Origin of the sequence: Agromyces cerinus (assembly GCF_016907835.1) — a bacterium.
GTDB lineage: Bacteria > Actinomycetota > Actinomycetes > Actinomycetales > Microbacteriaceae > Agromyces > Agromyces nitratus.
The window spans coordinates 2,728,338-3,183,916 of the sequence record NZ_JAFBCT010000001.1 but is presented as its reverse complement, the minus strand read 5'-3'; the positions used below and the strand labels follow the sequence as shown (position 1 = coordinate 3,183,916).

The window sequence follows — 455,579 nt, the reverse complement described above, 5'->3', positions numbered from 1 at the left end:
TGGAAGCGCGCCACCGGCGCCGGCGCCCTCTGGTCGATGGGCGTGGGAACGGTCGTCACCCTCGGCACGATGGCGATCATGGGCAACGTGCTCGCGAACGAGCCGATCTACTTCGGCCTCGGCGCCAGCCTGCTGGTCTACATCGTGGTCAGCCTGCTGACGCCGAAGACCCCGGCCTCGGTGCTGAAGATCTGGAACGACCGCCTCGCCGGCCGCTACGACGACGAAGCGGCCGGTGCCGATGCGGACGTCGACGCGGCGACGCCAGGTGCCGCGGCCCCGGTCGCGGCGCCCGGCGCGACCCGACCGGCGGCCGAGTAGGCACGCACGGCGGGGCTTCGGCCCCGCCGCTCGGAGTGGGCCGCGAGGCGGCCGTATCGAGATCTCGTGGGGGCGAGCTCGGTACGGCGCCCTCGCGGCCCACTCTGCTTCCCCGCATCTGCGAGAGGATCGTCGAATGATCCACGTTGTGCTCTTCGACCTCGACGGCGTCATCCGGCATTTCGACCCGAGCCACCTGGCCGACATCGAACGCCGTCATGGGCTGGCTGCCGGCACGATCGAAGGCATCGCCTTCGCGAAACCGCTGATCGAGGAGGTCACGACCGGCCGGATCACCCGAGCCGAGTGGGTGCGACAGGTCAGCGAATCGGCCGGGAGCGCGTCGGCGGCCGAGGAGTGGGGCGTGCAACCCGCCGCCGTCGACGAGGCGCTGCTCGACCTGTCCGACGAGGTCCGCGCCCTGGGGCTCAGAACAGCCGTGCTCACGAACGGCACCGACACCATCCCGGCGGAGATCGCGGCGATGGGCATCGCCGGCCGGTTCGATGCGATCTTCAACTCGGCCGAGATCGGCTTCGTGAAGCCCGATGTCCGCGCGTTCGAGCATGTGCTCGATGCTCTCGGGGTGACGGCCGCCGAGGTGTTCTTCACCGACGACTCCGCCTCGAAACTCGTCGGCGCTGACCGGCTCTCGATGCGCACCCACCTGTTCGACGGCGTCGACGGCCTTCGCGATGACCTCAGGGCTGCGGGTGTCGAGGTGCGACCGCCTGCGTCCTAGGGCGGCCGCGTCGTCGACGTGCTCAGTGCTTGTTGCCGCTGAGCGCGAGCACCCCGCCGAGGCCGATCATCATGACGCCGCCCGTCGCCGAGAGGTGCTCGAGCCGCTTGGGGGAACGGGCGAACCATCCGCGTGCGGCGCTCGCAGCGAGTGCCCACACCGAGTCGCAGAGCAGCGCGAGCACGATGAACACGAGGCCGAGCTCGAACAGCTGCAGCGGGATCGACCCCGCCGAGAACGACACGAACTGCGGCAGCACGGCCACGAAGAACGCGATGGTCTTGGGATTCGTGACGCCGACGATGAACCCCTCGCCGAGCTGTCGCCAGTGCGAGCGCGGCGCGGCCTTGCCGTCGACGGATGCCGCGGCATCCGCTCGGTGCCTGATGGCCTGCACCCCGAGGTAGACGAGGTAGGCCGCGCCCGCGAACTTGATGATCGTGAAGAGCACGACCGACTGGGCGACGATCGCGCCGACGCCGAGCGCGACGGCGGCGACGAGCGGCACCATGCCGAGTGCGTTGCCGACCACGCTGAGCAGGCCGCCGAGCCGCCCGAGCGCGAGCGAGCGCCCGATCACGAACAGCACGCTCGGGCCGGGGATCACGATGAGCACGACCGATGCGACGACGAACGCCCAGAGGTTCTCCATGGGGACCATCCCCGCATGCTACCCGCACGCGCAGCGGGATGGACCTCCATGGGGACCATCCCCGCATGCTCCCCGCACGCGCAGCGGGATGGACCTCCATGGGGACCATCCCCGCATGCTCCCCGCACGCTCCCCGCACGCACAGCGGGATGCGGCTACGGTGGCACTCGTGAGCGACCACATCTCTGCGAGCGTCGCCGACGGTGTCGGCCACGTCACGCTCGACCGTCCGCAGGCGCTGAACGCCCTGAGCTACGAGATGATCGTCGAGCTCAGCGCGATCTTCGAGCTCTGGCGGAACGACTCCGAAGTCGGGGTCGTCGTGCTCGACGGCGCGGGGGAGCGCGGCTTCTGCGCGGGCGGCGACATCCGCGAGCTCTACACGTACGCCACGAACGACGACCACGCGGAGGCCCGGCAGTTCTTCCGTGAGGAGTACCGGCTCGACGCGATGATCGCGCGCTACCCGAAGCCCGTCGTCGCGATCATGGACGGCATCACCATGGGCGGCGGCATCGGCCTCGCCGGCCACGCCTCGATCCGCATCGTCACCGAGCGCTCGCGCATCGCGATGCCCGAGACCCGCATCGGATTCACCCCGGATGTCGGCGGAAGCTGGCTGCTCGCGAAGGCGCCGGGTGAACTCGGCGTGCACCTCGCCCTCAACTCCCGCACGATGGACGCTGCGGACGCGATGCACGCGGGCTTCGCCGACTCGTTCGTGCCCTCCGAGCGGCTGCCGCACGTCATCCAGGCGCTCGCCGAGCGCGCCGACCCCGGCAGCCCCGCCGAGATCGTCATGCTCTTCGACGAGACACCCGGCCCGTCGGCGCTCGCACTCGCCCGCGACTGGGTCGACGCCTGCTACTCGGCGCCGACCGTCGCCGAGGTCATCGAGCGTCTGCGCGCCTTCTCCGAGGGGCGGTCGGACGGCTCGTCGAGCGGGTTCCCGCACCATCCGCTCGACCCCGGCGCGACCGCCTACGCGGCCGCCGCCGCCGACGAGCTCGAGACCCTCTCTCCGACGGCGCTCACCGTGACGCTCGAAGCGGTGCGCCGTGCGCGCACGTTGCGGAGCCTCGAAGAGGCTCTCGAGCAGGAGTTCCGTCTCGTCTCGTGGTTCATCGAGCAGCACGACCTGCGCGAGGGCATCCGCGCCCAGGTCATCGACAAGGACCGCAACCCGCGCTGGAACCCGTCGACGCTCGCCGAGGTCGATCCCGGCCTCGCAGCGCGGGTGCTCGACGAGGCGCGCTTCGAACCGGTCTGGCCGCCCGCGTAGCCTTTGTATACATCAAGCGTGAGCTGAGTGACAGTTTGCGCGATCCTCCACCGCAGCGTATACATAAGTGGGGAGGGTTGCACATGAGGGCCAGCGAACGCGCGTATCGGGAGCTCCGCGAGGAGATCCTCGACGGCGTGCTCGCACCCGGCACCGCGCTCGCCGAGGTCGAACAGGCGAACCGGCTCGGCGTCTCCCGCACCCCGGTGCGCGAAGCCCTCGCCCGACTCGAGGCCGATGGTCTCGCGACCGCGGCCTCTGCACGGGTGCTGCAGGTCAGCGAGCTCTCGCCCGCGAGCATCATCGCGCTCTACGAACTGCGCGAGGCACTCGAGGAGCAGGCGGCCCGGCTCGCGGCGACCCGGCGCGACCCGGCCCGGTTCACCGAGCTCCATGACCGACTCGCGGCAGCGCCCGAGCTGGTCGACAGCGGCGACGAGGGCCTGCGCACCTACTACGACACCGTCGACGCGCTCGACGAGGAGATCGACGCGGCGACCGCGAACCCGATGCTCGTCGCGGCGCTCCGCAGCGCGCGCCTGCACTCCGCCCGGGTGCGGCGACTTGCTCGTCACAATCCCGAGCGGCTCCGCGCCGCGGCATCCGAGCACCTCCTGATCGTCGAGGCGATCATCGCCGGCGACGCGTCGCTCGCCGCTCACGCCAGCCACGTGCACCTGCACATGAGTCTTCGTCACGCACTCGCATCCATCGAGTCTCGTCAGCCTGACGGGCACCGCGTAGCCTGACCGTTGGAACAGTTCTGAAAGGGCCGTCAACATGCACCTCCACCACCTTCGCACGCACCGCAGCGACGAGAACCTCGCCCGCGAGGGCCAGCTCGCCTGGAAGCTCGCGAGCGTCGCGACCGACCCGGTCGAGCTCGACGACGACGTCGTCGACATGGTGGTGAACCGCGTGATCGACAACGCGGCCGTCGCGGCCGCCTCGATCGCCCGCGGTCCCGTCGTCTCGGCGCGCAGCCAGGCGCTCGCCCACCCCGTCTCGATCGGCGGCGACGGCGCAACGGTCTTCGGTGCGGATGCCGCTCGCCGCACCTCGCCCGAGTGGGCGGCGTGGGCCAACGGGGTGGCTGTGCGCGAACTCGACTTCCACGACACCTTCCTCGCGGCGGAGTACTCGCACCCAGGCGACAACATCCCGCCGATCGTCGCGGTCGCCCAGCACCTCGCCGCGAATCGCGGCCTCACGGGTCGCGACGTCGTGCGCGGCATCGCCACGGGCTACGAGATCCAGATCGACCTCGTGAAGGCGATCTCGCTCCACAAGCACAAGATCGACCACGTCGCCCACCTCGGCCCGTCGGCCGCAGCCGGCATCGGCACCCTGCTCGGCCTCGACCAGGAGACGATCTTCCAGGCCATCGGCCAGGCGCTGCACACGACGACCGCGACGCGGCAGTCTCGCAAGGGCGAGATCTCGACGTGGAAGGCGCACGCCCCGGCCTTCGCCGGCAAGATGGCCGTCGAGGCGGTCGACCGCGCCATGCGCGGCCAGACGAGCCCCGTGCCGATCTACGAGGGTGAAGACGGCGTCATCGCGTGGCTCCTCGACGGGCCGGATGCCTCCTACGAGGTGCCGCTGCCCGAGGTGGGGGAGGCCAAGCGCGCCATCCTCGACTCGTACACGAAGGAGCACTCGGCCGAGTACCAGGCGCAGGCCTGGATCGACCTCGCCCGCAAGCTCCACGACGAGTACCCGCTGATCCTCGACGACCCGTCGCGCATCGAGTCGATCACCCTGCACACCTCGCACCACACGCACTACGTGATCGGTTCGGGTGCGAACGACCCGCAGAAGTACGACCCGGATGCTTCGCGCGAGACGCTCGACCACTCGATCCCGTACATCTTCACCGTCGCCCTGCAGGACGGCTCGTGGGATCACGCCGAGTCGTACTCGCCCGAGCGCGCGCACCGCCCCGACACCGTCGAGCTGTGGAAGAAGGTCACGACCGTCGAAGACGAGGAGTGGACGCGCCGCTACCACTCGAACGACATCGCCGAGAAGGCGTTCGGCGGCCGCGTCGTCATCAAGCTCGCCGACGGCGGCGAGATCGTCGACGAGATCGCCGTGGCCGACGCCCACCCGCTCGGCGCCCGGCCGTTCGCGCGCGAGCAGTACGTGCAGAAGTTCCGCACGCTCGCCGAGTGGGCGCTCACGCCCGAAGAGATCGAGCGCTTCCTCGACGTCGCGCAGCGGCTGCCCGAGCTCGGCCCCGACGAGCTCGGCGGCCTCACCTTCACCGTGGCGCCGGGTGCACTCGTCGGCGTCGAGATCCCCGAGGGGCTGTTCTGATGCTGTACTCCACGACCCCGCCGGCCGAGAAGCGCCGGCTCTTCCGCGAGCGGCTCGCGACCGGCGAGATCATGCGGTTCCCCGGTGCCTTCAACCCGCTCTCGGCTCGGCTCATCGAGCAGAAGGGCTTCGAGGGCGTCTACATCTCGGGCGCGGTGCTCTCGGCGGACCTCGGCCTGCCCGACATCGGGCTCACGACGCTCACCGAGGTCGCGGGCCGTGGCAGGCAGATCGCCCGCATGACCGAGCTGCCGGCGATCATCGATGCCGACACCGGGTTCGGCGAGCCGATGAACGTCGCCCGCACGGTGCAGGAGATGGAGGACGCCGGGCTCGCCGGCCTCCACATCGAGGACCAGGTGAACCCGAAGCGGTGCGGCCACCTCGACGGCAAGCAGGTCGTCGACGAGTCGACGGCGCTGCAGCGCATCCGCGCGGCCGTCGATGCCCGCCGCGACCCGAACTTCCTCGTCATGGCGCGTACCGACATCGCCGCGGTCGACGGGCTCTCCGCCGCCGTCGACCGGGCGAAGGCGCTCGTCGACGCCGGTGCCGATGCGATCTTCCCCGAGGCGATGCGCTCGCTCGCCGAGTTCGAGGCGGTTCGAGCCGCCGTCGACGTGCCCCTGCTCGCGAACATGACCGAGTTCGGCAAGAGCGAGCTCTTCACCGTGCAGCAGCTCGCCGATGTGGGCATGAACCTCGTCATCTGGCCGGTGTCGCTGCTGCGCCTCGCGATGGGATCGGCGGTGCGCGGCCTCGACGAGATCGAGGCGACGGGCTCGCTCGTCGGCAAGCTCGACGATATGCAGCACCGGGCAGATCTCTACGAACTCATCGACTACGAGGGCTACAACCGCTTCGATACGGGTATCTTCAACTTCACGGTCACCAAGACGCCGATCGCATAGGCGCAGCAGCGTCGCATCGAGACCACGCCAACGCAAGGGAGCACACATTGGCTGAGCAGGAGATCTACAAGGGTCTGGCCGGCGTACCGGTCGATTACACCGCGATCTCGAAGGTGAACCCCGAGTCGAACTCGCTGCTCTACCGCGGCTACCCGGTGCAGGAGCTCGCGGCCTCCGCGACGTTCGAGGAGGTCGCGTACCTGCTCTGGTACGGCGAGCTGCCGGGTGACGGGCAGCTGGCGGAGTTCGAGGAGCGCGAGCGCTCGTTCCGCGGCCTCGACCACGAGGTCAAGCGCATCATCGATGAGCTGCCGCTCACCGCCCACCCGATGGACGTCGTGCGCACCGCCGTGTCGGTCATCGGCGCGAGCGACCCGGCAACCCCCGACGACAGCGTCGAGGCGAACCTCGACAAGTCGATCCGGCTGCTCGCGAAGCTCCCGTCGATCGTCTCCTACGACCAGCGGCGCCGGCACGAACTCGAGTTCGTCGAGCCGCGGGGAGACCTCGGCTTCTCGGCGAACTTCCTCTGGCAGACGTTCGGCGACCTGCCCGAGCTGCCGGTCGTGAGCGCCTTCGACGTGTCGATGATCCTCTACGCCGAGCACTCGTTCAACGCCTCGACGTTCACCGCGCGGGTCATCACCTCGACGCTCGCCGACCTCTACTCGGCGGTCACCGGGGCGATCGGCGCACTCAAGGGTCCGCTGCACGGCGGCGCGAACGAGGCGGTCATGCACGCCTTCGACGAGATCGGCGCGGGCCCCGGCGGCGCCGAGCGCGCTGCGGCCTGGCTCGACACGGCGCTCGCCGAGAAGCGCAAGATCATGGGCTTCGGGCACCGCGTCTACAAGAACGGCGACTCCCGGGTGCCCACGATGCGCGACGCGATGGAGCGCATGGTCGAGTACTACGACCGGCCCGACCTGCTCGAGCTGTACGTCGGCCTCGAGCAGGCGATGGCCGAGCGCAAGGGCATCAGGCCGAACCTCGACTACCCGGCGGGCCCCGCCTACCACCTGATGGGCTTCGACACCCTGACGTTCACGCCGCTGTTCGTCGCGAGCCGCATCACCGGTTGGACGGCGCACATCATGGAGCAGGCGGCGTCGAACGCGCTCATCCGCCCGCTGTCGGTCTACAACGGCGTCGACGAGCGTCACGTGCCCGTCAAGGGGTGACCCGATGACCCATGTCTTCCTCGAGATGACGATGACCGTCGACGGATTCACCGCGGCGGTGGGCGTGAGCCTCGAGCATCCGTTCGGGCTCGACGGGGAGCGCATGCACTCGTGGATGCGCGACTCGGTGTTCACCGGTTCGCCGCCCGGTGACGACGACCGCGACGGCGTCGTCGACGACACCGGCGAACAGGTCGATCGCGACGCCATCGCGCAACTCTACGAGTCGACCGGCGCATTCGTGCTCGGCCGCCGCACGCTCGATGTCCGGGAGGCCGTCTGGGGCGACGAACCGGTGTTCCAGGGGCGCCCGTGCTTCGTCGTGACGAGTCGACCTCACGAGTCGTACGTGCGCGGAGGCTCGCGCTACGAGTTCGTCACGGGCGGGGTCGCCGAAGCGATCGCCCGTGCCAGTGCGGCCGCGAGTGCGGCATCCGTCTGCGTCATCGGCGGTGCGGATGTCGCGAGGCAGGCGCTCGCCCTCGGACTCGTCGACGAGGCGCTGCTCCACATCGTGCCGGTGCTCCTCGGCGGCGGCGACCGGCTCTTTCCCGAATCGGCTCCGAATCGAGTGGAGCTCGAGCCGGTCTCCGCGATTCAAGGAGCACGGGCGACGCACCTGCGCTACCGGTTGCCGACCGCTCTCGGGTAGTCATCGCGGGCTCGCACAACGAGAGCCGCGGCATCCGTTCCCGTGACTGTGGCTTCCGCCAATGTTGGATGATCCACCACGAATCCGTCATACAGTCGTGGATCATGCACATGTTCTTCCGCACGCTGCTCCACGTGCTGTTCCTCTCGCGCCGCAAGCCCGATCTCGGCCACTGGGACGTCGCACGCACGAACTTCATCACGCTGCCGACCGATCTCGACATCAACCGGCACATGAACAACGGCGTCTACTTCTCGATCATGGATGTCGCGCGCTTCGACATGCTCGTGCGCAACGGCGTCTGGGCGACGATGCGCGAGAAGAACTGGTACCCCGTCGTCGCGAGTGAGACGGTCACGTTCCGCAAGTCGCTGCAGCTCTGGGATCGCTTCACGATCGAGTCGTGCCTCGTCGGCTACGACGACAAGGCCGTCTACGTGGAGCACCGCTACGTGCGCCCTTCGACAGGCTCGGGGAGCACTGCCGGTGGCGAACCCGAGATCTACGCGCAGGGCTTCATCCGCGCGCGCTTCCTCAAGAAGGGCGGCGGCACGGTGCCGATGTCCGAGATCGTCGAGGTGCTCGGCGTCTCGGGCGCCGACGAGATCCCCGACTGGATGGAGCGGTGGGGCGCGGATGTCGCGCTGCCCGCCACTCGTGCGGCGGCCCCGTCGGTCTGGAACTGACGAGGCGCTGCGGCTAGCTCAGCGCCTTCCTCGGCACCACGACCTCCTTGATGATGAGCAGGATGCCGGCGGCGACGGGGATCGCGACGAGCGCGCCCGGCAGTCCACCGAGCGTGCCGCCGGCGAGGGCCGCGATCAGCACGATCGAGCCGGGCACCTGCACGGCCTTGCTCATGACCTTCGGTGTGAGGATGTAGGCCTCGACCTGCATGTAGATGAGCATGAAGACGAGCACGATGAGCGCGGCCACCGGCGAGACGAACAAGGCGATCACCGTCATGACCGCGGTGGTGAGCACCGTGCCGATGAGCGGGATGAGCGTGATGAAGAACGCGGCGACCGCGATGACGAGTGCGAACGGCACCCCGACGAGCAGCAGCAGGATGAAGCTGTAGACCGCGTTGAAGAACGCGAGCACCACCATGCCGCTGAGGTAGCGGCCGACGTTCTGCATGATGCGCTCGGCGTAGCCGACGACGCGCTCGCGGTGCGACGCCGAGATGAGCGTGTAGATCGCCCGCTTCGAGGAGTCGAGGGTCGCGGTGAAGTAGATCGTCAGGATGAAGATGAAGAACGCGCTCGAGAGGCCGCCGAGGATCGCGAAGCCGACGTTCAGGGCGCCGCCGCCGATGGTCGCCCAGAAGTTCGGGTCGCTGATGGTGTCGACGACCCACTTGTAGACCGAACCGAGCACCCCGCCCGAGCCTGCCTGCACGTCCTGGAACCAGTCCTGCGTCTGCAGGTTCTTGTACATGGTGGGAAGGCTGTTGATGAACGCGCTCGCCTGGGTGATGACGATGGGGAGCACGAGCCAGAGCATTCCGGCGATCACGAGGATGAACAGGATGATGACCGTCACGATGGCGGCGCCGCGCTTCAGTCCCCGGCGCTCGAACCAGCGCACGAGCGGGTCGAGTCCGAGCGTGATGAACGCGGCGGCGAGCACCGAGAAGACGACGCTCGAGATGCTCGCGAACGCCGCCGCGATGCCGAGCGCGACCACGACGCCGAGGGTCGCGACGAACGCCCACTGGAACGGCTTGTCGGCCATCAGGTTCGCGTGGCGTGCACGCCAGCCGGACGGTTCCGTGTTCTCGCGGGCTTGACGCTCGATGCTCTTCACGGCGTCAGTCTAGGGCTGGGCGGTCGCGGTGCAGGAGGAGCGCGCCGGGCAGGCCTTCCGGGCCGTCAGCGGCTCGCAGTGGTCGGGACGTCGAGCTCCCGGTAGTGCCGGGAGAACGCCGGGAAGTAGGTCTCCCACGCGGGTTGCGGCGTGCCGGCGCGCGCGGCCGCGAGGCGGTCGAGGTAGTAGTCCCAGCCGGGCCCCATGTCGGCCGACTCGGACGGGTCGTGGAGCCGCTGGCCGAGCGTGAGCGTCGTCATGCCGCCGCCCTCCACCAGGTGGCAGAAGAGACGGATGCCGGTCGGGCCCGAGCCCGAGTCGGCGGTGAACCGGTGCGGCGCCGCGCACTCGAGGATCGTGACGTTCTGCCACTCGCCCTCGCCCTCGGCTTCCATGCGGAACCGCACACCGCCCGTCGCCGGGCTGCCGGTGTAGGTGCCGATCCAGGCGCGCATGGCATTCGGATTCGTGAGGCTGAACCAGACGTCCTCGATGGGGGCGTAGAAGAGGCGATCGAACTGCAGGTACAGGCCGTCGTCCTTCAGCACGTAGTGTCCGGTCGGTCTCGCGGTCATCTTCGGCCCCCGTTCGCTGGTTCCCTCAGGCTAATCCCGCTGCGCGTCAACCGCCAGAGTGGGCCACCGCCCACTAGAGTGTGGCCATGGGATCGAGTGGTGGACGCAAGCGCGCGTCGAGTGGACAGGCGTCATCGGGCGTGAAGACGTCAACGGGCGGGCAGTCGGCGCATGAGGAGCACGCGCTCAACATCGACCCCGAGAACAACAAGTCCGGGCTCTGGGGTGCCCTCGCCGGCCTGATCGTATTCGCGCTCATCGCCATTCCGCTCTCGGCCGCGTTCACGTTCGCGACGACCCCGCACTCCCAGCAGCTCTTCGCCGGTCGGCTCTCCGACGCGACTCAGGGCGGCTACCAGTTCTTCTGGTGGACCGTGACGATCTTCCTGTTCGCGCTGCCGTTCCTCGTCGGCTACGGCGTCGCGAAGCTCTCGGTGAAGTCGCTGGCGATCGTCGGCGCGATCATCGTGCTCTTCGTGATCGCGATCATGGTGCTCGGCCAGGTCTTCGTCTTCTAGGACTCCGGCGAACTCTCTGCTGGTCGAGCCTGTCGAAACCCGGTTTCGACAGGCTCGACTCATTCACCCGCAACGGCGTTACGCACCTCGTGGTGCGTAACGCACGGTGAAGTGCGCTGCCTCCATGAGTTAGAGTCACCGTTCGTGCGTTACGCACTGACAGTAACTAAGACTTGGGAGAACAATTGCTCATCGCACTGTGGATCGTCACCGGGCTGCTCGCCCTCCTGTTCGGCATGGCCGGCACCATGAAGGCCACCAAGTCGCGCGAGGCCGTGCTCGCGAACATGCCGTGGGCCGAAGACGTGAGCGCCGGCCAACTCAAGACGATTGGCCTGCTCGAGGTGCTCGGCGCGATCGGTCTCGTGCTGCCCGCCGCGACCGGCATCCTGCCGTGGCTCACGCCCGTGGCGGCCTTCGCCCTCGCGATCACGATGGTCTTCGCCGTCGCGCTGCACGTGAAGCGCAAGGAGGCCTTCGTTCCGAGCCTCGTGCTCGGCATCGTCGCCCTGGTCGTCGGCGTCGGCTGGGTGCTGCTCGGCTGATCCGCTCGTGTGACCCGCTCGCCTGAACCGGCCGACCGATCCGGCGAGTGGGGCTGCGGCGCGCCATACCATACGGTATGGTATGGCGCATGGAATCCCTCCCCGACCCCGTCTGGCCGGTGGTGGTCCTGGCGCTCATCCAACTCGCCGACGGCGTGATGAGCGCGATCCCGCTGCCGTTCATCGCCAAGTGCTTCGACGACGTGCGCTTCCCGCGCCGATGGTGGTGGGTGCTCGCGCCCATCAAGTTCGCAGCGGCAGGCGGGCTCATCCTCGGCATCTGGGTGCCGTGGCTCGGGCTCGTCACCTGCGTCGCACTCGTCGCCTACTTCCTGGTCGCGATCGGCATGCACATCGCCGCCCGCGACTTCGGGCGCAACCTCTTCGTGAATGCCACGGGCATGCTCGTCATCTGCGTCGCCGTGGGGCTGTTCTGCTTCGTACTCTGAGTGCGGTGGTGGCTCAAGCGCCGGAGGCCCCGGGAACCGCCTCGAGCAGCAGCACGTAGACCTCTCGCAACTCCGCCGCGGAGATCGGCGGCACGGTGACCGCCGCTCCGAGCGAGACGAGGTAGGGCACGAGGGCAGCCGTGCGCGCCGCGGCATCCGATCCGCTCGCCGGCCGCCAGGCCTCCTGCAGCGCGTCGATCACGCGGGCGTCGATGCGCGCCTGGGTCGCGCGTGCCTCGGGGTCGGAGTTCGCCCACGCACGCACCGCTCGATCGAGCTCGGCGCGACGGATCGACGACCGCTCGTCGGTCGCGAGCGCCACGAGCCACTCGAGCGTCGCCCGAGTGCCCTGCTCCCGGCGGGCGCCGACCGCGGCGTCCAGCGCATGCAACGTCGACTGCTCGTAGTGCTCGAGCAGTGCGGTGCGGTAGCCCGCGGCGCCGGCGAAGTGGTGGTGGAACGAGCCCTTGGTGACGCCGAGGCGGCTCGCGAGCCGATCGATGCGCAGGCCCTCGGCGCCCTCGTGCGCGAGCACGTCGAGCCCTTCGTTCAGCCAGTCGGAGCGCGAGGTCGCCATGCCGTCACCATACCGGAGGGTATGGCCATGGCCGGCGGCGGTCAGGCGACGGATGCCTCGAGCACGGCCATCGCCGCATTGTGGCCGCCGATGCCGCTCACCGCTCCGCCGCGCACCGCGCCCGAACCGCACAGCAGGATGCCCGGGTGCGCGGTCGCGACGCCCCAGCGCTCGGCGGGCGTCGAGAGCGCGGCGCCCGGCTCGGCCCACGGCCACGACAGCGGGCCGTGGAAGATGTTGCCGCCGGGCATCGCGAGCGCCTCCTCGAGATCGAGGGTCGTCTTCGTCTCGATGCAGGGGCGGCCCGAGGCATCCGTTGCGATGACGCCCTCGATCGGCTCGGCGAGCACCGAGTTCAGCGAGGCGAGCACGGCGGCCTGCAGTTGCCCCCGCAGCTCGTCGTTGCCGAAGCGCTCGAGCAGGCGGTGCGGCGCGTGCAGGCCGAAGACGGTCAGGGTGTGCGCGCCGGATGCCGCGAGCTCGGGGGAGAGGATCGACGGGTCGCTCAGGGTGTGGCAGTAGATCTCGCACGGCAGCTGCGACGGGATGCGGCCGCGGGCGGCCTCGCCGTAGGCGGTCGCGAGCTGCGACCCGAGTTCGTTGATGTGGAACGTGCCGGCGAACGCGGCCTCGGGAGCGACCGACGTGTCGCGGAGCTTCGGCAGCCGGGTGAGCAGCAGGTTCACCTTCACCTGCGCGCCCTCGGGAGCATGCAGGTGGCGCAGTCGCTCGCGCACGACCGAGGGCACGCCGCCCGGTGCTGCCGGTGATGCAGCGGTGCCCGCCTCGAGCAGTCGGTCGAGCACGGCGGGGGCGACGTTCGCGAGGATCACGTCGGCGTGCGACATCCGCTCGCTCGGCTCGTCGCCCCGCCGCCAGCGCACCTCGCCCGACGGATCGACCGCGACGACCTCGGCGCCCGTCACGAGCTCGGCGCCGGCCTCGCGGGCGGCCCGTGCGAGCTCGCCGGTGACGGCGCCCATGCCGCCGACCGGCACGTCCCAGTCGCCGGTGCCGCCGCCGATGACGTGGTACAGGAAGCAGCGGTTCGCATCGAGCGCGGGGTCGTCGAGCTCGGTGAAGGTGCCGATGAGCCCATCGGTCGCGACGACCCCGCGCACGAGGTCGCTCGTGAAGCGGGCGTCGATCACCTCGCCGAGCGGCCGTTCGACGAACTCCCGCCACAGCCGCTCGTCGCCGATCAGCTCGCGCGCCTCGTCACGGGTCGGCAGCGGCTCGGTGAGCGTCGGGAAGAGGCGCGCGGCCACTCGAGCCGTGTCGGCGTAGAACGCCTGCCAGGCTGCGGCGTCGGGTTCGGCGTCGACCCGGGCGAAGGCGGTCGCCATGCTTGCTGAGCCTGTCGAAGGGGCCTCGTTGTCGATGAGCAGGCCGCGCCCGGGGTCGGCGGGGTCGGGCGTGTACGACGAGAAGCGGCGCCGCACGAGCCGCACGTCGAGGCCGAGGTCGTCGATGATGCGCTGCGGCAGCAGGCTCACGAGGTAGGAGTAGCGGGAGAGGCGCGCGTCGACGCCCTCGAACGCGTCGGCCGAGACCGCGGCGCCGCCGAGGTGGTCGCTGCGCTCGAGCACGAGCACCCGCTTGCCGGCGCGGGCGAGGTAGGCGGCTGCGGTGAGGCCGTTGTGGCCACCGCCGATGATCACGACGTCGTGGGGCATCCCACGAGCGTAGACGAGCGAGGGCGAGCGGATGGGGCATCCGCTCGCCCTCGTCAGGCAGACCTCAGGCCGCGCGCTTCATCGATCGCACGCCGACCACGATGCCGATCGCGCAGGTCACGGCGGCGGCGATGATGCCGCCGACGACCGCCGGTGCGCCGAAGTCGCCCGAGAGGAGCGCCCGCTCGGCGCCGACCAGGTAGCTCAAGGGGTTGATCGCCGCGGCGACCTGCATCCATGCGGGGCCGTCCTCGAGCGGCAGCAGCATGCCCGAGAGGATCATGAGCGGGAACAGCAGCGTCTGGTGCACCATCCAGAACATCCAGTCGCGGTTGCGGCAGGCGAGCGCGAGCGAGTAGCTCAGGGCGCCGAAGCCGATGCCGAAGACGGCGAGCACCGCGAGGCCCGCGATGAGCCCGGGCACGTCGAGCGAGAAGCCGAACGGCACGGCGACGAGCACGACGATCGTGCCTTGGATGACGAGCGGCACGACCTCCTTGAGCGCGCGGCCGACGAGCAGGGCGCTGCGCGAGAGCGGCGCCACGAGCGTGCGCTCGTGCGAGCCCGTCTGCATCTCGAAGAGCAGGTTCGCACCCGTCGATGCCGTGCCGAACAGCGCGACCATCACGAGGATGCCGGGGACGAACCACTGCAGGGTGCCTGCCGCGTCGCCGCCGGAGGCGCCGATGAGCAGCGGGCCGAAGAGGCCGAGGAACACGAGCGGCTGCACGAGCGAGAACATCACGCTGAACGGGTCGCGCACGAGCGGCCGGGATTCGCGGACGAAGACCGAGGCGGTGTCGCGGAGGAAGCCCGTGGGACGGGCGGTGGTGTCGATGGTGGTCATGAGGGTGCTCCTTCAGGTCGTGGCGTGGTCAGGCGGCGGCGTGGGCGGGGGCGGTGGTGTCGGCGCCGTCGCCGGAAGCGTCGGATGCCTCGGCGTGCGCGGCCTCCTCGCGGAGTGTGCGGCCCGTGAGAGCGAGGAACACGTCGTCGAGGGTCGGCTGCCGATGCGTCGCCGCGACCACCTCGAGTCCGGCGTCGCCGAGCGAGCGGATGTACCGGGGCAGCGCCCGATCGCCGCCGGGGGCGGTCACCGTGACGACCTGCCCCGACGCCTCGCCGCCGATGCGGTCGGCGGCCGCCGCGGCATCCGCCGCCGTCTCGAAGGTGAGGCTCACGCGGTCGCCCGCGAGCGACTCCTTCAGTGCCCACGCCGTGTCGTCGGCGATGACCTGGCCGTGGTCCATCACCATGACGCGCTCGGCGAGCTGGTCGGCCTCGTCGAGGTAGTGCGTCGTGAGGAAGATCGTCGTGCCCGTCTCGCGGCGGAGCTCGACGATGTGCTCCCACAGGTTCGCACGGCTGTGCGGGTCGAGGCCCGTCGACGGCTCGTCGAGGAAGAGCAGCTCGGGCCGGTGGATGAGGCCGAGCGCGATGTCGAGCCGGCGCTTCTGGCCGCCCGAGAGCGACTGCACCTGGCGGCCGGCGACCTGACCGAGCTCGAGCGAGTCGATCAGCTCGGCCGCGCGGGCCCGGGTCTCGCGGCGACCCATGCCGTAGAAGGCGCCCTGGGCGTGCAGTTCGTCGCGCACGCGCTGGGTGTGCCCACCCGAGTTGCCCTGCCCGACGTAGCCGATGCGGCGGCGCACGCCGGCCGGGTCGCGACGGATGTCGGAGCCGGCGACGATCGCCTCGCCGCTCGTCGGCGGCAGCAGCGTGGTGAGCATGCGAAGCGTCGTCGACTTGCCGGCGCCGTTCGGGCCGAGGAAGGCGACGAGCTCGCCGGCGTCGACCTCGAGGTCGACGGAACGGACGGCCTCGACGACCTTCCCCTTGGCGGGGAACGTCTTCGTGAGGCCCTGAGCGGAGATCATCTGGTTCGTCATATCTGCAGTCTTCCGAGGCATCCGGTCAGTTTCCGTCCGCATGGGTGGGAAACTTGGAGCATGGCCGCAACGACCTCGCGAACCCTCGAACTGCTCTCCCTGCTCCAGAGCCACCGGCACTGGTCGGCGCGCGAACTCGTCGACCGGCTCGGCGTCTCCGACCGCACGCTGCGGCGCGACGTCGACCGCCTTCGCGAGCTCGGCTACGGCATCGAGTCGGCGCGCGGCTCGACCGGCGGCTACCGCCTCGAGGCCGGCACCGGCCTGCCGCCGCTGCTGCTCAGCGACGACGAGGGGGTCGCGATCGCCGTCGGCCTCCGCTCCCAGGCGACCGCCGGGCTGCGGGGCGCCGAGCATACGACGCTCAGTGCCCTCGCGAAGATCGAGCAGGTGCTGCCGCCGGCCCTGCGCCGTCGCATCGAGGCGCTGCAGTCGCATGCGGCGGTGGGCGCGGTCGGACCGGGTTCGGCTCGTTCCGGTCGACCGGCACCCGAGGTCGACGCCGAACTGCTCGGCCTGCTCGCGCTCGGTTGCCGCGATTCCGAGCGGCTGCGCTTCACCTACACGGATGCCGCGGGGGAGGCGTCGGCCCGAGTGGTCGAGCCGTACCGGCTCGTGCCCGTCGCCCGGCGCTGGTACCTGCTCGCGTGGGATCGCCAGCGCGAGGACTGGCGCACGTTCCGGCTCGACCGCATGAGCGATGTCTTCCCGACGCGGGTGCGGTTCGAGCCCCGGCCGATGAGCGATGACGACGCCCGGGCGCGGGTCGAGGCCGCGGTGCGCTGGCGCGACCGGAGCGTGAAGGCCCGGGTCGTCGCCGAGATGCCGCAGACGGAGCTCGTCGAGCACCTCGGCTGGTACGGCCGCGAGGTCGTCGCGATCGACGCCGGGCACTGCGCGTGGCCGATCGAGGCCGACTCGGTCGAGAACCTCTCGATGGCGCTCATGTGGATGCCGCGCGGCGTGCGGTACCGCGTCGAGGGGCCGCCCGAGGTGCTCGACTTCCTCGCGATGCAGGCCGAGCGCTTCGCGGAGGCATCCGCTCGAGGGTGACAGCCGGCGCCGTCAGCCCTTGTGCTCCTCCCGATACCTGCTCGGCGTCATGCCGTGCGTCGCCCGGAACTGACGCGCGAAATAGAACGAGTCCGCATATCCGACGCGCTCCGAGATCTGCGCGATCGACAACGACGTGTGGTCGAGGAGTTCGCGCGCCCGAGCCATGCGCAGCTGGGTCTGGTATCGCAGCACGGGCATGCCGAGACGCTGCCGGAACAGGGCGGCGAAGTGCGACGGGCTGAGGTTGGCCGCCGCCGCGAGCTGGCTCACCTCCACGCGCTCGCCGACATGCGCTCGCAGGTATTCCGCGGCCTCGTCGATCGAGTCGCTCCGCTCGTCGCCCGACGACGGCTGGGCGACGAGCAGCGAGAGCAGGTGCCAGGCCGCACCGGAAGCGGCCGTGATGCTCGCCGTGGTCGTGTCGCGCTCCATCCAGGTGAGCACCTCGCTCACGAGCGCGGCCACCCGATAGCGCTCCGAGATCGTGCGCACCGGTTGTTCGACGGTCACGTTCGCCGCGTCGAGGAACTCGGCGAGGTCGCGGCCGGTCAGATGCAGCCACCAGATGGTCCAGGGCTCGCGCTTGTCGGCGCCATAGGCGTGCGGATGCCTCGGGGGAAGGATCACGACCTCGCCGGCGGTCACGTTGAACCGGCCCCCGCTCGTCTCGCACCAGCCGCGCCCGGCGACGCACAGCATCACGACCGCCTCGTCGATCGGCGCCGATCGCCGCCGACCATGATTGCGGGCATCGGGGAAGTACCCCGCATCGGTCACGACGAGATGCGAGACGCCGGGCAGGCGCAACGCCTCGCGAACGCGTGGGCGAGGCAGCACCTGCATGCGCTGTCCGGGGAATCCCTCCTCGATCGTCATGCCGCGAGTCTGGCGCAGGATCATTGTTTCGTCCAGATCCTTCGCAGAAATGTGCTGAAGGCCTGCCGTTCACGGTGCGTATCGTCATCGTATGCTCAACGACGAGGCGCCCCTGATGCGCGACCGGCTGCACGAACGCGAGTCGAGGATCGTGCTCCCCGACGTGCCGGAACACCTCGCCGAGGCATCCGTCGCCGCATGGGCCGAGCCGATGGTCATCGACACCTACCTGCCCGAAGCGCCCGCCGACTACCCCGCATTCCTCGACCGCCGCGTCTACCAGGGTTCGTCGGGGCGGGTCTACCCGCTGCCGTTCCACGAGAAGATCTCGCAGCAGAAGGTGCCGCACGAGTGGCAGGCGATCCACCTCGAGAACGAATGGGTGCGACTGGTCATCCTGCCCGAGCTCGGCGGGCGCATCCACATCGGCTACGACAAGACGGCCGGCTACGACTTCTTCTACCGCAACAACGTCATCAAGCCGGCCCTCGTCGGCCTTGCCGGGCCCTGGATCTCGGGCGGCGTGGAGTTCAACTGGCCGCAGCACCACCGACCGGCGACATTCCTGCCGACCGACTGGGAGATCGAGCACGAGGCCGACGGCGCCGTCACGGTCTGGTGCAGCGACCACGACCCGTTCGCACGGATGAAGGGCATGCACGGCATCCGGCTGCGCCCCGACTCCGCCCTCATCGAGGCCCGGGTGCGACTGACGAACCGCACCGACGACACCCAGACGTTCCTCTGGTGGGCGAACGTCGCCGGGGCCGCGCACGATGAGTACCAGTCCTTCTTCCCGACCGACGTGCACTTCGTCGCCGATCACGCCAAGCGCGCTGTCGCGAGCTACCCCGAGGTCGACGGCCGATACTACGGAGTCGACTACCCCGCCCAGGTGACCGCCGATCGCCCCGACGGCGACCGACTCGACTGGTACCGCAACATCCCCGTGCCGACCTCCTACATGATCCTCGGCACCGACGACGACTTCTTCGGCGGCTACGACCACGCGAAGGAGGCCGGCTTCGTCTATGTCGCCGACCATCGGTTCGCTCCCGGCAAGAAGCAGTGGACGTGGGGCGACGCCCCGTTCGGCTGGGCCTGGGACGACAACCTCACCGACGGCGATGGCCCCTACGTCGAACTCATGGCGGGCGCGTACACCGACAACCAGCCCGACTTCTCATGGCTCACTCCCGGCGAGACGAAGACGTTCAGTCAGTACTGGTATCCGATCCAAGCCATCGGTCCCGCGCACCAGGCGAACGTCGAGGCCGCCGTGCGTCTCGATGTCGTCGAGGTGGACGGCGGCACCAGGGTGCGGATCGGCGTGGGCACCACCCGCAGGCACGAGCGGCTCGTCATCGAACTCCGCGATCGCGCCGGCGCCGTCGTGCACGCCACGAGCGCGGCGGTCGATCCCGGCTCCGCGTTCGTCGCCGCCGTCGACCTCGACGGGGTCCGTGCCGCCGATGCACTCGTGCTCGTCGTCGTCGACGCCGAGGGCCGCGAGCTGATCCGGTTCGGCCACCGACCGGCGGATGCCTCGGTCGAGACGCCTCGCCCGGCCGTCGAGCCGCCCGCTCCGGCCGACGTCGGGTCGGTCGAGGAGCTCTTCCTCATCGGCCAGTACCTCGAGCAGTACCGCCACGCGACGCGCCGCCCCGAGCCCTACTGGGAGGAGGCGCTGCGACGCGACCCCGGACACACCCGGTCGCACGTCGCCCTTGCCGCAGAGCACGAACGGACCGGAGACGACGAGCGCGCCGAACGTCACCTGCATCACGCGATCGACCGGCTGACGCAGTGGGTGTCGAACCCCGCCGACGGCGAGGCGTACTACCGGCTCGGCGTGAATCTCGCCCGCCGCGGGCGGAACGCCGAAGCGGCGCTCGCCCTCACCAAGGCCATGTGGAACTTCGCCTGGCGGCCCGCTGCAGGCTACGCGCTCGGTCGCCTGCAGGTGCGCCTCGGCGACGTCGCCACCGCCGAATCGACCCTCCGCGAGGTGCTCGCCGTCGACGCCCGTCACGGCCAGGCACGAACCCTGCTCGCGCTCGTGCTGCGCAGAACCGGCCGCGAGACCGAGGCGGCCGAGCTCCTCGGGCGTCTGCTCGCCGACGACCCGCTCGACCAGTGGGCGCGCGACCTCGCCGGCGGAGCCCTCACCCGAGACGCCGCCACGCTGCTCGATGTGGCGCTGGAGTACGCGGGCGTCGGTGCCGACCGCGAGGCGCTCCGCGTCCTCGACCTGGCGCGAGATGCCGCGCCGTCGGCGCCGAGCGGGCAGGTGCAGGTGGGCGCGCTCGTCGACTACCACCGCGCTGCGGTGCTCGATCGCCTGGGCGAGCCCGAAGAGGCTGCTGCAGCGCGTCAGGCAGCCGCCGGCAACCCCGAACGGAACGGGTACGCCGCGCGTCTCGACGACGTCGCTGCGCTCCGGCTCGCCCTCGACGCCGATCCGGCGGATCACCGGGCCTCGCTCATGCTCGGCAACTGGTACTACGACCGTCGCCGCCACCTCGACGCCATCGACGCCTGGTCGCGTTGCACCGTGCCGGGTGCGTCGGTGCGGGTGCAGGTCGTCGCCCACCGCAACCTCGGCATCGCCGTGTTCAACGTGCTGGGCGACCCCGATCTGGCCGTGTCGCACTTCGAGGCGGCCCGGGCGCTCGCTCCCGACGACGCGAAGCTGTTCTTCGAACTCGATCAACTGCTGGCCAGGGTCGGCCGCAGTCCGATCGAGCGCCTCGCGCTGCACGAGGCCAACGCGCATCTCATCGCCGAGCGCGACGACCTCAGCATCGTGCACGCCCGCCTGCTCACGGGGCTCGGCCGACCGGCCGTCGCCCGCGAACACCTGCTCGCACGACGGTTCCAGCCGTGGGAGGGTGGCGAGGGCCAGGTGCTGGGGGCATGGGACGAGACGAACGTCACGCTCGCCACGGCGGCGCTCGACGACCTCGACGGCCCGGCAGCAGCCGACTTCATCCGGAGTGCACTCGAACCCCCCGCGTCGCTCGGTGAGGCGCGGCATCCGCTCGCCAACTGCGCCGAGCTCTACTGGCTGCTCGGCTGCGCGGTCGAACTGAGCGGCGATCGACTCGCCGCCGAGGCGGCGTGGCAGCGCGCCGCCGCCTCGGCAGGTGACTTCCTCAACATGAGCACCCAGGCGTTCAGTGCGCAGTCGGAGTTCTCGATCCGGGCGCTCCGTGCACTCGGGCGAGACGAGGAGGCCGACGCGCAGATCACGGCCTTCGCCGCATTCGTCGACGAGCTCGCAGCCACTCCCGCGACCATCGACTACTTCGCGACGTCGCTGCCGACGATGCTGCTCTTCCACGACGACGTGCAACAGGCACGGGATCGCGAGGTCGACGACCTCCGCAGACGTCTCATCGGACTCACCGAGGGCCCGACCGAGATCGGCCGGGACACCACCGGCCACCATTCGCGTGCGACGATGCGCTCGAGTGACACCAAGAGAAGGTAGAGACACGGATGATCGGCAAGAAGATGCGAGGGCCGCGCAAGCTCGCCCTCGTCGCAGGCATCGCCGCGGTGGGGCTGCTCGCGCTCAGTGCATGCTCGTCGGGCCAGGAGGTCGCGTCGGGTGAGCAGTCGGGCCCGAAGGACGGACCGCTGACGATCGCCTTCCTGCAGAAGCAGGGCGACCAGCAGTACTTCATCGACGAGGCCGACGGCGCGAAGGCGGCCGCCGAGGAACTCGGCGACGTGACCATCAAGGTCGTCGACCTCGGCACGGACTCGAACAAGGCGATCACCGAGCTCGACTCCGTGATCGCGCAGGGCGTCGACGGCATCGTCATCGTCGTGCCCGACCAGCAGATCGGCCCGCAGGTCATCGACGCCGCGAACGCCGCCGGCATCCCGATCATGGCGGCCGACGACGTGATCAAGGACGCCTCGGGTGCCGAGGCTCCGTTCACCGGCTTCGACGGCACCGCGATGGGCACGCTCGTGGGCGAAGAGGCAGCGCGCCTCTACACCGAGGCCGGCTGGACCGCCGCCGACACGAAGGTGCTCTCGGGTTCGAAGCAGGACCTCTCGGTCTGCGAGGACCGCGTGGATGCGGCTTCGGCAGCCTTCGCCGACAACATCACGGGCGACGCTCCCGAGGTCATCGAGATCGGCACCGACAACTCGGCCACCGACGCGCAGGACCAGGCGGGCGCCGTCATCACGGCGAACGCCGGCGTGAAGAACTGGGTCGTCTGGGGCTGCAACGATGAGAACGAGACGGGCATCGTGACCGCGCTGCAGAACTCGGGCGTGGCCCCGGCCAACATCGCCGGTGTCGGCCTCGGCGCCTACCTGACCTGCAAGGACTGGGCGGCCGGGCAGGAGTCGGGCAACAAGTCCGCGCTCTTCATCTCGGGCGTCGAGGTCGGCAAGGCCGCCATCACCTCGATGGTCGCGCTCCTCCGCGACGGCACCGAGCTGCCGCCGAAGACGATCGCGAACACCGAGATCGTCGGACCCGATACCTGGGAGGCCGCGGGCGTCGTCTGCACCTGATTCCATTCCGGGTGGGGGCGCGAGTCGCCCCCACCCGGACACACACCACTCCACCGTCGGCGAGGACGGCGATCAGGAAGGAGCGCGACCGTGAGCGGACGCGTGATGCTGCACGCACGGGGGATCGGAAAGACCTTCGGGCCGGTACGGGCCCTGCACGATGTGGACCTCGAACTCCGGGCCGGTGAGGTCACCGCCATCATGGGCGAGAACGGCGCCGGCAAGTCCACGCTGCTGAAGATCATGGGCGGCGACTACCACCCCGACAGCGGCACCCTCGAACTCGACGGCGAGGAGGTGCACTTCACCGACCCGAGCCAGTCACGAGCGGCGGGGCTGCGTGTCATCGCGCAGGAACCCGAGATCCTCTCGCACGTCTCGGTCGCCGAGAACATCTACATCGGCGCGCTCGGTCGCGAGGGAGTGCTGTTCAACCGGCGGGCGCTCTATGCCAAGGCGCAGCGCGCGCTCGACGACTACGGCTTCGGCAGGCTCATCGAGCCGCACATGCTCGGCAGCGAGCTCTCGCCCGCCCAACGCCAGCTGGTCGAGATCATGCGCGCCCTCGTCGACGAGCCGAAGATCATCTGCTTCGATGAGCCCACCTCGTCGCTCGGCGACGAGGAGACCGACATCCTGTTCCGTCTCATCGATCGGCTGCGCAGCGAGGGCGTCGCCGTCGGCTACATCTCGCACCGCATGAACGAGATCTTCCGCCTCGCGGATCGCGTCACCGTGCTCCGCGACGGCGGCCTCGTCGGCACCCGGATCGCCGCAGAAACCAACCACGACGAACTCGTGCGCATGATGGTCGGCCGCGATCTCTCCCAGTTCTTCCACCGCGACCCGGTCGAGCCCGGCGCTGCCGTGATCGAACTCGTCGGAGTCACGAACGAGCACGTCTCGGACATCGACCTCGTGGTCCGCGCCGGAGAAGTCGTCGGCATCGCCGGCCTGGTCGGCGCCGGCCGCAGCGAACTCATGAAGACCATCGTCGGCGACTTCCGCATCGACGAGGGCGCGATCAGGATGAACGGCCGCCCGGTCGTCTTCCGCAGCCCCGCCGACGCGATCGCCGCAGGCATCGGCTTCGCACCCGAGGAACGCAAGGCCGAAGCACTCGTGCTCGAGCGCTCGGTTCGCGACAACATCAGCCTCGTCGTCATGCGCAGCCTCGCGAAGTGGGGCTTCGTCAACGATCGTTCCGAACGCGCGCTCGCCGCCGAGTACGTCGAGCGGCTGCGCATCAGAACCCCGAGCACCTCGCAACTCGTCGGCAAGCTCTCGGGCGGCAACCAGCAGAAGGTCGTGCTCGCGAGGTGGCTCGCGACCAGGCCCAGGCTGCTCGTGCTCGACGAGCCGACCCGAGGCGTCGACGTCGGTGCGAAGTCGGAGATCTACGCCATCATCGACCGGCTCGCCCATGACGGCGTCGCCGTGCTCGTCGTCTCGAGCGAGCTCCCCGAGGTGATGGGCCTCGCCGACCGCATCTGCGTGATGGCCGGCGGCCGGATCACCGGCCAGCTCACGCGCAGCGAAGCAACAGAAGAGTCGATCCTCGCTCTGGCGATGGATGACTCCCACCAGACAGGAGCAACCCGATGAGCGTCGCAACGAAGCCGCGGAACAACGTCCCCGACCAACCCTCGACGGCAACTCAGCCGGGCGTCGTCAGACGCGTCCTCGCCGCGGTCGGCGTGCAGAACATCTCGCTGCTGATGGCCATCGCCCTCGTCGTGGTCGTCATCGGCACGCAGAACCCCCTGTTCTTCACCGCAGGCAACATGCGGGTCATCGGCACCGCGATCGCGATCTCGGGTCTCCTCGCGGTGGTGCAGACGATGGTCATCATCATGGGCGGCCTGGACATCTCGGTGGGATCCATCGCCGGCCTCACCTCGGTGACCTCCGCGATGATCTTCTCGGTCGCCGGCCCCGCACTGGGCGTCGTCGGCGCGGTCGCGATCGGCATCCTCTGCGGTCTCGTCAACGGCTGCATCATCGTGTTCGGCCGCGTCAATCCCGTCATCGCCACGCTCGCGACACTCGCGGCGTACAAGGGCATCGCACAGCTCGTGTCCGACGGACGTGCGCAGGGCTACACCGGTGCCGACGCGTTCTTCGTGTTCCTGGCGCGCGGCTCGCTCATCGGGCTTCCGATCCTCATCCTGGTGCTCGTCATCGTCGCGGTGCTCGCCCATGTGCTCCTCCGCTACACGAGTGTTGGCCGCAACATCTACGCCGTCGGCGGCAACGACATCGCCTCCCGGCTCGCGGGCATCAACATCAACCGGTACATCATCGGCGTCTACATCATGACGGGTGCCGTGGCGGCGGTCGCCGGCATCCTGATCACCGCGCGAACAGGCTCGGGGCAGCCGGTCTCCGGCTCGGAGGGCCTCGAACTCGAGTCGATCACCGCGGCCGCGCTCGGCGGTGCCGCCCTCAAGGGCGGCAAGGGCACGATCGCCGGAACCATCCTCGCGGTGATCCTGCTCGGCATCCTCACCAACGGCATGACGCTGCTCGGCGTGAACAGCTTCTGGCAGAACGTCGCCAAGGGCGGGCTGCTCGTGCTCGCCGTCATCATCCAGCAGCTGCGCGCGGGCGAGCGCCGCATCGGCATCCCCGCCTGACGATGATCGGCATCGCTGCGGGGCGAGGCCGTGACCGGGTCGCCGTCGAGTTCGATCCGCTCGACGGCGCCCGCATCACGAGTCTCATGGCCGCCGGCCGCGAATGGCTCGCCCCGTCGCCGCCGCGCGACCCGGCGGGCGACTTCACCGGATCCGGCACCGGCGGGTGGGACGAGGTCGTCCCGACCGTGGCCGCGTGCACCATGGCCGACGGCACGCGACTGCCCGACCACGGCGATGCCTGGCGACTCGAATGGACGGTGGTCTCGTCGGGACCGTCGACGTCGACCGCGGAGGTCGTGCTCCGGAGCGTTCCCCTGCAGTTCGCACGCACGCTCACGGTCGAGGCGGGTCGTCTGCGGGCGGAGTACGTCGCCACCGCGACCGGCGCCGACGGCGTGCCGCTCCTCTGGTCGGCGCATCCGCTGTTCGCGGCGCCACCGGGCACGCGCATCGTCACGGGCGAACCCGAACCGCAGCTCATGGGGGAGTTCCCGGAGGCGGGCCCACCCGTCGCCTGGCCCGACGGCGGCGGGATCGACGGGGTCGACGGCGCGCTGAAGGCGTTCACCGCCGGGCAGGACCGCGCCCGCATCGAGCACGCCGACGGGCAGGGGCTCACGCTGCGCTGGGACGCCGACGCCCTGCCGCACCTCGGGCTCTTCTGGGACACCGGCGTGTTCGCCGATCAACCGGTCGTCGCGATCGAACCGACGACGGCACGCCGCGATGCGGCCTCCGCCGTCGTCGACGAGCTCCCCGTGGTGCTGCCGGGACATCCGCTGCGGTGGTGGCTGGAGCTCTCGGTCGACGAACCCGCCGCCTGAACTACGCCGTGCGCGGCGGACTACGCCGTGCGCGGCAGCGTGCCGATCTCGGCGCCCGACTCGTCGTAGAAGGTCATGGTGTCACCGTCGACGGTCGCGGTGGACTTCGCGTTCAGCCACTGATCGACGCCCTCGCAGGCCATGAGGGTCGCGACGCCGGGGGTGAACTCGATCGTGTCGCCGTCGACGGTCCAGGTCGAGCCGCCGAAGGTGTTGCAGCCGTCGCTGCCGCTCGCCGAGCCATCGGCGGCGATCACGATGAACGGCTCGCCCGAGGCGGTGCCGGTCGACTCGGTGCCCCACGTGCCGATGAAGGCGGCCGACTCGGCGTCGCCGGAGATCGCCCCGGCGTCGTCGCTCGAGCGGTCGAGCGTGCCGATCTCCTCGCCCGACTCGTCGAAGACGGTGAGCGTGTCGCCGGAGATCGTGGCGGTCGCGAGCGCGGCGAGCCACGTGTCGACGCCCTCGCACAGCATGCGCGTCGAGGCGACCTCGACGAACGTGACCGTGTCGCCCTCGGCGGTCCAGCTGCCGACCAGGCGGTTGCAGCCGTCGGTGCCGCTCAGCGAGCCGCCGTTGCCGAACGCGAGCGAGGGTTCGTCGGTCGTGGCGACATCACCCCAGGTGCCGACGGGGTCGACGGCCTCGGCGGTTTCGGTTCCGGCGGTGCCGGCATTGCCGGCGCAGGCGGTCAGCACGGTCGCCGCGAGCAGGATCGTGCCGGACAATGCGAGGCGCTGCAGCGTTCGTGACATGGGCACAGCGTATCGATCGGACGCGTCAGCGAGCCGAAGGCGTCGCCGTCGCGCGTGCCGCCCGGGCGAGGGCGTCACGGCAGGCGACGACCGCCGGTCGTGCCGCGGCGGCGTGCCTCGTCGAGGTGAACACCTCGCGCTCGGGATGCCCCGGCAGGTCGACGAGCGTGACGCTCGGCGCCTCGCCCGCCCACACGAGGTCGGGGAGGAGTCCGACGGCGTTGCCCGAGCGGATGAGGCGGATGTGGGCCATCAGGTCGGCGGTCTCGAACCGCACGTCGGGCTCGAAGCCCGCCTCGCGGCAGAGCTGCTCGGCCCAGTCGCGCGAGGCGGTGCCCTCGGGCTCGAGCACCCACGGCATCGTCGATGCCGCGGCGAGGGACTGGTCGCGCGAGGCATCCGCCCCACCCCGCCCGCTGTGCGTTCCTGCGGATATACGATCCGCCACCCCGGGCGCGACACTCGATTCGTCGGCGCGCCGGATCGTATATCCGCCGGAATGAGAGGGATGCGGCGGCAGCGCGAGCCGGATGGCGTCGGCGACGAGGTGCACGCGGTCGAGCTCCTCGCGGTGCGCGCGCGTGTGCCCCGGGTACTGCTCGGCGATCACGAGGTCGAAGTCGCGCGCCGACACCTCGAAGAGGCCGACATCCGGCTCGCGCTCGGTGACCTCGACCCGCAGGGCGGGGTGCTCGGCGCGCAGCAGGGTGAGCGCCTGCGGCACCACGGCGTGCGCCGCCGACTGGAACACGGCGATGCGCACGGTGCCGCCGACCGCGGTGAGCGAACGGGCGACCTCGGCCTCGGCCTCTTCGAGCCGGTCGAGCACGGCGCGGGCGTGCCCCACGAGCACCTCGGCCTGCGGGGTCAGCTGCACGCGCCGACCGACCTGCACGAGCAACGGCACCCCGGCCTCGCGCTCGAGCTGGCTGAGCTGCTGCGACACCGACGAGGGGCTGTACGAGAGGGCCTCGGCGACCGCCGAGAGCGTGCCGCGGTCGCTGAGCTCGACGAGCAGTCGCAGGCGTCGCACGTCGAGCATTGGGACCTCCGGAGGCATCCGCTGATCATTCGGTTCTTCCGAACAGTATCGTTCAGATTCATTCGCTTTACCGAACGGATGTCGCAGCGCATACTGAACCCGACAGGCGCGCGACCCCCGGCGCGCTCGAAGCAAAGGACAGTACCCTCGTGACCATGTCGAACGCCGCCACAGACGCCCGGCCGAACACCGATCACGTCGTCGCCCTCGTGCGCCGGTGGCTCGCCGAGAGCTCGGAGCACCCCGCCGACCCCGCCGCCGAGCGCCTCGCCGGCGTGCTGAAGGACCCGCGCGGCCTCGACTTCACCGTCGGCTTCGTCGACGGCGTCATGCGCCCCGAAGACCTCGGCGTCGCGGGCCGCAACCTCGAGCAGGTCGCGAAGCTCACGCCGAAGTTCCTGCCCTGGTACCTGAAGGCTGCGATCCGCGTCGGCGGCGTCGTCGCCCCGGTGCTGCCCTGGATCGTCATCCCGATCGCCCGCCGGGTGCTGCGCGCGATGGTCGGCCATCTCGTGCTCGACGCGACCCCCGAGAAGCTCGGCCCGGCCATCGCGACCCTGCGCGAGTCGGGCAACCGCCTGAACCTGAACCTCCTCGGCGAGGCGGTGCTCGGTGAGGAGGAGGCCGACCGCCGCCTCTCGGGCACCTACGAGTTCCTCGCCCGCGACGACGTCGACTACGTGTCGATCAAGGTCTCGAGCGTCGTCAGCCAGCTCTCGATGTGGTCGTTCGACGAGGCCGTCGCCAAGGTCGTCGCGAAGCTCACGCCGCTGTACGAGCTCGCCGCCAAGAGCCGCACGCCGAAGTTCATCAACCTCGACATGGAGGAGTACCGCGACCTCGACCTGACGATCGCGGTCTTCACCACGCTGCTCGACCAGCCGCAGCTGCGCGGTCTCGAGGCCGGCATCGTGCTGCAGACCTACCTGCCCGACGCGCTCGGCGCGATGCAGGAACTCACCGCGTGGGCGAAGAACCGTCGCGCGCAGGGCGGCGCCCCCATCAAGGTGCGCGTCGTCAAGGGCGCGAACCTCGCGATGGAGCACGTCGACGCGGCCGTGCACGGCTGGCCGCTCGCGACCTACGACTCCAAGCAGGACTCCGACACGAACTACAAGCGCGTGCTCGACTGGTCGATGACCCCCGAGCGCACCGACGCCGTCAAGCTCGGCGTCGCCGGCCACAACCTCTTCGACGTCGCCCACGCCTGGCTCACCGCCCGCGAGCGGGGCGTCGACTCGCGCGTCGAGTTCGAGATGCTGCTCGGCATGGCGACCGGCCAGGCCGAGGCGGTTCGCCGCGATGTCGGCAACCTGCTGCTCTACACGCCCGTCGTGAACCCGAGCGAGTTCGACGTCGCCATCGCCTACCTGATCCGCCGCCTCGAAGAGAACGCGAGCCAGGACAACTTCATGTCGGCCGTGTTCGAGCTCACCACGAGCGAGCCGCTGTTCCAGCGCGAGCAGGCGCGGTACCTCGCCTCGCTCGCCGCACTCGAGCCGACGGTCGTGGCGGCGCCCGCGCCGAACCGCACCCAGAACCGTCACACCGAGTGGACCGACGAGACCCTCGCCGCCGCGATGACCGTTCCGGATGCACCGGCGCCCGGTACCGAGCACGAGCTCGATCCGTCGCTGACGAGCGTGGTGCTCGGCATCACCCGCGGGTCCGCCGGCATCGATGGCTCCGAGCTGGCGGATGCCGCGGTATCCGCTTCTGGCTCCGGCGTCGGTTCGGGAGCGACGCCGGGCTTCCGCAACGAGCCCGACACCGACCCGGCCCTCGCGCCGAACCGCGAGTGGGGGCGCCGCATCCTCGAGCGGGTGCCCGGCTCGACGCTCGGCATGAACACGATCGCCGCGGCCCGCGTCGACGACGCCGCGACCCTCGAGCGGATCATCCAGACGGTCGCCGGCCGCGGCCGTGCCTGGGGCCAGCTGCCCGGCGCCGAGCGCGCCGCCGTGCTGCACCGCGCCGGTTACGCGCTCGCCGCGAACCGCGACCGCCTGATCGAGGTCATGGCCGCCGAGACCGGCAAGACCATCGCCGAGGCCGACCCCGAGATCAGCGAGGCGATCGACTTCGCGCACTACTACGCCGAGCGCGCCCGCGAGCTCGACCACGTGCAGGGCGCCGTCTTCGTGCCGTCGAAGCTCACCGTCATCACCCCGCCGTGGAACTTCCCCGTCGCGATCCCCGCCGGCGGCGTGCTCTCCGCGCTCGCCGCGGGCTCGGGCGTCATCATCAAGCCCGCGAAGCTCGCGCAGCGCTCGGGCGCGGTCATGGTCGAGGCGCTCTGGGAGGCCGGCATCCCTCGCGAGCTCCTCACCCTCGTCGACATCGGCGAGCGTGAGCTCGGCAAGGAGCTCGTCTCCCACCCCGCGGTCGACCGGGTCATCCTCACGGGTGCGTACGAGACCGCGCAGCTCTTCCGCTCGTTCCGCAAGGACCTGCCGCTGCTCGCCGAGACGAGCGGCAAGAACGCGATCATCGTGACGCCGTCGGCCGACCTCGACCTCGCGGCATCCGATGTCGTCAAGAGCGCCTTCGGCCACGCCGGCCAGAAGTGCTCGGCGGCCTCGCTCGTGATCCTCGTCGGCTCGGTCGCGAAGTCCGAGCGGTTCCGCCGCCAGCTCGTCGACGCCACCCGGTCGCTGCGGGTCGGCTGGCCGGAGCAGGCCACGAGCCAGATGGGCCCGATCGTCGAGCCCGCGAACGGCAAGCTGCTGCATGCCCTCACCCAGCTCGGCATCGGCGAGGAGTGGCTCGTGGAGCCCCAGCAGCTCGACGACACCGGCCGTCTCTGGTCGCCCGGCATCCGCTCGGGTGTCGCCGGAGGCTCGTACTTCCACCTCACCGAGTTCTTCGGCCCGGTGCTCGGCATCATGCACGCGAAGGACCTCGACGAGGCGATCCGACTGCAGAACGCCGTCGACTACGGCCTGACCGCGGGACTCCACTCGCTCGACGCGAACGAGCTCGCCACCTGGCTCGACCGCGTCGAGGCGGGCAACCTCTACGTCAACCGCGGCATCACCGGCGCGATCGTCGAGCGTCAGCCGTTCGGCGGCTGGAAGCGCTCGGCCGTCGGCGCGGGCGCCAAGGCCGGCGGCCCGAACTACCTGTTCGGCCTCGGCGAGTGGCTGCCGCAGCACGGCACCTCCTCGAGCACCCTGCACCTGCGCGGGCTCGAGAAGCGCGTCGCCGAGCTGATCGAGGCGTCGCAGCCGGCGCTCGACTACGACTCGTTCGACGTGCTGCGCCGCTCGGCGCTCTCAGACGAGCTCGCCTGGGCCGAGGAGTACAGCGTCGTGAAGGATGTCTCGGGCGTCGGTGCCGAGCGCAACCTCTTCCGCTACCGGCCGCTGCCGGTGACCGTGCGCATCGGCGAGCAGGCGAGCCTCGCAGAGGGGCTCCGCGTCATCGCGGCGGGCCTCCTCGCGAAGTCGCCCCTCATGGTGTCGACCGCGGTCGAGCTGCCGAAGGGCGTGCGCACGCTGCTCTCGGCGCGTGACCTCCGGGTCGTGCGCGAGGGTGACGCGGCCTGGCTCGGTCGCGCAGCGAAGCAGGGCATCACGACGCCGCGCGTGCGACTCGTCGGCGGCGGGGCATCTGCTCTGGCAGAGGCGCTCGGCGGCACTCCGGATGTCGCGGTGTGGTCGCACCCCGTCACGCCCTCGGGTCGGGTCGAGCTGCTGCCGTTCCTGCACGAGCAGGCGATCTCGATCACGAACCACCGCTTCGGCAACCCGACGACGCTCTCCGACGGCGTGATCTGATGCTGCCGCCGGTCGAGTAGGCCGCTCGCGGCCGTATCGAGACCACGTACCAGGTCTCGATACGCTCGCTTCGCTCGCTACTCGACCGGCCGCGGCCGACTTCGCTCGCTACTCGACCGGCTGCGGCCGACCGTGTGACCGCCGGAACGTCAGGACCTCGCCCCGCCGCGAACGCTCGAGCGCGAACCCCTCGTCCTGCAACCGGCCGAGCACGCGCCTGGGCAGGGCGGGGAGTTCGGCGGTCGCGCCCGGCGCCGGCTCGGCGATGCCCGTGACGAGTGAGACGTCGACGCCGCTGCCGCGCACCTCGACGCGCGCGGCGTCGCTGCTGCTGCGCCAGACGAGCTGCTCGAGGTCGCGGAACGCGACGATCGTCGTCGTCGGCCCGGTGCGGAGCCACAGCCGGTCGTTCCCGAAGCCGACCGCGCAGGCGACGGCGCGTCGCCGCACGACCGCGAGGAACGCGAAGTACGCGGGCAGGGCGAAGACGAGTCCGATGACGATGATCGTGAGCCGGGGGCCGAGGGCGTACACGAGATCGCCGGTGGCCACGAGCGCCAGCCCGGCGAGGCTGCCCATCACGACGACGATCACGACGATGGCGGTGGTGAGGGTGCGCATGGCGATCGGCACCGCGGCGAATCCCACCTCGGAGCCGTGCCCGTGCTCGGCGCGCACCCACTCGGGAGCGGTCGGCGCGGGCTTCGCCTTCGATGTGCCCACGGCGGCCGAGATCCGCCCGATCAGGCCGAGCCAGATCCAGCCCGCGGCGGGGATCGCCGCGAACTGCACGATCACGAGCGAGATGCGCGCCCACTCCGGCGCGGCGGCGAGGAGCGGGCCGCCGAACTCGACGGCGCCCACGACGAGGGCCGCCGATGCGAGCGCGCCGATCACGTGCACGATCACCCCGCGCCGCACCGGCGTCATGCGGAACGTCGCGTTGACGAACGAGAAGCCGCACAGCCAGCCACCGACGAGCATGAGCAGGTACGGGATCAGCTCCGTCGCCTGACCGGCGACGGCCCACGGCACGGCCAGCGCGAGGCAGACGGCCGCCCACGCGAGGGGACTGCCCGCGAGCCGCCGCCGAAGCGGGGCGCGGGCGTTGGCCGGCACCGCCACGACGGAACCGGTCATCGTGCCGACGCCCCGGGTGCCGGCTCCCCGGCGGGTTCGGCTCAAGCCCGCGCTGCGGTACGGCCGCGATTGCGGCGACGGATGCCTCGTGGCGCGCGCCCGCCGACGAAGGAGCGGGCCGAGTCGACGATGAAGCCCTGCCGCAGCGCCTCGCGGCCGATGAGCATGCGGAAGCCCATCTCGTCGCGGTTCGTGAGCGTCACCTCGGCCGTCATCGTGCGGCCCATGAGCACGACGTCCATGAGCACGACGATGCGCTCCTCGGTGTGACCCGAGGAGCTCCGCACGGAGCGGCGATCGTGCACGGGGCATTCGACGATGACGGCGTCTTCATCGGAGTTCTGCCACGGGTGCACCCCGAACCGCACGATCGACGCGTCGCCGCGCTGCACCTCTTCGAGGTCGAAGGCGTGCAGCGACGAGGTGCGCGCACCCGTGTCGAGCTTGGCCTTGATCCAGGGAACTCCGGCTCCGGGCAGGCTCACCCATTCGCGCCATCCCGCGATGGTGTTTGAATAGACGGGCTCTGTCACTCCACCATCTTCGCAGGGGCACACGATGAAACTGGCGATCCTCTCGCGCGCCCCTCAGGCGTACTCCACCCAACGGCTCCGCGCAGCCGCCCAGCAGCGCGGTCACGAGGTCAAGGTGCTCGACACCCTGCGCTTCGCGATCGACCTCTCGGGGCCCGAGCCCGACCTGCAGTACCGGGGTCGTCGGCTCTCCGACTACGACGCCGTGCTGCCCCGCATCGGCAATTCGGTGACGTACTTCGGCACGGCCGTGGTGCGCCAGTTCGAGCAGATGGACGTCTACACGCCCAACACCGCCAACGGCATCACGAACTCGCGCGACAAGCTGCGTGCGAACCAGATCCTCTCGCGCCACAACATCGGCATGCCCGCGACGGCGTTCGTGCGCAACCGCGCCGACGTGCGGCCCGCGATCGAACGCGTCGGGGGTGCACCGGTCGTCATCAAGCTCCTCGAGGGCACGCAGGGCATCGGGGTGATCCTCGCGCCCGAGGTCAAGGTCGCCGAGGCGATCATCGAGACGTTGCACTCGACCAAGCAGAACGTGCTGATCCAGCGTTTCATCAAGGAGAGCAGGGGCCGCGACATCCGTGCCCTCGTCGTCGGCGACCGCGTGGTCGCGGCGATGCGGCGCAGTGCGAGCGGCGACGAGTTCCGCTCGAACGTGCACCGCGGCGGCACTGTCGAGGCGGTCGAGCTGACGCCCGAGTACGAGCAGGCGGCCGTGCGTTCGGCGCAGATCATGGGCCTGCGCGTCGCGGGCGTCGACATGCTCGAGGGCGACGACGGCCCGCTCGTCATGGAGGTCAACTCGTCGCCGGGCCTCGAGGGCATCGAGACGGCCACGAAGCTCGACGTCGCTGGCGCGATCATCGACCACATCGCCAATCAGGTCGCATTCCCCGAGATCGACGTGCGCCAGCGGCTCACCGTCTCGACGGGCTACGGCGTGGCCGAGCTCATGGTGCACGGCGGCGCCGACCTCGTCGGCACGACGCTCGGCGAATCGGGCCTGTGGGAGCGCGACATCACGGTGCTCACGCTGCACCGCGGCACGACCGTCATCCCGAACCCGCGCAAGGGGGTCGTGCTCGAGGGTGAAGACCGCCTGCTCTGCTTCGGCAAGCTCGAGGAGATGCGCTCGATGATCCCCGAGCGGCGTCGCCGCCGGTCGAAGGTGCGCAAGCTCCCGAAGCGGCCGATCCCCGAGGAGTGACGGGGGCGTTCAGCCCCGGCGCTGCAGGGCGGTGCGCACCAGCGTGAGCGCCTGCTCCGGGTCGAGGCCGAGCTGGGCGATGCGATCGGCATAGGCGGATGCCGCGAGCTGCGCCTGCTGCTCGGCGGGGTCTCCGGTCGCAGCGACGAACGAACCGTTGCGACCGCGCGTCTCGATGACCCCGTCGCGCTCGAGCTCGCGGTAGGCGCGGGCGACGGTATTGGCTGCGAGCCCGAGCTCGCTGGCGAGGGTGCGCACGGGCGGCAGTCGCGTGCCAGAGACGAGGGTGCCGCCGCGCACGCCGTCGACGACCGCCCGACGCAGTTGCTCGTAGGGCGGAACGGAGGACTCCGGGTCCAGTTCGAGCAGCATCACGCACCCTCGGCAGCCGGCGGGGCCGGCGTCGCCGAGCCGTACGCGGGCGGCTGCGTGTCGGCGTACTGCGCGGGCCACAGCCGCTCGAGGTAGTACCGGGCGGGCTTGAGCGCGATCGAGAACGCGAGTACGACGAGCGATGCGAGGATCAGCAGGTTGCCCACCACGTTCACGGTGACCATGCCGGCATCGCCGAGCGAGCCGGCCCAGGTGAGACCCGTCGTGGCCGCGGTGAACACCGCGAGCGCGCCGAACATCAGCGGCACCGACACGAGGTCGCGGAGCGTCTGGGCCCGGAGCGCGTCGTCCCACCGGAGCAGTTGTTCGTTGACGGCGGGCTGGGGTCGGGCCACGAGTGCGGCGGAGACCAGCTCGACCGCGACGAGCGCCGCGAGCGCACCGAGCGTCGCTGCGGCGACGAGCAGCTTCGGTCCGATCTCGATCGGCATGAGGCCGACGCCCACCGCGAGCAGGGCGGCCGTCGCGACGAGGACCCGCGCCCCAGTCCGCTCGATCGGGGCGACGTAGTCGGCGACGGTCGGGCGGGGGAGCCGAGCGATGCGCGGGCCGTGACGTCGGACTTCGGGCGGAGCGGGGAGGATCGAGATCGCGACGCCGATGCCGCGCCCGGTGAAGAGCACGCCCAGGAGCACGATCCACGCGAACGGCGCGATGCCGGCTCCCCAGTCGCTGTGCGTCGTGAGGGCGCCGCTCAGCACGATCGGCACACAGGCGGCGATGCCGACGAGCGTGCCGAGCGTGCCCCATCTCGCGCGCAACCGGAGCCGCTCGCCGACGGCCCGCTCGAGTTCCTCGTCGCCGTCGAGCGGCAGGCCGACGGTTCGGGCGAACCTGCCGATCGTGCGCGGTCGAGGCATCCATGCAGGCGTCAGCACCGCGATCACCGCGATCAGTGCCAGCCAGCCGAGCATGAACCATTCGGGCCATTCGAGAGACATGGGAGTTAATGTATTACTACAAACTTTCCCCCGTCAACCGGGCCTCGGGCCGGCGTCGCCCGATCAGCGCTCGGCGTCGAGCGCCGACCCGACCAGCGCGAGCGCCGTGTCGCGGTCGATGCCGAGGCGGTGCACCCGGTCGGCGAACGCGATGGCCGCCGCCTGCGCCTCGCGCGTGACCGCATCGCCCGTCTCGGAGACGAAGGTGCCTGCACGCCCGCGCCCCTCGATCACGTGGTCGTCCTCGAGCGCGCGGTACGCCTTGGCGACGGTGTTCACAGCGAGTCCGAGCTCGGCCGCGAGCGCACGCACGGTCGGCATCCGCGTGCCGGGTGCGAGCGTCCCGTCGCTCACGGCGTCGATCACCTGACGGCGCAGCTGCTCGAACGGCGGAGCTGAGGCGGCGGGGTCGATCGACAGCTTCATGCGCGCAGCCCCGCGCCCGCGGCATCCGTCATCGTCAGTCCCGGTTGCGGTTCACGAGCCGCGAGAGCACGATCGCGCTGCGGGTGTGGTCGACGTTCGGCGCGATGCGCACGCGCTCGAGCGCCTCTTCGAGTGAGGCGATATCGCGGGCGCGCATGTGCACGATCGCGTCGGCGCTGCCGGTCACGGTGCCCGCGTAGACGACCTCGGGCACGCCCTGCAGGATGCGCTGGAGCTCGTCGGGCGCGACGGTGCCTCGGCAGAAGAGCTCGACGTAGGCCTCGGTCGACATGCCGTCGACGGTCGGGTCGACCTGGATGGTGAACGAGCGGATGACCCCGTCGGCGACGAGTCGGTCGACGCGTCGCTTGACGGCCGAGGCCGAGAGGCCGACCGACGATCCGATGTCGCCGTACCCTGCCCGGGAGTTCTGCCGGAGCAGATCGAGGATGGCGCGATCGAGGTTGTCCATTCTCGGATTGTATGTCGATCCTTTGCGTTCTCGCACAACACGGCGCACATTTCATGCGCCTCGCGCGGATTCCCGCCCGTAGGCTGGCTGGATGTCTCTCGATTCCCCCGTACGCCTGGCCGTGCAGGTGCAGCCGCAGCACGCCGAGTATCCCGCCATCCGCGACACCGTCCTGCGCCTCGAGGAGCTCGGCGTCGACATGGCCTTCAACTGGGACCACTTCTTCCCGCTCACGGGCGACCCCGACGGCCTGCACTTCGAGGCGTGGACCATGCTCGGCGCGTGGGCGGAGCAGACCGAGCGCATCGAGTTCGGCACCCTCGTGAACTGCAACTCGTACCGCGGTGCCGACCTGCAGGCCGACATGGCCCGCACCCTCGACCACATCAGCGCGAAGGGCGGCACCGGCCGGTTCATCTTCGGCACCGGGGCGGGCTGGTTCGAGCGCGACTACGACGAGTACGGCTACGAGTTCGGCACGCGCGGCTCGCGGCTGAACGCGCTCGCCGGCGCCCTGCCGCGCATCGAGGCCCGCTGGGCGAAGCTGAACCCGGCACCGACCCGGCGCATCCCCGTCATGATCGGCGGCAAGGGCGAGCAGAAGACGCTGCGCATCGTCGCCCGGCACGCCGACATCTGGCACTCCTTCGTCGCGCCCGACGAACTGCGGCACAAGCTCGACGTGCTCGCCCGCTGGGGCGACGAGGTCGGTCGGGATGTCTCGGAGATCACGGTCTCGAACGAGCTCGACCGGGCGGGTCACGACGTCGAGCACGCCGAGGCGCTCTTCGCCGGCGGCGTGCGGCTGTTCACGATCGGCATCGGCGGCCCGGCCTACGACCTCGACCCGGTGCGGCGCTGGCTCGCCTGGCGCGACGCGAAGAACGGCTGAGCGCGCGGCCGAGCGCTACTCGGCCGGGATCGCTCTCTCGAAGGGCGGCACCAGCATCGTGAGCGACCCGTCGGGTCGCCATCCCACTTCGACGCTCACGTCGGGTTCGCCCTCCACTCCCATGCCCACGCGCAGCCCATCGGGTGGGAAGCGGCCGTCGTCGGTGCACGTCGAGCTTGCGCCCGCCCCGCCCGGGATCACGACCAGGAGGCAGTAGTCGGAGCCGTCACGGGCCGCGTAGACGGGCGACCCATCGGCTCGCGTCGCGAGCAGGCGGTACTCGGCCGGTTCCTCGCCGACGGCGTCCGTCCACGGGTTCGGGGGCGTATCGGCCGTCGTGGCGGGCCGGTCGAACACCCTCGCCGCGAGGGTGTCCGCCGCGACCGGGAACGAGGCGAGGTACTCGGCCTGCGTCTGCGCCCCCGGGAACGCCGAGTCGGCCGCTGCCGCGAGCTCGGCCCGCTGCGTCGCCTCGCGCGCCCCGAGCTGCCAGCCGGCGAGCACGCCGACGACGAGTGCCGCGCTCGCCGCGACGATCACGCGTCGCGTGCGGCGGCGCGGGTCGGCGACAGCGCCGACCCGTTCGTCGGCTTCCGCCGTGAAGGACGACTCGGTGACGGATGCCTCGTCGGGCGCGTCGCCCGCATCGACTGCTGGAGCGGCCGTCGTCTGTGCCGCAGACCGCAGCTCGTGCAGCTCTCGGGCAGCATCGGCGCGCTCCTCGTCGCTCGAGCCGGCTCCGTACACGGTCCGCTCGAGACGGGTGATGCGATCGGCGGTCATTCCGAGTCCTCGGATCCGGCGTCGGCCTCTGCTGCCTCGGCTGCCTGTTCATCGGACGGGGTCAGCTCCACCGTGCCGTCCGTGCGCCATCGCACGGTCGTCGCGGTCGAGTCCTTCATGACGGTCGTGCGGAGCCCGTCGCGGTTCACGACGTCGAAGGTGGAGCAGGCTGGGGCGCCGTCGTCCGCGCCGGCCGTCCAGCTCGCGATCACGCAGACGTCCTGCTCCCGCAGCGCCGAATAGACCACGAGCCCGTCGGGCCGGCTGAGCAGGCGCCGCGCGCTCCCGCCGTCGAGCCGGTACCGCTGCACGAAATCGGGGTCGAGGGCGTCGGATTCGACCTGCGGCCGAGCGTGCGTGCCGACCATCGGCGTCTCCCCGAGCAGCACGGTGCCGGGCGCGGTCGGCACGGCGGCCGGGGCATTCGGAGCCGGGCCCGCCGTCGCCGCGGCTTCGATGGGCGGGGTCGCGGAACGGTCGCCGAGCTGCCACCCGATGCCGAGGCCGAGCGCGAGCGCGACGGCACCGGCCGCGATCGCCCAGCGGATGCCGCGGACATCCCTCGGCGTCGAGGCGGCGAGCGGCGCGAACGCCGTCGACGACTCCCGGGCGCCTGCGGGGAGACCGTCGAGCGTCGGCGACGTCGTGCGGCCGGCGGCGAGGGCGGCACGCGCAGCCGCGGCATCCGCTTCGGCACGCCGCAACTGCTCGAGCTGGGCGGCGGCAGCGTGCCGCTCCGCCTCGGAAGCGTCGGCTCCGAACGCGATGCGCTGCAGCCGGGCGATGCGCGCGACGGCGTCAGCGGTGGCATCCGTCGCTGCTTCGGCATCGAGACCGGGGGAGTCCGCGCCGGGTCGGTCGTCTGGGTCAGCCATGCCGGTCTCCGTCGCTCCGCCCCGGCGGGTGCGCTTCGGGTCGCGCGAGTCGGGGTCGCTTTCAGCTTGCCTCAGGGGCGGGCACAGGGCAACAGGTCGAAGGAACGCGTCAGACGCGCCGTCCGATCGCTCGCTCACGCACAGATGGCGCGCGACAGCGCTGAACCTGCACGAAAATTGCGCAGCACGCCGCCAACCGCGCCGCGATTGCCCGCACACTTGAAACAGGCGACCCGATGGCGGCGAACCCGAACGCCGCCGTCGGACTCGCGAACGCGAGTCGGTCCGCCGACGATGCACGGAGCGGATGCCGCGGGCCCCCAGCGGCATCCGCTCCCCCTTCGAAGGAGCGAGATGTCGACGATGATCGCAACCGGCGGCCAGCCCGCCGAGCACCCCGCCGAGCAGACCGTCGTGCGCCCGGAGCGCCGACCCACCGCCCGCACCGTGCTCATGTGCCGCCCCGAGCACTTCACGGTCGTCTACCGCATCAACCCGTGGATGAATCCGGCCCAGCCGACCGACACGGGCCTCGCGGTCGCGCAGTGGCAGGTGCTGCACGACACGTTCGTCGGGCTCGGCTACGACGTGCAGCTCATCGACCCGATCGCGGGCCTGCCCGACATGGTCTACGCGGCGAACGGCGGCTTCGTGATCGACGGCATCGCCTACGGCGCGAAGTTCACCTATCCCGAGCGGCAGCCCGAGGGTCCGGCATACATGGAGTGGTTCCGCGAGGCGGGCTTCGACGTGCGGGACCCGGTGGAGATCAACGAGGGCGAGGGCGACTTCCTGCTCGTCGGCGACGCGATCCTCGCGGGCACCGGGTTCCGCAGCGACTCGCGCTCGCACGAGGAGCTGGCGGCGATCTTCGGCCGCGAGGTCGTGACGCTGCGCCTCGTGAACCCGAGCTTCTACCACCTCGACACCGCGGTCGCCGTGCTCGACCCGACCCCCGGCCAGGAGCACATCGCCTACCTGCCGAGCGCGTTCGACGAGGCATCCGTCGCCCTCCTGCAGGCGCGCTTCCCCGACGCCATCATCGTGAACGAGACGGATGCCGCGGTGCTCGGCCTCAACTCGTTCAGCGACGGGTACCACGTGGTCATCGCCTCGCGGGCCACCGACTTCGAACGACAACTCCGTGAACACGGATACCACCCGATCGGCGTCGACCTCTCCGAGCTGCTGCTCGGCGGGGGCGGCGTCAAGTGCTGCACCCTGGAGCTGCGCCGATGACCCTGAACCGACCTGCCATGACGACCGACCGCACCGCCGACGCGATCCTGCTCGAAGACGAGCACGCCGCGCACAACTATCACCCGCTGCCGGTCGTCGTCGCCTCGGGCGAGGGCGCCTGGGTGACGGATGTCGAGGGGCGTCGCTACCTCGACTGCCTCGCCGCGTACTCGGCCGTGAACTTCGGCCACGGCAACCCGCGCCTCGTCGAGGCCGCCCGCGAGCAGCTCGGCCGCATCACGCTCACGAGCCGCGCGTTCCACAACGACCGGCTCGGCCCGTTCGTCACCGAACTCGCGGCCCTCTGCGGCAAGGACCTGGTGCTGCCCATGAACACGGGCGCCGAGGCCGTCGAGTCGGCCATCAAGGTGGCGCGCGCCTGGGGCTACCGGGTGAAGGGCGTCGCAGCCGATTCCGCGAACATCGTCGTGATGGCCGGCAACTTCCACGGCCGCACGACGACGATCATCTCGTTCAGCGACGACCCCGATGCTCACGACGACTTCGGGCCGTACACGCCGGGCTTCCGCACGGTGCCCTACGGCGACGCCGATGCGGTCGCCGCCGCGATCGACGAGAACACCGTCGCGGTGCTCGTCGAGCCGATCCAGGGCGAGGCCGGCATCGTCGTGCCACCGGCCGACTTCCTGCCGGCGCTGCGGGCGCTGTGCACCGAACAGCGGGTGCTGCTCATCGCCGACGAGATCCAGTCGGGTCTCGGCCGGGTGGGGGCGACGTTCGCGTGCGACCTCGTCGGGGTCGTGCCCGACCTGTACCTGCTCGGCAAGGCGCTCGGCGGCGGCATCGTGCCGGTCTCGGCGGTCGTCGGCGACCGCGACGTGCTCGGGGTGCTCCGCCCCGGCGAGCACGGGTCGACCTTCGGGGGCAATCCGCTCGCGGCATCCGTCGGGCTCGAAGTCGTGCGCATGCTCGCGAGCGGTCAGCCGCAGGAGCGTGCGCGCGAGCTCGGCGACCACCTGCAGTCGCGTCTGCGCTCGCTCGTCGGACGCGGCGTCGTGGAGGTGCGGGGCGCCGGCCTCTGGGCCGGCATCGACATCGACCCCGCGCTCGCGACCGGTCGCGAGGCCTGCGAGGCGCTCATGCGCCGCGGGGTGCTCGCGAAGGACACGCACGGCTCGACCATCCGCCTGGCGCCGCCGATCGTGGTCGAGCAGGCCGACCTCGACTGGGCCGTCGATCAGCTCGCCGAGGTGCTCGAGGAGTTCGCAGCACGGTCGTGAACGATTTCACCGTCCGGCCCGTGCGGTGGGAGTGTGGTCTCGACATCGATCGACCGGCCCCGGAGGTGCGCTCATCACCCGCTTGCGACTCGTTCGCCATGGCCAGACGGACTGGAATGCCCAGGGCCTCATCCAGGGCCGACAGGACATCCCGCTCAACGACGTCGGGCGGGAGCAGGCGTCGGAGGCGGCCGGGCGGCTCGACGGCCTTCGGTACTCGGCCATTGTGAGCAGCCCGTTGTCCCGAGCCGCCGAGACGGCGCGCATCATTGCCGCCGAGCTCGGCCTCGCGAGCGTCGAGTTCGAGGCGGACCTCGTCGAACAGGAGCTCGGCGCGGCGGAGGGCACGCCCTGGGCGGAGCTCGAGGAGGCCTTTCCCGGCGGGGCGATTCCTGGCATCGAGCCGCACAAACGCCTGATCGAGCGTGCCGCTGCTGTGCTGGAGCGCATCGGGCGCCTCCACGATGGCGGGAACGTGGTCGTCGTGAGCCACGGCGCCCTGATCAACGCCATCACCGCCCACGCCGCTCGAACTCGGGATCAGCGCCCCGGCCCCGTGGCGAACGGATCCATCAGCGAGATCGAAGTGCTCGGCGGCCGGCTCGAGCTCGGGTCCGAGTTGATCGCCGAATCGAGCTGACGCGTGCGGTTCGCTCGTGCCGGACTCCGTCGCGACGGGTCAGCGACCGGTGACCCGGATCGCCCCGTTCGAGGTGGCGAGGTCGAGCGTGAACTCGCCGTCGGAGTCCTCGTCGATGTCGACGTCGACCGGGCCGTTCGACGTGTCGGCCGTGACGCGGTAGCCCGCGTCATCGGTCGGCACGGCCAGGTCGATCGCGCCGTTGGAGGTGCGCGCGTCGACGTCCTGCGGAGCATCGAGTCGCAGCTCGATCGCGCCGTTCGAGGTCGACGCCCGCACGCCGGTGCCGGCCAGGCCTCGCCCCTCGATGCGCCCGTTGCTCGTCTCGACCTCGACCGCACCGGCGACGTCGTCGAGTTCGATGCCGCCGTTGTTCGTCGAGACGTCGACCTCGCCCACCTTCGTGAGCTCGATCGCACCGTTCGAGGTGTCGCCGCGCACGTCGACGCCGGTCGGCAGCGCGATCGAGTAGTCGACCGTGCAGTTGCGGCCGCACCCGCTGAGCACGAGCACGCCGCCGTCGACCTCGAACGTCGACCCGACCTCGCGGTCGCCGTGGTACGAGACCGTGCGTGAGACCTCGACCTCCGTGGCGTCCTCGTCGCCGCGGACCGTGACGCTGCCCGCAGGCTGGTCGATCTCGATCGTGTGCACCTGTTCGTCGAGGGTGGTGTCGTCGCTGAAGCGTTCGGGCGGCGTCAGCAGGCCGCATCCGCTCAGGGCGAGTGCCGCCGTTGCGATGACGGCGCCGGTCGCGATCGTGCGCGCTGTGCGAGTCATGATTCCCCCTCGGGCGGTCCTTCCGCCCGCCTTCGACCCTAACGAGGTCGGTGCCGCGCCCGCACGGGGGCATGCCCCCGAAACCCCCGTGTCGGGTGCGGCCGCACTACTTCGCGAGGAAGGCGAGCAGTGCGTCGTTGACCTCGGCACCGTGGGTCCAGAGCAGGCCGTGCGGTGCGCCCTCGATCTCGACGTAGTCGGCGGCAGGCAGGCGCTTCGTGAATTCGCGGGCGGTCGCGTCGATCGGCAGGATGCGGTCGGCGGTGCCGTGCAGGATGAGCGACGGCACGTCGACCTTCTCGATGTCGCCGCGGAAGTCGGTGAGCCACGACTGCACGACCGCCGAGGAGGCGAACCACGATGAGCCGGCCGCGACGTTCCAGCTGCCGCGCAACGCCCCCTCGCTGATGCGCGATCCGAGCGTTTCGTCGAGGTTGTAGAAGTCCTGGAAGAACGCGTCGAACCAGGCGTAGCGGTCGGACTTGGCCGTCTGCTCGATGCCCTCGAACACCGAGGCGGGCACACCCGTGGCGTTGTCGTCGGTCTGCAGCAGGAACGGTTCGAGCGAGGCGAGGAACGCGGCCTTCGCCACGCGCTCGCTGCCGTAGGTGCTCAGGTAGCGCGCGACCTCACCGGTTCCCATCGAGAAGCCGACGAGCACGGCGCCCCGCACGTCGAGGGTTTCGAGCACCGTGTTCAGGTCGGCGGCGAAGGTGTCGTAGTCGTACCCCGTGGTCGGCTGGCTCGAGAGCCCGAACCCGCGGCGATCGTACGTGATGACCCGGTAGCCGGCATCGAGGAGCGCGGCGGACTGCTTCTCCCATGAGCGGCCGTTGAGCGGGTAGCCGTGGATCAGCACGACCGGCTGTCCGGAGCCGTGGTCTTCGTAGTACAGCTCGATGGGGGTGCTGTTCTCGGTTCCGACGGTGATGGTCGACATATCGTGCTCCTTGTGACTTTCTGCCTAACCGGTGTGGTTCGGTGTGTTGGTTATAACGTCACCATAGCGCGATCATTCCAACCTGTCTAGCGCGTTATGATGGTTATAACTTTCCGTTCAGAATCGAGAGCCCATGTCCGCCTCCCTCTTGCTCGACCTCGTGAACTCGCGGCTCGTGATCGGCGACGAGGTTCACGACGAGCTCGGCGACGACGCAGCGGCATCCGCATGGCTGCGCGTGCACGGCGCGCTCGGCTCGCCGGCCGAGGTCGCCGACGCCCGGGCGGTGCGCGCCGCGCTCGTGCCGTTCCTTCGCGGTGAAGCGGCTGCCGCGGCGCTCGAGCCGTGGGCCGACGCGATGCGCAAGCGTGCCCGCGTCGGCGCGAGCGGGCTCGAGTGGATCGACGAGGTCGACCCCGAACGCGCGATCGGGGCGAGGGCCGTGGGCGAGTGGTCGGCGCTGCAGGGTGATCAGGGCTCGCGCATCCGGCCGTGCGCGGCACACGACTGCCAGCACTTCCTCATCGACGAGAGCCGTGCCAACGCCCGCAAATGGCACTCGATGGAGACCTGCGGCAACCGGGTGAAGGCCCGCAGGCACTACGCGAAGTCGAAGCTCGCGGTGGCCGAGGAGTAGCCATCCGCGGCCCGTGGCTCGCCGAGCGAGTGCTCGGCAGCGAGAAGGTGCCCGTCTCTCCAGCGCCATCGTCATCATGGCGCGAACGACCTCGCGGCCACCCCGACTCGCCCGAGTCCGAGTGGCCGCGAGGCCGTGTTCCGACGTGCCGCGGTGATCAGCGCACGTCGTACGCCCGAACGACGGTCTGCGTCACCGAGTTGTCGTTGCTGTCGGTCAGGCTCACCCGAAGGCTCACCGGCTGACCGGATGCGCCGGAGTGGTCGACGATCGCGACCCACTCGCCGTCTTCCTGGAGGGTCGTGGCATCCACCCACGTCTCCCCGTCGTAGGAGTACGCAAGGCCGGCGCTCGTGATCGTGCCGGGCGTGTAGCCCGCGTGGCCGGCGACGTTCAGCTGCAGCCTCTGGTCGGCCTTCGCCGCCAGCGTCTTCATGCCGTCCTCGGGGAGGTCGACGCGGGGGAACATGACCGGCAGGCCCTGCGAGTAGGTGCTCTCGTCGAGGTGCGAACGGAACTTCCAGACCGTCGTCACCGCCGAGGAGCGCTGCCAGGTGTTCGTCTGGCGGCCGATCTTCTCCGTGAACAGCTGCAGCTCGTACTCGGCATCGTCGGCGGGCACCTCGAAGACGTCGGAGATGTAGGCTGATCGGCCGATCTCCTCACCGTTCCGGCGCAGGACGAGGTTGCCGATGTCGCCGAACGAGCCGGGGCCCGCCCAGTGGCCGGAACTGTCGGCCCACATTCCGCTCGCGAAGCCCATCAGGTTGCCCTGCCGCTCGGCGGCCAGTTGCACCTCGCCGGTGTACGACTCAGCGGCGCTGGGTGCGATGACACCGTCGTACCACGTGTCGGAGCGCACGCTGCCGGGCTCGTACTGGCGTACCTGGTCGAGCATCACCTCACCGAACGGGAAGTACCCCAGCACGGCGGACTGCCACCGGAGGTCGCCCGCCGTATACAGCTCGGTGCGCTTCGAGGGCGCCTGCACCGGCTGGAACTGACCCACGCCGACGCCGTTGCCCGACGCGTCGACCGCCGTGACCAGGTCGAGGCGGTCGACGGCCGTGCCCATCGACTGGAACGTCGCCTCGGTGCGCCCGAGCTTCTTGTCGCGCACGACGAACTCCTTGGCATCGGTGAACGGCGTGTCCTGGGTGAACCCGAGGTTGTAGACGAACGGGCTCGACGAGGTGAAGCTCCACTGCAGCTCGACGGGTCCGGCGGCGAGCCGTTCCCGCAGGGCGGCGGCCTCGTCGGACGGAATCGAATACGCCGGCACCTGCCCGCCGGATGTGCCGGTCAGGGGCTGCCAGCGCCCGGTCGCCTCGTGGAAGGCCACCACGGCCTTGGCGCCCGCCTTGCCGGCCGCGACGACTTCGGCGTAGACCGAGCCCGTGCCGTCCGCGATGCGGACGAGGGCGATCTTGCCGGCGACGTCGGCCGCCGCGAGTTCGGCGTCGGTGCCTCTGCCCGCGTCGACGACCGGCAGTCGGCCCGTTCCCGTGAGGTTCATCGAGGTGTAGCCCGCGGGGATGGGGTGGAGCGCGTCGCCGCCGACCACCGACAGGTCTTCGACCAGCGGCGCAGCCTTGCGCCAGTAGTGCCCGAACTCGAACTCGCCGTCGTGAGCCGTGCCCTGCACGTCGGCGTAGACCGACGTCACGGTGGCGCCCGCGGTGAGCGTGCCCGAGTGCCCCCACATGTCGTCCCAGCTGCGGGCGAAGGAGAGGCTCATGACCCGGGTCTCGCTGCGACGATCGGTCTTCACGGTGATGCGGTCGGCGTCGCGTGCGTCGAGCACCACGGTCGTGTCGTCGGTGATCGACAGCTCGGGACGTGCCACGTAGCTGACCGAATCCACGAGCTTCGTGGTGCCGTCGGCGTCAGGTGTGGCGATGAAGCTCGAGACGAAGAAGCGCCCCGGTCGCACGTCGACGACCTGCTCTTCTGCGCCGCCGTTGTACCAGCGGCTGCCGCTGCTCGTGTCGGTGTTGATGATGTCGAGCGAGGATGCGCCGGCGGCGGGGTCGCCGTTGCGGTCGACCACCTTGACCGTGACCTGCACGGTCTCGGGCTGCACGTACAGCGAGAAGGGCGTCGAGACCGCGGCGTCGCCGGTCGCGACGATTCGCCCGGTGACGTCGCCGTACTGCGCGGCCGACAGCTTCGCCGACGGGTCGACCCGCAGCGGCACGGTCGCCGTCTCGCCTGCCGCGATCGTCACGGAGTCCTGCTCGAGCTTCGCGAGCTTGCCCTTGACGGCGGAGCCGTCGTTGCCGGTCAGCCCCTCGATCTCGAGCTGCAGGGTCACCGGTGCGTCGGACACGTTCGTGTAGGGCACGTCGATCGCGACGGCCTCGTCGGTCGTGTGCGGCCAGTCGAAGGAGCCCGCCTGCAGTGCCGGCGCGCCCGTCACGGTCTCGTCGATCGCCGCACTCACGTCGAGGCGGCCGCCGCCGGTCTCGCGCACGTCGCCGGGGATGTCGGTCTCGGCCGACGACACGAGGGCGGCCTTGATCTGCTCGCCGTCCCACTCCGGGTGGCGCTGCTTGACGATCGCGGCCGCTCCCGCGACGTGCGGCGTTGCCATGGAGGTGCCCGACATGGACCGGTACGCGTACTCGCCCCGCCCGCCGGCCGCTGCAGCGGAGATGCCCACGCCGGGCGCGGTGATCTCGGGCTTCAGGACGTGGGTGCCGGCGACCGGCCCGCGGCTGGAGAAGACCGCCGTGCTGTCGTCGCGGTCGACCGCGCCGACCGTGAGCACCGCCGGCGCGCAACCGGGGGAGGAGACCGTGTTGTTGCCCGGCCCCACGTTGCCGGCCGCGATCACGAAGAGGCTGTCGCTGCTCTCGGAGAGCGACCCGGCGGCCATCGCCATCGGGTCGGTGCAGCCGTCGACCGGGCCGGTGCTGCCGAGGCTCATCGACACGATGTCCGCGCCTTGCGCGACCGCCCACTCCATGCCCGCGATGATGCCCGACGTCGAGCCGGAGCCGAAGTCGGAGAGGACCTTGCCGACGAGCAGATCTGCCTGCGGTGCCACGCCACGCTTCGCGCCGTCGCTGGCCGCGCCGGAACCGCCGACCGTCGACGCGACATGAGTGCCGTGTCCATTGCCGTCGTTCCACGACCCCGAGTCGGTGAAGTCCTCGCCGGCGATGATGCGGCCCTGCAGGTCGGGATGCTCGGCGTCGGCTCCGGTGTCGAGGATGGCGACGGTCGCGCCGGCGCCGTCGAGTCCGACAGCCCAGGCGTCGGGGGCGTTGACCTGCGCGGTCGACTGATCGAGGGCGGCCTCGACCTTGCGATCGAGCCAGAGCTTCTCGATCGAACCGGCGGATCGACTCCGCGGGTTGGTCAGATCGGCCCAGAAGTCCGCGGCGTCGGCCTTGTCTGCACTGAGTGCGGCGCTGCCGATCGATTCGAGCACGAGGCCCGCCTCGGCGCCGCGTGGGGTCACCACAGGTGCGGCGGGGTCGGCGTACTGAGCGATGAGCGGCATCGAGGCACTGTGCGCGTCGTCGTAGCCCTGACGCACGAGGCCGGTGACGTTGAAGAGCTCCTCGTCGACCTTGCCGGCGGCGAGCGCTTCGATCACGTCGGCCGGGTAGACGTAGACGTCGTCGCCGACGCGGCGGGTCTCCACGATCGGCTGCGAGCCGTCTTCGCGAGGCAGTACCGTGACGGTGGTGCCATTGGTCACGAGCACCCGGTCGCCATTGACCAGGGTGACCGTGACCGGAGGGTCGGCCTGTTGGCCGAGCCAGGCGGTGCTTCCGACGATCGGCGGCTGCTCGCCGGCTTCGTTCGATTCGACGGCGTTGGACTGACTTGCAGTGGTGGCTACCATGACGGCGACGGTGGCCGCCGTGATGGTGCTACGCCAGATGGGGCGCATCGGTTTCCTTCCTTCTGGTGAGTCCGTGACGATGGCCGGATCGGTCTGCGTCTGCCGGGCTTGGCCGTCAGGCTCGCAGTACCGGCGACCGGAACGGAAGAATGGGGGCGGGCGGGACTACGCCGTGGCCGCTTCCCGCCACCCTGAGACATCCGCGACCGAGGAGTGTTCGCATGCTGTCAGCCATCGGGCTCGACGAGGGGGAGGAGTCCGTCTACCGGCTCCTCCTTGCGCTCGGCGCCGCCGATCTCGGTCACCTGAACCGGCGGCTCGGAATGGGCGAAGACGAGACGGGGCGGCGGCTCCGTGCACTCGAGCTGCGCGGGCTGGCCACGCAGTCCTCGGTCGAGTCCGGGGGGCGATGGGTCGCAGCGCCCCCAGGCGTGGCACTGCGTCCGCTCCTGATCCAGCAGCGGCTCGAGCTCGAGGAGGCCGAGCTCACGGCGGTCGCGCTCGCCGAGGAGTACCTCGCCGAAGCGTCCGAGTCGGACGCCCGTGATCTCGTCGAGGTGGTCGTGGGCGCTGCCGCGGTGTCGCAACGCTTCCTGCAGTTGCATCTGGGTGCGACGCAGGAGGTCATGTCGTTCGTGACCGAACACTCGGTGGCCGTGTCCGGGCCCGACAATCAGGCCGAAGGAGTGGCGGTCGCCCGCGGCGTCTCCTACCGGATCGTGGTCGAACGCGCCGTGCTCACCTCCCCGGCGGAGTTCGCCGAGGTGTCGGCTGCGCTCGGCTCCGACGTCAACGTCCGGGTGGTCGATCGGGTGCCGACCAAGCTGATGATCGCCGACCGGTCGCTCGCGATGGTGCCGCTCAACGGCAATCACTCGGAGCCGGCAGCCCTCGTGATCCACGCCAGCGGTCTGGTCGATTCCCTGGCCGGCCTCTTCGAATCGGTGTGGCGCGACGCCACGCCGCTCGTGCTGGGCGGTCCGGGCTCCGACGAGGCGGTCGAGGGCGAGAGCGGTCTCGACGTGCTCGACCTCCAGGTGCTGTCGCTGCTCCTCGGCGGGTTCACCGATGCGAGCATCGCCAAGCATCTCGACATGGGGCAGCGCACCGTGCAGCGGCGCGTTCGGGGGCTCATGCAGCTCGCCGGCGTCTCGAGTCGGCTGCAGCTCGGCTGGCACGCCTCCGAACGAGGCTGGATCGTTCGCGGCTGACGATCGACGACGGAGGCGCTGCAAGCGATTCCGCTAGGGTTAACCTCCATGGGCAGTGTCACCGAGCCGGTCTCGGAGCCGAGCGATATCAAGCGCGACCACGGGTTCTTCGGCCAGCCGCGGTCGCTCGCCAACATCTTCGGCGTCGAGATGTGGGAGCGGTTCAGCTTCTACGGCATGCAGGGGATCCTGCTGATCTACCTGTACTACTCCGTGGCCGAGGGCGGCCTCGGCATGGAGGAGACGGCAGCTGCCGGCATCGTCGGCGCCTACGGCGGCGGCGTCTACCTCTCGACGATCCTCGGCGCGTGGCTCGCCGACCGCGTGCTCGGCAGCGAGAGGGTGCTCTTCTACAGCGCCATCGTCATCATGGCCGGTCACATCGCGCTCGCGCTCCTTCCCGGGTTCTTCGGCGTCGGGGTCGGCCTGGTCCTCGTGGCGTTCGGTTCCGGCGGGCTCAAGGCCAACGCGACAAGCGTCGTCGGTACGCTCTACTCCGAGCACGACCCGCGCCGCGACGCCGGGTTCTCGATCTTCTACCTCGGCATCAACCTCGGCGCCTTCTTCGGTCCGATCCTCACGGGCCTGCTCGCATCGACGCTCGGCTTCCACTGGGGCTTCGCGCTCGCCGCGGTGGGCATGGCGATCGGCCTCACCCAGTACTCGTTCGGGCGCAAGCGCCTGCCGGCCGAGGCATCCGTCGTTCCGAACCCGCTGCCCCGCGACCGCCTCGGCCTCGTGATCGGCGTCGCGGTTGCGGCGGTCGTCGCCGTCGTGGTGCTCGTCGTCACGGGCCTCATCACCGCGACGAACCTCGTCACCTGGGTGATCGCCTCGGTCATCGTGGCCGCCGTGTCGTACTTCGCGGTGATCCTCTCGAGCAAGCGCATCACGACCGTCGAGCGCAGCCGGGTGTTCGGCTTCATCCCGCTGTTCGTCGCGAGCGTCGCGTTCTGGTCGCTGTACCAGCAGCAGTTCACGGTGCTCACGATCTACTCCGACAAGCAGCTGAACCGCGACCTGTTCGGCTGGGAGATGCCGGTGTCGTGGGTGCAGTCGATCAACCCGATCTTCATCATCATCCTGTCGGGCGTCTTCGCCGCGATCTGGACCAAGCTCGGCGACCGCCAGCCTTCGACGCCGATCAAGTTCGCGCTCGGCACGGCGATCATGGGTGTCGCGTTCCTGCTGTTCATCCCGTTCGCCGGCGGTGCGCCGAATTCGACGCCGCTGCTCGCGATCATCGGCATCCTCTTCATCTTCACCGTGGCCGAACTGCTGCTCTCGCCGGTCGGGCTCTCGGTGACGACGAAGCTCGCGCCGAAGGTGTTCCACACGCAGATGGTGGCGCTGTTCTTCCTTTCGGTCTCGCTCGGCACGGCGATCTCGGGCCAGCTCGCGACGTTCTACTCGGCCGACACCGAGGTGGTCTACTTCGGCGTGCTCGGCGCCATCGCGATCGTGCTCGGCATCGCGCTCGCGGTGGGCAGCCGCGGCGTGCTGAAGCTCATGGCCGGCGTGCGCTGAGCACCGGCGCCGCCGTCGGCCCCTGACACGTGCAGGGGCCGCGGGCGACTACGATTCGAGTGATGACCCGAGCCCTGGTGGTGATTCCCACCTACAACGAGCGCGAGAACATCGCCGCGATCGTGGCACGCGTGCGCGCGGCCGTGCCGGCGGTGTCCGTGCTCGTCGTCGACGATTCCTCGCCCGACGGCACCGGCGTCATCGCCGATGAGATGGCGGCGGCGGATGCCTCGGTGCAGGTGCTGCACCGAACCGAGAAGAACGGCCTCGGGGCCGCCTACCTCGACGCGTTCGCCTGGGCGCTCGCCGAGGGGTTCGACCCGATCGTGCAGATGGACGCCGACGGCTCGCACCAGCCGGAGCAGCTCGGGCGGTTGCTCGACGCGCTCGCGGCCGGCGTGGACGCCGGTGCAGGTGCCGGTGCCGGTGCCGGGGCGGGAGCCGACGCCGGCCGGCCGGTCGACCTCGTCATCGGCTCGCGCTGGATCGACGGCGGCTCGATCGAGAACTGGCCGCGGCGTCGCCAGTGGCTCTCCCGCGGCGGCAGCGCCTACGCGCGCTGGGTGCTGCGCCTGCCTACGAGGGACGCGACCGCGGGCTACCGCGCGTTCCGGGCCGACGCCCTGCGACGCATCCGGCTCGACGACGTGCACACCCGCGGCTACGGGTTCCAGGTCGACATGCTCTGGCATGCGCGGGAGGCCGGTCTCGTCGTGGTGGAGGTGCCCGTCACCTTCGTCGAGCGCGAGCGCGGGCGCTCGAAGATGAGTGCGGGCATCGTGATCGAGGCGATGATGCGGGTGACCGGGTGGGGCCTCCGCAGCAGGTTCGGCCGAGGGCTGCCTCAGCCGGCGAGCAGCAACGGCTCGGAGACCAGGCGCTCGCGCGCCTGACGGCGGGCGCCCGCGACGGCCGCTTCACCGCCGTGCTGCGACGCCACGATCGTCGGGATCGACTCGAGGGCTCCGCCGCCGATGGTCGGCCGGTTGTCGCGGAACGACGTCTCGATGTCGCCGACGAGTGCCGCCCAGTAGCCGCCGACGACGATGGTCGCCGGGTCGAGGGTGGGCGCCACCACCTGCAGTGAGCGCCCGATCCACAGTGCCGCGTCGAGCCACGACCAACGGGCGCGATCGTCGGCCGCGTCGACCCGCACGACGAGTTCGTCGAGGGCGGCGAGACGGCCGTTCGCGGCCGCGAACTCGGCGAGGCCGGCCCGCTCGAGCACGATCTCGGGGGAGGCGACCGTGGTGAGGCACCCGCGCTGCCCGCAGCTGCAGCGCACGCCGCCGGGCACGATCGGCAGGTGCGCGAAGGTCGCGCCGAGGCCGTGGGCGCCGCGCAGAGGCCGGCCGTCGACGACCGCCGCGGCGACGATTCCGGTGTCACCGGCGAGGTAGAGCAGGTCGCGTGCGGCGGTGCCGCTCAGTTCGACGGATGCCGCGGCCACCGCAGTGGGCACGAGCGCGATCGGCACGGGGAGCTCGGCTTCGACATCGGGGAGCCCCGGCGTGCGCGCACGGAGCTCGCCGAGCACGTCGACCGGCTCGACGCCGATCCGATCGTCGGTGAGCACGACCGAGGGCGTTCCGGCGACGGCGCCGTCGACGAGCACGGTGACGTCGGCGATCGGCCGCTCGGCCCGCTCGGCCCGGGCGATCGCCCGGCCCAGCACGATCGCGAGGAGTTCGAGCGGAGTCGGCGCGGGGGCAGCCTCGCCGGTGGGGGAGTCTTCGGGGCGGAGTGGCACCGTGAACCGGGCCAGCTCCTCGCCGCCGAGCGCGGCGATGGTCGCGACCGCGTCGTCGGGGCCGAGATGGGCGGTGACGAGCACATGGTCGGCCGCGGCGAGCGTCAACGGTGCGGTGCGGTGGTCGCCCGAAGCATCCGCAGCCTCGGGTCGCAGCACGCCGGCGTCGAGCAGTCTGGCGGTGAGTCCGGCGATCGCACCTCGGCCGAGGCCGGTCGCGGCGGCGAGCTCGCTCCGGGTCGCCGGCCCGTGGTCGACCAGGTGGTCGACGAGACGCGCGGACTGCTCGCGATGCACCTCGTCGAGCGGGCCGGTGGTGGTGGGAACTGAGGTCTCGCCGGCCGTAGTCATGTGAGAAGCATGCGTGCAACGGGGCCTCCGGGTCACGTACCCCAATCGGGGGACACGACCCGAAGGCCCCGGGGTCGTGCCGGAATCAGCCCGCGAGCAACGGGCGCACGCTCGCGTAGCCGTCGGACACCACGGTCGACGGGGTGTCGAAGACACGGGTCTCGCGCCCGGGCTCGGTGTAGCGCGGCCAGCCCGGGTCGCCCGTCGAGACGAATGCCACGGCGCCGCCGTGCACCTGGTCGGCGAGCTGCTGCGGCGGGTTCGGCCCGGCGAGCGGCTCCATCGCGATCGAGTCGAGGCAGTCGAAGAAGAACGGCACGTCGAGGCAGTGCTCGGCGAAGCCGAACGTGCCCGACGGCCACGAGAACCGATACACCCAGGTGGGGGCGTCGCCGCGCAGGGCGACGATCTTGAGCAGGGCGGTGCGGAACATCTGGTCGGTCAGGAAGCGGCCGGCGATGCGCGCCGTGCCTGTGCGGGCGACCTCGGCGTTCGCCGCGAGGTAGGGCTTCAGCTTCGGCTTCGGCATGCCGAGCTTCTTCAGCATCAGCGACTTCGGGATCCAGCGGAGCTTCTTCTCGGCCTCGGCGAAGGCCATCGTGAACTCGTCGTCGGTGGCGCCGATGACGAGCGGCTTGTCGGTGCCGACGCCCGCCGCGAGGGATTCCTTCGTCGAGCGGGTGAGCAGCTCGCCGTCGATCGCCGGGCCGAGGCCCAGCCCATCGTCGATCATGCTCTGGAGGGAGTCGGGGCCGAGTTCGGTCGCCTTCTTCTGCAGTTCGAGGATGCGCTCCTCACTCAGGCTCGAGAACCCGGCGACCGTCGGCTCGACGCCGCCGGCGGCCGCGAGTTCACGGCCGAACTTCTCGCCCCGCTCGGGCGTGACGTCGGCGAGTGCACCGGAGATCGCGTAGACCCCGTGGAAGAGGTGCTGCGCCGACTCCATGCCGAGCAGCGTGAGCACGGCGCCGCCGCCGGCCGACTGGCCGGCGATGGTCACGCGCGACGGGTCGCCGCCGAACGACGCGATGTTCTCCTGCACCCACTCGAGGGCGAGGAGCCAGTCGCGCACGCCGCGGTTCGACGGGGCGTCGGAGATCCATCCGAAGCCGTCGAAGCCGAGGCGGTACGAGATCGTCACGGTCACGACGCCGTCGCGGTTGAAGCGCCCGCCGTCGTACCAGAGGCTCGCGGGCGAGCCGGCGAAGAAGCCTCCGCCGTGGATCCAGACCAGCACCGGCAGCGCCGAGTCGGTCGCGGGCGCCGGGGTGAAGACGTTGACGTTCAGCGTCGACTCGCCGGGCACGCTCGGCTCGGGGATGAGCGTCACGCCGGGGTCGCCGCGCTGCGCGGTCGCGCCGAATTCGAGCGCGTCGCGCACACCCTCCCACGGCGCCTTCGGCACCGGCGCGGCGAAGCGCAGCTCGCCGACGGGAGCCTCGGCGAAAGGAATGCCGAGGAAGGCGGCCGAAGCGGATGCCTCGCCGGGTTCGCCGCGCCAGGCGCCGCGAACGCGGCCCGCGGTGGTGTCGACCTCGACGTGGGTGCTGGTGCCGGTGCTGGTCTGGGTCATGGGGTGGTGCTCCTAACGAACGCTCTTGATGGGGATGACGGCCAGGGCCGCGATGACGACGAAGACGCCGCCGAAGACGAACAGCATCGGGTACCCGCCGAGCGTACCGATGATGATGCCGGCGATCGCGGCGCTCATGGCCTGGGGGATGTTGGTGGCGATGTTCAGGATGCCGAGGTCCTTGGCGGCCGCCGAGCCTCCGCCGGGCAGCACCTCGGTCATGAGCGCGGTGTCGACGGACATGTAGAGACCGAAGCCGATGCCGTTGATGATGCTCATGAGGATCATGCCGGTCATGTTCGGCATGAGGAGCGGCATGATGAAGCCCACGACCATGATGGCCGACGCCACGTAGATGAAGACCTTGCGCCGACCGGCCTTGTCGCTCCACCAACCCGAGACGGCGATGGCGACGAGCGTCGGCACGAGCGCGACGAGCGTCAGGGTGACGACCGCTCCGGTCGCCTCCACGAGCTTCATGCCGATGTAGTCGGTGAGGATGTAGAACTGGAATGCCGCGACCACGAAGTAGCCGAGCATGAGCAGGAAGCGCGCCGTGAAGGCCCAGAAGAAGTCGGGGTTCGTGCGCGGGTTGATCCAGAAGCCGCCGAAGAACATCTTCCAGCTCCACGGTTCGACCGCGGCCTGCTTCGACGACCAATCGCGGTCGATGACCACGTACGCCACGGTGACGACGATGATGGCGATGCCGAAGACGGCGTAGCCCAAGCCGAAGTTCGCGGCGAACTGCCCGGCGACCATGATTCCGAGCGTCATGCCGACCTGCATGCCGATGCCGAACATGGCGCTCGCGGCACCGCGCTTGTCGCGCGGGAAGCGGTCGGGGGTGATCGCCGAGAGCGGACCCTGGATCGCGTTGAGCGAGACCTGGATGAGCACCCAGAAGATCGCGATCCAGACGATCGAGTCGAGGAAGCCCATGCCGAGCAGGAGCACGCCGCCGATGAGCGCGCCGCCGACCATCCACGGTGCACGGCGCCCGAAGCGCGAGCGTGTGCGGTCGCTGATCGCGCCGACGATCGGCTGGGCGAAGAGCGTGAACACGAACGAGATCGTCGAGACGAACGCGAGGTTCGCGACCTTGTTCTCCTCGTCGATGATCGCGACCTGGAGCGGCAGCAGGATGGCGATCAGGCCGCCGTACGTGCCGAACAGGGTGAGCGCGACGAGCAGGATGCCGGGGAGCGTTCGCTTCGTAGGAGGCGGGCTCGCGGGGGCTTCACCGGGGAGCGGCTCGGTCGACGAGATGGCGCCGGTGGGGGCGATGAGGGCGGTGGGGTCGCCTGGCGCTGCGGGCTGAATGGACAATTGGGGGCTCCTCTTCGTTGAGAACTGCCGGGTGGGGGCGCGCTCATTCGCGCGAAAACCGAATGGCGCTCGGCAATGAGTATGCGCCGATTCCCCTCAAAATTCAACCGTTGAACTAAAAGGTCGGATGAACGTCGAGGAGGCGGGCCGTGCGCGGGGTCAGACGCCGAGACGGCCGGGGTCGGCGAGGAGCCGGTCTCGAGCCGCCCACGTCGCCCCGAGCAGGGCGGCATCCGCGCCGAGCCGTCCGGCCACCACGGCGGGGATCGCAGGAGCGCCCTCACGTGGTCCGGCGAGCGTCGGACGATTCGCTCGGAACGCCTGCTCGATCGATGCGGTGTGCGCTGCCCAGAACCCGCCGATGACGATGGCTTCGGGGTCGGTCGCCATCGAGAGCACCTGGAGTGAACGCGCGATCCACGGCAGGGCGTCGTCCCACGCGGCGGCGGCGGGTGTCGCTCCGGCAGCGATCTGCGACGAGAGCTCGTCGATCGCCGCGGCGAGGCCGCGCTCGGCCACGAGATCGGCGAGGCCGGCCCGTTCGAGCAGCACGTCGGGGCCGGCGACGGTCACGAGGCATCCGTGCTGGCCGCAGTCGCAGAGCTCGCCGTCGGGCACGATGACGATGTGGCCGAGCGCCCCGCCCACTCCGTGCGCACCCTCGACGGGTCGCCCCTCCAGAAGGATGGCGCCGCCGATACCCGAGTTGCTCTTGATGTAGAGCATGCTCTCGGTGCTCGAGAGCACCGCGCGTTCCGCGAGTGCGGCGAGCCAGGCGTCGGACTCGAGGCTCACCGGCCCGGGAAGCGACGCAAGGCGCGAACGCAATCCGCCGATGACATCGACTTCGCCCCACCCGAGATCGGTGTCGGTGAGCACGACGGGCGGTTCGCCGCCGACCGGCGCGAAGACGACGATCGGCAGCTCGACCACTCGGCGACGGAGCTCGATGGCGGCGGCCAGTGCATTGGCGACCACAATTGCGAGCACGTCGAGCACCGCGTCTGGGTTGCCCATCGGGCGGCCGTGCCGTTCGGAGGCCCGGTAGAGCTCATCGCCGGCGATGGTCGCGAGCAACGCCGTCGCGCTGTCGGCGTCGACCTGGGCGACGAGGATGGCGAGATCGGATGCCGCGAGCTCGAGTCTGGTGATCGGTCGGCCGTTGCCGCTCGCGACCGGGTCCGTCTCGCGCAGCACGCCGGCCTTGGTCAGCGCAGTCGCGAGCGCGGTGATGGAACCCCGGGTGAGCCCGGTCGCCTCGGCGATCTCGCTGCGCGCGCTCGGGCCGGAGCGCACGAGGTGCTCGAGCACCAACGAGAGGTTGTGCCGGCGCACATCGCCGGAGACGAGTGAGCGCGGGAGGCGAGGCATCCGCTCAGGCCTTGCGGGTGATCAGGTGCCAGAGGTAGGCGACGTGGTCGGCCATGTCGATGGACGGGTCGAGCATCCACTGGGTCTGCAGGCCGTCGGCGGCCGCGAGGAAGAGGTTGCCGATGCGCTCGATGTCGAGATCTGGATCGAGGCGGCCGGCGGCCTGTTCGTCGCGGAGCATGCCGTTGAACATGGAGCGGAAGGCTTCGTAGCGCTCGACGAAGAACTCGTGGGCCGGGTGGTCGGCGTCGCCGGCCTCGGTCGACAGCTGGGCGTAGAGCTGCACGAGGCCTGGAACCTCGCTGTTGTGTCGGATCACGCCGAAGAACGCCTCGATCGGCTGCGCGGTGTCGATGTCGAACGCGGCGGCGTCGACCTGGTCGCGCTTGCGGAGGATCTCCTGGAAGAGCTCCTCCTTCGACGAGAAGTAGTGGAGCAGGCCGGCCTGGCTGAGACCCACGGCGTCGGCCAGCTCGCGCACGCTCGTGCGCCGGTAGCCGTTGCGTGCGATGACGTCGAGCGCCGTGGTGAGGATCTCCTCGCGCTTCGCAACGCCCTTCGCGTATGAACCTCTGCGTGCCATACGTGAATGGTAGTCGCTTGCAGTTGAAAACCGAGCGATGTATGGTTTTGCCACCCGCCTCGGTGCCGAGGCACTGAAAGGACCACGAAGACATGACAATGGCGTCTGCCCCCGCGCCCACCGTCGAACCCGACGGCGCGGAAGAACCCCAACCCCTCGTCAAGGGCACGGTCAAGCGACTGCTCGGCTGGATCATTCCGGCGAACTTCTCGATCTTCGTCATCTGGGGTGCGGTGCCCGCCGTGCTGCTCCAGTTGCAGATCACCGGCATCGACCCGGCGAACAAGGTCGCGAACATCACCATCGTGGCCACGATCGGGGCGTTCGCGTCCATGATCGCGCAGCCACTCGCCGGCATGCTCTCCGACCGCACGCGCAGCCGATTCGGCCGCCGAGCGGGCTGGATGGTCGGCGGCGTGCTGATCGGCGGGCTCGCGCTCGTCGGCATGGCGTTGGCGAACACCATCGTGCAGATCGCGATCGCCTGGACCATCGTGCAGATCGCCTACAACTTCGCGCAGGGACCGCTCAGCGCCATCCTGCCCGACCGCGTGCCGCGAGCCGCCCGTGGCACGTTCGCCGCACTCGCGGGCATGGGCGCCATGCTCGGTGCACTCGGCGGCCAGGTCATCGGCTCTGCGCTCAGCAGCACCATCCCGGCGGCGTACATGCTGCTCGCCGGACTCGCACTCGTGGTCACCGTGCTCTTCGTCGTCTTCAACCCCGACCACTCGAGCAAGGAGCAGGTCAACCCGCCGTTCTCGCTCGGGGCGTTCCTGCGCACGTTCTGGGTGAACCCCGTCGCGAACCCCGACTTCTTCTGGGCGTTCACCGGGCGGCTCCTGCTCTACACGGGCTACTTCGCCGTCGCGGGATTCCAGCTGCTCATCCTCGCCGACTACATCGGCCTGGGCGAGAAGGGCGCCACCAGCGCCATTCCCGTGTTCGGGCTGCTCAGCCTGGTCGGAATGATCGGAGCGATGGTCATCTCGGGCCCGCTCTCCGACAAGGTCGGTCGTCGCAAGATCTTCGTCTTCGGCTCCTCGGTCCTCGTCGGCATCGGCCTCATCGTGCCGCTCGTGATGCCGACCTACGAAGGCTGGATGATCTTCACGCTCGTCTCGGGCATCGGATTCGGAATGTTCCAGTCGGTCGACCAGGCGCTCATGAGCGAGGTGCTGCCGTCGAAGGACTCCTTCGCGAAGGACCTCGGCGTCATCAACATCGCCGCGACCCTGCCGCAGACCCTCGCGCCCGCCGTCGGCGGTGCGATCGTGCTCGCGTTCGGCGGCTACGCGGCCCTGTTCCCCGTCGCCATCGTGCTCTCGATCCTCGGCGCGTTCGCCGTCTGGCCGATCAAGGCGGTGAAGTGATGTCGGATGCCGCTTCCGCTTCGACCTCGACCGACGTGACCGCTCCCGCGGCGGGCGTGCCGGCGGCATCCGCTGCCCGTCGCCCCCGCTGGCTGCTCGTCACCGGCCTCATCGGCCTGGCACTGTTCGTGATCTTCGGCCTTGCCGTGGCCGCGAACCCGGCGAGCCCGTTCACCCAGGCCATCGACGACGCCTGGCGCGCCCTCGTCGGTCTCGAGCCCGGCACCGGCGGCGAGGCCTGGGCGCTGCCGATGATGTTCCAGCACCTCGGCCAGATCCCCGGCGCGGTGCTCACGCTCCTGCTCATCCCGATCTGGTTGTTCGTGATCCGCCGCTGGCGTTCGGCGCTGTTCTTCCTCACGGCAGAGCTCGTCGGCAACTTCGGCGTCTCGCAGCTCACGAAGAACCTCGTCGACCGGCCTCGCCCGGCCGATGACCTCGCGAACGGCCTCTTCGGCCCGTTGTTCGAGGTCGACCACGGCTCGTTCCCCTCGGGGCACGCCGTGAGCGCGGGCATCCTGCTCGTCGCGGTCGCCGCGCTGTTCCCGCCCGCGAAGCGCCTCGTGTGGTGGATCATCGGCGCACTGCTCGTGATCGGCATGATCTGGCAGCGCACCCTCATCAACGCGCACTGGCTCTCGGACGCGCTGTTCGGCATCATCGGCGGGGCATCCGCGACCCTCATCCTCTGGTGGGCGTTCGCGACCCTGCTGCAGAAGGACTACGGAAAACCACTCTTCCGGCGGAGTATCGAAGCACCGGCAATCGAAGGAGCATCATGACGGACACCCTGAACACCACCGGCCTCGAAGCGCCCGCCGCCGACATCGTGGCAGGCCTCACCGTCGAGGAGAAGGCGTCGCTCACGAGCGGCGCGAGCTTCTGGACGACGCAGGGCATCGAGCGCGCCGGCATCCCCGCGATCGTGCTCACCGACGGCCCGCACGGCGTGCGCCTGCAGAAGGGCAGCGCCGACCACCTCGGCATCGGCGACAGCGTGCCGGCCACGTGCTTCCCGCCCGCCGTGGCGCTCGGCTCGACCTTCGACCCCGAGCTGCTCGAGCGCGTCGGAACGGCCCTCGGTGAAGAGGCCCGCGCCGAAGGCGTCGGCGTGCTGCTCGGCCCGGGCGTCAACATCAAGCGCTCGCCGCTCTGCGGCCGCAACTTCGAGTACCTCTCCGAGGACCCGATCATCTCGGGCGTGCTCGGCGCGGCCCTCGTGAACGGCCTGCAGTCGCAGGGCGTCGGCGGTTCGCTGAAGCACTTCGCGGCGAACAACCAGGAGCACGACCGCATGGCGTCGTCGAGCGATGTCGACCCGCGGCCGCTGCGCGAGATCTACCTGCGCGGCTTCCAGCGCGTGGTCGAGGACGCGCAGCCGTGGACCGTCATGTGCTCGTACAACCGCCTGAACGGCGTCTACACGAGCGAAGACCCGTGGCTGCTGAACACGGTGCTCCGCGACGACTGGGGCTTCGAGGGCCTCGTCGTCAGCGACTGGGGAGCCGTCAACGACCGCGTCGTCGGTCTCCCTGCCGGTCTCGACCTCGAGATGCCGTCGTCCGACGGTCGCTCGGCCGCGGCGCTCCTCGCCGCGGTCGCCGACGGCTCGCTCGACGAGTCGGCACTCGACGTCGGCGCGCGCCGTGTCGTCGAGCTCGTGCAGAAGGCCGTCGCCGGGGCATCCGACGCCGCCTACGACGTCGACGCGCACCACGCCCTCGCCCGCGAGGCCGCAGGCCGCGGCGCCGTGCTGCTGAAGAACGACGACGCCATCCTGCCGCTCGACGCGTCGACCTCGGTCGCCGTCATCGGTGCGTTCGCCGAGAAGCCGCGCTACCAGGGCGCCGGCTCGTCGCTCATCAACCCGACGAAGCTCGACAACGCGCTCGACGCGATCACCGAGTACGCCGGTGCCGATCGCGTCTCGTACGCGGCCGGCTTCACGACCGACGGTTCCGACGGTGCCGCCCTCGTCGCCCCCGCCGTCGAGCTCGCGGCGTCGAAGGACATCGTCGTGCTCTTCCTCGGCCTGCCGGGTTCGTACGAGTCCGAGGGCTTCGACCGCGAAGACCTGCACCTGCCGGCCGAGCAGCTCGCGCTGCTCGAATCGGTCGTCGCGGCGAACCCGCGCACCGTCGTCGTGCTCGCCAACGGCGGCGTCGTCGAACTGCCGTTCGCCGATGACGTGCCCGCGATCCTCGAGGGCTGGCTCGGCGGCCAGGCCGGCGGATCGGCCATCGCGGACGTGCTCTACGGCGCGGTCAACCCGTCGGGTCGTCTCGCGGAGACCATCCCCGTGAAGCTCTCGGACACCCCCGCGTTCCTGAACTTCCCGGGTGACTTCGGTCACGTGCGTTACGGCGAGGGCCTCTTCGTGGGCTACCGCTGGTACGACGCGCGCGACGCCGAGGTGCGCTACCCGTTCGGCCACGGCCTGTCGTACACGACGTTCGGCTACTCCGACCTGTCGGTGGCAGCGGATGCCGCGGGCCTCACGGTGCGCGTCACCGTGACGAACACCGGCGACCGTGCCGGCCGCGAGGTCGTGCAGGTCTACACGGGCCTCGCCGCCTCCGGCGTGCAGCGTGCGGTGCGCGAGATCAAGGCCTTCGCGAACGTCGCCCTCGAGGCCGGCGAGTCGCGTCAGGTCGAGATCGCCGTCCGCAACGAGGACCTCGCCTACTGGGACATCCGCGTCGACCGCTGGGTCGTCGAGCCCGGCGCCTACAGCGTCGAGGTGGGTGCGTCGAGCCGCGACATCCGTCTCAGCGCCGTCGTCGAGGTCGAGGGCGAGCGAGTGCGCATCCCGCTCTCGCTCGAGTCGTCGATCGCCGAGCTCGCCGCCGACCCGATCGCCGGACCGATCGTCATGCAGGCGATGGGGTCGTTCGCCGCGGGCATGGCCGACACCGACATCTTCGACGAGGGCGGCCTCGACAAGATGATGGCGTCGTTCCCGATCGGCAAGCTCGCCGGCTTCCCGGGCGTGCCCGTGACTCCCGAGCAGATCCAGCAGCTGATCGACCTGTCGAACTCGCAGCAGGCGTAGCCGACCGCAGTCTCACGACGAACGGCCGTCCCTCTCGAGGGGCGGCCGTTCGTCGTCTCGGCGGCCGGCATGATCGGCGATCGCACAGGCACGGCGGCGAGGATGGGGCGATGACCGTGATCGCGCCGCCGGAACCCGCTGCCGGCGGTGCCTCGAGGCCTCGCTCTGTGCGACGCACACGGCTCGGCCTCGCCCGGTTCACGGCGGTGCTCGGTGCCGCACTCGCGCTCGTGCTGGTGTTCCACGCACTGGTGCCGGATGTCGCGGGCCTCGGCCTCATCGTCGACACGGCGCTCCCGTGGTTCGGGCTCGCGGTGCCGCTGCTCCTCGTCGGCGCGATCGCCGCGCGGAGCCGAGGCGCGCTCGCATCCGCGCTGCTGGCGACGATCGTCTGGTGCGTGGCGTTCGTGCCGTCGATCGTTCCGTTGTCGTGGACGGCGGCGCAGGCATCGGACTCGCAGATCACGGTCGCGAGCCAGAACGTCGAGGCCGGTTCGGGCACGGCCGCCGAGTCCGCGGCGGCGCTGGCGGCCACCGGGGCCGAGGTGGTCGCGCTGCAGGAGATGGACGCCGAATCCCGTGAGGCGGCCGGTGCGGTACTCGACGATGTCTACCCCCACCGCTACGGCGCCGGCACGGTCGGCGTCTGGAGCGTGTTCCCGATCGAGAACGCCCAGATGCTCGACCTCGGGCTCGGCTGGAATCGCGGGCTCGCCGCCGACCTCGAGACGCCCACCGGGCCGGTGAGCGTCTACGTGGTGCACGCGGCATCCGCTCGACCGGCTGCGAGCAGCGAACGCGACGTCATGCTCGCGAACCTCGCCGATCATCTCGCGCGAGATGAGAATGCCCGGGTGATCGCGATCGGCGACTTCAACGCCGGTTCGTCGGATCGGGCGCTCGGCGGCGTCACCGCGCAGGTGTCGGAGGCGAACCAGGACGATGGCGGGTTCGGGTTCACCTGGCCCGCAGCTGCACCGGTGGTGCGCCTCGATCACGTGTTCCAGCGCGGCATGGCGGTCGTGTCGAACACGACCGTGCCGATGGGCGGCAGCGACCATCTCGCAGTGGTCGCGACGCTGAACCTCGAGTAGTCGGGGGCAGTCGCCGCCAGCGGCTCGCGGCGGCCCACGTGACGTGTCCGCGGGGGCTCACTCGGCCGGCAGCAGCCCGGCGACGAGCATTTCGACGATCTCGTCGGTGGCGGTCTCCGGATCGATCGGACCGGTGAGTCGATCGAACAGCAGGCCGTCGATCGCATAGTGGAACAGGGCGATCTCGCGGCGGTCGCCCGGCAGTCCGGCAGCGCGATTGAAGGCGACATCCGCATCGAATGCGGCGTGCTGCCATGCGGAGAGCAGCTCGGCGATCTCGGGCCGGCGCACCCCCTCGAGTCGGAGCTCGAAGAGGGCGAGCGTCACCTCGCGTTGTTCGGTGAGGCGTCGCACGATGTCGTGGAGGTATTCGGCGAAGAGCTCCCGGCTCGGTGGTCTGCCGGCGCGTAGCTCGAGGTCGGCCTGGGTCGGTGCGAGGCGCTCGCCGATGCGGGTGACGAGACCCGAGACGAGTGCGTCGCGGCTGCGGAAGTAGTTGGAGGTCGTGCCCGCCGGCACCCCGGCTGCGGCGTCGACGGCCCGGTGCGTGAGCCCCCTGGCGCCGTCGCGTGCGAGCACGCTCAGTCCGGCATCGGCGATCGCCGCTCGTCGTTCCGTGTTCCGTGCCATGGATCGACCGTAGCGCAAACCACTACTGATGTTGTAGTCTCGCAACCACTACAAACATCGTGGATAGGAAATGATGCGAGAACTCGTCTACTACGCCGCCGTCAGCATCGACGGCTACATCGCCGGCCCCGCCGGCGAGTTCGACGCCTTCCCCGTGGAGGGCGATCACATGCAGCACCTCAACGCGCGGTTCGCCGACGCCGTGCCGACGCACATCGCGGATGCACTCGGCATCGAACGTGACGGCGCGACCTTCGACACCGTCCTCATGGGTTGGAACACCTATGCGGTGGGCCTTCCCGTCGCGCCGAGCCCGTACCGGCACCTCCGACAGTTCGTTTTCTCGCGAACCCGCAGTGAGGCCGACATTCCGGGCGAGCACCCGAGCCTCACGCTCACGGGTGAGGATCCCGTCGAGGTGGTGCGCCGGCTGAAGGCCGAGCCGGGCGCGTCGATCTGGCTCTGCGGCGGGGGATCCCTCGCCACGGTGCTCGCCGACGAGATCGACCGCCTCGTGCTGAAGCGCAATCCGCTGCTCTTCGGCGACGGCATCCCGCTGTTCGCGCCGGGCTCGTATCGACCGCAGGCGTTCGAGGAGGTGGCCACGACGGCGTACGAGTCGGGTGTCGTCGTCTCGGAGTACGTGCGTCGTCCGCTGAGCTGACGATGCATCGAGACGACGCGTGTCGTCGGAATACACCTGGCCGTTCCGACGACACGCGTCATCTCGGCACGGAGCGCACCGCGTTGCGCGCCGCGCAGCGCCCTTGCGGGGGCGGTGACGCGGGGTTACCGTGACACCAACGACGGGTGCCGGCGCGCCGTCGGGCGCGAGCCGCGCAACCCCGGGCTGGACGGGCCATGACGATCTCCGCTTCGCTCGATCAGGGTCGAGCAGCATTCGCCGAACACCGCTGGGGTGCGGCGTTCGAGGAGCTCTCCCGTGCCGACCACGAGCGGGGACTCGACCCGGTCGACCTCGAACGGCTGTCCACGACGACCCTGCTCCTGGGGCGCGATGCCGAGGGCATCGACCTCGCGACGCGCGCGCACGAGGCCTACCTCGAGGCCGAGGACGCCGCGGGCGCGGCCCGCATCGCGACCTGGATCGGCATCTACCTCATGGGCAAGGGCGACGATGCCCGGGGCAACGGCTGGCTCGCTCGCGCTCGACGGATCGCCGACTCGACGGGCACGGCTGCCGAATCCTCGGCGGCGTTGCTCCTCGTCGCAGCCGCGCTCGACGACCTCTACGCCGGGGAGCCCGGCCGCGCAGCGCGCACCTTCGCCGAGGCGTTCGGGATCGCCGAACGCGTGCACGACCGGGATGCGACCGCGCTGGCGCAACTCGGGCAGGGACAGGCGAGGCTGATGCTCGGTGACGCGGTCGCCGGGCTCGCGCTGCTCGACGAGGCGATGGTCGCCGTCACTGCGGGTGAGATCTCGCCCGTGGCATCCGGAGTCGTGTACTGCTCGGTCATCAACACCTGTCACCTGGCCTTCGACGTGCGCCGAGCCCAGCAGTGGACGATCGCGCTCGATCGATGGTGCGGCGACCGGCCCGAGATGGTGATGTTCAGCGGACAGTGCCAGGTGCACCGGGCGGAGCTCTACCGACTGCACGGGGCTTGGGCTGACGCGGTCACGGCGGCACGGGTCGCCCAGGACCGGGCGCGGCTCGGCGATTGGACCGGGTCGTTCGGAGCCTGGTATCAGGAGGGCGAGGTACAACGCCTCCGCGGCGACTTCGACGCGGCCGAGCTGGCGTTCCACCGCGCGGCCGAGAGCGGATACCCGGCGCAACCTGGACTCGCGCTGCTGCGTCTCGCGCAAGGCCGATCACGCCTCGCGTCCTCGAGCATCGACGAGGCGGCGGCCGAGGCCGACCCCTCCACCCGGCGCGCGCTCCTCGCCGCCGTCGTCGAGATCGACCTCGCCGTGAGGGATCTCGCGGCCGCCCGACGGGCCGCCGATGAGCTGACCGCTGCGGCCGCCGTCACGGAGATCCCCATGCTGCGGGCGGTCGCCGCGGGCTGCGAGGCGGCCGTGCGCCTCGAGGAGGGCGACGCCCGCGGTGCGCTGCCGGCGCTGCGCGCCGCGTGGGCGCTGTGGCAGGAGCTGGACGCGCCATACGAGGCCGCCCGGTGCCGTGTGCTCGCCGCGCAGGCGGCGCGTGCGCTCGGCGACGACGCCTCGGCCGTGATGGACCTCGAGGCGGCACGCGAGGTGTTCGACGCGCTCGGCGCGGTTCCCGACGTGCTGCGCGTGGACGAGTTGGCGCGCCGATCGCCCGGGAGCAGGTCGACGCCGTTGACCGCGCGCGAGGTCGAGGTCGTTCGCCTCGTCGCCGAGGGCAAGACGAACCGCGCCATCGCGGGCCAGCTCTATCTCAGCGAGAAGACGGTCGACCGGCACCTCAGCAACGTGTTCGCGAAGCTCGGCATCTCGTCGCGCGCGGCGGCCACGGCCTACGCCTACGAGCACGCCCTGATGTGAGGGCGAACGACGGATGTCCGAGATCATGCGGCAACGCTCCATCCGGACATCCCGGACGACTCCGAACCGACCTGCCGAATGGGTGTTTCTCCCGATGCCGCGGGAGGGCGGCATCCGTAGCGTCGGTGCCATGGAACTCGCCGTGCTCGCCGGCGTCGTCTCGACCGGCCTCTTCGCCATGAGCTATCTGCCCATGCTGGTGAAGGCGGCGCGCACGAAGGACCTCACCTCGTACAGTCTCGGCAACCTCGCGACCACGAACGCGGGCAACGCGGTGTACTCCGTCTACGTGTTCAGCCTGCCGTTCGGGCCGATCTGGTTCCTGCACTCGTTCTATCTGGTGGCGTCGGCGCTCATGCTGGTCTGGTTCCTGCGCTTCCGCGCGGCCCTCGATCGACCGCGATCCGCAACCCCTTGTGGCAGCGTGCGAAGTTCGCGTAGACCGGAACGTGTCCGTGTCGGTATCGCGGGCGGGGAGGAACGACTCGACGATGGCGATCCGACTGTATGAGACGGCGCTGCGTCACGCGCGTGACGATCACGACGGGTTCTGCGACGCCGCGAAGCGGCTCCTGAGCCTGATCGACGAGGACTGATCGATGTCTGGGGCGACGCGAACCGAGCGCGCGACGGCGAAGCGGGCGATCGCGCAGGCGAAGCGGGCCGAGTCCGAGGTACGACGCCTCGCGAAGGAGCTGCCCAGGGGAACCTCTCGGGCATGGCTCGAGCGGTCCGTCGCCGATGCGAGGGGCGACCGCAGAGCCGCTGAGGCCGAACGCCGGGTCGCCCCGCGTCGCGCAGCGCGTCGTGCGGACGGTGCCGTTGCCCGGCTCGAGCGGGCCGCCCGCATCAGCGGTCTTCGCCGTGGGAACGAACGGCCGCCGTTGGCGGGGCTGTTGGACGCCGACGACCGGGCGAAGGCCAGGGCGAAGCTGATCAAACGGCATCGTGCACAGGCGAAACAGGCGCAGAAGATGGCCAAGGCCATCGCGCGCGGAACGATCGTCGCCGCGGTGACGACGCCGAGCGACGCCGAACGACGGAACGAACGGCGAGGGAAGGTGAACCGTCGACGAGCGCGCGGCTCGTCGGCGGACGCCGACCCTACTTCTTGACGGTCGCGGGCTTCGCGGCAGCTGCCGACTTGGTGGTGGCGGACCTCGTGGTCGACTTCGCGGCCGACCCGGCCGCCCGCGGTGCGCGCACGGTCTTGGGCTTGGCCTCGACGGCCTGCTCCGCGGCATCCGTCATCGGCTTCGGCAGCGCCGTGAAGCGCGAGAGCTGCGTGACGTGCTGCGGGCCGAGCTCGTCGAGCGTCGACACCTCGAGCAGCTTCATCGTGCGGGCGATCTGCGTCGAGAGGATCGAGATCGTCTTGTCGACGCCCTCGCGGCCGCCGGCCATGAGGCCGTAGAGGTAGGCGCGGCCGATGAGGGTGAAGCGAGCGCCGAGGGCGACGGATGCCACGATGTCGGCGCCGGACATGATGCCGGTGTCGAGGTGCACCTCCATCTCGGAGCCGACCTCGCGCACGACGTGCGGCAGCAGGTGGAAGGGGATCGGCGCGCGGTCGAGCTGGCGCCCGCCGTGGTTGGAGAGCACGATGCCGTCGACGCCCTTGCCGGCGAGGATCTGCGCGTCCTGCACGGTCTGCACGCCCTTGACGACGATCTTGCCCGGCCACATGGCGCGGATCGTCTCGAGGTCGTCGAAGGAGATGGTGGGGTCGAACATGCCGTCGATGAGCTCGCCGACGGTGCCGCCGGTCGACGAGAGCGAGGCGAACTCGAGCTTCGGGGTCGTGAGGAAGTTGATCCACCACTCGGGGCGGGGGATCGCGTTGACGACGGTCGCGGGGGTGAGCTGCGGCGGGATCGAGAAGCCGTTGCGGGTGTCGCGGAGGCGAGCGCCGGCGACGGGGGTGTCGACCGTGAAGAAGAGGGTGTCGAAGCCGGCCGCGGCGGCGCGGCGCACGAGCTCGTACGACTTCTCGCGGTCGCGCATCACGTAGAGCTGGAACCAGTTGCGGCCGGTGGGGTTCGCGGCCTTCACGTCTTCGATCGAGGTCGTGCCCATGGTCGACAGGGTGAACGGGATGCCCGCGGCGCCCGCGGCGCCGGCGCCGGCGGTCTCGCCCTCGGTCTGCATCATGCGCGTGAAGCCCGTCGGTGCGATGCCGAACGGCATGGCGGTCGGGCCGCCGAGCACCTCGCGGCTCATGTCGACCTCGGGGACGTTCCGCAGGATCGCCGGGTGGAACTCGATGTCCTCGAACGCCTGGCGGGCGCGCTTCAGCGAGATCTCGCCCTCGGCGGCGCCCTCGGTGTAGTCGAACGGCGCCTTCGGCGTGCGGCGCTTCGCGATGTCGCGGAGGTCGGCGATCGTGAGCGCCTTGTCGAGGCGACGCTGCTTCGCGTTCAGCGTCGGCGCCTTGAAGCGCATGAGCTCGGCGAGCTCCTTGGGGTTCGGGAACTGGCGCTGGACCATGGGCGTGCTGCTCTCTCTCGTTGCTTCAGGGGACGTCGACGAACGTCTCGGCGTAGTAGCCCGAGATGTGGTCGTGGGTTCGGGTGCGGGCGGATGCGGCATCCGCTCGCCTGATGGCCTCGACGATGCCGCGGTGCTCGCTGCGCAGGCGAGCGGATGTCGCGTGCCAGTCGGTGATCGCGGCGACGCCCTCGAGGGCGTACCCCTCGATGCCGCTGCGGAGGCCGGCCATCGTCGCGGTGATCACCTGGTTGCCGGAGGCCTCGGCGAGGGCGAGGTGGAAGGCGGCGTCGAGCGCGAGGAACTCGGTCGGTGCGAGATCGGGGGAGTCCATGGCGTCGAGCAGGAGTTCGGCCGGGGCGAGGTCGGGCGCGGACGCGTTCGCCTCGGTGCTCGCGGCCGCCGCCGCTTCGGCCTCGGCGAGGTCGCCCGCGACCGAGGTCTCGAGGATGAGGCGCGTGCGCACGATGTCGGCGACGGGGAACCCGCTCGCCGCGACCTGCAGGCGCATGAGCGCGGACATGCCGCCGCCGGGCGTCGCGATGATGATCGCGCCCGAGTTCGGGCCCGAGCCCGCGGCGGTGCGGATGAGCCCCAGCACCTCGAGCACGCGCAGCGCCTCGCGAACGCTCGAGCGGCCGACGCCGAGTTCGGTCGAGAGGGCGCGCTCGCCGGGCAGGCGATCGCCGGGGCGAAGGGCGCCCTCGAGCAGCTGCGTCTCGATGTGCTCGAGCACGGTGCGCCAGGCGCGCGGGGTGTCGGATGTCTCAGCGCCCATGCCGATCGTCCTCTCCGCGCGTGTGTGGTCTGACCACACTAGCAGGTGTGGTCAGACCACACATCGGAGAGCTCGGATGCCGCGGCGACTAGTCCTTCGTCGGGCGGATGCGCACGCGGCCCCGGCCGGTCTCGTCGAGCTCGACCACGCCGCCGCGGGACTTCAGGAAGTCGGTGAACGAGGCGAAGCCGAGGCGGCGCTCCTGGAAGCTCGGGTCCATGCGCATCATCTGGTTCTTCACCGTGCTCGACGACTGCCACTCCTCGTCGTTCTTCGCGTGGAGGAGCTCCAGCGCCTTGAGCAGCAGCCGGCTGGGGTTGCGGGGGCTGCCGCCGGCGGTGTCGTCGGCCGGCGCGTGGTCGGTCGGCGCGACGAACTGCAGCGCCCGGGCGGAGGCCCGCTTCGCCGGCGCTTCGGGCGCCTCTGCCGACTCGGGCTTCTCGGGCGCCGTCTTGCCAGACGCCTCCGCGACGGACTTCGACGTCGCGCGACGACGCCGGGCCGGCGCGGGCGCCGACTCTGCGACCGGCTCCGTCGCCGCGTCGGTCGCGGCTGCGTCGGTCGCCTCAGGTGCGGCGGACTTCGCCCGCGACCTGCGGCCGGTCGCCGGTGGGGCCGCAGGTGCTTCGGGCGCCGCGGCATCCGCTGCCTCGTCGTCGGCGACCGCGGCATCCGTCGCGAGCAGGGTGTCGTAGTCGGCGTACTCATCGCACGCCGCCGTGAGGGCCCGGCTCGTGCCGCCCGCGACGCCGATGCCGACGACGTAGCGGCCGAGGCGCTTGGCCTTCTGCGCGAGGGCGACGTAGTCGGAGTCGCCGGCGACGATCACGATGTGCGTGAGATCGTCGATGCGGAACATGTCCTCGACGGCGTCGACCGCCAGGCGGATGTCGGCGCCGTTCTTCGTCGCCGAGAGCGGGAACAGCTGCACGAGGTCGACGGCCCGGTCGATGAGCTGGCCGCGGTAGCTCGCGTTGACGGGCGTCGACCAGTCGGCGTAGGCGCGTGCGATCGCGATCGTGCCGAAGGTCGCCGCGAAGTCGAGCACGGCGTCGACGTCGACCGTCGCCTGCGTGAGACGCTCGGCGGTGTCGGATCCGGCCGTGACCGTCTTGCGGCGCGAGGTGTCGCGTCGGTACTGCATGTCGCCGTGCAGCTGGTCGTACCGCGAGATGACGATGTTGTCGAAGTCGAAGTACAGGGCCACGCGGGGTTCTGCCGAGACGGGCATGAAGACCTTCCATCGGGGGTGTGCCTCCGATGCTACGCCCGTGGGCTGTGCGCGAACCGGAGGCACTCCCCGCGACGGCGCGTCAGGTGGATGCCGCGGCGCGTGGCAGGTCTCGGCGCGGCTCGCACGTTGAACCTCGCGTCACACTCGGTGATCTCGCGTCACCCGGGAACACCCGCTGGGCCCGCGCGGTTGGCTTGGGATGTCGGTTGCAGGTGTTTCGCCCAGCACCGAGTCCAGCGTCCGAGAACCCTGCGAGGAGCCCACATGACCGAAGCCGCCCAGACCGCCGACCGCGCCCGCATCGGCGCATCCGACCTCGAGATCGCGCCGCTGTCGCTCGGCACGAACGTCTTCGGCTGGACCGCCGATCGCGACGCCACGTTCGCCGTGCTCGACGCGTTCACGGCAGGAGGCGGGAACTTCGTCGACACCGCAGACGGCTACTCCGCGTGGGTGCCCGGCAACACGGGCGGCGACAGCGAGCGCCTCATCGGCGAGTGGATCGCGTCGCGCGGCTCGCGCGATGACGTCGTCATCGCCACGAAGGTGAGCACGCACCCCGACTTCACGGGCCTCTCGGCCGCGAACATCCGGGCGGCGGCGGATGCCTCGCTCCAGCGCCTCGGCACCGATGTCATCGACCTCTACTACGCCCACTTCGACGACGCCGACGTGCCGCTCGAGGAGACCGTCGCGGCGTTCTCATCGCTCGTGGACGCCGGCAAGGTGCGCGCGATCGGCATCTCGAACTACACGGCGGAGCGCATCGACGAGTGGTTCGGGGTGACCGAGGCGAACGGCCTGCACCGGGCGGTCGCCCTGCAGCCGCACTACAACCTCGTCGAGCGCGACTTCGAGACGAACGGCCTGCGCGAGCGCGCCGAGCGCGAGGGGCTCGCGGTCTTCCCGTACTTCTCGCTCGCGAAGGGCTTCCTCGCCGGCAAGTACCGCTCCCCGGCGGATGTCACCGCCGAGGGCGCGAGCGTGCGCGCGGGCGGTGCGGCGCCGTACCTCGGGCAGCGCGGGGACCGGGTGCTCGCCGTGCTCGACGCGGTCGCCGCCGCGCACGGGACATCCGTCGCCTCGGTCTCGCTCGCGTGGCTCCGACAGCAGCCGACGGTCGTCGCGCCCATCGCCAGCGCCCGCAGCGTCGACCAGCTGGGCGACCTGCTCGCGTCGGTCTCGCTCGAGCTCACCGGCGAGGAGCTCGCCGCGCTCGCGGCCGCCTCGGCCTGAGACGAACTCGGCGAACGCGGCGACACGGCTTGCGAAGAGCCGCGTCGCCGCGGTTCGGCGAGTGCGCCGTGCCATGATGCGGTGACGTCGCCGGAACGCGACGCCGGAGGGGGTACGCGTGCACGCTCGCTGGTGGAGGCTCGATCCAGGAGGCGCGCTCATCGGGCTGCTCTTCGCCGCACTCTCGATGACGCCGTCGCTGCTGCCGCGCCCCGCGTTGTTCCAGGGCATCATCACCGCGTTCGCGTTCCTCATCGGGTACGGCATCGGGGTCTTCGCGTGGTGGCTGGTGCGCCGCTTCGTCCACTGGCGGCCGAAGCCCGAGCACCGCCGCATCGCGTGGTGGGTGTACCTGGGCGTCGCCGTGCTGCTCGCGATCGTGCTGGCGTTCGCCTCGGTCGGGTGGCAGAACGAGGTTCGCCGAACGGTCGAGATGCCGGAGATCGACGGGTTCGATGCGCTGATCTTCGTCGTGGGGTTCGCGCCGGTCGTGCTCATCGGCCTCGCACTCGCCCGCGCCGAGCGGCGGCTCGGCGTCCGGATGATCGCCAGGTTCGGTCGGGGTTGGGGCGTGACGGTCGCCACGGCGATCGTCGTCGGTTCGACCGTGGCCGTCGTGGCCGTGCTGATGTTCGGCATCGATCGGCTCTACCTCGCGAACAACGGCCCTGCCGCGCCGTGGGTCACCGAGCCGATGAGCGCCTTCCGCTCGGCGGGCCCCGACTCGGAGGTCGAGTGGGATCTCGTCGGCCGGCACGGCACGGCCTTCCTCGGCGGCGGTCCGAAGGCCGCGGACATCGAGGAGCTCACCGGTCGCCCGGCGCTCGAGCCCGTGCGCGTCTACGTCGGCCAGGCGAACGCGCCGACCGTCGAGGAACGCGCCGCCATCGCCGTGCGCGAGCTGGAGCGCACCGGGGCGTTCGACCGCGACGTGCTCGTGGTCGCCACGACCACCGGGTCGGGATGGCTCGAACCGCAGGCGGTCGACGCCGTGGAGTACCTGCACGGCGGCGACACGGCGATCGTGTCGATGCAGTACGCGTACACGCCGAGCTGGGTCTCGTTCGTCTTCGACCCCGACGCGCCGGTCGCGTCATCGGTCGCCCTGTTCGACGCAGTGAAGGCGAAGTGGGACACGCTGCCCGAAGCGGCCCGACCTCAACTCGTGGTCTACGGCCTGAGCTTGGGCGCCCATGGCGCGCAGGAGTCGTTCGACGACCTCGACGACCTGCGCGCGAACACCGAGGGCGCGCTCCTCGTCGGCAGCCCGAACGGCTCGACGATGTGGCGCACCCTCACCGCGGAGCGCGATGCCGGCAGCCCGCAGTGGCAGCCCGTCGTCGACGGCGGACGCGAGGTGCGGTGGCTGTCGGTGCCCGGCGACTTCCATGCGCTCGGCTCCGATTGGGAGTCACCCCGCGCCGCGTACCTGCAGCACGCGAACGACCCGGTCACCTGGCTCGGCCTCGAACTGCTCTGGGCCGAGCCGGACTGGCTCACCCCCGAGGAGCGCGCCGACGAGGTCAGCGACTCGATGCGCTGGATCCCGGGGGTGACCGCGCTGCAGCTCGTCATCGACATGTTCATGGGCGAGAGCGTGCCCGCCAGTCACGGCCACAACTACGGCGACGTCGTGCTCGACGGCTGGCAGGCGGTCACGGGTGACGGGGAGCTCGACGAGGCCGCGCTCGCGCGCATCCAGGGCGTGCTCGAGGGGTACGCGGAGGTGCAGCCGGTCGGCAGCGTGAGCGAGTAGCGGCGCGCAGATCGTGCGACGGCCTCGGAACCCGGACCCGCTGACCCGTCGTCGACGGCTCAGGCCCCGGCGGCCACCGCGTTGTGCAGTTCGTCGGCGTTCAGGCCGTGGCGGCCGATGCCGCCGCCGACGTTGGTCAGCAGCACGAAGCACACGCCGAGCGAGGGCGTGATCCAGAACTCGGTACCGGCCCAGCCGCCGTGGCCGTAGGTGTCGCTCGCGAGCAGCCCCGACGCCGAGTGCCGCAGGTTCCAGGTGAAGCCCCAGTCCTGGCCGCGGGCGGCGGGGTAGGGCTCGAGCTTCGGCAGCCCGGCCGTGAGCGGGCGCAGCATCGCCGACGCCGTCACGCGCGAGATGAGCGATCCGTCGTCGCGGAGCAGTGCGCTTCCGACGGCGAGCAGGTCGTCAGCACGACCGAGGAGGCCGGCGCCCGGATGCCGCTGAGAGGAGAACCTCGCGTAATCGAGCCCCTGCTCGGCGGCCCCGACCGGATCGTGCGGGCTGGCGTCGGCGTCGAACGTGAAGCCCGTGGCGCCGGCGCGTTCGCCGACCTTCGCGACGGCCCGCTCCCACGGGGCGCCGGATGCCTGCTCGATGAGCGCCGCGACGCCCTCGAATGCGATCGTCGAGTACCGGCTGACGGTGCCCGCGGCGAAGTCGCGTCCGGGCTCGAGCAGTCCCCGACGAAGTCCCTGCGGGTCGTCCATCGCCGGCTCGACGATGCCCGACGTGTGGCTGACCAGGTGGCGCAGGCGCACGACGTCGTCGCGCCCGGCACCGAACTCGGGCACCGCGTCGGCGAGCGGGGTGTCGGGCGTGAGCCGGCCCTGTTCGACCAGGTGCAGGGCGGCGAGCCCGACGATCGGCTTGGTCACGGAGAACAGCGGGTAGTGGTCGTCGACGGATGCCGCGCCGAAGGCGTCGAGCGCCACCGTGCCCTCGCCGGTCGCGATGCCGAGCACGGCCGAGGGCAACGGCCCCTGCTCGACGTTGCGCCTGGCCCAGTCGAAGGCGTGGTCGAAGATCGGCATGGGGATCCTTCCGGTTGTTCGGGTGGTGGGTCGAGGGCGATGGCTGTGGGGTCGCGGCCGGCCGTGCGCTCAGCTGCGCAGCACGACGTTGCGGGGTTCCTCGTCCCGCAGCATCCGCTCGACCTGGTCGCGCACGAGCCGGGCCATGCGTGGCATCATCGCCGTCGAGGCGCCGCCCACGTGCGGCGAGACGAGCACATTCGGCAGCGCGAAGAGCGGATGCCCGTCGGGCAGCGGCTCGGGTTCGGTGACGTCGAGGGCGAACCGCAGCCGGCCGCGCGTGGCGTGGTCGAGGATCGCGTCGGTGTCGGCCACGCGGCCTCGGGCGATGTTCACGACGAGCGCGCCGTCGGGCAGGGCGCTGAGGAAGGCGTCGTCGACGAGTTCCGTCGTGGCCTCCGTCAGCGGGACGCCGACGATCACGATCTCGGCGTCGGGCAGCAGGGCGGGGAGCTCGTCGATGCCGTGGATGCGGCCCCGCTCGTCGTCACGGGCGCGGCTCGCGACGCGCGTGACGTCGACCTCGAACGGCAGCAGGCGATCCTCGATGGCCGTGCCGACGCCGCCGTAGCCGACGATCAGCACGCGGCGGTCGGCGAGGCTCGCGTGCCTGGCCGGCGCCCATCGCCCCTCGCTCGCGGCGCGCACGAAGTCGGGGATGCCGCGCTGGGCTGCCAGCACGAGAGCCAGCGTCAGCTCGGCGGTCGAGGTCTCGTGCACGGATGCCGCGTTCGCGTAGACGTGCCCCGGCGGCAGCGCCGCCGCGACGTCGTCGTACCCGATCGACTGGGATTGCACGAGGCGCGTCGTGACGCCCTCGAGCGCGCCCAGCTTCGCCGACGCGCCCATGTACGGCGGAACGACCAGGTCGAGGTGCTCGGCCGGCGCCGGTCCGGTGAGGTCCCACAGCACGACGTCGACGCCGTCGGGCAGCGGGCCGATCGCATCGCGCAGGGTGGCACCGGGCAGGGACACGAGCAGTCGGTCGGTCATGTTCCGATCCTCTCAGAGCGAGCAGCCGCCTGCGGTGGTGGCAGCAGGGCATCGCGCTCGTCATCCTCGTCGGACTCGGTGTCGCGGTCATCGCGCTGCAGCAGCTCGCGCACGCGCACTGATCTGCGCCCGAGCCGCCCGGCGCGCCGCAGCTCAGCGGCCGACGGGCTCGTATCGGCGCGGCGCGAACGCCTGCGCCACGAGTGCGCGCAGCGCCTCGAGGTCGCCGTCGACGAAGCCCTGCGCGCGGGCCTGCACGAGCACGTTGCCGATCGCGGTCGCCTCGACGGGGCCCGCGAGCACGGGGAGCCCGGCGCGGTCGGCGGTGCGCTGGCAGAGCAGCTCGTTGAGCGACCCGCCGCCGACCACGTGGATCGTCTCGACGTCGACGCCCGAGAGCACCGAGGCGGTGCGCACGGCGCCGGCGAACGCCTCGGCGAGGCTCTCGACGATCGAGCGGGTGAACTCCGCCCGGCTGGCGGGCGCGGCGACGCCTCGTTCGGCGCACCACTCGGCGATGCGGCCGGGAAGGTCGCCGGGCGAGAGGAAGCGCGGGTCGTCGGCATCGAAGACGGCGACGGGCCCGGTGACGGATGCCGCGGCCGCGAGCAGCTCGGAGAGGTCGATGCGCTCGCCGTCGCGCTCCCACCAGCGCACCGACTCCGACAGCAGCCAGAGCCCCATGACGTTGTGCAGGAACCGCACGCGCCCGTCGACGCCGCCCTCGTTCGTGAAGTTCGCCTCGCGCGCGGCATCCGTCGTCACCGGCTGCTCGAGTTCGACGCCGACGAGCCCCCACGTTCCGCACGAGATGTAGGCGGCGGACTCGGCGCGCATCGGCACCGCGACGACCGCCGAGGCGGTGTCGTGCGAGCCGACGGCGACGACCTCGATGCCCGAGGGGGCGCCGAGCTCGGCGGCGACGGCGGCGCGCAGCGGGCCGAACGACTCGCCGGGGCTCACGAGGGGTGCGAAGACGGATGCCGGGAGCCCGAGCCGCTCGATGAGCTCGTCGTCCCACTCGCCCGACGCGACGCCCACGAGTCCCGTCGTCGAGGCGTTCGTGCGCTCGGCGAGGCGCGAGCCGGTGAGCTGGAACCCGACGAGGTCGGGCATGAGGAGGAGCGAGTCGGCGACGCCGAGCCATCCGCTCTCCCGCTCGGCGGCGAGTTGGTACAGGGTGTTGAACGGCAGGAACTGCAGGCCGTTGCGACGGTAGAGCTCGTCGAACGGCACGATGCCGTGCACGGCATCGACGCCCCGGTCGTTCCGCTCGTCGCGGTAGTGGAACGGCTCGCCGAGCATGCGGTCGCCCCGGAGGAGGCCGTAGTCGACCGCCCACGAGTCGACGCCGATCGAGGCGGCCGAGGGGTCTCGCCGGAACGCCTCGGCGAGGCCCGCGGTCAGGTCGCGGGTGAGGCCCGTGAAGTCCCAGTGCAGCCCCGAGGCGAGGCGCACCGGGCCGTTCGGGAACCGTGCGACGTGATCGAGCGCGAGCGTGCCGGCACGGCCGTCGACGTGGCCGAGGATGACGCGTCCGCTCGTCGCCCCGAGGTCGACGGCCGCGACGGTGCCCGCGCTCGTGCCGCTCATCGCAGGAAGGCTGCCGCGACGCCCGCGTCGACGGGGATGTGCAGGCCGGTGGTGTGGCTGAGCTCGGGTCCGGTGAGCACGATGACCGCGTTCGCGACGTGCTCGGGGAGCACCTCGCGCTTGAGGATCGTGCGCTGGGCGTAGAACTTGCCGAGGTCCTGCTCCTCGATGCCGTAGGTCTTCGCGCGGTTCGCGCCCCAGCCGCTCGCGAAGATGCCGGAGCCGCGCACGACGCCGTCGGGGTTGATGCCGTTGACCTTGATGCCGTACTCGCCGAGTTCGACGGCGAGGAGGCGCACCTGGTGGGCCTGGTCGGCCTTCGTCGCCGAGTAGGCGATGTTGTTCGGACCCGCGAACACCGAGTTCTTCGACGAGATGTAGATGATGTCGCCGCCGAGGCCCTGGTCGATGAGCACGCGCGCGGCGGCCTTCGACACGAGGAACGAGCCCTTGGCCATGACGTCGTGCTGCAGGTCCCAGTCGGCCTCGGTCGTCTCGAGCAGGGGCTTCGACAGGCTCAGCCCGGCATTGTTCACGACGAGGTCGAGGCCGCCGAAGGCGAGCACGGCGTCGTCGATCGCGCGCTGGATCGCCGAGGCATCCGTCACGTTCGCCTGCACGCCGATCGCGACGTCGGCGTTGCCGAGCTCGGCTGCGGCGGCCTGGGCCTTCTCGAGGTCGAGGTCGGCGATGACGACGCAGGCGCCCTCGGCCGCCAGGCGAGTGGCGATCGCCTTGCCGATGCCGGAGGCCGCGCCCGTCACGAGCGCGATGCGGCCCGCATGGGGCTTCGGCTTCGGCATGCGCTGGAGCTTCGCCTCCTCGAGCGCCCAGTACTCGATCGCGAACTTCTCGGCGTCGCTGATGGGGGAGTAGGTCGAAAGCGCCTCGGCGCCGCGCATCACGTTGATCGCGTTGACGTAGAACTCTCCGGCCACGCGCGCGGTCTGCTTGTTCGCGCCGTAGCTGAACATGCCGACGCCGGGCACGAGCACGATGAGCGGGTCGGCGCCGCGGATGGCGGGGCTCGAGGCATCCGCGTGCGCGTCGTAGTACGCCTGGTACTCGGCGCGGTAGGCCTCGTGCAGCTCCGTCAGGCGCTCGACCGAGTCCTCGATGCTCGCGGAAGCCGGAAGGTCGAGCACCATCGGCTTGACCTTCGTGCGCAGGAAGTGGTCGGGGCAGCTCGTGCCCAGCGCCGCGAGGCGCGGGTGCTCGGCGCGGGAGAGGAAGTCGAGCACCTCGGGGGCGTCGGTGAAGTGGCCGACCATGGGCCGGTCGTGGCTCGCGATGCCGCGGACGGTCGCCGCGAGGGCGGCCGCCTTCGCGCGGCGTTCGGATGCCTCGAGTGGGGCGTAGCCCTCGAGCTCGGCGCCGAACGGCTCGGCCGCGCCGTGCTCGGCGATGTACGCGGCGGCGGTGTCGATGATCCAGAGGGAGTTCGCCTCGGTCTGCTCGGAGGTGTCGCCCCAGGCCGTGATGCCGTGACCGCCGAGGATGCAGCCGATCGCGGCGGGGTTCGCCGCCTTGATCGCGGCGATGTCGAGCCCGAGCTGGAAGCCGGGCCGGCGCCACGGCACCCACACGACCTTGTCGCCGAAGATCTTGGCCGTCAGCTCCTCGCCGTCGGCCGCGGTCGCGATGGCGATGCCGGAGTCGGGGTGCAGGTGGTCGACGTGCGCCGCGTCGACGAGCCCGTGCATGGCCGTGTCGATCGACGGCGCCGCGCCGCCCTTGCCGTGCAGGGTGTAGTCGAACGCGGCGACCATCTCGTCTTCGCGCTCGAGGCCCGGGTAGACGCCCTCGAGCGCGCGCAGCCGGTCGAGGCGCAGCACCGCGAGGCCCTGCTCGGTGAGCGTGCCGAGGTCGCCGCCCGAGCCCTTGACCCACATGAGCTCGACGGGCTCGCCCGTGACCGGGTCGGTCTCGGTGCCCTTGGCCGAGGTGTTGCCGCCCGCGTAGTTCGTGTTCTTCGGGTCGGCGCCGAGGCGGTTCGACCGCGCGATGAGGTCTGCTGCTGCCTGGTTCGTCATGAGGAGGTTCCTTCGGTGGTGCGGAGGGTGGTCGGGGAGGCTCAGGCGCCCCAGCTGGCCTGCACGCCGCCGACGCGGTCGGCCGCGATCTGCTGCAGGTAGCCGGATGCCGCGAAGGCGGCCATGGGGTCGGCGGGCAGGCCCCGCGACTCGCGCCATTCGGCGAGGGCCGGGCGCACGTCGGTGTAGAAGGCGTCCATGAAGATGCGGTTGGCCTCGAGCACGTCGCCCGACAGCTGTGCCGCACGAAGCGCGTCGGTGTCGACGATGAGCGCGCGAGCCGTCATCTCCTGCACGTTCAGCACGGAGCGGATCTGACCTGGCACCTTGTCTTCGACGTTGTGGCACTGGTCGAGCATGAACGCGACGTCGGGGTTGTTCAGGCCGCCGCCGCGGATCACCTCGAAGAGGATGCGGAACAGCTGGTACGGGTCGGCCGCGCCCACGATGAGGTCGTCGTCGGCGTAGAAGCGCGAGTTGAAGTCGAAGCTGCCGAGCTTGCCGAGCCGCAGCAGTTGCATGACGATGAACTCGATGTTCGTGCCGGGGGCGTGGTGGCCGGTGTCGAGGCAGACCATGGCCTTGTCGCCGAGCGCGGCGACCTGGGCGTAGCTCGTACCCCAGTCGGGAACGTCGGTGTGGTAGAACGCCGGCTCGAAGAACTTGTACTCGAGCACGAGGCGCTGCTCGTCGCCGAGGCGGGCGTAGATCTCCTGCAGCGACTCGTGCAGGCGGTCCTGGCGGCCGCGCAGGTCGGCCTGACCGGGGTAGTTCGACCCCTCGGCGAGCCAGATCTTGAGGTCGCGGGAGCCGGTCGAGTGCATGATGTCGATGCACTCGAGGTGGTGGTCGATCGCCTTGCGGCGCACACCGGCGCTTTCGTGGGTGAGGGCGCCGAACTTGTAGTCGTCGTCCTGGAACGTGTTCGAGTTGACCGTGCCGAGCTCGACGCCGTGCTCCTCGGCGTGCGCCCGGAGCGCCGAGTAGTCGTCGACCTTGTCCCACGGGATGTGCAGGGCGACCTTCGGGGCGAGCGCGGTGAACCGGTGCACCTGCGCGGCATCCGCGATCTTCTCGAAGGGGTCGCGAGGAGTGCCCGGCGTCGCGAAGACCTTGAAGCGGGTGCCCGAGTTGCCGAACGCCCAGCTCGGGAGTTCGATGGACTGCTGCTCGAGCTGGCCGAGGACGTCGGTTGGGAGGATGCTCACGATGGCTCTTTCCGGTTTCTGGTGCGTGTTCAGTCGTGCGTCGCGGAGTGCTCGGAGTCGAGCGCGGCGAGTTGGTCTTCGAGGTGGAACACCTCGGGAAGTCGTGGGGCGGACTGGTCGGGGCGTCCGCCGAGGGAGATGAAGAACCCGCCCATGTCGGCCTCCCACGCTGCGGTGCGCGGGTCGAGTTCGAGGGCCGCCTGCGATGCGGCGTCGTCATCGGTCTCGTAGTAGCCGATGAGCAGGCCGTCGGCCCGCAGGAAGAGCGAGTAGTTGCGACGACCGGATGCCTCGATGGCGCGCAGCATGTCGGGCCAGACGGCCTTGTGGCGGCTGCGGTACTCGTCGAGGCGGGCGGGGTCGACCTGCAGTTGGAAGCAGACGCGCTGCGTGGTGTCCGCCTCGCTCATGGCCCGCTCCGTCCTGTGGTGGATCATCGGTTCATCCGGATGAATGAATCGTTTCAATGCTAGGGAAGGGGCACGGATTCCGCAACCGCTCGAAGCGGGGAATCCGGCTCCTCCTCGCTCTCGGCATCGATGCCGGGAACGGGTTGGGGCTCTGCGCGGTGAGACGCCGCGCAGAGCCCCGCGATCGACTAGAAGTCGAAGTCGCCGATGTTCTCCGCGTCGAACACGTAGGGGTCGCCGAGGAGCACGACGCCGTCGGCGCCGACGGTGTACTCGCCGAGCTTGCCCGCGTCGAAGGTGTCACCCTCGGCGCCCGTGATGTCGCCCTCGATGAGCGCCTTCGATGCGAACGCGGCCAGGTAGCCGAGGTCGGCCGGGTTCCACAGCGCGAACGCCGTGACGGTGCCGTCCTCGACGTACTCGCGCATCTGGTTCGGGGTGCCGAGGCCGGTCAGTGCGACCTTGCCCTGGTACTCCGAGGTCTGGAGGTAGCGAGCAGCGGCCGCGATGCCGACGGTGGTCGGCGAGACGATGCCCTTGAGGTTCGGGTGGGTCTGCAGCAGCGCCGCGGTCTTGTCGAACGACGTCTGGTCGTCGTCGTCGCCGTAGACGACCTCGACGAGCTCGATGTCGGGGTGGTTCGCAGCGAGCTCCTCCTTCATCAGGTCGATCCAGGCGTTCTGGTTCGTGGCGTTGGCCGAGGCCGACAGCACGGCGATCTCGCCCGCATCACCGATCTGCTCGGCGATGAGGTCGACCTGCACCTTGGCGATGCCCTCGGAGTCGGCCTGGTTCACGAACAGGTCGCGGCAGTCGGCGTTGGTGTCGGAGTCGAACGTGACGACCTTGACGCCGGCGTCGCGCGCCTCGTTGAGGGCGTCGCAGATCGCCTTGGGGTCGTTCGCGGAGACCGCGATCGCGCCGACGCCCTGCTGGGTGAGGGTGTTGATGTAGCTGACCTGGCCGTCGGGCGTGGCCTCGGCGGGACCGACCTCGGCGAAGGTGCCGCCGAATTCCTCGATGGCCTCCTCGCCACCCGCGTTCGACGTGTCGAAGTAGGGGTTACCGAGGTTCTTCGGCAGGAAGGTGATCGACAGGTTGCCGCCGTCGCCCTCCCCGCCGTCGGAGCCGGAGCCGGAGTCGCCGGCTGCGCAGCCGGTCGCGACGAGGGCGACGCTCACCGCGAGCGCGGCGAGGGCTGCTGCCCGGGTCTTCTTGTGAAACAACATCGTTGTTCGTCCCTTCATATGGATGGCGTCGATGACCTGGTCGCATCGACGGTGGTGCGGTCTGGTTACCCTGCTGTGGAGACCTCGACGCGCGGTTTCCCTCCCGGGGCCTGGCGCCGCGTTCGCAGCCAGGCGAGGAAGCTCGAGGACACCACCGAGATCACGAGCAGTGCCCCGGTGATGATGTTGATGACGTCGGAGGTGACGTTGGCGAGGCGCAGCGCGCTCGCGAGCACCCCGATGAGCAGCACGCCGGCGATGACGCCGTGCAGCGCGCCGCGGCCGCCGAACACGCTGACCCCGCCGAGCACGACGGCGGCGATGACCTGCAGTTCCATGCCGGTCGCGTTGTCGCCGCGGGCGCTGCCGAAGCGCAGCGTGTAGTAGATACCGGCGAGCGCCGAGACGAGGCCCGCGAGCACGAACAGGATGAACTTCGTGCGACCCACGTCGACGCCCGAGAAGGCGGCGGTCTCCTTCGAGAGGCCGATCGCGTAGATGCCGCGACCGAACGGGGTGAAGTGCAGCACCACCGCGAAGATCGCGAGCAGCACGAGGAACGGGATGATCACGAGCGGGATGCCGGTGGCCCCGAGCTTCGCCTTGGCGAGGTCGGTCCAGAACTCGGGGAAGTCGGTGACCGCGGTGGTGCCGAGGAGTCCGACCGCGAGACCGCGGAACAGCGCGAGCGTGCCGATCGTGACGGCGAGCGACGGCAGGCCGACGACCGTGACGAGGAACCCGTTGATCGCACCGCCGACGCCGCCGACGAGGAGGGCGATGAGCGCCGCGATCTCGAACGGCATGCCGCCGTGGGTGAGCACACCGGTGATCACGCTCGAGAGGCCGACGATGCTCGCCACCGACAGGTCGATCTCGCCGGTGATCATGATGAGGGTCATCGGCAGGGCGATGAGGAGGATCGGCGTGACGTCGAGGATCAGGTAGGTCAGCGTGATCGGCTGGCCGAAGCCGCGCACCGTCATCGACGCGACGATCACGACGACGATGAGCAGCGCGATGATGGCCATCTCGCGGGTCAGCAGCACGCGCTTCCACAGCGGCTGGTCGTAGTCGCGGTATTGCCGCACGGATGCCGGAGCGGGCGTGGTCTGGGTGATGCTCGACATCAGCTGTCGTCCCTTGCCTCGATGAGCTTGCGTTTCTGTCGCACCGCGAGCACGCGGTCGAGCACGATGGCGCCGATGATGAGCACGCCGACGACGGCGCGCTGCCAGAAATCGGGGATGCCGAGGATCGGCAGGGCGCGGTTGATCGTGAGCAGGAGCACTGCGCCGATGGCGGCGCCCCAGACCGAGCCGACGCCGCCGACGATCGCGACGCCGCCGATGACGGCGGCCCCCACCGCGTCGAGCTCCCAGCCCGACCCGGCCTGCGAGTTGATCGTGCCGTAGCGCGCCGCGTAGAGCACGCCGCCGAGACCCGCGAGGGCGCCCGAGAGCACGAACGCGGTGAGCAGGCGCCGCGTGACGCGGAGGCCGTAGAGCTCGGCGGCGGCCGGGTCGGAGCCGATCGCGTAGAACTCGCGGCCGCCGCGGGTGTTCTTCATGTACCAGCCGGCGATGATGAGCACGACGAGCGCGATGATCGTGAGGATCGGGATCGTCAGGAACTGCTCGGTGCCGAGCGCGAGGAAGCTCTTCGGCAGGTCGGAGGCGTTGATGCGGTCGCTGCCGGTCCAGAGCACGTTGATGCCGCGGTATGCGTAGAGCGTGCCGAGCGTGATGACCATGGCCGGAACCTTCGCGAACGCGACGAGGGCGCCGTTGATGAGACCGAGCACGCCGCCGAACGCGATCGCGATGACGAAGACCGCGATGATCGGGATGCCCGGAAGGTCGATGAACAGCCGGCCCGTCAGGTAGGCGGTCAGGCCGAGCACCGAGCCGACCGAGAGGTCGACGTTGCGGGTGATGAGCACGATCGCCTGCCCGACCGCCACGAGCACGAGGATCGACGGAGTCAGCAGGAGGTCCCGCCATCCGTCTGCGCTGAAGAGGAAGTTCGGGTTCGCGGCGGTCGCCGCGATGACGACGATGACGAGGGCGAGCAGGATCCCGAGTTCACGGGCCTTGCCGATCGCGCTGAGGCGTCTCGTCACGTTGGAAGTGGGGGTGGGGGTGGTGGTCGCGGTGCTCACGAGTGCTGCTCCTCGGCGTGGGTCGCGGCGAACATGACGTTCTCGGATGTCGCGTCGGCGCGGTCGATCTTGGCCGTGATGCGCCCCTCGCGCATCACGAGCACGCGGTCGGCCATGCCGAGCACCTCGGGCAGTTCGGACGAGATCATGAGGATGCCCATGCCCTGCCCGGCGAGTTCGGAGAGCAGGCGGTGCACCTCGGCCTTCGTGCCGACGTCGATGCCGCGGGTCGGCTCGTCGATGATGAGCACGGTGGGCTCGGTCGCGAGCCACTTGCCGAGCACCACCTTCTGCTGGTTGCCGCCCGAGAGGGTTCCCGCGACCGTGCTGAGCGCGTTCGTCTTGACCTCGAGTCGGCTCGCCCAGACTCGGGCGGCGCGGTTCTCGAAGCCCGAGGTGATGATGCCGAACTTCGCGAGCTGCGAGCGGATGGCGAGGGTCGTGTTGCGCGAGACGCTCGAATCGAGCACGAGGCCCTGCTTGCGGCGGTCCTCGGGAACGAGGGCGAGGCCGAGGCGCATCGCGGCGGTCGGGCTCTTCGCCGGCACCGGCTTGCCGTTCAGGCGCACGGAGCCGGCCTGGTAGTGGTCGACGCCGAAGATCGCACGGGCGACCTCGCTGCGCCCTGCGCCGACGAGGCCCGCGAGGCCGACGATCTCGCCCGCGCGCACGGTGAGGGAGATGTCGTGGAAGACGCCGGCGCTCGTGAGGCCCTCGACCTCGAGCAGCGGTGCGCCGATCGTGGTCTCCTGCTTCGGGAAGAGATCGGTGACGTCGCGGCCGACCATCTGTCGCACGATCTCGTCGACGTTCGTGTCGGAGATGCGGCTCGTGGAGATGTAGGCGCCGTCGCGCATGACGGTGACGGTGTCGCAGAGGTCGAAGACCTCGTCGAAGCGGTGGGAGATGAAGATGAGCGCCCGGCCCTCGTCGCGGAGGCTCCGTGCGATCTGGAAGAGACGGTCGACCTCGACGCCCGAGAGCGCAGCGGTCGGCTCGTCCATGATGAGCACCTTGGCGTCGAGCGAGATGGCCTTGGCGATCTCGATGACCTGCTGGTCGGCGATGGAGAGGCCGTCGGCGGGACGCTCGGGGTCGATCCGCACGCCGAGCCGCTGGAAGAGGCCGTCGACCTCCGCCCGCATGGCCTTGCGGTCGATGCGGCCGAACCGGCCGACGGGCTGGCGGCCCATGAAGACGTTCTCGGTGACCGAGAGGTCGGGGAAGAGGGTCGGCTCCTGGTAGATGACGGCGATGCCCGCGGCCTTCGAGTCGGCCGTGGAGGTGAAGTCCACGTCGGCGCCCTCGAGGCGGAACACGCCGGCGTCGCGGCGATAGAGGCCGGCGACGATCTTCACGAGGGTGGACTTGCCGGCGCCGTTCTCGCCGACGAGGGCGTGGATCGAACCGGCGTCGACCTCGATGGTGCCGGAGCGCAGGGCTACGACGGAGCCGAACGACTTCTGGATGTCGCGAAGTTCGAGCGCCGGAGCGGGCTCGGGAGCGCCGGAGGGAATCGTCATTGATCTGGACCTAAACTGCGGGGGCGGACCCCGCGTGGTTGAATCGTTTTAATTCAGGTGAACGTGAGCAATTTACGGCGACCGCGGAACGATGTCAAGTCGTCGAAACGAGCCGATGGTACGTTTCACTGCAGAGTTCGCCGACGAGCGTGGGAAAGGCTGGGGAGATGGCGGTGAGTGTCCGTGATGTCGCGGCAGCGGCATCCGTATCGGTGGGCACCGTCTCGAACGTGCTGAACCGCCCCGACAAGGTGGCGCCGACCACGGTCGCCCGCGTCACCGCGGCCATCGAGGAGCTCGGCTTCATCCGCAATGACGCGGCTCGGCAGCTCCGTGCAGGGCACAGCCGCTCGATCGGGCTCGTCGTGCTCGACGTGCGCAACCCGTTCTTCACCGACGTCGCCCGCGGCGCCGAAGACCGCGCAGCAGAAGACGGCATGACGATCCTGCTCGGCAACAGCGACGAGAACACCGACCGCGAACGCGCCTACCTCGACCTCTTCGAGGAGCAGCGGGTCGCCGGCGTGCTGATCTCGCCGCTCGCCGACGACCTCCCGCGCCTGCAGCGATTGCGCGATCGCGGCACGACCGTCGTGCTCGTCGACCGCGAGGTGCCCGATCAGAGCTTCTCCTCGGTCTCGGTCGACGACGTGGTCGGCGGCTACCTCGCCGTGCGCCACCTCATCGAGACCGGCCGCACCCGCATCGCATTCGTCGGCGGGCCCGTGGGCATCCGCCAGGTCGCCGATCGCCTGGCGGGCGCGCGTCGCGCCGTCGCGGAATCGACGGGTGCGACGCTCGAGGTCGTCGCGACCGAGTCGCTCACCGTGCTCGCCGGCCGGGCCGCCGCAGCGGGCATCAGGGAGCGCGCGGCATCCGATCGCCCCGATGCGATCTTCGCCGCGAACGACCTGCTCGCCATGGGTGTGCTGCAGGCGCTCATGATGCAGGGCGGCATCGACGTGCCCGGCGAGATCGCCCTCATCGGCTACGACGACATCGACTTCGCATCGGCCGCGGTCGTGCCGCTCTCGTCGATCCGCCAGCCGGCGGCCCTCATCGGCTACACCGCGGTCGACCTCATGCTCAAGGAGGCCGGCGGCGAGTCCGCGCAGGAGCGCGTCGTGTTCCAGCCCGAGCTCGTGGTGCGCGAATCGACCGGCGGTCGCGGCTAGATTCGGGGGCCCGCCCGCCGCCACGTCATACGTGCGGAGGCTTCCTCGACACTGGGTAGTGTGGAATGGCCGCGCGCGACATGCACCACGTGGCATCCGTTCGACAGAAGGGCGCGCGTTGCCGAACCGCAGCACCATCGAAGACATCTACGCCGACACGTTGCGGCGCAACCCCGGCGAGGTGGAGTTCCACCAGGCCGTGCGCGAGGTCTTCGACTCGCTCGGGCGGGTGCTCGACAAGAACCCGCAGTACGTGCAGGCGTCGATCCTCGAGCGCATCTGCGAGCCCGAGCGGCAGATCATCTTCCGCGTGCCGTGGGTCGACGACGCCGGCCAGGTGCGCATCAACCGCGGATTCCGCGTGCAGTTCAACTCGGCGCTCGGCCCGTACAAGGGCGGGCTGCGCTTCCACCCGTCGGTGCTGCTCGGCACCGTGAAGTTCCTCGGCTTCGAGCAGGTCTTCAAGAACGCGCTCACCGGCATGCCCATCGGCGGCGGCAAGGGCGGCAGCGACTTCGACCCCAAGGGCCGGTCCGACGGCGAGATCATGCGCTTCTGTCAGTCCTTCATGACCGAGGCCTACCGTCACATCGGCGAGTACACGGATGTCCCTGCCGGCGACATCGGCGTCGGTGCACGTGAGATCGGCTACCTCTTCGGCCAGTACAAGCGCATCACCAACCGCTACGAGTCGGGCGTGCTCACCGGCAAGGGCGTGACCTGGGGCGGCTCGCTCGTGCGCACCGAGGCAACGGGCTACGGCGCCGTGTTCTTCACCGAGCACCTGCTCGCGACGAAGGGCCGCTCGTTCGACGGCGCCCGCGTGCTCGTCTCGGGCTCGGGCAACGTCGCCGTCTACGCGATCGAGAAGGTGCACGCCCTCGGCGGCATCGTCGTCGGCGCCTCCGACTCCTCGGGCGCGATCCACGACCCCGACGGCATCGACCTCGCGCTGCTGCGCGACATCAAGGAGCGGCGCCGCGAGCGCATCTCGGTCTACGCCGATGAGCGCCGTGGCCGGGCGAAGTTCCTGCCGGGTGCATCCGTCTGGGACATCGAGAGCGCCGAGCGCATCGACGTCGCCCTGCCCTGCGCGACGCAGAACGAGCTCTCCGAGGCGCAGGCCGTGAAGCTCGTCGCCTCGGGCGTCGTCGCGGTCGCCGAGGGCGCGAACATGCCCACGACGCCGGGCGCGATCCGCGTGCTGCGCGAGGCCGGCGTGCTCTTCGGGCCGGGCAAGGCTGCGAACGCCGGCGGCGTGGCGACCTCAGCGCTCGAGATGCAGCAGAACGCCTCGCGCGACTCGTGGGGCTTCGAGCACACCGAGGAGCGACTGTCCGAGATCATGGCGGGCATCCACGAGCGCACCGCCGCGACCGCCGACGAGTACGGCGTGCCGGGCGACTACGTGGTCGGCGCGAACATCGCCGGATTCACGCGCGTCGCCGACGCGATGCTCGCCCTCGGCGTCATCTGACCCGTCGCGCTCGCGCGACGCTCGCGCCGCGCTCTTGCACCGCGCGCTGCCCTCGCGCCCCGCCCGCACCCTCTCGCGCTCACCCTCCTGCATCGAGAGGACGCATGTTGTCGGTTCGCGGCCGCGGGTACCGACAACACGCGTCATCTCGACGGCACCCCGCGTGGAGTGGCGCCCGGGAGCGGGAGCGGGGGAGCAGCGCCGGGATCGGGGCTAGGTGCGCGGCTTCGGCAGGCGGATCGGCGAGGTGAGCGCCACCTCTTCGGAGAAGTCGGCGGGCACGAGCCGGTCGTTCGGCACACGCGGAACGAGCTCGCGCTCGCGCTCCGACGCGCGCTCACGGTCGCGGTCGATCCTGCGCTCGCGCTCGGCGTCGCGATCCCGGCCGAACTCCCGCTCGATCTCGCGCTCGAGCTGATCGACCCCGATGGTCGGCACGGCCTGCGTGGTCACGGCCGCGATGGCCGCGGTCGGGGCATCCGAGAATTGCACCGTCGGGCGCCATGCGTACCGCGGATGCCGCGCCAGCCGCATTCCCCGTGACATGACGAGCCAGCCGAGGCCGATGAGCGCCGCGACCATCGCGGCGACGGCCGCGAGCCCGAGCGCCCAGCGCGGACCCATGCCGTCGGCGACGGCGCCGACGATCGGGGCGCCGATGGGGGTGCCGCCCGCGAGGATCGCCATGTACAGCGCCATCACCCGGCCGCGCAGCTCGGGCTCGGTCGTGGTCTGCACGTAGCCGTTCGCCGTCGTGAGGATCGTCACCGCGCCGAGCCCGATGAGGATCGTCGAGGCGGCGAAGGTCCAGTACGTCGGCATGAGGGCGGCGGTGAGCGTCGCGAAGCCCAGGAACGCGCAGGCGAGGATGACCACGCGGATGCGCGCCCGCTCGCGTCGCGCGGCGAGGAGCGCCCCGGTCAGCGAGCCGATCGCGAGGATCGACGAGAGGAGCCCGTACTCGCCGGCGCCGCGGCCGAACTCGACGGCCATCGTCGACGAGAAGATCGGGAAGTTCATGCCGAACGCGCCGATGAGGAACACCATGACGAAGACGACGACGAGGTCGGGCCGGCCCGCGACGTAGCGGAAGCCGGCGACGAACTGGCCCTTGGCGCGGGGCGCACGTGGAGAGCGCTTCAGCTGCCTGCCCTTCAGCATCGCGAGCGCGCCGAGCACCGCGAGGAAGGTGAAGGCGTTGATGATGAAGACCCAGCCCGAGCCGACCAGCACGATGAGGAAGCCCGCGACGGCGGGGCCGATCATGCGAGCGGTGTTGAACGACGCCGAGTTCAGGGCGACCGCGTTCGACATGTCGGAGTTCGAGACGAGGTCGGAGACGAACGTCTGGCGCGCGGGGTTGTCGATCGCATTCACGAGACCGAGGGCGAGCGCGAAGAGGTAGAGGTGCCAGAGTTCGGCGTGGCCGAAGACGAGCAGGAGGCCGAGCGCGAGCCCGAGCAGCATGAGCAGGGTCTGCGTGACCATGAGGATCTTGCGGCGGTCGAAGCGATCGGCGATGAGGCCGGTGATCGGCACGAGCAGCAGCTGCGGCGCGAACTGCAGGGCCATGGTGATGCCGACGGCGAAGGCGTCGTTGTCGGTGAGTTCGGTGAGCACCACCCAGTTCTGGGCGGTGGCCTGCATCCAGGCGCCGACGTTCGAGACGAGGGCGCCGATGAACCAGATTCGATAGTTGCGGTGGGCGAGGGATCTGAACATTGCACTCACTGGTCGGTGAGCCTCCTGAGGATGGTCGTGGCCTCGGCGAGCGTCTCGCGTTCGGCGGGGGTGAGTGCGGCGAAGCGCTTGGCGAGCCAGGCGTCGCGGCGTCGGCGGGTCTCGAGCACGATCGTCTCGCCTGCCTCGGTGGCGGAGACGATGACCTTGCGCCCGTCATCGGGCGACGCGGTACGGGTGGCGTAGCCCGCGTCGACGAGGCAGTTCACCGTGCGGTTCATCGACGGCGCGGTGACCCGCTCGAGCTCGGCGAGCCGGCCGATGGTGAGCGGGCCCTCGGTCGAGATCCAGCCGAGGGTCGAGAACTGCGAGCCGCTGAGCTCGGTCTCGGTGCGCTCCTGCCTGAGCCGGCGGGAGAGGCGCATGATCGCGATGCGCAGTTCGGTGCTCTGCTCGGCGAGGGTTCGGCGACGTGCGGCCGGTGCTCGGGTCGGCGCTGCAGGCGTCGAACGAGCGGCAGGAGCAGGGCGCGCGACATCCGTCATATTGCTTAGTGTAACAAATTAGCCTTGCTAATGATTCCACGCGATCGACCTCAATGCTGAAATCGGTTTCAAAATCCCGGCCGTCGACGTATCGTGTCGGTGACGATCGAGGAGGATCATGCGCCATGCCAGCAGCACTCGTGTTCCGTGGAGCCTTGCGCTCGGGGCATCCGTCGCCCTTGTGCTCGGAGCCTGCGTCCAGGGCGGTGGGGGAGGCGGGCCGGTGAGCGTCGACCCCGACCCCGACAAGCCCTTCGTGCTCGAAGGCGTGGGCAACCTGACCGAGATCGCGAAGCTCACCGGGCCCGACGCCATCAACGACACCGAATCGGCGGCCGTGGCGGGCACCGACCTCGGCTCGATGGTCAACCTGGGCGACAAGACCTTCCTGCTCTTCGGGGACACGTTCGGCGACCGCGCCCCCGACGCCTACGGCGGGCAGGGCGGCAACTGGCGCTCGAACGTCTCCGCGTGGACCACCGACGACGACCCGAGCGACGGCCTGACATTCGACGGCTGGACGCCTGAAGACCTCGGGTGGGCCGCCGCGCTCGTCGAAGGCGACCACGATGCGAACGACGGCGCGGGCGAGGTGACGAAGATCCCGACGTACGGCTTCGCGATCGGCGACACCCTCTACCTCTCGTACATGTCGGTGAAGTTCTGGGGCGAGCCGGGCGCGTGGGACGCGAACTACACCGGCCTGGCGAAGTCGACCGACGAGGGCGCGAGTTGGACGACGCTCGACGCGCCGCGCTGGCCCGGCGACTCGAACTTCGTCCAGGTGGCGGCGGCGAACGTCGAGGAGGACGGCACCGAGTACGTCTACTTCTGGTCGATTCCGGCCGGACGGTTCGGGGGAGTGCAGCTCATGCGGGTGCCGGCGACGGTCGAAGCGGTCGAGGATGCCTCGGCGTACACGTACTTCACGGGCACGTCCGGGGACGGCGCACCCGAGTGGAGCAGCGACATGGCCGCCGCGACGACGATCGTCGATGGCACGATCGGCGAGCTGTCGGTCATGTGGTCGGGCTACCTCGACCGGTGGCTCATGACCTACTCCGACGGCGGCAACGCCTACATGCGCGAGGGCATCACACCGTGGGGGCCGTGGGGCGAGCCGATCGAGATGGTCTCGGCCGTGGACTACCCGGGCCTCTATTCGCCGTACATGAATCCGCGATACGTCGGCGAGGGTGGCAGGCGGGTCTACTTCACGCTGTCGCTCTGGGGTCCGTACAACGTCTTCTGGTTCTCGGTCGACCTGGAGCGCGCGGAGTGATGGACGACATCCTCGCGCGCGACATCGCGACCCTTGCGCATGAAATCGATTTCGCGTACGCTGACGCCGAGACGAGATCAGAGGCGATCCGCAGCGGCGGTGCGCCGGTCTGATCGAACCGGACCGGGCTCCCTGACCGGCCACAGCACCGACTCACCGATGAGTCGAGTTCCTGAGGAGGGACGAATGCACAAGAGAGTGAAAGGCCTGGCGAAAGCGGCCGCGGTCATCGCCGCAGCGAGCATGATGATGGCGGGGTGCACCGCCGGCGGTGGCGGCGGCACTGGGGCGGAGGGCAGCCCCGACAGCGGTGAGTTGAGCTTCGTCTACATGGGCGATGCCGACCAGCAGAAGGCGTTCAACGCGCTCTTCGCCGAGTTCAACAAGGAGTACCCCGACATCAAGCTCAAGGCCGTCGGCATCCCGAGCGGCAACTGGGCGACCTTCTCGACCACCGTCGCGACGCGGCTCGCGGGTGGGCAGAAGATCGACATCATCCAGGTGGCCACCGAGGGTCAGCGGCTCTTCGCGTCGAAGGGGATCCTCACCGATCTCGCCCCGTACATCGAACAGGACCAGGACGTCGTCGACGACTACTGGAGCGACATCAGCCCGAACCTGCAGAAGTTCAACGAGGAGTTCGCCTCGGGCCCGGATGGTGAGACGGTGTTCATCCCCGGCGGGTTCAACACGATGGCGATGTACCTGAACACGTCGGTCTTCGACAAGGCCGGCGTCCCCATCCCGGAGGACGGCAACTGGACCTGGGACGAGTTCGTCGCCGCAGGCAAGCAGATCAAGGAGAAGACCGGCGCCTACCTCACCGGCGCGGGATCGGGCTACTTCGTCGACGTCATGCCGTGGCTGACGACGAACGGCGCGAGCACGTTCAACGAGGACTGGACGAAGCCCACCTACAACACCGGCGAAGCCGTCGAGTCGGCCGAGTTCGCTCGGAGCCTCGTCGAGATGGGATTGGCGCCCAAGCCGGGCGGGCAGTTCGACGGGAACACCGCGTTCAAGCAGGACAAGCTCGCCACGCTCAACGGCGGCCGCTGGCCGGTGCTCGGAATCCGAGACATGGACATGGTCGACAAGACGGTCGTCGTCAACTGGCCGACGCAGACCACGAACGGATCGCCGGTGGGCTGGGACGCGTGGAACATCACCAAGAACAGCGAGAACAAGCAGGCCGCGTGGACCTTCATCAAGTTCCTGATGTCGAGCGAGGCGGGCGAGTACTTCGCTGAGATCGGCGGCACGATCGTACCCGCGCGCGAATCGGTCGCGAACTCCCCGGCGTTCACCGACAACGCTCCCGAAGGAACGGTGCGGCTGAGTGAAGCGATGTCGTTCGCAACTCCCATCCCGTCGATCGATCAGGGTGCCGAATCCCAGAAGGTCATCGAAGAGGCCTGGGCGACGATCATCGCAGGACAGGGCGAGGCGCAGAAGACCCTGGATGCGGCGCAGGCCGAGCTGGAGTCCCTGGTCGGTGAGTAACGACACCATCGAGGCGCGGCGTCCTGGAGCCCTGCTCCAGCGACGCCGCGCCGAGGCCGCCGGCTGGATGTTCGTCAGTCCTGCCGTCCTCCTCTTCCTGGTCTTCGTGGCAGGACCGTTCGTCTTCGCGATCGTGCTCGCGTTCCTGAAGTGGGACCTGCTGACGCAGCCGGAGTTCGTCGGAATGGCGAACTTCGAACGGCTGTTCTCCGACCCGGAGCTTCCGGGAGTGCTGTGGAACACGTTCGTGTTCGCGTTCGCGTCCATCGTGACCCACCTGCTGTTCGGGCTGCTGCTCGCCCTGGCGGTGAACAGTCTCATCAGCCGGGTGGTCGGCTATTTCGCACGAGTCGCGATCTTCTTCCCGTTCCTCATCTCGTGGGCGGCGGTGTCGCTGCTCTGGAAGTACGTGCTCGATCCCACGTTCGGGTACGTCGGGCAGTACGCCGCCATGGTGGGCATCGAGCTGCCCAACTTCCTCGCCGACCCCGCATGGGCGCTTCCGGCGATCATCTTCATCGACCTGTGGCACACGCTCGGATTCACGTTCATCATCATGCTCGCGGGCCTCCAGACCGTTCCGTCGGAGCTGATCGAGGCGGCACGCACTGACGGCGCCAGCTCGTGGCAGATCTTCTGGACCGTCACGCTGCCGCTGATGTCGCCGACGATGTTCTTCGCGACCATCATCACGTTCATCGGTGCGTTCCAGATCTTCGATCCGATCCAGATCATCACCAAGGGCGGGCCGCAGGGATCGACCACGACGATCATCATGTACCTCTTCGAGAAGGGCTTCCAGGCCTTCGACATGGGCTATGCCGCCGCGGTCGCTCTCCTGGTGTTCGTCATCGTCATGGGAGTCACGCTCCTGCAGTTCCTCGGCCGGAGAAGGTGGGTGCACGAGTCATGAAGGTGCTTCCTCAGCCCATGACGACGGGAACCGGCGACGTCCTCGTCGCACTGGAGAGATCTGGCCGGCGCAAGGCGCGGAGGCGGAGCCCTGGCGGGATCGTCGTCGACGTCGTCCTCGTCGTATTCGGTGTGCTGATGGTCTCGCCCTTGGTCTGGCTGATCGTGCAGAGCCTGACCCAGCCGGAGTTCGCGTTCGCGAGTCCGCCGAGCTGGATACCAGTGCCGTTCACGCTGCAGAACTTCGTCGACGTCTTCGAGTACATGCCGTTCTTCCAGCAGTTCGGCAACTCGCTGCTGCTCGCCGTCATCTCCACGGCCGGTGCGCTGCTGTTCTCCGTCTTCGCCGCCTACGCCTTCGCCCGCATCGATTTCCGTGGCAGCCGCATCCTGATGGTGGTCATGCTGTCGGCCCTGATGGTGCCGGCGCAGTTGGTGATCATCCCGATCTTCATCATGATGCGCCAGGTCGGCCTGGTCGACACGCTCGCGTCGCTCTGGCTGCCGGCGCTCATCAACGTGTTCCAGATCTTCTTCCTCACGCAGTACTTCAAGACGATCCCGCGTGAACTCGACGAAGCAGCACGGATCGATGGGGCCGGCCACTTCTGGATCCTGTTCAGGATGTTGATTCCGCTGTCCGGCCCGGCGATCGCCGCACTCGCGATCCTCGGCTTCGAGGCCTCCTGGAACGGCTACTTCGGGCCGCTCATCTTCCTGTCGAGTCCTGAGAACATGACGCTGCCGTTGGGCCTGGTGACGCTGCAGAACGGGTTCGGTGCGGCTCCGGCCGTCGTCGTGTTCGCCGCGATCACCATGGTGGTGCTCCCGCTCCTGGTCGTGTTCCTGGCCTTCCAGCGGCAGATCGTCGAATCGGTCGCATCGACGGGCCTGAAGGGATGACGTCGATGCGCGCGGAACCGTCGCCCGCGGACCCGGTGCTGCAGCGGCTCCCCGCCGCGACCTGGCGGTCCTCGCCCGCGCTCGTCGTGGCGGGCGTGGTGCCTCTGCTGGCCTACGTGCTGGCGGGATGGGTGCTCGGGCCGGCAGCGCCCGCGGCGTGGGTCCTGGTGGGCCTGCTCAGCGCCCCGGCCGTGCTGTGGGCCGTCGATCGACTTCATGGTGAACTCTTCGACCTCGAAGACACGCGTCCCGGCCTGACGCGTCGCCTCGTGGTCGTCGGAGTCTTCATCTCGATTCCATGCCTGCTCGCCGCGTGGAGCACGTTCGCCGCCGCAGTGGCGGCATCGTCAGGTTCGGTGTTCTTCCAGGTGCTTGCGGTCGCGGGCACGGCGCTGACGGTGGTCAGCGTGCTCATCGCGGTGGTCGCCGTGCCGATCGGCACAGTGCGGGCCGACGTGACCGTGAGGACGATCGCGCTCGCGTCGTTCCTCGCGGGGGCGCGGCGACCGCTCGGCCCGATCGCCGCCGTCGCGACGGCCGCGGCCGTCGCCTGGCTCGGATTCACCTGGTTCGGCGGGTTGCTCGTGTTCGTCGTTCCGGTGCTCGTGGTGTTCGCAATCGGTGGTGCGTGGCCGACGGCGACCGCGTTCGGGATCTCGTTGCCGCCCCTCGCGCCCACGCGCTCTGCGGCTGCCCGTGCCCGGCCCGGCGAGGCGTGACGGCGAACCTCAGTCCCGCGGCGCGCGCGGCGGCATGGTCGGCCAGTACGAGTTGAATCCGCCGTGCGGGTTCGCGGCGATCGTCTGCGAGTTCACCTGCGCGAACACGCCCCAGCCGTTGCAGAAGAAGTCGTCGTACGGCACTTCGACCGCGGGCTCGCAGAGGGCGAGTTCGAGCTCGAGGCGGCGGTGCGAGACTAACCGCCGATCGCGTCGCCCAGTCCGGCGATGACCCGGTCCAGCCCGTACTCCCATGCCCTCTCGGCATCGTGCGGGCCGCCCATCGCCTCCCCGGCCGCGCGACCGACCCGTTGCGCGAGTGCGAAGTCGTCGCCCACGTAGCGGGCAAGGCTCGCGACCGACTCCTCCCAGAGCTCGCCGAACTCGCCGGTCGCGGGACGCGTCACGATTCTCGAGGCCGACGACCGCACGAAGTCGAGCACGAACGTCAGCGCCGCATCGCGTTGGATGTCGCCGATCGACGTGCCGTCGAAGGCGCGCAGCTCGTGGTCGTACTTCGCGATCGTCCCGGGGCCGAGGGCGGTGCGCGGGTCGTCGACGTCGAGCAACCAGGGGTGAGCGCGCAGGAGCGCGAGGTTGTCGTCGGCGACCCGGCGCACCCGGGTGCGCCACGCCGCCCGCCCGAACGGCGTCGACGTCATGCGCGCGCACGCGTGGTCGGCCATCAGCACGAGCAGGTCGTCGCGGCTGTTGACGTGGGTGTACACCGACATCGCCGTCATCTCGAGCGACTGCGCGAGCGCGCGCACGGTGACGGCGGTGATGCCGCCCTCGTCGGCGAGGGCGATCGCGCGTGCCACGACGTCGCCGGTCGAGTAGCGCGCCCGGGGGCCACGGCTGCCGCCCGCCGGCGCACTCGGGCTGTCGCGCCACAACAGGTCGACCAAGGGTCGGGGCATCGCGGGGCCTTCCTCGGAATATTCCATAACATTGTACGTTGTAGACTGTGCTGTACGTCGTACAGGGTTTACTGACAGGAGACTCGATGAACATCACCCAGACCGCTCTCTCGCTGAACGTCGCCGACGTCGACGCCTCGGCGGGCTTCGCCGAGACCTTCTTCGGTTACGAGGCGGCCATGGCGGCCGACGGGTTCGTGTCGCTTCGGCATCCCGACTCGAACACGAACCTGATCTTCCTGGCCACGGGCCTGTCCACCTTCAAGCCGAGCGAGATCGCGGGCTCAGCGGGGCAGGGGCTGCTGCTCGTCTTCGTCGTCGACGACCTCGACGGCGAGTTCGCGCGCATCGAGGCGGCCGGCGCCCGAGTCGTGACACCTCCGGAGACCGAGCCATGGGGCGAGCGCTTCTGCCAGTTCGCGGATCCGAACGGGCTCATCTGGCAGCTCGTGCAGTGGGTCGACCAGCCCGCTTGAGCGGTGAGGGGGTGGCGCGCTCCGCGCCGCGCCCCCTCGCCTGCGGGCCTACTCCGCCACGCTCACTCCTGCGGCGCCCGCGGCGGCATGGCCCCGATGTCGGGCACCGGTGCGGTGCCGAGGTGCACCTCCATATCGTCGGCGGTCGGCGACTTCGGGCGCCGTGCGGTGGGGCGGTCGAGGTAGAACAGCGCGGTCGACGCGATGTCGTCGCGGAGCGGGAGGTAGCGCCATCCGCTGCGCCAGCCGAGCGCCTGGATGTCGACCTTCGGGATGCCGGTCGTAAAGAAGATCGGGTCGAGCAGGTGCCAGCGGTACATGCCGAAGCGCTGCTGGCTGACGTAGAGGCCGTCGGGGCGGATCACCTGCGGCATGCCGAGGTACGGGGTCGAGAACTCGGTGTAGCCCTGGCCCGGGATGTCGAAGTTCCAAGCGCCGCCGAAGTAGTCCTCGGTGCCGGTGCCGCAGATCGTCGGGTAGTCGGTGTCGTCGTCGAGGTAGAACTTGATCTCGCCCTCGCCCCACCATCCGTTGGAGTTCACGCCCCACGCGAGGTACGTGCCGACGTACTGGCCCTGCCCCTCGATGCCCTCGAGGATCGTGTGCGGCACGAGCTCCTCGAGCGGGTTGGATCGGCGCCATTGCGCGTGGAAATAACCGTCGGCCGAGTAGTCGCCGCCGATCTCGTAGGTCACCTGGTAGTACACGCGCACGTCGACGACGGAGGTGTTCTCGATCGTGAGCCGGGCGCCGGCCTTGAACGGCATCGGCCAGTACGAGTTGAATCCGCCGTGCGGGTTCGCGGCGATCGCCTGCGAGTTCACCTGCGCGAACACGCCCCAGCCGTTGCAGAAGAAGTCGCCGTACGGCACTTCGACCGCGGGCTCCTCCTCGCCGTCCCAGTAGGCGCGCAGCACGAGCGTGCGCCAGTTGTCGGTGTGGGTCGTGATCCAGATGTGCGTGATCCTGCCCGGGCCGTCGATCGTCGCGAGGTCGAGGGTCTCGCCCGCCTTGATGTCGACGCTCGGCGAGATCTTCCAGCCTGGGCCGAGGTCGCGGGCAGCGGATGCCCCGGTGCCCTCGGTCGCTCGGCCGCCGCCGCCGACCGCACCGTCGAAGTTCTCGGGCGAGATCGAGCGCGTCTGCAGGCGCCGGAGCGCCGAGATCGACGAGAGGTCGGGACTCTGGGGGTGAGGGGCGTTCACGATCGGCCACTTCCTCGTGTCGGCGCGGCACGTGCTGCGCTGCTGGAATCGATTTCAACACTGTAAGGTTGCCTCACCGGCATGTCAACGCGAGCCGGCGCAGGGCAGGGCGCATGGCGACGATCTACGAGGTGGCGAAACTCGCCGGGGTGTCCCCGGCGACGGTCTCGCGCGTCTTCAACGGGGTGGCGGTCTCCGACGAGAAGTCGGCCGCGGTTCGAGACGCCGCGAAGCAGTTGAGGTTCACCCCCAACCGCACCGCCCGCACCCTGCGCAAGCAGGAGTCCGAGGTCATCGCGCTCGTCATCCCCGACATCGAGAATCCGTACTTCACCGAACTCGCCCGCGGGGTCGAAGACGTCGCGCAGAAGGCCGGGTACTCCGTCGTGCTCTGCAACACCGACTCCCAGCTCGACAAGGAGGCGACCTACCTCCAGATCGCGATCTCCGAGCACATGGCGGGGGTGATCCTCGCCGCGGCATCCGACCAGACCAATCTCGACGACATCCGCGCGGCCGGTCGACCGGTCGTCGCCGTCGACCGCGGTACCGGCTACGACATCGACGGCGTGATCATGGCCAATCGCACGGCGGGCCAGGCGGCGACCGAGCACCTCGTGCAGGCCGGGTATCGGCGCATCGCGTGCATCACCGGCCCGCAGCACATCGAGACGGCCGCCGAGCGAGCGCAGGGCTGGCGCGCGGTCATGACGCGGCTGCTCCCCGACGTCGATGCCGACGAGTTGCTGCGGTACTCGACCTTCCGCGTCGACGGTGGCCGGGAGTCGATGGAGGCGCTGCTCGCCCTGCCCGAGCCGCCCGACGCCGTCGTCGCGGCCAACAACCTGCTCGGCGTCGGCGCGATCCAGGTGCTGACCGAGCACGGTCTCACCCCGCCGAAGCTCGGGGTCGCGGTCGTCGGCTCGCTGCCCTTCACGACCCTCTCCCCGAGCGCGGTCACCGTCGTCAAGCTGCCTGCGCGGCACATGGGCGTGACCGCGGCCAAGATGCTGCTCGAGCGCATCGCGGGCGACGACCAGCAGGCGCGCACGGTCGTGCTGCGCGGCGAGGTGCAGCCGGCGGGGCCGGCCGGCGAAGCGGCGGGTTCCACCACCTCGAAGTGACGGCGCCGGGCTCGGCGGATCCCGGTCACATTCGGAGCGGCGCGCTGATGCCCAGCAGGTCGAGACCTCGCACCAGCACGGCTTCGGTCCGGCGGCAGAGGCGAAGCCGCGCGTCGCGGTCGGCCGGTTCGGCACGGAGGATCGGGACGGCGTCGTAGAACGCCGCGAATCGCTTCGCGACCTGGTAGAGCAGCGCGCACAGGCGGTGGGGTTCGAAGGACTCGCCCGCGGCTCGGGCGGTGGCGTCGAACTCGAGGAGCAGCAGCGCCAGCTCCCGTGCTTCGGGAGTGTCGAGGGCGATCGGCGCGTTCGGATCGTGCCCCTTCGCCCCGGGGTGCGAGAAGACGGAGCGGACCCGGGTCACCGCGTACTGCAGGTAGGGTCCGGTGTTTCCGACCGGGGCGAGCATCCGGTCGAGATCGAACATGTAGCCGGTGTCGTGCGGCACCGACAGGTCGGCGTACTTGATCGCGCCGATCGCGACCGCGCGGGCCGCACGTCCGCGTTCGTCGTCGTCCTCGATCGCGTGCTCTCGATCCGTGGCCGTCGCAGCTCGTCGGTACGCCTCGTCGATCAGACCGGCCAGGGTGGCGCCGTCTCCACTCCGGGTGCGGAGCAGCTTGTTGTCGGCGCCCACGACGTTGCCGATCTTCACGTGCACGGTCTCGGTCGTCGGCGGGAGCCATCCGGCTTCCCGGGCGACGGCCCAGACCATCTCCAGATGCGTCGCCTGCGGCTCGCCGATCACGTAGACCGCCTGATCGGCCCGCAGCACGAGTGCGCGGTGGCGGATGGTCGCCAGGTCGGTCGTGGCGTAGCCGTACCCGCCATCGCGCTTCCGGATGATGAGCGGGGCCGGGGTGCCGTCGCGCCCGGTGAATCCCTCGGGGAAGGCGCACAGGGCGCCGTCGCTCACGCGGGCGAGGCCGAGCGCTTCGAGTTCGGCGCAGATGCCCGCGAGTTCGTCGTTGTAGGAGCTCTCGCCGGCCAGGTGCTCGTCGGTCAGCGACACGTCGAGGCTGCCGTAGACCCTCCGGAAGTAGGCCTTCGACGCGTCGACGAGCTCTGCCCAGCGCTCGAGCGTGGCGGCATCACCGGCCTGGAGGAGCACCACGCGCCGACGAGCGCGATCGGCGAACTCGGGTGAGGCGTCGAACTTCGCGCGCGCCGCCCGATAGAACGCATTGGGGTCGTCGGCCATCCGATCGAGGTCCGCCGGCCCGAGCCCGAGGTCGAGCGAGTGCTCGATGAGCATGCCGAACGGGGTGCCCCAGTCGCCGATGTGGTTCTGGCGGATGACGGTGTGCCCGCTCCACTCCAGCATCCGCGCCAGGGCGTCGCCGACGACGGTCGTTCGAAGATGGCCGACGTGCATCTCCTTGGCCACGTTCGGCGAGGAGTAGTCGATCACGATGCGTCGACCCGTGGCGTCGTGCCGCTCCGGAACCGAGAGCGAGGAGAGCCGCTCCGCGATCCAGTCGGTGGAGAGCTCGAGGTTCACGTAGCCGGGCCCGGTCACCTCGGCGCGCGCGATCGGGCCGTCGACCGGGATCCGCTCGACGATCTGCTGTGCGAGGTCGCGCGGGCGCAGGCCGTGCGCGGGTCCGAGCGACAGGGCGGCATTGCTCTGCAGGTCCGCGAAGCGCGACTCCCGGATCACCGGGTCGACGCCTGCGGGCTCGACGCCGAGCACTTCGGCGATCGCGTGCGCTGCGACGGACGCCACGGCAGCTATCGGGCTCTCCACGCGTGGAGTGTATCGAACGCCGCGTCCGGGGTCTCCTCGGATCCCCACGTCGATTGCATCGTTTCGATTGATCATGAAATCGATTTCGCATAGAGTGGCCGTCGACGACGTCGCGGACTTGCCGACGACGTCCCACCGGCCGCGATCGAGGAGGAACGCCATGCCGAAGCGATGCACGCTCGGTGTCGACATCGGCACCTCGAGCAGCAAGGGCGTGCTCGTCGCGGCCGATGGCGAGATCATCGCGACCGCCACTGTGGCGCACGAGGTGCAGCGCCCACGCGCCGGTTGGGTCGAGATGGACGGCCGCATCTGGTGGGACGAGTTCGTGGAGCTCTCGCGGCGGCTGCTGGCCGAGGCATCCGGTCTCGGTCTCGAGATCGAGCTGGCCGGCGTCGGCGTCAGCGGCATGGGCCCGTGCATCCTCCTGGCCGACGAACACGACGAACCGGTGCGTCCGGCGATCCTGTACGGCGTCGACACGAGGGCGGCGGCGCAGATCGAGCGGATGTCGCAGCAGCTCGGCGTCGACGCGATCACGAGGGTCGGCGGCTCGACCCTCACCTCGCAGGCCGGCGGACCGAAGATCGGCTGGATCGCCGACGAGGAGCCCGAGGCGTTCGCGCGGGCGCACCGTCTCTTCATGCCGGCTTCGTGGCTCGCCCGCAGGCTCACCGGAGCCTACGTGCTCGACCACCAGTCGGCGAGCCAGGTCTCCCCGCTCTACGACATCGAGGCCGAGACCTGGCACGAGCCGTGGTGGAACCGCTTCGCCGAGGGCATTGAGGCGCCTCCGCTCGCGTGGGCCGGCGACGTCGTCGGCACGGTCACCGGTGCCGCGGCCGACGCCACCGGCATCCCGGCCGGCACGCCCGTCATCGCCGGCACGATCGACGCATGGACCGAGGCGGTCAGCGTCGGCGCCCACGGCACCGGCGACCTCATGCTCATGTACGGCACGACGATGTTCCTCATCGCGACAGGGGAGGAGACGCTGCGCACCCCGTCGATGTGGACCACGGTCGGCGCCTTCCCCGGCACCCGCAACCTCGCCGGCGGGCTCGCGACCTCGGGTGCGCTCACGAGCTGGCTCAAGGACCTCACCGACGCCGACTTCCCGGTCCTGCTCGCCGAGGCCGCCGAGTCCGGTGTCGGCGCGCGCGGCCTCGTGATGCTGCCCTACTTCGCGGGGGAACGCACGCCGATCCTCGATCCCGACGCCCGCGGCGTGGTCGCCGGGCTCACCCTCAGCCACACCCGAGGCGACCTCTACCGCGCCGCGCTCGAGGCGACCGCGCTCGGCGTGCGGCACAACGTCGAGACGATGCGCGCCGCAGGCGCCGACATCCGTCGCATCGTCGCCGTCGGCGGCGGCACGCAGGGGTCGCTCTGGCTGCAGATCGTGTCGGATGTCACGGGGCTCGTGCAGGAGGTGCCGCAGACGACGATCGGGGCGAGCTACGGAGCGGCGTTTCTCGCCGCGGCCGCGACCGCCGAGGCAGCGCCGCCGAGCATCGCGGACTGGAACCCCGTCGCGACGACGATCCGGCCGCGGCCCGAGGTCGCCGCCGACTACGACGTGCTCTTCGATCGCTACCTGCGCCTCTACGCCGTGACGAAGGAGCTCGTGCACGAGCTCGCGGCGGCGCAGCGCAGCGAAGACCTCGAGCACGACGACGAACACCACGATCACGACCAGGAGGACGCGCGATGACCCGCAGAGCACGAGGGATCCCGCACACCGCGGAACGCGCCGCGTTCCCCCTCGGTGGCATCGGCACCGGGAACGTCTCGATCGGCGCCCGCGGCGAACTGCGCGACTGGGAGCTCGAGAACCTGCCCGACAAGGGGCGGCTGAACCCCAACAGCTTCTTCGCGATCCACGCGGCACCCGAGGGCGCCGCCGCAGTGACCCGGGTGCTCGAGGCCAAGCTCACCGGCCGCCACGACTGGGACGCCGGCTACGGCTTCGACCGGCTCGCCGGGCTGCCGCGCCTCGCCGGCGCGACGATGCACGGCGAGTACCCGGTCGTCGACATCGACTTCGACGACGAGGTGCTGCCGGTCGAGGTGTCGCTCACCGCCTTCACGCCGCTCGTGCCGCTCGACGCCGACGCCTCCGGCATCCCGGCCGCAGTGCTGCGCTACCGCGTGACGAATCCCGCGGAGGTGCCCGTCGCGGTCACGATCGCCGGCTCCCTCACCCACACCGCGGGTCGAGGCGAGGGCCCGTACGGCATGCGCGCCGCGCAGACCGTGCAGTGGCGCGACGACGGCGCGGTGCGCGGGCTCGACTTCGGCATCGGGCTGCCCGACGACGACTTCGGCTACGGCACGATGAGCCTCACCACGACGGATGCCTCGACGACGGCGAAGCCCCAATGGGTGACCGGGTTCTGGCCCGATGGGCCGCGCCTCTTCTGGAGCGACCTCAGTGACGACGGCCTGCTCGAACCCGAGCCGCGGCTGACGCTCGAGGATCGCCCCCGCGGCCTGTTCGCCGACTCCGACGACGGCGCGCCGATGACGGAGGAGGCCGTCTTCGAGAAGCTTCCGCGCTTGCGCACCGGCACGCTCGGCATCGTGCACGAGCTCGCGCCGGGGGAGCAGCGCGACTTCGAGTTCGTGCTCTCCTGGAGCTTTCCGAATCGCCGACGCGGCTGGTACGGCCACATCGTCTTCGGCGACACCGACCCCGCAGGGGTCGTGCGCAACCGCTATGCCACGCTCTGGCCAGACGCCTGGGCCGCAGCATCCCACCTGCATCGCGAGCTGCCCGCCCTCGAGGCGGCGACGCGCGCCTTCGTCGAGGCGCTCTACGGTGGAACCCTCGACGCCGTGATCGCCGACGCCGTCGGCGCGAACGTCGCGGCGCTGCGCTCGACGACGTGCTTCGTGGTCGAGCAGCCGAATCCCGAGCTCGGCGCCGGACCGGTGTTCGCCGCATGGGAGGGTTCGTTCGACCACAGCGGTTCGTGCGAGGGCACCTGCACCCACGTCTGGTCGTACGCGCAGACGGCGGCATGGCTCTTCCCGTCGCTCGAGCGGAGTGCGCGCCGGGTCGAGTTCCTGCTCGAGACGGATGCTGTGGGCGCCCAGAAGTTCCGTTCGAACCGGGTCTTCGGCGGTCCGTCGTGGTTCATGGGCCCGGCGGTCGACGGGCAGCTCGGCACGTTCCTGCGCCTGCACCGCGAATGGCGGTTCTCGGGCGACGACGAGTTCCTCCGCGAGCTCTGGCCGGCTGCGGTGCGCACCCTCGACTACGCGATCCGCGAGTGGGACAGCGACGGCGACGGCCTGCTCGACGGCGAGCTGCACAACACCTACGACATCGAGTTCCACGGCATCGAGCCGCTCGCGAACGGCATGTTCCTGGCCGCGCTCCGCGCCGGCGCTCGCATGGCTGCCCACCTCGGCGAGACGGACCGCGCGAGCGACTGGCTCGAGCGTGCCGAGCGCTGTGCCGCGGGCATGGAGGCGGTGCTCTGGAACGGCGAGTACTACCGCCAGGTCATCGAGGATGTCGACGCGCACCGCTACCAGTACGGCGACGGCGTGCTCTCCGATCAGCTGCTCGGCCAGTTCCACGCCTCGGTCAACGGCCTCGGCGAGATCCTGCCCCGTGACCACGTGCGGAGTGCCCTCCGCGCGATCGTCGGGCACAACCACCGAGCCGACCTTACCGAGCACGAGAGCACGCAGCGGGTCTACGCACTGAACGACGAGGGCGGGCTGCTCCTCGCGTCGTGGCCGCGCGGCGGACGACCGGCGATCCCGTTCGTCTACTCCGACGAGGTCTGGACCGGCATCGAGCACCAGGTCGCCGCCAGCCTCGTCTACGCCGGGCTCGTCGACGACGCGCTCCTCGTCGAGCGCACGCTGCGCGCACGCTACGACGGCACCGTGCGGAACCCGTGGAACGAGATCGAGTGCGGCAACCACTACGCCCGCTCGCTCGCGTCCTGGGCACTGCTGCTCGCATTCAGCGGCGTGCAATGGGATGCCCCGGCCCGCACGCTCTCGTTCGACCCGAGCTCCGACGGCCGCTACCTCTTCACGACCGGTGGGGCGTGGGGGCGCGTCGAGATCGACGGCGACGAGCTCACGCTGCACCTCGACGGCGGCGTGCTCGACGTCGACCGCATCGTGCTGCGCGGGCGCGAGGCATCCGGAGCACTGCACCTGACCGCCGGCGACGACCACACCGTCCGCACGGCGGCCGACGACCACGAACACCAGGAGACACGATGACGAGTTACACCCTGCCCGCGACCGTCGAACGGCCGGTCGCGACGCCGAACACCGCCTTCCTCATCGCGAGCGGCGATCTGCGCGAATCGGCCAACACCGCGGGCTGGGCGACCCAGTCGGCGATGGAGGCGGATGTCACGGCGGCACTCGACGAGCTCGGCTGGCGGGTCGTGCGCGCCAACGGCGTCGACCCGGCGACGGGCCACGGCTTCATCTCGAGCCAGCGCATGGGGCTCGAGGTCTTCAAGGCGATCCCCGTCGACGCCCCGCTCATCGTGGCGGAGGCGGTGTGGCAGTACTCGCACCACGTGCTCGCCGGGCTCCGCACCCACCGCGGCCCCATCCTCACCGTCGCGAACTTCGCGGGCGACTGGCCGGGGCTCGTGGGCCTGCTCGGCCTGAACGCCGGCCTGACGAAGATGGGCAAGCCGTACTCGACGATCTGGTCGGTCGACTTCACCGACGCGTGGTTCCGCGCCGGGCTCCGCGAGTGGGTCGAGACAGGTCGCATCACGCACGACGCCTCGCATGTGCGGCCGCTGCCCGAGCTGCCCGACACCCCTGAAGTACGACTCGGCCGTGCCCTCGGCGACCAGCTGCTCGCCGACAAGGCGATCATCGGCGTCTTCGACGAGGGCTGCATGGGCATGTACAACGCGGTCTTCGACGACGAGCTGCTGAACCCGCTCGGCATCTACAAGGAACGGCTCTCGCAGTCGGCGCTCTACGCCGAGATGCTGACGGTGCCCGACGCCGAGGCCGATGCCGCCCGTGACTGGCTCGTCGAACGGGGCATGACCTTCCGCTTCGGCACGGATGACGCGACCGAGCTCACGGTCGAGCAGGTGCGCTGGCAGATGAAGATGTACATCGCCGCGCTCCGCATCTCCGACGACTTCGGCCTCGACGCCGTCGGCATCCAGTACCAGCAGGGTCTGAAAGACCTCGTGCCCGCGTCGGACCTCGCCGAGGGCGTGCTGAACTCGACCGAGCGGCCGCCCGTGTTCTCGCGCGACGGCTCGCGCGAGCTGTACGCCGGGCGCGCGTTCCCGCACTTCAACGAAGCCGACGAGGGCGTCGCCGTCGACGCGCTCATCACCGATCGCGTCTGGACCGCGATGGGCCTCGTGCCCGACAACACCCTGCACGACGTGCGCTGGGGCGAGGAGCACGACGGCGAGTTCGTCTGGGTGTACGAGATCTCGGGCTCGGTGCCGGCCTCGCACCTCGGCGGTTGGGAGCATGCCGAGGGATGGCGCCAGGGCCCGGTGTTCTTCCCGGCGGGCGGAGCGACGATCAACGGAGTGTCCAAGCCCGGCGAGATCGTGCTCTCTCGGGTGTTCATCGCCGACGGGATCCTGCAGGCGGACGTCTTCCGCGCCACCGTCGTCGAGCTGCCGGCCGAGGAGACCGAGCGGCGCAAGCAGGCGACCAATCCCGAGTGGCCGATCGCGCACGTCGTGCTGCACGACGTCTCGCGCGACCAGTTCATGGCTCGGCACAAGGCCAACCACGCTCAGCTCGTATACGCGCCCGACGCCGAGACCGCCGACAAGGCGCTCGCGGCGAAGGTGGCGATGCTCGACCGCATCGGCGTCAAGGTCAACCTGATCGGTGCCGTGGCGCTCTGACGCGGGCGGGCGGGGCCTGCCATGATGTCGGCATGGCGACCTTCACCGATGAGCACGGGGTCCGGATCCACTACGAGTCGTGGCGGGTGCCCGACGCGACCGCGGTGATCCAGCTCGCGCACGGCGTCGGCGAGCACATCGGCAGGTACACCGAGCTCATCGAGGCGCTGAACGCGGCCGGCTACTCGGTCTGGGCAGACGATCATCGCGGTCACGGGCAGACCGGGTTCGAACAGCACGGCGGCGACCTGACGCGCATGGGCCGCCTCGGCCCCGGCGGGCTCCGGGCTACGGTCGACGCGGTCGAGCAGTTCAGCCGCGTCATCCGCGAAGCTGAAGGGCCCGAGCTGCCGCTCGTGCTGCTCGGGCACTCGTGGGGCTCGCTCATGTCGCAGATCATCGTGAACCGCAGCGCCGAGAAGTACGACGGCGCTGTGCTCACCGGCACGGCCTATCGCACGCTGTTCGACATGAACGGCGGCGACCTGAACGCCCGGCACAAGCACCTCGGCCCCACGCCGGTCGAGTGGCTGAGCCGCGACCCCGACGTCGCACCCGCGTTCATGGCCGACCCCTACACGACCGAGGTTCCGCTGCGGAAGCTCTTCGGCACGGTCGACTCACTGCGCCTGCTCGGCCGTCCCGCCCGGCACCTGCCCGCCGAGCTGCCGCTGCTCATCATGGTCGGCTCCGATGACACGCTCGGCGGCGAACTGAGCGCGGTGAAGCTCGCGAACGCCTACGTGCACCGCTCGGGACTCGTCGATGTCGAGCTCATCGTCTACGAGGGCGCGCGGCACGAGATCTTCAACGAGACGAACCGCGCCGAGGTGCGTGCCGACCTCATCGGCTGGCTCGACGAGCGCTTCGCGACCGACTGAGCCGCGGTCAGATCGCGGCGCGGCCCGGCGGCACGTCGAAGCCGAGCAGCCGGATGCGCGGATGGCTCGTGACCTGCGACTCCGTCGCCCACGGGTAGACGATCGTGGTGATGTTGCAATTGCCGAGCACCGGCAGCAGGTCGCGGTAGCCGTCGGGGTCCATGCCGGCGAGGTCGCAGAAGAGCAGCCTGATGAGCGTCGCGTGCGCCACGATGAGCACGCGCCCGTCGGGGAACTCCTCGACGAGCTCGTCGAAGACCGGCAGGGCGCGGGCGATGCCGTCGCGGCCGCGCTCGCCGCCCGGGAACGGGTTCGACGCCGGGGCACGGCAGAACGCCGCCCACTCCTCGGGGAACCGCTCGGCGAGCTCGGTCGGGGTGAGCCCCTCGCCGTCGCCGAAGTCGATCTCCACGAGGCGGTCGTCGATGCGCAGCGCGAGGCCGGTCGTCTCGACGGATGGCGCGGCCGAACGCCGCGCACGGCTGAGCGGCGAGGCGACGATCGCGTCGAGCTGCGCGTCGACGGCCCAGGCGCCGAGTGCGGCGGCCTGACCGAGACCGTGGCGCGTCAGCGGGACATCCGAATTTCCCGCGTACCGGTGGTCGGCGTGCCAGGTCGTCTCGCCGTGGCGTGCCAGGTAGAACGTCGTCATCTCGGGCCCCCTGCCGTCCCCTCGATCGTAGGCTCCCGCATCCGTGCCCGGCATCCGTAGGCTGTACCGCATGCACGGTGAATACAAGGTGCCCGGTGGCAAGCTCGTGGTCGTCGATTTCGAGGTGCGCGACGGGGTGATCGTGAACCCGCGCGTCGCGGGCGACTTCTTCCTCGAACCCGACGAGGCGCTGGGCGACATCGATGCCGCGCTCACGGGGCTCTCCGCGGCATCCGATGCGAAGCAGATCGCCGCGGCGATCACCGCCGGCCTTCGGCACGACGCCGTCATGCTCGGCTTCTCGGCCGAGGCGATCGCCGTTGCCGTGCGACGGGCGATGACGGATGCCACGAGCTGGGCCGACTACGAATGGGAGATCGTGCACGACGCGGCCGTGCCGCCGCGCACCCACCTCGCCCTCGACGAGGTGCTCGCGACCCGCGTCGGCGAGGGGCGCCGCAAGCCCACGCTGCGCTTCTGGGAATGGGATGAGTCGGCCGTGGTCATCGGCAGCTTCCAGTCGGTCAAGAACGAGGTCGACCCCGAGGGTGCTGAGAAGTACGGCTTCGACGTCGTGCGCCGCATCTCGGGCGGCGGCGCGATGATGATGGAGCGCGGCAACGTCGTGACGTACTCCCTCTACGTGCCGGGCGAGCTCGTGCAGGGCATGAGCTTCGCCGACTCCTACGCGTTCCTCGACGACTGGGTGCTGCAGGGGCTGCGCGCGATCGGCATCGAGGCGACGTACCAGCCGCTCAACGACATCGCGAGCCCGCTCGGCAAGATCGGCGGCGCCGCCCAGAAGCGACTCGGCTCGGGCGGCGTGCTGCACCACGTCACGATGTCGTACGACCTCGACAACGAGAAGATGCTCGAGGTGCTGCGCATCGGGCGCGAGAAGATCAGCGACAAGGGCATCGCCTCGGCGGCCAAGCGCGTCGACCCGCTCCGCTCGCAGACCGGGCTGTCGCGCGCGGCCGTCATCGAGAGCCTGAAGCAGACGTTCACGACGCTCTACGGGGCGACCCCCGGCACCGTGTCCGCCGACGAGCTCGCCGAGGCCGAGGCGCTCGTCGAGTCCAAGTTCTCGACGCGGGAGTGGCTCTACCGGGTGCCCTGAGCCCGCCGGCCCCTGTCCACACCCGTGCGAGGAAGGCTCAGCGATCCCCGTTAGACTCGCCGGGTGGATTGGTGGATCTGGCTCGGCATCGCCGCGGTCGTCGGCGCCTTCGTGGCGTTCGCCGTGCGGCGCGGCTGGATCGACCTCTCCGACAAGACCAAGCGCGGTGGCGGTGGCGGCGGCGTCATGATGATCGGCGACGAGGTCTTCGCGCCGCGCAAGCACGAGGCGCAGGTCGAGCTCGACCGGCAGAGCCGCCTGCCGGTTCCCGCACCGATTCCGGGTGACGGCGACAAGGGCATCGCGTTCGACGACGACGGCACGGATGCCTCGCGGCCCGCGCCGGTTGGCGCCGACCGCTTCCGCGGCACGATCCGCCTCGACGTCGACCGCGACTGACCCTGTCGGCTCGCTGAGCTACCCGAGGGGTGGGCAGCCGAGCTCCGCTGCGACAGCGCGCATCGCGGCGGCTGCCTTCTCGACGGTCATGAGGGCGTTGCCGCCGACGATGTGCAACCCGTAGGCGTCTTCGAGTGCGACGAAGGTCATCGCGAGGTCGTCGTCTGGCAGCCCGGGGGAGAAGGCGCTCGAGGCGCGCCCCGCCGCGATGATGCCCCGGTACGTCTCGAGCTGGCGCAGGTAGAGCTTCTGCACGAGCTCGTCGTGCAGTGCCGAGTTGCCGGCGAGCACGTCGAACTCGTAGAGCAGGCTCATCAGGGCGTCGTCGGGGCCGCTCGGCAGGCCCGCGTCGATCGCCGCTGCGAGCTGCTCGCGCGGATCGGCGAGGTCGGCGATGGTGGCGTCGCGCGCGTCGCAGAAGCGTTCGACGCCGGCTGCGTGCGCCTCCACGAGCAGTGCGTCGAGGTCTTCGTAGTAGTAGAGGATCGCGCCGCGGGTGAGGCCGGCCTGCGCCGCGACATCCGTCAGCGACAGCGAGCGCAGCCCGTGGGTGCGCCCGGCCGCGTACGTGGCTTCGATCAGTGCGGCCCGTCGTGCTTCCTGGGTGCTCGGTCGTGCCATGCCGTTGACACTATCCGATCGGCGTGCAACACTGCATGAGTTATTTGACTCTAGTGTCAAAAAACCTGAATGCACCGCATCCCCCGACGAAGAGAGATCGAAGCATGTCCAAGCCGAACCCCCCGAGCGGCACCGCCGCCCCGGCATCACCCGCCCTCGACACCGCCGCGACGACGACGCACGGCGGCCAGCTCTCGCGCTCGCTCGGCGTCGGCGGCAACGTGCTCATCACCCTCTCGGGCATCTCGCCGGCCTCGAGCGTCTTCATCCTCGGCGGCGCGGCCCTCGCGGGCTACGGCACCGGCGTCTTCTGGGGCTTCGCGCTCGCCGGCGTGATCAGCATCCTCATCGCGTTCTGCTACGCAGAGCTCGCGTCGCGACACCCGATCGCCGGCGGTGACTACTCCCTCGTGAGCCGGGTGCTCGGACCGGCCTCGGGTGCGGCCGTCTTCTTCATCGGCCTCGTGAGCCTGCCGCTCATCATCGCGATCTTCGCGCTCGGCGTGGCCGACTACCTGGGCTTCGCGCTCGCCGGTCTCGACCCGCTCGCGACCGCGCTCATCGTGATCGTGCTCGCCACCGTCACGGCATGCTTCAACATCCGCACGAATGCGTGGGTCACGGGCGTGTTCCTCTTCATCGAGCTCGCGGCACTCGCCCTCCTCGCCGTGCTCGGACTCGTGCACATCGAACGACCGATCACCGACCTCCTCGACCCGCAGGCACTCGATGCGGCCACCGGAGGGCTCGCGCCGCTCGGCATCGCCGGCCTCGTGCTCGCCGTGACCCAGGGCATCTTCTCGTACAACGGCTACGGCGGCGCGGTCTACTTCGCCGAGGAGACGAAGAACGCGAAGCGCGCCATCGCCCGGGCCGTGCTCTGGAGCGCCGTCATCACGGTGATCGCCGAGCTCGTGCCGCTCACCGCCGTGCTGCTCGGCGCCGACTCGCTCGAGGAGCTGTTCGGCGCCGGACTGCCGGTGGAGAGCTTCCTCGCCGCCCGTGCCGGTGAGACGCTGACCGTCGTCGTGCTCATCGCGATCGCGCTCGCCATCATCAACGCCATCATCGCGATCGCCCTGCAGTCGGGCCGGCTGCTCTTCGCCGCCGCCCGCGATCAGGCCATGCCGGCTGCGCTCGCGCGGTCGCTCGGGCGCGTGTCGGCGCGCACCAGCATGCCGGTGGCCGCGACCATCGTCATGGGCGTCATCGCGCTGGCGGCGTGCTTCGTTCCCTTCGACGTGCTGCTGAACGCCACCGGTTCGACCCTCGCCTTCAGCTACGGCTTCATCGCGCTCGCGGCGTTCGTCGTGCGGCGCTCGCCCGCTGCCGCCGGCACGTACCGCATGCCGCTCTGGCCGGCGCCGCCCGTGCTCGCGCTCATCGCGATCATCACGATCTTCGTGATCGGCATCCTCGATCCGGCGCAGTGGCTCAGCCTCGCGATCGCGTTCGGCATCGTCGCCGCCGGCTACCTGTACTTCGTGCTCTACCTCCGGCAGCGCCCGGGCGTGCTGCACCTGATCGATGCATCCGACGACCCCGACGACCTCGACGGCAGCCCGGTCGCGGCAGGCGAAGGGCGCGACGCGTGACGATCGACCTGCTCATCACCGGGGCGCGCGTGCGCACCTTCGATCGGTCGCAGCCCTGGGCCGACGCCGTCGGAGTCGAGGGCGATCGCATCGCCTACGTCGGCACCGCGGCGGATGCCCCGGCGGCACGCCGAACGATCGACGCGACGGGTCGCCTCGTGACTCCCGGCATCATCGACAGCCACAATCACCTCCTGCTCGGCTTCGACGCCGACGCGGTCTCGCTCGAAGGAGCTCACGATCTCGCCGAGGTGCGCCGCCGCATCTCCGAGTTCGCGGGGCGTCGCCCCGAGCTCGACTGGGTCTGCGCCGAGAACGCGGTGTACTCGATCGTCGAGGGTCGGCGGCCGAATGCGGCCGACCTCGAGGGAGTGACCGACCGGCCGGTCTTCGTCACGACGTACGACCAGCACTCCGTCTGGCTGAACCGCGCCGCGCTGCGCGTGCTCGGCATCGCCGACGGGGCGGACGTCCCGTGGGGGCGGCCGGAACGCGACACCCGCACCGGCGAGCCGACCGGCTGGGTGACGGACTTCTACACGAGCGCGATGACCGGGCCGGGGCTCGCGGCGCTGCAGCGGGACATCCCGATGTACTCGCCCGAACGCCGCTACCGCAAGCTCTGCGCGAGCATGCACATGGCCACGTCGCTCGGCATCACGACCGTCGTCGAACCGCAGGTGCCGCTCGCCGAGCTCGGTCTCTTCGCCCGTGCGAGCGCCGAGGGCCGACTGAGTTCGCGCGTCATCGCGGCGCTCTTCCACCCGGTCGGGGCGGATGCCGCGTTCCGCGCGCAGCTGCGTGAGGCCGTCGACTCCGCGCCCGCCGACGACCGGCTGCGGCTCGGACCGGTCAAGCTCTACGCCGACGACGTGATCGAGCCGCACACGGCCCTGATGCTCGAGGACTACGCGAACCGGCCCGGGGTGCGCGGGCGGCCGAGCTACCCCGATCGAGAGCTGGTGGGCGTGATCGGCGAACTCGACCGGCTCGGCTTCCAGACGCACACGCACGCAACGGGCGACGGCGGCATCCGGCTCGCCCTCGACGCGATCGAGCAGGCGGCGCGCAGCAACGGCACCCACGACCGGCGCCACGGCATCGTGCACGTCGAATGCCTGCACCCCGACGATCTGCCGCGCTTCCGCGAGCTGGGCGTGACGGCGGCGATGCAACCGCGGCACTGCTCGCCCGACCTGGTTGCGGGCACCTGGATGGAGAACGTCGGCGAAGAGCGGTGGGATCGCGCCTGGCGGTTCCGGAGCCTGCTCGAATCGGGCGCGACCGTCGCCTTCTCGAGCGACTGGCAGGTGGGCGAGATGGATCCCCTCGTGGGGCTCTACTCTGCGGCCACGCGGGCCGGACTCGACGGTGCCGACGCCTGGACGATCGCCGAGCGCGTCGGCATCGATCGATCGCTCGAGGCGTACACCGTTCACGGGGCCCGGGCGTGGCACCTCGAGCACTCGCTCGGCCGAATCGCACCGGGCATGCTCGCCGACCTCGCGGTGTGGTCGGGTGACCTGACGGTGCACGACGACGACCCGGCCGCGCTGCTCGCCGAGCACGCCGAGCTCACGATCGTCGGTGGAGAGACGGTGTACTCCGCAGGCGCACTCGCGGAGGCGATCGGGCCGGCCGACCTCGACCCGGTCGGGGTCGTCGGCGGCGCCGCGAGCACGCACGTGCACGAGCACTGAGCCCGGCGGTACGCAGCCATCGACGTCGGGCACGACGCGGGCACGACCCGGTCCGCGTCGTGCCCGCGGCCGGACTGACAGACTGGACGGGTGAGCAGCGACGAACCCGACCGCATCATCCATGCGGACAACCTCGCCGTGCTGCCGACGCTGCCCGACGGCCGGTTCACGCTCATCTACCTCGACCCGCCGTTCAACACCGGCCGGGCGCAGACGCGGCAGTCGACCCGCCACGTGCGCGTCCCGCCGACGGATGACGCGGCGCCCGAAGCATCCGGAACCATCACCGGGTTCGCGGGCAAGCGCTACGAGCGAATCCGCGGCGACCTGCTGCGCTACGACGACCGCTTCGACGACTACTGGGGCTTCCTCGAGCCCCGGCTGGTCGAGGCGTGGCGGCTGCTCGCCGACGACGGCACCCTGTACCTGCACCTCGACTACCGTGAAGCGCACTACGCGAAGGTGCTGCTCGACGCGCTGTTCGGGCGCGAGAGCTTCCTCAACGAGTTGATCTGGGCCTACGACTACGGCGCCAAGGCGAAGCGCAAGTGGCCGACGAAGCACGACACGATCCTCGTCTACGTGAAGAACCCGTCGGCGTACTGGTTCGACTCGACCTCGGTCGACCGCGAGCCGTACATGGCACCGGGGCTCGTGACGCCCGAGAAGGCCGAGCTCGGCAAGCTGCCGACCGACGTGTGGTGGCACACGATCGTCTCGCCGACCGGTCGCGAGAAGACGGGCTACCCGACGCAGAAGCCCGAGGGGATCCTCCGCCGCATCGTGCAGGCCTCGACCCGCGAGGGCGACTGGGTGCTCGACTTCTTCGCGGGGTCCGGCACGACCGGCGCGGTCGCCGCGACGCTCGGCCGCCGTTTCGTGCTCGTCGACGAGAACCCCGAGGCGATCGCGGTCATGAAGGGCCGGTTCACGGATGTCGCGGGGGTCGTGTTCGAGCAGGGGCCGACCGGGCGCTGAAGCGCCGCGGCGCGCATGCCGCCCCGCTCAGCCCGACTGGCGCACCACGAGCTCGGTCGGCAGGATCGTCGCGGGCTCCACGTCTTCGCCGGCGATGAGACGCACGAGCTTGCGCGCCATCTCGGCGCCCATCTCCGAAGACGGCTGCCGCACGGTCGTGAGCGGCGGCATCGCGGTGGCGGCGTAGCGGTCGTCGTCGAAGCCGACCACGGCGACGTCGTCGGGCACCGAGCGCCCGGCATCGGCGAGTGCGGAGAGGGCGCCCATCGCCATCTGGTCGTTCGCGGCGAACACGCCGTCGAGATCGGGTGCCCGCTCGAGCAGCCGGTGCATGGCCGCAGCACCCGAGGCGGCCGTGAAGTCGCCGAAGTCGACGAGGTCGTCGGCGAGCCCGGCACGTGCGACCACCGTGGTGAAGCCATGCAGTCGATCGACCCCGGGCGGCATGTCCTGCGGGCCGGCGATCGTCGCGATGCGGGTGCGCCCGGTGTCGACGAGGTGCTGCGCTGCGGCCGCCGCACCGTGCTCGTTGTCGACGTCGACGGTGTACCCGCTCGACTCCTCGGGTCCGAGGGGGCGCCCGCCGAAGACGAGCGGCAGCGAGCGCGAGAGGTGCGCGAACGAGTGGTCACCGGTGTGGTGCGAGACGACGAGCGCACCGTCGACGTTGCCGCCGAGCAGGTAGCGCCGGGTCTTGTCGGGGTCGAGCTCCGACTCGATGAGCATGTTCAACGTGTACTCGGTGCCCGCCAGGGCGAGCGCGGCACCCTGCACGATCGAGGCGAAGAACGGGTCGTCGAAGACGCGCGCCGCCGATTCGGGCACGATGAGCGCGATGGCCTGGGTGCGCCGGCTCGCGAGCGAGCGGGCGGCTCGGTTCGGCACGTAGTTCAGGGCGGTGATCGCCGCCTGCACGGCCTCCGTGACCTCGGGGCTCACCTTCGGGGACCCGTTGACGACCCGGGAGACCGTGGCACGGGAGACGCCGGCGCGGGCCGCGACCATCTCGAGGGTCGGCGCGTGGCCGGCCGGAATGCTCCCCGTCATCATGGGCCCCTTCTCGTGCTCCGGTTCACCCCACGATAGTGGTCGCGGCGAGCTGCCTCTTCGCCCGCACGATCAGTGCCGCGAATGCGTGCGCGCTGTCCTTCGGCGTGCGCTCGAACGTGTCGTAGTCGACCCGCACGATGCCGAACCGCTTCTCGTAGCCCCAGGCCCACTCGAAGTTGTCGAGCAGCGACCAGACGAAGTAGCCGCGCACGTCGGCGCCCTGCTCGATCGCCTCGGCGATGGCGTCGACGTGGTCGAGCACGTACCGGGTGCGCTCCGCGTCGTGCACGGCACCGTCGTCGGAGACGTCGTCGTCGTAGGCGGCGCCGTTCTCCGTCACGTACAGGGGTGGCAGATTCGGGTACTCAGCTCCCAGCCGCACGAGCAGTCGGGTGAGGCCGGCGGGGTTGACCTCCCAGTCCATCGCCGTGCGCGGCAGGCCGCGAGACGGCATCGAGACGTGCTCGCTGCCCGGGAACGGCGAACGGCCGGGCCGGTCGGTCGGTCGCAGCGACGGCGCGGTGCCCGCGGGCAGCGGATGCCCGGAGACGTTGTCGTCGTGATAGTGGTTCACGCCGAGGAAGTCGATCGGCTGCGAGATCTGCTGCAGGTCGCCGGGGAGCACGCGCGCGTCGAGCCCGAACTCGCGCACGTCGGCGAGCAGGTCGCTCGGGTACGCGCCGAGCAGCAGGGGCTCGAGGTACATCCGGTTCCAGAGGGCGTCGATGCGCCGGGCGGCCTCGAGATCGACGGGGTCGGCCGGATCGTTCGGCACCGCGTTCGTGAGGTTCAGCGTGATGCCGAGACGGATGTCGCGCCCCGCGGCATCCGCGAGGCCCCTGAGCCGCTCGACGGCGAGACCGTGCGCGAGGTGCTGGTGGTGCACGGCGGCCAGACCCGCCTCTGGGTCGTTCAGGCCGGGCGCGTGCTCGCCGCCGACGTAGCCGATGAGCGACGAGCAGAGCGGTTCGTTGAACGTCGTCCAGTGCGTCACGCGGTCGCCGAGCGACTCGTACACGGCCTCGGCGTACTCCGCGAAGCGGAATGCGGTGTCGCGGTTCGCCCAGCCGCCCCGCTCCTGCAGAGCCTGGGGGAGATCCCAGTGGTACAGCGTGAGCCAGGGCAGGATGCCCGCACCGAGCAGTTCGTCGACGAGCCGCGAGTAGAAGTCGAGGCCCTCCTGATTGACGCTGCGGCCACCGGGCACGACGCGCGCCCAGCTCGTCGAGAACCGGTAGGAGTCGAGGCCGAGCGAGCGCATCAGCGCGACGTCCTCGGGCATGCGGTGGTAGTGGTCGACCGCCCGGTCGGGGGTGTCGCCGCCGGCGATCGCGCCGGGCACGCGGGCGAACGCGTCCCAGATGGAATCCTCCTTGCCGCCCTCGTGCGCGGCGCCCTCGATCTGCGCCGCGGCGGTCGCCGAGCCCCAGATGAAGTCGGCCGGCCAGTTCCGTCGGAACGACGCGTGATTCACGTTCAACCCTTCACAGCTCCTTGCATGATTCCCGAGATGAGTTGCTTGCCCGCGATGACGAACAGCACGAGCAGCGGGATGGTGGCGAGCACCGCCCCGGTGAGCACGACCGAGTAGTCGACGTAGTACCCCGACTGCAACTGGCTGAGTGCCGTCTGCAGGGTGGGGTTCGCGGGACTCAGCACGATGAGCGGCCACAGGTAGTCGGTCCACGCCATCATGAAGGTGAAGAGTCCGAGGATCGCCATCGCTGGGCGGGCCGCGGGCAGGGCCACGTTCAGGAAGGTGCGGATCTGGTTCGCGCCGTCGACGCGTGCGGCCTCGATGAGCTCGTCGGGGATGACGTCGACGAGGTACTGGCGCATGAAGAACACGCCGAACGCCGTCACGAGGGTCGGCACGATGACGGCGCCGATGGTGCCGGTCCAGCCGAGCTCGCGCATCACCATGAAGAGCGGGATGATGCCGAGCTGCGTGGGGATCGCCATGGTCGCGATGACGAAGACCATCAGCCCGTCGCGGCCGCGGAAGCGGAGCTTCGCGAACGCGTAGCCGGCGAGCGTCGAGAAGGTCACGACCGAGAGCGTGATGATCGCCGAGATGACGATCGAGTTGCCGAGGGCGAGCCAGAACGGGATCGCGTCGAGCACCTTGGCCGCGTTGGCGAAGAAGTTGCCGCCCGGAACGAGCGGGAGCGTCTCGCCGCGGGTGGCGTTCGTGCCGCTGCCGACGACGACCGACCACCAGAGCGGGTAGGCGCCGCCGATGATGAACGCGGCGAGCAGGCCGTAGGTGAGGAAGCCCGGTCGGCTGCCGATTCCGGCGGTGCCCATCGCGCGTCGGGGGCGGCGGCCCGGGGCGCCGCTGCCGTCGTCGTAGCGGGGCCGCGCCGGTCGGTCGGGTTCGACGTCGTCGACGATCACGGCGGGGATGGGTTCGGGGGTCAGGGTGCTCATACCGCTCCTCCTCGGGTGGCGCGTTCGCGTGCGCGGCGGGTTCGGCGGGTCGGCTTGTCGCCGCCGGTCGCGATGCGCCGGGAGATCAGGAAGTTGATGAGGCCGACACCGACGATGAGCAGGAACAGCAGCCAGGCGACGGCGGCCGCTTCGCCGAAGTCGCGTCGGAAGAAGGCGAGCTCCCACATGAAGAGCACGGTGGTCTGGAACTGGCGGTCGCTGCCGCCGATGCCGCCCGCGGTCGACACGTCGAAGAGGCGGGGCTCGGCGAAGATCTGCAGGCCGCCGATCGTGGCGGTGATGATGACGAAGATGAGCGTCGGGCGGATCGAGGGGATGGTGATCGAGAAGAAGCGGCGCACGGCTCCGGCGCCGTCGATCGCGGCGGACTCGTAGAGGTCGCGCGGCACCGACTGCATCGCCGCGAGCAGGATGAGGGCGTTGTAGCCGGTCCAGCGGAAGTTCACCATCGTGGCGATCGCGATGTGGCTGAGGAAGGTGTCGTGCTTCCACTGCTGGTCGGGGATGCCGAAGACGTTGAGGATGTTGTTCACGAGGCCGTCGGCCTCGTTGAACGCGCTCGAGAAGATGATCGCCACGGCGACCGGGGTGACGATGTAGGGCAGCAGCACGCTCATGCGCCAGAAGGTCGGTGCGCGCAGGCCCTGGTCGAGCAGGTAGGCGATGACGAGCGCCACGACGAGCTGCGGGATCGACGACAGCAGGAAGATGCTGATCGTGTTGCCGATCGAGTTCCAGAACATGGAGTCGCCGAGGATCTCGACGAAGTTGTCGAGGCCGACGTAGGCGCCCTGGCCCTTCAGGAGGTCCCACTCGTGCATCGACACGACGAGCGTGTAGCCGAGCGGGAAGAGGCCGACGAGGGCGAAGAGGATGAAGAAGGGCGAGACGTAGAAGTACGGGCTCGCCTTGACGTCGAAGCGCGACAGGCGCTGACGGAAGGTCAGGGCGTCGGATGCCGCGGCTCGGCGCTGGGGGCCGGTGGTCCCGCTCTCGGGGGGCCGGATGGTCGTGGTCATGCGTGTCCAGTCGTGGGAGGTGGCGGAGAAGGGGAGGGCCCCCGGGGCAGCGCCCGAGGGCCCTCCGATTCCTCAGGTGGGACTACTCGCCGACGAGCTCGTGGAGCAGCTCGATGGTCTGGTCCCAGGCGGCGGCCGCGTCGATCTCGCCGCGGTCGAGTGCCGACAGCGGCGGGCCGAAGACGTTCTCCTGGATGACCGAGTCATCGGGTCCCTTGAACTGGGCGACGACACCCTCGGCGCGGGCGGCGAGGATCGCTCCGGTGGGGGCGCCGTTGAAGAACTCGTTCGGCGTCGCCTCGGAGGCGAGGGTCTCCTGCGCCTCGACGGTGCTCGGGAAGTTGCCCGCGGCGGCCGACTGCTTCACCTGCTGCTCGGGCTGCGTGAGCCAGTCTGCGAGCTTGGCGGCGGCTTCCTTGTGCTCCGAGGTCTCGGGGACCGAGAGGAACGCGCCGCCCCAGTTGGCTGCGCCGCCGGGGAAGACGTCGGCGAAGTCCCAGCCGGTGGAGGCGTCGCCGCCACCGGTCTCGACCTGGCCCTGGACCACGCCGAGCATCCAGCCCGGGCAGACGAACGTCGCGAAGGTGCCGTCGACGAACGACTTGCCGCCGTTCCAGTCCCAGGCCGTCTGCGCGGCCGAGAGGCCGTCGCCGACCGCGCCGGCGAGCAGGTCGTAGTTCGCCTTGAGGTCGGCGTTGTCCTCGACGTTCAGCTCACCGTCGGCGGTGTAGTAGCCCTCGGGCATCTGGTTGACCATCGAGTTCCAGACGAAGCCGGAGTGGTCGAACCACGCCTTGCCGGTGGCCTGCTGGTACTGGCGGCCGACGTCGAAGTAGTGCGCCCAATCGCCGTTCAGCAGCTCGGCGACGCTCTCGCGGTCGCTCGGCAGGCCCGCAGCCTCGAGCGCGGGGCCGTTGTAGCAGATGCCGGTGGGGCCGATGTCGGTGCCGTAGCCGATGACCCGGCCCTCGGGGTCGGTCGCCTGCTCGTACTTCCAGTCGACCCAGTCGCCCTTGCGGTCGGCGATGCCGTAGTCGGCGAGGTCGACGAACTGGTCCGAGACCTCCATGATCGCGCCGAGCCAGCCCTCCTCGATCGCCACGACGTCGGAGAGGCCCGAGCCCGCGGCGAGCTTGGTGAACGCGTCGGTGCGAGCGTTGCCGCCCGTGTCGATGTTGGTGGCCTCGATCGTGACGCCGGGGTTGGCTTCCTCGTACTCGGTGTAGAGGTCGTCGTATCCGAACGTGCCGAACGTGGTGACGGTCAGGGTGATGTCGCCTTCGGCCTCGTCGCCGCCACCTGTGGAACAGGCGGAGGCGAGGAGGGCGATGGTCGCTGCGCCGGCTACGGCTGCGGCAACCTTCGTGTGGCGTGAGAGCTTCACGGTCACTCCTTTGTGTGTGCGTGGACGGGAATGTGTCACAGTGCGTGAGAGCGCTCTCGTCAGGAACGGTGAGAGCGCTCTCACGATTCGAGACGTGACTCTATGCAGGTGGAGGGCGATTGTCAAGAGAGCGCTCTCACCCAGTGTTCCCGGCGAGTGATCAGCCCCCGCCATTCGGGTGCCGGGCAGCGCGCCAGTCAGCGCTCAGCAGGCCCGGCGTAGACTCGCACGGTGTCATCGAGTGAACGTTCCGAGGCCTCCGACGAGGCGGTGCAGCGACGACGACTCACGATCGCGGGCGCCCTGAGTCTGGTTCTGGTCGCCGTCGCCGTCGTCGTGATCGGCGCAGTCTCGGCCGGGTCGGCCGCGGGGGCGGGGGGCGCAGGGGCATCCGGTTCGACCGAGACGCCGACCCCTCGCCCGGCGCCTGGTGAGGCACCGCCGCCCGCGACCGTGGACACGTTCGACCGCACCGCGCATTCGCTCGACGACCCGAACAGCATCTGGGTGGTCGTCGACAAGCTGCGCCCCCTGAACCCGCAGGACTTCGAGCCCGACGACCTCGTCGACGTGCCCGTGCCGTACACCTGGGAGCCGTTGCTGCGTCAGGAGGCCTCCGACGCGATCGTCGCGATGTTCCAGGCGGCATCAGATGAGGCCGACCTCTCGCTCGCCTCGAACAGCGCGTACCGCTCGTACAGCACGCAGGAGGAGATCTACGACGGGGACGACCTGCTCACCGCGCGCCCGGGGTTCAGCGAGCACCAGACCGGACTCGTCATGGACATCGGCGCCGAGAGCGGCGACTGCTCGCTCGACGCGTGCTTCGCCGACACGGCCGAGGGCATCTGGCTGCGCGACAACGCGTGGCGATTCGGGTTCATCCTGCGCTACCCCGCAGACAAGACGCCCGTCACCGGATACGAGTTCGAGCCGTGGCACTTCCGCTACGTCGGCGTGCCGCTCGCGACCGAGATGCACGAGACCGGCGTCACGACGCTCGAGGAGTTCTTCGGCCTGCCTGCAGCGCCCGAGTATGAGTGAGCGCGTGCCGCATCGCGGCCTCTCGCTCACGGTGCTGGTCGTCAACCAGCTCCTCGCCGGTGTCGGCGTGGCGTCGGGCATCGCCGTCGCGGCGCTGCTCGTCGAAGAGCTCACCGGCGTCGTCGCCCTCGCGGGCCTCGCCCAGTCGGCGAGCGTGCTCGGCGCCGCGATCGTCGCGATTCCGCTCGCACGGCTCGCGGTGCGCTCGGGCCGCCACGTCGCACTCGCCACCGGCTATGCGCTCGCCATGACCGGCGCCGTGCTCGTGATCGCAGCTGCGGCGAGCGGCTGGGTGCCGCTCGTCTTCCTCGGTCTCGCGGCGTTCGGCGCCGGCAGCGCCGCAGGCCTGCAGGCCCGATTCGCTGCGACCGAGGTCGCCGCCGCCGGCTTCGAGGCGCGCTCCATGTCGATCGTGCTCTGGGCGACGACGATCGGCTCGGTCGCCGGTCCGCTGCTCTCGGCCACGGGCGACGCCGTGGGCATCGCGCTCGGGCTGCCGCCGCTCGTCGGTCCGTTCCTGTTCTCGGGCATCGCGTTCGCGCTGTCGACCCTGCTCGTGGCGACGCTCCTCCGGCTCCCGAAGCCGGGCACGATGGCGACGGATGCCGCGAGCAGCGCTCCCGAGGCCGCGGCCACGCAGGCCGATGAGCTCGCCCCCGACCATGTCGCCGATGACGGGGGAGCGGCGCCCGCTGCCGAACCCATCGGGGCGTGGGCGGCGTTCCGCATCGCCGCTCGCGAGCCGAGGTCGCTCTTCGCGATCCTCGCGATCGTGTGCTCGCACACGGTCATGGTCGGCGTCATGGTGATGACCCCGGTGCACATGACCGCGCACGGCCTCTCGCTCTCGCTCGTCGGCGTCGTGATCAGCATCCACATCATCGGCATGTACGGCGCGAGCCCGCTCGTCGGGTGGCTCGTCGACCGCATCGGCCCGCCGCGCGTGATCGGCATCGGCATCGGCATCCTGACGACGGCGGCGCTCATCGGCATCCTCGCGCCCGCCGACGACATGCTGCTCGTGCCCCTCGCGCTCGGCCTCCTCGGCCTCGGCTGGTCGTGCGGGCTCATCGGCGGGTCGACACTGCTCACGAGCTCTGTCGCGCCGTCGATCCGGGTGCCGTTGCAGGGTGCCACGGATGCCGCGATGAACCTCGCTGCCGCGGCATCCGCTGCCCTGTCGGGCGTCGTGCTGGGGGCCGCGGGCTTCGCCGGAGTGAACGTCGTGGCGTTGCTCGTGCTCGTGCCGCTCGTCGTCGCCGGGGTGCGTGCACGCCGCACGGGTCTCAGCGAGCAGGCGGGTCGACGCGCTCCCGCGCGCTGAGAGCCTCGAGCAGGGCGGCCGCGGTGGCCGCGTCGTCGACGGTCACGACGAATCGTCGGCCGTTGCGGCGGGTGACCTCCAGAGCCTCGCCGGCGCGGAGCACGATGCCGAACGCGCCGTCGGGAGCGAGACGGATGCCCCAACCTCCGAACTCGGCGGTCGGATGCACGTTCCGCACGGCGACCGCCGCGACCTCCTCGAGCGGCACGCCGAAGCGCGGGATGCCGAGGGGCGAACGGACGACGAGGCCGCGGTCGTCCACGCGCACCCGGAACACGAAGGTCGTGGCGGCGAGGAGCACGAGCAGCACGGTCACCCCGAGCATCACCCACCATGCCGTCGAGCCGGTGGCGGCGACGACGACCGTGCCGATCGCGAGCGCGACGATGCTCGCGACGATCGCGATCATTCCGGCCCGGGTCATCGTCGTGGTGCGCACCCAGACCGCTCGCTCGCCGGCGGCGAGGTCGAGCGGTTCGACGGTGCGCGCGGGGGTGCGTCCGTCGGTCGTGACGTTCGGTTGGGCGAACCACCCGCCGACCCCCGCTCCGAGGGCGAGCAGGATGCTCACGAGGAGCGGCAGCCCGATGTCGGGTGCGTCGAGCGGGTCTGCGAGGCCCCGCTGCATTCCGAACGACCAGGTGATGCCCACGACGAGCAGCACGACCGTGCCGAGCGAGAGGGCGGCGAGCAGTCGCAGCATCGGGCCCCACCGGCCGTCGCGCGTGCCGACGAGCATGATGCCCGCGAAGAGCGCGACGAGGCCGAGCCCGAGCACGGCCGTGCCGAGCGGGACCGACCATGCAGGGCCGAATCCGTCGGGGCCGCTGCCGCTCCAGTGCGTGGCGACCGTCGGCGGAACCTGGGGGAGCCACGCGACCATCAGCCCGACGCCGACGAGGGTGATGGCCGCAGGCAGCGCGCAGCCGATCAGCAGGAAGCGGCGGCGGGCGGTGCGGACGTCGGCTGGCGCGGTCATCGGTAGTTCTCCTTCACGAGGGCGGCGAGAGTGTCGGCGGCGAGGCCGAGGGTGCGGGCGCGCTCGACGAGCGCGGCGATGTCGTGGTGCAGGTGCGCGAGGGGCTCGACCGCGTCGGTGACGACGGCGCCTCGGCCACGGCGCATGTCGACGAGCCCTTCGTCGCGGAGCTGCTGGTAGGCGCGCAGCACCGTGTGCAGGTTGACGCCCAGTGATTCGGAGACGTCGCGTGCCGACGGCAGGCGGTCGCCGGCCCTGAGCCGGCCGGCCGCTGCGTCGGCGTGGACGGAAGCGGCGATCTGGGCGAAGATCGGCGTGCCGCTCGTCGGGTCGACTCGGATCAACATCGGCACAACCTTTCAAACTGTTCTATAAATACTAGAACAGTTCGCCCGATGCCGCCAACGGGAGCGGGGCGCGACGTCGAAGTCCCGGATTTCCGGGCGAGAGCGCGCTCTCATCGCCTTCCCAGAGTTTGAGAGGCTTCCTCACAAATTCGCGTGATGGGGTTGTGGACTTCCCCCCCGATCACGTACCCGGAATCCCGCCTGTGCCCTTCCCCTTCTTCTCGTCTGCCTCCACGCCCGCTGAACCACCCGCACGTCGCCGCTCGACCTATCGCGCTCCCACGTCGGGCGCCGCGACGCCTTCGACCGACCCGACGACGGACGCGACCCCCGACGCCGGTGCGACCCCCGACGCCGGTGCCGCCCCCGATGCCGACGCCGCCCCCGAAACCGGTGGCACGCCTGTCGCCGGCGCGATGCGGGCCGCCCCGGCCGACCTCGAGCGCCGTGCCGAGCGCCGTGCGCGGCACCGCGCCGAGCGCGTGCCCAACCGTCGTCCCTCGAGCGGCGCGACCCGGAGGTTCATGGCGCTCGGCTGCGCGAGCGCGATCCTGAGCGTCAGCGCGTTCGGCGCCGTCGCCGCATCCGCGGTGGACGACACGAAGCTCGCGTCGGCCGGCGACAGCGTGTCGGGCACCGAGGGCACTGCGGACACCGCGTCCTCCGCGGCCGAAGGCGACGTCATCGCGGCACCGGTCTCGATCGCGGCACGGCCCGCGGTCACGAGCGGACTCTCCACTGCAGCTGCGCCGTTCACCGGGGGCACCCAGGTCACGGTGGCGGGCGAGGAGCTCGACCAGGTCGCCCAGGTCGCCGTCGGCGGCGTCGCCGCACCCATCGTCGCGGCGACCCCCGACCAGCTGACGTTCCAGGTTCCCGCCGTCGCCGACACCTCGCTCGGCGACGTCGCGGTGGCGTTCACGGATGCCTCCGGCGCGCCGATCACCGTCGCCGCCCCCGGCACCGCGACCGTCGCCGGCGCGGCCGCCCCGGCCTCCCTCGCCGCCCAGCTCATCGAGATCGACGAGGCCGCGCTGCACGCGCCGACGCAGTCGCTCACCCTGACCTACACCTCGAACCCCGCGATCGACGCGCAGCGCGACTACGTGCTCACCTACTGGAGCAGTTACAACACCGCCCAGTACACCGTCTTGAGCGGTGTCGACTGCGCGAACTTCACGAGCCAGTCGCTCGTGGCCCGAGGCTGGAAGATGGATGCCGGCTGGTACTACGACCGGGCCACCGGTGCGATGTCGCCGAGCTGGTCGAGCTCGACGGCGATGCGCGACTGGCTGTACGGCCGCCCCGACCTCGCGACGCCCCTCGACGACTCGCAGCGAGGCCTCGTGAAGGTCGGCGACATCGCCCAGTTCGACTGGGACGGCTCGGGCGACCGCGATCACACCGCCGTCGTCACGCGCGTCGAGCACACCGCGAACGGCACGGCCGTCTGGGTCGGCGGCCACACCAAGGACGCCGACTACTGGAACGTCGACGAGGCCCTCGCCTCGGGCGGCGGCGGCGTCACCTACTTCTCGCTGCGCTGACCTCGCTCTGCGGGTTGAGCTTGTCGAAACCCACTTCGGCGAGAGCTCGGTTTCGACAGGCTCAATCCGCAGGGGCCGGCAGGCTCAGCCCCCGAGCGCCGCGTCGACGATCGCCTTCGCCTCGGCCTGCACGAGCCGCAGGTGCTCCGCGCCCCTGAACGACTCGGCGTAGATCTTGTAGACGTCTTCGGTGCCGCTCGGCCGCGCCGCGAACCACGCGTCGGCCGTCTCGACCTTCACCCCGCCGATCGCCGCACCGTTGCCCGGCGCGTGCGAGAGCTTCGCCGTGATCGGGTCGCCGGCGAGCTCGGTCGCCGCGATGGCGTCGCCGTCGAGCCTGCCGAGTGCCGCCTTCTGGGCAGCGGATGCCGCGGCATCCGTGCGCTCGTAGGCGGGGTCGCCGAAGCGCTCGACGAGCTCCGCGTAGAGCGCGGAGGGCGACTTGCCGGTGACCGCGCGGATCTCGGAGGCCAGCAGGCACAGCAGGATGCCGTCTTTGTCGGTCGTCCAGACGGTGCCGTCGAAGCGCAGGAACGAGGCGCCCGCGCTCTCTTCGCCGCCGAAGCCGACCGAGCCGTCGACGAGGCCGGGCACGAACCACTTGAAGCCCACCGGCACCTCCCAGAGCCGACGGTCGAGTGCCGCGGCGACCCGGTCGATCATCGAGCTCGACACGAGCGTCTTGCCGATCGCGGCATCCGCTCGCCAGTTCGGACGGTGGCCGAACAGGTACTCGATCGCGACGGCGAGGTAGTGGTTGGGGTTCATGAGGCCGCCGTCGGGCGTGACGATGCCGTGCCGGTCGGCGTCGGCGTCGTTGCCCGTGAGGATGTCGAAGCCCTCGTGGGCGAGCACCGAGGCCATCGCGCTCGGCGACGACGGGTCCATGCGGATCTTGCCGTCCCAGTCGAGGGTCATGAACGACCAGGTCGGGTCGACGCGTTCGTTGACGACCGTCAGGTCGAGCTCGTAGCGGTCGCGGATCGCGCCCCAGTACGAGACGGATGCCCCGCCGAGCGGGTCGGCGCCGATACGGATGCCCGACGCGCGGATCGCGTCGAAGTCGATGATGTTCGCGAGGTCGTCGACGTAGTTGCCGCGGAAGTCGTAGGTCTCGACGCCGCTCGGCTCGGCCTGCTTGACACCCTTCAGGCCGTCGGCGATGAGCTCGTTGGCGCGGGCGGCGATCCACGAGGTGGCGTCGGAGTCGGCCGGGCCGCCGTGCGGCGGGTTGTACTTGAACCCGCCGTCCTGCGGCGGGTTGTGCGACGGCGTGATGACGATGCCGTCGGCCTCGCCCTCTGCGCGCTTGGCGGGGTCGTTGTTCCACTTCAGGATGGCGTGCGAGAGCGCGGGCGTCGGCACGTAGTCGTCGAACTCGTCGGCGAGCACGCGCACCTGATTGGCGACGAGCACGTCGAGCGCGGTCGTCTGCGCGGGGGCGCTGAGCGCATGGGTGTCGGCGCCGATGAAGAGCGGGCCCGTGATGCCCTGCGAGGCGCGGTACTCCACGATCGCCTGCGTGATGGCGAGGATGTGGTCCTCGTTGAACGCGGTGTTGAACGCGGAGCCGCGGTGGCCGGAGGTGCCGAAGGCGACGCGCTGCTCGGGCACCGACGCATCGGGATGCAGCTCGTAGTACGCCCTGACGAGGGCCTCCACGTCGATGAGGTCGGATTCGATGGCCGGGGTGCCTGCGCGCTCGTGCATGCGACCAGTCTGGCACCGGCGCGGTGCCGCGTCACGGTCGATGCGTCCGGCTCTGCAACCGTTGCCGACGATCTCTCCGATGGGGGAGGGAGCTCACACGAGCGCGTGCACCGCCGTGGCGATGGAGTAGATCGCGAGCCCCGCGAGCGCGCCGACGACGGTGCCGTTGATGCGGATGAACTGCAGGTCGCGTCCCACCTGCAGCTCGAGCTTCTCGGTCGTCTCGCGCGGATCCCACCGCTCGACGGTCTCGGTGATGACCCCCGCGATCTCGTGTCGGTAGTTGCGCACGACGTAGGCCGCGGCATCAGTCACCCAGGTGTCGACCTTCGCCGCGAGGCCCTCGTCGACGACGAGTCGGGCGCCCACCTCGACGACCGCCGCGGTCAGCCCGGACCGCAGCTCGCTCGAGGGGTCGGCGAGCGCGGCATCGAGTGTGGCCTTCACCGAGGCCCACGCCTCGCCCGCGAACTCGCGCACGCGCGGGCTCGCGAGCAGCTCGTCCTTCAGCTGCTCGACCCGGGCGATCATCGCCGGGTCGTGCTGCAGGTCGTCGGCGAGCTCGGCGAGGTAGCGGTCGATCGCGAGGCGCAGGGGATGCGCAGGGTCGGCGCGCACCACCCGGATGAACGCGAGCACCTCGCGGGCGGCGCGGTCGTCCACGAGCCGGTCGACGAAGCCGGGCATCCAGCGGGGGAGCCGGTCGGAGACCATGCTGCCGAATGCCTCGGGGTGTGCCTCGAGCCAGCCTTCGGCCTTCTCGAGCACGGCGTCGACCGCGGCGCGCTGCTGGTCGGCGGCCACGAGCCGGGCGCCGACCCGGCCGATCGCCGGGCCCCACTCGGGCTCGAAGAGGTGGCGCCTGGCGAGCCGCTCGATCACGTCCTCGACGTCGTCGTCGCCGAGCAGGGTGAGCACGCCGCGTGCGGCGACGGATGCCTCGGCGGTCAGCCGCTCGGCATTGGCGGGCGTCGCGAGCCAGCCCCCGAGCCGGCGGGCGATGCCGATCGAGCGGAGCTTGCCGAGCACGACCTCGTCGGAGAGGAACTCGTGCTCGACGAAGGCGCCGAGGGTCGCGCCGATCTCGTCCTTGCGGTTCGGGATGATCGCGGTGTGCGGGATCGGGATGCCGAGTGGGTGGCGGAACAGCGCCGTCACCGCGAACCAGTCGGCGATCGCGCCGACCATGGCGCCCTCGGCGGCCGCGCGCACGTAGGCGAGCCACGGCACCTCGTCCTGCAGGGCGAACGACACCGCGAAGACGACGGCTGCGCCGATCAGCAGCCCCGTCGCGACGCGCTTCATGCGGCGCAGCGCCGCGAGCCGCTCGACGTCGGTGGGCACGGTCCGGTGCTCGTCGATCGTGGTCATCGGGGCCCTCCTCACGGTGCACGGCGCCGCGCGGTCGCACGGCGTCGCACGGTGTCGACGCTAGCCGCTCGGTCACGGCCCGGTGGATAGGCTGGCCTGCATGACGGATGCCGCGCCCACACCGCCCGAGGAGACCTACTCCTACCTGGGGCCGGCCGGCACATTCACCGAGGCGGCGCTGAAGCAGGTCGCCGCGGCATCCGGAAAGCACTGGCGCGGCGTCAACAACGTCGGCGAAGCGCTCGCCGACGTCACGAGCGGCCGCTCGACCGCCGCGATGATCGCGATCGAGAACTCGATCGACGGCGGCGTGACGGCGACGCAGGACGCGCTCGCGACCGTGCCCGGCCTCCGCATCCTCGGCGAGTACCTCGTGCCGGTGAACTTCGTGCTCGTGGCCCGGCCCGGCACCACGCTCGCCGAGGTCCGGGTCGTCAACGCCCATCCCGTCGCATACGCGCAGTCGCGCGGCTGGCTTGAGCGAGAACTCCCCGACCACGGGCACATTCCCGCGACGAGCAACGTGTCGGCCGCGGCATCCCTCTTCGAAGGCAGCCAGGCCGACGCGGCCGTCGCGCCGCCCGGCATCACCGACCACCTCGACGTCGACGTGCTCGCCCGCGACATCGGCGACAACCCCAACGCGGTCACGCGCTTCGTGCTCGTCAGCCGCTCCCGCGAACTGCCGGAGCCGACCGGAGCCGACAAGACGAGCCTCATCGTCGAGCTGCCCGACGACGAACCGGGCGCCCTGCTCGCGATGCTCGAGCAGTTCTCGACGCGAGGCGTGAACCTCTCGCTCATCCAGTCGCGGCCCATCGGCGACGCCCTCGGCCGCTACCGGTTCGTCGTCGACGTCGACGGGCACATCGCCGACGAGCGGGTCGCCGACGCACTGCTCGGCCTGCGCCGCACGAGCCCCAACGTCATCTTCCTCGGGTCGTACCCGAGGGCCGACGAGCAGACGGTCGCGTACCACTCGAAGTACGATGACGGCATCTTCATCGAGGCGCGCGACTGGTTGCGCGGCCTGCTGAGCGGCGAACCCGACTGATCGGGCGGCCCTGACCGGAGGAGCTGACGTGAGCGAAGGCGCCACGAGCGGTATCGATCCGCGGTTCGATCCGCGATACCAGCGAGGCTACGCAGGCGGCGAGGAGATCACGACGGATGCAGCGGCGGCCGTGCCTGCGGCGAGGCTGCGGGTTCCCGATCCGCCCGCGCCGGCGCCGATCGCGACGAGCGACGCCGGTCGTCCGTCATCGGGTGGGGGTCGGCCGGCACCCGCGACCCCCGTCTCCGCGGTCGACTCGGGTCCTCGTGCCGAGCGCGTCGTCGAGCGGGCTCGCAACGAGGTCGACCACGAGGAGCAGGCCCGCGACGCGTTCGTCGTCGAGGCCGTCTCGTCGGGCCGGTCGGCGATCGGCTGGCTCATCGCCGGATGGACGGTCACGCTCGCGGCGTTCGCCGCCGGGGCGTATCTGTCGTGGATGGTGAACTCCGACATCGGCTACTACACCGGCACGGTCTCGTCGGGGGATCAGTGGCTTCGAGACCTGGGCTGGACGTTGTCGCCGTCGCTGATCATGGCCGGGGCGACCGGCGTGGTCGTGGTCACGGCGCTCGCGGCGTTCCTGCACCTCCGGGGTGCCGTCGAAGCGAGCGACGATGCGGAGGGCCGGCTCGGCCGCGGCACGGCATGGTGGGCACTCGTCTCGATCGGGGCGCTCGGCGTCGTCGGCGTCGCCTGGGCCGTCGGCAGGGCCTCGGAGGCTTCGTTCGCGAACGCCGGCCTCGTCTTCGACGGAAACGGCAACCCCACCGGTGAACAGGCTGACGTGTTCGCCCAGATCGCGCTCGGCCAGTTCGCGCAGACCCTGGTCGGCCCGCTCGCGCTCGCCGCGATCGCCGCGTTCGTGGCGCTCGTCGCGGTCGAGGTGCGTCGCGCGACGATCAGCTCGGAACTCGAACGATCAGCGCGGCCGGATCGACCGTGAACCGCGCCGCGGCGACGAGCCCGAACTCGTCGCCGTCGATCTCGAACTCCTCGGGGGCCCCGTCGATCTCGAGGTCGACCGCCCGTCCGCGCAGGTAGACGATCTCGCTGCGCCGGTTGCCGCCCGTGAGGTCGAGGAACTGCCGGCCGAGTGCGGACTTGCGCAGCACGCGGTTCTCCCACGTGATCTTGCGCCAGATGAGGAGCCAGCCGAAGAGGTTCCGCGGTGCCAGCACCACCACGTCGAGCTTGCCGTCGTCGATCTCGGCGTCGGGGATCAGCTCGATATTGCCCGGCAGGTAGCCGAGGTTCGCGACGAGGATGCTCGAGACCTTCGAGCGGTGGTGTCGGCCCGCGTCGAGCCGGTGCACGGCGCGGAACGGTTTCGAGGCGGGGAGGGCCCGCAGACCCGCATCGACGTAGGCGAGCCAACCGACGCGCTTCTTCAGGTCGGGGTTCGTGTTCGAGATCATCGCGGCGTCGATGCCGATGCCGCTCATGACGAGTGAGACGTGGGTCTCCTCGGTTCCGTCGGCGCGTGTGACGTCGGCGACGATGACGTCGACGGCACGGTCGAGGCCCGCGAAGGCGAGCACGACGGCGTCGGCCTGGTCGTTGACGGGGATCTCGAGGTTGCGGGCGAAGAGGTTGCCAGTGCCGATGGGCACGAGTCCGAGCGGCACGCCGGTGCCTCGGAGGGTCGCGGCCACCGAGCGCACGGTGCCGTCGCCGCCCGCGGCGATCACGAGGTCGACGCCCGCCTCGAGGGCTTCGCGCGCCATGCCCTTGCCCGGATCGTCGGCCGCCGTCTCGATCCAGAGCGAGGGGGAGAAGTGCTGACGCTCCTCTGCCGCCGCGACCGCGGCACGCAGCGTCTCGACGCCCTGCTTGGTGGGGTTGAAGATCACGGCGGCTCGCGGGCGTCGGCCCGCGACATCCGCCGCCCCCTGCTGGTCTGCCGTCACGCTGCCAACGGTATTGCATCGCGCCGGGAATCCACCCGGTACACCCGCGCTCGCCGATGGATGCAACCGCAGATCAGGGGGTCGGATGCCGCGGCTAGACTTGCTCGGGTGATCGATCCCGTGCTGCTTCGCGAGAACCCCGACCTCATCAAGCGTTCGCAAGAACTCCGAGGCGAGTCCGTGGCGCTCGTCGACGCGGCCGTCGAAGCCGATGCCGCGCGGCGCACCGCGATCACCGTCTTCGAGGCGCTCCGCGCCGAGCAGAACGCCTTCGGCAAGCAGGTCGCGCAGGCCCCGAAAGAGGCCAAGGCCGCCCTCGTCGCCGAGGCGCAGGAGCTCGCCGCCCGAGTGAAGGCCGCGAACCAGGCCGCGAGCGACGCCGAGGCCGAGTTCACGCTCGCCGTGCAGCGGCTCGGCAACATCGTCATCGACGGCGTGCCGGCCGGCGGCGAAGACGACTTCATCGTGCTGCGCGAGGTCGGCGAGATCCCCGCGTTCGAGTTCGAGCCCCGCGATCACCTCGAGATCGGCGAGCTGCTCGACGCCATCGACATGCAGCGCGGCGCGAAGGTCTCGGGCGCGCGCTTCCACTACCTCAAGGGCATCGGCGCCCGCCTCGAGCTCGCGATCATGAACATGGGCCTCGACCGGGCGATCGCGGCCGGCTTCACCCCGCTCATCACGCCCACGCTCGTGCGCCCCGAGATCATGCAGGGCACCGGCTACCTCGGCGCGCACGCCGACGAGGTGTACTACCTGCCCGAGCAGGAGCTCTACCTCACGGGCACGAGCGAGGTCGCGCTCGCCGGCTACCACGCCGACGAGATCATCGACGTCTCGAACGGGCCGATCCGCTATGCGGGCTGGTCGACCTGCTACCGCAGCGAGGCCGGCAGCCACGGCAAAGACACTCGCGGCATCATCCGGGTGCACCAGTTCAACAAGCTCGAGATGTTCACCTTCATCGACCCGGCCGACGCCGAGGCCGAGCACGAGCGCCTGCTCGGCTGGCAGGAGGGCATGCTGCAGGACCTCGGCCTCACGTACCGCGTGATCGACACCGCGGCCGGCGACCTCGGCACGAGCGCCGCCCGCAAGTACGACGTCGAGGCGTGGGTGCCCACGCAGAACGCCTACCGCGAGCTCACCTCCACCTCGAACTGCACGACGTTCCAGGCGCGCCGCCTCGACATCCGTCACCGCACCGAGACCGGCAAGACGGCTCCCGTCGCGACGCTCAACGGCACGCTCGCGACGACGCGCTGGCTCGTCGCGATCCTCGAGACCCACCAGCAGGCCGACGGCTCGGTCGTGGTGCCCGAGGCGCTTCGCGGCTACCTCGGCGGCCTCGAGGTGCTCGAGCCGATCGCATGAGCATCGAGCGGATGCCGCGCCCCGACGTCGCCGTCGACGAGCAGTGGTTCGTCGCGCTCGACGTCGACGGCACGATCATGCACGAAGACGGGTCGATCGACCCGGTCGTCGTCGACGCGGTGGCAGCCGCCCGCGACCGCGGCCACGTCGTCACGCTCGCGACCGGTCGCTCTTGGGCGACGACCGCTCCGGTACTCGGCCAGCTCGGGCTCACGCCCGAGTACGTCGTGTGCGCGAACGGCGCCATCACGATGCAGCGCGACGACGCGGCGCCCGACGGGTACATCCGACGCCACGTCGAGACGTTCGATCCGACGCAGGTGCTCGAGCGCATCCGCGGGTTCCTGCCGGCCGGCAAGTTCATGGTCGAGCTGCCCGACGGCTACCGCCTCTACACCGAGGGCATGACCGAGTGGAACCTCGAGAACGCCCGCGAGGTGCGTTTCGACGAGCTGCTCGACCACCGTGCCACGCGCGTCGTCGTCACGAGCCTCGAGCACGGCCTCGACGAGTTCTTCGGCATCGTCGACCAGATGGGCCTGCATCACGTGAGCTATGCCATCGGCTGGACGGCCTGGCTCGACATCGCTCCCGACGGGGTCAACAAGGCGACCGCACTCGAACGGGTGCGCGGCTGGCTCGACCTGCCGATCGACCGCGTGCTCGCCGCCGGCGACGGGCGCAACGACCTCGAGATGTTCGCGTGGGCGGGCGCAGCCGGCCGCGCCGTCGCGATGGGCCAGGCGCCCGACGAGGTGCGCGAGGCAGCCAACGAGGTGGGCGGTTCGGTCGACGACGCCGGGCTTGCGGCGGTGCTCGACTCGCTGCCGTGACGCGCCGCGCTTCGCGCCGGTGTCGGGAGGCTCCGAGCCGACCAGCATAGAATCGGCCGAGTCGGAGGGGTGCGATGAGCGAGACGGGCGACCAGCAGGCCGCTGCCGAGCAGACGGCTGCTGCCGAGCAGACGGCGGTGCCCCGCCACGGGCGTCTTCCCAGGCGCAGTGCTGCTTCGACGTACCTGAAGCTCGCGGCATCCGTCGTCGCGGTGCTCGCCGTGAGCGCGGCATCCGTCGCGGCGTATGCGGCGATCGACCTGGTCGGCTCGGTCAAGCCCGGCGTCTCGCTCGCGAACGCTGACCTGCTCGACGGCGTGCCCGACATCGGCGCGATGGACGGCGGGCTCAACTTCCTGCTCGTCGGCAGCGACAAGCGACCGCTCGACGGATCGTTCGGCGACCCGGAAGTGGATTCGGGCGACCTCAACGACGTCAACATGCTGCTGCACATCTCGCAGGACCACTCGCACGTCGAGGTCGTGAGCCTTCCGCGCGACATGATCGTGCCGGTGCCCGAGTGCCCTGACCCGGTCGACCCGGCGTCGGGTCCGCTCTCGGCGATGTCGGGGGTGCCGCTCAACAGCGTGCTCGAGCACGGCGGGCTCGGGTGCGTGGCGCTCACGGTCGAGCAGCTGACGGGCACGAAGATCCCGGTCGCCGGCGTCGTCGAGTTCAAGGGCGTCGCCGCGCTGTCCGAAGCCGTCGGCGGCGTCGAGGTGTGCCTCATCGACCCGATCGACGACGTCGACTCGGGCCTGCATCTGCCGGCCGGAACGCAGACGATCTCGGGATACGACGCACTCGCGTTCCTGCGCACCCGGCACGCCGTCGGCGACGGCAGCGACCTCGGGCGCATCGCGAGCCAGCAGGCGTTCCTCGCGTCGCTCGCGCGCACGCTGCAGTCGAGCGGCACGCTCAACGACCCCGTGAAGCTGTACTCGATCGCGAAGGCCGTGCTCTCGAACATGGAGCTCTCGAAGGAGCTGCAGAACCCGGCGACCCTCATCTCGATCGCGAAGGCGCTGCAGGACACCGACCTCTCGAAGATCGCGTTCATCCAGTACCCGACCGCAGAGGCGGGCGACGGCCAGCACGTGGTGCCGACCGAGTCCGCCGAGGCGATCAACCTCGCGCTGCAGGAGGACCGGCCCGTCGCGCTCGATCCGACCGCGAACGACAACGTGGAGTTCGGCACCGTGGCCGACCCGACCGCGCCGGCGCCCGAACCGGACCCTGCCGCCGCGACCGACGCCCCGGCGACGTCGCCGCCCGCCGAGACGCTGCCCGGCGACATCACCGGACTCACCGGCGACGAAGTGCGCTGCACGACCGCGAACGAGGGCTGATCAGCGACGCCTCGAGTCGCCTCAGGGTGCTCTCAGGAGGGATTGAGAGGCTGATCGAAACGCGCAACGGCTAGAATGGCGCCTGCCTGCACGATCCATGTGATCGCACGGGCATGGAGGGCTGTCCGAGCGGCCGATGGAGCTGGTCTTGAAAACCAGTGGGCAGCAATGCCTCGTGGGTTCGAATCCCACGCCCTCCGCGCGAATCGACGACACGAGAGGACACCGGTGGCAGAAGAGCTTCGATCCAGCGCACGACGCGCAGCATCGTCGACGCCGGTCGTGCGCCACGGTCGCCTGAAGCGACGCAGCATCTGGCGCACGCTCGCGAAGGTGACGGCGACCTTCGTCGCGGTCGCCCTGGTCTCCGGCGTGTCCGTCGCGGCCTATGCGGCGTGGGACCTCGCCAACACCGCCAAGCCCAGCGTCACGCTCGGCAATGAAGACATGCTCGAGGGCGTCCCCGATGTCGGGGCCATCGACGGCGGCGTGAACCTGCTGCTCATCGGCAGCGACAGCCGCGAGGGCCAGGGCGACGGGTTCGGCGATCCCGACGAGGAGACGGCTGTGCTCAACGACGTCACCATGCTCCTGCACATCTCCGAAGACCACACGAACGCCTCGGTCATCAGCTTCCCCCGCGACATGCTGGTCGATGTGCCCGCGTGCGTCGATCCCGCAGACCCCGCGGGCGATCCGCTGTACGAGCAGTACGGCGTGAAGATGAACTCGGTGCTCTCGCTCGGCGGCATGCCGTGCGTCGTCAAGACGGTAGAGCAGCTCGTCGGCGTGCCGATCCTGTTCGCCGGCACCGTGCAGTTCCTGGGGGTCGCCGGGCTCTCCGAGGCGGTGGGCGGCGTTCCCGTCTGCATCGCCGAGCCGATCGAAGACGAGCACACCGATCTCTACCTCCCCGCCGGCATGCAGGAGCTCTCTGGCATGCAGGCCCTGCAGTTCCTTCGCACCCGCCATGGCGTCGGCGACGGCAGCGACCTCGGCCGCATCTCGAACCAGCAGGTCTTCATGTCAGCGCTCGCGCGAACGCTGCAGTCGAACGGCACGCTGAGCGACCCGGTCAAGCTCTACGGCATCGCGAAGGCCGCGCTCGCGAACATGGAGCTCTCCGACAGCCTCATGGACCCGACGACCATGATCTCGATCGCGAGCGCCCTGAAAGACACCGATCTGAGCAAGATCGCGTTCGTGCAGTACCCGACGGGCTACTCCGACGGTGATCTCATTCCGTCCGATTCGGCGGAGATCGTCAACACGGCCCTTCAGAACGACCTGCCGGTCGCCTTCGATCCCGAGGCCGATGAAGCGGCGTTCGCGTCGGCCGGCGATCCCACGGCCGTCGATGCGGCACCCGAGGCCGAGGCCCCGGTCGAGGAGGAGGCGCCTGCCGAAGGAGCGGACGCCACGACGCCGCCGGCGCCGACGGCCGAGGCGCTGCCGAGCGATGTCACCGGTCAGACCGCGGCAGAGACCCGCTGTTCCGCGGGTCGCACACTCGAAGACCAGTAGCACTGCCCCTCGAATCGTCATCCGCGGGGTCCTCGGGTTATGATGACTTTCGCGCATGCACGCAAGGGCGCGCGAGGAGACGTCGCATAGTCCGGCCGAGTGCACCACCCTGCTAAGGTGGAGTCCCCGTAAGGGGACCAGGGGTTCAAATCCCCTCGTCTCCGCTCTCGAAGGCCCCCGCACATCTGCGGGGGCCTTCGCCGTGCCACGGGCACATGCTCCGCGAACCCGAGAAAGGCCCCCGCGATCCGCGGGGGCCTTTCTCGTCGTCTGGAGTCTCCCTGTCGACCTTCGGAACCGCGCGGTTCCACCAGATGCAAGGTTCTTGCACCCAATTCGACGATTGCCCTTGATTCATATCCATGTCGGCCCTACGGTGAGATAAATCAGATGCAATGTACTTGCATAAGTCCCGTCGATCTGAGGATGAGGCATCGAGAACGTGGTCAAGAGCAACCGTCACGGAGCGCGCGTCGGCGCGATCCGTCAAGAGAACGAGACCCAATGCGCGCTGTGGCTGCGTGACCACGGTCGTTCCTCAGTCGGCACTCTCAGTCGCAGCGTCGGCGTGTCGCGCCCGACGGTGGAGGTCGCGTTGGCGCGGCTCGTCGAGCGCGGCCTCGTCAAGGAGATCGAAGGCGGATCGGACACGGCGACTGGTCGCCCCGCGCGGGTGTTCGAGTTCGTCGAACGGGCGGGTTTCGTGGCGGGCATCGACATCGCTCGGGCCGGCATCACGGTGGTCATCGCGGACATCAGCGGACGGGTGCTCGCCCAGCGGCGGTCCGGAGCGCCTCTCCCGAAGGACTCGCTCGCCCGGCTCAGGCTCGTCACGCACGAGACCACCGCGGCCCTCGCCGAGGCAGGCGGAACCGTGTCCCGTCTGGTGGCGGCGCACGTCGCGTTGACCGGTTGGGTGGGTGCCGACGGCCGCCTGCGCGCATCCGGCGCCTACCCCGACTGGGAGGGCGTCGACCTCACCGAGCACCTGTCCCGCATGCTCGGCTGCGAAGTTCGCGTCGACAACGACGTCAACCTGGCGGCTTTGGCGGAGCATCGCATCGGCGCGGCGCGACTCATTCCGGACATGCTCTACATCCGCATCGGCAGTGGCATCTCCGCGGCCCTCGTTCTCGATGGAAAGCTGCGCCTCGGCAGCCACGACTCAGCCGGCGCACTTGCCGGCGCGAGCCTGCCGCTGCCCATCGATCCGCAGGGCGATCTGGGCTGGGCCGACGAACCTTCGTTGCGCGCGGTCCTGGAACGTGCGGATGCGAGCGAGCCGGAGGCCGCCGCGAAGCGAGACGACTTCGTCGACGGTCTCGCCGAGCTGGTCGGGATGATCGGCCAGGTCGTCGATCCCGATTGCATCGTCGTGGGCTGCGATGCGGCGGAGCACGGCGACACGATCGTGTCGCTGCTGCGTCAGCGCCTCATCGACAAGGGATGGCTCCTCTACGAGCCGGCCATCATCGCGTCCCACCTCGGTGACGACGCCGCGGTGCTCGGAGCGCTCACCCGCGCCTTCGACAGCAGCGCGAAGCACCTGTACGGCCTCGATGAGGTCGGACTTCCGGAGATCCGATTCTCCGATGTCATTGCGACGTCGAAGACGCCGATCGCCGCGAACACCCCGTAAGACAACGACGAACCGACTGAAGGAGAAGAACATGAGCAAGGCCCGTCCAAAGGCGCGCGGGATCGTTTCCGCCGCCGTCTCAGCCGCGATGCTGGGTTCGATGCTCGCCGGGTGCGCCGCCACCGCCCCGGAAGCCGAGAACAGCGAGCTGGTGTTCTGGGGGTGGAACCCCGCGTACGAGAAGGTCGTCGATCTGTGGAACTCCTCGCATGATCAGCAGGTGAAGTTCGAGACGACCGCCTCCGGCGGCGACGGCGGATACACGAAGATGCAGGCAGCGGTGAAGGCCGGCAACGCACCGTGCCTGGCGCAGGTCGGGAACGAGTCCGTGCCCACACTCACCGTCGACGGCTCGCTCGTCGACATCTCCGAGGAGATCGACCAGTACCGCGACGGGTTCCCGGACAGTGCATGGGCGGCGATGGGCGTCGGCGAGGGAATCTACGGCGTGCCGGTCGACATCGCCCCGCTCGCCCTGTTCTACCGCGCAGACGTGTACGAGAAGTTCGGTGTCACCCCGGCGACGACCTGGGAGCAGTTCGCGGCCGACTCTGCGACGGTCCACGCCGCAGATCCGAACGTCTACCTCTCGTCCTTCGCGCCGGCGATCACCTATCAGATCGCCGGGTTCGTGCAGCAGGCCGGAGGCACCTGGTACTCGAGTGAGAACGACCAGTGGAAGGTGTCGATGAACGGCGCCGAGACGAAGGACGTCGCCGCCTACTGGCAGAAGATGATGGACGAGGACCTCACGAAGGTCACCGATCCCGAGACCCCGGAGTGGTTCGCCGCCGTTCAGGATGGCACCATCGCCAGCTACGTCGCCCCGGTCTGGTGGGCGACCGTGCTGGAGGGCGCCGCGGCGGGGTCCTCGGGCAAGTGGCGGGTCGCGCCGATGCCCAACATCGACGACGACACCGTGAGCACGGGAACCGCCGGCGGATCCGCCACCTCGGTGCTCACCGGCTGCGACGACGTCCAGGGCGCGGTCGACTTCGCGAACTGGATGAGCACGGATGACGGTGCACTCGAGATCCTCATCGAGGACGCGGCATCCTTCCCGGCCGCGACCAACGGAACCGGCCTCGGCTCGCTCAGTGAACCGCTCGAGTTCTACGGCGGGCAGAAGGTGTACGAGGTGTTCGCCGCCGCCGCACCCACGATCAACCCGAACTGGCAGTTCGGACCGGCGAACGCCGAGACGGGCAGTGCGTACGCCGACGCCATGAAGCCGGTGCTCGACGGCACCCGGACGATGGTGGAGGGCCTCGACGTCGCCCAGGCCTCACTGGTCGACGCACTCACCACCAAGGGGCTCAGCGTCACCGAGTGACGATGTTCCATGACCGGAGGGTTCCCCGGCGCCCGCACGCCGGGGAACCCTCCGCCTGGATCCGAACGCCACTGAACAAGGACCGATCATGACCACCACCACTGCCGTCCGAACGATCGCCAGCAGACCGCCGCGGTTCCGCGCGGTCGGTCGCACCACCATCCGTCGCTCCCAGCGCAGGGCCATCTGGCTCCTCCTGCTGCCGTTCCTCGTGCTCTTCGTGTTCTCGTTCGTGGTGCCGCTCGTGTACGCCGTCGTCGAGAGCTTCTTCACCGAGAAGCGATCGGGGCTGGGCATCGGCGGCGAGCGGGCGTTCGCGGGGTTCGTGAACTATGTGAACGCGATCCAGAAGACGGATCTGCTCGAGGGGGTCGGGCGGGTGCTCGTGTTCGGCATCGTCCAGGTGCCGCTCATGCTCATCGTCGCCCTCGCCCTCGCCCTCGCGGTGGATGCGCTCAAGGGCAATTACCCGAAGTTCGTCCGGCTCTCGGCATTCCTGCCGTACGCGGTACCGGGGGTGATCGCGGCGATCCTGTGGGCCTTCCTCTACCTCCCCGGGACGAGTCCGTTCGTCGCCGCCCTCGCGAACGTCGGCATCGACGTCGACTTCCTCTCGAGTGACGTCGTGCTCTGGTCGATCGCGAACATCGTCACCTGGACCTGGACGGGCTACAACATGCTCGTGATCTACTCGGCGCTGACCGGCATCCCGCAGGAGCTCTACGAAGCGGCTGCCATCGACGGCGCCGGGGCGTGGCGGATCGCGTGGAGCATCAAGATCCCGCTGGTCGCGCCGGCGCTCGTGCTCACCACCTTCTTCTCCATCGTCGGAACGGTCCAGCTCTACGCCGAGCCGACCGTGCTGAAGTCCTACTCCAGCGCGATCACCTCGGGGTACACGCCGAACATGGCGGTGCAGGACGTCGCCTTCGGGCTCAACAACTACGGGGTCGCCGCGGCCATGGCCGTGCTCCTGGCCCTCGGGACCTTCGTCCTGTCGTTCGGATTCCTGCGCCTGGCGAACGTCATCACCGCACGGCGGGCGGCCGTCTGATGCCCAGGTTCACCAGCCGCCTCTTCATTCGCGGTGTGCTCTTCCTCGGAGTCGTGTACTTCCTGATCCCCATCTGGTGGCTCCTCACCGCATCCACCAAATCGAGCTCGGAGCTGTTCTCCAGCCCTCCGCTCTGGTTCGGCGAGGACTTCGCCCTGCTCGACAACATCGTCGCCGTCCTCACCCGCCAGGACGGGCTCTTCGTGCGATGGATGCTGAACTCGCTGATCTACGCCGGCGGCGGTGCGATCGGTGCCACACTCCTCAGCGCCGCTGCCGGATACGTGTTCGCGAAGTACAGCTTCCCCGGCAAGGGCGCCCTCTTCGGCGCGATCCTCGCCTCGATCCTCCTGCCGGCATCGCTGCTCGTCATGCCGCTCTACCTGCTGTTCTCGTCCCTCGGGATGATCAACACCATGTGGGCGGTGATCATCCCGAGCCTCGTCAGCCCGTTCGGCGTGTTCCTCGCGCGAATCACCGCGCAGGAGAGCGTTCCGGACGACTTGCTCGATGCGGCTCGCATCGACGGCGCCGGTGAGATCCGGATCTTCTCCACGATCGCGCTGCCGATCATGGGCCCGGCTCTCCTGACCGTCTTCCTCTTCTCGTTCGTCGGCATCTGGAACAACTTCTTCCTCCCGATGGTCACGCTGAACGACGCGGAGCTCTGGCCGGCCATGCTCGGCCTCTACTTCTGGGGCAGCCAACCCAGTGAGCTCAACTATCACTTCGTGATCACCGGCTCGCTGCTGTCGATCATCCCGCTCGCCATCGCCTTCATCAGCCTGCAGAAGTACTGGCGCGTCGGCCTCACCGCCGGCGCCGTCAAGATCTGATCGACTCACGACGAATGGACACCATGGACCCTTCTTCTCGCGCGCCTCGCGTCCTCGCCGGCGCGATCCACTACTTCCGCTCGCTGCCGGAGCAGTGGCCCGACCTGATGCGATCGATGCGGGCGATGGGCCTCGACACGGTCGAGACCTACCTCGCCTGGAACGTCCATGAACCTCGTGAAGGGCAGTGGCAGCGGCTCGACGAGATCACCCGGTTCCTCGATTGCGCGCATGCCGAAGGGCTCCGCACGATCGTGCGGCCGGGCCCGTACATCTGCGCGGAATGGGACAACGGCGGCCTTCCCTCCTGGTTGACCGGACGAGTGGGCAAGCACGTGCGCACGAGTCATCCGGAATTCATGGACGCCGTCGGGCGATACCTCGATGCGGTCGTGCCGACCTTCGTCGATCACCCCAGCCTGCTCATGGTCCAGGTCGAGAACGAGTACGGGTCGTTCGGCACGGACGCTGCGTATCTGGCGGCGCTCGCGAGAGGCCTGGAGGACCGCGGCGTCACGGTCCCGCTGTTCACGAGCGACGGCTGGACGGATGTCTGCCTCTCGGGCGGCACGGTTCCCGGTCTTCGGGCGACGGTGAACTTCGGATCGGAGGCGCCCGCCGCGTTCGCCGCACTGGCGCGCCACCGCCCGGACGACCTGCCGTTCTGCATGGAGTTCTGGAACGGATGGTTCGACCATTGGGGTCAGCCTCGGGTGACGAGGCCGGCTGAGGACGCCGCAAGCGCCCTCGCAGAGATCATCGATGCGGGCGGATCCGTGAACATCTACATGGCGCACGGGGGCACCAACTTCGGGACGGGGGCCGGTGCCAACCACGTCGGCGGCGGCGGCGTGAACGAGTATCGCCCGACCGTCACGAGCTACGACTACGACGCGCCACTCGACGAGCGAGGCGCACCCACGCCCAAGTTCCGGGCCCTCCGTGAGGTGCTCACCGGCGCGGCGGATGACACGGATGCCGTCGAACTCCCGCTCCTGCATCCGCTCATGAACGATGCGATCGTCGGAGTGACCCACGTTGCCGACGTCGAATTCGAGGAACACGGCCGGTACGCCGTCGCACCCACCTTCGAAGAGCTCGGCTTCGATCACGGGCTCGTCAGGTACGAGGTCGCGATACCCGGACCGCGCGCGCCGCTCCCGTTGGAGCTCATCGAGCTGCGCGATCGGGCTCAGGTCCGCGTCGACGATGCCCTCGTCGCTGTCGTCGAACGCGACGGAGACATTTCCGTCCTGCCTCCGGTCGGGGGGCCGGCCCGGGTGTCGGTCATGGTCGAATCGATGGGCCGGGTGAACTACGGACCCCGGCTCGGCGAGACCAAGGGACTTCGCGGGCTGCGTCAGGACAATCAGTGGCTCAACGGCTACTCCGTGTCGTCGCATGCGTTGCCGGAGCTGCGCGAGCTCCCCTGGACGGAGATCTCGGCTGACGCCATCGCCGGGGCCGAGGTTTCGCCGATCGGCCCGCGGTACTACCGTGCCGACGTCGAGCTGCCGGAGCAGGCGGATGGCTACCTCGAGATCCCAGGCGGATCCAAGGGATATGTCTGGTTCAACGAGCTGTGCCTCGGGCGGTACTGGAACCGCGGGCCGCAGCAGCGCCTCTACGTGCCATGGCCGGCGACGCGACCCGGCCGGAACGTCGTGACCGTGCTCGAGCTCGATGCGCTCACCGACCTCTGCGTCGTGCTCCGCGGGGCACCTGACCTCGGCTGACCTGCTGCTTCGAACCGTGCGCGAGCGGCGCCGGTCAGCGATCCGGGTTCGCGGAATCCCCCCACGTCCACATCTGCGAGATGTGTTCGCTCAAGGTGCTCAGCGCGTCGTCGGTCCGGCCGTCGCGGAGCGCACGGAAGATGGCCCAGTGCTGCCGATTCGCAGCGTCGTACGACTCGCGCGGAGCGGCGACGACTCGACTCGGCGGTGGCATCTCATCGACCAGCAGATGCACGATGCCCTCGGTGAGCTGGTTCCCGGCGCGGCTCTGGTACACCCGGTGGAAGGCCAGATCGGCCTCCTGCAGGCGGTCGAAGGAGGACTCGGCGTCCATGGTGTGCAGGTGCCGTTCCATCACCCCGAAGTCGTCGTCGGTCAGATTCGGGGCGGCTTCGGCGAGGAGGGAGAGGTCGAGATCGAGGCGGAGCTTCACGGCATCGCTCCGGATGCGTGCTCCCACGTTCAGGGCGAGCGCGGTGCGAAGCACGCTCGGATCGAGGAGGTTCCATGCGGAGGATTCGCGCACGACGGTGCCCTCGCCCTGACGAATGGTGACGAGTCGGGCCGCCTCGAGGAACTTCATGGCCTCACGGGCGACCGGTCGACTGACCTCGAACTCCGCGACCAGCTGCGGTTCCGGCGGGAGCAGCGAGCCGACGGGGTACTCGCCCGAGATGATCCTGCGCAGCAACTCCTCCGAGACGACCGTGCTCAGGCGATTGGGTCGATGCGTTCGACGGCTCTCCGACGCTCCCGACGTGAGCTCTCGCGGTGCCGCTCGCGTGCGAGTCGGTGAAGTCTCCATGTCGTCCTCCCGTCGAAGCTCCTCTTGGTCTGAATCGTAGCTTGTTCGTCAAACGTCAAACGTGTAACGTTTGCACAACCGGTCGCGCTGGCGTCAGGTTCCGTCGTTCGAGGAAGCGCTCAATGAAGATCACCCACGTGGAAGTGTGGACCGTGCCGGTCGCGGCCCCATCGCCGTCGTTCAAATGGCGTGCAGGGCTGCCCGGCAGCGGCGCCGCGGGGGAGCGGGGCATCCTTCGCATCGGTACCGACACCGGTGCGACGGGGGTGGCCTTCGCGTCACGCCCCGGCAGCGCCTCCATGTTGCGCGACCTGGTCGATCGCGTCTGGCGCGATGAGTTGGTGGGGCAGGACCCGTTGCAGCGCGAGCATCTCTACCACCGCATCTGGGAGCTGGACCGACTCGAGGAGTTCGCCCTCCCGTACCTCGGCACGGTGGACGTGGCGCTGTGGGACCTCGCTGCGCGTGAGGCCGGGTTGCCCCTCTGGCAGTTCCTGGGGGGTGCGAGGACGCGGATCCCCGCGTACGCCTCGACCACGACGTTCGACACGACGGAGGAGTTCCTCGCCGTTGCGGATCGCGCACTCGAGCAGGGCTACCCGGCGATCAAGCTGCACGCGTGGGGCGATGCGCGTCGAGACGCAGCGTTGTGCCAAGCGCTTCGCGACCACGTCGGCCCCGATGTACCGCTGATGTACGACGGTTCCGCCGGGTTCGATCTCCCCGACGCCATCTTCCTCGGGCACGCGCTCTCGGATGCGGACTACCTCTGGTACGAGGAGCCGATGCGCGAGTTCTCGGTCTCGGCGTATGGGGCGCTCGGCCGCGCGGTCCGCGTGCCGCTGCTCTCAGCCGAGACCTCGGACGGCTCGTACATGAACTCCGCCGATTTCGTCAGTGCCGGCGCGGCCACGTTCGGACTGCGCATCTCGGCAGAACTTCGAGGAGGCATCTCCGGCGCGATGCGCACCGCGCATCTGGCGGATGCCTTCCGGTTGCGTGCCGAACCCCATGGGATGGGTGAGGCAGAGCGTCACCTCTGCATGGCCGTCAGCAACGCGACCTATTACGAATCGCTCGTCACTCACACCGAGTTCGTGCGCACCGACGGCATCGACGCCGATGGCTACCTGCGTGCGCCGGTCGGCCCGGGCGTCTCCCTGCCGAGGGGGCTCGAGTACCCGTCGGCCCTGACCGGCTATGTGAACGCCGATCCGCTCTCCCTCGTCGAGAGCTGAGTTCGGTCCGAGGTATCGGAGGTTCAGTGCTCGGCAGGCTCCGACGCCGAGCTGAACACCCGGCCGAGGATGGCACCCTTGAACTGCTGCGCCGTGATGTCGATGTGCGCGGCCATGAGACGGACGGCGAGGGCCGTGTCTCCGGCGGCGATCGCAGCGGCGATCGCGACGTGCTGCTGCGCGGCGGCCGTGATCGATCCGCCCGCGGTGCTGGCCAACCCGATCACGCTGATCTGCAGCTGCAACCGCTGCACGGCATCGAGGCAGCCCACCATGAACATGTTCGCCGAGGCCTCGCCGATGGCGCGGTGGAAGATCGAGTCGGCCTCGTTGAATGCCGCGAGATCGCCCTCGGCCAGTTCCAGCGTGCGGTCGGCGGCCTCTCGGATCGCACGCACTTGGGCCGGTGTCGCGCGGCGCGAAGCTAGGTCTGTGGTGCTGAGCTCGACGAATCGTCGGAACTCGAAGATCTCGTCGACCTGATCGGGGTCGGTGGGCAGGAACTCGGAGAGCGATGGGGCCCACGGAACCTCCTGGGGCCTCGCGACGTAGATGCCGCGTCCGCGCTGGACCGACAGGCGACCCAGAGCCGAGAGGATCTTCACCGCCTCGCGGACGATCGTCCGCGACATGCCGATGATCTCGGCGAGCGCCGTCTCGGTGGGCAGACGCGCGCCGGGCCGAAGCTCCTGACCCACGATGTACTCGAGGATGCGCTCGGCGGCGATCTCGTAGCCGGGACGATAGCCGGACGCCGGTTGCGGCGCGCTTGGCTCCGACTCCGCCAAGCCTGCCACGCGCTCTCCTTCGTCGGGAATCTTGACGATGAGCCTACAACAGGTGTCTGCCGCATCCTCGGCTCACGGTGCGGGCCGCCGGAGAAGCGACACCCGGCGCTGCTCTCGCGAGCAACGCCGGGTGTCTGAGCTCACGCGGTCCCGGAGTGCGGGAGCTCTACTGGCGTCGCACGGTGACCACGCCGTCGGCCTTGACCGACGTGCCCTCGATGGTGCCCGTGACGATGAACCAGCCTTCCTCCGAGACGTCCTCTGCCGTCACCGGTTCCCACGTGACCGGCACAGCCGAGGTGGTGCCGTCGCTGTACACCGCGTCGACCTGTGCGGGAAGGGTGGGGATCTGCCCGACGACCGTGTCCGCCACGGCTCTGACGACATCGACGACGGCGCGATCGGCCTGCGGTGCGAACACCTGGAACTCGGCCAAACCGGTCTCTCCACCGACCGCCACATTGTCATAGGTGTTGTTCGGGTCGATCGTGAACTTGACCCATGAGGTGGTGATCGGCGCATCGAACGTCACGATGTTGTCGGGCTGCCCGACCCGCTTGAGATCCGTGACGAGCTTGCTGCCGCCCTCCCACTCCAGCAGTCCTTCGCGGACCTGGTCGACCTCGGCGCCCCGCTCGACCAGGTTGATCCGGTCGATCTGCACCGGGTCGGCGAAGCGCAGCGTGATCGACGGCGTCGCATCGGCCTTCTTCGCCGCCCACGATGTGGACTTGTTGTCGTCGGTCGCCTTCGTGCCCAGATAGCGCGCGTCCTGGTCGTTCCCGTTCGGGGCGCCGGTGCGGTCGCGCACCGACGAGACCGTGACGTCCGCGAGGCCGGCGAGGTTGTCACCGGCGGCCCGGACCGTCTCCGAGTTCGAGCGAACGACGACACCGTCGAGGGTGACGACGGCCTCGACCGTCGAGGTGAAGCTGCCGGTGATCGGCTCCTTCAGCACGATCGTGTCGGTCCCCGGCACCTGTTGCAGTCGGTCGTCGCTGAACACGTATTCGATCTCGGCGGAGGAGAGGTTCGCCGCGTCGCCGGTGTTCAGCGTCGCCTCGACCGTGCCCACGATCGGAGCACCGACCCGAATCTGGTCACTGCTCAGCTTCATGGTCGCGGAGCTGACGTAGGTCGCCAGCGAGAGGCGGCCCTGGTCATCCACGTCCATGTACAGGTACTCGCTCGCGCGATACCCGTCTCGCTCAGCGGACACCGTGATCTTCGCCCGCCCTGGGGACACAGCAGTGATCAGACCGCTGGAGTCGACCTTCGCGACGGCCTCGTTCTCGCTGGTGTAGCCGAGTCCGCTCGTCTCCAGCGCCACCTGCTCGTCCAGGAACGACCATCCCTGCGTCTCGACCTGCGCGGTTGCGCCGTCGTCGGCGATGGCCGCGTCGAGCGTGATGCGGCTGAGGGCGGTCAGGTCGCGCAGGGAGTGGACCTGCGTCTCCAGAACGTCGACGGGGCTGCCGTTCTGACCGCCTCCGGGGAACGACACCCGCACGTACCGGGCCTGCACGCTGGCGTGGCTCGGGTCGACGGGGTAGTTGTAGTAGAGGCCATCCTGCTCCCAGCCGTACAGCGTCGTGTCGCTCTTCGGAACCGCCTTCGTGTTCCTCGAGGTCGGCAACCCGCCGCCCGACGTTTCGGTGGTCTCGGTGCCCGTCGTCCAGGTCTCCCCGTCCGTGCTGTACTCGATCTTCACCTGCTTCGGCACGTTGAAGTAGGTGACGTTGTCGGCGTCGGGCATGCGATGGTTGAAGAAGAGATTCACACGGGTGAGCTCCTGCAGCGACTTCAGGTCGTACGTCATGCTGCCGGACTCGCCGGCGGGCACGACCCACTTCGAGGTGTTGCCACCGGATGCTTCGTTGATGATGCCGTCGCTCAGGTTCTCCGCATGCGCTTCGTCGGTGGAGACGGTCGGCACGAGACCCGCGGCAGCGTTGCTGTCGGGCAGGATCGAGACGAAGTTCCGCGTGGAGGTGAAGGTGTTCCCACCCACGGTGACCTCGGCCCAGTAGCTGTACATGGTCGACTTCTTGACACCGCCCGTGACCTGCAGCACGCCGTCTTCGACCGCGAATGGCACCTGGTCGGCCGATACCTCGCTGATGTCGATCTTGCCGGTGGGGATGTCCCGACGGCCGTCGACGGTCGCGTAGTGATACGTCACGTCGGCCGGATTCAGGATGTCGACGGTGCCGCCCTTCTCGGTGAAGCCCTGGAAGGTCACCGGAACCTGCTGACGCGCCTGGAGCTCCTTCCAGAACGGCGCGCCATCGGTGGTCATCGCGACACCGGTCAGCGGGAGGCTCGGCGAGATCACCCCGTCGTGCACGACCACCGGATAGGTGTCGGTCTTCACCTGGGCCGTGTTCACACCGTCCTTGTACGTCGCGGTGACGGTGATCGTGGCGCTGCCGTCCTCCCCGGCCCGGATCTTGCCGCTGGCTCCCTTCGGCGATGCGACGGCAGGGTTGTCGCTCTCGAAGGTGATCTTCGCGGGAGCGAAGACGTTGGTCAGGTCGTTCATGTAGCTCTCGGTCCGCAGTTGCAGGGTGCGCGGATCCTTCTGGCTGCTGAACGTCTTGACGCCTGTCAGCTCGTAGCTGCGCTCCTTGCTCTTCGTGGTGACCTTGATGACGGTGTCGATCGGATCGGCGGTGACCGACGAGGTGTCGATGTCCACGTAGTACTCGTCGCCCACCTGCTTCGACTCGAACGGAAGCGCGGCGTCCTCGTTGAGCCACTCGACCTTGGAGATCGGGTGGGTGAACGGGCCGATGCCGTCCATCCGGTCCTGCCCGGTGAAGCCGGACTTCGCCGTTCCGGCGATCTGGTTGTCGACCATGTGCAGGTAGACGAACTGGTCGCGGGACATCGCGTAGCCCCAGTCGGGACCCTGCCCGAAGGCGATCGCCTTCAACGGGTCGTCGAACCACCCCGGCTTGAGCGTGTAGTCGAGCGTGTACGGCGTGGTGCCGTACATCGATTCACGCAGGTCGGGTCCGCCGGGGTTGTCCATCCAGTCGACGATCGACTTGCGCATGTCGGAGAGCTGCTGCGAGGAGATCGGCACCATCGAGAAGATGTTGGTGTTGTCGAGGTTGCTGCTGAGGTTGTCCATGCCGCGGGTGACGGTGATCGACGAGTCGTAGTTCATGACGTACCCGTGGCCGTACTGGTTGATCAGCTCCTTGGTCGCCTCGGCCCAGTCGTCGCGCTCGTTGCCCTTGGCGTACTGCGTCCAGATGTCGAGCGCCGTGGTGTACGGGTCGTTCCACTCCTCGTGAGCGGTCTTCCTGCCCTGCTTGAGGATGCCGTTCACCCAGCCGCCGCCGTTGTACGGTTCGCTGTTCCAGAACGGGCGCTCGTGCAGGGTGATGTCCTGGTCGCCGGTCTGCGCGTTCGGGTTGGCGTCGATCAGAACCCGATCGTTGTAGTTGCGCGCCGAACTCCAGGCGACATCCGTGTTGGAGTACGACTCCGGGCCGCCGTCGGCGAACACGTACCACGGGTCGTAACGGGCCACGAGGCCCTGGATGTCGCTCTCGAGGATCTCCCGGCCCTCGTACAGGGCCGACAGGTACACGCCGAACTTCAGGCCGTGGCGTTCAGCGGCGTCCTTCGCCTGCTTCACGCGGTCGCGCACCTGCCAGCTGCCGTCGTCGGCCTGCTCCAGCGCGTTGTACTTGAACAGCTTGTTGCCGTTGTCGGGGGTGAGGTTCGCGTTCGGCGACGGCCAGTAGTAGATGGTGTTCTGGATGCTCTCGGTCGAGAGCATCGTCATTCCCATCTCCTTCGCGGTCTGGGCCCACTCGTCGAAGTTGTAGTTCGGGTCGTACAGGTTCGGCATCGTGCCGGTCGTGTGGGTCAGCGCCGACATCTTGCCGTCGATGAACCAGTCGACGGGGTTCTGCTTGACGGAGATGGTGTACTTCTCGGTCGCCGTGCTGCCGTCGGCATCCGTGGCCTCGACGGTGAAGGTGTAGTCCTTCCCGTCCTCTTCGTGCGCTCCGTCGGCGACGGTGCCCTCGATACGACCGTCGGAGGTGAGCTTCAGACCGGGTGGGAGGTCGCCGTCGGTGACCTTCCAGCTGTAGCCCGGCGCTCCGCCGGCGGCCTGGAAGGTGAAGGATGTCGCCTGCGGGGCGATGCTCGAGGTGATCTGTTTGCCGTCGAGCGTGGCCACCATGCCGACGTACGGGTTCTCGTCGTAGGCGTATGGAAGGACGTTGCCCGGGTACTCGTTCGCCGGGACCTCCGCGTTGCGTTCCTCGAACGCAGCCTGGTCGACGTCGAGTCCGCTCGTGACGATCGCCAGCTCATCGCGGGCATCGCCGGCCACCGAGTACGTCAGCTTCGGCACTTCGTTGCCGCTGGTGTCGGAGATCCGCGAGTAGAAACCGAGGAAGTTCTTGTTGCTGCCCGGGTTCTTGTGCTGGATCTCGATGATCAGCTTGTTCCACCCGGCTTGAAGATCGACGGGGTAGCGGGTGCCGGTCTTGCTCACTCGGCCGGCCACGGAGGTCTGGGCGCCGACACTCGTGTCGTTGGCGAAGAGCCGGTACACGCCGGAGCCGCCGACCTGCCACTGCACGCGCTGCGCGGTCGGGCTGTGGACGTAGGTTGCTGCCAGAACCCACTTGTTCGTGGTGGCTTGGCCCTGCTTGACGTCGAAGTAGCCCATCAGGTCGTTGTAGTCGTCGTAGTTCCGGTTGAAGATCCGGTCGTCGAAGTACTGCCACTCCGACTCCTCAGCGCCGCCGGAGGCGTCCAGTTCGGCGCCGAGGCCGGGAACCACCGGCTCCGTCGCGCTCTCCACGACGGGGTCCGTGAATGGACCGGATACCAGCCACTGGTTCAGGTAGGGCGCTGTGCCAGTGGTCTGCATGGCCTGCGCCGGTAGCGCGGGCAGCACACACGCGGCAGTTACGACCGCCGCTGTGGCGATCAGACCTGCCGCTCTGTGTCGGATCGTGCGCAATCTGTTCATCGTTGCGTCCTTCTCTTCGTTGAGGTTGCCGATTCTTCATCGCTGCGGAGCCGTCGACGGCTCTTTCCTGGGCGACCGGAGGCGAGCGGTGGTACATGCAGCCGTCCCGCCGATGGGTGCCTTCTGCCGAGGATCCGCACGGAGATGTATCTGATGCAGACTCAACTCCTTTGGTGATTAGATCAGACTCATGTTCCAAAAGACAAGGCCTGAGTGACGCAGTCTCTGGGCGAACGCCGCATCCACAACGCGGCAATGAGTGCTGATTTGTGTTGATGAATCAGATTCATTTCCGGATGCTTCGAATCTGCAACGTCGGTCGGATGCTCGCCTGCCGTGGCGGTCGCCCACGCTGCTCATGGCAGGGCGACGGCTAGGCTCGGGGAATCATGAGTGCACGAGCCGGCAAGGAGCGCCCGCGGGTGACCCTGCGCGAGGTCGCCGCCCACGCGGGGGTCTCGATCGCGACTGCCTCCTACGTGCTCACGGGTACGCAGAAAGAGGGTGCACGGTACTCGGATGAGACAGCGGAGCGGGTGCGCGCCTCCGCCGCTGGACTCCACTACCTGCCGAACCGGATGGCGCGGTCGGTGCGGACCGGTCGAACCGGCGTCATCCAGCTCGTGCTGCACATGCTCGGTGATCCGTGGACGCTGAGCATTGCGGAGTCCTTCACCGAAGCGACACCTGCGCTCGGGTGGACGACGCTGATCGCCTTGGATTCCGACTTCGCGGCGGCGCTCGCGCGAAGTGAGTTCGATGCCGCATTCGTCGCTGCCGCCGACGCCTCGGAGAGCACTCAGTGGCGTGATGCGCTGGGTCCCCTGGCTCGCAAGGTGTCCGTCTACTCGGCCTACCTCGAACCCGACGGCTTCGATGTCATCCGCTTCGATGAGCGTCGCGCTGCCCGGATGGCCGTCGAGCACCTGCTGGAGCGACGTGAACGGGTGGCCTGCCTCGCGATCGCTCCCGATCGCGACTCGCCTCACGAGAGCGTTCGTCGGCAGACGTACGTCGAGACGCTCCAATCGGCGGGGAGGTCCGTCCCCGACGGCTACATCGCCGAGTACGCGAAGGACCTGCTCGACCCGTATCGCGCGGCACGGCTGCTTCTCGATCGTGACGACCGACCGGATGCGGTGTTCGCGGAAGCCGACTTCGCCGCATTCGCGGCGGCGCATACGGCGCGGGAGCTGGGCCTGCGTGTGCCCGAAGACGTCGCGGTCATCGGCATCGGCGACTCTCGTCAGGCCGCGCAGTCCGACATCAGCTCGGTCGGTGCCGTCGACATGCGTGCGCGGATCATCGAGTTCGTGCTCGCGCGGGCTCTGGATGCCGAAACACCGACGAACCGCATCCTGGAACTCGAGCCGACCCTCTTCGCGCGCGGGTCGACCCGCGCGAACTGACTCGACTCGCGCGGGCGAGCGGGAATCGCGCTTCGCGCGGAACGACCGTTCGAGATCCGATCGTCCGCAATACCCGTCGGTGCTCTTGACCGAGACGTCTGACGTTCGCTACAGTCCTGCATAATCGTTTAAGCACCGAACGATTTCAGTGAACATCGACCGAACATCGCATCGTCGCGGTGGAAAGGAACCGAAATGCAATCACGTGTTCTTCGCTCTGGCGCGGTAGCGCTGGGGGCGGCGATGGCCGCCGCTCTCGCACTCGCCGGATGCTCATCGAGTGGCGGCCAGGACGGCCCGACCACCCTGAACTACACGATCTGGGATCAGAACCAGGAGCCGGCTCTGCGTGAGGTGGCGGACGAGTTCGAGGCCCAGAACCCGAACGTCGACGTCGAGATCACCGTCATCCCGTCGAAGGACTACTGGACGAAGATCCAGACGCAGATGAGCGCCGGCACCGGGCCGGACGTCTTCTGGGTGAACGGACCGAACTTCCAGCTGTACGCCTCGAACGGACAGCTGGCCCCGCTCGACGACACCGGCATCGAGGCCGGTGACTACCCCGATTCCCTGGTCGATCTCTACACCTACGACGGCAGCCTCTACGGTGCGCCCAAGGACTTCGACACCATCGGCGTCTACTACAACAAGGCGCTCTTCGACGAGGCCGGCCTCGAGTACCCTGCTGCGGGGTGGACGTGGGCGGACTTCCAGAACGCAGCCCAGAAGATCAGTGATCCGGCCAAGGGCGTCTACGGCACCGCTGCGGCCCCGTACGGCCAGATGACGTACTACAACACGATTCTCCAGGCCGGCGGCGAGGTCATCTCCGAGGACGGCACGACGTCGGGGTACGACACTCCGGAGGCGGCGGAGGGCGTGCAGTTCTGGGCCGACCTCATCGCGAACGGTTCATCGCCGACGCTCCAGCAGCTCACCGACACGTGGCCCGGCGACACCTTCAGCTCGGGGAAGATGGGCATGTTCCTCGACGGCTCCTGGGCCGCGGGCACCTACAGCGCGGCCGAGGCGATCGCCGATGTGATCGGTGTCGCGCCGCTGCCGATCGGTCCGACCGGGGAGAACACCTCGGTCGTGCACGGCCTCGCGAACGCCGTGTCCGCGAAGTCGGAGAACCTCGACGTGGCCAAGGAGTTCGCCGTGTTCCTCAGCGGAGAGGAGGCCGCCGAGATCCAGGCGAAGACGGCCACCGTGATCCCCGCGTTCAACGGCACGCAGCAGGCATGGGTCGATGCACTGTCGACGATCGACGCGCAGATCTTCCTCGACGCGGTCGAGACCGGGGCGCCCCTGCCCATCTCGAAGAACACCACGGCGTGGGTGCCCGTCGAGGAGGACTACATCAAGCAGATCCTGTCGGGCCAGCTCGACACGGAGACCGGCTTGAAGGAGCTTGCCGCCGAGATGAACGACCTTCTCGCCAAGGAATAAGACGAATGACGCGACAACTGCGCGGCCGCAACGCCGCACCGCGGCGTTCGGCCGCGCAGCTGAGCCGCGGGCGGGCCTGGTGGGCACTGCTGTTCATCGGGCCCGCCGGTCTCGGGCTGGTGGTCTTCTACCTGTGGCCGATCATCAGGGGCATCTACCTGTCGTTCCAGGACGTCGGGCCCTTCGGCGGCGAGACCTTCGTCGGCATCGACAACTTCGTCGAGGTCTTCTCCGAACCCGATCTCGGCCGCGCGCTGTTGAACACCCTGTTGTATGCAGTGATCTGCCTCATCGGAATCCCGGTGGCGATGATCGTCGCGGTGCTGATCAACACGAAGGGGCTGAAGGGGCGGAGCCTGTTCAGGGTCCTGTTCTTCCTCCCCGTCGTCACGATGCCGGTCGCGGTCGCACTGGTGTGGCGGCTCCTGCTGAACGTCGACTACGGGGTGCTGAACCTCAGCCTCCGGGCAATCGGTCTGCCGGGAGTCGCCTGGCTCTCCACACCGGTCGTCAACATGGTCGTGATCGCGATCGTCGGCATCTGGATGGGGCTCGGCACGCAGATCATCATCTTCACGGCCGGGCTGCAGGGCATTCCCGACACCTTGATCGAGGCCGCAGAACTCGACGGCGCCGGTCCGGTGCGGCGATTCGTCTCGGTCATCGTCCCGCTGCTCTCCCCGACGACCTTCCTGCTGAGCGTGCTGAGCGTGATCGCATCGATGCAGGTCTTCGATCTGATCTTCCTGATGATCGACCCCAACAACCCGGCCCAGTCCCAGTCGCAGTCCTTGGTCTCCCTCTTCTACACCCGGGGCTTCCTGCAGCACGATCTCGGTGCCGCCGCCGCGATCGCCTGCGTGCTGCTCGCGATCATCCTGGTGCTGAGCGCCATCCAATTCCGACTGCAGCGAAGGTGGGTGCACTATGAGTGAGCCGACGTCGGTCATGACGCGTGAACGAGCATCGGTCACGGTGCGCGAACCGGCACCGGTCGCGACGCCGCGCCGAACGGGCCGTGCACCGGGCAAACCGCTGTTCTGGGTGTACGTCCTGCTCATCCTCGGATCCGCGGTGATGGTGTTCCCGTTCATCTGGGAGGTTCTGACTTCTCTGAAGACGCTGTCCGGGGCTTCCTCCGTGCCCCCGCAGATCATCCCGGATCCGTTCACGACCCGCGCGTACACCAAGGTCTTCGACACCTTGCCGTTCTGGAACCTGCTCGGCAACTCGATCCTGTTGACCGTGATCCGAACCCTCGGTCAGGTCCTGCTCTGCACGATGGCCGGATACGGGTTCGCCCGCTTCCACTTCCGGGGCAAGAACGTGCTGTTCATCGCGTTCCTCGCGGTGCTGATGGTTCCCGGTCAGCTCTTCCTCCTGCCGCAGTACGAGATCATCCGCGAGATGGGCCTGCTCGGCACCATCCCGGGCATCGCCCTTCCCGGACTGTTCAGCGTCTTCGGCACCTTCCTGCTGCGACAGTTCTTCCAGACACTGCCGATGGAACTCGAGGAGGCCGCGCGCCTCGACGGCGCGAACGAATGGCAGATCTTCTGGCGCGTCATGCTGCCGCTCGCCAAGCCGGGGATCATCGCGCTCACGCTGCTGACCGCGCTGTGGTCGTGGAACGACTTCCTCTGGCCGCTCGTGGTCTCCGGCAACGTCAACTCGATGCCGCTGAGCGTCGGCCTCAGTCTGCTCACGGATCTGCGCCTGCGGGACGACGCGCTCCTCATGGCCGGCGCGCTGCTGAGCTCCCTGCCGATGATCGCCGTCTTCCTCGTCTTGCAGCGACAGTTCATCCAGGGCATCGCCTTCACCGGAACGAAAGGGTAACAACCGAATGGGCAACACACGGATGCCGGTCGGCATCGTCGGCTTCGGAGTGCGCGCGCTCCTCGCAGAGGAGCTCGCGAATCGGGCGGATGTCGAGATCCGGGCGATCTGCGACCCCTCCGAGCGTGCTCGCGCTCGTGCCCACGAGCAGTTCCCCGAGGCGCTGGTCACCGGCGACCTCGACGAACTGCTCGAGGCCGGTGTCGAGGCCGTGTTCGTGCTCTCGCCCGACGACACGCACGCCGACGTCGTCTGCCAGTGCCTCGCGGCGGGCGTCGCCGTGTTCTGCGAGAAGCCCATCGCGATCTCCATCGAGGATGCCGATCGCATGCTGGAACTGGCCCGTGCCACGGGCACGCGGCTCTACCTCGGTCACAACATGCGGCACATGCCCGTCGTTCGGCTGATGCGCGACATCATCCAGTCGGGCCGCATCGGCGAAGTCAAGGCGATCTGGTGCCGGCATTTCGTCGGACACGGCGGGGACTACTACTTCAAGGACTGGCACGCCGAGCGGTCGCACGTGAACTCGCTGCTGCTGCAGAAGGGGGCGCATGACATCGACGTGATCCACTGGCTGGCCGGCGGGTACTCGCAGCGTGTCTCGGGGATGGGTGGCCTCACGGTCTACGGCGATCCGAGCCAGCAGGGCGCTCGCGAAGGCCAGATGATGACCGACTGGATCAGCACGGACAACTGGCCGCCGGCGGACCAGACGGGAATCAATCCGCGGGCGGATGTCGAGGACCTGTCGATGATCACGATGCAGCTCGACAACGGGGTGCTCGCGAGCTACCAGCAGTGCCACTACACGCCCGACTACTGGCGCAACTACACCGTGATCGGCACCGAAGGCCGGCTGGAGAACGTCGGAGACGACTCGGACGGCGTCGTGCACGTGTGGACACGACGGCATCCGGGCTTCGCTCGACCCGACGAGGTGATCGAGATCCCCGAGGCATCCGGGTCCCACGGCGGCGCCGACCCGTTGCTGCTCGACGAGTTCCTGCGATTCGTGCGGGAGGGGGGAGCCACCGAGACCTCGCCGGTCGCCGCCCGTCAGGCCATCGCCGTCGGGGTGCTCGCCGCCGCATCGCTTCGCAGCGACCAGGGCGCCCGCACGATCCCGTCACTCGCGCCGGAGCTGATCCGGTACTTCGACGACGGGCAGCCGGGTTCGCACGGCGTCGTCCCGATCTCCGTCGCTGCGATGGATCACTGAACCGACCCCACCTCCGCACCCGACCTCCGTCGAGATCGTTCTCAGGGCTCCCGCGACCATTCCAGCAGTTCGAACACGATGAGGAGTTCGAAGATGAGACAGCATCCACCGACCGATTCCACAACGTCGAGGACCGGGCGCAGCGGATGCCCCGGCTGGCGTCGCAGGACATCGTGAGGTCGCTCGTCGCGGGCATTGCGGGGCAGTCGATCGCGCTCGTCGTTCTTCTGGCCTCCACCTGGGTGATCGTCGGCATCGCCCTCGTGGGAGCGGAGGCCGGGGTGGTCTCCGCAGGACGCACGGTGTTCGCGGCCTTCGGCCTGTTGCTCCTGCTGCTCATGTCGCGGAACAGGACGTCGGCGCACCCGGACGACCAGGGCGCGGTTGCTCGCCCTGGTCGTTACACCGCGTGGCAGCTCGTCGTTCTCGCTGGGACAGGGGTCGCCGGCTACACGATGTTGTCGACGGTTGCGATCAACCTCGCCGGGCCGACGCTGCCGAGCCTGGTGTTGTCGCTCTCGCCTGCGGTCGTGCTGATTCTCGAGACCAGGCTTGCGCGGGCACGTGCGAGCGTGCCGACCCTGGTCGCCACGGGCGCTGCCATCGCCGGCGCCGCACTCTTCGTCGTTCCGCGACTCGGTGGAACCGCCGGTTCGGACACCGTCCTCGGAGTGCTTGCGGCGATTGCCGCCATGTTCTCGATGGTGATCTACAGCCTCTCCTTCGCGCATGTCAATCGTCACCACGAGGGCCCCCTGACTCCGCGCATCCTCCCGATCTTCGCGCTCGGGAGCATCCCGCTCGTGCTCTGGGCCGGCCTCGAGGTGTCGACCGGCCGGAACGTGGACCTGTCGAGCATCGTGATCCTGGCCTTGCTCGGAATCGTGATCTACGTGCCCGCCTATCTCGTGCAGCACCGGATCCTGCTGAGTGCAGGCCCCGCATACGCCGCAGTGCTGGGACTGGCAGTCCCACCGTTGGTCGGGATCGCCTCCGCCGTGCTCGGCATCGCGGACCCTCCCGGAATCATCCAGACCGTCGGGATCGCGCTCACTTCGACGGCCATGGTCTTCGTCATCCGCCTGAAGTTCGCGGAGCACACCGCCGCACCGGAAGGCTGACCGACCCCGCACCTCGATACCCACCCCTGCAGTACCTCTGCGTTCCCGACACGGAGGCATTCCCAGATCGTCGGTTCACCGATGAACCGAGAACACAGAAACCGAGAACACAGAAATGGAGTACTCATGCAAGACAGGCGAACGAAACCGATCGCGATACTCAGCGCTTCGGCGCTGATCACGACGGCGCTGGCCGTCGGTGCATCTGCGGGGCCAGCTCAGGCCCAGCAGGTCGGTGGGAACGCACCGTTCATCAATTCGTGGCTCGTGTCCGGGCCGGTCGACACTGCTGTCGTGGACGAGATCTACGGGTGCGAGGTGCCCGCGGTCGTGAACCTGGCGTCGTCGGCGACGGCGACGGCCTCGACGGCCCTGGCCGCGAATCCGCCGGCGCAGCTGATCGACGGCGACGTCCGCAAGCAGTGGGTGGGGGAGAGCACGTCGGCTCCGACCGTCACCCTCGCCTGGGAGACGCCGATCGCGCTGAACGAGGTCCGGTTGGCGCAGTGGGGCGATGGCCGTCACGTGAACCAGTCGTACCGGCTTGCGTTCACCCTCGAGGACGGCTCGACGGTCGATGTGCCGAGCGTTGCCAGCACCTCGAACGCCCCGACGTCTCCCACGATCTACACGCACGCGGAGACCCTCCAGGGCGTCGTGTCGCTGACCGTCACGATCGACCCGGATCGGAGCCCCTACCCGGGGATCACCGGTCTGTCCGAGATCGAGGTGTACGAGCGGGCGCGGCCGATGGAGGGCGACGAGCCGATCACCCCGACGCTCGGCGGAACGCTCGGCACGGAGGCCGAGTCGACCGAGTGGGAGTACTTCGACGACCGGCTGTACAACCGCAACTACGACGACTACCAGGACCTCTACGGCTACTACTCGGTCAAGAAGGGTGAGGACACGCGGAACAAGTTCGTCTACGCACACACCTACGTGTACAGCCCGGAGGCGCGGAAGGCGTTCGTGAACGTCGGGGCCAGCGGCTCGTACCGGCTCTATGTGAACGACTACTGCGTGACGTCGCCGAGCACGCCCGTCGAGGTGCAGAAGGACCTGACGAAGCAGGAGGTCGAGCTGAAGGCGGGATGGAACAAGGTGCTGCTGCAGATCGAGCACACCTACACCGAGGATGTGAACGGCAACGGCGTGCCGGTCGCCAAGGACCAGAACGTCGCCTACCTCGGCTTCTACGGTCGGATCAGCGACGACAAGGGCAACCGCATCGACGGAATCGTCAGCTCGGTGGCCGGCCCCTCGGAGGAGCTGCAGATCGACACGCAGTCGCTCAAGAGCCGCAGCCCGGGCAAGGACCCCCTGCCGAAGGACGTGCTGCCGACGGGTTACGTGGACTGGCCCTATGTGTGGAACAAGTCCGTCACCTCGAAGGCGCATGGCGTCTCAGCGTCGCCGTTCCAGTTCAACGCCAGTGGCGGCGAGCCCGGCTACACCTGGAAGCTGGTCGACGGGGAACTCCCGGATGGCCTCGAGCTGAACGCCGACGGCACCATCGCCGACGGCCTCGTCGACGGCAAGGCGGATCTCGACAACCCGCAGGGCGTCATCAGTCCGAACGCCAGGATCGGCGACTACACGTTCACCCTCGAGGTGACCGATGGCGCCGGCGCGACCGCGACGAAGGAGTTCACCCTCACGGTGAAGGACCGGCCGAACCGCGAGTTCGAGGAGGGACGGGTCAGCGCGCTCACGCACGCCACCCCGATCTACAACTACTTCGTCGACCCGAACTACTCGGTCGACCAGTGGGCCCAGCGCGCCCTCGGGCAGGGCCACTCGCTCGTGACGCTCGAGGCGCTGCAGCAGAACTACCACTGGCCGTCGAAGTTCGCCGACCCGGCACACGACCGCAATCAGTACATGCCGAAGGACGCCGACGGGAAGGTCGTCGACGGGCTGATGCCGTACGCCGACGCCGTGAGGCGATACGGCATGGATCTCGGGATCTACTACGCGACGGAGGGCGGCGGTCTGCAGCACTACTCGACCGACGTGTTCGTGCAGAACGTCGAGGACCTGCTCGACCGGTATGAGCCGAGCTATCTCTACTTCGACGGACCGCAGGCGATGCGCGGAGCGAACTACGACGTGATGTACAGCGCGGTGCGCAATCACGGCGCGGACATCATCATCGATTCCAACGCCTGGGGCGAGGAGTTCGGGGACCCGGACATCCGCACCGCCGAGGCATCCGGAATCTTCTCGAACGCGGGCGCCGACCATCTGGTCAAGCGCACGCCGATGGAGCCGTGGAAGATGATCCGTACCAAGAACCAGGTGTCGCCCTACTACGGACAGCGCGACGACTTCCGGATGGTGGTTCAGGAGACCGTCATGAACGCCGGGCGCGGGTACGTCGACAACAACGACCAGACCGTGATCGACAGCCGCGGCCCGAACTGGCATTCGCCCACCGAGATGGCGACACGCTATCCGAAGGGAGTCCAGGAGTTCATCGACGTTCGCGAGGCGATGGTCGATTGGTGGAAGCCGGCACCCGGGGTCGACCTGCACGAGTCGGTCACCGGCACGATGCCGTTCTACCTGCCGGGCTACGGGTACGACGACGACGGGATCGGCAACTACGACGAGTTCGCCCATCCGAGCGCCACGACCGGCCCGCAGTGGGGGTACGCGACCGCTCGCGACAACAACGTCTACCTGCACATCGTGAAGGGACCCGACGGCAAGAAGGGCTTCGACGCGATCGAGAACCGTCAGCTGACGGTCGGGGGCATCACTCACGGGGTGGAATCGGTCACCCTGCTCAACGCCGATCAGCCGGTCCCGTTCACACCGGACGGCGAATCGCTGGCCATCGACCTGAGCGATGTCGCCGCCGATCCGATCGACACGATCATCAAGATCGAGACGGATGACGCGGATCGCGAGTACGCCCTGACCGATGTGACGGTCGACGCCGAGGCCCGCGACGACGGTCGGCTGCAGCTGATCGCCGGTGGGTACATGACGTACCCCTCGCTGGCGACGGAGCTCGACAAGGTGAAGTACCACTCGTCGAACAAGAAGGTGGCCACGGTCGGCAAGGACGGTCTGGTCGTGCCCCGAGGTGACGGCTCGGTGACGGTCACCGTGACCGGAAAGGCCGCCGGCGTCACGAAGCGCACCGAGGTCGAGATCACGGTCGTGAACGGTGTGGCGTTCGTCGGCGAGGATCTGACCTCGGCGGTGCTGCGGATCGACGGCAAGGAGACGTTCGGCACGTTCGACCGCGGGGCATCGCCGGCGTACACGCTCGACGGACGCTCGGCGCGCGGTCAGTCCGTGCGACTGGATGCTGCCGAGATCACCTGGCATGCCGGTACGGTCGACCTCGATGCGGGCACGAAGACGGAACCGATCGTGATCACCGAACTCGACACGTTCGCGTTCGAGGGCGGAGCGCTCTCGCTGCCCGAGGTCGCCGAGACGACGCGTGGCGTCGCCTGGGCCGAGGTCGAACTGGGCGGGAAGACGGTCACCAGCAACCGGGTGTTCTTCGACCTGCTGCCGACGCGCGATCTCGCGGGCTCGGCGAAGGTCACCGCCAGCGACGACTCCTCGTCGACGGCGGAGCTGACGGACGGGGTCAAGATCGACGCCGCCCACCTCGGCGGCTCCGCCTGGTCCGCTCCCGGAGCCGCGCCCTCGTGGGTGCAGTTCGAGCTCGACGAGCCCGCCGCGCTGTCGAGCACGGAGCTGACCTTCAACTCCGCGGGTCAGCGCTACGTCAACACGCCGAAATCGATCGTCGTCCAGACGAGCAGCGACGGGGAGACCTGGCAGGATTCCGCTGCAGTCGCCGGGCCGACGGGCGGGGTCTACTTCGGGGTGCCCAACACCTATCCGCTCACCGGAACCGCGCAGTTCATCCGCGTCTCGTTCCCAGAAGGGTCTCGAGGTTCCACCCTCGACCTGCTCGAGATCGCGATCAACGCGAAATGAGCCGGCTCGCCTGACCTCTGCTCCGGTGATTCGGGTACGACCCGGATCACCGGAGCGGCTGGCGGGAGGACGTGCAGCCCCGTTCCCCAGGCCCGGAGTGCGCGCCCGATGAATGTCGGAGCCGGTGAGTAGACTCTTCTGGTCACTCGACCTTAGGGGCATTGCATATGCAACGAATCATCACTTCCACGGCGCTCGTCTTCGCGGGCGCACTGCTTCTCTCGGGCTGCGCCACAAGCGGCGGCACCGAGGCGAGCCCGTCCGCCGACTCGTGCGAGGTCGTCCGCGTCGAAGTGCGCGACGTCTCGAACGGCGCGCAGAACGCGATCCTGACCGTGTCCGACCCGGCCGAACTCCAGACCTACCTCGACGGCCTCTCGGAGCGCGTCGACGCGCTCGATGAGCAGGCGGCCGACGACTCGGCTCTCGCCGACGCGCTCGACGCGTTCGACGAGAAGATCGACGCGGCGAGCGACTGGGCGGAGACGCTGCCCACCGCTGCCGAGATCGAGGCCGGCGCCGAGATCGACGCCGAGGCTCAGGCTGCGCAGACCGCGGACATCCAGGCGGCAGCGGTCAAGGTCACCGAGGTGTGCACCGCCGAATAGCGATCGCTGAAGGGGTCGGCGCCCGGCAGAGCATCGAAGGGCGTCGACCCACTCCGCACGTGATGAGCGCGCGGCATCCGTTCATTCGGAGGCCGCGCGCTTTCGCGTGCTCGCCGTCTTCTTCGAGGCGGTCTTCTTCGCCTTCGCGGCGGACCCCGTCTGCTTCGCCTCGGAGCCCTCGCGCTTCGCGGCGATCGACTGGCGCAGCGCCTCCATGAGGTCGATGACCTCGCCGCCGGTCTCCTCTTCGGGCTCTTCACCGAAGGTCGCCGCGGTGTCGATGCCCTCGCCCTGCTCGAGCTTCGCGGCGATGAGGGTGCGCAGCTCCTGCTGGTACTCGTCGACGTACTGCTCGGGGTCGAAGTCGGAGACGAGGCTCTCGACGAGCTGCTTCGACAGGTCGAGCTCCTTCGCCGAGATCTTCACGGGCTCCGAGAGCGAAGCGAAGTCGGCGGCGCGCACCTCGTCGCTCCAGAGCAGGGTCTGCACCATGAGCACGTCGCCGTGCACGCGGAGCGCGGCGAGCCGGGTCTTCTGCCGCAGCGCCATCTGCACGATCGCGGTGCGGTCGGTGGACTCGAGCGTCTCGCGCAGCAGCACATAGGCCTTCGACGAGGCCGAGTCGGGCTCGAGGTAGTAGCTGCGGTCGAACATGATCGGGTCGATCTGGTCGCTCGGCACGAACTCGACGACCTCGATCTCGCGGCTGCGTTCTGCCGGCAACGACTTCAGGTCGTCGTCGGTGATGACGACGGTCTGCTCGCCGTCGTCGTAGGCCTTGTCGATGTTCTTGTAGTCGACGACCTTGCCGCAGACCTCGCACTTGCGTTGGTACCTGATGCGCCCACCGTCTTCGTCGTGCACCTGGTGCAGTGACACGTCGTGGTCTTCGGTGGCGCTGTACAGCTTGACGGGCACATTGACGAGGCCGAATGTGACCGCCCCCTTCCAGACGGCTCGCATGCCTCCAGTACACACCAGGGGCATGCGTGCGCGATACCCCTCGCGCGGTTCCTCGTGATCCGGTGCGAACCCCGGCAAGATGGTTGGCATGGCCGATGGCGCGCGCCGACTCGTCGAGGTCGACGGCCGCCGCCTGCGGCTGACGAACCTCGACAAGGTCATGTATCCCGAGACGGGCATGACGAAGGGCGAGGTGATCTCCTACTACGCGGAGATCGCCGACGTCATGGTGCCCCTCGTCGCGGGGCGCCCGGTCACGCGCAAACGGTGGGTGCACGGCGTCGGCACAGCGGATGCCCCTGAGCAGCCGTTCTTCGAGAAGAACCTCGCCGAGCACGCTCCCGAGTGGGTGCGCCGCGGCGTCCAGCACCACTCCGACGGCGACAAGGCGTACCCGATCGCCGGTGATCGGGCGACGCTCGTGTGGCTCGCGCAGCAGGCGGCCCTCGAACTGCACGTGCCGCAATGGCGTTTCGACGCCCGAGGGGAGCCCGCGAAGCCCGACCGCATGGTCTTCGACCTCGACCCCGGTGAGGGCATGGGGCTCGCGGAATGCGCCGAGGTCGCGAGGCTCGTGCGCGACCTCATCGCGGGCATGGGCCTCGAGGCGGTGCCGGTGACGAGCGGCAGCAAGGGCATCCACCTGTATGCGGCGCTCGACGGCTCGCAGAGTTCGGACCAGGTCTCCGCGGTCGCGCACGAGCTCGCGCGGGCGCTCGAGGCCGACCACCCCGAGCTCGTCGTCTCGAGCATGCGCAAGACGCTGCGCACGGGCCGGGTGCTCATCGACTGGAGCCAGAACAACGGGAAGAAGACGACGATCGCGCCGTACTCGTTGCGTGGGCGTCCACGACCGACGGTCGCCGCGCCGCGCACGTGGGAGGAGCTCGAGGATTCCGGGCTGCGTCAGCTCGAGGCATCCGAGGTGCTCGAACGGGTCGCGGGGTCGGGCGACCCGATGCGCGCGATCACCGAACGCTCGCACGGAGGGCCGCTCGCACAGTACCTGTCGATGCGGAGCGCCGCGGCCACGCCCGAGCCCATGCCGGCGTCGGCATGGGGTGAGGCCAGCGCAGGGGAGCCGCGCTTCGTGATCCAGGAGCACCGCGCCCGCCGCCTGCACTTCGACCTGCGGCTCGAGCGCGACGGCGTGCTGAAGAGCTGGGCGGTGCCGAAGGGCGTGCCCGAGACGTCGGGCACGAACCACCTCGCCGTGCAGACCGAGGACCACCCGATGGAGTACGCCGCGTTCGAGGGCACCATCCCGAAGGGGGAATACGGTGCCGGGTCCATGACGATCTGGGATGCGGGCACCTACGCGACCGAGAAGTGGCGCGACGACGAGATCATCATCGACGTCGACGGGCTGCCGGGCGGACCGCTCGGCGGGCCGGTGCGGCTCGCGCTCATCCGCACCGACGGGCAGGGCGAGAAGAGCTCGTGGCTGCTGCACCGCATGAAGGACCAGTCGATGCACGCAGCGCAGGTTCTGCCGGTGGAGCCTGTCGAAGCCGAGCATGTCGAAACCGAGCCTGTCGAAACCGAGCCTGCAGGCTCGACCCGCAGCGCTCGGCAGGCTCATTCCACGGAGGAGCGCCCCATGCTCGCGACGGCCGCGACCGTCGGCATGCTCGCCGGGGAGGACTGGGCGCTCGAGTGGAAGTGGGACGGCATCCGCGTGCTCGCTCGCGTCGAGGCGGGCGGCGTGCGACTGCTCAGCCGCAACGGGATCGACATCACCGCCCGCTACCCCGAGCTCGCGCACCTGCCCGCCGTGGTGCGCGGTGATGCCCTGCTCGACGGCGAGATCGTCGCGCTCGACGACGACGGGCGCCCCGATTTCGGTCGACTGCAGCATCGGATGAACCTCACGAAGCCGCGCGAGATCGAACGCGTCGCGGCATCCGTGCCCGTGCGTCTGCTGCTCTTCGACGTGCTCGAGGTCGACGGCCGGCCAGTGGTCGACGAGCCGTACCGCGAGCGCCGCGCACGGCTGGCCGGACTCGTCAGGATGAAGCGCGGCGTGCCGATCGAGGTGCCACCACCGGCCACCGGCAGCCCGGCGGAGGCGCTCGAGGAGAGCCGCCGGCTCGGGCTCGAGGGACTCGTCGCGAAGCGCCCCGACTCCCGGTACCGACCCGGCGATCGCAGCGGCGACTGGCTGAAGCTGAAGCTCACCCTCACGCAGGAGGTCGTGATCGGCGGCTACCGACGCGGAGTGGGCACCCGCACGGGGCGCATCCGTTCGCTGCTCGTCGGCATCCCCGGTGGCGGCGGTATCGAGGACGGTGGACTCGAGTACGCCGGCCGCGTCGGATCGGGGTTCGGCGAACGTCAACTCGAGCGGCTGATGACCATGCTGGAGCCACTCGAGCAGGCCGAATCGCCCTTCGTGCAGGTGCCTGCGGCCGACATGAGCGATGCGGTCTGGGTGCGACCCGAGCTCGTGGGCGAGATCGAGCTCGGCGATTGGACGAGCACGGGGGTCGCGCGGCATCCGCGCTGGCGGGGCCTTCGACCCGACAAGTCGCCGGAGGACGTCGTGCGCGAGAGCTGAGGGGTTCGCGAACGGGGCGGCGTTCAGGCCTCGTCGACGCGCCTGAGCAGTTCGATCAACCGCCGTTCACGATCGGCACCGGATGCCGCGACGATCCCGTGCTCGTAGGCGAGGAGCACTCGCGGGTCGACGTAGCTGCCTCGAGCGATCGCCGGCGTGTTGCCGAGCACGCGCGACGCCTCCTCGATCGCCGCCCGCATCGCTGCCGTTCGGGCGCGGGCGGTGCCGGCCGGGCCGAGCTCCGCGAGCCGATCGGCCGCGGCGATCGTGCCGCGCAGGGTGCGGAAGTCCTTCGCGGTGAAGTCGCCGCCGGTGCGCTCGCGGATGTCGTCGTTCACGTCGACCGGGGCCGCGGCTCGCATCGACCGTCCGCTCGACCACGCGTAGAGACGACTGGCCGACGAGCGTTCGCCGGTGCTCGCGATGAACCCGGCGAGCGAGGCATCCGCCACTCGCAGGTCCTGCGCGATGCCGCCCTTCGCACGGAACCGGAATCGCACGGTCTCGTCGTCCTCCAGTCTGGCGTTGCGCACCAGGAGCGTGGTCAGGCCGCGACTGCGGAATCCTGCGAGCGATTCCTCCGAGCCGATGCGGATGCCGCCGAGGTCGAGCGTGCGGAACGCGGCCGCGAGCACCCGTTCGCGAGGCGACCCGTCGAGCGCGAGGTCGCGGGCGGCGCTCCGCCGGGCCGCGGGCAGGGCCTCGGCGAGTGCGGTCATGCGCTGGAACTTCTCGGCGTCCTGCCGTTCCCGCCAGGCCGGGTGGTAGAGGTACTGTCGTCGTCCTGCGGCGTCCACCCCGACGGCGAGGATGTGGGCGTTCGCGGCATCCGAGATCCACACCTCCTGCCAGGCCGGCGGGATCGCGAGATCGGTGATGCGAGCTCGCTCGGCTCGGCTCGCGTCGCCGCCGGTGGTGTGCACGTACCCGAATCCGCGCCCGCGTCTCACCCGGGTGAACCCGGGGGAGACGTAGGGCTCGACCCGCTTCAGGCGCGGCATCGGCGGTGCACGGTCAATGGTTGCGCAGCGCCGAGATGAGCTCGGCCTTGCGCTTGCGGCTGTAGCCGGTGATGCCGATCTCCTTCGCCCGTCGCTTCAGCGCATCGACGGTCCAGTCCTCGTAGTCGCCGTGCTCGCCGCCCTTCCGGCCGATCGCACTGCGACCCTGCGCGGCCGCCGCGTTCGAGATGCGAGCCGCCTTCTCCTTCGATGCGCCGTCGTCTCGCAGTGCCTCGTAGAGCTCGGGATCCTTCAAGGATGCGTTCCTGCGTCCTGGCATGTGCGTCTCCTCTCCCTCTCACAATCCGCGGCCGCCGGTGACCGGCAGTACTGCACCCGAGACGTACGACGCCTCGTCGGATGCGAGGTAGACGTAGGCCCCGGCGAGTTCAGCCGGTTGCCCGGCCCGACCGAGCGGCGTGTTGTGCCCGAACTCGGGCAGCTTGTCGGGCCAGCCGGTTGCGGGAATGAGCGGCGTCCAGATCGGACCGGGAGCAACCGCGTTCACACGGATGCCGCGTGGCCCGAGTTCCTCCGCGAGGGCCTTCGTGAACGCCACCAACGCCGCCTTCGTCATCGCGTAGTCGACGAGCGCCGAGGAGGGGTCGAAGCCCTGGATCGAGGTGGTCGTGATGATGCTCGATCCGGCGTCCATGAGCGGCACCGCCGCACGGGCGAGGAAGACCGGCGCGAAGAGGTTCACCCGCATCACGGTCTCGAAGTCGTCCGTCGGAATCGTGTCGATGCCGCCGCGTTCACGCTGGTGGGCGGCGTTCAGCACCAACAGGTCGAGTCCTCCGAACGTCTGATGGGTACGGGCGACGAGTTCCTTGCAATGGGCCTCGTTGCGAAGGTCCCCCGAGAGCAGCAGCGGTTGGGACCCGGCGTCCGAGATCCACCTCGCGGTCTCGTCCGCGTCCTCATGCTCGCTCGGCAGCGAGGCGATGGCGACCCGCGCGCCCTCGCGGGCGAAGGCGATCGCGACAGCCCGGCCGATGCCGGAGTCACCACCCGTGATGAGGGCGCGCCGACCCTCGAGACGTCGGCTGCCCCGATAGCTCTGTTCGCCGTGATCGGGGAGCGGGGACATCCGCTCGGTGAGGCCGGGCGGCTCCTGCTCCTGTTTCGGGAACGGATCGGTCGTGTGCTTCGTCGTCGGATCGATGAGCAGTTCGTTGGTCAGACGGTCATAGGTCGGGCGGTCGTCGGTCATGGGACCTCCTCGCATCAACGGCCACGGTACGCGTGGGCAGGACTTCGCGGCAGGGGATTGACAGGTGCGCGATGGGCGTCCGACCGCCGACGTCGAGGGTCCAGGTAGCACGCGGCCGGAAGGGCGGTCAACCCCTAGCAGCAGGTCGTCCCGGCGCAATAGCGTCGAGGGACGAGGCGTACCCCCGTCTCGAGGTTCTGCCCGTCGGGTCCGAACCACTCGCCGCACTCGTCGATCACGAGAGCGGAACACATGAAGGAGAGATCATGAACATCCTCGTCGCCATCATCGCCATCGCCGCCGTCGTGCTGCTCATCACCGGCGGTGTCGTCCCGGCACTCAACTTCCTGATCTGGGTCGGCGTCGTGCTGGCGGTCATCGCGCTCATCGTGTTCCTCGTTCGCTTCATCGGCGGGAACCGGACGGTGTGACCCCGCGCAGCTTTTCACCGGAACGGGCGGCCTTCGGGCCGCCCGTTCCGCGTGTCGAAGGCCTAAGCTGAGGTCGTGGGAACCCTGTACTACGGCGACTCCGGCACCCCGATCGGCATCGAGGACCGCGCGCTCGCACATGTGAAAGTCGCCATCACGACGAAGCTCCGTCGGGGTGAGTCCTTCACGCTCTCGTGGCAGCATGCCGAAGACCAGCCGCGCGGGCGGAGCACCCTCTGGCTGCATCCCAGCATTCCGCTGCGATTCGTCTTCGATGAACCCGAGGCCCCGGAGCTCAGCCGGCAGTGGATCGAAGACCTGATGCGGTCGGCGAACAGCACGGGCGGCATCCGGCTCGTGCCCGAGCATCTCGACACCGATCCGATCCCGACGATCGCCGATCAGCCGGTGCAGGTCGGTGTCGACGTGCAGGAGGTCGAGTCCGGCAGCGAGAGCCAGCCGGCCTGAGGCCACGCCTCAGCTGCGGTCGTCCGGGACACGTCGACGGATGCCGCGCTAGTCGCTCTCGATGGGTTCGTTCTCCGTGGGCTCGGGCACGAAGACCAGCCCTGCGGTGCTGTTGGCCGCGAGCAGCAACTGCTCGATCCAGAGCCGGTTCAAGGTGGGCTGGCGGTTGCCGCTGAAGACGAACTGCAGCGGCACCGATTCATGCAGCCACATCGTGGTGCGGCCGCTGCCGTTCTCGACGCCGTGCTCCCACGTCATCGCGAAGCTCTCGGAGCGGCGGAGCTTGTTGAGGATCGCCACGCGCAGGTGGGCGAGGGTGCGATCGTCGATCTCGATCTCACGTGGTGACGAGTTGTAGATGAACTTGCCCATGCCCGAACTCTAGCCCGCGCGAGGGGCGCGCGGGACACCCGCCGCGGACGCCTCACGCACCGGTTGCGTCGAGGACCGTTCGTCCGAGAAGGGCTGTCGACGGAGGCGGTGCGGATCTACCCTGAAGGAGAAGGGGGATCGCGATGAACGACGCACTCGAACACGCCCTGGAACACGAGATCGAGCGCTGGTGGCCGCGACTCTCGATCGAGGCGAAGCACCGTGTGCTCGCCGACCTCGGGGCCGAACTCGACCCGCTCACGTGCGCCGAGATCGAAGCGCTCGTGGGGGCTCCGGCGCCCACGAGCCTCACCGCGGCCGAGCGGATGTTCATCATCACGCAGATGGAAGCGGTCGACTGACTCGGGATCACTCGCTCGGCTCCGTGCTGCGGGCGGTGCCTCACGCACCCGTTTCGTGATGAGGTGTCGCGACGGGCTTCGACTCGGGCGAGCCGCGTTGCCGGAGGTAGACGGATGCCCCGACGATCGCCGCGACGGCGAGGAACTCGCTCTGCCAGTTCTGCATCGACTCGAACCAGAACTGCGAGGTGCCGAGGTACTCGATCACGCCGACGGCCGGCAGCCCGTGCTGCACCTGCTCCGCCGAGTACACCTCCGCGCCGCCGACGGCGTGGAACCAGAACGAGAGGGCGAACAGCACGAAGAAGAAGATCGCGAGCGAGTTCTCGTAGAGCACGAGCCAGGCGCCGCCGCGGCGCACCGGCCACGGGGTGTCGGGGCCGACCTCCGCGTGCCGCGGGTCGTCGTCCTGGGCGGTGCGCTCGCCGATCGGCTTCGATTCCGACGACCCCTTCTGGAAGAGGAAGATCGTGAGCACCACGTACGCACCCATCTGCAGGAACTCGGACTCCCAGTTCTCGAAGGTCGCCTCGATGAATTGACCCGAGCCCAGGTAGTCGCCGAAGGCGATGGTCGACCCGCCGTGCTCCAGCCGGTCGTCGGTGAACACCTGGTACCCGCTCACGGCCATGCCGATGAGGCAGAGCAGGAAGATCACGAGACAGACGATGAGGAGCGCATGCTCGTGCAGCCAGCGGCCGATCGTCGGGTTCTCATGAGCGGCGGAGGTGCTGCGAGCGTTCGCCATCTCGACTCCATTCCTCTGACTCGATGTTCACGCCGCTGCGCGCGCCGGGCAAGTGCTTGACACCGAGCGCCGAGGCATCCGCTCGATTGTCGAGTTCTTGCGCGGCCTCCCGTAGCATGACGGCATGTCGAGGAGACTCGCGGATGTCGCGCGCAAGGTCGGAGTCAGTGAAGCCACCGTCAGCCGGGTGCTGAACGGCAAGCCCGGTGTCTCCGCGTCGACGCGCGACGCCGTGCTCACCGCGCTCGACGTGCTCGGCTACGAGCGCCCGACGAAGCTCCGCGGCGAACGTGCCCGGCTCGTGGGCCTCGTCATGCCCGAGCTGCAGAACCCCATCTTCCCCGCGCTCGCCGAGGCGATCGGCGGGGGTCTCGCGCAGAACGGCTACACGCCGGTGCTCTGCATCCAGACGGCCGGCGGCATCTCCGAATCCGACTACGTCGAGCTGCTCCTGCACCAGCAGGTCTCGGGCGTGATCTTCGCGGGCGGGGCGTACGCCCAGGCCGAGGTGAATCACGACCACTACGCGCGGCTCCGCGAACTGAACCTCCCGACGGTGCTCGTGAACGCCCCGATCGACGGCCTCGACTTCGCCACGGTCTCGTGCGACGACGCGACCTCGATGGAGCAGGCGTTCGGGCATCTCGTGCAGCTCGGGCACGAGCGCATCGGCATCCTGCTCGGCCCGAGCGACCACGTGCCATCGCAGCGCAAGCACGCGGCGGCGCTCCGCATGGCGGAGCGGCACGGCCTCGAACTCGGCGAAGATCGCATCGTGCACTCGCTCTACTCGCTCGAGTCGGGCCAGACGGCGGCGACGAAGCTGCTCGCCGCGGGCGTCACGGGCATCGTCTGCGCGAGCGACCCGATGGCGCTCGGCGCCGTGCGCGCGGTGCGCCGAGCCGGGCTCCGCGTGCCGGAGGACGTCTCGGTGATCGGCTACGACGACTCGGCGCTGATGAACTGCACCGAGCCGCCGCTGACCACCGTTCGGCAGCCGATCGAAGCGATGGGCAAGATGATCATCGAGCTGCTCATGCGCCAGATGTCGAGCGAGCGCGCGATCGGCGACGAGGTCTTCTTCGCGCCCGAGCTCGTCGTGCGCGGCTCGACCGCGCCGGCCAAGCGCTGACACGGCTTCTCCGCCGCTTGCGCGGATCCGGCAAGCGGATGCCGCAATTCCACGCAAATCAACGCAAACTGATGTCGATTTGTTGAATAGTTGCATCATTCTGTTGCTCTCATTACGTTGACGGTCATCGACGCCGTCGTCCTCTGTCGACACGGCGTGCCCAGCCCGTCGACACGAGGAGACGCACCGCGTGACCATGCACCTCACGGATGCCGCATCGGCGACCACGGCCGCCGCTGACGATGCGCCCGACCCGCTCTGGTGGCGGAGCGCGGTGATCTACCAGGTCTACGTGCGCAGCTTCGCCGACTCCGACGGCGACGGCACGGGCGACCTCCGCGGGGTGCGCAGCCGACTCGGCTACCTGAAGGAGCTCGGCGTCGACGCGCTCTGGTTCAACCCGTGGTACCCGTCACCGCTCGCCGACGGCGGCTACGACGTCAGCGACTACCGCGACATCCACCCGGCCTTCGGCAGCCTCGAAGACGCCGAGCTCCTCATCGCCGACGCGCTCGCCCTCGGCATCCGCACGATCATCGACGTCGTTCCGAACCACGTCTCGAGCGAGCACCCCTGGTTCCGGGCGGCGCTCGCCGCAGGACCGGGCTCGCCCGAGCGCGAGCGGTTCTGGTTCCACCCGGGCAAGGGGCCGAATGGCGACGAGATGCCCACCAACTGGGTGTCGAACTTCCAGGGCGACACGTGGACCCGGACGACGAACCCCGACGGCAGCCCGGGGGACTGGTACCTGCATCTCTTCACCCCCGAGCAGCCCGACCTGAACTGGAACCACCCCGACGTGCGCCGCGAGCACGAGGAGATCCTGCGGTTCTGGTTCGACCGCGGCGTCGCCGGCGTGCGCATCGACTCGGCGGGCCTGCTCATCAAGGACCCGGAGCTGCCCGAGGTGCCTGCCGAGCCCGCCCCCGGACAGCACCCCACCGAGGACCGCGACGAGGTGCACGAGGTCTATCGAGCATGGCGGCGCATCGCCGACTCGTACGAGGGCACCCGTGTGCTCGTCGGGGAGGTCTGGGTGCCGGATGCCTCCCGCTTCGCGGCCTACCTCCGCCCCGACGAGATGCACACCGCGTTCAACTTCGACTTCATGTCGCGCCCGTGGGATGCCGCGGAACTCCGCGGATCGATCGACCTGATGCTCGCCGCGCACGCCCCGGTCGGCGCCCCGAGCACGTGGGTGCTCTCGAACCACGACGTCACCCGGCCCGTCACCCGCTACGGCCGCGAGGACTCGGGCTTCGCCTTCGCGAGGAAGCGCTTCGACACCCCGACCGACCTCGAGCTCGGCGTGCGGCGCGCGCGTGCGGCGGCCCTGCTCACCGCGGCGCTGCCCGGATCGCTCTACCTCTACCAGGGCGACGAGCTCGGCCTCCCCGAGGCAGAGCTCCCGCGCGAGGTGCTCGAGGACCCGATGCACTTCCGCTCGGGCGGCGTCGACCCCGGTCGCGACGGATGCCGCGTGCCCCTGCCCTGGCGCGGCACCGAGGCGCCGTTCGGGTTCAGCCCCGCCGAAGCATCCGTCGCCCCCTGGTTGCCGCAGCCGGCCGACTGGGCCGCGCTCACGGTGCAGGCGCAGGAGGCGGACCCGGGCTCGATGCTCTGGCTCTACCGGCAGGCGCTGCGCCTGCGGCACCGCGAGGCGGCCCTCGGCGACGGGCCGATGACCTGGCTCGACGGCGACCCGCAGGTGCTCGCCTTCACCCGGGGCGAGACGTTCGCCAGCGTCACGAACCTCGGCGGCGAGCCCGTCGCGCTGCCCGACCACGAGAGCATCCTGCTCGCCAGCACCCCGCTCGTCGGCGGGCTGCTGCCACCCGACTCCACGGCCTGGCTCCATCGGAGCGCCTGACCGTCGAGGCCGCGGCGAGCGCCATGCCGCGGCACGCATCCAGCAATCACACCTGAACACAGCACCGAAAGGACTGGACAATGAAGTCACCACGCAAGGTCGTGATCGCCGGCATCGCCGCGTTCGCGATGGTCGGCGCCCTCGCCGCCTGCAGCTCGGGAGGCAGCGAGAGCGGCAAGACCGAGCTGCGGGTCGCGACGTTCCCGCCAGGGGCCGACGCCGCGGCGTACGAGGCGTTCGACGCACAGGAGAAGCAGTTCGAGAAGGCGAACCCCGACATCGACATCATCGGCGTCGAGTACGAGTGGGAGGGCCCGACGTTCGCCGTGCAGCTCGCCGGCGGCAGCCTGCCCGACGTCTTCACCGTGCCCTTCACCGACTCGAAGACCCTGCTCGAGAACGGCCAGCTCATGGACGTGACCGACGAGATCGAGGAGCTCGGCTACACCGACAGCTTCAACCCCGTGATCCTCGACGGCGTCACCGACGCCGACGGCCGCATCTTCGGGTTCCCGCGCCAGGCGTACGCCATGGGCCTGCACTACAACCGCACCCTGTTCGAGCAGGCCGGGCTCGACCCCGACAGCCCGCCCACCACGTGGGACGAGGTGCGCGAGGACGCGAAGGTCATCGCCGACGAGACCGGCAAGGCCGGCTACATGCAGATGACCCAGAACAACACGGGCGGCTGGCAGTTGACCGCGGCCACCGTCGCTCGCGGCGGCAGCACGCAGACCGACAACGGCGACGGCACCTACACGTCGACGATCGCGAACGACGGCACGAAGGCGTCGCTCGAGTTCCTGAAGGAACTGCGGTGGGAGGACGACTCGCTCGGGTCGAACTTCCTGCTCGACTGGGGCAGCATCAACCAGGAGTTCGCGGCCGGCAACATCGGCATGTACACGACCGGCTCCGACATCTACACGGCGCTCGTGCGCGACTTCTCGCTGACCCCCGATGACTACGGACTGACGGTCATCCCCATCGAGAACGACGGCGGCACCCTCGGCGGCGGCGACATCGCCGTCGTGAGCCCCACGGTCGACGACGAGACGAAGGCCGCGGCGATCACCTGGATCGACTGGTTCTACATGCAGAAGCTCCTCGACGAGGATGCGGCCGTGCTCGACGCGAAGACGCTCGCCGAGAGCGACCAGGCCGTCGGCACGCCCCTCCTCCCGGTGCTGAACCGCGAGGCCTACGAGCAGTCGCTCGTCTGGATCGAGCCCTACATCAACGTGCCGCGCGACCAGATGACCCCGTTCATCGACGGCATCTGGGAGCAGACGCCGGTGGGCGAGCCGAAGGGCAAGACGCAGGAGATCTACGCCCTGCTCGACCCGGTGGTGCAGGCCGTGCTCACCGATCAGAACGCCGACATCGACGCCCTGCTCGAGCAGGCCGACGCCGAGGCGCAGGCGCTGCTCGACGAGTAGCGCACTGAGCGGATGCCGCGGCGCGGGCCTTCCCCCGAACCGCCCGCGCCGCGGCATCCGCTCTCCCCGAGCACGAAGGACCCAGATGACCCTCACCGCGAAACCGCCCGCCGCGGCCCCGTCCGCAGGCGAGCCCGCCCCGCCCTCGACCCCCGCACCGCGCAGGCGCACGCGGAACCTCCGCACCTGGGTGCAGGGCGGCGGCCTCTCGACCCTCGCCTTCCTCGCGCCGATGCTCATCGTCTTCGCGATCTTCAGCTGGTCGCCGATCGTGCAGTCGATCGTCATGAGCTTCCAGCAGACGAACCTCCTCGACCCGCCCACCTGGGTCGGCCTCGACAACTTCGCCGCCGTGCTGAGCGACCCGCTGCTCGGCACCGCGATCCTCAACACGCTGTACTTCGCCGTGCTGGCGCTGCTCTTCGGGTTCCCGCTGCCGATCCTCGTCGCCGTGCTGATGAGCGAGGTGCGGCGCGGCAAGGGCTTCTACAGCGCACTCGCGTACCTGCCGGTCGTCGTGCCGCCGGTCGTCGCGGTGCTGCTCTGGAAGGTCTTCTACGACGCGAGCCCGACCGGGCTCTTCAACACGATCCTCGGCTGGTTCGGCATCCCGGCACAGCCGTGGCTGCAGTCATCCGCGACGGCGATGCCCTCGCTCGTGCTCGAGGCGACCTGGGCCGCAGCCGGCGGCTCGATCATCATCTACCTCGCCGCCCTGCTCGCCGTGCCGCCGGAGCTCTACGACGCGGCGGAGGTCGACGGCGCCTCGATCTGGAACAAGATCTGGCACGTCACGCTGCCGCAGCTCCGCGGCATCCTGTTCATCATGCTGATCCTGCAGGTCATCGCGACCGCGCAGGTGTTCCTCGAGCCCTACCTCTTCACCGGCGGGGGGCCGAACAACGCGACCGTGACGATCCTGCTCCTCATCTACCGCTACGCCTTCCAGAACAGCCTCGGCGGCGACTACGGCGAGGCGACGGCCCTCAGCGTGATGCTCGCGGTCGTGCTCGCACTGCTCAGCTGGCTCTACTTCAAGCTCACGAACCGCTGGAGCACCTCATGACGACCACCCCGACCGCACGGGACATCCGGCTGCCCCGGCTCTCGCTGACGTCTCGAAAGGCGAAGCGCTTCGACGACGAATCGCGCGACCGCGGCATCGTCTCGGACTTCGACGGCAAGAAGCGCGGGGTCAGGCTCGGCATGGGCGGTGTGCACTTCGCGCTCTTCGTCGGCCTCGTCGTCGCCGGCCTCGGCCCGCTGCTCTGGCTCGCGAAGTCCGCGGTGACGCCGACGCAGGACACGCTGCGCCAACCGCTCGCGCTCTGGCCGAACGGCATCGACTGGCAGAACCTGCAGTCGGCGTGGGTCGAGGTGCACATCGACCAGTTCTTCTGGAACACGATCGTGATCGCCGCCGGCTCCTGGTTCTTCCAGCTGCTCGTGGCGACGACCGCGGGCTTCGCGCTGTCGGTGCTGCGGCCGCGGTACGCGCCGATCCTGAACGGCGCGATCCTCGTCACGCTCTTCATCCCGGCCGTCGTGCTGCTCGTGCCGCTGTACCTCACGATCGTGAACCCGCCGCTGCTCGGCGAGGTGTCGCTGCTCAACAACTACCTCGCGGTGTGGCTGCCGGCGGCGGCGAACGCCTTCAACATCCTGCTCGTGAAGCGCTTCTTCGACGCGCTGCCGCGTGAGGTGTTCGAGGCGGCGAAGACCGATGGGGCGGGCCCGTTCCGCCTCTTCTGGTCGATCGTGCTGCCGATGTCGAAGCCCATCCTCGGCGTCGTGTCGGTGTTCGCGATCATCGCCGCGTGGAAGGACTTCCTCTGGCCGATGCTCGTGCTGCCGGACCCCGCCGTGCAGCCGCTCTCGGTGCGTCTGCCCGCCGTGCAGGGATCGATCGAGCTCGACGTGTTCCTCGCGGCGCTCGCGATCTCGACGCTCATCCCGGTCGTGCTGTTCCTCCTCTTCCAGGGGGTCTTCCTGCGGTCGGCGGGGCTCGGGGGAGCGGTCAAGGGCTGACGGCAGCGGATGCCGCGGCTCGCGCGGTGTCGCCGGTGCGGCGTACCGTGGGCTCGTGGAGCACCCCCGAGTCGTCGACCCGCGGCATCCGCTCGTCGAGCGCGTGCGCGCCGTGTGCCTCGCGCTGCCCGAAGCGGTCGAGGTCGAGGCGTGGGGCCGGCCGACGTTCCGCGCGGCGAAACCGATCTTCGTGCACGTGAGCGCCTCGATGGAGCGCCCGCTCTCGATCGTGCTGAAGACCGACCCCGACGAGCATCACGCGCTCGTGCAAGACGGGCGGTTCTTCGGCCCGCCCTACTACGACCGCGACCGCTGGGTCGGCGTCGACCTCGATCGGCCCGACACCGACTGGCGGCTTCTGGCCGAGCTCATCGAGACCTCGTACCGCCAGGTCGCGAACCGCCGCCAGCTCACGGCGCTCGACGCGCTGCGTCCCGAGCACGCCGACGGCTGAGCTGCGCCGGTCGTTCCGTCGCGAAGGCGGCGCCGGGTCGGTCGAGGCGGGGCGCTCGGAGTCGCGGCGGCGCTCGATTGGCGAGATCCGAGCGGGTGCGTTAGAGTTACGTGGTTGCCTGATCGCGAAGGAAGCGCAGGCGACATGACTGCGCCCGTAGCTCAACGGATAGAGCATCTGACTACGGATCAGAAGGTTGGGGGTTCGAATCCCTCCGGGCGCACACTGGTTGAGACAGTAAGAGAACGGCTCGCGAAAGCGGGCCGTTCTTGTTTTCTGGCGGTTCATCGGGGTTTCTTCCTCTCGTCAATTGTCCAGCACGTTGCTGGACGATTTAGTCCAACGGGCCGTTGGACGATTCACCGAGACTGCTGACAGCAACCGTGACAGCAACGGTGAGCTACCAGGGCGGTGGAGTGTCGACCTCACCCACTTGGAAGCCTGTCTCGAGGAGCTGGTTCCGTACGGTCGCAGCATCTACCGGTGTCCGGTCGAACCGGCTGAGGAGCATCACCAGGTTGCCGTCGGCATCAAGGGTCGGATCCTGCAGGCGCAGCGAGAGGCGGAGTGGCTGCAGCGCGAACATGACGATGGTCGCTGCCGACCAGAACATCTTGAGTGCGACCGTGCCGAAACCGTCGAACGAGATCTCGACGATCGGGCCAGCTCGCCTGGAATCGAAGTCGGCCGCGATGAGCTCCGCATGCTCGGAGGGATCGAACGAACTCGACGGTTCGAGATCATTGAGTGAGAACGCCCCGACGACCGTGCCGAAACTATCGATGCGCGCCGAGTGATCGGGCGTATGCGAGACGGCGACCCGTTCGCCGAGGGCTGGATTCGACGCAGCCTTCCCCTCGAGTCTCACGATCACACAACCGGTTCCAGATTCAGGGCTGGACATCTTGCGCTCCTTCGCTTGTCGAGGTGAGGGTATCCGCGGCCTCCGTCAGGAGGTCGTCCATCGCTGATGCCGCTTCGGCCAGAGCGGTCGGCATCACGTGCGCGTAGAGATCTGTCGTGATGCTCAGCGTCGAGTGGCCGAGCAGATCCATGACCACTCGAGGAGGGACTCCCTTTGCGAACAGCAGGGATGCGCAGGTGTGGCGGAGATCATGGAACCGAATCCTCGGTACCCCGGCCGACACGATCAGGGCCTCGAAATCTCGCCGCAGGTTGCTCGGCTCGATCGGCGTACCGAGTGATGTCGTGAAGACGAGGTCGAGCGGGTTCGCGCGGTTCGCGCCGGTTAGTTCCGCTACCTGGGCAATGCAGTGCAGTCGGAGCGAGCGCGCGGCCGCTGCAGGAATCGGAATGCTGCGTCGTGATCGAGCTGTCTTGGGCGGCCCGAAGACGCGACCATGACCCGCGCCGAGTCTCTGCATCGTCTGCCGGACATGGATCATGTTCCCATCCAGGTCGACATCCGACCAGCGCAGCCCAAGGAGCTCGCCTCGGCGGAGGCCGACTGAATACGCGAGTTCGAACAGCACATGGAGCCGGTGCGGCTTCGCTGCTGAGCCGAATCGAGCGGTCTCCTCAGGCGACCACACCTGACGCTCAGACCTCTCGAGCTGAGGCTGTCGTACAAGCGTGCCGACGTTTCGTACGATCAGCTCCTCACGAACCGCCTCGGCCAGCATCGACCGCAGCACTGCATGCGTGAGTTGTGTGGTCCTCACGGATACACCTGTCGATTGCACGGCGCCATGAAGTTTCCGCACGTGCGCAGGCGTCAGGCGTTCGAGGCGGACGTCGCCGACCGTCGGGAGGATGTACTTGCGGATCACCCAGGCATAGTTCGACTGTGTAGCGGGTCGCAGCGAGCTGACTCCGTTTGTAAGCCAGTGCTCGGAGTACGTGCTCACCGTCCATGGAGTCCCAGCCATCGGTACTCCGCGTTCCGTATTCGAGATCAGCTCGCGGAGCTTGGTGTTGACCTCCGATCGCGTGCGCCCATAGACCTCCTTGCGCTGCCGAGCACCATCTGGTCGCAGGACGTATGTCGAGCCAACCCATCGGCCATCCTTGCGTTGATAGACGCTGCCTTCGCCGTTGGCGCGCTTGCTCATCGGACCAGACTCGCTTGCGTCAGTCGCTCGGCGTACTCGCGGACTGCACTCACTGGGACTCGCCGCGAACGACCGATCTTCACGCTCGTTATCGCATTGAGCCGCATCAGGTCGTACACCGTCGACCGACCGATGCCGAGGGCGTCAGCGACCTCTTCGGGGGTCAGCATCAGCTTTTCCATCTCTTCACCTCTCTTCGTTGTTGGTTTGCGTTGCAGTTCGTCGGTTCAGACGCCACTCACGCGCTGCGGCCGCGGATTCGGCTGCGAGTGCCGCATCACCCGCGGACAGCCAGCCCATGCCGACGAACGACCAGGAACTGATGATGAGGGTCGTCTCCTCGCTGTCGTCCAAGTTCGGATCGGGCGCGATAGGCGGGGTCTTCTGCTTGCGTTGCCAGTCGCGCCGAGCTGAGCGCAGTCGCCCGAGGGTCGTCGAGTATCGGCGCGATTTCGTGGAGAAGTGGCCGCGGAAGCCGAGCATGGATTCCCAGCGGCCGAGCAGTCGGTAGCTGCTGTTTTCATCAAGCGCAGCAGCCCGGCCGGCAACGGCAACCAGTTGGCGGATGGTCGCGATGTGGGGACGAGAGCTTCCCGAGCTCGTGGAAGCGAGATCCTCTGTGGCCTTGGTCGCATACTTGGCGATGTAAGCGGCGACGGCGCGATCGGTCAGCCGACCATCCTCGGTGTCGACCTGACGGTGTACCGGGCGCGCATCGCACTGTCGACCCCACTTGAGCCGTCGGGATGCGCTCTCGCCGGGCAATGGATCGGCGATGACATCGACGGCTGCAGCTGCCACTTGAATGAGGTTCGCGAGGCCGGCCGCGGTCGTCGGTACGCGCGGCGCGGGGAACGGATTGGCTTCGTTGCCGTCTCCATCGAGTCGAATGAGCGCGTGGAAGTGCACGGCACCGCGCCGCTGGAACTCGGCGACCTTGGCGAATTGAACACGCACGAGCTTCCGGGCCGCGGTCTCGCTGACGCCGAGCGAGGCGGCGAGTTCGCGGCGCAGTCGGATGACGAAGCGACGCCACAGTTCGGGTGCGTGCCACTGCCAACTGATGTGCGACTCGTAGTCGTAACAGTCGATGCAGAGCGGCTCGCCGATTGCGGGGGAGTCGTGATCATGCGTCGCCATGCACCAGGTCGGTCGGCCGTGCGGGCAGAGCTTATGTGCGCGTGGGCGGCAACGAGCGAGACCACGACTCGACGTTCGTGCAGAGTGCACCGAGCCGAACGAAGGCGCGGTAAGGGTGGCGAAGACGAGCGGATGCTCCGCCACAGAATCGGGGACACCCTTCGAGCCACCTGCAGCACCGGCAACTACGAGATGCCACATGTCGGCTTTGTACTCGTAGCTGCACGACGGGCACCGCGCGGCTCGACGATTGCCGCAGCGGACGTAGGTCACGCCGTCTGGCTCAGAGGACGAGGTGTAGTGAGCGAGCTGGTCGCCAGTCCGTGAATCGAATGTCGAAGTAGAGCCGACGAGACGCACCGGCTGCGCGCAATAGCCCGTGCCCGAGACCTGGTCCATCCAGCGCTCGAAGTCAGGCCGGCGCAGCCGGTTTGTCGCCTCGTCGATGTATGACATGTCAGTTCAGGTTCACCGTGGCGGTGCAGGTGATCAGCGTGCCCGCCCACAGCACCTCGGCGTTGTCCGGTCGGCACGCACGAAGGTCGTTGCCCTGTCGCTCCTGCGCGGAGTTCCACGCCTCGATCTGCCAGTCCATGCAGCTCGCATCTGCGATGAGGAGATTCTCGTCGAGGCTCTCGGCGCGGCGAGTGTCGAACGCACTGGCGTACCCTTCGTCGTTCATCTTGAGATTGCAGAAGTTCTCACGGGCCATGTCATAGCCGGCCGTGTACGAGACGGACCTGGCGTCGTAGGTACTGCGTCCGACGAGGTGCCCCGCCGCGAACACTCCAGCCACGAGGGCGCGTGCGGCGGTGGGCGCCGCGAGGAGGGCGAGCTGTCGCTTGTTGATCATCCTTCTTCTCCTTTCGGGGTGCGCCGAGTTCGGCGCGACCGTGATGCCGAAGCGGGTTCGGCCACGGCGGGTTCGGGCGTAACGATGGGAATCTGATGCGGTGCGGCGAAATCGCGAGCAGCAGAGCGGATCATCTCGTCAGTGACAGTTCCAGCGCGGACCCGCACAGGGTCGCTGCCGTCGTCAGGGACGATGTACCCAGTGCCCGGCATCGTGGGTGGAATGCGGTGACACAGTGCCCCCTTGTCACGCATACCTTCGCCGAGGACCATCGCCGTTTCCATCGCGTCACGAAGACGAAGTCCGATCGTCTGAGTGAACAGGCCACGAGCCGGAAGCGTCTCTTTGCGGGGATCCTGCAGACATGCGAAGACGGTGTAGCCGACTGCGCGACCTTGGGAACAGAGCAGAGCGATTGCGTTGTTCGCGCGTCGCATCAGTTCACGGTCGGCCTGGTAAGCCGTGAGAGCTGCCATCTCATCGATGAGCACGACGATATGCGGACTCGCGATCGTGGCGACGTGTTGCCGCGTTGAACCCGAGAGCTCAAGGGCTCGCGCCTGCATGCTCGCGACGGCTTCCTCGAGGAGCTGCACAGCTTGCTCGGGTGTGTGCCCGAATCTGGTCAGCAGCTCACGGCCCATGCCGAGTTCCATCGCTGACTTGAGGTCGATCCCGTGCACTTGGACCAACCCGGAGCGAATCGACGAGGCAAGCCCGAGGATGAGCCCCCACACGAGCGAGGCCTTGCCCGAACCTGAGGAGCCAGCGACGAGGGTGTGCGGCCCAAGACGCATCGTCCACGGCGAGCCGTCCTCGCGAAGCCCCAGCGGTATCGCGCCCAGATCGACGGATGTCGCGAGCGGCAGAGCGAACACCTGTTCCAGAGGATCGCTGAACGCGACCATGACTGTCGCCCCACCGGGCGCCGCTGACACTGACACGCGGCGTGCGCCGAGGTTCTGAGCGATCGCGTCTGCTCGGGACTCGAGCTGCTCTCGCGTCATGCCGAGCGGGAGTGTCACGCTCATCCAGAGCACGCCTGCGCTCCACGAATAGCTCGTGAACGCCGGGACCGTCCGTGGGCCGTCCGTGACGTGTGCTGCGCATCCGAGCCGAAGCATCAGTTCGGGCCACACACTCGAGAGCCACTGGACATAAACGCGACTGCGGCGCTGGCGCTCGTGATCGGCAAGAGTCATCCGATTGCGGTATCGGCGCAGCAGGTGAACGCCGAGCCAAAGGGCAACGATGGTCCAGAGGGCGATCGCGATGCCGTCGAGCCAGCTCAAGGTGACGCTGACGATCAGGAAGACGATCGAGAGTGCCTTGTGTTGCTGCCAGGTGTCAGCGATGGCTATACCCCACCAGCGGACCTCGCCCCTGAGGTCGATGGCCATCATTCACCGCGCTTCGACGAGCCTGCAGGCTTCATGTCTGTTGCGCGAAGCGAGAACGCAACGCGGGGTCGCCCCCCACCCTCCTTGACGTAGGGAGTCACGGTAAGACCGTCGAAGACAACCGGGCGGAAGGGCAGCCCATTCATCTCCGGCGGCGGAGTCGGCTCGACGGCTGATGCGATCTTGACGCTGACTTCACCTTGCCCCTTGCGGGCGTTCGGGTCGGCATCGATGACGCGCACCGTCCAAAGCGGCTTGCTCGTCAGCTTGTCGTGCTGCTGGCCGGCCTGCTGTCCATCGTCGGTCCATTCGATGACCCGTTCGACCTCGCCGACCATGAAGGCTCCGGCGGGGAAGAATGCTCCGAAGTCCACGGGGATCGCGTTCTGAATTGCCATGTTTGTCCTCCTAGGTCCTGCACGATCCAACCGGAGCGTGCGTAAACAGCATTACTTAAGTACTGCACTTAACGCAAGTCCAAAACTCAAGCTGGTGTCATACGATTGCCGCCATGACCGAAAAGGCGATTGGTGACCTGGACCTCCCGCCTGTTGTGAGTGGGCTTATTACCAAGCTGGCAACGGTTTCGACATCCGTGGATCCGTCGAGATCGCGGCACACTGGCTCGCGAGGCGCGTGGATCCCGATCGACTCATTTGCTCCTTTTGCCGAAGGGCAGAGCGTCACGGAGCGATCAGATGGATTCTTGTACTTGGCTACAGGCGTCAGCACCGAACTAGCGGACCGCGCCGCCGATCTGCGCGCACTGATCACCGCTTATGCGCAGCGTGTGGCAACCCGTCGCCCTGAGCTGGCCGAACTCGCTCGCTGGCAGCGCGTTTCCCCGAGCGCGCTACGTCATCGCTACAACGACCTGCACGTACAGGCGATTCGGGAGCTAATGGCTGAAGATCCCCTGATCGATATCGTGATTGAGCCCTTCACAACCGTGCTCGACGAGCATTTTGAGGGTTTGTCACCCGCGCTAGACGAACAGCTCGAGCTTCGTCGCCGCATGCGGCGTGCATGCGCGGATGAGTTCGTTGCCCTCTATGGCGAAAGTGCGCACACACAGATGGGCTTCGCCGCGGTACCGACCAATCCCAGGTCGACACGAATGCTTGTCGACTTCGGCACGTTTATGACGGTCGCGCTCAAGAGGCGTGATCCTGACCTCTTGCCCATCTACGCCGAGTGGGTTACGCGTTTCGAGAAGCGGAAGGTAAAGGAGCACTCTTCCACCTCCACGCGAATCCGAAAGCCGGCGACCTAAAGCGTCCCTTTGGAGCGCCTAGGGGACCGCGAGGTCACTGCGAGGACAATGGCATCCTTGTGATGAGGTGCAGCGAGGCGAGCGGCTTGGTCCAGTTCATGCGGTTGATCCGCATTACTCCTCGGGACTCGGTAGCGTCCAATGGCCGTACTGCAGGTAGAACGCAAGGAAGGGGTCCGCGACCGTAACTTCGTCGTCTTTGTACACGAAAGCCGCGTCACTAGTTCCGCGCCCCTTGCGTGCTATCTCGGCCATGTGGCCGAGGGCGCTGGAAAGTTGTTGGTTGTTTGGCGCGTCAATGAAGTGCCGATCGAGTTCCTTCGAAAGGGCCGTGTAGGGGTACTTCAGGCGAGGGCTCAGTGAGCCGATTCCCAGTAGCGCCGCACCATAAACGTCCGTCGTGCGCCTGTCCTTCAAGGTCCGTGCCACTCGTTCCTGACCGCGGCGAGCCGGGCCTTTGCGGAGTTTCTCAAAGATGCCGGGAACGTGCCGGTCTGCGACGGTCCGAAAGAAGGTATCCCACGATGGCGGTTCCGCGAGTACCTGCGTCGCCTCGGTGGACTCATAAATCCCGTTGCCGAAAACGAGTTCCTGACAAAGCTGCTGCATGATGAAGGGGGCGCCGAGGCTGACCCGGGCAAGGGAACGTCCGAGTGAACCGTCCGAATCAAGAAGCCCAAGGACGCGGAACCCGTCTGCAGCGATCTGGATCAGTTCGTCGGCCTTCCACGGCTCTACGGTGACGTTCCAGAACCGTCCGTTCAGGTCGGGGTTATCGCGCACAGGATCAAAGGCCACGTGCGGAACGGCGATTAGCACAACATGTGTCTTGAGGATCAACTCCTTCACAACCAGTGCAATCTCCTTGCGGAGGGAGGGGTCTTCGATGTAGTGAAAATCATCGAGAATGACGGGCACGGGCGTATGCCCGAGGTATTCGAGCACCGTGCTCGCCGCGCTGCGCACTTGACGCCCGGTGATTGCCTCACTCTTACTGAACGCGGGCCGGACACCAACCCTCGCTTGCAAGAATTCCGGAATGCCGACAGTTAAGGCTGCCTCGATACTTAGGTCGTCGCCGTCCGTGAATGTGGTCGACACTTCAGTGAAGGCGTCCAGTTGATCGACGATTGCCTCCCAAAAGTCGTCAACGCTCTTTAGTCGATTTCCGCTCACCCAGACGGCGAAGTTTCGCGGGAGCATGTGCTCTACCAAAACGGTCTTTCCGGCTTTACTTGGGCCGGATATCAACAGGCACTTGCCTCGCTGTCGGAGGTATGCCACAAGTTCAGATTCCAACGCCGTACCCTTGCGGGGGTTGTACGTGAGCGCCGGGTAGTTTCCCGCGACGAAGACATCAGCGACTTCGATCGGTTCATGCCTCATTCGGTCAATATAGCGGAGCCGTTTCGCCCGGCAGTTGGCCGGCTGGACCCCTCTGATGGAGCACGCAGCTCGAGCCCGCCGCGATTGGCGTTTCGTGCTTGGTGCCAGCCCCGGGATGCCCAACGCGGCGCCGGAAAGCGACGGGATCAATGTCGGACTCCGCAGCCGGCAGCGTGGTCCGGTTTGCCGTTCAGGACGATGAAGTCGTAGCCGACGGTCTCATCAAGGCGTCAGGGTAGGGAAATGGCTACCCTTCTTTGCCATGGAGGTCCAATCCGGGTCATGGTGAACGCCACTGCGCTCGAGCCAACGATTGGCGTGACTACCAACACCCGAAGATGCGTTGATGGCATTCGAGCAGACGGTTTAGAGCTGCCGGCTATCGCGGGATGGTCGATAGATCCACGTCTGACGGGATATGCCTAGCGAAGACGGTGTCCAGTTCAGCGCCTACCATCTCCGCGAATCGCAATGCGGTCGCCCTCGCTTCGGCGGCATCGACAACGCTCCGTTGCCACGCCAGATCAACAGCACCGCTTCGATCCGTTGGGAGCGGGATAAGGAGATTCGCGAAATGCACTGGGTACATGTGTTGTTGCCCTGAGGAGCCAGTCTGCACGGTTGAGGTCTGTCGGCGCCCAATCCAAGAGTTCAATACGAGGGCTACGTACTCGGGGAGCGCCATCCGGGCGTCAATCGTCAACGTGCAGACATCCACAGAGGCCACTGCGTGGTGAGCACCTGCCGGGACTACGCCTGCTCGGCCCAGACTGCCCTCGCCCGTCATGTTTACGAGCAGTTGTCCCGGTTTGAGGAACTGAGTCCAGCCTTCGTTATGCGCTCGCTCGCAACTGGCCATGCTGAACTCTGGGTAGTTGACATCCTTCGACTTAACAACCTGGACGTCCCCATCTGCCGAGTACTCGGATGGCTGAACGCCTTTGCGAGTCTCAATGATGAGGTCCGAAAGGCTTCGGTGTCCCACGGAAGCGATCGCGGACTGCAGGCTTCGGATCTGTGGGGCGAAGGATTCTGCATCCATGCGCCGCCGAACGGCCACGCTGGAGATCGGTTCCGCCCACACTTGGGCTGATGAAGTACCCCAGCTCCCTGCATTCTGACCGATCACGGCCTCGATCATCTCCTCTGCGCGTCTCACGCCATTGAGCGAAATGCGTACAGCGGATTCGGCCTCCAGCCAGCGGTCACCGATTGCTTGGCGCACCTGTGTCGGCAGTAGGGGGATCTGCAACTGAAGAAGATCCTGAGGATAGATCTCGATCTGTCGCGAAGAACCTCGGTGCAACCGCACGATCTGCTGCCGACCGAAGGGCGTCTGGAGGTAGGCGCAGAGATATGCCGCCTCAGTGTTGGTTCCCCGCACGGGAAGGACCGTCACGTGACCGTCTGCGACAAGGGAATCACTCCCTGTGTATAGAAAGGTCCGTCCTGCCGAGCCAACGCCCGTGGAGGTAATGAGCAATGAGTTCGTGGGAATTAGTCCGCCTTGATCTGCGAGTTCAGACAGGTCGACGAACTGAGCGGGGGCGCCTGAAATCTGAAAACGACGGACGTTTGCTGTCTTGACCACTCGGACATCGCCCGAGTCGGCATAGGTCGGACTTGCACCCCTAGAGGCGTCCAGTACGAAACTCTCAAGAGTGGAGCTCCCCGCCCCCGAAATGGCTCGATCGACGCGTGCGATACGCGGGTCAAAGAACTCGGGATCCGCGCGCCCCTGGGCGACGACAGAGCTTACGGACCCGGACCAGAACTGAGCCGACATCAGAACCCGAGCCCCTGAGTTTTCTTCCACTCCAGGAAAGCACTTGCGATTTCATCAAGATCGCTGTCCACGGCAGCCGACTTATCTGATTCAACAACGGCACGGCCGTCAGCGTCGAGCAGACGCCCCTTCTCATCAGTCCTGTACACGTACCGCCCGCGATTATCCTTGCCGGGCTTTGAGCTAACAGCCATGAAGACCGGGTAGTCGTCGAGCCGATCCCCAGCAGCTCCACCCCATTTCTGGAGGAAGACCACGCTTGTCTTGATGCTCGCGAATGGGCGGAACGTGTAGTAGTGGAGACCGACAACCGCGAGTAGTCGAGCCCTGCCCAGCACGTAGTTCCGGAGACCAGCTAGCCCGATGTTGTTGAGGTTGCCTTGTGGCAGGACGATGGCCATTCGCCCGCCGGGCTTTAGCAGGTCCAGGCTTCGCTCAAGGAAGAGAATGTCGCGTTGCATGGAATTGACGCGCCGATTTCTGCCGGTCGCTCCGTTCCCCGCAGCGGCCTGTTCCTCGTCGTCCTCGCTAGCGGCGAGGAGCCCCTGCGACGCCATATCGAAAAGGTCGTATGCGATGAGCTGGGGGCGTCCCGACACCTTCCCTGAGAATGGCGGGTTGGTTAGGACCATGTCGAAGTCACCGTCGACTGTCGTCTTCGTGAAGGGGCCGATCATGCTTGCGGCCTTGGAGTTCTGCCAGTCACGCACGTCGAGAGAGTTCACGCGAACGATATTCGTTTTGCCATCCCCGGCGACGATCATGCTCATCTTCGCAACGCGCACAAGTTTGTCATCGAAGTCTGCACCGAACAGATTCTCATTCGCATACTTGTAGCCGTCCGCGGGGGCCCAGTCATTCTGATCTCGCACGTGCATCAGCGAGTGGATCAGGAATCCGCCTGAACCACACGCGGGATCAATGACCTTCTCACCATCCTGAGGATTCAGCATCTCCACGGCCATTTTCACCACTGGGCGCGGTGTGAAGTACTGCCCCTTCTGCCCCTTTTGCTCGGGATTGACGAGATACTCGAAGGCCGCGTCCATGACTTCGAGATTCGAGTGTGCGAGGGTGAACGGTTCGAGGACCGAGGTACAAAGACGGAGCGCATCAGACGTTAGCTTGATCTGCTCTCCGGCATCGAATAGATCCGAGGCTCCAGGCCGCTTCTTCGCCTCTTGGAAGAGACCATCAATCCTCTGATGCAGCTGTTCATCGCTCGCAGCCGAGGCACGGAAGCGACACGGATCTCCTGCTTTGGCCTTGGTTCGAATCTCGTCGTGGATCTTTGCGAAGAAGAGTTTCAGGAGCTCGTCAAACGCCCCAACACCTGCGTTCGAGAGAGCGTCGTGCTCGAGACGCTCGACTAGCGCTCGGAGGTCCTGAACCGGTCGGAGGTCGCCAGGTGTCAGCGGCTTCAGGACCTCGTCGAGTGACTCACCATTCTTCGGCACGCGTGGAATGTCTCGGAAGGTGTATGGGCCCTTGCCCGACGAAGGGTCTTCCTCACGCAGTACGTGCACGGCGTCGTCGCCGTTTGACCAAGTGCCAAAGAAGCAGCCTGTCCATCGAAGGTAGCTTCGGAGCTGCTCAATCCCGTCACCTACTTTTGGGCGCTTAACTTCCACAATGATGTACGGGTCAGTGTGGGCATCATCGTTGAATACGACGATGTCTGCGCGTTGACGTTCTGCGTCTGAACCCATCTGGATTGGCCACTCCACCGCGATCCGCGACAGCGGATACGCCATTTCCGTTACCATCCTGCGAAGGACGAGCTGGCGGACGATCTCTTCGGGCTTGGCTTTTAGCCAGCGCTTCCTTTTGAAACAGAAGACCTGAAGCGTCTCATTCTCGACTCGCAAGTCGAGTTCAGAGAGCTGTTCGGGGGTGAAGCTACGAAGGCCGTGGCCGGTTGTGCCTTGTTCGATGGCCTCGGCAAGAAGTACAGATTGTTCGAGTTCCACGATGTCCTTTTTGAGCAGGCAAGTTTGGGCGGGCAAGCCACGACGACGCCTCCGAAGCAGCAAGGCACAAGTCTATTTGGGGCAGCGGACACTCCCCGGACGCAACGCTGGCGTATGTGTCGTGAGAACTTTCTGTACTCATTCAAGCGCCGGCCGCAAGCGGCCGTCGGGCCCGGCGGGTTGCGGTGCGTCCGGTCCTCGCTTCGCTGCGGTCCGGGCGCTCCTCACCCACCGGATCGACGGCGGGGAGACTGGCGCGGTGGGGCATCGAATGCAGAAGGGCCGCCCATCTCTACCGATGTCTACCGGAGTCTAGGAGATCACTAGATTCGGCGGCTCGGCGAGATGCGCGGCCCTGGGGGAGCGGTCCCGTCTACAGAGGCGTTCCCTCGCTTGGCAGATCGAACAGCGTCGGCACGGTCGGCCGCGCCGGGCCTTTGAGCCAACTGTTACCCAGCCGCTCGCGCTCACGGGCCCGGAAGTAGAGATCGACGTCGTCGCCGACCTGGATGCGGCCCGCAAGCGCACGAAGATCGAGGTCGAACTCGAGCCCGCTCATGAGCTCGTAGCGGTCCCAGGCGCGGTCGATGTCGTCTTCCGATTCTGTTGGGGTCCAGCGATTCACCCTGCAGAGCGTGTCGACGACGTCGCCGGTGAGCCCTAGCTTTTCGGCACGGCCGGCGTGCTGCACGTTGTGGCAGGCCTTGCAGAGTGCGACGAGTCGCTCGAGCCGCTGGACGAGCACCCCATCGGCGACTTCGAACACCCACATCTCGTGACAGTCGGGATTCTGTGGCGTGTGGTTCGGTCCAAACGACTCCGCGCCGCAGATGGCGCAGCGCCGGCCGGCCGCCTCGCTCGTCTCGCGACTCAGCTTCCGCCATGCGGCGTCCTTCAGCATGCCGCGCAGGTTCGAGCCCCAGGTCGACGGGGGCAGCATGTCGGCGCGCATCCGCACCTCGCCGGGAGATGCCCCGGGGTTCAGGGTGAGTACGGTGAGGAGCTGCCAGTCGCGCTTGTTGAAACGGGCATCGGAGGGGCTCATCGCGTCACCGCGGAGGGCGAGGAAGCGGCAGGCGTGACAGTAACGCTGCCAGCAACCCGAGTCGATCCGTGGTTGTCCGATGGTGTCGCGCCGGGGTAGCGTGCTTGAACTACGGCGCTGCGTGGACCTTGGTGGACACCCCGCATCTGACTACGGATCAGAAGGTTGGGGGTTCGAATCCCTCCGGGCGCACACTGGTTGAGACAGTAAGAGAACGGCTCGCGAAAGCGGGCCGTTCTTGTTTTCCCGGACACCTCGCTCCACTGTGCACGTGCTTCATGGCCGCCCGCAGTTTGCTGAGAGTCTGCTGGGTATAGGCGTGGGGGACGCAACTCTGGGATGACTCGGTCGCAGGGCGCCGGTTAGGCTCGCGAACACATCTGATTCTGGGGATCGAGAGTTCGGATATGAGGGGTGCGTTCGCCGGGGTCGCTCCGGAGTCGTCGAATCGGATCCTCGTCGTGCCGACGCGTGCGACGGGCGCCGGCACCGCCGGACGTGTGGGGCGCGTTCGGCTCGGAGTCGTACGCTCGCGTCGGTTGGCCGCTCACATGCGACGTGTCTACGCCCTGCTGATCGCCGTGGCGGTGTCGATCGTGTTGTATCGCGCCCTCGACCCCCGGTTCTCGGCGACGAGCGGCTCCCACGTGATCGACGTCGTCTGGGTGGTGCCGGCGCTCGCCGGCGGGGCGGCGGTCGGCGCGGGCCTCGTGGTGGCATCGGCGTCGAACCACGCGCTCGCGCGGCTCGCGCGCCTCGGGCTGCCGGCGCTGCGCGCCGAGTGGCGGGCGATCGCCAACGGACTGACCTGGGCGGCGATCGCGCTGCTCGCCGTGCACTTCACCGCCTCGGCGTTCGACGGCCTCCCCGGTGGGCACGAGTTGTACAGCGTGCTCCTCGGCGTCGTGTTCGGTGTCGGAACGTTCCGCCTGCACCATCGCGCGATCGAGCACGAGGCGTACCGCACCTTCAACCTCGTGGCGATGCTGCTCGCCGCCGGCAGTCTCGCGAGCATGAGCATCACCCCCACCGGCGAGTGGTGGACGCGCAACTTCAGCACCCTGGGCACCTCGAACGACCTGGCGGCCGCGTGCTTCAACGTCGCGATCATCATGTCGGGCTTCGGCATGGCGGGCCTCTCGGCGATGCTCACCCGCGCGCTCGCGCACGGGCCGTTCGCGCTCCGGCCGGTCGGGCGCACCGTGATGCGCCTGCTCATCGCGCTCGTCGGGTTCAGCCTCATGGGCGTCGGACTCGTGCCGATCGACACCGACACCGACCTGCACAACACGTTCGCCGTCGGCGCCGCAGCGGCATTCGCGCTGCTCTGCCTCGGTATCCAGCTCTTCGCACCGCGGGTTCCCCGCTGGTTCGCCCGGTTCTCGTATCTCGCGCTCACGGTGGAGGCGGCCGCGATGGTCGCCTACGACGGGCTCGGCCTCTTCAACCTGACCGTGTTCGAACTCGTGGCGTTCACGCTCGTGTTCGCCTGGTTGATCGCGCTCGTGGTGGCAACCGTGCACGAGCACGGAGAGGGCAAGTCGGATGCCGCGGTGCCCGTGCGGCGCATCCGCCGCTGCCTGTCACGGCCCGTCGGTGCGGCGCGCGGCGCACCCGAACCGCTCGCCGTCGTTCGAGCCGCCCGGCCCGACGCTGCGGTGCGTGCGCGCACGCTCACCGTGGCCGTCCGCACGCCCTGCGCCGGGCGACGGCGCCACGTCGTACCCGCCCGAACCGTGCGATTGAGCGCGGCGGCGACGCCTGCGGCGACCGCGCCGCGACGGCGGGGCCTGTGCCGGTCGCGGCGCGTCCGCCGCGACGGTCGAGTAGAGTCGCGCCATGGCCACCGACATCGTCGAGATCGTCCGCAACGATGACCGTCACCGCTACGACCTGACGTTCGGGGGCGAGCGTGCGGGTTTCGCGCAGTACCGACTCGAAGACGGCGCGATCGTCTTCACGCACACCGTGGTGCTGCCCGAGTTCGAGGGCCGCGGCCTCGGCAGCAAGCTCGCCAGGACCGCGCTCGACGACGCCGTCGCCCGCGGTGAGCGCATCGTGCCCGAATGCCCGTTCATCGTCGCCTACCTTCGTCGACATGAGGAGTACGAGGCATCCGTCGACTGGCCCTGACCGTCGGCACCCGCGTGCCCGAGCCGTTGCCGCAGCGGCCGGCGTGGAAGCGTTCTCACCCCCCAATCGGGGCAGTATCCAGCGGGCATCCCTGCGGCTACGATTCGAGCAGACCCGAGTCGACCCCCGTGCCGACCTGCCCGCGCTGACCCCCGCGAGCAGCGCGATGGAGCATTCCTCCGATCGCCGGGACAAGCTCGCCGGGCTCAGTTCGGGTCGCTCGGCGGGAGTGGTCTCCTTGGAGACCGCGGTGGGGTGGGAGGTAGGGTTCCCGCCCCACCGTCACCCGTGCGCGGTCGGCGAACGCGCCGAGTCGTTCGGGGCCGTGTCTCGCTGGTTCGGTCAGGATCGTTCGGCCGCCGCGAGTCCCTGGATGAAGAGGGTCTGCGCGGCGATCATCCGCTCGATCTCGCCGGGGTCGACGGACTCGTCGGACGCGTGGATGCGCGACTGCGCGGTGTCTTCAGCACCCCAGAGCACGATCGCCGAACCCGGGGCGACCTTCTGCAGTGAGGCCACGAGGGGGATGGATGCGCCGCTGCCGATCGACTCGACAGGCGCGCCGTAGGCCGCTTCGAGTGCGGCCGAGGCGGCGACGATCGCCGGATGCGAGGCGTCGACGGCGAACGGATGCCCCGTCTTCACCTTCTCGACCTCGACCTCGCAGTTCCACGGCCGCTGCGCGCGCAGGTGCGCCATGAGTGCGTCGAGCTGCGCGTCGGCGTCGGCGCCCGGCACGATGCGCATCGAGAGCTTCGCGGTCACGGAGGGCAGCAGCACGTTCGATGCCTCTGCGGTGTTCGGCAGGTCCATGCCGAGCACCGTCACCGAGGGCTTGGCCCAGATGCGGTCGGAGAGCGAGCCCGTGCCGAGGTAGTCGACCCCTGGCAGGATGGCCGAGCCTTCGCGGTAGACGTCCTCCTCCATGTCGGCGCCGCTCCAGTGGCCGCTGTCCACGCCCGGGATGACCGTGTCGCCGTGCTCGTCGTGGAGCGTGTCGAGGATGCGGATCATCGCCGTCATGGCGTCGGGGGCCGCTCCGCCGAACATGCCCGAGTGCACGGGGTTGCCGAGGGTGCGCACGGTCACCGTGCAGGCGACATCCCCTCGGAGCGCGGTCGTGAGACCCGGCCGGCCGACGCGCTGCGGGCCGATGTCGGCGATGACGTAGGCGTCGGCGGCGAAGAGCTCGGGGTTCGCCTCGACGAACGCCTCGAGGTGGGAGATCGTCTCCTCCTCGCCCTCGACGAGGATCTTCACGTGACACGGCCGATCGGCACCGAGGAGCTTCAGGGTGCCGTAGTGGATGACGAGGCCCGACTTGTCGTCGGCGGCTCCGCGACCGTAGATGCGACCGTCGTCCTTGGTGACGGGCTCGAACGGCTCGGTCGACCAGCCCTGGCTCTCGGCGGCCGGCTGCACGTCGTAGTGGGCGTAGAGCAGCACGGTCGGCGAGCCCTCGGGGCCGGGCAGGTCCGCGTAGACGCACGGGTAGCCGTCGGGCACGTCGAGCAGCTTCACGCCCGCCGCTCCCGCCGCTTCGAAGAGCTCGACGACGGCCGCCCCCATGCGGTGCACGGGCTCGGGGTCGAACCCCGGGAACGCGACGGATGGGATGCGCACGAGCCTCTCGAGGTGCTCGAGCACCTCGGGCATCAACTGCGCTGCGGCGGACTTCACGTCGGCGGCGTCGGTCATGGGGTTCCTCCTCGGCTGGATGGTAGGGAAGCTTCGGGCGCCGGTCGTCGTGACTCGGCGCCGAGTCAGGCGGGGACGATGAGCTGGATCAGGAGGCCCGATCCGACGACGGCGACCCATGACACGAGCATCGGGATCGTGAACGAGTGCCAGACCGGCACCTGGGTCAGCTTCGTCGACCCCGTGAGGTCGGTCTCGACGGCGGCGATCTGCGAGCCGTTGGCCGGGAACAGCCAGACGCCGATGAGCGAGGGCCACATCGCCGTGATGACGCCCGGGGCGAGTCCGGCGGCCAGGGCGATCGGGATCATCGTGTTCGTCGTCGCCGACTGGCTCGTGGTGAGGCCGCAGACGATGAAGAGCGCGACGGCCAGGAGCAGCGGGTTCGCCTCGATCATCGCGCCGAGCGGTTCGATGATCGTCTCCTCGTTGGCGGAGATGAAGGTGTCGGCCATCCAGGCGATGCCGAACAGCGCGACCGCGGCGACGAAGCCGGCCCGCAGCAGGGGCTGCTCGACCACCAGTGACGGCTTGACCTTGCGCACGAGGATGATCACGAGGGCCACCGTGAACATGATCATCTCGATGATGGTCGACATGCCGAGCGGCACGAGCTCGCCCTCCTCGTCGGGGAAGGCCGGGCGCAGACCCGGGAAGAGGCCGAGCAGCACGATCAGCAGGGTGCCGGTCACGAAGATCCACGCGGCGGTCGCGCCGCCCGGGGGCACGGGGTGCTCGATGCGGGCGGGCGGCACGTCTGCCGCGGCATCCGAACCGCCGGTCGCCGTCGCCGTGCCGGTGCCGGAGCTGCCTGCCGTGACCGGTGCGCCGCCGCCGATCTTGGCCGCGTAGCGGGCCTTCAGCGCAGCGGGCACCTCGACGGTGCCGTCGGCGACGCGCTTCAGGAACACCGGGTCGTCGAGCAGGTCTTTGCCGACGCGCTGCTGCACGAGCGAGGTGACGATGCAGGCGACGATCGCCGCGGGCACCGTGATGAGGAGGATCTGCGGCAGTCCGTAGCCGGTGCCGTCCATGAGCACGAGGTAGGCCGCCATCGCCGCGGACACGGGGCTCGCGGTGATGCCGAGGCCCGAGGTGACCGTCGAAGCAGCGAGAGCCCGTTCCGGTCGTTGCCCGTTGCGGTACGCCGTCTCGTAGATCACGGGGATCAGTGCGAAGAAGATGTTCGAGGTGCCCGAGAGCACGGTGAAGACGAACGCCACGAGCGGCGCGACGTAGGTGAGCCGCTTGGGATTGCGCTGGATGATCTTCGACGCGATGGCCACGAGGTAGTCGATGCCGCCGGCCGCCTGCATGGCCGATGATGCCGTGATCACCGCGATGATGATGAAGAACGCGTCGATCGGGATGGCGCCCGGTGGCAGTTGGAAGACGAACACGAGGATCACCGTGCCGACGACGCCCCAGAGTCCCAGGCCGATGCCGCCGGTCCGGACACCGAGCACGATCGCGCCGATGACGATGCAGGCTTGCATGATGACGAGCACGATGTCCATGACTTCCCCCCAGGAACCCAGCCAGACCCACTGTCTGAGCTGAGAGTAACGCTGTGGAGAGCCGCTCGTCTATACCGAGTTCTCGCGCGTGATTCCGCGGATCGGCCGGGTGTCAGGCCCGGTCGAGTTCGGGGCGCAGCCGATTGCAGAGGTCGGCGAGCGTTCGGAGCTCGTCTTCGGACAGGCTGTCGCCGAACTGGCGATTGATCGCCTCCATGTGCGTGATCGCGACCCGGCGGAAGAGGTCGAAGCCCTCATCGGTGATCGCGACGATCGTGCCTCGGCCGTCGCGCGGGTCGGGCAGCTTCGCGACGAGCCCGCGGGCCGTGAGGCGATCGACGAGCCGGCTCACGCTCGGCTGGGTGATGAGCACGTTCTGGTTCAGGTCTTTGAGGCGCAGGCGCCGGCCCGGAGCACGGGTGATGTTGAAGAGCACGTCGTACTCGTTGAGCGAGATGACCTCGCTCGGGAACTCGGCCGCGAGTGCGCGCATGATCGAGACCTGCGCACGGAACAGTGATTCCCAAGCGGCCACCGTGATCGCGCGATCTGCCATGCGGGGTCCTTCCGATTGTGGGCTGATCCCACAATAGGGAACCTCGGGAGGAATCGGTTGCGTGCCCTCGACCGTCGCCGGGAGGATTCGGTTGCGTGCCCTCGACCGTCGCCGGGAGGATTCGGTTGAGGGCCGGTCGTAGAGGCTGACGACCGGCCCTCTCCCTTGCACCAAGAGTGTCCTGCAATCACATTCCGCGCCGCCTGCCACAGCAAACAAGCGGCGCAGTTCCGAATATATAACGGATCGGTAACAGGCGCTAGTTATCGTTCCGTTATTTTTCGGACCAGTTCGCGATGGAGATGTAGGGAAGTGCGGAGCCGACTCCGGCATCGTGATTGATGGCGACGGATGTCCCATCCAGGGCGATGCCTTCGAGCACCGGCTCGTCGAAGACGAGTTCACCGATCAGCCGGTCGCCATCGCGGTCCGAGATGATCAATCGCCGCCCGCGCTCCTGGAACTCGAAATCCGTTCCGACGAGTCGTCCCGCGTCGTCCGGGCCGATGAGCCGGCGCATCCCGAGGTTCGCCCCGCGTCGAGTGACGGCGAACGTGGTGGGATCGAGCATCGCGACCACGCCCTCCGGCTCCACTCGGGCGAAGCGTTCAGGGTCGAGACCGTGCGGGTTCTGCCAAGCATGCCGCGTGCCGGAGACGACGGCGATGCGATCACCCAGGTCGATCGCGGTGATCCCGATCGGGACGCCGATTCCGCCGCCCCGCACGAGGCGGTTGTCCGCGCCGAGTGTTCGGCCGCGACCGTCCGCGAAGCTCAGGAGCATGCGGTGGTCACCGCGTCGGTGCACGAAGTCGGGGCGGTCGAAACGCAATCTGCCGATCACCTCCATGCGTTCGAGCGACACGATCGCAGACGTCGCCGCGAAACGCTGCACGAGCAGGACCGTGTCCTCGTCGAGGCGCAGCGGGCGGGACGCCTCGACGCCGAGTCCTTTCGTCAGCGTGCGTCGCACCGTCGATGTCGCGACGTCGAACTCGTGTACCCCGTTCGTACAGAAGAGCCACGCACGATCGCCGGCCTCGGAGACGACGACGTCTCGAAGTTGTCCCCGGATCCCCTTGCGGACCGTCACCGCCCCGCTTCGAGGATCGATGACGGCAAGGCGCACCGCAGCGGTTCCCTCGATCCAAGTGGTGACGAGGGTGGCGTCGGGAAGGCGGCGAAGGTGCGAGGGGTAGGCAGGGTGCGGATCTGCCCGGCGCGGCAGATCCACGCGCTGCACGGAGAAGCCCAGCGGCATCCGACCTCCCTCGTCGAGGTCAGCGTAGCGCCGCGGATCCGACCAAGGAACCGCGAACGGCCTCAGTACAGGTCGGGGGAGGGCGTCGACGCCTGGCGGATCGAGACATCCGCGTGACGGTCGAAGCGGTAGCCGACACCGCGAACGGTGCGCACGATGTCCTGGTAGTGCGCGAGCTTCGAGCGCAGGCGACGCACGTGCACGTCGATGGTGCGCTCGCTCGGGGCCTCGTCGTCGGCATCCCAGAGGCTGTCGATGAGCTCGTGGCGGTCGATCGTGCGGCCCTCGCGCAGCACGAGGTACTGCAGCAGTTCGAACTCCTTGTAGGTGAGGCCCGCGGCCTCGCCGTCGAGCAGCACGCGCTTGCGCGAGATGTCGATGATCACGCCGTTGGGGTGCCGGTCGGCGTCGTCGCGGGTGCCCTGTCCCTCGCGCTGCTTGGCGAGTGCTGACGGGTCCTGCAGGGCGAGGCGGACGACGTCGACATCGCGGCCGCCGGCCCCTTCGGGAGCGAGTGCCACCGCGGCGTACGTCTCGGCGGAGGGGGAGACCTCGGCCGTGAGCGTGCGCAGCGCCTCGACGATGCGGTGAAGGGTGGTGCCGTCGGAGAGGGCCTTGGCTTCGTCGATGCCGACGTAGAGCACGAAGCCGCGCGCTTCGGTGCCCTCGGGTACGGCGCGGACCCGCGGGCTGCGGGCTGCCGTCGCGGTGTCGGGCGACGTGACGGAGGCGGCCTGCGCGACTTCGGCGGGCACGGAGCGGAGCGGGGCCGACACGTGCGTCGGCGCTGCGGCGAGCGACGGTGCGGTGCGGGCCTGGACGGTGCGGATGGGAGCGGGTGCGAGTGCGAGAGACATGACGGAGAATCCTTGCGTGAAGGGTGCAGCGACGGACCCCTGGAGTCGGGGTCTGAGCGAATGGCCGGACGGCCGGGCGAACCCCCGGATGCGGTGGGTTCAGAGGAGTCGGCGTCGATCTGGGTGCGGATCGGCTGCGGAACTCGGCGGTGGGGTCGCGGTCAGCGGCACATTCGACAACACATGGCTGCACGTGCCGGCATCATCATGCCGGTCGTCCTGAGAGCGCCGTGGGCGGTCAGGTTGCGTGCGGTGTCTGTCATGAGCGTCAGTCAAACCGATCACCGAGCATGTGTCAATTCGTGACGATCTATGACCGGGGGTGTTCGTCGCACGCGGTGCGCGCTGCCGAGAGGCATCCGGCAGGATCAGTCAGCCCATCGCGATGCTTGCAAGATTCTGCGATGAACACGCAGTTTCAGAAATCTTCCGCGTCGGATTCTCGCCTCGGCGTGTCGAGGCTCGAAGATCCTTCGGCGGACGGGATTCGCGGCGGGGCTATACCGTGCCGTACAGGCGATCGCCCGCGTCGCCGAGGCCGGGCACGATGTAGCCGAGTTCGTTGAGGCGCTCGTCGACGGCGCCGAGCACGACGGTCACTTCGCCGCGGCCCTGCATGGCCTGCTCGACCGCCGCGAGTCCCTCGGGGGCTGCGAGGATGCAGATCGCCGTGACATCCGTCGCCCCGCGCTTCAGCAGGAACTCGATCGCTGCGATGAGCGAGCCGCCCGTGGCGAGCATCGGGTCGAGCACGAAGCACTGGCGGTCGCTGAGGTCGTCGGGCAGGCGCTCGGCGTAGGTGGTGGGCTCGAGCGTCTCTTCGTTGCGTGCCATGCCCAGGAAGCCGACCTCGGCCGTGGGCACGAGCTTCACCATGCCCTCGAGCATGCCGAGCCCCGCGCGGAGGATCGGCACGATGAGCGGCTTCGGGTCGGCGATGCGCACGCCGGTGGTGGGGGCGACCGGGGTGACGATGTCGACCGGCTCGACCCGCACGCCGCGCGTGCCCTCGTAGGCGAGCAGGGTCATGAGCTCTTCGACGAGCGAGCGGAACACCGGCGACGGGGTGTTCACGTCGCGGAGCACCGTCAGCTTGTGGGTGATGAGCGGGTGGTCGGCAACGTGGACTCGCATAGGCTCGAGTCTAGTTCGCAGGGTCGTCGCGCGGAGGGAGTGATCGTGGAGCTGCCGCAGCACCGGGAGTGGATGCGCCTCGCGCTCGCCGAGGCCGCTCAGGCGCCCGCGACGCGCGATGTGCCGGTCGGTGCGATCGTCGTCGACGCCGCCGGCGAGGTCGTCGCCGCACGTCGCAACGAGCGCGAGCTGCATGGGGACCCGACCGCGCACGCCGAGCTCCTGGCGCTCCGCTCGGCCGCCGAGGCCACGGGCGACTGGCGGCTCACCGACTGCACGCTCGTCGTCACGCTGGAGCCCTGCGTCATGTGCGCCGGGGCGATCCTCGCGGCCCGCATCCCGACCGTCGTGTTCGGCGCCTGGGACGAGAAGGCCGGAGCCGCCGGTTCGCTCTACGACGTGCTGCGCGACCGCAGGCTCAATCACCGGGTCGAGGTGTTCGCCGGCGTCGAGGCGGATGCCGCCGCCCGGCTGCTGCTCGACTTCTTCGAGGACCCGCTCAGGCGCTCGTGAGACCCGCCGAGAGGCGCCGGAAGTTCTGCACGGCCCGTTCGGCCGGCGAGCCCGGCCCGAGCTCGGGGTCATCCGTCTCGGCCCACGCCTCGAGCGCGATGCGGATCGCGTCGGTGGCCGCTGCGGCGACGAGTCGCGCAGTCGAGTCGTCGACGGACGGCCCGCCGAGCTCGAGGATCACGCCGCGCAGCTTCGTCTCGGATTCGCGGTTGACCCGGTACCAGACGTTCATGAGGGCGGGGTCGTCGACACCGGCGCGCAGGAGGCCGCGAGTCCAGTGCACTCCCTCGAGGTCGTCACCGGGAGGCGTGAGGGCCTCGGTGATGGCGCGCTCGATCGCCGTGAGCGGGTCGACCGAGCGGTCGGATGCCGCGAGCAGCGCCCGCCAGTGGTCGGCGCCGACGGTGAGGAGCGGCGCGACGGCATCCTCCTTCGTGCGGAAGTAGCGGTAGAAGGTGCGCAGTGCCACACCGCCGGCGGCCGCGATCTCCTCGGCGGTCGTCGCGTCGGGGCCGCGATCGGTGAAGAGGCGGGCGGCGGCGCGGGCGAGCTCGAGCTGGGTCGCGGCCTTGCGGCGTTCGGTCAGCGTCGGGGGTTTCTCGTCCACGTTCGAAGCGTACGCGATGACCGCGTCAACATGGCGCTCATCGCCACACTGGCACAACGTGTCAGTGTGGCGTAGCGTGTCCTATATCTTCCCGAACCCTGAAAGGTCAACAGTCATGAACCGTTATGAAGGACGCCGCGCCATCGTCACCGGCGGAGGCTCCGGCATCGGCCAGGCCACCGTGCTCCGAATGCTCGCCGAGGGCGGCAGCGTCGTCGCCGCCGATGTCAGCGAGGCCGGCCTCGCCGACACCGTGGCGAAGGCCGGCGACGCCGCCGATCGCCTCACGACCGTCGTCGTGAACATCTCCGACGAGGCATCCGTGCGCGAGGGCGTAGCGGCAGCCGTGCAGGCGCTCGGCGGGCTCGACGTGCTCGTCAACGCCGCCGGCATCCTCCGCTCGTCGCACACGCACGAGACCACGCTCGAGCAGTTCCAGCAGGTCATCAACGTGAACCTCGTCGGCACCTTCCTCATGATCCGCGAGTCGATCCCCGCCCTCCTCGAGGGCAACGGCGCCGCGGTCGTGAATTTCAGCTCGACGTCGGCCGCCTTCGCGCATCCGTACATGTCGGCCTACGCGGCCAGCAAGGGCGGCGTGCAGTCGATGACCCACGCGCTCGCCGCCGAATACGGCAAGCAGGGCATCCGCTTCAACTCGGTGCAGCCGGGCTCGATCTCGTCGGGCATGACCGACGGCAGCGGCGAGAGCAAGCAGAGCCAGGGCCCCGGCCTGCCCGCCGACGCCGACTTCAGCCTCTTCATGAAGCTCACCCCGGCGATCGCGCAGGGCATGGCCAGCCCCGAGACCGTCGCCGGCGTCGTCGCGATGCTCGCGAGCGAAGACGGTGCGTTCATCACCGGCACCGAGGTGCGCATCGACGGCGGCACGCACTTCTAGTCCGAATCGTCGGTCGAGTAGCGCGCCAGCGCCGTATCGAGACCCCGGTGTCCGGTCAGATGACCGCGTCACCGGGTCTCGATACGCTCCTGCGTCGCTACTCGACCGGCCGGGCGCGAGGCTACGAGGCTCGCGCGACGCGCGCTGCGAGCCCCTCGAGGTAGTCGCCGAGCAGCCGAGCGGATGCCTCCTGCGCGAGTGGCCCGAACGACGCACGCTCCTCGCGCAGCTGTTCGCGGCTGAGGCCGTAGTCGGGCAGCTCGTCGCCCCACTCCCGCAGCCACTCCTCGTGGATCTCGTCGGTGACCTCGGGGTGGAACTGCACCGCGAGCAGCCACTCGCCCTTCGCGAAGGCCTGGTTCTCGTAGGCGCCCGACGAGGCGAGTCGTTCGACGCCCGCCGGCAGCTCGAAGGTGTCGCCGTGCCACTGCACCGTCGGCACCCCGGCGAAGTGCCGCACGGGCGAGTTCGCCCCGGCCTCGGTCGGCTCGACGGTCAGCCAGCCGACCTCCTTCTTCGGGCCCTTGAAGACCTCGGCTCCGAGCGAGCTGGCGAGCAGCTGCGCGCCGAGGCACACGCCGAAGATCGGCGCCTCGGCGTCGATGCGGGTGCGGAGCAGCGCGATCTCGTCGGCGAGGTACGGATACCGGTCGATCTCGTATGCGCCCTCGTCGCCGCCGAGCACCACGACGAGGTCGGGCGCGAGGGCGTCGAGTGCAGAGACATCCGTCGACGGGGCGTCGACCGTGACGATCTCGTAGCCGTGCGCCTCGAGCGTGGGGCCGAGGTTGCCGAGGCCGATCGCGGAGTCGTGGCGCAGCACCAGGGCGGTGCCACGGGCAGCCGTCACTCGAGGCCCTTGATGACGATGGCGTCGGTGGGCGGTGCAGGCTGGTTCGGCTCGACGTAGACGTCGGGTTCGATGTAGATGGCGCGCGCCGACGGCACCGCGTCGCGGATGCGCTGCTCGATCACGTTGGTCGCCACCGCCACCTCGAGCAGGCGCTGGTCGGCTGCGAACCCGAGCTTCGCGGCGATGAGCAGCTCGTCGGGGCCGAGGTAGAGGGTCTTCATGTGGATGATGCGCTCGGCCTCGGGGCCGGCGAGGATCGCCTGCTCGATGCGGGCCAGGTCGTCGTCGTTGGCGCCCTCGCCGACGAGGAGCGACTTCGTCTCGATGCCGAGCACGATCGCCACGAGCACGAGGAGGGTGCCGATCATGAGCGTGCCGATGGCGTCGAAGACCGGGTTGCCGGTGAGCACCGTGAGACCGACGGCGATGAACGCGAAGACGAGGCCGATGAGGGCCGCGACGTCTTCGAGCAGCACGACGGGCAGCTCGGGCGCCTTCGCCCGGCGCACGAACTGCACCCAGCTCTGGCGACCGCGGATGTGGTTCGACTCCTTGACCGCGGTGCGCAGCGAGAACGACTCGAGCACGATCGCGATCGAGAGCACGAGCAGCGGCAGCCAGGCGTTCTCGAGCTCGTGCGGGTGCGTCAGCTTGTCGACGCCCTCGTAGATCGAGAAGATGCCACCGACCGAGAACAGGATGATCGAGACGACGAAGGCGTACACGTAGCGCTCGCGGCCGTAGCCGAAGGGGTGCTCCTTGTCGGCCGCCTTCTTCGCCTTGCGGCCGCCGAGGATCAGCAGCAGCTGGTTGCCGGCATCGGCGACCGAGTGCACGCCCTCGGCGAGCATCGAGGCGGAGCCCGAGAAGAACCACGCGATGAACTTCGTCAGGGCGATGCCCGTATTGGCGAGGAACGCCGCGATGATTGCCTTGGTGCCGCCCGATGCGCTCATGCAGCAATCCTAAACGGGGTGCGTGACGTGCGACATTCACGCACCCCCACAGCATCAGGTCCCGAATCTAGGATGGGTCGCATGAGTGCCGAGGCCCCCGTCAGACTGCCCGCGATCGCGTTTCTGGGGGCGGGTTCGATGGCCCGCGCCATCCTCACAGGCCTGTTGCAGCCGGGCATCGAGGTCGACGGCGGCATCCGCGCCACGAACCGCAGCGCCGAGAAGGCGGCCGAGCTCGCGGCGCTTCCGGGGGTCGTCGCGTACGCCACTGAGACGGATGCCGCGGCCAACCGCACGGCCGTCGCCGGCGCGAAGCTCGTGGTCGTCGCCGTGAAGCCCGCGATGGTGCCCGCGCTCCTCGAGGAGATCGCCGACGCGCTCGAGCCCGGGGCGATCGTCGTGAGCGTCGCGGCCGGGGTCACGGTCGCGACCTTCGAGTCGCTGCTGCCCGAGTCGGTCGCGGTGATCCGTTCGATGCCGAACACCCCGGCCGTGGTCGGCCGCGCCGTCACGGGTGTCTCGGCCGGTACCCGGTCGAGCGACGACGACCTCGCGCTCGCCGTGGCGCTCTTCGAGACCGTCGGCGAGGTGCTCGTCGTGCCCGAGGGGCAGATCGACGCGCTCTCGACGATCTCGGGCTCTGGCCCGGCCTACGTCTTCTACCTGATCGAGCAGCTCACGGCCGCGGCGGTCGACAAGGGCTTCACCCCCGAGCAGGCGGCCGTCATGGTCGAGGGCACGTTCCGCGGGGCGAGCGAGCTGCTCGCCGCCTCCGACGACGGGCCCGCCGAGCTGCGCCGCCGCGTCACGAGCCCCAAGGGCACCACCGAGCGCGCGGTCGCCGTGCTCGAGGAGGCCGGCTTCAAGCAGACCTTCGATCGCGCCACCGACGCCGCGCTCGCCCGCGCGCGCGAACTGGCCGCGGGCGCCTGAGCGGCCCTCCCGGCGCTCGGCTGAGCACACCTCGGGGTGCAGGCATCGTGCCTGCGCCCCGAGGGCGCACGCCGCGCCGCGATGTGCGGCGCAGCGCCGCTCCGGCGCTACAGCGCCGTTGGGACCTCGCGAGATCGTGCCCTGACCAGTGACTTCGCGACTCGCACACTGGCGACGATCACCAGCATGGCGCCGACGGCGCTGATGCCCATGGTGAGTCCGGCGACCAGTGCGTCGGGGTGTTCGCGGGTGAGCGTCGGGTGGGCGGCGAGTTCACTCTCGAAACCGGCTGCGAAGCCGATCATGAACAGCCAGGTCGCGACGACCATCGTCGCGAGGAACGTAGGGATCCTCTTCATGTCGCCTCCTTTGGCGTGACCTGCCAGTATAGCCCACGCTCAAGGAAATGCCTGAACCGGGCCGGTTTCGAAACGCGGTTGCGGGGCGGTGGCTGCCGAAGTGACTTCCCCTGGGGGGTGGGCTATGGTCATCGGAAGCCCGCCAGCTGATGAAGGGAAGCGAGCCCAGCATGTCCGAGAAGAACGCCCGCGGAAACACCGCCAAGAAGCAAGCCCAGCTCTCGTTGAAAGAGAAACGAGCACTGAAGCGCGAGAAGGCCGACGACGGCATCGTCAAGCCGCGCAAGCGCTGACGCCGAGGCGGCCGGGCGCGAGCAGCCGGGCGTTCGGCCGCCGACTCGGGTCTCGAGGTCAGACCCGTTCGAGCAGCACCATGACCTCGAAGTGCGTCGTCTGCGGGAACATGTCGAACACCCGGCCGCGCACCGGCCGCAGTGACGGCATCGCCTCGAGGTCGCGTGCGAGCGAGGCCGCGTTGCAGCTCGAGTAGAGCACGTGAAGCACGTCGGATGCCTCGAGCCATCCGCTGAGCTCGCGGCCGATGCCCCGCCGGGGCGGGTTCACGATCACGAGGTCGGGGGCAGTCTCGGCGCCGAGGGCAAAGGCCGTGGCGTCGCCGGACTCGAACCGCACACGTGAGAGCGCGGCATCCGTTCGGCTGAGCTCGGCGCTCGCGACGGCCTCGACGCTCGTCTCGATTCCGGTGACGGATGCCGCGGCATCCGCGATGTGCAGGGCGAAGCCGCCGACGCCCGAGTAGAGGTCCCACGCCGAGTCGGGCGCGAGCGCGCGCACCCAGTCGCGCGCTTCGACGTAGAGTGCCTCGGCGATCTCGGTGTTGGTCTGGAAGAAGCTCTGCGGCCGCAGGTGCATCGTGACGTCGCCGAGTCGCATCGGCAGGGTCTCGGCCTCGGTGAGGACGATCTCGTGCTCGCCTTCGAGCACGGCCTTGTGCTCGGGCAGCACGTTCGCGGTGACGACGCGGGCGTTCGGCAGTTCGGCGAGGAGCCACGGCAGGTGCTTGCGGATGCGGCCCACCGGCTCGGTCGAGCGCACGACGAAGCGGATCATGAGCTCGCCGTCGGGCGATTCGGTGAGGATCAGGTGCTTGAGCTCGCCGGTGCGGCTCGGCACGTCGTAGGGCGTGAGGCCGGCGCGCGTGATGAACGCCGCGATGACGGGGAACGCCGCCCGGTGGCCGGGGGAGCAGATGCCGCACGCCTCGAGGTCGATGCCGTGCCCGTCGGCGTCGAGGATGCCGATCGTCGGGGCCGCCGTCGTGCCGCCGATCACCATCTTCGCCTTGTTGCGGTAGCCGTCTTCGCGGCTGCCGATCGGCGCCAGCCAGTCGAGGCCGGCGTGCGCCTGCAGGAGATCTTCGGCATGCCGCTGCTTGTCGGCGAGTTGCGTCTCGTAGGGCTGCCCCATGAGCGAGCACGACCGGCAGCGCCCGGCGTCGAAGTAGGAGCAGTCCACGGGTTCCAGCGTAGGCGCGTTCGGGCTCCGGCGGCTCAGGCCCGTTTTCGGAACGCCCATTCACGAAGTGCTTCGGAATCCGTCGGCACGGAGCCTGTTCACGGATGAAACGGACTGATATCGCAGATTGTTCAACGAATTCGTTGACCCCGCTTCGAAGCGGTCACTAGCCTGCGGGGACGGACGAGGCATTGAGCGACTGGAGTCGACATGGCGAAGCACGGAGACGATGAACTCGGGATGTCGGCCGGAATCAGCCGACGCGATCTGCTGAACGGCATGGCCGTGGCGGCCGGTGCGGCAGCGCTCACGGCCGTGCCCGGAGGGGCGGCCCATGCGCAGGCCGGTGGCGGCGGCATGGCCGCGAGCCGGCCGCGGCAGACCGGCCTCGTCGGACAGACGGACGCCGCCCGCGCCGCGGGACACGGCGGCACGTTCGGAGGCGCCGACTTCGGCGCGCCGAAGGTGTTGCGCGAGGCCTACGACCTCGTGGTCGTCGGTGGCGGGGTGAGCGGCCTGGCCGCCGCCCACTTCTATCGGAAGCGGTTCGGCGACGACGCCCGGATCCTCGTCATCGAGGCGCTCGCCGACTTCGGCGGGCACCAGCACCGCAACGAGTTCTCCGTGCGGGGGCAGACTTTGCTCAGCAACGGCGGCATGGTCAACCTCGACAGCCCCGACACCTGGAACGCTCCGTCCCTCGAACTGATGGACGACCTCGGCATCGACTTCGCCGAGCTGGCTGAGGGCGTCGACACCGGCTTCTACGGGAGCCAAGGGCTCACGAACGGGTACTTCTTCCCCGAGGAGTCGTTCGGCGCCGACACGTTCCTCCGCCGTGCCCCGGGCGAGTCGACTTCTTCACTCGTCGGGCGACTGCCGCTCTCGCAGCAGGCGCGTGACGACATCATGAGGGTCGAGACGGCCTCGGCGGATGTGCTCCCCGGGATGAGCGACGCCGAGAAGAAGCAGGCGCTGGCGCGGATGACGTACCGCGAGTACCTGCAGAACCTGCTCGGCGTCGGCGACGAGGCCCTCGTCTACTACCAGAAGCGCCCGCACGGACTGTGGGGCACCGGCATCGAGGCCGTGCCCGCCGGCGACTGCTGGGGCGTCGGCTTTCCCGGGTTCGGCGGCCTCGGCCTCAGCCCCGAACCGTACAACGGCATCGGCCGCACGCCGGCCATGTCCCTCACGACGAGTGATGAGGAGCTCTACTACTTCCCCGACGGCGGAGCGACCGTGTCGCGGCTCCTCGTCTCGCGCCTGATCCCGCAGGCGTTCGGCGGACCACAGACGATGGAGAGCGTCATCGGCGCGTCGGCCAGCTACGCCCTGCTCGATCACCCGAAGTCGCCGGTCCGCGTGCGGCTCAACAGCATGGGCACGAGCGTGCGCCACCGCGAGGGGACCTCCGGCCCGGTCGACGTCACCTATGTCACCGACGGCCGCGCCTACCAGGTCGAGTCGAAGCACGTGGTCATGGCGTGCTGGAACGCGGTCTCGTCGTACATCGTCGACGGGCTCCCGCCGGAACAGGTCGAGGCGATGCGCTATGGCGTGAAGGTGCCGCTGGTCTACGCCCGCGTCGCGATCGGCAACTGGACGTCGTTCGCGAACGCCGGGGTCTCGCGCGTGACGCCGTACAACCACTTCTGGGACAGCGTCGGGCTCGCCACACCGACCGAACTCGGCGGATACCGCTCGGCGAGGTCGCCGGAAGATCCCATCGTGGTCAGCCTGTCGAAGACGCCGAACCTGCCCGGTGAGCGCATCACTCGCGAGCAGCACAAGGCGGGCCGTCGGGAGTTGCTCGGGGTGTCATTCGCCGATTTCGAACGGGACATCCGGGACCTCATGCAGCGATCGCTCGGCGACTCCGGATTCGAGGCGAAGCGGGACATCAAGGCCATCACCGTCAACCGCTGGTCGCATGGCTACGCGTACGAGTACAACTCGATCGCCGACCCTGCGATCTTCGAGTCGATCGAGCAGCAGCCGTTCAACGTCGCTCGGCGCTCGCACGGCAGCATCACGATCGCGAACTCGGATGCCGCGGCCTTCGGGTACACGCACGCTGCCGTCGACGAGGCGAGCCGTGCCGTCAGCGAGCTCGCCTGAGGAGCCGCCGGCGGAGGGCCTCGGATACGGTGATCCCGTGAATGTCGCCGACGACCGCCCCCGCACTCCCGGAGAACTCGTTCGCGTGCGCGCGATGAAGTGGCCCGAGCAGCCGCACTGGGAGTTCGACGGGCGCTGGCTCGGCTCCGACGCGCACGGCGACTGGGTCGGGTTCCCCGCGGGAACCCGGTTCGCTCGACCGGGGTACGCGTTCACCGCGACGTGGGACTCGGTGTCGCTCTTCCCGCGCGCGGGCTGGGCGGCCGCGTTCAACACGGGGCATCCGCGGGGGCTCGGCATCTACGTCGACGTCGCGACGGTTCCCGAGTGGCGAGCGGATGCCTCGGGCTCCGCGATCTCGACGGTCTCCTACGTCGATCTCGACCTCGATGTGGTCGAGCGCACGGGCGCACCGGCGTTCATCGACGACGAGGACGAGTTCGCCGAGCACTCGGTGGAGTTCGGCTACCCGCCCGAGGTCGTGGCGCGCGCGCGTGCCGATGCAGATGCCGTGCTGGCGGCGGTGCAGCGGCGCGAGGCGCCGTTCGACGGGGTGACGGCTGCGGGGTGGCTCGAGCGGTTGGTGCGACTCGGCTGACGTCCGGAGCGGCGGTCGCGGGCGGCATCATGACGGCTGGGTAGGTGCCTCGGTCCAGCGAAGCCACTTCGCCTCGATCGCGGCGGTGAGGTCGACGCCCTGGCTGCGAGCCAGGAGGAGCAGGTGGGCGAGGACGTCGGCGCATTCGTTCGCGAATGCCTCGCGCTTCTCCTCCTCGCTCAAGCCGCGGTCGCGCCCCATGCCCTTCAGATCCACGAATGCCTGAGTGAGTTCGCCGACCTCCTCCTGCAGCTTGAGCATGAACCATTCGTCGGTGCGGTTCAGATCGAACTTCGCGGCATAGGTGCGCGATACCGACTCGACCGTTACTGCGGCGGCATGGAGTTCCATGGGGAGAGGGTAGCGGACACGCCTCGAATGATTCGTATGTTTCTACGATTTACACGGAACTCTCAGAAGATTCTCTCGAACATACCTTCCATTTCGGGTCTCTCCCGCGGTAAAATGAGGCATGCCCGATGCGACCGCCGCACTCACCGAGTTGCGGTCGGCGTGCGCCGAGATCGACGGCGATTGGGCGAACGCGTTGCCGGGCGAATCGATCGATGCGCAGCATGACGTTCGCTCCATGAGCGGCGACGGGCTGGTGCGGGTGACCGAGTCGCTGGCCGAGCTGTCGCGTCGTGTGCAGGCGCTGCAGGCCAAGTGCGCCGCTGAACTCTCGAGGCGAGCCAGCATGGGTGGCGATGACGATGTTGCGCGCCGCCACGGCTACGCCTCGCCTGCACGTCTGATCGCGTCGGTCACGGGCGGCAGATTCAGCGACGCGGCCAAGCTCGTGGCAGTTGGGGAGGCGACCGCGTCGCGTGCATCGTTCACCGGCGAGACGCTGCCGGCACGGCATCCGCATCTGGCCTTCGGTCTGGAGAACGGCACGCTGTGCGTCGATGCTGCCGACACGATCCGTCGGTTCCTCGACGGCGTCGCCGTGCGCGCCGACCGAATCGAACTCGGTGACGCCGAGCGGTTCCTCGTCGAGCGGGCGCCGCTGGTCGGCGTCGACGGGCTCACCAGGCTGGTCAAGCAGCTGCAGGCGCGACTCGACCCCGACGGGGTGAAGCCGCGCGAAGACGAGCTGCGTTCGCAGCGGGGCCTGCGCATCTGGGAGGATCGCGCCGGCATGATCCAACTGCAGGGTGCGTTCGATCCGGCGAACGGTGCGCCGATCAAGCTCGCCGTCGAGGTGCTCGTCAGCGCAGAGCTGCACCGGGCACGCGATGCGAAGCGCGGGTTCGGTGCATCGGCCGATGGTGAGCACGCCCGCGCCGATGGCGAGCCCGATGTGCTCGGTGAGCCCGATGAGCTCTTCGACGAGCAGCGCACGATCGCTCAGATGAATGCCGATGCCCTCGCCGACATCGCTCGACTCTCGCTCGGGGCGAAGCAGGCGCCCGCGGCGCTCAGACAGGCCACGGTGGTCGCGCGCATCGACGCTGACTCGCTCGTCACCGGTCGAGGCCGTGCCACGATCGACGGCATCGATCAGCCGGTGTCGGTCGCGACCGCACGCGAGCTGGCGATGGCGGCCGGCATCAGCCCGTTGTTGCTCGATCACCGCTCCGAACCGCTCGAGCTCGGCCGCGCGGCCCGACTCTTCACGCCCGCGCAGAAGCTCGCACTCGTCGAGCGTGACGGCGGCTGCGCCTGGCCGTCGTGCAATCGGCCGCCATCGCACACGCAGGCGCATCACATCAGGTGGTGGAAGCGTCATCGCGGCCGAACCGACGTCGACAACGGCATCATGCTGTGCTCGCACCATCATCACCGCGTGCATGACGACGGCTGGGTCATCACGGTGCGCGATGCGCAGACGTGGTTCACCCCTCCGGTGCATCTCGATCCGCAGCAGCGACCACGCCCCGGCAATCGGCGACGATTGCCGAGGTATGGAGCGAGCGGTGCACCCGTGGCGCCCGTGGCTCGAGTGGCCAGGGTCGCTGCGGCGTGACCTGCCGCGGCGGGCTGACCTCAGGCTCCGGTGGCGTCGACCGCTCCCGGCTCGAAGCGGTACCCCATGCCGGGCTCGGTGAGGAAGAACCGCGGCTCCGACGGCGTCGGCTCGAGCTTGCGCCGCAGCTGGGCGACGTAGAGGCGCAGGTACCCGGCATCGTTCGCGTGGAACGGCCCCCACACCTCGCTCAACAGCATCTGCCGGGTGAGCAGCTTTCCCGGGTTCTTGAGGAATAGCTCGAGCAGGCGCCACTCCGTCGGCGTCAGGCGCACGGATGTCGCGTGCCCCGAGGCATCCGTCGACCTGATGGTCTTCGCGGCGAGGTCGACCGTGAGCGAGCCGATGGCGTAGGCCGCGGCATCCGCTTCGCCGCTCGTCGACCGGGCCCGGGCACGGATTCGTGCGAGCAGCTCGTCCATCGCGAACGGTTTCGTCACGTAGTCGTCGGCGCCCGCGTCGAGGGCGTCGACCTTCTCGGCGGAGTCGGTGCGACCCGAGAGCACGAGGATCGGCACCTTCGACCACGCTCGCACGGCCCGGATGACATCGAGGCCGTCGACCTTCGGCATGCCGAGGTCGAGGAGGATCAGGTCGGGGTGCGCGTTCGCGGCCAGATCGATCGCCTCGGCGCCGTCGCGGGCGGCGACGACCTCGTAGCCGCGCGCGGCGAGCGTGATGCGCAGCGCCCGCTGCAGCTGGTCGTCGTCGTCGGCGAGGAGGATCCTCATCGCGTCTCCTCGGTGGTCGGCGTACTTGGGGCGGAGGGCAGGGTGACGACCATGGTCAGGCCGCCGCCGGGGGTGTCCTCGACCTCCAGTGTGCCGTCCATTCCCTCGACGAAGCCCTTCGACAGGGCGAGACCGAGGCCGAGGCCGGTGTCGTTGTCGGTGTCGCCGAGGCGCTGGAACGGCGTGAACACCTCGTCGCGGCGCTCGACGGGGATGCCGGGGCCGCGGTCGACGACGCGCAGCTCGGTGCGGCTCTGGAACGAGCTCGCGGCCAGACGCACGCGTTCGCCGTCGGGGCTGTGGCGCACGGCGTTCGCGAGCAGGTTCACGACCACCCGCTGCAGCAGCACGCCGTCGGCGAGCACGGGCGCGAGCTCATCGGCGAGATCGAGCTCGATGTCGCCCGGCCCGAGCGCGAGCTCGTCGAGGGCGGGCAGCACGACGTCGGCGACCTCGGTGGACGCGAGCGTGACGGCGAGTGCCCCGGCCTGCACCCGGCTCACGTCGAGCAGGTTGGTGACGAGCTCGGCGAGGGCGTCGAGGCTCTCGGAGGCGGTCGCGAGGAGCTCCTCGCGTTCGGCGGCGGGCAGCTCGACCTCGCGTGAGCGCAGGGCGCTGATCGCCGCCGACGCCGAGGTGAGCGGACGTCGCAGGTCGTGGCCGACCGCGGCGAGCAGGGCCGAACGCACCCGGTCGGTCTCGACGAGGGCGTCGGCCGCCGAGGCGGCGGTGGCGAGCGCGCCGTGCTCGATCGCGGCATCCATCTGGGTCGCGATGACCTGCAGCAGGCGGCGCTCGGATGCCTCGAGGTCCTGCCCGTGCAGTTCGAGCACGCCGCGACTGCCGATGGGGACCTCGGTTACCCGGTCGTCGCGGCTCGGCTCGCCGTCGGCCACCCGGGTCTCGCCGTCGACGAGAAGGCGCACGCCCGTGAGGCCGAACGCCTCGCGGGTGCGGGTGACCATCGCCTGCAGGGCGTCCTCGCCGCGCAGCACGCTGCCGGCGAGCGTCGCGAGCAGCTGCGACTCGGCGGCCGCCCGACGGGCGATGCGCGTGCGGCGTGCGGCCTGGTCGACGACATAGCTCACGAGCAGCGCGTTGGCGACGTAGAACACGAGGGCCAGCAGCTGCCGCGGGTCGCTGATGGTGAGCGTGTACGTCGGTTCGACGAAGAGGAAATTGAGAGTGAGGCCTGAGAGCACCGCAGCGAAGAGTCCCGGCCAGATGCCGCCGATGAGGGCGACGACGATGACGAGCAACTGGTACGCGAGCACGTCGCTCGTGATCGACGTCTCGGTGTGGAACGTAACGAGCAGCCAGCTGAGCAGCGGCCCGGCGATGAGGGCCACGGCGAAGCCGACGAGCATGCGCCCGCGGCTGAGCGCCCCGCCGAGCTTCGGGAGGGAGAACCCCGAGCCGGCCGCCGCGTGCGTGACGATGTGCACGTCGATCTCACCCGACTCGCGGATGACCGTCGCCCCGATGCCCGGTCCCGTGAACGCCGCCGCGAGTCGCGATCGGCGGCTCACGCCGATCACGAGCTGCGTGGCGTTCGCCGCTCTCGCGAAGTCGACGAGCGCACGCGGCACGTCTTCGCCGACGACCTGGTGGAAGGTGCCGCCGAGCTGTTCGACGAGCGTGCGCTGGCCATCGAGGGCGCCAGGATGCCGTGCCCGCATGCCATCGGGATTCGTGACGTGCACCGCGATGAGCTCGCCGCCCGACGATCGCGAGGCGATGCGGGCACCGCGGCGCAGGAGCGTCTCGCCCTCGGGGCCACCGGTGAGGGCGACGACGACGCGTTCGCGCGCCTCCCATTTGCGGTCGATGCCGTGCTCGACGCGGTAGGCCTTGAGCGCCGAGTCGACCTCGTCGGCGAGCCAGAGCAGCGCGAGTTCGCGGAGCGCCGTGAGGTTGCCGAGACGGAAGTAGTTCGAGAGCGCCGCGTCGATGCGCTCGGCCGGGTAGACGAGGCCGCCCGCGAGCCGGTCGCGCAAAGCCTGCGGGGCGAGGTCGACGACCTCGATCTGGTCGGCCGCCCGCAGCACGGCATCGGGGATGGTCTCGCGCTGGGCCACCCCCGTGATCTGCTGCACGACGTCGCCGAGCGACTCGATGTGCTGGGTGTTGACCGTCGAGATCACATCGATGCCGGCGTCGAGCAGCTCGTCGACGTCCTGCCAGCGCTTCGCATGCCGGGAGCCGGGGGCGTTCGTGTGGGCGAGTTCGTCGACGAGGGCGACCTCGGGGCGGCGCGCGAGCACCGCGTCGAGGTCCATCTCGTCGAGACCCATGCCGCGGTGCTCGACGGTGGTGCGCGGCACCACCTCGAGCCCGCTGACCATCGACGCGGTGGCCTTGCGGCCGTGCGTCTCGACGAAGGCGACGACGACGTCGTGGCCCTCGCCCCGGAGCCGCCGGCCCTCTTCGAGCATGGAGTAGGTCTTGCCGACGCCGGGGGCGGCGCCGAGCAGCACGCGAAGCCGCCCCCGTTTCATGAATCTGCCCCTCAGCCCAGCTCGGAGAGGGCGAGGTTCAGCTGCAGCACGTTGACGGTCGGCTCGCCCAGGTACCCGAGATCCCGTGCCTGAATCCTAGACTCCACGAGTTCGCGCACCTCGGATTCGGGGAGGCCGCGCTCGTCGGCGACCCGCGCCACCTGCAGCAGGGCGTACTCCGGGCTGATGTGCGGGTCGAGACCCGACGCCGATGCGGTGACCGCGTCGGCCGGGACATCCGCTTCGGAGACGCCGTTGAACTCGGCGACCTGCGCCTTCCGCTCTTCGATCGCGGCGATGAGGTCGGCGTTCTCGGGACCCTGGTTGCTGCCGCTCGACGCGCCGCCGTCGTACCCGTCGCCGGCCGCCGACGGGCGGGGCTGGAACCACTCGGGAAGCGGCTCGCCTGAAGCATCCGTGAACGACTGGCCGATGAGGGCGGAGCCCACGACCTCGTCGCCCGAGCGTTCGACCGAGCCGTTCGCCTGGGCCGGGAGGATGACCTGCCCGATGCCCGTGACGACGATCGTGTAGGCGACGCCCAGCACGAGGGTGAAGATGAGCATCGCGCGAACCGCCACCCAGTGGGTGCGGACCGCAGTGCGAGTGGAGCTCATGGTGTGTTTCCTTTCGAGTCCGGGCCTAGAACCCGGGGATGAGGCTGACGACGAGGTCGATCAGCTTGATGCCGATGAAGGGGGCGATGATGCCGCCGAGGCCGTAGATCAGCAGGTTGCGGCTGAGGATCGCGGACGCGCCACCGGCCTTGTACTTCACACCGCGGAGCGCGAGCGGGATCAGGATCACGATGATGATCGCGTTGAAGATGATCGCCGACAGGATCGCCGAGGCGGGGGAGCTCAGCTGCATGATGTTCAGCACCGCGAGCCCCGGGAAGACGCCCGCGAACATCGCCGGGATGATCGCGAAGTACTTCGCGACGTCGTTGGCGATCGAGAACGTGGTGAGCGCCCCGCGGGTGATGAGCAACTGCTTGCCGATGCGCACGATCTCGATGAGCTTCGTCGGGTCGCTGTCGAGGTCGACCATGTTGCCGGCCTCCTTCGCGGCCGACGTGCCCGTGTTCATCGCGACGCCGACGTCGGCCTGCGCGAGCGCCGGGGCGTCGTTCGTGCCGTCACCGGTCATGGCGACGAGGTTGCCGCCTGCCTGCTCGCGCTTGATGAGCGCCATCTTGTCTTCCGGGGTGGCCTCGGCGAGGTAGTCGTCGACGCCCGCCTCGGCCGCGATGGCCTTCGCGGTGAGCGGGTTGTCGCCCGTGATCATGACCGTTCGGATGCCCATGGCGCGGAGCTCGGCGAAGCGCTCGGTGAGGCCGTCCTTCACGACGTCCTTCAGGTGCACGACGCCGAGCAGGCGTGCCTCGCCGTTCAGGTCCTTCGCGGCGACGACGAGCGGGGTGCCGCCGCTGTTCGAGATCGTCTCGACGCGCTGCTCGAGCTCGTCGAGCGTCGACGAGGCGATGCGGCCGGATGCCTCGACCCACGCGATGACCGCGGACCCGGCGCCCTTGCGGATGCTGGAGCCGTCGGGCAGGTCGAGTCCGGACATGCGGGTCTGCGCCGTGAACGGCACGACCTCGCCGGCGGGCGCGGTGTCGAAGCGGATGCCGCGTTCCGCCGCCAGGTCGACGATCGACGATCCCTCGGGAGTGGGGTCGGCGAGCGACGAGAGGGCCGCGGCCCGCTCGAGCTCAGAGACGTCGACGCCCGGCATCGGCACGAACTCGCTCGCACGGCGGTTGCCGTACGTGATGGTGCCGGTCTTGTCGAGCAGCAGCGTCGTCACGTCGCCGGCCGCCTCGACCGCACGGCCCGACATCGCGAGCACGTTGCGCTGCACGAGGCGGTCCATGCCGGCGATGCCGATGGCCGAGAGCAGGGCGCCGATCGTCGTCGGGATGAGGCAGACGAGGAGCGCGATGAGCACCGGGATGGAGACCGGCGCCGCCGCGTAGGAGGCGATCGGGTTCAGTGTGAGCGTGACGATCACGAAGATGATCGACAGGCTCGCGAGCAGGATGTTGAGCGCGATCTCGTTCGGCGTCTTCTGGCGCGAGGCGCCCTCGACGAGCGCGATCATGCGGTCGACGAAGGTCTCGCCGGGCTTCGAGGTGATGCGCACCACGATGCGGTCGGAGAGCACGCGGGTGCCGCCGGTGACCGCCGAGCGGTCGCCGCCGGACTCGCGTACGACCGGGGCGGACTCGCCCGTGATCGCCGACTCGTCGACCGAGGCGATGCCGTGGATGATGTCGCCGTCGCCCGGGATCGACTCGCCCGCCGTCACGACGACGACGTCGCCGAGCCGGAGGTCGCCCGAAGGGACCTCGGCGATCGCGGTGCGCTCGGCCGCGGCATCCGCGACCTCGTCGTACGCCGTGACGCGGCGGGCGATCGTCGACGTGCGGGTCTGCCGCAGGGTGTCGGCCTGCGCCTTGCCGCGGCCCTCGGCCACCGACTCCGCGAGGTTCGCGAAGAGCACGGTGAGCCAGAGCCAGACGGCGATCGCCCAGGTGAAGGAGAGCGGCACGGCCGTGCCGCCCGACGACTCGGGGCCGCCGAGGAACGGCTCGGCGATCGCGAGCACGGTCGTGAGCGCGGCGCCGACCTCGACGAGGAACATGACGGGGTTGTGCCACATCTGCCTCGGGTCGAGCTTGCGGAACGCGCCGGGCAGCGCCTGCACGATCTGCGCCGGTCCGAATGCGCCGGCGGGGCGTTTCGACGGGGAGCCCATCTGACGGGGGGTGTGCTCCGCCGGCTCGGGCCCTTCGACAGGCTCGGGGAGCGAAGTGATGGTGGTGGACATGGATCAGTTCAGCCCTTCAGCCAGGGGACCCAGCGTGAGAACGGGGAAGTAGGTGAGCGCGGTCACGATGACCGTGACGCCCACGAGGAGGCCGACGAACTGCGGCCGGTTGGTGGGCAGGGTGCCTGCGGTCGCGGGCACCTTGTCCTGTGCGGCGAGGCTGCCGGCGAGGGCCAGCACGAGCACGATCGGGATGAATCGGCCGAGCAGCATCGCGACGCCGAGCGCCGTGTTGAACCATGGCGTGTTCGCGGTGAGGCCCGCGAACGCCGAGCCGTTGTTGTTCGACGCGCTCGTGAAGGCGTAGAGCACCTCGCTCATGCCGTGGATGCCGGGGTTCCAGATCGAGACCGACTCGACGTCCTCGCGGATGCCGGGGATCGCGAAGCTGAGGGCGGTGCCCACGAGTACGAGCGTCGGCGTGACGAGGATGTAGAGGCTCGCGAGCTTGATCTCGCGCGGGCCGATCTTCTTGCCGAGGTACTCGGGCGTGCGGCCGACGAGGAGGCCGGCGATGAACACCGCGATGATCGCGAGCACGAGCATGCCGTAGAGGCCCGAGCCGACGCCGCCGGGGGCGACCTCGCCGAGCATCATGTTCAGCATCGGCATCATGCCGCCGAGGGCGGTGAACGAGTCGTGCATCGAGTTGACTGCACCGGTCGAGGTGAGCGTCGACGTGGTACCGAAGAGCGTCGAGCCGAAGATGCCGAAGCGCGCCTCCTTGCCCTCGAGCGCGCCGCCGGCGAGCTCGGGAGCGGTGCCGTTGCCCCCCGGCTCGAGCGCGCTGAGCGCCGTGAGCGAGACGATGTAGAGCGTCGCCATGACCGCGAGGATCGCGTAGCCCTGCTTGTTCGAGCCGACCATCCTGCCGAAGGTGCGCGGCAGCGCGAACGGGATCGCGAGCATGAGCACGTTCTGGAAGAGGCTCGTCCAGGCGGTCGGGTTCTCGAACGGGTGGGCGGAGTTCGCGTTGAAGAACCCGCCGCCGTTCGTGCCGAGCAGCTTGATGACCTCCTGGGAGGCGACCGGGCCGCCGGGCAGGTTCTGCGTGTTGCCGGCGAGCGTCGTCACCTCGGTGAAGCCGTTGAAGTTCTGCACGACGCCGCCGATGAGCAGCACGATCGCGCCGATGACCGAGAGCGGCAGCAGCAGGCGGAACGCGCCGCGGAACAGGTCGACCCAGAAGTTGCCGATCGTTCCCGAGTTCCGACGAGCGAAGCCGCGAACGAGCGCGACAGCGACGGCGATGCCGACGGCCGCCGAAACGAAGTTCTGCACGGCGAGACCGGCGAGCTGCACGGTGTAGCCCATCGTGAGCTCGGGGGAGTACGACTGCCAGTTCGTGTTCGCGACGAAGGACGCCGCGGTGTTGAACGACAGTCCCTCGGGCACGGCAGGGAGGCCGAGCGAGTAGGGGAGCACGGCCTGGGCGCGCTGCAGCACGTAGACGAACAGCAGCCCGACGACCGAGAACGCGAGCACGCCGCGGAGGTAGGCCGGCCACGACTGCTCGGAGCGCGGGTCGACGCCGATGAGGCGGTAGAGGCCGCGTTCGAACCTCCAGTCACGATCGCTCGTGTACAGGCGAGCCATGTAGTCGCCGAGCGGGCGGTAGAGGAGGGCGAGGATCAGGGCGAGGGTGGCCGCCTGCATGACGGCGAAGAGGCCCTCCATCAGAACCGCTCAGGTTTGACGAGGGCGTACACGAGGTACACCACAGCGGCGACACCCAACGCGGCAGCGAGGAGTTCGAAGAAGATCACAGCTTCTCGACCCCCCTGGCGATGAGGCCGACGAGTACGAACACGGCGATGATGCCGAGAATGTAGACGACGTCGAGCACGAAGACTCCAGATTCACAAGGCCGCGAGCCGTGGGCACGGCAGGCGGGCAGCGGGTCAGCTGCATATGAGATGCAACACCCGAGCGGATGCCTCGCCGCCGATCCTCACGGACCCCTAACGCGTCCTCGGACGATCCGAATGCGCCGCTCACGATGACGACGGCACTCCGCAAGGATCCCGTCAGCGAACCCGACCCGTCCCGTTCGGGATCCGTTGATGAGCGCGTTCATCGGGCATTCGGCGCTTACACCTGAACCATGACGACGGTTCTCGCGTATTCGACCAGCACTCCTCTGCCCACGACGACCGGCCGGCCCGCCGGGCTGGAGCACTGGCCCCGGCACACCACCGCGACCGTCGACGACATCGTCGTCTCGGGGGTCTCGATGCTGCGTCTCGTCGAGCTGTGCGGCACGCCCTGCGTGCACACGGCGACGGCCGGGGCGACGGGGGAGAGCGGGCCGGAGCGGTCGATCGACATCTCGGTCGTCGTCGTGCGGGTCACGAACGTGCGAGGGCGCGGCGCGGAACGGGTCGTCGAGGTCGACGGGCGCCTCGACGGTTGCGACGCCTGCTGGGTCGAGCTCCAGATGATCGGCCGCGCCAGCACGGCTCCCGCCATCGCCGTGGGCCTGTCGACGCCGTCGGAACCAGGCGCCGGCAACCAGGTGTCGCTCCCGGCGGACATCGCCGTCGGCGACCTCATCGCGGCGCCGTGCGGCCACGTCAGCGCATTGCGAGACATTCGCAGAGGCTGACGCTTGGCACACGACGGGCGGATGCCGACGCCTCGGCGTGCGGCATCCGCCCGTTCACGATGGGGTCAGCGACCGCAGTGCCCCAGGGGGAACTCGTCGCGATCGTGGTCGATTCGGTCGTCGGACAGCCGCGAACGATGGCGGCTCGACGGTCGGATGTCACGGAGCGACGTGGCGCCGCGACATGGCACGGCGATGAGGTCGCCGGGGTGCAGGTCGATCGGCAGGGCCGCCACCGGCGCCTCGGCGGCGGTCGTGATCGACGGCCGGAGCTGGACGGGCAGCGTTGCCTCGATGCTCGGGCGGCCGATGATTCGAGCCTCGGAGAGCAGGGGCGAGCAACGGTCGAGATCGGCGTCGACCCAGGCGCCGAGCGAATCATCGGGAAGCGTCTCGACCGCGAGCACCCGCGTGACGACGACCGAGGCGAACTGCGAGGGAGACGGCGCGCCCCCCGTGCCGGGTACGACGGCGGCGGCATTTCGCACGCACGGAGTGCCGTGGCTCGCGGCGACGCCGAGGAGCGAGATCGTGCTGATGCGCACGTCTCCCGCTTCCATCACCGTGGCCTCGGGCCAGGCATCGCGTGACCACGGACCGGTGTAGCGGTGGCGCAGCCACGTGACGGTGTGCAGGATACTCATCGATGGAACCTCCTCAGGGTGGTTCCTCCGGTCTACGCCCGGCCGACGGTGCGCCGCAGGGGCACTCACGGGACCCGAACGGCCCCGACCTGTTCACCGACGGGTTCCTCACGCGTGCGGTCTCGCCGCCCGCGCCACGATACGTTTGGCTCATGAACGCGGCGGACACCATCTCGGTCATCACCGAGGTGATCGGATGGTTCGCGCTCGCCGCGGGGCTCACGTGCCTGCTGCTCGCGCTGCTGATCCGAGTGGCCGACGGTCGCTGGCTGCGCACCGAAGCCGTGGTCATCGACGGCGACGGCGGCAGCATCGTGCGGTGGTTCACCGACGACGGCTTCCAGTCGCGTGCGCTCAGCCCCGACGAGCGCGCGCACGTCACCAATCCCGACGAGGAGCCCGCGTTCTACAAGGAGCGTGAGCCGTACCGACTGCGACTCCACGAACCGCCGACGGGCCGCCGGGTGATCCGCATCCTCGGCCTCGTGTTCATCGGCATCGCCGTGGCCTCGGCCGTCGTCGGCATCGTGCTGATGTTCGTCGGCTGAGCTTCGTCGCCTGCCGGTCGCTACTCGAGCGCCGCGAAGCGCTCGATGTCGCCCTCGGTGCCCGAGACGATGATGAGGTCGTGGTTGGAGACCACCGTCTGCTCGGTCGCGTAGGTGAACGGCTTGCCGGGGCTCTTCACGCCGACGACCGTGACACGGTACTTCGACCGCACGCCCGACTCGGTGAGGTTCTTGCCGCGGATCGGCTTCGGCGGGTACATCTTCACGAGGGCGAAGTCGTCGTCGAACTCGATGAAGTCGAGCATGCGACCGCTCACGAGGTGCGCGGTGCGCTCGCCCGCCTCGCGCTCGGGGTAGATGACGTGGTTCGCGCCGATGCGCTGCAGGATCTTGCCGTGCGAGGCCGAGATCGCCTTCGCCCAGATCTGCGGGATCTTCAGGTCGACGAGGTTCGCCGTGATGAGCACGGATGCCTCGATCGACGACCCCACCGCACACACCGCGATCGAGAAGTCCTGCGCACCGATCTGCTTGAGCGCGTCGATCGACTTCGCATCGGCGACGACGGCGTGGGTGACCCGCTCCGACCACTTCTGCACGAGCGTCTCGCTCTCGTCGACGGCGAGCACCTCGCGGCCGAGCCGGTCGAGCTGACCCGCGGTCGCGGCTCCGAAGCGGCCGAGGCCGATCACGAGCACCGGGGCGTCGTGCCTGATTCGATCAACCAACGATGGGCCTCTCTTCCGGACGTTTGAACAACTGCCGGCGCTGGCTCGCCGCCAGGGCTGCGGCGAGTGTCACTGTACCAACCCGCCCCATGAACATCGTGAGGGCCATGACGTAGACGCCCTCGGGCGGGAGTTCGGCGGTGAGGCCCGTCGAGAGGCCGCACGTGGCGAACGCCGAGATCACGTCGAAGAGCACGTAGTCGAACGGCTGCTTCGTGATCTGCAGGATGGCGATCGAGGAGACGGCGACGATCGTCGCGCCCCAGAGCACCACGCTGACCGACAGGCGCAGCATGTCGCGCGGGATGCGCCGGCCGAACGCCTCCATCGAGGGCGCACCGCGGGCTTCGGCGAACGCGGCGAGGAAGAGCACGGCGAGGGTCGTGACCTTGATGCCGCCGGCGGTCGACGCCGAGCCGCCGCCGATGAACATGAGCATGTCGGAGACGAGCAGGCTCGAGCCGTTGAGGTCGTGCATGTTGATCGTCGAGAACCCGCCCGACCTCGTCATCATCGACATGAAGAACGATTGGAAGACCGTGGGCCCGGCGTCGAGCTGCCCGTAGGTCTTCGGGTTGCCGTACTCGAGCAGCAGGAACATCGCGGCGCCGGCGACGAAGAGGATCGAGGTCGTGGCGAGTGTGAGCTTCACGTGCACGCTCCAGCGGCGCGGCTGCCGCCAGGCCCGCGCCAACGCGAAGATCACGGGGAAGCCGAGGCTGCCGAGGAACACGCCGAGCATGAGCAGCGACTGGAACCAGTAGTCGCCGACGAGCGGCTCGAGTCCGCCCGGATTCGGACTGAACCCCGTGTTCGTGAACGCCATCGCCGAGTAGTAGAAGCTGTACCAGAACGAGTGCCACGCGTCGTAGCCCGCGGCGAGCATGCTCGGGATCATGCCGATCGCGATCGTCACCTCGATGACGAGGGCGCTGATCGCGACGGTCGCGAGCAGCCCGCCGACCTCGCCGAGCCGCACCGCCTGGCGTTCGGAGACCGGGCCGACGTGGATGCGCGACGGGTTCGAGTCGCTCGCGGCGATGAGCTTGGCCCGCAGGCCGAGCCGACGGGAGATCACGAGGCCGAGGATCGACGCGAGCGTCAGCACGCCGACGCCGCCGATGTTCACGCCGATGAAGACGAGCACGTTGCCGAACGGCGACCAGTGCGTCGCCATGTCGACCGTCGCGAGGCCGGTGACGCAGATGACCGAGACCGCGGTGAACACCGCGTCGTGCAGCGGCGTGATCTGCCGGTCGGCGCTCGCGATGGGCAACGAGAACAGCACCGTGAAGAGCACGATGAGGGCCGCGAAGATGAGGATCGCGAATCGCGACGGCGAGTGCTTCATGAGCATGTCGACCGCGTCGCGAAGCTTGCCGAGCCACGACCGGCGGTCGACTCGGCCGAGTCGACCCATCGGCTGTGCGCGCATCGAGCCCCCTCCGCCGTCACCGAACGCGTGAGTCATGGTACTCCCCACGCGGAGTGACTAACCTTGGGGCATGGCGGACATCTTCGACGTGGTGGCGGACTCGACGCGGCGCGACATCCTCGCCGTGCTCCTCGAGCGCGAGGCGGACGTGCCGTCGTCGGGCGGCGAGATCAGCGTCTCCGAGATCGTGAGCGCGCTCGGCGCGAGTCAGCCGACGGTCTCCAAGCACCTGAAGGTGCTGCGCGAGTCGGGCCTCGTCGCCGTGCGCGAAGAGGGACAGCACCGCTACTACAAGCTCGACCGCACGCCGCTCGAGACGCTCGAGGACTGGCTGATTCCATTCGTCTCGACGGATGCCGCGGCCGACGCCGCCACGCTCGCGAGCGCCGGCGCCCGTGAAGAGGTCGCCCTGAACGAGGAGCAGTTCGCCTTCGCCGCGGCGATCGGCAAGGCGTTCGCCGAGACCGCGCACCAGGTCACCGCCGTCGTCGCACCCAAGAAGCGCCGCTGAGCGGACTCGCTCCTCACCCCACGAGGGCGAGCACGAACGCGAGGCACGCCGCAGTGGAGGCGACCGTGCGCACGTGGTTCCACGCGAGCCAGCCCGGACGGAACGCCTGCCAGGCGGCGGCGAGCGCCGGGGCATCCGTGTCGGCGGGAGCTGCCAGGCGGTTGTTGCGCGGCACGTTCGCGCCGCCCGTCACGCCCACCACGCCGACCAGGTAGAGCGCCGCGCCGCCGAGCGACCACCACGTCGCCCCCTCGGGTTCGCCGAGGAAGGCGAACACGGCGAGCACCACCACTACGAGCGCCGTGCCGAAGATCGCGAGCATGAGCGGTGCACGCACCGCGGTGACGTTGATCTCGCGCATCGCTCGTGCGGCTTCGGCGGCAGGCAGGCGCCCGATGCCCTGGGTGACGAAGCCCGAGAAGGCGAAGAAGACGCCGGCGACGAGGCCCGTGCCGAGGATCGCGACGACGAGCAGCAGTTCCACGAATGCGGTCATGCGCCCCAGTCTGCCGTGCGGGTTTCGACGAGCTCAACCAGCGGAGGAACTCAGTGCAGCGGCTTGATCATCTCGAGTTCGAGCCCGCCCGGTGCGAGCTCGTACTCGCGGCTCCGACCGGTGCGGGTGAAGCCGAGCTTCTCGTAGAAGCGGATCGCCCGCGGGTTGTGCTCGTGCACCTCGAGTCGCAGCGTGCCGCCGAACTCGCGCGCCCACTGCTCGACCGCGTCGAGCAGCAGGCGGGAGACGCCGGCGTCGTCACCGCGGTGCTCGGGTGCGACGTAGACGCCGACGAGCATCGGGCCCGACGTGGCATCCGGAATGTAGCCGCCCATGTGCCCGATCCAGCGTTCGCCGTCGATCGCGACGATCGAGGTCTGGCGGGGCGTCGTGCCGCGGGCGGCGCGGGCCCGCCAGGTCGCCTCGTCGGCGTCGAGGGCCGTGGCGAGCGTCTCGCCGTAGGCCAGCGGGGTGTCGCGCAGCATCTCGAGACGCAGTGCGCGCACGGCCTGCCAGTCGGCTTCCTCGGTGGTTCGGATCACGAGATCGGGGCGGGGCATCCCTCGACGCTAACCCATCGGGCGAAGGCTGCCGTTCGGATCCGGTAGACTACCCCGAGGCTTTCTAGCCTCCGGCCGCGGCACGCGCGTCCGACTCGATCTTTTCTGTGAGGTTCTGATGGGTTCCGTCATCAAGAAGCGCCGCAAGCGTATGGCGAAGAAGAAGCACCGCAAGCTGCTTCGCAAGACGCGCCACCAGCGTCGCAACAAGAAGTAGTCCTTCGAGACGACGGCTGAGCGTCAGGCCCTGCGGCCTGGCGCTTTTCGCTGTACCCGGATCTAGGCTGAAGAAGTGATTCGACGCGACATCCGCCTGACCCTCATCGGCAAGCCCGGCTGCCACCTCTGCGACGACGCACGGGAGGTCGTGCAGGCCGTGATGGCCGAGATCGAGGCGACGGATGCCCCGCCCCGCATCGTGCTCGACGAGCGCTCGATCCTCGACGACGACGAACTGCGCGCCCGCTACGCCGAGGAGATCCCCGTCGTGCTCATCGACGACGTCGTGCACAACTACTGGCGCATCGACCCGGTTCGGCTGAAGACGGCGCTGCTCGCCGGCTGACTCCCTGATCCGCGATCGTGTCGCGTTGTCACTCGACGCGCGCTGTGGCACGGTTGACGGGTAGCCGTCGGGGGTCGACGGCTTCTGAGCGGGAAGGGTGTGCGCCGGGGCATCCCGCCCTCGTCATCGCCCTCCCAGACCAGGGAGACCGACTGTGAGCACCAAGCCCGACGTCCAGCGTTCGACACTGCCGATTCCGGACCTGGCCTACACGGGCACCGTCACCTACGACGCAACGGACCCCGACACGCACTACCCGCCGATCGAGCGACTGCTGCCCCCTGAGGGCGCGCCAAACGTGCTCGTCGTGCTGATCGACGACACCGGTTTCGGCGCCTCGAGCGCCTTCGGCGGCCCGGTGCACACGCCGAACTTCGAGCGGGTCGCCGCCCAAGGTCTGAAGTACACGCGCTTCCACACGACCGCGCTCTGCTCGCCGACGCGCGCTGCACTGCTCTCGGGTCGCAACCACCACACCGTCGGCATGGGCGGCATCACCGAGATCGCCACGAGTGCGCCCGGCTACAGCTCGCTGCGCCCGAACAACTGCGCGCCGCTCGCCGAGACCCTGAAGCTCAACGGCTACAGCACCGCCCAGTTCGGCAAGTGCCACGAGGTGCCCGTCTGGCAGTCGAGCCCCGTCGGCCCGTTCGACCAGTGGCCGAGCCCCGGCGGCGGCTTCGAGTACTTCTACGGCTTCATCGGCGGCGAGACCAACCAGTGGTACCCCGCGATCTACGAGGGCACGACGCCGGTCGAGCCGTGGGGCACCCCTGAAGAGGGCTACCACTTCATGGCCGACATGACCCAGAAGGCCATCGACTGGACGAAGCAGCAGAAGGCGCTCGCCCCCGACAAGCCCTTCTTCACCTACTTCGCGCCCGGCGCGACCCACGCCCCGCACCACGTGCCCGCCGAATGGGCCGACAAGTACGCCGGCAAGTTCGACCAGGGCTGGGACGCCCTGCGTGAAGAGACCTTCGCGCGGCAGAAGGCGCTCGGCGTCGTCCCCGAGAACGCGGTGCTCACCGAGCGCAGCCCCGGCATCCCCGCGTGGGACGAGATGAACCCCGAGCTGCACCCCGTGCTCGCCCGCGAGATGGAGGTCTACGCCGGGTACCTCGAGTACGCCGACCACTACGTCGGCGAACTGCTCGACGCCCTCGAAGAACTCGACGTGCTCGACGACACGCTCGTCTACGTGATCATCGGCGACAACGGGGCATCCGCCGAGGGCACCATGAAGGGCACGACCAACGAGGCGTTCACGATCAACCACATGAACGAGCTCGAAGACGACGCCTACCTCATCGAGCACCAGGACGACCTCGGCACCCCCCGTTCGTACAACCACTACGCGATCGGCTGGGCGCACGCGATGGACACGCCCTACCAGTGGACCAAGCAGGTGGCGAGCCACTGGGGAGGCACCCGTAACGGCACGATCGTCTCGTGGCCGAAGGGCATCGCCGCTCGCGGCGAGATCCGCAACCAGTTCGCGCACGTCATCGACGTGGCGCCGACCGTGCTCGCGGCGGCCGGGATCCCCGAGCCCGCGACGGTGCACGGCGTCACGCAGCGCCCGTACGAGGGCACGCCGATGAACTCCTCGTTCGAGTCCGCCGACGCCGAGGAGGTGCACACGACCCAGTACTTCGAGATGCTCGGCAACCGCGCCATCTTCCACAAGGGGTGGACGGCCGTCGCCAAGCACAAGGACCCGTGGCTCGCGTCGAGCCACGGCCTCGACGACGACGTGTGGGAGCTCTACAACGTCGAGGAGGACTGGACCCAGTCCAACGACCTCGCCGCGAAGGAGCCCGCGAAGCTCGCGGAGCTGCAGCGACTCTTCCTGATCCAGGCCGCGCGCTTCAACGTGCTGCCCATGGACATCCGCTCGGCCGAGCGGTTCAACGAGGAGATCGCCGGGCGGCCCGCCCTCGTGAAGGGCACCTCGCAGACCCTGTACTCGGGCATGAAGCGCCTCAGCGAGAACTCGGTCGTCAACATCAAGAACAAGTCGTTCACGGTGACCGCGAAGGTGACGATCCCCGAGTCGGGCGGTACCGGCGTGATCATCGCGCAGGGCGGCTCCTACGGCGGGTGGAGCCTGTACCTGCACGAGGGAACGCTGCGCTTCGCGTACAACATCATGGGCATCGAGACCGACTACACGACCTCCGAGACGGTGCTCGAGCCAGGTGCTCACGAGCTCCGCGTGCACTTCGCGTACGACGGCGGGGGCCTCGGCAAGGGCGGCGCAGTGACGCTCTTCGACGGCGAGGCGAAGCTCGGCGAGGGCCGGGTGAGCCGCACACTGCCGTTCTTCTTCTCGATGGACGAGACGGTCGACGTCGGCGCGGATGTCGCGTCGCCGGTGTCGGCAGACTACGAGGCGACCGGCAACGCATTCTCGGGCAAGATCTCGTGGGTGCGCATCGATGTCGGCGACGACAACCACGACCACCTCATCGACCCCGCCCACCAGATGCAGATCGCGATGACCCGGCAATGAGCGCGAACGACACCGTGCGGGCGCTGCCGTCGTGGACGGACGGTGCGACCCGTGACGCGATCATCGACTTCGTGGCATCGGTCACCGACGGCCCCGGCGCTGTGCCGGTCGAGGAACGCGTCGCGGTCTTCGACAACGACGGCACGCTCTGGACCGAGAAGCCCATGCCCACGCAGCTGCACTTCATCGTGCAGCAGTGGGCCGCGGCAGCCGCGGCCGACCCGTCGCTCGCCGAGCAGCAGCCCTACAAGGCGGCCGTCACCGGCGACCTCGCGTGGCTCGGGGGAGCGGTCGACAAGCACTACGCGGGCGACGACTCCGATGTGAAGGTCATGATCGGCGCGATCCTCGGGTCGACCGCCGATCTGGGCGTCGAACAGTACGCCGCGATGGTCGCCGACTTCTACCGTGACGCCCGGCACCTGACCCTGCACCGGCCGTACGCCGAGGTGGTCTACCAGCCGATGGTGGAGCTGCTGCGGTACCTCGAGGCCAACGGCTTCACGAACTACATCGTGTCGGGCGGCGACCGCGACTTCATGCGGCCGATGACGGCGGACTACTACGGCATCCCGCCGGAGCGGGTCATCGGGTCGGCGCTCGGGCTCGGGTACGACGAGACGTCGAACCAGGTGCACTACCACGCGACATTCGACTTCATGGATGACGGTCCGGTGAAGCCGGTGCGCATCTGGACGCGCATCGGGCGCCGCCCGATCTTCGCCGCCGGCAACTCCAACGGCGACATCCAGATGCTCCGGTACACGCAGGGCAGTGCGCAGCACCTCACTCTGCTCGTGCACCACGACGACGACACCGGTCGCGGCGACACCCCCTACGACAAGGGGGCGGAGCAGGCGCTCGCCGCGGCATCCGAGCACGACTTCACGGTCGTGAGCGTCGCGCGCGACTGGGCGAGCGTCTTCCCCGACCCGGCAGCGTAGGCGAGCGGATGTCGCAGACCCCCGTTGCAGCGCGGCGGCGACCGCTGCTGTTACCGACCCTTCGCGGCTACCAGCGCGGATGGCTCGGGGCCGACCTGCTCGCGGGGTTGTCGGCCGGGGCGGTCGTCATCCCGCAGGCGATGGCGTACGCGACGATCGCGAACCTGCCGGTGCAGGTCGGCCTCTACACGTGCATGGTGCCGATGCTCGTCTACGCCATGCTCGGCGGCTCGCGGGCGATGAGCGTGTCGACGACGTCGACGATCGCGACGCTGACCGCGACGACGCTCGTCTCGGCGGGCGTCGCCGCGGGTTCCGACGACCCCGTGCCCGACCTCATGGCGCTCACGCTCATGGTCGGGGTGCTCCTGCTCGTCTGCCGGCTGCTGCGGCTCGGCTCCCTCGTCGAGAACATCTCGAAGGCGACGATCGTCGGCATCCAGGTCGGCGTCGGCGCGACCGTCGCGGTCGGCCAGTTGCCGAAGCTGCTCGGCGAGACGTCGAACTTCTCGGGCCATGGATTCATCCGCTCGCTCGTGGCCGTCGTCGAGGCCGTGCCCGGCGCGAATCCCGTGACGATCGCCCTGTCGGCCGGGTCGATCGTCGTGCTCTTCCTGCTGAAGCGCTTCGCCCCGCGGGTGCCCGGGCCGCTGCTCGTGGTCGCTGCGGGCATCCTGCTCGTGGCGTTCGCCGGCCTCGAGGGGGCGGGCGTCGAGCTCATCCCGCCGGTGCCGCAGGGCTTCCCGCCGCCGTCGCTGCCCTCGTTCGCGCACGTGCCCGAGCTCATCCCGGGTGCGCTCGCGATCGCCGTGATGGCGTTCCTCGAGTCCGCTGCGGTGGCGCGGGGCATCCGCAAGCCGGGCGAACCGCAGATCGACAGCGACCAGGAGCTCTTCGCGACCGGTGCCGCGAACACCGTCGGCTCGTTCTTCCAGGTGCTGCCCGCCGCCGGCGGCTTCTCGCAGAGCGCGGTGAACCAGGGTGCGGGTGCGCGCACGCAGCTCGCGACGATCGTGACGGTCGTGCTCGCGGTGCTCGTGGCGCTGTTCCTCGGGCCGGTGCTGAGCCTGCTGCCGCAGGCGACGCTCGCCGCGCTCGTCTTCGTCGCGGTGATCAGCCTCATCGACGTCGGCTCGCTCGTGCGGTTCTGGCGCATCAGCCGGAACGACTTCTGGATCGCCGCCGCCACCGCGTTCGTGGGGCTCACCGCGGGCCTGCTGCTCGCGGTCGTCGTCGGCATCCTCGCCACGTTCGTCGTCGTGCTGCGCGAGCTCAACCGACTGCGCATCGACGTGGCCGAACCGGTCGACGGCGTGCTGCCGGTGCGGCTCATGGGGCCGCTCTATACGGCGAACGTGGTCGCCAACGAGAACGCGGTGCTCGCCGCCGCGGCCGCCGCCGATGATGCCCCTGCCGATGGCGCGGGCATCCGGGCGGTCGCCCTCGAGCTCACCCGGCTCTCGGCGACCTCCATCACGGTGCTCGACACGCTCGCCGACCTCGATCGCGAGCTCGCTGCGACCGGCGTCGAGCTGCGACTGGCCGCGGTGCCCGAGCCGGGGGCGGTGATCGCACGTCGCACCAGCTGGTTCGCCGGGCTCGAGGCAGCCGGGCGGGTCTACCCGACCCTCGAGGCCGCGATCGCCGGGAACGCGCCGGTCGGGTAGCAGCCGGCTCAGGCGTCCTGCGCGCAGCGGAACCCGATGTGCGTCGTCGCCGAGTCGTCGGCCTGGGGCGAGCGGGCCGCCGGCCGGTAGCGCAGGCAGTAGTCGGGGGAGCACAGGTGCGAGCCGCCCTTCAGCACTCGGCGCGGGATGCGCGAGCCGGGCTCGGCGGAGGCCGCGGCGAGCAGATTCGGGCGCCGTTCGGCGTCGACCGCCTCGAGGCCAGGCGGGTTGTGGCGGGCGGTGTAGAAGTCGGTCGTCCACTCCCAGATGTTGCCGGTCACGTCGTAGAGCCCGTAGCCGTTCGCCGGGAACGCCATCACGGGCGAGGTGCCCGCCCAGCCCTCGGCGCCGGTGTTGCGGTAGGGGAACGAACCCTGCCAGCGGTTGACCATCAGCCGGCCGTCGGGGAACTCCTCGTCGCCCCATGCGAAGCGCGCGCCGTCGAGCCCGCCGCGTGCGGCGAACTCGAACTCGGCCTCGGTCGGTAGGCGCTTGCCTGCCCAGGCGGCGTAGGCCGAGGCATCCTCGAAGCTCACCTGCACGACCGGGTGGGTCGGGCGGTCGATGAGCGCGTCGACCGCACCGAACTGAGCCTGCCGAAGGGATGCCTCGGGGCCGAACGGATGCCGCCAGCTCGCGCCGGCACCCCAGCGCCACCACTGCCGCCACTCGCGCAGGTCGACGGGGCCCGAGGTGGGCGTGAACACGAGCCCGCCGGGCACGAGGTCGGCGGGGTCGACGCCGGGGAAGTCAGCCGGGTCGAGCGGGCGTTCGGCCACGGTGACGTAGCCGGTCGCCTCGACGAACGCGGCGAACTGCTCGTTCGTGACGGGGTGCACGTCGAGCTCGAACGAGCCCACCGCGCGCTCGTGCACGGGCGTCTCGTCGGCGTAGAACTCCTCGGAGCCCATGCGGAAGGTGCCGCCCTCGATGCGCGTCATGGGCGTGGGCTCGGTCATGCTCCGAGCCTACGACGCGTTCGTGCCAGCCAGCCTCGCGCCGGGCGCGAGCGGCGGCGGGCGACTACGGCTGCAGGCGCGTCGGGCCGCGGAAGAGGTACGTCGTCTCGCGGATCGAGTGCTCCTCGAGCATGAGCATCAGCACGCGCGCGAGGCCCATGCCGAATCCGCCGTGCGGCGGCACGCCGTAGCGGAAGAAGTCGAGGTAGAACTCGAGCTCCTCCGGGTCCATGCCCTTGTCGCGAGCCTGCTCGACGAGCACGTCGATGCGGTGCTCGCGCTGCGCGCCCGTCGAGATCTCGACGCCGTTGTAGATGAGGTCGTAGGAGTTCGTGAGGCTCGGGTCGCCCTCGTGCCGCATGTGGTAGAACGGCCGGATGCTCGCCGCGTAGTCGGTGAGGAAGACGAAGTCGTGACCGAACGCCTCCTTGACGTACGCCGAGATCTGGCGCTCGCCCTCGGGGTCCATGTCGTCGTCGGTGCGGGGGATGACGTAGCCGCGGTCGGCGACGATCTGCTTCGCCTCGGCGAGCGGGATGCGCGGGAACGGACGCGACGGCACCGTGAGCTCGATGCCGAAGAGCTCGGCGATCTCGGCGCCGTGCTTGTCGACGACGGCCTGGAAGCCCGCGACGATGAGCTCCTCGTGCAGGGCCATGACGTCTTCGTGCGAGTCGATCCAGCTGATCTCGGTGTCGACCGAGGTGAACTCGGTCGCATGGCGCGACGTGAACGAGGGGTCGGCGCGGAACGCGGGCCCGACCTCGAAGACACCGCCGAAGCCGGCTGCCTGCGCCATCTGCTTGAAGAACTGGGGGCTCTGCGCGAGGTACGCCTTGCCCTCGAAGTACTCGACCTCGAAGAGCTCGGCGCGCGACTCCGACGCCGAGGCCATGAGCTTCGGGGTCTGGATCTCGATGAGGCCCTTCTCGACCCACACGCCGCGGAGCGCGTGGAGGAAGGTCGTCTGGATGCGGAAGATGAGGGCCTGCTTGGGGTGTCGCAGGTCGAGGAAGCGCCAGTCCATGCGCTTGTCGAGGCTCGAGTCGGCCGCGATCGGCGTCTCGGGGTTGGCGGCGGTGACGACCTCGAGCGAGGCGATCTTCACCTCGAGGCCGCCGAGCTTGACGCGCTCGTCGTGCTTCAGCTCACCGGTCACGGTGATGAAGGAGCCGTGCGCGAGCGCCGAGATGGCCTCGGTCGTCGCCAGGCGAGCGGATGCCTCGGCGTCGGCCCCCTCTTCGATCTCGCGGGTCGCGGGGTTCACGAGCTGCACGGCACCCGACTCGTCGCGAAGGATGACGAACTGCACCTTCTTCTGATCGCGCACGGTCTCGACCCATCCGGACACGGTGACGGGGCCGTCGGGGAGGGCGGCGAGGTTCTTGACGAGGGTGCGGGTACTCACGATCGACCATCCTACCCGTGGGGCTTTGGACGCACGGCGGATTCAAAGGAACGCGCTCTCTAGACTGGAAGCCGTGCCGGCCGAACAGATCCATCTCGTGCGCCATGGCGAGGTGTTCAACCCCCAGGGTGTGCTCTACGGACGACTCTCGGGATTCGGCCTCTCCGACCTCGGTCGCGCGATGGCGCAGGCCGCCGCCGACGACCTCGTCGCCCGTGACCGCGCGGTCGGCGCACTCGTCTCCTCGCCGCTGCAGCGCACGCAGCAGTCGGCCGAGCCGATCGCCGCGGCATTCGGCCTCGAGCCGACGCTCGACGATCGCGTGATCGAGCCAGAGAACCGCTTCGAGGGCAAGCGCATGCGCGGCCCCGACGGCGCGCTCCGCGACGTCCGCAACTGGCCGTTGCTCGTGAACCCGTGGGAACCGAGCTGGGGCGAGCCGTTCCGCTCGATCGCCGACCGCATGCTCGCCGCCATCGGCGACGCCTGGCAGTCGGTCGACGGCGGCGACGTCGTGATCGTCAGCCACCAGCTGCCGATCTGGATGGTGCACCGGCGTCTCGCCGGCGTCTCCCTCGCGCACGATCCCCGGCGCCGTCGCTGCGCCCTCTCGAGCATCACGACGCTCGAGCGACGCGGCGACCGATTCGTCGAGGTCGGCTACACCGATCCCGCGGCGGGCCTCGCCGCCCAAGCCACAGATGTCGGAGCAGTGTGATGCGCAGTCGTTGGTCGTTGACGGCGGTCGTCGTGGCATCCGCCCTGCTGCTGACCGGGTGCACGAGCGATCCGCTCGCCGACCAGTTCCGCGAGGGCAGCGGCAAGAACTACATCGCCGGTGACGGCACGATCACGGTCTACGACGCCGCCGATCGCGGCGATCCCATCGAGTTCGACGGCGAGACCGTCGAGGGCGGGCAGTACGACTCCGCGGATGACGCGGGCAAGGTGCAGGTCGTCAACTTCTGGTACGCGGGCTGTGCGCCATGCCGTGCCGAGGCGCCCATCCTGCAGGAGGTGCACGAATCGGTCGACGCCGACGAGGTGAGCTTCGTCGGCGTGAACGTGCGCGACCAGGCGGGCACCGCCGCGCCGTTCGAGAAGGACTACGGCATCACCTACCCCTCGGTGCTCGACGTCGAGACCGGCGTGGCGCAGCTCGCCTTCGCGGGCAGGGTGCCGCCCGCCGCCGTGCCGACGACGATCGTGCTCGACCGGAGCGGCAGGGTCGCCGCCCGCGTGCTCGGCCAGCTCGAGGACGCCTCGATCCTGCAGACGATCGTCGACGACCTCCTCGCCGAGCAGGCCTAGCGCATGGGCGCGGGCGAGATCGTGCTGAACGGGCAGCTGCTCGCGGCGATGCCGATCGCGATCGCCGCGGGGCTCGTCTCGTTCCTCTCGCCGTGCGTGCTGCCCCTCGTGCCGGGGTACCTCGGCTACCTCGGCGGCTTCACGGATGCCTCGGCCGACGCCGCCACGGAGCGGAAGAACCGCCGCCGGCTGCTGCTCGGCGTGCTGCTGTTCATCGCCGGGTTCACGGTCGTCTTCGTGAGCTTCAACCTCGTCGCGGGCTTCGCCGGGTCGTGGCTCGTGCAGTACGCCGACCTGATCGTGCGCATCGCCGGGGTGCTGCTGATCCTCATGGGCCTCGTCTTCATCGGCCAGTTCACGTTCATGCAGCGCACCATCAAGCCCTCGTGGCGCCCGGCGACGGGCCTCGCCGGGGCGCCGCTGCTCGGCATGGTGTTCGGCCTCGGCTGGACGCCGTGCATCGGCCCGACCCTCGCCGTCGTGCTCGCGCTCAGCGCCGACTCCGCGTCGGCCGGCCGCGGCGTGCTGCTCGGCCTCGCCTACTGCGTCGGCCTCGGCATCCCGTTCCTGCTCGTGGCGGCCGGCTTCAGCTGGGTCACGGGCTCCCTCGCCTTCCTCCGTCGTCACATCCGCGCGATCAACATCGCGGGAGGTGCGCTGCTCATCGTGATCGGCGTGCTCATGGTGACGGGCATCTGGTCCATCTGGATGTACGAACTGCAGGCGGTGATCACGGGCTTTGACCCCGCAATCTGATCCCGGCGCGCCGTCGCGGCCCGCCGACCACATCGACTCGACCGAGGCAGACCCCGGCGAGACGCCCGTCAACCAGCCGAAGCTCGGCTTCGTCGGCTGGCTGCGCTTCGGCTGGCGGCAGCTCACGAGCATGCGCACGGCACTGCTCCTGCTCCTCCTCCTCGCGATCGCCGCGGTGCCCGGCTCGCTCGTGCCGCAGCGCTCGAGCGACCCCAACGGCGTCACGCAGTACTTCAACGACAACCCGAGGCTCGCGCCGATCCTCGACGGCGTCCAGATGTTCGACGTGTACACCTCCGCGTGGTTCTCGGCGATCTACCTGCTGCTCTTCGTCTCGCTCATCGGCTGCATCATCCCGCGCACGAAGCACCACTTCGAGGCGCTGCGGGCCCGGCCGCCGCGCACGCCGGTGCGGCTGTCGCGTCTCGCGGGTTACACCGAGCGGCCGCTGCCGGTTTCGACAGGCTCAACCAGCGAAGCTGCGGCTGCCGCGATCGACTCCGCTGCGAAGCAGCTGCGCCAGGCGGGCTACCGCGTCGAGCAGTACGAACTGCGCGGCGAGCCATCCGTCTCCGCCGAACGCGGCTACCTGCGCGAGACCGGCAACCTCGTCTTCCACACCGCGCTCGTCGGCGTGCTCGTGGCGGTCGGCTTCGGCGGCGGCTTCGGCTTCTCGGGCCAGCGCGTGATCGTCGAGGGGCAGACCTTCGTCAACACGCTCGCGGCCTACGACTCGTTCAACCCCGGGCGCTTCTTCGCCGACACCCGGCTCACGCCGTACAAGCTCTCGCTCGAGAGCCTCGACGCGGTGTACGAGACGCGGAACCAGGACGCGATCGGCCAGCCCATCGACTTCACGGCGCACGTCACCGTGCAGGGCCAGGACGGCGAGCCCGAAGACCGCACGGTGAAGGTCAACGAGCCGCTCTACACGCACGGGACCGACGTCTACCTGCTCGGCAACGGCTACGCGCCGACCATCACCGTGAAGAACGCCGAGGGCGAGGTCGTCTTCACCGACGCCGTGCCGTTCCTGCCGCAGGATGCGAACCTCACCTCGATCGGCGTCGTCAAGGTGCCCGACGGCATGCCCGAGCAGCTCGGCATGGTCGGCTTCTTCTACCCGACGCAGACCGAGCTCGACTCGGGCGCCTACACGTCGAACTACCCCGACCTGATCCTGCCGGTGCTGACGCTCAACGTCTACCAGGGCGATCTCGGCATCGACGAGGGCACGCCCACCTCGGTATACGAGCTCGACACCTCGACGCTCGAGCAACTCAGCGGCGGCAAGACCGGCGTCGACTCGATCGAGCTGAAGCCCGGCCAGACCGCCGAACTGCCGAACGGCCTCGGCACGGTGACCTTCGAAGACGTCACGCCGGGCGCCGCCCCCGCGGTCGACGTGGACGCCGACCCCGACGCCGCTGCCGCCGACGAGCGCAACTACGCGCAGAGCGTCTCGCGCTTCGCGAGCTTCGACATCCACCACGACCCGACGCAGATATGGGTGCTCGCCTTCGCGGCGCTCATCCTCGGCGGACTCCTCGTCTCGCTCTTCGTGCCGCGCCGGCGCATGTGGGTGAAGGCTGTGACGAAGCCCGACGGCCGCGTCGTGCTCGAGTACGCGGCGCTCGCCCGCGGCGAGGACCCGGGGCTCGAAGACGCCGTGACCGGGTTCGCCGACAAGCACGCCGGCCCTGCGGCATCCGGTGAAACCGCAGATGCTCCCGAGAAATCTTCGACGTAAGGTAGAACAGTGCAGTTGACCCTCGACGAGATCTCCATCCTCTGCGTGTACTCGGCCATGGTCGTGTACGCGATCGCGTTCATCGCGTTCTCGATCGACCTCGCGAAGCGCTCGGCGGCGGCCACTGCGGCAGCGGATGCCGCGGCGCGCGTCGAGGTGAAGGAGGCCGTCGCGGTCGGGGCAGGGCGCGGCCCGCGTTCGGCCGGTGCGGCGAAGCCGGCGGCATCCGTCGCCTACGGCCGCTCGCCGGCGCTGCGCGTCGGCGTCGCGATGACGGTGCTCGCGTGGATCCTGCACCTCTCGGCCACGGTGCTGCGCGGCCTCGCCGCCGGCCGGGTGCCGTGGGCGAACATGTACGAGTTCGCGCTCACGGGCACGCTCATCATCACCACGGTCTTCCTCATCGTGATCGTGGTCGTGAAGCAGGACCTGCGGTTCCTCGGCACCTTCATCACGGGCCTCGTGCTCGTGCTGCTCGGCGTCGCGGCTCTGAACTTCTACGTCAGCCCGATCCCGCTGCCGCCGGCACTGCAGTCGGTGTGGCTCGTCATCCACGTGTTCGTCGCGAGCGCGTCGGTCGGCCTCTTCGCCCTCGGGTTCGCCCTCTCGGTCGTGCAGCTCATGCAGGCCCGTCGCGAGTCGATCGCGGCGACGGCGAAGGCGGCGAAGCTCACCTTCCTCGCGACGCTGCCCGACTCGGTCACGCTCGAGAACCTCGCGTACCGCATCAACATCATCGGCTTCATCATGTGGACCTTCACCCTCATGGCCGGCTCCGTCTGGGCCGAGAAGGCCTGGGGCCGCTACTGGGGCTGGGACACCAAGGAGGTATGGACCTTCATCATCTGGGTGGTCTACGCCGGCTACATCCACGCCCGCGCGACGCGCGGCTGGCGGGGCTCCCGCTCGGCATGGCTCGCGATCATCGGCTTCTCGACGGTGCTCTTCAACTTCACCGTGGTCAACCTGTTCTTCAAGGGCCTGCACGCCTACTCGGGTCTCTGACCGCCGGCGCCTGATCCGCGCCGCGCATTGCGCTCGTCGAACCGAGCGAGCACCATCGCACTATGAGGCTGCTCGAACGCGAGGGTGAGCTCGCCGAACTCGACGACGCCGTCCGCGCGGCCGCCGAGGGGCACGGCGGGGTGGTCCTCGTGCACGGCGAGGCGGGCATCGGCAAGTCGAGCCTCGTGAATGCGCTGCGCGAGCAGCCACCGGGCGGCAGCCGGGTGCTCGTCGGCGCGTGCGACGCGCTCTCCACGCCGCGCACGCTCGGGCCGCTGCGCGACCTGATCCCGCACGTGGGGTCGCGCCTCGGCGAGGCCCTTCGGGCGGGCGAGCGAGAGGAAGTGTTCGCGGCGCTGCACGAGGAGCTGTCGTCCACCCCCGCCACGGTGCTCATCGTCGAGGACGCGCACTGGTCCGACGAGGCGACGCTCGACGCGCTGCGCTTCATCGCGCGCCGCATCGAACCGCTGCCCGCCGTGCTCGTGCTCACCTATCGCGACGACGAACTCGACCGGGAGCATCCGCTCGGCAGACTGCTCGGCGAGCTGCCGAGCGGGGTGCGGCACCTCCCGCTCCAGCCGCTGTCGCCGGGCGCGGTCGGTTCGCTCGCCGGCGAGCGCGGGGCCGACGCCGTTCGGGTGTACGCGTTGAGCCGCGGGAACCCGTACTTCGTGAGCGAGCTCGTGACGTCGGCGGATGCCGCGCAGGTTCCGCGCACCGTCGTCGACGCCGTCACGGCACGTCTGCACCGCCTCGACCCCGTCACGCAGGATCGGGTCGAGCAGCTCGCGGTCGTGCCGTCCGCCGTCGGCGCCGACGAACTCGCTCGGCTCGTGCCCGAAGGCTCGAGTGCGCTCGGTGTCGCCGAAGAGGGCGGACTCCTGACCGTGCGTCCGGATGGCGTGCAGTTCCGACACGAGCTCACGCGCCGTGCGATCGTCGACGCCCTGCCGGCCTCGCGCCGCATCGCGTTGAACGCCCACGTGCTCGCGATGCTCGTCGAGATCGGTGCCGACCCGGGCCGCATCGTCTCGCACGCGATCGAGGCCGGCGACGTGGACGCGGTCGTGGAGTGGGCGCCGCGGGCGGCCCGCGATGCCGCGGTGAGCAGCGCGCACCGCCAGGCGGCCGCGCACTTCCGCGCGGCGCTCGCACACGGCGAGCGCTTCGACACCGCCGCGCGCGCCGACCTGATCGAGGAGTACGCGATCGAGGCGTACCTGCTCGGCGACGAGCCGCAGGCGGTCGCCGCGCAGCTCGAGGTCATCGCGCTCCGTCGGGAGCTCGGCGGCGTCGACGCCCTCGGGGCCAGCCTGCGATGGCTGTCGAGATTCGAGTGGATCGCGGGCAACCGGCCGGGTGCCGAGCAAGCTGCGGCCGAGGCATCCGCCGTGCTCGCCGGCTCGCGCGACCACGGCCTGCTCGCGCTCGCCCTCAGCAACGAGGCCCAGCTCGCCATGCTCGCCCACGACCTGCCGCGCACGATCGAGCTGGCGACGCGCGCGGTCGCCCTGGCGCGGGAGTCGGGGGAGCAGCGGGCGCTCTCGCACGCGCTCAACAACCTCGGGACCGCCCACCTGTTCGAGGACGACGACGAGGGCATGCGGGAGCTGCTCGAGGCGGCCGACATCGCCGCGGCCGCCGGCTTCATGGACGACGCCGCCCGCGCGCACGTCAACCTCGTCTGGAGTCTGCTCGACCAGTACCGTCTCGACCTCGCCGAGCGCCACCTCGAACCGGCGATGGCGTTCTCCGAACGCACCGAGGTGCTCGGACTCTGGACGTACCAGCAGGTCGAACGCGGCCGACTGCACCTCGCACGGGCGCAGTGGGACGAGGCGCTCACCGCTGTCGCCGGCGTCTCGGCGGTGCTGCCGCAGGCGCAGTGCGTCGCCCTCACCGTGATCGGCACGGTGCAGGCGCGGCGCGGTGAGGGTGACTCGGGCGCGTCCGTGCTCGCGGAGGCGCGGGTCATCGCCGAGCGGCTCGGCGAGTTGCAGCGCATCGGCCCCGTGGCAGCGGCGCGGGCCGAGGCGGCGTTGCTCCGCGGCGAGCTCGACGAGGTGCGGGCGATCGCGCGCCCGGCCTTCGAGGAGGCGGTGCGGTGGCAGGATCGGAACCTGCAGGCCGAACTCGCATGGCTCCTCCGGCGTGCCGGAGACGACGCCGAGGCGCCCGACAACGAGCACCCGTTCGCGGTGCAGGCGCGGGGAGACTGGCGGCGTGCGGCTGAGCTCTGGCGCGAGCGCGGATGCCCGTACCACGAGGCATCAGCCCTCGCCGAAGCGCCCGAGGTCGCCGAGCGGCTCGAGGCGCTCGCGATCCTCGACCGGATCGGCGCCGATCCGCTCGCCCGCCGTGTGCGCGCAGGGTTGCGCGACCGCGGTGTGCGGTCGATCCCTCGCGGCCCGCGGCAGCCGACGCGGAACAATCCCGAGGGGCTCACCGAGCGGCAGCTCGACGTGCTGCGGCTCGTGGCCGACGGGCTCACGAACGCGCAGATCGCCGATCGCCTGGTGCTGTCGGTGCGCACGGTCGATACGCACGTCGCGGCCGTGCTCGCCAAGCTCGGCGTGCCCACTCGACAGGACGCAGCGAGGCTGGCGCCCGAGGTGCTCGGCCGCCTCGCATGAGGTCGGCGTCGTTCGTCGGACGTGCGGCCGTCGGTAGTCGCCGCCCTCGAGTTCGGTAGCGCCGCAGGGCGATCTCGGTAGTCGTCGCCGATGATCGCGGCTGCGCTGCGCCGTAGAACGGAAGCAGGCCCGATTCGGGTCCCGACGATCATCATTCAGGAGTCATCATGAACAGCGCGGCCCTCACCACGGTTCCCTCCCTCGTTCGCCCGGCCGGACGCTCGAGTCGCCTCGGCCGACTCTCTCGCCGAGTCGGTCTCGCCCTCCTCGCGTGGAGCCGCGGGTCCGATCGGCGTCGCAGTCCCGAGTCCCTCGCCGAACTGCATGAACGGCAGCAGGAGGCCGAGCGGCTCCGCAACGACCGCTTCCGTGAGGTGACCTTCTCCCGTCTCATGTGACAGCGTTTGCACTCGTGCGACGTCAATGACTACGGGTTTCCCGCCAATCCAGCGCATCATCAGATGCAAACGCTTGCACCAGGGTGCCATCCGCTGCTAGCGTCGCCGCCAGTGGTCGGTGGCACGCGGTCGTGCCGGGAATCGGGAGTCAAGGATGACGCAACGCGCACGTGCTCGCAGCTGGTTCGCCCTCGTGGTCGCAGGGGGGCTCGCGGCATCCGTGCTCACCGTGATCCCGAGCCTTGCCGCCGCGGCGGACGAGGCGCGCACCTTCGCCCTCGTCGGCTCGCTGCAGAGCGAGCTCGGATGCGCGGCCGACTGGGCGCCCGACTGCGCCGAGACGGAGCTGACCGCCACCGGCACCCCCGGTGTCTTCGCGGCCGACTTCACGATCCCCGCGGGCAGCTGGGAGTACAAGGTCGCCGTGAACGACAGCTGGGACGAGGCCTACGGGCTGAACGGCGGGGGCGACAACATCCCGCTGACCGTCGCCGGCGACACCGCGGTGCGCGTCGTCTTCGACGACAACCTGAAGAAGGTCGGGCTCGAGGCGACCGAGTCGACGCTGCGCGGCGCCTATGACGAGGCATCCGACGCCGAGCTCGTCGCCGCCCCCGTGCGCCAGCCCGGCAGCGACGAGGTGTTCTACTTCGTCATGACCGACCGCTTCGCCAACGGCGACCCGGCCAACGACGAGGGCGGCCTCGACGGCGACCGCATGGTGACCGGCTACGACCCGACCGACAAGGGCTTCTACAACGGCGGCGACCTCGCGGGCCTGCGGCAGCAGCTCGACTACATCGACGGGCTCGGCACCACGGCGATCTGGCTCACCCCCAGCTTCAAGAACCGCCCGGTGCAGGGCGAGGGCACGAACGCGAGCGCCGGCTACCACGGCTACTGGATCACGGACTTCACCCAGATCGACCCGCACCTCGGCACGAACGCCGAGCTCGAGGCCCTCATCGCCGAGGCGCATGACAAGGGCATCAAGGTCTACTTCGACATCATCACGAACCACACGGCCGACGTCATCGACTACGAGGAGCAGCAGTACTCCTACATCGACCAGGCGACGAGTCCCTACCTCGACGCCGAAGGCGCCGCGTTCGACCCCGCCGACTTCGCCGACGCCGACACGGGTGCCGACTTCCCGGCGCTCGACGCGGCGACGAGCTTCCCCTACACGCCGACCCTCACCGCCGACGACGCCGACCTCAAGGTGCCGGCCTGGCTCAACGACCCGACGCTGTACCACAACCGCGGCGACTCGACGTGGGAGGGGGAGTCGGTCACCTACGGCGACTTCTCGGGCCTCGACGACCTCATGACCGAGCACCCGACCGTCGTGAACGGCTTCGTCGACGTCTACGAGCAGTGGATCGACCTCGGCATCGACGGCTTCCGCATCGACACCGCCAAGCACGTGAACTTCGAGTTCTGGGAGCAGTGGTCGACCGAGGTGCTCGACTACGCCCACGACGTGGCGAAGAAGCCCGACTTCTTCATGTTCGGCGAGGTCTACGACGCCGACCCGCAGAAGCTCTCGCCCTACGTGCGCAAGACCGACATGAACTCGGTGCTCGACTTCACCTTCCAGTCGCAGGCGGTGAGCTTCGCGGCCGGCAACTCAGCCAAGAACCTGCAGTCGCTCTTCGCGGGCGACGACTACTACACGACCCCCGGCTCCTCGGCGACGGCGCTGCCGACCTTCCTCGGCAACCACGACATGGGCCGCGTCGGCATGTTCCTGCAGTCGACGGATGCCCCGCTCGAGCGCGACGAGCTCGCGCACGAGCTGCTCTTCCTCACGCGCGGCCAGCCCGTCGTCTACTACGGCGACGAGCAGGGCTTCGCGGGCACCGGCGGCGACAAGGACGCCCGGCAGACGCTCTTCGCGAGCCAGGTGGCCGAGTACCAGAACCAGCCGCTCGTCACGGGCGAGACGGCCGGCAGCGTCGACCGCTTCGCGACGGATGTCCCGCTCTACGAGCACATCTCCGAGCTCGCCGCGCTCCGCTCCGCACACCCGGCGCTCGCGACGGGCGCGCAGATCGAGCGCTACGTCGACAACGGCGCGGGCGTGTACGCCTTCAGCCGCGTCGATCGCGCCGAGCAGGTCGAGTACCTCGTCGCGGCGAACAACGGTGCGGCCGCGAAGACGGTCGACGTCTCGACGCTCACGAAGGGCGGCGAGTTCTCGGTGCTCTCGGGCGACGGGTCTGCCGTCACCGCGAACGCGGACGGCATCGCCTCGATCACCGTGCCGCCGCTCGGTGCGGTCGTCTGGAAGGCCGACCGTGCGGTGAGCGCGCCCGACGCGGCATCCGCCATCACGGTCGCGACGCCCGCCGCCGGCGCGGGCGTGACCGGCATCACCCCCGTCGTCGCCGACGTCGATGACGCCACCTGGCAGGAGACGAGCTTCGCCTGGCGGGTCGCCGGTGCCACCGGCGACGACGCGTGGCACGCCCTCGGCACCGCTGAGGACACGAGCCCCCGCGTCTTCCACGACACCGCGGGCCTCGGCCAGGGCACCTTGCTCGAGTACCGTGCGATCTCGACGGATGCCGCGGGCAACCGTGCCGCCGCCTCGACGTATGCGAGCGTCGGCAACGCCGTGAACCTCGTCGAGGAGGAGGAGCCCGAGCAGCCGATCGACCTCGTGACGGTGCCCGGCTCGCACAACTCCGAGATGGGCTGCGCGGGCGACTGGGCTCCCGGCTGCGAGGCCGCGAAGCTCACGCTCCGCGCCGACGGCATCTACTCCGGCACCTTCGACGTCGCCGCCGGCGACTACGAGTACAAGGTCGCGATCAACGGCAGCTGGGACGTCAACTACGGCGCGAACGGCGAGCCGAATGGCGGCAACGTCACCTACTCGCATCCGGGCGGGCCGATCACGTTCTTCTGGAACCCTGACACGAAGGTGGTCTCGTCGACCGCAGAGGGCCCCGTCGTGACGCTGCCCGGCAGCTTCCAGTCGGAGGTCGGATGCTCCGACGACTGGCAGCCCGACTGCCTCGCCTCGCTCATGCAGGACGGCGACAAGGACGGCGTCCTCACCTGGTCGACCACGTCGATCCCCGACGGCGCGTACGAGACGAAGGTCGCCCACGGCCGCAGCTGGGACGAGAACTACGGCGTCGGCGGCGCACCGGGCGGGGCGAACTACACGTTCACTGCGGCCACGGGCAAGCTCGTCGAGTTCCGCTACACGCTCGCCACGCACGTGCTCGAGATCGTCGTCACCGACCCGCCGCTCGCCGGCACCGGTGAGGCGCGCGCGCACTGGGTCGGCGAGGACACGCTCGCGTGGCCCGCGGAACTCCTCGGCGGCGCCGAGGCAGCGGATGCCGCGTGGACCCTCGAGCACTCGGGCGACGCCTCGCTCGCCGTCGACGGCGGCGCGGTGACCGGTGGCGGCGACCCGGTCGTGCTCGAACTCGACCCCGCCGGGCTCTCCGACGAGCAGCTCGCCGAGTACCCGGCACTCGAGGGCTTCCTCGCCCTGCGCCCGGTCGACCTCGACCGCGGCGAGGTGCAAGGGCTTCTCACCGAGCAGCTCGCGGTCGCGCAGCGCGTCTCGACGGGCTCGACGAGCAGTGAGCTGACCGCCTTCACCGGCGTGCAGCTGCCCGGCGTGCTCGACGCGCTCTACGGCGACGCCGTGGCATCCGTGCCGCTCGGTGTCGACTGGCAGGGCGGCGAGCCGACCTTGGCGCTCTGGGCGCCGACGGCGCAGTCGGTCGCGCTCGAGGTGTTCCCGACGGGTGAGAGCGGCGAGCCCGTCACGACCCCCGCCGCCTTCGACGACGAGACCGGCGTCTGGTCGGTCGCGGGCGCCGACGGCGCTGACGGCGAGCCGCTTGCGGCCGGGGCCGAGTACCGCTGGTCGGTCGAGGTCTACGCCCCGAGCACCGGCGAGATCGAGACGAACTCGGTCACCGACCCGTACTCGGTCGCCCTCACGGCGAACTCGGTGCGCTCGGTCGTCGTCGACCTCGACGACGAGTCGCTCCGCCCCGCGCAGTGGGAGGAGACGGCGGCGCCCGTCGTCGAGCGGCCGGTCGACCGTGCGATCTACGAACTGCACGTGCGCGACTTCTCGATCGGCGACGAGACCGTGCCCGCCGAGGAGCGCGGCACTTACCGCGCGTTCACGCGTGACTCGGCGGGTACCGCCCAGCTGCAGCAGCTCGCCGACGCCGGCATCAACACCGTGCACCTGCTGCCGACGTTCGACATCGCCACGATCGAGGAGCGGCGGGAGCTCCAGGCGACGCCCGACTGCGACCTGGCGTCGTTCGGTCCGGCGTCTCCCGAGCAGCAGGCGTGCATCGACGCGGTCCGCGACCTCGACGGCTTCAACTGGGGCTACGACCCGTTCCACTTCCAGGCGCCGGAGGGCTCGTACGCCGTCGACCCCGACGGCGGGGCCCGGGTCTCCGAGTTCCGCGAGATGGTCGGCGCGCTGCACGCCACGGGCCTCGCGGTCGTGCTCGACGAGGTCTACAACCACACCGCCGAGGCGGGCCAGGGCGGCAAGTCGGTGCTCGACAAGATCGTGCCCGGCTACTACCAGCGCCTGAACGCGGCCGGAAACGTCGAGACCTCGACGTGCTGCCAGAACGTGGCGACCGAGCACGACGTGGCGCAGAAGCTCATGGTCGACTCCGTCGTGCTGTGGGCGAGGGAGTACAAGGTCGACGGCTTCCGCTTCGACCTCATGGGCCACCACTCGAAGGCCAACATGCTGGCGGTGCGCGCAGCCCTCGACGAGCTCACGCTCGAGGAGGACGGCGTCGACGGGTCATCCGTCTACCTCTACGGCGAGGGCTGGAACTTCGGCGAGGTCGCGAACAACGCCCTGTTCGAGCAGGCCACGCAGGGCCAGCTCGGCGGCACGGGCATCGGCACCTTCAACGACCGGCTGCGCGACGCCGTGCACGGCGGCAGCCCGGTCGACGCCTCGTCGACGTTCCAGCAGGGCTTCGGCACCGGGCTCGGCACCGACCCCAACGGTCAGCCGGGCACGCCGTCGCAGGCCGACCAGCTCGCCGACCTCGGCCACCAGACCGACCTGGTGAAGCTCGGCCTCGCGGGCAACCTCCGCGGCTACGAGCTGACGGATGCCTCGGGGCAGGTCGTGCGCGGCGATGCGCTCGACTACCGGGGTGCGCCGGCCGGCTACGCCGATCAGCCCGACGAGGTCATCAACTACGTCGACGCCCACGACAACGAGACGCTCTACGACCTCTCGGTGTTCAAGCTGCCGACCGACACGACGATGGCCGACCGGGTGCGCATGAACACGCTCGAGCTCGCGACCGTGACGCTGTCGCAGTCGCCCTCGTTCTGGCACGCCGGCACCGAGCTGCTGCGCTCGAAGTCGCTCGACCGCAACAGCTACAACTCCGGCGACTGGTTCAACCGCATCGACTGGACGGGCCAGGAGTCGACCTTCGGGTCCGGCCTGCCGGGCGAGGCCGACAACGGCGAGAAGTGGCCGATCATGACGCCGCTGCTCGAGAACGCCGCGCTGAAGCCGGCGCCCGCCGACATCGCCGCGGCCGAGGCATCCGCGCTCGACCTGCTGCGCGTGCGTTCGACGGTCGACCTGCTGCAGCTCGGTTCGGCCGAGCTCATCGACGAGAAGGTGTCGTTCCCGAACAGCGGTACCGAGGCGACTCCCGGCGTGATCACGATGCAGATCGACGATCTCGTGGGCGATGACGTCGACCCCGAGCTCGACGGTGCGCTCGTCGTGTTCAACGCCTCGCCCGAGCCGGTGACCGAGACGGTCGCCGCGCTCGCCGGGCGGGACTTCGCGCTCGCCGAGGCGCAGGCGAACGGTTCCGACGCCGTCGTGAAGACGACGACGTGGGATGCCGCGACCGGCACGGTCACCGTGCCCGCCCGCAGCGTCGCCGTGCTCGTCGACGAGCAGCCGCCGCCGGCGGTGACGACCGTCACGGTCGCCGCGCCGACCAAGCTGTTCGCGAAGGCCGGTTCGGCGGTGAAGCTGCGGGGCACGGTGTTCGCCCTCGACGGCAGTGCGGCGGTCGGCACCGTGCGCGTGTACGACGGCGGCACGCTCATCGCCGAGGCCGACCTCGCGGCGAGCGACGAGGGGCGCATCGACGTCAAGCTGCCGAAGCTGCCGCGAGGCCTGCACCTCGTGCGGGCGGTGTTCGACGGCGGCGAGGGCTACGCGGACTCGCAGTCGTTCACGGTGCCGCTCATCCTCTGGTGACCGGTGGGGGTCGGGGTCATGCCCCGACCCCCACCGGCCGGAAGGCCGCACGCGCCGTCGCGGCGATGACCGCGGCGGCCGCGAGCAGTGCCAGCGCGAGCCAGGGCAGCGCCTCGACGCCCACCGCGTCGAGGGCGAGGCCGCCGAGGAAGGCGCCGGCCGCGATCGCACCGTTCCACGTCGCGACGACCATCGACTGTGCGACATCCGCCGCGTCGCCCGCGATGCGCGCCGGGGCGGCCTGCAGGAGGGTCGGTGCGGTGCCGTAGGCGATGCCCCAGACCGCGAGCGCGAGGTAGACCACGACGGGCTGGGCGGCGAAGTGGCCGATGGCGATCATCGCGAGGCCGAGCAGTGCCGTCGCGACGAGCACCATCGAACGCATCCGCCGATCGACGAGGGCGCCGGCGCCGATCACGCCGACGACGGCCAGCACGCCGAAGACGAGCAGCGCCAGGTCGAGGTGCCGGTCGATGCCCGATGCGACGGTGAGCGGGGCGATGTAGGTGTACGCGATGTTGTGCGCGAGCACGAACAACGCGGTCGTGGCGAGCACGGCGACGAGTCCCGGCATCCGCAGCACCGACGACAGGCTGGGCCGCTGCCCCGCGCGCTCGCCCGGGAAGGAGGGGAGTGCTGCTGCGGCCCAGACCGCGAGCCCGATCCCGACGACGGCGATGACGCCGAACGCCGCGCGCCACCCGATCGCGGCGCCGAGGGTGGTCGCGATCGGCAGGCCGAATGCGAAGGCGAGCGGGGTGCCCACCATCGCGATTGAGAGGGCGCGGCCCGAGTGCTCGGGCGCCACGGTGCGCATGGCGTAGCCCGCCGCCATCGCCCAGAGCAGTCCGGCGAGCATGCCGCCGAACATGCGGGCGATGAGGATCACCGTGTACGAGTCGGCGATCGCCGTGACGCCGTTGACGAGGGCGAACCCGATGACGAGCCCGACGAGCAGGGGCTTCCGCGGCAGGCTGCGGGTGACGGCGGTGAGCGGGATCGCGGTGATCGCGGTCGTGACCGCGTAGATCGCCACGAGCTGGCCGATCTGCGATTCGGACACCCCGAGGTCGGCGCTCATCTGCGGCAGGAGCCCGGCCGGCAGGATCTCGGTGACGACCCCGGTGAACACGACGGCGGCGAGGGCGAGCAGCCCGTTGAGAGGCAGGCGCGTGCGCGGTCGGCGTGCGCGGGCCGGCGTGGTGAGTGGTGGCGGGGTGGAACGGTCGGTGATCGGTGAAGCCATGTCGACAGTCTCGAACCTTGACACTAGTGTGAAGGTCAAGTCGCGAGCCACGCGACGACACAGGAGGCGGCATGCGCATCGGCGAACTCTCGACGCGAACCGGCGTGGCGACGCGCCTGCTCCGCTACTACGAGGAGCAGGGGCTCGTGAGCTCGACGCGCGAGCACAACGGCTACCGCGACTACGCCGACGCGGCGATCGAACGGGTGAACCAGGTGCGCGGTCTCATCGAGGCGGGCATCCCCACCGCGGTGATCCGCGACATGCTGCCGTGCCTCGCGAACACCTCGCTCGTCGAGGCGCCCGTCATCCAGCGAGAGCTCGCCGAGACGCTCGCCGAGCGCCGCGCCCAACTCGATCAGCGCATCGGATGCCTCGCGAAGAACCGCGACGCGATCACGACCTACCTCGAGCGCGCCACCGTCACGGGGTGACGCCGGCGTCGTGACGACGCCACGGGCCGGATGGGAGATCTCCCATCCGGCCCGCGGCGCTCGGTCGTTCGAGGCTCGCCGTAGATCAAACGGGGAACGGAAGGTCGACCCCGCACACCTCGAAGCTGGTGACGATGTCAGCCCCGTGCGCGGCGAAGATCTCGTCGATGCCCTGGCCGTCGCCGGCCTTGTCCTCGTGCGGGTTGTTGCCGGCGACGACGCCGTCCTGGCCGTTCGCACCCTTCACGTGGATGGTGAACGACATGGGCGCGCCGGTCGCCGCGTAGGCGTCGAGCACGCACGCGGCGTCCTCCTCGGACAGGCCGGCCGTGAGCTCTTCGACGTGGACGGTGAACCAGGCCTGCGAGTTCGATGCGCCCGCGTTGCCCTGCTCCGAACGGTTCGGGTTGAAGCACTCGTGCGCGTAGGCCGCCGTGCCGGTGCCGAGCGCGACGGCTGCGGCAAGCGCGACGCCCGCGCCGATGTTGGTCAGAGTTCGCTTGAACATGTGTCTCCTCCGGGTAAGTGAGGTGCGCAATTCGATTGCGCGCACAGACCCCACGGTCGCGCCCGGTTCGGCGCGAGGCATCCGTGCTCTCCCTGAATAGCGGAGTAGGGCTCATGTTTCCCTCCCCAGATGGGGGGGTCTGCCTACGGGGTCCGCTCCACGTGGCGCCCAGCCTCGGCCTCGGCGAGCACCGCGTGGCAGCGCACGATGCGCTCGAACCACCACTCGGTGCGCTCGGGTGACGCGGCGTACCGCTCGAGCAGGTCGAGGTGGGGCAGTACTCGCCGAACGGGGATCGAACCGTCTTCGGGCAGCAACGGCGACCGCGTGACATCCGCTGCCAGGAGCGACGCGGTGCCGAGCCCGCAGTCGAACTCGAGCGAGGTGACGGATGCCGCGAGGTGCGCGCCCATCGACAGGCCGATGCTCGTATCGAGGGCGCTCGACACGACGACGGGCAGGCCCGTGCGGCCGATGAGCTCGAGCGCGCGGTGGATGCCGCCGAGCGGCTGCGCCTTGATCACGAGCAGGTCGGCTGCGCCGGCCTCGGCCACGGCGAGCGGGTCGTCGGCGCGGCGCACGCTCTCGTCGGCCGCGATCGGCAGGCCCATGTACTTCGTGCGGCGGCGGATCTCGGCGAGCTCCTCGACGCTCGCGCACGGCTGCTCGACGTACTCGAGGTCGAATGGGGCGAGCGCGTGGATCGCGTGCTCGGCCTCGTCGACGTTCCAGCCGCCGTTGGCGTCGATGCGGATGCGGCCTTCGGGCCCGAGCGCCTCGCGCACGGCGCGCACGCGGGCGACATCCTGTGCGAGCGTCTGGTCGGAGCCCGCGACCTTGACCTTCGCCGTACGGCATCCGGGGAATCGCGCGAGCACGGCGGCCACGCTGTCGGGGTCGACGGCCGGCACGGTCGCGTTCACGGGGATGCGTTCGCGGAGCGCGGGCGGCGGAGCCGTCCAGCCGAAGTCGATCGCGGCCGCCAGCCAGGCGGATGCCTCGTCGTCGCCGTATTCGGCGAAGGGGGAGAACTCGGTCCACCCCTCGGGGCCCTCGAAGAGCACGGCCTCGCGCACGTCGATGCCGCGGAACCGCGTCACGAGGGGGAGGGCCACGACTCTTGCGGTGGCGAGCAGTTCGTTCGGCTCGGGCAGCATGTGCCCAGTCTCGCACCCCGGGTCGCGAACATGGCCGCCTGTTAGGGTGAACGCCCACGAGGAGGTGCACATGGACGGACTGCAGCAGCTCGGCATCGACGGCGTCGAGATGCCCGAGGAGCCGGTCTCGAAGAACGTGCTCATCGGCGTCGGGGGAGTGCTGCTCGTGATCGCCGCGCTGATCCCGATCACCGCAGCGGTCGTCACCGTCGTGGTCGTCGCGTCGGTGTACGGCGGAGCCGTGCTCGGCCTCTGACGGGCCGGCAGGCCGCGTGGCGCAGACCCGCGGAATAGGCTTGGGGGCATGAGCGCCGAGGTGTCTGAACTGTTCGATGCGAGCGAGTGGACCGAGGCGGCATCCGCGGTCGGGTTCACCGACATCACGTACCACCACTCGAACGACGGCCGCATCGCGCGCATCGCCTTCGATCGGCCCGAGGTGCGCAACGCGTTCCGTCCGCACACGGTCGACGAGCTCTACCGCGCCCTCGAAGACGCGCGCACGAACCCGCGCATCGGCGTCGTGCTGCTGACCGGCAACGGGCCGAGTGCGAAAGACGGCGGCTGGGCGTTCTGCTCGGGCGGCGACCAGCGCATCCGCGGCCGCGACGGCTATCAGTATTCGGCCGACGAGACCGAGGTCGTGCGCGACCCCGCGGCGGCGGCGAGCACGGGGCGCCTCCACATCCTCGAGGTGCAGCGGCTCATCCGCTTCATGCCGAAGGTCGTCATCGCCGTCGTGCCTGGCTGGGCAGCCGGCGGCGGCCACTCGCTGCACGTCGTCTGCGACCTGACCATCGCGAGCCGCGAGCACGGCCGGTTCAAGCAGACCGACGCCGACGTCGGCAGCTTCGACGCCGGCTACGGCTCGGCGTACTTCGCCCGCCAGATCGGGCAGAAGTTCGCGCGCGAGGTGTTCTTCCTCGCCGAGGAGTACTCGGCCGAGCGCGCCTACGAGATGGGCGCGGTGAACCGGGTCGTGCCGCACGCGGAGCTCGAGCGCGAGGCGATCGCGATGGCCCGCACGATCCTCACGAAGTCGCCGACCGCGGTGCGCATGCTGAAGTTCGCATTCAACGCCGTCGACGACGGCATGGTCGGCCAGCAGGTCTTCGCCGGCGAGGCGACGCGCCTCGCCTACGGCACCGACGAGGCGGTCGAGGGCCGCGACGCCTTCCTCGAGAAGCGCGACCCCGACTGGGGCCCGTACCCGTGGCACTACTGATGCCGGTTACAGCTCACCGGTTCGAACGGGTTACGTGGGCGACGTGAAACCCCTCATCCGGGTCGCGGCCGACTACACTGCGGCGCTGCTCGCGCAGCTGCGGCAGGCCGTGCTCTTCGACGAGGCGGCGCTCGCCGTGCTGCCGGTGCCGGGGGCTGCACTGCAGGAGCATCCGATCGATCGTCTCGTGCCCGACGACGTCGCCCTCGTCGTCGAGACGAGCGGGTCGACGGATGCCCCGAAGCGCGTGATGCTCTCGGCGTCGGCACTGCGGGCGAGCGCAGGAGCGACCGAGCAGTTCTTCGGCGGGCAGCACGGGCAGTGGCTGCTGGCGCTGCCGGCGACCTACATCGCGGGGGTGCAGGTGCTCGTGCGGTCGATCGTCGCGGGCACCGAGCCCGTCGTGCTGCCGCCGGGGCACTTCGATGCGCGGGCGTTCGCCGCGGCATCCGCTCGGCTCGACCCCGAACGCGCGCGGTTCACCTCGCTCGTGCCCGTGCAACTCGCCCGGCTCGTGAGCGCCGCCGCCGACGATGCCGCTGTGGCCGAGGCGCTTCGCTCGTTCGACCGGATCCTGCTCGGCGGGCAGGCGGCGCCCGCCGGCCTCGTGGAGCGTGCCGCCGAACTCGGCGCCCGCGTGCACCGCACCTACGGCTCGAGCGAGACCGCGGGGGGATGCGTCTACGACGGCATACCGCTTCCCGGCGTGGCCGTGCGCATCGTCGGCGGCGAGGTGCAGCTCAGCGGCCCGATGCTCGCGAGCGGATACCTCGACGAACCCGGGCGCACGGCCGAGGCCTTCACCACCGACGCCGACGGCACCCGCTGGTACCGCACGGGCGACCTCGGCGAGCTCGCCCCCGCCGACCACGGTCTCGGACGACTCCGCATCTCGGGCCGCGCCGACGACGTCATCATCTCGGGCGGCGTGAAGGTCGCGCTCGGCGAGGTCGAGCGGGCGATCCGCGCCCTTCCGGGGTTCGCCGAGGCCGTCGTCGTCGCGGTCGACGACGCCGAGTGGGGGCAGCGGCCCGCGGTCGCGGTGGCGACGGCCGAGACATCCGCGACGCTTGCGGAACTGGCGACGGCGACGGATGCCGCGGGGCTCGCGCCCGCAGCCCGCCCCGTGCGGCTGCTGCGACTCGACGCGCTGCCGCAGCTCGCCTCGGGCAAGCCCGACCGGCGGCGCCTCGTGCGGCTGTTCGCCGAATCGGCGGGGTCGGGGAACACCGAGGTTCCAGAGGGGCGCGCGAACTAGCATGTTCGTGTGGCCCGCCCGAAACCCCAACGCCTGAACCCCGCCGCCGACCTCGCCGGAAAGTCCCGCACGCCGGCCCGCAGCGGCAACCCCGCGAAGGCCGCCCGCAGCACCGGCGCGAAGCCCGGCACGCCCGATCGCGCCACGGCAGCCGACTGGGTCTCGGGCGCGAGGCTGCGCACCCTGCCGCTGGCCATCGCACCGGTCGCCCTCGGCACGGGTGCGGGCGTCGTCGCGATCGCCGACGGTCCGTGGCACCCCGCGCGAGCACTGCTCGCCCTCGTGGTCGCGCTCGCACTGCAGATCGGCGTCAACTACGCCAACGACTACTCCGACGGCGTGCGCGGCACCGACGAGCACCGGGTGGGGCCGGCCCGTCTCACCGGCTCGGGGGTCGCCAAGCCCAAGCAGGTGCTCGCCGTCGCGCTGAGCTTCTTCGCCCTCGCCGCGCTCGCCGGACTCGCGCTCACGATCGTGACGGGGCAGTGGTGGCTGCTCGCCGTCGGCGCGGTCGCGATCGTCGCCGCCTGGTTCTACACCGGCGGCAAGCACCCCTACGGCTACTACGGCCTCGGCGAGCTTTTCGTCTTCGTCTTCTTCGGTCTCGTCGCGACCGCGGGTTCCGCGTTCGTGCAGGCGCTCACCGTCAACCTGGAGGCGTGGCTCGGCGGCGTCGGCGTGGGCTTCATCGCCTGCGCGGTGCTCATGGCCAACAACCTGCGCGACGTGGCACAGGACAAGGTCGCGGGCAAGCGCACCCTCGCGGTGCTCGTCGGCCCGCTCGCGGGACGCATCCTGTTCGCGGTCTTCATGCTCGTGCCGTTCGCGATCGCCGTGTTCTTCGCGCTGTTCTACCCTGCGGCATGGCTCGTCATGTTCGCGCTGCTCGCGGCGCTGCCGGCGTGCCTGATCGTGCTCACGGCGAAGACCCCGCGGGAGCTGATCATCGCGCTGCAGCTCGCGAGCCTCACGGCGCTCGTCTACGGCATCGGACTCGGGCTGGCGTTCGCGCTCTGATCGAACGCGCACGAACGCAGCGGGCGTCTGCGCTCGTCAGCGCTCGTCGGCGCCGTGTTCGATCGCGGCGTCTTCGGCCTCGGCGTCTTCGTGCACGACCGGCGTCTCGCGGTGGCGGGCGGCGTAGAGGTCGCTCGACATCGCCTCGCGTGCCCGGCGCAGGAAGATGAGCGACGCGCTCAGCCCGAACAGCGCGGCGATCGCGGTCGAGACCCAGACGTTGACACCCGCGATGAGGAGCACCGCGAGCGGAACGGCGAACAGCAGCACCCGCAGCGCGGTGTACCAGATCCAGACGGGCACGGATTTCACCCGATCAGTCTAGGTCGGCGCGGCTGAACGCACTCACAGCCGGAGAGGCGCCGAGCGCGCCTAGACTGGGGCCATGGTGCGGTTGTACGTGGTGCTCATCGTTGCCGCGGTGGTCTTTTCGATCTACGCCGTCGCCGACTGCGCCTTCTTCGACCGTTCACGGGTCCGCGGGCTGAGCCGCGGCTGGTGGATCGTCGTCATCGTCTTCGTGCCGATCATCGGCGGGCTGCTCTGGTTCATCATCGGGCGGGGCCGGGCCGGGCGCTCGTCGGGCGGCGGGCGCACTCGCACCGTCGCTCCCGACGACGACGCCGACTTCCTGCGCCGACTCGGCACCGAGGCCGAGCAGGCCGAGCGCATCCGCCGCATGGAGCAGGAGCTCGCCGACCTCGACGGCGACGGCCCGTCCGGCGACGGCGGGCAGCCCGACGGCACCGCCGGCACCGAGCGCAAACGACCCGACACCCCCGAGACGCCGGGTGAGTCCGGTCCGTCCGGCCGCCCGAATGGCTGAGCCCGACCGCCGAACCTCAGCGAGCCCCGCGAGCGACAGCGCGCTGGCGCTGCTCGCGGCGTTCGTGCGCGAGGGCGTCGTCGACCTCGTCGTGGCCCCCGGCTCACGGTCGCAGGCGCTCGCGCTCGCCGCCGCCGAGCTCGAACGGGCCGGTGCCGTGCGCCTGCACGTGCGCATCGACGAGCGCGGCGCCGCATTCCTCGCCCTCGGTCTCGCCGTCGAGTCGGGTCGGCCGGTGCCGATCATCACGACGTCCGGCACGGCGGTGGCGAACCTGCATCCCGCGGTGCTCGAGGCGCACCACTCCGGCGTGCCGCTGATCGTGCTCACGGCCGACCGGCCGGCGGAGCTGCGCGGCATCCGCTCGAACCAGACGACCATGCAACCCGGCATCTTCGCCGGCGCGGTGCGGCTCGAGCGCGACGTCGTGGCTCCAGAGGGGGCAGCCGGTGAAGCGGATGCCGCGGCGCGCCTCGCCCGCGAGGCCGTCGCCGCCGCCCTCGGCCGCGACGCCGGCGGGCGGCCGGTGCCGCACCCCGGCCCCGGCCCGGTGCACCTCAACCTGCAGTTGCGGGAGCCGCTGTCCGCGGCGATCCCGGCCGATTCGCCGCTGGTGTCGTCTGCTGCGGTCGATGCCGCCGGCCTGCCCGACGTGCCGGCACCGGCGATCGTCGACGGGGCAGCGGCGCCCGCGCTCATCGCGGCCGGTCCGCGCACGATCGTCGTGGCCGGCGCCGGAGCAGGCGCCGGCGCCGAGCAGTTCGCACGTGACGGCGGCTGGCCGCTCATCGCCGAGGTCTCGAGCGGCGCCCACTTCGGGCCGAACCTCGTCGTCGCCTACCGCGAACTGCTGGGCGAGCCGGGCTTCGGCGACGAGATCGAGCGGGTCGTGGTCTTCGGCCACCCGACGCTCTCGCGCGAGGTGCCCACCCTCGTGCAGCGCGACGGCGTGGAGACGATCGTCGTGGCCCCGTGGGGCATCGAGTGGTTCAACCCCGGGCGCCGTGTCGCCCGGTTCGAACGCGCCGTGCGCACCGAACCGCGCCCGCAGAGCAGCGAGGAACGTGCGTGGGTCGGCCGCTGGGTGCGAGCGAGCCGCATGCTCGTCGAGGCCGGGCTGCCGACGTCGCCGCTGCAGCGCGACGGCATCGACGAGACCGGACACGTCTCCGACTACGAGGCGCAGCGCGAGTACATGAAGGCCCAGCTCGCCGCGATGCGGGCACCCGTCACCCGGCGCATGCTCGTCGACGCCGTCTGGTCGGCGACCTGGCCGCACGACCGGCTCCTCTTCGGCGCCTCGCGACTCATCAGGGATGCCGACCGCGCGGTGCCCGGTCGCCGCATCCCCGTGCACGCCAACCGCGGGCTCGCTGGCATCGACGGCACCGTCGCGACGGCCGTCGGCATCGCGATCGCAACCCAGTGCGCGCTTCCGGGCGAGGCGTCGGCGGCGACGTCGGGCGAGCCGTCGGAGGAAGCGGATGCCGCGGCCGTCGTCGCGTCGACGGCGAACACGGCCAGGGGCGGCGTGACCCGCGCCCTCATCGGCGACCTCACCCTGCTGCACGACGTCGGGTCGATGCTGCTCGGCGAGGGCGAGCAGCGCCCGCGGGTGCAGCTCATCGTCGGCAACGACGGCGGGGGCACCATCTTCGATTCGCTCGAGGTTGCGGCATCCGCACCCGCCGACGCCTTCGACCGGGTGCAGTACACGCCGCAGCACGTCGATCTCACGGCGCTCGCCGCCGCCTACGGCTGGTCGTACACGCGGGCCGCCACCCGCGCCGAGCTGCACGACGCGCTCGGCACCCGGGTCGACGGGCCGTCGATCCTCGAGGTGCCGCTTCCGCGCTGACGCTTGCCGCGGCATCCGCTCGCTGGGCAGGATGGACGCATGAGCCGCGAGACGTACTGGACCGCCGACCCCGCCGATCTGCTGCGAGTGGGCGAGGGGTTCGAGCTCGCGAAGACCGGCACCCGCGAGAACCCCGGGTTCCACGGCGACAAGGCGGCCGGGCAGGAGGCGCTCGCCGAGGGTGCCGAGATCCTCGCCGAGCTGCAGGAGCAGCTCTTCGCCATGAGTCGCATGGGCGGCGACGAGCGACGCATCCTGCTCGTGCTGCAGGCCATGGACACGGCGGGCAAGGGCGGCATCGTCAAGCACGTCATGGGTTCGGTCGACCCGCAGGGCGTGCAGCTCGCCGCGTTCAAGAAGCCCACCCCGGAAGAGCTCGATCACGACTTCCTCTGGCGCATCCACAAGCAGGTGCCCGGTGCCGGCATGATCGGCGTCTTCGACCGCTCGCACTACGAAGACGTGCTCATCGGCCGGGTGCGCTCGCTCGCCTCGCCTGACGAGATCGAGCGGCGCTACGAGGCGATCAACGAGTTCGAGGCCGAGCTCGCCGCCACCGGCACGACGATCATCAAGGTCATGCTGCACATCTCGCGCGACGAGCAGAAGGCGCGGCTCACCGAGCGGCTCGCCCGCGCCGACAAGCACTGGAAGTTCAACCCCGGCGATGTCGACGAGCGGCTGCGCTGGGACGACTACGCGGCGGCGTACCAGCTCGTCTTCGAACGCACGGCGACGACGGATGCCCCGTGGTTCGTCGTGCCCGCCGACCGCAAGTGGTACGCACGGCTGGCCGTGCAGCACCTGCTGATCGACGCGCTCGAGGCCATGCAGCTCGAGTGGCCGAAGGCAGACTACGACGTCGCCGAGCAGCAGGCGCGGCTCGCCGCGAGCTGACTGCTGCGGGTCGAGCCCGTCGAACCCGCAGAGGTTTCGACGGGCTCAACCAGCAGCAGGGGCAGTTCAGCCGCCGAAGGCCTCGACGATCGGGCGGAACTTCATGACGGTCTCGGCGAGCTCGTCGGCCGGTACGGAGTCGTGCACGATGCCGCACCCGGCATATGCCGTGACGGTGCCGTCGGCGTCGACCTGCGCGCAGCGCAGCGCGATCGCCCACTCGCCGTCGCCGCCGCCGTCGATCCAGCCCACCGGGCCGGCATAGCGGCCGCGGTCGAAGCCCTCGAGCTCGGCGATCGCGGGCAGCGCGATGCGGCGCGGCGTGCCCGCGACGGCGGCCGTCGGGTGCACGGCGCGCACGAGGTCGAGCGAACTCGATCCGTCGCCGAGGGTGCCCTTGAGGTCGGTCGCGAGGTGCCAGAGGTTCGGCAGTTGCAGGGTGAACGGCTCGGGGCTCGTGTCGAGTCGGGCGGTGTGCGGGGCGAGCCGCTTCACCGCGCTCTCGACGGCGAGAGCGTGCTCGGCGCGGTCCTTCTCCGATGCCGCGAGGGCGAGGGCGCGTTCGCGGTCGGAGGCTTCGCCCGCGCCGCGCGAGGCCGTGCCGGCGAGCACACGTGCAGAGACGGTGCCGTGGTCGACGCGCACGAGCGTCTCGGGGCTCGCGCCGATGAGCCCGTCGACGGCGAAGACCCAGGTGTCGGGGTAGTCCTCGGCGAGCCGGTTGATCGTCGCCCGCAGCCCGGCGTCCTCATGCAGCTCGCCCACGAGCTGGCGGGCGAGCACCACCTTCTCGAGTTCGCCGGCGTCGATGCGGCGCACGGCCTCGGCGACGGCCGTCTCGTAGGCCTCGGGCGGCAGCGAGCCCGGCGTGAACGCCACGCGCGGCACCTGCCGCTTCGGCGCGGGCTCGGGCAGCACGACCTCGGCTTCGGCGGCGTCGGGGGAGGCATCCGTCTCGTCGACCGGGTCGAGCGAGATCCTCGTGACCCAGGCGCGACCGTCGCGCCGGCCCATGACGAGCTCGGGCACGATGAGCACGCTCGTCGCCTCGGACTCGTCGGCGAATGCGAAGGCGCCGAACGCCACGAGCCCCGTGCCCGGCAGTCCCACCCGGTCATCGACCTCGGCGCGTGCGGCGAGCGAGGTCCACGCAGCTGCGGCGTCTTCGACCCGCGCCGCGCCGGTCGTCTCGATGCGTACGACCTCGCCGAGCCCCACGATGCCCTCGCCGCGGCGCATCCAGACGAGCGGATGCCGCGGATCGGCGCGCGGGATCAACGGCTCCGTCTCATCGACGGCCACGGTGCGAACGACGAGCCGAGCACTCGCGGCCTGCACCGCGTCATCCGTCTGACTCACCGCCCCAGCCTACGCCCGGCCGCGCGCCGTAGGATCGAGGCATGACCCGCGCAGATCTCGGCAAGCAGCCCGACCAGGTGTCGGCGATGTTCGATCGCGTCGCCGCGAGCTACGACCGCACCAACAACGTGCTCTCGGTGGGCAACGCCCCGCTCTGGCGCGTCGCCACGACCCGCGCCGTCGACCCGAAGCCGGGGCAGCGCATCCTCGACGTCGCGGCCGGCACCGGCACCTCGAGTGCGAGTCTCGCGAAGTCCGGGGCATCCGTCGTCGCCGCCGACTTCTCGCCCGGCATGATCGAGGTCGGCCGCCGCCGCCAGGCCGGCGTGCAGAACCTCGTGTTCGTCGAGGCCGACGCCACGAAACTGCCGTTCGCCGACGACGAGTTCGACGCCGTCACGATCTCGTTCGGCCTGCGCAACGTCAACGAGCCCAAGAAGGCGCTCGCCGAGTTCTTCCGTGTCACCAAGCCCGGTGGCCGGCTCGTCATCTGCGAGTTCTCGACCCCGCCCGCACCGCTCGTGCGTACCGGGTACGGCGTCTACCAGCGCTACGTCATGCCGCCGCTCGTGAAGCTCTCGAGCTCGAACGACACGGCCTACGACTACCTGAACGAGTCGATCAACGCGTGGCCCGACCAGCGCACCCTGGCGGCGTGGATCCGCGAGGTCGGCTACACGGATGTCGCGTGGCGCAACCTCACCCTCGGCGTCGTCGCCCTGCACCGCGCGACCAAGCCAGCTGCCGCCTGAGCCGAGCCGCTGCTGGTTGAGCCCGTCGAAACCTGAGCCCGCCCACCCACTCGTGGGGTTTCGGCAAGCTCAACCCGCAGAACGAGCTCCCGTTCGCACCCCGATAGGCTAGTGAGCGTGAAACCGAGTCACCCGGTCGCCCGTCGAGGCTCATCGCTCGCCGCCAATCTCGGCCTCAGCGAGCGCGTCTTCGCGACCTCGGCCGACAAGGCCATGGTGAAGGCCATCGACGCAGGGCTCGATCGCGTCGAAGCAGGCCTCCTCGAAGAGGTGCGCTTCGCCGACACCATCGCCGACGTCTCGACGCGCTACCTGCTCCAGGCGGGTGGCAAGCGCGTGCGCCCCATGCTGACGCTGCTCACCGCGCAGCTCGGCGCCGGGGTGACCGACGACGTCGTCACGGCGGCCGAGGCCATCGAGATCACGCACCTCGCGAGCCTGTACCACGACGACGTCATGGACGACGCCGACCGGCGCCGCGGCGTGCCCAGCGCGCAGGCGGTGTGGGGCAACTCCGTCGCCATCCTCACCGGCGACCTGCTCTTCGCCCGCGCCAGCCAGCTCATGGCCGGCCTCGGCGAGGGGGCGATCCGCATGCAGGCGCGCACCTTCGAGCGGCTCGTGCTCGGCCAGCTGCACGAGACCGTCGGCCCGCAGCCGGGCGACGACCCCATCGCGCACTACATCCAGGTGCTCGCCGACAAGACCGGTTCGCTCATCGCCGCCGCCGCGCAGTCGGGCATCATCTTCTCGGGCGCCGACCCGGGCTACGAAGCCCCCATCATCGAGTTCGGCGAGAAGATCGGCGTGGCGTTCCAGCTCGTCGACGACGTCATCGACCTCTCGCCGCAGCCGGCAGAGACCGGCAAGGTGCCCGGCACCGACCTGCGCGCGGGCGTCGTGACGCTGCCGATGCTCCGGCTCGCCGAGCAGGCCCGCAGCGACGCGGCATCCGCTGCCCTGCTCGAGCGCATCGAACGCGACGTGGTCATCGCCACCGTCCCGGCGGCCGCCGCCGACCCGATCGACACGAACACCATGGCCTCGCGCATCGTGCCCTCGAAGGAGACGATCGACGCGATCGTCGCCGAACTTCGGGAACACGAAGCTACGCGCGCTACGCTCGCTGAGGCCCACAGTTGGGCGCGCGAGGCGGTCGCCGCCCTCGCGCCGCTGCCCGAGGGCAGTGTGAAGAAGGCGCTCACACGATTCGCAGAGACGGTCGTCGAGCGCGAGAGCTGATGGAGAGACCACGCACGTGACGAGGAACAAGCTGAGACTGGCGATCGTCGGGGCAGGCCCCGCCGGCATCTACGCCGCAGACATCCTGCTGAAGGCCGAACGCAACTTCGACGTCTCGATCGACCTCTTCGATCACCTGCCCGCGCCCTACGGGCTCGTGCGGTACGGCGTCGCCCCCGACCACCCGCGCATCAAGGGCATCATCACCGCCCTTCGCGAGGTGCTCGACCGCGGCGACATCCGCATCTTCGGCAACGTGAAGTTCGGTGAGGACATCACGCTCGAAGACCTGAAGAAGCACTACAACGCCGTGATCTTCGCGACCGGCGCCGTGAAGGACGCCTCGCTGAACATCCCGGGCTCCGAGCTCGAGGGCTCCTACGGTGCGGCCGAGTTCGTCAGCTGGTTCGACGGGCACCCCGACTTCCCGCGCACGTGGCCGCTCGACGCGAAGGAGGCCGCGGTCATCGGCAACGGCAACGTCGCCCTCGACGTGGCGCGCATCCTCGCCAAGCACGTCGAAGACCTCATGTCGACCGAGATCCCCGCGAACGTCGCGGCCGGCCTCGCGGCATCGCCCGTCACCGACGTGCACGTGTTCGGCCGTCGCGGCCCGACCTCCGTGAAGTTCACGCCGCTCGAGCTGCGCGAGCTCGGTGAGCTGCGCGACGTCGACATGATCCTGTACGACGAGGACTTCGACTACGACGACGCTGCACGCGCGGCGGTCTCGGGCAACAAGCAGGTCTTCGTCATCGACAAGGTGCTGAACCAGTGGCGCCAGCGCGAGGTCGGCGAGGCGTCGCGTCGCCTGCACCTGCACTTCTTCGCGAAGCCGCTCGAACTCGTCGACGACGGCTCCGGCCGCGTCGGCGCCATCCGCTGGGAGCGCACTGCGCCCGACGGCGAGGGCGGCGTGGTCGGCACCGGCGAGATCCGCGAGCTGCCCGTGCAGGCCGTCTACCGCGCCGTCGGCTACTTCGGCACCCCGCTGCCCGGCATCCCCTTCGACAAGAAGTTCGGCGTGATCCCGAACCACGAGGGCCAGGTGCTCACGCGCGACAAGGGCACCGGCGAGCCGCGCCAGATGTACGGCGTCTACGCGACCGGCTGGATCAAGCGCGGGCCCGTGGGCCTCATCGGGCACACCAAGTCCGACGCGATGGAGACTATCAAGCACCTCATCAACGACCTCGGCAACTGGTGGGACCCCGAGTCCCCGTCGGAGGAGTCCGTCATCGAGTTGCTCGAGTCGCGCGGCATCCGCTGGACCGACCTCGACGGCTGGCACCGACTCGACGAGCACGAGCAGGCGCTCGGTTCGGCCGAGGGGCGCGTGCGCGTGAAGGTCGTGCCCCGCGACGAGATGGTCGACATCTCGCGCGCCGACGCGTAGCCGCCGCTCCGCGGGTCGAGTCTGCCCTCTGCGGGTTGAGCCTGTCGAAACCCTGCTGCGGGTCGAGCCACTACGCTGCTCACCATGCCCTTCGCGTGGTCGAGCCTCATCGTGACGGTCGTCGCGGTGCTGCTCGGCTTCGCGCTCGGCTGGTGGCCGCTCGCCACCTGGACCGACCGGTCGATGAAGGTCGAGCGGATGCCGCAGCGCACGCTGCGCACGATCGCCGCAGTCGTGACCGCAGTGACCTTCGGGCTCCTCGCCCTGCGGTTCGGCCTCTCGTGGACGCTGCCGGCGCTGCTCGTGTTCGCCGCGTGCGCGACGGTGCTGTCGATCGTCGACCTCGCCGAGAAGCGCCTGCCGAACGCAGTGGTCTTCCCGGCGCTCGGTGCCGTCGCGGTGCTGCTCGTGCCGGCGACGTGGGCGACCGGCCTGTGGATGACGCTCGTCTGGGCCGTCGCGGGCGCGGCGGCGATGTTCGCGGTGTACTTCGTGCTGGCCCTCATCTCGCCCGCGTCGATGGGCATGGGGGACGTGAAGCTCGCGCTCGTGATCGGGCTGCTGCTCGGCTGGTTCGGGCTGTCGGCATGGCTCGTGGGGCTGCTCGCGGCCTTCGTCGTCGGGGGAGTGATCGCGATCGTGGCGCTCCTGCTCAAACGGGTGACGCTGCGCGGGTCGATCCCGTTCGGGCCGTCGATGCTCGCGGGAGCGCTCATCGCGGTGCTGCTGGTCGGGCCCCCTGCTGGTTGAGCCTGCTGAACCGAGCCTGCTGAACCGTGCAGGCCAAAACCGAGCCCAGCGGCTGCAGGCGCGCTCCGCGATGTTTCCCTGAACTGGGGCTGGAGATCGCCGACTCGCGCTGATTATCTCGTGGCATGGTCGAACCGTTGAACCCAGGTCGGAAGGTGCGCGCGCCTCACGCGCACCGCTTCCTCTGGGTGCGCGGCATACTCACGGTCCTCTGGATGGCCATGGTCGTTGCGGGAGGCTGGCTGATCTACGTCAACTCATTTCCGGCGTTGTGGCGATTCGGTTCGACGTCAACGGTACGGCCCGACGCGGCCGACGTCGGATTCATACTGGGCGCCGCGCTTATCGTCGGAGCGGCGGCCATCGTCCTCATGCTTGGCGCGAAATGGTGGCATGGCGCACTTATCGCCGTCCCCGCGTTGTGCCTTCCGATCGGACTGGCGACAAGCAATCCCGTTGCCGTCTGGATCGTGCTCGGCGTGGGTCTGATCACTGCGGCGATCGGTGGAACCGGAGCGGCGCTGGCGACGTTTCCACCGGAGGAGCCGACGGCCGTCTGAGCAGACCTCGCCGGTCACCATCTCGCTGGGCCAATGATCGAGCGGGCCTGCTGGCGACGTGGCCTGGGCGCCGAAACGGGTGACGCTGCGCGGGTCGATCTCGTTCGGGCGTCGATGCTCGTGGGAGCGCTCATCGTCGTGCTGCTGGTCGGGCCCGTGGGCTGAGTTCGGCTGCGGCGTCGGGGGACGCGTTGTACCCCGATGTCGGGGTACGTCGTACCCCATCGCGGGGTACAGAGGTACCCCCAGAGTGGGGTACACGCGGGCGCATCTTGCGCGATTTTTGGCCTATCTGGGCGGTTCATTGCGTAGATGGCGCATACCGCCCCCGAAGGGGGGCATTCTCTGCTTGCGTACGCACAGTTACCTTCAACTGACCGAACCGTACCCACTCGGTCACAGCAGCCCCCGAACTCGAAGGAACCCGAAATGCTCAAGGCATACTCGCGCATTCAGGCGCGCATCAACTCCCTCAACGAAGAAGAAGGCGCCACGGCCACCGAGTACGCGCTCGTGCTCGGCCTCGTCGCCATCGCGCTGGTCGTCGCTGCCGTCGCCCTCACGCCGATCCTCGACGACTTCGTCGCCGACGTCGGCACGTGGATGGGTGAGCAGGGCGGCACCGTCGGCGACTGACCCCCCGCTCACGCGGATTGATGGGGTTCGGGGCACGTTTCGTGTCCCGAACCCCCTTCGGCAGTTTGAGGACGTAATGCGCACACGCGAGAAGGAACGAGGGGCGGCGGCGGTCGAGTTCGCGCTGGTCTTCCCCCTCGTCATCATGTTGCTGCTCACGGTGATCGAGTTCTCCCGTCTCTGGAACATCCAGGCGACGATCTCGGATGCGGCGCGAGTCTCCGCGCGATATGCGGCGATCCACGCTCGCGACGACGGCTTCACCGTTCAAGACGCCAAGGATCAGGCCACGGCGATCCCGGGGATGTTCCTCTGGTCGAGCGCCACCATCGAGGTGACTGTCGCCTGCGACGACGACGGCGGCAAGGCCACGTCGACGATCTCGGTCTCCCCCGGATCGATGTCCGAGTGGTTCAGCACGGCCCTCGGGGACCCGATGGAGTTGCAAGCAGAAGGAGAGATGCCATGCGGAGGCTGAAGTCGCGCATCCGACGCGTCCTGCACGATGAGCGAGGATCGAACGCGGTCCTGATCGCCTTTCTGTTGGTGCCGATGCTGGGCTTCGGTGCGATGGCACTCGACGTCTCAGCGCAGCATGCAGAGCATGCGCAGCTCCAACACGGCGCCGACGCCGCCGCGCTCGCCGTGGCCTCGTCGTGTGCTCGGGACGAGACCGCGTGCACCACGACTGCTGACGTCGACGCTCAGGAGTACGTCAACGGCAATGCCGCCATCCCGGTGGAGGGCACGGCCGACGTGACCATCGACAAGGCGAATCGCACGGCGCAGGTCACCGCTGAGGCGACGTTCCCGCACTTCTTCGCCTCGCTGATCGACTCGGACGACGACCCGAGTTCAACGACCGTGCGCTCGACTGCTGTCGCTGAATGGGGCTCGCCGGAGAGCGGGGAGACCATTCCGCTCGCGATCGCCGAGTGTGAACTCACCCGGCACTTCGACCCGGGAACCGAAGAGCAGGGCGACCCGTTCATCCTGCTGTTGATCGGCCCGGGCAAGGGTGACAAGAAACCCGATGAGTGCGCGCCGGGGTACCCCGGCGGGTTCGGCTGGCTCGAGGGGGACGACATCGACGGCGACGGAGACGCCGACTGCAAGGTCGCGGTGGAGGTCGGCGTGCCCGAGCCGGGAGTTCCGGGCAAGTCCGATACGAAGGCCGGCGGCTGCCCCGACGATTACATCACGAAGCTCATCGGCACGACGGTGCTGATCCCGATCTACGACTCCTTCACCGAGGGCAGCTCGGGAAGTCACGGCTCGTACAACGTCAAGGAATTCGCCGCCTTCTACATCACCGGCTATCACATCGCGAGCGCCAAGTGCGAGCCGCCCGGCGCCAAGAGCGGTTCGGACTGCTACCTTCCCGGGGAGTCGAAGGCTCCCGGATTCAAGGGCGGCGAGTTCGGACTGCAGGGCTACTTCAAGCGATACGTCGCCATCGGCGAGGACTTCGACCTCGGCGAGGTCACTCCCAACGGAGGCCTGAAGGTCGCGAAACTCATCGGCTGACCCGACCAGACAGCGTAGTTCGAAAACAAGGACCCGAACCCTATGAAGACCCGAATCATCGGGGCGATCGTCGCCCTTCTCCTCGCCGTACTGGGCGCCATCCTCCTCGTCGGATACGTTCGCGGAGCCGACGCCCGAGCCGCCCAGGGCGCGGAGCTCACCGACGTCTACATCGTGCAGGAGCTGATTCCGCGCGGCACCCCCGGCGAGGATGTGACCGAGTTCGTCAAGGTCGACTCGATGCAGACCCGCAACGTGGCCGAGGGTATCGTGACCGACCTCGATGAACTCGCCGGACTGGTCGCCGACGCTGAGATCCTGCCCGGTGAGCAGTTGCTCGAAGCTCGGTTCATCGACCCGGCCGAGCTCGCTGCACGTGGCGATGTCGCGGTGCCCGAGGGCATGCAGCTCGTGTCGTTCACGCTCCCCGCCGATCGCGTGGTCGGCGGCCAGGTGCGTTCCGGCGACAAGATCGGCCTCGTCGGCACGGTCGACCCCGATGAGGTCGGTGACGACGAAGACGTCATCAACCCCGTCACGAGTTTCGCATTCCACGGGGTGCTCGTGACCAATGTGCAGGGCGTCGTGACCCCCGAAGACGAATCCGAGACGCAGGTCGAGCAAAGCGCCGGCGACAGCATCATGGTCACGATCGCGCTCTCGGCGCACGATGTCGAGCGATGGGTCTGGTTCTCTGAGGGCGAGGCAGGGGACTACGCGCAGATGTGGCTCACGCTCGAAAACGACCTGACTGACAACAGCGGCACGGCGCCGGTGACCGGAAGCAACGCGTTCTAATGCTCCCCTACCTCCTGGTCAGTCGTTCCGCCGAGTATGAGACCCGGCTCCGGGCTCTGCTCGGCGAACGGCTTGCCGTGATCCCGGGGGAGTTCCTCACGTTCGGCCCGGACGCCGTCGTGAGCCGCACCAACGGGCAGCCGCGCGTGGCACTGCTCGGACCGGTGCTGAACTACGAGGAGACGAAGGGACTCGTCGAGGCGCTCGCAGTGAAGCATCCCGACCTCGGCCTCATCGTCGTGCGCGAACAGCGCTCGGATCTCGAGGACTGGGTCGACGAGCTCTCACTCCACGCCGTGCTGAGCCCCGATGCCAGCGACGACACGACGCTGGCGCTCCTCGATCGGCTGTCGGCCTGGCTCGTCGCCAACGGCCGCGCCGAATCGCACGACTTCGACGCCCCGCTGGCGCTCGAGGTCGACGACATGCCATTCGTGGACCTCGTCGACGAGTCGGCGGGAGTCGAAGACGTCGCCGCAGAACCCGCAGCGGCGCCGGAGCCGGAGCCGGCCGTGCCGGAATGGGAGTTCCCGCCGCTCGAAGCCGGCACCCCGTCGGAGGCGATCGCCGTGGTCGCGCCGAAGGGCGGTCAGGGCAAGACGACGATCGCGATCAACCTGGCGACCGGTCTCGCCGAAGTCGCCCCGAACTCCGTCGTGCTCGTGGACGCCGACCTGCAGTTCGGCGACATCACGGCGGCGCTCGCGCTCGCGCCGACGCGCACGATCGTCGACGCGGTGGCGGATGTCGCGGCCGACGAGATCGTGTTGAAGACCACGCTGACGCACCACGAAGACGGGTTCTTCGTCATCGCGAGCGCACCGTCGCCCGAACTCGGAGACCAGGTCGCCCCGCTCGCACTCGCCCGCCTCATCGAGCGGCTTCGCGCCACGTTCCGCTACGTGATCGTCGACACCACGCCGGGGCTCGGCGAGCACACGCTCGTCGCCCTCGAGCACGTCACCGACGCCGTGTTCGTGACCAACATGGGCGTGCCGAGCCTGCGCGCCATGCGCACCGAGTTCGAACTGCTGACGAGGCTCGGCCTCATGCCCGGGAATCGTCACCTCGTCGTCAACCAGACCGACAAGAACAGCGGACTGACCATCAAGGACGTCGAGCACATCATCGGCGCGCCGGTCGATGTCGAAGTGCCGAAGTCGTCGGCGGTGCTGCTGGCGAGCAACCGCGGTGTGCCGCTCATTCACGACGACGTGCGCGACCCTGCGGCGAAGGCGATCCGTTCGATCGTGCTGCGCATCGCACCGGAGGCGTTCCCCAAGCGAAGCAAGATCCAGAGAAGGCGGCGGACCAGTGAACCTGAATGATCGGCTGAGTGCGCTCGGCAAGACGCAGGCGACAGCGCCGGCGGACCCGTTCGCTGCTGCAGAACCCGTGACCACCGACGCGCCGGGTCCGGCTGAGGCATCCGTCCAGCCGGCTGCGGCTGACGCCGATTCGGCGCCCGAGACGCAACCCCCCACGGCCGCCACCGAGCCCACGATGTTCCAGCCCCCGGCCCAGCCGCGCCCCGCAGCAGCTCGACCCACGGGGTCGGTCGACCCGCTCGCGGCTGTGAAGGAGAAGGCCGCAGAAGAGCTCTTCGGGCGCATCGGATCGCGACTCAACGACGCCTCCCTCACTGAGGAGCAGCTGCACCTGCTCGCTCGAGCAGAGCTCGCCGACATCGTCGCCGGCGAACAGCTCGCCCTGTCGACCGCCGAACGCAACCGACTCATCGACGACATCGGTGCCGATGTGCTCGGCTACGGCCCGCTGGAGCCGCTGCTCGCCGACCCGACCGTGAGCGAGATCATGGTCAACCGCTTCGACCGGCTCTACGTCGAGCGCAACGGCCGTTTGCAGGAGACCGCGCACCGTTTCACCGGCGAGCCGCAACTGCGCCGCGTCATCGAACGCATCGTCGCCCGGGTCGGTCGTCGCATCGACGAGTCCTCGCCGCTCGTCGACGCCCGTCTCGACGACGGCTCCCGAGTCAACGCGATCATCCCGCCGCTGGCCGTCGACGGCGCCTCGTTGACCATCCGCAAGTTCGCGGGAACCCCCTACACGGTGAACGACCTCATCAACTTCGGCAGCATGACACGCGAGGTCGCGACGGTGCTCGACGCCGCGGTGCGGGCGAAGATGAACATCCTCGTCTCGGGCGGCACCGGCACCGGTAAGACCACCCTGCTGAACGTGCTCTCGGCGTTCATCCCCGGCGATGAACGCATCATCACCATCGAAGACGCGGTCGAGCTGCAGCTGCAGCAGGAGCACGTCGTGCGACTCGAGTCGCGCCCCGCCAACATCGAAGGTCGCGGCGAGATCACGATCCGCGACCTCGTTCGCAACTCGCTGCGCATGCGGCCCGACCGCATCGTCGTCGGCGAGGTGCGCGGCGCCGAATCGCTCGACATGCTGCAGGCGATGAACACGGGTCACGAGGGATCGATCTCGACGCTGCACGCGAACTCGCCGCGAGACGCGGTCTCGCGTATGGAGACGCTCGTGCTCATGGCCGGGATGGACCTGCCGCTGCGCGCGATTCGCGAGCAGATCTCCTCGGCGATCGACATCATCGTGCAGATCACCCGGCACAAGGACGGCGTGCGACGTATCACGCACATCACCGAGGTGCACGGCATGGAGGGCGACATCATCACCCTGCAGGACGCGTTCAGCTTCGACTATTCGGCGGGATACGACGAGGAGGGGCGGCTGCGGGGTCGCATCGAGCCGACCGGTGTGCGCCCCAGGTTCGCCGAGCGCATCGCCGACTACGGCATCGCCCTTCCGATCTCGCTCTTCCAGCCCGACATCGGCGACATGCTCGGAGCAATCCGATGAATCCCGTCGTGCTGGGGCTCGGCATCGGCATCGCGTTGCTCGCGCTGCTGGTGCTCCTGTTCTTCGTTATCGCACCACCGGCGCCGAGGGTGGCTCGTGATCGCCGTCTGGCGCCGGGCGTCGAGCACATCTCCGCGCTGACCAAGGCCACGCAGCGCACGACTGCCGCGATCGAGTCGGTCGCCTCCAGGCGATCGAGCCGAATGTTCGGCCCGCAGGAACTCGAACTCGCCGGCATCAAGACCGATCCGTCGAGCTTCGTCGTGCTCGTCGCCTCGGCGGCGAGCGTGTTCGCACTGATCGGCGTACTGGTCGGCTTCGCGAACGGCACCTGGCTGCTCTGGGCGGTGCTGCTCGCGCTGCTCGCGCCGGTGGGCGCGAAGCTCATGGTCTCGATGCGCACGAGCAAGCGGCGTGCCCGATTCGCCGACCAGGTCGACGACACGGTGCAGCTCGTCGCCGGCAGCCTCCGCGCCGGTCACGGACTGAACCGAAGCCTCGCCGCCGTCGCGAGCGATGCCGAAGACCCGACCAACGAGGAGCTCGCACGCGTGGTGAACGAGGTGCGCCTCGGTCGCAATCTCTCCGAGTCACTCGGGCTTACCGCCAAGCGCATGCAGAGCGATGACTTCGAGTGGGTCGCCCAGGCGATCGCGATCAACCAGGAGACCGGCGGCAACCTCGCCGAGGTGCTCGACCAGGTCGGCAAGACGATCCGCGACCGCAACGAGATCCGCCGTCAGGTGCGCGCGCTCAGCGCCGAGGGGCGCCTGTCGGCGATCGTGCTCGTCGCCCTGCCGATCGTGGTCTTCCTCTTCCTCATCGTCGCGCAGCCGACGTACTTCAACGCGTTCTTCCAGAACCCGATCGGCATCGTCGCGCTCGTCGTCGCGGGTGTGCTGCTTGTCATCGGGTCGATCTGGACCGCACTCACGGTGAGAGTGAAGTTCTGACATGGAGCTGTCTGCTGTGCTCGTCTACGTGATGATCGGGGCCACCGCGGTCGCGTTCGGTGTCTTCGTCTTCCTGCTCTTCCCTGCTCGCCGTGAAGCCGCGACGACGGACGTGGTGGAGGAACACCCCACGCTCGGCGCGGTGCAGCAGGGGTCCATCAGCGCCTCGCTCATCTCGGCTGCCCCGAGCGGGTATATCGCTTGGATCGAGAAGCAGCTCGTCTACGCCGGGCGCCCCGCCGGATGGTCGGTCAACGGCATCGTCGTCTGGAAGATCGTCCTCGCGATCGTCGGCGTGCTGTTCGCGTTGCTCATCGTGCTCAACGGCGGGTTCCAGGGGTGGATGGTGCTCGTCGTCATCGCGACGCCGGTGCTGCTCTTCTTCCTGCCCGACGTGCTCATCCACGGCCGCGCCCACGACCGCCAGGAGGCGATCAAGCTCTCGCTGCCCGACCTGCTCGACCAGATGACGATCGCCGTCGAGGCGGGCCTCGGCTTCGACGCAGCGATGGCCAAGGCCGCGCGCAATGGCAAGGGGCCGCTCGCAGAAGAGATGATCCGAGTGCTGCAGGACATGTCGATCGGGCGTACGCGCCGCGACTCGTTCATGGAGCTCGAACGGCGCACGAGCGTCGAAGACCTGCGCCGATTCATCCGTGCCGTCATCCAGGCCGACCAGTACGGGGTGTCGATCGGCGACGTGCTGCGCGTGCAGTCGGCCGAGATGCGACTGAAGCGCAAGCAGCGTGCAGAGGAGCAGGCGATGAAGGTGAGCGTGAAGATCCTCTTCCCGCTCGTGTTCTGCCTGCTGCCGGTGCTCTTCATCGTGCTGCTCACGCCGGCGGCGATCAACATGATGAGCTCCTTCGGTGGAGGGATCGGCGCACCGTAGGTCTCCCGAGCGCAGGTGGTGTCGCTCGCTAGGCTGAGGCCAGACCGAGGGGAGGCGGCATGGCGGAGCCCGAGCACCCCGAAACCGGCGACCCCGAGACCTGGCGACCCGACGTGCTCGGCGCGGGGTTCGAGCAGCTCACCCTGCCGCTCGGCACCGACAACGAGGGCGAGGTCGTGGCCACCCTCGTGCGGCACCGGCCGCCGTGGCGCCTGCGATTGACGCGAGGCGCGGCATCCGGAGCCGACGTGCTCTACGTGCACGGCTGGAGCGACTACTTCTTCAACCCCGGTCTCGCCGAATACTGGTCGAACGCCGGCGCGCGGTTCTACGCACTCGACCTGCGCAAGTACGGTCGCAGCCTGCGCCCCGGCCAGACGCCCGGGTTCATCACCGACCTCGCCGACTACGACGCCGACATCGCCGCCGCGCTCGCCGCGATGGGTCACGGTGCGCCCGACGGATCCGATGGCGCGGATGCCTCGTCGCGGGGCAGCAACGGGCGACCGCTCATCCTGCTCGGCCACTCGACGGGTGGGCTCACGCTCAGCCTCTGGGCCGCGCGGCATCGCGGGCGTGCCGCGGCGATCGTGCTCAACAGCCCGTGGCTCGAGTTCCAGGCGAGCAGAGTGGGGCGCGAGGCGCTCGCGCCGGTCATCGGCTGGGGTGCCAAGGTGAACCCGCTCGCGCCGCTGCCGAACGTCGACCTCGGCTTCTACACGCGCACCGTCGCGAAGGAGTTCGACGGCGAGTGGGAGTACAACCACGACTGGCGGCCCGATCGCGGGTTCACGGTGCATCCGGCCTGGCTGAACGCGGTGCTCGCCGGGCACGCCACCGTCGCCTCGCGCATCGATGTGGGCGCGCCGGTGCTCACGCTGCTGTCGAAGCGGTCGACGCTGCAGGCACGGTGGGACCCGGCCATGGCGTCGAGCGACATCGTGCTCGTCGTCGACGAGGTCGCCGAGCGCACGCTGCGGCTCAGCCAGGTCGGCGCCGTGGCGCGCATCGACGGGGCGCTGCACGACGTGTTCCTGTCGCGCGCGCCCGTGCGCGAGGCCGCGTACGCCGCGATCACGCAGTGGCTGCGCGGCTACGCCCCCCACCGCCGCTGAGCGCGCCCGCGGCATCCGCTCACGCCGGCGGCATCCGCTCACGCGACGGTTCGCGCCGCAGAGGACGAACCGCCCGCGTCCTCTGCGACGCAAACCGTCGTCGGAATGGAATCGCACGCCCGCGGGCGGCGGGCGCGACTCGGCCTCCACATCGTCGACGAATGCGGAGACTCCACGAGAGGTTCAGCTCGGCCTCGAGCGGATGCTCCTGCTCACCATGATCGGAGGATGCCCCACGGACTGATCGTCAACGAGGATGGTTTCATCCTGGCCCGCGACGCCCGAGCCGCGGGGCGAGCATCGAGCATCGATCGCGCGCTCGCCGCCGACGAGATCGAACGGGTGCGGCGGGGCGTCTACGCCGTCCGGTGCGAGCCCGACCCGACGATGAGCAAGGCCGAGCACCGTGCCCGGGCCTATCGGCAGCAGGTGCGGGCCGCAGCCCGACGCTGACGGCGCCGATCTTCGCCTCGTACTCGGCGGTGGCGCTGCACGGTCTCCCGATCTACGGGGCGTGGCCGCAGACCATCCTCGTGCTCTCACCCGATCGGCACGGCCATCGCCGCAGCGGGTACACCGCGATCGCACGGTGCCATGACGCCGACCTCGAGACCATCGACGGTTGCATCACCACGTCGGTCGAGGCCTCCCTCGTGCAGCTCGCACGCGACGCCCCGCTCGCGGCGGCCCTGACCGCGGTCGATGCAGCGATCCGAACGACGCGCCTCCGAACCGACCCGCCGAAGACCACGATCGAACACCTGTGGGCAGAGCACGAGCGGATGGGTCGCTACACGGGTGTGCGAAAGGTGCGCGCGGTGCTGGAACGCGCACGCACGCTCGCGGATACGCCGCTCGAGACGTGCAGCCGGTTGGTCATCGAGGAATGCGGATTCCCCGAGCCGGAGCTCCAGCATGAACTCTGGCTGCCCGATCTCGGCAAGCGGGCCTTCCTCGACTTCTTCTGGGAGGAGTACGGCATCGGCGCCGAGGCCGACGGGCGCGGAAAGTACCTCGGGCGCGGGGATGCTGCGGCATCCGCCCAGACGGTCATCGAGGAGAAGGACCGTGAGAATGCCATCCGCAGACAACTGCGCGCGTTCGATCGATGGGACTGGCCCGAGATGCAGGAGCGGGTTCCCGTGTTGAATCGCCTCCGTGCGGCCGGACTCCCGCTTGTTCGTCGTCGGATCCGCCTGCTCTGAGGCTGCCGCGACGCGTTCTCACTCCGCACCACTCCCGCGACGGTTTGCGCCTCAGAGGACGCATCGCGGACGACCTCCGCGGCGCAAGACGTCCGCGAAGCGCGGCGCGCGGGGGCGCGGGGCGCCGGGCGCGCGGGCGCTGGGCGCTGGGTGCGGGCGCGCTAGCGGAAGTTGACGAACTGCAGGGCGACCTCGAGGTCCTTGCCCTTGAGCAGCGCCATCGTCGCTTGCAGGTCGTCGCGGCTCTTCGAGGAGACCCGTACCTCATCGCCCTGCGTCTGGCTCTTCACGCTCTTCGGCGCCTCGTCGCGGATGATCTTGTTGATCTTCTTCGCGTTCTCGGAGTCGATGCCGGCCTTCATCGTGGTCTCGATGCGGAACTCCTTGCCCGACGGGAACGGCTCCCCGGCGTCGAGCGAACGCAGCGAGATGCCGCGCTTGATGAGCTTGGCCTCGTAGACCTCGAGGATCGCCTTCGCGCGCTCCTCGCTGTTGGCCTTGATCAGCACCTTCTCGCCGGACTGCTCGATCGACGCGCCGACGTTCTTGAAGTCGTAGCGCTGCGCGACCTCTTTCTGCGCCTGGTGGAGGGCGTTGTCGGCCTCCATCTGGTCGACCTTGGAAACGATGTCGAACGTTGCATCAGCCATGCCGCCCAGTGTACCGACGAGCGGATGCCGCGAGCGGGTCGCGGCGCGCCAGCCACGCGCAACGCGTGGCGGCTCAGGCCGGCGGGCGGGCCGTCGACGAGCGCACCTGCAACTCGTACGGCAGGGGAGTGGCGGCGGGCGTCGCGGCATCCGCCTTGCCCGGCTCGAGCTGGTCCATCAGGATCTCGACCGCCATCTCGCCCTGTACTCGCGGGAACTGCGCGACGGTCGTGAGGCCGAAGAAGTCGGAGAGGTCGTGGTCGTCGATGCCCGCGATCGAGACGTCGCGCGGCACGACGAGACCGAGGTCGCGGGCGGCGAGGATCGAGCCGATGGCCATCTCATCGGATGCCGCGAAGATCGCGGTGGGCCGGCCGTGCGGGGCGCCGAGCAGCTGCTTCGCGGCGTGGTAGCCGCCGCGGATCGTGAAGTCGGCCGGCGCGAAGAGTCGCGGGTCGACGTCGAGGCCGGCGTCGCGCAGCGCGCCCTCGTAGCCGATGCGGCGGTTGGTCGGCAGGTGGAAGTCCATGTCGAACTCGAGGTCGCCGCCGATGTGGGCGATGCGGGTGTGGCCGAGGCCGATGAGGTGCTCGGTCGCGAGCCGGGCGACGGCGACGTCATCGATCGTGAGGGTGCGCACGCCCGGGATCGGGCCGCCGACGCCGACGAGCGGCTTGCCGAGCTCGTGCAGGCGTGCGACCTCGGGCTCGGTGAGTTCGAGGGAGACGGCGATGACCGCGTCGACGCGCTGGCGCAGCAGGAAGTGCTCGAACACGCTCGAGCGCTCCTGGCCGTCGCCCGACAGGTTGTAGAGGGTGAGGTCGTATCCGCGGCGGAGCAGCGCCTGCTGGGCGCCCTCCAGCACCGAGGAGAAGAACCAGCGGTTCAGGAACGGCACGACGACGCCGATGTTGCGGGTGCGACCCGACGCGAGGCTCGAGGCGTTGGAGGAGACGACGTAGCCGAGCCGGGCCGCGGCCTCTTCGACCTTGGCCTTCGACCCGGGGGAGACGTGGCCGCGGCCGCTGAGCGCGCGCGAGACCGTCGCGGTGGAGACTCCTGCGAGTCTCGCGACCTCTTCGATGCCGGCCATGGCTCCTCATTCCCGGCCCTGCCGAGTCGTTCCCCGGCCATGCCGGGTCAGGGGAATCCTACTCGGCCGTGCCTGCAGTGCCCCGCGTGGCGCGTTGTCTCCGCGCGACGGGTGGGATAGAAATACGTGTCGGGGCTGGCTCACGGGGGTGGCGGCTCGCCCCTTGTCGCCGTCTCGAAGGGAAAGCACCCGTGAAGTGGCTCAAGGGCATCGCCGTGGCGTTGGTCGTGATCTTCGCCTTGTTCTACATGATCAGTCGTCCTGAAGACGCTGCGAACGTGGTGCAGGGTGCGTTCGGCGCAGTCGTCTCGGCCACCGAGGCCGTCGGCAGGTTCTTCACCTCCCTCGCCTCATGACGCCATGAGCGTGTTCGGATTCGATCCGCGCGTCGAGCGCCACCTCATCGCAGATGAGGGCGAGGTGATCGTCGACGAGGTGCGCAAGCACTGGGCCGCGGTCGTCGGTGCGGTGCTCGAGATGTGCGCGGCCGTTCCCGCACTGATCCTGCTGGCCTGGGTGCCGCAGCAGTTGTACTGGTTCCCCTTCTTCCTCGCGCTCTTCCTCTTCCTGCACGGGCTCTGGCGGGTGCTGCAGGCCCGCATGGACCGCTTCGTGATCACGAACATGCGCGTGTTCCGCGTGCACGGCATCCTGTCGCAGCGCATCGCGACCATGCCGATCTCCCGCATCCTCGACATCTCGGTGCACACCCCCCTCATCGGCCGGGTGTTCGGCTACGGCCACTTCGTCTTCGAGTCGGCCGCGCAGGACCAGGGGCTCCGCGAGATCCGCTTCGTGGGGTCGCCCGACCAGCGCGGCGCCACGATCCAGCGCGTCATCCAGCGCTCGGGCCTGCGCGGCCCCGCCCGTCAGATGGGCCGCAGCGAGCAGTTCGACACGGCGCCCACGCCGACGCCGGCGCCGCAGCGCTACGACCCTGCGCCGCAGCCCGATCGCTACGACACGACCCCGCAGCGCGACCCGAACGACACCGCCGAGATGCCCTGGTGGCGGTCGTAGGCCGTCGATTTCTCGCACCGGCCCTCGGCGGGTACCATTGACAGGCCCCCGGTTGTGTGCAGAACGTGGTCGGGTGCGATGGCGAGTTACCCAAGCGGCCAAAGGGATCTGACTGTAAATCAGACTGCTCAGCATTCGGGGGTTCGAATCCCTCACTCGCCACCAGAGAAGCCCCGGTCAGCCGGGGCTTTCGTGGTATCACGGGTCGAGTAAGCGGATGCCGCGGTGCGATGTTCATCGTGTCGGGCTAGCGTGTCGGCATGAGTGAAGACGCATCCGCTGCCCTGCTCGACCTCGCCCGGAGCATCGCCCTGCAGGCGGCGGAGTTCGCGCTCGACGCCCGTCGCGGCGGGGTGAGCGTCGCCGCGACGAAGTCATCGCCCATCGACATCGTCACCGCGGTCGATCGTGACACCGAGGCGCTCATCCGCCGGCTCGTGCTCGAGGCGCGACCCGACGACGGCATCGTCGGCGAAGAGGACGACGCGCGCATCGGCACGAGCGGCATCAACTGGGTCGTCGATCCGATCGACGGCACCGTGAACTTCCTCTACGGCATCCCCGCCTGGTCGATCAGCGTCGCGGTGGTCGTGGGGTCGATCGACCCGACGCAGTGGACGGCGCTTGCGGGCGTCGTCGTCAATCCGACCACCGGCGAGGTGTTCGAGGCGCGAGCCGGCGGAGGCGCCCGGCTCGACGGGCGGCGGCTGCAGGCGAACACGGATGTCCCGCTCAGCCACGCCCTCGTCGGCACCGGGTTCGGGTACCAGGCCGAGGTGCGGCGCGCGCAGGCCGAGGTGCTGCTCGAGTTGCTGCCCCTGGCCCGGGACATCCGCCGCATGGGATCGGGGGCGCTCGACCTGTGCGCTGTGGCCGCGGGGCGCCTCGATGCCTTCTACGAGCGCGGGCTGAGCCCGTGGGACCACGCCGCTGGTGCGTTGATCGCCCAGGAGGCGGGCGCGAGGGTCGGCGGACCGGGCGGGGGACCGGGCACCGCCGAGCTCGTGCTCGCCGCAGCGCCCGAGCTGTACGGGGAGATCGCTGCGGTATTGCGCCGCGCCGGAGTCGATGCCTGAGATGTCGGGGCTGAACGCCGCGGATGCCGTGGACTTGCAGCCTTCTGACAGGCGGAAATCGTTGTTCAACGTGGCGTGCACGGTCGAGACCGGTTAGTCTTTACCAACCTGTTATTTCGGCGTGCTGCCGAGATGTTCACCTCCTCGTCCCTGTCCGGTCACCACGAAGCCGAGAGTTTCCCCCCACGTGCTCGAGTCCCCCCTCGTGCCCGACGATTCCACGCCAGGCACCCAGGCCCTTTCGCGGCCCGAGCGACCCCTGACTCGTCGTGAACTCCGTGAGCGCGAAGCGGCCGAGACGGCCTCGGCGCAGCATGCCGCGGCGATGGGGCAGCAGGCGACGGCGGCGGCACCGGTCGCGCCCGCGGCACCGGTCGCACGGCAGGCGGATGTCTCGTGGCAGGCGTTGCTGACGCCGGCGGCTCCGACCCCGGCGTATGCGCCGGCTCCGACGACTCCGGCGGCTGCCCCCGCTCCGACGTTCGCGCAGGCTTCGACGTTCACGCCCGCTCCGGCGGCGGTGTCCGCTCCGATGTACACCCCGGCGCCCGTCGCGCCGACACCCGCGGCCGCGAGGTATCCCGATCAAGCTGGAGCGGCGGTCGTGACCGGCGGGTTGCGGCCCAGGCGCTCGGCCCCCGAGGTGTCGCATTCGCCCGCCCCGTCGGCCCCCTCGGAACACTTCGGTTCCGCGGAACACTTCGTCTCCTCGGAACGCTCCGTTCCGTCGGAACCTTCCGTTCCCTCGGAACGCTCCGCCCCCGCAGTCTCAGCAGCATTCGCACTCCCAGCAGCACCAGCAGCACCCGCCCCGAAGCCCCAGGCCGAGCCGGTCGACCACTCGGTCGACAGGAACTCGGCCTTCGCCGTTTCGCCGACGGATTCCGGTTCGCGGGAAGACTCCGGTTCTCCGGTGGCCCGCGTCGCACGCGCAGACTCCGGTTCCGAGACGAGCGGCGGATTCGACGCGCTCTTCGCCGGGCTCGGCGATGAGCCCGAGCAGGAGGCCGAGCCGGTCGGTCGCCGTGCGGCGACATCCGCTCGCTCCGTTCGCCTGTCGCGGGCTGAGCGCAAGGCAGAGAAGGCCGAGAAGGCCGCGAAGACTGCGAAGGCTGCGAAGGTCGAGCGCTCCGCCGCCCCGGTGCGCTCCGCCGCCCCGGTGCAGCCCCCGATCGTGCCGATCGCGACGCCCGACGCAGGTGCTCCGGCAGCCGACGACTTCGCCGCCGTGATCGCCGCCTCGGCGCTGGCACGCGTCGCTGCGCCCGCACCGGCCCCGATTCCTGTCCACGACGCGCAGTCGGCGGAGCGGTTCGCCCCCACCGCCGACTGGCAGCCCTCGACCGGCGTCACCGCCGAGCAGCGGCCACGCCGTTCCGCCGCCGAGTCTGTCGGTGCCCGGCGTTCGACGGGGCGCGACACCGCGACCTCCGGCGCCGCGGTCGGCACGCCCCGACCGCCGGCCAAGCGGCGGGTGAAGCGTGCAGGACGAGTCGCACGCATGTCGAGCGGCTTCGCGGCGATGAGCTTCGCGGCGCTGCTCGCGGTCACCACCTCGGTGCCGTCGCTCTCACTGCTGTCGCCCGCCGACGTGCAGGCCATGGCGCTCGAGCAGGCGACCTTCGGCACCGAGCCCGGCCAGCAGGTCGAGATCAACAGCGGCACGCTCGCGCAGACCGTGCAGCGCGATGGCTACGAGACGCAGACCATCGACGAGTACGCCCGCGCGGCCGGCATCCGGCCCGAGGCGACCTTCACGAACAACCCGTCGGGCACGATCCAGTGGCCGTTCGCGGTCGGCGTGCACATCGGCGACCAGTTCGGCTACCGCGACTGCGCCGGTTGCTCGAGCGACCACGGCGGCCAGGACTTCAATCCCGGCCTCGGCGCCGAGATCCAGAGCATCGCCGACGGCGTCGTCGCGAACTCGACCGACTCCGGCGGATCGCTCGGCGTGGTCATGATGATCGATCACATCATCGACGGCGAGCTCGTCACGAGCGTCTACGCGCACATGGAGTACGAGTCGCGCCGCTTCGAGGTCGGCGACACGGTCAGCGTCGGCGACGTCATCGGCAACACCGGCGACACCGGCATGTCGACCGGCCCGCACCTGCACTTCGAGATCCGTCTCGGCGGCATGGACGGCACCAAGGTCGACCCGCTCGAATGGCTCTACGCCAACACCAACTGACATGCGGCCGCACGTGTACGGGCGCACGGTCGACGACGAGACCCGTTGCGTGCACTACGCGACGGCGGTCGACATCATCGCCATCCGATTCGCCTGCTGCGATCGCTACTACCCGTGCCACGCCTGCCATGAGGAGGCCGAGTCGCACCCGGTCGTGCGCCGACCGCGCGCCGAATGGGATGCGCCCGGCATCCTCTGCGGTGCGTGCGGCACCGAGCTCTCCGTGACCGCGTACCGCGCCGGTGAGTCGTGCCCGGCCTGCGGCGCGGACTTCAACCCGCGCTGCCGCCTGCACTGGGACCGCTACTTCGAGCAGTAGGCCCGCGGCCGGAGCAGTCTCCGGCCGCGGTGCCGCACCGCGGCCGAATCGCTAGGCCGCGAGCCAGACCGTCGTGTCGGCGGGCAGCGAGCGCCCCTCGAACGGCTCGCTCGAGAGCAGCACGTCGCCTGCAGGCACCTCGACGGACGAGTCGCCGGTGTTGGCGATCACGACGACGTCGCCATTTCGGAAGGCCACGACCGTCTCGGCGTAACCCGGCAGCCACTCGAGCGTGCCGGCGCCGAGGTCGTGCGTGCGCCGCAGTGCGAGGGCGTCGCGGTAGAGCGAGAGCGTCGAGACGGGGTCACCGGCCTGCACGTCGCGCGCGAGCTCGGCCCACTGCGCGGGCTGGGGGAGCCACGAGGCATCCGTCGGACCGAAGCCGTACGAGGGGGCGGTCGACTCCCAAGGCAGGGGCACGCGGCATCCGTCGCGCCCGTAGCGCTCGCCGCTCGTGCGGAACCACGTCGGGTCCTGACGGGCGTCGTCGGGCACATCGATGACCTCGGGGAGGCCCAGTTCCTCACCCTGGTAGAGGTAGACCGAGCCGGGCAGCGCCAGCATGAGCGCGGTCGCGGCACGGGCGCGGCGCAGGCCGGGCGCGTACTCGGGCAGGCCCTTCGAACGGGGGCCGAGGCCGTGGCCCTGCGGGTTCGCCTCGGTGACCGAGAGCCGGGTCGCGTGGCGCACGACGTCGTGGTTCGAGAGCACCCAGGTCGACGGAGCACCGACCGCGGCGAACGCGGCGAGCGAGTCGTCGACGACGCTGCGCAGGGCATCGGCGTTCCACGGCGTCTCGAGGTAGGCGAAGTTGAACGCCTGGTGCATCTCGTCGGGGCGAACCCAGTTCGCGAGCCGCGAGAGCGGGTCGACCCATGCCTCGGCTGCGAGGATGCGGTCGTCGGGGTACTCGTCGAGGAGCTTCCGCCAGTCGCGGTAGATCTCGTGCACGCCCTCCTGGCCCCAGTAGGGCGCACTGTCGCCGGGCTCGACGGAGATCTCGGGCTCGAGCGGCATGCCGGAGGTCGCCGCACCGCCCATGCTGCCGCCCTCTGCCGGGGGAGTGAAGTCGGGGAGGCCCTCGGCCTTGATCATGCCGTGGGCGACGTCGACGCGGAAGCCGTCGACACCGCGGTCGAGCCAGAAGCGCAGGATGCGGCGGAACTCCTCGCGCACCTCGTCGTTGGTCCAGTCGAAGTCGGGCTGCGAGCTGTCGAAGAGGTGCAGGTACCACTGACCCAGCGTGCCGTCGGCCTCGACGACGCGGGTCCATGCCGGCCCGCCGAAGACGGACTCCCAGTTGTTGGGTGCCTCGGAGCCGTCGGCGCCGCGGCCGTCACGGAACAGGTAGCGGGCGCGCTCGGCACTGCCGGGCGCTGCGGCGAGTGCCGCCTGGAACCACTCGTGCGCGTCGGAGGAGTGGTTCGGCACGAGGTCGACGATGACGCGGATGCCGCGGGCGTGCGCCTCGGCGACCATCGCGTCGAAGTCGGCGAGGGTGCCGAAGAGCGGGTCGACGTCGCAGTAGTCGGCGACGTCGTATCCGGCGTCCCGCTGGGGCGAGGTGTAGAAGGGGGAGAGCCAGATCGCGTCGATGCCGAGCTCCTGCAGCGCACCGAGGCGCGAGGTGATGCCGGCGAGGTCGCCCATGCCGTCGCCGTTCGCGTCGGCGAACGACCGGGGGTAGATCTGGTAGATCGCGGCGGTGCGCCACCATTCGGAAGTCATGCGGAAACTGTACGTCATCCCGATACATGATGGAAACGCTTGCAGTTTGCACACGTCATGCGATGGTTACGAACCGGTATCAATGCAGGGTGCCTGGTTTGGTAATGCACGCGAGGCAAGGTATACCTGTAATCGCTTGCACCAAGCGAGCACTCCACACGGAAGAACGGCCTTTCGGGCGCGGTGCCCCGTTTCACAGCGGAACGGGCGACTCTCACCAGGCGAAGGCGCCGATCTCACGCACACTGAGAAGGGCACACCAATGAGGGTGAACAAGAAGAGCCTCCTCGCCGCCGGAGCCGTCGCAGTCATCGCGACCCTCGGTCTCGCGAGCTGCGCAGGCGGCGACAGCGGCTCCGAAGGCGAGGCCTCGTCGAGCGGCACGCTGACCGTCTGGGTCGACGCCGAGCGCGTCGACGCGCTGCAGGCTGCGGCCGACGCCTACTCCGAGGAGAAGGGCGTCAAGGTCGAGCTCGTCGGCAAGGACAACGCCGACATCAAGGACGACTTCATCCAGCAGGTTCCGACCGGCAAGGGCCCCGACATCACCATGGGCGCCCACGACTGGCTCGGCGAGCTCTCGACCAACGGCGTCGTCGCCCCGATCGAGCTCGGCGACTCCGCTGCCGACTACCTCCCCGTCGCGATCGACGCGTCGACCTACGAGGGCACGACCTACATGCTCCCCTACGCGGTGGAGAACATCGCGGTGCTCCGCAACGCCGACCTCGTTCCCGAGGCCGCCACGAGCTTCGACGACATGATCGCGAAGGGCCAGGCCGCCGGACTCACCCAGCCGTTCGTCGTCGAGCAGGGCGCAGAGGGCAACCCCTACCACCTGTACCCGTTCCAGACCGCATTCGGCGCTCCCGTCTTCGGCAGCAACGACGAGGGCTACGACCCGACCGACCTGCAGATCGGCAACGCGGGCGGCGAGCAGTTCGCCACGTGGCTCGGCAGCCAGGGCAAGAACGGCACCGGCGTCTTCAACACCGACATCGACGGCGACATCGCCAAGCAGGCCTTCATCGACGGCACCGCGGCCTTCTGGCTGACCGGTCCGTGGAACGTCGGCGCTGCGACCGACGCCGGCATCAACGTCGCGATCGACTCCGTGCCGAGCCCGACCGCCGAGGTCGCTTCGCCGTTCGCCGGCGTCAAGGGCTTCTTCGTCTCGTCCGAGTCGAAGAACAAGGTCGCCGCGAACGACTTCCTCGTCAACTACATCGGCACCGAAGACGTTCAGCTCGAGCTCTTCAAGGCCGGCAACGTGCTCCCCGCGCTCTCGGCTGCCGCTGAGACCGCGTCGAGCGACCCGATCGTCGCCGGCTTCGCCGCCGTCGGCGCCGAGGCCGTGCCGATGCCCGCGATCCCCGCGATGGGCGCCGTGTGGCAGTACTGGGGCATCGCCGAGGCCGACATCATCAACGGTGCCGACCCGGTCACGACGTGGCAGAAGCTTGCCGCCGACGTGCAGGCCGCGATCAGCAAGTAACGACTGATTGCTCCGGGCCGGATGCCGCTTGGCATCCGGCCCGGAGCACTCACGTTCGACGAGAAGAGCGAGCAGGATGAGCACCACGATCGACGACGAGGTCTCGGTAGAGACGCCGCAGAAGCCGACGAAGAAGCAGCGGCGTGCCGCGAACATCGCCGACGCGGCATCCGGCGGGCTGAAGATGCTGCTCGCGAAGCTGCTGATGCTCGGTCTCGTCGACGCGATCGCGATCTACGGGGTCATCATCCTCGCGAGCGCCGAGCAGTGGCTCGTCGCGGCGATCGTCGCGGTCGTCGCGGTGATCGTCAACTGGATCTACTTCTCGCGACGCAAGCTCCCCGCGAAGTACCTCACGCCCGGCGTGATCTTCCTCGTCGTGTTCCAGGTGTTCGTGCTCGTCTACACGGGCTACATCGCCTTCACGAACTACGGCACGGGGCACAACGGCTCGAAGGAGCAGGCGGTCTCGTCGCTCATGGCCTCGTCGCTGCAGCGCGTCGAGGACTCGCCCACCTACCCGGTCACCGTCGTCGACCAGGGCGGCACGCTCGGCCTGCTCGTGACGGATCCCGACGGCGAGGCGCTGCTCGGCACCAACGACGAGCCGCTCGCCCCCGTCGACGCCGAGATGGACGGCGACAAGGCCGTCGCCGTCGACGGCTGGACGACCCTGCAGTTCGGTGAGGTGGTCACCCGCACCGACGAGATCACCGCCCTCGCCGTGCCGTTCTCCGACGACCCGAACGACGGGGCGCTGCGTACCCCCGACGGCTCGAGCGCCTACCTCTACCTCTCGAACCTCGAGTACGACGAGGCCGCCGGCACGATGACGAACCTCGACACCGGCACCGTCTACTCCGACATCGGCACGGGCGCCTTCACCTCCGACAGCGGCGAGGAGCTGCTGCCGGGCTGGCAGATCGTGGTCGGCTTCGACAACTTCGTGCGCGCCGTCACCGACGAGCGACTCGCCGGCCCGCTCGTCTACGTCACGCTCTGGACCTTCGCGTTCGCGCTCATCTCGGTCGCGTCGACGTTCTTCCTCGGCCTCTTCCTCGCGATCGTCTTCAACGACATGCGCATGAAGGGCCGCAAGTACTACCGCGTGCTGATGATCCTCCCGTACGCGGTGCCCTCGTTCCTCTCGGCGCTCATCTGGGCCGGCATGATGAACGAGAGCTTCGGCTTCATCAACCAGGTGCTGTTCGGCGGGGCATCCATTCCCTGGCTGACCGACCCGGTGCTCGCCAAGTTCTCGGTGCTGCTCGTGAACCTGTGGCTCGGATTCCCGTACATGTTCCTCGTGTGCACCGGGGCCCTGCAGTCGATCCCCGAAGAGCTGCAGGAGGCCGCGACGGTCGACGGCGCGAAGCCGTGGGCGGTGTTCCGGCTCATCAAGCTGCCGCTGCTGCTCGTGTCAGTGGCGCCGCTGCTCATCGCGTCGTTCGCGTTCAACTTCAACAACTTCAACGTGATCTACATGCTCACTGACGGCGGACCCAGGGACTCGAACGCCCCGATCCCGGTCGGGTTCACCGACATCCTGATCTCGATGGTCTACAAGGTGGCGTTCACCGGGCAGACGCGCGACTACGGTCTCGCGAGCGCCTACTCGATCATCATCTTCGTCATCGTGGCCGTGATCTCGGTCATCGCCTTCCGCCGCACCAAGTCGCTCGAGGAGCTGAACTGATGGCCGCCCAGCAGCCCGTTCCCGGAACCCAGACCGGCCTCGTCATCGGCGAGGCGGAGGAGTTCGCGGATGCCTCGACGCGCGCGAGCGTCTCGATCGCGCGCGATGGCCGTGGCGGCGGCGCCGGCCGCGAGCTTCCGCGCAAGCCGTTCAACTTCCGTCGCTGGTTCTTCGCGACCGGGTGGCGGCACGTCGTCGGCATCCTGATGGTGGTCTTCTCGCTGTTCCCGATCGTGTTCGTGATCTCGTCGTCACTGAACCCGCACGGCACGCTCACCGGCTCGAACGCGCTGTTCTCGGCGATCGGCCTCGAGAGCTACGTGCGCATCCTCACCGACCCGCAGGTGCCGTTCCTCACCTGGTTCGGCAACACGCTCATGATCGCCGGTATCACGGCCGTGCTGACCGTGTTCCTCGGGGCGCTCGCCGCGTACTCGTTCTCACGCATGCGCTTCACCGGGCGCCGCTTCGGCCTGATCTCGATCGTCGTCGTGCAGATGTTCCCGCAGCTGCTCGCCGTCGTCGCGATCTTCCTGCTCATGAGCGCGATCGGCGACTGGTTCCCCGCGATCGGTCTGAACACCCACATCGGCCTGATCATGGTCTACCTCGGCGGCGCGCTCGGCGTGAACACGTACCTCATGTACGGCTTCTTCAACACGGTGCCGGCGTCGATCGACGAGGCAGCGAAGATCGACGGCGCGGGTCACGCCCGCATCTTCTTCACGATCATCCTGCGGCTCGTGGCGCCGATCCTCGCGGTCGTCGCGCTGCTGTCGTTCATCGCTTCGGTCAACGAGTTCGTCGTGGCATCCGTGCTGCTCATCGACACCGACAAGCAGACGCTCGCCGTGGGGCTCACGAAGCTCGTCTCGAACCCGCGCTACGCCGACTGGAGCGCCTTCTCGGCCGGTGCCGTCATCGCGGCGCTGCCGGTCGTGGCACTCTTCCTCTTCCTGCAGAAGTACATCGTCGGCGGGCTGACCGCCGGCGCCGTGAAGTAGCGGCCGCATCGAGCGCAGACGCCACGTCGTCACCTGCGTGTCATGTGCAGGTGGAAAGGTGATGGAATGACCCCGCCGACCACTCCCGCCCCGCACCACGACGGGTCCCCGTTGCACGTCTCGACGCAGACGCCCGCGCTCGGCGAGACGGTGCGGGTGCGCCTGCGCGTGCCCGAGTCGTTCGGGCCGCTCACGTGGGTCGGCACCCGGTCGAACCCGAACCGGGAGCCGCGATTCGACGAGGCATCCGTCGTCGGGACGGCCGACGGCTGGCGGTGGTGGGAGGCCGCCGTCGAGGTCGAGAACCCCGTGCACGGCTATCGCTGGCTGCTCGTCGGCGCCGACGGCCGGCAGCACTGGCTGAACCAGCTGGGCCTGTCGACGGTCGAGACCCGCGACCACGACGACTTCCGGCTCGTCGCGCACGAACCCGCACCCGAGTGGGCGGCGTCGAGCGTGATGTACCAGGTGTTCCCCGATCGCTTCGCGAAGTCGGGGGCGGCGCCGTTCGACGAGCTCCGGGCGGCCGGGCAACTGCCCGAGTGGGCCATCGCGGCCGACTGGAGCGACCCGGTCGACCCCGTGTACCCGGGGCGGTCGAAGCAGCTGTTCGGCGGCGACCTCGACGGCGTGCGCGAGCAGCTCGACCACCTCGCGTCGCTCGGCGTCGACCTGCTCTACCTGACGCCCGTCTTCCCGGCGCGCTCCAACCACCGCTACGACGCCACGACCTTCGACCTCGTCGACCCGCTGCTCGGCGGCGACGAGGCGCTCGTGCGGCTCGTCGAGGAGGCGCACGCACGCGGCATCCGCGTCATCGGCGACCTGACCTCGAATCACTCGGGCGACGCGCACGAGTGGTTCCGCGCTGCGCAGGCCGACGTCTCCGCGCCCGAGCGCGAGTTCTACTTCTTCCACCCTTCGGCAGGCTCAGGGAGTGCCGAGGGCTACGAGTCGTGGCTCGGGGTGCCGAGCCTGCCGAAGTTCGACTGGAGCTCTGCCGAGCTGCGCCGCCGCTTCATCGAAGGCCCCGACTCGGTCGTCGCACGGTACCTCGGTGCGCCGTTCCACCTCGATGGGTGGCGCATCGACGTCGCCAACATGACGGGCCGGCTCGGCACGGCCGACCTGAACGAATCGGTGCGGCGCACGATCCGCCGCACGATGCTCGAGGTAAAGCCCGACACGCTGCTGCTGGGGGAGTCGACGAACGACGCCGCGAGCGACTTCCAGGGCGACGCGTGGCACGGCGCCATGACGTACACGCCGTTCACGCGGCCGCTCTGGAGTTGGCTGCTCGAGCCGGGCAGCCCGGCGGGCGGCGGCCTCGGCTTCGCCCTGCAGCGGGTTCCGACCTTCACCGGTGGCGACTTCCACTCCGCCCACGTGCGGTTCGCCGCGGGCTTCCCGTGGCGCACGCGCCTCGCGACCATGAACGCGCTCGACACCCACGACACCCCGCGCTTCGCGACGCACGCGCGCACCGGCGCCCTGCCCGCCGCGCTCGGACTCGCGGTGACGCTGCCCGGCATTCCCGTCGTCTGGGCCGGCGACGAGTTCGGCCTGACCGGCGAAGACGGCGAGGCTTCGCGCACGCCCATGCCGTGGGGGAGCGAGAGCTCGCCCGAGGTCGCGCCCGTGCTCGAGACGTACCGGTCGCTCCTGCGCCTGCGTCGTGAACACCCGGTGCTCGCCACCGGCGGCATCCGCTGGCTCGCCGTCGGTGACGACGCGGTCGCATTCGTGCGCGAATCGACCGAGGAGTCGGTGCTCGTGTTCGCCGCGCGATCGGGGGCGACGCTGTCGTTCGACGCGGCGGGGCTCGGCGGGCTCAGCGCAGCGGATGTCGCGGCGCCGCTGTACGGGACGGCGCGAGTCGAGGCATCCGCAGGTCTCGTGACGCTCGAAACCGAGGAAGCCGGCTTCGCCGCGTGGAGCCTGCCGGGTGTCGCGGCGCCGTCCTGGCAGGCGGAAACCGCATGACCGGCAGCGGCACTGCTGCTGCTGCCGACCGGTTGCGGCGGTGGTTCGGAGGTACCGCCGAGAGGTGATATCCTCGTACGGTTGCCAAGTGCGGCAACGCGCCCCGATAGCTCAGTGGTAGAGCACTTCCATGGTAAGGAAGGGGTCGTCAGTTCAATCCTGACTCGGGGCTCTGGTTCTCTTCGGTTCGGCCGCTCGGCTGGGCGGGGGAAGCCTACCCGGCGGGGTAGCTCAGGTGGTTAGAGCACACGGCTCATAATCGTGGTGTCGCGGGTTCGAGTCCCGCCCTCGCTACAACATCAGGACTCCGCGTATCGCGGGTTCGGTTCGCTTGGTTCGGCTGACATGTCTTCGCCGTCGTCGCTGCGACGGGTGGGCTGGGTCGCCCCTATGGAACCTCGATGGAGATGTTGGCCCGTTCGGTGCCCGGCGTGGGGGACAGCTTCGCCCAGAAGTCCGTGTTGCGCATCCAGGGCTGAAGGCCCATCGGCAGGTCCCGGCTCGGAATCGCCGGGAGCTCCGCCGGCGTGAAATCGTTCCCGTAGAGCACGAGCGGCTTCGTGACGTCAGGGTGCTGAATGTTGGCGTGAAACGCCTGCAGGGCGACATTCCAGTTGTCGAGGAGTTCCTTCCGCGTGATCGGGCCGCCAGGCTTGTCGGCCGTCGGGTGCAGCGCCCGATGATGGAAGACCGTCACGTTCTGCCCGGCCGGCGTCGCTGTGAACGCCTTCCATGCATTGAAGGCGGGCGTGCCGAACGTGACGACGGCTTCGATCCTGCCCGGTGCGAAGGCTGCCTCCAGCCACTGGTCGCGATAGGCCTGAATGTCCGGATCGTTCAGATGCGGCAGCGCCATGTCCTGGTTGAAGATGCCGTAGAGGAACGCGTTGATCATCAGGTAACTCTTCGTGTACCCCAGTTTCTCGACGAAGCCCTGCACGCGGCGGCCGGCCTGGCCCGCCAGGATTCGACGCGTGACCGCCTCCGTCTGGGCGGGGTCCTGGCCGATGACGAGCAGGCGTGCGCTTCCGTTCGCGCGTCCGCGGTAGAAGATGGGCCCCCACAGTGACCGAAAGCCGTCGGCGGCTCTGAAGACGGTGTCGTCGGGATACCTCCGGCACAGGGTTCTGAACGTCCCCGTTGGTCCGGTATCGAAGGGATCGGTGATCATCGCGGCCTCCCGCTGTGCTCCAGGGTCTCAGTTCAGCGGATTGCAGGGGTGCGCCGCAACCATCCGTCTGTCCCCCGAAATGGAGGCAACGTGGGTTTCCGGGCGCGAGTAGCGTTTCGAGTGCAGCCATGAGGGTCGGGGGGCTTCCCATGGCAACCATCACCGTGACGGTGACGACCGCGGCCAGGAACTGGCCGCACATCGGCTGACCCGACCAACGGGGGACGCATCATGGCCCAGCTCGTCATCACCGGCCGTATCGCGACCATGGCGAACGGCGCAACAGAGCAGCCGGCCCGAGGCCGGGTATGGATCGACGGCGATCGGATCGTCGCCGTCACTCGCGGCCGCAAACGCGTCACTGGATTCTCGCGTGCACGCACGATCGACGTCGGCGACGCGCTCGTGCTCCCCGGCCTCCTCGACATGCACAACCACCTCGCGTACAACGCGTTGCCGCTGTGGATGGAGCCGGGCCGCAACGAGCCTTGGCTGCACAACAAGCACTGGCCCGACGCCGATACCTACACGGAGTCCATCACCGAACCTGCTTGGGTCTACGCGAAGGCCTGCCCCGAGGCGCTGCTCGCGTACGTCCAGGTCCGCGCGATGGCCGGTGGCGCCACCAGCGTGCAAGGGTGGCCCAACGCGAACCGCGGCTACCCGACCGTCGTTCGCAACATCGACAGCGAAGACGCCGGCACCGGGGTGGACAACCTCATCTACACGTCCGTCGGCACGAAGAAGGGCGAGGCGCTCACCATCGCCGTGCGACGCATGGGCGACGGATCCGGTTTCATCTACCACTGCTCCGAAGGACAACGCGGGTCGCGCGTCCTCGCGGATTACACCGAACTCGAACGAGCCGACGGCTTGCTCCCCACCCTCATCGGGATCCACTGCTGCGCCGTCGACGCCGCGGACTGGACGAAATGGAACGACCAGGCCGCCGGCGGTGTCGTCTGGTCGCCCCTCTCGAACCTCGTCCTCTACGGGCAGACCACGCTCATCGACGACGTCCGCGCCCGAGAGATCAAGGTCTGCCTCGGATCCGACTGGGGTCCGTCCGGAACCAAGAACCTCCTCGGCGAGATGAAAGTCGCCCGAATCGCCGCAGACCACTTCGGATACACCGTCACCGACGGTGACATCGTCGAAATGGTCACCAGCAACCCCGGCACACTCCTCGAACGATGCTGGAACCGACCCGTCGGCCGGCTCGTGGAGGACGGATTCGCGGACGTCGTCATCATCCGAGGCCGCGGCCCCGGTGACGACTGGAGCCGCATCGTCGCCGCGCGAGAACCGGACATCGCCCTCGTCATCATCAACGGCGTACCGCGTTACGGCGACCACGACCTCATGAAGGATGCAGGGGCCACCGCGACCTTCTCGACGACCATCGGGGGGCGTCGTCGACGCATCGCCGTGCCCGACCCGGCAAGACCCGAGAAGGCATGGTCGTGGAAGGCCATCACCGACACGCTCGACGCCGTGCAAGCCGACCCGCAGGCAGCGATCGCCAACGCCCAGGCTCGCGCCGCGACCGGACCCAGATTCGCCGACGACGTGGCGCTCGAACTGTTCCTCGACATGCCCGATACGCGACGTTCAGGCAGGGCCGGACCTCCCAAGAACCCCGCCACCGTCAAGATCCCCGCCGTGCCCTCGATCGAACACGATGCCGCCTTTTTCGACCTCCTCGATCAGTCGCCCATCCAGAACGGCGTGCTCGCGCCCCTCAGAGGACGGTTCCTGCCATGACCAAGCTCACGAAGTCGGCGCGCCGATCCCGTGAAGGCGTCCCCCTCGACGACGTCGTCACCCCCAGCGTGGACTCCACCTGGCAACCCGTCGAACTCACCGTCACCCAACGACACGACCTCATCGACCTCTGGACGACCCTGTTCACCGACGTCTACGTCCACTACAGCCAGAAACGGGCCCTCTACGGATTCGACCCGCTCCGCGCGCTCACCGCCCTCCGACGGCAGATCCCGTACCTCGACTCGGCAGGATTCCTCCGCGAACTCACCCGCCTCATCAACCGACTCCGAGACCAGCACACCCAACTCTTCGTCGGCAGCGCCGACGGGCAGACCAACACCTTCGTCGCGACCCTGCCGTTCCTCGTCGAACCCTTCGGCGCCTACGACAACCCCACCTACCTCGTCACGAAGACCACCGACGAGGTCACCGACCGCGACTTCCACACCCGCGTGCGAGTCACGACCTGGAACGGCGTCCCGTTCGCCCGCGCCGTGGACCTCTACGCCGAGACCCTCACCGGCGGACGACCCGACGCCGCCCGCGCCCGCGCACTCGAAACACTCACTCAACGCCCGCTCGCCTACCTGCCGCCACCCGACGAACGATGGGTCGACATCGGCTACCGGCGCCCCGAGGATGACGAGAACACGGCCGACCGCACCATCAGGTTCCACTGGCGAGCCGTGGAACCCGCATCTGCCGCGACCGCGGACAACCTCATCGACACCCGTACTCGCCGTGCCATCAACCTCACCAGCGAAACCGCCCGCCGTGCCCGAAAGCTCCTCTTCGCCACCGAGCTCTGGGAGAAGGATCAAGCCGAAGGCCGTCCGGCCGCCAGAGACGCCGGATGGTTGCCGACCGACTTCTCCGACGCCCTTTCGGCACGCATGATCAGCACGGCCCACGGCGAGTTCGGCTACCTCCGCATCTGGACCTTCGACGTCCAGCACACCACCCGATTCATCAACCAGATCGCCGACCTGCTCCACGACATGCCGGATGCCGGCCTGATCATCGATCTCCGATCCAACCCCGGCGGGGTCATCGACGCTGCCGAACGCGTCTTCAAGCTGTTCACCGACGAACACGTCGAACCCAGCCGATTCGCATGTCGCGCCACACCCGCGATGATCGAGCTCACCGACGCCGACGGCAACGGCGCCGACCTCGCCGATTGGGCCGAGTCGACCCGCGCAGCCCTCCAACTCGGTGAAGAATTCTCACAGCACCTGCCCATCGCCGACGCAGACATCTGCAACGAAACCGAACGCGCCTACCGCGGTCCCGTCATCGCCGTCGTCGACGCGAACACGTTCTCATGCGGCGACCTCTTCGCCGCCGGCATCGTCGACCACGGCATCGGCTCCATCGTCTCCGTCGGGGCCGCGACCGGAGCCGGCGGTGCGAACGTCTGGAACACCGACGACATCCGATACGCCTACCGCGCCGCCCGCCGCACGTTGCCCCCGATCCCTGACGGCATCACGTTCACGATCTCGGTCCGCCGCATGGTCCGGTCCGGGTACAGCTCCGGGCTCGCGATCGAGGACGTGGGCGTCCTCGGCGACGACCAGTACGACATGACGGAGACGGACCTGCTCGACGGAAACCGCGACCTCACCGACTACTGCGCTCGTCTCTTGGCGAGCGCTTGACCCTCACCGGCGGATCCGTCGGATCCGTCGGATCCGTCGGATCCGTCGCGCCGAGCACGATCATCGTCTCCTCGACGGCACCACCATCGCCACCGTGGCGACGGCGATCACCGTCGTCGAGTAGGCGCCTTCAGTCGCCGTTCTTCTTCTTGTTCTGCACGTGCAGTCCTCCTGCCGGTCGGGTTGCGACGACGAAGAGTTCGGTTGCTCGCACCAGATCGGAGAGCTTCTCGTACCCCCAGTTCCGCGAGTCGAAGTCCGGCTGCTGCTTCCGAATCAATTGGCCGACCGCGCCGAGGTTCGCCCACCCGTCCTCTCCGGAGGCGGTGGCGACGCCCGCCCGTAGCGCGGCAACGAGCTTGGTGTCGCCGCGCAACTTCGGGGAAGGAACGGGCTGGAGCGCTGCCGGCGTGCTCTCGGCTGCCGGCTCATCGAGCACGTCGAGGTAGGTGAACTGATCGCAGGCGTTGCGGAATGCTTCGGGCGTCTTCCGCTCTCCGAACCCGTAGACAGTGACACCCTCTTCGCGAATGCGCGATGCGAGGCGGGTGAAGTCGCTGTCGGATGACACGATGCAGAAGCCGTGGAACCGACGCGTGTAGAGCAGGTCCATGGCATCGATGATCAGCGCGCTGTCGGTCGCGTTCTTGCCGACCGTGTTGGCGAACTGCTGCATCGGCTGGATCACGTGCTCGCTGGCGACCTGCTTCCAGCTGCTCAGGTTCGGCTTGGTCCAGTCGCCGTAGACACGCTTGACCGAGGCCGTGCCGAAACGTGCGACCTCCGTCAGGACCGCGCCGATCTTCGAGGGCGGCACGTTGTCTGCGTCGACGAGCACGGCGAGGAGATCATTCGGCTGCGGCATGCGACCAGCATGCCAGCCGGTGCCCGGCTTTCGCTCCCGCCCGTCGAAGGCAGTTCCTCAGCCCCGATCCGGAACACGTCCACGAACGCGGTCGGCCGAGAGGCATGCACGGTCGGCTAGGCGCGCTCCACCGGCAGCCACAACTCGCAGGTCGCCGTGCTGAAGTCGTCTGCGCGTTCGAGCACCGCCACGATCGAAGGGCCCGGTCGCAACCGCCACGGGTTCGACGGGAACCAGTCGGTGGCCGTCGCCGCCCATGTGGACTGCAGCGCAGCAGGGTACGGGCCCTCGGTGCGGAACACCGCCCAGGTGCCGGCCGGAACCTCGATCGTGTCGAGGTCCTCCGGCACCGCAGACGACTCGCCGACGGCGACGCCGTGCAGGTAGGTCAGTTCGCTCCCCTCCGAATAGTCGGGGTCGACGTCGGCGCTCACCTGGAGGAGTCCCGCGGGCTCGGTGTCGCTCAACCCCTTGAGGCGAACGTGCTCAGCTGGCGGCAGTGAGGCGATGAATGCCTGAATATGAGGATTGGCGCCCTCGTGGATGAGCGGCACACGGGCGGAGTGGCCGACGAGTCGGAAGGCCGGTCGGTCGGAGATGCGGGTGTCCATCGGGGTGTTCCCTTCTACGGTCAGGCGGAACCTGAGCTGCGGTTGCGTGCGAAGGGGGCCGCCGTTGCGTCGCACGTCAGCGGGGCTGACGCCGTGCACCGATCGAAAGGCTCGGCTGAACGCCTCGGTGGAGCCGTAGCCGAACCGCACCGCGATTCCGAGCAGATCGCCGCCGCCGAGCACGTCGGCCGCGGCGACGGCCATGCGGCGTCGCCGGACGTATTCGGACAACGGCATGCCGGCCAGCGACGAGAACATCCGCCGGAGGTGGTACTCCGTCGTGCCGAGACTGCTCGCCAAGCCGGCGATGTCGATCTCCTCGGTGAGGTGGTGCTCGACGTATTCGACGAGACGGTTGAGTACTGCGATCACGGGGCTCCCTTCGACATCAAGCCTCTGCATCGACGCCGGCCCGCGCCCGACAATCGCGGTTCGATGCGATCGATGCGATGGAACCGAAACTGACGCTCACAACCGCGCGAGTCCGCTGCCGATGATGAACACGCCGACCATCAGCAGGATGAGCGAGGTCACGACGCGGTTGTTGCGGGTGAGCCACTCCTTCATCTTCAGGAGCCTCGGCTGCATGCCCTTCGCATCGATGAGCGTCGCGATGACCGGCACCGCCACGGTCGATGCGCCGATGAGCGTGTAGACGAGGATCACGATCGCCGCCTCGGAGCCCGAGAGCCCCGCGCCGCGCACAGCCAGACCCGCTGCGAGCGCGAGCAGGATCTCCTTGGGGCGGATGTTCAGCGCCACCCCGAGGCCGAACGCGCTCCAGGGGCCGATCGACTCCATCTTGCCGAGCCAGGCGGGCATGCCCTCGACGGGATTCCTGCGGGCACGTCGCCAGGAGATGATCCCGATGACGATGAGCCCGGCCCCGACGATCATCTCGCCGACGCCGACCGCGACGTCGGGCTGGCGCGCGGAACGCGGCGTCGGCACCGCCTGCGTCGAGACGGTGCAGATGAAGACCAGCGCCGCCATGCCGAGCACCCACCCGATGAGGTACGGCAAGGCCGAGCCGCGCTTCGGCGAGAGCAGGATCACGATCGTCGCCATGAGCGGCACCGAGCTGAGCGCGACCGCCAACGCGATCGGAAGGATGTGCCCTATCGCCTGCAGCATTCCGCTGCACCCCCTGACTGGTGGCAGTGCTCCCGGCCGCACCCGCGCACGGCGCGCCGCTGTCCACACGATAGCGGAGGCGGGCGGTCCGAGCCCGGAGGCCGGTGCCGACCTCAGGCGGCGAACGCGTACGCGTCGACGGAGCGCCCGGATGCGGCCAGTGCCGCCGAGGTCGGCCGGTCGTGGTCGAGATCGCGCGGGCAGCCGCACCGCACCGACATCCGGCCGCCGTCGACGGAGGTCACGAACTCGACGTGCTCCACCGGATCCTGCTGCTTGCGCCTACCCCACATGTTCGGCCCCCTTCATCAGAAGAGATGCAGGGCTACGTGAATCATGACGCGGGTTCGGCGTCACTTCCCGATGCCGCGCCCGGCCGCTTCGCCACCGCGCGAAGTCGGAGCGCGAACGCCCCGCCGAGCACGAGGAAGCCGCCGGCGGCGAGGAGCGCCCAGCGCGAGGCATCCGCCATGCCCTCGGCGAGGGCGTCGGCGACCGCGGGGCCGGCGGACCCGAGCTTGCCGTCGTCGCCCTCCGCCCGGACCTGGGGGATGGTGCCGCCGGCCGATTCCTCCGTCGCGGAGACGATCTGCTCGGATGCCGCGGCGGGCACGCCCTCGACCGTGTCGACCTGCGCCGGCAGCGCGACCGCGAGACCCGCCGCGAGCACCGCGCCGATGATGGCCGTGCCGAGGGCCGAGCCGACCTGGCGCCCGGTGCTCTGGGTCGCCGAACCCTGGCCCGACTCCTCGGGCGGGATGTCGGCGAGCACCGTGCCCGTGAGCTGCGCCGAGGCGAGGCCGAGGCCGAGGCCGTAGAGGGCGAGCACGCCGGCGAGCAGCCAGGCGTTCATCTCCGACGACAGCATCGCGGCCGCCATCACCGCTCCCGCGACCTCCAGCGCGAGGCCGATCACGACGACCGTCGGTGCGCCGAACCGCTCGGCGACGTGCCGGGCCATGGCGCCGGAGACGAACGCACCGAGGCCCATGGCCGCGAGCACGAAGCCGGCCGCGAGCGTCGACAGCCCCAACGCGTTCACGATGAACAGGGGGAGGACGAAGAGGATGCCGAATTCTCCGATCGCGACGCACATCGCGACGAGGTTGCCCCAGGTGAACGTGGGAACCGAGAAGAGGTGCACGTCGAGGATCGCCGAGCGGCCGTTCCGCGCGCGATGCCGTTCCCAGAAGAAGAAGAGCACGAGGGCGACGAGACCGATCGCGATCGCCACCGGCACGGGGGAGATCGGCCACGAGGTCGGCCAGGTCCACCCGAAGAGCTCGAACGGCTGCTTCGGCGCCCACCAGCCGAGCGAGCCGCCCTCGATGAGGCCGAACACGAGCGCGCCGAAGCCGATCGCCGAGAGCAGCAGGCCGTCGACGTCGAGGCCCTTCGAGGTGATGACGGCACGAGTCTCGGGCACCGTGAGGAAGGCGGCGACGAGGATGATCGCGCCGAACGGAAGGTTGACGAGGAAGATCCACTCCCACCCGAACGACTGGGTGAGCCAGCCGCCGAGCAGCGGCCCGAGTGCGGCGACACCCGAGATGACCGCGCCCCAGACGCCGAAGGCGACCGCGCGGTCGCGGCCGCGGAAGGTGGCGTTCACCGTCGACAGCGTCGTCGGGAGGATGAAGGCGCCGCCGATGCCCTGCACGAATCGGGCGAGGATGAGCGAGGTGCCGCCGGTCGCGAGCGCCGCCAGCAGGCTGCCGGCGAGGAAGACCAAGATGCCCGCCACCATCGCGCGCCGGCGACCGAGCCGGTCGCCGAGACGCCCGGCGGTCAGCAGCAGCGCGGCGAAGATCACCGAGTAGATGCCGTTCACCCATTGCGCCTCGCTGAAGTCGAGCTTCAGGTCGTTGATGATCGTCGGCAGTGCGATGCCGACGATCGTGCCGTCGAGCACGATCATCGAGAGCGCGGCGGCGAGGACGCCGAGGCCGACCCATCGCCGTGCGCCCGTGCTTTCCGGCGCAGTGGCAGTGCTGTTCATCTCGTCGTCCCCCCGTGGGTCACCCCGTCGTCCTCCCACCGTATGCCCGGCGAAACCCGGTGCCAATGCGTCGTTCGATGGATGCCCGACGCGGCTGAGCTGCGTTCTCCCAGCTCCACGGACTACCCTGAAGCGTGACTGCTGACGAAGCTCCGGTCGAGGTGGAGGCTCCAGAAGAGCCCGCCGCGACGACATTCTCCGACCTCGGACTCGATGGCGCGGTCCTGAAAGCCCTCTCCGACGTCGGCTACGAGACCCCTTCCGCGATCCAGGCCGCGACGATCCCGTCGCTCCTCGCCGGGCGCGACGTGGTGGGCCTTGCCCAGACCGGCACCGGCAAGACGGCCGCGTTCGCGCTGCCGATCCTCTCGCGCCTCGACCTCTCCCAGAAGACCCCGCAGGCCCTCGTGCTCGCCCCGACCCGTGAGCTCGCGCTGCAGGTCTGCGAGGCGTTCGAGAAGTACGCCTCGCACCTCAAGGGCGTGCACATCCTCCCCGTCTACGGCGGCCAGGGCTACGGCGTGCAGCTCTCGGCGCTGCGCCGCGGCGTGCACATCGTGGTCGGCACCCCGGGCCGCATCATGGATCACCTCGAGAAGCGCACGCTCGACCTCTCGGAGCTCAAGTACCTCGTGCTCGACGAGGCCGACGAGATGCTGAAGATGGGCTTCGCCGAAGACGTCGAGACGATCCTCGCCGACACCCCCGACACCAAGCAGGTCGCGCTGTTCTCGGCGACCATGCCGGCCGCGATCCGTCGCATGTCGAAGCAGTACCTGCACGACCCCGAAGAGATCACCGTCAAGACCAAGACGCAGACGTCGGCGACGATCTCGCAGCGCTACCTGGTGGTGTCGTACCAGCAGAAGGTCGACGCCCTCACGCGCATCCTCGAGGTCGAGAACTTCGAGGGCATGATCGTCTTCGTGCGCACGAAGAGCGTCACCGAAGAGCTCGCCGAGAAGCTGCGTGCACGCGGGTACTCCGCCGCCGCGATCAACGGCGACATCGCCCAGGTGCAGCGCGAACGCACGGTCAACCAGTTGAAGTCGGGCAAGCTCGACATCCTGGTGGCCACGGATGTCGCAGCTCGCGGCCTCGACGTCGAGCGCATCAGCCACGTGGTGAACTTCGACATCCCGACCGACAGCGAGCCCTACGTGCACCGCATCGGCCGCACGGGCCGCGCGGGCCGCACGGGCGACGCGATCAGCTTCGTCACGCCGCGCGAGCGGAGCCTCCTCGCTCGCATCGAGAAGGCCACGCGCCAGCCGATCGTGCAGATGCAGCTGCCGAGCGTCGACGACGTCAATGTCACGCGTCTCGCTCGCTTCGACGACCGCATCACCGCAGCGCTCGGCCAGAACGAGCGCATCGACGGCTTCCGCGACATCATCGCCCACTACGTGCGCAACCACGATGTGCCCGAAGCGGATGTCGCGGCGGCGCTCGCCGTCGTGGCGCAGGGTGAATCGCCCCTGCTGCTCGAGCCCGAGGCCGCGCGCCGCGCCGAGCGGGAGTGGACCGATCGTCCGCCCCGCGGCGACAAGCCCGAACGCGGCGACCGTCGCGACCGCGGTGGCGACCGCTTCGACCGCGGAGACCGCGGTGACCGCCCCGAGCGGCGCCAGCGCCCGAGCAGCGGCCCCATGGCGACGTACCGCATCGCCGTCGGCAAGCGCCACAAGGTCGAGCCGCGCCAGATCGTCGGAGCGCTCGCGAACGAGGGCGGACTCAGCCGCGAGGACTTCGGCTCGATCCAGATCCGTCCGGAGTTCTCACTCGTCGAGCTGCCCGCGAACCTGCCCCGCGAGACCCTCGAGAAGCTCGACGCCACCCGCATCTCGGGCCGGCTCATCGAGCTGCGCCCCGACCGCGGCGGCCCCACGCGTCGGTCGAACGACCGCGGCGGCGATGGCGGAGGCGACGGCGACAAGTCGTACCGGAAGCCCCGCCACAAGGGCTGAGCCGGCGCATGACGCTGCCGACGGCCGGCGCGCATGGCACCCGGGTGCGGAGCGCGCTGGCCGCGGCCGTCGGCCTCGCACTCGGGCTCGGCCTGCAACTCCTCGATCGCACGCCCGTCATCGACGTGCTCGGCAGTGTCGTCTACATCGTGTTCATCGCCTGCCTGCTGCGCGCGATCTGGCCCGGGTTCGGGGCCGCGGGCAGCGCGGCGACGGCCTTCGGGTTCGCGACGGCCGTCGAGCTGTCGCAGCTGACCGAGCTGCCGCAGCGTGTGGTCGACGCCTTCCCGCCGTCGCGCCTGCTGCTCGGCAGCGCCTTCGATCCGATCGACCTCGTCGCCTACGCGGCCGGCGCCGTGCTCGCGTTCGTCGTGCAGCTCGTGCTCATCGGTACCGAGCGGGTCGCCGCGTCATCCGCCGTCGACGACTGAATCGTCTCGTTCCGAACCGTGCGGGTTGGGTACCCTCGATGACGGACGAAGTTCTCGAACGCGACGGAGAGGCGGGTGACCATGTCCGAACACGAAGAGCCCGATGACGTGTCGCGCCGCCCGAGCGGCCGGCGTGCCGCGCCCGCCTCTCGCGTCGGCACGATGCTCGAACCGGCGCTGCCCTACGTGGCGGCCTCGGTCGCATGGCTCTCGCGCCACCGGTTGGGCGCGATGATCGCCGCCACCGGTCTGGCCGTCGTCGTCATGGGCGCGGCCGGCGTCGCACTCATGCAGGCACCGGGCGGGGGCGCACCCGGAAACGAGGCGTCGACGTCGATCGGCGACCCGCGACCGACCTCGACGACGCCCGCAGCACCGAGCCCGTACGGCCCCGTGCTGCCGACGCCGGTGCCTCCGACACCGGTGCCGACGCCGACGCCGACGACGGCGCCCGACGAGATCGTCGAGCCGCCGGTCGACGACGAGCCGGTGGAGCCGATCGAGCCGACGGCGACGCCGGAAGACCCCGACGACCACCCCGGTCAGGGCAAAGGACCGAAGAAGCCCCGGTGACCCCCGGGTGTCTCGGCCGCGTCAGAGCCACTTCTTGAACTTGAAGACCGCGTAGAGCCCCACGCCGAACAGCACCATCGCGGCGAGCGCCGCCGGGTAGCCGAACTCCCAGTGCGTCTCGGGCATGTCGTCGAAGTTCATGCCGTAGACCGTGCCGATGAGCGTCGGCGCGAAGATGATCGCCGCCCACGACGAGATCTTCTTGATCTCGTCGTTCTGCTTCAAGCTCGTATCCGTCTGACGGCGCGCGACGAGCGCCGAGTGCACGGTGAGGGCGTTGTCGAGGATGGCGCGGAACGAGCCGACCCGCTCGTTGATGCGGATGGCGTGGTCGAGCACGTCGCGGAGCGAGCGCTGCAGCTCGACGTCGCCACGGTACTTCTCGGAGCCGCGGCGCAGCCACTCGAGCATCGCCGCGAGCGGCTGCACGGCGCGCTGGAAGTTGATCACCTCGCGCGAGAGCTCGTAGATGCGCCGCGAGAGCGCATCGTCGTCGCTGTCGCCGAAGAGCTGGTCCTCGATCTCGTCGATGTCGTTCTCGAGACCGGCGACGACCGGCTCGTACTCGTCGACGACCTCGTCGAGGATCGCGTAGAGCACGGCCTCAGGCCCCATCGCGAGCAGCTCGGGGCTCGACTCCATGCGCCGTCGCACGGCCGCGAGGTCGGGCGACTCGGCGTGGCGGATCGTGACGACGAAGTCGGGGCCGACGAACAGGTGCAGTTCGCCGAACTCGACCGTCTCGAGCTCGTCGCGGTACCGGGCGGGCCGCAGCACGGCGAAGAGGGTGTCGCCGTAGCGTTCGAGCTTCGAGCGCTGGTGGCCGGTCAGCGCGTCTTCGACGGCGAGCGGGTGCAGGTCGAACTCGCGGGCGACCGAGGCGACCTCGCGCGGACTCGGCCGGTAGAGCCCGATCCAGGCCAGGCCGTCATGGTCGTCCATGAGGCGGTAGGTGTCGTCGAGGTTCGTGGGCGTCTCGACGCGACGTCCGTCGACGTAGACGCCGTTGTCGACCAGGGGTGACATGAGCGATCCGTTCTCGCAGGGCGCGCGGCAGCGCGCCGGGTTCGGCAGGTGAGCGGATGACGCCGCCAGCCGGGTGCGGATCGGAACGCGTTCGCGCGTGGGCGAGCAGGGGCTCAGCGCAGGCGGGAACGGAGCGACGACGCAGCAGCGGTGGCGGCGTCGGTACTATGATCGGCCATCGCCCTCACCGCCTCTCGCATCAGGGGCCGCTCGGTGGCAGGCCCGACGGCAGAGTCTAGCTCACGCGCCCGAAGCGTCGCGCGGCGCGGTCGATCGCGGAGACGACGCTCACCCCGGCCGTCCGCATCGGCCGGGGGAGCGGCAGCCGCGCGGCCGCGGCCCGTGCCCGGCCGAATCGTCCCGTGCGCCGCACCTCCTTGCGCAGTTCGGCATGATGCAGCTCCCGGGCCCAGATGCGGGTCACCCGCTCCTCGTCGAACCGGCTCGCGGTGCGCACGGCTGCGGCCCGCATGCGGGCGACGCGTCGCGGCGGCATCCGCTGCAGTCGAACGAGCGCGTCGGCGAGGCCGTCGATGTCGCCGGGCGGCACGAGGAAGCCGTTGCGCCCGTCGCGGATGAGGTCGGCTGGTCCGTAGGGGATGTCGTAGGCGATCGGCAGGCAACCGGCGGCCATCGCCTCGACGAGCACGAGCGGGAATCCCTCGGAGTGCGAGGTGAGCAGCAGGAACGACGCGTCGGGAAGGCGCCGGCGCGCGTCGGGGTCGAAGCCGTGCACCTCGACCGCCGCCGGGTCGGTGACGCGTCGTTCGAGCGCCGGGCGGCTCTCGCCGTCGCCGTACACGTCGAGGTGCACATCGACCTCGGCGCGCGTGTTCGCCGCCTGCACGGCGGCGATCGCGTGCGAGACGCGCTTGCGACGGGTCAGCGCGGCGAGCACCACGCCCCGAGCCGGGTCGCGGGGCGACGGCGAGTGCGTCATGGACCCCTCTGGGGCGAGCGGCCGCGGATTCGGGATCACGACGAGATGGTCGTGCCGCCCGACGATCCGCTCGAGGTCGTGGCGCTGCCGCTCGGAGAGCACCGCCACGAGGTCGTAGTCGGTCACCTGCTCGAGCACCTCGCGGCGCGAACGCCGGATGGGGTGCTCCTCCGACGGCCCGGAACGATGCGAGGCGTGCACCACGTGCGCGGTGATCGCGTGCGCCCGGCGATAGGTGAGCATGAACGGCGCCATCGTCTTGCTGTCGACGATCAGGTAGCTCGCCTCGCCTGCGGTCAGCGCGTCGAGCCACGCCCGGTAGAGGGTCCAGAGGCGCCGCCACGAGCGCACCGGCCGCCCCTCGCCGTCGCACAGCACCACCGACCGGCCGCCGAGCACGCCGCGCTCGCGGGTGTCGTGCCGGTCGCTGAGCAGCAGCGTGCCGTCTTCGCGATAGTGGTCGGTCTGCAGGGTGCTGCCGTCGGCGTCGAGCCGCGATCGGCTCATCACGAGGTCGCCGCGCCGCCGCACCTCCGTCGCCTCGTCGGGTGCGAGCGGGGTGAACGCGTCTCGGTCGAGTCGCAGTGATCCGCCGGGCAGCGGATGCCTCCGGAGCCAGTCGTAGAGGTTCACGATGTGAACACCGGGGGTGAGGGTCCCGCGCTCGCGGAGCGCTCGCGCGAGGTCGGGGGTGTCGGGCCGGGCGTCGAAGGTCAGCACATCGACGTCGACCCCGGCGATGCGATGGAACGCGGCGGATCGCCGCAGCATCGCGTCCGTCATGCCGCCGAAGGCGTCGGGGATCGACCAGGTGACGGCGAAGTGGCGGCCGTCGGGCAGCGTGATGCGAGTCATCCGCAACCCCCTGTCCTGCGCGGGTCTGACATGGTCCCGAGCCTATCCACGGGCGCTCCGAGAGCGCTGAGGGCGGTCGCGGGTCGTGTCCGGCTTCGCTACAGGCCGCGTTCATGCGCCGTTCAGGCGGGCATGGTCGGCTAGTGTCCATGCCAGACGCCCGAGGTAGCGCGTCGACCGCCGATCGATGGGACGAAACGTGACGAGCCGTACGGCCGAGTACCCCCGGCCGGACCACTTCCTCCTCCACATCAGCGACACCCACGTGCTCGCCGGTGGCGGCATGCTCTACGACCGGGTCGCGAGCGAGCGGCACCTGCAGACCCTCTTCGAGGAGTTCGAGGCATCCGGTGGCAGGCCCGAGGCGATCGTCTTCACCGGCGACCTCGCCGACAAGGGCGAGCCCGACGCCTACGACCGCATCCGCCGCATCGTCGACCCCGTCGCCGAGCGGCTCGACTCGCAGGTGATCTGGGTCATGGGCAACCACGACGAGCGGTCGTCATTCCGCCGCGGGCTGCTCGGCGAGCTCGGCACGAGCGTCGAGGGGGGCGGGGCTCGACCCGTCGACCGGGTCGACGACGTCAACGGGCTGCGCGTCATCACACTCGACTCCACGGTGCCAGGGCACCACCACGGCGAGATCGCCTCCGAACAGCTCGACTGGCTCGCCGAAGAGCTCTCGATGGCCGCGCCGCACGGCACGATCCTCGCCATGCACCACCCGCCCGTGCCGAGCGTGCTCGACCTCGCAGTCGCCGTGGAGCTGCGCGATCAGGGCGGGCTCGCCGAGGTCGTCGAGGGCAGCGACATCCGCTCGATCATCGCCGGTCACCTGCACTACTCGTCGACCGCGACATTCGCGGGCGTGCCCGTCTCAGTGGCCTCGGCCAGTTGCTACACGCAGGACCTCAACGTGCCCGTGGGCGGCACCCGCGGGCGCGACGGCGCGCGCGCCTTCAACCTCGTGCACGTGTATCCGACCACCGTGCTGCACTCGGTGGTGCCGCTCGGGTCGTACGCCGCGCTCGACTGGATCGACGCGGAAGAGAGCGCGCGGCGCCTCGCGGCCTCCGGCATCGGCATCGCGGATGCCGCGACCACGCCGGTGCCGAAGGACCCGCCGTTCACCATGCCGATCCCGGTGCTCGCCGGCTGAGCACGCCGCGCTCGCCGGGTCGTCGCAGCACGCCTCCGCAGATCCTCCGCGCGTCCTTCCTCACCGTGCGGGCGAACTGCCATACTCAGACGACTTCTCCCGACCGCTCCGGCCCTGCACGACGCGCGAGGCGAGCAGACGACCTGGGGAGGTGGCGTATGAGCACGGAGCTCGCCGCGATCATCGGAGTGGTGCTGGTTCTGGCCGACTGGGCGATCCGCATCGCCGCGCTCATCATCGTGCCGCGGGGGCGCAAACCCACCGCCGCCATGGCATGGCTCCTCGCGATCTTCCTGATCCCGTTCGTCGGCATCGCCTTCTTCCTGCTGATCGGCAGCGTGAAGCTGCCGAAGCGGCGGCGCGAGAAGCAGCGCGAGATCAACGCCATGATCGCCGCGAAGACCGAGGGCGTCGACCTCACCCCCGACCGTGCCACGTGGCCCGAGTGGTTCGCCACGCTCACCGAGCAGAACCGCACGCTCGGCGCACTGCCCCCGGCCGGCGGCAACACGGCCGACCTCATCGGCGACTACCAGGCCTCGATCGACGCCATGGCGGCCGAGATCGACACCGCCGCCAGGTTCGTGCACGTCGAGTTCTACATCGTCTCGTTCGACGACACGACGCGCGGCTTCTTCGCGGCGATGGAGCGCGCGGTGCAGCGGGGCGTCACCGTGCGGGTGCTGCTCGACGCGGTGGCGACGAACCGCACGGCCGATCACGACGCGACGTACGCCGAGCTCGACCGCATCGGTGCGAAGTGGAGCTCGATGCTGCCGGTGCGCCTGCGCAAGGGGCAGTACCAGCGACCCGACCTGCGCAACCACCGCAAGCTCGTGGTCGTCGACGGGCTCGTCGGATTCATGGGCTCGCAGAACCTCATCGCCCGCAGCTACAACTCGCCGAAGAACATCAAGCGGGGGCTCATGTGGCAGGAGCTCGTGACCCGGGTCACGGGCCCCGTCGTGACCGCGATCAACACGGTGTTCATGTCGGACTGGTACCTCGAGACCGACGAGATCCTCGGCGACGAAGAGAATGTTCCCGCCGCGGCCGTGCCGGCCAGCACCGCACGCGACGCGCTCGTCTGCCAGGTGGTGCCGAGCGGTCCCGGCTACGACGCCGAGAACGGCCTGCGGCTCTTCCTCACGCTCATCAACTCGGCGCAGCGGCAGGCCATCATCACGAGCCCGTACTTCGTGCCCGACGAGGCGATGCTCTACGCGATCACCTCGGCCTGCTACCGCGGGCTCGACGTGCAGCTCTTCGTCTCCGAGATCGGCGACCAGGGCTCGGTCTGGCACGCCCAGCGCTCGTACTACCGCGACCTGCTGCAGGCGGGCGTGAAGATCTGGCTCTATCCCGGCCCGTACATCCTGCACTCGAAGCACCTCTCGATCGACGACGAGGTCGCCGTGATCGGATCGAGCAACATGGACATCCGCTCGTTCAGCCTGAACTCCGAGGTGTCGCTGCTCGTGCGGGGCCGTTCGTTCGTCGAGCAGATGCGAGACGTCGAGCAGGGCTACCGCGACGCGGGCCGCCAGCTCACCCTCGAGGAGTGGGACCGCGAGCCCGGGTCGGCGACCTTCCTCGACGGGGTGGCGCGCCTCACGTCCGCGCTGCAGTAGCCGCGGCGACTCGCCTCAGGCGATGCGGTCGGGGGCAGCGGATGCCGCGGCGCCCACCTGCTCCGAGGCATCCGTCGCCGCCTTCTCCCACGGGGCCGGGAACGGGAAGTAGCGCTCGAGGAAGTCGATGACCGCCGCGGTGCGCTCCTCGACCGAGATCTCGGGGAAGCTGCCGTCGTTCAGGCAGAACATGTCGTGGTCGCGGTGCTTCAGGAGCTCCTTCATCGCGGGCAGCGCCTGGCGCAGCGTCGTCTCGACGTACTTGACGCGCGCGTCGGTCTGCACCACGGCATGCCCGGTGAGGAGCGAGTAGTAGTGGTACAGCGAGTTCGTCACCGAGATGTCGGTCGCCGAGCGGAAGCGGCTCGCGGCCGTGCGCCGGAACTCCTCGGGGAACGCGGCCTCGAGTTCGGCCATGACGCTCTTACGGAGCGGGGCGGCGCAGTGCTCGAGGTGCCGAGTCGTCACCTTGCCGAAGCGTTCGCGCAGGAGCGCACGGTTGACCCGGGCGGCGTTCTCGAACCCGCTGCGGCCGGCATGGGTCGACCCGAGCCCGATGCGGGTCGCGGCCTCGACGAACTTCGTGATGCCGCCGGGGGAGAAGAACAGCGACGGGCTCAGCGGTCGGCCGAAGAACATGTCGTCGTTCGAGTAGAGGAAGTGCTCGGCGAGGCCCTCGATGTGATGCAGCTGGCTCTCGACGGCGTGCGAGTTGTGCGTCGGCAGCACGGAGGTGTCGGCGAACATCGCCTCGCTCGGCACGATCGTGACCTTGGGGTGCTTCGCGAGCCAGGCCGGTGCGCCCGAGTCGGTCGCGATGAAGATGCGGCGCACCCACGGCGCGAACAGGTGCACCGAGCGCAGCGCGTACTTCAGCTCGTCGATCTGGCGGTAGCGGGCCTCGGAGTCGTCGCCCTCGCCGACGACGTAGCTCTGCATGCGCTTGGCCCGCTCGCGGATGAACTCGTCGCTCGAACCGTCGACCCAGGAGAAGACCATGTCGATCTCGAAGTCGACGTCGCTCGCGAGCGGCTCCCACATGTGCTCGAGGGTCGGCCAGTCGCGGCCGTGCAGGTGCACGACGTCGTCGGTCGTCTCGGAGCGCTGCAGGGTGCGACGCATGAGCACGTTCTCGGCGGGCGCCTCGATCATCTCGTCGCCGAAGCGCCAGAACTCGAGTTGCACGCCGGTCTCGCTGCCGTAGCGCAGGCGCCCGATCGGTTCGACACGGGGGCGGTAGACGCGCAGCAGGGTGGGCTTGCGACCGGCGGAGAGCCGGCCGTCGGCGAGCAGCACGGGGTGGGTCTCCGCGGCGCGCTTCGGGGCGAGGGTGGCGGCGTAGAACGGCTCGTCGGCGAAGGCCTCGGCGAACGCCCGGGTGACGGCCTTGCGTTCGGCGCGGTCGACGGCGATGATCGGCCGGTCGTCGTTGCCGCGTACGAGCAGGAACGGGATCCCGGCCTCGTCGAGCGCTGCGCCGAGCGCGAGCAGGTCTTCGACCATCGACTCCTGCGGCGTCATGTGCCCGTTCCGCAGGGCGTACTGGCCCTTGCGCAGCACGAGGTCGTCGCGATCGAAGCGGAGTGCACGACCGGCGGATGCCACGAGCACGAGTTCGGACGCATCGGAGAGCCGCATCGGCGGGGCGGGCGTCGCTTCCCTCCTCGCGAACGCGTGTCCGTCGTGCTGCTGCCGGTCAGGGGTTCGATCGCGGTCGGGTCTCGTCACGAAGCGGTGGCCTCCAGGGGGTGGGTGGGGCGCGGGTTGCGCGGTGCTCTGATTGTACGCAGCGCACGGCCGTCGGCGTCCGCGGCGGTCGCCCACTGAGCGCCGGTACTTCGATGCGCTCGTGGGTGCCGCATGACCACTCGTCGCAGCGCGGCGGGCGACGCCCTCACCGAGCTCGTGCTGCCGGTGTTCGAGCTCAACGGCGAGTTCCTCGAGGCCGCTCGCGACATCGCGGGGCCCGAGGGTCTCACACCGGCGCAGTGGCAGGTGCTCGGCGCGACCCTCGACGAGGGCCTTCCCGTCGCCGAGATCGCCCGCCGGGTCGGCCTCGGGCTCGCCAGGCAGAGCGTGCAGCGCACCGCCGACCTCCTCGTCGAGCGCGGGTGGGCCGAGTACGACGAGAACCCGCGGCACCGTCGCGCGAAACTGCTGCGGCCCACGGCGGGCGGTCGCGCGGCCGTCGAGCGCCTGGGCGCGGCCCAGCGCGCATGGGCCGACGCCGTGGGCGCAGCGGTGGGCGCGGCGGAGCTGCAGGCCGCCGTCGCGACACTGCTGCGCGTCGTCGACGCCTCGAGGCGGGTGCGCGGCGTCGCGGGCTGAGATCGCGGAGCCTGTGAGTTCCTTGAGGGTTTCTCACGTCGCGCGCGGGGCGGCGTAGCGTGAAGGGGTGCGGATCGCATCGTCGCCTCCGCACCGTTCCCCTACGACTCGGGAACGGCAGGAAGAAGGTCATCATGACCAGCCAGGCGATCTCGCCCCGACCTCCCTCGGCATCGGGCGGCCCGCCCGGCAACAGCGACTTCACCGACCTCGCCCGCATCGTGAAGTCCGCCGGCCTCATGCGTCGCAGGTACGGCTACTACTGGACGAAGCTCATCGCGGTGCCCGTCACGATCGGAGCCGCCGTCGTCGTGTTCGTCTGGATCGGCGACACCTGGTGGCAGATGTTCGTCGCCGCGGCCTTCGCGTTCCTCTTCACCCAGACCGCCTTCCTCGGCCATGACGCCGCGCACCGCCAGATCTTCCGTTCGGGCAAGTGGAACGATTGGACGAGCCTCGTGCTCGGCGGATTCGTCGGCATGAGCTACGGCTGGTGGCAGCACAAGCACACCCGCCACCACGCGAACCCCAATCAGATCGGGGCCGACCCCGACATCGACCTGCCCGTGGTCGCATTCACGCCCGAGCAGGCCGGCCGCGATCGTGCGGCGTTCTTCCGGTGGGTCATCGCCCACCAAGGGGTGTTCTTCTTTCCGATCCTGCTGCTCGAAGGGCTGTCGCTGCACGCCTCGAGCGTGCACCGGGTGCTCTCCCGTGAGCATCTCGCCCACCGACCGGTGGAGATCTCGTTCCTCGCGGTGCGGATCGTCGGCTACCTGACGCTCGTCTTCCTCGTGCTCTCGCCGGAGAAGGCCGCCGTGTTCCTCGCGATCCAGCTCGGCCTGTTCGGGTTCTACATGGGCATGTCGTTCGCCCCGAACCACAAGGGGATGCCGCTCGTTCCGGCGGGCATGAAGCTCGACTTCCTGCGTCGCCAGGCGCTCATGAGCCGCAACATCCGCGGCAACCGCGTGCTCGACTTCGCGATGGGCGGGCTGAACTACCAGATCGAGCACCACCTGTTCCCGTCGATGCCCCGGCCGCACCTGCGACGCGCTGCACCGCTCATCGCCGACTACCTGCACCAGCACGACGTGCCCTACACGCAGACCACCCTGTGGCATTCGTACGCGATCGTGTTCCGGTACATCAACCGCGTCGGCCTCGGCGAGCGCGACCCGTTCGAGTGCCCCCTCCTGGCGGTGCGGGCGAGCATCTGAGCCGTCGCGCGTGACGCCGCGTGACCTCGCGTTGACACGTGTGACGGCCGGCCTCGCGGCATCCGCTCGCCCTCTTTACGGTCGGGTCAGGAGGTCGACATGACACGACTCATCATCGGCGCGATGGTCAGGGCGATCGGCGCGTACCCCTCGGGGTGGCGATACCCGGGCGCCCACCGCGACCCGCGCGGCGACGCGGCCGTGCTGCGTCGCGCCGCCGAGGTGGCCGAGGCAGCGCGACTCGACTACCTGTTCTTCGGCGACTGGCTCGCGACGGGGCACGACCTCGAGTACCACGACCCCTACCTCGTCGCCCGGGTCGACCCCATCGCGGCGATCACCTACCTCGCGGGCGTCACCTCCCGCATCGGGCTCATCGCGACCGCGAACACGAGCTACTCCGACCCGTACACGCTGGCCCGTGCGACGGCGTCGGTCGACCTGCTCTCGGGCGGCAGGGCCGGCCTCAACCTCGTGACGGGCGCCGAGCCGCGCGCCGCCGCGAACCACGGCGTCGACTTCCACACCGCCAACGAGGCGCGCTACGACCGCGCGGTCGAGTTCGAGATCGTGCTGCGACGCCTCTGGGACTCCTTCGACGACGACGCGATCGTCGCGGATGCCTCGAGCGGCGTGTACCTCGACCCGCAGAAGCTGCACGCCACCGACTTCCACGGCGAGCACCTCAGCGTGACCGGTCCGCTCAACGTGCCGCGCCCGGTGCAGGGCCACCTGCCGCTCGTGCACGCGGGCATCTCGCCCCGGTCGCGACTCTTCGCCGCGCAGAGCGCCGACCTCGCGCTCGTCGCCGTCGGCGATCGCGAGCAGGCGATCGCGATCCGCGAGGAACTGCGCTCGCTCGCCTTCGAGTCGGGCCGCGACGACCGCACGCTGAAGGTCATCGCTCCGGTGCTGCCGATCGTGGGGGAGACGCGCGAGCACGCGCAGTCGATCGCCGACGAGCTCAGCGAACTCGTGCAGATCGCCGAGGACTGGCCCGGCGGCCCGCCCCCGGCGTTCCCGTCGAACCGTTCGCTCGCGCAGCTGTCGCTCCTCGTGGGGGTCGACCTCGCCGGGCTCTCGCCCGACCGCTCGGTCACGCCGCCCCTCGTCGCCGAGTTCAGCGACGCCGGGCAGGAGCTCGTCGAGATCGTCGCCGAGCGCACGGGGCGGAGCCTCTCGGGCGAGCGACCGCCCACCCTGCGGCATCTCGTCGTCGCAGCTTCGGTCAACGCCTCGATGATCGTCGGCACCGCCGACGACATCGCCGCCGAGTTCGAGGCGTGGGGCGACGCGGGGGCCGTCGACGGGTTCAACGTGCTCTCGGCGGTGCAGCCGCAGCAGTTCGAGGCGTTCGCGTTCCAGGTCGTGCCCGAGCTGCAGCGGCGAGGGCTCCTGCCGACGGAGTACGAGGGCGAGACGCTCCGCGAGCACCTCGGACTTGCACGGCCCGAGAGCGTGCACGCGGCCGGCGACCCGGTGGTCGCCGTCGGGCAGCGGCACGGGTCGCGCGGACGGCTCGCGTCGGCGCGGAGGCATCCGTAGCCCGCGTGCCCGCCCTTGTGTGTCGCAATGTGTCGCGGTGTGACCCTGCGCGGCGAGGGACGGTTGAGCGCGATTCCCGCGATCCGTAGCCTCATCGCACACACCCGCAATGGAGGAGCACCCGTGACGGTCACCGAGCAGTTCGCGACGCGCGAGGCCGCGCGCCGAGCGCCGGCGACGCAGGCGACGGCGACGGATGCCGCGGCTCAGCCCCGCCCTGCCGGCCCGGGCCCGCTCGCGGTGCTCGCCGACGCGGGCCTCGAGGTGCCCGTGCTGGGCGGCCGGTTCGTGCGGCACGTGAACCTCGACGTCGCGGCGTCGGCGCCCGCCCTCGAGGTCGTGGCGCAGCAGGTGACGCGCGTGCTGCCGTACTACGCGAGCGTGCACCGCGGCTCGGGGTACCCGTCGCAGCTGTCGACCTCGCTCGTCGAAGACGCGCGGCTCGCGGTGGCCCGTCACGTCGGCGCCCGCGACGACGACCTCGTGATCTTCACCCGCAACACGACCGACGCCCTGAACCTGCTCGCCGGCGCCGTTCCCGGCGACACCGTGGTGCTCGACCTCGAGCACCACGCCAACCTGCTGCCCTGGCGGTCGCGCCGGCTCGTCGAGGGGCGGGCGACGATCGCCGCGACCCTCGAGGCCCTCGACGCCGAACTCGCCCGCACGCCGGCCGCGCTGCTGTCGGTGACCGGTGCGTCGAACGTCACGGGCGAGGTGCTGCCGATCGACCGGCTCGCCGAGATCGCACACGCGCGTGGCGCGCGCATCGCCGTCGACGCGGCGCAGCTGCTGCCGCACCGCCGGGTCGACGTGGCGGCATCGGGCATCGACTACCTCGCCTTCTCGGGTCACAAGGCCTACGCGCCCTTCGGCGCCGGAGCGCTCGTCGGCCGGTCCGACTGGCTCGACGCCGCACCCGCGTACCTCGCCGGCGGCGGCGCCGTCGACGCGGTGCGGGCCGACGGCGTCGACTGGAAGCACGGCGTCGAACGTCACGAGGCCGGCACCCCCAACGTCATCGGCGCCGTCGCGCTCGCCAGGGCGCTCGCCGAGCTCGATCGGCTCGGCGACGACGCCCGCCATGACCACGAGCAGGCGCTCACCCTCCGGCTGCACGAGGGGCTCGCCGCACAGCAGGGGGTGCGCGTGCTCAGCGGGTTCGGCGACGGGCTCGGCGACCGCCTCGGCATCGCGACGATCGAACTCGAACGCGGCTCCGTCGGCCTCCTCGCCGCAGCGCTCGGTGCCGAGCACGGCATCTCGGTGCGCGCCGGCCGGTTCTGCGCGCATCCCTTCTTCGAGCGCACGGCGACCCGGGCGAACGGCCTGCGCGCGAGCCTCGGCGCCGGCAGCTCGGCCGACGACGTCGACCGGTTCCTCGACGCGCTCGCGACGCTCATCGCCGACGGCCCGGCCCACGCCTACGACCGCTCGCCCGAGGGCTGGTGTCCGCGCGTCGACGACCGCCCTCGCCCCGATTTCGCCCTCGCCTGAGACCACTCCGCGGGGGCTCTCGCATGTCGCCGGGGACCGGGGCGCAGGGGCATCCGTCACCGAATCGATACGCAACGGCCGCCCGTCGTAGACCACACTTGGCGCATGGGATCAGCGTTGACCACCATCGGACTCCCCGTCGCCCTCGGCATCATCATGTTCGGGCTCGGACTCTCACTCACCCCGGGCGATTTCGCGCGGGTGGCGAAGCATCCGAAGGCGGTGATCATCGCCCTCGTCTGCCAGCTGCTCGTGCTGCCGGCGCTCTGCCTCGGCCTCGTGCTCGTCTTCCAGCTGCCGCCGGTGCTCGCGGTCGGCATGATGCTGCTCGCCGCGTCGCCCGGCGGCACGACGGCGAACCTCTACAGTCACCTGTTCCGCGGCGACGTCGCCCTGAACATCTCGCTCACGGCGATCAACTCGGTGCTCGCCGTCTTCACCCTGCCGCTCATCACGAACCTCGCGATCGCGTTCTTCCTGCCCGGTGACGACGGGCTCGGGCTGCAGCTCGCCAAGGTCGTCGAGGTGTTCGCGATCGTGCTGCTGCCCGTGCTGCTCGGCATGCTCGTGCGCTGGTGGCGCCCCGGCTTCGCCGACCGCATGGACAAGCCCGTGCGCATCGCATCGGTCGTGATCCTCGTGATCGTCATCGCCGGCGCGATCGTCTCGAACCTCGACCTGCTGCTCGAGAACTTCGGCAGTCTCGCGGCGATCACCGTGCTCTTCTGCGTGCTGAGCCTGACGATCGGCTACCTCGTGCCGCGCATGCTGCGCGTCGGGCCCGCCCAGTCGATCGCGAGCTCGTTCGAGATCGGCATCCACAACGCGACGCTCGCGATCGTCATCGCCCAGACCGTCATCGGCAGCGTCGAGATGAGCCTGCCCGCCGCGGTCTACGGCGTGCTGATGTTCTTCGTGGCGCTCGGCTTCGGCTTCCTGATCCGTCGGCGGGGCCCGGCACCCGAGCGAGCGGATGCCGCGGCCGACGCGATGCCGGCCGCTGCGCAGGCCGACGCGGGGGAGCCCGCGAGCTGACCTCCGGCATGCCGGCGCACCGGTGCCGGCGACCCGCGCGGATTCGTAGACTGGGCGGGTCACGCACGGAGGGGGAGGCATGCAGCCGCTCGACGAGAACGACGTCCGCTCGCTCTTCGGCAATGCGAACGCCGCCGAGCTCGAGCAGCTCGCGCTTCCGGTGCGCTTCTTCGTGACCGAGTGGGCGCCGCTCGACGCGTTCGGCTGGCGCGACCCCCGCATCCCGTCGCGCGGCTACCTCGTGACCGAACTCGATGGGCTGCCCGTCGGCATCGTGCTCCGCGCCGCCGACCGCACCGGCTCGCATCATCGGGCCGCCATCTGCAACCTCTGCCACACCCACCAGCCGGGCGACCAGGTCGAGCTGTTCTCAGCCCGCCGGGCGGGCGCGGCCGGCGAGCGCGGCGACACCATCGGCACCTACATCTGCGCCGACCTCGCCTGCCAGGAGACCGTGCGCCTCGGGCGCCCGCCTGCGCCGTCGGAGGTGCTGCCGAGCGCCCACGAACTCGAGCGCATCGAGGGGCTCGCCCGTCGCACACGGGCGTTCGTCGCCGATGTGCTCGGCGTCGGCTGATCGATCAGGCGTCAGGCGGCGGCATCCGGGACCGGCGCGAGCGTCGGCCGCTTCGCGGCGCGCCCGTCGCCCGATGAGCGGCCCGTGAGGCGGCGGCCGATCCACGGCAGCACGAACTCGCGGTAGTACGCGGCGGTATTGCGGCTCTTGGGGCCGGCGGGCGCCGCAGCGACCTCTTCGACGCCCCACTCGACCGGCACGGCCACGCCGAGTCCGGTCAGCACGTTGCTCGCGACGCGCGCGTGGCCGAGGGCGTTCAGGTGCAGCTTGTCGGGCGACCAGTAACGGATGTCGCGGAGGCCCAGATCGTTGAAGTTGTCGACGAACGTGACGCCGGGGCGGTCGGCGAGGTCGACGAGCGCGGCGGTGAGGCGTGCGCCGCGCGCGTCGAACACCTTGCCCATGGGGATGTGGTCGGTCGGGTTCGCGCCGCTCAGCATGAGCACGTGGATGCCCTCGGCGCGGATGCGCTCGATCGCGTCGCGGAACCGCGTGGCCGTGACCTGCTCGTCCATGCGGGGGCGCAGCATGTCGTTGCCGCCGCCGTTGAAGCTCAGGAGCTCGGGGCGCAGGGAGATCGCCGCGTCGAGCTGCTCGTCGATGATCGGGCCGAGCTTGCGACCGCGGATCGCGAGGTTCGCGTAGCCGATGGGCTCGCGCGCCGCGGCGGCGAGGCCGATCGCCACGAAGTCCGCCCAGCCTCGCACCGAACCGTCGGGCAGCTCATCGCCGACGCCCTCGGTGAAGCTGTCGCCGATCGCCGCGTAGGAGTGGAACATGCCACCACGTTATCGCGGGCCGCCGGCAACGCGGCAGGGAGGCCGCGGCTCAGGTCGCCTGCTGCTCGTGCTCGAAGACGCAGTCGGCGCCGGGGAAGAGCAGCGTCTCGTGACCGTCGTCGAACCGCACGAGGTAGGGCGGGCCGCCGTCTTCGCCGCGCACCTCGAGGATCTCGCCGCGACGCGGCGCCTGGCCGACCTGCTTGCCCTGGATGGTGAGGTGTTCTCCGACGGTTGCGTGCATCGCGTCCTCCTCCGAGTTCTTCCAGCGTACGCCGGTGGCCGCGACCGCGGTAGGGCTGCGCCTCGGGCTGCGCCGGGCGTCGATGCGACCCTTCCCTCGGACGCGTTCGGCGGCTAGGGTGGCCGAGTGGGTCAAACGTCCCACTTTCGAGCAGAGCGGATGCCGCGTCATCCGCTCACCGCCGCCAGTCGACGAACAGCGAGGTTCCCCATGGCCGATGCCGCCACCCCCGACACCACGGCCGAGACGCTGACGTTCCCGAAGGGATTCCGCTGGGGCGCCGCCACCGCGGCCTTCCAGATCGAGGGCTCGACGAGCGAGGGCGGCCGCGGCGAGTCCATCTGGGACGTCTTCACCCGCACGCCCGGCCTCGTGATCGACGGCTCGAACGCCGAGCTCGCCGCCGACAGCTACCGGCGCTACCGCGACGACGTCGAGCTGCTTGCCGGCCTCGACGCCGACGACTACCGCTTCTCGATCTCGTGGCCGCGGGTGCAGCCCGGCGGCACCGGCCCCGCGAACGAGGCCGGGCTCGCGTACTACGACCGCCTCGTCGACGAGCTGCTCACCGCCGGCATCGCGCCGGTGCCGACGCTTTACCACTGGGACCTCCCGCAGGAGCTCGAGGCCGCAGGCGGCTGGCTGAACCGCGACACGGCCTACCGGCTCGCCGAGTACGCGGGGCTCGTGGTCGACCGCCTCGGCGACCGCGTGCAGCGCTGGATCACCCTCAACGAGCCCGCGATGACGACCCTGCAGGGCTACGCGCTCGGCAGCCAGGCGCCGGGCCACGCGCTCATGATGGGTTCGCTGCCGACCGCCCACCACCAGCTGCTGGCGCACGGCCTCGTCGTCGCCGCGATCCGCGAGCGCGGCGACGCCGAGGTCGGCATCACGAACAACCACACGCTGATGGTGCCGGCATCGGATGCCCCGGCCGACCAGTTCGCGGCCGGCGCCTTCGACCTGATCTACAACCGCATCTTCGCCGACCCGGTGCTCACGGGCGCCTACCCCGACCTCTCGGGCTTCGGCCTGGAGGCGATGCCGGGCCTCGAAGACGGCGACCTCGAGCTCATCGGTGCGCCGATCGACTTCTACGGCATCAACTTCTACAACCCGACGCTGGTTGCCGCGCCGAGCGAGGGCTCGGAGTTCGCCGCAGCGGGCCTGCCGTTCGAACCCGTCGAGTTCGAGAACGTGCCGACCACGGGCTTCGACTGGCCGATCATGCCCGAGACGTTCACCGAGCTGCTCGTCTCGTTCGCACGCGACTACGGCGACCGGCTGCCGCCCGTCGTCATCACCGAGAACGGAGCGTCGTTCCCCGACGAGGTCGTGGGCGGTGCCGCGACCGGAGCCGTGCACGACGAGCGGCGCATCGACTACGTCGACCGGCACATCACGGCGGTGCGGCGCGCGATCGACCAGGGCGTCGACGTGCGCGGCTACTACCTGTGGTCGCTCACTGACAACTTCGAGTGGGCCGAGGGGTACACGCAGCGGTTCGGGCTCGTGCACATCGACTTCGAGACCGGCGAGCGCACGCCGAAGGACTCGTACGCCTGGTACCGCGACCGAATCGCGGCGTCGCGCGGCTGAGCCGCTTGCGGCGCGTCCGCGACTCAGGAGATCGCGCGCTGGTCAGGATGCCTTCGGGCGATCCGTCCTGACTGGCGGGCTATCTCCTGAGAGCGAGTCGTCAGTCGACCGCGAGGAGCGCCGCCCACAGGTCGGCGCGGGCGTGGAAGCCCGAGAGGTCGCGGCCGAGCAGCCGCTCCGCAAGGGCGATGCGGCTGCGCACCGTGTGCCGGTGCACGCCGAGCGCCTGCGCGGTGGCGTCGAACTGACCGCCGTGCTCGAGCCAGGTGCGGGTGGTCGTGAGCAGGGCGGTGCCGCTCTCGGCGTCGTGCTCGGTCAGCGGGGCGAGGGTCGCGAGCGCGACCGCGCGGGCATCGGTGCGGGCGAGGAACGCGAGCACGCCCTGCCGACTGATCTCGTCGAAGTGCACGACGCCCGAGCCCGACTCGCGGGCCCGCTCGACGGCGCGCAGCGCCTGCTCGTGCGCGAGTGCGATGCCGCCCGTGCCGATCGGATCAGAGAGGCCGACCGGCAGTTCGAACTCCGCGGCGAGCTCGTCGGCGAGGCCGGAGTCGGCCTCCTCCAGCACGAGCACGAACTGCTCGTCGTCGCGGCCGAAGAAGAGCCGGCCGCCCCGCTCCTCGACGCGCAGCTCGAGCAGCTCGGTCAGTCGGTCGACGCCCGTGAGCGGGGCATCCGTCACGGCGATGCGCATGGGCGCCGACGGCAGAGGCCCCCACATCTCGGTCGCGACCCGCTCGGCGAGCGTCAGGTCGCCTGCGAGGATGCCGCGGAGCAGCCCGGATCGCAGGTGGCCGCGTGCCCGGTCGAGGTCGCGGTTCTGCTCGAGCGCGAGACCGGCGAGCGCGATCACCGAGGTGACGACCTCACGGCCGGCCTGGTCGAGTTCGGGGGAGTCGCCGATCGCGAGCACCCCGCGGAGCGCCCCGCCGCCGCCGAGCGTCTGCAGGGTCATGCGCTGCGGTGACTGCGTCGAGTCGCCGGCGACCAGCGTGCGGCTGGCGCGCTGGCCGCGGCGCAGCATCGATCGAGCCTCGCCCACGACCTCGCCGAGGAGCGGCTGACCGAGGCCGTCGAGCGGCGCTTCGCGGTCGAGGGACCCGGTCGCGTCGATGAGCCCGACCCAGGCGCCGAGACGATGGGAGAGCTCGGCGAGGGTGGCCGAGAGGCCGTCGGGGCGCAGTGCCGCGAGCGAGATCGCGCGCTGCGCGTTCAGCGCCCAGGCCTGTCGTGCGTAGGCGTCTTCGGCGATGAGGTCGGCGACCGTGCGGGCGATCGCGATGAACGGCACCCGATAGGGCACCTCGAAGAGCGGCAGGCCCTGCGCGGCGCAGGCCTCGACGAGCGACTCGGGGGTGCCCTCGCGGATCACCTCGGTGCCGAAGCCGAGGGCGGCGACGCCGGTCTCGCGGAGGCGTTCGACATACGCGGCGGCGAAGCCGGTCTCGGCGTCGTCGCCGAACTGCGTGCCGGTCGTCAGCAGCACGTGGCCGGCGTCGAGGAACGGCGTGGGGTCGGCGAGGTCGGAGCTGTGCGCCCAGACCACCCGCGCCGCGAGCGCGCCCTCGGGCAGCTGCGCGGCCGGGGTGAGGAGGCCCAGAGCGAGCTCGGGGCGGTCGAGCAGGGTCTGCACGGTCGGCTGCACAAGGGCTCCTTCGGTGGGCTTCAGCCGCCTCGAGCGGTGAGCGCGTGGTGTACGTCATGTCGAAGAACTGCGCCTCAAGTGTACAGGCGGGCGCTGAAGCATCCGCTCGGCCCGACCTAGCATTGGCGGCATCCGCCACCGTCGTCACCCCGCATCGGAGCACTCATGACTCTCGTCGACACCCCGGCCACCATGACCGGAGGACCCGCGCTCGCCCAGGAGCGCCGTCTCGTCACCGCCATCCCCGGCCCGCGCTCGCAGGAGCTCATGGCCCGCAAGGCCGCAGCCGTCGCCTCGGGCGTCGGCCACACCCTGCCCATCTCGGTCGTCGCAGCGGGCGGAGGCGTCATCGTCGACGCCGACGGCAACTCGCTCATCGACCTCGGTTCGGGCATCGCCGTCACCGGCGTGGGCAACTCGGCTCCCCGCGTCGTCGAAGCCGTCACCGCGCAGCTGAACTCGTTCACCCACACGTGCTTCACCGTCTCGCCGTACGAGGGCTACGTCGCCGTCGCCGAGAAGCTGAACGACCTCACCCCCGGCGACCACGTCAAGCGCACGGCCCTCTTCAACTCGGGCGCCGAGGCCGTCGAGAACGCGGTCAAGATCGCCCGCCACTTCACGAAGAAGCAGGCCGTCGTCGCGTTCGACCACGCCTACCACGGCCGCACGAACCTCACCATGGGCCTCACCGCGAAGAACATCCCGTACAAGAGCGGCTTCGGGCCGTTCGCCTCCGAGGTGTACCGCGCGCCCCTCAGCTACCCGTTCCGCGACGGCGGCCTCTCGGGCGCCGAGGCCGCGGCCCGCGCCATCTCCGTCATCGAGAAGCAGATCGGCGCCGAGAACCTCGCCGCGATCATCATCGAGCCCATCCAGGGCGAGGGCGGCTTCATCGTCCCCGCGCAGGGCTTCCTCCCCGCGCTCGTCGAGTGGGCGAAGCAGAACGACGTCGTCTTCATCGCCGACGAGGTGCAGACCGGCTTCGCCCGTACCGGCGCCTGGTTCGCGAGCGAGCACGAGGGCATCGTGCCCGACCTCGTCGTGGCGGCCAAGGGCATCGCCGGCGGCCTGCCGCTCTCGGCGGTCACCGGCCGTGCCGACATCATGGACTCCGCGATGGCCGGCGGCCTCGGCGGCACCTACGGCGGCAACCCGCTCGCCTGCGCCGCGGCGCTCGCCACCATCGAGACCTACGAAGCAGACGGCCTCATCGAGCGCGCCCGCGAGATCGGCGCCGTGCTCATCGGCCGCCTGAACGCGCTGCGCACCGCCGACCCCCGCATCGGCGACGTCCGCGGACGCGGCGCCATGGTCGCGATCGAGCTCGTCGACCCCGCCACCGGCGCCCCCGACGCCGCGCTCACGAACGCGGTCGCGAAGTACGCCCACGCCAACGGCGTCGTCGTGCTGACCTGCGGCACCTACGGCAACGTGATCCGGTTCCTGCCCCCGCTCACCATCTCCGACGAACTGCTCATCGACGGCCTCTCGGTCGTCGCGGAAGGACTGAAGAACGCATGACCGACCTCCTGGCGGCGACGACGACGTCGACCGCAACGGATGCCTCGGCGAGCCCGCTGATCGCAGCGGGCTCCGCCGCGCAGCACATCGCGACGCCCCTCACCGACGCGCGCGCCCAGCTCGCCGAGGCGGTCGGCCTCCTCGGCTACACCGACGGCCTGCACCAGATGCTCGCGACTCCGCGCCGCGAGCTCACCGTGTCGGTGCCGCTGCGCATGGACTCCGGTGAGAGCCGGCTCTACATCGGTCACCGCGTGCAGCACAACTTCTCGCGAGGCCCGGCCAAGGGCGGCCTGCGCTACGCGCCCAACGTGAACCTCGACGAGGTTCGGGCCCTCGCGATGTGGATGACCTGGAAGTGCGCCCTGCTCGACGTGCCGTACGGCGGCGCGAAGGGCGGAATCGCGATCGACCCCCGCGAGCACTCCAAGGCCGAGCTCGAGCGCGTGACCCGCCGCTACACGAGCGAGATCCTGCCGATCATCGGCCCGGAGCGCGACATCCCTGCGCCCGACGTCGGCACCGACGAGCAGACGATGGCCTGGATCATGGACACCTACTCCGTGACCAGCGGCTACACGGTGCCCGGCATCGTGACCGGCAAGCCCATCGCGCTCGGCGGTTCGCAGGGGCGGGCGAGCGCGACCTCGCGTGGGGTGACCCACATCGCGCTCGCCGCGCTCCGCCACCGCGGCATCGAACCGTCGCGGGCGACCGCAGCGGTGCAGGGCTTCGGCAAGGTCGGTGCGGATGCCGCGCGGTTCCTCTCCGAGGCCGGCGTGCGCGTCGCCGGAGTGAGCGACCAGTACGGCGCCGTGTACAACGCGACGGGCCTCGACGTCGAGGCGCTCACCGACCACGTGCGGGCGACCGGCTCGGTCGTCGGCTTCGCCGGTGCCGAGGCGATCGACGGCGCGCAGCTCCTCACGCTCGACGTCGACCTGCTCGTGCCGGCCGCCGTCGAGGGCGTGCTGCACGAGGGCAACGCGGCGGCCGTGCGGGCCACCGTCATCGTCGAGGGCGCCAACGGCCCGACGACCCCCGGAGCCGACAGCATCCTGCGCGAGAACGGCGTGCTCGTCGTGCCCGACATCCTCGCGAACGCGGGCGGCGTCATCGTCTCGTACTTCGAATGGGTGCAGGCGAACCAGGCCTACTGGTGGCGTGCCGACGAAGTGGAGTCCAGACTGGAGGAGCGGATGCTCAGCGCGTGGCAGCACGTGCTGGGATACGCCGAGGCGCGGGGGCTCTCGCTTCGCACCGCCGCGACGGCGCTCGCCGTCGAACGCGTCGCCGAAGCGCACAAGCTGCGCGGCCTCTACCCCTGATCGCGAACGCCGCACCGCTCTCGACACCGTCACCCCGACACACCGAACGGAAATCACACGCATGACGACTGCAACACAGGAAGCGACCGTGCTCGACCGCATCAACGGCGGGCTCTTCATCGGCGGCGAATGGGTCGACGCCGAGGGCGGCAGGACGCTCGCCGTCATCGACCCCGCGACCGGTGCGACGATCAAGGAGATCGCCGATGCATCCGTCGCCGATGGCATCAAGGCGCTCGACGCCGCGGTCGCCGCGCAGGACGCGTGGGCGGCGACGGCTCCGCGCGAGCGCGGCGAACTGCTGCGCCGGGCGTTCGACCTGCTGCAGGAGCGCAAGGAGGACTTCGCGCTCCTCATGACCATGGAGATGGGCAAGCCCCTCGCCGAGGCGCGCGGCGAGGTCGCCTACGGCGGCGAGTTCCTGCGCTGGTTCAGCGAAGAGGCCGTGCGCATCTCGGGCCGCTATGGGCTGAACCCCGAGGGCACCGGCAACATGATCGTCTCGCAGCGCCCGGTCGGCCCGTCGTTCTTCATCACGCCGTGGAACTTCCCGCTCGCGATGGCGACCCGCAAGATCGCACCCGCGCTCGCCGCAGGCTGCACCGTCGTCATCAAGCCCCCGGCACTCACGCCGCTCACGACCCTCGCGTTCGTGCAGCTGCTCGAAGAGGTCGGCCTCCCGGCCGGCGTCGTCAACGTCATCGCGACGTCGACCTCGTCGAAGGTCTCGGGCCCGATCATCGCCGACCCGCGCCTGCGCAAGCTCAGCTTCACGGGGTCGACCGAGGTCGGCCGCAGCCTGATGAAGGAGGCCGCACAGGGCATCCTCCGCACCTCGATGGAGCTCGGCGGCAACGCGCCGTTCGTCATCTTCGAGGACGCCGACCTCGACAAGGCCGTCGACGGCGCGATGCTCGCCAAGTTCCGCAACATCGGACAGGCCTGCACCGCCGCCAACCGCTTCATCGTGCACGAGTCGGTGGCCCACGAGTTCGGCAAGCGGGTCGCCGAGCGCGTGCAGGCCATGCGCGTCGGCCGCGGCACCGAAGACGGCATCGCCATCGGCCCGCTGATCGACGCGAAGGCGGTCGCCTCGACCGACGAGCTCGTCGGCGACGCCGTCGCCAAGGGCGCCACGGTGCTCACCGGCGGCACCGTGATCGAGGGCGAGGGCACGTTCTACGCCCCGACCGTGCTCGGCTCCGTGCCGGCCGACGCCCGCCTCCTCCGCGAGGAGATCTTCGGCCCGGTGCTCGGCATCACGACGTTCTCGAGCGAAGACGAGGCCGTGCGCCTCGCCAACGACACCGAGTACGGCCTCGTCTCCTACGTCTTCACGCAGGACCTGGCCCGCGGCCACCGCATGATCAACCGCCTCGCCACGGGAATGATGGGCCTGAACACCGGCCTCGTCTCGAACGCGGCGGCGCCGTTCGGCGGCATCAAGCAGTCGGGCATCGGCCGCGAGGGCGGACTCGAGGGCATCCACGAATACCTCGACACGAAGTACACGCTCATCCCCGTGAGCTGAACCACCTGAGCGGATGCCGCAGCCCGCGCCGGGGCACCCGCTCGCCCGGGTCTCGATACAGCCCCGACGGGCCCACTCGACCAGCACCAGAATCAAAGGAAGTACGTAGAACCATGGAACGCATCGACTGCGACGTCGTCATCGTCGGCGCCGGGGCCTCCGGCCTCACCGCCGCCACCAAGCTGAAGGCGGCCGGCAAGTCCGTCGTCGTGCTCGAGGCGCGCGACCGCATCGGCGGCCGCCTCTGGACCGACGACATCGACGGCGCCATGCTCGAGATCGGCGGCCAGTGGGTCTCGCCCGACCAGGACGCGCTCATCGAGACGCTCGAAGAGCTCGGCCTCGCGACGTACGAGCGCTACCGCGCGGGCGAGAACGTCTACATCGCCGAGGACGGCGAGCGGCGTCTCTTCGAGGGCGACATCTTCCCGGTGCCGGCCAAGACCGAGGGCGAGATCGTCGGCCTCATCGAGAAGCTCGACGAGCTCGTCGCCGAGATCGACCCCGATGCGCCGTGGGCCCACCCGCGCGCGAAGGAGCTCGACGAGGTCTCCTTCGCCGAGTGGCTCGGCACCCAGACCGACGATGAAGAGGCGAAGCTCAACATCGGCATGTTCATCGCCGGTGCCATGCTCACCAAGCCCGCGCACGCGTTCTCGGCGCTGCAGGCGCTGCTCATGGCGGCATCCGCCGGTTCGTTCTCGAACCTCGTCGACGCCGACTTCATCCTCGACAAGCGCGTCGTGGGCGGCCTCCAGCAGGTGCCGCTGCTGCTCGCCGAGCGTCTCGGCGACGCCGTGCGCACCGGCCAGGCCGTGCGCACGCTCCGCTGGACGCCGGATGCCCCCGACGCCGGCGTCGTCGCGGTCACCGATTCGATCGAGGTGCACGCGAAGCACGTCGTGCTCGCGCTGCCGCCCATCCTCATCAGCCGCATCTCGTACGAGCCGCCGCTGCCCCGCCGCCAGCACCAGATGCACCAGCACCTCTCGATGGGCTTCGTCATCAAGGTGCACGCGGTCTACGAGACGCCGTTCTGGCGCGAGCAGGGCCTCTCGGGCACGGCGTTCAGCCCGTACGAGCTCGTGCACGAGGCATATGACAACACCAACCACGAGGACCCGCGCGGCACGCTCGTCGGCTTCGTCTCCGACGAGGAGGCCGACGGCGTCTTCACGCTCTCGGCCGAGGAGCGCAAGGCGCGGATCCTCGAGTCGCTCTCGCACTACTACGGCCCCGAGGCGCTGAACCCGGTCGTCTACTACGAGAGCGACTGGGGCTCCGAGGAGTGGACCCGCGGCGCGTACGCGGCGAGCTTCGACATGGGCGGCCTCGCGCGCTACGGCGCCGACCTCCGCACCCCCGTCGGGCCGATCCACTTCTCGTGCTCCGACATGGCGGGCAAGGGGTACCAGCACGTCGACGGCGCGATCCGCGTCGGTCGCGAGGTCGCCGACGAGATCCTCGGCGCGAGCTGATGGTCACCCGCATCGTCGTCGGCTACACGGCGAACGAATCCGGCGCCGACGCGCTCGCCCTCGGCGGGCGACTCGCGGCGGCCAGTGAGGCGCTCCTCGAAGTCGTGATGGTGCTTCCCATCGAGGCGCGCGGTGCCGTCGTTCCGCCCGACACCGGGTACGAGCGCCACCTGAAGGAGCGCTCCCGGGGTTGGCTGGCCGAGGCATCCGCTCGCCTCGGCGACGGTGTCGAGCAGGCGCTGCACATCCGTTACGCCGAGTCGTTCGCCGAGGGCCTCGTGGCCGCAGCGCACGAGTTCGACGCCTCGCTCATCGTCGTCGGCGCCGCGCGCGGCGGGTTGCTCGGCCGGTCGCGCATCGGTTCGGTGGCCAACGACCTGCTGCACGCGTCCGACGTGCCCGTGGCGCTCGCTCCGGCGGGCTCGCGCGAGACGCCCGTCACGCTCGGCGTCACCCGCATCACGGGTGCGGTCGGCACGCGCTCGGGGGCGGGGTCGGTGCTCGACATCTCGGTGCGCCTCGCCCGGCTCACGCACGCGCCGCTGCGGCTCGTGTCGCTCGTCTCGATCGACCTGCCGGCCGGCATGGACGAGGAGCTCGCCTCGCTCGCGAGCACCGCCCACGCCGACGACGTGCTCGAAGCGGCCCGCCGGGCGCTGCCCGCCGGCACGACGGCCACCGCGGTCGTCGCCTCCGGCGACACGATCGAGCAGGCGGTCGCGGCGCTCGAGTGGCACGCCGGCGAGGTCGTGCTCGTCGGCTCGAGCCGCCTCGCGACCCCCAGCCGACTCTTCCTGGGCTCGACGGCATCGAAGATGCTGCGCGAGCTGCCGGTGCCGATGATCGTCGTGCCGCGCTCCACCTCCTGAAGGATCACGCAATGACGCACCAAGAACCCCACCAGCAGCACACCGAACCGCACGCGCCGTTGACCACGGCGAGCGCCGCGGTCGACGGCTCCGATCACGGCATCTCGAAGAAAGGGCTGTCGGCGGGTTCGGTCGGCCTCATCGGCGCGATCGTCATCGGCATCTCGTGCATCGCGCCCGCCTACACGCTGACGGCCGCCCTCGGCCCAACGGTGTCGGAGGTCGGCGTGCAGGTACCGGCGATCATCCTCGTCGGCTTCATCCCGATGCTGCTCGTCGCGCTCGGCTACCGCGAGCTCAACAAGCGGATGCCGGACTCCGGCACCTCGTTCACCTGGGCGACGCGCGCCTTCGGACCCTGGGTGGGCTGGATGGCCGGCTGGGGCCTCATCGCGGCGACGATCCTCGTGCTGTCCAATCTCGCGGGCATCGCGGTGGACTTCCTGTTCCTCCTGATCGCACAGGTCTCGGGCATTCCCGAGATCGCCGACCTCGCCGCGAACCCGTTCATCAACGTCGCCGTCTGCCTGCTCTTCATGCTCGGCGCGACGTGGATCTCGTACCGCGACATGCAGACCACCCAGAAGGTGCAGTACTGGCTCGTCGGGTTCCAGGTCGCGGTGCTCGTCCTGTTCTCGGTCGCCGCCCTCGTCGAGGTCGCGAACGGCAATGCGTTCGACGCGACGCCGATCGAATGGTCGTGGTTCAACCCGTTCGCCGTCGGATCGTTCTCGGCGGTCGTCGCCGGTCTCTCGCTCTCGATCTTCATCTTCTGGGGCTGGGATGTCACGCTCACGATGAACGAGGAGACGAGGGGGTCGGAGAAGACGCCGGGCCGGGCCGCGACGATCACGGTCGTCACGATCTTCGTGCTCTACCTGCTCATCGCCGTGTCGCTGATCTCCTACGCGGGCGTCGGCGAGGGCGAGTTCGGACTCGGCAACCCCGACATCCAGGACAATGTGTTCTTCCACCTCGCCGGTCCGATCCTCGGCCCGTTCGCGGTGCTCGTCTCGCTCGCCGTGCTGACGAGCTCGGCGTCGAGCCTGCAGTCGACGTTCGTGGGTCCCGCGCGCACGCTGCTCGCGATGGGCCACTACGGCGCGCTCCCCGAGAAGTTCGCGAGCGTGAGCCCGCGCTTCTTCACGCCGGGGTATGCGACGATCGTGTCGGCGGTCGTTGCATCCGTCTTCTACGCCGTCATGCGCCTGCTGAGCGAGAACGTGCTCTGGGACACGATCACCGCGCTCGGCATGATGATCTGCTTCTACTACGGCATCACGGCCTTCGCATGTGTGTGGTTCTTCCGCTCGGTGTGGTTCCGGTCGGTGCGCAACGTCTTCTTCACGCTGCTCGCCCCGCTCGTGGGCGGAGTCATCCTGGCCGTGCTGTTCGTCACGACGCTGATCGACAGCATGGACCCCTCATACGGCAGCGGCTCCAACATCGGCGGCGTGGGCCTCGTGTTCATCCTCGGCATGGTCGTGCTGCTCGGCGGTGCAGCGGTGATGCTCTGGCAGTGGCGCAAGCGCCCGGCGTTCTTCCGCGGCGAGACGCTCTCGCGCGCGGTCGCAGAGGACTGAGCCCAGGCTCAGCACAGACGAGGCCGCCCCCTGCGACACCAGGGGGCGGCCTCGTTCTGCGTCATGGGGCATTCGCAAGAAGTTTGTGCCGAATGGGCCGCTGCCGGACATACCTACTGTGAGGGCATCTGACGGAGGGGCGCGCGATGGACGACTGGCTGGACGAGGCGGTGCGGCGGGGCGCACCGGCAGTGATCGACTGGTTCGGCTGGACGCCGGACATCGTCGCGCAGCGCAGCTTCGACTTCGGGCGGGTGCGCCTCGTGCTGTGGGACGGATTCACCGTCGCAGAGGCCGCGACGATCCTCGGCATCAGCGAGACCACCGCGCGCGGGCGGTACCAGCGGGCGAGGGCCCGGCTCCGCGAACTGCTCCGTGAACACCAGTACGAAGGGACCATCACATGAACGCCCACCGCATCGACCCTGCCGACCTCGAGCTGCCGCCGACGCAGCCGCTCGACATCTCGGCCTACCTGCCCGACCCGCGCGACGAGGCCACGGCCTAGCCGGGCGGATGCCGCGGCGCCGGTGCAGTGCACCGGCCCCGCGGCACGGCGTCAGACCTCGTGCACCGTCGAACCCGCAACCACGGTGCGCACGACGCGCGCCGTGAGCAACGACTCCTCGCCGGCCGCGAAGACGTCGGTGTCGAGCACCGCGAAGTCGGCCGCAAGGCCGGCGGCGAGGCTGCCGCGGGCATTCTCATCACCGCATGACGCAGCGGCGTCGCGGGTCGCGTGTGCGATCGACTGAGCGAGCGGCAGTGCGAACTCGGGCTGGTTCGGCCCGAACGACGGGTCGAGCGCCGAGCGCCGGGTGGCGGCGACGTACATGTTCGGCAGGGCCTCGTGCGGGGCCGTCGGCGCATCGGTCGAGAAGGCGAGCAGTGCGCCCGCGTCGACGTACTCGGGCCAGGCGAAGCCGCGCTCGGCGCGCTCGTCGCCCAGCATCGCGGCCCAGTTCGCCCAGATCGCCGGGTCGGCGTGCACAGGCTGCATCGACGCCGTGACGCCGAGCCGCGCCATCCGCTCGGCCGTGCCCGGTGCGGCGTATTCGAGGTGCTCGATGCGGTGGCGCCGGGCGCGCTCGCCGTTGAGCTCGTGCGCGTGCTCGAGGGCGTCGAGCGCGTGATCGCTCGCGAGGTCGCCGATGGCGTGCATCGCGACCTGCAGGCCGGCGGCGTCGGCGGCCGCGACGACGGGCTTCAGCCGGTCGAGCGGCCAGATCGGGTCCGCGTTCGAGCCGTCGGCGTACGGATGCCGCATGGCCGCCGTGCACGCGTCGATGACGCCGTCGAGCACGAGCTTGATGCCGGCGACGCGCAGCCACGGCGACTCGATCTCACCGGCCAGCTCCACGGCCCGCCCCACCTGCTCGAGGTTCGCGGCATCGTCGCCCGTGTTGGCGACGAACCAGTGGCCGACGACGCGGATCGGCAGAGCCCCGCCGCGGCGGGCGGCAGCCCGCTGGAACGCGGCGAGCCCGAGCTCGTCGAACGCCATGTCGACCACGCCGGTGACGCCCGTCGCTAGGTACGCCGCGATCGTGCGCTCGACGGCGGCGTCGCGGTCGTCGTCGGTCGTGATCGAGGCGAGGTGGCTCCACACGAACTGCTGCGCGGCGGTCTCGAAGAGCATGCCGTCGGGCTCGCCGTCGGCGTCTCGTCCGATCGAGCCGCCGATCGGGTCGGGGGTGTCACGCGTGATGCCGAGCTCGGTGAGCGCCGCGGAGTTCACCCAGACCGAGTGGTAGTCGTTCGCGTCGAGGTAGACGGGCACGTCGGCGACCACGGCGTCGATCATCGCCGCGGTCGGGGCGCCGCCCGGCAGGGAGTCGAACAGCCAGCCTCGGCCGAGGAGCCGCGGCGCATCGGGTGCGGCCTCGCGGGCGGCGCGGAGCCGCGCCTGGATCTCGTCGAGCGAGCGGGCATCGGTGAGCCCGACCCGGCCGAGCGCCTCGCCCATCATGACGAGGTGCGTGTGCGCGTCGGTGAAGCCGGGCAGCACGAGCCGGCCCTCGAGGTCGAGCGTCGCGGCATCCGTGCCCGCTGCGTCGCGTGCGCCCTGCGCGTCGCCGACGTAGGCGAGCGTGTCGCCGTCGATGACGAGGGCCTCGGCCCACTCGTTCGCGGAGTCGGCGGTGAAGATGCGGGCGTTGGTGACGAGCATGCGGGTCACGCGAGAACCTCCTGGAGTTCGGTGGCGGCGGATGCCTCGGCGCGCTCGCGCCGGGTCGAGAATGCGGCGACGGCGGCCGCCGGCACGGCGAGCACGAAGCTCGCGACGCCGAGCACCACGGCGAAGCCCTGGAAGCCGAAGACCTCCACGAGGGCGGCTCCGATGACCGGCGTGAGGCTCGAGCCCACCAGGTACACCGCGAGCAGCGGCGCCGACCAGCGACCGTCGGCGTCGAGTGCCGACGAGGTCGAGACGAAGTACATGAAGGCGAGCGCGTAGAGCGTGTTCCACGCGATGAACACCACGATGAAGGTGGTCTGGTCGGTGACGAAACCCTCGACGATCTTCAGGATGCCGCCGCCGACGAGCAGCACGGCGAGCGGCACCGCCCGGCCGAGGCGGTTGCCGACGATCATGAGCAGCACCGAGCCGATGAGGCCGCCGGCGGTCGCGCCGCTGAGCGCGAGGCCGAGGCCCTCGGGCGTGAGCGACGCCTGCGCGCCGCCCATGACGCCGGCCATGGCCCAGAGCGAGTCCTCGCTGACGGCCCAGAGGGCGAACGTGACGAGCAGGGTGAAGCCCGCGATCCTCACGGCGCGAGGCGAGGGGAGCGCGCGCGAGGTCGCGGCTGCGGCTTCGAGGGCGGGCACGGCGGCGGTCGGCGGCACGTCGACGGGCACGGCCTCGGCGACGGCGACCGGTGACTTCGGTGCGATGACGGGTGCAGCGGGGAGCCAGCCGCTCACGAGGAGCGCGACGACCGAGAAGATCGCGAGCGCACCGAACACGTCGATCGGCGCGAGGCCGATGAGCGGGATGATCGCGAGGATCACGGTCACGACCGCCCGGTTCGCGAGGCCGTTGAAGCCCGCCACGCGGTCGGGGTTCGTGAAGGCGGCGATCGCGGCGCCGCCTGAGGCGACCGCGCCGCCGGCGCCGATGCCGCCGAGGATGAGGCCGCCGATGATGGCCGCGGGCGCCGGCACGAGTGCCGCCGTGGCGAAGCCGAGCACCGAGAGCGCGAGTCCGCCGCGGGCGACGGCGAGGCGACGCGGGCCGGCGCAGAGCGGCGCGATGGCGAGTCCGGTGACGGCGGTGGCGAGCAGGGTGGCGGTGATGATCCAGCTCGCGGTGAGCACGTCGGCGCCGATCGCCTGCTGCAGTGCGCTGATCATGTAGGGCGAGAGGTTCACGCCGAGGTAGCCGGCGATGCCGACCGTGAAGGTCGCGGTGGCGCTCGGCAGGCGGAGCGGCACGCGAACGGTGAGGTCGTTGGACACGGAGGTCTCCGGAGGTGCTGGGGCACGTCGATGTGCCGGGGGCGGACGCGGCAGGGGGTGTCGTCGCGATAAGTGAATGGTGTTCGTTTATTATGCATACGAGTGCCCGAGATGGGAAGAGCGGATTTCGAACGGCCGCCCCTAGGCTGAACCAGGCGACCGAACGAGGAGGTGCACGTGGCCCGGCCCAGAGTGCCCCTGCTGTCGACCGAGCGCATCGCCGACGCGGCCATCGAACTCGTCGACTCGGGCCAGGCGTTCGGCGTCAACGCGCTCGCCCGGCAGCTGGGCGTCACCCCCTCGTCGCTCTACAACCACGTCGACGGCCGCGACGGCATCATCGAGCTCATGCGCGGCCGGCTGGGGGAGTCCTACCTGGCGGAGGCGCCGAGCGGCGACTGGGTCGACGTCGTCACGCACACCATGCGCGCCTCCCGCCGCATGTACGCCGAGCACCCGTCGATCGTGCCGCTGCTCGTCGGCAAGACCATCACCCACCCCGCGGTGATCGAGAGCTACGACCGCCTCGCCACCGCGCTCCTCGGCGCCGGGTTCCCCGACGACGAGGTGATCACGGTGATCGCGATCCTCGACTCGTTCGCGCTCGGCTTCGGCCTCGACCTCGCGTCGCCCGACGACATCTGGAAGCCCGAGACGCCGACGACCTCGCTCGGGCGCCTGCTCGAGGTCACCGCGAAGGGTCGCGCACGCTCCGACCAGGTGTTCGAGATCGGGCTCGAACTCCTGCTCGACGCCCTGCGGCTGCGCCTCGGTCGCCTCGATCTCGACTGAGCGGATGGCACTTTCCCCCGGGGCATCCGTATCGGTACGGTGAACCGTGGACGCCCCGACCGCGGGCGCCGGAATGGGGAACCCGAATGGCTGCACTCGACGACATCGTCGCCAATCTCCCGATCGGCGACATCGCCGCGAAGCTCGGCGTCGACGAGGCCACCGCGAAGCAGGCCGTGAACGATGCGCTGCCGGCCCTGCTCGCCGGCCTGGGCGCGAACGCCGCCGACCCGGCCGGAGCCGCGTCGCTCGAGAAGGCCGTCGCCAAGCACGACCCGAAGCTCATCGAGGGCGGCGTGAACCTCGCCGACGTCGACGAGGAGGACGGCAAGAAGATCGTGAAGAACGTCTTCGGCGACAAGACCGACCAGGTCGTCACGGCGCTCGACAAGAAGGAGGGCGGTGCGGGCGACCTCATCGGCAAGCTCCTGCCGATCCTCGCGCCGATCGTGCTGAGCTTCCTCGCCGCCCAGTTCGCGAAGAAGCCCGAAGCGGATGCCGCGGCGCCGTCGTCGGGCGGTGGCATCGGCGATCTGCTCGGCGGTCTCCTGGGCGGCGGCGGCTCGGGCTCGTCGGGCGGCGCCGGCGGCGGCCTGGGCGACGTGCTCGGCGGTCTCCTCGGCGGTGGCTCGGGCGGCTCGAGCTCGGGCGGCGGCCTCGGCGACCTGCTCGGCGGCCTCCTGGGCGGCGGCAAGCGCTGATCCGACCCTCTGCTGGTTGAGCTCGTCGAAACCGCGGGTTGAGCCTGTCGGAACTGCGGGTTGAGCTCGTCGAAACCCCTGCCGAGCGGGCAGGTTTCGACGGGCTCAACCTGCACACCTCGCACGAGCCCAGCTCACGAGACACGCCGCGCATAGACTGGCGGGGTGCCAGTGAACCCCGAGCTCCAGGGGCGGACCTTCCCGCCCACCGAGCCCTACCTCGTCGGTCGTGAGAAGGTGCGCGAGTTCGCCCGCGCCGTGTTCGCGACGAACCCGATCAACCTCGACCCCGAGGCCGCACGCGCAGCGGGCTACGCCGACGTCGTCGCGCCGCCCACCTTCGCCGTGGTCGTGCAGGAGCAGACGCTCGCCCAGCTGCTGGCCGACCCCGAGTCGGGCATCGACTTCTCGCGCGTCGTGCACGGCGACCAGCGCTTCACCTCGACCCGGCCGATCGTCGCGGGCGACCTGCTCACCGCGACGCTCACGGTGGCGAGCGTGAAGAGCCTCGGCGGCCACTCGATGGTCACGGCCGAGTCCGCCATCACCGACGCCGACGGCGCGCACGTCGTCACCGCCGTCTCCACCCTCGTCGTGCGAGGAGACGAATGATGCCCGCCCCCGACTTCGCAACCCTCACCGTCGGCGACGTCGTCGCCGAGCGGTCGTTCCCGCTGACCCGCGACTCGCTCGTGCGGTACGCCGGCGCCTCGGGCGACTTCAACCCGATCCACTACCGCGACGACATCGCGGCCGAGGTCGGCCTGCCGGGCGTGCTCGCCCACGGCATGCTCACCATGGGCCTCGCGGTGCAGCCGGTCGTCGACTGGGCCGGAGACCCCGGCCGCGTCGCCGACTACCAGGTGCGCTTCACCCGCCCCGTGATCGTCGACCCGAAGACCGGCGCGACCGTCACGGTCTCGGCGAAGGTCGGCCAGCTCGACGAGGCCGCCACGGTCGCACGCATCGACCTCACGGTGAAGGTCGGCGACGACACGGTGCTCGGCAAGGCGCAAGTGCGCGTCGTGCTCGGCTGACATGAGCGGCGACATCCGTTTCGCGGACCTCACGACGCTGCAGGTCGGCGGGCCGATCGGCCGGCTGGTCACGGCGACGACGCAGCGCGACCTCGTCGACCTCGCGACCGAGACCTGGGCGACGGATGACGCGTGGCTCGCCCTCGGCGGCGGCTCGAACCTCCTCGTGGGCGACGAGGGCTTCGCGGGCACCGTGATCAGGGTCGCGACCCGCGGCATCGAGGTGCTGCCCCCGTCGGCGGGCGAAGGGGAATCTCTTCGACAGGCCCAGGACGGCGCCGTTCGCCTGCGCGTGCAGGCCGGCGAGACGTGGGACGACCTCGTCGCGTGGACCGTCGAGCACGGCTATTCGGGCATCGAGGCGCTCTCGGGCATCCCCGGCTCGGTCGGTGCGGCGCCCGTGCAGAACATCGGCGCCTACGGGCAGGAGCTCGCCGCCACGCTCGTCGCGATCGAGTTCCTCGACGAGGGCGCCGAGGCGCCGCGCCGCATGACGGCCGCCGAACTCGAGCTCGGCTACCGCACCTCGGTGCTGAAGCAGGGGCTCGCGGGCATCGTCGTCACCATCGAACTCGAACTGCACGACACCGCCGCGGAGCGCGCGGTGCTCGGCGAGGCGCTCGGGCAGCCGATCGCCTACGGGCAGCTCGCCGACGCACTGCACGTGCAGCAGGGCGATCGTGTCGCGATCGCCGACGTGCGCGCGAGCGTGCTCGCCCTGCGCGCCTCGAAGGGCATGGTGCTCGACCCCGACGACGCCGACTCGGTGAGCGCGGGCTCGTTCTTCACGAACCCGATCGTGGGGGAGCACGTCGCCCGCACGCTGCCGGCCACCGCTCCCCGCTGGTACGTCGAGCCCGAGGCGCCCGACGAGGTGACGCCGCTCGGTTCGCTCGCCTCGGGGTCGCCGCTCGACGTGTTCCTCGCGCATCAGGCCGAGCTCGAGGAGTTCGACGACGACGTCACCGTGGCTGAACACGTCGACGCCGAACCGCTCGTGAAGCTCTCGGCGGCCTGGTTGATCGAGCATGCGGGCATTCGTCGCGGCTTCGCGCTGCCCGGCTCACGTGCGGCGATCTCGTCGAAGCACACGCTCGCGCTGACGAACCGCGGCGGCGCCACGGCTGAAGAGATCGCGACGCTCGCACGGTTCGTGCAGGGGCGGGTGCAGGCCGAGTTCGGCATCGTGCTGCGACCCGAGCCCGTGCTCGTCGGCGTCGAGCTGTAGCGCCCGGTCGCGCCGGGCGACGCCGCACGCTCTGCCGCGCCGAACGCCGAGATGACAGAAGTCGTCGCCCGTCCGGTCGAACAGGCGACGACTTCTGTCATCTCGACAGCGTGCAGCGCGCGGCTCAGCGGCGGGCGCGCTCCCCGCGGCGGATGAGTCCGACGATGCCGAAGAGGGCGACGACGATACCGACGACGATGATCGCGTAGAGGCCGGCGGTGAGCGGGCTGAGGGTGGTCAGCCACACGCCGACCGCATCGCGGCGGGCCGGGTCGATGAGCACCCAGAGGGTGGTCGCGGCCATCGCACCGAAGAGGAGAGCCCAGACGAGGGCGCCCCATCGGATGGTCGGGCGGGCGGCCGCCATCGGGCTCGAGTCGGCGGCGACGTTCGCATCACCGCCCGTCGTGGTCGAGCCCGCCGCTTCGTCAGTCGGCGGCGTGCTCGAGTCGGAGAGGATCGCGGTGACCGCGGCATCCGCTGCAGTCGTCGGGGTGTCGGAGTTCGAACTGTTCGTGGTCATGGTCATTCCCCTTCGCGGATCTCGATGTGCACCATGCCGGAGCCCTGCTCGAGCACGATCGTGGCATCGGGCGGCCCGTCAGTGGGGAGGACGCCGCGGACGCCGTCCTCGTCGAGCACGAGTGCTCCGCGGTCGAGGCCGCCGAACGACGGCGTGGAGCTCGATGAGAAGTCGGATGCGTACACGACGATGTCGAGCGGCCCGGCCTCGCTCGCGTCGAGCACGATCTGCGCGCCATCCTCGATCCTGATGGACGTGTCGCCGGTGCCCTGCCTGAGTTCGATGACCGGCGAGGAGCCGCCGATCAGTGCGGGCGAGGCGAACATGTGCGCATCGCCGAACGGCTGCACGAGTCGTTGCGACTCGTTCATCGGGATGCCGTAAGCGGGAGGCACGAGTGCGCCCTGCGGCATGATCGACGATGCGAGCACGGCCACCGACATCGAGAGCGCGGCGAGGGTTGTCATGAACGCGAGGCCTCCGCTGCGCCGACGCCGGAGCGCCGCGACGACCATGCCGACCGAGAGCAGCAGCGTCGCGACCGCGAGGGCGATCGGGATCGCGAATCCGGCCACGTCGGGCGTCGCGAGCGACCAGATCGCGGCGATCGATCCGCCGACGAGGGCCAGGCCGAGCACGGTGAACACGAACGCGGCGCTCGCCCTGGGGCGACTGGCGCGGCGCGCCGCGCGTGCGGCATCCGCCTGAGCGGTGAGCTCGCGCGCCTTCGCCTTGTTCTCCGCGGCTGCCTGTGCCCGGGCGGCTCGTTCGGCCTGCTCCTGACCTGACTTCCACTCGGCGTGCGAGACGCGCCACGCCTCGTGCTGGGCTCGCCATTCGGCGATCGCCGCGGCGTCGGCGCCTTCGGCGGGCACCGGCGGTTCCGTGGTCGGCACGGTCGTCGAGGCGCCCGCGGCGGCTGCGGCGGCTGCGTCGGAGGTGTCGGCAGATGCAGATGCCGGTGCCGGTGCCGACGCGGTGGCCGCGGCACCCGCAGAGGCGAACGCTGCGGTCGAAGGATGCCCCGGAGCGGCGGCGGTCGTCGCGGAAGCCATTCGCGCGCCGGCGCCGCCCGGGGAGTTCTGGGAGGCCCGCTGCGCGAGCCAGACGACGAACGCGATGATCGCGCCGACGACGATGAGCACCCACAGCACCCGGAGCGGCCAGGCGAGGTCGAAGCCGAAGATCGGGTCGATGAACGTCGGCCAGTCCGGCCACCAGCGCCAGCCGAGCCACCCGCCCTGCACGAGGGGGATGAGGCCGATGACGCCCATCACGGCGATGCCGACGATCGCCGGGTCGACGATGCCGCGGATCAGTCGCTCGAGGTGGATCTCGCCCTCGGTGTCGGGCAGCAGCAGCCACGCGATCGCGTAGAGCAGCACGAACGGGGCGCCGAGCACCGCGACGACGACGACGATGCCGCGCACGATGATCGGGTCGATGCCGAGTCGGGCGCCGACGCCGGCGCACACGCCGCCGAGCCAGCCGGCCCGTCGCGGCACGCCGAGTCGGCGGAGCCAGTCGTAGAAACCGGTGCCGGTGCCCGGCGCGGGTGTCGCCGCGCCGGGGTCACCGGAGGATGGAGTCGCTCCCGCCGCCCCGTGGGCGTTCGGGCCGGGCGCCGCGGAGTCCCCCTTCACGTCGTCCGGCACTGGGTCCGCCTCGGGGGCGGTCGAGTTCGTCTCCATGCTTCGATGCTGGCAGGGGCGACGGATGGGCCGCCATGGGGTGAATCCCTGATTCGACCCTGATCGGGGAGCCGGGGCCGGGGCGCACGCCCGCTCGTCTGCTTGGATTGCAGGATGGAGTCGCGAGCAGACGAGGTGACGGATGCCGCGGCATCCGTGCCCGCCGACGCCGCGGCATCCGCTCCCCGCCTGACGCGGCCGCGTGCCTGCGTGGCCACCGGCGTCTCGGCGGGTCTCGCGGCCCACCTCGGCTGGCCCGTCTGGATCGTGCGCACCGCGTTCGTGGTGACGAGCCTCGCGAGCGGCGCGGGCCTGCTGCTCTACGTCTGGCTCTGGGTGTTCACGCCGTGGGCGGCGGGCGAGGAGCGCCCGACCCGGCGCGCCCCGGTGGCCTGGCTCCTCGTCGTGGCCTCGGCCGTCTCGCTGCTCGCAGCGTGGGCGACGAGCGGGCGCGTCGTCGACACCGGCGGCAGCGGGCTCGAGTGGTGGCTCCTCGCGGTGTTCGCGGGCGTCGGGCTCGCCGTGGCAGCCGGAGCGTGGGCGACCTTCATCGACCGACCCGATCCCGACCGGGGCCCGCGCCAGGAGCTCGCGATCCGCATCGTCGCGACGGCGCTGCTCGCGATCACCGCGCTCGCGCTCGTCTTCGGTCCGAACGCGTACTGGTACCCGGTGCCCACGTTCGTCGCCGCGCTCGCCGCGGTCATCGGCATCGCACTCGTCTACGTGCCCACGCTCATCGCCTCGTGGCGCGACCTCACCGCCGAGCGCACGAAGCGCATCCGCGAGGAGCAGCGCAGCGAGATCGCGGCGCACCTGCACGACTCGGTGCTGCAGACGCTCGCGCTCATCCAGAACCGCGCGGGCGCCACGAGCGAGGTCGCCCGCATCGCCCGAGCGCAGGAGCGGGAACTGCGCGACTGGCTCTTCGCGGGCGACACCCCGGCCGACAGCGACCTCGGCACCGACCTCCGCGACTTCGCCGCGGCCCTCGAGATCGACTACGCGGTGACGGTCGACGTCGTGGTCGTCGGGGAGTCGCGCGAGCGCGCCAGCGGCGAGATGGCGGCGGCCGCCCGCGAGGCGATGCTGAACGCCGCGCGGCACGCGGGCGGCGAGGTGTCAGTGTACGTCGAGTCGACGCCCGAGGCCGTCGAGGTGTTCGTGCGCGACCGCGGCCCGGGCTTCGCGCTCGCCGACGTGCCCGGCGACCGGCTCGGGGTGCGCGAGTCGATCATCGGCCGCATGCGCCGCGCCGGCGGTTCGGGCGAGGTGCGCCCGGGCGTCGGCGGCGTGGGCACCGAGGTGCGACTGCGGTTCCCGGCCGCCGAACGGGTGGAGGGCAATCGTGGCTGAGCGGGTGCGGGTCGTGATCGTCGACGACCACTCCATCTTCCGGTCGGGCCTGAAGGCCGACCTCGACGAGACCATCGAGGTCGTCGGCGAGGCCCATGACGTCGAGTCCGCGGTCGCAGTGGTGACGGATGCCGCCCCCGACGTGGTGCTCCTCGACGTGCACCTGCCCGGGGTTGCCGTGCCGGCGGGCACGAGCGGCGGCGCAGAGGTGATCCGGCGCGCCGCGGCATCCGTGCCCTCGACGCGGTTCCTCGCGCTCTCGGTCTCGGACAAGGCCGAAGACGTCGTCGGCGTCATCCGTGCGGGAGCCCGCGGCTACATCACGAAGGGCTCATCGGGGGCCGACGTGAGCCGTGCCGTGCACGCCGTCGCCGGGGGCGACGCCGTGTTCTCGCCGAAGCTCGCGGGCTTCGTGCTCGACGCGTTCGGCGCCCCCGTGGGGGAGACCGCGTCGGCGAGCGACGAACTCGACCGACTCTCGGCACGCGAGCAGGAGGTCATGCGGCTGATCGCCCGCGGCTACGCCTACAAGGAGGTGGCGGCCGAGCTCTTCATCTCGACGAAGACGGTCGAGACGCACGTGTCGGCGGTACTGCGCAAGCTCCAGCTCTCGAGCCGGCACGAACTCACGGCTTGGGCGAACGCGCGGCGCCTGCTCTAGCCGCATCGCCGCTCGCCGGCCGATACACGTCGAGCGCTGCCGGCACGACCCGCACGCTCGTGCGGTAGCCCGGCGATGCGGTGCGGGCGGATGCCTCGGCGGGCGCCTCGAGCGCCACCTCGCCGTCGTGGGCGAATCCGGGCGGCTGCCCGTGCCGGGGCTGCACGAGCACCTCGATCGACTCGGTCGTGAACGACTCGAGGCGCTCCGGCAGCAGGCGGATGCGCCGGAGCACGGCACTCGTGCGACGACCGAAGGCGAGCGCTCCGGCGGCGCGCACCCGCGAGCCGGCGTGGAGGATCCGCACGTCGAGCACGCCCCCGTCGAGTCGTCGACGCTGCATGGGCGCGGCGATGCCCGGGTCGTTCGGCCCGACGCCCACGTACAGGGTCCAGACATGCGCCCGTCGCCCGCCGACGATCACGGTCACCGGAGCAGAGCGGCGCAGCACCCGCGCTGCCGCGGCGACGGCGGCGAGCCACTTGCCCCACCGCTCCTCGTGCCGCTCCCGCTCGGCGACGAAGTCGGGGTAGAGGCCGACCGAGGCCGTGTTCAGCACCGTGATCGGCGGCCCGTCGGCGAAGCGCAGTTCGGCGACATCCGCTCGCACGCCTTCACCGCGCTGCAGGGCATCGACCGCGAGGTCGACGGATGCCGCGCCCACCGTGCGCGCGAAGTGGTTGAACGTGCCACCGGGCACGACGAGGAGCGGCACTCCGGCCGCGCGCGCCTCGTGTGCGACGGCGGCGACCGAGCCGTCGCCGCCGCACACTCCCATGATGCGCGGCGGTTCGTCGCGGGCCAGCGCTGCACGCACGGCGGCGGCGGGGTCGTCGCCGTCGAGCACGTGCAGCTCGGCTCGCGGCAGGCGTCGCTCGAGCACCTGCATCGGGTCGGTGCGCAGCACGCTCGTGCCCGACGCCCGGTTGACGACGATGAAGACGCCGGTGCCGTCGGGCGATTCCGGCAGGGCGCGGTCGGCACCGCTCGGCGCCGGGGCGTCGGCGTCGCCTGCGCCCGGGCGCGCGATGGCGGCGCTCAGGCCCGCGACTCCGGCGCCGAGCGCGATCCCGCCGACGACGTCGGACAACCAGTGCGCGCCGGTGTGCAGCCGCGAGTAGGCGACCCCGAGCGCGACCGGTGCCAGTGCGGCGCCGAGGCGAGGCTGCTCGATCGCGATGCCGGTCACGAAGGCCGCGGCGCTCGCCGAGTGCCCGGACGGGAACGACGGGGTGACGGGCGGCTTCGGCAGGTGCCGCCCGATCGGCACATCGGCGAGCAGGGGCCGGTCGCCCCCGAAGAGCTGCTTGGCGATCACGTTGGTGAGCGCGCTCGCGACGAGCAGCGAGCCGAGGGCGCGCGCTGCCGTGCGTCGGCGTCCGAGCACGGCGAGCACGCCCGCGATGGTCCACCACAGCACGCCGCGGTCGGCGAACCCCGAGACGCGCGACCAGAACCGGTCGGCCATGGGGTGCGTGCGGCGGGCGTTCACCGCACGTGCGGCCGCGGCATCCGCTCGCCGGACCCAGGCGGGCAGGATTCTCGTCCGTTGCACGGCGATGCGAACGCTGCGGAAGACCACGCCGCCATCGTAGGCGCGGTGCGCCGCGCCGTCGACGGGTTGCGCCGCGGCCGCGGAGCCGGACGGTCTGAAAAGAATTTTGCTATTCAGTGTTGCTATCTACCGGTACTCGTGCTTACTATGTACCAGTAATCAGTCACACCGAGTAGTGAAGGGAGGGGTTCCATGGGCAAGCAGACCACCGAGATGCTGAAGGGCACGCTCGAGGGCATCGTCCTCGCGATCCTGGCCGTGAGTCCGGCCTACGGGTACGAGATCACGGCCCGGCTTCGCGATGAGGGCTTCTCCGACATCGCCGAGGGCACCGTCTACGCCCTGCTGGTCAGGATCGAGCAGCGCGGCCTCGTCGACGTCGAGAAGGTTCCGTCGGAGAAGGGCCCGCCGCGCAAGGTCTACACGATCAACGCGCAGGGCGGCGCATACCTCGAGGAGTTCTGGAGGACGTGGAGCTTCCTCGCAGAACGGATCGAACAGCTGCACCAGCGCATCGAACGCACGAACGAAGAAGGAGAATGACCATGGCTGCGAAGTGGTACGAGTTGATCACCGGATCGCTCGACGACAAGAAGGCGTACCGCCAGTACAAGGCCCGCATCGCGGCCCTGCCCGAGCCCTACGGCACCGCCGCGAAGGCCTTCGAGCGCTACTTCATGTACAACGGCGGCATCACCGACGGCGACTCCGCCGTGATGATCACGATGCTGCACGACTTCGCCGATCTGTGGGAGCGCGCCGCCGTCGACCAGACACCGGTCGAGGACATCGTCGGCGACGACCCGGTCGAGTTCGCCGAGGCGTTCGCCGCGGCGTACGCCGGCAAGCGCTGGATCGACAAGGAGCGCAACCGCCTCACCGAAACCATCCAGAACCTCGAACGGAAGGAAGAACGATGACCACCGAAGCAGCTATCCGGGTGCAGGGCATCCAGAAGTCGTTCAAGGACCTGCACGTGCTGAGAGGCGTCGATTTCGACGTCGCAGCGGGCAGCATCTTCGCCCTGCTCGGCTCGAACGGCGCGGGCAAGACCACCCTCGTCCGCATCCTCGCGACGCTTGCGAAGGCCGACGCCGGCACCGCGACCGTCAACGGCCTCGACGTCGCCGCCAACCCCGGCGAAGTGCGCGAGGCGATCAGCCTGACCGGCCAGTTCGCCGCCGTCGACGAGGTGCTCACGGGTCGCGAGAACCTCATGCTCATCGCGAAGCTGCGGCACCTGAAGAACCCGGGTGCGATCGCCGACGACCTGCTCGACCGCTTCTCGCTCACCGAGGCCGGCGGCCGCAAGGCGGCGACCTACTCGGGCGGCATGCGTCGCCGGCTCGACATCGCGATGAGCCTGATCGGCAACCCGCCGATCATCTTCCTCGACGAGCCGACCACCGGGCTCGACCCGCAGGCGCGCATCGAGGTGTGGCAGACCGTCAAGAAGCTCGCCGACGCCGGCACGACCGTGCTGCTCACCACGCAGTACCTCGACGAGGCCGAGCAACTCGCCGACCGCATCGCGATCCTGCACAAGGGCACGATCATCCAGAACGGCACCCTCTCAGAACTCAAGCAGCTCCTCCCGGCCGCCACGGTCGAGTACGTCGAGAAGCAGCCCACGCTCGAAGAGGTCTTCCTCACCCTCGTCGGAGAGACCGGCGAGACCGAAACGGACGATGCCGACCGCGCCGACAGCGCGGCCAAGGCAGGAAAGGAAGCACGATGACCACCCACGTCCTCAGCGACACCCGGGTCCTCACCGGTCGATCGCTGACCCACATCCTCCGCAGCCCCGACACGATCATCACCACCGCGGTCACCCCGATCGCGCTGATGCTGCTCTTCGTCTACGTGCTCGGCGGGGCGATCAACACCGGATCCGACGAGTCGTACATCAACTACATGCTCCCCGGGATCCTCCTCATCACGATCGCGTCGGGCATCGCGTACACCGCGTACCGTCTCTTCCTCGACCTGCAGGGCGGCATCTTCGAGCGGTTCCAGTCGATGCCGATCGCACGGTCGAGCGTGCTCTGGGCACACGTGCTCACCTCGGTGGTGGCGAACCTCGTGTCGGTCGCGATCGTCATCGGCGTCGCCCTCATCATGGGCTTCCGCACCGGGGCATCCGTGGGCGCATGGCTCGCCGTCGCCGGCATCCTGGCCATGTTCACCCTCGCGCTGACCTGGCTCGCCGTGGTCGCCGGCCTCTCGGCGAAGACGGTCGACGGGGCGAGCGCGTTCAGCTACCCGCTGATCTTCCTGCCGTTCATCAGCTCGGCGTTCGTGCCGACCGACTCGATGCCGGCCCCGGTCGCCTGGTTCGCCGAGAACCAGCCCGTGACCTCGATCGTGAACTCCACCCGGGCCCTGTTCGCCGGTGAGCCCGTCGGCAGCGAGATCTGGGTCGCACTCGCCTGGCTCGTCGGCATCCTCGTCGTCGCCTACGTGTGGGCGATGTCGATCTACCGTCGCAAGATCTCGTAGCCCGAGGCCCGAGCGCTCACGCGAAGCTCCCCTCCACCCGTCTCCGACGCGGTGGAGGGGAGCTTCGTCGTGTCAGCCCTGTTCGAGCGGCGCTCAGCCCTGTTCGAGCAGAACGCCCCGCACCGCGCGCCGCAGCACCTTGCCGATGAGCGAGCGCGGCAGCTCGTCGAAGAGCTCGATACGACGCGGCACCTTGTAGGGCGTGAGGCTCGTGCGGCAGAAGTCTCGCAGGGCGGTCTCGTCGAAGACGGCGCCCTCGCGGAGTTCCACGCCCGCGGCGACCGCCTCGCCGCCCGAGGCCCGAGGCAGCCCGACGACCGCGGCGCCGCGCACGTCGGGGTGGGCGAGCAGGGCCGCCTCGACCTCCGACGGCGAGACGTTGAAGCCGCCCGTGATGATGAGCTCCTTCACCCGGTCGACGATCGTGACGAACCCGTCGTCGGAGACGTGCACGATGTCGCCCGTGCGGAGCCACCCGCCGGGGAGCAGCGTCTCGGCGGTCTCGGTCGGTCGGCGCCAGTAGCCCTGGAAGACCTGCGGCCCCCGCACGAGCAGCTCGCCGGCCTCGCCCGGCGGCCGGTCGATGTCGGGGGCGTCGGGGTCGACGACGCGGATCTCGGTGCTCGGGAACGGCACCCCGACGGTGCCCGGCCGTCGGGTCGGTCCCATCGGGTTGCCGACGGAGATCGGCGAGGACTCGGTCATGCCGTAGCCCTCGACGAGGAGCCCGCCGGTCGCGCTCTCCCAGCGGTCGACCGTCGCGATCGGCAGGCTCATCGCACCCGAGATGGCGAAGCGGATGCGTTCGAGCGCGCGCGGGTGGCGTGCCGCGGCGTGCACGAGCTGGTCGTAGATCGGCGGCACCGCGGGCAGGAACGTCGGCGGCGAGTGGCGCGCGGCGTCGAGCACGAGGCCCGAGTCGAACTTCGGGAACAGCACGAGCCGTGCGCCGATGCTCATCGCGAAGGTCAGGCAGAGCGTCATGCCGTACGCGTGGAAGAGGGGCAGCACCCCGTAGAAGACCTCTTCGCCCTCGGCGAGGCCGGGCACCCAGGCGCGGCCCTGCATCGCATTGGCGCGCAGGTTCCGGTGGCTGAGCACGGCGCCCTTCGGGGTGCCGGTGGTGCCGCTCGTGTACTGCAGCACGGCGGTGTCGTCGAGCGAGGGGCGCGGATGCCGCGTGGCGAGCGCCCGCCGCGAGGTGAGGCGCTTCCACTCCACGAGTCCGCGTGCACGCGGCGTCGTCGTGAGGGCGGCGCGGGAGCGCCGGGCCTTCGGGACCGGCAGGCACAGCGCCATCCGCTTGCCGAAGGGCAGTGCTCGGGTCAGGTCGACCGACACGATGTGGTCGGGCCGGATGTCGCTGGGGAACTCGGCGACCGTGTCGGCCACGCTGTTCCAGACGATCGCAACACGGGCGCCGTGGTCTTCGAACTGGTGCCGCAGCTCGGGCGGCGTGTAGAGCGGATTGTGCTCGACGACGATCGCGCCGAGGCGCAGCACCGCGTAGAACGCGGCCACGTGCTGCGGGCAGTTCGGCAGCACGAGCGCGACCCGGTCGCCCGCGACGACGCCGAGCCTGCGCAGCCCCTCGGCCGCCGAGGCGACCTGCTCGCCGAGCTCCTTGTAGCTCGTCTCGGCGCCGAAGAACTCGAGCGCCGTGCGTCGCCTGAACCGGCGCACCGCGTCATCGATCATGTCGACGAGGGTCTGGGTCGGCTCCTCGATCGCGGACGGCACCCCGTCTGCGTAGTGGGCGAGCCACGGCCGGTGTTCGTACGGGTTCATACGTGCCTCTCACGGCCATCTGCGCGCGTCGACCGCGGGCCGGCCCGCCGTTGCCACGGCGCGCGCGGATGCCACCTCCAGCGTAGGGCGCAGGCGCTGTGTCTGAACCGAGTCGTCTGTGCGCACCGGCTCGGGCAGCTGCATTCCGCTCGCCGACGATCGAAGCGACGATCCGATCAGAATCTGCCGGCCTCCGCCCGCCCCGTCGACCATGCCCACGCGGCGATCGCGACGCGATTGGAGGCCTGGAGCTTGCGTCCGATGTTGGCCACGTGGTTCTTCACCGTCCCGACGCTGATGAAGAGGTCATCGGCGATCTCGGCATTGGTCCTGCCCTGCGCGACGAGTCGCACCACCTCGAGCTCGCGGTCGCTGAGCGGCGGACCGTCGCGGTCAGGAGTCGTCGGGGCCACCACATGGCGGAGCAGCCGAACGGTCAGCTGCGGGCTGATCAGGGTGTCGCCGGTCATGGCGGCGCGGATTGCCTCGACGAGCAGTGCGGGTCCGGAGCGTTTGAGGAGGAACCCGGACGCGCCGTTTCGAAGCGCGGTGTAGACGTATTCGTCGAGATCGAACGTGGTGACCACGATCACGCGAATGCGCTCAGTGACCTGAGGGCCGGCGAGCGCCAAGGTGAGTTCCAGTCCGTCGAGCCCCGGCATGCGGATGTCGGCAAGCACCACATCCGGTTGCAGCCGCCGTGCCAGGTCGAGGGCGGCGGTGCCATCGGGGGCCTCACCGACGACGGTCATGTCGGGCTGGGCGTCCAGCACCATGCGGAAGGCATCCCGAATGCCGCGCTGGTCGTCGGCGATCACGAGCCGGATCGTCACGTGGTCGCCCCTCGGTCGGCGTTGCGCGACAGTGGCAGGTCCACGGTCACCTGCCAGCCTCGCAGCGGGCGAGGCCCGGCCTCGACACCGCCGTCGAGATGCTTCGCCCGATCGGTCATCGCGGTCAGGCCCAGTCCGCCCGCGGCTCGGCGAGTGGTGCCCGATCGTTCGGCACCATCGTCGGCGATCGAGACGAGCAAGCGGTCGCCCACTTCGTCGAGCGCCACGGTCACGCTCGTCGCCCCGACGGCGTGCCGGCGCACATTCGTGAGCGCCTCGACCACTGCGCGATAGGCCTCGGCGCCGATCGTCGCATCCACTTCGCGGGTCAGTCGCCGCTCGACGACGGCCTTCACGTCACCGGCCGCTGCGAACCTCCGCACGAGCTCGTCGAGGTCGTCGATGCCGCCGCGGGTGATGCGCACGGGGTCGTCGTCGTCACCCAGTGCGTGCACGGTCTGGTCCATGGACTCGAGCGCTCGCAGCCCGGCCGCCTCGATGTGCTCGAGCAGTTCCGCCACCCGCGGGTCGCCCAGCGGCAGCACCGCGGCACCGGCCTGCGCCCGCGCGACGATTTCGCTGATGTCGTGAGCAACGAAGTCGTGCAGGTCCAGCGCCAGTCTCAGCCGCTGCTCCGACCTCGCCAGTGCGATGGCGCGCGTGCGCTCTGCGCCGGCCCAGCACAGGTACCACCCGACCGTTCCGGCCGCGAGTGACGGGATCAGCCACACAGCACTTGCGAACACCGCATCGAGGGCGGGCTCATCCGGCAGGTAGCGCTGCACCCACAGTGCCGACCCGGCGGCGGCCAGCGACCCTGAGACGACCGCCGTTCGCGGGCTCGCCCAGCGCACGACGACGAACACCAGGCCCGCGAGCACGAGTGGTTCGGCGAGCCGCCAGGGTCCGCCGGTCTCGCTCGCGCCGGTCGGGAGCAGGCCGGCCCGCACCAGTGCGGTGATCATGATCGAGATCGACCCGGCCGCGGCCGTACCCATCACCACGGCGTTCGCGGCCACGCCTCGACGATCCATGGAAGTCGAGCCTATGGGTTCCGTGCCGCAGGACGCTGTGTCAATCGGCATGAATCGGGGGTCAGGTGTCGCCAATCATGTGCCGAACGGCATATGGCCTGCGGAAGCCGATCGGTCGAGGCTTGAACCATGAGAAGAACCTGGACGGCCTGGATCGGATACGTCGTGGCTGCATGGTCGGCCGCGTACGGAGCGCTCGGCGTGTGGTGGGCGTTCGGCGGCAGCGGCTTCCCGTTCGGCACGGGTGACCCCGAGCTCATGGCCGAGCCGAGCGCCGCGGTCAAGGTCTCACTCCTGGGGCAGGCCACGCCCGAAGTCGCCGGGCCGGTCATCGCCGCAATCGGGCTCACGGGCGCGGTGGTCGCGATACTGATGGCTCGGGGCGTGGCCGGCCGATGGGCGCGGGGACTGCTGCCGGCCTATGCCTGGCTGCTCGCGATCCTGTTGACGATCGGCATCCAGGACTATCGGACGCTGATCGTGGTCGCTTACACACCCATCCTGGCGATCGGCAAGCTCCTCGGGGTCTGGCCGGACGGGAGCGGATGGAGCGATCTCTACTTGGGGCCGCGGATGAACCTGCTGATCTGCCTGCTCGCGGGAATCGGCTGGGCGCTGACCGCGGTCGCCTACCGCCGTCGGGTCACCGACTCCTGCCGCATCTGCGGGCGCGCAGGTTCCGAGAAGCGATCCTTCATGGATCGCTGGGGACGCCGCGCCACCTGGATCGCGATCGCCGCGCCGCTGGTCTACTGCGCCACACGGTGGGCATGGGCCCTCGGTTTCTCGCTCGGCATGGACCCGGACGCCTACCAGGAGGGGAAAGACGAGGGCCTGTGGGTCGCGGGCGCCGCCCTCGCATCGTTCGGGATCATCGGGGCGGTGCTGACGCTCGGTCTGATCCAGCGCTGGGGCGAGGTGTTCCCGCGATGGATGATCGGCCTCGGCGGCCGGCGCGTGCCGCCGATGCTGGCCGTGGTGCCCGCGATGCTCGTCTCCGTCCTGGTGACCTCAGCGTCGTTCATGTACCTGCGAATCGTGCTCATCGATGGGATCACCCCCGAGACCTGGGCGTTCAATCTGCCCGAGGTGTTCTTCTCGGTTTGGGGCGCCGCGCTCTTCGTGAGCGCCCTCGCCTACCGTCGCCGCCGGCGGGGGCCGTGCGAGGCGTGCGGTCTCGGGGTTGCCGAGGTTCCGAGCGATCGTCACGGGGGAGCCCTCGACGCCGGCACGGCGGGCGGGCCGGCGCCCCGCACCGGCTCGCACCCGAGCACGATCGATGCGTAGTCGACGGAGGGCGCGGGCGAGCGCCCTCGAGGGACGCGGACGCCAGCGTCGTGGGCCGGCGTCCGCGTCGTGGCCGGCGTTCGGGTCGCATACTCAGATGAGGCCGAGCTCCATGGCCCGGGTCACGGCGCGGGTGCGATCGTTCACCTCGAGCTTCTCGAACACGTGCAGCAGGTGCGTCTTCACCGTCGCCTCGCCGATGAACAGCGCGCGGGCGATCTCGGGGTTCGAGCGGCCGTCGGCGACGAGGCGCAGCACCTCGAGCTCTCGCGGCGAGAGCGAGGGCGGGGTCACGGATGCCGCGTCGGCGCGCACCCTCGAGACGAGCTTCGCCGCGATCGAGGGAGCGAGCACCGTCTCGCCGGCGGCGACGGCGCGGATGCCCGCGACGATCTCGGCCTGCGGCGCCGCCTTCAGCAGGTAGCCGCTCGCCCCCGCCTCGATCGCCGCGAGGATGTGGTCGTCGGTCTCGTACGTCGTGAGCACGAGCACGCGGGTACCGGGGACGTCGGCGAGGATGCGCGCGGTCGCCGCGGCGCCGTCGAGCTGCGGCATCCGCAGGTCCATGAGCACGAGGTCGGGTCGTTCGGATGCCGCGACGGTCACCGCTTCAGCGCCGTCGGCGGCCTCGCCGACGACCTCGAGCCCCGGCTCCGCCTCGAGCAGGCCGACGATGCCGGCCCGCACGATCGGATGGTCGTCGGCCACGACGATGCGGATGCTCATGCGGGTTCCTCCGTGGTGGGGGCGGGGGCGGTGCCCGAGGTCGGGCCGGTGTCGATCGGAGAGGGGTCGGCAGCAGCCGAGCCGCTCGCGTCCGCGGCATCCGCTCGGGGGATGCCGACGCGCAGCACCGTGCCGCCGCCCGCTCCGGGTTCGATCGCGAACGAGCCGCCCACGAGCGCGGTGCGGTCGCGGATGCCGGCGAGCCCGAAACCGGAGGCGCCCGGCTCGGCCGCTCCGGGCCCGACGCCGTCGTCGCAGACCGTCAGCACGACCTCGCCGTCGACGGATTCGACGGTGACCACCGCGTGCCGGGCGCTGGCGTGCTTGCGCACGTTCGCGAGACCCTCCTGCGCCGAGCGCAGCAGCACGACTTCGTGTTCGCGGCTGAGGCCGGTCGCGCTCGCCGAGACGGTCACGACGACGCCCGTCTCGCGTTCGAAGGTCGCCGCGAGTCGGGCGAGCGCGTCGCCGAGACCGGCTCCGGCCTCGACCGGCGCGAGCGAGGCGACGAGGCCGCGCGCCTCGGTGAGCGCCTCGCGCGCCATCTGCTCGATGAGTTCGACGTCGGCGCGAGCGGATGCCGCGGCCTCGCCGTCGACCCCGTCGAGGCGTGTGCCCGTGCGCTGCGCCACCATCACGAGGCCCGTCAGGCTCTGCGCGATCGTGTCGTGGATCTCGCGGGCGAGTCGCGCGCGCTCCTCGACGACGCCGGCGTCACGGTGCATCGCGGCGAGCTGGCCCTGTGCGGCCTGCAACTCCTCGAGCAGGCGGCCGCGCTCCTGGCCGTAGACGGCGATGTTCGTGATCCAGAGCCCGAGCGCGATGCTGAAGCCGACCGAGACCACGGCGCTGATGAGCCCCGCGACGATGCCGCCGGGGCCGAAGTGCACGATGTAGCCCGCCGCGAGCGCGACGCCGATGAGCACGTTCGACACGATCGCGCTGCGGATCGACGGCGCCGTCGTCCAGATGAACGGGTAGACGAACACCTGGATGATCGCGAAGGAGGGTTCGAACGCGGCGCCGACGCCGACGAGCACCGCGAACCCGATCGAGATCACGAGGTGCGGCGCGAGCCGGTCGACTCCGAGATGGGCCCTCGCGTAGGCGAAGTAGAAGACGAGGAACGCGCCCGTCGTCGCCCAGACGCCCCAGTCGTTCGGCCCGTACGGCGGCGGGTCGAACAGGGTGAAGAGCGCGAGGATGGATGCCACGGCGATCGCCGCGACATCCCACCATCGTCGGTTCAGCATGTTGCGAGTGTGCCACGCGGACTACGCGTCGCGCCGGATCCACCGGAAGGTGAGGCGCGACAGCACGAAGCCCACGACGAGCCAGATGCCGAGCGCGATCGCGACGCCCGGGAGGTTCCACGAGCCGTTCTGCTCGAGCGCTTCCCATCCCTCGGGAAGGAACACCGAGCGCATGCCCTGGGCGATCCACTTGAGCGGGAACAGGCTCGCGAAGTTCTGGAGCCAGTCGGGCAACATGTTCCACTGCAGGTACACGCCCGAGATGAACTGGAGGATGAGCCCGATCGGGATCACGACCGCGGCGGCACTCTTGCCCGAGCGCGGCAGTGCCGAGAGGGCGATGCCGAGCAGTGCACAGGTCGTGAGGCCGAGCACGAACACCCAGGCGAAGGTGAGCCACTTCTCGGGCTCGGTGGGCAGCTCGATGCCGAGCACGAGCCATCCGGCGAGGATCAACAGGCCCGCCTGCAGCGTGCCGGTCACGAAGACCTGGCCGATCTTGCCGGCGAAGTACCCGATGGGTGAGAGGGGCGTGCCTCCCAGCCGCTTCAGCGTGCCGTTCGACTTCTCCAGGGCGATGTCGATGGCGAGGTTCTGTACGCCCGACAGGAAGATGCCGGCGGCGAGCATCGCCGGCAGGTAGAGGGCCGCGATCGAGATCTCGGCCCCGGGAGGACCGACCTCGCCCGAAGCGCTGAACGCGGCCGAGAAGATCGCGAGCATCACGAACGGGAAGAGGAACGTGAAGAACAGGGTGTCGGCGGCCCGGAAGTAGGTCTTCGTCTCGACGCCGATGCGCGACGCGCCCTGGGTCATCAGGTTGGTAGTCATGCGAGGGCCTCCTCGGTGTCGTCGATTTCGTTCGCTGAGCCTGTCGAAGCGTCGCGCACGAGCCCCAGATAGATGTCTTCGAGAGTGGGCCGGATCACTTCGAGGCCGTCGGGTTCGCGGCCGAGTTCGGCGACGACGGATGCCACGAGCAACCCCGGCTCGTCGGTGCGCGCCTCGCGGGTGGTGCCGACCCCGTCGCGCCAGCGCACGATGGGCCGGCGTGCGTCGGCACCGCCGATCTCGTCGATGGCGCCGACGTCGATAAGCCGGCCGCCGGCGATGACGCCGGCGCGATCGGCGAGCTGCGCCGCCTCGTCGAGGTAGTGGGTCGTGAGCAGGATGGTCGTGCCGTCGGCCTTCAGCGAGCGGATGAGCCCCCAGAACTGCCGCCGTGCCTCGGGGTCGAAGCCCGTGGTCGGCTCGTCGAGGAACAGCAGTTCGGGCCGGCCGACGATGCCGAGCGCGACGTCGACGCGGCGCTGCTGGCCGCCCGAGAGCTTGGCGATGCGGGTCTTCGACTTCGCCTCGAGCCCGACGGCGGCGATGACCTCGTCGACGTCGCGGGGGTTCGGGTAGAGCGAGGCGAAGTGCCGCAGCATCTCGGTGACGGTGAGGAGCCCGGTCTCGCCGCTCGACTGCAGCACGATGCCGATGCGCTGCTTCCAGTCGAGACCGCCGCGGGTCGGATCGATGCCGAGCACGCTCACCTCGCCCGAGGTGCGGAGCCGGTAGCCCTCGAGGATCTCGACCGTGGTCGACTTGCCGGCGCCGTTCGGGCCGAGCAGGGCGAAGGTCTCGCCGTGGGCGATGTCGAGGTCGAGGTCGTCGACGGCGATCACTCCGCCGTAGACCTTGCGGAGCCCGCGGATCCGCACCGCTGCATCCGTTCGTGTCGCGTTCATACCGGAAGCCTCTCGCGGCTGCGCGGCGACCGACAGCCCCCGGGCGTTCGATTCCGGTGTCCACCGATCGGTGGATGGTGGTGATCAGCGATCGTGGCGCGGTTCTGCCGAGTCCGCCAGCCCGGCGAGGCGGCGTTCGAGGAAACGTCGCTCGGGCGCCGTCGGCGCGAGCGGGATCGCCTCGCGGTATCGAGCAGCTGCCGACTCGGCCCTCCCGGAGCGGCGCAGGAAGTCCGCCTGCGCCGCTGGCAGCAGGTGATATCCGGCGAGGCGTCCCGACGATTCGAGTGCCGCGAGCGCCGCGAGACCGGCATCGGCGCCGTCCGCCATGCCGATCGCGATCGCGCGGGCGAGTTCGACGAACGGGGATGCGCCGTTCGTGAGCATCGCGAACTCGTCGTAGCGGCGCACGATCGCTGCCCAGTCCGTCTCCTCGGCTGTGCGTGCGCGAACGTGCACGGCCTGTATCTCCGCCTGAAGCCGGTACGGGCCGCGCTCGCCCGGCTGGATCGGGCCGAGCAGGGCGAGTCCTTCGGTGATGAGCGCTCGGTTCCATCGTTCGCGATCCTGCTCCTCGAGGGGCACGAGCTCCCCGTCGGCATCGACGCGCGTCGCCGCCCGCGCGTGCTGCAGCAGCATGATCGCCAGCAGTGCGCGCGGTTCCGAGGCATCGGGGAGCAGGTCGACGACGAGTCGCGTGAGCCGGATCGCCTCGACGGAAAGATCGACGCGTTGCAGGCGGTCGCCCGACGACGCGACGTAGCCCTCGTTGGCGACGAGGTAGAGCACCGCGAGCACCCCGTCGAGCCGAGCGGGCAGGGCTTCGGGCGGCGGTACGCGATAGGGGATGCCGGCGTGCCGGATCTTCCGCTTCGCACGCACGAGGCGTTGCGCCATCGTCGACTCCGGCACGAAGAACGCGCGTGCGATCTCGCCTGTCTCGAGACCGCCCACCGTGCGCAGGGTGAGCGCGACTCGGGACTCGATCGGCAGCGCCGGGTGCGCGCACGTGAAGATGAGGCGCAGGCGATCATCCCACTCGGGTTCGTCATGGGCGACCGCGACGTCGGCCGGGTCCGGCGGCCCGCCGGTGCGTCCCGCGAATGCCTCCATCGAGATCCACTCCCTGACCTTGCCCGACTCGACGCCGCGACGCCGGAGCCGGTCGAGTGCGAGATTGCGGGCGGCGGTCGTGAGCCACGCGCCCGGATTCGACGGCACGCCGTCGCGGGGCCACGTGGCCGCCGCGCGTTCGAACGCCTCCGATGCCGCGTCTTCGGCGACATCCCAGTCGCCCGTCGTGCGGATGAGCGTCGCGACGACCCTCGCCCAGTCCGCGTCGAACGCGGACCGGAGGGCCGACGCGACCTCGGGCGCGAGCCCGTCGGCTCCCTCCCCGGGCGCCGGCCCCGCGGCCGCCATGCCTTCGGGGCTCAGCGGCCCGCCCGCACCGCGTCGAGCGCTTCGGCGGCAGACGGTTCGACCCGGATGCCGTGCTCGGCAGCCTCCCGTTCGTGGCGGGCGACGTGGTCGTCGTGCACGTCGAACGGCCAGAGCGGGCGCAGCTCGAGCGTGCCGCCCCTGGCCATCGGATGCTTCGACGCCACCTCGATCGCCTCGGAGAGGTCGCGCACCTCGAGCACGTCGAAGCCCGCGACCCACTCCTTCGACTCGGAGAACGGGCCGTCGCTGACGAGCACCTCGCCGGCACGGCGACGCACGAACGTCGCATCGTCGGGACCGTGCAGCACCTCGCCGAAGAGGCGGGTTCCGCGGGCATCCATCTCGTCGACCCAGGCGTCGGGATCGTCGTTCGCCCCGTCTTCGCTCGGAGCCGCCTCGCCGTCGCCGATGTCGCCGATGACCGCGCGCTCGGCCCGCTGCTCGGCGACCACGAGCATGAGGTACCGGCGGCCGTTCGCCACTCGCTCACGGAAACCGGCCGGAACGACGCGCGCCGCGGAGTCGGCACCCGGCCACTGCATGAACGGGCGCACCTCGACACGCCCGAAGGCGGCGGCAGGATGCCGCGACGCGATCTCGATCGCCTCGTCGAGGTCGGCGACGTCGATGATGTCGAAGCCGCCGATCGATTCCTTCGACTCGGTGAACGGGCCGTCGGTGACGAGCAGCTGCCCCTCGCGGACCCGCACGGTCGTGGCATCCCGGTCGGGCCGCAGTCGCTCGCCGTACTCGGACGCGCCCCTGGCCTCGAGGTCGTCGACCCAGTCGCCGATGTCGTCGGCAGCCGGAACGTAGGCGACGGGGTCGTCGCCCTCGGCGTAGAACAGTGCGTATTCCATGGTGGAATCCTCTCTCTCGGTCACGCTACGCAAGTACGACGAACGGCGATAGTCGTTCTCGACACCCGAGCGGTGATCGGAGGGATCCGGTGCGGAAGCCGCTCAGTGCGGCAGCACGAGCATGACGCCGAGCCCGACCATCACGACGGCGATCACGGCGTCGAGCACGCGCCATGCGCGGGGGCTCGAGAGCACGCCGCCGAGGAGCCGAGCCCCGTAGGCGAGGCCGAAGAACCAGACGAGGCTCGCGATGCCGGCACCCGCCGCGAACGCCCAGCGGCCGTCGCCGTGGGTGTTCGCGACCGAGCCGAGCAGGAACACCGTGTCGAGGTACACGTGCGGGTTCAGCCAGGTGAGCGCGAGGCAGGTCAGCACGGCTGCGGCGAGGCCGGTGCTCCGTCGGGCGAGCGTCGTCGTCGTGCCGGATGCCGCGGGGTCCGCGGGTGCCGCGGGTGTCCCGGCCCCGGCGTCCACGAGCCCCGCGGCATCCGCCTCGGCCGACTCGACCTCGCGCTCGGCCGACGCGGCCTCGAGCGTCTCGCCGCTCGGCCGGATCGCGCGACGCGCGGCGAGCAGCCCGTAGGCGACGAGGAACGCCGCGCCCGCCCAGCGGATGACGTCGACGAGCCACGGCACGGCAGTGAGCACGACGCCGATGCCCGAGACGCCGACCATGATGAGCGCGAGATCGCTCAGCGCGCAGATCGCGGCCACCGCGAAGACGTGCTCGCGCCGGATGCCCTGCCGAAGCACGAAGACGTTCTGCGCGCCGATCGCGACGATGAGCGAGAGGCCGAGGCCGAAGCCGGCGAGCACGGAGGAGAGGGGCACGGAACGACCGTAGGCGGCGAACGAGCTTTACTCCAGCTCAAGATTCTTCATCGGCATTAGCATGACTTCAGATGGAGATTCCGCTCGACCTCGCTCGCACGCTCGCCGTCGTCATCGACGAGGGCACCTTCGACGCGGCGGCCAGGCGACTGCGCATCACGCCCTCGGCGGTCTCCCAGCGCGTGAAGGCGCTCGAGCAGCAGCTCGGGCGGGTGCTCGTCGTGCGCTCGAAGCCGGTCAGGGCCACCGAGGCCGGGGCGCCGATCGTGCGACTCGCACGCCAGGTCGCGCTGCTCGAACACGACGCCCTCGCGGAGTTCGGGCTCGACGAGGCATCCGCTCGGCCGATCTCGCTCGCCCTCGCCGTCAATGCCGACTCGCTCGCGACCTGGTTCCTGCCGGCGCTCGCCCGCGTGGGGGAGCGCCACCCGGTCGTCTTCGACCTGCACCGCGATGACCAGGACTTCACCGCGGGGCTGCTCGAGTCGGGCACGGTGCTGGGTGCGGTCACCTCGCAGGCCGCGCCGGTGGCCGGATGCCTCGTGCGCCCCCTCGGCGTCATGCGCTACGAGGCGGTGGCGACGCCCGCCTTCGCCGAGCGCTGGTCGCTCGGGCCGGGCGAATCCGACGGTTCCGTCGTCGTCGCGCTCGCCGCCGCACCCGTCGTCGACTTCGATCGCCGCGACGACCTGCAGCGCGAGTACCTCACCGGCCGCGGCGTCGACCCGCATCGCCCGCCGCGGCACTACGTGCCGGCGTCGAATGACTTCGCGACGGCGATCAAGCTCGGCCTCGGCTGGGGCCTGCTGCCCGCGTTCCAGTCGTCGGTCGAACTCGAGCACGGTGGACTCGTGCGGCTCGGTGGATCACCCGTCGACGTGCCGCTCTTCTGGCAGCAGTGGAACCTGCGCTCCCCGCTGCTCGACGCGATCGCCGAGGCGGTCATCGCCGAGGCGCGGCGCGAGCTGCGCACCTGAGAGCCGGTGCTATGTGGGGTCTTCGATCTTGAATCCGACCTTGATCGTGACTTGGAAGTGGGCGACGGCGCCGTCTTCGATCTCTCCGCGCACCGAGACCACCTCGAACCAGTCCATGTTGCGTATCGTCGCCGATGCGCGGGCGATGCCGTTCTTGATCGCGGCGTCGATGCCGTCGGGTGACGTGCCGACGATCTCAGTGACGCGGTAGGTGTGGTTGGTCATGGTGCGCTCCTCTGGCGGGGGACGCCGTTGTACCCCCTGATGCCGACGTTACTCCGCGGAAGTCCAGACCCGCAGTTCGTCGATCGTGTGGAACCCGGCAGCCGTCGCCGCCTCGAGATCGTCGCCCGCCACACATCCGAGGCTCGCTCAGGCGAAGAGGCGCTGCAGGCGCTGCACGCCCTCGAGCAACGGGGCGTCGCCGAGTGCGTAGCTGAGGCGCAGGTACCCCGAGGGGCCGAAGGCCTCGCCGGGGACCGCGGCGACCTCGGCCTGGTCGAGGATCAGGTCGGCGAGCTCGAGCGAGGTCGTCGGCGTGACGCCGCCCCACTCGCGGCCGAGCAGGCCAGTGACGTCGGGGTAGACGTAGAAGGCGCCCTGCGGCACCGGCACGGTCATGCCGTCGATCTTCGAGAGCTCGGCGACGATCGTGCGGCGACGGCGGTCGAAGGCCCGCCGCATCTCCTCGACCGCGTCCTGCGGGCCGTTGAGCGCGGCGATCGCAGCGCGCTGCGAGATGTTCGACACGTTCGACGAGAGGTGCGACTGCAGGTTCGCGGCGCCCTTGATGACGTCGGCAGGGCCGACCATCCAGCCGAGGCGCCAGCCGGTCATCGCGTAGGTCTTCGCGACGCCGTTGACGAGGATCACCTGGTTCGCGAGCCCGGGCACCGCCTCGACGATCGAGACGGCACGCGGCGGCACGCCGTCGGGCTCCTCGGCGTAGGTGAGGTTCTGGTAGATCTCGTCGGCGACGACCCAGATGCCGTGCTCGAGCGCCCACTCGCCGATCTCGCGGGTCTGCTCGGGGGAGTAGACGGCGCCGGTCGGGTTCGACGGCGAGACGAACAGCAGCACCTTCGTGCGGTCGGTGCGGGCGGCCTCGAGCTGGGCGACCGTCACGAGGTAGCCCTGGTCGGAGCCCGCGAAGACGTCGACCTGACGGCCGCCGGCGAGCTTGATCGCCTCGGGGTACGTGGTCCAGTACGGCGTCGGCACGAGCACCTCGTCGCCCGGGTCGAGCAGCGTCTGGAACGCCTGGTAGACGGCCTGCTTGCCGCCGTTGGTGACGACGACCTGGCCGGGGGAGACCTCGAGGCCCGAGTCGCGCAGTGTCTTCGCCGCGACGGCCTCGCGCAGCTCGGGAAGGCCCGCCGCCGGGGTGTACCGGTAGTTCTTCGGGTCGTGCGTCGCCGCGAGCGCCGCCTCGACGATGTACTCCGGTGTCGCGAAGTCGGGCTCACCCGCTGCGTAGGAGATGACCGGGCGCCCCTCGGCCTGGAGGGCCTTCGCCTTCGCGTCGACCTTGAGGGTCGCGGACTCGGCGATGGCGGCGATGCGGGCGGAGAGGCGAGGGTGTTCGGTCACGGGACAAGCCTACGGCGCGCGGGCCGCGCATGACAGGGCGACGGATGCCACGAACCGAAGTCGCGGTCTCCGTCGCCCCGTTCGTGTCAGCGGCGGGCCTGGAGCTCCCGGCCGTGCACGGTGAGTGCGTAGATCACGAGGATGTCGAGCGTGAGCACGATGAGCGACCACCAGGGCTGCACGGGCAGCAGGAAGAGCTGGCCGACGGCGTTGAGGATCACGAGGATCACGGCCACCACGCGAGCCCACGTCGCGCCCGAGAAGAGGGCAGCGCCGATCAGTACGAGCAATGCGCCGCTGATCACGTGCCACCAGCCCCAGCCCTGCACGTCGAAGAGGAACAGTGCGCCTCCGCCGGTCGTGAGGTACGCGCTGTCCGGCATGGCGAGCGCGATGAACCCGTACAGCACGTCGAAACCGCCGGCGATGATGAGCATGATCGCTGCGAAGGCTCCCCAGCCGACCCAGCCGGTGACTTGCGTCTCACTCATGGTGCTTCTCCCTTGCGCATCGAAGCGGCGTCGACGCGATCTGCGACGGCGCAGATGGTGCTGGCGTCACGTTAGCGCGTGACGACAGAGCAGGGCAACGAATGGCGGGCGCGGCGCCGTGACGCATCGAGGTGAAGATTTCTCTGGGACGTGCGTCCCACTCTTGCTACGCTGCCCACGTGATGGCGCGAACCCGACGGGGTCTCCTCGCCGGAGTCGCGCTCACGGTGCTCGTGGCGCTCGGCGCCGGCATCGCCGTCGTGCTCGCCGACGAGCTCGGCATCCGCAGCGAACCGTCCGACATCCCTGCCGAGGTGCTGGCGGCCGCGCCCGAGATCCCGTCGATCGCTCCGCCTGAGTTCACGGCGATCACCGCGCCGCCCTCGCTCCGCATGGATCTCGCGGTCGACGAGCTGCGCGCCGCGGTCGCCGAGGCGGAGACCACCGACGGTTCCGCCGCCCTCGAGGTCGTCGTCGGCGAGGGCAGCGACGACGACGAGTCCTACCGCCTCGAGGGCACTCCCGACGCGCTGCGCGTGGTCGCGGCATCCGAGGCCGGCGCCGTGCTCGGCGTCTACGACCTCGCCGCCGCGGTGCGCGACCGCCGGAGCGTGGCCGAACGCCTCGGCGAGACGGTCGAGTCGCGACTCGGGTTCCGCATGGTCGACCTCGGTGCCGTCGGCGTGACCGTCGACGAGTCGGAGTGGGTGGCCGGCGACGACTACTCGCACAACTCGAAGGCCTTCGCCGACGTCATCCTCGCCGAGGCGCCCTACATCGACGAGACCGCGCTCGAGGTCGCCCGGGCGGACTTCGAGGCGTACGTGCGGCACGCGCTCGCCGAGGGGTACAACGCGATCGCGATCCCCGGGTTCGTCGAGTACCTCACCTTCTCGGGCGTCGGCGACGGCACCGAGGTCTACGACGCCGACGACACGCACGTCGCCCGCGCGCACGCCATGCGCGAGGCGTTCGGACCGATGTGGGAGTACGCCCACGACGCCGGGCTCGACGTGTACTTCCGCACCGACATGCTCACCCTCACGACGCCGCTCGAGGAGTACCTCGTCGACCGCTTCGGCAGCCTCGCGACCGAGGACCCCGAGTTCTGGGACGTCTACTCGGCGGGCCTCGACGAGCTCTACGCCGAGATGCCCTACCTCGACGGCGTGCTCATCCGCATCGGCGAGGCGGGCCGGGTCTACGACCTGCCGGGTTGGGACTACTACTCGAAGCTCGCGGTCACGACGGTCGACTCGGTGCGCGCCATGCTCACGGCCTTCACCGAACAGGCCGAGCGCGTCGACCGCGAGGTGATCTTCCGTTCGTGGAGCGTCGGCGTCGGCGCCGTCGGCGACATGCACACGAACGACGCCTCCTACGAGGCGGTGCTCGGCGGCATCGACTCCGATGCGCTCATCGTCTCGACGAAGTACACGCTCGGCGACTTCTACAGCCACCTGCCGCTGAACCACACCCTCGAGATCGGCGAGCAGCGCCGCATCGTCGAGTTCCAGAGCCGGCGCGAGTTCGAGAACTTCGGCGCGTTCCCGAACGACCTCGGGGTGCTCTCCCAGGAGGCGCTGCAACGGTTCATCGCCGCGAACCCGCACGTCGAGGGAATCTGGACGTGGACGCAGGACGGCGGACCCTGGCGCGCCGGCCCGCTCTCGCTCGAGCTGAAGGCCGGGTTCTGGCAGCTCTACGAGCTGAACACCGAGCTCACGGTCCGTCTCGCGCGCGACCCCGATGCCGACCCCGCCGCGATCACCGCCGACTGGGCACGGCGCTGGTTCTCGGGCGACCCGGCGACCGTCGCGGCGATCGGCGAGGCGATGTCCCAGTCGCGCGAGGCCATCACCGACGGGCTCTACATCGGCCCGTTCGCCGACCGCAGGGTCTTCGCGATCGGCCTCGAGCCGCCGCCCATGATGTGGATCTTCGAGTGGGACATCCTCACCGGCGACAGCGCCGTGCTCGACGTGATCTACGAGATCAGCCGCGACGAGCTCGATGAGGCGATCGCGGGCGGCGACCGCGCGATCGCCGCGGTCGAGCGCATGCAGTCGGCGATCGAGGCGACGGATGCCGCGAGCTGGCGCGACCCCGCACTGCGTACGGCGTTCCTCGACACCCTCGACTATCAGGCCAACACCTACGCCATGCTCGGCGACTACCGCGAGATGTTCCTCCGGCAGGCCGAGTGGCACGACACCGGCGACCCGGTCGCATTCGATCGGTGGGATGCCGCGCGGCGGGCGTTCGAGGCATCCGCCGCCGCTCACGAGGCCGCCTACGCCGGCGACCCGTACCTGCCCGCGTACAACCTCACGGCGGCCGAGCTCGGCGTCGAGCGCGCGGTGCGCGACCTGCCCATGGCGTGGGCGGCCAGGATCGCCCTCGTGCTGCTCGCCGTCTGGCTGGCCTACGGCATCGTCGGCGGCCGGAGGAGCGGCGGGTGGCCCGGGGCTCGGGCCGCGCGCGCGCTGTGGATCGCCGGCACCCGGCCGTGGCGCGCCCGGGAGGTCGTCGACGGGCTCGGCCGGCTCGACCGGGTGCTGCTCGCCGCCGTGCCCGCCGCCTTCCTCGTGGCGAGCCGCGGCATCCAGACCTGGTTCCTGGCACCGTCGCACCTGCTCGTGACCCTCGGCGGCTGGGCGGTGTTCGTCGGCGTGCTGTGGCTCGCGCTCGCTCGCCGCTCCGCGTGGCCGGTCGTCGCCGCCGTCGGAGGGGCCGCGCTGCTCCGCGTGGCGCTGCTCCTGGCCGTGCTCGCTCCGACCGGGCCGGGCGGGTACTGGTTCGAGTTCTGGACCAATCCCGTCGGACGCTCGGTGTACATCGCCTTGGCGTTCGCCGCATTCGGATGGGTCGTGGTCGCCGCCGCGTGGGCGATCGCCGTCGAGCGAGGAACGCTCTGGGCGACCGGCGCGGTCGGCGCGGGCGTCGGCGTCGTGCTCGCGGTGTTCGGCTCGCTGATCGGCCTGATCGGCCTCGAGGCGGCGCTCACCAGGTGGAACGACGAGATGGCCCTGTTGCCCTGGGGCCTCTCGCGCATCCTCGGCATCAGCGTCTACCTCGACATCCCGGCCGACACGGCATGGTGGGTCGCGATCGCGGGTGGCGTGCTCGTCGTGGTGGGCGCGATCTGCATCGCGCTGGCTCAGAGGTTCTGGCCGATGTCCCACAGCTTGTCGGGGCGGCCGTCGAGCGCCTCCGACACCGCGAGCGCCTGATCGTCGGAGAGCGAGGCGACGTAGTCGATCACGCCGCGACCGACCCCGAGGCGGCGCACATCGCCCGCTGCGGGGATCGGGACGTCGGCAGGGCGTTCATGGCGGACGGCCGCGTAGCCGTCGGTCGCGATCTCCACGAGCTCCTTCAGCCGCTGCGGCACCCGGTCGCGGTCGTGCTCGTCGGTCGCCCAGGCCGTGAGCCCCTTGACGGCGCGGGCGAGCACCCGGCTGAGTCCGCGCTGGTACATCACGATGTCGGCGCGGTCGAGGATGAAGTGGCGGTGCACGAACTTCAGGATCTCGACCTCGTGCCAGGCCTGTCGATCGAGGGTCACGAGGCCCGATCGCACGACGTCGCGCGGCGCGGGCACCACCGATGACTGCAGGTGGCTGATCCAGCGGTTCGTGAACGACGACAGCGCGCGCTCCGAGGCGATCGACCCGTCGAACGGCGTCGCCAGCAGGCCGTCGACGAGATCGTCGGCGACGACGTCGACCGCATCGGCGAACGCGTCGTCGTCGGCCACCCACGGGTCGTCGCGTGCGAACTTGCGGCGAAGCGCCTCGAGGGCGCTGCCTGCAGGGGCGGTGCGGGCTCCGAGCGCCGCCTCATCGAGCTGCCGCAGCTGCGACCCGCCCTCGATCCAGCCGCGGAACTCCCGCGCGACGGCGCCCTGGCTGAGCACGCCCGCCCGATAGAAGTCGTCGACGTCGTGGATCGAGTAGGCGACGTCGTCGGCGATGTCCATGATCGAGCACTCGAGCGACTGCTGCATCGGGGGCAGCCCGGCCCGGGCCTGCTCGAGGTCGAGGGCGTCGATGCCGTACGCCGAGTACTTGGGCACGTCCACGCCCTGTGCGGTGCGGCGAAGACCGCGTGGCAGCGGCCCGTCGCCGAACGACGTCGCATCGATGTACCGCGTCCACGGGTACTTCGCGACGGCCGTGCGCACCGCCGCGGTGAGGTTCAGCCCGCGCGGGGCGGCCTCGCTGACGTCGAGCGCGGTGAGGATGCGGTAGCTCTGCGCGTTGCCCTCGAAGCCGTCGACGAGTCCGAGCGTCTCGCGCGCGAGCCGGTCGAGCACGCGTTCGCCGAGGTGGCCGAACGGCGGGTGCCCGAGGTCGTGGGCGCTCGCCGCGGCCTGCACGACGACGGCGTCGCAGCCGTGCTCGAGTGCGAAGTCGCGGGCCGGCGACGCGGCATCCGTCAGCTTGACCGCGATCGCCCTGGCGACCGCGGTGACCTTGATGGAGTGCGTGAGCCGGTTGTGGATGAGGGGTCCGGCGCCCGGCTGCGCGATGACCTGCGTGACGGCGGAGAGCCGCGAGAAGTACGGCGAGAACCGGATGCGCTCGAGGTCGAGCCGGAACTGCGAGTGCTCGCCGGTGACCTCGGCGCTGCTGCGCGGCTCCGGTACGAGGCGCGATGCGCGGTCGATCGTCATGCGCCCAATCTAGGCCGAGCGCCCCGTCGATGCGCGGAACCAGCACGCCGACCCCCTCGTCGAGGCGCCCGACTCGGATGCCTCGGAGCGGTCGCCGAGGGCGGGGCATCCGCTCGGCTTTACTCTGCCTGCGGCGTCGCATACACTTGGTGAGGTTGTTGAAGTCAGCCAAGATTCATTGCGCCTATTTTCGGGCATTCACCTGGTGAGAAACGCAGTGAATCGTGGCGCTCGGCAACCAAGTGGAACAGCCCCGGTCACCCGGTCGTTCCATAGGGCGGTGGCTCAATTGGTAGAGCAGCGGTCTCCAAAACCGCAGGTTGCAGGTTCGAGTCCTGTCCGCCCTGCGAGCCGGCAGTGATTGCCGGCCCACGAAAGGTGTACGAGGTGGCACGAAAAGTAATCGACGAACCGAGTGAAGACGTCGTCGCCAACGCGAAGCGCGATCGCGCCGCGCGTCGGAACCCCTTTTCGCGCGTCGCCCTGTTCATCCGGCAGGTCATCGCCGAGCTGAAGAAGGTCGTCACGCCGACCCGCAGGGAGCTCGTCAGCTTCACGGCTGTGGTGCTCGTGTTCGTCATCATCATGATGGCGATCGTGTGGGCGTTCGATCAGGTGTTCGGCTGGCTGGTGCTGTACGTCTTCGGAACACCGGGGGTCTGATCGGACCTTCGGGTTCGACGGATCCGGTTCGCCGCTGGCGCACCGGAGAAAAGGATTGAGAGAAGTGTCAAGGACTGAGCGCGACGACGTCGACTGGGCCACGGCTGCTGAGCAGTCGGCCGAAGACGACGAGGCGCAGACGGGCAACACCCTCGAGCACGAAGAGGAGTCGGTCGAGCCGGCCGAGCAGCGTGCCGTGCACGTCGTCGATGACGAGGGCAACGAGGTCGACCTCGACGCCGTTCTCGACGCGATCGCCGAGTCGAGCGACCCCGAGGCTGACGCCGTGGTCGACGACGCACTCGACATCGACTCGGTCGAAGAGGCCGAGGCCGCCGTCGAAGCCGTCATCGAGGAAGACGAAGAGCAGGCCGACCCGTACGCGGAGTTCCGCGCCGAGCTCCGCTTCCTCCCCGGCAAGTGGTACGTCATCCACTCCTACGCGGGCTTCGAGCGCCGCGTGAAGGCGAACATCGAGCAGCGCCGTGAATCCATGGCGATGGCCGACTACATCTACCAGGTCGAAGTGCCGATGGAAGACGTCGTCGAGATCAAGAACGGCCAGCGCAAGATGGTCACGCGCGTCCGCATCCCCGGCTACGTGCTCGTGCGCATGGACCTCAACGAGGACTCGTGGTCGGTCATCCGCCACACGCCCGGTGTCACCGGCTTCGTCGGCAACGCGCACAACCCGACCCCCCTCCGCTTCGAGGAGGCCTTCGGCATGCTGAAGAGCCTCGTCGAGATCAAGGACGTCGCCCCCGTCAAGGGTGCGAAGGCCGGCGCCGGTACCGGTGCCGCCCGTGCGATCCCCGCCGAGGTCGACTTCGAGGTCGGCGAGACCATCACGATCAAGGACGGCTCGTTCGCGGGCCTGCCCGGCACGATCAGCGAGATCAAGCCCGAGAGCGGCAAGCTCATCGTGCTCGTCTCGCTCTTCGAGCGCGAGACCCCGGTCGAGCTCAGCTTCGACCAGGTCACCAAGCTCTAACACCTCCCAGACAGCACGCAGCGGCCCTCCGGTACAATCGGAGGGTTGTGCTGCGTCTGGCACACAGATCACCGCATCCCGGAACGGCCGGGTTGCGGGAGAGTGCCCCGGCAACCGGGGCGTTCGAACAGAAAGAGAGAAATCATGGCACCGAAGAAGAAGGTCACCGGTCTGATCAAGCTTCAGATCAAGGCCGGCGCCGCGAACCCGGCCCCGCCCATCGGCCCGGCCCTGGGTCAGCACGGCGTGAACATCATGGAGTTCTGCAAGGCCTACAACGCGGCGACCGAAGCCCAGCGCGGCAACGTCATCCCCGTTGAGATCACGGTCTACGAAGACCGTTCGTTCACCTTCATCCTGAAGACCCCGCCCGCCGCAGAGCTCATCAAGAAGGCTGCCGGCGTCGCAAAGGGCTCCGGCGTTCCCCACACCACCAAGGTCGGCAAGCTGACCCAGGCACAGGTGCGCGAGATCGCCGAGTCGAAGATGGTCGACCTCAACGCCAACGACCTCGACGCAGCGTCGAAGATCATCGCGGGCACCGCTCGCTCGATGGGCATCACGGTCGAATAGGCCCCGTCTCGCCGGTCGAGTCGCGCTAATCGCGCAGCGAGACCTCGAGACCGACGGGTGCCACGAGGCATCCGTTCACCAGAACTCAGCATTCAGTGGCAGCGCCCGCCAGGCGCAGATGACCACACTCTCTCAAGGAGAAGCAACATGGCAAAGAAGTCCAAGGCCTACCGCGCCGCGGCCGACAAGATCGAAGACGGCAAGTTCTACACCCCGACCGAGGCAGTGGCCCTCGCGAAGGAGACCGGCTCCGCGAAGTTCGACTCGACCGTCGAGGTCGCGCTGAAGCTCGGCGTCGACCCCCGCAAGGCGGACCAGATGGTGCGCGGCACCGTCATCCTCCCGCACGGCACCGGCAAGACCGCCCGCGTCATCGTGTTCGCGACCGGCCCCGCTGCCGAAGCTGCCATCGCGGCCGGCGCTGACGAGGTCGGCGGCGCCGAGCTCATCGAGAAGGTCGCCGGTGGCTACACCGCGTTCGACTCGGCGGTCTCCACCCCCGAGCTCATGGGCCAGGTCGGCCGTCTCGGCAAGGTGCTCGGCCCGCGCGGCCTCATGCCCAACCCGAAGACCGGCACCGTGACCCCGAACGTGGGCCAGGCCGTCTCCGACATCAAGGGCGGCAAGATCGAGTTCCGCGTCGACAAGCACGCCAACGTGCACTTCGTCGTCGGCAAGGCCTCGTTCTCGCAGGAGCAGCTCGAAGAGAACGCCAAGGCGGCTCTCGAAGAGGTTCTGCGTCTGAAGCCGTCGAGCTCGAAGGGCCGCTACATCCAGAAGGGCGCCGTGTCGACCACGTTCGGCCCCGGCATCCCGCTGGACGTCAACGCCATCTAGTCTCACCGCAGACTGCACACGAAGGGCTCGCCGGTTCGCCGGCGGGCCCTTCGTCGTTCACCGAGGATCGATGAGTGGATACCATCCAGTCATGAGGGAGCGTACAACGGCGATCCTCGCGGGCATCGGGGTCAGCGTCGTCGCGATCGGCAGCGGCATCTGGTTGGCGCGCCTCGGCGCATGGGGGCTCGTCGCCTTCACGGTCGTGCTGGCCGGCGGCGTCGTCGGGTTGCTCGTGCACCACGAACGGCACCGACCGGCGGATCCTGTCGACGAGGACGACGGCGATCGGCACCACGGCTACGAATGGTCGCCGTGAGCCCCGGCCCTTGCGGGGCCCATCGGTTCGGCGGTACCTTTCCCGCACGACCGACGGGCGCCGGCGCCGACCCGAGTGGGACGCGGCCGGCGGGGGAGTGACATGACCGCGTCCAGCGCACTCGACGCGGGCCGCGCGGCCGCAACCGAGCGGCGCTGGGCCGATGCGTACGAGCAACTGGCCGGAGTCGACGCCACTGACGGGCTCGGGGCATCCGATCTCGAACTGCTCGCGACCGCCGCGCTGCTGCGAGGGGAGCCGCAGGCCTCGGGCGAAGCATGGTCGAGGGCGTACGAGGCCCACCTCGCCGCCGACGACCCGACGGGGGCCGCTCGCTCGGCGAGCTGGCTGGCCCTGCAGTTGATCGAACTGGGTGACTTCACGCGAAGCGTGCTCTGGGCCGCCCGCGCGATGCGGCTCACGGCCGCGATGCCGCACCCGGGCGCGCTCGCCGGATTCGTGAGAATGGCGCCGGCCGTCGCGCAGCTCGGCAGCGGCGATCCCTTCGAGGCGAGGCATCGGTTCGAGGAGGGACTCGCGATCGCCGAGCGTCATGACGACCGCGAACTCGTCGCGCTCACGATGCTCGGCCTCGGCAAGTCCCTGATCGAGACCGGCGCCATCGAGGAGGGATTCGCGTGCTTCGACCGCGCCATGGCCGCGGTCGAGGCCGGTGACGTCGCGCCGGTGCCGACTGGTGTCATCGCCTGCGCCCTGATCTCGGACGCGATGATGGCGTTCGACCTCGACCGTGCCACGGCATGGACCGGGGTGCTCGATCGCTGGTGTCGGGGCCAGCCCGAGTTGATCACGTTCAGCGGGCAGCGCCATGCGCTCGAGGCCGCACTGCTGCTGTTGCGCGGCGCGTGGGCCGAGGCGTCGAATGCCGCCGAACTGGCCTTGTCGCGCTTCCGTGCTGGTGACTATCGCGCCGTCTACGGTGCGCCGTACCAGCTCGCCGAGCTCGGGCGGCTGCGCGGCGCCTTCCACTCCGCCGAGGCGTTGTACCGCCGTGCCGGCGAATCGGGGTGGGAGCCGCAGCCGGGACTCTCGCTGCTGCATCTCGCCGTCGGGAGGACTCGGCTCGCCCAGGACGAGATCCGGCGTACCGTCGCGGGCTCCGACCCGTTCACGCGCCGGTTCCTGCTCCCGGCGTTGGTCGAGATCGAGATCGCCGCGGGCGATCTCGAGGCGGCTCGCCGGGCCGTCGGCGAGCTCGGTGAGGCGAGCGGGCAATCACCGCCCCCGATGCTCGTCGCGACCGTCGCGGATTCCGAGGCGCGCGTGCTGCTCGCCGAGGCGGCGCCCGCAGCGGCGCTCGACGCCGCTCGCGCCGCGGCCGAGGCGTGGCTGGTGCTCGGTGCCCCGTTTGAACGTGCGCGCAGCATGGTGTCGGCCGGGCGCGCCCTGCTGGCCCTCGGCGACCGCGATGCCGGGCTCGCGGAGTTCCGGAGCGCACGCGAGACGTTCCTCGCCCTCGGCGCCGATCCTGATCTCGTCGTGCTCGAGCAACTGGTCGGAGAACGGCGCGGCGGGGCGCTCACGCCACGTGAGCTCGAGGTGATCCGCTTGGTGTCGAGGGGGCTCACCAATCGCGCCATCGGTGCGCAGCTCTCGCTCAGCGAGAAGACGGTGGCGCGCCACATCGCCAACATCTTCGCCAAGCTCGAGCTCTCGTCGCGTGCTGCGGCGACCGCGTACGCCTACGAGAAGGGCCTCGCCTGACGGGGTCGCCGCGCTCAGACCGTGACGGTGAAGCCGTGCTCTCCGGTCGGCTCGAGGTCGCTCGTGATCATCGTGGTGACGCTCGCCCCGGGCGGTCCCTCGTCGAACCAGCCGAGCATGGCGTCGATCGCCGGCGGCTCGCCTTCGATCTCGGCCTCGACCGCGCCGTCGGAGCGGTTGCGCACCCAGCCCGACACGCCGAGCCGTTGCGCCTCGACGCGGGCGCTGAACCGGAACCCGATGCCCTGCACCTGGCCATGCACCACGACGTGCCGGCGAATCGCGTCCATGCGGCAACGATATTCCCGCACGGGTTCGTGCGCGAGCGGCGGCACCGATCTGCATAGTTCTGACCATGCGGTCTGCGAACGAAGATGCGCGGTTCGGTCGACGCGGGCGTGGGGATGCCGCGCCTACCGTTCAGGCATGGACATCCCGCTCCTCGCCGGCACGATCTCGACCGTGGTCTTCGCGGTCAGCAATCTGCCGATGCTGCGCAAGGCCCTGCGCACGCGGGATGTCTCGTCGTACAGCCTCCCGAGCATGATCATGATCAACGCGGCGAACGTGCTGTACTCGCTCTACGTGTTCACCCTGCCGTTCGGCCCGATCTGGGGCCTGCACACGTTCTATCTCGTCTCGTGCGGCATCATGCTCGTGCTGTGCCTGCGCGCACGGCGCTCTGCCGCCGCACAGCGTACGGGCCGGTCACGCCGGCTCCGACGCGTCGAGCCCGGCGCAGATCAGCTCGGCGAGCGCCCTCAGATCGAACCCGGCGTCGTCGCCTGATTCGTGTTCGGCGTGCGGCTTGATCGACAGGATCGCCACCCATGCGGCGGCGGCGGTATGGAGTGCGCGCGATGCGATCGGGCGCAGGACGCTGCCGCGCAGCACGCGCTCGACGATCGCCTGCACGTGCAGGCGGTGCTCGCGCAGCCGTGCACGCACCTCGGGATGCGTGCGCTGCTCTCGCCAGATGATCACCCGCAGCACCTCGGAATCGGCCTGCAGCTCCGAGAGCCGTCCGGCCAGGTTCAGCAGGGCGCTCACGGGGTCGCCGGGCGCGACGAGGGCGTTCGGGTCGATCGGTCCGAGATCGAGGCGCTCGGTGACGAGCGCGCGAAGCAGGTCGGCCTTCGCCGGGAAGTAGTAGAAGAGCAGCCCCTTGGGCACGTCGGCGAGCGCGGCGACGGTCGAGGTCGGCGTCGCGTCGAAGCCCCGGTCGGCGAAGAGCCGTTCGGCGGCATCGAGAATGCGTTCACGAGCGCTCCGATGCTCCGGCACCAGCAGCCTCCACGGGGTCGGGAGGACGGCAGCGGGGAACTGCCGTCCTCGGTCAGCGGATCAGTGAGTGACGGCGTCGTGATGTGCGCGCATGCTCGGCCGGATCGCCAGCGCGGCGACGACCACCGCGACCGCGCCGCAGATCCACGACATCCACGCGGCACCGAAGGTCATGGTGTCCACGTATCCGCCGAACCACGGCGAGACGATCAGCAGGAGGCCGATGGCGCCCTGCACGTACTCCATCGCGACCATGCCGGGCCATGCCAGGTTGACGAGCCCTGCGACCGCGAGTGCGATACCGAGCACGACCATGATCGCGACGGACGAGCCCATCGGAGCGAGGAACATCGTCGAGAGTGCCACGGCGAGACCGGCGGCGACGGCCACCCAGTCTTCCCATCGCGTCCACTTCTTCATAGAAACCAGCCTCCTCAAGGTCGGTGGCTCCCATCCGGGGGTCACTTCCACGGTAGATCGCTTTGACCGGGCGGTCAATCAGGAAATCCGACCGGCGTCCGGAGTTCCGAGCCCGGGCAGCCGAGTGGCGGGCAGGGAGCGTGCGCTCGCCTGCCCGCCACAGGATGGGGCGCGAGGCCGTCAGTGCACGTCGACCACGCTCGTCGCGCCGGTGCGCAGGCGGATCTCGTCGGCGACGGCGATCGCGTCACCCGACGGGGCATCCGACTTGCGGTCGGGGCGTGCGATGAACAGGTAGGCGAGGCCCGTCACGACGACGACGCCGAGGCCGATCAGCACGACGTAGTCGGTGAGGAAGTCGCCCGTCGAACCCGGCAGCGAGAGCAGCACCATCGCGAAGACGCCGTAGGCGAGCGCGAGGACGTTCACGAGGAACCCCCACGAGCCGAGCGAGAACGGACCGGCAGGCCGCCAGCCCTTGAGGCGCTGCCGGAGCGAGGCCAGCACGACCATCTGGAACGCGACGTAGATGCCGAGCACCGCGAAGGAGGTGACCGGCACCAAGAGGTCGTTGTTCGCCCAGATGAGCACGGCGATGAGCGCGGGCACGGTGCACGCCACGATGAGGGCGTTCGTCGGCACCTTCGTGGTCGGCGAGACCTTCGAGAGCCAGCGGTGGCCAGGGACCATGCCGTCGCGGGCGAAGGAGAACAGCAGGCGGCTCGCCGCGGCCTGCAGGCTCAGCACGCACGAGAGGAACGCCGTGATCGCGATCACCAGGAACAGCTTCGCGCCCACCGATCCGAGGGTCGCCTCGAGGATGCCGGGGATGGGGTCCGCGTCCTCACCGCTGACGATCGACGCGAGGTCGGGCGCCGCGAGCACGTAGCCGCCGAACGAGAAGAGCGCGGAGACGCCGCCGACGAGGATCGTCAGCATCATGGCCTTGGGGATGCGACGCGCGGGGTTCGCGACCTCTTCGGCGACGTCGCCGCAGGCCTCGAAGCCGTAGAAGAGGAAGAGGCCCGCGAGGGCGGCGCCCATGAAGGCCGCCGTGTAGCTGCCGTCGCCCTCGACGCCCATGGTGTCGAAGAAGACGCTGAACTCCTGCTTGCGCTGGAAGATCAGCAGGTAGAGGCCGAGGCCGATGACGCCGATGAGCTCGGCGGCGAGGCCGATGCGAGCGACGCGGGCGAGCCACTTCGTGCCCGTGAAATTGATGGCGAGGGCGATGAGGAGGAACGCGAGCGTGATCCACAGCGTCGACGCGTTCGTGATCTCGATGCCGAACAGGCTCGCCGCGAACCCGGATCCGAATTCGGCGACCGCGGTGATGGTCACGATCATCGCCCAGATGTAGACCCACGCCGCCATCCACGCGTAGCGCCGACCCCAGAGGCGCCGAGCCCAGGGGTAGATGCCGCCGTGGATCGGGTACTGCGAGACGACCTCGCCGAACACGAACGAGACGAGGAGCTGCCCGGCGCCGACGATCACGATCCACCAGATCGAGGGCGGACCGCCGATCGAGAGCGCCACTGCGAAGAGCGAGTAGACGCCGACGAGGGGGGAGAGATAGGTGAAGCCGAGGGCGAAGTTCGCCCAGAGGCTCATCGACCGGTTGAACGTGTCCTCGTAGCCGAGCACGCTGAGGTGTTCGCCGTCGGAGAGGCCTGCTGCGGGCCCGCGATCTTCAGACATCACTGCCTTCCACTGTCATCGCTGCGCCGGCCGCCCCCAACCGGCGACACCACATCGTCGTGGTGTCGCGCCAGCATAGCCAGACATCCGGTCGTAAAGCTATAGTTCCGGATGATTTATTTCGGGCGCGGATTCCGGAGCGAGCGGATGCCGCGGCATCCGCTCGGCGTAGCATGGCCGCCATGGGGGAAGTCAGCGACTACATCGCCGGTCTCGAGGAGCCCGAGCGCGACGTCATGGAACGCATCAGGGCCAGGGCGGTCTCGCTCGTGCCCGAGGCGGTCGAAGGGGTGAGCTACGGCATGCCGGCCCTCCGGTACCGGGACTCGCCGCTGCTCAGCATCATGAAGGCGAAGGCGCACATCGGGCTCTATCCGTACAGTCCGCCGGTGATCGAGGCCGTCTCGTCGGAGCTCGAGGGGTACTCGTGGGCGAAGGGGACGATCCGGTTCACCCCCGAGCATCCGCTGCCCGACTCGCTCGTCGACCGCATCATCCTGCTGCGCCGCGACGAGATCGACGAGAAGAAGAAGCGCTAGCCGTCTCGTTCTCCGCGCGCAATGCGCGATCCGCCCCTGACCCGAGGAACGCCGTTGCCGTCGAAGCTCTTCCGCAATGCCCGCATCCACACGCTGACCGGCGAGGAGAAGCCCGCCGAGGCGCTGCTCGCCGTCGATGGCGAGATCGTCGCGATCGGCGACGACGCCGAGATCGGCGCACTCGCCGGCCCGGGCACGATCGAGGTCGATCTCGGCGGTCTCGCGGTCGTGCCGGGGTTCATCGATGCGCACATCCACACCGCACTGCTCGCCGGCGAGCGCGGGCAGCTCGATCTGCGAGGCGTCCGAAGCCTCGACGAGGCGCTGGCTGCGATCCGGTCCCATGCGGCGGGCCTGCCGGCGGGTCGCGGCATCTTCTGGGGCAGCTGGGACTCCAACACGTGGGCCGTGCCCGTGCAGCCCGATCGCTACAGCCTCGACCGCATCTGTCCCGACCGACCGGTCGCGCTTCCGAGCATCGACGGGCACACCGTCTGGGCAAACAGCTTCGCCCTCGCCGCAGCCGGGATCACGGCGGCGACGCCCGATCCGGTCGGAGGCGAGATCGTCCGGGATGCGCGGGGCGAGCCCGCCGGCATCCTCCGAGAGGAGGCGCAGCGCCCGCTCGATGCCGTGATCGGCGCGCCGTCGGTCGCCGACCTCGTCGATCAGCTCGCGGTCGAGCAGGAGCACCTGCTCGCCGTCGGTCTCACGGGCGTGCACGACATCGACGGCGAAGACGCCCGCGCGGCCTACCTCGAGCTGCATCGGAGCGGTCGCCTGAGGCTCCGCGTCCACAAGGCCATCCCCGCCGTCCACCTCGATGCGGCGATCGCCGAGGGCCGGTACACGGGCCAGGGCGACGACTGGTTCCAGACCGGCCCGGTCAAGCTCTTCTCCGATGGTGCGCTCGGCTCGCACACCTCGCACATGGGCGAGGCGTTCGTCGGGGAGTCCGGCAATCGCGGCATCGAGGTGATCCCGTACGCCCGGCTGCGCGAGCTCGTGCGCACGGCGGCCGACGCGGGCATCGCGGTCGCCACGCACGCGATCGGCGACGAGGCGAACCATCTCGTGCTGAACGCCTACGCCGAGAGCGCCGAGCTCAGTCGCGCCGCAGGCCTCCGGCATCGCATCGAGCACGCCCAGCACATCCGCTGGGACGACCTTCCCCGATTCGCGGAGCTCGGTGTGATCCCGTCCCTGCAACCGACGCACTGCACCTCGGACATCGCGCTCGCGTCGACCCTGCTCGCCGGACGCGACCTCGCGAACTACGCGTGGCGTGCCCTCGCCGATTCCGGTGCGCACGTGGCCTTCGGCTCGGATGCCCCGGTGGAGAGCCCGAATCCGATGCACGCGGTGCACGCCGCCGTCACGCGGGAGAACGCCGCAGGGGAGCCGGCCGGAGGCTGGGAACCCGAGCAGCGAGTGACCGTCGCCGAGGCCCTCGCGGCCCATTCCGCGGGCAGCGCCTACGCCGCCCACCGCGACCACCGGCAGGGAACGCTCGCCGTCGGCAGGCTCGCGGACTTCGTCGCGCTCGAGCGGGACCCGTTCGAGGTGGAGCCGACCGAGCTCCGCGACCTGCAGGTCGCCACCACGGTGGTCGGCGGCGAGGTGCGCTTCCAGCGCTGAGGCTCAGACGACGGATGCCCCGGGGCGCGGCCCCGGGGCATCCGATCAGTGCACGTCGGCGACGATCAGCCGATGCGGATCATCTTCTTGTTGACGAATTCGTCGGCGCCGAAGCGGCCGAGCTCGCGGCCCGAGCCCGAGCGCTTCACGCCGCCGAAGGGCAGCTCTGCGCCATCGGCGCCGACCAGGTTCACGAAGACCATGCCGGCCTCGATCTTGTCGGCGACGCGGAGGGCCTGCTCGGAATCGGTCGTGAAGACGTAGGAACCGAGGCCGAACGGGGTGTTGTTCGCGAGCTCGACCGCTGCGGCTTCGTCGGCGACCTTGAAGACCTGCGCGACCGGGCCGAAGAACTCCTCGTGGAAGGCGTCGGAGCCGGGCTGCACGTCGGTGAGGATCGTGGCCGAGTAGTAGTTGCCGTCGCGCGCGCCGCCGTGGTGGAGCGTTGCGCCCTGTGCGACGGCCCGCTCGACCTGCTCGGCGAGGCCCTCGGCGGCCTTGGCCGACGACAGCGGGCCGAGTGCGGTGCCGGCCTGGGCGGGGTCGCCCTGCTCGACCTCGCTCATCGCTGCGGTGAACTTCTCGAGGAACGGCTCGTAGAGGTCTTCGACGACGATGAACCGCTTGGCCGCGTTGCAGGCCTGGCCGTTGTTGTCGACGCGGGCGAAGACGGCGGCGCCGACCGTGGCGTCGAGGTCGTCGGTCGAGAGCAGGATGAAGGGGTCGGAGCCGCCGAGCTCGAGCACGACCTTCTTCAGGTGGCGACCGGCGATCTCGGCGACGATCGCGCCGGCCCGCTCGGAACCGGTGAGCGAGATGCCCTGCACACGCGGGTCGGCGATGACGGTCTCGATCTGCTCGTGCGAGGCGTAGATGTTGACGTAGGCGCCGACCGGGAAGCCGGCGTCGAGGAAGATCTGCTCGATCGCGGCGGCCGACTCGGGGCACTGCTCGGCGTGCTTGAGCAGGATCGTGTTGCCGATGATGAGGTTCGGGCCGGCGAAGCGGGCGACCTGGTAGTACGGGAAGTTCCACGGCATGATGCCGAGGAGCGGGCCGAGCGACGAGCGGCGGATGAGGGCCGAACCCTCGCCGGCCAGCAGGTCGATCTTCTCGTCGGCGAGCAGCGACTCGGCGTTGTCGGCGTAGTACTCGTAGATCGCGGCCGAGAACTCGACCTCGCCGACGGCCTGCTCGATCGGCTTGCCCATCTCGCGCACGATGATCTCGCCGAGCTCCTGGGCGCGCTCGTTGTGCAGTTCGGCGACGCGGCGCACGAGGGCGGCGCGCTCGGCGACCGTGGTGTTCTTCGACCAGGTGCGGTGCGTCTCGGTGGCCGCGGCGATGGCCGCTTGCAGGCCCTCGTCGGTGATGGTGTCGTAGGACTCGACCGTCTCGCCGGTGGCGGGGTTGGTCACGGCATAGGGCATGGGTTTCTCCTTCTCGGGGTGCACACACTGCACACACGCCAGAGCTCGTCTGCCGCCGTGCATACGCTCGACTTCAAAGATATATCAGCGGATGATTCAGATCGACCCGGATGACGCGGGGTCGACGAGTACTCGCAGCGGCGTGCCGGGGCACGGCTCGCCGGCGCCGGCGGGGTCGGCCAGCTGCCCCACCTGCAGTGTCGGCTCGGTCGAGAGCACGACGCGGCCCTCGTCGTTCACGAGGGCGAGCGGTGCGGGCACGTCGAGGAACGCGGCGAGCAGCTCGCGCTCGAGTCGGCGCACCGAGACGTCGGCGCCGATGACGCCGACCATGCGGGAGTCGCCGGCGGGGTCGACCGCAGCGTGCACCGGCATCGTCATCGTCAGGATGTAGTCGCACGTGCAGAGGTGGTCGACGTAGGGTCCGGTCACGTGCGCGTGCCGGGTCGTCGCGGGGATGCGGTACCACTCGAGGGCGCGGAAGTCGCGCAGGTACTCGGTGTACCCGCGGGTCGTGAGGTCGAGGCGCGTCGGCTCGGTCGTCGAGCCGAGCACGGGGTTCGCGTCGAGCGGCCCGAGCCACCACGCGAAGTGCACGTCGCGCCCGCGCACGATCTCACCGTCGGCAATGAACCCGGCGCCGACGAGCAGCGGTTCGGAGTCGGTGAGGCGGGGGAGCACGAGCTCGGCGACGAGGGCGTCGAGCGCGGCCGGGCGCACTTCGGGCGCGCCGTCGATGAGCTGTTCGACCGGGGTGCGCCATGCGGCGAGCTGGTCGAAGACGCTGGCGAACACCGCACCGACCGAGGCGGCGACGTCACGCGCTGACCGGCTCATCGAGCGCACCTCCCCGCTCGATCCTGGCCTTCGCCGCGAGGAGCGGCACCGAGAGCCCGCGCACGAGGTCGCCTGCGGACTCGCGGGCCTCCGCCGGGCGGTGCGCCGCGACGGCGCGGACGATGCGGCGGTCGTGCGCCGAGGCATCCGCTCGCTGCCCGTCGTCGTCGAGGCCGAGCAGCAGGAGGGGGCCGAACTCGGCCTGCAGCCGGATCTGCTCGCGCACGAGGCGGGCCGACTGGCTGAGCACGGCGACCTCGAGGAAGAATCCGCCCTGATTGGTGCGAGCGGATGCCGCGGTGCCGAAGTCGGCCGCGGCGAGCCATGCCGCGAGGCGCTCGGCGTCGCCGGCGGACGCGCGCTCGGCGGCGCGCTCGGCGATGCCGGCGAGGATGGCGCCGAAGTACACCGCCATGTCGCTGAGCTCGACCTGGGCGAGGCCGCGCAGGCGCGCGGTGATGAGCGAACGGTGGTCGGCGTCGTCGGCGACGACGAAGCTGCCGCCCTCTCGTCCGCGACGGGTCTCGACGAGCCCGGCCTCCCGAAGGATGCCGAGGCCCTCGCGCACGGTGATGAGGGCGACGCCGAAGCGGCGGGCGAGCTCGGGTTCGCTCGGCAGGCGTTCGCCGGCGCCGAGCACCCCGAGCACGATGCCGTCGGTGAGGCGTTGCGCGACCTGTTCGGCGCGGCCCGTGTCGGCGAGCTGGGCGAACACGGCTTCGCGCGCTCCCGGCCCCACCCTCGATTCCATGCGTTCAGGCTAGTCGAGCGACTCGCCCGGAATCTCACCACCGCTTGTCAGGCGATGCTGCGACGATCCTCGGGACGGCGTCGATGGCGGTCGGGACAGGTCGAGCAGCGAGAAAAGAAGCGATATAGGATGATTACGCGGTCGCGGGGCCGCCGACATGCGAAGGCGGATGGGATGCACGAGCGACGGGCCGATGACGAGGCGACCGACGGCGTGCTCTCGGGGGTGCGCGTCGCCGACTTCTCGCGGGTGCTCGCCGGCCCCTACGCCACGATGATGCTCGCCGACTTCGGCGCCGACGTCGTGAAGATCGAATCCCCGGCCGGTGACGACACCCGGCACTGGCGCCCGCCCGTCGACGCGAGCGGCCAGGCCACCTACTTCGGCAGCGTCAACCGCAACAAGCGCTCGGTCGCACTCGACCTGACTGATGCGGCGGGGCTCGCGGAGGCGCGCCGGCTCGCGGCCTCGGCCGACGTCGTCATCGAGAACTTCCGTCCTGGCGTGATGGACCGCTTCGGGCTCTCCTACGACGAGGTGCGGGCGTCGAACCCGGGCGTCGTCTACTGCTCGATCACCGGCTTCGGTACGGGGGAGGGCGCCGCGCTCGCCGGCTACGACCTGCTCGTGCAGGCCGTCGGCGGGCTCATGTCGATCACGGGTGCCGCCGACGGCGAGCCCGCGAAGGCCGGCGTCGCCCTCGTCGACGTGCTCACCGGACAGAACGCGGTCGCCGGCATCCTGCTCGCGCTGCGCGAGCGCGACCACACGGGCCTCGGCCAGCGGGTCGAGGTGAACCTCCTGCAGGGGCTGCTCTCCGCGCTCACGAACCAGGCTGCGTCCACGCTCGCCACGGGCACGCCGCCGCGGCGGCTCGGCAACGCGCACCCGAGCATCGCCCCCTACGCCGTGTTCCACGCGGCCGATCGCGAGCTCGTGATCGCCGTCGGCAACGACAAGCAGTTCCGGGCGCTCGCCGCGGTGCTCGGCGTTCCCGCGCTGGCCGACGACCCGCGGTTCGCGGGCAACGTCGACCGCGTCGCGCATCGCGTCGAGCTCACGGCGGCGATCGAGGAGCGGCTGGCCGCGGCATCCGCTGGGCACTGGGTCGAAGTGCTGAGCTCGGCCGGCGTGCCGACCGGTCTCGTGAACGACGTCGCCGAGGCGATCGCATTCGGCGAGGCGCTCGGCCTCGAGCCCGTCGCCGAGATCGCCGCCGGTGCGTTCACGAGCCGCACGGTCGCGAACCCGATCGGCCTCTCGGCGAGCCCCGCCGCGTACCGCACTCCGCCGCCGACGCTCGACGAGCACGCCGGCGCCGACTGGCACCAGACCCCCGCGAAAGGACCGCACCGATGACCACCGCACCCTCGATCGACGCCGTGTTCGACCTCGACGCCCTGCTCACCTCCGAGGAGCGCGAGTGGCAGCTGAAGGCCCGCGCCTTCGCGCAGGACCGGCTGCTGCCGGTCATCGAGGAGGACTTCGAGGCCAAGCACTTCCGCCGCGAGTTCGTGAAGGAGCTCGGCGACGCCGGCTTCCTCGGCATGCACCTGCAGGGCTACGGATGCGCCGGCGCGGGCGCCGTGTCGTACGGCCTCGTGTGCCTCGAGCTCGAGGCCGCCGACAGCGGCTGGCGCACCTTCGTCTCGGTGCAGGGCTCGCTCGCGATGAGCGCGATCCACAAGTACGGCTCCGAGGAGCAGAAGCAGCAATGGCTGCCGGGCATGGCGGCCGGCGACCTCATCGGATGCTTCGCGCTCACCGAGCCCCAGGGCGGCTCCGACCCCGCGGGCATGACCACGACCGCGCGCCGCGACGGCGACGGCTGGGTGCTCGACGGCGCCAAGCGCTGGATCGGCCTCGCCTCGCTCGCCGATGTCGCCGTGGTCTGGGCGAAGGTCGACGACCCTGAATTCGGCGGTGGCGACGGCGGTCGCGCGGTGCGCGGATTCCTCGTGCCGACCTCGACGCCGGGCTTCACGGCGACGCCGATCGACGGCAAGCTCTCGATGCGCGCGTCCGTACAGTGCGACATCGCACTCGACGGGGTGCGGGTCGACGGCGAGGCGATCCTGCCGGGCGCGAAGGGGCTCTCCGGCCCGTTCGGCTGCCTGAACGAGGCGCGCTACGGCATCGTGTGGGGCGCGATGGGGGCGGCCCGCTCGTGCCTCGAGGCTGCCATCGAGCGGTCGACTTCCCGCGAGGTGTTCGGCAAGCCGATCGGCGCCAACCAGCTCATCCAGGCGAAGCTCGCCGACATGTTCCTCGAGGTCGAGAAGGGGATCCTCCTCGCCCTGCACCTCGGGCGACTCAAGGAGCGCGGCACGCTCACTCCCGCCCAGATCTCGGTCGGCAAGCTCAACAGCGTGCGCGAGGCGCTCGCGATCGCGCACGAGGCGCGGGCGATCCTCGCCGGTGACGGCATCACGAACGCGTGGCCCGTCATGCGGCACGCGGCGAACCTCGAGTCGGTGCGCACCTACGAGGGCACCGACGAGATCCACCAACTGATCCTGGGGCGCGAGCTCACCGGGCTGAACGCGTTCTGATCTCGACGAAGCTGGAGGACGACATGGGTGAGACGAGCACAGCAGCGGATGCCGCGGGCATCGCACCGCGCGACGAGCAGCGTCGCGACGACGATGCGGTCGTCACCGATGCCGAGGCCGAAGTCGAGATCGCGGTGCGATTCGCAGCGGCATCCGGCTTCGACCGCTCGACCCGCGACGATCGCGCCCGATGGCTCACCGCACTCGCCGAGGCGCTCGAAGCGCACCGCGATGAACTCGTCGCGCTCGGCGCGGAGGAGACCCACCTCAGCCCGGGGCGACTCTCGGGCGAGGTGACGCGCACGGCGACCCAGCTGCGCTTCTTCGCGGGTGTCGTTCGCGAGGGGTCGTACCTCGAGGCGACACTCGATGCTCCCGACCCATCGCTCACCCCGCCGCGCCCCGACCTGCGGCGGATGCTGCGGCCGCTCGGGGTGGTCGCGGTCTTCGCCGCCTCGAACTTCCCCTTCGCGTTCTCGGTGCTCGGCAACGACACCGCGTCGGCGCTCGCCGCGGGATGCCCGGTCGTCGTGAAGGCCCATCCGGGGCATCCGCGGCTCTCGCGTCGCGTGGTGCAGATCGCGCACCTCGCGCTCGTCGATGCGGGCGCACCCGCGACGGCGCTCGCCCTCGTCGACGGCTTCGATGCGGGCACCGCGCTCGTGCGGCATCCGCTCGTCTCGGCGGTGGGGTTCACCGGCTCGACCCGCGGCGGGCGCGCGCTCTTCGACCTCGCCTCCGCCCGGCCCGCGCCGATCCCGTTCTACGGCGAGCTCGGTTCGATCAACCCGGTCGTCGTCACGTCGGCGGCTGCCGCGGCGGATGTCGCGGCGATCGCGGCCGGGCTCGCGGGCTCGTTCACCCGCGACGGCGGCCAGTACTGCACGAAGCCCGGGCTCGTCTTCGTGCCCGAGGGCGCCGGGTTCGAGCGGGCGCTCGTCGTCGCACTCGCCGACGCTCCGTCGCAGACCCTGCTCACCGACGGCATCGCGAGCGCGTTCGACTCGGGGTCGGCGGCGCTCGCCGCCCGCGATGACGTCGAGCTCGTCTTCGCCGGCGACCGGGCGACGGATGCCGCGGCGCCCACCGTGATCGCGACGACGACCGACGACTTCGTCGCCGACCACGAGGCGTTCCTCGAGGAGTGCTTCGGGCCGCTGACGGTGCTCGTGCGCTACGCCGACGAGGCCGCGCTCGAGGCCGCGCTCGCGGTGCTCGACGGTTCGCTCACCGGCACGATCCACCACGCGCCGGGCGAAGACGTCACGGCACTCACCGAAGCCCTCGCCCGGGTCTCCGGCCGGATCGTCTACAACGGCTGGCCCACCGGCGTCGCGATCGCCTGGGCGCAGCATCACGGCGGCGGATGGCCCGCGACGACCGGGTCGGTGCACACCTCGGTGGGAGCCACCGCGATCCGACGCTGGCTGACCCCCATCGCCTTCCAGGACGCGCCGGCAGGGGTGCTGCCGCCGGAACTCGCCGACGGCAACCCGCTCGGCATCCCACGCCGTGAAGACGGCGTGCTCGCCACGGGCGCGGCGGAGTAGCGCACGAATCGACGGAGGGGGCGGCCGGGATCGGCCGCCCCCTCCGTCGTCGCCCTCAGCTGATGCCGGGGATGACGAGCCAGCCGTTCACGAGCACGAGCCAGAGCGCGACGAGCACGATCGCGGAGATCGTGAGCGCGAGGCCGGTGCGACCGCGGGTGATGAGCGCGACGACGAGCACGACGAGCGTCGCGATGCCGAGCACGAGCGAGCCGAACGGGATGCCGGGAAGGAAGAGCGACAGCACGAACAGTGCGGCGACGATGACCTCGATGATGCCGACGACCGAGCCGCCCCGCCCTCGGAGGCGTCGGATACCGTCGACGAGCGCGAGCGCGCCGCCGACGAGGGCGATGATGAGGAGCCATGACAGGGTGATCACGGGTGAAGTTCCTTCCGGTTGGTGTGGGTGGCACCACGACGACGGAGGGGACTCCATCGCCGCGGCCAGCGTATCCGCCGGCGATCCTGCGGCGGAAGGGCTTGCGCGAGCGAACGCAGACACGGTATGCCCCGAACGGAATGTGATCGGGATGCTGCGAATCGAGCTGTTTCGGAAATGAAACGTGGGGTAACGCCGTTTTCCTCACGGGCGATGCCGTGATGGACTCGATCACACGGCACGGCACCACGTCGCCGCCCCAGCACTCCCCACGAACGGAGCTCCACATGTCTCGCGCACCCCGCGTTCGCACCCTGCTCGGCCTCGCCGCAGCATCCGTCACCGTCGTCGCCCTCGCCGCCTGCTCGAGCGGGGCGCCGGCGTCGAGCGAAGCAGCCGGCGACGACGAGTACGGACTGGTGAAGGCCGGAACGCTCACCGTCGCGACCGAGGGCACCTACCCGCCGTTCACGTACCACGAGGGCGGCGCGGGCGAGCTCGTCGGCTACGACGTCGAGATCGCCGAGGCCGTCGCCGAGAAGCTCGGCCTCGAGATCCAGTTCGAGGAGACGCAGTGGGACGCGATCTTCGCGGGCCTCGACGCGGGCCGCTTCGACGTCATCGCCAACCAGGTCTCGATCAACCCCGACCGCGAAGAGGACTACCTCTTCTCGACGCCGTACACTGTGTCGCCGAGCGTCGTCGTCGTCAACGAGGGCGACGACTCGATCTCGAGCTTCGAGGACTTGAAGGGCAAGACCACCGCGCAGTCGCTGACGAGCAACTTCTACCAGCTCGCCGTCGACGCCGGCGCGAACGTCGAGGCCGTCGAGGGCTGGGCGCAGGCCGTTGCGCTCCTCGAGCAGGGCCGCGTCGACGCGACCGTCAACGACAAGCTCACCTACCTCGACTACCTCAAGCAGACGCCCGACGCGAAGCTCGCCGTCGCCGCCGAGACCGACCCGAGCGAGAGCGCCCTCACCTTCGCGAAGGACAAGACCGCGCTCGTGAAGGCCATCGACGAGGCGCTCGCCGAACTCCGCGAAGAGGGCGTGCTCGCAGAACTCGGCGAGAAGTACTTCGGCGAGGACGTCTCGCAGTAGCGCTCGCCCGCATCACACCGGCGGATGCCGCGTACCGCTCCTGATTCGCTCGGGTGACATCGCCCGAGTGGAATCATGGGTGGCGCGGCATCCGCCGCATTCCGGAAGGCGGTGAGGCGATGACCGACTGGCAGCTCGCGCTCGACTCGTTCTGGCCATTGTTCTGGGGCGGCATCAGCGGCACCATCCCGCTTGCAGTGGCCTCCTTCGCGCTCGGCCTCGTGCTGGCGCTCGGCGTCGCGCTCATGCGCATCAGCCGCAATCGGGTGCTGAGCGGCATCGCGAGGTTCTACATCTCGGTGATCCGCGGCACCCCGCTGCTCGTGCAGCTGTTCGTGATCTTCTACGGCATGCCCTCGATCGGCATCACGATCGACCCGTGGCCGAGCGCGATCATCGCGTTCTCGCTCAACGTCGGCGGGTATGCCGCCGAGGTGATCAGGGCGGCGATCCTCTCGGTGCCGAAGGGGCAGTGGGAGGCCGGGTACACGATCGGCATGTCGCCCGGCACGACGCTCACCCGGCTGATCCTGCCGCAGGCGGCCCGCGTCTCGGTGCCGCCGCTGTCGAACACCTTCATCTCCCTCGTGAAGGACACCTCGCTCGCCTCGCTCATCCTCGTGACCGAGATGTTCCGGGTGGCGCAGGAGATCGCGGCGTTCAGCCGCGAGTTCCTGCTCATCTACATCGAGGCCGCGCTCATCTACGGGTTGTTCTGCCTCGTGCTCTCGAGCGGGCAGAACCTGCTCGAGAAGCGATTGGACCGCTATGTCGCCCACTGATCCGCTCGCCCCGGTCGATCGGCCCGACGACAGCGTGCTGCTCTCGGCCCGCGGCATCCGCAAGTCGTTCGGCGACAACGAGGTGCTGAGCTCGATCGACCTCGAGGTGCGGCGTGGCGAGGTCGTCGTGCTCATCGGCCCGAGCGGCTCGGGCAAGACGACCGTGCTGCGCGCGCTCAACGGCCTCGAGACGCCCGACGGCGGCACCCTGACGATCGCCGGCGGGCCGTCGCTCGACTTCGCGAACCCGATCTCCAAAGCCGAGCGCTACGCGCTGCGCGACCGCTCGGCGATGGTGTTCCAGCAGCACAACCTCTTCCCGCACATGACCGTGCTGCAGAACGTCGTCGAAGGCCCGGTGCGCGTGCAGAAGGTACCGAAGGCGCGGGCCGTGGCCGAGGCATCCGCCCTGCTCGATCGCGTCGGCCTCGCCGAGAAGCGCGACGCCTACCCCTTCGAACTCTCGGGCGGGCAGCAGCAGCGCGTCGGCATCGTGCGTGCGCTCGCGCTGAAACCGCAGCTGCTGCTCTTCGACGAGCCGACGAGCGCGCTCGACCCCGAACTCGTGGGCGAGGTGCTGCAGGTCATCAAGGAGCTCGCCGACGAGGGCTGGACCATGGTCGTCGTCACCCACGAGCTGAGCTTCGCGCGCCAGGCGGCCGACGAGGTGCTGTTCATGGACGGCGGGGTCGTCGTGGAACGCGGCGCACCCGAAGCGATCTTCACGAACCCGACGCACGAGCGCACCCGGCGATTCCTCGACCGGATCCTGCGCCCGCTCGAGGACGGCGGCGAGGGCGATGTCAGCCCTTGACCGCGCCCGCCGTCAGACCCTGCACGATGTAGCGGCTCGCGAACGCGAACAGGAGCATCGTCGGGAGGATCGTCAGCACGGCGGCCGCCGACATCGAGCCCCAATCGATGTTGAAGCTCGTGATGAAGCCGTTGAGCGCGGTCGGGATCGTCTTGTTCTCGTCCTTGTTCATGAGCGTCACCGACAGGAACAGCTCGTTCCAGCAGTTGACGAAGTTGAAGATGAACGCGGCCACGATGCCCGGCTTCATCACCGGAACGATGACCCGGAACAGTGCGCCGAGCCGGGAGCATCCGTCGATCATCGCCGCCTCCTCGAGCGCGTCGGGGATGTTCGCGAAGAAGCCGCGCAGCATGATCGTGCAGAACGGGATGCACACCGCCACGTAGACGAGAATCAGGCCGAAGCGATCGTCGACGAGCCCCAGCTCCACCATGAGCAGATAGAGCGGCCCCAGCGCGATGAACGTGGGGATCATCTGGGTCACGAGGAACGCCATGAGGATCGCGGACTTGCTGCGGAACTCGAACCGGGCCAGCACATAGGCCGACAGCAGCGAGATGAGGGTGGCGACGGTCGCCGCAGCGGTGGAGACGACGAGACTGTTGACGACGTAGGTGCCGAAGTCGGCCTTCTCGAACAGCTGCACGTAGTTCTCGAACGAGAACTCGGCCGGCCAGTACTGCAGCGGATAGCTGAAGATGTCTCCGGGCGCCTTGAACGACGTCACGATGATCCAGTACAGCGGGAAGATCGTGATCACGAGCCAGAGCCCGAGGAAGCCGATGCGTGCGATGCGTGCGGGCGTGGTCTCCGTGACGATCACGACGACACCTCCTTCTTGCCGCGAAGGGCCATCAGGTAGAAGGCCGAGAAGACGAGCAGCAGGCCGACGACGATGAGTCCGAGCGCCGAGGCCACGCCGTAGTCGCCCTTCTGGGTGAACGTGATCATCCACGTGGTGATGATGTGGGTCTGATTGGCGGGGCCGCCGCCGGTCATCGCCCAGATGATGTCGGGGAAGTTGAAGATCCAGATGACCCGGAGCAGCACCGTCAGGGCGAGCGTCGTCGAGATGTACGGGATCGTGATCTTGAAGAGCGTGCGCACCTTGCCCGCGCCGTCGAGGGCGGCGGCCTCGAAGAGCTCATCCGGCACGGATTGCAGCGCGGCGAGGATCATGATCGCGAAGAACGTCACGCCGTACCAGATGTTCGCGATGATCACCGCGAACATCGCGGTGTCCGGTTGCGCCAGCCACGGAATGCCCTGGTCGATGACGCCGGTCTTCATCAGGAGGTCGTTGACGACCCCGAACTCGCCGTTGAACATCCAGCGGAAGAGGATGCCGATGAGGAAGCCCGAGATCGCCCACGGGAAGAAGATGAGCGCCTGATAGAGGCCGCGGAAGCGGAACTTCCGGCGCAGCCAGAGCGCGAGCGCGAAGCCGATCACCAATTGCGGCACGATCGACGCCACGACCCAGAGCACCGAGTTGCCGAGGATCACGCCGAACGCGGGATCGGCGAAGATCGTGGCGAAGTTCTGGAGCCCGATCCAGGAGGTGTCGGTGAGGTTGCTCAGGTTCCAGTGGCGGAACGCCATCTGGCTGCCGGCGAGCATGGGGTAGTAGATGAACACGCCGACGAAGATCGCGGCGGGAAGCATGAACGCGGCGACGACGAGTCCGCGGCGCGTCGTGAACGCGCGGCGGCGGCGCGGCGCGGGGGCAGGGGTCGCCGGGGCGGGAGCGCCCGCCCGTGTGGGCGGGCGCTCCTCGACGGTCGTCATCTGGGGGGACATCCGTTGTCGTCGGTTCGGCGGCCTACTCGGCAGCCCACTTCTCGGTCCAGTAGGCATCCCAGCTGGCGAGGAGCTCCTCGGTCGTGAGCTGGCCGATGAGCACCTGCTGCAGTTCGGCGTCGGCCTTGTCGGCCCACTCGGTCCACCAGGCGACACCGCGCGGCTGCACGGCGGTGATGTACGTCTCGGGCTGCTCGTTCATGGTGAGGTAGCTCTCCCACGCGCCGGTCTTGTAGAACTCCGCCTCGTCGGCGCCGTTCAGGATCGGGACGAGGCTGTTGCCCTCGGTGAAGCGGATCGAGGCGTCGCCCTCGGAGAGGAACTGGATGAGCTTCGCCGACTCCGCCCGGTGCTCGCTCGCCTCGGCGATGCCCCAGCCCGCGGTGGCGAGCGGCTGGATCGCCGTGCCGCTCGGCCCGACGAGCATGGGAGCGGTCGTCCACTGGTCGGCGGTGATGGCCGTCGACTGCTCGACCGCCGCGATGACCTCGGGGTCCTGCAGCAGGAACGCGGTGGAGCCGTTCGAGAAGCCCTCCACCATCTCGGGGTAGCCCCATGCCACCGACGAGGGCGGCGATGCCTGCTCGAAGAGATCGATGTAGAGCTCCATCGCGTCGAGCGCCTCGGGCGCCGAGAACATCGAGTCGCCGTTCTTCAACCGGTACGCGTTCTCGAGGTCGAGGTCGTCGGCCACGTAGGCCTCGATCACGAGGGCGGCGTTCGAGTAGCCGTTCGTGCCGCCGCGGAACGCGTAGCCGTAAGTGTTCGCCTCGGGATCCTGGATCGCCGACGCCTGCTCGAGCAGGTCCTCCCAGCTCACCGGTGCGCCGTCGAATCCGGCCTCCTCCACCAGGTCGGTGCGGTAGAAGAGGCTGATGCCGTAGAAGCCGTAGGGGATGAAGTAGGTCTTGCCACCGGCCGTCGCGACGTTCTTCGCGTTGTCGGTCAGGGCGTCCCACCCCTTCCAGCCCTCGAACTCGGGCCCCATGTCGGCAAGCCATCCGTTCGTCGAGAACGGACCGACGGTGAGGTCGCGCACCTCGAGGACGTCGACGCCCGTGCCCGACTGCAGCATCTGCTGGATCTTCTGGTCGGCCTGATCGGTGGGCGGCGAGACCAGCTCCACCTCGATGCCGGGGTTCTCCTGCTCGAACTCGTCGATGAGCGTCTCGAGCAGTTCGGTGCGTGCCGGGTTGGTCAAGCTCTCGACCATCTGCAGCGTGACCGTGCCGTCGTCAGCGGCGCCGGAGCATCCGCTGAAGGCGAGGGTTGCCGCCAAGCCGATGCCGAGCCCGGTCAGGACCTTTCCGTTGGCCATTCGTCTCCTCATTTCTGGTGGGTGCAGTTCTTCTTCGGGGGTGGGGTGTTCAGTTCAGCGAGGCGCAGCCACGGCGAGTTCGCAGAGCGTCGGGACTAAGCGGTCGACGAACGCTTCGAAGTCGCGCGCCGTGTTGTACGCGTGGGTGGAGAGGCGGTAGTAGCCGATGCCGTTGAAGCTCGTGAACGCCGCTTCGACGCCGAACTCCCGCACGACCCGGTCGCGCAGCGCATCCGCCTCGGGGTGGGTCGTGGCGAGTCCGGCGGGCAGGCGCACGAGGCGCAGGGCGTTCACGGGCGCGCCGACGTCGACGCGGTGGTCCTCACCCGTGCGTGCAGCGAACGCGTCGGCGATCAGCGTCTCGGCGTAGTCGGCGAGCTCGGTCATGTACGCGCGCACGGCCGGCCATCCCCAGTGCTCGTCGATGAACGCGTACGAGTCGGGTGCGGTGAGGTAGCTCGTCTGGTCGAGGGTGCCCTGGGTGTCGAAACGCTCGGGGAACGGGTGGGGGGCGCCCCACGAGTCGATCAGGGGGAACAGCTCGTGCCGCAGCTCTCCACTGGCGACGAGCACGGCGGCTCCACGGGGCGAGCACGCGAACTTGTGCAGGTTGCCGACCCAGACGTCGCAGTCGAGCCCGTCGAGCGGGGCGTCGTAGAGTCCGGGCACGTGGGCGCCGTCGACCAGGGTCGTGATCCCGCGCTGCCGAGCGGATGCCGCGACCTCGCGCACCGGCAGGAATCGCGCCGTCGCCGAGGTGATGTGGTCGATGACGATCAGTCGCGTCGCGTCGCTGCAGGCGGCCATGATGCGCTCATGCGCCTCGGCGGGAGTCGCGTCGAGCGGCACCCGTGCGGTCACGACCTGACCGCCCCAGCGGCGCGCGGCCCGTTCGGCACCCATCGTGACCGCCCCGTACCCGTGATCGGTGACGACGATCTCGGCGCCGGGCTCCGCCGTGAGGCTGTTGTAGACCACGCTCGCACCGCCGCTCGCGTTCGGCACGAGGGCGGTGTGCTCCGGGGCGGTGCCGACGATTCCGGCGATCGCGCGGCGGGCGTCGCCGACGCGTGCGGGCAGCGTCGAGAACCAGTCGACCGGCCCGGCGTCCATGACGGCCCTGAGGCGGTTCTGCTCCTCCTGCACGCGCCGCGGCACGGCGCCGAACGATCCGTGATTCGTGTGCAGCGCGGTGTCGCTGAGAGTCCAGCCGGTCGAGGCGGGCGAGCCGTCGGCGAAGGCGAGGGCGGTGGGCGCTGCGGTGGTCACTGGTGCGGTCGTCCTTGTCGTCATCAGGGTGTGAGGTCGGACGCTTCCCAGGGAAGACATTAGATGACTCTGTGTACTTCGATGTTCGAGAGCCGACAACGGCGACTATAACCGCAAAGTCATAAGATGACTAGTGCCAAGGCCTGCCCTCTAAGCTGATCAGCACGGCCCGACGCCGACCAGGAGACGAACAGCATGAGCGCGATCGACGACGCTTTCCACGGACTGCGGCACATCATCGCGTCGGGCGAACTCGCGCCCGGCCAGCGATTCCCGCCCGAAGCCGAACTCTGCGAGCGGCTGGGCGTCTCGCGCGGGTCGCTCCGAGAAGCGGTGCGCATGCTCGACGCGCTCGGCGTGATCGAATCGCGCCACGGATCCGGAACCTACGTCTCCGCACTCGAACCCGCGAACATCATCGGCGCGCTGAGCCTCACCGTGGAACTCATGCCGTTCGACGCGTTCATCGAGCTCTACGAGGTGCGCCGGGTGCTCGAGTCCCATGCCGCCGCCCAAGCCGCGGCACGCATGACGGACGACGGTGCGACGGAGCTCCGCGACATCCTCGACGAGCTCGAGGCACGCGAAGGGGAGCAGGGCACCGAGCTCGACGCGCTCTTCCACGAGACGATCGCGAAGCTCGCGGGCAATGCGGCCCTCGTCGAGCTCCTTCGCACGTTCCGGTCGCGGTCCCGCGCCTACCAGGTCTTCGATCTCCCCTCCGGGCCCGACATGAAACAGGTCAGCGATCGCGGCCACCGCGAGATCCTCGCCGCGCTCGTGAATCGCGACCCGGCGTCTGCGGAGGCCGCCGCCGCGGCGCACGTCGCGCAGACCGAGCAGTGGCTTCGCACCCACCGTCCGGCCCCGGTCGCACGGACCATGCCCGCTGCGAGCTGACGGCGCCGAGGCCGTCTCGTCGGCGAGCGGGCCGGCGCGCTCCGGTTCGGCCGGGTTCACCGAGGTGAGGCGGCTAGCGTTGCAGCATGGCCGGCTCGCGACGCACCAGCGCTGACGAGGCGCAGCGGGTGCAGCGGGCCAGACGGTGGCTCGGCGTCTTCCGGCTCACGATCGCGGCGCTCGAGGTCGTCGCGCTCATCGGCAACTTCCAGTACGTGCTCGGGTTCCGGCTCTTCGCGACCGCGAACTTCTTCAGCTACTTCACCGTGCAGTCGGCCTTCGCCGCGGTCGTGACCCTCGTGATCGGTGCGGCGTTCGCCCTGCTCACGCCGCGCGACCCCGAGTGGCTCGGCATCCTCCGCACGATGGTCACGGTGTACGTGCTCGTCTCCGGCATCGTGTTCGCCGTCATCGTCGCGCAGGCCTCGACCCGCGACTACCGCATGGAGGTGCCGTGGTCGGACACGGTGCTGCACTTCATCGTGCCGGCGCTCGCCCTCATCGCGTGGACGACGGACGCGATCATGGCCGTGAACCCGCGCGTGCCGTGGTCGACCATCGGCTGGGTGCTCGTCTTCCCGTCGATCTGGCTCGTCTACACGCTGTTCCGCGGGGCGGACGTCGGGTGGTACCCGTACTTCTTCCTCGACGAGGCGCAGGTCGGCGGGCCGGCGGGCGTCGCCCTCTACTGCCTGCTCGTGCTCGTGATCTTCGTCTCGATCACGGCCGGCCTCGTCGCGGTCAACCGGTGGCTGTGGCGAAGGGCGCGAGCGCCTCGAGCACCTCGGCCTGGAACGACGGATCGTCGAGCGCTTCGAGTCGAGTCGCCTGTGCGGCAGCGATGAGCCCGAGCAGGATCGGCTCGCCGCTCGCGAGGCCGACGTCGACCCACGTGGCGACCGGGGAGAATTCGCCGACGACGGTGAGCAGGTTCGGGGTCGTGAGTCCGGGGGAGTCGCCGTCGACGTCATCGTCGCCCGGGGCAGTGGGCGGCACCGCGACATCCGTTCGCCAGAACGCCTCGTCGAAGCGCAGCCACACGGTGTCGACCATGCCCATGCCGAGCACCGAGATCGCCCGCTGGTGCATGAGCGGCAGCGTCGGACTGAACTGCACCGTGTCGGTCTTCAGCACCCCGAGCGGAATGGTGACGACGGCGCGGTCGGCCGTGAGCGACTCCCCGGAGTCGAGGCGGAGGCTGACCCGGCGATCGGTGTAGGCGATGCTCGTGACCACGCTCGACACGGCGATCTCGAGCGGCTCGGCGAGTGCGTCGACGAGGTCGGAGAGGCGGCCGGTCACCAGGTCGCCGAGCTGATCCATGCGGTTCGCGTCGAACTGGGCGGCGGAGATCGCGGAGGTGACGGCACCGGTCGACGGTGCGATCCCACTGTTGATCGTGTGCGCGAGCCAGTCGGCCGGGCTCACTCCGGCGTCATCGGGCACCGCCGAGAGCGGCGTCGCCCCCGAGCCGGTCAGTGCCGCCGCGAGCGACACGTCGTGAGGCTGCGTCGCCGCCCACTCCTGCGCGGTCGCGACGGCGTCGGGCCCCGTCGCCGGAATCGGGACCCGGAGCCCGGCCTCCGTCGTCGCCGAGACCTCTGCGGTGAACGGCACGGTGTCGACGGATGCCTCGTGCAGTGCGTCGAGCAGTGCGTCGTCGTCGCCCGTGAACACGCCGCCGAGTTCGACGGGGGTGTCGAAGCCCGGGGCATCCGTGCTGTGGATGCGCCCGCCCAACCGGTCGCGCGCCTCGAGCACGACGACCTCGAAGCCCGCGTCGACGAGCTCGCGCGCCGCGGTGAGCCCGGCGAGGCCGGCCCCGATGACGGCGACGCGCTCGCCGGCGGTGCCGAGCCTCACGAGGTCGGCGGCGGCGCGGATGCCGGAGGCGCGCGCGCCCTCGAGCGTGCCGTATCGGTCGGGGTCGGTCGCCTCTCCGGCGAACACGAGGCGCTCCTCGACCGGCTCGCCGAGGGCCCGACGGAGCTGGGGCGTGCTGCCGACCGAGTCGAAGCTGAACGCCCCGCGCGAGAACGGTTCGGCGCCCCAGCGCGAGCGTCGCATCGCCGTCGGCAGGGGCACGCCGTTCGTCGGTGCGGGCGGCGCGGTCGTCGGTGGAGCCGTCGAGGGCAGCGGACTCGGGGCGGGCTCGGGCCAGGTGCAGCTCGCGAGCACGACGGTCGCGAACCCCGAGAGCGAGGCGGCGATGAAGGTTCGCCGGCCGATGCCGCCGGGCGCCGCCCGTGAGTCCATGGGATTCAGGCTAGTCGACGGCCCCCGTGCCGGTCGGCAGCCCCGCAACGACGAAATGCAGGGGATCCCGCGATCGGGCTCGAGAGCCCGTGTCCGCGGAATCCCCTGCATCGGGCAGGGCGCGTCAGCGAGAACGCGTCAGTGAACGCGTCAGACGACGTAGCCGTCGGCGATCGTCAGCGCCTCGTCGATGATGTCGAGCCCGCGCACGAGCTCTTCCTCGGTGATGACGAGCGGCGGTGCGACGTGCATCCGGTTGAAGTGGATGAACGGCCACAGGCCGGCCTGCTTGCAGGCGGCGGCGACGGCCGCCATCGGCGCGGCATCCGCTCCGCCCGCGTTGAACGGAACGAGCGGTTCGTGCGTCGCAGGGTCGCGCACGAGTTCGATCGCCCAGAACAGTCCTGCACCGCGGATCTCGCCGACCGACGGGTGCTTCGCCGCGATCTCGCGGAGGCGCGGCTCGACCACTCGCGACCCGAGGTCGCGCACGCGCTCGAGGATGCCGTCGCGCTCGAAGACCTCGAACGTCGCGACGCCTGCGGCGCACGCGAGCGGGTGGCCCGAGTAGGTGAGGCCGCCCTGGAACGAGACCGTGTCGAAGTGCGAGGCGATCCTCTGCGAGATCACCACGCCGCCGAGCGGAACGTAGCCCGAGTTCACGCCCTTCGCGAAGGTGATGAGGTCGGGCACGACGTCGAACGCGTTCACCGCGAACCACTCGCCGATGCGGCCGAAGCCGACCATGACCTCGTCGGCGATGTAGACGATGCCGTACTTGTCGCACAGTGCGCGAACGCCCTGCAGGTAGCCGGGCGGCGGCACGAGCACGCCGTTCGTGCCGACGATCGTCTCGATGATGATGGCGGCGATCGTGTTCGCGCCCTCGAGCACGATGAGCTGCTCGAGGTGGGCGAGCGCGCGCTCGGCCTCCTGCTCGGGGGTCTCCGAGTGGAACGACGACCGGTACGCGTACGGGCCCATGAAGTGCGCGACCGAACCGTCGGACGGCTCGTTCGCCCAACGGCGCGGGTCGCCCGTGAGCGAGATCGCGGTCGCGGTGCCGCCGTGGTAGCTGCGGTACATCGAGAGCACCTTGCGGCGACCCGTGACGGCGCGCGCCATGCGCACGGCGTACTCGTTGGCGTCGGCGCCGCCGTTGGTGAAGAACACCTTGTCGAGGTCGCCCGGGGCGACCTCGGCGATGCGACGCGCGAGTTCGCTGCGGACATCCGATGCCATCGACGGCTGGATGGTCGCGAGGCGACCCGCCTGCTGCTGGATGGCGGCGACGAGGTCGGGGTGCTGGTGCCCGAGGTTCAGGTTCACGAGCTGCGACGAGAAGTCGAGGTACGCGTTGCCCTGGTAGTCCCAGAACGTGGAGCCCTCGCCTGCGGCGATGGGCAGCGGGTCGATGAGCGCCTGCGCGCTCCACGAGTGGAACACGTGCGCGCGGTCCTCCGCGCGCACCTGCGCCTCGGCGGCGGCGTCGGGCAGCGGGTGCACCGTGCCGAAACGGTCGGTGTGGACGGCTTCGGTCCCGGCGGTGATGGTGTCGGTCATGACGGATGCTCCAAGAGGTCGGCGAGCCTGCCGGAGGACGCCGTGGGCGTCCGTTCCGGCAGGCTCAGCGAACGATGATCAGTGGTTCTGGGGGAAGCCCAGGTTGATGCCGCCGTGCGCGGAGTCGTTGCGGGTGGCCGGGTCGATCCAGCGGCTGGTCACGGCCTTCTCACGCGTGAAGAAGTCGAAGCCGTGGGTGCCGTAGGCCTTCGCGTCACCGAACAGCGACTGCTTCCAGCCGCCGAACGAGTGGTAGGCGACGGGCACCGGGATCGGCACGTTGATGCCGATCATGCCGACCTGCACCTCGTTCTGGAAGCGGCGTGCGGCTCCGCCGTCGTTGGTGAAGATGGCGGTGCCGTTGCCGAACTGGCCGGAGTTGATCAGGTCGAGGCCCTCGTCGTAGCTCGCCACGCGAACGATCGAGAGCACCGGGCCGAAGATCTCCTCGGTGTACGCACGCGAGGTGGTGGGCACGTTGTCGATCAAGGTCGGGCCGAAGAAGAAGCCGTCCTCGTGACCGTCGACGGTGAACCCGCGACCGTCGACCACGATCGTCGCCCCGTCGCTCTCGGCGATGTCGACGTAGGAGGAGACCTTGTCGCGGTGCACGTCGGTGATGAGCGGCCCCATGTCGGGCTCGACGCCGTCGACGCCTGCGCCGTTGCCGATCTTCAGCTTCGCGATGCGCTCGCTGATCTTGGTGATCAGCTCGTCGGCGACGGGCTCGACGGCCAGCACGACCGAGATCGCCATGCAGCGCTCGCCGGCGGCGCCGTACCCGGCGTTCACCGCCTGGTCGGCGACCAGGTCGAGGTCGGCGTCGGGCAGGACGAGCATGTGGTTCTTGGCTCCGCCGAGTGCCTGGACGCGCTTGCCGTGCTTCGACGCGGTCTCGTAGATGTACTGGGCGATCGGCGTCGAGCCGACGAACGAGATCGACTGCACGACGGGCGAGGTGAGGAGGCCGTCGACGGCGAGCTTGTCACCCTGCAGCACGGTGAACACGCCGTCGGGGAGGCCTGCCTCCGACCAGAGCTGTGCGATCCAGAGCGCGGCGGACGGGTCCTTCTCGCTGGGCTTCAGGATCACGGCGTTGCCCGCGGCGATCGCAATGGGGAAGAACCACATGGGCACCATGGCGGGGAAGTTGAACGGGCTGATGATGCCGACCACGCCGAGCGCCTGCTTCAGCGAGTAGACGTCGATGCCGGTCGAGACGTTCTCGGAGAAGGCGCCCTTGATCAGGTTCGGGAACCCGGTGGCGAGTTCGACGACCTCCTGGCCGCGCAGGATCTCGCCCATCGCGTCGGAGACGACCTTGCCGTGCTCGGCGGTGATGATGGCCGCGAGCTCGCCCTTGCGCGAGTTCAGCAGCTCGCGGAACGAGAACAGCACACCCTGCCGCTTCGCGATCGAGTAGCCGCTCCACACCTCGAAACCGGCCTGCGCCGACGCGATCGCCGCGTCGATCTCGGCCTGGTCAGCCAGTGCGACCTCGGCCTGCACGGCGCCCGTGGCCGGGTTGTACACCGAGGCCGTGCGGCCCGAGGTCGAGGCGCGCAGCGCGCCGTCGACCCAGTGTCCGATCACTGGCACCTCGGGGGCCGATGCGGGCGAGGAAGCGGTCTCGGTGATGCTCATTGGCAGTTCCTTCACTGATGTGCGGCGGTCGTCGGGCCGGCATCGGACAGAATGGCCGACGTCGACTAGGCTTCGTAGTCTCAGTGTGACAGAGGAAGAAAGGCGAATCCGGTGGCAGATCGTCGCGAAGATGAGGCGATTCAGACGAACCGTCCGGTGCTCGAGCCGGCCGACGACGGCCTCCCGACCGTGCGCGAGATCCTCACGATCCCCGCGGTCGCCCAGGGCATCCCCGAGGTGCTCTCCGGCGGTGACGCGCTCGACGCGCACGTGCGCTGGGCGCACGTCTCCGACAGCGCGGGAGTCGCCCGGCTGTTGAACGGCGGCGAGCTGCTGCTCACCACGGGATCGGGCTGGCCGACCGAACCGGCGGAGCTCGCCGCGTTCATCGGGGGCCTCGTCGACGTGGGCATCGCGGGACTCGTGCTCGAACTCGGCGTGCACTACCGCTACGTGCCGGCCGTCGTCGAGTCGGCCGCACGCGAGCACGGTCTCGCCCTCGTCGCCCTGCACCGCGAGGTCAAGTTCGTCGCACTGACCGAGGCGGTGCACAGCCGCATCATCTCGGTGCAGACGGCGGCCCTCCGCGCTCGCGACGAGGTGCGCGAACGCTTCACCGCCCTCGCGCTGCGCGGCTCGCCGCCCGACTTCATCGTGCAGCAGCTCGCCCAGACGCTCGGCGCCGCCGTGGTGCTCGAGAACCTCGCCCACGAGGTCGTGGCCGCCGAGGTTCCGCTCGCCGCCGAGATCGAGCTCTTCACCCGCTGGGAGACCCGGTCGAGGGCCGCGCATCGACGGCACGACGAGCAGCGACGTCTCGGCAGCGGGGTCGCGGCCGACGAGTGGCTGATCGTGCCGGTCGAGGCGCGAGGCATCCGCTGGGGCCACCTCATCGCCCTGCCGGGGCCGGCGCATCCGGCCGGGCGCACGAGCGTGCTCGAGCAGGGCGCGATCGCACTCGCCCTCGGCAGGCTCGCTGACGGCGCGGCCGACGAGTGGGTGCGCATCGGGCGCCAGCGCCTCGTCGACGGACTGCTCGACGGCCGGTTCGCGGGTCTGCCCGCCGCCTCGGCGCGCATCGAGGCCGCCGGCCTGCCGCTCGAGGGTGCTCGCCTCTTCGGCGTCGTGGTCACCGGCGGTGCGGTTGCGGCGGCAGCGGATGCTGCGGCACGCGAGCTCGGCGGGCGGGCGCTCGCCGGGGCGGCTCCCGAGAGCGCCGCCGCACCGTCGGCCACGATCGTCGTGCTCTCGCTGCCGGCCTCGCGCACGCTCGACGACGCATCGCTGCGAACCTTCGCCGCAGCGCTCGCCGCGGGTGACTCGGCGATGCTCGACCGGCTCGTGCTCTCGATCGGCTCGGAGGCGAGCGACCTCGATGCCCTGCTCGGGTCGGTGCAGGAGGCGATCGACCTGGCCCGGGGTCCGGCGCGGCGCTCGGCCCGCGGCCCGGTGCTGCGGCGTTCCGATGACCGCCCGTTGATGCGCCTCGTGACCGCGCTCCGAGACGATCACCGGCTGCTCGAGCACGGCGAGCGCATGCTCGAGCCCCTCATCGACTACGACCTCGCTCGCAAGGGCGATCTGCTCGACGTGCTCGGCGCGGTGCTCGCGCATCCGGGCAACCGCACGGCCGCGGCATCCGCTTCGCATCTGTCGCGCTCGGTGTTCTACCAGCGTCTCGCGCTCATCGGCGATCTGCTCGGCGTCGACCTCGATGACGGCGAGACCCTGACGGCGCTGCATCTCGCGCTGCTCGTGCGGCGGAGTGTCGTGCGCTGAGCCGACCGTCGGCTGTAGTGTTGCGCCACTGCCGACGTTCGGCCGTTCGGCCGCCGGCCGATCGGGTCGGCTTCTCGTTCGAGGAGTGGAAATGAACGTCGTGCGCAGTGCAGCGCTGATGGTCGTCATCGGGGGCCTCGTGGCCCTCTCGGGATGCGCCCCGTCGTCGGAGGCCGCGTCGCCCGTGACGCCGTCGCCGACGCCGTCGGCCGAGGCTCCGGCATCGCAGGAGCCGGTCGCCGCCCCGAGCCCCGAACCGCTCGATCCCGCTGACATGTCGACGTGGGTCGCGGGTTCGGCCGGCATCGGTGCGGTCGAACGCGGGGCCAGCTGGGGAGCCGTCGAAGCGCAGCTCGCGGGAATGACCGTCGAGACGTTGTGCCCGTCGGCCGTGTCCTTCACCGCTGACGCTTCGCCCACCATCTACGTCGGCCTCGAAGCCGACGGCGACACGATCCGGCAGGTCTGGGCGGCGGGCGACGCGGCCGACACGGCGTCGCCGTCGACCATCGCCGGCATCGCGCTCGGTGCGACGCTCGCGGAGGTGCAGGCCGCCTACCCGGGCATCGCCGAAACGGTGATCCCGTACCCGGCCGACACGAACGCGTACGCCGTGGCCGATGACGACGGGTCGTGGCTCGTGTTCAGCCTGCGCGATGGCGTGGTGACGCAGATCGGGGCCTCCGCACTCCAGTTCCCGCCGAAGGAGCTCTGCGGCTGATCTCGCCGGGAGGCGCTCGCCCGATCGTCGGGGTGTACCGGTATGGTCGTTCACTTGCTATTGACAAGTGCACTTGCAAAGAGCAAGCTAGGAGCGAATCATCCGGTAATCACTGACGATCCCTTGGAGGCGATCATGACCGCGACCAGCATTTTCGTGAACCTGCCCACCACCGACCTCGAGCGCTCGAAGAGCTTCTACGAGGCGCTGGGCTTCAGCATCAACCCGCTCTTCACCGATGAGAACGCCGCGTGCGTCGTGCTCGACGAGAACATCTACTTCATGGTGCTCACGCGCGACTACCTCGCCACCTTCACCGACAAGCAGATCATCGACACGAAGACGCACGCGCAGACGAGCATCTCGTTCACCCGCGACTCGCGCGACGAGGTCGACGCGGTGCTCGTCAAGGGACTCGCCGCCGGTGGCAGCGAGCCGCGTGAGGCGCAGGACTACGGCTTCATGTACTCGCGCGACCTCGAAGACCCCGACGGCAACATCCTCGGGTTCCTCTTCATGGAGCCGACGGCGGCCGAGCAGGGCCCCGACGTCTACATGGCCGGCCAGGGCGCCGCTGCGCCGTCGGCCACGGCCTGACGCGCACCGCATGGCGACACGCGGAGCGCGCGGCTTCGGCCAGTACGGGGGAGTGGCCCGTGCTCTCGAGCGGGTCGGGGACCGATGGGCGCTGCTCATCGTCCGCGACCTGCTCGTCGGCCCGCGCCGGTACGGCGACCTGAAGGCGGGGCTGCCGCGCATCCCGACCAACATCCTGAGCGACCGACTCAAGGAGTTGCAGGAATCGGGCGTCGTGCGCCGCCTGCCGACGGTGCGCGGCGGTTACGAGCTCACGCCGCTCGGCCGGGCGCTCGAACCCGTCGTCATCGCGCTCGAGCGGTGGGGCTGGTCGGTGCTCGGCGAGCCCGCCGCGGGCGAGACGGTCACCCACGATGCGCTCGCCGTCGCGCTCCGCGCCGCATTCCGAGCGGATGCCGCGGCGTCACTGCCCCCCACCGAGTACGTGCTGCATGTCGCGGATGTCTCGGTGTCCGCGATCGTCGTCGGCGGCACGCTCGACGTGGTGCCGGTCGGCGCCGGGGCGCTTCCGCAGCCGCAGCGGCGCTCGGTGTTCGAGCCGGTGCCGTCGGCCGTGCTCGAACTGCAGTTCGACCCGGTGGCGCTCCGCGGGGTGCTGGCCGGCGACACGACCGGCGCGACGGTGCTCGCGGGCGGCGACGGGTTGGTCGAGCGGTTCGGGCTGACCTTCCGCATCGAGCCGGTGGGACCGTCGACCGACGTCGCTGCCGCGGCGGCGTAGCGCGTCTGCCGGCCCGGGCAGCGCGTCTCCGCCCGGCGCCGTGGATAGACTCCGACGATGCGCTCGAGACCTCGCCGCCTGCTCGCGACATCGACCGTCGTGCTGCTCGCGCTCGCCTGCACGGGATGTGCGGTGAACGCCGGTTCCGCCGGAACCGATCGACTGGAGGCGAGGTTCGCCGACGTTCCCGACATCGAGTCGGTGTTCACGTCGGCGTCGAACAACCTTCCGTTCATGGGTTCGAGCGACGCGCACATCGAGGTGTCCGATGCTGCGAGCTCCGATCGCGCCGCCGAGATCGGACACGAACTCGGCGCCTTCCTCGCCGTCGATTCGCGAGTGGTCACCTGGGGCGCATCGATCGAGTACCACGGGCTCTCGGTCGCGATCACGGACGATCGCGCCGTGAACACGGCGCGACTCGACGCAGCCGAGTCGCTGTGGGCCGCTGACGTCGAGGGCGAGCTGTCCTACGGGTTCGTGGTGCTCACCGCGGCGGACGCCGATGCGCTCGAGTCGGTCACTGCCCGGGCCCAGTCCATCGCCGGAGCACCGGGCATGGAGATTGCGGAGAGCGCCCACGTCGGAGCCTACGTCGAATCCGCCGTCGCCGACCGCACGTCGCCGGTCACGAGCACTGAATGGTCCTTCCCCTCGAGCTTCTCGGCGATGTCAGCGCCGGGCACCGATCTCGCCGCCGAATTCGACGCGTTCGATCAAGCACGTGCGACGGTCGACCTGGCCGAGGCCACGCTCGAGGCCGGAAGTGTCCACCTCGTGATCACTGGAGACGACCTCGCAGTGGCGTCGGCGCTCACCGAACTCCTGAGCCTCGGAACGGACCTCGAGGTGGAGATCGTGACGGAGGGCGCCTGATCGGGTGCGGCGTCGATCACCGCACCCGATCTCGGCTCCGGAGGCGTCGTTACTTGGCGACGAACGAGAGGCGGCGGTTGGCGAACTCGCCGATGCCGACCGGGCCCATCTCGCGCCCGAAGCCGGAGCGCTTCACGCCGCCGAAGGGCAGCTCGGCGGCTTCGGCCGCGATGGTGTTCACGTGCGTCATGCCGACCTCGAGTCGTGAGGCGACACGGGAGGCGCGGGCCTCGTCGGTCGAGAACACGGAGCCGCCGAGGCCGAGGTCGCAGTCGTTGGCGAGCTCGAGCGCCTCTTCGTCGCTGTGCACGCGGTAGACCGTCGCCACCGGGCCGAAGATCTCCTCGCGGTACGACTCGGAGTCGCGGGGCACGCCCGTCAGCACGGCGGGCGAGTAGTAGGCGCCGGGGCCGTCGGACAGCACGCCGCCGGCCTCGAGCGTGGCGCCCGCGGCGACGGCCTTCTGCACCTGGGCGTTCACGGTCTCAGCGGCGACGCGGGTCGACATCGGCGCGTACTGTCCCTCGCCGAGGTCCAGCTGGTCGCCCGGCTCGAGCCCGTCAGCGAGACGGCGCAGCTCGGCGACGAACTCGTCGTAGATGTCGTCCATCACGATCATCCGCTTGTTCGAGTTGCACACCTGGCCGCCGTTGTAGACGCGGAAGTCCCAAGCCGCCTTCGCGACACTCGCCACGTCGTCGGCGTCGAGCACGACCATCGGGTCGATGCCGCCGAGCTCGAGCACGCACTTCTTCAGGTGCTGGCCCGCCTGCGCGCCGATGATGGCGCCGGCCCGCTCGGACCCGGTGAGCGAGACGCCCTGGACCCGCGGGTCGGCGATCATGGTCGCGATCTGGTCGTGCGAGGCGAACACGTTCTGGTACCCGCCGACCGGGACCCCGGCCTCCTCCATGATCTCCTGGATCGTCAGGGCGGAACGCGCGCAGATGTCGGCGTGCTTCAGGATGATCGTGTTGCCGAGCACGAGGTTCGGCGCCGCGAAGCGGGCGACCTGGTAGTAGGGGAAGTTCCACGGCATCACGCCGAGCAGCGCCCCCACGGGCAGTTGCTCGATGATCGCCTTGCCGGGGATCGTGCTCGGGATCTCCTGATCGGTGATCAGGCCCGGCCCGTACACGGCGTAGTAGTCGATGATCGCGGTCGCGAACTCGACCTCGTCGATCGACTCGGCCAGCGACTTGCCCATCTCGAGGGCGATGAGCCGGGCGAGCTCCTCCTTGCGCTCCTCGAACAGCTCGGCCACGCGCTTCACCGCCGCGGCGCGCTCTTGAACGCTGCGCTCGCGCCACTCGCGGTACGCGCCGTCGGCGGCCGCGAGCGTCTGCTCGATCTGCGCGTCGGTCGCCGACTCGAACGTCTCGACGATCTCGCCGGTCGCGGGGTTCTGTACTCGGTACTTCGCCATTCTCTGATCCTCCTCCGTCGCGCCTCAGCGCGAGATGAACACCTTGCGCAGCGTCTCGCGCACGGTCCAGATCGTCTTCATGCCCGCCTCGAGGCGCACGACGGCGCCCGGGGCGAGGATGATCGGGTCGCCGATCGGGTGCTCGAACTCGACCGTCGCGGCGCCCGCGAGCACGACGAAGACCTCGTCGACCTCGACGTCGCGCATCGCGCCGGGCGTCATCTCCCAGACGCCGATCTCACCGGCCTCCGACGAATCGAGTGCCCGGTAGCCGGTCGCGGGCGCGCCCGCGACGACCTGGTCGGCCGGCACCGGCTCGTGCTCGAGCACGAGCCCCGGGGCATCCGTCAGCGCGCCGGCGATGAGGCGGAGGTCGTCGCTCATGAGTCGAACCCCAATCCGAGTGCGTCGAGGGTCTTCAGCAGCACGTTGCGCTTGCCCCGGTTGTGGTCGGCACGGTTCAGCGACCAGCGGGTCGCGTTGATGCCCATCGACGCGGCGGGCTCGGGAGGGAAGGGCAGGGGGCGCTTCCGCACCATCTCGAGCTGCGTGCGCTCGTTGTCGCGGCCCTCGAGCAGGTCGAGCATGACCTCGGCCGCGAACCGGGTCGAGCCGACGCCGAGGCCGGTGAAGCCGGCGGCGTAGGCGACCCGGTTGTCGCGTGCGGTGCCGAAGAACGCCGTGAACTGGGTGCTCGTGTCGATCGCGCCCGCCCACTGGTGGCTGAACTGCAGCCCTTCGAGCTGCGGGAACGTCGTGAAGAAGTGGCTGGCCAGCTTCTGCCAGCTCTCGGGACGGTTCTCGTACTCCGATCGCACCTTGCGGCCGTAGTTGTAGATCGCGTCGTAGCCGCCGAAGAGGATGCGGTTGTCCTTCGACAGGCGGTAGTAGTGGAACTGGTTGGCCATGTCGCCGATGCCCTGGCGATCGTTCCACCCGATGTCGGCGAGCTGCTGCTGCGACAGCGGCTCGGTCATGAGCACGTAGTCGTAGACCGGCACGGTCATGAGGCGGTTGCGCTTCAGGAGCGACGGGAACACGTTGGTCGCGAGCACGGCGTGCGCGGCGTCGACCCGGCCATCGTCGGTGATGACCGACACCGCGCCGGTCGAGCCGGGGGTGTCGAGGCGCTTGACGGGGGAGTGCTCGAAGATCTCGACGCCGAGCTCTTCGGCGACGCGGGCGAGCTCGGAGACGAGTCGCGCGGGGTGCACCATGGCGTTCGTGCGCTGCTCCCAGACGCCTGCCAGGTAGGTCGGCGACGCGACCGAGGCCTGCACGGCCTCCTGGTCGAGGAAGACGACGCCCTCTTCGCCATGCTTGACGGCTTCGGCGTGCCAGTCGCGCAGCCACTCGACCTGGTGCTCCTCGATCGCCGGCGCGAGCATGCCCGTGCGCTCGAAGTGGAAGTCCATGCCGTACTCGGCCTCTGCGGCCTCGATCGCGTCGAGGTTCTCCATGCCGAGGCGGTGCAGCGTCGGCATCTCCTTCGGCCAGCGGGCCTGGCCGTTCTCGTCACCGTGCGTGAGGCTCGCTTCGCAGAAGCCGCCGTTGCGACCGGATGCCGCCCAGCCGATGCTCTTCGCCTCGACGAGCACGATGCGCGCGTCGGGGTTGCGGCGCTTGGCGAGCACCGCGGTCCAGAGGCCGGTGTAGCCGCCGCCGACGATGGCGAGGTCGGCGACGCGGTCGCCCGTGAGCTTGGGGCGACCGCCCACGGCGCCCTCGGGCAGGTCGTCGAGCCAGAACACCGAACGGGCGGTGTTCTCGAGCGAATGGGCGATGACGGATGCCGGCGGCTGGTGTCGTTCGAAGACGGTGGTGCCCACGGGTATCACTCCGATGCAGTTGTGGTGCTTCCATCCTTTCGCGAGGCATGCACTCGCGCCAGTTCGTCGTGTCTCGACATCCGCTCACGGCCGGACATGCTGCCCGGACTCGCGGCGCGGCTCGCGGCGTCGCTCAACTCGGCGAGTGCGCCTCGAGGAACTGGTAGACCTCGGTCTGGTCGACGCCGGGGAACGTGCCCGTCGGCAGCGCCGCGAGCAGGCTCGTCGGGGTGCGGGCGGCGGGCCACGAGGCATCCGCCCATCGATCGGCGAGCCCGGTCGGCGCCTGGCAGCAGGCGGGATCGGGGCATCGTGAAACCGCACGATGCGGTGTCTCGCGCCCGCGGAACCACTTCACGTGTTCGAACGGCACGCCGACCGAGACCGAGTACTCGCCCTCCTTCGCCTTCTCGATGCGCGAGGTGCACCAGAAGGTGCCCGACGGGGTGTCGGTGTACTGGTACCAGGGGCTGAAGCGGTCCTCGACATCGAAGACGGTGCGCGCCGTCCAGTTGCGGCACATCGTCGTGCCCTCGATCGCGCCGAGCGCGTCGGAGGGGAATCGCACGCGGTCGTTCTCGTAGGCCTTGATGATCGTGCCCGACTCGTGCACCTTCGTGAAGTGCACGGGGATGCCGAGCCTGGCCGTCGCGAGGTTCGTGAACCGGTGCGCCGCCGTCTCGTAGGAGACGGCGAAGGCGTCGCGCAGGTCCTCCATCGAGATGCGGCGCAGGTTCTTCGCCTCGGTGAGGAAGCGCACCGCCGCCTGCTCGGGCAGCAGGATCGCCGCGGTCAGGTAGTTCGTCTCGATGCGCTGTCGCAGGAAGTCGGCGTAGCCGCGCGGCTCCTCGTGGTCGAGCAGGTGGCTCGCGAGCGCCTGCAGGATGGGGGAGCGCGAGTCGCGCGACGGCGACTGCTGCGTCGGCAGGTAGAGGCGGCCGTTGCGCTTGTCGGTCACCGAGCGGGTCGAGTGCGGCAGGTCGCCGACGTAGTGCAGCGAGTAGCCGAGGTGGCTCGCCATGTCGGCGACGAGCTGGTGCGACACCGGGCCTCCGGTGTGGCCGACGGCCTCGAGCAGCTCGGCCGCCTTCGCCTCGAGTTCGGGGTAGAAGTTGTCGCGGGCGCGCATCTCGGCACGCAGCTGCGCGTTCGCCCGCCGCGCCTCCTCGGGCGTCGCCGCGCGCTCGCGGTGCAGGCGGTCGATCTCGTTGTGCAGGCTCAGGATCGTCTGCAGCGTCTGGTCGTTCATGCCCTTCGCGACACGGAACGACGGCAGCCCGAGTGCCGCGAACACGGGCCCGCGCTGGGCGCGCTCGACGGCGATCTCGAGGGCGGCACGTTCCGAAGGAGCATCCGCTCGCAGCAGTTCGTCCACGCTCGTGCCGAGTGCGAGGGCGATCGTGCGCAGCATCGAGAGCCGCGGCTCCCGCTTGCCGTTCTCGATCGCCGAGACCTGGCTCGGTGCCCGGTCGATCGCGGCGGCGAGCTCGCCGAGGGTCATGTTGCGGGCCGTTCGACGATCGCGGATGCGGCGGCCGAGCGTGAGCGCGTCGACCTCGTCGGCGCTCGTCTCGGCGAGGTCGGGGGAGGGGTTCGCGCTGCGATCCGCGGTGATCATGTCTTCGATGGTGACACGCGCCGCCCGAAGCCACAAACGGAAGAACTGCAAGAGTTCCGCATTCGAGCCGAGCACTGCGGCGAAACTGCGGCGATCAGCGGATGTCGCGCGTGAAACCTTGCCGTTCTGCTCGGGCCGCGCGAAGCCCCAATTCGCGAGCTACCGGCCCGCGAGCAGTTCGTCGGTCGAGACGACCTCGGCGTAGCTGTCGCCGAGCGCCGCCATGAACGCGCCATGCACCTGCGCGGCGGGCACCACCGTGCCGCCGAACGCCAGGTCGGGTGCGGCGCACGCGTCGTGGGCGACCGTCACGGAATAGCCCGCGTCGGCGGCCGCGCGCACGGTCGCGTCGACGCACATGCTCGACATCATGCCGACGATCACGACGCCGTCGACGTCGGCGCCGGCCTCGCGGAGACGCGCGTCGAGGTCGGTGCCGAGGAACGAGTTGGGGTTCGCCTTGACGACGACGGGCTCGCCGTCGGCCGGCGCGACGAGCGGATGGATCTCGACGCCGTGCGTGCCAGGGGCGAAGAACTCGGCGTCGGGGGCCTCCCACACGTGCTGCACGTGCACGACGGGCTGGCCGTCCTCGCGGTGCGAAGCCAACAGGCGCGCGGCGTTGACGGCGGCCGCTTCGGGGCCGACCAGCGGGTGCGCGCCGCCCTCGAAGTAGTCGTTCTGGATGTCGATGATGACAAGCGTCCGGGTCACGCGAGCCACGCTAGCCCATGCGGTGTCCCAGCGGGACCCTGTCGCTGCCGGGCCCCGCGGTTCTAGGCTGGCCGCATCCCGAGCGAGCGGAGCATCCGATGACCGACGCCGACGCGGTGCCAGAGCTCAGCAGATGGCAGCGCACCATGGTCTCCGATGGAACGCTCGCGGTCGAATGCCTCGAGCGCGGTGACGGCCCGGGCGTCATCCTGCTCCCCGAGATCCCCGGCATCGTGCCGAGCACGATCGAACTCGGCGACCTCCTCGTCGACCACGGGTTCACCGTGGTCATGCCGTCGCTCTTCGGCGTGCCGGGTCGTCGGCCCAGCGTCCTCGGCCAGGTCGCCGCCGTGGCCAAGCTCTGCGTCATGGCCGAGTTCCGCGCCTTCTCGCTCGATCTCAGGGGGCAGGTCACGGACTTCCTCCGGCTCGTGGCGGGCGACCTCGCCGCTCGCGCCCCCGGTCGCGGCGTCGGCATCATCGGCATGTGCTTCACCGGGGGATTCGCCATCGCGACGGCGGTGACGACCGACGAGATTCAGGCCGCCGTCGTGAGTCAGCCGGCGGCCCCGTTCCCGGTGAGCCGGTCACGTGCGCGGAGCGTCGGCGTGCCCGCAGAGGCGCTCGAACGCTACGCGGCGTCTCGAGCGGACTCGGCACCCTGCGTGCTCGGTCTCCGATTCACGCAGGATGCGAGGTCGGGCGATGCGAGGATGGTCGCCCTCGAGCGCCACCTCGGACGTGCGGTCACGGTCGTGCGTCTCCCGTCCGGCGCCGACAGCACCGACGGGACGCCGAAGGGTGCGCATTCCGTGCTGACCGGGGGTGTGCGCGAGGACCCGCCGAATCGGGCGTTCCTCGAGCGCGAGCAGATGTTCGAGTTCCTCCGCGAGCGGCTCGCGCCGGCGGGGGTGTCCGACGCCCCTGCCTGACGGCATCGGCGGCCGATCGCGGATCGCCCGGTTCGGCGACGAGCCCATGGGGAGCGCTCCCCATCGCGAGGGGGTGCGAGGACTGGTTGGATGTCCGGGGGTCGGATCGACCCGCATCCGAAGGGGAACCACACACATGACGTCACCACGCCTGATCGCCGCCGGCTCGCTCGCCGTGCTCGCCCTGCTCTTCACGGGTTGCGCCGCCACGGGCACCGCCGCCGACGAGGACACCAAGGGCGCATCGGCCGAGAGCGCGAAGCCCGAGCCGAAGGCCGAAGCCGGCCAGACCAAAGACGAGGCATGCGAGATCGTCAAGAGCAGCATGGAGGAGCTCACCGGGCTGACGACGGTGGACATGACCGACGCCGCCGCCGCACTCGCCGCGTTCGAGACCGTCAAGGTCTCGCTCACCGAGGCCTCGGGCAAGATCTCGAACGAAGAGGTCTCCGTCGTCGCAACGGGTGCCGCCGACGCCGTGACCGCATACTCCGAGCTGATCACGGCCGTCACCACCGACCCGGCCAACGTCGACATGACGAAGATCAGCGAGCAGGCCGCGACGCTGCAGAAGTCCATGACGGATCTGGTCGGCGTCTGCTCGTCGGTCGGCTGAGGCTCTCACGAGCGCACCACTGACACGACAGGGGCGGGAGCTGTGCTCCCGCCCCTGTCGTGTGTGCTGCGTGTGTGCGCGCAGTCGCGCGTGCGCGACGACGCGGAGACTCAGCCGCCGCCCATGGTGCGGGCGATGTCGGCCGCCGAGTCTCCCGAGCGTTTCAGCACGAGCGCGACGAGCGCGAGCGCGATGAGCGTGAGCACGAGCATGATCGTCGAGACCGCTGCGATCTCGGGCTTCAGGCCGCTGCGCAGCGCACTCAGCACGTAGACCGGCCACGGCGTCGACCCCGAGACCGAGACGAATGCCGCGATGACCGTGTTGTCGAGGCTGAACGTGAACGACAGCATGAATCCGGCGAAGACCGCCGGCATCGCGAGCGGCAGGGTGACCTTGCGGAACGTGCGGGTCGGCGTCGCGTACAGGTCGGCCGAGGCCTCCTCGAGCTGCGCCTCCTGGCCCACGAGCCGCGCTCGCACGAGGTACGAGACCACCGTGATCGAGAACAGCGAGTGGCCGATCACGAGGCGCACGATGCCGTCGTTGAAGACCGCCATGCCGAGGTCCTGCCCGAGGAAGACCATCCACGGCAGCAGGGCGACGGCGTCGACGATCTCGGGCGTGACCGAGACGAGCAGCAGCAGTCCCATGAACCACCACACCCACTTGCCCGGATGCCGCGCCATCGCGATGCCCGCGAGTGTGCCGAGCGCCGTGGCGACGAGGGCGGCGATGAAGCCCGTCTGCACCGAGATCCAGACCGCGTCGCGGATCGACGGCTTCGCGAGCAGCGCGAGGAACGAGTCGAACCCGAAGTGGTCCCACGAGACCAGCAGTCGCCCGACGTTGAACGAGGAGACGATGATCACCGCGATGGGGGCGAACAGGAAGACCATCACCAGGATGCCCCACACGTTGAACGCGACATCCGACCACGCCCTGCGCGGCCGCCGCACCTCTTGCTGCGTTGCTCGAACGCTCATGCCGCGACCTCCTCACGGATCGAAACGGATGCCGGCGCAGTGGCCGGCGCACCGATCACGAGCCGGTGGCTCGCCCTGATCGGCAGGGTGACGAGCCACACGATGGCCGCACCGATGGCGACGGTGGCGAGGATCACGAAGATCAGCACGACCGCCATCGCGGAGCCGAGCGCCCAGTTCTGCGCGGTCTGGAACTGGCTCGCGACGAGCTGGCCGACCATGTTGCCCTTCGCCCCGCCGAGCACCGTCGCGGTGATGTAGTCGCCCATGAGCGGGATGTAGACGAGCAGCACGCCCGCGATGATGCCGGGCTGCGCGAGCGGCAGGGTGATGCGGAAGAAAGTCGTCCACTTGCCGGCACCGAGGTCTTTCGACGCCTCGCGGAGCGGCCCGTTGACCCGGTCGAACGCGACGAACAGCGGCAGGATCATGAGCGGCAGGTAGTTGTAGACGACGCCGAGGAGCACCGCGCCGCGCGTGTTCAGGATCGCGAGCGGCTCGAAGCCGACGCTCTGCAGTGCCGTCGAGAGCCAGCCCTCGGGCGAGAGGATGACCTGCCAGCCGATGGTGCGCACGAGGAAGTTCGTCCAGAACGGCACCATGACGAGCGCGACGAGGAGGCCGCGCCGCGACGGCGGAGCCTTCACCGCCATCCAATAGGCGACCGGGAGCCCGATCAGGAAGCACAGCACGGTGCCGGCGACGCCGACCCACAGCGTGTTCTGGAACGTCGCGAAGAACGTCGGGCTGAACACCTCGGCGTAGCGGTCGAACGAGAGCTTGTCGGTGGCCTGGGTCGCGAAGATGCTCGGCTTGTAGCCGAAGCTGAACCACACGACCAACGCCACGGGGGCGACGAAGAAGATTGCGAGCCACGCCCAGGCGGGCGCCGCGAGCAGGAATCCGGGGAGTCGTTTACGCACCTGCCGCCGCCTTCGTCGTGTTCCAGATCTGCACGACGCGCTCCTGCGCCTCGGTCAGCTCGCCCTCGTGCATGGTCGCGAGCTGCTCGGGTGGGAAGAAGACGAGGTCGAGCATCGGCAGGCCCGCCTCGGCCGCCGCCTCGGCGATGCCCTTCGCGCCCGTGTCATAGCCGATGTAGTCGAGCTCGGCGAGCGCGTTCTCGGGCGAGAGCACGTAGTCGATGAACGCGTGCGCGGCCTCGGGGTTCGGAGCACCCGCGGCGATCGCCCAGTTGTCCATCCAGATCTCGGTCGCCGGCGAGCCGAGTACGAACTTCCACCGATCGGGGTCGGGGCTCTCGAGCATGCCGAGGCGGGCGTCGCCGTTGTAGACCTGCATGAGCATGTGGGTGGCCTGGGGGATGGCGCTGCCGCCGGGGTACGAGTCGAACGCCGAGATGTGCGGTGCGAGGTCGACGAGGAACTCCTCAGCGGCGTCGAGGTGATCGGGATCGGTCGTGGTCCACGGGATGCCGTTCGCCCAGAAGTACAGCCCGGTGAGCTCCGACGGGTCGTCGAGCAGGGAGGTCTTGCCGCTCGCCTCGTTCTTCGCGGCGTCGATGAAGTCGTTCCAGTCCTTCAGGTCGCGGTCGATCGCCGTGACGTCGTAGATGAAGCCGGTCGTGCCCCACGCCTTGCAGATCGAGTACTCGTTGTCGGGATCCCAGGCCCGGCCGAGGAACGTCGGGTCGACGTGCTTCAGGTTCGGGATCAGATCGTGGTTCAGCTTGGCCAGCAGTCCGTGCTCGGCCATCTGGGCGACGAACGTGCCGGTCGGCACGACGATGTCGTAGCCGCTCGTGCCGCGCGCCCCGACGAGCTTGGCGACCATCTCCTCGTTCGAGTTGAAGGCGCTGAGCGAGATCTTCGGACCGAGGTCGGCGGTGAAGGCGTCGAGCACGTCGGGAGCGTCGTAGTCGCCCCAGGTGTAGATGGAGAGCTTCGACTCGAGCGGACCGCCGGAGGCCTGGGCGGTCGTGGGCGATCCGGTCGGCGCGCACGCGGCGAGCAGCCCGGCCGAGCTCGCCGCAGCGGCGAAGCTCAGGAAGCGCCGCCGCGAGAGCTCGCGGCGGATGGTCTTGGCCGCGCCGGCAGGCGCGAGGATGCGGATCTCTTCGGAGGACATCGTGACTCCTCGGGCTCAGACGGTCGGCGGAGCGACGTAGCCGCTGGCGCTCGCCGCATCGTCGGCCGGGAAGAGGAGCACGCTCTCGGCGCGCCATGAGCACACGACCGCGTCGCCGATGGCGAGCTGCGGCGCCTCGGGGGTGGGGCGGCGCACGATGAGGCTCTGATCGTCGCCGAGCTGCACGAGGTACTGCATCGTCTCGCCGAGGTGCGAGATGCCGATCAGGGTGCCCCGTGCGGTGTTCGATGCATCGGATGCCCCGGCTGCGACATCCGCGTCGATGCTGACGAACTCGGGGCGCACAGCTGCGAGGCCCGTGCTGCCCACGGGCAGTTCGGCGGTCATGTCGTACACGAGGGAATGCGCCGAGTCGACGGCGCCGCCCTCGACGACCGTGCCGCGGAAGAAGTTCTGCTGCCCCACGAACGCCGCGACGTAGGCCGATGCGGGCCGGGCGTAGACCGTGTCGGCGTCGGCGAGCTGCTCGATGCGGCCGCTGCGCATGATCGCGATGCGGTCGCTCATCGAGAGCGCCTCGCCCTGGTCGTGCGTGACGAAGACGAAGGTGATGCCGAGACGCGACTGCAGGAGCTTCAACTCGAGCTGCATCTCTTCGCGCAGCTGCCGGTCGAGGGCGCCGAGCGGCTCGTCGAGGAGCAGCACCGAGGGGCGGTTGACGAGGGCACGGGCGAGCGCGACGCGCTGCTGCTGGCCGCCCGAGAGCTGGGTGGGCTTGCGGTCGGCGAAGCCGCGCATCTGGGCGAGGTCGAGGGCATCGACGACGCGCTCGCGGATCTCGGACTTCGGAGTGCGCTTCTGCTGCAGCCCGTAGGCGACGTTCTCGGCCACCGACATGTGCGGGAAGAGCGCGTAGGCCTGGAACACGGTGTTGACGTCGCGGCGGTACGGCGGCACGCCGAGCAGCGAACGGCCCGAGACGCGGATGTCGCCGGCGTCGGGCTCCTCGAACCCCGCGATCATGCGCAGCGTCGTGGTCTTGCCGCAGCCAGAGGGGCCGAGGAGCGAGATGAACTCGCCCGCCTCGATCGTGAGCGAGAGCCGGTCGACGGCGGTCGCATCGCCGTAGCGCTTGCTGACGGCGTCGATGACGACCGTTCCGGGAGCCTCTGCGCCGGGCGCTGCGGTGGTCGCTCTCGCCTCGGTCGTCGTTGCCGTGGTCACTTGCTGGCACCTCCTGTTCACCCGCGCGCCGTCGCGCAGAAGTGCCATTCAATCCGTGCGGCCCGGTGTGCGCAATGCGAGTCGCGCCGAACACGACAAACCATCGGGCGGGCGGCGCCCGCCCGACAGTCCGTCTGGAGTTTTGCTCGGCGCGGCGGCGTCAGGCGTTCAGCGCGGCCGTCGGCGAGGTGCGCGCTGCCCGAGCTGCCGGGAGCGCGCCGGCCACCGCGCCGACGACGACCGTCGCCACCACGCCGGCGGCGAGCACCGCGGGCGGCACGGCCACGAGCCATCCGTTCGCTCCGGCGACGATCGCCGTGATCACCCAGCCGATGGCCGTGCCCGCGATGCCGCCGCACAGGGCGAGCAGGATCGCCTCGACGAGGAACTGCGAGCGGATGTGCCCGCGCGTCGCGCCGAGCGAACGGCGCAGGCCGATCTCCTGACGACGCTCGAGCACCGAGATCACCATCGTGTTCGCGACGCCGATGCCGCCGACGAGCAGGGCGATGGAGCCGACGCCCACGAGGAGGCCCGTGAACGCCTGGTCGATCGTGTTCTTCGCCGCGAGCGCGTCGGACGGACGGCTCACCTTCACCTGGCTCGGCGACTCCGGGTTGATCGTGGCCGGCAGAAGATCGCGCACCTGCCCGACGAGGTCGTCGGCCGAGCGCTCGTAGATCACCGTCGGCGACCCGTTGAACCCGAAGAGCTCGGCGGCGATCGGCCCGCCCATCATGGCGACGGAATCGAGTTCGGGGGCGAGCGGCGAACGCTCGAGGATCCCGGCGACCGTGAACTGCGTGCCGCCGATCTCGACGGTGCTGCCGATCGTGACGATGCCGAGCCGCTCGGCGGCCTTGTCGCCGAGCACGACGACCGGGAACTGCTCGGTGGCGCCGTTGAGCCACACGCCGGAGGCGAGGTCGGTGCCCGTCGTGGTCAGCAGGTCGAGGTCGGCGGCGACCACGGACAGCCCGGCCGTGGCGCCCGGATCGATGAGGGCGTTGCGATACACGTTCAGGTCGGTGAGCGTCGCGTGCCAGCTCGCCTGCTCGACGCCGTCGATGCGCCGCACACGATCGATCGCATCGGCGGGCAGCTCCGATTCCTCGCCGAAGAAGTCCGAGCCCGCCGACGCGGTGAGCAGGTTCGTGCCGAGCGCCGCGAGCTTCTGCTTGACGAGCGCCTCGCTCGACGTCGAGATGCCGACGACGGCGATCATCGCGGCGATGCCGATCGCGATGCCGAGGGCCGAGAGCACGGCCCGCATCGGCCTGGCGCGAAGGCCGTGCAGGCCGAGCCCGAGCAGGTCCGTGATGCGGAGACGGGAGCGCAGGCCGTTCACGATCGGGCCCCTGCCATCACGCCGGACGCGAGGCCCGACGCGGCACCGGCACCGGCCCCGGTCGACAGCACGCCGTCGCGGATGCCGACGCGCCGGGGCATCCGCTCGGCCACCTGGAGGTCGTGGGTGATCACCACGACCGTGGTGCCTGCGGCGTTCAGCTCGCCGAGGATCGCGACGATCGCCTCGCCCGAGCGGGTGTCGAGCGCGCCCGTCGGCTCGTCGGCGAGGAGCAGCGCCGGCTCGCCCACGACGGCTCGCGCGATCGCGACGCGCTGGCGCTCGCCGCCCGACAGCTCGTTCGGGCGGTGGCGGGTGCGGGCGGCGAGTCCGACGCGTTCGAGTGCGACGGCGGCCCGTGCCCGGCGCTCGGCCTTCGGCACGCCGGCGTAGAGCAGGCCGGTGGCGACGTTGTCGAGCGCCGTGACCCCCTCGGCCAGATGGTACTGCTGGAACACGAACCCGATCGTGTGCGCGCGGAGCCCCGAGAGCTCGGCGTCGTCCATCGTGCCGGTGTCGTACCCGTCGATGTGGATCTCACCCGAGCTGGGCCGGTCGAGGGTGCCCATGAGGTTCAGCAGCGTCGACTTGCCCGAGCCGCTCGGCCCGACGATCGCGAGCATCTCGCCGCGGTCGACCTCGAGGTCGGCGTGCGAGAGGGCGACGGTGGGCGGCGAGCCGTAGGTGCGCGACACTCCGCGCATCCGGATCAGTGGGGCGCTCACTCGGGCACCACGACCTCGTCGCCCGCCTCGAGCTCGCCGCCCGTGACCTCGACGAGTCCGTCGGCGAACAGACCGAGCTCGACCGGAACGGTCTCCACGACGCCCTTCGCCACGACCTCGACGGCGAATCCGCCGCCCGTGCGTGCGAGCAGTGCGGTGACCGGCACGAGCAGTGCATCCTCGCGACGCACGGCGGTGAGCTCGCCGTTCACGGCGACGTCGTCGAGTCCATCGGCCGCCGCCGGGTCGTCGAGCGTGAGCGTGAGGGGGAGCTTCAGCTTCTTCCCGCCCTGGTCGTCGTCCTGCTCCACCGGTGCTCCGACGGCACTCACCTTTCCCGGCACCGTTGCGCCGCCGGGCAGCGTGAGCTGCACCGGCGTGCCGACCGGGGCGATCGGCTCGAGGTTCGGTGCGATGAACGCGGTCACGCGCTTCACCGTGTCCGAGACCGCGATGACGGATGCCCCGGCACCGCCGCCGATCTGCGCCTTGTGCTGGGCGACGCGCACCGCGGCAGGAGCGAACACGATGCGGCCGGGCTCGATCGCGCCGGTCTCCTCGAGGCCGAGCGATTCCTGCCAGCGCTCGATGGCGTAGGCCGTCGAGCCGGCGAACTCCTCGTCGGGCTCTCGTTCGAAGAAGCCGAGCGCGGCGAGGTTCTGCTCGAGCTGCAGCACGTCGGGGCCGTCGTCCATGCCCTCGGCGAACTCACGCCACATCGGCAGCGCACCGATGAGGAGCACGACCGGGGCGTCGTCGACGCGGAACATGGTTGCGCCGCGGTCGAGCACGGCACCGGTGTCGGGCAGCCAGGTGATCGTGCCGGCGAGGCTCGTGCCGAGCTCCTGCGCGGTGCCGTAACCGAGTCGCCCGTTCAGCCGCACCCGCTCGGTGAGGTCGCCGCGGGTGACCGGGGTCGTCGAGACGTCTGCGGCCGCGTTCGCCGCGTCGCCGTCGTCCTTCGAGGATGCCGGCAGTGTCACCGCGAGCACCGCGCCGGCGATGCCGATCACGGCGACGCAGGCGCCGGCGATCACCCACGGGGTGCGGCGGCGCCGACGGGCGGGCTGGGCCGCCGCGGCATCCGTCATCTGGTCCTCCGCCGGCGCGTGCTGCTCGGTCATTCCTCGTCCATCGTCGGGAAGTCGGCCTGCTTGCCGCACTCGTCGGCGTCGACCGGGTCGATCTCGTCAGCCGACATCGCCTCCGTCATGCCGGCCGCGCCATCGGGCGAGATCTCCGGGTCGTCGAAGTCGTAGCCGCGTTCGCGCAGGCACGCGGAGAAGCGAAGCGAGGCCTCGTTCATCTCCTCCTGGTCGGGCTGGCCCGGCACCGGGGGCGGATCGCCCACCTTGTCGAAGCAGGTGCGCTCGGCTGCCGCCATCGCATCGAGGTCGATCTCGTCGGGGTCGACGGCTGCGCTCGAGTCGCTCGTCCCGCCGCTGCTCGAGGAGCCGTCGGCGCCGGTCGCCATCCCGATGTCGATGCCCTCGTCCTTCATGCAGGAGGTGAATTCGGTCGACCACTCCTCGTAAGCGGCATCCGAGTCGCCCGACTTCAGTTCGGCGGAGTCTCCTCCGTTCGGGGCGCAGGCGGTCAATGCCAGGAGCAGGCCGATGCCGGCGAGGGCGAGCCCGGTGCGGGCGCCGCGAGAGGTTCGTGAGGTCATGGGTGAGTCCTTTCGATCGCGCCGTGATGGGCGCAGGACCCAGCTCACTCCCAGCGCGGTTGCTGTGGGGTAAAGCGGAGAGTTGACGATTTCCTTACGGTCGACGGGATTGACTGGGAGACTCGGATGCTGCAATCGAACGGAGTGGGACATGCGCGTGCTGGTCGTTGAGGACGAGCCGTACCTCGCCGAGGCCGTGCGTGCCGGGCTCGCACTCGAGGCGATCGCAGCGGATGTCGCCGCCGACGGCGAGGCCGCCCTCTTCAGCATCGACGTCAACGACTACGACGTCGTGCTGCTCGACCGAGACCTGCCGGGCATGCACGGGGACGAGGTCTGCCGCATCCTCGCCGCCCGCGAGGAACGGCCCGCCATCCTCATGCTCACCGCCGCCCGGAGGCTCGGAGACAAGGTCGGCGGCTTCGAGCTCGGCGCCGACGACTACCTCGCGAAGCCGTTCGAGTTCCCCGAGCTCGTGGCACGCGTGCGGGCGCTCGGCCGGCGCCGGTTCACCGCATTGCCGCCGCAGCTCGAGGCCGCCGGCGTCGTGCTCGATCCGTTCCGCCGCGAGGTCCTCCGCGACGGGAGGTTCGTGCAACTGACCCGGAAGGAGTTCTCGGTGCTCGAGGTGCTCATGCGCGCCGGCGGGGGAGTCGTGAGTGCCGAGACCCTGCTCGAGAAGGCGTGGGACGAGAACGCCAACCCGTTCACGAACTCGGTGAAGGTGACGATCTCGACGCTCCGGCGCAAGCTCGGCGAGCCGTGGATGATCCGCACCGTGCCGGGCTCGGGATACGCGATCGATGTGGCCGATGACTGAGCCCGCGGCATCCGTGCCCCGCACCTACCGGCTCACCGTGCGAGCGCGTCTCGCGGTGACGTACGCGGTGCTGCTGACCGTCGCCGGCGCCGTGCTGCTCGCGATCATCGCGTTCGTCATCGGCCTCGTGCCGAGCTACGAGTTCGCCGAGCCGGCCGCCACGACGACGACGGCGATCGAGGCGACCCCCACCGATGCGACGCCCGCTCAGTCGACACTCCCGTCCGATGCCCCGGAGGTCGCCTACGACCCCGGGCTGCTCGCTTCGACGGCGAGCGAGGCGGCCGTGGTCGTGAGTTCGCGTTCCGACATCCTGCAGCTGCTGCTCTGGGTGTCGGTCGGGGCGCTCGCGCTGCTCGCCGCGGGCGGCGCATGGGCGGGCTGGTTCGTCGCCGGTCGCATGCTCCGCCCGCTGCAGGAGGTCAACGAGGCCGCGCATCGAGCTGCGCGCGGCCACCTCGACCACCGCATCGCGCTCGCCGGACCGCGCGACGAGATCACCGATCTCGCCGACACCTTCGACGGCATGCTCGACTCGCTCGAACGTTCGGCCAATGCCGACCGACGATTCGCGGCGAACGCCTCGCACGAGCTGCGCACGCCGCTCGCCACGACGCGCACGATGCTCGACGTGGCGCTGAGCTCGCAGGCTGCCGGCGACGCGCAACTGCTCGAACGGCTGCGGGAGATGAACGAGCGCAGCATCGCGACCGTCGAGGCGCTGCTCGACCTCTCGGAGCTCGAGTCGACGGATGCCGGCGCGTTCGGCCCCGTGGACCTCGCCGCGGTCGCGGCATCCGTCGTCGATGAGTCGCGTGTCGAGGCCGAGGAGGCGGGGGTGCGCTTGACGGCGTCTGCGTCGGCGTCGGCTGCGCCGGTGCTCGTCGAGGGCGACGAGGTGCTGCTGCGCCAGCTCGTCGTGAACCTCGTGCAGAACGCGATCCGCCACAACGAGCCCGGCGGCTTCGTGACGGTGACGACGGATGCCTCGGCGCCGGTGCCGACCCTCGAGGTCGAGAACAGCGGGGCCGAACTCGACGCCCCGACCGTCGCGACCCTGACGGCGCCGTTCGCGAGGGGCGGCGGGCGCACGCGCGATGCATCCGATCGGGGCCGCGGACTCGGTCTCTCGATCGTGGCGGCGATCGTCGCCCGCCATGACGCCGAGCTCGACCTCGCGCCGCGGGTCGGCGGGGGCCTCCGCGCGGTGGTGCGCTTCCCGCGCTGACGCGCTGAGCGCGGCCCGCCTTCACCACCCCTAACCTCCTCGCCCAGCCTCCTCACCCCTCCCCAAACCTCCCACCTCCCCAACCTCCCACCGCCCCTGTCACCGCACCGAAACGACGCAAATTGTCGCAACTTCCTGCTCATAGCGACAAGACGCGTCCGCTCGTGCCGGGCGAGAGCGGGTGATGCTGCCTCCCCAGCACGGCAGCACGTCGGGACGTCCACAGTTCGGGCGTCTGGAGGGCGCTGCCGCGAAACACGTGCGCACGATGTGCATATGCGTCCGCCGACCCCGCTTCCCCATTCGATGGCGGCCGCCCCCTTCACGGTTCGCGCCGCCCTCGACGCCGGGGTGACGGCACGCCGAGTGCGATCCATCGAGCTCGTCGCGCCGTTCCACGGCGTTCGCGCGTCGCGGCGAGCTACCGACACATTCCTGGGGCGATGTCGTGCGTACGCAGCGATCATGCCGACGGGTCACGTGTTCTCGGGGCGGACCGCCGCGGTGCTGTGCGGACTTCCGCTTCCTGCCGCGATCGAGCGAGACGGCAGGGTCGAGGTGACCGCGCTCGAGGGCGCGCGAGCGCCTCGGAGGAGGGGCGTGATCGGCAGGAGCACCAGACTGAACCCGAACCTCGTCGCTGCCCCCGGAGTACCGGGAGCGTTCATGACGGCGCCGGCCGACGCATGGTGCGAGCTGGCCGACGTGCTCTCGCTCGATGACCTCATAGCGGCGGGCGAGCGACTGCTCGGCCTGCCACGGCCGCTCGCCACGACCGACCAGATCGATGCAACGATCGCACGCCACGGTCGGCGCCGCGGGGCGACCCGACTTCGTCTGGCACGGGCGGAGATGCGCGCGAACGTCTACTCGCGCCGCGAGACGTTCGTGCGATTGATGCTCGTGCGTGCCGGCCTGCCCGAGCCCGAGCCGAACGGCCTCATCGTGCTGAGGTCAGGTCGGCGCACCCGCGGCGATCTCGTCTTCCGCGCGTACCGGGTGCTCGTCGAGTACGACGGGGAGCAGCATCTCTTCGATACAGCGCAGTGGGCGACGGATGTCTCGAGGTTGAACGATCTCGCCGAAGCCGACTGGCGGGTCATCCGCATCACGAAGCAGATTTCGCGCGCCGAGATCGTCGCCCGTACCGAGCGAGCATTGCGCGACCGTGGCTGGCGCGGCTGACCCGCCGTCCCGCTTGACCGAGAGGACGCGTGTTGTCGGAATGACGCTGGCCGTTCCGACGACATGCGTCCTCTCGGCGAGGCGGCGGAGCGCGGGTGAGCGGAGGCACGGGGCCCGCGCTGAGCGCGGGAACTTCTGGCGCGCAGAAGAACCCCGAAAGTTCACCCCCCGAATCGTGGGGTGGCCCCCTCCGAGCGAGCGCAGAGTGGATGCACAGCCACCCCGACGGCGCCGAAGCAGACGCCGAACGGAGCACCACGAAGCATCCGCCCGCTGCACCGAAGGAGCAACACCATGAGCACCAACCGCCCCGGCGACCAGACCCAGACCGCGGCCGAGCTGCAGCTCGAGTGGGACGCGAACCCGCGGTGGGACGACATCAGCCGCGACTACACCGCTGAAGACGTCATCGCGCTCCGCGGCCCGGTCCGCGAGGAGCGCACGCTCGCCAAGCGCGGCGCCGAGAAGCTCTGGCAGGACATCCAGCAGAACACCGGCACGGCGTTCGCCCCGCAGGAGGACCCGCAGTGGTCGGCCGCGCTCGGCGCCCTCACCGGCAACCAGGCCGTGCAGCAGGTGCGCGCCGGCCTCAAGGCCATCTACCTGAGCGGCTGGCAGGTCGCCGCCGACGCCAACCTGAGCGGCCAGACCTACCCCGACCAGTCGCTCTACCCCGCGAACTCGGTGCCGGCCGTCGTGCGCCGCATCAACAACGCGCTGCTCCGCGCCGGCCAGATCGAGCAGGGAACCGACGACCGCGACTGGATGGCCCCCATCGTCGCCGACGCCGAGGCCGGCTTCGGCGGCCCGCTGAACGCCTACGAGCTCATGCACCAGATGATCGAGGCCGGTGCGGCCGGTGTGCACTGGGAGGACCAGCTCGCGAGCGAGAAGAAGTGCGGCCACATGGGCGGCAAGGTGCTCGTGCCGACGTCGCAGCACATCCGCACGATCAACGCAGCGCGTCTGGCATCGGATGTCGCCGGCGTGCCGTCGATCATCATCGCCCGCACCGACGCCCTCGCGGCGACCCTGCTCACGAGCGACCACGACGACCGTGACAAGCAGTTCGTCACGGGCGAGCGCACGGCCGAAGGCTTCTACGAGGTGCAGAACGGCATCGAGCCGGTCATCGCCCGCGGCCTCGCCTACGCCGAGTACGCCGACCTGCTCTGGGTCGAGTCGGCCGAGCCCGACCTCGACCTGGCCCGCCGCTTCGCCGAGGCCGTGCACGCGAAGTTCCCGGGCAAGCGCCTGAGCTACAACTGCTCGCCCTCGTTCAACTGGAAGCGCCACCTCGACGACGACCAGATCGCGAAGTTCCAGCGCGAACTCGCGTCGATGGGCTACGCGTTCCAGTTCATCACCCTCGCGGGCTTCCACTCCCTCAACCACGGCATGTTCACGCTCGCCAAGGACTACAACGAGCGTCACATGTCGGCATACGTCGAGCTCCAGGAGGCGGAATTCGCCTCGGAGGCATCCGGCTACACCGCCACGCGCCACCAGCGCGAGGTGGGCACCGGCTACTTCGACCAGATCGCCACCGCGCTGAACCCCAACAGCGCAACCCTCGCCCTCGTCGGATCGACCGAGGAAGAACAGTTCAACCACTGACCCGCTCACGGGCATCGAACTCAGAGGAGCAACGACCATGAACACCACACCCAGCATGACGCTCGAACGAGAGCGAACGGATGCCGCATCCGCTCGCCGCCCGGAACCGAAGCGCGCCACCGGCAGCTTCCAGACCGTCGAACCGCGCATCGAGATCACCGCCCCGCTCGGTGAACGGTACGACGAGATCCTGACGCCCGACGCGCTCGCGTTCCTCGCCGAACTGCACGACCGCTTCGCCGGCACCCGGCACGAGCTGCTCGCCGTGCGCCTGCAGACCCGCGTCGACGCGGCGAACGGCCGCGACCCGAAGTTCCTGCCCGAGACCGAGTCGATCCGGAACAACGCCGACTGGCGCGTCGCCGGTGCCGGCCCGGGCCTCGAGGACCGCCGGGTCGAGATCACCGGCCCGACCGACCGCAAGATGGCGATCAACGCGCTGAACTCGGGCGCGAAGGTCTGGCTCGCCGACCAGGAGGATGCCACGAGCCCCACCTGGGGGAACGTCATCGAGGGTCAGCTGAGCCTCTTCGACGCGCTGCGCGACCGTCTCGAGTACACGAGTCCTGAGGGCAAGCAGTACCGCGTCACTGCCGAGCAGACGCCGACGATCGTGATGCGCCCGCGCGGCTGGCACCTCGTCGAGAAGCACCTGAAGTTCCACGACCGCGCGGGGCGCGCGATGCACGCCTCGGGTTCGCTCGTCGACTTCGGCCTGTACTTCTTCCACAACGCGCAGGCGCTCATCGCCGCCGGCCGCGGACCGTACTTCTACCTGCCGAAGCTCGAGTCGCACCGCGAGGCGAAGCTCTGGAACGACATCTTCGTCTACGCGCAGAACCGGCTCGGCATCCCGCAGGGCACGGTGCGCGCGACGGTGCTCATCGAGACGATCCAGGCCGCGTTCCAGATGGACGAGATCCTCTACGAGCTCCGCGACCACTGCGCCGGGCTGAACGCCGGGCGCTGGGACTACATCTTCTCGATCGTGAAGACCTTCCGTTCGCGCGGCCGCCGCTGGGTCATGCCCGACCGCAAGGCGATCACGATGACGGTGCCGTTCATGCGGGCGTACACCGAGCTGCTCGTCGCCACGTGCCACAAGCGCGGGGCGCATGCCATCGGCGGCATGAGCGCGTTCATCCCGAACCGCCGCGACCCCGAGGTGACCGAGCGCGCGCTCGCCGCGGTCACGGCCGACAAGCGCCGCGAGGCCGGCGACGGCTTCGACGGCACGTGGGTGGCGCACCCCGACCTGATCCCCACGGCGAGGGCGGAGTTCGACGCCGTGCTCGGCGACCGGCCGAACCAGGTCGACCGGTTGCGCGATGACGTGCACGTGACGGCGGCCGAGCTGCTCGACATCCCGTCGATCGGCGGCGAGGTCACCGAGGGCGGCGTGCGCGACAACGTCTCGATCGCGATCCGCTACATCGAGTCGTGGCTGCGCGGCACGGGCGCCGCGGCGATCGACAACCTCATGGAGGATGCCGCGACGGCCGAGATCTCGCGCTCGCAGATCTGGCAGTGGCTGAACGAGAACACGGTCACGGCCGAGGGGACGCGCATCGACCAGACCTCGATCGTGCGGCTCATGGCCGAAGCCGTCGCCGCGCTGCCGCGCTTCGAGGGCGACCGGTTCGACGACGCGATCTCGGTGTTCCGCAGCGTCGCGCTCGAACCCGAGTTCCCGACCTTCCTCACCGTCGGCGCCTACGCGCGCTTCCTCTGAGGGAGAGTACGCCGGGGCACCCACGCCGGGCGGCTCCGTCGTACTGAGCTTCCTCTGAGATCAGGCCCGAAGGGGCCGCCCCGACCGCATCCGGCGATCCCGGAGGTGCCGCGGTCGGGGCGGCCCCTTCGTCGTGCCCGAAGCGTCTGCCAGAATCGGTGCTCGTGACCCAGTCGACCGCCTCTGCCGTTCGCATCCGACCCGCAACCATGACGGATGCCGCCGCGCTCGCGTCGCTCGCCGCCGCGACCTTCCCGCTCGCCTGCCCGCCGCACACGACGCCCGAGGCGATCGCCGACTTCATCGCGCGCAACTTCGGGGTGGAGCACTTCGAGGGGTACCTCGCCGACCCCGACCGCATCCTGCTCGTGGCGGAGGCGCCGGCCGACCCTGCCGAGGCTTCCGGGCACCCTCGCCTCCTCGGCTACACGATGCTCATCGGCGGCGAGCCGGGCGACCCAGATGCCGCGAGCGCGGTCACGGCACGGCCGGCGATCGAGCTCAGCAAGGTCTACGTGCTCGCCGAGTCGCACGGCACGGGCGCCGGTGCCGCGCTCATGCGGGCGTCGCTCGACGCGGCACGCGCAGCCGGGGCGGCGACGGTGTGGCTCGGCGTCAACGAGGAGAACGCCCGGGCGATCGCGTTCTACGAGCGCCACGGGTTCGCGAAGGTCGGCGACAAGCACTTCGTGGTCGGCGGCCGCGTCGAGGACGACTGGGTGATGGAACATCCGCTCGTCGCGCCGTAGCGGGCACGGATAGCACCGGATGCATCCGTGCGTCGTCTACGAGGCGGCGACCGTCGTGGCGGCGGTTTCTGCGGTTCGGGCGGCTCGCCGCGCGAGCCACCACGTGCCGAGCCCCGAGGCGAGGAAGATCGCCGCGAGCACGACCCACCCCGAGAACCCCTGCGAGATCGCCGTGGCGTTGACGACGAGCGGAGCCGCGAGGGCGCCCACCGTGTAGCCCATGCCGAACACGCCCTGGTAGCTGCCGGCCTGCACGGGGTCGGCGAGCTCGAAGCTGAGGCCCCAGCCGCCTGCCTGCGAGAGCACCTCGGCGAAGGCGTGCACGATCGCGGCGATGACGAGCACGGTGATCGCGAAGCCGATCGGGAGCCCGGCCGCCGACGCGTACACGAGGCATGCGGCCGCCATGAGCCAGGCGGCGATGCCCGACACGCGAGCGGCGACGCGCAGGTCGTGCGTGCCCCGCGAGAGCGGGACCTGGAAGATCACGACGATGATCGTGTTGAGGATGAGGAGCGCTGCCACGACGGCCTCGGGCGCCGCGGTCTCGCGGGCGATCCAGAGCGGCACGCCGAGCTCTGCGACGCCGAACTGCATGCCGAAGATCGCGCTGAGCGCGGTGAGCACGAGGTAGCGGGGGTCGCGCCACGGCGAGTGTCGGCGCCATGCGCGCCGTTCGGCAGCGGCGGCCTCGGCGCTTGCTCCGGCGTCGAATGAGCCGGTCGCGGTCGTCACGGGGGCGACCGGCTTGCGGGCGGGTGCGTCGACCCGCGACGGCAGGCGCACGAGCTGGATGAGACCGAGCAGGTAGAGCACGCCCGCGCCGGCGATGAGCGCGCGGTAGGCCTCGGCGGTGCCGATCGCGAGGGCGAGCGCGCCGAGCCCCGAGCCGGCGGCGATGGCGAGGTTCGTGACGGTGCGGAGCACCGCACGTGCGTGCACCCGGCTCTCACCGATGAAGGCTCGGGCGATGATCGCCGAGCGGGTCGAGTTCGCGCCCTGCTCGAAGAGACCGCAGACGATGGCGATCACGAGCGCCGTGACGAAGTCGCCCGCGAAGACGTAGGTGATGAGCGCGACGCCCTCGATCGCGGTGAAGGCGATGAGCAGGCGCTTGGAGCTGAATCGGTCGGCGAGCCAGCCGCCGCCGAAGGCCGCGATCACGCCGGCCGCGCTCGCGGCCGAGAGCACGATGGCGACCTCGTGCGGTGCGAGGCCGACGATGAAGGTGAAGTAGAGCACCGTGACGGTCAGGAAGATGCCGCGCCCGACGCGCGAGATCAGGGTCGCGCCGACGAGGATGCGCAGCACCGGGTCCTCGACGGATGCCGCGAGGCGGGCGATGAGCGACGGCTTGCCCGAGTGCTCGGGGTCGATCGTCGGCACGGTTCCGGTGTCAGGTGTCGCGGGAGAGGTAGGGCTCACTCGTACAGTTCTGTCAGATCCGTCGGGTGGGCGAAATTGATGTAGCGTTTCGCTACATGTTGCGATACGTGCTCAACGAGGGCGACGTCGCGGCCGTGCGCTTCGGCATCTCGCCGCTCTGCGAACTCGGGCTGTCGCTGCGTGCGATCGACGACCCGTCGAGGTTCCCGTTGCAGCTGCCCTGGCTTCGCCGCACCGAGGCGGCGCGGGCCGACCTCGACACCGAGGCGCTGCGCGGCCTCATCGACGAGCGGCTCTGGACCCCCGACTTCCTGAACCCCCGCCCCGAATCACCGCTCACGAAGCTCGACGACGAATTCGAAGGGCTGCTCGCGACTCCGGCCGACACGTTCATCGGCGACCTCGTCGCGGTGCACGGCCACGTGCCCGCGGTGTTCGAGGGGTCGCCCCGGGTCGCCGTCCTCCGCATCGTGCGAGCGCTCCAGGAGCTCTGGGACGTGTCCTTCGCCCCGTACTGGCCGCGCATGCGCGCCGTGCTCGAGGCCGACGTCGTGCATCGCGGCCGCCAGATCGCGCAGAGCGGGCTGTCGACGATGCTGAACGGCATCTCGTCGACGGTCGACTACGACGGCGGTGTCGTCTCGGTGCGACTGCGCGACCCCGTCGATCGGGTGCAACCGATCGACGGGCTCGGGCTCACCCTCGTGCCGACGATGTTCACCCGCCGCGGCTCGGCCCCCGTCGGCGACGGGCCGCCGATGATCATGTACCCGGCGCGCGGTCAGGGCGCGCTCTGGGAGAACGAGCGCGTGGCCAACCCGGCCGCGGTCGCCGCCATCCTCGGAGAGACGCGGGCGAGCCTGCTCTCCGCGCTCGGCGACCCCGCCTCGTCGACCGAGCTCGGCGTTCGCTTCGGCGTCACGCCGTCGGCGGTCAACCAGCACCTGCGAGCGCTCCGCGACGCCGGACTCCTCGTCTCGACCCGCTACGGGCACAGCGTGCTCTACCTCAGGAGCGAGCTCGGCAGCGCACTGCTCGACGCGCGCGCCGGCTGACCGCCCGGCTGACGCGCTCAGGCGGGGTCGGGCATGACCCGCAGCACGATCTTGCCGCGCACATGCCCGGCCTCGAGCAGGCGATGCGCCTCGGCGCCCTCCTCGAGCGGGAACTCGCGGGCGACGTGCACGCGCACGGCTCCGTCGTCGATCAGTCGGGTGATCACCGAGAGGATCCGGGCGTCGGGCGCGACCGAGTAGCCGGTCGAGCGGATGCCCCGTGCCGCGGCCTCCTCGGCCATGGTCGGCCAGGCGCCCGTGGGCACCGTCACGATCAGCCCGCCCTGGCGGAGCGCATCGAGCGAACGGGTGCCCGTGTCATCCGCGACGTTGCCGATCAGGTCGATCACCACGTCCTGATCGGTGGCGATGTCTTCGAACCGCTCGGCCGCGTAGTCGATGACGCGTCGCGCGCCGAGGTCGCGCAGGAAGTCGGCGTTGCGCGCGGAACCCGTGGCGGTCACGACCGCACCGAAGTACGCCGCGAACTGCACCGCGAAGTGGCCGACGCCGCCGGCCCCCGCGTGGATCAGCACGCGCTGCCCGTCGTGCACGCGCGCCGTGTCGACGACCGCCCCCCACGCGGTCAGCGCGGCGAGCGGCACCGCCGCGGCCTCGGCGAACGAGAGGGTCGCCGGCATGCGGGTGACGCTCATCGAGCTCACCGAGATGAGTTCGGCGTAGCTGCCGCCGAGCCTCGGAACCCGGCCCATGCCGTAGACCCGGTCGCCGGGCTGGAGCGGGTGCGCCGAGTACGGCACCGACTCGACCACACCCGCGAAGTCGGCTCCGAGCACGGCGGGGTAGGCGGGAATGGCGCGGGAGACGCCGCGCCCCGCGCGGGTCTTCGCATCGATCGGGTTCACCGCGGCCGCGACGACCCGCACGACCACCTCGTCGCTGATGCGGATCGGGTCGGGCACCTCGGCGATGTGGAGTTCCTCCGGTCCGCCCGTCTGATCGATCACCAATGCTCGCATCGACACACCCTCCCGAGATTGCCCCTCGTACCGTATCCGTCCTCGCTATGATCGCACCGACCGTCGGTTGGCCGGTGGCATGACGCAACACGGGGAGAGCGAATGCGAACGGTCTGGGGCTTCATCAGGGTCGCGGCGGCGGCGGGCATCGTCATCGCGATCGTCGCGCAGTTCGCGAAGAGCCTGTCGATGGTGCCCGATCCGGCGCTCTTCGTCATCAACTTCCTGAGCTTCTTCACGATCCTGTCGAACGCGCTCTCGGCGATCGTGCTGCTCATCGGAGCCTGGTACGCGTTCCGGTCGTCGCGCGACCCCGACTGGTACAACCTCACGCGTGCCTCGGTCGTGACGTACATGGCGACGACGTTCGTCGTCTACAACCTGCTGCTGCGCGACATCTCCCTCGACCAGGCGACGACCCTGCCATGGTCGAACGAGATCCTGCACGTCTGGGCGCCGCTCTACGTGGTGCTCGACTGGGTCCTCGCCCCGGGCCGCCGCACGATCGCGTGGAGGCGCATCTGGACCATCGCGATCTTCCCGATCGTCTGGGTGGTCTACACGATGCTCCGCGGCGTCATCGTCGGCTGGTACCCCTACCCGTTCCTCGACCCGAACATCTCACCGGGCGTCGGCTACGACGGGGTCACGGTCTACGTCATCGCGATCGCCGCCTTCATCCTGCTGGTCGGCGCGGGCATCCTGGGCATCAGCCGGTGGGCGTGGCCGTACCGCCCCGCGGCCGCGGAGCCCGCAGCGGAGCCCGCGGTGGAGGACGCCTCGGTCACGGGCTGACCCGAACGTGCCGCGCCGCGTCAGGCGCGGGTGTGCGCCAGCCAGCGCGCGATGCCCTCGCGCAGCAGGGCCGTCTGCACCGGCAGGCCGTCGTCGCGGGCGGGGAGTTCGACGAGCGGCGCCCGGAGGCCGGTCGCCCAACGCTCGGCGAGCGCGTAGGGGTGCACGGGGTCGCGCGGCGCCCCGATGACGAGCGAGCGGATGCCTCGGGGCTCGAGCCCGGCCAGCTCGGCGTCGTCGCGGAACGCGCGGTTGCGCGGGATCTCGACGAGTCGCATCGCCCGGCGTGCGGCGTCGGGGGCGGTGAACTGCGACAACAGGCCGCGCCCGCCGGCCGGCGACACCGACACGACGTGCTGGAAGATCGCGCGCTCGCGGAACTCGTCGACGCCGGCCGGCCCGGCGTCGGCGAGGATCTGACCGATGACCGGGAAGACCCGCAGGTGTTCGGGCAGCGACTGGTCGCTGAACGACGGGCGCACGAACACCGCGCGCTCGATGGGCAGGAGGCCGTCGAGGGCGATCCGCAGCGCGAGCGCGGCGCCGAGCGAGATGCCCATGATCGTCAGGGGAGCGGATGCCTCCGGCGCGGGCTCGCCCGCGTCGTCGATCGCCTCGCGCACCGACGCGGCGACCTCGGCCGCCAGCCGGTCGAAGCGGAAGTCCGCCGGCTCGCCGACCGTGAGGAACCCGCCGTGGGCGCGGATGTCGGGCGCGATGATGAGCTCGTCGGGGCCGACCACGGCATGCACCGCGGGCGTGAAGAGGTCGAGCGGCTGGCGCCGATCGGCGCCGAGGCCGTGCAGGAGAACGGTCGTCATCGGGGGGAACCTCCCGGCAGTGGGGAATGCAGGGCGCGTGCGCGGTGGAGCGGCGTGCGAACGATCACGCGTGTCACGTGCGACGCCCGCCGAGCTCTGCGATGAGCTCGTCGGCCAGTCTCACGAGGATCGCGATCTGGTCGTCATCGCGATCGACCCAACGGTACTCGGGCTCGTCGCGAATGGGAACGAAATCGTCGTGCTGCTCCCACACCACGAGGGTGCGTTCGGCGCCGAGCACGTACTGCTGCCACCAGACCTGCCGGAGATAGCCGCGGGGGATGCCGCGCCAGGCGCGCGAGGTGGTCTTGATCTCGCAGAGCTCGAGCGCGCCGGTCGGCGTGACCCGCAGCCCGTCGGGCGTGGCGAGGTGACGGCGCTCGAACTCGGCGTGGAAGAGCAGGCTCGACGGCTCGATGCCGTGCGCGCGCCGCACCCACTCGGCGATGACGGGCTCGCGCTCCTTGCCGTGATCGGTGTACCGGCTTCCGCCGAAGGAGCTGCCATTGCGCTTCTCCCACGCCGCGGAGCGCACCGAGGCGAAGGAGGCGAGCTTGGCGGCGTCCGTCGCGGTGATGCCGCGCGAGCGCGCCCTGAGCCAGGCGACCCGATCGCTCGAATCGGCGACGACACGCGAATGGCACGGATGCCGCGGGCGCTCGTCGACCGCGACCGCCGTCGCCGCGCCCTCGAGATCGAAGAGGGCGAAGGGGGTGTCGGGCACCCTCCGAGCGTACCCCTCCGGCCTGTCAGCGAGACGAGGCGGACACGCGTGTGCGCGCTCGGCCGGTCAGCGCGCCGCGAGTGCGTCGATGCCCTCGGGGGAGAGCACGTGGTGGATCGCGAGCATGCTCGCACCGAGCACCGCGGCGTTCTCGCCGGCGGCGGACGCCGCGATGACGAGGTGCTCGGTGGCCAGCGGCATCGACCGCATGTAGACGACCTCGCGCACGCCGGCGATGAGGTGTTCGCCGGCGCGCGCCATCGAGCCGCCGATGGCGACGACCGAGGGGTTCACGAGGCTGACGCAGGCGGTCAGCACCTCGCCGATGTCGCGGCCCGCCTGGCGCACGGCCTGGATGGCGTCGATGTCGCCGTGCTTGACGAGCTCGACGACGTCGTTGCCCGTGTGGGCCTCGATGCCCTGTTCGCGCAGCGCCCGGGCGATGGCGGGGCCGGAGGCCAGTGCCTCGAGGCATCCGCGGTTGCCGCAGTGGCAGGGCACGTCGCTGCCGCGCGCCACCCGAACGTGGCCGATGTCGCCGGCGATGCCCTGCGCGCCGCGCTGCAGCAGACCGCCGGAGATGATGCCGGAGCCGATGCCCGTGGCGACCTTCACGAACATGAGGTGCTCGACCTGGGGCCACGCCAGGGCGCGCTCGCCGAGAGCCATGATGTTCACGTCGTTGTCGACGAGCACGGGCACTTCGAGGTGCTGCTGCACCCAGCCCGGCACGTCGTAGCGGTCCCAGCCGGGCATGATCGGCGGGTTGACCGGTCGACCCGTGGAGTGCTCGACCGGGCCGGGAACGCCGACGCCGATGGCGGCGAGTTCGTGCCGGTCGCGGCCGAGTCCGTCGATGAGGGCGAGGCCGGCGTCGACCATCCAGCCGAGCACGGCCTCGGGGCCCTTGGCGATGTCGAGTGGTTCGCCGTGTTCGGCGAGCACGGTGCCGGCGAGGTCGGTCACTGCGACGTTCGCGTGCGAGGCGCCGAGGTCGGCGGCGAGCACGATCCTCGCGCCGGGGTTCAGGGCGAACTGCGACGGCGGCCTGCCGCCGGTCGATGCGGCGTCGGCCACGGGGGAGACCAGCCCGAGTTCCATGAGCTCGTCGACCCGTGCGGCGATGGTCGAGCGGGCGAGGCCGGTGCTCGCGGCGAGCGAGGCGCGCGTACGCGGCGCCCCGTCGCGGAGCAGCTGGAAGAGCTCGCTCGCACCTGAAGAACCGAGTGCCGAACCTCGGCTGATGTCGACCATCCACTGAGTAAAGCACACCACCTTGTCTTGTTGGCGTATCTCGAAGGTGTAACGACTCCGGCAACTTTTGACGAAGGACTAGCAAAAGGTGGCTGAGGTGTGTCAGCATGTCGACCATGACAACGGACGTCACCGCCCCAGCCCGCACGATCCGTGCCGGCTTCGTCGGTGGCGGGTTCATGGCCACCGTGCACTCCCGGGCCGCTCGCGCCGCCCGGGCCGAGCTGATCGGCGGTGCATCCTCCTCCGCCGATCGTGCTCGCGACGCGGCGCAGCGCCTCGGATTCGCCACGGCCTTCGCCTCGTTCGACGAACTGCTCGCCGATCCCGACATCGACGTGGTGCACGTGTGCACGCCGAACGCGACGCACGCCGCCTTCGCACTGGCGGCGCTCGAGGCCGGCAAGCACGTGATCTGCGAGAAGCCGCTCGCGACCACCGCGACGGATGCCGCGGCGCTCGCGGCGCTGGCCGACGAACGCGGTCTCGTGGCCGCCGTGCCGTTCGTCTACCGCTTCCACCCGATGGCACGCGAGGCCAGGGCTCGCATCGCCCGCGGCGAGACCGGTCGTCTCCTCAGCGTGCAGGGCAGCTACCTGCAGGACTGGCTCGCGGCGCCGCACGACGACGACTGGCGCGTCGACGCCGCGCTCGGCGGCCCATCACGCGCGTTCGCCGACATCGGCTCGCACCTGGTCGACCTGCTCGAGTTCGTCGCGGGCGAGCGCATCACCCGGCTGAGCGCGAAGACGAGCACGGTCTACGAGGCACGCGCCATGCACGACGACATCGCGACCGAAGACCTCGTCGCCGTCGTCGTCGAGCTGGCATCGGGTGCCGTCGGCACCCTCCTCGTGTCACAGGTCGCACCCGGTCACAAGAACGGCCTCACGATCGAGCTCGCCGGCACCGATGCGAGCGTGCGTTTCGAGCAGGAGCGCCCCGACACCCTCTGGCTCGGTCGTACCGACGCCTCGAGCGTCATCGAACGCGACCCGGCGCGGCTCGCCCCCGATGCGGCCCGACTGTCGCTCGTGCCTGCGGGCCACCCGATGGGCTACCAGGACGCCTTCAACGCCTTCATCGCCGACGCCTACGCGGCGATCGGGGGCGCGGCGCCCGAGGGGCTGCCTCGATTCGACGATGGACTTCGCGCGGTGCGCGTGACGGAAGCAGTGCTCGCCTCAGCGGCGAGCGGCAGTTGGGTGGAGGTGGCGTCATGACCGCGGAACAGCCGCAGGCGCGGACCGATCGCAGCGCAGTGCTCGACGGCGAGCCGGTGCTCGTCGCGACGGGCCTCGAGAAGTCGTTCTTCGGCGTCACGGTGCTGCGCGGGGTCGGGCTCACACTCCACGCCGGCGAGGTGCACGGCCTCGTCGGTGAGAACGGCGCCGGCAAGTCGACGTTCATGAAGATCCTCGCGGGCGTCTACGAGCGCGACGCCGGCCGCATCACGCTCGGCGGCGAGGAGGTGGCGTTCAGCCACCCGGTCCAGGCCGCGCACGCCGGACTCGCCACGGTCTTCCAGGAGTTCAACCTCCTGCCCGAGCGCACGGTCGCGCAGAACGTCTTCCTCGGCCGCGAGCCGCGGCGCCACGGCCTCGTCGACAGGAAGGCGATGCTCGCGGAGACCCGCGCGCTCCTCGCCGACCTCGGCATCGACACGATCGACGCGGATGCCCCGGTGCGCACCCTCACCGTCGCCGAGCAGCAGATCGTCGAGATCGTCAAGGCCCTCTCGGTCGACGCCCGGGTCATCCAGATGGACGAACCGACGGCCGCGCTCGCCGACCACGAGGTCGAACTGCTCTACACGATCGTGCGCCGGCTCTCCGAGCGCGGGGTCGCGATCGTCTACGTCTCGCACCGCCTCAAGGAGATCTTCGACCTCTGCGACACGATCACCGTGCTGAAGGACGGCGCGCTCGTCTCGAGCGGCCCGGCCGCCGAGCTCGACACCGACGAGCTCGTGCGCCGCATGGTCGGCCGCCCGATCTCCGCCTACTTCCCGGCCGCCGAAGCGGGCACGGTCGTGGGCGAGCCGAGACTCGAGCTCCGCGGCGTCGGCAACGCCTACGTCGACGGCATCGACCTCGAACTCCGAGCCGGCGAGATCGTCGGGGTCGCCGGCCTGCAGGGCTCCGGGCGCACCGAACTCGTCGAGGCGCTCTTCGGCATCGACCAGTTCACTCGCGGCGAGCTCCGGCTCGACGGCCGCCCGGTGCGCATGACCTCGGCGCGGCAGGCCGTGAAGGCGGGCATCGCGCTCATCACCGAGGACCGCAAGGCCCAGGGCCTCGCCCTGAACCAGTCGGTCGGCGACAACGCGCTGCTCGTCATCCGCTCGGTCTTCGCGCGACGCACCGGGCAGGCGCGGCGCGAACTGCCCGGTGTGCTCTCCTCGCTCGAGGTGTCCTCACGCGGTGTCGACCAAGAGGTGCAGTACCTCTCGGGCGGCAACCAGCAGAAGGTCGTGCTCGCGAAGTGGCTCGCCACGAAGCCGAAGGTCGTGCTGCTCGACGAGCCGACCCGAGGCATCGACGTCGGCGCGAAGGTCGCCGTCTACACGCTCATGCGACGGCTTGCGAAGGAAGGGGTCGCCATCCTCATGATCTCCTCGGAACTGCCCGAGGTCATCGGCATGTCCGACCGCATCGTGGTCATGCACGACGGCCGAGCCTCGGCCGAGCTCCCGGCTCGGAGCGACGAGGCCACGATCCTCACGGCCGCCACCGGAACGCTCAGGGTCGGCGGCACGAAGGTCGTCGGCACGGCCGATGCCCCTGGCCCGGATGCCGTGTCGGATGCCTCGAACGGGGAGGACGGCCGATGAGCGCCGCCACCGCCACATCCGTTCGCCGCGGCCGCCGTCGTCGCCTCGACTCGAGCCTCATCGTGGGCATCGCGCTCATCGGCGTCGTCATCATCGGCGCGATCCTCGTCGCGAGCGTCGGGCGCAACTTCTTCAGCGCCGGCAACATCCGCGACATCCTCACCGGCATGAGCGTGCTCGGCTTCGTCGCGATCGGGCAGACGCTCGTGATCCTCTGCGCGTCGCTCGACCTGTCGGTGCCCTACGTCATCAGCCTCTCGAGCCTCATCGCCGCCGACCTCATGGCCGGCAACCCCGCGAACATCCCGATCGCGGTGCTCGCGGTGCTCGTCGTCTCGGCCCTCATCGGACTCGCGAACGGCCTCATCGTCACGAAGCTCAAGGTCAACGGCTTCATCGCGACGCTCGGCACGGGGCTCATCATCAAGGGCTACCTCGACACGAACTACAAGGGCACGAGCGGCGAGGTGCCGTGGGAGTTCCAGCTGATCGGCGCGACCGGCATCGGGCCCGTGCCGGTGTCGACGCTCATCATGCTCGTGGTCGCCGTGGCCGGCGCGTTCTTCCTCGCCCGCACCCGCACCGGCAACCACATGTTCGCCGTCGGCGGCAACGAGCAGGTCGCGCGCCTCTCGGGCATCCGCACTGCGCGTCCGGTCATCATCGCCCATGTGCTGTGCTCGATGACGGCGGCGCTCGCCGGGCTCCTGCTCGCGAGCCGGCTCGGCGTCGGCAGCCCCACCGTCGGCATCCAGGGCGGCTACGACCTGCTCTCGATCGCCGCGGTCGTGCTCGGCGGCACCCTGCTCATGGGCGGCCGCGGATCGATCTGGGGCACCATCGGCGGCGTCGCGATCTTCGCGGTCGTCGACAACGTGATGAGCGTCATGCAGGTCAACCCCTTCCTGAAGGACGTCGTGCGCGGCGTCGTCATCGTCGCGGCCGTCGCCGTGTACACGACCCGCTCGCTCGACCGGCGCCGTCCGCGATTCACCGCAGGGTCGGCGACTCCGGATGCCGCGGGCGGCGCTTCCGCCCGCGTCGGCCCCGATCCGCTCGACAACACGCGAGACGCCCATACCGCCTCGCCGGTCGAGGACCACGAGAAGGAGGGTTCGGCATGAGCGACGTGACCGCCCCGCAGCCCACCGCCGGCCAGCGGGCTGCCGGCTTCGCCCGCACGCTCGTCAGCCCCCGTGGCGCGGTCTTCCTGCTCCTGATCGTGCTGCTCGTCGCGATCACGGTGCTGAACCCCTCGTTCGCCGAGCCGTCGCAGTTCATCCGGTTCGTGCAGCGCGTCGCCCCCGTCGCGATCGTGGCGATCGGGCAGTACTTCGTGATCGTCGGCGGCGAGTTCGACCTCTCCATGGGATCGGTCGTGACGGCCCAGGTCGTGATCGCCGGCAACCTCATCGGCCAGGACGAGTCGAAGTCGATCCCCGTGCTGCTGTTCATGCTCGCGTTCGGCGCGTTCATCGGGCTCGTCAACGGCCTCATCGTCACCCTGCTCAAGGTGCCGAGCTTCATCGCCACGCTCGGCATGATGCTCGCCCTGCTCGGCGCGACCCTCTACTGGACCGGCGGCGCGGCGACCGGCAACCCCGCCGACGGCTTCCGCGAGATCGGGCGCGGCGGCATCAGGAACCTGCCCGTCATCGACATCCTGCCCTGGTCGGTCGTCGTGCTCGTCGTCGTGCTCCTCCTCGCGGTCTGGTTCGCCCGGCGCCCGTTCGGTCGCACGATCATCGCCCTCGGCGACAACCCCACGACCGCCCGGTACTCGGGTGCGCGCAACTGGTGGGTGAAGACCTCCACCTTCATCATCTCCTCGCTCTCGGCGACCGTCGCCGGCGTGCTGCTCGTCGGCTACGCCGGCGTGCATCCGAGCGTCGGCCGCGGCTACGAGTTCACCGCGATCACCGCGGTCGTGCTCGGCGGCGTGGTGCTCGGCGGCGGCCGCGGCTGGGTCGTCGCGGCGGCGGCCGGTGCCTTCGCCCTCGAGGCGCTCTTCACGCTGCTGAACTTCGCCGGGGTGCCCTCGACCTACCGCGACGCGGTGCAGGGCGCGATCATCATCCTCGCCGTGGCCTACGCCGCGACCACGGTTCGCGCCCGACGCAAGGGCCGCGCCCTCGAGGCGCCAGCACCCCCGATTTCGCCGACTCCGTCATCATCGGAGACCGCAACCCAGACTTCGCCGGCACCGGCGGAGGAGCAGGATGCCGCGGCATCCGCTCGCCCTGCACCCATTCCCTCGACGCAGAGGGCTGACAACGAAACCAAGGGAGGTTCGTGATGCGACGCAGGTATTCAGTGGCATCGGCCATGGTCGGCGCTCTCGCGCTGTTCGCACTGGCCGGATGTACCACCGACCCCAACGTGGCCGCGCCGTCGGAAGACGCCGGAGCCACGGAGGAAGCGGTCGAATGGTTCGACCAGGAGCTCTACGACAAGCAGTACGCCGAACGGTCCGTCGTGCCCGAAGGGCCCGAGGGGCAGCCGTGGCTGCAGTACATCAACGCCGAGATGACCGACACGTCGGCCTACGCGGCCACCGGAGCGAAGAAGGCGTGCTTCGCGAACGCCTCGATCTCCAACCCGTGGCGGCAGACCGGCTGGATCACGATGAACGAGCAGCTGAAGGTCCTGCAGGAATCGGGGGCCATCTCCGAGATGGAGACCCGCGACGCGCAGGACTCGGATGACACGCAGATCGCCGACATCGACTACTTCATCAATGAGGGCAACTGCGACATCTTCCTCATCTCGCCGAACTCCACGGCGGCCATGACCCCGGCCGTCGAGCGTGCGTGCGACACCGGCAAGCCCGTCGTGGTCTTCGACCGCGGCGTGCAGACCGACTGCCCCGTCACGTTCATCCACCCCATCGGCGGATTCGCGTGGGGCATCGACACGGCCGAGTTCCTCATCGAGGAGCTGGAACCGGGCTCGAAGGTCGTCGCGCTCCGGATCCTCCCGGGCGTCGACGTGCTCGAACAGCGCTGGGCCGCGGCCGAGAAGCTCTTCGGCGAGAACGACATCGAGGCGGTCGACTACTTCACGGGCGCCGACCCCGCCGAGATCAAGAAGATCATCTCCGACGAGCTCGCCAAGGGCGATGTCGACGGCATCTGGATGGATGCCGGTGACGGCGCCGTCGCCGCCATCGAGGCGTTCGAGGACGCCGGCGCCGACTACCCCGTCATGACGGGCGAAGACGAGATGAGCTTCCTGCGCAAGTGGAAGGAGACGGGGCTCACGGGTCTTGCACCGGTGTACTCCAACTTCCAGTGGCGCACGCCGCTGCTCGCCGCGCAGAAGATCTTCGCCGGCGAGGAGATCCCCAAGGAGTGGGTGCTCCCGCAGTCCCCGATCACCGCTGAAGAGGTCGACCAGTACCTCGAGGCGAACGACGGCATGCCCGACGGCCACTACGCGAAGTTCGGCGGCGAAGACCTGCCGGGCTACCCGCAGATCTGGCAGGAGCGGGTGATCCCGTAACCCGAATGTCGGTCGAGTAGGCACGCCAGTGCCGTATCGAGACCCGGTGGAGGCCCTCGCGGCCCGAGCCGGGTCTCGATACGCTCGCCTCGCTCCCTACTCGACCGACGTTCTCCACTGCAAGGAGGCAGCATGCGCCGCATCATCGGCGTCAACACCTGGGTCTGGACCTCGCCGCTCGACGACGACTCGCTCGCCGAGCTCGCCGCCAAGGCCGCCGGCATGGGCTTCGGCGCGATCGAACTGCCGGTCGAGACGCCGGGCGACTGGTCGCCGGATGCCGCGGCCGACGTGCTCCGCGAGCACCGCCTCGCCCCCGTGGTGATCGGGGCGATGGGCCCGGGGCGCAACCTGATCGCGGCGCCCGGATCCGAGATCGTCGCCACCCAGAACTACCTCGTGCACTGCCTCGGCGTCGCCGAGCGGCTCGGCTCCCGCGTGGTCGCCGGTCCGTTCACGGCCGCCACGGGCCGCACCTGGCGCATGGACGCCGAGGAGCGCGCCGCCCGGTACCGCGAGCTGCAGGGCAGCCTCGGCCCGGTCGTGCGGGCGGCGGAGCGCAGCGGCATCCGCCTCGCGATCGAGCCACTGAACCGCTACGAGACGAGCCTCGTCAACACCGTCGAGCAGGCGCTCGAGGCGCTCGGGCCGCTGCTCGGGCCCGGCCTCGGCCTCGCCCTCGACAGCTACCACCTGAACATCGAGGAGCAGCGCGTCGGCGACGCGATCCGCCTCGCCGGTGAGCACCTCGCCTACGTGCAGGTCTGCGGCAACGACCGCGGCGCGGTGGGCGACGACCACATCGACTGGCCGGCCTTCCTCGACGCCCTCGACGACGTCGGCTACTCGGGTCCGCTCGGCCTCGAGAGCTTCACGGGCGACAACGACACGATCGCCGTCGCCGCATCGGTGTGGCGGCCCCTCGCCGCATCGCAGGACGAACTCGCGGCACGGAGCATCCGCTACCTGGCCGCCCTCCAAGACGAACGGGAGCGAGCATGACCGACCGCCAGCACTCGAACGAGACGGATGCCGCGGCGCCCGCGACCCGCCCCGTCACCCTCTTCACGGGGCAGTGGGCCGACCTGCCGTTCGCTGAGGTCGCCCGCCTCGCCGCCGAGTGGGGCTACGACGGGCTCGAGATCGCGTGCTCGGGCGACCACCTCGACCTGAAGCGCGCCGAAGAGGAACCCGGCTACCTCGACGAGCGTCGCGAGATCCTCGACCGCCACGGCCTGAAGGTCTACGCGATCTCGAACCACCTCACCGGCCAGGCCGTGTGCGACGTCCCCATCGACTTCCGCCATGAGGCGATCGTGCGGCCCTACACGTGGGGTGACGGCGACGCCGAGGGCGTCAGGCAGCGCGCCGCCGACGACATGAAGCGCTCGGCGCGCGTCGCCCGGGCGCTCGGGGTCGACACCGTCGTCGGGTTCACCGGCTCGTCGATCTGGCCCTACGTCGCGATGTTCCCGCCCGTGCCGGCCTCGGTGATCGACGCCGGCTTCGAGGACTTCGCGGCGCGCTGGAACCCGATCCTCGACGTCTTCGACGCCGAGGGCGTGCGGTTCGCGCACGAGGTGCACCCGTCGGAGATCGCGTACGACTACTGGAGCTCGGTGCGCACGCTCGAGGCGATCGGGCACCGGGAGGCGTTCGGCTTCAACTGGGATCCGTCGCACATGATGTGGCAGAACATCGACCCGGTCGGCTTCATCTGGGACTTCAAGGACCGCATCTACCACGTCGACTGCAAGGACACGCGGATGCGCCCGCAGAACGGGCGGGCCGGCGTGCTCGGCTCGCACCTGCCGTGGGGCGACCCGCGGCGCGGCTGGGACTTCGTCTCGACCGGCCACGGCGACGTGCCGTGGGAGGACTCGTTCCGCGCGCTCGACGCGATCGGCTACGCCGGACCCATCTCGGTCGAATGGGAGGACGCGGGCATGGACCGGCTGCACGGTGCGGCGGAGGCGGTCGGATTCATCCGCTCGCTGCTCTGGCCGAAGCCGACCGCCTCGTTCGACGCGGCGTTCTCGAACCAGTAGCCCCGCTCGGGGGCGGGCGGGGTGTCGTGCGCCGGCCGTAGCATCGGCGTATGCGTCTCGACCCGAACCCGCCGCCGCGCCCTCGATCGACGGCCCGGCCGGCCGCTCGGCCGGCCCGCCCCGACCGCGATCTCTCGCGGCCGCTGCCATCGTCGCTCAGCTGGGCCGTGCTGGTGGTGTTCGCCGCTGCGCTCGCCGTCGCCGTCGTGGCCGCCTGGCTGCCCTGGTGGGTCCCGGCGTGGTACGCCGCGGCGAGTCTCGTCGCCTTCGTCGCCTACGGGCTCGACAAGCGGGCGGCGAAGCGCGGCGGGCCGCGCACCTCGGAGTCGACGCTGCTCATGACGGGGTTCGCCGGCGGCTGGCCGGGCGCGGTCGTCGCCCAGCAGCTCTTCCGCCACAAGACGCGCAAGCGCAGCTTCCGCCGTGCGTTCTGGCTCACCGTCGTGATCAACGTGCTCGTGCTCGCCGTGTTCATCGGGCTGCTGCAGGCGGGCCTGAGCATGCCCGAGCTCGACTACTCGGGAATGCTCCAGTAGTACGCGACGCCGCCGGGGTGCAGCACGGTGATCGCCCAGTCGACCGAGCGATCCCACGTCGGGTCGGTGTGACCCGCGTAGAGGATCGTGATCGACCCGTCGAGCTCCGTCTCGACCGAGGTCACGATGCCGGTGTGGTCGCGGTCGCCCGAGTCGTCCCAGTCGAACTGCACGACGTCGCCGACCTTGACCGCGGCACGCTCGTCGTCGGTGAGCGCCGTGGCCCGCTCGGGGCGCGTCTCGAGGTAGTCGCGCATGGCCGTCGAGCTGATCCAGGCATCGGCGTGGCTGAAGGCGTCGCCCGACTCGTCGAACCACCACTCGTCGTCCTCGATCCAGCCGCGCGCGAGCAGGGTCTGGCTCGTGAAGTTCACGCAGTCGTTCTCGTCGAGGTAGCCGTAGGTCTCGCTCTCGGTGTCGGTCCAGTGCTCGAACGCGTACGAGAGCTGGGCGGCGACGCCGTCGGAGTAGGCCGAGAAGTCGGCGACCTCCGTGTCGGCGTCGGAAGCCGGGCGGCCCGCGCCGGGCGCTCCTGCCGCTCCTGCCGCTCCGGCTGCACCGGCCAACGTGTCGGCGGAACCGTTCGCCGCGGCCTCGCCGGCTCCCTGCTGCGCCGTCCACGCGAGGGTCGCCCCGCCCGCGATGAGCACGACGGCGACGACGCCGACGAGTACGAGGCCGCGGCGGCGGGATTCAGGGGTCTTGGAGGTGCTCGGCATCGGCGTCAGCGTAGGAGCGTCGCCTGAGGATCAGCCGAATCAGTCCGCGACGCTCCAGTAGTACACCTTCGTCTCGGGATGCTTCGGATGGTCGTCGACCGAGCGATCCCACGTGGCATCCGTGTGCCCGCCGTAGTAGACGTCGATCTCGCCGTCACCCCCCTCGCGCACCGCGGTGACGATGGCGGTGTGGTCGCGGTCGCCCGAGGCATCCCAGTCGAACTGCACGATGTCGCCGGGCTCCACCTTCGCGCGCTGGGCGTCGGACAGCGGGGTCGCCCGTTCAGGATGCGAGGCGAGGTAGTCGCTGAAGAGCGTCGACGAGCGCCATGCGGGGGAGTGGGCGTAGGCGTCGCCGTCCTCGGAGTACCACCACTCCTCGTCGACCTGCCAGCCGCGCTCGATGAGCGTCTGGGAGGTGAAGTTCACGCAGTCGTCGACGCCGAGCACGCCGTAGCGCTCGCTCGAGTCCGCGTCCCAGTGGTCGCGCACGTACTCGAGCTGGCGCAGCACGGGTGCCGGCAGCTCGGGATCGAGTTCGAGCGCTTCCCGGTTCGGGTGGCTGCCGTCGCCGCCCTGCGTTCCGGGGCCGGTGGGAGCCGAGGCCGCGACGATCGCCGTGACGATCGCGATGACGAGCCAGGCGATGAGCGCGACGACGACGAGCGCCGCGCCGCCGACGACGAGGCGCCGTCGCACGTAGGTCGCGCGGGCGGGGCGTTCGGGTGGCGTGCTCATTTCATCCACCGTAGGCGTCGACACCCGTGCGAACGCCATCGCCACGCGCTGCCGCCGACCGCCCGACGGCTCGCTCCGGACCTCGCGTCATGGAGTTGACCGCGATTCGCCCGCCCGCATAGGGTGAGGATCGTCGATCGTTCTGAATCGATTCAATACATCCCGCACGGCGCTGTGCATCGACGCCCGCCGTGCTCGAAAGGGCAGGCATGGCAACCTTCAACGATCTCTCGCTCTCGAGACGGCAGCTCCTCGGATACTCGGCAGCGGCCGCGGCAGGAGTGCTCGTCGCGAACGCTGCGCCGCAGTCGGCCGGCGCCGCTGTCGGCTCGGTGCTCCCCGCAGGCACGGGCAACGCCTTCGGCATCTCCGAGTTCGCCGACCCGGCCACCTCGGTCGCGCCGAAGTTCCGCTGGTGGTGGCCGAACGGCCAGGTCGAGGTCGACGAGATCGTGCGCGAGGTCGACCAGGTCGCCGACGCCGGCTTCGGCGGGCTCGAGATCGCCGATGTGCACCACAGCGTGGCATCCGGCGACCTCGACGTCGACGGCTTCCCGTGGGGCGGCGACCGATGGTGCGAGGCGGTCGAGGCCGCCCTCGCGCAGGCGAAGCGCCGCGACATCCGTCTCGACATCACGCTCGGCCCGTCGTGGCCGGCCGCCGTGCCGACCATCACCCCGCAGCACGAGGCGGCACTCACCGAACTCGTGCACGGCGTCGTCGAACTCGCGCCCGGCCAGGCGCACCGCGGCGCGGTGCCCGCGCCGGCGATCGGCGCAGAGCACGGGGTCACCGAAACGCTGCTGCTCTCGGTGCAGGCCTTCGAGATCGTCACGAAGCCGGCCAAGGGCAACATCGTGCTGAAGCGTGCGAGCGGGGTCGACCTCACCGATGCCGTCGTCGACGGCGCGGTCGACTGGACCGCCCCCGCCGGCACCGCGAGCTGGGTGCTCTTCGCGTTCTGGCGGCGCGGCTCGGGCCAGCTCGCCGAGGGCGGCGCGCACACGAACCCGACGTCGTACGTGGTCGACCACTTCAGTTCGGCGGGCGCGCAGGCCGTCATCGACTTCTGGGAGTCGGAGATCATCTCGGCCCGCATGTCGAAGCTGCTCGCCGAGGCCGGGGGAGCCTTCTTCGAGGACTCGCTCGAGATCGAGACCGAGGCGACGATCTGGACCCGGCGCCTGCCCGAGGAGTTCAGCGCGCGCCAGGGCTACGAGCTCACGCCGTTCCTGCCGGTCGTCATCGAGCTGAAGGAGAAGTACCTCTACGACTTCGACGACATCGTGACGACGCGGGTGCGCGACGACTTCAACCAGGTGCTGAGCGACCTCTACTCCGAGCACCACCTCGTGCCCTTCCGCGACTGGGCGCACTCGCACGGCCTCGAGTACCGGGTGCAGGCCTACGGCCTCGAGCAGGACTCGATCGACCAGGCCGGCATCGTCGACATCCCCGAGACCGAATCGCTCGGCGCGAAGAACGTCGACGACTACCGGGTGCTCGCGAGCGGCCGCGACATCGCGGGGCACACGATCCTCTCGTGCGAGTCCGCGGCGTACCTCGGCAAGTCGTACTCGGCGACGATCACCGAGGTGCTGACGACGCACGGCGAGATGTTCGCCGGCGGGGTCAACCAGTCGGTGCTCCACGGGTTCCCGTACGCGAGCGCACCGGGCGCCGGCTGGCCGGGCTTCGCGGCCTTCAGCCCGTACTACAACAACTCGGTGGGCTACTCCGAGGCCTGGGGCCCGCGGATGCCGGTCTGGGCTCACCTGCCCGACGTGGCCGCGTACCTCGCTCGCACGCAGTGGGTGCTCCGCGCCGGGCGCCCCCGCTACGACCTCGTGTTCCTGCGGCAGAAGGGCTGGGCGCAGACCGGCATCGGCGCACCGTGGGCGACCGCCTCCGGCATCCCCGTCGGCTGGACGCACGGGTTCCTCACCGGGTCGAGCCTCGAGCGCGAGGGCGCGGTGCTCGCGGGCGGCCGGCTCGCTCCGGAGGGCGGCGCATACAAGGCGGTGATCGTCGACATCGACCGGTTCCGAGGCAACGAGGCGACCCTCACGGTCGCGACCGCGGAGCGCCTGCTGGACTTCGCCGACGCGGGCCTTCCGATCGTGCTCTTCGGCGACTGGTCGAAGCCGGCAGCCATCGGCTTCCGCTCGGCCGAGCAGAACGCCCGGGTCGCCGAGGTCGTGGCGGCACTGCGCAACTCGCCCTCGGTCGCGCTCGCCCCGGCGAACGCCGACATCCCGATCGCGCTCGCGAGCCTCGGCGTCGCGCCCGATGTCGACCACGAGACGTCGAACCTCAAGCACATCCGACGGGTCGACGGCGGCGTCGACTACTACTACCTCGTGAACGCGAAGCACAATCCCGCCAAGGACAAGCTCGTGCCCATCGACCACGACGTCGTGCTCACGGCGGAGCACGCCGACAGCGTGCCCTACGAGCTCGACGCCTGGTCGGGCGAGGTGCGCCCGCTCGTCGCCTACCGTCGCGACGGCGCGCGCGTCACCGTGCGGGTGCGCCTGCAGCCGGCGCAGTCGACGGTCATCGTGCTGGCGCCGCGCGACTGGGCGGGCAGGCAGGCGCCGTCCGAGCAGGTCGTCGAGACCGATGCGAGGTCGGTGCGCGCCGCCAAGCAGGGCATCGAGCTCGTGACGGACGCCCCCGGTCGCTTCTCGGTGCGCTTCGCCGACGGTCGCACGGCGACCGCGACGGTGAAGGCGCTGCCGGCGCCGATCGAGCTCACCTCGTGGACGCTCAGCGTCGAGGACTGGCAGCCCGGAGCCTCCCCGACCGTGACGGCGAAGCCGGTGGTCGAGGTTCCGCTCTCGGGCCTCGCGCCGTGGAGCGCGATCCCCGGGCTCGCCGACACCTCGGGCATCGGGCGGTACACGACGCGCGTCAAGCTCGGCAGCGACTGGAAGACGTCGGGCGCCGGCATCCGCCTCGAGCTCGGACGGGTGGTCGACACCTTCCGGGTGCGGGTCAACGGCAAGCTCGTCGAGGACCGCGACCTCACCGACCCGACCGTCGACATCAGCGAGTTCGCCCATCCAGGCAACAACACGATCGAGGTCGAGGTGGCATCGACGCTCATCAACCGCCTGCGGGTCGTGAACCCGACGGTGTACGGCGTCGTGAAGCGGGCCGACTACGGCCTGCTCGGCCCGGTCGTGATCCGCCCCTACGGCGTGGCGGAGGTGCGCTGACCCGGTTCGCCGGCGGCACATGACCGGCGAGCGGATGCCGCGACCGGAGAGGTCGCGGCATCCGCTCTGCTGCTCAGCCGATCCGGTCAGCGCTCGGTGACGGCGCCGTCCCTGATGTGCAGGCGGCGTTCGGCCCGCTTGGCCACCGCGGAGTCGTGCGTCACGACGATGAGCGTGAGGCCGCGGTCGCGCCAGAGGCCCTCGAGCAGGTCCATGATGTCGTCGCGGGTCTGCTCGTCGAGGTTGCCGGTCGGTTCGTCGGCGAGCAGCACGTCGGGCTCCTTCACGAGCGCCCGTGCGATGGCCACGCGCTGCTGCTGACCGCCCGACAGCTCGCTCGGAACATGGCCGCCGCGGTCGCCGAGCCCCACCGACTCGAGCGCTTCGGTCGCTCGGCGCCGCCGCTCGTCGGCCGGCACCCCGAGCGGCTCGAGCGCCGTCTCGACGTTCTCGAGCGCGGTGAGCGTGGGAATCAGGTTGAAGCCCTGGAAGACGAACCCGATCTCCTTCGCGCGGATGCCGGCGAGCTTCCGATCCGGCAGGTGCGAGAGCTCGGCCTCGCCGAGCGCGACACGGCCGGTGCTCGGTCGGTCGAGTGCGCCGAGCATCTGCAGGAGTGTCGACTTGCCGCCCCCGGTCGGCCCCTGGATCGCGACGAGCTGCCCCTTCGGGATCGACAGGGAGACGTCCTGCAGTGCGGTGATGCGGCGCTTCGACTGCGCATAGGTCTTCGACACGTGTTCGAGCGTGTACATGGTGGTTCCTTTCGTGGGATGGCGGGCGTCAGGCGACGCTGCGGAGGGCTTCGGCCGGGCGGAGCCTCGCGGCGCGCCATCCGCCGAACGCGCCGGCGACGAGGCCGCCGGCGATCGCGAGTCCGATGGCGATCACGATGACGCTGACGGTCACGGGGGCGTGCAGCACGACCTCGGCGGATGACGCGGCCGACGGCATCGCTCCGCCGAAGCCGCCGTCCGGGCCGCCGGCCTGCATGACCATCTCGCGGCCGCCGGGGCCGCCGGCGACCACTTCGGAACCCGAGCTGCCGCCGATCGTCGGGGCGATGAGGTTGACCACCCAGATGCCCGCGAGGCCGAGCACGAGCCCGGCCGCACCGCCGATGAGACCCTGCACGAGCGACTCGCCGGCGACCTGGCCGACGATGCGGCCGTTCGGCCAGCCGATCGCCTTCAGCGTTCCGAACTCGCGGGTGCGGCGGGTCACGCCCTGGATCGTGAAGAGGATGGCGATGAGGAAGGCGGCGACGAGCACCGCGAGCGAGACCCAGAGCCCGAGGTTCGAGATGAGGCTCGACGCGCTCGCCAGCGAGCCCGAGACGGAGGCGGCGAGGTCGGACTGCGTCGACACCGTGGCATCCGGCAGCGCCTCCTCGATCTCGGCCTGCAGGGCGTCGATGCCGTCGGCGGACTCCGCCTGCACCGAGATGCTCGAGATCATGCCCTCCTCGCCCGAGATCGACTGGGCGAGGTCGAGCGGGATGTAGACGTTCGCGGCGGTCGCGGCGTCGGCGGAGGTCGACGAGACGGTGCCGACGACCTCGAACTCCGTACCCCCGACGTCGATCGTGTCGCTCACGGCGAGCTCGGCGCTCGTGGCGTAGCTGGCGTCGAGCACGGCGACCGGCTCGCCGGTGTCGGATGCCTCGAGCCCGCGCCCGTCGGCCAGCTCGACCGCCGAGAGGGGCCCGACGGCGGCCGAAGCCGGGTCGAGGCCGAGCACCGTGAAGCTGTCGACGTCGAAGGCGCTGCCGCCGGCGCCGTCGAAGCCGCCCTGCGGCGGTGCCGCGGGCTGCTCGCCGTCGGCGGGCATCTGCTCGGTGCCCTCCGCCGTCTGCGCGAAATCGGGCAGCTCGCCGTCGAACGTCGTGTTCGTGAGCGAGAGGGTGGCGGACGCCGCGGCGACGCCGTCGAGTTCCTCGACCGACGCCAGGGCAGCCTCGTCGAAGGTGCTCGAGCCGAACCCGGCCGAGAGCCGCGACTGGCTGATCTCGGTCGACCCGTCGGTCGTGGTGCCCGCGTCGGCACCGAACTCGAACCGCGGACCGCCGGCCTCGCCCTCCGCTGGCGGGGTCGGGCTCTGCGACACCGTGAGGTCGGTGCCGACGCCGTAGACGGACTCGAGCACGGAGGCCTGGGCGTCGCGCACGCCGGCGGAGACCGAGTTCACGATCATGACGAGCGCGATCGCGAGCGCCATGCCGATCGCGATGATCGCGGTCTGCCTGCGGCGCCCGGCGAGTTCGCGCCGGAGGTAGGTGAAGAACATGTCGATCCTTGGGGTAGGGGGCGTTCGGAGCGAGCGCCGATCGAGACGGTAGGGGCGCGGCCTGTGGGAGCCCGATGGCTGGCCTGTGCGCAGCCGATGTGCGGCCCTTCCACGTCGGCCACGCAGCATCCGCTCACGCAAGTCATAGGAAACGCATAGCTCGGCGCGGATACTGGAGTCATGAGCACGAACGCCGCAGCGACCCCGCACCGAGCCCCCGCCATCGCCAAGCCCGACGGCTCGATGGTGCGCGTGCTCGTGGTCGACGACGAGCACTCGCTCACCGAGCTGCTCAAGATGGCGCTGAAGTACGAGGGATGGGACGTGCGCACCGCGGGCGACGGGCAGACCGCGGTGAAGGTCGCCCGCGAGTTCCGACCCGACGCGATCGTGCTCGACATCATGCTGCCCGACATCGACGGCCTCGAGGTGCTGCAGCGCGTGCGGGCCGACGGCACCGAGACGCCCGTGCTCTTCCTCACCGCGAAGGACTCGCTCGACGACCGCATCGCAGGTCTCACCGCAGGCGGCGACGACTACGTCACGAAGCCGTTCAGCCTCGAGGAGGTCGTTGCACGCCTGCGCGGACTCATCCGGCGCTCGACCCTCACGCTCGCCCAGGCGAAGGACCCGGTGCTCGTCGTCGGCGACCTGACCCTCGACGAGGACTCGTACGAGGTCTTCCGCGACGGCACGCCGATCGAGCTGACCGCCACCGAGTTCGAGCTGCTGCGCTTCCTCATGCGCAACCCCCGCCGCGTGCTCTCGAAGGCGCAGATCCTCGACCGCGTCTGGAGCTACGACTTCGGCGGCAAGGAGTCGGTCGTCGAGCTCTACATCTCGTACCTGCGCAAGAAGATCGACGCGGGCCGCGAGCCGATGATCCACACCGTGCGCGGCGCCGGCTACATGCTGAAGGCCGCCGGATGACGCGGCCGGGCGATCCCGGCTACGCGGCGTCGGCCCGGGCGACCGCCACGGCGGCGACGCCGACGCAGCAGGACGCTCCCGAGCTGCCCGCGGCGACCGACGTCCCGCGTCGACGCGAGTGGACCCTGCAGCGACGCCTGCTCCTCGTGCTCGCCGGACTCCTCGCCGCGGTCAGCATGGTGGTCGGCGTCGTCAGCGTGAGCATCTTCCACACCTCGTCGATGGCCGCGGTCGATGCCGACCTGCGTTCGGCGATGGACCGGGCCGAATTGAACCTCCAGGGGCCCATGCCGTTCCCCGGCAGCGGTGAGGCCGCCACCCCGCTCCTCGACGTCGCCGGCCAGTCCGCCGGCACGCTCGCCGCAGTGGTTCCCGACACGGGCCAGGCCGATGCCGCCTACATCGCGGAGGACGCGCAGGGCATCTTGAAGCTGCCGCCGGACGCGACGGCGACGCTCGCCGCCGTCCCCGATGACGGGCAGCCACACACGATCGACATGGGGCGTGCTCTCGGCGAGTTCCGTGCCCTCTCGGAACGCAAGGACATCGCCCCCGAGACCCGGGTCGTGATCGCCCTGCCGCTCGCCGAGGTGAACGCCTCCGCGCGGGAACTCGGCGTGACGATCGCGGTCGTCGCGCTCGCAGGTCTCGTGCTGGCGCTCGGATTCGGCTCGCTCATCGTCCGGCGCGCCCTGGCCCCCCTGTCGCGCATGACCGAGACCGCCCAGCACGTCTCCGAACTGCCCCTCGATCGCGGCGACGTCGCGCTCGCCGAACGCGTTCCCGTCGACGACGAACGCACCGAGGTCGGCCGCCTCGGCGGCGCCTTCAACCGCATGCTCGGCCACGTGGCATCCGCTCTCTCTGCGCGTGAGCAGAGCGAGCAGAAGGTGCGCCGCTTCGTCGCCGACGCCTCGCACGAGCTGCGCACCCCGCTCGCCTCGATCCGCGGCTACGCCGAACTCACCCGGTTGCACGGCGGCGAGCTGCCGCCAGATGTCGTGCACGCGATCGGGCGCATCGAGTCGGAGTCGGTGCGCATGACCGAGCTCGTCGAAGACCTGCTGCTGCTCGCGCGGCTCGACGAGGGGCGCGAACTCGGGGCGCTGCCGGTCGACCTCGGCAGAGTCGTCGTCGAGGCGATCGGCGACGCGCAGGCGGCCGGTCCCGGGCACGACTGGGAGGTGCGACTTCCGGATGCCCCGGCCGTCGTCGTCGGCGATGAGCCGCGCCTGCGGCAGGTCGTGACGAACCTGCTCGCGAACGCCCGGGTGCACACGCCCGACGGCACCGCGGTCGTGGCCTCGCTCGAACACGACGGCGACGACATCGTGCTGACGGTCGAAGACGACGGTCCCGGCATTCCGCCGGCGCTCGCGGACTCGCTGTTCGAGCGCTTCGCGAGAGGCGACTCGTCGCGGTCGCGCATCGCAGGCAGCACCGGTCTCGGGCTCGCGATCGTGCGAGGGGTGACGCTCGCCCACGGCGGCACGGTCGACGTGGCGAGCGAGCCCGGTCGCACCCGATTCACCGTGCGGCTGCCGGCGGAGACCGGCGCGCAGGGCGACTGACGCACGCGGCGATCGCCCGGGTCGGCCATCGCCCTTCGGCTTGCCGGTGCCGTCGTCGGACTCCGAGGCGAGCGGGGCGTGGGTGTGAGGGCGAGCGCCAGTCCCGGTGACGCCGCGGCGGCGATCGGCCGGGCGAGCGCCGACCGGCCTCGCAGGCCCGATCGACGAGGTGCTCCCCGCCTTTCAGCGTTGAATGGGCAACTTCCGTCATTTCGCTGACATAAGCCGACACGCTGCATGCTAGGGTCAACATCACCAACACGTCAATACTCGCGAGTATGGTGCTGGGACGATGGCCGCACAATGACGGCGGTCATCCGTTGCGATACTCCATACCGGCCGTCTGCTCGGTGCGATCGGCGGCCGGAACCGAACGAGAGAGGTTCCCATGCCAGAGATCGGAATCGGCTTCCACACCGATGCATTCAATTCGAGCCACAAGTCGTTCGAGCAGGCGCTCGCGTGGGCGCAGGAGCACGATGTGCACTACATCGAGCCGGGAACGATCGACGGCGCCTGCTGGATCCAGGGCCTCGGCTACTTCCCGCACGTGTCGTTCCTCGAGGACCCCGTGCTCCTCCGCCGCAAGATGGAGGGCTACGGTGTCGAGTTCTCCCAGATCGACGCGGCCTACCCGTTGTCAGGGCTCGACGGCCCGTCGATCGGCGTGCCCTACGTGCAGCGGGCGATCGCCTGGGCGGCGCAGGCGGGCTGCCCGCGAGTGGCGACCACCGACGGGCTCTACAAGCCCGAGGGCCTGAGCGATCGCGAGGCGCTCGATCAGATGAAGCGCAGCTACACCGAGATCGTGCGGGTCGCCGAGGCGCACGAGGTGGTCGTGACGATCGAGACGCACGGCTACTTCACGACCCGACCCGAGTTCCTCGCCGAGATGCTCGACTTCTGCGGTGAGACGCCGTGGTTGCGCCTCAACCTCGACACGGGCAACACGTTCATCGCCGGCAACGACCCGGTCGCCTTCGCGGACCGGTTCATCGACCGCATCGCCCACGTGCACATCAAGGATGTCTCGGCGTCGCTCGCCGAGGCGGCGCGCGGCGGTGCGACCGGCATCGCGATCAGCCACGTCGCCGCGGGCGACGGCGTCAATGCCGACAACATCCGCGCGATCCTGCGGCGCCTCAGTGCCCACGGGTTCGACGGCGTGCTGAACATCGAGTGCGAGGGCCAGGGCGGCCCGATGCTCGCCGATTCGGTGCGATGGCTGCGACAGGAGATCGCAGAGGCGGGCTTCACCGAGCGCGTCCCGAGCTTCGTACGCGTTCCCGCCGGCGCATGATCGGCCGGCTCCGGCCGAACGCCTCGAGGTCGAGGGCTGCTCGGCCGGAGCCGACGACGGTCAATACCGGCCGGTATGGTGGAGTGTTACGATAGCGACGTGGCCACCATCAGCTCGGCGAAACCCGACGAACTCGCCGCAGCAGCGTTCGCGTTGTTCTCGACGCGCGGCATCGCCGGCGTCAACATGGACGAGATCGCGGCCGGCGCGGGGGTCACGAAGGGGAGCCTCTACTGGCACTACGCCTCGAAGAAAGAGGTCATCCTCGCGGCGTGCAACCTCTACTACGGCGTGTGGCGCACCCAGATCGCGGCGGCCACCGAGGTGCACGAGCGCATCGGCGACCAGCTCGAGGCCGCCGTCGCGTTCTCCGTCCGGAGTTGCCTGCTCGACGACGCCAACCGGGTGTTCACGACCGAGATCGTCGCGATGTCGCTGTACGACGCCGACGTTCGCGCGAGCTGGACGGGATTCCTCGACGAGACCGAGCGGTTCTTCCTCGGCCTCACGCACCGAGCGGTCGGTGCGGGAGAGCTTCGGTGCGACGACGTCGATCGCGCGGTCGACCTCCTGCTCGCCTCGATGGAGGGCATCAAGCAGATCGCCCTGTTCCGGCCGCAGGCGTGCCTTCCCGAGAACGAGCAGCGCACCTGCAGGCGGCTCATGTCGCTGATGGGCGAGCGGGTGCCTGCGCCGGTCTGATCAGCTCATGACCTCGGCGGCTTAAGCTGGTGGCGCCCCACTCGCACGAGCCGTGACCCGAGACGCCCATGAGCCTGCAGCAGACGATCACCCGAGTCGCCGCCGAGCTCGGGCGCCCGGCGCTGGTCGAGGATCATCGGCGCTCCGTCGTCGCCTACAGCCCGCATCCCGACGAGATCGACGAGGTCCGTCGTCGCTCGATCCTCGAGCACCGCGCGGATCCGGCCGTCCACAGCTGGCTCAGCCGTCTCGGCGTCTACGCCGCGACATCCGCGGTGCGCGTCCCCGGCAATCCCGAGCTCGGAATGCTGCCGCGCGTCTGCGTGCCGATCGGCCGATCGGGCATCGTGTTCGGTCACCTCTGGTTCATCGAGCCCGCCGAGCACGCGAGGCCGCTCGATCTCGCACGCGCCAGCGCCTCAGCCGAACTGGTCGCCGAGGAATGGGCGCGCGTTCGGATGTCGCTCGAGGGGGAGTCCGCACGCGAAGACGAGTTGGCCCGAGAGCTGATGCTCGGTCGTGCCGAGGTGCGGCGCGCCGCCGCCGCGGAGCTGGTCGAGTCCGGCCGGTTCGAGAGCGGACTGCTGCGCGCCTACGTGCTGAGCCCCGGTGCGCCCGCGTCGGGACGGGGGCCTGCCGCGGAGTCGCTCGAGCGCGCCGCGCGCCGCGCACGTCAGGCCCTCGGCGGTCGGGGCGTGCTGGCGTTCGCGAGGCGAGACCACGCGGTCGTCGTCGTGCCCTCGGCGACCGGTCGCTTCGCGGACACCGACCGCATCGCGGGCGTCGTCGCCGAGTCGGCGGCCGAGGCGTTCGGCGCGAGCACCGGCGCACCTCGCGTCGCGGTCGGCGGCGAGGCATCCGTCGTCGCGGCGCGCGAGAGCTATCGGGAGGCTCGCCGCGCGCTCGGCATCGCCGCCTCGTTCCGGCTCGCGCCGCGCGTGCTGCACTGGGATCGCCTCGGCGTGTACCGCGGGTTGGACTCGGCGGCGGCCGCGGGCTTGCGGTCCGGCGACTTCCAGCCCGGCCTGGAGCGACTGGCGGCGGAACGCGACGGCGACGTGCTCATCGAGACGCTCGCGTCGTATCTCGCGGCCGCCGGCCACGTGCAGACCGCGGCGGCGCGTCTGGGTGTGCACCGCACCTCTCTCTACAACCGGCTGAATCGCGCGCAGCGGATCCTCGGCATCGACCTCGACGATGGCCTCGATCGTCTCGGGGTGCACATCTCGCTCCTGCTGCGTGCGGTCGAGGCGACGGGCGACGGCGATCCCGCGGCCGGCTGATCGATCGTCGTCGGCATCGACATCTGTCGATCACCCCGTCTCCTTGCCGCGACATCTGACGCGTGACCCGTGCCCTCGCTGTGCCTAGCCTGTGAGCCAGCGGGTCCTCGCTCCGTCCGCACGCAGCGGCGAGCCGACCGGCCCCGATCTCGATCGAAGGAGCTCCACATGACCTCAGCGGCCCTACACGCAGATCGTCGACGGCGCAGTCGTGTCGTCGCCGTCGCCCTGACGTCGGTCCTCGCCGGCGGCCTCGTCATCGCGGCGACCCCCGCGTACGCGGCACCGATGCCCGCCGAGCCGACCTTCCAGGACGGCCTCTCGCAAGCGGTCTTCACGAAGGTGGCGTCCGAGTGGATCAACGAGGAGGCGTGGGTCGAGAGCGAGGTCGATTCGGACCGCGACGGCAAGCCCGACCTCGTCCACATCGACGTGACGCGCGTGCCCGAGACCGCCTCCGGCCTGAAGGTGCCGGTGCTCATGGAGATGAGCCCGTACTACGCCGGCGGCACCGAGGTCACCAACTGGGGAGTCGACCACGAGATCGGCGCCCCGCCGACCGAGAAGGAGCCGTGGCCGGCGTTCACGCCGACGAATCGCACGAGCCCGCGCATCTCGGGATCCCTCGAGAACACCTGGGTGCCGCGCGGATTCGCCGTCGTGCACGCCGAGGGCCTCGGCAGCGGTTGGTCCGAGGGCTGCCCGACGTCGGGGGGCCTGAACGAGTCGCTCGCCGGCAAGGCCGTGATCGACTGGCTGAACGGCCGGGCGACCGCGTACACGGGCACCGACCGAGCGACCGAGGTCTCGGCGGACTGGACGACCGGCCGGGTCGGCATGATCGGCACGTCGTACAACGGCACGCTGCCGATCGGCGTGGCGAGCACGGGTGTCGAGGGCCTCGAGGCGATCGTGCCGGTGTCGGCGATCTCGAGCTGGTACAACTACTACCGCTCCGACGGCGCGGTGCGAGCGCCGGGAGGCTACCAGGGTGAAGACCTCGATGTACTGGCCGACTACGTGTACACGCGGTTCGACCAGGAGATCTGCCAGCCGGTCATCGACGACCTCCGCGCGAACCAGGACCGCGCGACCGGCGACTCGAGCCCGTTCTGGGATGAGCGCGACTACCTCGCCGATGCCGAGAAGATCACGGCCGCCACGCTCGTCGCGCACGGGCTGAACGACTGGAACGTCATGACGAAGAACGCCTCCGACCTCTATGAGGCGCTGAAGGCGAACGGCGTGCCGCACCAGATCTACCTCCACCAGGGCGGTCACGGCGGCAACCCGAACGACACGCTGCTCAACCGTTGGTTCACGCGCTACCTCTACGACGTCGAGAATGGTGTCGAGCAGCTGCCGAAGGCCTACATCGTCCGCGAGGACCGCACGCTCACCGAGTACCCGGAGTGGCCCGACCCCGCCATGGAGCAGGTCAAGCTGAAGTTCAGCCCTGCCGCCGCTGCCGACGGGGTCGGCGGCCTCGCGGTCTCGCGCGACGGCTCCCGCGCGACCGAGAACCTGATCGACGATGCGAGCATCCGCGCGACCGCCCTGGCCGCGGCGGAGACCTCTCCGAACCGGCTCGCGTACCGCACCGGGGTGCTCGGCGAGCCCGTGCGCCTCTCGGGCACGCCGTCGGTGTCGTTGAAGCTGTCGGTCGACCGTACCAAGGCCAACCTCACGGCGCTGCTCGTGGAGTACCCGGCGACCGGCGCTCCGAAGATCATCACGCGAGGCTGGACCGACGTCGAGAACCGCAGCTCGTCGGCCGTGACCGAGCCGATCACGCCGGGCACCGCGTACGGCTACGAGTTCGGCTTCGAACCGAAGGACTACGTGTTCTCGGCCGGATCGCGGATCGGCGTCGTGATCATGTCGTCGGACTTCGAGTACACCGTGCGTCCGGCACCGGGAACCGAGCTCACGCTCCAGCCGTCGGCATCGACGGTGCACCTGCCGCTCGTCGGCGGAATGGAGGCGCTGCAGGCGTCGCTCCGCGCGGCCGGTTAGCTCGGTACAGCTCGGAATCGCGGCGCAAGCGGACGGGGAGCCGCTGCGAATGCGACGAAGGCCCGCACCCCGAGGGGTGCGGGCCTTCTCTGGTGATCGGCGACCGGATTCAGGCCTCGGCGAGGCTCCGAAGCAGCTCGGCGAAGCCGCGCAGCTCCGCCTCGGGGTGATCGCGCAGCACGTCGCGGAGCCGCTGCTGGTTGCCCTCGCGCACCTCGCGCAGCCGCTCTTCGGCGACCGGCGTCGCGACGAGCACGCGCACGCGCCCGTCGCGCTCGTCGGCTCGGGTCTCGACGAGTCCGAACTCCTCGAGCGTGCGCACCTGGCGGCTCACCACGGACTTGTCCATCTCGAACATCTCCGCGAGCACGTGGGCGTTGGCCGAGCCGAGCCGCACGATCGTCGACAGCAGCTTGTAGGCCGCGGGCTGCAGGTCGGGATGGACCTTCTGCGCCGCCTCCTTCCAGATGAGGCGGGCCCGGTTGAAGAGCAGGCTCATCTGTACTTCGACTTCGGCGATTGCCTCGTCGACGGCTGCGGATGCCTCGGTCACGATCGTCATGTTATCGGTCGCCGCCTGTGGAAGCGGCGTTGCTCGCTTCGTCGACGCCGCGCGAACGCGTGGTCGTCTTCGTCGTGCGCTCGGCCGCGGCATCCGCTTCGACCAGCTGGATCGACGAGGTGACCGGTGCACCGATCTCGGCTTCGGCCAGGTCGATCGCGACCTGCTCGAGCTCCTCCTTCAACTGCTCGGCCGAGGTCTTCGTCGAGAGCGCCTTGTTCGGCAGGAAGGCGATGGCGATCACGCTCAGCACCGCGAGCGGCACGGCGATCCAGAAGACGTCGGCGATGCCGTTGCCGTAGGCGTTCTCGATGATGACGCGGATGCCGTCGGGCAGCTCGGAGACGTGGGGGATGCCGCCGCCGGCGAGGCCCTTCAGCGCCTCGACGTCTTCGGGCGAAGTGGGCGTGTAGCCCTTCAGGCCCGACGTGATGTGCGTGGTGACCTGCGTGGCCAGCATCGAGCCCATGATGGTCACGCCGATGGTGCCCGCGATCGTGCGGAAGAAGTTCACGTTCGAGCTCGCGGCGCCCAGCTGCGAAGCGGGAGTGTCGTTCTGCACGACGAGCGTGAGGTTCTGCATGACCATGCCGAGGCCGGCGCCGAGCACGACCATGTAGACGCTGACCCAGAAGTAGTCGGTGTCGTAACTGAGCGTGGTCATGAGGTAGCTGCCGACGACGACGAGCAGCGACCCGACGAGCATGAAGCGCTTCCACTTGCCGAACTTGCTGATGAGTGCACCGATGAGGATCGAGGCGCCCATCTGGCCGACGATCATGGGGATCGTCATGAGACCCGACTCGGTCGGGGTCGCGCCACGTGCGAGTTGGAAGTACTGCGCGAGGAAGACGCTCGTCGCGAACATCGCGACGCCGATCGAGACCGAGGCGACGACCGAGAGCGTGAAGGTGCGGTTCTTGAAGAGCGTCATCGGCACGATCGGCTCGGGCACGAAGAACTCGGTGATGATGAAGCCGACGATGGCCGCGGCCGAGATGCCGATCGTGACGAAGCTCGTCATCGAGTCCCACTCGAACTGGCTCCCGCCGAGCGAGACCCAGATGAGCAGCAGCGAGACGCCGATCGAGAGCAGCGCGATGCCGAGGTAGTCGATCTTGACGGCGCGCTTCGGCATGGGCGGCAGGTGCAGCGTGCGCGAGATGACGATGAGCGCGATGATCGCGAGCGGGACCGGCAGGAAGAAGTTGGCGCGCCAGCCCCAGGCGTCGGTGATGACGCCGCCGAGCAGCGGGCCGCCGATGGTCGCGACGGCCATGATGCCGCCGACGAAGCCCATGTACTTGCCGCGTTCGCGCGGCGAGATGATGACGGCGATGAGGATCATGACGAGCGACATGAGGCCGCCCGCGCCGAGGCCCTGGATCACGCGCACGGCGATGAGGGTCGTGGTGTCCTGGGCGAAGCCGGCGATCGCGGTGCCCACGACGAACAGCCCGATCGCCGTCATGAGCAGCGCCTTGCGGTTCACGAGGTCGGCGAGCTTGCCCCAGATCGGGGTCGAGACGGCCATGGCGAGCAGGCTCGCGGTGATGACCCAGGTGTAGGCGGTCTGGTCGCCGCCGAGGTCGGCGATGATGAGTGGCATCGAGGTCGAGACGACCGTGCCGGAGATGACGGCGACGAACATCGCCACGACGAGGCCGGAGATGGCGATGATCACCTCGCGGGGGGTGCGTTGCGCCGGCGCGGCCGGAACTGAGCCGGTCGCGGGCTTGTCTGCCACAGAAGTCACGTGGTTCCTTAAGTCTCTACAAGTTGATATTCGACAACTATATATAATTGGTTGCATTGAGTCAACTTTGGACTTCGGTCAACTATTCCCGACATGGCGAAACGGCCGAGCGGATGCCGCGTGTCGATGATCGTCACTCGATGACGGCGGTCGCCTCCAGCTCGACGAGGGCGTCGGGGCGGCCGAGCCCCGCGACCATGAGCACCGTGAGCGCCGTCGGCTGCGCGCCCCACACGCGAGCGGATGCCGCATACCCGTCGTCGACGGATTGCCCGGCGACGAGGTAGACGGCCAGTCGCACGACGTTCGTCTGGTCGGCGCCGACCTCGGCGAGCACGGCCAGCACGTTCCTGATGGCCTGCTCGGTCTGCGGGCCGAGGCCGCCGGGCACGATCGCGCCCGAGGGGTCGGTGCCGTTCTGGCCGCCGACGTGCACGGTGCGGTGGGCGCCGCTCACGAGCACACCCTGGCTGAAGGCCGGGTTCGCGTGCAGCGTCTCTGGGTTCAGGTGTGTGATCTCCATGGTCGCGAGTCTGCCCCCGTCTGCCGACATCGGCGAGGGGTTCTGCCCGATCGGGCCGCGATTTGCGAGCGGCCGGGTCATCCGTTAGCCTGTACGGAGCCGAAGACCGCTGGTTGTCGTGCGCCTCGATGTGTTCATCACTTCATGGGACGCGACCGAAGTCTTGCGAAAGCAAGGGCCCGCGCAGGTGTGACGAAGACTTCCGGGTGATCCGGCCGAGCTCCGCGCAACTGCGCCGGAGCTTTTTTGTTGCCCGCACGACCTCGCCACTTGAGCCGCGATCCGAAGCCGTGCACCGCCATCGCGATGCACGTTGAGTACACAAGGAGTGGCCATGGCGAAC

At 69.9% G+C, this 455,579-nt stretch carries 414 protein-coding genes and 8 tRNA genes (2 of these 422 cut by a window edge); 240 read left to right on the top strand and 182 right to left on the bottom strand.

Going from position 1 to position 455,579, the window contains the following annotated elements:
- Together JOE59_RS14820 and JOE59_RS14815 are read left to right on the top strand one after the other, a co-directional pair.
- Positions 1-321 carry the 3' end of a sodium:solute symporter family protein gene (locus JOE59_RS14820; protein WP_204461640.1) on the top strand. Its footprint begins 1,221 nt before the window's first position, so only the last 321 of its 1,542 coding nucleotides appear in the window; its start codon lies beyond the left edge, outside the window; the stop codon is at positions 319-321.
- A gap of 136 nt (positions 322-457) precedes the next feature.
- Entirely contained in the window at positions 458-1,063 is a 606-nt protein-coding gene (locus JOE59_RS14815; RefSeq protein WP_204461638.1) for an HAD-IA family hydrolase, read from the top strand.
- A gap of 22 nt (positions 1,064-1,085) precedes the next feature.
- Here JOE59_RS14815 and JOE59_RS14810 read toward each other — a convergent pair whose 3' ends face one another.
- Positions 1,086-1,724, bottom strand: a complete 639-nt coding sequence (locus tag JOE59_RS14810; protein WP_204461637.1) for a LysE family translocator — start codon at positions 1,722-1,724, stop codon at positions 1,086-1,088.
- Positions 1,725-1,884: 160 nt separating this feature from the next.
- Between JOE59_RS14810 and JOE59_RS14805 the strand changes: the two genes are divergently transcribed.
- The 7 genes from JOE59_RS14805 (at position 1,885) to JOE59_RS14775 (ending at position 8,746) form a co-directional block, all read left to right on the top strand.
- Positions 1,885-2,997 carry an enoyl-CoA hydratase/isomerase family protein gene (locus JOE59_RS14805; protein WP_307837087.1) on the top strand — a complete coding sequence of 371 codons (1,113 nt, stop codon included), beginning with the start codon at positions 1,885-1,887 and terminating at the stop codon, positions 2,995-2,997.
- An 83-nt stretch (positions 2,998-3,080) separates the two neighbouring features.
- Entirely contained in the window at positions 3,081-3,746 is a 666-nt protein-coding gene (locus JOE59_RS14800) for a GntR family transcriptional regulator (RefSeq protein WP_204461635.1), read from the top strand.
- A 31-nt stretch (positions 3,747-3,777) separates the two neighbouring features.
- Positions 3,778-5,316 (top strand): MmgE/PrpD family protein, encoded by a 1,539-nt coding sequence (locus JOE59_RS14795; protein ID WP_204461634.1) that lies wholly within the window; start codon positions 3,778-3,780, stop codon positions 5,314-5,316.
- A complete protein-coding gene (gene prpB, locus JOE59_RS14790; protein ID WP_204461633.1) occupies positions 5,316-6,227 on the top strand; it encodes a methylisocitrate lyase in 912 nt (303 codons plus the stop codon). The genes JOE59_RS14795 and prpB overlap by 1 nt, the downstream gene beginning before the upstream one ends.
- A gap of 47 nt (positions 6,228-6,274) precedes the next feature.
- Positions 6,275-7,408 (top strand): bifunctional 2-methylcitrate synthase/citrate synthase, encoded by a 1,134-nt coding sequence (locus JOE59_RS14785; RefSeq protein WP_204461631.1) that lies wholly within the window; start codon positions 6,275-6,277, stop codon positions 7,406-7,408.
- 4 nt (positions 7,409-7,412) lie between these two features.
- Positions 7,413-8,060 carry a dihydrofolate reductase family protein gene (locus tag JOE59_RS14780; RefSeq protein WP_204461629.1) on the top strand — a complete coding sequence of 216 codons (648 nt, stop codon included), beginning with the start codon at positions 7,413-7,415 and terminating at the stop codon, positions 8,058-8,060.
- Positions 8,061-8,164: 104 nt separating this feature from the next.
- A complete protein-coding gene (locus JOE59_RS14775) occupies positions 8,165-8,746 on the top strand; it encodes a thioesterase family protein (RefSeq protein ID WP_204461628.1) in 582 nt (193 codons plus the stop codon).
- 13 nt (positions 8,747-8,759) lie between these two features.
- On the opposite strand, the gene JOE59_RS14770 is transcribed toward JOE59_RS14775, so the two are convergent.
- The gene (locus JOE59_RS14770; protein ID WP_204461626.1) at positions 8,760-9,869 is read right to left on the bottom strand and encodes an AI-2E family transporter; all 1,110 of its coding nucleotides are present in this window, start codon (positions 9,867-9,869) and stop codon (positions 8,760-8,762) included.
- A 65-nt stretch (positions 9,870-9,934) separates the two neighbouring features.
- Positions 9,935-10,444: an SRPBCC domain-containing protein gene (locus JOE59_RS14765; RefSeq protein ID WP_179551805.1), complete on the bottom strand. Its 510-nt coding sequence runs from the start codon at positions 10,442-10,444 to the stop codon at positions 9,935-9,937.
- A gap of 140 nt (positions 10,445-10,584) precedes the next feature.
- Between JOE59_RS14765 and JOE59_RS14760 the strand changes: the two genes are divergently transcribed.
- The 3 genes from JOE59_RS14760 to JOE59_RS14750 all read left to right on the top strand — a co-directional run bounded on the left by JOE59_RS14760 (position 10,585) and on the right by JOE59_RS14750 (position 11,956).
- Positions 10,585-10,962, top strand: a complete 378-nt coding sequence (locus tag JOE59_RS14760) for a hypothetical protein (protein WP_239560280.1) — start codon at positions 10,585-10,587, stop codon at positions 10,960-10,962.
- Between the two features lie 185 nt (positions 10,963-11,147).
- Positions 11,148-11,507, top strand: a complete 360-nt coding sequence (locus JOE59_RS14755; protein WP_204461624.1) for a DoxX family protein — start codon at positions 11,148-11,150, stop codon at positions 11,505-11,507.
- Positions 11,508-11,596: 89 nt separating this feature from the next.
- On the top strand, positions 11,597-11,956 hold the full coding sequence (locus JOE59_RS14750) for a DoxX family protein (RefSeq protein WP_204461623.1): 360 nt from the start codon (positions 11,597-11,599) through the stop codon (positions 11,954-11,956).
- 13 nt (positions 11,957-11,969) lie between these two features.
- On the opposite strand, the gene JOE59_RS14745 is transcribed toward JOE59_RS14750, so the two are convergent.
- From JOE59_RS14745 to JOE59_RS14730, 4 genes are all read right to left on the bottom strand, one after another.
- Complete coding sequence (locus JOE59_RS14745) at positions 11,970-12,533, bottom strand: TetR family transcriptional regulator (protein ID WP_204461622.1); 564 nt, start codon at positions 12,531-12,533, stop codon at positions 11,970-11,972.
- Between the two features lie 41 nt (positions 12,534-12,574).
- Complete coding sequence (locus JOE59_RS14740) at positions 12,575-14,209, bottom strand: phytoene desaturase family protein (protein ID WP_204461621.1); 1,635 nt, start codon at positions 14,207-14,209, stop codon at positions 12,575-12,577.
- A 64-nt stretch (positions 14,210-14,273) separates the two neighbouring features.
- Positions 14,274-15,056: an ABC transporter permease gene (locus JOE59_RS14735; protein WP_204461620.1), complete on the bottom strand. Its 783-nt coding sequence runs from the start codon at positions 15,054-15,056 to the stop codon at positions 14,274-14,276.
- A gap of 28 nt (positions 15,057-15,084) precedes the next feature.
- A complete protein-coding gene (locus JOE59_RS14730) occupies positions 15,085-16,098 on the bottom strand; it encodes an ATP-binding cassette domain-containing protein (protein WP_204461619.1) in 1,014 nt (337 codons plus the stop codon).
- Between the two features lie 60 nt (positions 16,099-16,158).
- On the opposite strand from JOE59_RS14730, the gene JOE59_RS14725 reads away from it, so the two are divergent.
- On the top strand, positions 16,159-17,151 hold the full coding sequence (locus JOE59_RS14725) for a helix-turn-helix transcriptional regulator (RefSeq protein ID WP_204461618.1): 993 nt from the start codon (positions 16,159-16,161) through the stop codon (positions 17,149-17,151).
- A gap of 12 nt (positions 17,152-17,163) precedes the next feature.
- Here JOE59_RS14725 and JOE59_RS14720 read toward each other — a convergent pair whose 3' ends face one another.
- Positions 17,164-18,030 (bottom strand): AraC family transcriptional regulator, encoded by an 867-nt coding sequence (locus JOE59_RS14720; RefSeq protein ID WP_204461617.1) that lies wholly within the window; start codon positions 18,028-18,030, stop codon positions 17,164-17,166.
- A gap of 91 nt (positions 18,031-18,121) precedes the next feature.
- On the opposite strand from JOE59_RS14720, the gene JOE59_RS14715 reads away from it, so the two are divergent.
- The 5 genes from JOE59_RS14715 (at position 18,122) to JOE59_RS14695 (ending at position 26,032) form a co-directional block, all read left to right on the top strand.
- Entirely contained in the window at positions 18,122-21,523 is a 3,402-nt protein-coding gene (locus tag JOE59_RS14715; protein ID WP_204461615.1) for a DUF5107 domain-containing protein, read from the top strand.
- An 8-nt stretch (positions 21,524-21,531) separates the two neighbouring features.
- On the top strand, positions 21,532-22,569 hold the full coding sequence (locus tag JOE59_RS14710) for a substrate-binding domain-containing protein (RefSeq protein ID WP_204461613.1): 1,038 nt from the start codon (positions 21,532-21,534) through the stop codon (positions 22,567-22,569).
- Between the two features lie 90 nt (positions 22,570-22,659).
- Entirely contained in the window at positions 22,660-24,174 is a 1,515-nt protein-coding gene (locus tag JOE59_RS14705) for a sugar ABC transporter ATP-binding protein (RefSeq protein ID WP_204461611.1), read from the top strand.
- On the top strand, positions 24,171-25,205 hold the full coding sequence (locus JOE59_RS14700; protein ID WP_204461609.1) for an ABC transporter permease: 1,035 nt from the start codon (positions 24,171-24,173) through the stop codon (positions 25,203-25,205). The genes JOE59_RS14705 and JOE59_RS14700 overlap by 4 nt, the downstream gene beginning before the upstream one ends.
- 2 nt (positions 25,206-25,207) lie before the next feature.
- Complete coding sequence (locus JOE59_RS14695; RefSeq protein WP_204461606.1) at positions 25,208-26,032, top strand: aldose epimerase family protein; 825 nt, start codon at positions 25,208-25,210, stop codon at positions 26,030-26,032.
- A gap of 20 nt (positions 26,033-26,052) precedes the next feature.
- Here the strand turns inward: JOE59_RS14695 and JOE59_RS14690 are convergent, their stop codons facing one another.
- Entirely contained in the window at positions 26,053-26,787 is a 735-nt protein-coding gene (locus JOE59_RS14690; protein ID WP_204461604.1) for an META domain-containing protein, read from the bottom strand.
- 25 nt (positions 26,788-26,812) lie between these two features.
- A complete protein-coding gene (locus JOE59_RS14685) occupies positions 26,813-27,829 on the bottom strand; it encodes a LysR family transcriptional regulator (RefSeq protein ID WP_204463419.1) in 1,017 nt (338 codons plus the stop codon).
- Between the two features lie 155 nt (positions 27,830-27,984).
- On the opposite strand from JOE59_RS14685, the gene JOE59_RS14680 reads away from it, so the two are divergent.
- Positions 27,985-31,608, top strand: coding sequence for a proline dehydrogenase family protein (locus JOE59_RS14680; protein ID WP_204461602.1), 3,624 nt, complete (start codon positions 27,985-27,987; stop codon positions 31,606-31,608).
- Positions 31,609-31,716: 108 nt separating this feature from the next.
- Here JOE59_RS14680 and JOE59_RS14675 read toward each other — a convergent pair whose 3' ends face one another.
- Together JOE59_RS14675 and JOE59_RS14670 are read right to left on the bottom strand one after the other, a co-directional pair.
- The gene (locus JOE59_RS14675) at positions 31,717-32,748 is read right to left on the bottom strand and encodes a hypothetical protein (RefSeq protein WP_204461600.1); all 1,032 of its coding nucleotides are present in this window, start codon (positions 32,746-32,748) and stop codon (positions 31,717-31,719) included.
- A 41-nt stretch (positions 32,749-32,789) separates the two neighbouring features.
- Positions 32,790-33,281 (bottom strand): ATP-dependent zinc protease family protein, encoded by a 492-nt coding sequence (locus tag JOE59_RS14670; protein WP_204461597.1) that lies wholly within the window; start codon positions 33,279-33,281, stop codon positions 32,790-32,792.
- A 25-nt stretch (positions 33,282-33,306) separates the two neighbouring features.
- Here JOE59_RS14670 and rimK point away from each other — a divergent pair, with 25 nt between their 5' ends.
- A complete protein-coding gene (rimK, locus tag JOE59_RS14665; RefSeq protein WP_204461595.1) occupies positions 33,307-34,497 on the top strand; it encodes a 30S ribosomal protein S6--L-glutamate ligase in 1,191 nt (396 codons plus the stop codon).
- Positions 34,498-34,506: 9 nt separating this feature from the next.
- On the opposite strand, the gene JOE59_RS14660 is transcribed toward rimK, so the two are convergent.
- The 4 genes from JOE59_RS14660 to JOE59_RS14645 all read right to left on the bottom strand — a co-directional run bounded on the left by JOE59_RS14660 (position 34,507) and on the right by JOE59_RS14645 (position 36,729).
- Positions 34,507-34,869 carry a GntR family transcriptional regulator gene (locus JOE59_RS14660; protein WP_307837086.1) on the bottom strand — a complete coding sequence of 121 codons (363 nt, stop codon included), beginning with the start codon at positions 34,867-34,869 and terminating at the stop codon, positions 34,507-34,509.
- The gene (locus JOE59_RS14655) at positions 34,869-35,831 is read right to left on the bottom strand and encodes a hypothetical protein (protein ID WP_204461594.1); all 963 of its coding nucleotides are present in this window, start codon (positions 35,829-35,831) and stop codon (positions 34,869-34,871) included. Before JOE59_RS14655 ends, JOE59_RS14660 begins: the two co-directional genes overlap by 1 nt.
- A 63-nt stretch (positions 35,832-35,894) precedes the next feature.
- Positions 35,895-36,257, bottom strand: a complete 363-nt coding sequence (locus JOE59_RS14650; protein WP_204461593.1) for a GntR family transcriptional regulator — start codon at positions 36,255-36,257, stop codon at positions 35,895-35,897.
- Positions 36,258-36,291: 34 nt separating this feature from the next.
- Entirely contained in the window at positions 36,292-36,729 is a 438-nt protein-coding gene (locus tag JOE59_RS14645; protein ID WP_056006447.1) for an Lrp/AsnC family transcriptional regulator, read from the bottom strand.
- Between the two features lie 91 nt (positions 36,730-36,820).
- On the opposite strand from JOE59_RS14645, the gene JOE59_RS14640 reads away from it, so the two are divergent.
- Entirely contained in the window at positions 36,821-37,621 is an 801-nt protein-coding gene (locus JOE59_RS14640) for an LLM class F420-dependent oxidoreductase (protein WP_204461589.1), read from the top strand.
- 15 nt (positions 37,622-37,636) lie between these two features.
- Here JOE59_RS14640 and JOE59_RS14635 read toward each other — a convergent pair whose 3' ends face one another.
- Positions 37,637-38,404 (bottom strand): hypothetical protein, encoded by a 768-nt coding sequence (locus tag JOE59_RS14635; RefSeq protein ID WP_204461586.1) that lies wholly within the window; start codon positions 38,402-38,404, stop codon positions 37,637-37,639.
- Positions 38,401-39,279, bottom strand: coding sequence for a hypothetical protein (locus JOE59_RS14630; protein WP_204461579.1), 879 nt, complete (start codon positions 39,277-39,279; stop codon positions 38,401-38,403). The genes JOE59_RS14635 and JOE59_RS14630 overlap by 4 nt, the downstream gene beginning before the upstream one ends.
- Before the next feature lie 453 nt (positions 39,280-39,732).
- On the opposite strand from JOE59_RS14630, the gene ddaH reads away from it, so the two are divergent.
- The 3 genes from ddaH (at position 39,733) to JOE59_RS14615 (ending at position 42,399) form a co-directional block, all read left to right on the top strand.
- Positions 39,733-40,518, top strand: a complete 786-nt coding sequence (ddaH, locus tag JOE59_RS14625) for a dimethylargininase (RefSeq protein ID WP_239561111.1) — start codon at positions 39,733-39,735, stop codon at positions 40,516-40,518.
- 17 nt (positions 40,519-40,535) lie between these two features.
- A complete protein-coding gene (gene rocD / locus JOE59_RS14620; protein ID WP_204461578.1) occupies positions 40,536-41,759 on the top strand; it encodes an ornithine--oxo-acid transaminase in 1,224 nt (407 codons plus the stop codon).
- 82 nt (positions 41,760-41,841) lie between these two features.
- A complete protein-coding gene (locus JOE59_RS14615) occupies positions 41,842-42,399 on the top strand; it encodes a histidine phosphatase family protein (protein ID WP_204461577.1) in 558 nt (185 codons plus the stop codon).
- Between the two features lie 39 nt (positions 42,400-42,438).
- Here JOE59_RS14615 and JOE59_RS14610 read toward each other — a convergent pair whose 3' ends face one another.
- Entirely contained in the window at positions 42,439-43,179 is a 741-nt protein-coding gene (locus JOE59_RS14610; protein ID WP_204461576.1) for a DUF4097 family beta strand repeat-containing protein, read from the bottom strand.
- Between the two features lie 106 nt (positions 43,180-43,285).
- Complete coding sequence (locus JOE59_RS14605; RefSeq protein WP_179551822.1) at positions 43,286-44,119, bottom strand: alpha/beta fold hydrolase; 834 nt, start codon at positions 44,117-44,119, stop codon at positions 43,286-43,288.
- 133 nt (positions 44,120-44,252) lie between these two features.
- Here JOE59_RS14605 and JOE59_RS14600 point away from each other — a divergent pair, with 133 nt between their 5' ends.
- A complete protein-coding gene (locus tag JOE59_RS14600) occupies positions 44,253-44,756 on the top strand; it encodes a CGNR zinc finger domain-containing protein (RefSeq protein WP_204461574.1) in 504 nt (167 codons plus the stop codon).
- A gap of 157 nt (positions 44,757-44,913) precedes the next feature.
- Here JOE59_RS14600 and JOE59_RS14595 read toward each other — a convergent pair whose 3' ends face one another.
- Entirely contained in the window at positions 44,914-48,660 is a 3,747-nt protein-coding gene (locus JOE59_RS14595) for a S8 family peptidase (protein ID WP_204461572.1), read from the bottom strand.
- 173 nt (positions 48,661-48,833) lie between these two features.
- On the opposite strand from JOE59_RS14595, the gene JOE59_RS14590 reads away from it, so the two are divergent.
- From JOE59_RS14590 to JOE59_RS14580, 3 genes are all read left to right on the top strand, one after another.
- Positions 48,834-49,823 (top strand): helix-turn-helix domain-containing protein, encoded by a 990-nt coding sequence (locus JOE59_RS14590; RefSeq protein ID WP_179551825.1) that lies wholly within the window; start codon positions 48,834-48,836, stop codon positions 49,821-49,823.
- A gap of 48 nt (positions 49,824-49,871) precedes the next feature.
- Entirely contained in the window at positions 49,872-51,350 is a 1,479-nt protein-coding gene (locus JOE59_RS14585; protein WP_204461570.1) for a peptide MFS transporter, read from the top strand.
- A 62-nt stretch (positions 51,351-51,412) separates the two neighbouring features.
- Positions 51,413-52,243: a glycosyltransferase gene (locus tag JOE59_RS14580; protein ID WP_204461569.1), complete on the top strand. Its 831-nt coding sequence runs from the start codon at positions 51,413-51,415 to the stop codon at positions 52,241-52,243.
- Here the strand turns inward: JOE59_RS14580 and JOE59_RS14575 are convergent.
- From JOE59_RS14575 to JOE59_RS14555, 5 genes are all read right to left on the bottom strand, one after another.
- A complete protein-coding gene (locus JOE59_RS14575) occupies positions 52,195-53,451 on the bottom strand; it encodes an ROK family protein (protein ID WP_204461568.1) in 1,257 nt (418 codons plus the stop codon). The genes JOE59_RS14580 and JOE59_RS14575 overlap by 49 nt on opposite strands.
- Before the next feature lie 85 nt (positions 53,452-53,536).
- The gene (locus tag JOE59_RS14570) at positions 53,537-55,024 is read right to left on the bottom strand and encodes a carboxylesterase/lipase family protein (RefSeq protein ID WP_204461567.1); all 1,488 of its coding nucleotides are present in this window, start codon (positions 55,022-55,024) and stop codon (positions 53,537-53,539) included.
- Between the two features lie 12 nt (positions 55,025-55,036).
- Positions 55,037-56,353 (bottom strand): MFS transporter, encoded by a 1,317-nt coding sequence (locus JOE59_RS14565; protein WP_204461566.1) that lies wholly within the window; start codon positions 56,351-56,353, stop codon positions 55,037-55,039.
- Between the two features lie 159 nt (positions 56,354-56,512).
- Entirely contained in the window at positions 56,513-57,724 is a 1,212-nt protein-coding gene (locus JOE59_RS14560; protein ID WP_204461565.1) for an ROK family transcriptional regulator, read from the bottom strand.
- Positions 57,725-57,728: 4 nt separating this feature from the next.
- On the bottom strand, positions 57,729-58,307 hold the full coding sequence (locus tag JOE59_RS14555) for a TetR/AcrR family transcriptional regulator (RefSeq protein WP_204461556.1): 579 nt from the start codon (positions 58,305-58,307) through the stop codon (positions 57,729-57,731).
- 98 nt (positions 58,308-58,405) lie between these two features.
- Between JOE59_RS14555 and JOE59_RS14550 the strand changes: the two genes are divergently transcribed.
- The 4 genes from JOE59_RS14550 (at position 58,406) to JOE59_RS14535 (ending at position 63,826) form a co-directional block, all read left to right on the top strand.
- Positions 58,406-59,680, top strand: coding sequence for an MFS transporter (locus JOE59_RS14550; RefSeq protein WP_239560277.1), 1,275 nt, complete (start codon positions 58,406-58,408; stop codon positions 59,678-59,680).
- Positions 59,680-60,462 (top strand): phosphatase PAP2 family protein, encoded by a 783-nt coding sequence (locus JOE59_RS14545; RefSeq protein ID WP_204461552.1) that lies wholly within the window; start codon positions 59,680-59,682, stop codon positions 60,460-60,462. Before JOE59_RS14550 ends, JOE59_RS14545 begins: the two co-directional genes overlap by 1 nt.
- Entirely contained in the window at positions 60,459-62,732 is a 2,274-nt protein-coding gene (locus tag JOE59_RS14540; RefSeq protein WP_204461544.1) for a glycoside hydrolase family 3 C-terminal domain-containing protein, read from the top strand. Before JOE59_RS14545 ends, JOE59_RS14540 begins: the two co-directional genes overlap by 4 nt.
- Positions 62,733-62,842: 110 nt before the next feature.
- On the top strand, positions 62,843-63,826 hold the full coding sequence (locus JOE59_RS14535; RefSeq protein ID WP_204461542.1) for an endonuclease/exonuclease/phosphatase family protein: 984 nt from the start codon (positions 62,843-62,845) through the stop codon (positions 63,824-63,826).
- A gap of 57 nt (positions 63,827-63,883) precedes the next feature.
- On the opposite strand, the gene JOE59_RS14530 is transcribed toward JOE59_RS14535, so the two are convergent.
- Positions 63,884-64,456 carry a TetR/AcrR family transcriptional regulator gene (locus JOE59_RS14530; RefSeq protein ID WP_204461540.1) on the bottom strand — a complete coding sequence of 191 codons (573 nt, stop codon included), beginning with the start codon at positions 64,454-64,456 and terminating at the stop codon, positions 63,884-63,886.
- Between the two features lie 73 nt (positions 64,457-64,529).
- On the opposite strand from JOE59_RS14530, the gene JOE59_RS14525 reads away from it, so the two are divergent.
- From JOE59_RS14525 to JOE59_RS14510, 4 genes are all read left to right on the top strand, one after another.
- Entirely contained in the window at positions 64,530-65,120 is a 591-nt protein-coding gene (locus JOE59_RS14525) for a dihydrofolate reductase family protein (protein ID WP_204463416.1), read from the top strand.
- Between the two features lie 197 nt (positions 65,121-65,317).
- Entirely contained in the window at positions 65,318-66,952 is a 1,635-nt protein-coding gene (locus JOE59_RS14520; RefSeq protein WP_204461537.1) for a response regulator transcription factor, read from the top strand.
- 130 nt (positions 66,953-67,082) lie between these two features.
- Positions 67,083-67,463 carry a hypothetical protein gene (locus JOE59_RS14515; protein ID WP_239560275.1) on the top strand — a complete coding sequence of 127 codons (381 nt, stop codon included), beginning with the start codon at positions 67,083-67,085 and terminating at the stop codon, positions 67,461-67,463.
- Between the two features lie 88 nt (positions 67,464-67,551).
- A complete protein-coding gene (locus JOE59_RS14510; RefSeq protein ID WP_204461535.1) occupies positions 67,552-68,067 on the top strand; it encodes a hypothetical protein in 516 nt (171 codons plus the stop codon).
- Here JOE59_RS14510 and JOE59_RS14505 read toward each other — a convergent pair.
- From JOE59_RS14505 to JOE59_RS14495, 3 genes are all read right to left on the bottom strand, one after another.
- Positions 68,057-69,439 carry an alpha-hydroxy acid oxidase gene (locus JOE59_RS14505; RefSeq protein WP_204461533.1) on the bottom strand — a complete coding sequence of 461 codons (1,383 nt, stop codon included), beginning with the start codon at positions 69,437-69,439 and terminating at the stop codon, positions 68,057-68,059. The two genes, JOE59_RS14510 and JOE59_RS14505, sit on opposite strands and share 11 nt — an antisense overlap.
- A 25-nt stretch (positions 69,440-69,464) precedes the next feature.
- On the bottom strand, positions 69,465-70,217 hold the full coding sequence (locus JOE59_RS14500) for a FadR/GntR family transcriptional regulator (RefSeq protein WP_204461531.1): 753 nt from the start codon (positions 70,215-70,217) through the stop codon (positions 69,465-69,467).
- A gap of 88 nt (positions 70,218-70,305) precedes the next feature.
- Positions 70,306-71,448: an NYN domain-containing protein gene (locus tag JOE59_RS14495; protein ID WP_204461528.1), complete on the bottom strand. Its 1,143-nt coding sequence runs from the start codon at positions 71,446-71,448 to the stop codon at positions 70,306-70,308.
- A 267-nt stretch (positions 71,449-71,715) separates the two neighbouring features.
- Between JOE59_RS14495 and JOE59_RS14490 the strand changes: the two genes are divergently transcribed.
- Positions 71,716-72,687: an aldo/keto reductase gene (locus JOE59_RS14490; protein ID WP_204461521.1), complete on the top strand. Its 972-nt coding sequence runs from the start codon at positions 71,716-71,718 to the stop codon at positions 72,685-72,687.
- Positions 72,688-72,805: 118 nt separating this feature from the next.
- Complete coding sequence (locus tag JOE59_RS14485; RefSeq protein WP_204461516.1) at positions 72,806-74,443, top strand: alpha/beta hydrolase; 1,638 nt, start codon at positions 72,806-72,808, stop codon at positions 74,441-74,443.
- 59 nt (positions 74,444-74,502) lie between these two features.
- Here JOE59_RS14485 and JOE59_RS14480 read toward each other — a convergent pair whose 3' ends face one another.
- The 10 genes from JOE59_RS14480 to JOE59_RS14435 form a co-directional block, all read right to left on the bottom strand.
- Complete coding sequence (locus JOE59_RS14480) at positions 74,503-75,474, bottom strand: serine hydrolase domain-containing protein (protein ID WP_204461514.1); 972 nt, start codon at positions 75,472-75,474, stop codon at positions 74,503-74,505.
- Positions 75,475-75,543: 69 nt separating this feature from the next.
- On the bottom strand, positions 75,544-76,467 hold the full coding sequence (locus tag JOE59_RS14475; RefSeq protein ID WP_204461513.1) for a 2-hydroxyacid dehydrogenase: 924 nt from the start codon (positions 76,465-76,467) through the stop codon (positions 75,544-75,546).
- 153 nt (positions 76,468-76,620) lie between these two features.
- Positions 76,621-78,060, bottom strand: a complete 1,440-nt coding sequence (locus JOE59_RS14470; protein ID WP_204461512.1) for a rhamnulokinase — start codon at positions 78,058-78,060, stop codon at positions 76,621-76,623.
- Positions 78,057-80,093: a bifunctional aldolase/short-chain dehydrogenase gene (locus JOE59_RS14465; RefSeq protein WP_204461510.1), complete on the bottom strand. Its 2,037-nt coding sequence runs from the start codon at positions 80,091-80,093 to the stop codon at positions 78,057-78,059. The genes JOE59_RS14470 and JOE59_RS14465 overlap by 4 nt, the downstream gene beginning before the upstream one ends.
- A gap of 41 nt (positions 80,094-80,134) precedes the next feature.
- Positions 80,135-81,301, bottom strand: a complete 1,167-nt coding sequence (rhaI, locus tag JOE59_RS14460; RefSeq protein WP_204461508.1) for an L-rhamnose isomerase — start codon at positions 81,299-81,301, stop codon at positions 80,135-80,137.
- A 29-nt stretch (positions 81,302-81,330) separates the two neighbouring features.
- Positions 81,331-81,711, bottom strand: coding sequence for an L-rhamnose mutarotase (locus tag JOE59_RS14455; RefSeq protein ID WP_204461505.1), 381 nt, complete (start codon positions 81,709-81,711; stop codon positions 81,331-81,333).
- A 188-nt stretch (positions 81,712-81,899) separates the two neighbouring features.
- Positions 81,900-82,940 (bottom strand): rhamnose ABC transporter substrate-binding protein, encoded by a 1,041-nt coding sequence (gene rhaS, locus JOE59_RS14450; RefSeq protein ID WP_204461503.1) that lies wholly within the window; start codon positions 82,938-82,940, stop codon positions 81,900-81,902.
- A gap of 65 nt (positions 82,941-83,005) precedes the next feature.
- The gene (locus tag JOE59_RS14445; RefSeq protein ID WP_204461502.1) at positions 83,006-84,070 is read right to left on the bottom strand and encodes an ABC transporter permease; all 1,065 of its coding nucleotides are present in this window, start codon (positions 84,068-84,070) and stop codon (positions 83,006-83,008) included.
- On the bottom strand, positions 84,070-85,101 hold the full coding sequence (locus tag JOE59_RS14440; protein WP_204461501.1) for an ABC transporter permease: 1,032 nt from the start codon (positions 85,099-85,101) through the stop codon (positions 84,070-84,072). The genes JOE59_RS14445 and JOE59_RS14440 overlap by 1 nt, the downstream gene beginning before the upstream one ends.
- Complete coding sequence (locus JOE59_RS14435; protein ID WP_204461500.1) at positions 85,098-86,624, bottom strand: sugar ABC transporter ATP-binding protein; 1,527 nt, start codon at positions 86,622-86,624, stop codon at positions 85,098-85,100. Before JOE59_RS14435 ends, JOE59_RS14440 begins: the two co-directional genes overlap by 4 nt.
- A gap of 167 nt (positions 86,625-86,791) precedes the next feature.
- Here JOE59_RS14435 and JOE59_RS14430 point away from each other — a divergent pair, with 167 nt between their 5' ends.
- Positions 86,792-87,799 carry a LacI family DNA-binding transcriptional regulator gene (locus JOE59_RS14430; RefSeq protein WP_204461499.1) on the top strand — a complete coding sequence of 336 codons (1,008 nt, stop codon included), beginning with the start codon at positions 86,792-86,794 and terminating at the stop codon, positions 87,797-87,799.
- 118 nt (positions 87,800-87,917) lie between these two features.
- Positions 87,918-89,276: an NADP-specific glutamate dehydrogenase gene (gene gdhA, locus JOE59_RS14425; RefSeq protein ID WP_239560273.1), complete on the top strand. Its 1,359-nt coding sequence runs from the start codon at positions 87,918-87,920 to the stop codon at positions 89,274-89,276.
- 213 nt (positions 89,277-89,489) lie between these two features.
- Here the strand turns inward: gdhA and JOE59_RS14420 are convergent, their stop codons facing one another.
- Positions 89,490-90,998, bottom strand: coding sequence for an MFS transporter (locus tag JOE59_RS14420; RefSeq protein WP_204461498.1), 1,509 nt, complete (start codon positions 90,996-90,998; stop codon positions 89,490-89,492).
- A gap of 5 nt (positions 90,999-91,003) precedes the next feature.
- Positions 91,004-91,501 carry a MarR family winged helix-turn-helix transcriptional regulator gene (locus tag JOE59_RS14415; RefSeq protein ID WP_204461497.1) on the bottom strand — a complete coding sequence of 166 codons (498 nt, stop codon included), beginning with the start codon at positions 91,499-91,501 and terminating at the stop codon, positions 91,004-91,006.
- A gap of 118 nt (positions 91,502-91,619) precedes the next feature.
- Between JOE59_RS14415 and JOE59_RS14410 the strand changes: the two genes are divergently transcribed.
- From JOE59_RS14410 to JOE59_RS14390, 5 genes are all read left to right on the top strand, one after another.
- Positions 91,620-92,783: a glycoside hydrolase family 183 protein gene (locus JOE59_RS14410; RefSeq protein ID WP_204461495.1), complete on the top strand. Its 1,164-nt coding sequence runs from the start codon at positions 91,620-91,622 to the stop codon at positions 92,781-92,783.
- A 186-nt stretch (positions 92,784-92,969) separates the two neighbouring features.
- Positions 92,970-94,286 carry an ABC transporter substrate-binding protein gene (locus JOE59_RS14405; protein WP_204461493.1) on the top strand — a complete coding sequence of 439 codons (1,317 nt, stop codon included), beginning with the start codon at positions 92,970-92,972 and terminating at the stop codon, positions 94,284-94,286.
- Positions 94,279-95,199, top strand: coding sequence for a carbohydrate ABC transporter permease (locus tag JOE59_RS14400; RefSeq protein ID WP_204461491.1), 921 nt, complete (start codon positions 94,279-94,281; stop codon positions 95,197-95,199). The genes JOE59_RS14405 and JOE59_RS14400 overlap by 8 nt, the downstream gene beginning before the upstream one ends.
- Positions 95,200-95,216: 17 nt before the next feature.
- Positions 95,217-96,101, top strand: coding sequence for a carbohydrate ABC transporter permease (locus JOE59_RS14395; protein ID WP_204461489.1), 885 nt, complete (start codon positions 95,217-95,219; stop codon positions 96,099-96,101).
- 5 nt (positions 96,102-96,106) lie between these two features.
- Positions 96,107-96,820 (top strand): hypothetical protein, encoded by a 714-nt coding sequence (locus JOE59_RS14390; protein WP_204461487.1) that lies wholly within the window; start codon positions 96,107-96,109, stop codon positions 96,818-96,820.
- Positions 96,821-96,829: 9 nt separating this feature from the next.
- On the opposite strand, the gene JOE59_RS19205 is transcribed toward JOE59_RS14390, so the two are convergent.
- Together JOE59_RS19205 and JOE59_RS14380 are read right to left on the bottom strand one after the other, a co-directional pair.
- The gene (locus tag JOE59_RS19205; protein ID WP_498037909.1) at positions 96,830-96,964 is read right to left on the bottom strand and encodes a hypothetical protein; all 135 of its coding nucleotides are present in this window, start codon (positions 96,962-96,964) and stop codon (positions 96,830-96,832) included.
- Between the two features lie 53 nt (positions 96,965-97,017).
- On the bottom strand, positions 97,018-97,740 hold the full coding sequence (locus JOE59_RS14380; protein WP_204461484.1) for a TetR/AcrR family transcriptional regulator: 723 nt from the start codon (positions 97,738-97,740) through the stop codon (positions 97,018-97,020).
- Between the two features lie 86 nt (positions 97,741-97,826).
- Between JOE59_RS14380 and JOE59_RS14375 the strand changes: the two genes are divergently transcribed.
- Positions 97,827-98,216 (top strand): VOC family protein, encoded by a 390-nt coding sequence (locus JOE59_RS14375; RefSeq protein WP_204461483.1) that lies wholly within the window; start codon positions 97,827-97,829, stop codon positions 98,214-98,216.
- A 62-nt stretch (positions 98,217-98,278) separates the two neighbouring features.
- Here the strand turns inward: JOE59_RS14375 and JOE59_RS14370 are convergent, their stop codons facing one another.
- Positions 98,279-99,421 (bottom strand): glycoside hydrolase family 172 protein, encoded by a 1,143-nt coding sequence (locus JOE59_RS14370; RefSeq protein WP_204461482.1) that lies wholly within the window; start codon positions 99,419-99,421, stop codon positions 98,279-98,281.
- A 113-nt stretch (positions 99,422-99,534) separates the two neighbouring features.
- On the opposite strand from JOE59_RS14370, the gene JOE59_RS14365 reads away from it, so the two are divergent.
- Entirely contained in the window at positions 99,535-100,545 is a 1,011-nt protein-coding gene (locus JOE59_RS14365) for a LacI family DNA-binding transcriptional regulator (protein ID WP_204461481.1), read from the top strand.
- 25 nt (positions 100,546-100,570) lie between these two features.
- Here the strand turns inward: JOE59_RS14365 and argS are convergent, their stop codons facing one another.
- Positions 100,571-102,292, bottom strand: coding sequence for an arginine--tRNA ligase (gene argS, locus JOE59_RS14360; RefSeq protein WP_307837084.1), 1,722 nt, complete (start codon positions 102,290-102,292; stop codon positions 100,571-100,573).
- 160 nt (positions 102,293-102,452) lie between these two features.
- Between argS and JOE59_RS14355 the strand changes: the two genes are divergently transcribed.
- The 4 genes from JOE59_RS14355 to JOE59_RS14340 are packed head-to-tail and all read left to right on the top strand — an operon-like array spanning position 102,453 to position 109,055.
- Positions 102,453-104,006 carry an FGGY-family carbohydrate kinase gene (locus JOE59_RS14355; protein ID WP_204461478.1) on the top strand — a complete coding sequence of 518 codons (1,554 nt, stop codon included), beginning with the start codon at positions 102,453-102,455 and terminating at the stop codon, positions 104,004-104,006.
- A complete protein-coding gene (locus tag JOE59_RS14350; protein WP_204461476.1) occupies positions 104,003-106,543 on the top strand; it encodes a GH116 family glycosyl hydrolase in 2,541 nt (846 codons plus the stop codon). The genes JOE59_RS14355 and JOE59_RS14350 overlap by 4 nt, the downstream gene beginning before the upstream one ends.
- The gene (locus JOE59_RS14345) at positions 106,540-108,174 is read left to right on the top strand and encodes a fucose isomerase (RefSeq protein ID WP_204461474.1); all 1,635 of its coding nucleotides are present in this window, start codon (positions 106,540-106,542) and stop codon (positions 108,172-108,174) included. Before JOE59_RS14350 ends, JOE59_RS14345 begins: the two co-directional genes overlap by 4 nt.
- Positions 108,175-108,206: 32 nt before the next feature.
- Positions 108,207-109,055, top strand: a complete 849-nt coding sequence (locus JOE59_RS14340; protein ID WP_204461473.1) for an alpha/beta hydrolase — start codon at positions 108,207-108,209, stop codon at positions 109,053-109,055.
- A gap of 7 nt (positions 109,056-109,062) precedes the next feature.
- On the opposite strand, the gene JOE59_RS14335 is transcribed toward JOE59_RS14340, so the two are convergent.
- A complete protein-coding gene (locus tag JOE59_RS14335) occupies positions 109,063-109,707 on the bottom strand; it encodes a histidine phosphatase family protein (RefSeq protein ID WP_204461471.1) in 645 nt (214 codons plus the stop codon).
- 70 nt (positions 109,708-109,777) lie between these two features.
- On the opposite strand from JOE59_RS14335, the gene lplAB reads away from it, so the two are divergent.
- Both lplAB and JOE59_RS14325 read left to right on the top strand, forming a co-directional pair.
- Positions 109,778-110,827, top strand: coding sequence for a lipoate-protein ligase LplAB (gene lplAB, locus JOE59_RS14330; RefSeq protein ID WP_204461469.1), 1,050 nt, complete (start codon positions 109,778-109,780; stop codon positions 110,825-110,827).
- A 63-nt stretch (positions 110,828-110,890) separates the two neighbouring features.
- Positions 110,891-111,226, top strand: coding sequence for a hypothetical protein (locus JOE59_RS14325; protein WP_204461466.1), 336 nt, complete (start codon positions 110,891-110,893; stop codon positions 111,224-111,226).
- An 18-nt stretch (positions 111,227-111,244) separates the two neighbouring features.
- On the opposite strand, the gene JOE59_RS14320 is transcribed toward JOE59_RS14325, so the two are convergent.
- The gene (locus tag JOE59_RS14320; RefSeq protein ID WP_204461464.1) at positions 111,245-111,847 is read right to left on the bottom strand and encodes a TetR/AcrR family transcriptional regulator; all 603 of its coding nucleotides are present in this window, start codon (positions 111,845-111,847) and stop codon (positions 111,245-111,247) included.
- 104 nt (positions 111,848-111,951) lie between these two features.
- On the opposite strand from JOE59_RS14320, the gene JOE59_RS14315 reads away from it, so the two are divergent.
- The 3 genes from JOE59_RS14315 to JOE59_RS14305 all read left to right on the top strand — a co-directional run bounded on the left by JOE59_RS14315 (position 111,952) and on the right by JOE59_RS14305 (position 116,120).
- The gene (locus tag JOE59_RS14315; RefSeq protein ID WP_204461462.1) at positions 111,952-113,442 is read left to right on the top strand and encodes an APC family permease; all 1,491 of its coding nucleotides are present in this window, start codon (positions 111,952-111,954) and stop codon (positions 113,440-113,442) included.
- Positions 113,439-115,142, top strand: a complete 1,704-nt coding sequence (locus JOE59_RS14310; RefSeq protein ID WP_204461460.1) for an amidohydrolase — start codon at positions 113,439-113,441, stop codon at positions 115,140-115,142. Before JOE59_RS14315 ends, JOE59_RS14310 begins: the two co-directional genes overlap by 4 nt.
- Before the next feature lie 90 nt (positions 115,143-115,232).
- Positions 115,233-116,120, top strand: coding sequence for a DNA-methyltransferase (locus JOE59_RS14305; protein WP_307837083.1), 888 nt, complete (start codon positions 115,233-115,235; stop codon positions 116,118-116,120).
- A 27-nt stretch (positions 116,121-116,147) separates the two neighbouring features.
- Here the strand turns inward: JOE59_RS14305 and JOE59_RS14300 are convergent, their stop codons facing one another.
- From JOE59_RS14300 to JOE59_RS14280, 5 genes are all read right to left on the bottom strand, one after another.
- On the bottom strand, positions 116,148-117,170 hold the full coding sequence (locus tag JOE59_RS14300) for a LacI family DNA-binding transcriptional regulator (RefSeq protein ID WP_204461458.1): 1,023 nt from the start codon (positions 117,168-117,170) through the stop codon (positions 116,148-116,150).
- 22 nt (positions 117,171-117,192) lie between these two features.
- Positions 117,193-118,644: a glycoside hydrolase family 1 protein gene (locus tag JOE59_RS14295; protein ID WP_204461456.1), complete on the bottom strand. Its 1,452-nt coding sequence runs from the start codon at positions 118,642-118,644 to the stop codon at positions 117,193-117,195.
- A gap of 2 nt (positions 118,645-118,646) precedes the next feature.
- Positions 118,647-119,477, bottom strand: a complete 831-nt coding sequence (locus JOE59_RS14290; RefSeq protein WP_239561099.1) for a carbohydrate ABC transporter permease — start codon at positions 119,475-119,477, stop codon at positions 118,647-118,649.
- Between the two features lie 119 nt (positions 119,478-119,596).
- Positions 119,597-120,640 (bottom strand): carbohydrate ABC transporter permease, encoded by a 1,044-nt coding sequence (locus JOE59_RS14285; protein ID WP_204461452.1) that lies wholly within the window; start codon positions 120,638-120,640, stop codon positions 119,597-119,599.
- A gap of 82 nt (positions 120,641-120,722) precedes the next feature.
- Positions 120,723-122,024 carry an ABC transporter substrate-binding protein gene (locus JOE59_RS14280; protein WP_204461451.1) on the bottom strand — a complete coding sequence of 434 codons (1,302 nt, stop codon included), beginning with the start codon at positions 122,022-122,024 and terminating at the stop codon, positions 120,723-120,725.
- Between the two features lie 231 nt (positions 122,025-122,255).
- Between JOE59_RS14280 and JOE59_RS14275 the strand changes: the two genes are divergently transcribed.
- Positions 122,256-123,068 carry a M15 family metallopeptidase gene (locus JOE59_RS14275; RefSeq protein ID WP_307837082.1) on the top strand — a complete coding sequence of 271 codons (813 nt, stop codon included), beginning with the start codon at positions 122,256-122,258 and terminating at the stop codon, positions 123,066-123,068.
- Positions 123,061-124,392, top strand: a complete 1,332-nt coding sequence (locus JOE59_RS14270) for an MFS transporter (protein ID WP_204461450.1) — start codon at positions 123,061-123,063, stop codon at positions 124,390-124,392. The genes JOE59_RS14275 and JOE59_RS14270 overlap by 8 nt, the downstream gene beginning before the upstream one ends.
- Here the strand turns inward: JOE59_RS14270 and JOE59_RS14265 are convergent.
- Together JOE59_RS14265 and JOE59_RS14260 are read right to left on the bottom strand one after the other, a co-directional pair.
- On the bottom strand, positions 124,355-125,371 hold the full coding sequence (locus tag JOE59_RS14265) for a DUF1648 domain-containing protein (protein WP_204461449.1): 1,017 nt from the start codon (positions 125,369-125,371) through the stop codon (positions 124,355-124,357). The genes JOE59_RS14270 and JOE59_RS14265 overlap by 38 nt on opposite strands.
- The gene (locus tag JOE59_RS14260; protein ID WP_204461448.1) at positions 125,368-125,718 is read right to left on the bottom strand and encodes a GntR family transcriptional regulator; all 351 of its coding nucleotides are present in this window, start codon (positions 125,716-125,718) and stop codon (positions 125,368-125,370) included. Before JOE59_RS14260 ends, JOE59_RS14265 begins: the two co-directional genes overlap by 4 nt.
- A gap of 203 nt (positions 125,719-125,921) precedes the next feature.
- On the opposite strand from JOE59_RS14260, the gene JOE59_RS14255 reads away from it, so the two are divergent.
- Positions 125,922-127,265 (top strand): amidase domain-containing protein, encoded by a 1,344-nt coding sequence (locus JOE59_RS14255; protein WP_204461446.1) that lies wholly within the window; start codon positions 125,922-125,924, stop codon positions 127,263-127,265.
- Between the two features lie 84 nt (positions 127,266-127,349).
- On the opposite strand, the gene pgm is transcribed toward JOE59_RS14255, so the two are convergent.
- Both pgm and JOE59_RS14245 read right to left on the bottom strand, forming a co-directional pair.
- Positions 127,350-128,975, bottom strand: a complete 1,626-nt coding sequence (pgm, locus tag JOE59_RS14250; RefSeq protein ID WP_204461444.1) for a phosphoglucomutase (alpha-D-glucose-1,6-bisphosphate-dependent) — start codon at positions 128,973-128,975, stop codon at positions 127,350-127,352.
- Between the two features lie 93 nt (positions 128,976-129,068).
- Entirely contained in the window at positions 129,069-130,346 is a 1,278-nt protein-coding gene (locus JOE59_RS14245; protein ID WP_204461442.1) for a DUF445 domain-containing protein, read from the bottom strand.
- 100 nt (positions 130,347-130,446) lie between these two features.
- Here JOE59_RS14245 and pheA point away from each other — a divergent pair, with 100 nt between their 5' ends.
- A complete protein-coding gene (gene pheA, locus JOE59_RS14240; RefSeq protein WP_204461440.1) occupies positions 130,447-131,400 on the top strand; it encodes a prephenate dehydratase in 954 nt (317 codons plus the stop codon).
- A gap of 28 nt (positions 131,401-131,428) precedes the next feature.
- Positions 131,429-132,343 carry a hypothetical protein gene (locus tag JOE59_RS14235; protein ID WP_204461438.1) on the top strand — a complete coding sequence of 305 codons (915 nt, stop codon included), beginning with the start codon at positions 131,429-131,431 and terminating at the stop codon, positions 132,341-132,343.
- Here JOE59_RS14235 and JOE59_RS14230 read toward each other — a convergent pair.
- Positions 132,300-133,307 (bottom strand): diacylglycerol/lipid kinase family protein, encoded by a 1,008-nt coding sequence (locus tag JOE59_RS14230; RefSeq protein ID WP_204461436.1) that lies wholly within the window; start codon positions 133,305-133,307, stop codon positions 132,300-132,302. The two genes, JOE59_RS14235 and JOE59_RS14230, sit on opposite strands and share 44 nt — an antisense overlap.
- A gap of 108 nt (positions 133,308-133,415) precedes the next feature.
- Here JOE59_RS14230 and serS point away from each other — a divergent pair, with 108 nt between their 5' ends.
- The 11 genes from serS (at position 133,416) to JOE59_RS14175 (ending at position 144,985) form a co-directional block, all read left to right on the top strand.
- Positions 133,416-134,681, top strand: a complete 1,266-nt coding sequence (gene serS, locus JOE59_RS14225) for a serine--tRNA ligase (protein WP_204461433.1) — start codon at positions 133,416-133,418, stop codon at positions 134,679-134,681.
- 11 nt (positions 134,682-134,692) lie between these two features.
- Positions 134,693-135,514 (top strand): HAD family hydrolase, encoded by an 822-nt coding sequence (locus tag JOE59_RS14220; RefSeq protein ID WP_204461431.1) that lies wholly within the window; start codon positions 134,693-134,695, stop codon positions 135,512-135,514.
- 74 nt (positions 135,515-135,588) lie between these two features.
- Positions 135,589-136,863, top strand: coding sequence for an LCP family protein (locus tag JOE59_RS14215; protein WP_204461429.1), 1,275 nt, complete (start codon positions 135,589-135,591; stop codon positions 136,861-136,863).
- 115 nt (positions 136,864-136,978) lie between these two features.
- Positions 136,979-137,063: transfer RNA gene (locus JOE59_RS14210), tRNA-Ser, on the top strand.
- Positions 137,064-137,091: 28 nt separating this feature from the next.
- Positions 137,092-138,387, top strand: coding sequence for an LCP family protein (locus JOE59_RS14205; protein WP_307837081.1), 1,296 nt, complete (start codon positions 137,092-137,094; stop codon positions 138,385-138,387).
- A gap of 75 nt (positions 138,388-138,462) precedes the next feature.
- Positions 138,463-138,551: transfer RNA gene (locus JOE59_RS14200), tRNA-Ser, on the top strand.
- Between the two features lie 278 nt (positions 138,552-138,829).
- Entirely contained in the window at positions 138,830-140,026 is a 1,197-nt protein-coding gene (locus tag JOE59_RS14195) for an ROK family transcriptional regulator (RefSeq protein ID WP_204461425.1), read from the top strand.
- A gap of 31 nt (positions 140,027-140,057) precedes the next feature.
- A complete protein-coding gene (locus JOE59_RS14190) occupies positions 140,058-141,359 on the top strand; it encodes an ABC transporter substrate-binding protein (RefSeq protein WP_204461424.1) in 1,302 nt (433 codons plus the stop codon).
- Between the two features lie 88 nt (positions 141,360-141,447).
- On the top strand, positions 141,448-142,413 hold the full coding sequence (locus tag JOE59_RS14185) for a carbohydrate ABC transporter permease (protein WP_204461423.1): 966 nt from the start codon (positions 141,448-141,450) through the stop codon (positions 142,411-142,413).
- Positions 142,413-143,249 carry a carbohydrate ABC transporter permease gene (locus JOE59_RS14180; protein WP_204461422.1) on the top strand — a complete coding sequence of 279 codons (837 nt, stop codon included), beginning with the start codon at positions 142,413-142,415 and terminating at the stop codon, positions 143,247-143,249. The genes JOE59_RS14185 and JOE59_RS14180 overlap by 1 nt, the downstream gene beginning before the upstream one ends.
- 23 nt (positions 143,250-143,272) lie before the next feature.
- Entirely contained in the window at positions 143,273-144,985 is a 1,713-nt protein-coding gene (locus JOE59_RS14175) for a beta-galactosidase (protein ID WP_204461421.1), read from the top strand.
- A gap of 34 nt (positions 144,986-145,019) precedes the next feature.
- Here JOE59_RS14175 and JOE59_RS14170 read toward each other — a convergent pair whose 3' ends face one another.
- On the bottom strand, positions 145,020-145,790 hold the full coding sequence (locus JOE59_RS14170) for a FadR/GntR family transcriptional regulator (RefSeq protein WP_275581169.1): 771 nt from the start codon (positions 145,788-145,790) through the stop codon (positions 145,020-145,022).
- Positions 145,791-145,912: 122 nt separating this feature from the next.
- Here JOE59_RS14170 and JOE59_RS14165 point away from each other — a divergent pair, with 122 nt between their 5' ends.
- Complete coding sequence (locus JOE59_RS14165; RefSeq protein ID WP_204461419.1) at positions 145,913-147,028, top strand: enolase C-terminal domain-like protein; 1,116 nt, start codon at positions 145,913-145,915, stop codon at positions 147,026-147,028.
- 23 nt (positions 147,029-147,051) lie between these two features.
- On the opposite strand, the gene JOE59_RS14160 is transcribed toward JOE59_RS14165, so the two are convergent.
- Both JOE59_RS14160 and JOE59_RS14155 read right to left on the bottom strand, forming a co-directional pair.
- Positions 147,052-147,825 carry a FadR/GntR family transcriptional regulator gene (locus tag JOE59_RS14160; protein ID WP_204461417.1) on the bottom strand — a complete coding sequence of 258 codons (774 nt, stop codon included), beginning with the start codon at positions 147,823-147,825 and terminating at the stop codon, positions 147,052-147,054.
- A gap of 157 nt (positions 147,826-147,982) precedes the next feature.
- Positions 147,983-152,650: a DUF7402 domain-containing protein gene (locus tag JOE59_RS14155; protein WP_204461415.1), complete on the bottom strand. Its 4,668-nt coding sequence runs from the start codon at positions 152,648-152,650 to the stop codon at positions 147,983-147,985.
- Positions 152,651-153,210: 560 nt separating this feature from the next.
- Here JOE59_RS14155 and JOE59_RS14150 point away from each other — a divergent pair.
- From JOE59_RS14150 to JOE59_RS14115, 8 genes are all read left to right on the top strand, one after another.
- Positions 153,211-154,230 carry a LacI family DNA-binding transcriptional regulator gene (locus JOE59_RS14150; protein ID WP_204461412.1) on the top strand — a complete coding sequence of 340 codons (1,020 nt, stop codon included), beginning with the start codon at positions 153,211-153,213 and terminating at the stop codon, positions 154,228-154,230.
- A 243-nt stretch (positions 154,231-154,473) separates the two neighbouring features.
- Positions 154,474-155,685 (top strand): ABC transporter substrate-binding protein, encoded by a 1,212-nt coding sequence (locus JOE59_RS14145; protein WP_239560266.1) that lies wholly within the window; start codon positions 154,474-154,476, stop codon positions 155,683-155,685.
- A 5-nt stretch (positions 155,686-155,690) separates the two neighbouring features.
- Complete coding sequence (locus JOE59_RS14140) at positions 155,691-156,620, top strand: carbohydrate ABC transporter permease (RefSeq protein ID WP_204461408.1); 930 nt, start codon at positions 155,691-155,693, stop codon at positions 156,618-156,620.
- Positions 156,613-157,524: a carbohydrate ABC transporter permease gene (locus JOE59_RS14135; protein WP_239560264.1), complete on the top strand. Its 912-nt coding sequence runs from the start codon at positions 156,613-156,615 to the stop codon at positions 157,522-157,524. Before JOE59_RS14140 ends, JOE59_RS14135 begins: the two co-directional genes overlap by 8 nt.
- A gap of 7 nt (positions 157,525-157,531) precedes the next feature.
- Positions 157,532-158,746, top strand: coding sequence for a Gfo/Idh/MocA family protein (locus tag JOE59_RS14130; RefSeq protein ID WP_204461406.1), 1,215 nt, complete (start codon positions 157,532-157,534; stop codon positions 158,744-158,746).
- 302 nt (positions 158,747-159,048) lie between these two features.
- Positions 159,049-159,867: a DMT family transporter gene (locus JOE59_RS14125; RefSeq protein ID WP_204461404.1), complete on the top strand. Its 819-nt coding sequence runs from the start codon at positions 159,049-159,051 to the stop codon at positions 159,865-159,867.
- A gap of 294 nt (positions 159,868-160,161) precedes the next feature.
- Positions 160,162-163,836 carry a discoidin domain-containing protein gene (locus JOE59_RS14120; RefSeq protein ID WP_204461402.1) on the top strand — a complete coding sequence of 1,225 codons (3,675 nt, stop codon included), beginning with the start codon at positions 160,162-160,164 and terminating at the stop codon, positions 163,834-163,836.
- A 167-nt stretch (positions 163,837-164,003) separates the two neighbouring features.
- On the top strand, positions 164,004-164,444 hold the full coding sequence (locus JOE59_RS14115; RefSeq protein WP_204461396.1) for a hypothetical protein: 441 nt from the start codon (positions 164,004-164,006) through the stop codon (positions 164,442-164,444).
- An 81-nt stretch (positions 164,445-164,525) separates the two neighbouring features.
- Here the strand turns inward: JOE59_RS14115 and ku are convergent, their stop codons facing one another.
- Positions 164,526-165,407 carry a non-homologous end joining protein Ku gene (ku, locus tag JOE59_RS14110; RefSeq protein WP_204461394.1) on the bottom strand — a complete coding sequence of 294 codons (882 nt, stop codon included), beginning with the start codon at positions 165,405-165,407 and terminating at the stop codon, positions 164,526-164,528.
- A gap of 88 nt (positions 165,408-165,495) precedes the next feature.
- Here ku and JOE59_RS14105 point away from each other — a divergent pair, with 88 nt between their 5' ends.
- Positions 165,496-167,964 (top strand): ATP-dependent DNA ligase, encoded by a 2,469-nt coding sequence (locus JOE59_RS14105; protein ID WP_204461390.1) that lies wholly within the window; start codon positions 165,496-165,498, stop codon positions 167,962-167,964.
- Positions 167,965-167,987: 23 nt separating this feature from the next.
- On the opposite strand, the gene JOE59_RS14100 is transcribed toward JOE59_RS14105, so the two are convergent.
- From JOE59_RS14100 to JOE59_RS14090, 3 genes are read right to left on the bottom strand one after another with little or no spacing between them, the layout of a single operon-like run.
- A complete protein-coding gene (locus tag JOE59_RS14100) occupies positions 167,988-168,965 on the bottom strand; it encodes a DNA topoisomerase IB (RefSeq protein ID WP_204461389.1) in 978 nt (325 codons plus the stop codon).
- 13 nt (positions 168,966-168,978) lie between these two features.
- On the bottom strand, positions 168,979-169,245 hold the full coding sequence (locus JOE59_RS14095) for a DUF7218 family protein (RefSeq protein WP_204461387.1): 267 nt from the start codon (positions 169,243-169,245) through the stop codon (positions 168,979-168,981).
- 18 nt (positions 169,246-169,263) lie between these two features.
- Positions 169,264-170,178 (bottom strand): SDR family oxidoreductase, encoded by a 915-nt coding sequence (locus JOE59_RS14090; RefSeq protein ID WP_204461385.1) that lies wholly within the window; start codon positions 170,176-170,178, stop codon positions 169,264-169,266.
- A 266-nt stretch (positions 170,179-170,444) separates the two neighbouring features.
- On the opposite strand from JOE59_RS14090, the gene JOE59_RS14085 reads away from it, so the two are divergent.
- Together JOE59_RS14085 and JOE59_RS14080 are read left to right on the top strand one after the other, a co-directional pair.
- Positions 170,445-170,609 carry a hypothetical protein gene (locus tag JOE59_RS14085; RefSeq protein ID WP_165877426.1) on the top strand — a complete coding sequence of 55 codons (165 nt, stop codon included), beginning with the start codon at positions 170,445-170,447 and terminating at the stop codon, positions 170,607-170,609.
- Positions 170,610-170,684: 75 nt separating this feature from the next.
- On the top strand, positions 170,685-171,077 hold the full coding sequence (locus JOE59_RS14080) for a DUF7882 family protein (RefSeq protein WP_307837080.1): 393 nt from the start codon (positions 170,685-170,687) through the stop codon (positions 171,075-171,077).
- Positions 171,078-171,125: 48 nt separating this feature from the next.
- Here JOE59_RS14080 and JOE59_RS14075 read toward each other — a convergent pair whose 3' ends face one another.
- Positions 171,126-171,449, bottom strand: a complete 324-nt coding sequence (locus tag JOE59_RS14075) for a DUF7882 family protein (RefSeq protein WP_074260768.1) — start codon at positions 171,447-171,449, stop codon at positions 171,126-171,128.
- A gap of 143 nt (positions 171,450-171,592) precedes the next feature.
- Between JOE59_RS14075 and JOE59_RS14070 the strand changes: the two genes are divergently transcribed.
- Complete coding sequence (locus JOE59_RS14070) at positions 171,593-171,811, top strand: hypothetical protein (RefSeq protein WP_204461383.1); 219 nt, start codon at positions 171,593-171,595, stop codon at positions 171,809-171,811.
- Positions 171,812-171,851: 40 nt separating this feature from the next.
- Here JOE59_RS14070 and JOE59_RS14065 read toward each other — a convergent pair whose 3' ends face one another.
- The gene (locus JOE59_RS14065; protein WP_239560262.1) at positions 171,852-172,559 is read right to left on the bottom strand and encodes a DUF6766 family protein; all 708 of its coding nucleotides are present in this window, start codon (positions 172,557-172,559) and stop codon (positions 171,852-171,854) included.
- 124 nt (positions 172,560-172,683) lie between these two features.
- On the opposite strand from JOE59_RS14065, the gene JOE59_RS14060 reads away from it, so the two are divergent.
- From JOE59_RS14060 to JOE59_RS14030, 7 genes are all read left to right on the top strand, one after another.
- Positions 172,684-173,691 (top strand): LacI family DNA-binding transcriptional regulator, encoded by a 1,008-nt coding sequence (locus tag JOE59_RS14060; RefSeq protein ID WP_204461381.1) that lies wholly within the window; start codon positions 172,684-172,686, stop codon positions 173,689-173,691.
- 196 nt (positions 173,692-173,887) lie between these two features.
- Entirely contained in the window at positions 173,888-175,561 is a 1,674-nt protein-coding gene (locus JOE59_RS14055) for a glycoside hydrolase family 13 protein (protein ID WP_179552889.1), read from the top strand.
- A gap of 80 nt (positions 175,562-175,641) precedes the next feature.
- A complete protein-coding gene (locus tag JOE59_RS14050; protein ID WP_204461379.1) occupies positions 175,642-177,000 on the top strand; it encodes an ABC transporter substrate-binding protein in 1,359 nt (452 codons plus the stop codon).
- An 85-nt stretch (positions 177,001-177,085) separates the two neighbouring features.
- Positions 177,086-178,066, top strand: coding sequence for a carbohydrate ABC transporter permease (locus JOE59_RS14045; protein WP_179551912.1), 981 nt, complete (start codon positions 177,086-177,088; stop codon positions 178,064-178,066).
- Positions 178,063-179,028 (top strand): carbohydrate ABC transporter permease, encoded by a 966-nt coding sequence (locus tag JOE59_RS14040; RefSeq protein WP_179551913.1) that lies wholly within the window; start codon positions 178,063-178,065, stop codon positions 179,026-179,028. The genes JOE59_RS14045 and JOE59_RS14040 overlap by 4 nt, the downstream gene beginning before the upstream one ends.
- 55 nt (positions 179,029-179,083) lie before the next feature.
- Complete coding sequence (locus JOE59_RS14035; protein ID WP_179551914.1) at positions 179,084-179,482, top strand: MmcQ/YjbR family DNA-binding protein; 399 nt, start codon at positions 179,084-179,086, stop codon at positions 179,480-179,482.
- A 150-nt stretch (positions 179,483-179,632) separates the two neighbouring features.
- Positions 179,633-179,705 (top strand) — tRNA-Arg (locus JOE59_RS14030).
- Positions 179,706-179,882: 177 nt separating this feature from the next.
- On the opposite strand, the gene JOE59_RS14025 is transcribed toward JOE59_RS14030, so the two are convergent.
- The 7 genes from JOE59_RS14025 to JOE59_RS13995 are packed head-to-tail and all read right to left on the bottom strand — an operon-like array spanning position 179,883 to position 185,345.
- The gene (locus JOE59_RS14025) at positions 179,883-180,386 is read right to left on the bottom strand and encodes a hypothetical protein (protein ID WP_204461378.1); all 504 of its coding nucleotides are present in this window, start codon (positions 180,384-180,386) and stop codon (positions 179,883-179,885) included.
- Positions 180,373-181,554: a tyrosine-type recombinase/integrase gene (locus tag JOE59_RS14020; protein WP_204461377.1), complete on the bottom strand. Its 1,182-nt coding sequence runs from the start codon at positions 181,552-181,554 to the stop codon at positions 180,373-180,375. Before JOE59_RS14020 ends, JOE59_RS14025 begins: the two co-directional genes overlap by 14 nt.
- Entirely contained in the window at positions 181,551-181,724 is a 174-nt protein-coding gene (locus JOE59_RS19140; RefSeq protein ID WP_239561084.1) for a helix-turn-helix domain-containing protein, read from the bottom strand. The genes JOE59_RS14020 and JOE59_RS19140 overlap by 4 nt, the downstream gene beginning before the upstream one ends.
- A 16-nt stretch (positions 181,725-181,740) precedes the next feature.
- A complete protein-coding gene (locus tag JOE59_RS14010) occupies positions 181,741-183,150 on the bottom strand; it encodes a replication initiator (RefSeq protein ID WP_204461371.1) in 1,410 nt (469 codons plus the stop codon).
- A 1-nt stretch (position 183,151) separates the two neighbouring features.
- Positions 183,152-183,547 (bottom strand): hypothetical protein, encoded by a 396-nt coding sequence (locus JOE59_RS14005; RefSeq protein WP_204461370.1) that lies wholly within the window; start codon positions 183,545-183,547, stop codon positions 183,152-183,154.
- Positions 183,544-184,950, bottom strand: coding sequence for an FtsK/SpoIIIE domain-containing protein (locus JOE59_RS14000; RefSeq protein ID WP_204461369.1), 1,407 nt, complete (start codon positions 184,948-184,950; stop codon positions 183,544-183,546). Before JOE59_RS14000 ends, JOE59_RS14005 begins: the two co-directional genes overlap by 4 nt.
- Positions 184,947-185,345: a plasmid replication, integration and excision activator gene (locus tag JOE59_RS13995; RefSeq protein WP_204461368.1), complete on the bottom strand. Its 399-nt coding sequence runs from the start codon at positions 185,343-185,345 to the stop codon at positions 184,947-184,949. The genes JOE59_RS14000 and JOE59_RS13995 overlap by 4 nt, the downstream gene beginning before the upstream one ends.
- Before the next feature lie 113 nt (positions 185,346-185,458).
- Here JOE59_RS13995 and JOE59_RS13990 point away from each other — a divergent pair, with 113 nt between their 5' ends.
- Positions 185,459-186,220: a hypothetical protein gene (locus JOE59_RS13990; protein WP_204461367.1), complete on the top strand. Its 762-nt coding sequence runs from the start codon at positions 185,459-185,461 to the stop codon at positions 186,218-186,220.
- 114 nt (positions 186,221-186,334) lie between these two features.
- Here JOE59_RS13990 and JOE59_RS13985 read toward each other — a convergent pair whose 3' ends face one another.
- The 4 genes from JOE59_RS13985 to JOE59_RS13970 form a co-directional block, all read right to left on the bottom strand.
- On the bottom strand, positions 186,335-187,606 hold the full coding sequence (locus tag JOE59_RS13985; RefSeq protein WP_204461366.1) for a P-loop NTPase family protein: 1,272 nt from the start codon (positions 187,604-187,606) through the stop codon (positions 186,335-186,337).
- Positions 187,607-187,985: 379 nt separating this feature from the next.
- Positions 187,986-189,197, bottom strand: a complete 1,212-nt coding sequence (locus tag JOE59_RS13980; protein ID WP_204461365.1) for a restriction endonuclease subunit S domain-containing protein — start codon at positions 189,195-189,197, stop codon at positions 187,986-187,988.
- Positions 189,198-189,391: 194 nt separating this feature from the next.
- The gene (locus JOE59_RS13975) at positions 189,392-191,362 is read right to left on the bottom strand and encodes a type I restriction-modification system subunit M (RefSeq protein WP_204461364.1); all 1,971 of its coding nucleotides are present in this window, start codon (positions 191,360-191,362) and stop codon (positions 189,392-189,394) included.
- 373 nt (positions 191,363-191,735) lie between these two features.
- Positions 191,736-192,407, bottom strand: a complete 672-nt coding sequence (locus JOE59_RS13970; protein WP_204461361.1) for a hypothetical protein — start codon at positions 192,405-192,407, stop codon at positions 191,736-191,738.
- Between the two features lie 114 nt (positions 192,408-192,521).
- On the opposite strand from JOE59_RS13970, the gene JOE59_RS13965 reads away from it, so the two are divergent.
- The 3 genes from JOE59_RS13965 to JOE59_RS13955 all read left to right on the top strand — a co-directional run bounded on the left by JOE59_RS13965 (position 192,522) and on the right by JOE59_RS13955 (position 194,540).
- A tRNA-Arg gene (locus JOE59_RS13965) sits at positions 192,522-192,599 on the top strand.
- 359 nt (positions 192,600-192,958) lie between these two features.
- Positions 192,959-194,284 carry a hypothetical protein gene (locus tag JOE59_RS13960; protein WP_204461359.1) on the top strand — a complete coding sequence of 442 codons (1,326 nt, stop codon included), beginning with the start codon at positions 192,959-192,961 and terminating at the stop codon, positions 194,282-194,284.
- A complete protein-coding gene (locus JOE59_RS13955) occupies positions 194,247-194,540 on the top strand; it encodes a GNAT family N-acetyltransferase (protein WP_204461358.1) in 294 nt (97 codons plus the stop codon). The genes JOE59_RS13960 and JOE59_RS13955 overlap by 38 nt, the downstream gene beginning before the upstream one ends.
- Positions 194,541-194,882: 342 nt before the next feature.
- Here JOE59_RS13955 and JOE59_RS13950 read toward each other — a convergent pair whose 3' ends face one another.
- From JOE59_RS13950 to JOE59_RS13935, 4 genes are all read right to left on the bottom strand, one after another.
- Complete coding sequence (locus JOE59_RS13950) at positions 194,883-196,238, bottom strand: M20/M25/M40 family metallo-hydrolase (protein ID WP_204461357.1); 1,356 nt, start codon at positions 196,236-196,238, stop codon at positions 194,883-194,885.
- 65 nt (positions 196,239-196,303) lie between these two features.
- Entirely contained in the window at positions 196,304-197,755 is a 1,452-nt protein-coding gene (locus tag JOE59_RS13945) for an anaerobic C4-dicarboxylate transporter family protein (protein WP_204461356.1), read from the bottom strand.
- Positions 197,756-197,867: 112 nt separating this feature from the next.
- Entirely contained in the window at positions 197,868-198,311 is a 444-nt protein-coding gene (locus JOE59_RS13940) for a MarR family winged helix-turn-helix transcriptional regulator (protein WP_204461355.1), read from the bottom strand.
- 274 nt (positions 198,312-198,585) lie between these two features.
- Positions 198,586-198,891, bottom strand: a complete 306-nt coding sequence (locus tag JOE59_RS13935; RefSeq protein WP_204461352.1) for a hypothetical protein — start codon at positions 198,889-198,891, stop codon at positions 198,586-198,588.
- Positions 198,892-198,933: 42 nt separating this feature from the next.
- Between JOE59_RS13935 and JOE59_RS13930 the strand changes: the two genes are divergently transcribed.
- The gene (locus JOE59_RS13930; protein ID WP_204461351.1) at positions 198,934-199,689 is read left to right on the top strand and encodes a hypothetical protein; all 756 of its coding nucleotides are present in this window, start codon (positions 198,934-198,936) and stop codon (positions 199,687-199,689) included.
- On the opposite strand, the gene JOE59_RS13925 is transcribed toward JOE59_RS13930, so the two are convergent.
- Complete coding sequence (locus JOE59_RS13925; RefSeq protein WP_204461350.1) at positions 199,635-200,429, bottom strand: winged helix-turn-helix domain-containing protein; 795 nt, start codon at positions 200,427-200,429, stop codon at positions 199,635-199,637. The genes JOE59_RS13930 and JOE59_RS13925 overlap by 55 nt on opposite strands.
- 498 nt (positions 200,430-200,927) lie before the next feature.
- Positions 200,928-201,563 carry a uracil phosphoribosyltransferase gene (gene upp / locus JOE59_RS13920; protein WP_204461349.1) on the bottom strand — a complete coding sequence of 212 codons (636 nt, stop codon included), beginning with the start codon at positions 201,561-201,563 and terminating at the stop codon, positions 200,928-200,930.
- Positions 201,564-201,608: 45 nt separating this feature from the next.
- On the opposite strand from upp, the gene tadA reads away from it, so the two are divergent.
- Positions 201,609-202,076, top strand: a complete 468-nt coding sequence (tadA, locus tag JOE59_RS13915) for a tRNA adenosine(34) deaminase TadA (protein WP_307837079.1) — start codon at positions 201,609-201,611, stop codon at positions 202,074-202,076.
- Here tadA and JOE59_RS13910 read toward each other — a convergent pair.
- Complete coding sequence (locus JOE59_RS13910) at positions 202,063-202,683, bottom strand: TetR family transcriptional regulator (RefSeq protein ID WP_204461348.1); 621 nt, start codon at positions 202,681-202,683, stop codon at positions 202,063-202,065. The genes tadA and JOE59_RS13910 overlap by 14 nt on opposite strands.
- A gap of 115 nt (positions 202,684-202,798) precedes the next feature.
- On the opposite strand from JOE59_RS13910, the gene JOE59_RS13905 reads away from it, so the two are divergent.
- Entirely contained in the window at positions 202,799-203,584 is a 786-nt protein-coding gene (locus tag JOE59_RS13905) for an SDR family NAD(P)-dependent oxidoreductase (protein WP_204461347.1), read from the top strand.
- Between the two features lie 121 nt (positions 203,585-203,705).
- Here JOE59_RS13905 and JOE59_RS13900 read toward each other — a convergent pair whose 3' ends face one another.
- Positions 203,706-204,434 (bottom strand): glutamine amidotransferase-related protein, encoded by a 729-nt coding sequence (locus JOE59_RS13900; RefSeq protein WP_204461345.1) that lies wholly within the window; start codon positions 204,432-204,434, stop codon positions 203,706-203,708.
- Positions 204,431-205,393 carry a cation diffusion facilitator family transporter gene (locus tag JOE59_RS13895; protein WP_179551937.1) on the bottom strand — a complete coding sequence of 321 codons (963 nt, stop codon included), beginning with the start codon at positions 205,391-205,393 and terminating at the stop codon, positions 204,431-204,433. Before JOE59_RS13895 ends, JOE59_RS13900 begins: the two co-directional genes overlap by 4 nt.
- 81 nt (positions 205,394-205,474) lie before the next feature.
- Between JOE59_RS13895 and proC the strand changes: the two genes are divergently transcribed.
- A complete protein-coding gene (gene proC, locus JOE59_RS13890) occupies positions 205,475-206,326 on the top strand; it encodes a pyrroline-5-carboxylate reductase (RefSeq protein WP_204461343.1) in 852 nt (283 codons plus the stop codon).
- Positions 206,327-206,433: 107 nt separating this feature from the next.
- Here proC and JOE59_RS13885 read toward each other — a convergent pair whose 3' ends face one another.
- A complete protein-coding gene (locus tag JOE59_RS13885; RefSeq protein ID WP_204461341.1) occupies positions 206,434-206,685 on the bottom strand; it encodes a hypothetical protein in 252 nt (83 codons plus the stop codon).
- A 170-nt stretch (positions 206,686-206,855) separates the two neighbouring features.
- Here JOE59_RS13885 and JOE59_RS19010 point away from each other — a divergent pair, with 170 nt between their 5' ends.
- On the top strand, positions 206,856-206,978 hold the full coding sequence (locus JOE59_RS19010) for a hypothetical protein (protein WP_275581168.1): 123 nt from the start codon (positions 206,856-206,858) through the stop codon (positions 206,976-206,978).
- Between the two features lie 58 nt (positions 206,979-207,036).
- Here JOE59_RS19010 and rlmC read toward each other — a convergent pair whose 3' ends face one another.
- On the bottom strand, positions 207,037-208,161 hold the full coding sequence (rlmC, locus tag JOE59_RS13880) for a 23S rRNA (uracil(747)-C(5))-methyltransferase RlmC (RefSeq protein WP_204461339.1): 1,125 nt from the start codon (positions 208,159-208,161) through the stop codon (positions 207,037-207,039).
- Positions 208,162-208,371: 210 nt separating this feature from the next.
- Between rlmC and JOE59_RS13875 the strand changes: the two genes are divergently transcribed.
- Positions 208,372-210,282 carry an NAD(P)-binding protein gene (locus tag JOE59_RS13875; RefSeq protein WP_204461337.1) on the top strand — a complete coding sequence of 637 codons (1,911 nt, stop codon included), beginning with the start codon at positions 208,372-208,374 and terminating at the stop codon, positions 210,280-210,282.
- A 37-nt stretch (positions 210,283-210,319) separates the two neighbouring features.
- A complete protein-coding gene (locus JOE59_RS13870) occupies positions 210,320-210,880 on the top strand; it encodes a ribonuclease FAU-1 family protein (RefSeq protein ID WP_204461335.1) in 561 nt (186 codons plus the stop codon).
- A 27-nt stretch (positions 210,881-210,907) separates the two neighbouring features.
- On the opposite strand, the gene JOE59_RS13865 is transcribed toward JOE59_RS13870, so the two are convergent.
- Positions 210,908-211,231: a pyrophosphohydrolase domain-containing protein gene (locus JOE59_RS13865; protein WP_204461334.1), complete on the bottom strand. Its 324-nt coding sequence runs from the start codon at positions 211,229-211,231 to the stop codon at positions 210,908-210,910.
- Positions 211,232-211,352: 121 nt separating this feature from the next.
- On the opposite strand from JOE59_RS13865, the gene JOE59_RS13860 reads away from it, so the two are divergent.
- Positions 211,353-212,849 carry an HNH endonuclease signature motif containing protein gene (locus JOE59_RS13860; protein WP_204461331.1) on the top strand — a complete coding sequence of 499 codons (1,497 nt, stop codon included), beginning with the start codon at positions 211,353-211,355 and terminating at the stop codon, positions 212,847-212,849.
- A gap of 20 nt (positions 212,850-212,869) precedes the next feature.
- Here the strand turns inward: JOE59_RS13860 and JOE59_RS13855 are convergent, their stop codons facing one another.
- Genes JOE59_RS13855 through JOE59_RS13830 form a run of 6 tightly spaced genes read right to left on the bottom strand, consistent with a single transcriptional unit; the run spans position 212,870 to position 220,676 of the window.
- Entirely contained in the window at positions 212,870-213,580 is a 711-nt protein-coding gene (locus JOE59_RS13855) for a response regulator (RefSeq protein WP_204461329.1), read from the bottom strand.
- Entirely contained in the window at positions 213,577-216,078 is a 2,502-nt protein-coding gene (locus JOE59_RS13850; RefSeq protein ID WP_204461327.1) for a DUF4118 domain-containing protein, read from the bottom strand. Before JOE59_RS13850 ends, JOE59_RS13855 begins: the two co-directional genes overlap by 4 nt.
- Positions 216,079-216,089: 11 nt before the next feature.
- A complete protein-coding gene (gene kdpC / locus JOE59_RS13845; protein WP_204461326.1) occupies positions 216,090-216,695 on the bottom strand; it encodes a potassium-transporting ATPase subunit KdpC in 606 nt (201 codons plus the stop codon).
- A 25-nt stretch (positions 216,696-216,720) separates the two neighbouring features.
- Positions 216,721-218,910: a potassium-transporting ATPase subunit KdpB gene (gene kdpB, locus JOE59_RS13840; RefSeq protein ID WP_204461325.1), complete on the bottom strand. Its 2,190-nt coding sequence runs from the start codon at positions 218,908-218,910 to the stop codon at positions 216,721-216,723.
- 3 nt (positions 218,911-218,913) lie between these two features.
- Complete coding sequence (gene kdpA / locus JOE59_RS13835; RefSeq protein ID WP_204461324.1) at positions 218,914-220,587, bottom strand: potassium-transporting ATPase subunit KdpA; 1,674 nt, start codon at positions 220,585-220,587, stop codon at positions 218,914-218,916.
- Positions 220,587-220,676, bottom strand: coding sequence for a potassium-transporting ATPase subunit F (locus JOE59_RS13830; RefSeq protein ID WP_022891167.1), 90 nt, complete (start codon positions 220,674-220,676; stop codon positions 220,587-220,589). The genes kdpA and JOE59_RS13830 overlap by 1 nt, the downstream gene beginning before the upstream one ends.
- Positions 220,677-221,014: 338 nt before the next feature.
- On the opposite strand from JOE59_RS13830, the gene JOE59_RS13825 reads away from it, so the two are divergent.
- Complete coding sequence (locus tag JOE59_RS13825) at positions 221,015-221,515, top strand: hypothetical protein (RefSeq protein WP_204461319.1); 501 nt, start codon at positions 221,015-221,017, stop codon at positions 221,513-221,515.
- A 65-nt stretch (positions 221,516-221,580) separates the two neighbouring features.
- Here the strand turns inward: JOE59_RS13825 and JOE59_RS13820 are convergent, their stop codons facing one another.
- The gene (locus JOE59_RS13820) at positions 221,581-222,159 is read right to left on the bottom strand and encodes a hypothetical protein (RefSeq protein ID WP_204461317.1); all 579 of its coding nucleotides are present in this window, start codon (positions 222,157-222,159) and stop codon (positions 221,581-221,583) included.
- 152 nt (positions 222,160-222,311) lie between these two features.
- On the opposite strand from JOE59_RS13820, the gene JOE59_RS13815 reads away from it, so the two are divergent.
- Positions 222,312-222,707 carry a hypothetical protein gene (locus tag JOE59_RS13815; RefSeq protein WP_204461315.1) on the top strand — a complete coding sequence of 132 codons (396 nt, stop codon included), beginning with the start codon at positions 222,312-222,314 and terminating at the stop codon, positions 222,705-222,707.
- 20 nt (positions 222,708-222,727) lie between these two features.
- On the opposite strand, the gene JOE59_RS13810 is transcribed toward JOE59_RS13815, so the two are convergent.
- Positions 222,728-223,396, bottom strand: a complete 669-nt coding sequence (locus tag JOE59_RS13810; protein ID WP_204461314.1) for a potassium channel family protein — start codon at positions 223,394-223,396, stop codon at positions 222,728-222,730.
- Positions 223,389-224,831 (bottom strand): TrkH family potassium uptake protein, encoded by a 1,443-nt coding sequence (locus JOE59_RS13805; RefSeq protein WP_374191127.1) that lies wholly within the window; start codon positions 224,829-224,831, stop codon positions 223,389-223,391. Before JOE59_RS13805 ends, JOE59_RS13810 begins: the two co-directional genes overlap by 8 nt.
- A 70-nt stretch (positions 224,832-224,901) precedes the next feature.
- On the opposite strand from JOE59_RS13805, the gene JOE59_RS13800 reads away from it, so the two are divergent.
- On the top strand, positions 224,902-225,342 hold the full coding sequence (locus JOE59_RS13800; RefSeq protein ID WP_204461313.1) for an ArsR/SmtB family transcription factor: 441 nt from the start codon (positions 224,902-224,904) through the stop codon (positions 225,340-225,342).
- Between the two features lie 13 nt (positions 225,343-225,355).
- On the opposite strand, the gene JOE59_RS13795 is transcribed toward JOE59_RS13800, so the two are convergent.
- Both JOE59_RS13795 and JOE59_RS13790 read right to left on the bottom strand, forming a co-directional pair.
- On the bottom strand, positions 225,356-225,838 hold the full coding sequence (locus JOE59_RS13795; RefSeq protein WP_204461310.1) for an anthrone oxygenase family protein: 483 nt from the start codon (positions 225,836-225,838) through the stop codon (positions 225,356-225,358).
- Positions 225,839-225,888: 50 nt separating this feature from the next.
- A complete protein-coding gene (locus JOE59_RS13790) occupies positions 225,889-226,398 on the bottom strand; it encodes a GNAT family N-acetyltransferase (protein WP_204461308.1) in 510 nt (169 codons plus the stop codon).
- 118 nt (positions 226,399-226,516) lie between these two features.
- Between JOE59_RS13790 and JOE59_RS13785 the strand changes: the two genes are divergently transcribed.
- The 5 genes from JOE59_RS13785 to JOE59_RS13765 all read left to right on the top strand — a co-directional run bounded on the left by JOE59_RS13785 (position 226,517) and on the right by JOE59_RS13765 (position 232,089).
- Entirely contained in the window at positions 226,517-226,615 is a 99-nt protein-coding gene (locus tag JOE59_RS13785; RefSeq protein WP_003792170.1) for a 30S ribosomal protein bS22, read from the top strand.
- Positions 226,616-226,690: 75 nt separating this feature from the next.
- The gene (locus JOE59_RS13780; protein ID WP_307837078.1) at positions 226,691-226,963 is read left to right on the top strand and encodes a glutaredoxin family protein; all 273 of its coding nucleotides are present in this window, start codon (positions 226,691-226,693) and stop codon (positions 226,961-226,963) included.
- Between the two features lie 154 nt (positions 226,964-227,117).
- A complete protein-coding gene (locus tag JOE59_RS13775; protein ID WP_204461307.1) occupies positions 227,118-229,478 on the top strand; it encodes an arylsulfatase in 2,361 nt (786 codons plus the stop codon).
- The gene (locus tag JOE59_RS13770; RefSeq protein ID WP_204461306.1) at positions 229,475-230,422 is read left to right on the top strand and encodes an HAD family hydrolase; all 948 of its coding nucleotides are present in this window, start codon (positions 229,475-229,477) and stop codon (positions 230,420-230,422) included. Before JOE59_RS13775 ends, JOE59_RS13770 begins: the two co-directional genes overlap by 4 nt.
- Before the next feature lie 8 nt (positions 230,423-230,430).
- Positions 230,431-232,089 (top strand): SulP family inorganic anion transporter, encoded by a 1,659-nt coding sequence (locus JOE59_RS13765; RefSeq protein WP_204461305.1) that lies wholly within the window; start codon positions 230,431-230,433, stop codon positions 232,087-232,089.
- Positions 232,090-232,097: 8 nt separating this feature from the next.
- On the opposite strand, the gene JOE59_RS13760 is transcribed toward JOE59_RS13765, so the two are convergent.
- Both JOE59_RS13760 and aspS read right to left on the bottom strand, forming a co-directional pair.
- On the bottom strand, positions 232,098-233,030 hold the full coding sequence (locus JOE59_RS13760; RefSeq protein WP_204463407.1) for a formylglycine-generating enzyme family protein: 933 nt from the start codon (positions 233,028-233,030) through the stop codon (positions 232,098-232,100).
- Between the two features lie 82 nt (positions 233,031-233,112).
- Entirely contained in the window at positions 233,113-234,456 is a 1,344-nt protein-coding gene (gene aspS / locus JOE59_RS13755; RefSeq protein WP_204461304.1) for an aspartate--tRNA(Asn) ligase, read from the bottom strand.
- 73 nt (positions 234,457-234,529) lie between these two features.
- Between aspS and JOE59_RS13750 the strand changes: the two genes are divergently transcribed.
- From JOE59_RS13750 to pulA, 8 genes are all read left to right on the top strand, one after another.
- Positions 234,530-235,174, top strand: coding sequence for a histidine phosphatase family protein (locus JOE59_RS13750; protein WP_204461302.1), 645 nt, complete (start codon positions 234,530-234,532; stop codon positions 235,172-235,174).
- The gene (locus JOE59_RS13745) at positions 235,174-235,767 is read left to right on the top strand and encodes a TlpA family protein disulfide reductase (protein WP_204461301.1); all 594 of its coding nucleotides are present in this window, start codon (positions 235,174-235,176) and stop codon (positions 235,765-235,767) included. The genes JOE59_RS13750 and JOE59_RS13745 overlap by 1 nt, the downstream gene beginning before the upstream one ends.
- 3 nt (positions 235,768-235,770) lie before the next feature.
- Complete coding sequence (locus tag JOE59_RS13740) at positions 235,771-236,523, top strand: cytochrome c biogenesis CcdA family protein (RefSeq protein ID WP_204461300.1); 753 nt, start codon at positions 235,771-235,773, stop codon at positions 236,521-236,523.
- On the top strand, positions 236,507-238,273 hold the full coding sequence (gene resB, locus JOE59_RS13735) for a cytochrome c biogenesis protein ResB (protein WP_204461299.1): 1,767 nt from the start codon (positions 236,507-236,509) through the stop codon (positions 238,271-238,273). Before JOE59_RS13740 ends, resB begins: the two co-directional genes overlap by 17 nt.
- A 57-nt stretch (positions 238,274-238,330) precedes the next feature.
- Positions 238,331-239,278, top strand: coding sequence for a c-type cytochrome biogenesis protein CcsB (ccsB, locus tag JOE59_RS13730; RefSeq protein WP_204463406.1), 948 nt, complete (start codon positions 238,331-238,333; stop codon positions 239,276-239,278).
- A 62-nt stretch (positions 239,279-239,340) separates the two neighbouring features.
- Entirely contained in the window at positions 239,341-241,914 is a 2,574-nt protein-coding gene (locus tag JOE59_RS13725; protein WP_204461298.1) for an ATP-binding protein, read from the top strand.
- 167 nt (positions 241,915-242,081) lie between these two features.
- Positions 242,082-242,312: a hypothetical protein gene (locus JOE59_RS13720; protein ID WP_204461297.1), complete on the top strand. Its 231-nt coding sequence runs from the start codon at positions 242,082-242,084 to the stop codon at positions 242,310-242,312.
- 154 nt (positions 242,313-242,466) lie between these two features.
- On the top strand, positions 242,467-248,568 hold the full coding sequence (pulA, locus tag JOE59_RS13715; protein WP_204461295.1) for a pullulanase-type alpha-1,6-glucosidase: 6,102 nt from the start codon (positions 242,467-242,469) through the stop codon (positions 248,566-248,568).
- Positions 248,569-248,584: 16 nt separating this feature from the next.
- On the opposite strand, the gene JOE59_RS13710 is transcribed toward pulA, so the two are convergent.
- Positions 248,585-249,814: an MFS transporter gene (locus JOE59_RS13710; protein ID WP_204461292.1), complete on the bottom strand. Its 1,230-nt coding sequence runs from the start codon at positions 249,812-249,814 to the stop codon at positions 248,585-248,587.
- Positions 249,815-249,885: 71 nt separating this feature from the next.
- Here JOE59_RS13710 and JOE59_RS13705 point away from each other — a divergent pair, with 71 nt between their 5' ends.
- Positions 249,886-250,248 (top strand): MerR family transcriptional regulator, encoded by a 363-nt coding sequence (locus tag JOE59_RS13705; RefSeq protein ID WP_179551964.1) that lies wholly within the window; start codon positions 249,886-249,888, stop codon positions 250,246-250,248.
- An 85-nt stretch (positions 250,249-250,333) separates the two neighbouring features.
- Here the strand turns inward: JOE59_RS13705 and JOE59_RS13700 are convergent, their stop codons facing one another.
- Both JOE59_RS13700 and JOE59_RS13695 read right to left on the bottom strand, forming a co-directional pair.
- Positions 250,334-250,756 carry a hypothetical protein gene (locus JOE59_RS13700; RefSeq protein WP_204461290.1) on the bottom strand — a complete coding sequence of 141 codons (423 nt, stop codon included), beginning with the start codon at positions 250,754-250,756 and terminating at the stop codon, positions 250,334-250,336.
- Positions 250,757-250,899: 143 nt separating this feature from the next.
- Complete coding sequence (locus JOE59_RS13695) at positions 250,900-251,913, bottom strand: o-succinylbenzoate synthase (RefSeq protein WP_204461287.1); 1,014 nt, start codon at positions 251,911-251,913, stop codon at positions 250,900-250,902.
- A 70-nt stretch (positions 251,914-251,983) separates the two neighbouring features.
- Between JOE59_RS13695 and JOE59_RS13690 the strand changes: the two genes are divergently transcribed.
- From JOE59_RS13690 to JOE59_RS13675, 4 genes are read left to right on the top strand one after another with little or no spacing between them, the layout of a single operon-like run.
- A complete protein-coding gene (locus JOE59_RS13690; protein WP_204461285.1) occupies positions 251,984-252,169 on the top strand; it encodes a hypothetical protein in 186 nt (61 codons plus the stop codon).
- 48 nt (positions 252,170-252,217) lie between these two features.
- Positions 252,218-253,138, top strand: coding sequence for a 1,4-dihydroxy-2-naphthoyl-CoA synthase (locus tag JOE59_RS13685; protein ID WP_204461283.1), 921 nt, complete (start codon positions 252,218-252,220; stop codon positions 253,136-253,138).
- Positions 253,139-253,181: 43 nt separating this feature from the next.
- Positions 253,182-254,396 (top strand): AMP-binding protein, encoded by a 1,215-nt coding sequence (locus JOE59_RS13680; RefSeq protein ID WP_204461281.1) that lies wholly within the window; start codon positions 253,182-253,184, stop codon positions 254,394-254,396.
- Between the two features lie 9 nt (positions 254,397-254,405).
- Entirely contained in the window at positions 254,406-255,413 is a 1,008-nt protein-coding gene (locus JOE59_RS13675) for a 1,4-dihydroxy-2-naphthoate polyprenyltransferase (RefSeq protein WP_307837077.1), read from the top strand.
- A 36-nt stretch (positions 255,414-255,449) separates the two neighbouring features.
- Here the strand turns inward: JOE59_RS13675 and JOE59_RS13670 are convergent, their stop codons facing one another.
- Complete coding sequence (locus tag JOE59_RS13670) at positions 255,450-255,725, bottom strand: DUF4229 domain-containing protein (RefSeq protein ID WP_204461278.1); 276 nt, start codon at positions 255,723-255,725, stop codon at positions 255,450-255,452.
- 73 nt (positions 255,726-255,798) lie between these two features.
- On the opposite strand from JOE59_RS13670, the gene JOE59_RS13665 reads away from it, so the two are divergent.
- Genes JOE59_RS13665 through JOE59_RS13655 form a run of 3 tightly spaced genes read left to right on the top strand, consistent with a single transcriptional unit; the run spans position 255,799 to position 258,994 of the window.
- On the top strand, positions 255,799-256,239 hold the full coding sequence (locus JOE59_RS13665) for a PLDc N-terminal domain-containing protein (RefSeq protein WP_204461276.1): 441 nt from the start codon (positions 255,799-255,801) through the stop codon (positions 256,237-256,239).
- Positions 256,232-258,097 carry a 2-succinyl-5-enolpyruvyl-6-hydroxy-3-cyclohexene-1-carboxylic-acid synthase gene (menD, locus tag JOE59_RS13660; protein ID WP_204461273.1) on the top strand — a complete coding sequence of 622 codons (1,866 nt, stop codon included), beginning with the start codon at positions 256,232-256,234 and terminating at the stop codon, positions 258,095-258,097. Before JOE59_RS13665 ends, menD begins: the two co-directional genes overlap by 8 nt.
- Positions 258,098-258,136: 39 nt before the next feature.
- The gene (locus JOE59_RS13655; protein ID WP_204461271.1) at positions 258,137-258,994 is read left to right on the top strand and encodes a PPK2 family polyphosphate kinase; all 858 of its coding nucleotides are present in this window, start codon (positions 258,137-258,139) and stop codon (positions 258,992-258,994) included.
- A 66-nt stretch (positions 258,995-259,060) separates the two neighbouring features.
- Here the strand turns inward: JOE59_RS13655 and JOE59_RS13650 are convergent, their stop codons facing one another.
- A complete protein-coding gene (locus JOE59_RS13650) occupies positions 259,061-260,353 on the bottom strand; it encodes an isochorismate synthase (protein ID WP_307837076.1) in 1,293 nt (430 codons plus the stop codon).
- 41 nt (positions 260,354-260,394) lie between these two features.
- Here JOE59_RS13650 and JOE59_RS13645 point away from each other — a divergent pair, with 41 nt between their 5' ends.
- From JOE59_RS13645 to JOE59_RS13575, 16 genes are all read left to right on the top strand, one after another.
- The gene (locus JOE59_RS13645; protein ID WP_204461270.1) at positions 260,395-261,105 is read left to right on the top strand and encodes a class I SAM-dependent methyltransferase; all 711 of its coding nucleotides are present in this window, start codon (positions 260,395-260,397) and stop codon (positions 261,103-261,105) included.
- 117 nt (positions 261,106-261,222) lie between these two features.
- Positions 261,223-262,347, top strand: a complete 1,125-nt coding sequence (locus JOE59_RS13640; RefSeq protein WP_307837075.1) for a polyprenyl synthetase family protein — start codon at positions 261,223-261,225, stop codon at positions 262,345-262,347.
- A gap of 16 nt (positions 262,348-262,363) precedes the next feature.
- Positions 262,364-263,743, top strand: coding sequence for an FAD-dependent oxidoreductase (locus JOE59_RS13635; RefSeq protein WP_307837074.1), 1,380 nt, complete (start codon positions 262,364-262,366; stop codon positions 263,741-263,743).
- 84 nt (positions 263,744-263,827) lie between these two features.
- Entirely contained in the window at positions 263,828-264,493 is a 666-nt protein-coding gene (locus tag JOE59_RS13630; protein ID WP_204461269.1) for a prepilin peptidase, read from the top strand.
- 125 nt (positions 264,494-264,618) lie between these two features.
- Positions 264,619-265,053: a hypothetical protein gene (locus JOE59_RS13625; RefSeq protein WP_204461268.1), complete on the top strand. Its 435-nt coding sequence runs from the start codon at positions 264,619-264,621 to the stop codon at positions 265,051-265,053.
- A gap of 429 nt (positions 265,054-265,482) precedes the next feature.
- Complete coding sequence (locus tag JOE59_RS13620) at positions 265,483-265,689, top strand: Flp family type IVb pilin (protein ID WP_204461267.1); 207 nt, start codon at positions 265,483-265,485, stop codon at positions 265,687-265,689.
- Positions 265,690-265,765: 76 nt separating this feature from the next.
- Positions 265,766-266,167, top strand: a complete 402-nt coding sequence (locus JOE59_RS13615) for a TadE/TadG family type IV pilus assembly protein (protein ID WP_204461265.1) — start codon at positions 265,766-265,768, stop codon at positions 266,165-266,167.
- Entirely contained in the window at positions 266,155-267,216 is a 1,062-nt protein-coding gene (locus JOE59_RS13610) for a pilus assembly protein TadG-related protein (RefSeq protein WP_204461263.1), read from the top strand. The genes JOE59_RS13615 and JOE59_RS13610 overlap by 13 nt, the downstream gene beginning before the upstream one ends.
- A 42-nt stretch (positions 267,217-267,258) precedes the next feature.
- A complete protein-coding gene (gene cpaB, locus JOE59_RS13605; RefSeq protein WP_204461260.1) occupies positions 267,259-268,014 on the top strand; it encodes a Flp pilus assembly protein CpaB in 756 nt (251 codons plus the stop codon).
- Positions 268,014-269,342, top strand: a complete 1,329-nt coding sequence (locus JOE59_RS18835; protein ID WP_239560258.1) for a CpaE/TadZ family protein — start codon at positions 268,014-268,016, stop codon at positions 269,340-269,342. Before cpaB ends, JOE59_RS18835 begins: the two co-directional genes overlap by 1 nt.
- Positions 269,329-270,867, top strand: a complete 1,539-nt coding sequence (locus tag JOE59_RS13600) for a TadA family conjugal transfer-associated ATPase (protein WP_307837073.1) — start codon at positions 269,329-269,331, stop codon at positions 270,865-270,867. The genes JOE59_RS18835 and JOE59_RS13600 overlap by 14 nt, the downstream gene beginning before the upstream one ends.
- Positions 270,864-271,820 carry a type II secretion system F family protein gene (locus JOE59_RS13595; protein WP_204461256.1) on the top strand — a complete coding sequence of 319 codons (957 nt, stop codon included), beginning with the start codon at positions 270,864-270,866 and terminating at the stop codon, positions 271,818-271,820. The genes JOE59_RS13600 and JOE59_RS13595 overlap by 4 nt, the downstream gene beginning before the upstream one ends.
- Before the next feature lies 1 nt (position 271,821).
- A complete protein-coding gene (locus JOE59_RS13590) occupies positions 271,822-272,712 on the top strand; it encodes a type II secretion system F family protein (protein ID WP_204461245.1) in 891 nt (296 codons plus the stop codon).
- Between the two features lie 59 nt (positions 272,713-272,771).
- A complete protein-coding gene (locus JOE59_RS13585; protein ID WP_204461243.1) occupies positions 272,772-273,827 on the top strand; it encodes an alpha/beta hydrolase in 1,056 nt (351 codons plus the stop codon).
- 228 nt (positions 273,828-274,055) lie between these two features.
- A complete protein-coding gene (locus JOE59_RS13580; protein WP_204461241.1) occupies positions 274,056-274,280 on the top strand; it encodes a type IV toxin-antitoxin system AbiEi family antitoxin domain-containing protein in 225 nt (74 codons plus the stop codon).
- A gap of 29 nt (positions 274,281-274,309) precedes the next feature.
- Positions 274,310-275,032 (top strand): hypothetical protein, encoded by a 723-nt coding sequence (locus JOE59_RS13575; RefSeq protein WP_204461232.1) that lies wholly within the window; start codon positions 274,310-274,312, stop codon positions 275,030-275,032.
- Positions 275,033-275,193: 161 nt separating this feature from the next.
- Here JOE59_RS13575 and JOE59_RS13570 read toward each other — a convergent pair whose 3' ends face one another.
- Together JOE59_RS13570 and JOE59_RS13565 are read right to left on the bottom strand one after the other, a co-directional pair.
- Positions 275,194-275,682, bottom strand: a complete 489-nt coding sequence (locus JOE59_RS13570; protein ID WP_022891219.1) for a YajQ family cyclic di-GMP-binding protein — start codon at positions 275,680-275,682, stop codon at positions 275,194-275,196.
- A gap of 73 nt (positions 275,683-275,755) precedes the next feature.
- Positions 275,756-276,775 (bottom strand): LacI family DNA-binding transcriptional regulator, encoded by a 1,020-nt coding sequence (locus JOE59_RS13565; protein WP_204461231.1) that lies wholly within the window; start codon positions 276,773-276,775, stop codon positions 275,756-275,758.
- A gap of 191 nt (positions 276,776-276,966) precedes the next feature.
- Between JOE59_RS13565 and JOE59_RS13560 the strand changes: the two genes are divergently transcribed.
- From JOE59_RS13560 to JOE59_RS13535, 6 genes are all read left to right on the top strand, one after another.
- Positions 276,967-277,131 carry a hypothetical protein gene (locus JOE59_RS13560; protein ID WP_179551989.1) on the top strand — a complete coding sequence of 55 codons (165 nt, stop codon included), beginning with the start codon at positions 276,967-276,969 and terminating at the stop codon, positions 277,129-277,131.
- 4 nt (positions 277,132-277,135) lie between these two features.
- Entirely contained in the window at positions 277,136-277,795 is a 660-nt protein-coding gene (locus JOE59_RS13555; protein ID WP_204461230.1) for a PH domain-containing protein, read from the top strand.
- Positions 277,796-277,875: 80 nt separating this feature from the next.
- Positions 277,876-277,960, top strand: a tRNA-Tyr gene (locus JOE59_RS13550).
- Positions 277,961-278,055: 95 nt separating this feature from the next.
- Positions 278,056-278,871 carry an inositol monophosphatase family protein gene (locus JOE59_RS13545; protein ID WP_204461229.1) on the top strand — a complete coding sequence of 272 codons (816 nt, stop codon included), beginning with the start codon at positions 278,056-278,058 and terminating at the stop codon, positions 278,869-278,871.
- Between the two features lie 913 nt (positions 278,872-279,784).
- Positions 279,785-281,065, top strand: coding sequence for a M23 family metallopeptidase (locus JOE59_RS19135; protein WP_204461227.1), 1,281 nt, complete (start codon positions 279,785-279,787; stop codon positions 281,063-281,065).
- Position 281,066: 1 nt separating this feature from the next.
- Positions 281,067-281,384 carry a CHY zinc finger protein gene (locus JOE59_RS13535; protein WP_204461224.1) on the top strand — a complete coding sequence of 106 codons (318 nt, stop codon included), beginning with the start codon at positions 281,067-281,069 and terminating at the stop codon, positions 281,382-281,384.
- A 51-nt stretch (positions 281,385-281,435) separates the two neighbouring features.
- On the opposite strand, the gene JOE59_RS13530 is transcribed toward JOE59_RS13535, so the two are convergent.
- Positions 281,436-283,112, bottom strand: coding sequence for a glycoside hydrolase family 13 protein (locus JOE59_RS13530; RefSeq protein ID WP_239560256.1), 1,677 nt, complete (start codon positions 283,110-283,112; stop codon positions 281,436-281,438).
- 262 nt (positions 283,113-283,374) lie between these two features.
- Here JOE59_RS13530 and JOE59_RS13525 point away from each other — a divergent pair, with 262 nt between their 5' ends.
- From JOE59_RS13525 to JOE59_RS13500, 6 genes are all read left to right on the top strand, one after another.
- The gene (locus JOE59_RS13525; protein ID WP_204461222.1) at positions 283,375-284,607 is read left to right on the top strand and encodes a sugar ABC transporter substrate-binding protein; all 1,233 of its coding nucleotides are present in this window, start codon (positions 283,375-283,377) and stop codon (positions 284,605-284,607) included.
- 76 nt (positions 284,608-284,683) lie between these two features.
- Positions 284,684-286,303, top strand: coding sequence for an ABC transporter permease subunit (locus JOE59_RS13520; protein WP_204461221.1), 1,620 nt, complete (start codon positions 284,684-284,686; stop codon positions 286,301-286,303).
- Positions 286,303-287,307, top strand: coding sequence for a sugar ABC transporter permease (locus JOE59_RS13515; protein ID WP_204461220.1), 1,005 nt, complete (start codon positions 286,303-286,305; stop codon positions 287,305-287,307). Before JOE59_RS13520 ends, JOE59_RS13515 begins: the two co-directional genes overlap by 1 nt.
- A 66-nt stretch (positions 287,308-287,373) precedes the next feature.
- Positions 287,374-289,290, top strand: coding sequence for a glycoside hydrolase family 13 protein (locus JOE59_RS13510; RefSeq protein WP_204461219.1), 1,917 nt, complete (start codon positions 287,374-287,376; stop codon positions 289,288-289,290).
- Between the two features lie 100 nt (positions 289,291-289,390).
- Positions 289,391-289,462: transfer RNA gene (locus JOE59_RS13505), tRNA-Thr, on the top strand.
- A gap of 48 nt (positions 289,463-289,510) precedes the next feature.
- Positions 289,511-289,584, top strand: a tRNA-Met gene (locus JOE59_RS13500).
- A 94-nt stretch (positions 289,585-289,678) separates the two neighbouring features.
- Here JOE59_RS13500 and JOE59_RS13495 read toward each other — a convergent pair.
- Positions 289,679-290,461 carry a uracil-DNA glycosylase family protein gene (locus JOE59_RS13495; RefSeq protein WP_204461217.1) on the bottom strand — a complete coding sequence of 261 codons (783 nt, stop codon included), beginning with the start codon at positions 290,459-290,461 and terminating at the stop codon, positions 289,679-289,681.
- A 231-nt stretch (positions 290,462-290,692) separates the two neighbouring features.
- Between JOE59_RS13495 and JOE59_RS13490 the strand changes: the two genes are divergently transcribed.
- Together JOE59_RS13490 and JOE59_RS13485 are read left to right on the top strand one after the other, a co-directional pair.
- Positions 290,693-292,225 (top strand): amidohydrolase family protein, encoded by a 1,533-nt coding sequence (locus JOE59_RS13490; RefSeq protein WP_204461215.1) that lies wholly within the window; start codon positions 290,693-290,695, stop codon positions 292,223-292,225.
- Positions 292,222-293,889, top strand: a complete 1,668-nt coding sequence (locus JOE59_RS13485; protein WP_204461213.1) for a S41 family peptidase — start codon at positions 292,222-292,224, stop codon at positions 293,887-293,889. Before JOE59_RS13490 ends, JOE59_RS13485 begins: the two co-directional genes overlap by 4 nt.
- Positions 293,890-294,019: 130 nt before the next feature.
- Here JOE59_RS13485 and JOE59_RS13480 read toward each other — a convergent pair whose 3' ends face one another.
- From JOE59_RS13480 to JOE59_RS13460, 5 genes are all read right to left on the bottom strand, one after another.
- Positions 294,020-294,754, bottom strand: a complete 735-nt coding sequence (locus JOE59_RS13480; RefSeq protein ID WP_204461211.1) for an NYN domain-containing protein — start codon at positions 294,752-294,754, stop codon at positions 294,020-294,022.
- A 116-nt stretch (positions 294,755-294,870) separates the two neighbouring features.
- Positions 294,871-295,737 (bottom strand): AraC family transcriptional regulator, encoded by an 867-nt coding sequence (locus tag JOE59_RS13475; protein ID WP_204461209.1) that lies wholly within the window; start codon positions 295,735-295,737, stop codon positions 294,871-294,873.
- 96 nt (positions 295,738-295,833) lie between these two features.
- Positions 295,834-296,499 carry a GAP family protein gene (locus JOE59_RS13470; RefSeq protein ID WP_204461206.1) on the bottom strand — a complete coding sequence of 222 codons (666 nt, stop codon included), beginning with the start codon at positions 296,497-296,499 and terminating at the stop codon, positions 295,834-295,836.
- Positions 296,500-296,612: 113 nt separating this feature from the next.
- The gene (locus JOE59_RS13465) at positions 296,613-296,792 is read right to left on the bottom strand and encodes a hypothetical protein (protein WP_204461200.1); all 180 of its coding nucleotides are present in this window, start codon (positions 296,790-296,792) and stop codon (positions 296,613-296,615) included.
- A gap of 41 nt (positions 296,793-296,833) precedes the next feature.
- Positions 296,834-298,498, bottom strand: coding sequence for a DHA2 family efflux MFS transporter permease subunit (locus JOE59_RS13460; RefSeq protein ID WP_204461196.1), 1,665 nt, complete (start codon positions 298,496-298,498; stop codon positions 296,834-296,836).
- A 134-nt stretch (positions 298,499-298,632) separates the two neighbouring features.
- On the opposite strand from JOE59_RS13460, the gene JOE59_RS13455 reads away from it, so the two are divergent.
- The 3 genes from JOE59_RS13455 (at position 298,633) to JOE59_RS13445 (ending at position 301,469) form a co-directional block, all read left to right on the top strand.
- Positions 298,633-300,465, top strand: a complete 1,833-nt coding sequence (locus JOE59_RS13455; RefSeq protein ID WP_204461194.1) for a DEAD/DEAH box helicase — start codon at positions 298,633-298,635, stop codon at positions 300,463-300,465.
- 8 nt (positions 300,466-300,473) lie between these two features.
- The gene (locus JOE59_RS13450; protein ID WP_204461191.1) at positions 300,474-300,896 is read left to right on the top strand and encodes a ribosomal maturation YjgA family protein; all 423 of its coding nucleotides are present in this window, start codon (positions 300,474-300,476) and stop codon (positions 300,894-300,896) included.
- A gap of 81 nt (positions 300,897-300,977) precedes the next feature.
- Complete coding sequence (locus tag JOE59_RS13445) at positions 300,978-301,469, top strand: hypothetical protein (RefSeq protein WP_204461190.1); 492 nt, start codon at positions 300,978-300,980, stop codon at positions 301,467-301,469.
- 21 nt (positions 301,470-301,490) lie between these two features.
- On the opposite strand, the gene JOE59_RS13440 is transcribed toward JOE59_RS13445, so the two are convergent.
- Positions 301,491-302,495, bottom strand: coding sequence for a magnesium and cobalt transport protein CorA (locus JOE59_RS13440; RefSeq protein ID WP_204461189.1), 1,005 nt, complete (start codon positions 302,493-302,495; stop codon positions 301,491-301,493).
- A gap of 235 nt (positions 302,496-302,730) precedes the next feature.
- Complete coding sequence (locus JOE59_RS13435) at positions 302,731-304,290, bottom strand: glycosyltransferase (protein WP_204461188.1); 1,560 nt, start codon at positions 304,288-304,290, stop codon at positions 302,731-302,733.
- A gap of 199 nt (positions 304,291-304,489) precedes the next feature.
- Between JOE59_RS13435 and JOE59_RS13430 the strand changes: the two genes are divergently transcribed.
- Both JOE59_RS13430 and cls read left to right on the top strand, forming a co-directional pair.
- The gene (locus JOE59_RS13430) at positions 304,490-305,449 is read left to right on the top strand and encodes a phosphodiesterase (RefSeq protein ID WP_204461186.1); all 960 of its coding nucleotides are present in this window, start codon (positions 304,490-304,492) and stop codon (positions 305,447-305,449) included.
- A gap of 158 nt (positions 305,450-305,607) precedes the next feature.
- A complete protein-coding gene (gene cls / locus JOE59_RS13425) occupies positions 305,608-307,080 on the top strand; it encodes a cardiolipin synthase (protein WP_204461185.1) in 1,473 nt (490 codons plus the stop codon).
- Positions 307,081-307,095: 15 nt separating this feature from the next.
- Here cls and JOE59_RS13420 read toward each other — a convergent pair whose 3' ends face one another.
- Entirely contained in the window at positions 307,096-308,718 is a 1,623-nt protein-coding gene (locus JOE59_RS13420) for a stealth family protein (protein ID WP_204461184.1), read from the bottom strand.
- Between the two features lie 222 nt (positions 308,719-308,940).
- On the opposite strand from JOE59_RS13420, the gene JOE59_RS13415 reads away from it, so the two are divergent.
- The 6 genes from JOE59_RS13415 (at position 308,941) to JOE59_RS13390 (ending at position 315,282) form a co-directional block, all read left to right on the top strand.
- Positions 308,941-309,408, top strand: coding sequence for a MarR family winged helix-turn-helix transcriptional regulator (locus tag JOE59_RS13415; RefSeq protein ID WP_204461183.1), 468 nt, complete (start codon positions 308,941-308,943; stop codon positions 309,406-309,408).
- A gap of 134 nt (positions 309,409-309,542) precedes the next feature.
- Positions 309,543-310,628 (top strand): fatty acid desaturase family protein, encoded by a 1,086-nt coding sequence (locus JOE59_RS13410; protein WP_204461181.1) that lies wholly within the window; start codon positions 309,543-309,545, stop codon positions 310,626-310,628.
- 99 nt (positions 310,629-310,727) lie between these two features.
- Complete coding sequence (locus tag JOE59_RS13405; protein WP_204461180.1) at positions 310,728-312,173, top strand: NtaA/DmoA family FMN-dependent monooxygenase; 1,446 nt, start codon at positions 310,728-310,730, stop codon at positions 312,171-312,173.
- 123 nt (positions 312,174-312,296) lie between these two features.
- Entirely contained in the window at positions 312,297-313,670 is a 1,374-nt protein-coding gene (locus JOE59_RS13400) for an aminotransferase class V-fold PLP-dependent enzyme (RefSeq protein ID WP_204461173.1), read from the top strand.
- A 105-nt stretch (positions 313,671-313,775) separates the two neighbouring features.
- On the top strand, positions 313,776-314,705 hold the full coding sequence (locus JOE59_RS13395; protein WP_204461172.1) for a bile acid:sodium symporter family protein: 930 nt from the start codon (positions 313,776-313,778) through the stop codon (positions 314,703-314,705).
- A 79-nt stretch (positions 314,706-314,784) separates the two neighbouring features.
- Positions 314,785-315,282, top strand: coding sequence for an FBP domain-containing protein (locus JOE59_RS13390; RefSeq protein ID WP_204461171.1), 498 nt, complete (start codon positions 314,785-314,787; stop codon positions 315,280-315,282).
- 11 nt (positions 315,283-315,293) lie between these two features.
- Here the strand turns inward: JOE59_RS13390 and JOE59_RS13385 are convergent, their stop codons facing one another.
- Together JOE59_RS13385 and JOE59_RS13380 are read right to left on the bottom strand one after the other, a co-directional pair.
- On the bottom strand, positions 315,294-316,061 hold the full coding sequence (locus JOE59_RS13385) for an SGNH/GDSL hydrolase family protein (RefSeq protein ID WP_204461170.1): 768 nt from the start codon (positions 316,059-316,061) through the stop codon (positions 315,294-315,296).
- Positions 316,062-316,110: 49 nt separating this feature from the next.
- Complete coding sequence (locus JOE59_RS13380; protein WP_204461169.1) at positions 316,111-316,305, bottom strand: DUF1918 domain-containing protein; 195 nt, start codon at positions 316,303-316,305, stop codon at positions 316,111-316,113.
- 210 nt (positions 316,306-316,515) lie between these two features.
- On the opposite strand from JOE59_RS13380, the gene JOE59_RS13375 reads away from it, so the two are divergent.
- Positions 316,516-317,907 carry a GH1 family beta-glucosidase gene (locus JOE59_RS13375; RefSeq protein ID WP_204461168.1) on the top strand — a complete coding sequence of 464 codons (1,392 nt, stop codon included), beginning with the start codon at positions 316,516-316,518 and terminating at the stop codon, positions 317,905-317,907.
- A 100-nt stretch (positions 317,908-318,007) separates the two neighbouring features.
- Here the strand turns inward: JOE59_RS13375 and JOE59_RS13370 are convergent, their stop codons facing one another.
- A complete protein-coding gene (locus tag JOE59_RS13370) occupies positions 318,008-319,552 on the bottom strand; it encodes a PucR family transcriptional regulator (protein WP_204461165.1) in 1,545 nt (514 codons plus the stop codon).
- A 165-nt stretch (positions 319,553-319,717) separates the two neighbouring features.
- On the opposite strand from JOE59_RS13370, the gene gabT reads away from it, so the two are divergent.
- From gabT to JOE59_RS13335, 7 genes are all read left to right on the top strand, one after another.
- Complete coding sequence (gene gabT / locus JOE59_RS13365; protein WP_204461163.1) at positions 319,718-321,076, top strand: 4-aminobutyrate--2-oxoglutarate transaminase; 1,359 nt, start codon at positions 319,718-319,720, stop codon at positions 321,074-321,076.
- Entirely contained in the window at positions 321,073-322,404 is a 1,332-nt protein-coding gene (locus JOE59_RS13360) for a Glu/Leu/Phe/Val family dehydrogenase (RefSeq protein WP_204461160.1), read from the top strand. Before gabT ends, JOE59_RS13360 begins: the two co-directional genes overlap by 4 nt.
- Positions 322,405-322,465: 61 nt before the next feature.
- Positions 322,466-323,935 carry an NAD-dependent succinate-semialdehyde dehydrogenase gene (locus JOE59_RS13355; RefSeq protein WP_204461158.1) on the top strand — a complete coding sequence of 490 codons (1,470 nt, stop codon included), beginning with the start codon at positions 322,466-322,468 and terminating at the stop codon, positions 323,933-323,935.
- A 113-nt stretch (positions 323,936-324,048) separates the two neighbouring features.
- Positions 324,049-325,413, top strand: a complete 1,365-nt coding sequence (locus JOE59_RS13350) for a flavin monoamine oxidase family protein (RefSeq protein WP_204461156.1) — start codon at positions 324,049-324,051, stop codon at positions 325,411-325,413.
- A complete protein-coding gene (locus JOE59_RS13345) occupies positions 325,413-326,282 on the top strand; it encodes a universal stress protein (protein WP_204461154.1) in 870 nt (289 codons plus the stop codon). The genes JOE59_RS13350 and JOE59_RS13345 overlap by 1 nt, the downstream gene beginning before the upstream one ends.
- Before the next feature lie 11 nt (positions 326,283-326,293).
- Positions 326,294-327,865 (top strand): APC family permease, encoded by a 1,572-nt coding sequence (locus JOE59_RS13340; RefSeq protein WP_204461152.1) that lies wholly within the window; start codon positions 326,294-326,296, stop codon positions 327,863-327,865.
- A 146-nt stretch (positions 327,866-328,011) separates the two neighbouring features.
- A complete protein-coding gene (locus JOE59_RS13335; RefSeq protein WP_204461150.1) occupies positions 328,012-328,272 on the top strand; it encodes an RNA polymerase sigma factor in 261 nt (86 codons plus the stop codon).
- 152 nt (positions 328,273-328,424) lie between these two features.
- Here the strand turns inward: JOE59_RS13335 and JOE59_RS13330 are convergent, their stop codons facing one another.
- Together JOE59_RS13330 and JOE59_RS13325 are read right to left on the bottom strand one after the other, a co-directional pair.
- Positions 328,425-330,035 (bottom strand): amidohydrolase, encoded by a 1,611-nt coding sequence (locus JOE59_RS13330; protein WP_239561065.1) that lies wholly within the window; start codon positions 330,033-330,035, stop codon positions 328,425-328,427.
- A gap of 5 nt (positions 330,036-330,040) precedes the next feature.
- On the bottom strand, positions 330,041-331,324 hold the full coding sequence (locus tag JOE59_RS13325) for an MFS transporter (RefSeq protein WP_204461146.1): 1,284 nt from the start codon (positions 331,322-331,324) through the stop codon (positions 330,041-330,043).
- Positions 331,325-331,501: 177 nt separating this feature from the next.
- Here JOE59_RS13325 and JOE59_RS18825 point away from each other — a divergent pair, with 177 nt between their 5' ends.
- From JOE59_RS18825 to JOE59_RS13300, 5 genes are all read left to right on the top strand, one after another.
- A complete protein-coding gene (locus JOE59_RS18825; protein ID WP_204461145.1) occupies positions 331,502-332,116 on the top strand; it encodes a TetR/AcrR family transcriptional regulator in 615 nt (204 codons plus the stop codon).
- 86 nt (positions 332,117-332,202) lie between these two features.
- The gene (locus JOE59_RS13315; protein WP_204461144.1) at positions 332,203-332,817 is read left to right on the top strand and encodes a DUF937 domain-containing protein; all 615 of its coding nucleotides are present in this window, start codon (positions 332,203-332,205) and stop codon (positions 332,815-332,817) included.
- 165 nt (positions 332,818-332,982) lie between these two features.
- Positions 332,983-333,429: a MaoC family dehydratase N-terminal domain-containing protein gene (locus tag JOE59_RS13310; protein WP_084183995.1), complete on the top strand. Its 447-nt coding sequence runs from the start codon at positions 332,983-332,985 to the stop codon at positions 333,427-333,429.
- Positions 333,429-333,854, top strand: coding sequence for a MaoC family dehydratase (locus JOE59_RS13305; protein WP_179552032.1), 426 nt, complete (start codon positions 333,429-333,431; stop codon positions 333,852-333,854). Before JOE59_RS13310 ends, JOE59_RS13305 begins: the two co-directional genes overlap by 1 nt.
- 1 nt (position 333,855) lies before the next feature.
- Complete coding sequence (locus tag JOE59_RS13300) at positions 333,856-335,082, top strand: UDP-N-acetylmuramate dehydrogenase (protein WP_204461143.1); 1,227 nt, start codon at positions 333,856-333,858, stop codon at positions 335,080-335,082.
- A gap of 124 nt (positions 335,083-335,206) precedes the next feature.
- On the opposite strand, the gene JOE59_RS13295 is transcribed toward JOE59_RS13300, so the two are convergent.
- On the bottom strand, positions 335,207-335,605 hold the full coding sequence (locus JOE59_RS13295; protein WP_204461142.1) for a hypothetical protein: 399 nt from the start codon (positions 335,603-335,605) through the stop codon (positions 335,207-335,209).
- Between the two features lie 2 nt (positions 335,606-335,607).
- A complete protein-coding gene (locus tag JOE59_RS13290) occupies positions 335,608-337,296 on the bottom strand; it encodes a PspC domain-containing protein (protein ID WP_204461141.1) in 1,689 nt (562 codons plus the stop codon).
- Positions 337,297-337,410: 114 nt separating this feature from the next.
- Between JOE59_RS13290 and JOE59_RS13285 the strand changes: the two genes are divergently transcribed.
- The gene (locus tag JOE59_RS13285) at positions 337,411-338,652 is read left to right on the top strand and encodes an ATP-binding protein (protein ID WP_204461139.1); all 1,242 of its coding nucleotides are present in this window, start codon (positions 337,411-337,413) and stop codon (positions 338,650-338,652) included.
- Positions 338,645-339,313 carry a LuxR C-terminal-related transcriptional regulator gene (locus tag JOE59_RS13280; RefSeq protein ID WP_204461136.1) on the top strand — a complete coding sequence of 223 codons (669 nt, stop codon included), beginning with the start codon at positions 338,645-338,647 and terminating at the stop codon, positions 339,311-339,313. The genes JOE59_RS13285 and JOE59_RS13280 overlap by 8 nt, the downstream gene beginning before the upstream one ends.
- Here JOE59_RS13280 and JOE59_RS13275 read toward each other — a convergent pair.
- On the bottom strand, positions 339,279-340,895 hold the full coding sequence (locus JOE59_RS13275) for a bifunctional phosphatase PAP2/diacylglycerol kinase family protein (RefSeq protein ID WP_307837072.1): 1,617 nt from the start codon (positions 340,893-340,895) through the stop codon (positions 339,279-339,281). The genes JOE59_RS13280 and JOE59_RS13275 overlap by 35 nt on opposite strands.
- Before the next feature lie 165 nt (positions 340,896-341,060).
- Here JOE59_RS13275 and JOE59_RS13270 point away from each other — a divergent pair, with 165 nt between their 5' ends.
- Genes JOE59_RS13270 through JOE59_RS13255 form a run of 4 tightly spaced genes read left to right on the top strand, consistent with a single transcriptional unit; the run spans position 341,061 to position 343,367 of the window.
- The gene (locus JOE59_RS13270; RefSeq protein WP_204461134.1) at positions 341,061-341,411 is read left to right on the top strand and encodes a PadR family transcriptional regulator; all 351 of its coding nucleotides are present in this window, start codon (positions 341,061-341,063) and stop codon (positions 341,409-341,411) included.
- A 2-nt stretch (positions 341,412-341,413) separates the two neighbouring features.
- The gene (locus JOE59_RS13265) at positions 341,414-341,788 is read left to right on the top strand and encodes a DUF1048 domain-containing protein (protein ID WP_204461132.1); all 375 of its coding nucleotides are present in this window, start codon (positions 341,414-341,416) and stop codon (positions 341,786-341,788) included.
- Positions 341,785-342,606 carry an ABC transporter ATP-binding protein gene (locus JOE59_RS13260; RefSeq protein ID WP_204461130.1) on the top strand — a complete coding sequence of 274 codons (822 nt, stop codon included), beginning with the start codon at positions 341,785-341,787 and terminating at the stop codon, positions 342,604-342,606. Before JOE59_RS13265 ends, JOE59_RS13260 begins: the two co-directional genes overlap by 4 nt.
- Positions 342,603-343,367: an ABC transporter permease gene (locus JOE59_RS13255; RefSeq protein ID WP_179552041.1), complete on the top strand. Its 765-nt coding sequence runs from the start codon at positions 342,603-342,605 to the stop codon at positions 343,365-343,367. The genes JOE59_RS13260 and JOE59_RS13255 overlap by 4 nt, the downstream gene beginning before the upstream one ends.
- Before the next feature lie 93 nt (positions 343,368-343,460).
- On the opposite strand, the gene JOE59_RS13250 is transcribed toward JOE59_RS13255, so the two are convergent.
- The 3 genes from JOE59_RS13250 to JOE59_RS13240 form a co-directional block, all read right to left on the bottom strand.
- A complete protein-coding gene (locus JOE59_RS13250) occupies positions 343,461-345,155 on the bottom strand; it encodes a long-chain-fatty-acid--CoA ligase (RefSeq protein ID WP_204461125.1) in 1,695 nt (564 codons plus the stop codon).
- Positions 345,156-345,331: 176 nt separating this feature from the next.
- The gene (locus tag JOE59_RS13245) at positions 345,332-345,988 is read right to left on the bottom strand and encodes a response regulator (protein ID WP_204461124.1); all 657 of its coding nucleotides are present in this window, start codon (positions 345,986-345,988) and stop codon (positions 345,332-345,334) included.
- A complete protein-coding gene (locus JOE59_RS13240; RefSeq protein WP_204461123.1) occupies positions 345,985-347,022 on the bottom strand; it encodes a sensor histidine kinase in 1,038 nt (345 codons plus the stop codon). Before JOE59_RS13240 ends, JOE59_RS13245 begins: the two co-directional genes overlap by 4 nt.
- A gap of 129 nt (positions 347,023-347,151) precedes the next feature.
- Here JOE59_RS13240 and JOE59_RS13235 point away from each other — a divergent pair, with 129 nt between their 5' ends.
- Positions 347,152-348,309 carry a hypothetical protein gene (locus tag JOE59_RS13235; RefSeq protein WP_204461122.1) on the top strand — a complete coding sequence of 386 codons (1,158 nt, stop codon included), beginning with the start codon at positions 347,152-347,154 and terminating at the stop codon, positions 348,307-348,309.
- A gap of 93 nt (positions 348,310-348,402) precedes the next feature.
- Here the strand turns inward: JOE59_RS13235 and JOE59_RS13230 are convergent, their stop codons facing one another.
- The 7 genes from JOE59_RS13230 to JOE59_RS13195 all read right to left on the bottom strand — a co-directional run bounded on the left by JOE59_RS13230 (position 348,403) and on the right by JOE59_RS13195 (position 355,155).
- Positions 348,403-349,035: a response regulator gene (locus JOE59_RS13230; RefSeq protein ID WP_204461120.1), complete on the bottom strand. Its 633-nt coding sequence runs from the start codon at positions 349,033-349,035 to the stop codon at positions 348,403-348,405.
- Positions 349,032-350,288, bottom strand: a complete 1,257-nt coding sequence (locus JOE59_RS13225; protein WP_204461118.1) for a sensor histidine kinase — start codon at positions 350,286-350,288, stop codon at positions 349,032-349,034. The genes JOE59_RS13230 and JOE59_RS13225 overlap by 4 nt, the downstream gene beginning before the upstream one ends.
- A 21-nt stretch (positions 350,289-350,309) precedes the next feature.
- The gene (locus tag JOE59_RS13220; protein WP_204461116.1) at positions 350,310-351,119 is read right to left on the bottom strand and encodes an ABC transporter permease; all 810 of its coding nucleotides are present in this window, start codon (positions 351,117-351,119) and stop codon (positions 350,310-350,312) included.
- Complete coding sequence (locus JOE59_RS13215) at positions 351,116-352,021, bottom strand: ABC transporter ATP-binding protein (protein ID WP_204461115.1); 906 nt, start codon at positions 352,019-352,021, stop codon at positions 351,116-351,118. The genes JOE59_RS13220 and JOE59_RS13215 overlap by 4 nt, the downstream gene beginning before the upstream one ends.
- Before the next feature lie 84 nt (positions 352,022-352,105).
- Entirely contained in the window at positions 352,106-353,443 is a 1,338-nt protein-coding gene (locus JOE59_RS13210; protein ID WP_204461114.1) for an RNA polymerase sigma factor, read from the bottom strand.
- A gap of 11 nt (positions 353,444-353,454) precedes the next feature.
- The gene (locus tag JOE59_RS19130; protein WP_307837071.1) at positions 353,455-354,324 is read right to left on the bottom strand and encodes a YciI family protein; all 870 of its coding nucleotides are present in this window, start codon (positions 354,322-354,324) and stop codon (positions 353,455-353,457) included.
- A 102-nt stretch (positions 354,325-354,426) separates the two neighbouring features.
- Positions 354,427-355,155 carry a LysE/ArgO family amino acid transporter gene (locus tag JOE59_RS13195; RefSeq protein WP_204461113.1) on the bottom strand — a complete coding sequence of 243 codons (729 nt, stop codon included), beginning with the start codon at positions 355,153-355,155 and terminating at the stop codon, positions 354,427-354,429.
- A gap of 71 nt (positions 355,156-355,226) precedes the next feature.
- Here JOE59_RS13195 and JOE59_RS13190 point away from each other — a divergent pair, with 71 nt between their 5' ends.
- Complete coding sequence (locus tag JOE59_RS13190; protein ID WP_204461112.1) at positions 355,227-356,132, top strand: LysR family transcriptional regulator ArgP; 906 nt, start codon at positions 355,227-355,229, stop codon at positions 356,130-356,132.
- Positions 356,133-356,141: 9 nt separating this feature from the next.
- Here the strand turns inward: JOE59_RS13190 and JOE59_RS13185 are convergent, their stop codons facing one another.
- From JOE59_RS13185 to JOE59_RS13175, 3 genes are all read right to left on the bottom strand, one after another.
- On the bottom strand, positions 356,142-356,357 hold the full coding sequence (locus JOE59_RS13185; protein ID WP_179552052.1) for a dodecin: 216 nt from the start codon (positions 356,355-356,357) through the stop codon (positions 356,142-356,144).
- 147 nt (positions 356,358-356,504) lie between these two features.
- Positions 356,505-357,722 (bottom strand): pyridoxal phosphate-dependent aminotransferase, encoded by a 1,218-nt coding sequence (locus JOE59_RS13180; RefSeq protein WP_204461110.1) that lies wholly within the window; start codon positions 357,720-357,722, stop codon positions 356,505-356,507.
- An 86-nt stretch (positions 357,723-357,808) separates the two neighbouring features.
- Positions 357,809-358,213, bottom strand: coding sequence for a DUF7144 family membrane protein (locus tag JOE59_RS13175; RefSeq protein ID WP_204461108.1), 405 nt, complete (start codon positions 358,211-358,213; stop codon positions 357,809-357,811).
- A 182-nt stretch (positions 358,214-358,395) separates the two neighbouring features.
- On the opposite strand from JOE59_RS13175, the gene JOE59_RS13170 reads away from it, so the two are divergent.
- Entirely contained in the window at positions 358,396-361,446 is a 3,051-nt protein-coding gene (locus JOE59_RS13170; protein ID WP_239561057.1) for a hypothetical protein, read from the top strand.
- Here the strand turns inward: JOE59_RS13170 and JOE59_RS13165 are convergent.
- Positions 361,374-362,891, bottom strand: coding sequence for a deoxyguanosinetriphosphate triphosphohydrolase family protein (locus JOE59_RS13165; protein WP_204461106.1), 1,518 nt, complete (start codon positions 362,889-362,891; stop codon positions 361,374-361,376). The genes JOE59_RS13170 and JOE59_RS13165 overlap by 73 nt on opposite strands.
- Before the next feature lie 274 nt (positions 362,892-363,165).
- Between JOE59_RS13165 and JOE59_RS13160 the strand changes: the two genes are divergently transcribed.
- From JOE59_RS13160 to JOE59_RS13130, 7 genes are all read left to right on the top strand, one after another.
- Positions 363,166-363,238: transfer RNA gene (locus JOE59_RS13160), tRNA-Trp, on the top strand.
- Between the two features lie 40 nt (positions 363,239-363,278).
- On the top strand, positions 363,279-363,554 hold the full coding sequence (secE, locus tag JOE59_RS13155) for a preprotein translocase subunit SecE (protein WP_204461101.1): 276 nt from the start codon (positions 363,279-363,281) through the stop codon (positions 363,552-363,554).
- 64 nt (positions 363,555-363,618) lie between these two features.
- The gene (gene nusG, locus JOE59_RS13150) at positions 363,619-364,545 is read left to right on the top strand and encodes a transcription termination/antitermination protein NusG (RefSeq protein ID WP_204461099.1); all 927 of its coding nucleotides are present in this window, start codon (positions 363,619-363,621) and stop codon (positions 364,543-364,545) included.
- Between the two features lie 144 nt (positions 364,546-364,689).
- The gene (gene rplK / locus JOE59_RS13145) at positions 364,690-365,118 is read left to right on the top strand and encodes a 50S ribosomal protein L11 (protein WP_022891467.1); all 429 of its coding nucleotides are present in this window, start codon (positions 364,690-364,692) and stop codon (positions 365,116-365,118) included.
- A 147-nt stretch (positions 365,119-365,265) separates the two neighbouring features.
- A complete protein-coding gene (rplA, locus tag JOE59_RS13140) occupies positions 365,266-365,955 on the top strand; it encodes a 50S ribosomal protein L1 (RefSeq protein ID WP_179552057.1) in 690 nt (229 codons plus the stop codon).
- 91 nt (positions 365,956-366,046) lie between these two features.
- The gene (locus tag JOE59_RS13135) at positions 366,047-366,274 is read left to right on the top strand and encodes a hypothetical protein (RefSeq protein WP_204461096.1); all 228 of its coding nucleotides are present in this window, start codon (positions 366,047-366,049) and stop codon (positions 366,272-366,274) included.
- Between the two features lie 102 nt (positions 366,275-366,376).
- Entirely contained in the window at positions 366,377-367,999 is a 1,623-nt protein-coding gene (locus JOE59_RS13130) for a helix-turn-helix transcriptional regulator (protein WP_204461094.1), read from the top strand.
- Between the two features lie 14 nt (positions 368,000-368,013).
- Here the strand turns inward: JOE59_RS13130 and JOE59_RS13125 are convergent, their stop codons facing one another.
- On the bottom strand, positions 368,014-368,289 hold the full coding sequence (locus JOE59_RS13125) for an acylphosphatase (RefSeq protein ID WP_204461092.1): 276 nt from the start codon (positions 368,287-368,289) through the stop codon (positions 368,014-368,016).
- Positions 368,290-368,425: 136 nt separating this feature from the next.
- On the opposite strand from JOE59_RS13125, the gene JOE59_RS13120 reads away from it, so the two are divergent.
- Entirely contained in the window at positions 368,426-368,788 is a 363-nt protein-coding gene (locus JOE59_RS13120; protein WP_204461089.1) for a PQ-loop domain-containing transporter, read from the top strand.
- Here the strand turns inward: JOE59_RS13120 and JOE59_RS13115 are convergent.
- From JOE59_RS13115 to JOE59_RS13105, 3 genes are all read right to left on the bottom strand, one after another.
- The gene (locus tag JOE59_RS13115) at positions 368,708-369,283 is read right to left on the bottom strand and encodes a TetR/AcrR family transcriptional regulator (protein ID WP_204461086.1); all 576 of its coding nucleotides are present in this window, start codon (positions 369,281-369,283) and stop codon (positions 368,708-368,710) included. The genes JOE59_RS13120 and JOE59_RS13115 overlap by 81 nt on opposite strands.
- Before the next feature lie 60 nt (positions 369,284-369,343).
- A complete protein-coding gene (locus tag JOE59_RS13110) occupies positions 369,344-369,703 on the bottom strand; it encodes an SPW repeat domain-containing protein (RefSeq protein WP_204461084.1) in 360 nt (119 codons plus the stop codon).
- Between the two features lie 180 nt (positions 369,704-369,883).
- A complete protein-coding gene (locus JOE59_RS13105; protein WP_204461082.1) occupies positions 369,884-371,404 on the bottom strand; it encodes an APC family permease in 1,521 nt (506 codons plus the stop codon).
- A gap of 182 nt (positions 371,405-371,586) precedes the next feature.
- Between JOE59_RS13105 and JOE59_RS13100 the strand changes: the two genes are divergently transcribed.
- Entirely contained in the window at positions 371,587-371,943 is a 357-nt protein-coding gene (locus JOE59_RS13100) for an iron chaperone (RefSeq protein WP_204461079.1), read from the top strand.
- 21 nt (positions 371,944-371,964) lie between these two features.
- Complete coding sequence (locus JOE59_RS13095; protein WP_204461077.1) at positions 371,965-373,581, top strand: amidohydrolase; 1,617 nt, start codon at positions 371,965-371,967, stop codon at positions 373,579-373,581.
- 65 nt (positions 373,582-373,646) lie between these two features.
- Here JOE59_RS13095 and JOE59_RS13090 read toward each other — a convergent pair whose 3' ends face one another.
- The 3 genes from JOE59_RS13090 to JOE59_RS13080 form a co-directional block, all read right to left on the bottom strand.
- A complete protein-coding gene (locus tag JOE59_RS13090; RefSeq protein WP_204461075.1) occupies positions 373,647-375,011 on the bottom strand; it encodes an NAD-dependent succinate-semialdehyde dehydrogenase in 1,365 nt (454 codons plus the stop codon).
- Between the two features lie 96 nt (positions 375,012-375,107).
- The gene (locus tag JOE59_RS13085; protein WP_204461072.1) at positions 375,108-375,848 is read right to left on the bottom strand and encodes a PDC sensor domain-containing protein; all 741 of its coding nucleotides are present in this window, start codon (positions 375,846-375,848) and stop codon (positions 375,108-375,110) included.
- Positions 375,829-376,599 carry a FadR/GntR family transcriptional regulator gene (locus JOE59_RS13080; protein WP_179552065.1) on the bottom strand — a complete coding sequence of 257 codons (771 nt, stop codon included), beginning with the start codon at positions 376,597-376,599 and terminating at the stop codon, positions 375,829-375,831. The genes JOE59_RS13085 and JOE59_RS13080 overlap by 20 nt, the downstream gene beginning before the upstream one ends.
- A 174-nt stretch (positions 376,600-376,773) precedes the next feature.
- On the opposite strand from JOE59_RS13080, the gene JOE59_RS13075 reads away from it, so the two are divergent.
- From JOE59_RS13075 to JOE59_RS13065, 3 genes are read left to right on the top strand one after another with little or no spacing between them, the layout of a single operon-like run.
- Positions 376,774-377,958, top strand: coding sequence for a CaiB/BaiF CoA transferase family protein (locus JOE59_RS13075; protein WP_204461070.1), 1,185 nt, complete (start codon positions 376,774-376,776; stop codon positions 377,956-377,958).
- Positions 377,955-379,151, top strand: a complete 1,197-nt coding sequence (locus JOE59_RS13070) for an acyl-CoA dehydrogenase family protein (protein WP_204461068.1) — start codon at positions 377,955-377,957, stop codon at positions 379,149-379,151. Before JOE59_RS13075 ends, JOE59_RS13070 begins: the two co-directional genes overlap by 4 nt.
- 23 nt (positions 379,152-379,174) lie before the next feature.
- The gene (locus JOE59_RS13065; RefSeq protein ID WP_204461066.1) at positions 379,175-380,701 is read left to right on the top strand and encodes an aldehyde dehydrogenase family protein; all 1,527 of its coding nucleotides are present in this window, start codon (positions 379,175-379,177) and stop codon (positions 380,699-380,701) included.
- Between the two features lie 55 nt (positions 380,702-380,756).
- On the opposite strand, the gene JOE59_RS13060 is transcribed toward JOE59_RS13065, so the two are convergent.
- Positions 380,757-381,083 carry a hypothetical protein gene (locus tag JOE59_RS13060; protein ID WP_204461063.1) on the bottom strand — a complete coding sequence of 109 codons (327 nt, stop codon included), beginning with the start codon at positions 381,081-381,083 and terminating at the stop codon, positions 380,757-380,759.
- A 287-nt stretch (positions 381,084-381,370) separates the two neighbouring features.
- On the opposite strand from JOE59_RS13060, the gene JOE59_RS13055 reads away from it, so the two are divergent.
- The 3 genes from JOE59_RS13055 (at position 381,371) to JOE59_RS13045 (ending at position 383,782) form a co-directional block, all read left to right on the top strand.
- Positions 381,371-382,186: an amino acid ABC transporter substrate-binding protein gene (locus JOE59_RS13055; RefSeq protein ID WP_204461062.1), complete on the top strand. Its 816-nt coding sequence runs from the start codon at positions 381,371-381,373 to the stop codon at positions 382,184-382,186.
- A gap of 119 nt (positions 382,187-382,305) precedes the next feature.
- A complete protein-coding gene (locus tag JOE59_RS13050; RefSeq protein WP_204461061.1) occupies positions 382,306-382,968 on the top strand; it encodes an amino acid ABC transporter permease in 663 nt (220 codons plus the stop codon).
- On the top strand, positions 382,955-383,782 hold the full coding sequence (locus JOE59_RS13045; RefSeq protein ID WP_275581167.1) for an amino acid ABC transporter ATP-binding protein: 828 nt from the start codon (positions 382,955-382,957) through the stop codon (positions 383,780-383,782). Before JOE59_RS13050 ends, JOE59_RS13045 begins: the two co-directional genes overlap by 14 nt.
- Here JOE59_RS13045 and JOE59_RS18820 read toward each other — a convergent pair.
- From JOE59_RS18820 to JOE59_RS13025, 4 genes are read right to left on the bottom strand one after another with little or no spacing between them, the layout of a single operon-like run.
- Positions 383,772-384,608 carry a carbohydrate ABC transporter permease gene (locus JOE59_RS18820; RefSeq protein WP_204461060.1) on the bottom strand — a complete coding sequence of 279 codons (837 nt, stop codon included), beginning with the start codon at positions 384,606-384,608 and terminating at the stop codon, positions 383,772-383,774. The two genes, JOE59_RS13045 and JOE59_RS18820, sit on opposite strands and share 11 nt — an antisense overlap.
- Positions 384,605-385,573, bottom strand: coding sequence for a carbohydrate ABC transporter permease (locus tag JOE59_RS13035; RefSeq protein WP_204461059.1), 969 nt, complete (start codon positions 385,571-385,573; stop codon positions 384,605-384,607). Before JOE59_RS13035 ends, JOE59_RS18820 begins: the two co-directional genes overlap by 4 nt.
- A gap of 34 nt (positions 385,574-385,607) precedes the next feature.
- Positions 385,608-386,903 (bottom strand): ABC transporter substrate-binding protein, encoded by a 1,296-nt coding sequence (locus JOE59_RS13030; RefSeq protein WP_204461058.1) that lies wholly within the window; start codon positions 386,901-386,903, stop codon positions 385,608-385,610.
- 54 nt (positions 386,904-386,957) lie between these two features.
- A complete protein-coding gene (locus JOE59_RS13025; RefSeq protein ID WP_307837070.1) occupies positions 386,958-388,172 on the bottom strand; it encodes an aminotransferase class V-fold PLP-dependent enzyme in 1,215 nt (404 codons plus the stop codon).
- Positions 388,173-388,367: 195 nt separating this feature from the next.
- Here JOE59_RS13025 and JOE59_RS13020 point away from each other — a divergent pair, with 195 nt between their 5' ends.
- Positions 388,368-389,072 (top strand): FadR/GntR family transcriptional regulator, encoded by a 705-nt coding sequence (locus JOE59_RS13020; RefSeq protein WP_204461054.1) that lies wholly within the window; start codon positions 388,368-388,370, stop codon positions 389,070-389,072.
- An 86-nt stretch (positions 389,073-389,158) separates the two neighbouring features.
- Positions 389,159-389,917 (top strand): Pr6Pr family membrane protein, encoded by a 759-nt coding sequence (locus JOE59_RS13015; RefSeq protein ID WP_204461052.1) that lies wholly within the window; start codon positions 389,159-389,161, stop codon positions 389,915-389,917.
- Here the strand turns inward: JOE59_RS13015 and JOE59_RS13010 are convergent.
- From JOE59_RS13010 to JOE59_RS13000, 3 genes are all read right to left on the bottom strand, one after another.
- Entirely contained in the window at positions 389,814-391,328 is a 1,515-nt protein-coding gene (locus JOE59_RS13010; protein ID WP_275581166.1) for a flavin monoamine oxidase family protein, read from the bottom strand. The genes JOE59_RS13015 and JOE59_RS13010 overlap by 104 nt on opposite strands.
- 150 nt (positions 391,329-391,478) lie before the next feature.
- Complete coding sequence (locus JOE59_RS13005; protein WP_204461050.1) at positions 391,479-392,891, bottom strand: aspartate aminotransferase family protein; 1,413 nt, start codon at positions 392,889-392,891, stop codon at positions 391,479-391,481.
- Between the two features lie 78 nt (positions 392,892-392,969).
- Entirely contained in the window at positions 392,970-394,535 is a 1,566-nt protein-coding gene (locus JOE59_RS13000; RefSeq protein WP_204461047.1) for a CoA-acylating methylmalonate-semialdehyde dehydrogenase, read from the bottom strand.
- A gap of 111 nt (positions 394,536-394,646) precedes the next feature.
- Between JOE59_RS13000 and JOE59_RS12995 the strand changes: the two genes are divergently transcribed.
- From JOE59_RS12995 to JOE59_RS12975, 5 genes are all read left to right on the top strand, one after another.
- Positions 394,647-396,314 carry a PucR family transcriptional regulator gene (locus tag JOE59_RS12995; RefSeq protein ID WP_307837069.1) on the top strand — a complete coding sequence of 556 codons (1,668 nt, stop codon included), beginning with the start codon at positions 394,647-394,649 and terminating at the stop codon, positions 396,312-396,314.
- 91 nt (positions 396,315-396,405) lie between these two features.
- Complete coding sequence (locus tag JOE59_RS12990; protein ID WP_204461045.1) at positions 396,406-397,035, top strand: hypothetical protein; 630 nt, start codon at positions 396,406-396,408, stop codon at positions 397,033-397,035.
- A 135-nt stretch (positions 397,036-397,170) separates the two neighbouring features.
- Complete coding sequence (locus tag JOE59_RS12985) at positions 397,171-397,632, top strand: VOC family protein (RefSeq protein ID WP_204461044.1); 462 nt, start codon at positions 397,171-397,173, stop codon at positions 397,630-397,632.
- 10 nt (positions 397,633-397,642) lie between these two features.
- Positions 397,643-398,353, top strand: coding sequence for a winged helix-turn-helix transcriptional regulator (locus tag JOE59_RS12980; protein ID WP_204461043.1), 711 nt, complete (start codon positions 397,643-397,645; stop codon positions 398,351-398,353).
- A gap of 57 nt (positions 398,354-398,410) precedes the next feature.
- Positions 398,411-399,229: a hypothetical protein gene (locus JOE59_RS12975; RefSeq protein ID WP_204461042.1), complete on the top strand. Its 819-nt coding sequence runs from the start codon at positions 398,411-398,413 to the stop codon at positions 399,227-399,229.
- 49 nt (positions 399,230-399,278) lie between these two features.
- Here the strand turns inward: JOE59_RS12975 and JOE59_RS12970 are convergent, their stop codons facing one another.
- The 5 genes from JOE59_RS12970 to JOE59_RS12950 form a co-directional block, all read right to left on the bottom strand.
- The gene (locus tag JOE59_RS12970) at positions 399,279-400,655 is read right to left on the bottom strand and encodes an NAD-dependent succinate-semialdehyde dehydrogenase (RefSeq protein WP_204461041.1); all 1,377 of its coding nucleotides are present in this window, start codon (positions 400,653-400,655) and stop codon (positions 399,279-399,281) included.
- A 24-nt stretch (positions 400,656-400,679) separates the two neighbouring features.
- On the bottom strand, positions 400,680-401,039 hold the full coding sequence (locus JOE59_RS12965; protein ID WP_204461039.1) for a cupin domain-containing protein: 360 nt from the start codon (positions 401,037-401,039) through the stop codon (positions 400,680-400,682).
- Positions 401,036-402,484: an NAD(P)/FAD-dependent oxidoreductase gene (locus JOE59_RS12960; protein ID WP_204461037.1), complete on the bottom strand. Its 1,449-nt coding sequence runs from the start codon at positions 402,482-402,484 to the stop codon at positions 401,036-401,038. The genes JOE59_RS12965 and JOE59_RS12960 overlap by 4 nt, the downstream gene beginning before the upstream one ends.
- A gap of 133 nt (positions 402,485-402,617) precedes the next feature.
- A complete protein-coding gene (locus JOE59_RS12955; protein WP_204461035.1) occupies positions 402,618-404,102 on the bottom strand; it encodes an XRE family transcriptional regulator in 1,485 nt (494 codons plus the stop codon).
- 159 nt (positions 404,103-404,261) lie between these two features.
- Positions 404,262-404,816, bottom strand: a complete 555-nt coding sequence (locus JOE59_RS12950; RefSeq protein WP_204461033.1) for a cysteine hydrolase family protein — start codon at positions 404,814-404,816, stop codon at positions 404,262-404,264.
- 98 nt (positions 404,817-404,914) lie between these two features.
- Between JOE59_RS12950 and JOE59_RS12945 the strand changes: the two genes are divergently transcribed.
- Both JOE59_RS12945 and JOE59_RS12940 read left to right on the top strand, forming a co-directional pair.
- A complete protein-coding gene (locus JOE59_RS12945) occupies positions 404,915-405,748 on the top strand; it encodes a dienelactone hydrolase family protein (RefSeq protein ID WP_204461031.1) in 834 nt (277 codons plus the stop codon).
- Positions 405,749-405,884: 136 nt separating this feature from the next.
- Positions 405,885-406,364: a hypothetical protein gene (locus JOE59_RS12940; protein WP_204461030.1), complete on the top strand. Its 480-nt coding sequence runs from the start codon at positions 405,885-405,887 to the stop codon at positions 406,362-406,364.
- A gap of 110 nt (positions 406,365-406,474) precedes the next feature.
- On the opposite strand, the gene JOE59_RS12935 is transcribed toward JOE59_RS12940, so the two are convergent.
- The 8 genes from JOE59_RS12935 to JOE59_RS12900 form a co-directional block, all read right to left on the bottom strand.
- Entirely contained in the window at positions 406,475-407,350 is an 876-nt protein-coding gene (locus tag JOE59_RS12935) for an ABC transporter permease (RefSeq protein WP_204461029.1), read from the bottom strand.
- The gene (locus tag JOE59_RS12930) at positions 407,347-408,273 is read right to left on the bottom strand and encodes an ABC transporter permease (RefSeq protein WP_204461028.1); all 927 of its coding nucleotides are present in this window, start codon (positions 408,271-408,273) and stop codon (positions 407,347-407,349) included. The genes JOE59_RS12935 and JOE59_RS12930 overlap by 4 nt, the downstream gene beginning before the upstream one ends.
- The gene (locus tag JOE59_RS12925) at positions 408,266-409,438 is read right to left on the bottom strand and encodes a polyamine ABC transporter substrate-binding protein (protein ID WP_204461027.1); all 1,173 of its coding nucleotides are present in this window, start codon (positions 409,436-409,438) and stop codon (positions 408,266-408,268) included. The genes JOE59_RS12930 and JOE59_RS12925 overlap by 8 nt, the downstream gene beginning before the upstream one ends.
- Positions 409,439-409,453: 15 nt before the next feature.
- Entirely contained in the window at positions 409,454-410,623 is a 1,170-nt protein-coding gene (locus JOE59_RS12920; RefSeq protein ID WP_307837068.1) for an ABC transporter ATP-binding protein, read from the bottom strand.
- A gap of 160 nt (positions 410,624-410,783) precedes the next feature.
- A complete protein-coding gene (locus JOE59_RS12915) occupies positions 410,784-411,971 on the bottom strand; it encodes an ABC transporter permease (protein WP_307837067.1) in 1,188 nt (395 codons plus the stop codon).
- Positions 411,968-412,696, bottom strand: a complete 729-nt coding sequence (locus JOE59_RS12910; RefSeq protein WP_307837066.1) for an ABC transporter ATP-binding protein — start codon at positions 412,694-412,696, stop codon at positions 411,968-411,970. The genes JOE59_RS12915 and JOE59_RS12910 overlap by 4 nt, the downstream gene beginning before the upstream one ends.
- Entirely contained in the window at positions 412,693-413,820 is a 1,128-nt protein-coding gene (locus JOE59_RS12905; protein ID WP_204461024.1) for a peptidoglycan-binding protein, read from the bottom strand. The genes JOE59_RS12910 and JOE59_RS12905 overlap by 4 nt, the downstream gene beginning before the upstream one ends.
- The gene (locus JOE59_RS12900) at positions 413,817-414,365 is read right to left on the bottom strand and encodes a hypothetical protein (RefSeq protein ID WP_179552097.1); all 549 of its coding nucleotides are present in this window, start codon (positions 414,363-414,365) and stop codon (positions 413,817-413,819) included. The genes JOE59_RS12905 and JOE59_RS12900 overlap by 4 nt, the downstream gene beginning before the upstream one ends.
- A gap of 151 nt (positions 414,366-414,516) precedes the next feature.
- Here JOE59_RS12900 and JOE59_RS12895 point away from each other — a divergent pair, with 151 nt between their 5' ends.
- The 6 genes from JOE59_RS12895 to JOE59_RS12870 all read left to right on the top strand — a co-directional run bounded on the left by JOE59_RS12895 (position 414,517) and on the right by JOE59_RS12870 (position 421,696).
- Positions 414,517-415,185, top strand: a complete 669-nt coding sequence (locus JOE59_RS12895) for a response regulator transcription factor (protein WP_204461022.1) — start codon at positions 414,517-414,519, stop codon at positions 415,183-415,185.
- Positions 415,178-416,413, top strand: a complete 1,236-nt coding sequence (locus JOE59_RS12890; RefSeq protein ID WP_204461020.1) for a sensor histidine kinase — start codon at positions 415,178-415,180, stop codon at positions 416,411-416,413. Before JOE59_RS12895 ends, JOE59_RS12890 begins: the two co-directional genes overlap by 8 nt.
- A gap of 600 nt (positions 416,414-417,013) precedes the next feature.
- Positions 417,014-417,598, top strand: a complete 585-nt coding sequence (locus tag JOE59_RS12885; RefSeq protein ID WP_204461018.1) for a putative endonuclease domain-containing protein — start codon at positions 417,014-417,016, stop codon at positions 417,596-417,598.
- 294 nt (positions 417,599-417,892) lie between these two features.
- Complete coding sequence (gene aceA / locus JOE59_RS12880; RefSeq protein ID WP_074260946.1) at positions 417,893-419,215, top strand: isocitrate lyase; 1,323 nt, start codon at positions 417,893-417,895, stop codon at positions 419,213-419,215.
- 37 nt (positions 419,216-419,252) lie between these two features.
- Positions 419,253-420,947, top strand: coding sequence for a malate synthase A (aceB, locus tag JOE59_RS12875; protein WP_239560246.1), 1,695 nt, complete (start codon positions 419,253-419,255; stop codon positions 420,945-420,947).
- Between the two features lie 164 nt (positions 420,948-421,111).
- Positions 421,112-421,696 (top strand): GNAT family N-acetyltransferase, encoded by a 585-nt coding sequence (locus tag JOE59_RS12870; RefSeq protein WP_307837065.1) that lies wholly within the window; start codon positions 421,112-421,114, stop codon positions 421,694-421,696.
- 36 nt (positions 421,697-421,732) lie between these two features.
- Here JOE59_RS12870 and JOE59_RS12865 read toward each other — a convergent pair whose 3' ends face one another.
- A complete protein-coding gene (locus tag JOE59_RS12865; protein ID WP_307837064.1) occupies positions 421,733-423,082 on the bottom strand; it encodes an MFS transporter in 1,350 nt (449 codons plus the stop codon).
- 95 nt (positions 423,083-423,177) lie between these two features.
- On the opposite strand from JOE59_RS12865, the gene JOE59_RS12860 reads away from it, so the two are divergent.
- Positions 423,178-424,137: an ArsR/SmtB family transcription factor gene (locus JOE59_RS12860; protein ID WP_204461015.1), complete on the top strand. Its 960-nt coding sequence runs from the start codon at positions 423,178-423,180 to the stop codon at positions 424,135-424,137.
- Positions 424,138-424,154: 17 nt separating this feature from the next.
- Here JOE59_RS12860 and JOE59_RS12855 read toward each other — a convergent pair whose 3' ends face one another.
- Positions 424,155-425,117, bottom strand: a complete 963-nt coding sequence (locus JOE59_RS12855) for an NADP-dependent oxidoreductase (protein ID WP_204461013.1) — start codon at positions 425,115-425,117, stop codon at positions 424,155-424,157.
- Between the two features lie 102 nt (positions 425,118-425,219).
- Between JOE59_RS12855 and JOE59_RS12850 the strand changes: the two genes are divergently transcribed.
- Positions 425,220-425,912: a Pr6Pr family membrane protein gene (locus tag JOE59_RS12850; protein WP_204461011.1), complete on the top strand. Its 693-nt coding sequence runs from the start codon at positions 425,220-425,222 to the stop codon at positions 425,910-425,912.
- 20 nt (positions 425,913-425,932) lie between these two features.
- Here JOE59_RS12850 and JOE59_RS12845 read toward each other — a convergent pair whose 3' ends face one another.
- The 3 genes from JOE59_RS12845 to JOE59_RS12835 all read right to left on the bottom strand — a co-directional run bounded on the left by JOE59_RS12845 (position 425,933) and on the right by JOE59_RS12835 (position 428,711).
- Positions 425,933-426,733: an alpha/beta hydrolase gene (locus JOE59_RS12845; RefSeq protein ID WP_204461010.1), complete on the bottom strand. Its 801-nt coding sequence runs from the start codon at positions 426,731-426,733 to the stop codon at positions 425,933-425,935.
- A 73-nt stretch (positions 426,734-426,806) separates the two neighbouring features.
- Positions 426,807-427,457 (bottom strand): YqaJ viral recombinase family protein, encoded by a 651-nt coding sequence (locus tag JOE59_RS12840; RefSeq protein WP_204461009.1) that lies wholly within the window; start codon positions 427,455-427,457, stop codon positions 426,807-426,809.
- 66 nt (positions 427,458-427,523) lie between these two features.
- Complete coding sequence (locus JOE59_RS12835) at positions 427,524-428,711, bottom strand: ROK family transcriptional regulator (RefSeq protein WP_204461008.1); 1,188 nt, start codon at positions 428,709-428,711, stop codon at positions 427,524-427,526.
- 116 nt (positions 428,712-428,827) lie between these two features.
- On the opposite strand from JOE59_RS12835, the gene JOE59_RS12830 reads away from it, so the two are divergent.
- From JOE59_RS12830 to JOE59_RS12795, 8 genes are all read left to right on the top strand, one after another.
- Positions 428,828-429,934 (top strand): Gfo/Idh/MocA family protein, encoded by a 1,107-nt coding sequence (locus JOE59_RS12830; protein WP_204461007.1) that lies wholly within the window; start codon positions 428,828-428,830, stop codon positions 429,932-429,934.
- On the top strand, positions 429,931-431,544 hold the full coding sequence (locus JOE59_RS12825) for a sugar ABC transporter ATP-binding protein (RefSeq protein ID WP_204461006.1): 1,614 nt from the start codon (positions 429,931-429,933) through the stop codon (positions 431,542-431,544). Before JOE59_RS12830 ends, JOE59_RS12825 begins: the two co-directional genes overlap by 4 nt.
- Positions 431,541-432,668 (top strand): ABC transporter permease, encoded by a 1,128-nt coding sequence (locus JOE59_RS12820; RefSeq protein WP_204461004.1) that lies wholly within the window; start codon positions 431,541-431,543, stop codon positions 432,666-432,668. The genes JOE59_RS12825 and JOE59_RS12820 overlap by 4 nt, the downstream gene beginning before the upstream one ends.
- Positions 432,665-433,840: an ABC transporter permease gene (locus tag JOE59_RS12815; RefSeq protein ID WP_204461003.1), complete on the top strand. Its 1,176-nt coding sequence runs from the start codon at positions 432,665-432,667 to the stop codon at positions 433,838-433,840. The genes JOE59_RS12820 and JOE59_RS12815 overlap by 4 nt, the downstream gene beginning before the upstream one ends.
- On the top strand, positions 433,840-435,045 hold the full coding sequence (locus JOE59_RS12810; RefSeq protein ID WP_204461002.1) for a substrate-binding domain-containing protein: 1,206 nt from the start codon (positions 433,840-433,842) through the stop codon (positions 435,043-435,045). The genes JOE59_RS12815 and JOE59_RS12810 overlap by 1 nt, the downstream gene beginning before the upstream one ends.
- Before the next feature lie 132 nt (positions 435,046-435,177).
- Positions 435,178-436,047, top strand: coding sequence for a sugar phosphate isomerase/epimerase family protein (locus JOE59_RS12805; RefSeq protein ID WP_204461001.1), 870 nt, complete (start codon positions 435,178-435,180; stop codon positions 436,045-436,047).
- The gene (locus JOE59_RS12800) at positions 436,044-437,093 is read left to right on the top strand and encodes a sugar phosphate isomerase/epimerase family protein (RefSeq protein WP_204461000.1); all 1,050 of its coding nucleotides are present in this window, start codon (positions 436,044-436,046) and stop codon (positions 437,091-437,093) included. The genes JOE59_RS12805 and JOE59_RS12800 overlap by 4 nt, the downstream gene beginning before the upstream one ends.
- 50 nt (positions 437,094-437,143) lie before the next feature.
- Positions 437,144-437,629 carry a DUF1294 domain-containing protein gene (locus tag JOE59_RS12795; protein ID WP_204460999.1) on the top strand — a complete coding sequence of 162 codons (486 nt, stop codon included), beginning with the start codon at positions 437,144-437,146 and terminating at the stop codon, positions 437,627-437,629.
- On the opposite strand, the gene JOE59_RS12790 is transcribed toward JOE59_RS12795, so the two are convergent.
- Both JOE59_RS12790 and JOE59_RS12785 read right to left on the bottom strand, forming a co-directional pair.
- On the bottom strand, positions 437,608-438,348 hold the full coding sequence (locus tag JOE59_RS12790) for an amidase domain-containing protein (RefSeq protein ID WP_204460997.1): 741 nt from the start codon (positions 438,346-438,348) through the stop codon (positions 437,608-437,610). The genes JOE59_RS12795 and JOE59_RS12790 overlap by 22 nt on opposite strands.
- A 39-nt stretch (positions 438,349-438,387) precedes the next feature.
- The gene (locus JOE59_RS12785; protein ID WP_204460996.1) at positions 438,388-439,086 is read right to left on the bottom strand and encodes an amidase domain-containing protein; all 699 of its coding nucleotides are present in this window, start codon (positions 439,084-439,086) and stop codon (positions 438,388-438,390) included.
- Between the two features lie 209 nt (positions 439,087-439,295).
- Between JOE59_RS12785 and JOE59_RS12780 the strand changes: the two genes are divergently transcribed.
- Complete coding sequence (locus JOE59_RS12780) at positions 439,296-442,307, top strand: glycosyl hydrolase (RefSeq protein WP_204460995.1); 3,012 nt, start codon at positions 439,296-439,298, stop codon at positions 442,305-442,307.
- Between the two features lie 86 nt (positions 442,308-442,393).
- Here the strand turns inward: JOE59_RS12780 and JOE59_RS12775 are convergent, their stop codons facing one another.
- Together JOE59_RS12775 and JOE59_RS12770 are read right to left on the bottom strand one after the other, a co-directional pair.
- Entirely contained in the window at positions 442,394-443,062 is a 669-nt protein-coding gene (locus JOE59_RS12775; protein WP_204460994.1) for an ABC transporter ATP-binding protein, read from the bottom strand.
- Between the two features lie 28 nt (positions 443,063-443,090).
- Positions 443,091-444,593 (bottom strand): ABC transporter permease, encoded by a 1,503-nt coding sequence (locus JOE59_RS12770; protein ID WP_204460993.1) that lies wholly within the window; start codon positions 444,591-444,593, stop codon positions 443,091-443,093.
- Between the two features lie 180 nt (positions 444,594-444,773).
- Between JOE59_RS12770 and JOE59_RS12765 the strand changes: the two genes are divergently transcribed.
- From JOE59_RS12765 to JOE59_RS12740, 6 genes are all read left to right on the top strand, one after another.
- Positions 444,774-445,523, top strand: a complete 750-nt coding sequence (locus JOE59_RS12765; RefSeq protein ID WP_204460992.1) for a response regulator transcription factor — start codon at positions 444,774-444,776, stop codon at positions 445,521-445,523.
- On the top strand, positions 445,520-447,094 hold the full coding sequence (locus tag JOE59_RS12760; protein ID WP_239560244.1) for a sensor histidine kinase: 1,575 nt from the start codon (positions 445,520-445,522) through the stop codon (positions 447,092-447,094). The genes JOE59_RS12765 and JOE59_RS12760 overlap by 4 nt, the downstream gene beginning before the upstream one ends.
- Before the next feature lie 388 nt (positions 447,095-447,482).
- Positions 447,483-448,394 carry a sugar phosphate isomerase/epimerase family protein gene (locus tag JOE59_RS12755; RefSeq protein WP_204460990.1) on the top strand — a complete coding sequence of 304 codons (912 nt, stop codon included), beginning with the start codon at positions 447,483-447,485 and terminating at the stop codon, positions 448,392-448,394.
- 99 nt (positions 448,395-448,493) lie between these two features.
- Positions 448,494-449,096: a TetR/AcrR family transcriptional regulator gene (locus tag JOE59_RS12750; RefSeq protein ID WP_307837063.1), complete on the top strand. Its 603-nt coding sequence runs from the start codon at positions 448,494-448,496 to the stop codon at positions 449,094-449,096.
- A gap of 68 nt (positions 449,097-449,164) precedes the next feature.
- The gene (locus tag JOE59_RS12745) at positions 449,165-450,379 is read left to right on the top strand and encodes a PucR family transcriptional regulator (protein WP_204460987.1); all 1,215 of its coding nucleotides are present in this window, start codon (positions 449,165-449,167) and stop codon (positions 450,377-450,379) included.
- Between the two features lie 168 nt (positions 450,380-450,547).
- A complete protein-coding gene (locus JOE59_RS12740; protein ID WP_204460986.1) occupies positions 450,548-452,395 on the top strand; it encodes a Xaa-Pro dipeptidyl-peptidase in 1,848 nt (615 codons plus the stop codon).
- A gap of 109 nt (positions 452,396-452,504) precedes the next feature.
- On the opposite strand, the gene JOE59_RS12735 is transcribed toward JOE59_RS12740, so the two are convergent.
- The 3 genes from JOE59_RS12735 to JOE59_RS12725 form a co-directional block, all read right to left on the bottom strand.
- A complete protein-coding gene (locus JOE59_RS12735) occupies positions 452,505-452,957 on the bottom strand; it encodes a MarR family winged helix-turn-helix transcriptional regulator (protein ID WP_204460985.1) in 453 nt (150 codons plus the stop codon).
- A gap of 1 nt (position 452,958) precedes the next feature.
- Entirely contained in the window at positions 452,959-454,770 is a 1,812-nt protein-coding gene (locus tag JOE59_RS12730) for an MDR family MFS transporter (RefSeq protein ID WP_204460984.1), read from the bottom strand.
- Between the two features lie 76 nt (positions 454,771-454,846).
- Positions 454,847-455,236, bottom strand: a complete 390-nt coding sequence (locus tag JOE59_RS12725) for a RidA family protein (protein WP_204460982.1) — start codon at positions 455,234-455,236, stop codon at positions 454,847-454,849.
- Positions 455,237-455,570: 334 nt separating this feature from the next.
- On the opposite strand from JOE59_RS12725, the gene rplJ reads away from it, so the two are divergent.
- On the top strand, positions 455,571-455,579 hold the 5' end (the start) of the coding sequence (gene rplJ, locus JOE59_RS12720; protein ID WP_179552126.1) for a 50S ribosomal protein L10. Its footprint extends 477 nt past the window's final position; only the first 9 of its 486 coding nucleotides appear in the window; its start codon is at positions 455,571-455,573; its stop codon lies off the right edge, out of view.

Excerpts from the sequence above, each read along its gene's own strand:
- JOE59_RS14815 (WP_204461638.1), top strand. The coding sequence starts at position 458 with ATGATCCACGTTGTGCTCTTCGACCTCGACGGCGTCATCCGGCATTTC.
- JOE59_RS14810 (WP_204461637.1), bottom strand. The coding sequence starts at position 1,724 with ATGGTCCCCATGGAGAACCTCTGGGCGTTCGTCGTCGCATCGGTCGTG.
- JOE59_RS14800 (WP_204461635.1), top strand. The coding sequence starts at position 3,081 with ATGAGGGCCAGCGAACGCGCGTATCGGGAGCTCCGCGAGGAGATCCTC.
- JOE59_RS14795 (WP_204461634.1), top strand. The coding sequence starts at position 3,778 with ATGCACCTCCACCACCTTCGCACGCACCGCAGCGACGAGAACCTCGCC.
- prpB (WP_204461633.1), top strand. The coding sequence starts at position 5,316 with ATGCTGTACTCCACGACCCCGCCGGCCGAGAAGCGCCGGCTCTTCCGC.
- JOE59_RS14780 (WP_204461629.1), top strand. The coding sequence starts at position 7,413 with ATGACCCATGTCTTCCTCGAGATGACGATGACCGTCGACGGATTCACC.
- JOE59_RS14775 (WP_204461628.1), top strand. The coding sequence starts at position 8,165 with ATGCACATGTTCTTCCGCACGCTGCTCCACGTGCTGTTCCTCTCGCGC.
- JOE59_RS14765 (WP_179551805.1), bottom strand. The coding sequence starts at position 10,444 with ATGACCGCGAGACCGACCGGACACTACGTGCTGAAGGACGACGGCCTG.
- JOE59_RS14750 (WP_204461623.1), top strand. The coding sequence starts at position 11,597 with ATGGAATCCCTCCCCGACCCCGTCTGGCCGGTGGTGGTCCTGGCGCTC.
- JOE59_RS14745 (WP_204461622.1), bottom strand. The coding sequence starts at position 12,533 with ATGGCGACCTCGCGCTCCGACTGGCTGAACGAAGGGCTCGACGTGCTC.
- JOE59_RS14740 (WP_204461621.1), bottom strand. The coding sequence starts at position 14,209 with ATGCCCCACGACGTCGTGATCATCGGCGGTGGCCACAACGGCCTCACC.
- JOE59_RS14735 (WP_204461620.1), bottom strand. The coding sequence starts at position 15,056 with ATGACCACCATCGACACCACCGCCCGTCCCACGGGCTTCCTCCGCGAC.
- JOE59_RS14730 (WP_204461619.1), bottom strand. The coding sequence starts at position 16,098 with ATGACGAACCAGATGATCTCCGCTCAGGGCCTCACGAAGACGTTCCCC.
- JOE59_RS14725 (WP_204461618.1), top strand. The coding sequence starts at position 16,159 with ATGGCCGCAACGACCTCGCGAACCCTCGAACTGCTCTCCCTGCTCCAG.
- JOE59_RS14720 (WP_204461617.1), bottom strand. The coding sequence starts at position 18,030 with ATGACGATCGAGGAGGGATTCCCCGGACAGCGCATGCAGGTGCTGCCT.
- JOE59_RS14715 (WP_204461615.1), top strand. The coding sequence starts at position 18,122 with ATGCTCAACGACGAGGCGCCCCTGATGCGCGACCGGCTGCACGAACGC.
- JOE59_RS14710 (WP_204461613.1), top strand. The coding sequence starts at position 21,532 with ATGATCGGCAAGAAGATGCGAGGGCCGCGCAAGCTCGCCCTCGTCGCA.
- JOE59_RS14700 (WP_204461609.1), top strand. The coding sequence starts at position 24,171 with ATGAGCGTCGCAACGAAGCCGCGGAACAACGTCCCCGACCAACCCTCG.
- JOE59_RS14695 (WP_204461606.1), top strand. The coding sequence starts at position 25,208 with ATGATCGGCATCGCTGCGGGGCGAGGCCGTGACCGGGTCGCCGTCGAG.
- JOE59_RS14690 (WP_204461604.1), bottom strand. The coding sequence starts at position 26,787 with ATGTCACGAACGCTGCAGCGCCTCGCATTGTCCGGCACGATCCTGCTC.
- JOE59_RS14685 (WP_204463419.1), bottom strand. The coding sequence starts at position 27,829 with ATGCTCGACGTGCGACGCCTGCGACTGCTCGTCGAGCTCAGCGACCGC.
- JOE59_RS14680 (WP_204461602.1), top strand. The coding sequence starts at position 27,985 with ATGTCGAACGCCGCCACAGACGCCCGGCCGAACACCGATCACGTCGTC.
- JOE59_RS14675 (WP_204461600.1), bottom strand. The coding sequence starts at position 32,748 with ATGACCGGTTCCGTCGTGGCGGTGCCGGCCAACGCCCGCGCCCCGCTT.
- rimK (WP_204461595.1), top strand. The coding sequence starts at position 33,307 with ATGAAACTGGCGATCCTCTCGCGCGCCCCTCAGGCGTACTCCACCCAA.
- JOE59_RS14660 (WP_307837086.1), bottom strand. The coding sequence starts at position 34,869 with ATGCTGCTCGAACTGGACCCGGAGTCCTCCGTTCCGCCCTACGAGCAA.
- JOE59_RS14655 (WP_204461594.1), bottom strand. The coding sequence starts at position 35,831 with ATGTCTCTCGAATGGCCCGAATGGTTCATGCTCGGCTGGCTGGCACTG.
- JOE59_RS14650 (WP_204461593.1), bottom strand. The coding sequence starts at position 36,257 with ATGAAGCTGTCGATCGACCCCGCCGCCTCAGCTCCGCCGTTCGAGCAG.
- JOE59_RS14645 (WP_056006447.1), bottom strand. The coding sequence starts at position 36,729 with ATGGACAACCTCGATCGCGCCATCCTCGATCTGCTCCGGCAGAACTCC.
- JOE59_RS14640 (WP_204461589.1), top strand. The coding sequence starts at position 36,821 with ATGTCTCTCGATTCCCCCGTACGCCTGGCCGTGCAGGTGCAGCCGCAG.
- JOE59_RS14635 (WP_204461586.1), bottom strand. The coding sequence starts at position 38,404 with ATGACCGCCGATCGCATCACCCGTCTCGAGCGGACCGTGTACGGAGCC.
- JOE59_RS14630 (WP_204461579.1), bottom strand. The coding sequence starts at position 39,279 with ATGGCTGACCCAGACGACCGACCCGGCGCGGACTCCCCCGGTCTCGAT.
- ddaH (WP_239561111.1), top strand. The coding sequence starts at position 39,733 with ATGTGCCGCCCCGAGCACTTCACGGTCGTCTACCGCATCAACCCGTGG.
- rocD (WP_204461578.1), top strand. The coding sequence starts at position 40,536 with ATGACGACCGACCGCACCGCCGACGCGATCCTGCTCGAAGACGAGCAC.
- JOE59_RS14610 (WP_204461576.1), bottom strand. The coding sequence starts at position 43,179 with ATGACTCGCACAGCGCGCACGATCGCGACCGGCGCCGTCATCGCAACG.
- JOE59_RS14605 (WP_179551822.1), bottom strand. The coding sequence starts at position 44,119 with ATGTCGACCATCACCGTCGGAACCGAGAACAGCACCCCCATCGAGCTG.
- JOE59_RS14600 (WP_204461574.1), top strand. The coding sequence starts at position 44,253 with ATGTCCGCCTCCCTCTTGCTCGACCTCGTGAACTCGCGGCTCGTGATC.
- JOE59_RS14595 (WP_204461572.1), bottom strand. The coding sequence starts at position 48,660 with ATGCGCCCCATCTGGCGTAGCACCATCACGGCGGCCACCGTCGCCGTC.
- JOE59_RS14590 (WP_179551825.1), top strand. The coding sequence starts at position 48,834 with ATGCTGTCAGCCATCGGGCTCGACGAGGGGGAGGAGTCCGTCTACCGG.
- JOE59_RS14585 (WP_204461570.1), top strand. The coding sequence starts at position 49,872 with ATGGGCAGTGTCACCGAGCCGGTCTCGGAGCCGAGCGATATCAAGCGC.
- JOE59_RS14580 (WP_204461569.1), top strand. The coding sequence starts at position 51,413 with ATGACCCGAGCCCTGGTGGTGATTCCCACCTACAACGAGCGCGAGAAC.
- JOE59_RS14575 (WP_204461568.1), bottom strand. The coding sequence starts at position 53,451 with ATGACTACGGCCGGCGAGACCTCAGTTCCCACCACCACCGGCCCGCTC.
- JOE59_RS14570 (WP_204461567.1), bottom strand. The coding sequence starts at position 55,024 with ATGACCCAGACCAGCACCGGCACCAGCACCCACGTCGAGGTCGACACC.
- JOE59_RS14560 (WP_204461565.1), bottom strand. The coding sequence starts at position 57,724 with ATGCCTCGCCTCCCGCGCTCACTCGTCTCCGGCGATGTGCGCCGGCAC.
- JOE59_RS14555 (WP_204461556.1), bottom strand. The coding sequence starts at position 58,307 with ATGGCACGCAGAGGTTCATACGCGAAGGGCGTTGCGAAGCGCGAGGAG.
- JOE59_RS14550 (WP_239560277.1), top strand. The coding sequence starts at position 58,406 with ATGGCGTCTGCCCCCGCGCCCACCGTCGAACCCGACGGCGCGGAAGAA.
- JOE59_RS14545 (WP_204461552.1), top strand. The coding sequence starts at position 59,680 with ATGTCGGATGCCGCTTCCGCTTCGACCTCGACCGACGTGACCGCTCCC.
- JOE59_RS14540 (WP_204461544.1), top strand. The coding sequence starts at position 60,459 with ATGACGGACACCCTGAACACCACCGGCCTCGAAGCGCCCGCCGCCGAC.
- JOE59_RS14535 (WP_204461542.1), top strand. The coding sequence starts at position 62,843 with ATGACCGTGATCGCGCCGCCGGAACCCGCTGCCGGCGGTGCCTCGAGG.
- JOE59_RS14530 (WP_204461540.1), bottom strand. The coding sequence starts at position 64,456 with ATGGCACGGAACACGGAACGACGAGCGGCGATCGCCGATGCCGGACTG.
- JOE59_RS14525 (WP_204463416.1), top strand. The coding sequence starts at position 64,530 with ATGCGAGAACTCGTCTACTACGCCGCCGTCAGCATCGACGGCTACATC.
- JOE59_RS14520 (WP_204461537.1), top strand. The coding sequence starts at position 65,318 with ATGACGATCTCCGCTTCGCTCGATCAGGGTCGAGCAGCATTCGCCGAA.
- JOE59_RS14515 (WP_239560275.1), top strand. The coding sequence starts at position 67,083 with ATGGAACTCGCCGTGCTCGCCGGCGTCGTCTCGACCGGCCTCTTCGCC.
- JOE59_RS14510 (WP_204461535.1), top strand. The coding sequence starts at position 67,552 with ATGTCTGGGGCGACGCGAACCGAGCGCGCGACGGCGAAGCGGGCGATC.
- JOE59_RS14505 (WP_204461533.1), bottom strand. The coding sequence starts at position 69,439 with ATGGTCCAGCGCCAGTTCCCGAACCCCAAGGAGCTCGCCGAGCTCATG.
- JOE59_RS14500 (WP_204461531.1), bottom strand. The coding sequence starts at position 70,217 with ATGGGCGCTGAGACATCCGACACCCCGCGCGCCTGGCGCACCGTGCTC.
- JOE59_RS14495 (WP_204461528.1), bottom strand. The coding sequence starts at position 71,448 with ATGCCCGTCTCGGCAGAACCCCGCGTGGCCCTGTACTTCGACTTCGAC.
- JOE59_RS14490 (WP_204461521.1), top strand. The coding sequence starts at position 71,716 with ATGACCGAAGCCGCCCAGACCGCCGACCGCGCCCGCATCGGCGCATCC.
- JOE59_RS14480 (WP_204461514.1), bottom strand. The coding sequence starts at position 75,474 with ATGCCGATCTTCGACCACGCCTTCGACTGGGCCAGGCGCAACGTCGAG.
- JOE59_RS14475 (WP_204461513.1), bottom strand. The coding sequence starts at position 76,467 with ATGACCGACCGACTGCTCGTGTCCCTGCCCGGTGCCACCCTGCGCGAT.
- JOE59_RS14470 (WP_204461512.1), bottom strand. The coding sequence starts at position 78,060 with ATGAGCGGCACGAGCGCGGGCACCGTCGCGGCCGTCGACCTCGGGGCG.
- JOE59_RS14465 (WP_204461510.1), bottom strand. The coding sequence starts at position 80,093 with ATGACGAACCAGGCAGCAGCAGACCTCATCGCGCGGTCGAACCGCCTC.
- JOE59_RS14455 (WP_204461505.1), bottom strand. The coding sequence starts at position 81,711 with ATGAGCGAGGCGGACACCACGCAGCGCGTCTGCTTCCAACTGCAGGTC.
- rhaS (WP_204461503.1), bottom strand. The coding sequence starts at position 82,940 with ATGTTGTTTCACAAGAAGACCCGGGCAGCAGCCCTCGCCGCGCTCGCG.
- JOE59_RS14445 (WP_204461502.1), bottom strand. The coding sequence starts at position 84,070 with ATGTCGAGCATCACCCAGACCACGCCCGCTCCGGCATCCGTGCGGCAA.
- JOE59_RS14435 (WP_204461500.1), bottom strand. The coding sequence starts at position 86,624 with ATGACGATTCCCTCCGGCGCTCCCGAGCCCGCTCCGGCGCTCGAACTT.
- JOE59_RS14430 (WP_204461499.1), top strand. The coding sequence starts at position 86,792 with ATGGCGGTGAGTGTCCGTGATGTCGCGGCAGCGGCATCCGTATCGGTG.
- JOE59_RS14420 (WP_204461498.1), bottom strand. The coding sequence starts at position 90,998 with ATGTTCAGATCCCTCGCCCACCGCAACTATCGAATCTGGTTCATCGGC.
- JOE59_RS14415 (WP_204461497.1), bottom strand. The coding sequence starts at position 91,501 with ATGACGGATGTCGCGCGCCCTGCTCCTGCCGCTCGTTCGACGCCTGCA.
- JOE59_RS14410 (WP_204461495.1), top strand. The coding sequence starts at position 91,620 with ATGCGCCATGCCAGCAGCACTCGTGTTCCGTGGAGCCTTGCGCTCGGG.
- JOE59_RS14405 (WP_204461493.1), top strand. The coding sequence starts at position 92,970 with ATGCACAAGAGAGTGAAAGGCCTGGCGAAAGCGGCCGCGGTCATCGCC.
- JOE59_RS14395 (WP_204461489.1), top strand. The coding sequence starts at position 95,217 with ATGACGACGGGAACCGGCGACGTCCTCGTCGCACTGGAGAGATCTGGC.
- JOE59_RS14390 (WP_204461487.1), top strand. The coding sequence starts at position 96,107 with ATGCGCGCGGAACCGTCGCCCGCGGACCCGGTGCTGCAGCGGCTCCCC.
- JOE59_RS14380 (WP_204461484.1), bottom strand. The coding sequence starts at position 97,740 with ATGCCCCGACCCTTGGTCGACCTGTTGTGGCGCGACAGCCCGAGTGCG.
- JOE59_RS14375 (WP_204461483.1), top strand. The coding sequence starts at position 97,827 with ATGAACATCACCCAGACCGCTCTCTCGCTGAACGTCGCCGACGTCGAC.
- JOE59_RS14365 (WP_204461481.1), top strand. The coding sequence starts at position 99,535 with ATGGCGACGATCTACGAGGTGGCGAAACTCGCCGGGGTGTCCCCGGCG.
- JOE59_RS14355 (WP_204461478.1), top strand. The coding sequence starts at position 102,453 with ATGCCGAAGCGATGCACGCTCGGTGTCGACATCGGCACCTCGAGCAGC.
- JOE59_RS14350 (WP_204461476.1), top strand. The coding sequence starts at position 104,003 with ATGACCCGCAGAGCACGAGGGATCCCGCACACCGCGGAACGCGCCGCG.
- JOE59_RS14345 (WP_204461474.1), top strand. The coding sequence starts at position 106,540 with ATGACGAGTTACACCCTGCCCGCGACCGTCGAACGGCCGGTCGCGACG.
- JOE59_RS14340 (WP_204461473.1), top strand. The coding sequence starts at position 108,207 with ATGGCGACCTTCACCGATGAGCACGGGGTCCGGATCCACTACGAGTCG.
- JOE59_RS14335 (WP_204461471.1), bottom strand. The coding sequence starts at position 109,707 with ATGACGACGTTCTACCTGGCACGCCACGGCGAGACGACCTGGCACGCC.
- lplAB (WP_204461469.1), top strand. The coding sequence starts at position 109,778 with ATGCACGGTGAATACAAGGTGCCCGGTGGCAAGCTCGTGGTCGTCGAT.
- JOE59_RS14320 (WP_204461464.1), bottom strand. The coding sequence starts at position 111,847 with ATGGCACGACCGAGCACCCAGGAAGCACGACGGGCCGCACTGATCGAA.
- JOE59_RS14315 (WP_204461462.1), top strand. The coding sequence starts at position 111,952 with ATGTCCAAGCCGAACCCCCCGAGCGGCACCGCCGCCCCGGCATCACCC.
- JOE59_RS14300 (WP_204461458.1), bottom strand. The coding sequence starts at position 117,170 with ATGATGACGGGGAGCATTCCGGCCGGCCACGCGCCGACCCTCGAGATG.
- JOE59_RS14290 (WP_239561099.1), bottom strand. The coding sequence starts at position 119,477 with ATGGGCACCGCCGGAATCGGCAGCCGACCGGGCTTCCTCACCTACGGC.
- JOE59_RS14285 (WP_204461452.1), bottom strand. The coding sequence starts at position 120,640 with ATGACCACGACCATCCGGCCCCCCGAGAGCGGGACCACCGGCCCCCAG.
- JOE59_RS14270 (WP_204461450.1), top strand. The coding sequence starts at position 123,061 with ATGAGTGAGCGCGTGCCGCATCGCGGCCTCTCGCTCACGGTGCTGGTC.
- JOE59_RS14265 (WP_204461449.1), bottom strand. The coding sequence starts at position 125,371 with ATGACCGCGCCAGCCGACGTCCGCACCGCCCGCCGCCGCTTCCTGCTG.
- JOE59_RS14260 (WP_204461448.1), bottom strand. The coding sequence starts at position 125,718 with ATGTTGATCCGAGTCGACCCGACGAGCGGCACGCCGATCTTCGCCCAG.
- pgm (WP_204461444.1), bottom strand. The coding sequence starts at position 128,975 with ATGCACGAGCGCGCAGGCACCCCGGCCATCGAATCCGACCTCATCGAC.
- JOE59_RS14245 (WP_204461442.1), bottom strand. The coding sequence starts at position 130,346 with ATGACCACGATCGACGAGCACCGGACCGTGCCCACCGACGTCGAGCGG.
- pheA (WP_204461440.1), top strand. The coding sequence starts at position 130,447 with ATGACGGATGCCGCGCCCACACCGCCCGAGGAGACCTACTCCTACCTG.
- JOE59_RS14220 (WP_204461431.1), top strand. The coding sequence starts at position 134,693 with ATGCCGCGCCCCGACGTCGCCGTCGACGAGCAGTGGTTCGTCGCGCTC.
- JOE59_RS14215 (WP_204461429.1), top strand. The coding sequence starts at position 135,589 with ATGAGCGAGACGGGCGACCAGCAGGCCGCTGCCGAGCAGACGGCTGCT.
- JOE59_RS14190 (WP_204461424.1), top strand. The coding sequence starts at position 140,058 with ATGAGCAAGGCCCGTCCAAAGGCGCGCGGGATCGTTTCCGCCGCCGTC.
- JOE59_RS14185 (WP_204461423.1), top strand. The coding sequence starts at position 141,448 with ATGACCACCACCACTGCCGTCCGAACGATCGCCAGCAGACCGCCGCGG.
- JOE59_RS14180 (WP_204461422.1), top strand. The coding sequence starts at position 142,413 with ATGCCCAGGTTCACCAGCCGCCTCTTCATTCGCGGTGTGCTCTTCCTC.
- JOE59_RS14175 (WP_204461421.1), top strand. The coding sequence starts at position 143,273 with ATGGACCCTTCTTCTCGCGCGCCTCGCGTCCTCGCCGGCGCGATCCAC.
- JOE59_RS14170 (WP_275581169.1), bottom strand. The coding sequence starts at position 145,790 with ATGGAGACTTCACCGACTCGCACGCGAGCGGCACCGCGAGAGCTCACG.
- JOE59_RS14165 (WP_204461419.1), top strand. The coding sequence starts at position 145,913 with ATGAAGATCACCCACGTGGAAGTGTGGACCGTGCCGGTCGCGGCCCCA.
- JOE59_RS14150 (WP_204461412.1), top strand. The coding sequence starts at position 153,211 with ATGAGTGCACGAGCCGGCAAGGAGCGCCCGCGGGTGACCCTGCGCGAG.
- JOE59_RS14145 (WP_239560266.1), top strand. The coding sequence starts at position 154,474 with ATGGCCGCCGCTCTCGCACTCGCCGGATGCTCATCGAGTGGCGGCCAG.
- JOE59_RS14140 (WP_204461408.1), top strand. The coding sequence starts at position 155,691 with ATGACGCGACAACTGCGCGGCCGCAACGCCGCACCGCGGCGTTCGGCC.
- JOE59_RS14135 (WP_239560264.1), top strand. The coding sequence starts at position 156,613 with ATGAGTGAGCCGACGTCGGTCATGACGCGTGAACGAGCATCGGTCACG.
- JOE59_RS14130 (WP_204461406.1), top strand. The coding sequence starts at position 157,532 with ATGGGCAACACACGGATGCCGGTCGGCATCGTCGGCTTCGGAGTGCGC.
- JOE59_RS14115 (WP_204461396.1), top strand. The coding sequence starts at position 164,004 with ATGCAACGAATCATCACTTCCACGGCGCTCGTCTTCGCGGGCGCACTG.
- ku (WP_204461394.1), bottom strand. The coding sequence starts at position 165,407 with ATGCGAGCCGTCTGGAAGGGGGCGGTCACATTCGGCCTCGTCAATGTG.
- JOE59_RS14105 (WP_204461390.1), top strand. The coding sequence starts at position 165,496 with ATGGCCGATGGCGCGCGCCGACTCGTCGAGGTCGACGGCCGCCGCCTG.
- JOE59_RS14100 (WP_204461389.1), bottom strand. The coding sequence starts at position 168,965 with ATGCCGCGCCTGAAGCGGGTCGAGCCCTACGTCTCCCCCGGGTTCACC.
- JOE59_RS14095 (WP_204461387.1), bottom strand. The coding sequence starts at position 169,245 with ATGCCAGGACGCAGGAACGCATCCTTGAAGGATCCCGAGCTCTACGAG.
- JOE59_RS14090 (WP_204461385.1), bottom strand. The coding sequence starts at position 170,178 with ATGACCGACGACCGCCCGACCTATGACCGTCTGACCAACGAACTGCTC.
- JOE59_RS14085 (WP_165877426.1), top strand. The coding sequence starts at position 170,445 with ATGAACATCCTCGTCGCCATCATCGCCATCGCCGCCGTCGTGCTGCTC.
- JOE59_RS14075 (WP_074260768.1), bottom strand. The coding sequence starts at position 171,449 with ATGGGCAAGTTCATCTACAACTCGTCACCACGTGAGATCGAGATCGAC.
- JOE59_RS14070 (WP_204461383.1), top strand. The coding sequence starts at position 171,593 with ATGAACGACGCACTCGAACACGCCCTGGAACACGAGATCGAGCGCTGG.
- JOE59_RS14065 (WP_239560262.1), bottom strand. The coding sequence starts at position 172,559 with ATGGCGAACGCTCGCAGCACCTCCGCCGCTCATGAGAACCCGACGATC.
- JOE59_RS14060 (WP_204461381.1), top strand. The coding sequence starts at position 172,684 with ATGTCGAGGAGACTCGCGGATGTCGCGCGCAAGGTCGGAGTCAGTGAA.
- JOE59_RS14055 (WP_179552889.1), top strand. The coding sequence starts at position 173,888 with ATGCACCTCACGGATGCCGCATCGGCGACCACGGCCGCCGCTGACGAT.
- JOE59_RS14050 (WP_204461379.1), top strand. The coding sequence starts at position 175,642 with ATGAAGTCACCACGCAAGGTCGTGATCGCCGGCATCGCCGCGTTCGCG.
- JOE59_RS14045 (WP_179551912.1), top strand. The coding sequence starts at position 177,086 with ATGACCCTCACCGCGAAACCGCCCGCCGCGGCCCCGTCCGCAGGCGAG.
- JOE59_RS14040 (WP_179551913.1), top strand. The coding sequence starts at position 178,063 with ATGACGACCACCCCGACCGCACGGGACATCCGGCTGCCCCGGCTCTCG.
- JOE59_RS14025 (WP_204461378.1), bottom strand. The coding sequence starts at position 180,386 with ATGTCCAGCCCTGAATCTGGAACCGGTTGTGTGATCGTGAGACTCGAG.
- JOE59_RS14020 (WP_204461377.1), bottom strand. The coding sequence starts at position 181,554 with ATGAGCAAGCGCGCCAACGGCGAAGGCAGCGTCTATCAACGCAAGGAT.
- JOE59_RS19140 (WP_239561084.1), bottom strand. The coding sequence starts at position 181,724 with ATGCTGACCCCCGAAGAGGTCGCTGACGCCCTCGGCATCGGTCGGTCG.
- JOE59_RS14010 (WP_204461371.1), bottom strand. The coding sequence starts at position 183,150 with ATGTCATACATCGACGAGGCGACAAACCGGCTGCGCCGGCCTGACTTC.
- JOE59_RS14005 (WP_204461370.1), bottom strand. The coding sequence starts at position 183,547 with ATGATCAACAAGCGACAGCTCGCCCTCCTCGCGGCGCCCACCGCCGCA.
- JOE59_RS14000 (WP_204461369.1), bottom strand. The coding sequence starts at position 184,950 with ATGATGGCCATCGACCTCAGGGGCGAGGTCCGCTGGTGGGGTATAGCC.
- JOE59_RS13995 (WP_204461368.1), bottom strand. The coding sequence starts at position 185,345 with ATGGCAATTCAGAACGCGATCCCCGTGGACTTCGGAGCATTCTTCCCC.
- JOE59_RS13990 (WP_204461367.1), top strand. The coding sequence starts at position 185,459 with ATGACCGAAAAGGCGATTGGTGACCTGGACCTCCCGCCTGTTGTGAGT.
- JOE59_RS13985 (WP_204461366.1), bottom strand. The coding sequence starts at position 187,606 with ATGAGGCATGAACCGATCGAAGTCGCTGATGTCTTCGTCGCGGGAAAC.
- JOE59_RS13970 (WP_204461361.1), bottom strand. The coding sequence starts at position 192,407 with ATGAGCCCCTCCGATGCCCGTTTCAACAAGCGCGACTGGCAGCTCCTC.
- JOE59_RS13960 (WP_204461359.1), top strand. The coding sequence starts at position 192,959 with ATGCGACGTGTCTACGCCCTGCTGATCGCCGTGGCGGTGTCGATCGTG.
- JOE59_RS13955 (WP_204461358.1), top strand. The coding sequence starts at position 194,247 with ATGGCCACCGACATCGTCGAGATCGTCCGCAACGATGACCGTCACCGC.
- JOE59_RS13950 (WP_204461357.1), bottom strand. The coding sequence starts at position 196,238 with ATGACCGACGCCGCCGACGTGAAGTCCGCCGCAGCGCAGTTGATGCCC.
- JOE59_RS13945 (WP_204461356.1), bottom strand. The coding sequence starts at position 197,755 with ATGGACATCGTGCTCGTCATCATGCAAGCCTGCATCGTCATCGGCGCG.
- JOE59_RS13940 (WP_204461355.1), bottom strand. The coding sequence starts at position 198,311 with ATGGCAGATCGCGCGATCACGGTGGCCGCTTGGGAATCACTGTTCCGT.
- JOE59_RS13925 (WP_204461350.1), bottom strand. The coding sequence starts at position 200,429 with ATGTCTCTCGCACTCGCACCCGCTCCCATCCGCACCGTCCAGGCCCGC.
- upp (WP_204461349.1), bottom strand. The coding sequence starts at position 201,563 with ATGCGAGTCCACGTTGCCGACCACCCGCTCATCACCCACAAGCTGACG.
- JOE59_RS13905 (WP_204461347.1), top strand. The coding sequence starts at position 202,799 with ATGAACCGTTATGAAGGACGCCGCGCCATCGTCACCGGCGGAGGCTCC.
- JOE59_RS13895 (WP_179551937.1), bottom strand. The coding sequence starts at position 205,393 with ATGAGCGCATCGGGCGGCACCAAGGCAATCATCGCGGCGTTCCTCGCC.
- proC (WP_204461343.1), top strand. The coding sequence starts at position 205,475 with ATGAGTGCCGAGGCCCCCGTCAGACTGCCCGCGATCGCGTTTCTGGGG.
- JOE59_RS13885 (WP_204461341.1), bottom strand. The coding sequence starts at position 206,685 with ATGAAGAGGATCCCTACGTTCCTCGCGACGATGGTCGTCGCGACCTGG.
- JOE59_RS19010 (WP_275581168.1), top strand. The coding sequence starts at position 206,856 with ATGTCCGAGAAGAACGCCCGCGGAAACACCGCCAAGAAGCAAGCCCAG.
- JOE59_RS13875 (WP_204461337.1), top strand. The coding sequence starts at position 208,372 with ATGGCGAAGCACGGAGACGATGAACTCGGGATGTCGGCCGGAATCAGC.
- JOE59_RS13865 (WP_204461334.1), bottom strand. The coding sequence starts at position 211,231 with ATGGAACTCCATGCCGCCGCAGTAACGGTCGAGTCGGTATCGCGCACC.
- JOE59_RS13860 (WP_204461331.1), top strand. The coding sequence starts at position 211,353 with ATGCCCGATGCGACCGCCGCACTCACCGAGTTGCGGTCGGCGTGCGCC.
- JOE59_RS13855 (WP_204461329.1), bottom strand. The coding sequence starts at position 213,580 with ATGAGGATCCTCCTCGCCGACGACGACGACCAGCTGCAGCGGGCGCTG.
- JOE59_RS13850 (WP_204461327.1), bottom strand. The coding sequence starts at position 216,078 with ATGAAACGGGGGCGGCTTCGCGTGCTGCTCGGCGCCGCCCCCGGCGTC.
- kdpC (WP_204461326.1), bottom strand. The coding sequence starts at position 216,695 with ATGAGCTCCACTCGCACTGCGGTCCGCACCCACTGGGTGGCGGTTCGC.
- kdpB (WP_204461325.1), bottom strand. The coding sequence starts at position 218,910 with ATGTCCACCACCATCACTTCGCTCCCCGAGCCTGTCGAAGGGCCCGAG.
- kdpA (WP_204461324.1), bottom strand. The coding sequence starts at position 220,587 with ATGGAGGGCCTCTTCGCCGTCATGCAGGCGGCCACCCTCGCCCTGATC.
- JOE59_RS13825 (WP_204461319.1), top strand. The coding sequence starts at position 221,015 with ATGACGACGGTTCTCGCGTATTCGACCAGCACTCCTCTGCCCACGACG.
- JOE59_RS13820 (WP_204461317.1), bottom strand. The coding sequence starts at position 222,159 with ATGAGTATCCTGCACACCGTCACGTGGCTGCGCCACCGCTACACCGGT.
- JOE59_RS13815 (WP_204461315.1), top strand. The coding sequence starts at position 222,312 with ATGAACGCGGCGGACACCATCTCGGTCATCACCGAGGTGATCGGATGG.
- JOE59_RS13805 (WP_374191127.1), bottom strand. The coding sequence starts at position 224,831 with ATGCGCGCACAGCCGATGGGTCGACTCGGCCGAGTCGACCGCCGGTCG.
- JOE59_RS13800 (WP_204461313.1), top strand. The coding sequence starts at position 224,902 with ATGGCGGACATCTTCGACGTGGTGGCGGACTCGACGCGGCGCGACATC.
- JOE59_RS13795 (WP_204461310.1), bottom strand. The coding sequence starts at position 225,838 with ATGACCGCATTCGTGGAACTGCTGCTCGTCGTCGCGATCCTCGGCACG.
- JOE59_RS13790 (WP_204461308.1), bottom strand. The coding sequence starts at position 226,398 with ATGCCCCGCCCCGATCTCGTGATCCGAACCACCGAGGAAGCCGACTGG.
- JOE59_RS13785 (WP_003792170.1), top strand. The coding sequence starts at position 226,517 with ATGGGTTCCGTCATCAAGAAGCGCCGCAAGCGTATGGCGAAGAAGAAG.
- JOE59_RS13770 (WP_204461306.1), top strand. The coding sequence starts at position 229,475 with ATGAGCGCGAACGACACCGTGCGGGCGCTGCCGTCGTGGACGGACGGT.
- JOE59_RS13765 (WP_204461305.1), top strand. The coding sequence starts at position 230,431 with ATGTCGCAGACCCCCGTTGCAGCGCGGCGGCGACCGCTGCTGTTACCG.
- JOE59_RS13760 (WP_204463407.1), bottom strand. The coding sequence starts at position 233,030 with ATGACGCGCATCGAGGGCGGCACCTTCCGCATGGGCTCCGAGGAGTTC.
- JOE59_RS13745 (WP_204461301.1), top strand. The coding sequence starts at position 235,174 with ATGCGCAGTCGTTGGTCGTTGACGGCGGTCGTCGTGGCATCCGCCCTG.
- JOE59_RS13740 (WP_204461300.1), top strand. The coding sequence starts at position 235,771 with ATGGGCGCGGGCGAGATCGTGCTGAACGGGCAGCTGCTCGCGGCGATG.
- ccsB (WP_204463406.1), top strand. The coding sequence starts at position 238,331 with ATGGTCGTGTACGCGATCGCGTTCATCGCGTTCTCGATCGACCTCGCG.
- JOE59_RS13725 (WP_204461298.1), top strand. The coding sequence starts at position 239,341 with ATGAGGCTGCTCGAACGCGAGGGTGAGCTCGCCGAACTCGACGACGCC.
- JOE59_RS13720 (WP_204461297.1), top strand. The coding sequence starts at position 242,082 with ATGAACAGCGCGGCCCTCACCACGGTTCCCTCCCTCGTTCGCCCGGCC.
- pulA (WP_204461295.1), top strand. The coding sequence starts at position 242,467 with ATGACGCAACGCGCACGTGCTCGCAGCTGGTTCGCCCTCGTGGTCGCA.
- JOE59_RS13710 (WP_204461292.1), bottom strand. The coding sequence starts at position 249,814 with ATGGCTTCACCGATCACCGACCGTTCCACCCCGCCACCACTCACCACG.
- JOE59_RS13705 (WP_179551964.1), top strand. The coding sequence starts at position 249,886 with ATGCGCATCGGCGAACTCTCGACGCGAACCGGCGTGGCGACGCGCCTG.
- JOE59_RS13700 (WP_204461290.1), bottom strand. The coding sequence starts at position 250,756 with ATGTTCAAGCGAACTCTGACCAACATCGGCGCGGGCGTCGCGCTTGCC.
- JOE59_RS13695 (WP_204461287.1), bottom strand. The coding sequence starts at position 251,913 with ATGCTGCCCGAGCCGAACGAACTGCTCGCCACCGCAAGAGTCGTGGCC.
- JOE59_RS13690 (WP_204461285.1), top strand. The coding sequence starts at position 251,984 with ATGGACGGACTGCAGCAGCTCGGCATCGACGGCGTCGAGATGCCCGAG.
- JOE59_RS13685 (WP_204461283.1), top strand. The coding sequence starts at position 252,218 with ATGAGCGCCGAGGTGTCTGAACTGTTCGATGCGAGCGAGTGGACCGAG.
- JOE59_RS13665 (WP_204461276.1), top strand. The coding sequence starts at position 255,799 with ATGGTGCGGTTGTACGTGGTGCTCATCGTTGCCGCGGTGGTCTTTTCG.
- menD (WP_204461273.1), top strand. The coding sequence starts at position 256,232 with ATGGCTGAGCCCGACCGCCGAACCTCAGCGAGCCCCGCGAGCGACAGC.
- JOE59_RS13655 (WP_204461271.1), top strand. The coding sequence starts at position 258,137 with ATGAGCCGCGAGACGTACTGGACCGCCGACCCCGCCGATCTGCTGCGA.
- JOE59_RS13645 (WP_204461270.1), top strand. The coding sequence starts at position 260,395 with ATGACCCGCGCAGATCTCGGCAAGCAGCCCGACCAGGTGTCGGCGATG.
- JOE59_RS13630 (WP_204461269.1), top strand. The coding sequence starts at position 263,828 with ATGCCCTTCGCGTGGTCGAGCCTCATCGTGACGGTCGTCGCGGTGCTG.
- JOE59_RS13625 (WP_204461268.1), top strand. The coding sequence starts at position 264,619 with ATGGTCGAACCGTTGAACCCAGGTCGGAAGGTGCGCGCGCCTCACGCG.
- JOE59_RS13620 (WP_204461267.1), top strand. The coding sequence starts at position 265,483 with ATGCTCAAGGCATACTCGCGCATTCAGGCGCGCATCAACTCCCTCAAC.
- JOE59_RS13615 (WP_204461265.1), top strand. The coding sequence starts at position 265,766 with ATGCGCACACGCGAGAAGGAACGAGGGGCGGCGGCGGTCGAGTTCGCG.
- JOE59_RS13610 (WP_204461263.1), top strand. The coding sequence starts at position 266,155 with ATGCGGAGGCTGAAGTCGCGCATCCGACGCGTCCTGCACGATGAGCGA.
- cpaB (WP_204461260.1), top strand. The coding sequence starts at position 267,259 with ATGAAGACCCGAATCATCGGGGCGATCGTCGCCCTTCTCCTCGCCGTA.
- JOE59_RS18835 (WP_239560258.1), top strand. The coding sequence starts at position 268,014 with ATGCTCCCCTACCTCCTGGTCAGTCGTTCCGCCGAGTATGAGACCCGG.
- JOE59_RS13595 (WP_204461256.1), top strand. The coding sequence starts at position 270,864 with ATGAATCCCGTCGTGCTGGGGCTCGGCATCGGCATCGCGTTGCTCGCG.
- JOE59_RS13590 (WP_204461245.1), top strand. The coding sequence starts at position 271,822 with ATGGAGCTGTCTGCTGTGCTCGTCTACGTGATGATCGGGGCCACCGCG.
- JOE59_RS13585 (WP_204461243.1), top strand. The coding sequence starts at position 272,772 with ATGGCGGAGCCCGAGCACCCCGAAACCGGCGACCCCGAGACCTGGCGA.
- JOE59_RS13580 (WP_204461241.1), top strand. The coding sequence starts at position 274,056 with ATGCCCCACGGACTGATCGTCAACGAGGATGGTTTCATCCTGGCCCGC.
- JOE59_RS13570 (WP_022891219.1), bottom strand. The coding sequence starts at position 275,682 with ATGGCTGATGCAACGTTCGACATCGTTTCCAAGGTCGACCAGATGGAG.
- JOE59_RS13565 (WP_204461231.1), bottom strand. The coding sequence starts at position 276,775 with ATGGCCGGCATCGAAGAGGTCGCGAGACTCGCAGGAGTCTCCACCGCG.
- JOE59_RS13555 (WP_204461230.1), top strand. The coding sequence starts at position 277,136 with ATGAGCGTGTTCGGATTCGATCCGCGCGTCGAGCGCCACCTCATCGCA.
- JOE59_RS13545 (WP_204461229.1), top strand. The coding sequence starts at position 278,056 with ATGAGTGAAGACGCATCCGCTGCCCTGCTCGACCTCGCCCGGAGCATC.
- JOE59_RS13535 (WP_204461224.1), top strand. The coding sequence starts at position 281,067 with ATGCGGCCGCACGTGTACGGGCGCACGGTCGACGACGAGACCCGTTGC.
- JOE59_RS13530 (WP_239560256.1), bottom strand. The coding sequence starts at position 283,112 with ATGACTTCCGAATGGTGGCGCACCGCCGCGATCTACCAGATCTACCCC.
- JOE59_RS13525 (WP_204461222.1), top strand. The coding sequence starts at position 283,375 with ATGAGGGTGAACAAGAAGAGCCTCCTCGCCGCCGGAGCCGTCGCAGTC.
- JOE59_RS13520 (WP_204461221.1), top strand. The coding sequence starts at position 284,684 with ATGAGCACCACGATCGACGACGAGGTCTCGGTAGAGACGCCGCAGAAG.
- JOE59_RS13515 (WP_204461220.1), top strand. The coding sequence starts at position 286,303 with ATGGCCGCCCAGCAGCCCGTTCCCGGAACCCAGACCGGCCTCGTCATC.
- JOE59_RS13510 (WP_204461219.1), top strand. The coding sequence starts at position 287,374 with ATGACCCCGCCGACCACTCCCGCCCCGCACCACGACGGGTCCCCGTTG.
- JOE59_RS13495 (WP_204461217.1), bottom strand. The coding sequence starts at position 290,461 with ATGATCACCGATCCCTTCGATACCGGACCAACGGGGACGTTCAGAACC.
- JOE59_RS13490 (WP_204461215.1), top strand. The coding sequence starts at position 290,693 with ATGGCCCAGCTCGTCATCACCGGCCGTATCGCGACCATGGCGAACGGC.
- JOE59_RS13485 (WP_204461213.1), top strand. The coding sequence starts at position 292,222 with ATGACCAAGCTCACGAAGTCGGCGCGCCGATCCCGTGAAGGCGTCCCC.
- JOE59_RS13480 (WP_204461211.1), bottom strand. The coding sequence starts at position 294,754 with ATGCCGCAGCCGAATGATCTCCTCGCCGTGCTCGTCGACGCAGACAAC.
- JOE59_RS13470 (WP_204461206.1), bottom strand. The coding sequence starts at position 296,499 with ATGCTGCAGGCGATAGGGCACATCCTTCCGATCGCGTTGGCGGTCGCG.
- JOE59_RS13465 (WP_204461200.1), bottom strand. The coding sequence starts at position 296,792 with ATGTGGGGTAGGCGCAAGCAGCAGGATCCGGTGGAGCACGTCGAGTTC.
- JOE59_RS13460 (WP_204461196.1), bottom strand. The coding sequence starts at position 298,498 with ATGAACAGCACTGCCACTGCGCCGGAAAGCACGGGCGCACGGCGATGG.
- JOE59_RS13450 (WP_204461191.1), top strand. The coding sequence starts at position 300,474 with ATGACGCTGCCGACGGCCGGCGCGCATGGCACCCGGGTGCGGAGCGCG.
- JOE59_RS13445 (WP_204461190.1), top strand. The coding sequence starts at position 300,978 with ATGTCCGAACACGAAGAGCCCGATGACGTGTCGCGCCGCCCGAGCGGC.
- JOE59_RS13440 (WP_204461189.1), bottom strand. The coding sequence starts at position 302,495 with ATGTCACCCCTGGTCGACAACGGCGTCTACGTCGACGGACGTCGCGTC.
- JOE59_RS13435 (WP_204461188.1), bottom strand. The coding sequence starts at position 304,290 with ATGACTCGCATCACGCTGCCCGACGGCCGCCACTTCGCCGTCACCTGG.
- cls (WP_204461185.1), top strand. The coding sequence starts at position 305,608 with ATGAGCACGGAGCTCGCCGCGATCATCGGAGTGGTGCTGGTTCTGGCC.
- JOE59_RS13420 (WP_204461184.1), bottom strand. The coding sequence starts at position 308,718 with ATGCGGCTCTCCGATGCGTCCGAACTCGTGCTCGTGGCATCCGCCGGT.
- JOE59_RS13415 (WP_204461183.1), top strand. The coding sequence starts at position 308,941 with ATGACCACTCGTCGCAGCGCGGCGGGCGACGCCCTCACCGAGCTCGTG.
- JOE59_RS13410 (WP_204461181.1), top strand. The coding sequence starts at position 309,543 with ATGACCAGCCAGGCGATCTCGCCCCGACCTCCCTCGGCATCGGGCGGC.
- JOE59_RS13405 (WP_204461180.1), top strand. The coding sequence starts at position 310,728 with ATGACACGACTCATCATCGGCGCGATGGTCAGGGCGATCGGCGCGTAC.
- JOE59_RS13395 (WP_204461172.1), top strand. The coding sequence starts at position 313,776 with ATGGGATCAGCGTTGACCACCATCGGACTCCCCGTCGCCCTCGGCATC.
- JOE59_RS13390 (WP_204461171.1), top strand. The coding sequence starts at position 314,785 with ATGCAGCCGCTCGACGAGAACGACGTCCGCTCGCTCTTCGGCAATGCG.
- JOE59_RS13385 (WP_204461170.1), bottom strand. The coding sequence starts at position 316,061 with ATGTTCCACTCCTACGCGGCGATCGGCGACAGCTTCACCGAGGGCGTC.
- JOE59_RS13380 (WP_204461169.1), bottom strand. The coding sequence starts at position 316,305 with ATGCACGCAACCGTCGGAGAACACCTCACCATCCAGGGCAAGCAGGTC.
- JOE59_RS13375 (WP_204461168.1), top strand. The coding sequence starts at position 316,516 with ATGGCCGATGCCGCCACCCCCGACACCACGGCCGAGACGCTGACGTTC.
- gabT (WP_204461163.1), top strand. The coding sequence starts at position 319,718 with ATGACTCTCGTCGACACCCCGGCCACCATGACCGGAGGACCCGCGCTC.
- JOE59_RS13360 (WP_204461160.1), top strand. The coding sequence starts at position 321,073 with ATGACCGACCTCCTGGCGGCGACGACGACGTCGACCGCAACGGATGCC.
- JOE59_RS13355 (WP_204461158.1), top strand. The coding sequence starts at position 322,466 with ATGACGACTGCAACACAGGAAGCGACCGTGCTCGACCGCATCAACGGC.
- JOE59_RS13350 (WP_204461156.1), top strand. The coding sequence starts at position 324,049 with ATGGAACGCATCGACTGCGACGTCGTCATCGTCGGCGCCGGGGCCTCC.
- JOE59_RS13345 (WP_204461154.1), top strand. The coding sequence starts at position 325,413 with ATGGTCACCCGCATCGTCGTCGGCTACACGGCGAACGAATCCGGCGCC.
- JOE59_RS13340 (WP_204461152.1), top strand. The coding sequence starts at position 326,294 with ATGACGCACCAAGAACCCCACCAGCAGCACACCGAACCGCACGCGCCG.
- JOE59_RS13335 (WP_204461150.1), top strand. The coding sequence starts at position 328,012 with ATGGACGACTGGCTGGACGAGGCGGTGCGGCGGGGCGCACCGGCAGTG.
- JOE59_RS13330 (WP_239561065.1), bottom strand. The coding sequence starts at position 330,035 with ATGCTCGTCACCAACGCCCGCATCTTCACCGCCGACTCCGCGAACGAG.
- JOE59_RS13315 (WP_204461144.1), top strand. The coding sequence starts at position 332,203 with ATGGCTGCACTCGACGACATCGTCGCCAATCTCCCGATCGGCGACATC.
- JOE59_RS13305 (WP_179552032.1), top strand. The coding sequence starts at position 333,429 with ATGCCCGCCCCCGACTTCGCAACCCTCACCGTCGGCGACGTCGTCGCC.
- JOE59_RS13300 (WP_204461143.1), top strand. The coding sequence starts at position 333,856 with ATGAGCGGCGACATCCGTTTCGCGGACCTCACGACGCTGCAGGTCGGC.
- JOE59_RS13295 (WP_204461142.1), bottom strand. The coding sequence starts at position 335,605 with ATGACCACGAACAGTTCGAACTCCGACACCCCGACGACTGCAGCGGAT.
- JOE59_RS13290 (WP_204461141.1), bottom strand. The coding sequence starts at position 337,296 with ATGGAGACGAACTCGACCGCCCCCGAGGCGGACCCAGTGCCGGACGAC.
- JOE59_RS13285 (WP_204461139.1), top strand. The coding sequence starts at position 337,411 with ATGGAGTCGCGAGCAGACGAGGTGACGGATGCCGCGGCATCCGTGCCC.
- JOE59_RS13270 (WP_204461134.1), top strand. The coding sequence starts at position 341,061 with ATGGGCAAGCAGACCACCGAGATGCTGAAGGGCACGCTCGAGGGCATC.
- JOE59_RS13265 (WP_204461132.1), top strand. The coding sequence starts at position 341,414 with ATGGCTGCGAAGTGGTACGAGTTGATCACCGGATCGCTCGACGACAAG.
- JOE59_RS13260 (WP_204461130.1), top strand. The coding sequence starts at position 341,785 with ATGACCACCGAAGCAGCTATCCGGGTGCAGGGCATCCAGAAGTCGTTC.
- JOE59_RS13255 (WP_179552041.1), top strand. The coding sequence starts at position 342,603 with ATGACCACCCACGTCCTCAGCGACACCCGGGTCCTCACCGGTCGATCG.
- JOE59_RS13250 (WP_204461125.1), bottom strand. The coding sequence starts at position 345,155 with ATGAACCCGTACGAACACCGGCCGTGGCTCGCCCACTACGCAGACGGG.
- JOE59_RS13240 (WP_204461123.1), bottom strand. The coding sequence starts at position 347,022 with ATGGATCGTCGAGGCGTGGCCGCGAACGCCGTGGTGATGGGTACGGCC.
- JOE59_RS13235 (WP_204461122.1), top strand. The coding sequence starts at position 347,152 with ATGAGAAGAACCTGGACGGCCTGGATCGGATACGTCGTGGCTGCATGG.
- JOE59_RS13230 (WP_204461120.1), bottom strand. The coding sequence starts at position 349,035 with ATGAGCATCCGCATCGTCGTGGCCGACGACCATCCGATCGTGCGGGCC.
- JOE59_RS13225 (WP_204461118.1), bottom strand. The coding sequence starts at position 350,288 with ATGCTGAACCGACGATGGTGGGATGTCGCGGCGATCGCCGTGGCATCC.
- JOE59_RS13220 (WP_204461116.1), bottom strand. The coding sequence starts at position 351,119 with ATGACTACCAACCTGATGACCCAGGGCGCGTCGCGCATCGGCGTCGAG.
- JOE59_RS13215 (WP_204461115.1), bottom strand. The coding sequence starts at position 352,021 with ATGAACGCGACACGAACGGATGCAGCGGTGCGGATCCGCGGGCTCCGC.
- JOE59_RS13210 (WP_204461114.1), bottom strand. The coding sequence starts at position 353,443 with ATGGCGGCCGCGGGGCCGGCGCCCGGGGAGGGAGCCGACGGGCTCGCG.
- JOE59_RS19130 (WP_307837071.1), bottom strand. The coding sequence starts at position 354,324 with ATGGAATACGCACTGTTCTACGCCGAGGGCGACGACCCCGTCGCCTAC.
- JOE59_RS13190 (WP_204461112.1), top strand. The coding sequence starts at position 355,227 with ATGGAGATTCCGCTCGACCTCGCTCGCACGCTCGCCGTCGTCATCGAC.
- JOE59_RS13185 (WP_179552052.1), bottom strand. The coding sequence starts at position 356,357 with ATGACCAACCACACCTACCGCGTCACTGAGATCGTCGGCACGTCACCC.
- JOE59_RS13175 (WP_204461108.1), bottom strand. The coding sequence starts at position 358,213 with ATGAGTGAGACGCAAGTCACCGGCTGGGTCGGCTGGGGAGCCTTCGCA.
- JOE59_RS13170 (WP_239561057.1), top strand. The coding sequence starts at position 358,396 with ATGGCGCGAACCCGACGGGGTCTCCTCGCCGGAGTCGCGCTCACGGTG.
- JOE59_RS13165 (WP_204461106.1), bottom strand. The coding sequence starts at position 362,891 with ATGACGATCGACCGCGCATCGCGCCTCGTACCGGAGCCGCGCAGCAGC.
- rplK (WP_022891467.1), top strand. The coding sequence starts at position 364,690 with ATGGCACCGAAGAAGAAGGTCACCGGTCTGATCAAGCTTCAGATCAAG.
- rplA (WP_179552057.1), top strand. The coding sequence starts at position 365,266 with ATGGCAAAGAAGTCCAAGGCCTACCGCGCCGCGGCCGACAAGATCGAA.
- JOE59_RS13135 (WP_204461096.1), top strand. The coding sequence starts at position 366,047 with ATGAGGGAGCGTACAACGGCGATCCTCGCGGGCATCGGGGTCAGCGTC.
- JOE59_RS13130 (WP_204461094.1), top strand. The coding sequence starts at position 366,377 with ATGACCGCGTCCAGCGCACTCGACGCGGGCCGCGCGGCCGCAACCGAG.
- JOE59_RS13125 (WP_204461092.1), bottom strand. The coding sequence starts at position 368,289 with ATGGACGCGATTCGCCGGCACGTCGTGGTGCATGGCCAGGTGCAGGGC.
- JOE59_RS13120 (WP_204461089.1), top strand. The coding sequence starts at position 368,426 with ATGGACATCCCGCTCCTCGCCGGCACGATCTCGACCGTGGTCTTCGCG.
- JOE59_RS13110 (WP_204461084.1), bottom strand. The coding sequence starts at position 369,703 with ATGAAGAAGTGGACGCGATGGGAAGACTGGGTGGCCGTCGCCGCCGGT.
- JOE59_RS13105 (WP_204461082.1), bottom strand. The coding sequence starts at position 371,404 with ATGTCTGAAGATCGCGGGCCCGCAGCAGGCCTCTCCGACGGCGAACAC.
- JOE59_RS13100 (WP_204461079.1), top strand. The coding sequence starts at position 371,587 with ATGGGGGAAGTCAGCGACTACATCGCCGGTCTCGAGGAGCCCGAGCGC.
- JOE59_RS13095 (WP_204461077.1), top strand. The coding sequence starts at position 371,965 with ATGCGCGATCCGCCCCTGACCCGAGGAACGCCGTTGCCGTCGAAGCTC.
- JOE59_RS13090 (WP_204461075.1), bottom strand. The coding sequence starts at position 375,011 with ATGCCCTATGCCGTGACCAACCCCGCCACCGGCGAGACGGTCGAGTCC.
- JOE59_RS13085 (WP_204461072.1), bottom strand. The coding sequence starts at position 375,848 with ATGAGCCGGTCAGCGCGTGACGTCGCCGCCTCGGTCGGTGCGGTGTTC.
- JOE59_RS13080 (WP_179552065.1), bottom strand. The coding sequence starts at position 376,599 with ATGGAATCGAGGGTGGGGCCGGGAGCGCGCGAAGCCGTGTTCGCCCAG.
- JOE59_RS13075 (WP_204461070.1), top strand. The coding sequence starts at position 376,774 with ATGCACGAGCGACGGGCCGATGACGAGGCGACCGACGGCGTGCTCTCG.
- JOE59_RS13070 (WP_204461068.1), top strand. The coding sequence starts at position 377,955 with ATGACCACCGCACCCTCGATCGACGCCGTGTTCGACCTCGACGCCCTG.
- JOE59_RS13065 (WP_204461066.1), top strand. The coding sequence starts at position 379,175 with ATGGGTGAGACGAGCACAGCAGCGGATGCCGCGGGCATCGCACCGCGC.
- JOE59_RS13055 (WP_204461062.1), top strand. The coding sequence starts at position 381,371 with ATGTCTCGCGCACCCCGCGTTCGCACCCTGCTCGGCCTCGCCGCAGCA.
- JOE59_RS13050 (WP_204461061.1), top strand. The coding sequence starts at position 382,306 with ATGACCGACTGGCAGCTCGCGCTCGACTCGTTCTGGCCATTGTTCTGG.
- JOE59_RS13045 (WP_275581167.1), top strand. The coding sequence starts at position 382,955 with ATGTCGCCCACTGATCCGCTCGCCCCGGTCGATCGGCCCGACGACAGC.
- JOE59_RS13035 (WP_204461059.1), bottom strand. The coding sequence starts at position 385,573 with ATGACGACCGTCGAGGAGCGCCCGCCCACACGGGCGGGCGCTCCCGCC.
- JOE59_RS13030 (WP_204461058.1), bottom strand. The coding sequence starts at position 386,903 with ATGGCCAACGGAAAGGTCCTGACCGGGCTCGGCATCGGCTTGGCGGCA.
- JOE59_RS13020 (WP_204461054.1), top strand. The coding sequence starts at position 388,368 with ATGAGCGCGATCGACGACGCTTTCCACGGACTGCGGCACATCATCGCG.
- JOE59_RS13015 (WP_204461052.1), top strand. The coding sequence starts at position 389,159 with ATGGCCGGCTCGCGACGCACCAGCGCTGACGAGGCGCAGCGGGTGCAG.
- JOE59_RS13010 (WP_275581166.1), bottom strand. The coding sequence starts at position 391,328 with ATGGACTCACGGGCGGCGCCCGGCGGCATCGGCCGGCGAACCTTCATC.
- JOE59_RS13005 (WP_204461050.1), bottom strand. The coding sequence starts at position 392,891 with ATGACCGACACCATCACCGCCGGGACCGAAGCCGTCCACACCGACCGT.
- JOE59_RS13000 (WP_204461047.1), bottom strand. The coding sequence starts at position 394,535 with ATGAGCATCACCGAGACCGCTTCCTCGCCCGCATCGGCCCCCGAGGTG.
- JOE59_RS12990 (WP_204461045.1), top strand. The coding sequence starts at position 396,406 with ATGAACGTCGTGCGCAGTGCAGCGCTGATGGTCGTCATCGGGGGCCTC.
- JOE59_RS12985 (WP_204461044.1), top strand. The coding sequence starts at position 397,171 with ATGACCGCGACCAGCATTTTCGTGAACCTGCCCACCACCGACCTCGAG.
- JOE59_RS12980 (WP_204461043.1), top strand. The coding sequence starts at position 397,643 with ATGGCGACACGCGGAGCGCGCGGCTTCGGCCAGTACGGGGGAGTGGCC.
- JOE59_RS12975 (WP_204461042.1), top strand. The coding sequence starts at position 398,411 with ATGCGCTCGAGACCTCGCCGCCTGCTCGCGACATCGACCGTCGTGCTG.
- JOE59_RS12970 (WP_204461041.1), bottom strand. The coding sequence starts at position 400,655 with ATGGCGAAGTACCGAGTACAGAACCCCGCGACCGGCGAGATCGTCGAG.
- JOE59_RS12965 (WP_204461039.1), bottom strand. The coding sequence starts at position 401,039 with ATGAGCGACGACCTCCGCCTCATCGCCGGCGCGCTGACGGATGCCCCG.
- JOE59_RS12955 (WP_204461035.1), bottom strand. The coding sequence starts at position 404,102 with ATGATCACCGCGGATCGCAGCGCGAACCCCTCCCCCGACCTCGCCGAG.
- JOE59_RS12945 (WP_204461031.1), top strand. The coding sequence starts at position 404,915 with ATGACCGACGCCGACGCGGTGCCAGAGCTCAGCAGATGGCAGCGCACC.
- JOE59_RS12940 (WP_204461030.1), top strand. The coding sequence starts at position 405,885 with ATGACGTCACCACGCCTGATCGCCGCCGGCTCGCTCGCCGTGCTCGCC.
- JOE59_RS12935 (WP_204461029.1), bottom strand. The coding sequence starts at position 407,350 with ATGAGCGTTCGAGCAACGCAGCAAGAGGTGCGGCGGCCGCGCAGGGCG.
- JOE59_RS12925 (WP_204461027.1), bottom strand. The coding sequence starts at position 409,438 with ATGTCCTCCGAAGAGATCCGCATCCTCGCGCCTGCCGGCGCGGCCAAG.
- JOE59_RS12905 (WP_204461024.1), bottom strand. The coding sequence starts at position 413,820 with ATGACCGAGCAGCACGCGCCGGCGGAGGACCAGATGACGGATGCCGCG.
- JOE59_RS12900 (WP_179552097.1), bottom strand. The coding sequence starts at position 414,365 with ATGACCTCACGAACCTCTCGCGGCGCCCGCACCGGGCTCGCCCTCGCC.
- JOE59_RS12895 (WP_204461022.1), top strand. The coding sequence starts at position 414,517 with ATGCGCGTGCTGGTCGTTGAGGACGAGCCGTACCTCGCCGAGGCCGTG.
- JOE59_RS12890 (WP_204461020.1), top strand. The coding sequence starts at position 415,178 with ATGACTGAGCCCGCGGCATCCGTGCCCCGCACCTACCGGCTCACCGTG.
- aceA (WP_074260946.1), top strand. The coding sequence starts at position 417,893 with ATGAGCACCAACCGCCCCGGCGACCAGACCCAGACCGCGGCCGAGCTG.
- aceB (WP_239560246.1), top strand. The coding sequence starts at position 419,253 with ATGAACACCACACCCAGCATGACGCTCGAACGAGAGCGAACGGATGCC.
- JOE59_RS12860 (WP_204461015.1), top strand. The coding sequence starts at position 423,178 with ATGTTGCGATACGTGCTCAACGAGGGCGACGTCGCGGCCGTGCGCTTC.
- JOE59_RS12855 (WP_204461013.1), bottom strand. The coding sequence starts at position 425,117 with ATGCGAGCATTGGTGATCGATCAGACGGGCGGACCGGAGGAACTCCAC.
- JOE59_RS12850 (WP_204461011.1), top strand. The coding sequence starts at position 425,220 with ATGCGAACGGTCTGGGGCTTCATCAGGGTCGCGGCGGCGGCGGGCATC.
- JOE59_RS12845 (WP_204461010.1), bottom strand. The coding sequence starts at position 426,733 with ATGACGACCGTTCTCCTGCACGGCCTCGGCGCCGATCGGCGCCAGCCG.
- JOE59_RS12835 (WP_204461008.1), bottom strand. The coding sequence starts at position 428,711 with ATGGTCGACATCAGCCGAGGTTCGGCACTCGGTTCTTCAGGTGCGAGC.
- JOE59_RS12830 (WP_204461007.1), top strand. The coding sequence starts at position 428,828 with ATGACAACGGACGTCACCGCCCCAGCCCGCACGATCCGTGCCGGCTTC.
- JOE59_RS12825 (WP_204461006.1), top strand. The coding sequence starts at position 429,931 with ATGACCGCGGAACAGCCGCAGGCGCGGACCGATCGCAGCGCAGTGCTC.
- JOE59_RS12820 (WP_204461004.1), top strand. The coding sequence starts at position 431,541 with ATGAGCGCCGCCACCGCCACATCCGTTCGCCGCGGCCGCCGTCGTCGC.
- JOE59_RS12815 (WP_204461003.1), top strand. The coding sequence starts at position 432,665 with ATGAGCGACGTGACCGCCCCGCAGCCCACCGCCGGCCAGCGGGCTGCC.
- JOE59_RS12810 (WP_204461002.1), top strand. The coding sequence starts at position 433,840 with ATGCGACGCAGGTATTCAGTGGCATCGGCCATGGTCGGCGCTCTCGCG.
- JOE59_RS12805 (WP_204461001.1), top strand. The coding sequence starts at position 435,178 with ATGCGCCGCATCATCGGCGTCAACACCTGGGTCTGGACCTCGCCGCTC.
- JOE59_RS12800 (WP_204461000.1), top strand. The coding sequence starts at position 436,044 with ATGACCGACCGCCAGCACTCGAACGAGACGGATGCCGCGGCGCCCGCG.
- JOE59_RS12795 (WP_204460999.1), top strand. The coding sequence starts at position 437,144 with ATGCGTCTCGACCCGAACCCGCCGCCGCGCCCTCGATCGACGGCCCGG.
- JOE59_RS12790 (WP_204460997.1), bottom strand. The coding sequence starts at position 438,348 with ATGCCGAGCACCTCCAAGACCCCTGAATCCCGCCGCCGCGGCCTCGTA.
- JOE59_RS12785 (WP_204460996.1), bottom strand. The coding sequence starts at position 439,086 with ATGAGCACGCCACCCGAACGCCCCGCCCGCGCGACCTACGTGCGACGG.
- JOE59_RS12780 (WP_204460995.1), top strand. The coding sequence starts at position 439,296 with ATGGCAACCTTCAACGATCTCTCGCTCTCGAGACGGCAGCTCCTCGGA.
- JOE59_RS12775 (WP_204460994.1), bottom strand. The coding sequence starts at position 443,062 with ATGTACACGCTCGAACACGTGTCGAAGACCTATGCGCAGTCGAAGCGC.
- JOE59_RS12770 (WP_204460993.1), bottom strand. The coding sequence starts at position 444,593 with ATGTTCTTCACCTACCTCCGGCGCGAACTCGCCGGGCGCCGCAGGCAG.
- JOE59_RS12765 (WP_204460992.1), top strand. The coding sequence starts at position 444,774 with ATGAGCACGAACGCCGCAGCGACCCCGCACCGAGCCCCCGCCATCGCC.
- JOE59_RS12760 (WP_239560244.1), top strand. The coding sequence starts at position 445,520 with ATGACGCGGCCGGGCGATCCCGGCTACGCGGCGTCGGCCCGGGCGACC.
- JOE59_RS12755 (WP_204460990.1), top strand. The coding sequence starts at position 447,483 with ATGCCAGAGATCGGAATCGGCTTCCACACCGATGCATTCAATTCGAGC.
- JOE59_RS12745 (WP_204460987.1), top strand. The coding sequence starts at position 449,165 with ATGAGCCTGCAGCAGACGATCACCCGAGTCGCCGCCGAGCTCGGGCGC.
- JOE59_RS12740 (WP_204460986.1), top strand. The coding sequence starts at position 450,548 with ATGACCTCAGCGGCCCTACACGCAGATCGTCGACGGCGCAGTCGTGTC.
- JOE59_RS12735 (WP_204460985.1), bottom strand. The coding sequence starts at position 452,957 with ATGACGATCGTGACCGAGGCATCCGCAGCCGTCGACGAGGCAATCGCC.
- JOE59_RS12730 (WP_204460984.1), bottom strand. The coding sequence starts at position 454,770 with ATGCAACCAATTATATATAGTTGTCGAATATCAACTTGTAGAGACTTA.
- JOE59_RS12725 (WP_204460982.1), bottom strand. The coding sequence starts at position 455,236 with ATGGAGATCACACACCTGAACCCAGAGACGCTGCACGCGAACCCGGCC.